Origin of the sequence: Pseudomonas sp. G2-4, assembly GCF_030064125.1 — a bacterium.
Taxonomy (GTDB): domain Bacteria; phylum Pseudomonadota; class Gammaproteobacteria; order Pseudomonadales; family Pseudomonadaceae; genus Aquipseudomonas.
On sequence record NZ_CP125957.1, the window covers coordinates 974,311 to 1,428,284 of the forward strand.

Annotated in this window: 438 protein-coding genes, 3 tRNA genes and 1 pseudogene (2 of these 442 only partly in view); 260 read left to right on the forward strand and 182 right to left on the reverse strand. The window is 60.8% G+C overall.

Translation table 11 applies throughout. The annotated features are described in order from the left end of the window. The 6 genes from pmbA to QNH97_RS04170 form a co-directional block, all read left to right on the forward strand. Positions 1-799, forward strand: the 3' portion of a protein-coding gene (gene pmbA / locus QNH97_RS04145; protein ID WP_283555725.1) for a metalloprotease PmbA. The gene continues 548 nt to the left of window position 1, outside the view; only the last 799 of its 1,347 coding nucleotides appear in the window; its start codon lies off the left edge, out of view; its stop codon occupies positions 797-799. 320 nt (positions 800-1,119) lie between these two features. Further along, on the forward strand, positions 1,120-1,515 hold the full coding sequence (locus QNH97_RS04150; protein ID WP_283555726.1) for a FagA protein: 396 nt from the start codon (positions 1,120-1,122) through the stop codon (positions 1,513-1,515). Continuing rightward, the gene (locus tag QNH97_RS04155) at positions 1,508-2,884 is read left to right on the forward strand and encodes a class II fumarate hydratase (protein WP_283555727.1); all 1,377 of its coding nucleotides are present in this window, start codon (positions 1,508-1,510) and stop codon (positions 2,882-2,884) included. Before QNH97_RS04150 ends, QNH97_RS04155 begins: the two co-directional genes overlap by 8 nt. 26 nt (positions 2,885-2,910) lie before the next feature. Next, positions 2,911-3,351: a DUF2753 family protein gene (locus QNH97_RS04160; protein WP_283555728.1), complete on the forward strand. Its 441-nt coding sequence runs from the start codon at positions 2,911-2,913 to the stop codon at positions 3,349-3,351. Between the two features lie 2 nt (positions 3,352-3,353). Further along, the gene (locus QNH97_RS04165) at positions 3,354-3,965 is read left to right on the forward strand and encodes a superoxide dismutase (protein ID WP_283555729.1); all 612 of its coding nucleotides are present in this window, start codon (positions 3,354-3,356) and stop codon (positions 3,963-3,965) included. 28 nt (positions 3,966-3,993) lie between these two features. Then, positions 3,994-4,884 (forward strand): ZIP family metal transporter, encoded by an 891-nt coding sequence (locus QNH97_RS04170; RefSeq protein ID WP_283555730.1) that lies wholly within the window; start codon positions 3,994-3,996, stop codon positions 4,882-4,884. A 168-nt stretch (positions 4,885-5,052) separates the two neighbouring features. Here QNH97_RS04170 and QNH97_RS04175 read toward each other — a convergent pair whose 3' ends face one another. From QNH97_RS04175 to QNH97_RS04220, 10 genes are all read right to left on the reverse strand, one after another. Further along, the gene (locus QNH97_RS04175; RefSeq protein ID WP_283555731.1) at positions 5,053-5,328 is read right to left on the reverse strand and encodes an HPr family phosphocarrier protein; all 276 of its coding nucleotides are present in this window, start codon (positions 5,326-5,328) and stop codon (positions 5,053-5,055) included. Positions 5,329-5,343: 15 nt separating this feature from the next. After that, on the reverse strand, positions 5,344-6,201 hold the full coding sequence (gene rapZ / locus QNH97_RS04180) for an RNase adapter RapZ (RefSeq protein ID WP_283555732.1): 858 nt from the start codon (positions 6,199-6,201) through the stop codon (positions 5,344-5,346). A gap of 2 nt (positions 6,202-6,203) precedes the next feature. Continuing rightward, the gene (gene ptsN, locus QNH97_RS04185) at positions 6,204-6,668 is read right to left on the reverse strand and encodes a PTS IIA-like nitrogen regulatory protein PtsN (protein WP_283555733.1); all 465 of its coding nucleotides are present in this window, start codon (positions 6,666-6,668) and stop codon (positions 6,204-6,206) included. 12 nt (positions 6,669-6,680) lie between these two features. Then, a complete protein-coding gene (hpf, locus tag QNH97_RS04190) occupies positions 6,681-6,989 on the reverse strand; it encodes a ribosome hibernation-promoting factor, HPF/YfiA family (RefSeq protein ID WP_025211856.1) in 309 nt (102 codons plus the stop codon). A 76-nt stretch (positions 6,990-7,065) separates the two neighbouring features. Next, positions 7,066-8,559 (reverse strand): RNA polymerase factor sigma-54, encoded by a 1,494-nt coding sequence (locus QNH97_RS04195; protein ID WP_283555734.1) that lies wholly within the window; start codon positions 8,557-8,559, stop codon positions 7,066-7,068. 164 nt (positions 8,560-8,723) lie between these two features. Next, positions 8,724-9,449, reverse strand: coding sequence for an LPS export ABC transporter ATP-binding protein (gene lptB / locus QNH97_RS04200; protein ID WP_214963603.1), 726 nt, complete (start codon positions 9,447-9,449; stop codon positions 8,724-8,726). Then, positions 9,449-9,997, reverse strand: a complete 549-nt coding sequence (gene lptA / locus QNH97_RS04205) for a lipopolysaccharide transport periplasmic protein LptA (protein WP_283555735.1) — start codon at positions 9,995-9,997, stop codon at positions 9,449-9,451. The genes lptB and lptA overlap by 1 nt, the downstream gene beginning before the upstream one ends. Further along, positions 9,984-10,553 (reverse strand): LPS export ABC transporter periplasmic protein LptC, encoded by a 570-nt coding sequence (gene lptC, locus QNH97_RS04210; protein ID WP_283555736.1) that lies wholly within the window; start codon positions 10,551-10,553, stop codon positions 9,984-9,986. Before lptC ends, lptA begins: the two co-directional genes overlap by 14 nt. 7 nt (positions 10,554-10,560) lie before the next feature. Next, a complete protein-coding gene (locus tag QNH97_RS04215) occupies positions 10,561-11,085 on the reverse strand; it encodes a KdsC family phosphatase (protein ID WP_025211861.1) in 525 nt (174 codons plus the stop codon). Next, on the reverse strand, positions 11,086-12,060 hold the full coding sequence (locus QNH97_RS04220) for a KpsF/GutQ family sugar-phosphate isomerase (RefSeq protein WP_283555737.1): 975 nt from the start codon (positions 12,058-12,060) through the stop codon (positions 11,086-11,088). A 274-nt stretch (positions 12,061-12,334) separates the two neighbouring features. Between QNH97_RS04220 and QNH97_RS04225 the strand changes: the two genes are divergently transcribed. The 10 genes from QNH97_RS04225 to hisC all read left to right on the forward strand — a co-directional run bounded on the left by QNH97_RS04225 (position 12,335) and on the right by hisC (position 20,308). After that, positions 12,335-13,144 (forward strand): ATP-binding cassette domain-containing protein, encoded by an 810-nt coding sequence (locus QNH97_RS04225; RefSeq protein WP_283555738.1) that lies wholly within the window; start codon positions 12,335-12,337, stop codon positions 13,142-13,144. Beyond that, positions 13,144-13,941: a lipid asymmetry maintenance ABC transporter permease subunit MlaE gene (gene mlaE, locus QNH97_RS04230; RefSeq protein WP_283555739.1), complete on the forward strand. Its 798-nt coding sequence runs from the start codon at positions 13,144-13,146 to the stop codon at positions 13,939-13,941. The genes QNH97_RS04225 and mlaE overlap by 1 nt, the downstream gene beginning before the upstream one ends. Continuing rightward, positions 13,941-14,408 carry an outer membrane lipid asymmetry maintenance protein MlaD gene (gene mlaD, locus QNH97_RS04235; RefSeq protein ID WP_283555740.1) on the forward strand — a complete coding sequence of 156 codons (468 nt, stop codon included), beginning with the start codon at positions 13,941-13,943 and terminating at the stop codon, positions 14,406-14,408. The genes mlaE and mlaD overlap by 1 nt, the downstream gene beginning before the upstream one ends. An 11-nt stretch (positions 14,409-14,419) precedes the next feature. Next, a complete protein-coding gene (locus tag QNH97_RS04240) occupies positions 14,420-15,073 on the forward strand; it encodes an MlaC/ttg2D family ABC transporter substrate-binding protein (protein ID WP_283555741.1) in 654 nt (217 codons plus the stop codon). Positions 15,074-15,081: 8 nt separating this feature from the next. Next, positions 15,082-15,387, forward strand: coding sequence for an STAS domain-containing protein (locus QNH97_RS04245; protein ID WP_283555742.1), 306 nt, complete (start codon positions 15,082-15,084; stop codon positions 15,385-15,387). Positions 15,388-15,501: 114 nt separating this feature from the next. Then, entirely contained in the window at positions 15,502-15,741 is a 240-nt protein-coding gene (locus QNH97_RS04250) for a BolA family protein (RefSeq protein ID WP_283555743.1), read from the forward strand. A 22-nt stretch (positions 15,742-15,763) separates the two neighbouring features. Continuing rightward, entirely contained in the window at positions 15,764-17,029 is a 1,266-nt protein-coding gene (gene murA / locus QNH97_RS04255; RefSeq protein WP_025211869.1) for a UDP-N-acetylglucosamine 1-carboxyvinyltransferase, read from the forward strand. 128 nt (positions 17,030-17,157) lie between these two features. Beyond that, positions 17,158-17,793, forward strand: coding sequence for an ATP phosphoribosyltransferase (gene hisG / locus QNH97_RS04260; protein WP_283555744.1), 636 nt, complete (start codon positions 17,158-17,160; stop codon positions 17,791-17,793). Positions 17,794-17,916: 123 nt separating this feature from the next. Then, the gene (gene hisD / locus QNH97_RS04265) at positions 17,917-19,254 is read left to right on the forward strand and encodes a histidinol dehydrogenase (protein WP_283555745.1); all 1,338 of its coding nucleotides are present in this window, start codon (positions 17,917-17,919) and stop codon (positions 19,252-19,254) included. Position 19,255: 1 nt separating this feature from the next. Further along, positions 19,256-20,308 (forward strand): histidinol-phosphate transaminase, encoded by a 1,053-nt coding sequence (gene hisC, locus QNH97_RS04270; RefSeq protein WP_283555746.1) that lies wholly within the window; start codon positions 19,256-19,258, stop codon positions 20,306-20,308. Between the two features lie 129 nt (positions 20,309-20,437). Here hisC and QNH97_RS04275 read toward each other — a convergent pair whose 3' ends face one another. The 3 genes from QNH97_RS04275 to algW all read right to left on the reverse strand — a co-directional run bounded on the left by QNH97_RS04275 (position 20,438) and on the right by algW (position 24,682). Continuing rightward, the gene (locus QNH97_RS04275; protein ID WP_283555747.1) at positions 20,438-21,157 is read right to left on the reverse strand and encodes a DUF4198 domain-containing protein; all 720 of its coding nucleotides are present in this window, start codon (positions 21,155-21,157) and stop codon (positions 20,438-20,440) included. A 25-nt stretch (positions 21,158-21,182) separates the two neighbouring features. Next, a complete protein-coding gene (locus QNH97_RS04280; RefSeq protein ID WP_283555748.1) occupies positions 21,183-23,288 on the reverse strand; it encodes a TonB-dependent siderophore receptor in 2,106 nt (701 codons plus the stop codon). 233 nt (positions 23,289-23,521) lie between these two features. Then, positions 23,522-24,682, reverse strand: coding sequence for a Do family serine endopeptidase AlgW (gene algW / locus QNH97_RS04285; RefSeq protein WP_265033783.1), 1,161 nt, complete (start codon positions 24,680-24,682; stop codon positions 23,522-23,524). A gap of 104 nt (positions 24,683-24,786) precedes the next feature. On the opposite strand from algW, the gene QNH97_RS04290 reads away from it, so the two are divergent. The 3 genes from QNH97_RS04290 (at position 24,787) to cysN (ending at position 28,533) form a co-directional block, all read left to right on the forward strand. Continuing rightward, positions 24,787-25,545 (forward strand): Nif3-like dinuclear metal center hexameric protein, encoded by a 759-nt coding sequence (locus QNH97_RS04290; protein WP_283555749.1) that lies wholly within the window; start codon positions 24,787-24,789, stop codon positions 25,543-25,545. A 162-nt stretch (positions 25,546-25,707) separates the two neighbouring features. Continuing rightward, complete coding sequence (gene cysD / locus QNH97_RS04295) at positions 25,708-26,625, forward strand: sulfate adenylyltransferase subunit CysD (protein WP_003178041.1); 918 nt, start codon at positions 25,708-25,710, stop codon at positions 26,623-26,625. Between the two features lie 9 nt (positions 26,626-26,634). Further along, positions 26,635-28,533, forward strand: coding sequence for a sulfate adenylyltransferase subunit CysN (gene cysN / locus QNH97_RS04300; protein ID WP_283555750.1), 1,899 nt, complete (start codon positions 26,635-26,637; stop codon positions 28,531-28,533). Positions 28,534-28,716: 183 nt separating this feature from the next. Here cysN and yihG read toward each other — a convergent pair whose 3' ends face one another. From yihG to QNH97_RS04315, 3 genes are read right to left on the reverse strand one after another with little or no spacing between them, the layout of a single operon-like run. Then, on the reverse strand, positions 28,717-29,625 hold the full coding sequence (gene yihG / locus QNH97_RS04305) for a 1-acylglycerol-3-phosphate O-acyltransferase, YihG family (protein ID WP_283555751.1): 909 nt from the start codon (positions 29,623-29,625) through the stop codon (positions 28,717-28,719). Further along, positions 29,626-31,725: a phosphate acetyltransferase gene (pta, locus tag QNH97_RS04310; protein WP_283555752.1), complete on the reverse strand. Its 2,100-nt coding sequence runs from the start codon at positions 31,723-31,725 to the stop codon at positions 29,626-29,628. Between the two features lie 60 nt (positions 31,726-31,785). After that, positions 31,786-32,124: a DUF3565 domain-containing protein gene (locus tag QNH97_RS04315; protein ID WP_283555753.1), complete on the reverse strand. Its 339-nt coding sequence runs from the start codon at positions 32,122-32,124 to the stop codon at positions 31,786-31,788. Between QNH97_RS04315 and QNH97_RS04320 the strand changes: the two genes are divergently transcribed. The 3 genes from QNH97_RS04320 to QNH97_RS04330 all read left to right on the forward strand — a co-directional run bounded on the left by QNH97_RS04320 (position 32,093) and on the right by QNH97_RS04330 (position 34,529). Continuing rightward, on the forward strand, positions 32,093-32,578 hold the full coding sequence (locus QNH97_RS04320) for an FKBP-type peptidyl-prolyl cis-trans isomerase (protein WP_003178049.1): 486 nt from the start codon (positions 32,093-32,095) through the stop codon (positions 32,576-32,578). The two genes, QNH97_RS04315 and QNH97_RS04320, sit on opposite strands and share 32 nt — an antisense overlap. Positions 32,579-32,692: 114 nt before the next feature. Then, complete coding sequence (locus QNH97_RS04325; RefSeq protein ID WP_283555754.1) at positions 32,693-33,175, forward strand: glutathione peroxidase; 483 nt, start codon at positions 32,693-32,695, stop codon at positions 33,173-33,175. A 250-nt stretch (positions 33,176-33,425) separates the two neighbouring features. Beyond that, positions 33,426-34,529 carry an NADH:flavin oxidoreductase gene (locus QNH97_RS04330; protein WP_283555755.1) on the forward strand — a complete coding sequence of 368 codons (1,104 nt, stop codon included), beginning with the start codon at positions 33,426-33,428 and terminating at the stop codon, positions 34,527-34,529. Positions 34,530-34,666: 137 nt separating this feature from the next. Here the strand turns inward: QNH97_RS04330 and QNH97_RS04335 are convergent, their stop codons facing one another. After that, a complete protein-coding gene (locus QNH97_RS04335) occupies positions 34,667-35,866 on the reverse strand; it encodes a glycosyltransferase family 4 protein (protein ID WP_283555756.1) in 1,200 nt (399 codons plus the stop codon). A gap of 39 nt (positions 35,867-35,905) precedes the next feature. After that, positions 35,906-36,661 carry a sulfate transporter CysZ gene (cysZ, locus tag QNH97_RS04340; RefSeq protein WP_283555757.1) on the reverse strand — a complete coding sequence of 252 codons (756 nt, stop codon included), beginning with the start codon at positions 36,659-36,661 and terminating at the stop codon, positions 35,906-35,908. Positions 36,662-36,974: 313 nt separating this feature from the next. Between cysZ and trxB the strand changes: the two genes are divergently transcribed. Beyond that, positions 36,975-37,937 carry a thioredoxin-disulfide reductase gene (gene trxB / locus QNH97_RS04345; protein ID WP_283555758.1) on the forward strand — a complete coding sequence of 321 codons (963 nt, stop codon included), beginning with the start codon at positions 36,975-36,977 and terminating at the stop codon, positions 37,935-37,937. A 184-nt stretch (positions 37,938-38,121) separates the two neighbouring features. On the opposite strand, the gene QNH97_RS04350 is transcribed toward trxB, so the two are convergent. From QNH97_RS04350 to folM, 6 genes are all read right to left on the reverse strand, one after another. Continuing rightward, a complete protein-coding gene (locus tag QNH97_RS04350; protein ID WP_283555759.1) occupies positions 38,122-39,372 on the reverse strand; it encodes a 2-aminoadipate transaminase in 1,251 nt (416 codons plus the stop codon). 357 nt (positions 39,373-39,729) lie between these two features. Then, positions 39,730-40,068, reverse strand: coding sequence for a HopJ type III effector protein (locus tag QNH97_RS04355; protein ID WP_283555760.1), 339 nt, complete (start codon positions 40,066-40,068; stop codon positions 39,730-39,732). Then, the gene (locus tag QNH97_RS04360) at positions 40,061-40,357 is read right to left on the reverse strand and encodes a DUF1244 domain-containing protein (protein WP_283555761.1); all 297 of its coding nucleotides are present in this window, start codon (positions 40,355-40,357) and stop codon (positions 40,061-40,063) included. The genes QNH97_RS04355 and QNH97_RS04360 overlap by 8 nt, the downstream gene beginning before the upstream one ends. 98 nt (positions 40,358-40,455) lie before the next feature. Further along, complete coding sequence (folX, locus tag QNH97_RS04365) at positions 40,456-40,836, reverse strand: dihydroneopterin triphosphate 2'-epimerase (protein WP_283555762.1); 381 nt, start codon at positions 40,834-40,836, stop codon at positions 40,456-40,458. Then, positions 40,837-41,397, reverse strand: coding sequence for a GTP cyclohydrolase I FolE (gene folE, locus QNH97_RS04370; RefSeq protein WP_283555763.1), 561 nt, complete (start codon positions 41,395-41,397; stop codon positions 40,837-40,839). It lies immediately after the preceding gene. 20 nt (positions 41,398-41,417) lie between these two features. Then, a complete protein-coding gene (gene folM / locus QNH97_RS04375; RefSeq protein WP_283555764.1) occupies positions 41,418-42,128 on the reverse strand; it encodes a dihydromonapterin reductase in 711 nt (236 codons plus the stop codon). Positions 42,129-42,374: 246 nt separating this feature from the next. On the opposite strand from folM, the gene QNH97_RS04380 reads away from it, so the two are divergent. After that, positions 42,375-43,334 (forward strand): MerR family transcriptional regulator, encoded by a 960-nt coding sequence (locus tag QNH97_RS04380; protein WP_283555765.1) that lies wholly within the window; start codon positions 42,375-42,377, stop codon positions 43,332-43,334. A gap of 21 nt (positions 43,335-43,355) precedes the next feature. Here the strand turns inward: QNH97_RS04380 and QNH97_RS04385 are convergent, their stop codons facing one another. Together QNH97_RS04385 and QNH97_RS04390 are read right to left on the reverse strand one after the other, a co-directional pair. Next, complete coding sequence (locus QNH97_RS04385; RefSeq protein WP_283555766.1) at positions 43,356-43,961, reverse strand: hypothetical protein; 606 nt, start codon at positions 43,959-43,961, stop codon at positions 43,356-43,358. A gap of 54 nt (positions 43,962-44,015) precedes the next feature. Next, positions 44,016-44,492 (reverse strand): PAS domain-containing protein, encoded by a 477-nt coding sequence (locus tag QNH97_RS04390; protein WP_283555767.1) that lies wholly within the window; start codon positions 44,490-44,492, stop codon positions 44,016-44,018. Positions 44,493-44,647: 155 nt separating this feature from the next. Between QNH97_RS04390 and QNH97_RS04395 the strand changes: the two genes are divergently transcribed. The 4 genes from QNH97_RS04395 (at position 44,648) to QNH97_RS04410 (ending at position 48,216) form a co-directional block, all read left to right on the forward strand. Then, positions 44,648-45,100, forward strand: a complete 453-nt coding sequence (locus tag QNH97_RS04395; RefSeq protein WP_283555768.1) for a flavodoxin — start codon at positions 44,648-44,650, stop codon at positions 45,098-45,100. Between the two features lie 166 nt (positions 45,101-45,266). Continuing rightward, positions 45,267-46,055 carry a class II aldolase/adducin family protein gene (locus tag QNH97_RS04400; RefSeq protein WP_283555769.1) on the forward strand — a complete coding sequence of 263 codons (789 nt, stop codon included), beginning with the start codon at positions 45,267-45,269 and terminating at the stop codon, positions 46,053-46,055. After that, entirely contained in the window at positions 46,055-46,957 is a 903-nt protein-coding gene (locus QNH97_RS04405; protein ID WP_283555770.1) for an alpha/beta fold hydrolase, read from the forward strand. Before QNH97_RS04400 ends, QNH97_RS04405 begins: the two co-directional genes overlap by 1 nt. 347 nt (positions 46,958-47,304) lie before the next feature. Then, on the forward strand, positions 47,305-48,216 hold the full coding sequence (locus tag QNH97_RS04410; RefSeq protein ID WP_283555771.1) for an SDR family oxidoreductase: 912 nt from the start codon (positions 47,305-47,307) through the stop codon (positions 48,214-48,216). A gap of 42 nt (positions 48,217-48,258) precedes the next feature. Here QNH97_RS04410 and QNH97_RS04415 read toward each other — a convergent pair. After that, positions 48,259-48,411: pseudogene (locus QNH97_RS04415) on the reverse strand (N-acetylmuramoyl-L-alanine amidase); the annotation flags it as partial. A gap of 448 nt (positions 48,412-48,859) precedes the next feature. Here QNH97_RS04415 and QNH97_RS04420 point away from each other — a divergent pair. The 3 genes from QNH97_RS04420 to QNH97_RS04430 all read left to right on the forward strand — a co-directional run bounded on the left by QNH97_RS04420 (position 48,860) and on the right by QNH97_RS04430 (position 54,895). After that, the gene (locus tag QNH97_RS04420) at positions 48,860-50,653 is read left to right on the forward strand and encodes a DUF1302 domain-containing protein (protein WP_283555772.1); all 1,794 of its coding nucleotides are present in this window, start codon (positions 48,860-48,862) and stop codon (positions 50,651-50,653) included. 22 nt (positions 50,654-50,675) lie between these two features. Next, positions 50,676-52,043: a DUF1329 domain-containing protein gene (locus QNH97_RS04425; RefSeq protein WP_283555773.1), complete on the forward strand. Its 1,368-nt coding sequence runs from the start codon at positions 50,676-50,678 to the stop codon at positions 52,041-52,043. A 299-nt stretch (positions 52,044-52,342) separates the two neighbouring features. Next, positions 52,343-54,895 (forward strand): helix-turn-helix transcriptional regulator, encoded by a 2,553-nt coding sequence (locus QNH97_RS04430; RefSeq protein ID WP_283555774.1) that lies wholly within the window; start codon positions 52,343-52,345, stop codon positions 54,893-54,895. 106 nt (positions 54,896-55,001) lie between these two features. On the opposite strand, the gene QNH97_RS04435 is transcribed toward QNH97_RS04430, so the two are convergent. Then, on the reverse strand, positions 55,002-55,781 hold the full coding sequence (locus tag QNH97_RS04435; RefSeq protein WP_283555775.1) for an IclR family transcriptional regulator: 780 nt from the start codon (positions 55,779-55,781) through the stop codon (positions 55,002-55,004). Positions 55,782-55,943: 162 nt separating this feature from the next. Between QNH97_RS04435 and hmgA the strand changes: the two genes are divergently transcribed. The 3 genes from hmgA to maiA are packed head-to-tail and all read left to right on the forward strand — an operon-like array spanning position 55,944 to position 59,202. Beyond that, entirely contained in the window at positions 55,944-57,248 is a 1,305-nt protein-coding gene (gene hmgA / locus QNH97_RS04440) for a homogentisate 1,2-dioxygenase (protein ID WP_283555776.1), read from the forward strand. Between the two features lie 3 nt (positions 57,249-57,251). After that, positions 57,252-58,556, forward strand: coding sequence for a fumarylacetoacetase (fahA, locus tag QNH97_RS04445; protein ID WP_283555777.1), 1,305 nt, complete (start codon positions 57,252-57,254; stop codon positions 58,554-58,556). A gap of 10 nt (positions 58,557-58,566) precedes the next feature. After that, entirely contained in the window at positions 58,567-59,202 is a 636-nt protein-coding gene (maiA, locus tag QNH97_RS04450) for a maleylacetoacetate isomerase (protein WP_283555778.1), read from the forward strand. A 160-nt stretch (positions 59,203-59,362) separates the two neighbouring features. Here maiA and QNH97_RS04455 read toward each other — a convergent pair whose 3' ends face one another. Then, a complete protein-coding gene (locus QNH97_RS04455) occupies positions 59,363-60,166 on the reverse strand; it encodes a SirB1 family protein (protein ID WP_283555779.1) in 804 nt (267 codons plus the stop codon). A 186-nt stretch (positions 60,167-60,352) separates the two neighbouring features. Here QNH97_RS04455 and QNH97_RS04460 point away from each other — a divergent pair, with 186 nt between their 5' ends. After that, positions 60,353-61,372 carry a Glu/Leu/Phe/Val dehydrogenase family protein gene (locus QNH97_RS04460; protein ID WP_283555780.1) on the forward strand — a complete coding sequence of 340 codons (1,020 nt, stop codon included), beginning with the start codon at positions 60,353-60,355 and terminating at the stop codon, positions 61,370-61,372. 75 nt (positions 61,373-61,447) lie between these two features. Here QNH97_RS04460 and QNH97_RS04465 read toward each other — a convergent pair whose 3' ends face one another. Further along, the gene (locus QNH97_RS04465) at positions 61,448-61,708 is read right to left on the reverse strand and encodes a YebG family protein (RefSeq protein WP_003205410.1); all 261 of its coding nucleotides are present in this window, start codon (positions 61,706-61,708) and stop codon (positions 61,448-61,450) included. A gap of 257 nt (positions 61,709-61,965) precedes the next feature. On the opposite strand from QNH97_RS04465, the gene QNH97_RS04470 reads away from it, so the two are divergent. Next, positions 61,966-62,466 (forward strand): phosphate-starvation-inducible protein PsiE, encoded by a 501-nt coding sequence (locus QNH97_RS04470; protein WP_283555781.1) that lies wholly within the window; start codon positions 61,966-61,968, stop codon positions 62,464-62,466. On the opposite strand, the gene QNH97_RS04475 is transcribed toward QNH97_RS04470, so the two are convergent. Beyond that, positions 62,463-62,780 carry a DUF3509 domain-containing protein gene (locus QNH97_RS04475; protein ID WP_283555782.1) on the reverse strand — a complete coding sequence of 106 codons (318 nt, stop codon included), beginning with the start codon at positions 62,778-62,780 and terminating at the stop codon, positions 62,463-62,465. The two genes, QNH97_RS04470 and QNH97_RS04475, sit on opposite strands and share 4 nt — an antisense overlap. 507 nt (positions 62,781-63,287) lie before the next feature. Between QNH97_RS04475 and QNH97_RS04480 the strand changes: the two genes are divergently transcribed. Beyond that, complete coding sequence (locus QNH97_RS04480) at positions 63,288-63,698, forward strand: HPF/RaiA family ribosome-associated protein (RefSeq protein ID WP_283555783.1); 411 nt, start codon at positions 63,288-63,290, stop codon at positions 63,696-63,698. A gap of 137 nt (positions 63,699-63,835) precedes the next feature. On the opposite strand, the gene QNH97_RS04485 is transcribed toward QNH97_RS04480, so the two are convergent. Further along, entirely contained in the window at positions 63,836-64,711 is an 876-nt protein-coding gene (locus QNH97_RS04485) for a helix-turn-helix domain-containing protein (RefSeq protein WP_283555784.1), read from the reverse strand. 137 nt (positions 64,712-64,848) lie between these two features. On the opposite strand from QNH97_RS04485, the gene QNH97_RS04490 reads away from it, so the two are divergent. Then, positions 64,849-65,751, forward strand: coding sequence for a DMT family transporter (locus QNH97_RS04490; protein WP_283555785.1), 903 nt, complete (start codon positions 64,849-64,851; stop codon positions 65,749-65,751). 182 nt (positions 65,752-65,933) lie between these two features. On the opposite strand, the gene QNH97_RS04495 is transcribed toward QNH97_RS04490, so the two are convergent. The 5 genes from QNH97_RS04495 to norR all read right to left on the reverse strand — a co-directional run bounded on the left by QNH97_RS04495 (position 65,934) and on the right by norR (position 71,108). Further along, on the reverse strand, positions 65,934-66,905 hold the full coding sequence (locus tag QNH97_RS04495; protein WP_283555786.1) for a 2-hydroxyacid dehydrogenase: 972 nt from the start codon (positions 66,903-66,905) through the stop codon (positions 65,934-65,936). Between the two features lie 207 nt (positions 66,906-67,112). After that, positions 67,113-67,862 (reverse strand): YkgJ family cysteine cluster protein, encoded by a 750-nt coding sequence (locus QNH97_RS04500; RefSeq protein WP_283555787.1) that lies wholly within the window; start codon positions 67,860-67,862, stop codon positions 67,113-67,115. Positions 67,863-67,940: 78 nt separating this feature from the next. Then, a complete protein-coding gene (locus QNH97_RS04505; RefSeq protein ID WP_283555788.1) occupies positions 67,941-68,267 on the reverse strand; it encodes a hypothetical protein in 327 nt (108 codons plus the stop codon). A 100-nt stretch (positions 68,268-68,367) separates the two neighbouring features. Further along, positions 68,368-69,270, reverse strand: a complete 903-nt coding sequence (locus QNH97_RS04510; protein ID WP_283555789.1) for a chemotaxis protein — start codon at positions 69,268-69,270, stop codon at positions 68,368-68,370. Between the two features lie 281 nt (positions 69,271-69,551). Continuing rightward, entirely contained in the window at positions 69,552-71,108 is a 1,557-nt protein-coding gene (norR, locus tag QNH97_RS04515) for a nitric oxide reductase transcriptional regulator NorR (RefSeq protein WP_283555790.1), read from the reverse strand. Positions 71,109-71,257: 149 nt separating this feature from the next. On the opposite strand from norR, the gene hmpA reads away from it, so the two are divergent. The 7 genes from hmpA to cyoE all read left to right on the forward strand — a co-directional run bounded on the left by hmpA (position 71,258) and on the right by cyoE (position 79,028). Beyond that, positions 71,258-72,439 (forward strand): NO-inducible flavohemoprotein, encoded by a 1,182-nt coding sequence (gene hmpA, locus QNH97_RS04520; RefSeq protein ID WP_283555791.1) that lies wholly within the window; start codon positions 71,258-71,260, stop codon positions 72,437-72,439. Positions 72,440-72,888: 449 nt separating this feature from the next. Next, positions 72,889-73,398, forward strand: coding sequence for a disulfide bond formation protein B (locus tag QNH97_RS04525; RefSeq protein WP_283555792.1), 510 nt, complete (start codon positions 72,889-72,891; stop codon positions 73,396-73,398). A gap of 789 nt (positions 73,399-74,187) precedes the next feature. Next, positions 74,188-75,135 (forward strand): ubiquinol oxidase subunit II, encoded by a 948-nt coding sequence (gene cyoA, locus QNH97_RS04530; protein ID WP_283555793.1) that lies wholly within the window; start codon positions 74,188-74,190, stop codon positions 75,133-75,135. A 3-nt stretch (positions 75,136-75,138) separates the two neighbouring features. Continuing rightward, positions 75,139-77,169 carry a cytochrome o ubiquinol oxidase subunit I gene (gene cyoB / locus QNH97_RS04535; RefSeq protein WP_283555794.1) on the forward strand — a complete coding sequence of 677 codons (2,031 nt, stop codon included), beginning with the start codon at positions 75,139-75,141 and terminating at the stop codon, positions 77,167-77,169. Positions 77,170-77,172: 3 nt separating this feature from the next. Then, positions 77,173-77,793, forward strand: coding sequence for a cytochrome o ubiquinol oxidase subunit III (locus QNH97_RS04540; RefSeq protein ID WP_283555795.1), 621 nt, complete (start codon positions 77,173-77,175; stop codon positions 77,791-77,793). Next, positions 77,794-78,129: a cytochrome o ubiquinol oxidase subunit IV gene (cyoD, locus tag QNH97_RS04545; RefSeq protein ID WP_025211927.1), complete on the forward strand. Its 336-nt coding sequence runs from the start codon at positions 77,794-77,796 to the stop codon at positions 78,127-78,129. Positions 78,130-78,140: 11 nt separating this feature from the next. Next, complete coding sequence (gene cyoE, locus QNH97_RS04550; protein ID WP_283555796.1) at positions 78,141-79,028, forward strand: heme o synthase; 888 nt, start codon at positions 78,141-78,143, stop codon at positions 79,026-79,028. A 188-nt stretch (positions 79,029-79,216) separates the two neighbouring features. On the opposite strand, the gene QNH97_RS04555 is transcribed toward cyoE, so the two are convergent. The 3 genes from QNH97_RS04555 to QNH97_RS04565 all read right to left on the reverse strand — a co-directional run bounded on the left by QNH97_RS04555 (position 79,217) and on the right by QNH97_RS04565 (position 82,128). After that, the gene (locus QNH97_RS04555; RefSeq protein ID WP_283555797.1) at positions 79,217-79,921 is read right to left on the reverse strand and encodes a hypothetical protein; all 705 of its coding nucleotides are present in this window, start codon (positions 79,919-79,921) and stop codon (positions 79,217-79,219) included. A gap of 150 nt (positions 79,922-80,071) precedes the next feature. After that, on the reverse strand, positions 80,072-81,085 hold the full coding sequence (locus QNH97_RS04560) for a sensor domain-containing diguanylate cyclase (RefSeq protein WP_283555798.1): 1,014 nt from the start codon (positions 81,083-81,085) through the stop codon (positions 80,072-80,074). Between the two features lie 95 nt (positions 81,086-81,180). Beyond that, positions 81,181-82,128: a LysR family transcriptional regulator gene (locus QNH97_RS04565; protein ID WP_283555799.1), complete on the reverse strand. Its 948-nt coding sequence runs from the start codon at positions 82,126-82,128 to the stop codon at positions 81,181-81,183. 98 nt (positions 82,129-82,226) lie between these two features. Here QNH97_RS04565 and QNH97_RS04570 point away from each other — a divergent pair, with 98 nt between their 5' ends. Both QNH97_RS04570 and QNH97_RS04575 read left to right on the forward strand, forming a co-directional pair. Further along, complete coding sequence (locus QNH97_RS04570; protein ID WP_283555800.1) at positions 82,227-83,402, forward strand: aspartate aminotransferase family protein; 1,176 nt, start codon at positions 82,227-82,229, stop codon at positions 83,400-83,402. A gap of 151 nt (positions 83,403-83,553) precedes the next feature. Then, the gene (locus QNH97_RS04575; protein WP_283555801.1) at positions 83,554-84,291 is read left to right on the forward strand and encodes a YiaD family glycine zipper/OmpA-like lipoprotein; all 738 of its coding nucleotides are present in this window, start codon (positions 83,554-83,556) and stop codon (positions 84,289-84,291) included. A 268-nt stretch (positions 84,292-84,559) separates the two neighbouring features. On the opposite strand, the gene ehuA is transcribed toward QNH97_RS04575, so the two are convergent. The 4 genes from ehuA to ehuB all read right to left on the reverse strand — a co-directional run bounded on the left by ehuA (position 84,560) and on the right by ehuB (position 87,679). Next, a complete protein-coding gene (gene ehuA / locus QNH97_RS04580) occupies positions 84,560-85,429 on the reverse strand; it encodes an ectoine/hydroxyectoine ABC transporter ATP-binding protein EhuA (RefSeq protein WP_502944491.1) in 870 nt (289 codons plus the stop codon). Continuing rightward, positions 85,429-86,085 (reverse strand): ectoine/hydroxyectoine ABC transporter permease subunit EhuD, encoded by a 657-nt coding sequence (gene ehuD / locus QNH97_RS04585; protein ID WP_283555802.1) that lies wholly within the window; start codon positions 86,083-86,085, stop codon positions 85,429-85,431. Before ehuD ends, ehuA begins: the two co-directional genes overlap by 1 nt. Then, the gene (ehuC, locus tag QNH97_RS04590; RefSeq protein WP_283555803.1) at positions 86,082-86,741 is read right to left on the reverse strand and encodes an ectoine/hydroxyectoine ABC transporter permease subunit EhuC; all 660 of its coding nucleotides are present in this window, start codon (positions 86,739-86,741) and stop codon (positions 86,082-86,084) included. The genes ehuD and ehuC overlap by 4 nt, the downstream gene beginning before the upstream one ends. A gap of 80 nt (positions 86,742-86,821) precedes the next feature. Beyond that, a complete protein-coding gene (ehuB, locus tag QNH97_RS04595) occupies positions 86,822-87,679 on the reverse strand; it encodes an ectoine/hydroxyectoine ABC transporter substrate-binding protein EhuB (RefSeq protein WP_283555804.1) in 858 nt (285 codons plus the stop codon). A 289-nt stretch (positions 87,680-87,968) separates the two neighbouring features. Between ehuB and ehuR the strand changes: the two genes are divergently transcribed. The 8 genes from ehuR to QNH97_RS04640 all read left to right on the forward strand — a co-directional run bounded on the left by ehuR (position 87,969) and on the right by QNH97_RS04640 (position 97,491). Next, positions 87,969-89,363, forward strand: a complete 1,395-nt coding sequence (gene ehuR, locus QNH97_RS04600) for a MocR-like ectoine utilization transcription factor EhuR (protein ID WP_283555805.1) — start codon at positions 87,969-87,971, stop codon at positions 89,361-89,363. 240 nt (positions 89,364-89,603) lie between these two features. Beyond that, positions 89,604-90,575 carry a hydroxyectoine utilization dehydratase EutB gene (gene eutB / locus QNH97_RS04610; protein WP_283555806.1) on the forward strand — a complete coding sequence of 324 codons (972 nt, stop codon included), beginning with the start codon at positions 89,604-89,606 and terminating at the stop codon, positions 90,573-90,575. 19 nt (positions 90,576-90,594) lie between these two features. Next, a complete protein-coding gene (locus QNH97_RS04615) occupies positions 90,595-91,587 on the forward strand; it encodes a cyclodeaminase (protein ID WP_283555807.1) in 993 nt (330 codons plus the stop codon). 41 nt (positions 91,588-91,628) lie between these two features. Beyond that, complete coding sequence (gene doeA / locus QNH97_RS04620; RefSeq protein WP_283555808.1) at positions 91,629-92,819, forward strand: ectoine hydrolase DoeA; 1,191 nt, start codon at positions 91,629-91,631, stop codon at positions 92,817-92,819. Positions 92,820-92,822: 3 nt separating this feature from the next. Continuing rightward, entirely contained in the window at positions 92,823-93,824 is a 1,002-nt protein-coding gene (doeB, locus tag QNH97_RS04625; protein WP_283555809.1) for a N(2)-acetyl-L-2,4-diaminobutanoate deacetylase DoeB, read from the forward strand. Positions 93,825-94,010: 186 nt separating this feature from the next. Next, positions 94,011-94,490 carry an Lrp/AsnC family transcriptional regulator gene (locus tag QNH97_RS04630; protein ID WP_283555810.1) on the forward strand — a complete coding sequence of 160 codons (480 nt, stop codon included), beginning with the start codon at positions 94,011-94,013 and terminating at the stop codon, positions 94,488-94,490. Positions 94,491-94,621: 131 nt separating this feature from the next. Further along, positions 94,622-96,109, forward strand: coding sequence for an NAD-dependent succinate-semialdehyde dehydrogenase (locus QNH97_RS04635; RefSeq protein ID WP_283555811.1), 1,488 nt, complete (start codon positions 94,622-94,624; stop codon positions 96,107-96,109). Then, entirely contained in the window at positions 96,106-97,491 is a 1,386-nt protein-coding gene (locus QNH97_RS04640; protein WP_283555812.1) for an aspartate aminotransferase family protein, read from the forward strand. Before QNH97_RS04635 ends, QNH97_RS04640 begins: the two co-directional genes overlap by 4 nt. Before the next feature lie 249 nt (positions 97,492-97,740). On the opposite strand, the gene QNH97_RS04645 is transcribed toward QNH97_RS04640, so the two are convergent. From QNH97_RS04645 to dctP, 5 genes are all read right to left on the reverse strand, one after another. Further along, positions 97,741-99,648 (reverse strand): alkaline phosphatase D family protein, encoded by a 1,908-nt coding sequence (locus QNH97_RS04645; RefSeq protein WP_283555813.1) that lies wholly within the window; start codon positions 99,646-99,648, stop codon positions 97,741-97,743. Between the two features lie 225 nt (positions 99,649-99,873). After that, positions 99,874-100,869 (reverse strand): TRAP transporter substrate-binding protein, encoded by a 996-nt coding sequence (locus tag QNH97_RS04650; RefSeq protein ID WP_283555814.1) that lies wholly within the window; start codon positions 100,867-100,869, stop codon positions 99,874-99,876. A gap of 110 nt (positions 100,870-100,979) precedes the next feature. Next, the gene (gene dctM / locus QNH97_RS04655) at positions 100,980-102,263 is read right to left on the reverse strand and encodes a C4-dicarboxylate TRAP transporter large permease protein DctM (RefSeq protein ID WP_283555815.1); all 1,284 of its coding nucleotides are present in this window, start codon (positions 102,261-102,263) and stop codon (positions 100,980-100,982) included. Further along, positions 102,260-102,892 (reverse strand): TRAP transporter small permease, encoded by a 633-nt coding sequence (locus QNH97_RS04660; protein ID WP_283555816.1) that lies wholly within the window; start codon positions 102,890-102,892, stop codon positions 102,260-102,262. The genes dctM and QNH97_RS04660 overlap by 4 nt, the downstream gene beginning before the upstream one ends. A gap of 66 nt (positions 102,893-102,958) precedes the next feature. Beyond that, the gene (gene dctP / locus QNH97_RS04665) at positions 102,959-103,954 is read right to left on the reverse strand and encodes a C4-dicarboxylate TRAP substrate-binding protein DctP (RefSeq protein WP_502944493.1); all 996 of its coding nucleotides are present in this window, start codon (positions 103,952-103,954) and stop codon (positions 102,959-102,961) included. Positions 103,955-104,553: 599 nt separating this feature from the next. On the opposite strand from dctP, the gene QNH97_RS04670 reads away from it, so the two are divergent. The 7 genes from QNH97_RS04670 to QNH97_RS04700 all read left to right on the forward strand — a co-directional run bounded on the left by QNH97_RS04670 (position 104,554) and on the right by QNH97_RS04700 (position 111,865). After that, on the forward strand, positions 104,554-105,708 hold the full coding sequence (locus tag QNH97_RS04670; protein ID WP_283555817.1) for a mandelate racemase family protein: 1,155 nt from the start codon (positions 104,554-104,556) through the stop codon (positions 105,706-105,708). Positions 105,709-105,779: 71 nt separating this feature from the next. After that, positions 105,780-107,402: an ABC transporter substrate-binding protein gene (locus tag QNH97_RS04675; RefSeq protein WP_283555818.1), complete on the forward strand. Its 1,623-nt coding sequence runs from the start codon at positions 105,780-105,782 to the stop codon at positions 107,400-107,402. 34 nt (positions 107,403-107,436) lie between these two features. Continuing rightward, positions 107,437-108,474 (forward strand): ABC transporter permease, encoded by a 1,038-nt coding sequence (locus QNH97_RS04680; RefSeq protein WP_283555819.1) that lies wholly within the window; start codon positions 107,437-107,439, stop codon positions 108,472-108,474. Then, a complete protein-coding gene (locus tag QNH97_RS04685) occupies positions 108,474-109,382 on the forward strand; it encodes an ABC transporter permease (RefSeq protein WP_283555820.1) in 909 nt (302 codons plus the stop codon). Before QNH97_RS04680 ends, QNH97_RS04685 begins: the two co-directional genes overlap by 1 nt. A gap of 10 nt (positions 109,383-109,392) precedes the next feature. Beyond that, positions 109,393-110,232, forward strand: coding sequence for an ABC transporter ATP-binding protein (locus tag QNH97_RS04690; RefSeq protein WP_283555821.1), 840 nt, complete (start codon positions 109,393-109,395; stop codon positions 110,230-110,232). Positions 110,233-110,242: 10 nt separating this feature from the next. Further along, positions 110,243-111,010 carry an ABC transporter ATP-binding protein gene (locus tag QNH97_RS04695; protein ID WP_283555822.1) on the forward strand — a complete coding sequence of 256 codons (768 nt, stop codon included), beginning with the start codon at positions 110,243-110,245 and terminating at the stop codon, positions 111,008-111,010. Between the two features lie 132 nt (positions 111,011-111,142). Further along, positions 111,143-111,865 (forward strand): oligogalacturonate-specific porin KdgM family protein, encoded by a 723-nt coding sequence (locus tag QNH97_RS04700; protein ID WP_283555823.1) that lies wholly within the window; start codon positions 111,143-111,145, stop codon positions 111,863-111,865. Between the two features lie 125 nt (positions 111,866-111,990). On the opposite strand, the gene QNH97_RS04705 is transcribed toward QNH97_RS04700, so the two are convergent. After that, the gene (locus QNH97_RS04705; protein ID WP_003185251.1) at positions 111,991-112,734 is read right to left on the reverse strand and encodes a FadR/GntR family transcriptional regulator; all 744 of its coding nucleotides are present in this window, start codon (positions 112,732-112,734) and stop codon (positions 111,991-111,993) included. Positions 112,735-112,830: 96 nt separating this feature from the next. Between QNH97_RS04705 and QNH97_RS04710 the strand changes: the two genes are divergently transcribed. Beyond that, on the forward strand, positions 112,831-113,544 hold the full coding sequence (locus QNH97_RS04710; RefSeq protein WP_283555824.1) for a FadR/GntR family transcriptional regulator: 714 nt from the start codon (positions 112,831-112,833) through the stop codon (positions 113,542-113,544). A 134-nt stretch (positions 113,545-113,678) separates the two neighbouring features. On the opposite strand, the gene QNH97_RS04715 is transcribed toward QNH97_RS04710, so the two are convergent. Further along, the gene (locus QNH97_RS04715; protein WP_283555825.1) at positions 113,679-114,728 is read right to left on the reverse strand and encodes a hypothetical protein; all 1,050 of its coding nucleotides are present in this window, start codon (positions 114,726-114,728) and stop codon (positions 113,679-113,681) included. Positions 114,729-114,844: 116 nt separating this feature from the next. Here QNH97_RS04715 and QNH97_RS04720 point away from each other — a divergent pair, with 116 nt between their 5' ends. Next, positions 114,845-115,216, forward strand: coding sequence for a PH domain-containing protein (locus QNH97_RS04720; protein ID WP_283555826.1), 372 nt, complete (start codon positions 114,845-114,847; stop codon positions 115,214-115,216). A 40-nt stretch (positions 115,217-115,256) separates the two neighbouring features. On the opposite strand, the gene QNH97_RS04725 is transcribed toward QNH97_RS04720, so the two are convergent. From QNH97_RS04725 to QNH97_RS04740, 4 genes are all read right to left on the reverse strand, one after another. Continuing rightward, complete coding sequence (locus tag QNH97_RS04725) at positions 115,257-115,673, reverse strand: VOC family protein (protein WP_283555827.1); 417 nt, start codon at positions 115,671-115,673, stop codon at positions 115,257-115,259. 91 nt (positions 115,674-115,764) lie between these two features. Beyond that, complete coding sequence (locus QNH97_RS04730; RefSeq protein WP_283555828.1) at positions 115,765-116,496, reverse strand: transporter substrate-binding domain-containing protein; 732 nt, start codon at positions 116,494-116,496, stop codon at positions 115,765-115,767. Between the two features lie 134 nt (positions 116,497-116,630). After that, complete coding sequence (locus QNH97_RS04735) at positions 116,631-117,392, reverse strand: hypothetical protein (protein ID WP_283555829.1); 762 nt, start codon at positions 117,390-117,392, stop codon at positions 116,631-116,633. Next, a complete protein-coding gene (locus QNH97_RS04740) occupies positions 117,386-118,531 on the reverse strand; it encodes a hypothetical protein (protein WP_283555830.1) in 1,146 nt (381 codons plus the stop codon). The genes QNH97_RS04735 and QNH97_RS04740 overlap by 7 nt, the downstream gene beginning before the upstream one ends. A 165-nt stretch (positions 118,532-118,696) precedes the next feature. On the opposite strand from QNH97_RS04740, the gene QNH97_RS04745 reads away from it, so the two are divergent. Then, the gene (locus QNH97_RS04745; RefSeq protein ID WP_283555831.1) at positions 118,697-119,242 is read left to right on the forward strand and encodes a DUF4256 domain-containing protein; all 546 of its coding nucleotides are present in this window, start codon (positions 118,697-118,699) and stop codon (positions 119,240-119,242) included. Positions 119,243-119,438: 196 nt separating this feature from the next. On the opposite strand, the gene QNH97_RS04750 is transcribed toward QNH97_RS04745, so the two are convergent. Further along, positions 119,439-120,947 carry a DUF6630 family protein gene (locus QNH97_RS04750; protein WP_283555832.1) on the reverse strand — a complete coding sequence of 503 codons (1,509 nt, stop codon included), beginning with the start codon at positions 120,945-120,947 and terminating at the stop codon, positions 119,439-119,441. Between the two features lie 312 nt (positions 120,948-121,259). On the opposite strand from QNH97_RS04750, the gene QNH97_RS04755 reads away from it, so the two are divergent. Then, positions 121,260-121,685 carry a hypothetical protein gene (locus QNH97_RS04755; protein ID WP_283555833.1) on the forward strand — a complete coding sequence of 142 codons (426 nt, stop codon included), beginning with the start codon at positions 121,260-121,262 and terminating at the stop codon, positions 121,683-121,685. A 322-nt stretch (positions 121,686-122,007) separates the two neighbouring features. On the opposite strand, the gene QNH97_RS04760 is transcribed toward QNH97_RS04755, so the two are convergent. Then, complete coding sequence (locus tag QNH97_RS04760; protein WP_283557426.1) at positions 122,008-122,412, reverse strand: DUF488 domain-containing protein; 405 nt, start codon at positions 122,410-122,412, stop codon at positions 122,008-122,010. A 183-nt stretch (positions 122,413-122,595) separates the two neighbouring features. Here QNH97_RS04760 and QNH97_RS04765 point away from each other — a divergent pair, with 183 nt between their 5' ends. From QNH97_RS04765 to QNH97_RS04775, 3 genes are read left to right on the forward strand one after another with little or no spacing between them, the layout of a single operon-like run. Next, positions 122,596-123,417, forward strand: coding sequence for a response regulator transcription factor (locus QNH97_RS04765; protein WP_283555834.1), 822 nt, complete (start codon positions 122,596-122,598; stop codon positions 123,415-123,417). After that, on the forward strand, positions 123,417-125,816 hold the full coding sequence (locus tag QNH97_RS04770; protein WP_283555835.1) for a hybrid sensor histidine kinase/response regulator: 2,400 nt from the start codon (positions 123,417-123,419) through the stop codon (positions 125,814-125,816). The genes QNH97_RS04765 and QNH97_RS04770 overlap by 1 nt, the downstream gene beginning before the upstream one ends. A gap of 1 nt (position 125,817) precedes the next feature. Then, positions 125,818-128,169, forward strand: a complete 2,352-nt coding sequence (locus tag QNH97_RS04775; protein WP_283555836.1) for a TonB-dependent receptor — start codon at positions 125,818-125,820, stop codon at positions 128,167-128,169. On the opposite strand, the gene QNH97_RS04780 is transcribed toward QNH97_RS04775, so the two are convergent. The 3 genes from QNH97_RS04780 to QNH97_RS04790 form a co-directional block, all read right to left on the reverse strand. Then, positions 128,153-129,238 (reverse strand): sensor domain-containing diguanylate cyclase, encoded by a 1,086-nt coding sequence (locus QNH97_RS04780; RefSeq protein ID WP_283555837.1) that lies wholly within the window; start codon positions 129,236-129,238, stop codon positions 128,153-128,155. The genes QNH97_RS04775 and QNH97_RS04780 overlap by 17 nt on opposite strands. Positions 129,239-129,773: 535 nt before the next feature. Next, positions 129,774-129,998, reverse strand: a complete 225-nt coding sequence (locus QNH97_RS04785) for a hypothetical protein (protein WP_283555838.1) — start codon at positions 129,996-129,998, stop codon at positions 129,774-129,776. Next, positions 129,995-131,182: an S-type pyocin domain-containing protein gene (locus QNH97_RS04790; RefSeq protein ID WP_283555839.1), complete on the reverse strand. Its 1,188-nt coding sequence runs from the start codon at positions 131,180-131,182 to the stop codon at positions 129,995-129,997. Before QNH97_RS04790 ends, QNH97_RS04785 begins: the two co-directional genes overlap by 4 nt. Positions 131,183-131,368: 186 nt before the next feature. On the opposite strand from QNH97_RS04790, the gene QNH97_RS04795 reads away from it, so the two are divergent. Further along, positions 131,369-131,851 (forward strand): hypothetical protein, encoded by a 483-nt coding sequence (locus QNH97_RS04795; RefSeq protein WP_283555840.1) that lies wholly within the window; start codon positions 131,369-131,371, stop codon positions 131,849-131,851. A 4-nt stretch (positions 131,852-131,855) separates the two neighbouring features. Then, positions 131,856-132,089 carry a hypothetical protein gene (locus QNH97_RS04800; RefSeq protein ID WP_283555841.1) on the forward strand — a complete coding sequence of 78 codons (234 nt, stop codon included), beginning with the start codon at positions 131,856-131,858 and terminating at the stop codon, positions 132,087-132,089. A gap of 233 nt (positions 132,090-132,322) precedes the next feature. On the opposite strand, the gene QNH97_RS04805 is transcribed toward QNH97_RS04800, so the two are convergent. Both QNH97_RS04805 and QNH97_RS04810 read right to left on the reverse strand, forming a co-directional pair. Then, entirely contained in the window at positions 132,323-132,655 is a 333-nt protein-coding gene (locus QNH97_RS04805; RefSeq protein ID WP_283555842.1) for a type II toxin-antitoxin system HicB family antitoxin, read from the reverse strand. After that, positions 132,652-132,843, reverse strand: coding sequence for a type II toxin-antitoxin system HicA family toxin (locus QNH97_RS04810; RefSeq protein ID WP_283555843.1), 192 nt, complete (start codon positions 132,841-132,843; stop codon positions 132,652-132,654). The genes QNH97_RS04805 and QNH97_RS04810 overlap by 4 nt, the downstream gene beginning before the upstream one ends. 244 nt (positions 132,844-133,087) lie before the next feature. Between QNH97_RS04810 and QNH97_RS04815 the strand changes: the two genes are divergently transcribed. From QNH97_RS04815 to QNH97_RS04835, 5 genes are all read left to right on the forward strand, one after another. Further along, on the forward strand, positions 133,088-133,771 hold the full coding sequence (locus QNH97_RS04815) for a hypothetical protein (protein ID WP_283555844.1): 684 nt from the start codon (positions 133,088-133,090) through the stop codon (positions 133,769-133,771). Positions 133,772-134,311: 540 nt separating this feature from the next. Then, positions 134,312-134,671: a DUF6124 family protein gene (locus tag QNH97_RS04820; RefSeq protein WP_283555845.1), complete on the forward strand. Its 360-nt coding sequence runs from the start codon at positions 134,312-134,314 to the stop codon at positions 134,669-134,671. A 130-nt stretch (positions 134,672-134,801) separates the two neighbouring features. Then, positions 134,802-135,356, forward strand: coding sequence for a DUF3592 domain-containing protein (locus tag QNH97_RS04825; protein ID WP_283555846.1), 555 nt, complete (start codon positions 134,802-134,804; stop codon positions 135,354-135,356). A gap of 127 nt (positions 135,357-135,483) precedes the next feature. Continuing rightward, positions 135,484-136,089 (forward strand): hypothetical protein, encoded by a 606-nt coding sequence (locus QNH97_RS04830; RefSeq protein ID WP_283555847.1) that lies wholly within the window; start codon positions 135,484-135,486, stop codon positions 136,087-136,089. 383 nt (positions 136,090-136,472) lie between these two features. After that, positions 136,473-136,832, forward strand: coding sequence for a DUF6124 family protein (locus tag QNH97_RS04835; RefSeq protein WP_283555848.1), 360 nt, complete (start codon positions 136,473-136,475; stop codon positions 136,830-136,832). A 142-nt stretch (positions 136,833-136,974) separates the two neighbouring features. Here the strand turns inward: QNH97_RS04835 and QNH97_RS04840 are convergent, their stop codons facing one another. Beyond that, entirely contained in the window at positions 136,975-138,876 is a 1,902-nt protein-coding gene (locus QNH97_RS04840) for a hypothetical protein (protein ID WP_283555849.1), read from the reverse strand. 315 nt (positions 138,877-139,191) lie between these two features. Between QNH97_RS04840 and QNH97_RS04845 the strand changes: the two genes are divergently transcribed. Further along, positions 139,192-139,386 (forward strand): hypothetical protein, encoded by a 195-nt coding sequence (locus QNH97_RS04845; protein WP_283555850.1) that lies wholly within the window; start codon positions 139,192-139,194, stop codon positions 139,384-139,386. Continuing rightward, on the forward strand, positions 139,383-139,709 hold the full coding sequence (locus tag QNH97_RS04850) for a low molecular weight protein tyrosine phosphatase family protein (protein ID WP_283555851.1): 327 nt from the start codon (positions 139,383-139,385) through the stop codon (positions 139,707-139,709). The genes QNH97_RS04845 and QNH97_RS04850 overlap by 4 nt, the downstream gene beginning before the upstream one ends. Positions 139,710-139,792: 83 nt before the next feature. Here QNH97_RS04850 and QNH97_RS04855 read toward each other — a convergent pair whose 3' ends face one another. From QNH97_RS04855 to QNH97_RS04870, 5 genes are all read right to left on the reverse strand, one after another. Beyond that, entirely contained in the window at positions 139,793-141,130 is a 1,338-nt protein-coding gene (locus QNH97_RS04855; RefSeq protein WP_283555852.1) for a hypothetical protein, read from the reverse strand. A 222-nt stretch (positions 141,131-141,352) separates the two neighbouring features. Beyond that, a complete protein-coding gene (locus tag QNH97_RS29350) occupies positions 141,353-141,703 on the reverse strand; it encodes a colicin E1 family microcin immunity protein (RefSeq protein ID WP_350356195.1) in 351 nt (116 codons plus the stop codon). Positions 141,704-141,806: 103 nt separating this feature from the next. Continuing rightward, complete coding sequence (locus tag QNH97_RS04860; protein ID WP_283555853.1) at positions 141,807-142,211, reverse strand: hypothetical protein; 405 nt, start codon at positions 142,209-142,211, stop codon at positions 141,807-141,809. A gap of 35 nt (positions 142,212-142,246) precedes the next feature. Continuing rightward, a complete protein-coding gene (locus tag QNH97_RS04865; RefSeq protein WP_283555854.1) occupies positions 142,247-142,576 on the reverse strand; it encodes a hypothetical protein in 330 nt (109 codons plus the stop codon). Positions 142,577-142,888: 312 nt separating this feature from the next. Next, a tRNA-Leu gene (locus QNH97_RS04870) sits at positions 142,889-142,973 on the reverse strand. Between the two features lie 108 nt (positions 142,974-143,081). Here QNH97_RS04870 and queA point away from each other — a divergent pair. The 6 genes from queA (at position 143,082) to QNH97_RS04900 (ending at position 149,164) form a co-directional block, all read left to right on the forward strand. Beyond that, complete coding sequence (queA, locus tag QNH97_RS04875) at positions 143,082-144,131, forward strand: tRNA preQ1(34) S-adenosylmethionine ribosyltransferase-isomerase QueA (RefSeq protein ID WP_028237240.1); 1,050 nt, start codon at positions 143,082-143,084, stop codon at positions 144,129-144,131. A 14-nt stretch (positions 144,132-144,145) separates the two neighbouring features. Beyond that, positions 144,146-145,261: a tRNA guanosine(34) transglycosylase Tgt gene (gene tgt / locus QNH97_RS04880; RefSeq protein WP_283557427.1), complete on the forward strand. Its 1,116-nt coding sequence runs from the start codon at positions 144,146-144,148 to the stop codon at positions 145,259-145,261. 43 nt (positions 145,262-145,304) lie between these two features. Further along, on the forward strand, positions 145,305-145,640 hold the full coding sequence (yajC, locus tag QNH97_RS04885; RefSeq protein WP_053214538.1) for a preprotein translocase subunit YajC: 336 nt from the start codon (positions 145,305-145,307) through the stop codon (positions 145,638-145,640). A 65-nt stretch (positions 145,641-145,705) separates the two neighbouring features. After that, positions 145,706-147,574, forward strand: coding sequence for a protein translocase subunit SecD (gene secD, locus QNH97_RS04890; RefSeq protein ID WP_283555855.1), 1,869 nt, complete (start codon positions 145,706-145,708; stop codon positions 147,572-147,574). Between the two features lie 9 nt (positions 147,575-147,583). Continuing rightward, positions 147,584-148,498: a protein translocase subunit SecF gene (gene secF / locus QNH97_RS04895; protein WP_283555856.1), complete on the forward strand. Its 915-nt coding sequence runs from the start codon at positions 147,584-147,586 to the stop codon at positions 148,496-148,498. Between the two features lie 117 nt (positions 148,499-148,615). Continuing rightward, positions 148,616-149,164 carry a glycine zipper 2TM domain-containing protein gene (locus QNH97_RS04900; protein ID WP_283555857.1) on the forward strand — a complete coding sequence of 183 codons (549 nt, stop codon included), beginning with the start codon at positions 148,616-148,618 and terminating at the stop codon, positions 149,162-149,164. Positions 149,165-149,512: 348 nt separating this feature from the next. On the opposite strand, the gene suhB is transcribed toward QNH97_RS04900, so the two are convergent. Beyond that, positions 149,513-150,331 (reverse strand): type III secretion system regulator SuhB, encoded by an 819-nt coding sequence (gene suhB / locus QNH97_RS04905; protein WP_025211999.1) that lies wholly within the window; start codon positions 150,329-150,331, stop codon positions 149,513-149,515. Positions 150,332-150,475: 144 nt separating this feature from the next. Between suhB and trmJ the strand changes: the two genes are divergently transcribed. From trmJ to QNH97_RS05015, 22 genes are all read left to right on the forward strand, one after another. Then, positions 150,476-151,246 carry a tRNA (cytosine(32)/uridine(32)-2'-O)-methyltransferase TrmJ gene (trmJ, locus tag QNH97_RS04910; RefSeq protein WP_283555858.1) on the forward strand — a complete coding sequence of 257 codons (771 nt, stop codon included), beginning with the start codon at positions 150,476-150,478 and terminating at the stop codon, positions 151,244-151,246. Between the two features lies 1 nt (position 151,247). Then, complete coding sequence (gene cysE / locus QNH97_RS04915; protein WP_283555859.1) at positions 151,248-152,024, forward strand: serine O-acetyltransferase; 777 nt, start codon at positions 151,248-151,250, stop codon at positions 152,022-152,024. A gap of 269 nt (positions 152,025-152,293) precedes the next feature. Beyond that, complete coding sequence (iscR, locus tag QNH97_RS04920; protein ID WP_003185160.1) at positions 152,294-152,785, forward strand: Fe-S cluster assembly transcriptional regulator IscR; 492 nt, start codon at positions 152,294-152,296, stop codon at positions 152,783-152,785. A 49-nt stretch (positions 152,786-152,834) separates the two neighbouring features. After that, positions 152,835-154,049 carry an IscS subfamily cysteine desulfurase gene (locus QNH97_RS04925; RefSeq protein WP_283555860.1) on the forward strand — a complete coding sequence of 405 codons (1,215 nt, stop codon included), beginning with the start codon at positions 152,835-152,837 and terminating at the stop codon, positions 154,047-154,049. A 43-nt stretch (positions 154,050-154,092) separates the two neighbouring features. Then, positions 154,093-154,479: a Fe-S cluster assembly scaffold IscU gene (gene iscU / locus QNH97_RS04930; RefSeq protein WP_003185157.1), complete on the forward strand. Its 387-nt coding sequence runs from the start codon at positions 154,093-154,095 to the stop codon at positions 154,477-154,479. Positions 154,480-154,503: 24 nt separating this feature from the next. Beyond that, the gene (gene iscA / locus QNH97_RS04935) at positions 154,504-154,827 is read left to right on the forward strand and encodes an iron-sulfur cluster assembly protein IscA (RefSeq protein WP_003185155.1); all 324 of its coding nucleotides are present in this window, start codon (positions 154,504-154,506) and stop codon (positions 154,825-154,827) included. Positions 154,828-154,835: 8 nt separating this feature from the next. Next, positions 154,836-155,357, forward strand: coding sequence for a co-chaperone HscB (hscB, locus tag QNH97_RS04940; RefSeq protein WP_283555861.1), 522 nt, complete (start codon positions 154,836-154,838; stop codon positions 155,355-155,357). A 50-nt stretch (positions 155,358-155,407) separates the two neighbouring features. After that, positions 155,408-157,270, forward strand: coding sequence for a Fe-S protein assembly chaperone HscA (gene hscA, locus QNH97_RS04945; protein WP_283555862.1), 1,863 nt, complete (start codon positions 155,408-155,410; stop codon positions 157,268-157,270). 3 nt (positions 157,271-157,273) lie between these two features. Continuing rightward, a complete protein-coding gene (gene fdx, locus QNH97_RS04950; RefSeq protein ID WP_042727996.1) occupies positions 157,274-157,615 on the forward strand; it encodes an ISC system 2Fe-2S type ferredoxin in 342 nt (113 codons plus the stop codon). Between the two features lie 13 nt (positions 157,616-157,628). Then, the gene (iscX, locus tag QNH97_RS04955) at positions 157,629-157,829 is read left to right on the forward strand and encodes a Fe-S cluster assembly protein IscX (RefSeq protein ID WP_283555863.1); all 201 of its coding nucleotides are present in this window, start codon (positions 157,629-157,631) and stop codon (positions 157,827-157,829) included. An 88-nt stretch (positions 157,830-157,917) separates the two neighbouring features. Then, complete coding sequence (ndk, locus tag QNH97_RS04960) at positions 157,918-158,343, forward strand: nucleoside-diphosphate kinase (protein WP_003185145.1); 426 nt, start codon at positions 157,918-157,920, stop codon at positions 158,341-158,343. A 28-nt stretch (positions 158,344-158,371) separates the two neighbouring features. After that, complete coding sequence (gene rlmN / locus QNH97_RS04965; RefSeq protein ID WP_283555864.1) at positions 158,372-159,520, forward strand: dual-specificity RNA methyltransferase RlmN; 1,149 nt, start codon at positions 158,372-158,374, stop codon at positions 159,518-159,520. Between the two features lie 12 nt (positions 159,521-159,532). Next, complete coding sequence (gene pilW, locus QNH97_RS04970) at positions 159,533-160,291, forward strand: type IV pilus biogenesis/stability protein PilW (protein ID WP_283555865.1); 759 nt, start codon at positions 159,533-159,535, stop codon at positions 160,289-160,291. Next, entirely contained in the window at positions 160,291-161,298 is a 1,008-nt protein-coding gene (locus QNH97_RS04975) for a RodZ domain-containing protein (protein ID WP_283555866.1), read from the forward strand. The genes pilW and QNH97_RS04975 overlap by 1 nt, the downstream gene beginning before the upstream one ends. Before the next feature lie 3 nt (positions 161,299-161,301). Further along, on the forward strand, positions 161,302-162,411 hold the full coding sequence (gene ispG, locus QNH97_RS04980; protein ID WP_003185136.1) for a flavodoxin-dependent (E)-4-hydroxy-3-methylbut-2-enyl-diphosphate synthase: 1,110 nt from the start codon (positions 161,302-161,304) through the stop codon (positions 162,409-162,411). Between the two features lie 24 nt (positions 162,412-162,435). After that, complete coding sequence (hisS, locus tag QNH97_RS04985; RefSeq protein ID WP_283555867.1) at positions 162,436-163,725, forward strand: histidine--tRNA ligase; 1,290 nt, start codon at positions 162,436-162,438, stop codon at positions 163,723-163,725. 40 nt (positions 163,726-163,765) lie between these two features. Further along, positions 163,766-164,407, forward strand: coding sequence for a YfgM family protein (locus tag QNH97_RS04990; RefSeq protein ID WP_025212011.1), 642 nt, complete (start codon positions 163,766-163,768; stop codon positions 164,405-164,407). After that, entirely contained in the window at positions 164,400-165,551 is a 1,152-nt protein-coding gene (bamB, locus tag QNH97_RS04995; RefSeq protein ID WP_025212012.1) for an outer membrane protein assembly factor BamB, read from the forward strand. Before QNH97_RS04990 ends, bamB begins: the two co-directional genes overlap by 8 nt. A gap of 133 nt (positions 165,552-165,684) precedes the next feature. Then, positions 165,685-167,157: a ribosome biogenesis GTPase Der gene (gene der / locus QNH97_RS05000; RefSeq protein WP_283555868.1), complete on the forward strand. Its 1,473-nt coding sequence runs from the start codon at positions 165,685-165,687 to the stop codon at positions 167,155-167,157. 272 nt (positions 167,158-167,429) lie between these two features. After that, the gene (locus QNH97_RS05005; RefSeq protein WP_283555869.1) at positions 167,430-168,578 is read left to right on the forward strand and encodes a pyridoxal phosphate-dependent aminotransferase; all 1,149 of its coding nucleotides are present in this window, start codon (positions 167,430-167,432) and stop codon (positions 168,576-168,578) included. Next, positions 168,566-169,357, forward strand: coding sequence for an amidohydrolase (locus QNH97_RS05010; protein WP_283555870.1), 792 nt, complete (start codon positions 168,566-168,568; stop codon positions 169,355-169,357). Before QNH97_RS05005 ends, QNH97_RS05010 begins: the two co-directional genes overlap by 13 nt. 67 nt (positions 169,358-169,424) lie before the next feature. Further along, positions 169,425-169,847, forward strand: a complete 423-nt coding sequence (locus QNH97_RS05015; RefSeq protein WP_283555871.1) for a hypothetical protein — start codon at positions 169,425-169,427, stop codon at positions 169,845-169,847. 208 nt (positions 169,848-170,055) lie between these two features. On the opposite strand, the gene leuA is transcribed toward QNH97_RS05015, so the two are convergent. The 3 genes from leuA to xseA all read right to left on the reverse strand — a co-directional run bounded on the left by leuA (position 170,056) and on the right by xseA (position 174,394). Then, positions 170,056-171,735: a 2-isopropylmalate synthase gene (leuA, locus tag QNH97_RS05020; protein ID WP_283555872.1), complete on the reverse strand. Its 1,680-nt coding sequence runs from the start codon at positions 171,733-171,735 to the stop codon at positions 170,056-170,058. A 454-nt stretch (positions 171,736-172,189) separates the two neighbouring features. Continuing rightward, positions 172,190-173,011, reverse strand: a complete 822-nt coding sequence (locus tag QNH97_RS05025) for a peptidoglycan DD-metalloendopeptidase family protein (protein WP_283555873.1) — start codon at positions 173,009-173,011, stop codon at positions 172,190-172,192. 3 nt (positions 173,012-173,014) lie between these two features. Then, positions 173,015-174,394, reverse strand: coding sequence for an exodeoxyribonuclease VII large subunit (xseA, locus tag QNH97_RS05030; protein WP_283555874.1), 1,380 nt, complete (start codon positions 174,392-174,394; stop codon positions 173,015-173,017). A 247-nt stretch (positions 174,395-174,641) separates the two neighbouring features. Here xseA and QNH97_RS05035 point away from each other — a divergent pair, with 247 nt between their 5' ends. The 4 genes from QNH97_RS05035 to guaA all read left to right on the forward strand — a co-directional run bounded on the left by QNH97_RS05035 (position 174,642) and on the right by guaA (position 179,417). Beyond that, entirely contained in the window at positions 174,642-175,409 is a 768-nt protein-coding gene (locus tag QNH97_RS05035) for a sulfite exporter TauE/SafE family protein (RefSeq protein WP_283555875.1), read from the forward strand. A 67-nt stretch (positions 175,410-175,476) separates the two neighbouring features. Continuing rightward, complete coding sequence (locus QNH97_RS05040; protein WP_123342625.1) at positions 175,477-176,025, forward strand: sugar ABC transporter ATPase; 549 nt, start codon at positions 175,477-175,479, stop codon at positions 176,023-176,025. 265 nt (positions 176,026-176,290) lie between these two features. Next, positions 176,291-177,760 (forward strand): IMP dehydrogenase, encoded by a 1,470-nt coding sequence (guaB, locus tag QNH97_RS05045; RefSeq protein WP_283555876.1) that lies wholly within the window; start codon positions 176,291-176,293, stop codon positions 177,758-177,760. 79 nt (positions 177,761-177,839) lie between these two features. Beyond that, a complete protein-coding gene (gene guaA, locus QNH97_RS05050) occupies positions 177,840-179,417 on the forward strand; it encodes a glutamine-hydrolyzing GMP synthase (protein ID WP_025212022.1) in 1,578 nt (525 codons plus the stop codon). A gap of 81 nt (positions 179,418-179,498) precedes the next feature. Here the strand turns inward: guaA and QNH97_RS05055 are convergent, their stop codons facing one another. Further along, positions 179,499-179,660: a hypothetical protein gene (locus QNH97_RS05055; RefSeq protein ID WP_283555877.1), complete on the reverse strand. Its 162-nt coding sequence runs from the start codon at positions 179,658-179,660 to the stop codon at positions 179,499-179,501. Positions 179,661-179,743: 83 nt separating this feature from the next. Further along, positions 179,744-180,655 (reverse strand): LysR family transcriptional regulator, encoded by a 912-nt coding sequence (locus QNH97_RS05060; RefSeq protein WP_283555878.1) that lies wholly within the window; start codon positions 180,653-180,655, stop codon positions 179,744-179,746. 101 nt (positions 180,656-180,756) lie between these two features. Here QNH97_RS05060 and QNH97_RS05065 point away from each other — a divergent pair, with 101 nt between their 5' ends. The 4 genes from QNH97_RS05065 (at position 180,757) to QNH97_RS05080 (ending at position 183,096) form a co-directional block, all read left to right on the forward strand. Continuing rightward, positions 180,757-181,083, forward strand: coding sequence for a nuclear transport factor 2 family protein (locus QNH97_RS05065; protein ID WP_283555879.1), 327 nt, complete (start codon positions 180,757-180,759; stop codon positions 181,081-181,083). Continuing rightward, positions 181,080-181,862, forward strand: coding sequence for an SDR family oxidoreductase (locus tag QNH97_RS05070; protein ID WP_283555880.1), 783 nt, complete (start codon positions 181,080-181,082; stop codon positions 181,860-181,862). Before QNH97_RS05065 ends, QNH97_RS05070 begins: the two co-directional genes overlap by 4 nt. A gap of 429 nt (positions 181,863-182,291) precedes the next feature. After that, positions 182,292-182,567, forward strand: coding sequence for a hypothetical protein (locus QNH97_RS05075; RefSeq protein WP_092474081.1), 276 nt, complete (start codon positions 182,292-182,294; stop codon positions 182,565-182,567). Between the two features lie 4 nt (positions 182,568-182,571). Next, on the forward strand, positions 182,572-183,096 hold the full coding sequence (locus QNH97_RS05080; RefSeq protein ID WP_283555881.1) for a helix-turn-helix transcriptional regulator: 525 nt from the start codon (positions 182,572-182,574) through the stop codon (positions 183,094-183,096). Positions 183,097-183,135: 39 nt separating this feature from the next. On the opposite strand, the gene treR is transcribed toward QNH97_RS05080, so the two are convergent. After that, a complete protein-coding gene (gene treR / locus QNH97_RS05085) occupies positions 183,136-183,840 on the reverse strand; it encodes a trehalose operon repressor (protein WP_283555882.1) in 705 nt (234 codons plus the stop codon). Positions 183,841-184,083: 243 nt separating this feature from the next. Between treR and treP the strand changes: the two genes are divergently transcribed. From treP to tadA, 7 genes are all read left to right on the forward strand, one after another. Then, positions 184,084-185,526: a PTS system trehalose-specific EIIBC component gene (treP, locus tag QNH97_RS05090; protein WP_283555883.1), complete on the forward strand. Its 1,443-nt coding sequence runs from the start codon at positions 184,084-184,086 to the stop codon at positions 185,524-185,526. A gap of 70 nt (positions 185,527-185,596) precedes the next feature. Further along, the gene (gene treC, locus QNH97_RS05095; protein ID WP_283555884.1) at positions 185,597-187,240 is read left to right on the forward strand and encodes an alpha,alpha-phosphotrehalase; all 1,644 of its coding nucleotides are present in this window, start codon (positions 185,597-185,599) and stop codon (positions 187,238-187,240) included. 142 nt (positions 187,241-187,382) lie between these two features. Continuing rightward, the gene (locus tag QNH97_RS05100; RefSeq protein WP_283555885.1) at positions 187,383-188,606 is read left to right on the forward strand and encodes a maltoporin; all 1,224 of its coding nucleotides are present in this window, start codon (positions 187,383-187,385) and stop codon (positions 188,604-188,606) included. 71 nt (positions 188,607-188,677) lie between these two features. Beyond that, the gene (gene ptsP / locus QNH97_RS05105; protein ID WP_283555886.1) at positions 188,678-191,212 is read left to right on the forward strand and encodes a phosphoenolpyruvate--protein phosphotransferase; all 2,535 of its coding nucleotides are present in this window, start codon (positions 188,678-188,680) and stop codon (positions 191,210-191,212) included. Positions 191,213-191,214: 2 nt separating this feature from the next. Next, on the forward strand, positions 191,215-191,502 hold the full coding sequence (locus QNH97_RS05110; RefSeq protein ID WP_283555887.1) for a PTS sugar transporter subunit IIB: 288 nt from the start codon (positions 191,215-191,217) through the stop codon (positions 191,500-191,502). A gap of 180 nt (positions 191,503-191,682) precedes the next feature. Continuing rightward, the gene (locus QNH97_RS05115) at positions 191,683-193,059 is read left to right on the forward strand and encodes a multicopper oxidase family protein (protein ID WP_283555888.1); all 1,377 of its coding nucleotides are present in this window, start codon (positions 191,683-191,685) and stop codon (positions 193,057-193,059) included. Further along, positions 193,059-193,556, forward strand: coding sequence for a tRNA adenosine(34) deaminase TadA (tadA, locus tag QNH97_RS05120; protein WP_025212032.1), 498 nt, complete (start codon positions 193,059-193,061; stop codon positions 193,554-193,556). Before QNH97_RS05115 ends, tadA begins: the two co-directional genes overlap by 1 nt. A 193-nt stretch (positions 193,557-193,749) precedes the next feature. On the opposite strand, the gene cmoB is transcribed toward tadA, so the two are convergent. The 8 genes from cmoB to QNH97_RS05160 all read right to left on the reverse strand — a co-directional run bounded on the left by cmoB (position 193,750) and on the right by QNH97_RS05160 (position 203,218). After that, the gene (gene cmoB / locus QNH97_RS05125; RefSeq protein WP_283555889.1) at positions 193,750-194,706 is read right to left on the reverse strand and encodes a tRNA 5-methoxyuridine(34)/uridine 5-oxyacetic acid(34) synthase CmoB; all 957 of its coding nucleotides are present in this window, start codon (positions 194,704-194,706) and stop codon (positions 193,750-193,752) included. After that, the gene (cmoA, locus tag QNH97_RS05130; RefSeq protein ID WP_283555890.1) at positions 194,703-195,446 is read right to left on the reverse strand and encodes a carboxy-S-adenosyl-L-methionine synthase CmoA; all 744 of its coding nucleotides are present in this window, start codon (positions 195,444-195,446) and stop codon (positions 194,703-194,705) included. Before cmoA ends, cmoB begins: the two co-directional genes overlap by 4 nt. Positions 195,447-195,598: 152 nt before the next feature. After that, a complete protein-coding gene (locus QNH97_RS05135; RefSeq protein WP_283555891.1) occupies positions 195,599-196,234 on the reverse strand; it encodes a lysoplasmalogenase in 636 nt (211 codons plus the stop codon). A 2-nt stretch (positions 196,235-196,236) separates the two neighbouring features. Then, positions 196,237-196,629, reverse strand: a complete 393-nt coding sequence (locus QNH97_RS05140) for a protease inhibitor I42 family protein (RefSeq protein WP_283555892.1) — start codon at positions 196,627-196,629, stop codon at positions 196,237-196,239. 214 nt (positions 196,630-196,843) lie between these two features. Then, positions 196,844-199,258: an endopeptidase La gene (gene lon / locus QNH97_RS05145; RefSeq protein ID WP_283555893.1), complete on the reverse strand. Its 2,415-nt coding sequence runs from the start codon at positions 199,256-199,258 to the stop codon at positions 196,844-196,846. A gap of 150 nt (positions 199,259-199,408) precedes the next feature. Next, positions 199,409-200,722 carry an MFS transporter gene (locus tag QNH97_RS05150; RefSeq protein ID WP_283555894.1) on the reverse strand — a complete coding sequence of 438 codons (1,314 nt, stop codon included), beginning with the start codon at positions 200,720-200,722 and terminating at the stop codon, positions 199,409-199,411. Between the two features lie 429 nt (positions 200,723-201,151). Beyond that, positions 201,152-202,393 carry an HlyC/CorC family transporter gene (locus QNH97_RS05155; RefSeq protein ID WP_283555895.1) on the reverse strand — a complete coding sequence of 414 codons (1,242 nt, stop codon included), beginning with the start codon at positions 202,391-202,393 and terminating at the stop codon, positions 201,152-201,154. 12 nt (positions 202,394-202,405) lie between these two features. Then, entirely contained in the window at positions 202,406-203,218 is an 813-nt protein-coding gene (locus QNH97_RS05160; protein WP_283555896.1) for a cytochrome C assembly family protein, read from the reverse strand. 206 nt (positions 203,219-203,424) lie between these two features. Between QNH97_RS05160 and ffh the strand changes: the two genes are divergently transcribed. The 11 genes from ffh (at position 203,425) to QNH97_RS05215 (ending at position 214,000) form a co-directional block, all read left to right on the forward strand. Then, positions 203,425-204,801, forward strand: coding sequence for a signal recognition particle protein (gene ffh / locus QNH97_RS05165; RefSeq protein WP_025212041.1), 1,377 nt, complete (start codon positions 203,425-203,427; stop codon positions 204,799-204,801). A 230-nt stretch (positions 204,802-205,031) separates the two neighbouring features. Then, on the forward strand, positions 205,032-205,283 hold the full coding sequence (gene rpsP / locus QNH97_RS05170) for a 30S ribosomal protein S16 (RefSeq protein ID WP_025212042.1): 252 nt from the start codon (positions 205,032-205,034) through the stop codon (positions 205,281-205,283). Positions 205,284-205,288: 5 nt separating this feature from the next. Further along, a complete protein-coding gene (rimM, locus tag QNH97_RS05175) occupies positions 205,289-205,825 on the forward strand; it encodes a ribosome maturation factor RimM (RefSeq protein WP_025212043.1) in 537 nt (178 codons plus the stop codon). Further along, positions 205,807-206,580 carry a tRNA (guanosine(37)-N1)-methyltransferase TrmD gene (trmD, locus tag QNH97_RS05180; protein WP_205929660.1) on the forward strand — a complete coding sequence of 258 codons (774 nt, stop codon included), beginning with the start codon at positions 205,807-205,809 and terminating at the stop codon, positions 206,578-206,580. Before rimM ends, trmD begins: the two co-directional genes overlap by 19 nt. Positions 206,581-206,625: 45 nt before the next feature. Then, entirely contained in the window at positions 206,626-206,976 is a 351-nt protein-coding gene (rplS, locus tag QNH97_RS05185) for a 50S ribosomal protein L19 (RefSeq protein ID WP_003175895.1), read from the forward strand. A 131-nt stretch (positions 206,977-207,107) separates the two neighbouring features. Continuing rightward, positions 207,108-208,004, forward strand: coding sequence for a site-specific tyrosine recombinase XerD (xerD, locus tag QNH97_RS05190; RefSeq protein ID WP_283555897.1), 897 nt, complete (start codon positions 207,108-207,110; stop codon positions 208,002-208,004). Positions 208,005-208,305: 301 nt separating this feature from the next. Next, on the forward strand, positions 208,306-209,037 hold the full coding sequence (gene dsbC / locus QNH97_RS05195) for a bifunctional protein-disulfide isomerase/oxidoreductase DsbC (RefSeq protein ID WP_283555898.1): 732 nt from the start codon (positions 208,306-208,308) through the stop codon (positions 209,035-209,037). Positions 209,038-209,174: 137 nt separating this feature from the next. Next, positions 209,175-210,479, forward strand: a complete 1,305-nt coding sequence (locus QNH97_RS05200; protein ID WP_025212046.1) for a homoserine dehydrogenase — start codon at positions 209,175-209,177, stop codon at positions 210,477-210,479. Positions 210,480-210,624: 145 nt separating this feature from the next. Continuing rightward, entirely contained in the window at positions 210,625-212,034 is a 1,410-nt protein-coding gene (gene thrC / locus QNH97_RS05205) for a threonine synthase (protein ID WP_283555899.1), read from the forward strand. Between the two features lie 121 nt (positions 212,035-212,155). Then, a complete protein-coding gene (locus QNH97_RS05210; protein ID WP_283555900.1) occupies positions 212,156-213,526 on the forward strand; it encodes a transporter substrate-binding domain-containing protein in 1,371 nt (456 codons plus the stop codon). 186 nt (positions 213,527-213,712) lie between these two features. Beyond that, positions 213,713-214,000 carry a DUF3509 domain-containing protein gene (locus QNH97_RS05215; protein WP_283555901.1) on the forward strand — a complete coding sequence of 96 codons (288 nt, stop codon included), beginning with the start codon at positions 213,713-213,715 and terminating at the stop codon, positions 213,998-214,000. Between the two features lie 351 nt (positions 214,001-214,351). Here QNH97_RS05215 and QNH97_RS05220 read toward each other — a convergent pair whose 3' ends face one another. Further along, the gene (locus QNH97_RS05220) at positions 214,352-215,551 is read right to left on the reverse strand and encodes a CaiB/BaiF CoA transferase family protein (RefSeq protein WP_283555902.1); all 1,200 of its coding nucleotides are present in this window, start codon (positions 215,549-215,551) and stop codon (positions 214,352-214,354) included. A gap of 147 nt (positions 215,552-215,698) precedes the next feature. Here QNH97_RS05220 and QNH97_RS05225 point away from each other — a divergent pair, with 147 nt between their 5' ends. The 3 genes from QNH97_RS05225 (at position 215,699) to QNH97_RS05235 (ending at position 219,581) form a co-directional block, all read left to right on the forward strand. Continuing rightward, positions 215,699-216,241 carry a YaeQ family protein gene (locus tag QNH97_RS05225; RefSeq protein WP_283555903.1) on the forward strand — a complete coding sequence of 181 codons (543 nt, stop codon included), beginning with the start codon at positions 215,699-215,701 and terminating at the stop codon, positions 216,239-216,241. 162 nt (positions 216,242-216,403) lie between these two features. Then, the gene (gene recJ, locus QNH97_RS05230) at positions 216,404-218,113 is read left to right on the forward strand and encodes a single-stranded-DNA-specific exonuclease RecJ (protein WP_283555904.1); all 1,710 of its coding nucleotides are present in this window, start codon (positions 216,404-216,406) and stop codon (positions 218,111-218,113) included. A 361-nt stretch (positions 218,114-218,474) separates the two neighbouring features. Next, entirely contained in the window at positions 218,475-219,581 is a 1,107-nt protein-coding gene (locus QNH97_RS05235) for an NADH:flavin oxidoreductase/NADH oxidase (protein WP_283555905.1), read from the forward strand. Positions 219,582-219,785: 204 nt separating this feature from the next. Here the strand turns inward: QNH97_RS05235 and QNH97_RS05240 are convergent, their stop codons facing one another. After that, on the reverse strand, positions 219,786-221,411 hold the full coding sequence (locus QNH97_RS05240; protein ID WP_283555906.1) for a glucan biosynthesis protein D: 1,626 nt from the start codon (positions 221,409-221,411) through the stop codon (positions 219,786-219,788). Positions 221,412-221,774: 363 nt separating this feature from the next. Between QNH97_RS05240 and QNH97_RS05245 the strand changes: the two genes are divergently transcribed. Continuing rightward, entirely contained in the window at positions 221,775-221,960 is a 186-nt protein-coding gene (locus QNH97_RS05245; RefSeq protein WP_123342596.1) for a hypothetical protein, read from the forward strand. A gap of 47 nt (positions 221,961-222,007) precedes the next feature. Here the strand turns inward: QNH97_RS05245 and QNH97_RS05250 are convergent, their stop codons facing one another. The 9 genes from QNH97_RS05250 to QNH97_RS05290 form a co-directional block, all read right to left on the reverse strand. Beyond that, a complete protein-coding gene (locus QNH97_RS05250) occupies positions 222,008-222,307 on the reverse strand; it encodes a type II toxin-antitoxin system RelE/ParE family toxin (RefSeq protein WP_283555907.1) in 300 nt (99 codons plus the stop codon). Then, positions 222,270-222,533, reverse strand: coding sequence for a CopG family ribbon-helix-helix protein (locus QNH97_RS05255; protein WP_003198119.1), 264 nt, complete (start codon positions 222,531-222,533; stop codon positions 222,270-222,272). Before QNH97_RS05255 ends, QNH97_RS05250 begins: the two co-directional genes overlap by 38 nt. A 145-nt stretch (positions 222,534-222,678) precedes the next feature. Continuing rightward, positions 222,679-224,103 carry a gamma-aminobutyraldehyde dehydrogenase gene (locus tag QNH97_RS05260; RefSeq protein WP_283555908.1) on the reverse strand — a complete coding sequence of 475 codons (1,425 nt, stop codon included), beginning with the start codon at positions 224,101-224,103 and terminating at the stop codon, positions 222,679-222,681. Between the two features lie 165 nt (positions 224,104-224,268). Beyond that, on the reverse strand, positions 224,269-225,078 hold the full coding sequence (locus QNH97_RS05265) for an ABC transporter permease (protein ID WP_283555909.1): 810 nt from the start codon (positions 225,076-225,078) through the stop codon (positions 224,269-224,271). Then, positions 225,068-226,015: an ABC transporter permease gene (locus tag QNH97_RS05270; protein ID WP_283555910.1), complete on the reverse strand. Its 948-nt coding sequence runs from the start codon at positions 226,013-226,015 to the stop codon at positions 225,068-225,070. Before QNH97_RS05270 ends, QNH97_RS05265 begins: the two co-directional genes overlap by 11 nt. 1 nt (position 226,016) lies before the next feature. Continuing rightward, entirely contained in the window at positions 226,017-227,054 is a 1,038-nt protein-coding gene (locus tag QNH97_RS05275; protein WP_283555911.1) for an ABC transporter ATP-binding protein, read from the reverse strand. A 227-nt stretch (positions 227,055-227,281) separates the two neighbouring features. Continuing rightward, complete coding sequence (gene ydcS, locus QNH97_RS05280; RefSeq protein ID WP_283555912.1) at positions 227,282-228,433, reverse strand: putative ABC transporter substrate-binding protein YdcS; 1,152 nt, start codon at positions 228,431-228,433, stop codon at positions 227,282-227,284. A gap of 80 nt (positions 228,434-228,513) precedes the next feature. Beyond that, on the reverse strand, positions 228,514-229,971 hold the full coding sequence (locus QNH97_RS05285) for a gamma-aminobutyraldehyde dehydrogenase (RefSeq protein WP_283555913.1): 1,458 nt from the start codon (positions 229,969-229,971) through the stop codon (positions 228,514-228,516). A 204-nt stretch (positions 229,972-230,175) separates the two neighbouring features. After that, positions 230,176-231,090, reverse strand: a complete 915-nt coding sequence (locus QNH97_RS05290; RefSeq protein WP_283555914.1) for a LysR family transcriptional regulator — start codon at positions 231,088-231,090, stop codon at positions 230,176-230,178. A gap of 175 nt (positions 231,091-231,265) precedes the next feature. Here QNH97_RS05290 and QNH97_RS05295 point away from each other — a divergent pair, with 175 nt between their 5' ends. From QNH97_RS05295 to QNH97_RS05365, 15 genes are all read left to right on the forward strand, one after another. Further along, positions 231,266-231,976: a tellurite resistance TerB family protein gene (locus QNH97_RS05295; RefSeq protein WP_283555915.1), complete on the forward strand. Its 711-nt coding sequence runs from the start codon at positions 231,266-231,268 to the stop codon at positions 231,974-231,976. A gap of 273 nt (positions 231,977-232,249) precedes the next feature. Further along, positions 232,250-233,872: a methyl-accepting chemotaxis protein gene (locus QNH97_RS05300; protein ID WP_283555916.1), complete on the forward strand. Its 1,623-nt coding sequence runs from the start codon at positions 232,250-232,252 to the stop codon at positions 233,870-233,872. Continuing rightward, a complete protein-coding gene (locus tag QNH97_RS05305; protein WP_283555917.1) occupies positions 233,872-234,408 on the forward strand; it encodes a chemotaxis protein CheW in 537 nt (178 codons plus the stop codon). Before QNH97_RS05300 ends, QNH97_RS05305 begins: the two co-directional genes overlap by 1 nt. Next, positions 234,405-235,667: a CheR family methyltransferase gene (locus QNH97_RS05310; protein ID WP_283555918.1), complete on the forward strand. Its 1,263-nt coding sequence runs from the start codon at positions 234,405-234,407 to the stop codon at positions 235,665-235,667. The genes QNH97_RS05305 and QNH97_RS05310 overlap by 4 nt, the downstream gene beginning before the upstream one ends. Next, entirely contained in the window at positions 235,664-236,335 is a 672-nt protein-coding gene (locus QNH97_RS05315) for a chemotaxis protein CheW (RefSeq protein WP_283555919.1), read from the forward strand. Before QNH97_RS05310 ends, QNH97_RS05315 begins: the two co-directional genes overlap by 4 nt. Then, a complete protein-coding gene (locus tag QNH97_RS05320; RefSeq protein WP_283555920.1) occupies positions 236,332-238,596 on the forward strand; it encodes a hybrid sensor histidine kinase/response regulator in 2,265 nt (754 codons plus the stop codon). The genes QNH97_RS05315 and QNH97_RS05320 overlap by 4 nt, the downstream gene beginning before the upstream one ends. Then, positions 238,593-239,603 carry a chemotaxis response regulator protein-glutamate methylesterase gene (locus QNH97_RS05325; RefSeq protein WP_283555921.1) on the forward strand — a complete coding sequence of 337 codons (1,011 nt, stop codon included), beginning with the start codon at positions 238,593-238,595 and terminating at the stop codon, positions 239,601-239,603. The genes QNH97_RS05320 and QNH97_RS05325 overlap by 4 nt, the downstream gene beginning before the upstream one ends. Before the next feature lie 46 nt (positions 239,604-239,649). Beyond that, positions 239,650-240,651, forward strand: coding sequence for a response regulator (locus QNH97_RS05330; protein ID WP_283555922.1), 1,002 nt, complete (start codon positions 239,650-239,652; stop codon positions 240,649-240,651). A gap of 281 nt (positions 240,652-240,932) precedes the next feature. Beyond that, positions 240,933-242,028 (forward strand): peptide chain release factor 2 gene (gene prfB, locus QNH97_RS05335; protein ID WP_283555923.1). Its coding sequence is split into 2 segments (ribosomal slippage): positions 240,933-241,004 and positions 241,006-242,028, totalling 1,095 coding nucleotides; the frame shifts between segments, so codons are not numbered across the junction. A 108-nt stretch (positions 242,029-242,136) separates the two neighbouring features. Beyond that, the gene (gene lysS / locus QNH97_RS05340; RefSeq protein WP_283555924.1) at positions 242,137-243,639 is read left to right on the forward strand and encodes a lysine--tRNA ligase; all 1,503 of its coding nucleotides are present in this window, start codon (positions 242,137-242,139) and stop codon (positions 243,637-243,639) included. A gap of 113 nt (positions 243,640-243,752) precedes the next feature. Next, positions 243,753-244,457, forward strand: a complete 705-nt coding sequence (locus tag QNH97_RS05345) for a TetR/AcrR family transcriptional regulator (RefSeq protein ID WP_283557428.1) — start codon at positions 243,753-243,755, stop codon at positions 244,455-244,457. A 148-nt stretch (positions 244,458-244,605) separates the two neighbouring features. Beyond that, entirely contained in the window at positions 244,606-245,160 is a 555-nt protein-coding gene (locus QNH97_RS05350) for a hypothetical protein (RefSeq protein WP_283555925.1), read from the forward strand. Between the two features lie 36 nt (positions 245,161-245,196). After that, on the forward strand, positions 245,197-246,474 hold the full coding sequence (locus tag QNH97_RS05355; RefSeq protein ID WP_283555926.1) for a flavohemoglobin expression-modulating QEGLA motif protein: 1,278 nt from the start codon (positions 245,197-245,199) through the stop codon (positions 246,472-246,474). A gap of 148 nt (positions 246,475-246,622) precedes the next feature. After that, complete coding sequence (locus QNH97_RS05360; protein ID WP_283555927.1) at positions 246,623-247,528, forward strand: alpha/beta hydrolase; 906 nt, start codon at positions 246,623-246,625, stop codon at positions 247,526-247,528. Beyond that, on the forward strand, positions 247,525-247,854 hold the full coding sequence (locus QNH97_RS05365; RefSeq protein ID WP_283555928.1) for a PA3694 family proteiin: 330 nt from the start codon (positions 247,525-247,527) through the stop codon (positions 247,852-247,854). The genes QNH97_RS05360 and QNH97_RS05365 overlap by 4 nt, the downstream gene beginning before the upstream one ends. 203 nt (positions 247,855-248,057) lie before the next feature. On the opposite strand, the gene lptF is transcribed toward QNH97_RS05365, so the two are convergent. The 3 genes from lptF to QNH97_RS05380 form a co-directional block, all read right to left on the reverse strand. Further along, positions 248,058-248,846 carry a lipotoxin F family OmpA-related lipoprotein LptF gene (gene lptF / locus QNH97_RS05370; RefSeq protein WP_283557429.1) on the reverse strand — a complete coding sequence of 263 codons (789 nt, stop codon included), beginning with the start codon at positions 248,844-248,846 and terminating at the stop codon, positions 248,058-248,060. 51 nt (positions 248,847-248,897) lie between these two features. Continuing rightward, a complete protein-coding gene (locus tag QNH97_RS05375; protein WP_283555929.1) occupies positions 248,898-249,311 on the reverse strand; it encodes a DUF4398 domain-containing protein in 414 nt (137 codons plus the stop codon). Positions 249,312-249,596: 285 nt separating this feature from the next. Further along, positions 249,597-249,941: a pilin assembly protein gene (locus tag QNH97_RS05380; RefSeq protein ID WP_283555930.1), complete on the reverse strand. Its 345-nt coding sequence runs from the start codon at positions 249,939-249,941 to the stop codon at positions 249,597-249,599. 191 nt (positions 249,942-250,132) lie between these two features. On the opposite strand from QNH97_RS05380, the gene ppc reads away from it, so the two are divergent. The 7 genes from ppc (at position 250,133) to QNH97_RS05415 (ending at position 257,645) form a co-directional block, all read left to right on the forward strand. Further along, positions 250,133-252,763: a phosphoenolpyruvate carboxylase gene (gene ppc, locus QNH97_RS05385; protein WP_283555931.1), complete on the forward strand. Its 2,631-nt coding sequence runs from the start codon at positions 250,133-250,135 to the stop codon at positions 252,761-252,763. Positions 252,764-253,052: 289 nt separating this feature from the next. Further along, positions 253,053-253,703, forward strand: coding sequence for an adenylate kinase (gene adk, locus QNH97_RS05390; RefSeq protein WP_025212085.1), 651 nt, complete (start codon positions 253,053-253,055; stop codon positions 253,701-253,703). 94 nt (positions 253,704-253,797) lie between these two features. After that, on the forward strand, positions 253,798-254,475 hold the full coding sequence (tsaB, locus tag QNH97_RS05395) for a tRNA (adenosine(37)-N6)-threonylcarbamoyltransferase complex dimerization subunit type 1 TsaB (protein ID WP_283555932.1): 678 nt from the start codon (positions 253,798-253,800) through the stop codon (positions 254,473-254,475). A gap of 431 nt (positions 254,476-254,906) precedes the next feature. Next, positions 254,907-255,215 carry a hypothetical protein gene (locus QNH97_RS05400; RefSeq protein WP_283555933.1) on the forward strand — a complete coding sequence of 103 codons (309 nt, stop codon included), beginning with the start codon at positions 254,907-254,909 and terminating at the stop codon, positions 255,213-255,215. After that, positions 255,215-256,075, forward strand: a complete 861-nt coding sequence (locus QNH97_RS05405) for a DUF72 domain-containing protein (protein WP_283555934.1) — start codon at positions 255,215-255,217, stop codon at positions 256,073-256,075. Before QNH97_RS05400 ends, QNH97_RS05405 begins: the two co-directional genes overlap by 1 nt. A 33-nt stretch (positions 256,076-256,108) precedes the next feature. Further along, positions 256,109-256,930 carry an isocitrate lyase/PEP mutase family protein gene (locus tag QNH97_RS05410; RefSeq protein WP_283555935.1) on the forward strand — a complete coding sequence of 274 codons (822 nt, stop codon included), beginning with the start codon at positions 256,109-256,111 and terminating at the stop codon, positions 256,928-256,930. A 16-nt stretch (positions 256,931-256,946) separates the two neighbouring features. Then, the gene (locus tag QNH97_RS05415) at positions 256,947-257,645 is read left to right on the forward strand and encodes an extensin-like domain-containing protein (protein WP_283555936.1); all 699 of its coding nucleotides are present in this window, start codon (positions 256,947-256,949) and stop codon (positions 257,643-257,645) included. Between the two features lie 3 nt (positions 257,646-257,648). Here QNH97_RS05415 and QNH97_RS05420 read toward each other — a convergent pair whose 3' ends face one another. Next, positions 257,649-258,269: an energy transducer TonB gene (locus tag QNH97_RS05420; RefSeq protein ID WP_283555937.1), complete on the reverse strand. Its 621-nt coding sequence runs from the start codon at positions 258,267-258,269 to the stop codon at positions 257,649-257,651. A 108-nt stretch (positions 258,270-258,377) separates the two neighbouring features. On the opposite strand from QNH97_RS05420, the gene QNH97_RS05425 reads away from it, so the two are divergent. Then, on the forward strand, positions 258,378-259,160 hold the full coding sequence (locus tag QNH97_RS05425) for a class I SAM-dependent methyltransferase (protein WP_283555938.1): 783 nt from the start codon (positions 258,378-258,380) through the stop codon (positions 259,158-259,160). Positions 259,161-259,286: 126 nt separating this feature from the next. On the opposite strand, the gene QNH97_RS05430 is transcribed toward QNH97_RS05425, so the two are convergent. Next, positions 259,287-259,922: a TetR/AcrR family transcriptional regulator gene (locus QNH97_RS05430; RefSeq protein WP_283555939.1), complete on the reverse strand. Its 636-nt coding sequence runs from the start codon at positions 259,920-259,922 to the stop codon at positions 259,287-259,289. 94 nt (positions 259,923-260,016) lie between these two features. Between QNH97_RS05430 and QNH97_RS05435 the strand changes: the two genes are divergently transcribed. After that, positions 260,017-261,117 (forward strand): efflux RND transporter periplasmic adaptor subunit, encoded by a 1,101-nt coding sequence (locus tag QNH97_RS05435; RefSeq protein WP_283555940.1) that lies wholly within the window; start codon positions 260,017-260,019, stop codon positions 261,115-261,117. Between the two features lie 6 nt (positions 261,118-261,123). Continuing rightward, entirely contained in the window at positions 261,124-264,189 is a 3,066-nt protein-coding gene (locus QNH97_RS05440; protein ID WP_283555941.1) for an efflux RND transporter permease subunit, read from the forward strand. Positions 264,190-264,324: 135 nt separating this feature from the next. On the opposite strand, the gene QNH97_RS05445 is transcribed toward QNH97_RS05440, so the two are convergent. Genes QNH97_RS05445 through plsB form a run of 3 tightly spaced genes read right to left on the reverse strand, consistent with a single transcriptional unit; the run spans position 264,325 to position 268,000 of the window. After that, positions 264,325-265,014 (reverse strand): DUF4197 domain-containing protein, encoded by a 690-nt coding sequence (locus QNH97_RS05445; protein ID WP_283555942.1) that lies wholly within the window; start codon positions 265,012-265,014, stop codon positions 264,325-264,327. Between the two features lie 32 nt (positions 265,015-265,046). Continuing rightward, on the reverse strand, positions 265,047-265,445 hold the full coding sequence (locus tag QNH97_RS05450; protein WP_283555943.1) for a YbaY family lipoprotein: 399 nt from the start codon (positions 265,443-265,445) through the stop codon (positions 265,047-265,049). A gap of 53 nt (positions 265,446-265,498) precedes the next feature. Further along, on the reverse strand, positions 265,499-268,000 hold the full coding sequence (gene plsB / locus QNH97_RS05455) for a glycerol-3-phosphate 1-O-acyltransferase PlsB (protein WP_283555944.1): 2,502 nt from the start codon (positions 267,998-268,000) through the stop codon (positions 265,499-265,501). Between the two features lie 225 nt (positions 268,001-268,225). On the opposite strand from plsB, the gene QNH97_RS05460 reads away from it, so the two are divergent. Beyond that, positions 268,226-268,435 (forward strand): cold-shock protein, encoded by a 210-nt coding sequence (locus QNH97_RS05460; protein ID WP_283555945.1) that lies wholly within the window; start codon positions 268,226-268,228, stop codon positions 268,433-268,435. A 146-nt stretch (positions 268,436-268,581) separates the two neighbouring features. On the opposite strand, the gene QNH97_RS05465 is transcribed toward QNH97_RS05460, so the two are convergent. From QNH97_RS05465 to dapE, 3 genes are all read right to left on the reverse strand, one after another. Further along, entirely contained in the window at positions 268,582-268,959 is a 378-nt protein-coding gene (locus tag QNH97_RS05465) for a hypothetical protein (RefSeq protein WP_283555946.1), read from the reverse strand. A gap of 81 nt (positions 268,960-269,040) precedes the next feature. Continuing rightward, entirely contained in the window at positions 269,041-269,850 is an 810-nt protein-coding gene (locus QNH97_RS05470; protein WP_283555947.1) for a putative RNA methyltransferase, read from the reverse strand. Then, complete coding sequence (dapE, locus tag QNH97_RS05475) at positions 269,850-271,001, reverse strand: succinyl-diaminopimelate desuccinylase (protein WP_283555948.1); 1,152 nt, start codon at positions 270,999-271,001, stop codon at positions 269,850-269,852. The genes QNH97_RS05470 and dapE overlap by 1 nt, the downstream gene beginning before the upstream one ends. A gap of 273 nt (positions 271,002-271,274) precedes the next feature. Between dapE and tcdA the strand changes: the two genes are divergently transcribed. After that, complete coding sequence (gene tcdA, locus QNH97_RS05480) at positions 271,275-272,093, forward strand: tRNA cyclic N6-threonylcarbamoyladenosine(37) synthase TcdA (protein WP_283555949.1); 819 nt, start codon at positions 271,275-271,277, stop codon at positions 272,091-272,093. 116 nt (positions 272,094-272,209) lie between these two features. Here tcdA and QNH97_RS05485 read toward each other — a convergent pair whose 3' ends face one another. The 4 genes from QNH97_RS05485 to QNH97_RS05500 all read right to left on the reverse strand — a co-directional run bounded on the left by QNH97_RS05485 (position 272,210) and on the right by QNH97_RS05500 (position 275,360). Continuing rightward, a complete protein-coding gene (locus QNH97_RS05485) occupies positions 272,210-272,614 on the reverse strand; it encodes a SufE family protein (protein ID WP_283555950.1) in 405 nt (134 codons plus the stop codon). After that, complete coding sequence (locus QNH97_RS05490; RefSeq protein ID WP_283555951.1) at positions 272,611-273,816, reverse strand: aminotransferase class V-fold PLP-dependent enzyme; 1,206 nt, start codon at positions 273,814-273,816, stop codon at positions 272,611-272,613. The genes QNH97_RS05485 and QNH97_RS05490 overlap by 4 nt, the downstream gene beginning before the upstream one ends. A gap of 168 nt (positions 273,817-273,984) precedes the next feature. Beyond that, positions 273,985-275,019, reverse strand: a complete 1,035-nt coding sequence (gene dapD, locus QNH97_RS05495) for a 2,3,4,5-tetrahydropyridine-2,6-dicarboxylate N-succinyltransferase (RefSeq protein ID WP_283555952.1) — start codon at positions 275,017-275,019, stop codon at positions 273,985-273,987. Positions 275,020-275,051: 32 nt separating this feature from the next. Next, positions 275,052-275,360: an arsenate reductase gene (locus tag QNH97_RS05500; RefSeq protein ID WP_283557430.1), complete on the reverse strand. Its 309-nt coding sequence runs from the start codon at positions 275,358-275,360 to the stop codon at positions 275,052-275,054. A 344-nt stretch (positions 275,361-275,704) separates the two neighbouring features. Here QNH97_RS05500 and QNH97_RS05505 point away from each other — a divergent pair, with 344 nt between their 5' ends. Continuing rightward, positions 275,705-277,351, forward strand: a complete 1,647-nt coding sequence (locus QNH97_RS05505; protein ID WP_283555953.1) for a Na+/H+ antiporter — start codon at positions 275,705-275,707, stop codon at positions 277,349-277,351. Positions 277,352-277,992: 641 nt separating this feature from the next. Then, positions 277,993-278,352: a DUF6124 family protein gene (locus QNH97_RS05510; protein WP_283555954.1), complete on the forward strand. Its 360-nt coding sequence runs from the start codon at positions 277,993-277,995 to the stop codon at positions 278,350-278,352. A 226-nt stretch (positions 278,353-278,578) separates the two neighbouring features. Here QNH97_RS05510 and QNH97_RS05515 read toward each other — a convergent pair whose 3' ends face one another. The 5 genes from QNH97_RS05515 to map all read right to left on the reverse strand — a co-directional run bounded on the left by QNH97_RS05515 (position 278,579) and on the right by map (position 284,266). After that, the gene (locus tag QNH97_RS05515; protein WP_057448352.1) at positions 278,579-278,881 is read right to left on the reverse strand and encodes an XRE family transcriptional regulator; all 303 of its coding nucleotides are present in this window, start codon (positions 278,879-278,881) and stop codon (positions 278,579-278,581) included. 10 nt (positions 278,882-278,891) lie between these two features. Then, complete coding sequence (locus QNH97_RS05520; protein WP_170862084.1) at positions 278,892-279,233, reverse strand: type II toxin-antitoxin system RelE/ParE family toxin; 342 nt, start codon at positions 279,231-279,233, stop codon at positions 278,892-278,894. A 167-nt stretch (positions 279,234-279,400) separates the two neighbouring features. Then, on the reverse strand, positions 279,401-280,600 hold the full coding sequence (gene dapC / locus QNH97_RS05525; RefSeq protein ID WP_283555955.1) for a succinyldiaminopimelate transaminase: 1,200 nt from the start codon (positions 280,598-280,600) through the stop codon (positions 279,401-279,403). Between the two features lie 136 nt (positions 280,601-280,736). Beyond that, positions 280,737-283,439 carry a [protein-PII] uridylyltransferase gene (locus QNH97_RS05530; protein ID WP_283555956.1) on the reverse strand — a complete coding sequence of 901 codons (2,703 nt, stop codon included), beginning with the start codon at positions 283,437-283,439 and terminating at the stop codon, positions 280,737-280,739. A gap of 44 nt (positions 283,440-283,483) precedes the next feature. Further along, positions 283,484-284,266 carry a type I methionyl aminopeptidase gene (map, locus tag QNH97_RS05535; protein WP_003184921.1) on the reverse strand — a complete coding sequence of 261 codons (783 nt, stop codon included), beginning with the start codon at positions 284,264-284,266 and terminating at the stop codon, positions 283,484-283,486. A 448-nt stretch (positions 284,267-284,714) separates the two neighbouring features. On the opposite strand from map, the gene rpsB reads away from it, so the two are divergent. The 23 genes from rpsB (at position 284,715) to ispD (ending at position 311,103) form a co-directional block, all read left to right on the forward strand. After that, a complete protein-coding gene (rpsB, locus tag QNH97_RS05540) occupies positions 284,715-285,452 on the forward strand; it encodes a 30S ribosomal protein S2 (protein ID WP_003198231.1) in 738 nt (245 codons plus the stop codon). 191 nt (positions 285,453-285,643) lie between these two features. Further along, complete coding sequence (gene tsf / locus QNH97_RS05545) at positions 285,644-286,507, forward strand: translation elongation factor Ts (protein ID WP_025212114.1); 864 nt, start codon at positions 285,644-285,646, stop codon at positions 286,505-286,507. Between the two features lie 213 nt (positions 286,508-286,720). Further along, complete coding sequence (gene pyrH / locus QNH97_RS05550) at positions 286,721-287,464, forward strand: UMP kinase (protein WP_003184915.1); 744 nt, start codon at positions 286,721-286,723, stop codon at positions 287,462-287,464. Then, on the forward strand, positions 287,461-288,018 hold the full coding sequence (gene frr / locus QNH97_RS05555) for a ribosome recycling factor (RefSeq protein ID WP_003198238.1): 558 nt from the start codon (positions 287,461-287,463) through the stop codon (positions 288,016-288,018). Before pyrH ends, frr begins: the two co-directional genes overlap by 4 nt. 13 nt (positions 288,019-288,031) lie before the next feature. Continuing rightward, entirely contained in the window at positions 288,032-288,787 is a 756-nt protein-coding gene (uppS, locus tag QNH97_RS05560) for a polyprenyl diphosphate synthase (protein WP_025212115.1), read from the forward strand. Further along, positions 288,787-289,593, forward strand: coding sequence for a phosphatidate cytidylyltransferase (locus QNH97_RS05565; RefSeq protein WP_283555957.1), 807 nt, complete (start codon positions 288,787-288,789; stop codon positions 289,591-289,593). The genes uppS and QNH97_RS05565 overlap by 1 nt, the downstream gene beginning before the upstream one ends. Then, positions 289,590-290,780 carry a 1-deoxy-D-xylulose-5-phosphate reductoisomerase gene (gene ispC, locus QNH97_RS05570; protein WP_283555958.1) on the forward strand — a complete coding sequence of 397 codons (1,191 nt, stop codon included), beginning with the start codon at positions 289,590-289,592 and terminating at the stop codon, positions 290,778-290,780. Before QNH97_RS05565 ends, ispC begins: the two co-directional genes overlap by 4 nt. Before the next feature lie 52 nt (positions 290,781-290,832). After that, the gene (gene rseP / locus QNH97_RS05575) at positions 290,833-292,185 is read left to right on the forward strand and encodes an RIP metalloprotease RseP (RefSeq protein WP_283555959.1); all 1,353 of its coding nucleotides are present in this window, start codon (positions 290,833-290,835) and stop codon (positions 292,183-292,185) included. A 74-nt stretch (positions 292,186-292,259) separates the two neighbouring features. After that, positions 292,260-294,635, forward strand: a complete 2,376-nt coding sequence (gene bamA / locus QNH97_RS05580) for an outer membrane protein assembly factor BamA (protein WP_283555960.1) — start codon at positions 292,260-292,262, stop codon at positions 294,633-294,635. Positions 294,636-294,680: 45 nt separating this feature from the next. Further along, positions 294,681-295,184 carry an OmpH/Skp family outer membrane protein gene (locus QNH97_RS05585; protein WP_003184901.1) on the forward strand — a complete coding sequence of 168 codons (504 nt, stop codon included), beginning with the start codon at positions 294,681-294,683 and terminating at the stop codon, positions 295,182-295,184. Between the two features lie 3 nt (positions 295,185-295,187). After that, positions 295,188-296,243 (forward strand): UDP-3-O-(3-hydroxymyristoyl)glucosamine N-acyltransferase, encoded by a 1,056-nt coding sequence (lpxD, locus tag QNH97_RS05590; protein WP_283555961.1) that lies wholly within the window; start codon positions 295,188-295,190, stop codon positions 296,241-296,243. A gap of 105 nt (positions 296,244-296,348) precedes the next feature. After that, complete coding sequence (gene fabZ, locus QNH97_RS05595) at positions 296,349-296,789, forward strand: 3-hydroxyacyl-ACP dehydratase FabZ (RefSeq protein WP_008154051.1); 441 nt, start codon at positions 296,349-296,351, stop codon at positions 296,787-296,789. After that, positions 296,786-297,562 (forward strand): acyl-ACP--UDP-N-acetylglucosamine O-acyltransferase, encoded by a 777-nt coding sequence (lpxA, locus tag QNH97_RS05600; RefSeq protein WP_283555962.1) that lies wholly within the window; start codon positions 296,786-296,788, stop codon positions 297,560-297,562. Before fabZ ends, lpxA begins: the two co-directional genes overlap by 4 nt. Positions 297,563-297,564: 2 nt before the next feature. Beyond that, complete coding sequence (lpxB, locus tag QNH97_RS05605; protein ID WP_283555963.1) at positions 297,565-298,695, forward strand: lipid-A-disaccharide synthase; 1,131 nt, start codon at positions 297,565-297,567, stop codon at positions 298,693-298,695. Continuing rightward, positions 298,692-299,333, forward strand: a complete 642-nt coding sequence (rnhB, locus tag QNH97_RS05610; RefSeq protein ID WP_283555964.1) for a ribonuclease HII — start codon at positions 298,692-298,694, stop codon at positions 299,331-299,333. The genes lpxB and rnhB overlap by 4 nt, the downstream gene beginning before the upstream one ends. 244 nt (positions 299,334-299,577) lie before the next feature. Next, a complete protein-coding gene (dnaE, locus tag QNH97_RS05615; RefSeq protein ID WP_283555965.1) occupies positions 299,578-303,099 on the forward strand; it encodes a DNA polymerase III subunit alpha in 3,522 nt (1,173 codons plus the stop codon). Between the two features lie 149 nt (positions 303,100-303,248). After that, positions 303,249-304,196 (forward strand): acetyl-CoA carboxylase carboxyltransferase subunit alpha, encoded by a 948-nt coding sequence (locus QNH97_RS05620; protein WP_283555966.1) that lies wholly within the window; start codon positions 303,249-303,251, stop codon positions 304,194-304,196. Positions 304,197-304,327: 131 nt separating this feature from the next. Next, on the forward strand, positions 304,328-305,632 hold the full coding sequence (tilS, locus tag QNH97_RS05625; protein ID WP_283555967.1) for a tRNA lysidine(34) synthetase TilS: 1,305 nt from the start codon (positions 304,328-304,330) through the stop codon (positions 305,630-305,632). 298 nt (positions 305,633-305,930) lie between these two features. After that, positions 305,931-307,562 (forward strand): CTP synthase, encoded by a 1,632-nt coding sequence (gene pyrG / locus QNH97_RS05630; protein WP_283555968.1) that lies wholly within the window; start codon positions 305,931-305,933, stop codon positions 307,560-307,562. Positions 307,563-307,566: 4 nt separating this feature from the next. Then, positions 307,567-308,412 carry a 3-deoxy-8-phosphooctulonate synthase gene (kdsA, locus tag QNH97_RS05635; protein ID WP_283555969.1) on the forward strand — a complete coding sequence of 282 codons (846 nt, stop codon included), beginning with the start codon at positions 307,567-307,569 and terminating at the stop codon, positions 308,410-308,412. 247 nt (positions 308,413-308,659) lie between these two features. Next, positions 308,660-309,949: a phosphopyruvate hydratase gene (gene eno, locus QNH97_RS05640; protein WP_028237207.1), complete on the forward strand. Its 1,290-nt coding sequence runs from the start codon at positions 308,660-308,662 to the stop codon at positions 309,947-309,949. Positions 309,950-310,120: 171 nt separating this feature from the next. Further along, complete coding sequence (ftsB, locus tag QNH97_RS05645) at positions 310,121-310,399, forward strand: cell division protein FtsB (protein ID WP_025212129.1); 279 nt, start codon at positions 310,121-310,123, stop codon at positions 310,397-310,399. Further along, a complete protein-coding gene (gene ispD, locus QNH97_RS05650) occupies positions 310,396-311,103 on the forward strand; it encodes a 2-C-methyl-D-erythritol 4-phosphate cytidylyltransferase (RefSeq protein ID WP_283555970.1) in 708 nt (235 codons plus the stop codon). Before ftsB ends, ispD begins: the two co-directional genes overlap by 4 nt. 176 nt (positions 311,104-311,279) lie before the next feature. On the opposite strand, the gene QNH97_RS05655 is transcribed toward ispD, so the two are convergent. Continuing rightward, positions 311,280-312,176 (reverse strand): LysR substrate-binding domain-containing protein, encoded by an 897-nt coding sequence (locus QNH97_RS05655; RefSeq protein WP_025212131.1) that lies wholly within the window; start codon positions 312,174-312,176, stop codon positions 311,280-311,282. Positions 312,177-312,283: 107 nt separating this feature from the next. On the opposite strand from QNH97_RS05655, the gene QNH97_RS05660 reads away from it, so the two are divergent. From QNH97_RS05660 to rpoS, 8 genes are all read left to right on the forward strand, one after another. After that, on the forward strand, positions 312,284-313,396 hold the full coding sequence (locus QNH97_RS05660; protein WP_123342531.1) for an S-(hydroxymethyl)glutathione dehydrogenase/class III alcohol dehydrogenase: 1,113 nt from the start codon (positions 312,284-312,286) through the stop codon (positions 313,394-313,396). A gap of 8 nt (positions 313,397-313,404) precedes the next feature. After that, complete coding sequence (gene fghA, locus QNH97_RS05665) at positions 313,405-314,250, forward strand: S-formylglutathione hydrolase (protein WP_283555971.1); 846 nt, start codon at positions 313,405-313,407, stop codon at positions 314,248-314,250. Positions 314,251-314,293: 43 nt separating this feature from the next. Continuing rightward, positions 314,294-314,767 (forward strand): 2-C-methyl-D-erythritol 2,4-cyclodiphosphate synthase, encoded by a 474-nt coding sequence (ispF, locus tag QNH97_RS05670; protein ID WP_283555972.1) that lies wholly within the window; start codon positions 314,294-314,296, stop codon positions 314,765-314,767. Next, positions 314,764-315,822 (forward strand): tRNA pseudouridine(13) synthase TruD, encoded by a 1,059-nt coding sequence (gene truD / locus QNH97_RS05675; RefSeq protein WP_283555973.1) that lies wholly within the window; start codon positions 314,764-314,766, stop codon positions 315,820-315,822. The genes ispF and truD overlap by 4 nt, the downstream gene beginning before the upstream one ends. After that, a complete protein-coding gene (surE, locus tag QNH97_RS05680; RefSeq protein ID WP_283555974.1) occupies positions 315,810-316,559 on the forward strand; it encodes a 5'/3'-nucleotidase SurE in 750 nt (249 codons plus the stop codon). Before truD ends, surE begins: the two co-directional genes overlap by 13 nt. A gap of 41 nt (positions 316,560-316,600) precedes the next feature. Beyond that, on the forward strand, positions 316,601-317,236 hold the full coding sequence (locus QNH97_RS05685; RefSeq protein WP_170862085.1) for a protein-L-isoaspartate(D-aspartate) O-methyltransferase: 636 nt from the start codon (positions 316,601-316,603) through the stop codon (positions 317,234-317,236). Between the two features lie 211 nt (positions 317,237-317,447). Next, complete coding sequence (locus tag QNH97_RS05690; RefSeq protein ID WP_283555975.1) at positions 317,448-318,296, forward strand: peptidoglycan DD-metalloendopeptidase family protein; 849 nt, start codon at positions 317,448-317,450, stop codon at positions 318,294-318,296. A gap of 106 nt (positions 318,297-318,402) precedes the next feature. Next, positions 318,403-319,410, forward strand: a complete 1,008-nt coding sequence (rpoS, locus tag QNH97_RS05695; protein ID WP_003198289.1) for an RNA polymerase sigma factor RpoS — start codon at positions 318,403-318,405, stop codon at positions 319,408-319,410. 510 nt (positions 319,411-319,920) lie between these two features. On the opposite strand, the gene fdxA is transcribed toward rpoS, so the two are convergent. The 3 genes from fdxA to QNH97_RS05710 all read right to left on the reverse strand — a co-directional run bounded on the left by fdxA (position 319,921) and on the right by QNH97_RS05710 (position 324,384). Then, on the reverse strand, positions 319,921-320,244 hold the full coding sequence (gene fdxA / locus QNH97_RS05700; RefSeq protein ID WP_207283723.1) for a ferredoxin FdxA: 324 nt from the start codon (positions 320,242-320,244) through the stop codon (positions 319,921-319,923). A 142-nt stretch (positions 320,245-320,386) separates the two neighbouring features. Further along, positions 320,387-322,954 carry a DNA mismatch repair protein MutS gene (gene mutS, locus QNH97_RS05705; RefSeq protein ID WP_283555976.1) on the reverse strand — a complete coding sequence of 856 codons (2,568 nt, stop codon included), beginning with the start codon at positions 322,952-322,954 and terminating at the stop codon, positions 320,387-320,389. A 1,076-nt stretch (positions 322,955-324,030) separates the two neighbouring features. Next, positions 324,031-324,384: a DUF6124 family protein gene (locus QNH97_RS05710; RefSeq protein WP_283555977.1), complete on the reverse strand. Its 354-nt coding sequence runs from the start codon at positions 324,382-324,384 to the stop codon at positions 324,031-324,033. 625 nt (positions 324,385-325,009) lie between these two features. Here QNH97_RS05710 and QNH97_RS05715 point away from each other — a divergent pair. From QNH97_RS05715 to recX, 25 genes are all read left to right on the forward strand, one after another. Next, the gene (locus tag QNH97_RS05715; RefSeq protein WP_283557431.1) at positions 325,010-325,744 is read left to right on the forward strand and encodes a LexA family transcriptional regulator; all 735 of its coding nucleotides are present in this window, start codon (positions 325,010-325,012) and stop codon (positions 325,742-325,744) included. Positions 325,745-326,210: 466 nt separating this feature from the next. Next, on the forward strand, positions 326,211-326,393 hold the full coding sequence (locus QNH97_RS05720) for a Com family DNA-binding transcriptional regulator (protein WP_283555978.1): 183 nt from the start codon (positions 326,211-326,213) through the stop codon (positions 326,391-326,393). A 20-nt stretch (positions 326,394-326,413) separates the two neighbouring features. After that, complete coding sequence (locus tag QNH97_RS05725) at positions 326,414-327,058, forward strand: hypothetical protein (RefSeq protein WP_283555979.1); 645 nt, start codon at positions 326,414-326,416, stop codon at positions 327,056-327,058. A 49-nt stretch (positions 327,059-327,107) separates the two neighbouring features. Then, complete coding sequence (locus QNH97_RS05730; RefSeq protein WP_025212143.1) at positions 327,108-327,458, forward strand: phage holin family protein; 351 nt, start codon at positions 327,108-327,110, stop codon at positions 327,456-327,458. A 36-nt stretch (positions 327,459-327,494) separates the two neighbouring features. Next, positions 327,495-328,007 (forward strand): hypothetical protein, encoded by a 513-nt coding sequence (locus tag QNH97_RS05735; RefSeq protein ID WP_283555980.1) that lies wholly within the window; start codon positions 327,495-327,497, stop codon positions 328,005-328,007. 3 nt (positions 328,008-328,010) lie between these two features. Continuing rightward, complete coding sequence (locus tag QNH97_RS05740) at positions 328,011-328,622, forward strand: phage baseplate assembly protein V (RefSeq protein WP_283555981.1); 612 nt, start codon at positions 328,011-328,013, stop codon at positions 328,620-328,622. Between the two features lie 10 nt (positions 328,623-328,632). Beyond that, positions 328,633-328,965 (forward strand): phage baseplate protein, encoded by a 333-nt coding sequence (locus QNH97_RS05745; protein WP_283555982.1) that lies wholly within the window; start codon positions 328,633-328,635, stop codon positions 328,963-328,965. Continuing rightward, positions 328,962-329,957: a baseplate J/gp47 family protein gene (locus QNH97_RS05750; protein WP_283555983.1), complete on the forward strand. Its 996-nt coding sequence runs from the start codon at positions 328,962-328,964 to the stop codon at positions 329,955-329,957. The genes QNH97_RS05745 and QNH97_RS05750 overlap by 4 nt, the downstream gene beginning before the upstream one ends. Beyond that, positions 329,954-330,589, forward strand: a complete 636-nt coding sequence (locus QNH97_RS05755; protein ID WP_283555984.1) for a phage tail protein I — start codon at positions 329,954-329,956, stop codon at positions 330,587-330,589. The genes QNH97_RS05750 and QNH97_RS05755 overlap by 4 nt, the downstream gene beginning before the upstream one ends. Then, a complete protein-coding gene (locus QNH97_RS05760) occupies positions 330,590-332,740 on the forward strand; it encodes a phage tail protein (RefSeq protein WP_283555985.1) in 2,151 nt (716 codons plus the stop codon). Beyond that, positions 332,734-333,144, forward strand: coding sequence for a phage tail assembly chaperone (locus QNH97_RS05765; protein WP_283555986.1), 411 nt, complete (start codon positions 332,734-332,736; stop codon positions 333,142-333,144). Before QNH97_RS05760 ends, QNH97_RS05765 begins: the two co-directional genes overlap by 7 nt. Positions 333,145-333,243: 99 nt before the next feature. After that, entirely contained in the window at positions 333,244-333,453 is a 210-nt protein-coding gene (locus QNH97_RS05770; protein WP_283555987.1) for a hypothetical protein, read from the forward strand. A gap of 2 nt (positions 333,454-333,455) precedes the next feature. Continuing rightward, the gene (locus QNH97_RS05775; RefSeq protein ID WP_283555988.1) at positions 333,456-334,622 is read left to right on the forward strand and encodes a phage tail sheath protein; all 1,167 of its coding nucleotides are present in this window, start codon (positions 333,456-333,458) and stop codon (positions 334,620-334,622) included. Beyond that, positions 334,622-335,128 carry a phage major tail tube protein gene (locus QNH97_RS05780; protein WP_212797342.1) on the forward strand — a complete coding sequence of 169 codons (507 nt, stop codon included), beginning with the start codon at positions 334,622-334,624 and terminating at the stop codon, positions 335,126-335,128. Before QNH97_RS05775 ends, QNH97_RS05780 begins: the two co-directional genes overlap by 1 nt. Positions 335,129-335,280: 152 nt before the next feature. After that, positions 335,281-335,871 carry a phage tail assembly protein gene (locus QNH97_RS05785; protein ID WP_283555989.1) on the forward strand — a complete coding sequence of 197 codons (591 nt, stop codon included), beginning with the start codon at positions 335,281-335,283 and terminating at the stop codon, positions 335,869-335,871. Next, positions 335,868-335,993, forward strand: coding sequence for a hypothetical protein (locus QNH97_RS05790; protein ID WP_038436473.1), 126 nt, complete (start codon positions 335,868-335,870; stop codon positions 335,991-335,993). The genes QNH97_RS05785 and QNH97_RS05790 overlap by 4 nt, the downstream gene beginning before the upstream one ends. 57 nt (positions 335,994-336,050) lie before the next feature. Next, positions 336,051-338,150, forward strand: coding sequence for a phage tail tape measure protein (locus tag QNH97_RS05795; protein ID WP_350356196.1), 2,100 nt, complete (start codon positions 336,051-336,053; stop codon positions 338,148-338,150). Further along, positions 338,150-338,533: a phage tail protein gene (locus QNH97_RS05800; RefSeq protein WP_283555991.1), complete on the forward strand. Its 384-nt coding sequence runs from the start codon at positions 338,150-338,152 to the stop codon at positions 338,531-338,533. The genes QNH97_RS05795 and QNH97_RS05800 overlap by 1 nt, the downstream gene beginning before the upstream one ends. After that, positions 338,526-338,738: a tail protein X gene (locus QNH97_RS05805; RefSeq protein WP_283555992.1), complete on the forward strand. Its 213-nt coding sequence runs from the start codon at positions 338,526-338,528 to the stop codon at positions 338,736-338,738. The genes QNH97_RS05800 and QNH97_RS05805 overlap by 8 nt, the downstream gene beginning before the upstream one ends. A 9-nt stretch (positions 338,739-338,747) precedes the next feature. Further along, a complete protein-coding gene (locus tag QNH97_RS05810) occupies positions 338,748-339,764 on the forward strand; it encodes a contractile injection system protein, VgrG/Pvc8 family (protein WP_283555993.1) in 1,017 nt (338 codons plus the stop codon). 72 nt (positions 339,765-339,836) lie between these two features. Then, positions 339,837-340,400, forward strand: coding sequence for a glycoside hydrolase family 19 protein (locus tag QNH97_RS05815; protein ID WP_283555994.1), 564 nt, complete (start codon positions 339,837-339,839; stop codon positions 340,398-340,400). Then, entirely contained in the window at positions 340,382-340,918 is a 537-nt protein-coding gene (locus QNH97_RS05820) for a lysis system i-spanin subunit Rz (RefSeq protein ID WP_283555995.1), read from the forward strand. Before QNH97_RS05815 ends, QNH97_RS05820 begins: the two co-directional genes overlap by 19 nt. A 71-nt stretch (positions 340,919-340,989) precedes the next feature. Further along, a complete protein-coding gene (locus QNH97_RS05825) occupies positions 340,990-341,490 on the forward strand; it encodes a CinA family protein (protein WP_283555996.1) in 501 nt (166 codons plus the stop codon). 83 nt (positions 341,491-341,573) lie between these two features. Beyond that, positions 341,574-342,626, forward strand: a complete 1,053-nt coding sequence (gene recA / locus QNH97_RS05830; RefSeq protein WP_283555997.1) for a recombinase RecA — start codon at positions 341,574-341,576, stop codon at positions 342,624-342,626. 8 nt (positions 342,627-342,634) lie between these two features. Continuing rightward, positions 342,635-343,102, forward strand: coding sequence for a recombination regulator RecX (gene recX / locus QNH97_RS05835; RefSeq protein ID WP_283555998.1), 468 nt, complete (start codon positions 342,635-342,637; stop codon positions 343,100-343,102). 46 nt (positions 343,103-343,148) lie between these two features. On the opposite strand, the gene QNH97_RS05840 is transcribed toward recX, so the two are convergent. Then, entirely contained in the window at positions 343,149-344,267 is a 1,119-nt protein-coding gene (locus QNH97_RS05840) for an LOG family protein (RefSeq protein ID WP_283555999.1), read from the reverse strand. Between the two features lie 454 nt (positions 344,268-344,721). Here QNH97_RS05840 and QNH97_RS05845 point away from each other — a divergent pair, with 454 nt between their 5' ends. Continuing rightward, positions 344,722-344,916, forward strand: coding sequence for a hypothetical protein (locus QNH97_RS05845; protein WP_283556000.1), 195 nt, complete (start codon positions 344,722-344,724; stop codon positions 344,914-344,916). Here the strand turns inward: QNH97_RS05845 and QNH97_RS05850 are convergent, their stop codons facing one another. Further along, positions 344,917-345,339 carry a PA3611 family quorum-sensing-regulated virulence factor gene (locus tag QNH97_RS05850; RefSeq protein ID WP_135843980.1) on the reverse strand — a complete coding sequence of 141 codons (423 nt, stop codon included), beginning with the start codon at positions 345,337-345,339 and terminating at the stop codon, positions 344,917-344,919. Positions 345,340-345,523: 184 nt separating this feature from the next. Here QNH97_RS05850 and QNH97_RS05855 point away from each other — a divergent pair, with 184 nt between their 5' ends. From QNH97_RS05855 to QNH97_RS05865, 3 genes are all read left to right on the forward strand, one after another. Next, a complete protein-coding gene (locus QNH97_RS05855) occupies positions 345,524-346,270 on the forward strand; it encodes a tRNA-uridine aminocarboxypropyltransferase (protein ID WP_283556001.1) in 747 nt (248 codons plus the stop codon). A 214-nt stretch (positions 346,271-346,484) separates the two neighbouring features. Then, positions 346,485-347,138 carry a response regulator transcription factor ErdR gene (gene erdR, locus QNH97_RS05860; protein ID WP_283556002.1) on the forward strand — a complete coding sequence of 218 codons (654 nt, stop codon included), beginning with the start codon at positions 346,485-346,487 and terminating at the stop codon, positions 347,136-347,138. 71 nt (positions 347,139-347,209) lie between these two features. Beyond that, entirely contained in the window at positions 347,210-347,572 is a 363-nt protein-coding gene (locus QNH97_RS05865; RefSeq protein ID WP_283556003.1) for a diacylglycerol kinase, read from the forward strand. Positions 347,573-347,576: 4 nt separating this feature from the next. Here QNH97_RS05865 and QNH97_RS05870 read toward each other — a convergent pair whose 3' ends face one another. Continuing rightward, on the reverse strand, positions 347,577-348,503 hold the full coding sequence (locus tag QNH97_RS05870) for a LysR family transcriptional regulator (protein WP_283556004.1): 927 nt from the start codon (positions 348,501-348,503) through the stop codon (positions 347,577-347,579). 121 nt (positions 348,504-348,624) lie between these two features. Between QNH97_RS05870 and fpr the strand changes: the two genes are divergently transcribed. Further along, positions 348,625-349,404, forward strand: coding sequence for a ferredoxin-NADP reductase (gene fpr / locus QNH97_RS05875; protein WP_003184787.1), 780 nt, complete (start codon positions 348,625-348,627; stop codon positions 349,402-349,404). Positions 349,405-349,613: 209 nt separating this feature from the next. On the opposite strand, the gene tsaA is transcribed toward fpr, so the two are convergent. The 5 genes from tsaA to rimO all read right to left on the reverse strand — a co-directional run bounded on the left by tsaA (position 349,614) and on the right by rimO (position 353,895). Then, positions 349,614-350,312, reverse strand: coding sequence for a tRNA (N6-threonylcarbamoyladenosine(37)-N6)-methyltransferase TrmO (gene tsaA / locus QNH97_RS05880; RefSeq protein ID WP_283556005.1), 699 nt, complete (start codon positions 350,310-350,312; stop codon positions 349,614-349,616). A 197-nt stretch (positions 350,313-350,509) separates the two neighbouring features. Then, positions 350,510-350,971, reverse strand: a complete 462-nt coding sequence (locus tag QNH97_RS05885; RefSeq protein WP_283556006.1) for a YehS family protein — start codon at positions 350,969-350,971, stop codon at positions 350,510-350,512. A gap of 57 nt (positions 350,972-351,028) precedes the next feature. Next, positions 351,029-351,739, reverse strand: a complete 711-nt coding sequence (locus QNH97_RS05890) for an rRNA pseudouridine synthase (protein ID WP_283556007.1) — start codon at positions 351,737-351,739, stop codon at positions 351,029-351,031. Positions 351,740-351,821: 82 nt separating this feature from the next. Continuing rightward, positions 351,822-352,295 (reverse strand): GNAT family N-acetyltransferase, encoded by a 474-nt coding sequence (locus tag QNH97_RS05895; protein WP_283556008.1) that lies wholly within the window; start codon positions 352,293-352,295, stop codon positions 351,822-351,824. A gap of 259 nt (positions 352,296-352,554) precedes the next feature. Further along, a complete protein-coding gene (gene rimO / locus QNH97_RS05900) occupies positions 352,555-353,895 on the reverse strand; it encodes a 30S ribosomal protein S12 methylthiotransferase RimO (protein WP_025212174.1) in 1,341 nt (446 codons plus the stop codon). A gap of 337 nt (positions 353,896-354,232) precedes the next feature. Here rimO and QNH97_RS05905 point away from each other — a divergent pair, with 337 nt between their 5' ends. Beyond that, positions 354,233-356,074 carry a potassium transporter Kup gene (locus tag QNH97_RS05905; RefSeq protein ID WP_502944530.1) on the forward strand — a complete coding sequence of 614 codons (1,842 nt, stop codon included), beginning with the start codon at positions 354,233-354,235 and terminating at the stop codon, positions 356,072-356,074. Positions 356,075-356,334: 260 nt separating this feature from the next. Here the strand turns inward: QNH97_RS05905 and QNH97_RS05910 are convergent, their stop codons facing one another. The 4 genes from QNH97_RS05910 to QNH97_RS05925 all read right to left on the reverse strand — a co-directional run bounded on the left by QNH97_RS05910 (position 356,335) and on the right by QNH97_RS05925 (position 360,791). Continuing rightward, positions 356,335-357,624, reverse strand: a complete 1,290-nt coding sequence (locus QNH97_RS05910; RefSeq protein ID WP_283556010.1) for an AcvB/VirJ family lysyl-phosphatidylglycerol hydrolase — start codon at positions 357,622-357,624, stop codon at positions 356,335-356,337. Further along, a complete protein-coding gene (mprF, locus tag QNH97_RS05915; protein WP_283556011.1) occupies positions 357,624-360,266 on the reverse strand; it encodes a bifunctional lysylphosphatidylglycerol flippase/synthetase MprF in 2,643 nt (880 codons plus the stop codon). Before mprF ends, QNH97_RS05910 begins: the two co-directional genes overlap by 1 nt. Positions 360,267-360,417: 151 nt before the next feature. Beyond that, a tRNA-Met gene (locus tag QNH97_RS05920) sits at positions 360,418-360,494 on the reverse strand. A gap of 220 nt (positions 360,495-360,714) precedes the next feature. Continuing rightward, positions 360,715-360,791: transfer RNA gene (locus tag QNH97_RS05925), tRNA-Met, on the reverse strand. 280 nt (positions 360,792-361,071) lie between these two features. Here QNH97_RS05925 and dinB point away from each other — a divergent pair. Continuing rightward, positions 361,072-362,133, forward strand: a complete 1,062-nt coding sequence (gene dinB, locus QNH97_RS05930) for a DNA polymerase IV (RefSeq protein WP_283556012.1) — start codon at positions 361,072-361,074, stop codon at positions 362,131-362,133. Positions 362,134-362,186: 53 nt separating this feature from the next. On the opposite strand, the gene QNH97_RS05935 is transcribed toward dinB, so the two are convergent. The 4 genes from QNH97_RS05935 to QNH97_RS05950 form a co-directional block, all read right to left on the reverse strand. Then, the gene (locus QNH97_RS05935) at positions 362,187-363,140 is read right to left on the reverse strand and encodes a hypothetical protein (RefSeq protein WP_283556013.1); all 954 of its coding nucleotides are present in this window, start codon (positions 363,138-363,140) and stop codon (positions 362,187-362,189) included. A gap of 17 nt (positions 363,141-363,157) precedes the next feature. Beyond that, entirely contained in the window at positions 363,158-364,873 is a 1,716-nt protein-coding gene (locus QNH97_RS05940) for a proline--tRNA ligase (protein ID WP_283556014.1), read from the reverse strand. A 129-nt stretch (positions 364,874-365,002) separates the two neighbouring features. Continuing rightward, positions 365,003-366,562, reverse strand: a complete 1,560-nt coding sequence (locus QNH97_RS05945) for an AmpG family muropeptide MFS transporter (RefSeq protein ID WP_283556015.1) — start codon at positions 366,560-366,562, stop codon at positions 365,003-365,005. Between the two features lie 44 nt (positions 366,563-366,606). Next, on the reverse strand, positions 366,607-366,960 hold the full coding sequence (locus QNH97_RS05950; protein ID WP_283556016.1) for an MGMT family protein: 354 nt from the start codon (positions 366,958-366,960) through the stop codon (positions 366,607-366,609). Between the two features lie 155 nt (positions 366,961-367,115). Between QNH97_RS05950 and QNH97_RS05955 the strand changes: the two genes are divergently transcribed. Then, the gene (locus tag QNH97_RS05955) at positions 367,116-368,123 is read left to right on the forward strand and encodes a DUF481 domain-containing protein (protein ID WP_283556017.1); all 1,008 of its coding nucleotides are present in this window, start codon (positions 367,116-367,118) and stop codon (positions 368,121-368,123) included. 196 nt (positions 368,124-368,319) lie between these two features. On the opposite strand, the gene QNH97_RS05960 is transcribed toward QNH97_RS05955, so the two are convergent. Beyond that, entirely contained in the window at positions 368,320-368,529 is a 210-nt protein-coding gene (locus tag QNH97_RS05960) for a cold-shock protein (protein ID WP_002554837.1), read from the reverse strand. A gap of 354 nt (positions 368,530-368,883) precedes the next feature. Here QNH97_RS05960 and dcd point away from each other — a divergent pair, with 354 nt between their 5' ends. Together dcd and QNH97_RS05970 are read left to right on the forward strand one after the other, a co-directional pair. Next, positions 368,884-369,450 carry a dCTP deaminase gene (dcd, locus tag QNH97_RS05965; RefSeq protein ID WP_074889011.1) on the forward strand — a complete coding sequence of 189 codons (567 nt, stop codon included), beginning with the start codon at positions 368,884-368,886 and terminating at the stop codon, positions 369,448-369,450. 99 nt (positions 369,451-369,549) lie between these two features. Then, positions 369,550-369,765 (forward strand): hypothetical protein, encoded by a 216-nt coding sequence (locus QNH97_RS05970; RefSeq protein WP_283556018.1) that lies wholly within the window; start codon positions 369,550-369,552, stop codon positions 369,763-369,765. A gap of 27 nt (positions 369,766-369,792) precedes the next feature. Here the strand turns inward: QNH97_RS05970 and pdeM are convergent, their stop codons facing one another. The 10 genes from pdeM to QNH97_RS06020 form a co-directional block, all read right to left on the reverse strand. Continuing rightward, the gene (gene pdeM, locus QNH97_RS05975; protein WP_283556019.1) at positions 369,793-370,449 is read right to left on the reverse strand and encodes a ligase-associated DNA damage response endonuclease PdeM; all 657 of its coding nucleotides are present in this window, start codon (positions 370,447-370,449) and stop codon (positions 369,793-369,795) included. After that, complete coding sequence (locus tag QNH97_RS05980; RefSeq protein WP_283556020.1) at positions 370,449-372,935, reverse strand: ligase-associated DNA damage response DEXH box helicase; 2,487 nt, start codon at positions 372,933-372,935, stop codon at positions 370,449-370,451. Before QNH97_RS05980 ends, pdeM begins: the two co-directional genes overlap by 1 nt. Positions 372,936-373,152: 217 nt before the next feature. Beyond that, positions 373,153-373,917, reverse strand: a complete 765-nt coding sequence (locus tag QNH97_RS05985; protein WP_283556021.1) for an ABC transporter ATP-binding protein — start codon at positions 373,915-373,917, stop codon at positions 373,153-373,155. Between the two features lie 13 nt (positions 373,918-373,930). Then, the gene (locus QNH97_RS05990) at positions 373,931-375,049 is read right to left on the reverse strand and encodes a succinylglutamate desuccinylase/aspartoacylase family protein (protein WP_283556022.1); all 1,119 of its coding nucleotides are present in this window, start codon (positions 375,047-375,049) and stop codon (positions 373,931-373,933) included. A 27-nt stretch (positions 375,050-375,076) separates the two neighbouring features. Next, a complete protein-coding gene (locus tag QNH97_RS05995) occupies positions 375,077-375,787 on the reverse strand; it encodes an ABC transporter permease (protein ID WP_283556023.1) in 711 nt (236 codons plus the stop codon). After that, positions 375,784-376,512, reverse strand: coding sequence for an ABC transporter permease (locus tag QNH97_RS06000; RefSeq protein ID WP_283556024.1), 729 nt, complete (start codon positions 376,510-376,512; stop codon positions 375,784-375,786). Before QNH97_RS06000 ends, QNH97_RS05995 begins: the two co-directional genes overlap by 4 nt. Before the next feature lie 57 nt (positions 376,513-376,569). Beyond that, complete coding sequence (locus tag QNH97_RS06005; protein WP_283556025.1) at positions 376,570-377,352, reverse strand: transporter substrate-binding domain-containing protein; 783 nt, start codon at positions 377,350-377,352, stop codon at positions 376,570-376,572. A 361-nt stretch (positions 377,353-377,713) separates the two neighbouring features. Next, positions 377,714-379,402: an ATP-dependent DNA ligase gene (locus QNH97_RS06010; RefSeq protein ID WP_283556026.1), complete on the reverse strand. Its 1,689-nt coding sequence runs from the start codon at positions 379,400-379,402 to the stop codon at positions 377,714-377,716. Further along, a complete protein-coding gene (locus QNH97_RS06015; protein ID WP_283556027.1) occupies positions 379,399-380,430 on the reverse strand; it encodes a ligase-associated DNA damage response exonuclease in 1,032 nt (343 codons plus the stop codon). Before QNH97_RS06015 ends, QNH97_RS06010 begins: the two co-directional genes overlap by 4 nt. A gap of 208 nt (positions 380,431-380,638) precedes the next feature. After that, a complete protein-coding gene (locus QNH97_RS06020) occupies positions 380,639-383,089 on the reverse strand; it encodes a penicillin acylase family protein (RefSeq protein ID WP_283556028.1) in 2,451 nt (816 codons plus the stop codon). Between the two features lie 197 nt (positions 383,090-383,286). Between QNH97_RS06020 and QNH97_RS06025 the strand changes: the two genes are divergently transcribed. Then, on the forward strand, positions 383,287-383,844 hold the full coding sequence (locus QNH97_RS06025; protein ID WP_283557432.1) for a cysteine hydrolase family protein: 558 nt from the start codon (positions 383,287-383,289) through the stop codon (positions 383,842-383,844). 184 nt (positions 383,845-384,028) lie between these two features. Here the strand turns inward: QNH97_RS06025 and QNH97_RS06030 are convergent, their stop codons facing one another. From QNH97_RS06030 to QNH97_RS06045, 4 genes are all read right to left on the reverse strand, one after another. Next, positions 384,029-384,232 (reverse strand): SEC-C metal-binding domain-containing protein, encoded by a 204-nt coding sequence (locus tag QNH97_RS06030; RefSeq protein WP_123342457.1) that lies wholly within the window; start codon positions 384,230-384,232, stop codon positions 384,029-384,031. A gap of 5 nt (positions 384,233-384,237) precedes the next feature. Further along, a complete protein-coding gene (locus QNH97_RS06035; protein ID WP_283556029.1) occupies positions 384,238-384,723 on the reverse strand; it encodes an LEA/WHy family protein in 486 nt (161 codons plus the stop codon). Between the two features lie 68 nt (positions 384,724-384,791). Further along, positions 384,792-385,268, reverse strand: coding sequence for a YchJ family protein (locus QNH97_RS06040; protein ID WP_283556030.1), 477 nt, complete (start codon positions 385,266-385,268; stop codon positions 384,792-384,794). Positions 385,269-385,282: 14 nt separating this feature from the next. After that, on the reverse strand, positions 385,283-385,780 hold the full coding sequence (locus QNH97_RS06045; RefSeq protein WP_283556031.1) for a DUF6231 family protein: 498 nt from the start codon (positions 385,778-385,780) through the stop codon (positions 385,283-385,285). A gap of 192 nt (positions 385,781-385,972) precedes the next feature. On the opposite strand from QNH97_RS06045, the gene QNH97_RS06050 reads away from it, so the two are divergent. The 4 genes from QNH97_RS06050 to QNH97_RS06065 all read left to right on the forward strand — a co-directional run bounded on the left by QNH97_RS06050 (position 385,973) and on the right by QNH97_RS06065 (position 388,652). After that, positions 385,973-386,668 (forward strand): PA1041 family peptidoglycan-binding anchor lipoprotein, encoded by a 696-nt coding sequence (locus QNH97_RS06050; protein WP_283556032.1) that lies wholly within the window; start codon positions 385,973-385,975, stop codon positions 386,666-386,668. 90 nt (positions 386,669-386,758) lie between these two features. Further along, a complete protein-coding gene (locus tag QNH97_RS06055) occupies positions 386,759-387,484 on the forward strand; it encodes a PA1041 family peptidoglycan-binding anchor lipoprotein (RefSeq protein ID WP_283556033.1) in 726 nt (241 codons plus the stop codon). 144 nt (positions 387,485-387,628) lie between these two features. After that, complete coding sequence (locus QNH97_RS06060; protein WP_283556034.1) at positions 387,629-387,901, forward strand: DUF1145 domain-containing protein; 273 nt, start codon at positions 387,629-387,631, stop codon at positions 387,899-387,901. Then, entirely contained in the window at positions 387,894-388,652 is a 759-nt protein-coding gene (locus QNH97_RS06065; protein WP_283556035.1) for a collagen-like protein, read from the forward strand. The genes QNH97_RS06060 and QNH97_RS06065 overlap by 8 nt, the downstream gene beginning before the upstream one ends. Positions 388,653-388,703: 51 nt before the next feature. Here QNH97_RS06065 and QNH97_RS06070 read toward each other — a convergent pair whose 3' ends face one another. After that, complete coding sequence (locus QNH97_RS06070) at positions 388,704-389,651, reverse strand: IS110 family RNA-guided transposase (protein WP_283553080.1); 948 nt, start codon at positions 389,649-389,651, stop codon at positions 388,704-388,706. Positions 389,652-389,956: 305 nt separating this feature from the next. Next, positions 389,957-390,421 (reverse strand): CopD family protein, encoded by a 465-nt coding sequence (locus tag QNH97_RS06075; RefSeq protein WP_283556036.1) that lies wholly within the window; start codon positions 390,419-390,421, stop codon positions 389,957-389,959. A gap of 99 nt (positions 390,422-390,520) precedes the next feature. Here QNH97_RS06075 and dinG point away from each other — a divergent pair, with 99 nt between their 5' ends. The 4 genes from dinG (at position 390,521) to pdxH (ending at position 395,971) form a co-directional block, all read left to right on the forward strand. Continuing rightward, positions 390,521-392,665 carry an ATP-dependent DNA helicase DinG gene (dinG, locus tag QNH97_RS06080; protein ID WP_283556037.1) on the forward strand — a complete coding sequence of 715 codons (2,145 nt, stop codon included), beginning with the start codon at positions 390,521-390,523 and terminating at the stop codon, positions 392,663-392,665. 259 nt (positions 392,666-392,924) lie between these two features. Further along, positions 392,925-394,070, forward strand: coding sequence for a serine hydrolase domain-containing protein (locus tag QNH97_RS06085; protein ID WP_283556038.1), 1,146 nt, complete (start codon positions 392,925-392,927; stop codon positions 394,068-394,070). Positions 394,071-394,189: 119 nt separating this feature from the next. Next, the gene (locus QNH97_RS06090) at positions 394,190-395,299 is read left to right on the forward strand and encodes an OmpA family protein (RefSeq protein ID WP_283556039.1); all 1,110 of its coding nucleotides are present in this window, start codon (positions 394,190-394,192) and stop codon (positions 395,297-395,299) included. Positions 395,300-395,323: 24 nt separating this feature from the next. After that, a complete protein-coding gene (gene pdxH, locus QNH97_RS06095; protein ID WP_283556040.1) occupies positions 395,324-395,971 on the forward strand; it encodes a pyridoxamine 5'-phosphate oxidase in 648 nt (215 codons plus the stop codon). Here pdxH and QNH97_RS06100 read toward each other — a convergent pair. Next, the gene (locus tag QNH97_RS06100; RefSeq protein WP_283556041.1) at positions 395,919-396,203 is read right to left on the reverse strand and encodes a hypothetical protein; all 285 of its coding nucleotides are present in this window, start codon (positions 396,201-396,203) and stop codon (positions 395,919-395,921) included. The two genes, pdxH and QNH97_RS06100, sit on opposite strands and share 53 nt — an antisense overlap. A 170-nt stretch (positions 396,204-396,373) precedes the next feature. Between QNH97_RS06100 and QNH97_RS06105 the strand changes: the two genes are divergently transcribed. After that, positions 396,374-396,838, forward strand: a complete 465-nt coding sequence (locus tag QNH97_RS06105) for an outer membrane lipoprotein (RefSeq protein WP_003184697.1) — start codon at positions 396,374-396,376, stop codon at positions 396,836-396,838. Between the two features lie 950 nt (positions 396,839-397,788). On the opposite strand, the gene nhaA is transcribed toward QNH97_RS06105, so the two are convergent. Next, positions 397,789-398,976: a Na+/H+ antiporter NhaA gene (nhaA, locus tag QNH97_RS06110; RefSeq protein ID WP_283556042.1), complete on the reverse strand. Its 1,188-nt coding sequence runs from the start codon at positions 398,974-398,976 to the stop codon at positions 397,789-397,791. 268 nt (positions 398,977-399,244) lie between these two features. Between nhaA and QNH97_RS06115 the strand changes: the two genes are divergently transcribed. Continuing rightward, positions 399,245-400,339: a PLP-dependent cysteine synthase family protein gene (locus QNH97_RS06115; protein ID WP_283556043.1), complete on the forward strand. Its 1,095-nt coding sequence runs from the start codon at positions 399,245-399,247 to the stop codon at positions 400,337-400,339. 166 nt (positions 400,340-400,505) lie between these two features. Here QNH97_RS06115 and QNH97_RS06120 read toward each other — a convergent pair whose 3' ends face one another. The 3 genes from QNH97_RS06120 to QNH97_RS06130 form a co-directional block, all read right to left on the reverse strand. Further along, on the reverse strand, positions 400,506-402,119 hold the full coding sequence (locus tag QNH97_RS06120) for an NAD(P)/FAD-dependent oxidoreductase (protein WP_283556044.1): 1,614 nt from the start codon (positions 402,117-402,119) through the stop codon (positions 400,506-400,508). 73 nt (positions 402,120-402,192) lie between these two features. Further along, entirely contained in the window at positions 402,193-402,867 is a 675-nt protein-coding gene (locus QNH97_RS06125; RefSeq protein WP_283556045.1) for a hypothetical protein, read from the reverse strand. 60 nt (positions 402,868-402,927) lie between these two features. After that, complete coding sequence (locus tag QNH97_RS06130; RefSeq protein ID WP_283556046.1) at positions 402,928-403,527, reverse strand: short chain dehydrogenase; 600 nt, start codon at positions 403,525-403,527, stop codon at positions 402,928-402,930. Between the two features lie 106 nt (positions 403,528-403,633). Between QNH97_RS06130 and QNH97_RS06135 the strand changes: the two genes are divergently transcribed. After that, a complete protein-coding gene (locus QNH97_RS06135; protein ID WP_283556047.1) occupies positions 403,634-404,548 on the forward strand; it encodes a LysR family transcriptional regulator in 915 nt (304 codons plus the stop codon). Here the strand turns inward: QNH97_RS06135 and QNH97_RS06140 are convergent. From QNH97_RS06140 to QNH97_RS06180, 9 genes are all read right to left on the reverse strand, one after another. After that, complete coding sequence (locus QNH97_RS06140) at positions 404,539-405,012, reverse strand: DoxX family protein (protein ID WP_283556048.1); 474 nt, start codon at positions 405,010-405,012, stop codon at positions 404,539-404,541. The genes QNH97_RS06135 and QNH97_RS06140 overlap by 10 nt on opposite strands. Next, positions 405,009-405,767, reverse strand: coding sequence for an HvfC/BufC N-terminal domain-containing protein (locus QNH97_RS06145; protein ID WP_283556049.1), 759 nt, complete (start codon positions 405,765-405,767; stop codon positions 405,009-405,011). Before QNH97_RS06145 ends, QNH97_RS06140 begins: the two co-directional genes overlap by 4 nt. Next, the gene (bufB, locus tag QNH97_RS06150) at positions 405,764-406,633 is read right to left on the reverse strand and encodes an MNIO family bufferin maturase (RefSeq protein ID WP_283556050.1); all 870 of its coding nucleotides are present in this window, start codon (positions 406,631-406,633) and stop codon (positions 405,764-405,766) included. Before bufB ends, QNH97_RS06145 begins: the two co-directional genes overlap by 4 nt. Before the next feature lie 25 nt (positions 406,634-406,658). Continuing rightward, complete coding sequence (locus tag QNH97_RS06155) at positions 406,659-406,964, reverse strand: BufA1 family periplasmic bufferin-type metallophore (protein WP_122566871.1); 306 nt, start codon at positions 406,962-406,964, stop codon at positions 406,659-406,661. A 277-nt stretch (positions 406,965-407,241) separates the two neighbouring features. Further along, a complete protein-coding gene (locus tag QNH97_RS06160; RefSeq protein ID WP_283556051.1) occupies positions 407,242-407,943 on the reverse strand; it encodes an ABC transporter ATP-binding protein in 702 nt (233 codons plus the stop codon). Next, on the reverse strand, positions 407,944-408,711 hold the full coding sequence (livG, locus tag QNH97_RS06165) for a high-affinity branched-chain amino acid ABC transporter ATP-binding protein LivG (protein ID WP_025212221.1): 768 nt from the start codon (positions 408,709-408,711) through the stop codon (positions 407,944-407,946). It lies immediately after the preceding gene. After that, entirely contained in the window at positions 408,708-409,964 is a 1,257-nt protein-coding gene (locus QNH97_RS06170; RefSeq protein WP_283556052.1) for a high-affinity branched-chain amino acid ABC transporter permease LivM, read from the reverse strand. Before QNH97_RS06170 ends, livG begins: the two co-directional genes overlap by 4 nt. Beyond that, a complete protein-coding gene (livH, locus tag QNH97_RS06175; protein WP_283556053.1) occupies positions 409,961-410,884 on the reverse strand; it encodes a high-affinity branched-chain amino acid ABC transporter permease LivH in 924 nt (307 codons plus the stop codon). Before livH ends, QNH97_RS06170 begins: the two co-directional genes overlap by 4 nt. A 229-nt stretch (positions 410,885-411,113) precedes the next feature. Beyond that, the gene (locus QNH97_RS06180) at positions 411,114-412,241 is read right to left on the reverse strand and encodes a branched-chain amino acid ABC transporter substrate-binding protein (RefSeq protein ID WP_283556054.1); all 1,128 of its coding nucleotides are present in this window, start codon (positions 412,239-412,241) and stop codon (positions 411,114-411,116) included. Between the two features lie 340 nt (positions 412,242-412,581). On the opposite strand from QNH97_RS06180, the gene QNH97_RS06185 reads away from it, so the two are divergent. Further along, positions 412,582-412,887 carry a DUF2288 domain-containing protein gene (locus QNH97_RS06185; protein WP_283556055.1) on the forward strand — a complete coding sequence of 102 codons (306 nt, stop codon included), beginning with the start codon at positions 412,582-412,584 and terminating at the stop codon, positions 412,885-412,887. A 286-nt stretch (positions 412,888-413,173) separates the two neighbouring features. Here the strand turns inward: QNH97_RS06185 and QNH97_RS06190 are convergent, their stop codons facing one another. Continuing rightward, positions 413,174-415,354, reverse strand: a complete 2,181-nt coding sequence (locus QNH97_RS06190) for a hypothetical protein (protein WP_283556056.1) — start codon at positions 415,352-415,354, stop codon at positions 413,174-413,176. 367 nt (positions 415,355-415,721) lie between these two features. Here QNH97_RS06190 and QNH97_RS06195 point away from each other — a divergent pair, with 367 nt between their 5' ends. Then, positions 415,722-417,071, forward strand: coding sequence for a spinster family MFS transporter (locus QNH97_RS06195; protein ID WP_283556057.1), 1,350 nt, complete (start codon positions 415,722-415,724; stop codon positions 417,069-417,071). 235 nt (positions 417,072-417,306) lie between these two features. Here QNH97_RS06195 and QNH97_RS06200 read toward each other — a convergent pair whose 3' ends face one another. Together QNH97_RS06200 and pobA are read right to left on the reverse strand one after the other, a co-directional pair. Further along, positions 417,307-418,761 carry an MDR family MFS transporter gene (locus tag QNH97_RS06200; protein ID WP_502944531.1) on the reverse strand — a complete coding sequence of 485 codons (1,455 nt, stop codon included), beginning with the start codon at positions 418,759-418,761 and terminating at the stop codon, positions 417,307-417,309. A 128-nt stretch (positions 418,762-418,889) separates the two neighbouring features. After that, positions 418,890-420,080 carry a 4-hydroxybenzoate 3-monooxygenase gene (gene pobA / locus QNH97_RS06205; protein ID WP_283556059.1) on the reverse strand — a complete coding sequence of 397 codons (1,191 nt, stop codon included), beginning with the start codon at positions 420,078-420,080 and terminating at the stop codon, positions 418,890-418,892. A 175-nt stretch (positions 420,081-420,255) separates the two neighbouring features. Between pobA and QNH97_RS06210 the strand changes: the two genes are divergently transcribed. Then, complete coding sequence (locus tag QNH97_RS06210) at positions 420,256-421,149, forward strand: helix-turn-helix domain-containing protein (protein ID WP_283556060.1); 894 nt, start codon at positions 420,256-420,258, stop codon at positions 421,147-421,149. 7 nt (positions 421,150-421,156) lie between these two features. Here QNH97_RS06210 and QNH97_RS06215 read toward each other — a convergent pair whose 3' ends face one another. The 6 genes from QNH97_RS06215 to arcD (QNH97_RS06240) form a co-directional block, all read right to left on the reverse strand. Beyond that, entirely contained in the window at positions 421,157-421,333 is a 177-nt protein-coding gene (locus tag QNH97_RS06215; protein ID WP_210643161.1) for a hypothetical protein, read from the reverse strand. Positions 421,334-421,567: 234 nt separating this feature from the next. Then, positions 421,568-421,927 (reverse strand): DUF5064 family protein, encoded by a 360-nt coding sequence (locus QNH97_RS06220; RefSeq protein WP_283556061.1) that lies wholly within the window; start codon positions 421,925-421,927, stop codon positions 421,568-421,570. A 64-nt stretch (positions 421,928-421,991) separates the two neighbouring features. Continuing rightward, the gene (gene arcC / locus QNH97_RS06225; protein WP_283556062.1) at positions 421,992-422,921 is read right to left on the reverse strand and encodes a carbamate kinase; all 930 of its coding nucleotides are present in this window, start codon (positions 422,919-422,921) and stop codon (positions 421,992-421,994) included. Positions 422,922-423,086: 165 nt separating this feature from the next. Then, on the reverse strand, positions 423,087-424,097 hold the full coding sequence (locus QNH97_RS06230; protein ID WP_283556063.1) for an ornithine carbamoyltransferase: 1,011 nt from the start codon (positions 424,095-424,097) through the stop codon (positions 423,087-423,089). 70 nt (positions 424,098-424,167) lie between these two features. Then, complete coding sequence (gene arcA / locus QNH97_RS06235; RefSeq protein WP_283556064.1) at positions 424,168-425,424, reverse strand: arginine deiminase; 1,257 nt, start codon at positions 425,422-425,424, stop codon at positions 424,168-424,170. A 33-nt stretch (positions 425,425-425,457) separates the two neighbouring features. Beyond that, a complete protein-coding gene (gene arcD, locus QNH97_RS06240) occupies positions 425,458-426,885 on the reverse strand; it encodes an arginine-ornithine antiporter (protein WP_283556065.1) in 1,428 nt (475 codons plus the stop codon). A 399-nt stretch (positions 426,886-427,284) separates the two neighbouring features. On the opposite strand from arcD (QNH97_RS06240), the gene arcD (QNH97_RS06245) reads away from it, so the two are divergent. Continuing rightward, positions 427,285-428,712, forward strand: coding sequence for an arginine-ornithine antiporter (arcD, locus tag QNH97_RS06245; RefSeq protein ID WP_283556066.1), 1,428 nt, complete (start codon positions 427,285-427,287; stop codon positions 428,710-428,712). 140 nt (positions 428,713-428,852) lie between these two features. On the opposite strand, the gene QNH97_RS06250 is transcribed toward arcD (QNH97_RS06245), so the two are convergent. From QNH97_RS06250 to gap, 7 genes are all read right to left on the reverse strand, one after another. Continuing rightward, complete coding sequence (locus QNH97_RS06250) at positions 428,853-430,199, reverse strand: CoA transferase (protein ID WP_283556067.1); 1,347 nt, start codon at positions 430,197-430,199, stop codon at positions 428,853-428,855. Positions 430,200-430,233: 34 nt separating this feature from the next. After that, positions 430,234-430,674: a YbaN family protein gene (locus QNH97_RS06255; protein ID WP_283556068.1), complete on the reverse strand. Its 441-nt coding sequence runs from the start codon at positions 430,672-430,674 to the stop codon at positions 430,234-430,236. Between the two features lie 119 nt (positions 430,675-430,793). Beyond that, on the reverse strand, positions 430,794-431,384 hold the full coding sequence (locus QNH97_RS06260; RefSeq protein WP_283556069.1) for a biliverdin-producing heme oxygenase: 591 nt from the start codon (positions 431,382-431,384) through the stop codon (positions 430,794-430,796). Between the two features lie 142 nt (positions 431,385-431,526). Further along, entirely contained in the window at positions 431,527-434,121 is a 2,595-nt protein-coding gene (locus QNH97_RS06265; RefSeq protein WP_283556070.1) for a TonB-dependent receptor, read from the reverse strand. Between the two features lie 120 nt (positions 434,122-434,241). Further along, positions 434,242-435,147, reverse strand: a complete 906-nt coding sequence (locus QNH97_RS06270; RefSeq protein ID WP_283557433.1) for a FecR family protein — start codon at positions 435,145-435,147, stop codon at positions 434,242-434,244. A gap of 150 nt (positions 435,148-435,297) precedes the next feature. After that, positions 435,298-435,804, reverse strand: a complete 507-nt coding sequence (locus QNH97_RS06275) for an RNA polymerase sigma factor (RefSeq protein WP_283556071.1) — start codon at positions 435,802-435,804, stop codon at positions 435,298-435,300. A 201-nt stretch (positions 435,805-436,005) separates the two neighbouring features. After that, positions 436,006-437,007, reverse strand: a complete 1,002-nt coding sequence (gap, locus tag QNH97_RS06280; RefSeq protein WP_283556072.1) for a type I glyceraldehyde-3-phosphate dehydrogenase — start codon at positions 437,005-437,007, stop codon at positions 436,006-436,008. 217 nt (positions 437,008-437,224) lie between these two features. Here gap and edd point away from each other — a divergent pair, with 217 nt between their 5' ends. The 11 genes from edd to QNH97_RS06335 all read left to right on the forward strand — a co-directional run bounded on the left by edd (position 437,225) and on the right by QNH97_RS06335 (position 451,035). Then, on the forward strand, positions 437,225-439,051 hold the full coding sequence (edd, locus tag QNH97_RS06285) for a phosphogluconate dehydratase (protein WP_283556073.1): 1,827 nt from the start codon (positions 437,225-437,227) through the stop codon (positions 439,049-439,051). Next, the gene (locus QNH97_RS06290; protein WP_283556074.1) at positions 439,048-440,007 is read left to right on the forward strand and encodes a glucokinase; all 960 of its coding nucleotides are present in this window, start codon (positions 439,048-439,050) and stop codon (positions 440,005-440,007) included. Before edd ends, QNH97_RS06290 begins: the two co-directional genes overlap by 4 nt. 177 nt (positions 440,008-440,184) lie before the next feature. Continuing rightward, on the forward strand, positions 440,185-440,916 hold the full coding sequence (locus QNH97_RS06295; protein ID WP_025212240.1) for a response regulator: 732 nt from the start codon (positions 440,185-440,187) through the stop codon (positions 440,914-440,916). Continuing rightward, on the forward strand, positions 440,906-442,375 hold the full coding sequence (locus QNH97_RS06300; RefSeq protein WP_283556075.1) for an ATP-binding protein: 1,470 nt from the start codon (positions 440,906-440,908) through the stop codon (positions 442,373-442,375). Before QNH97_RS06295 ends, QNH97_RS06300 begins: the two co-directional genes overlap by 11 nt. A gap of 247 nt (positions 442,376-442,622) precedes the next feature. Next, positions 442,623-443,882 (forward strand): D-mannose isomerase, encoded by a 1,260-nt coding sequence (locus QNH97_RS06305; protein WP_283556076.1) that lies wholly within the window; start codon positions 442,623-442,625, stop codon positions 443,880-443,882. Between the two features lie 116 nt (positions 443,883-443,998). After that, positions 443,999-445,300, forward strand: coding sequence for an ABC transporter substrate-binding protein (locus QNH97_RS06310; RefSeq protein ID WP_283556077.1), 1,302 nt, complete (start codon positions 443,999-444,001; stop codon positions 445,298-445,300). A 152-nt stretch (positions 445,301-445,452) separates the two neighbouring features. Then, complete coding sequence (locus QNH97_RS06315; RefSeq protein WP_047228361.1) at positions 445,453-446,361, forward strand: carbohydrate ABC transporter permease; 909 nt, start codon at positions 445,453-445,455, stop codon at positions 446,359-446,361. Beyond that, positions 446,354-447,199: a carbohydrate ABC transporter permease gene (locus tag QNH97_RS06320; RefSeq protein WP_053214453.1), complete on the forward strand. Its 846-nt coding sequence runs from the start codon at positions 446,354-446,356 to the stop codon at positions 447,197-447,199. The genes QNH97_RS06315 and QNH97_RS06320 overlap by 8 nt, the downstream gene beginning before the upstream one ends. A gap of 2 nt (positions 447,200-447,201) precedes the next feature. Further along, positions 447,202-448,362 (forward strand): ABC transporter ATP-binding protein, encoded by a 1,161-nt coding sequence (locus QNH97_RS06325; RefSeq protein WP_283556078.1) that lies wholly within the window; start codon positions 447,202-447,204, stop codon positions 448,360-448,362. 190 nt (positions 448,363-448,552) lie between these two features. Next, positions 448,553-449,899, forward strand: a complete 1,347-nt coding sequence (locus QNH97_RS06330; protein WP_283556079.1) for a carbohydrate porin — start codon at positions 448,553-448,555, stop codon at positions 449,897-449,899. A gap of 281 nt (positions 449,900-450,180) precedes the next feature. Continuing rightward, positions 450,181-451,035: a D-hexose-6-phosphate mutarotase gene (locus tag QNH97_RS06335; protein ID WP_283556080.1), complete on the forward strand. Its 855-nt coding sequence runs from the start codon at positions 450,181-450,183 to the stop codon at positions 451,033-451,035. Positions 451,036-451,174: 139 nt separating this feature from the next. Here QNH97_RS06335 and QNH97_RS06340 read toward each other — a convergent pair whose 3' ends face one another. After that, positions 451,175-452,035 carry a MurR/RpiR family transcriptional regulator gene (locus QNH97_RS06340; protein WP_171061416.1) on the reverse strand — a complete coding sequence of 287 codons (861 nt, stop codon included), beginning with the start codon at positions 452,033-452,035 and terminating at the stop codon, positions 451,175-451,177. A gap of 196 nt (positions 452,036-452,231) precedes the next feature. Here QNH97_RS06340 and zwf point away from each other — a divergent pair, with 196 nt between their 5' ends. Then, the gene (gene zwf / locus QNH97_RS06345) at positions 452,232-453,701 is read left to right on the forward strand and encodes a glucose-6-phosphate dehydrogenase (protein ID WP_283556081.1); all 1,470 of its coding nucleotides are present in this window, start codon (positions 452,232-452,234) and stop codon (positions 453,699-453,701) included. Continuing rightward, positions 453,688-453,974, forward strand: the 5' portion of a protein-coding gene (pgl, locus tag QNH97_RS06350) for a 6-phosphogluconolactonase (protein ID WP_283556082.1). Its footprint extends 427 nt past the window's final position; 287 of the gene's 714 nt are visible here — the first part of the coding sequence; the start codon lies at positions 453,688-453,690; its stop codon lies off the right edge, out of view. Before zwf ends, pgl begins: the two co-directional genes overlap by 14 nt.

Here is a 453,974-nt window from a genome sequence, read left to right on the forward strand (position 1 = left end):
CCGTCACAGCCTCAGTTGCGTGATGATCGCGGAGGCCAACGGCCAGATGCAGCGCGATTACTGGTACGACGTGAGTCGCCAGGGCAATTTGTTGGCAGACCCGGCCAGCATCGGCCAGAAAGCCGCGCAGCGGGCGGCCAGCCGCCTGGGCGCCCGGCCGGTGCCGACCTGCGAGGTGCCGGTGCTGTTTGCAGCCGAGTTGGCCGGTGGCCTGTTCGGCAGCTTCCTGTCGGCAGTGTCCGGCGGCAACCTGTACCGCAAGTCGTCGTTCCTCGAAGGAGCGCTGGGCCAGAAGTTGTTCCCGGAGTGGATGACCATCGATGAACGTCCACACCTGATGCAAGCCATGGGCAGCTCGGCGTTCGACGGCGATGGCCTGGCCACCTACGCCAAGCCGTTTGTGGAAAACGGCGAGCTGGTGTCCTACATCCTCGGCACCTATTCGGGCCGCAAGCTCGGCATGCCGAGCACCGCCAATGCCGGCGGCGTGCATAACCTGTTCGTGACCCATGGCGAAGAAGACCAGGCTGCCTTGCTTCGGCGGATGGGGCGCGGCCTGCTGGTGACCGAACTGATGGGCCATGGCCTGAACATGGTTACCGGGGACTATTCCCGTGGCGCGGCGGGGTTCTGGGTCGAAAATGGTGAGATTCAGTTCCCGGTCCAGGAAGTGACCATCGCCGGCAACATGCGCGATATGTTCAAACAGATCGTGGCCGTGGGGAACGACCTGGAACTGCGCAGCAACATCCGCACCGGCTCGGTATTGATCGAGCGGATGACGGTGGCGGGTAGCTGACCTTCAATCGCAGAAAAAAGGCGCGTCATCCTAGCGGGTGACGCGCCTTTTTTATGTTCGCAGAACCCTGTTTGGACCGGGGGACATGGTGGACACCCTGTGGCGAGGGAGCTTGCTCCCGCTCGGCTGCGCAGCAGTCGCAAAAATATCACCATCACCATCACCATCAGCGAAGACATGAAGCCCCGATAAACAGGGCCTGCTTCGCAGCCCAGCGGGAGCAAGCTCCCTCGCCACGGTGAATTTTGTACGGGCTTACAGTTGTGTTGCTTCTTATTATCATCTAATAATGAATCTCATTCGCCGAGTGAGCCGCGGTCATGAGTTCTGCCCTGCACGAGCAACCCTACCTTGAAAGCTGGCGCTGGATGAGTCGCCAGATCCGTTGTGCGATGAGTCCGGACGAGCCGCGGCTGATCGAGCATTACCTGGCCGAGGGCCGCTATCTGGCCTGCTGCACCGCCACTTCGCCCTGGATGATTTCCGAAACCGCGTTCCGCTTACTGCTCGACACCGCCGCCGACGTCGCGCTGCCGTGGCATTGGCGAAATATCTGCCTCGACCAAGCCTGGCGCCCATTACGCGACCTCGAACGCCAATCACTTTGCCGCTGCCGCCTCAAGCGCTGGCAGAGCCATGCCTGGGCGCTGGCGACCTGCGCCCTGGAACCTTCGATTCCTCTTATTGAACTGGTGCAAGGATCTCCCGATGAGTAATACCCGTATCGAACGCGACAGCATGGGCGAACTGCAAGTCCCGGTGGACGCCCTCTACGGTGCGCAGACCCAGCGCGCTGTGGATAACTTCCCTGTCAGCGGCCAGCGCATGCCGGCGCAGTTCATTCGTGCCTTGATCCTGGCCAAGGCCGCCGCCGCTCGGGCCAACGTCGAACTGGAACAAATCAGCGCAGCCCAGGGCAAGGCCATCGTCGACGCAGCCCAAGGGCTACTCGAAGGCCAATTCATGGACCATTTCCCGGTGGATATCTTCCAGACCGGTTCTGGCACCAGTTCCAACATGAACGCCAACGAAGTCATCGCCACGTTGGCCAGTCGTCTGCTGGGGGAAACGATCAATCCGAACGATCACGTCAATTGCGGCCAGAGCAGCAACGACATCATCCCCACCAGCATTCACGTCAGTGCGGCGCTGGCCTTGCATGAGCAACTGCTGCCGGCGCTGCTGCACCTGGTGCAGGTGATCGAGCGCAAGGCCGTAGAGGTGCACCCGTTCATCAAGACCGGCCGCACTCATTTGATGGATGCCATGCCGGTGCGCTTGAGCCAGGTGCTCGAGGGCTGGGCGCAGCAGCTCAAGGCCAATATCGGCCATTTGCAGGACCTGCTGCCGAGCCTGCAATCCCTGGCTCAGGGCGGTACGGCAGTCGGCACCGGGGTCAACGCCCATCCCCGGTTCGCTGAGCTGTTCAGTCAACAACTGACGCAACTGACCCAGGTGCAATTTACCCCGGGCAAGAATCTGTTCGCGCTGATCGGCTCCCAGGACACCGCCGTGGCGGTTTCTGGACAGCTCAAGACCACGGCGGTGTCGCTGATGAAAATCGCCAACGACCTGCGCTGGATGAACTCCGGTCCGCTGGCGGGCTTGGGAGAGATCGAGCTTGAAGGCCTGCAGCCGGGCTCCTCGATCATGCCCGGCAAGGTCAATCCGGTCATTCCTGAAGCCACTGCGATGGTCGCGGCCCAGGTGATCGGCAACGACACCGTGATCACCATCGCCGGTCAATCGGGCAACTTCGAATTGAACGTGATGTTGCCGATCATCGCCCAGAATCTGCTGAGCAGCATCGCCCTGATGTCCACTGCCAGTCGCTTGCTGGCTGACAAGGCCATCGCGACCTTCAAGGTCAACGAGGCCAGGCTCAAGGAAGCGTTGTCGCGCAACCCGATCCTGGTCACGGCGCTGAACCCGATCATCGGTTACCAAAAAGCCGCTGAAATTGCCAAGAAGGCCTATCAGCAAGGTCGCCCGGTCATCGATGTCGCCCTGGAACACACCGACCTGACGCGCAGTGAGCTTGAGGTCCTGCTGGACCCGGAAAAGCTCACCGCCGGCGGCGTGTAACCCGACACCGCTGTGGAGGATTCACCATGGAACATTGGAAACGCACGATCGAACGGGCCAATCGCTGTTTCATGCTAGGTGAACTGGTGGACGCCCGCGAAGCCTATCTGCAAGCGTTGGCCCTGGCCCAAGTGCTGTTTGAGCGCTGGGCAGATGCCGACGAAGCCGTGGCCGCCTGCGTCGTCTCCCATCACAACCTGGCGGATCTGCACTTGCGCCTGAATCAACCGGAGGAGAGCGTCGAGTACCTCTGCGCCATCCACCAACGGTTGTTGCAGACCCTGCAGGACGAGCGCATGGCACCGGCCCTGCGCGCTGCGGCGTTGCGTCAGAGCCACAAGACCTATGTCGAGCTGCTGAATTTCATCAGCGAGCACGGTGAATACCCTCGCACGCAGCGCTTGTTGCACTGCAATGCCGCTTCGCCCCGGCAGCGCAACGCCCCTGTTCATTACGGAGTTCATTGAAAATGGCTTTTACCTTGCCTGCATTGCCCTACGCCTACGACGCCCTGGAACCGCACATCGATGCGCAAACCATGGAGATCCACTACACCAAGCATCACCAGACCTACATAAACAACCTAAACGCTGCGGTGGACGGCACCGAATACGCCGAATGGCCCGTCGAAAAACTGGTATCCAGCGTTGAACAATTGCCGCAAAGCCTCAAGGCCGCAGTGATCAACCAGGGCGGTGGCCATGCCAACCATTCGTTGTTCTGGGAAGTCATGGCGCCCCACGGCGGGGGCCAACCCGAGGGTGCCCTGGCCGCCGCGATCGAGGCGCAATTGGGCGGCCTTGAGCGGTTCAAGGAGGCGTTCACCAAAGCGGCGCTGACCCGTTTCGGCAGCGGTTGGGCCTGGTTGAGCGTGACCCCGCAAAAGACACTGGTGGTGGAAAGCAGCGGCAACCAGGACAGCCCGTTGATGAACGGTCATACGCCAATTCTTGGCCTGGACGTCTGGGAGCACGCTTATTACCTGCTGTACCAGAACCGTCGGCCTGAATACATCAACGCGTTCTACAACGTGATCAATTGGCCGGAAGTCGCACGCCGTTACCAGGCTGCGCTGGCCTGAGTGCCTTATAAACAATCCAAGGCTGACTATGGATACTGAAACTCTGGCGATAGGGAGCGGGCGGATGTTCCGCTACGCCTTGGGATCGCTGTTGCTGTTGGCCGGGATGACACTGCTGGTGGCTCAGGGCCTGGCGTGGCTCGACCTGGAGCCGAAACTGTTGCGTGCGCTGCAGGGCGGTGGGCTTTGCGCCTTGGGTACGGCGTTGGGGGCCGTGCCGGTGCTGGTTATCCGGCGCATGCCCCAGGCCGTGAGCGATTCGTTGCTGGGCTTCGGTGCCGGCGTGATGCTGGCCGCCACGGCGTTTTCGCTGATCGTACCGGGCATTGCCGCGGCCGAACAGCTGGGACTCACGCCTTGGGCAGCCAGTGGCCTGATCAGCTTCGGCATCCTGCTAGGGGCCTTCGGGCTGTATCTGGTGGACCGCAAAGTGTCAGCCAGCCCCGCAAGGCTGATAGAGGCGCCCGGACGTCCGGTCATCGCGCCGCGGATCTGGTTGTTCGTGTTTGCCATCGTGGCCCACAACATTCCCGAAGGGATGGCTGTCGGCGTGTCGGCGGGTGGTGGCATGCCCGATGCCGACAGCCTGGCGATGGGGATCGCCTTGCAGGATGTACCGGAAGGACTGGTGATCGCGCTGGTGCTGGCCGCGGCTGGGATGTCGCGGATCAAGGCCTTCCTGATTGGCGCCGCGTCAGGGTTGGTCGAGCCAGTGTTCGCGCTGTTGTGCGCCTGGTTGGTCAGCCTTGCCGAGATGCTGCTGCCCCTGGGGCTGGCGCTGGCGGCCGGGGCGATGTTGCTGGTGGTGACTCATGAGGTCATTCCCGAATCGCGCCGCAATGGCCACGACAAACTGGCGAGCCTGGGATTGCTGGTGGGGTTTTGTCTGATGATGGTGATGGATACGGCGTTGGCGTGACGCAATGCCTTCAATGCTTTTGTGGCGAGGGAGCTTGCTCCCGCTGGTCTGCGAAGCAGACCTTCTTGCTTGCGGGCTATATAGCGACATAGCGACGACTGCTTCGCAGCCGAGCGGGAGCAAGCTCCCTCGCCACGGGTGTGAGCCATGTCCCCGGACCAAACAGGGTTATTCGCCTTCGTCGAAGTATCTGTTGATCAGGTCCACCAGGGCATCCATCGCTTCCTGCGCTTGGTCACCTTCAGTTTGCAGATGGATCTTGGTGCCCTTGCCGGCTGCGAGCATCATCATCGCCATGATGCTTTTACCGTCGACCAAAGACTCCGGCGTGCGACCGACCCGGATGGTGGTTTCCTTGAATTGACCCGCAATCCCGACGAACTTGGCCGACGCACGGGCATGCAAGCCCAGCTTGTTGATGATTTCAATTTCCCGAGCAGGCATCGCGATGTGAATCCTTTAGCTGAGGTCGCGGTGGCGAACCTGGACGTTCTTCAGGGATTGCTGCAGAAGCTGACCCAGGCGTTCGGTCAGGTAGACAGAGCGGTGGTGACCACCGGTGCAGCCGATGGCAATCGTGACATAGGCACGGTTGCTCGCGGCAAAGCGGGGCAGCCATTTGAGCAGGTAGCTGGAGATATCCTGGTACATGTCCTCGACATCCGGCTGGGCGGCCAGGTAGTCGATCACCGGCTGGTCGAGCCCGGATTGCTCTCGCAATTCCGGTTTCCAATAAGGGTTGGGCAGGCAGCGCACGTCGAACACCAGGTCGGCGTCCACCGGCATGCCACGCTTGAAACCGAACGACTCCACCAGGAACGCGGTGCCTGGCTCCGGCTGGTTCAGCAGGCGCAACTTGATGGTGTCGCGTAGCTGATACAGGTTCAGGTTCGTGGTGTTGACTTTCAGGTCCGCCAAGTCGGCAATCGGGCTCAGCAGTTGGCTTTCGTCCTGGATGGCCTCTGCCAGGGAGCGGCTGGCGTTGCTCAGCGGATGGCGTCGACGGGTTTCGGAAAAGCGCTTGAGCAGTGTCTCTTCATCGGCATCGAGGTACAGCACATCGCATTGGATATGGCGGCTGCGTACTTCCTCGAGCAATTCTGGAAAGCGCGACAGATGGCTCGGCAGGTTGCGTGCATCGATGGACACCGCCACCAGCGGTTGCGCCAGCTCAGTGTGGATCAGGGCGCGTTCGGCCAGCTCCGGCAGCAGGCCGGCCGGAAGGTTATCGATGCAATAGTAGCCGCTGTCCTCAAGCACATTGAGCGCCGTGCTTTTACCGGAGCCGGAGCGGCCACTGACAATGATCATGCGCATGTTTAATGACCGTTCTGTTCGTCCACGACAACCTGATACAAGGCTTCGTTGCTCGGTGCGCTGCGCAGTTTTTCGCGCACTTCCTTGCGGTCCAGCATGCTGGCAATCTGGCGCAGCAGCTCAAGGTGCGCATCGGTGGCCGCTTCCGGAACCAGCAGTACGAACAGCAGGTCGACCGGTGCGCCGTCGATGGCGTCGAAATCTATGGCGGCTTCAAGGTGCAACAGCGCGCTGATTGGCGCGGAACACCCCTTGAGGCGGCAGTGAGGAATGGCGATGCCGTTGCCAAAACCGGTGGAACCGAGTTTTTCACGGGCAACCAGGGCCTCGAAGACGTCCTGCATTTCCAGATCCGGCACTTCGCGGTGGATCAGGTTGGCGATTTGTTCGAGGGCTTTCTTTTTACTGCCGCCCGGCGCGTTCACTTGGGAACGGCCGGGGGTCAGGATGGATTCTAGTCGGATCATGGATTGGGGGGGTTAACGACCGGTTGCGCCCTGGAGGAGGCTCTGGGTCTTTTCCTTATGCTTTTTAAGTTGGCGATCCAGCTTGTCGGTCAGCAGGTCAATCGCGGCATACATGTCTGAATGCTCCGCGTTGGCGACCACTTCTCCGCCGGGGATATGCAGCGTGGCTTCGATTTTCTGCAGCAGCTTCTCGACGGTCATCGTGACTTGCACATTGGTGATCTTGTCGAAATGCCTCTCCAATCGGTCGAGTTTTTCGCCGATATAGGTGCGCAGGGGTTCGGTCACTTCCAGTTGGTGTCCACTGATGTTGACTTGCATACAGCTTCTCCTTCGTTGCCAGTGCATAAAGCGGCAGGCAGAAATGCCTGCCACTGGAACGCTGTGGCGTGGCCTGTTACATCAACCGCTTGCGTTCGCTCGAAGGTGCGATCCCAAGGGATTCGCGATATTTTGCGACGGTACGGCGGGCCACCTGAATGCCTTGTGCCTCCAGTAAACCAGCGATCTTGCTGTCACTCAACGGCTTTTTCTGATTTTCCGCCGCCACCAGTTTTTTGATGATCGCGCGGATGGCCGTGGACGAGCATTCGCCGCCTTCGGAGGTGCTGACGTGGCTGGAGAAAAAGTATTTCAATTCATAGATACCCCTTGGGGTATGCATGAACTTCTGGGTGGTTACCCGGGAAATCGTCGACTCGTGCATGCCCACCGCCTCGGCGATGTCATGCAGGACCAGCGGTTTCATCGCTTCGTCGCCGTACTCCAGGAAGCCACGCTGATGCTCGACGATCTGGGTGGCGACTTTCATCAGGGTTTCGTTGCGGCTTTGCAGGCTCTTGATGAACCAGCGCGCTTCCTGCAACTGGTTGCGCATGAAAGTGTTGTCGGCGCTGGTGTCGGCGCGCCTGACGAACCCGGCGTACTGGGCGTTGACCCGCAGCTTGGGCACTGACTCCTGGTTGAGTTCCACCAGCCAGCGATCGTTGTGTTTGCGCACGATCACGTCAGGGACCACGTATTCGGGTTCGGTGGACTCGATCTGCGAGCCAGGGCGCGGGTTGAGACTTTGGACCAGTTCGATCACCTGGCGCAGCTCATCTTCCTTGAGTTTCATGCGGCGCATCAGTTGGCTGTAGTCGCGCCCGCCCAGCAGATCGATGTAGTCGGTGACCAGTCGCTTGGCTTCGGCCAGCCAGGGCGTCTTGGCGGATAACTGGCGCAGTTGCAGCAGCAGGCATTCGCCCAGGTTGCGGGCGCCGATGCCGGCCGGTTCGAATTGCTGGATGCGGTGCAGGACGGCTTCGATCTCGTCCAGCTCGATGTCCAGCTCGGGGTCGAAGGCTTCGAGGATTTCCTCGAGGGTCTCGTCCAGGTAGCCCTGATTGTTGATGCAATCGATCAAGGTCACTGCGATCAGGCGATCGGTATCGGACATCGGCGCCAGGTTCAGCTGCCACAGCAGGTGGCTTTGCAGGCTCTCGCCGACGGAGGTGCGGGTGGTGAAGTCCCACTCGTCGTCATCGCTGCTCGGAAGGTTGCTGGCGCTGGTCTGGTAGACGTCTTCCCAGGCGGTGTCCACGGGCAGGTCGTTGGGGATGCGTTCGTTCCATTCACCATCCTCAAGGTTATCCACCGTCGGGGCGGCTTCCTGGTAGGAGGGTTCCGGGATTTCGGTATTGGTTTTCTGCTCGACGTTGTCGGCCAGCGGATCGGTGTTGTCGAAGTCGTCGCCTTCTTCCTGGCGTTCGAGCATCGGATTGGACTCCAGGGCCTCCTGGATTTCCTGTTGCAGGTCCAGGGTCGACAATTGGAGCAGGCGGATGGCCTGTTGCAGCTGAGGTGTCATCGTCAGCTGCTGGCCCATTCTCAAGACTAGCGATGGTTTCATGGCAGGGGCTTAACACCTTATTCGCCGGCGCACATGCGCCATCCACTACAGGGCGCCGAAGCGCCAAACTTAAGCAAATTATATGCCTGAAACTGAAGTGTTTGCCTAGGGCACCGCCATAATAAAATTAGCGGCACCCGAGCGATTGACCAGACACTTTGCGCTTACAGGCGGAACTCATGGCCCAGATACACTTCCTTGACCAGCTCGTTGGCCAGGATGGTGGCGGAGTCACCCTCAGCAATCAACTGGCCATCATTGACGATGTAGGCGGTTTCGCAGATATCCAATGTCTCACGCACGTTGTGGTCGGTGATCAGTACGCCGATCCCCTTGGCCTTGAGGTGGTGGATGATCTGTTTGATGTCACCCACCGAAATCGGGTCCACGCCGGCGAACGGTTCGTCGAGCAGGATAAATTTCGGCGAGGTGGCCAGGGCGCGGGCAATTTCCACGCGACGACGTTCGCCGCCGGACAGGCTCATGCCCAGGTTGTCGCGAATATGGCTGATATGGAATTCCTGCAAGAGGCTTTCCAGTTCCTGGCGGCGGCCGGCCTTGTCGAGCTCCTTGCGGGTTTCGAGGATGGCCATGATGTTGTCGGCCACCGACAGCTTGCGGAAGATCGATGCTTCCTGTGGCAGATAGCCGATGCCGGCCTTTGCCCGGCCATGCATGGGCTGGTGGCTGACGTCCAGGTCGTCGATCAGCACGCGGCCCTGATCGGCCTGGACCAGGCCGACGATCATGTAGAAACAGGTGGTCTTGCCGGCGCCGTTGGGGCCGAGCAGGCCGACGATCTGGCCGCTGTCGATAGACAGGCTGACATCACGCACGACTTGACGGCTCTTGTAGCTCTTGGCCAGATGCTGAGCTTTCAGAGTTGCCATTACTGGGCCTTCTGCTCGTCGGTTTTCTTTTTCGGCTGGATCACCATGTCGATGCGAGGGCGGGACTCAGTGACCTTGCTGCCCGTGGCACGACCGGCGCTGGCCAGCTTTTTGTTGGTGTCGTAGACGATTTTCTCGCCTTGGGTAACGTTGTTGTCCTTGTCGACGACCTTGGCGCGGTCGATCAGTACGACACGGTCCTGGGACGCGTGATACTGGATGGTCACCCCGTAGCCTTGCACAGGCTTGGTGTCGCCCGCAGTCTGGAGTTGTTCGAAGTAGGCCAGGTTGCCCACCGAAGTCACCACGTCGATATCGCCGGCCGGGGTACGGGTGATGGTCACAGTGTTGCCGGTGACCTTCATCGTGCCCTGGGTGATGATTACATCGCCCTTGTAGGTGGCTACGCCGTTCTTGTCGTCCAGTTGGGCGTCGTCGGCCTGGATGCGGATAGGTTGGTCGCGATCGTTGGGAAGAGCCCAGGCGCTCGCGCTTCCCAGTGCTGCGCCCAGACTGAGCAAAATAGGGAGGGTTTTAGCGAGCTTCATACTGTCCTCTTACGTTCGATAGCAGGTGTATCCTGCTTTCCTTCAAATACGCTTTCATTCCGGTACCGGTCGATACACCCCCGGCGCCGTCGATTCTAACGGGTTGCTCGGTCTGCGCATATTCTCGCTGTGGGAACACGGTCATGCGACTGCTGGTGATGATGGTCGTGCGGTTTTTCTCATCGGTCCGAGCCACGCGTACCGAATCGATCAGTTCCACTTCGGTGCCGCCGGAGTTGACTTCGGCGCGCAGGCTTTGCACGTGCCACGGAAACTCTGTGCCACGGAACATGTTCAGGTCCGGCTTGGTCACCAGCGTAATATCGGTGGCCTTTACATGGTCGACCTTGTCGGACGTCATCTCATACTGCACTTTGCCATCGGGCAGGTATTGCAGGGTATGCGTGTTGGTCGCGTACCAGTCGATATTTTCTTCGACCGTGGCCGCGGGTTGGTCGAGAAACCGTTCCGGGCTGATGTTCCAATACCCCACCGCCGCGAAGATCGCCGCGATAGAGCCGAACACCACAATGGTGCGAATCTTCTTGCTCAGCATAAATGGCTCACAGGTACGCGGCGTTGGCCGCTTCGAGGCGGCCCTGGGCGCGCAGGATCAGTTCACAGAATTCACGGGCCGCCCCTTCGCCGCCTCGCGCGGTAGTAATGCCATGGGCGTGCTCGCGCACGAACGCAGCTGCGTTGGCGACGGCCATGCCCAGGCCGACCCGGCGAATCACCGGCAGGTCTGGCAGGTCGTCACCAAGGTAGGCCACCTGTTCATAGCTTAGGTTGAGTTGGCCCAAAAGTTCGTCCAGCACCACCAGTTTGTCTTCGCGCCCCTGATAGAGGTGCGGGATACCAAGGTTCTTCGCGCGCCGCTCGACCACCGGGGTCTTGCGACCGCTGATGATAGCGGTCTGTACGCCGGCGGCCATCAGCATCTTGATCCCTTGGCCGTCGAGGGTGTTGAAGGTCTTGAACTCACTGCCGTCTTCCAGGAAGTACAGGCGACCATCGGTCAGCACGCCGTCCACGTCGAAGACGGCCAGTTTGATCGCTTTGCCACGTTGCAGCAGGTCTGTGTTCATTTACATGACTCCGGCACGCAGCAAGTCGTGCATGTTCAGGGCGCCCACCGGGCGGTCTTCGTCGTCGACCACCACCAGGGCGCTGATCTTGTGGTCTTCCATGATTTTCAAGGCCTCCGCGGCGAGCATCTCGGCACGGCCTGTCTTGCCATGGGGCGTCATGACTTGATCGATGGTCGCGCTGTGGATATCGATGGTGCGGTCCAGGGTGCGGCGCAGGTCGCCGTCGGTGAAGATCCCGGCGAGCTTGCCGTCGGCTTCGAGAACCACCGTCATGCCCAGGCCCTTGCGAGTCATCTCCATGAGCGCGTCCTTGAGCAGCGTGCCGCGCTGTACCTGCGGCAACTCCTGCCCGGCATGCATCACGTTTTCGACTTTCAGCAGCAGGCGGCGGCCCAGGGCGCCACCCGGGTGGGAAAAGGCGAAATCTTCGGCGGTGAACCCCCTGGCTTCCAGCAGGGCGACGGCCAAGGCATCACCCATGACCAGTGCCGCGGTGGTGGAGGAGGTTGGCGCCAGGTTCAACGGGCAGGCTTCGTGTTCGACATGGACATTGAGGTTCACTTCGGCGGCCTTGGCCAGGGGCGAATCCGGATTGCCGGTGACGCTGATCAACTGGATGCCCAGTCGCTTGATCAGCGGCAGCAGGGTGATGATCTCGTTGGTAGAGCCGGAGTTGGACAGGGCGAGGATGACGTCGTCCCGGGTGATCATGCCCATGTCACCATGACTGGCTTCGGCCGGGTGGACGAAAAATGCCGTGGTGCCCGTGCTGGCCAGGGTGGCGGCGATCTTGTTGCCGACGTGTCCGGACTTGCCCATGCCAACCACGACCACGCGGCCCTTGCTGGCCAGGATTAGCTCGCAGGCGCGTACGAAATCAGCGTCGATGTGGGGCAGCAAGCCTTGTACGGCTTCGAGCTCGAGGCGGATGGTACGTTGTGCCGATTGAATCAGGTCGTTGGATTGGCTCATGTCAGAAATCGTATAGCCCGATGAAAAGGCGGCGATTATAGCGGCAATGAACAATTCCCTCACGTAAGTTCGTCATGCTTTGTTCGAGGGCGCGCAAGGTTCGACATAAAATGTAGCTTTTTACCTTGAGCCGGGTTTGACAGGCGGGGGGTTGGCCTTGGGCGCTTGGCTGTTGCAGTGATATAGTTCGCCGCCGGTTCGCATGCCCGTCCGTATCTGCGTTCGTCGACTGGCCAGGGCATTCGAATATGAGGCTGCATCGCAAGGAGTTTAGATGAGTGCCGACAACGCCTACGCGGTCGAGCTGAAGGGGCTGTCCTTCAAGCGAGGGACGCGCAGCATTTTCAATGACATTGATATTCGCATCCCGCGCGGCAAGGTGACCGGCATCATGGGGCCTTCCGGCTGTGGCAAGACCACGCTGCTGCGCCTGATGGGCGCACAACTGCGTCCCAATGCCGGCGAAGTCTGGGTCAATGGCCAGAATCTTCCCGAGCTGTCGCGCGGCGACCTGTTCGATGCGCGCAAACACATGGGCGTGCTGTTCCAGAGTGGGGCGCTGTTTACCGATCTCGACGTCTTCGAGAACGTGGCGTTCCCCCTGCGGGTCCATACCGACCTGCCGGAAGAGATGATCCGCGACATCGTCCTGCTCAAGTTGCAGGCGGTCGGGCTGCGTGGCGCCCTCGATTTGACACCGGACGAACTGTCTGGCGGCATGAAGCGCCGGGTCGCACTGGCGCGGGCGATTGCCCTCGATCCGAAGATCCTCATGTACGACGAACCCTTCGTCGGGCAGGACCCGATCGCCATGGGCGTGCTCGTGCGCCTGATCCGCCTGCTCAACGATGCGCTGGGCATCACCAGCATCGTGGTGTCCCACGATTTGGCTGAAACCGCGAGTATCGCCGACTACATCTATGTCGTCGGCGACGGCCAGGTGCTGGGACAGGGTACGCCTCAGGAGTTGAAGGATTCCGACAACCCGCGCATTCGCCAATTCATGAAGGGTGATCCGGACGGTCCGGTGGCATTCCATTTTCCGGCCACGGATTACCGTACCGATCTGCTGGGGAAGCGCTGATGCGCAAAAAATCACTGATAGAAAGAATTCGCCTGTTCGGCCGTTCCGGCATCGACGTGGTGGCGATACTGGGCCGCTCCTCGTTGTTTCTGATGCACGCCTTGTTTGGGCGCAACTCGACGGGTGGCGGATTTGGCCTGCTGGTCAAGCAGTTGCACTCGGTGGGCGTGATGTCCCTGGTGATCATCGTGGTCTCGGGGATCTTCATCGGTATGGTGCTGGCGCTGCAGGGCTTCAGTATCTTGTCCAGCTACGGTTCGGAGCAGGCGGTCGGGCAGATGGTCGCTCTCACGCTGCTGCGCGAACTCGGGCCCGTGGTGACCGCGCTGTTGTTCGCCGGGCGTGCCGGTTCCGCGCTGACGGCCGAAATCGGTAACATGAAGTCCACCGAGCAGCTTTCCAGCCTGGAAATGATCGGTGTCGACCCGCTCAAGTACATCGTTGCCCCGCGCCTGTGGGCCGGCTTCATTTCCCTGCCGGTGCTGGCGATCATTTTCAGCGTCGTGGGGATCTGGGGTGGCTCGTGGGTCGCCGTCGACTGGTTGGGGGTCTATGAAGGTTCCTACTGGTCCAACATGCAGAACAGCGTCGACTTCCTCGACGATGTGCTCAATGGCGTGATCAAAAGTGCCGTATTCGCTTTCGTGGTGACTTGGATCGCCGTGTTTCAAGGCTATGACTGTGAGCCCACGTCAGAGGGGATCAGCCGTGCCACAACCAAGACCGTGGTGTACGCCTCGCTGGCGGTCCTGGGCCTTGACTTTATTCTGACCGCCTTGATGTTTGGAGATTTCTGATGCAAAACCGCACCCTGGAAATCGGTGTCGGCCTTTTCTTGCTGGCTGGCATCCTGGCTTTGCTGCTGCTGGCCCTGCGAGTCAGTGGTCTGGCGCCGACAGCAAGCACCGATACTTATAAACTTTATGCTTATTTTGACAATATCGCCGGTTTGACGGTCAGAGCCAAGGTGACCATGGCCGGTGTAACCATCGGCAAGGTCACGGCAATCGATCTGGACCGTGACAGTTTCACTGGCCGGGTGACGCTGCAGCTGGAAAAGCGCGTGGATAACCTGCCGACTGATTCCACTGCGTCCATTCTCACCGCTGGCTTGCTGGGTGAGAAGTACATCGGTATCAGCGTGGGCGGGGAAGACAAGCTGCTCCAGGATGGTGGGACCATCCACGATACGCAGTCGTCGCTGGTGCTTGAGGACCTGATCGGTAAATTCCTGCTCAATACCGTTAGCAAAGACGCCAAATGAGGAGCTTTTGAATGATCTCTATCTTGCGACGTGGCCTGTTGGTGTTGCTCGCGACGCTGCCGTTGATGGCTAACGCCGTGGCCGCGCCTTCGGCCCACGAAATCATCCAGGACACCACGACCCGGTTGCTGGCCGATCTTGCCGCCAACAAAGAGAAGTACAAGCAGGACCCGGGTGCGTTCTATGACGCGCTGAACGGTATCGTCGGTCCGGTGGTGGACGCCGACGGCATTTCCAAGAGCATCATGACCGTCAAGTACTCGCGCAAGGCAACCCCAGCGCAAATGATGCGCTTCCAGGAAAACTTCAAGCGCAGCCTGATGCAGTTCTATGGCAATGCCTTGCTCGAGTACAACAACCAAGGCATCACCGTTTCGCCCGCCAAGGACGAAAGCGGTAACCGCACCAGCGTCGACATGCAGGTCAAGGGCAGCAATGGCGCGGTCTACCCTGTGTCCTACACACTCGAGAACATCAACGGCGAGTGGAAAGTGCGCAATGTGATCATCAACGGCATCAACATCGGCAAGCTGTTCCGCGATCAGTTCTCTGACGCGATGCAGCGCAATGGCAATGATCTGGACAAGACCATCAACGGTTGGGCCGGTGAAGTGGCAAAGGCCAAGGAAGTGACCGAAGAAGCCAAAGAGAAGCAGGAACAATGATTGAGTCGGTGAGTGAATCGGCCGTTCGTCTGGGCGAGGCCGGCGAGCTGATGCTCAGCGGCGTGCTGGACTATCGCTCCGGCCCGGCCTTGCGCAAGCAAGGCCAGGCGCTGATCAAGTCGGCCAAAGCCGCCGAGCTGGTGATTGACTGCTCGGGCGTCGAGAAGTCCAGCAGTGTCGGTCTGTCGCTGCTGCTGTGCTTTATGCGTGACGCCAAGGCTGCCGGTAAAACGTGGAGCATCCAAGGGATGCCCGAAGACATGCGTGAGATAGCCCAGGTCAGTGAACTGACCGAGCTGCTGGCGCACCCCTGACCCACATCCTTGAAAAAGCCCCCCGTCAGAGTCCTGCTTCGCGGGGTTCGCAGGCGCGGGGCTTTTTTGTATGATGTGCGACCCGCGCGCACAGGGCGCCGATTGAGGTTGAGCATGCAGGCCATAGAAGTGAAGAGCTTCCTTGAAGGAAAGCTGCCCGGAACTCAAATTGAAGTTGAGGGCGAAGGCTGCAACTTTCAGCTGAACGTGATTAGCGATGAACTGGTGGCGTTGAGCCCGGTGAAGCGTCAACAGCAAGTCTATGCCCATTTGAACCCATGGATCGCCGATGGCAGCATCCACGCGGTCACTATGAAATTTTTCAGCAGCGCGGCCTGGGCCGAGCGCACCTGAGCCCAAGGGCGTCGAGATTCTTATGGATAAATTGATTATTACCGGCGGTGTTCGTCTTGATGGCGAAATCCGTATTTCCGGGGCAAAGAACTCCGCCCTGCCGATCCTGGCCGCAACCCTGCTGTGCGATGGCCCGGTGACCGTGGCCAACTTGCCGCACCTGCACGACATCACCACGATGATCGAGCTGTTCGGGCGCATGGGCATTGAGCCGGTGATCGACGAGAAACTCAGCGTCGAGATCGACCCGCGCACCATCAAGACCCTGATCGCCCCGTACGAGCTGGTGAAAACCATGCGTGCATCGATCCTGGTGCTGGGCCCGATGGTCGCCCGCTTCGGTGAGGCAGAAGTTGCACTGCCTGGCGGTTGCGCCATCGGCTCGCGTCCGGTGGACCTGCACATTCGCGGCCTGGAAGCCATGGGCGCGGTGATCGACGTCGAAGGCGGCTACATCAAGGCCAAGGCACCTGAAGGCGGCCTGCGCGGCGCGAATTTCTTCTTCGACACCGTCAGCGTGACCGGTACCGAGAACATCATGATGGCCGCGGCACTGGCCAAGGGTCGCAGCGTGCTGCAAAACGCCGCGCGCGAGCCTGAAGTGGTCGACCTGGCGAACTTCCTGATCGCCATGGGCGCCAAGATCAGCGGTGCCGGTACCGATACCATCACCATCGATGGCGTCGAGCGCCTGCATTCGGCCACCTACAAAGTGATGCCGGACCGGATTGAGACCGGCACCTACCTGGTGGCCGCTGCTGTCACCGGTGGCCGCGTCAAGGTCAAGGACACCGATCCGACTATCCTGGAAGCCGTCCTGGAGAAACTCAAGGAAGCCGGTGCCGAAGTCACCTGCGGCGAAGACTGGATCGAAGTGAACATGCACGGCAAGCGGCCCAAAGCCGTCAACGTGCGCACCGCACCGTACCCGGCGTTCCCGACTGACATGCAGGCACAGTTCATCTCCCTCAACGCCATTGCCGAAGGCACGGGCGCGGTGATCGAGACGATCTTCGAAAACCGTTTCATGCACGTCTACGAGCTGCACCGCATGGGCGCCAAGATCCAGGTCGAAGGCAACACGGCCATCGTCACCGGCACCGAGAAGCTCAAGGGCGCGCCAGTGATGGCCACCGACCTGCGGGCCTCGGCCAGCCTGGTGATCTCGGCCCTGGTTGCCGAAGGCGATACCCTCATCGATCGCATCTACCACATAGATCGTGGTTATGAGTGCATCGAAGAGAAACTGCAGATGCTGGGTGCCAAGATCCGCCGCGTGCCGGGCTAGTTTCGGCTGCATGGGCGCAGGGACGCGTCCGTTGATTTCGTTTCATTCGAGGGTGGTTGCACCCTTGATGTATGTTCGGCGCCGCTTGCGACCGGGCATGAGTACCTTGATAAGGACTGACGTTCCCCATGTTGACCATCGCACTGTCCAAGGGCCGCATCCTTGACGACACCCTGCCGCTTCTGGCTGAAGCGGGCATCGTGCCGACCGAGAATCCGGACAAGAGCCGCAAGCTGATCATTCCCACGACCCAGGCCGATGTGCGCTTGTTGATCGTGCGTGCCACCGATGTGCCGACTTACGTGGAACATGGCGCCGCCGACCTGGGCGTAGCCGGTAAAGACGTGCTGATGGAATACGGCGGCCAGGGCCTGTACGAGCCCCTGGACCTGCAGATCGCCCGCTGCAAGCTGATGACCGCCGGTAAAGTCGGCACGCCAGAGCCCAAGGGCCGCCTGCGGGTGGCGACCAAGTTCGTCAACGTTGCCAAGCGTTATTACGCCGAACAGGGCCGCCAGGTCGATATCATCAAGTTGTACGGTTCGATGGAGCTGGCGCCGCTGATCGGCCTGGCGGACAAGATCATCGACGTGGTCGACACCGGCAACACCCTGCGGGCCAATGGCCTGGAACCCCAGGACTTCATCGCGGACATCACCTCCCGGCTGATCGTCAACAAGGCTTCGATGAAGATGCAGCACGCCCGAATCCAGGCTTTGATCGATACCCTGCGCAAGGCAGTGGAATCGCGACACCGCGGCTGATTCACCTGCGCGACCTTGAGTCGCGCCCGTCTATCCGTGTCATAGCCAATTTTCTCAGGTGCCCACGCGAATGGACTGGTAGCTTAGGGCGCCTGAGCATTTGCCATTAATGAGGCCCTCGCTATGACCGCTCCCACTTCGATTCGCCGACTCAACGCTGCCGACCCGGATTTCGCACATCATCTGGATCATCTGCTGAGCTGGGAAAGTGTGTCTGACGACTCGGTCAATCTGCGGGTGCTGGAGATCATCAAGGCCGTGCGCGAGCGTGGCGATGAAGCCTTGGTGGAATTCACCCAGAAATTCGACGGCCTGCAAGTGGCGTCCATGGCCGACTTGATCCTGCCGCGCGAGCGCCTGGAGCTGGCCCTGACCCGGATCACCGTGCCCCAGCGCGAAGCCCTGGAAAAAGCCGCCTCCCGGGTGCGCGATTATCACGAAAGACAGAAGCAGGACTCCTGGAGCTACACCGAGGCCGACGGCACGGTGCTGGGCCAGAAGGTCACGCCGCTGGACCGCGCCGGCCTGTATGTACCGGGTGGCAAGGCGTCCTATCCGTCCTCGGTACTGATGAACGCGATCCCGGCCAAGGTTGCCGGCGTGACCGAAGTGGTCATGGTCGTCCCTACACCGCGCGGTGAAATCAACGAACTGGTGCTGGCCGCCGCCTGCATCGCCGGGGTGGACCGGGTGTTCACCATCGGCGGCGCCCAGGCCGTCGCCGCGCTGGCCTACGGCACCGAGAGCGTGCCGAGGGTCGATAAGGTGGTCGGGCCGGGCAATATCTACGTCGCCACTGCCAAGCGCCATGTGTTTGGCCAGGTCGGCATCGACATGATCGCCGGCCCGTCTGAAATCCTCGTGGTGTGTGACGGCCAGACCGATCCGGACTGGATTGCCATGGACCTGTTTTCCCAGGCTGAGCACGACGAAGACGCCCAGGCGATCCTGGTCAGCCCGGACGCCGAGTTTCTCGACAAGGTTGCCGCCAGCATCGACAAGCTGCTGCCCACCATGGATCGCGCCGAGATCATCAACACGTCGATCAACGGCCGTGGCGCACTGATCAAGGTCCGCGACATGGAGCAGGCCATCGAGGTCGCCAACCGCATCGCACCGGAACACCTGGAGCTGTCGGTCGCTGACCCGCAGGCCTGGCTGCCACTGATCCGCCACGCCGGTGCGATCTTCATGGGCCGCCACACCAGTGAAGCCTTGGGTGATTATTGCGCAGGCCCCAACCACGTGTTGCCAACGTCCGGCACCGCGCGCTTCTCATCGCCGCTGGGGGTGTATGACTTCCAGAAACGTTCGTCGATCATCTTCTGCTCCGAGCAGGGCGCCTCCGAACTGGGCAAGACCGCTTCGGTGCTGGCCCGTGGCGAATCGCTGAGCGCCCACGCCCGCAGCGCCGAATACCGCATTCTTGACGAGCCTTCCATTGAAGGGCAGGGGAACTGAAATGAGTAAATTCTGGAGCCCGTTCGTCAAGAACCTGGTGCCCTACGTGCCGGGCGAACAGCCGAAGCTGACCCGCCTGGTCAAGCTCAACACCAACGAGAACCCTTACGGGCCTTCGCCCAAGGCGCTCGCGGCGATGCAGACCGAGCTCAATGACAACCTGCGCCTGTACCCGGATCCCAACAGCGACCTGCTGAAAAGCGCCGTGGCCCGGTATTACAGTGTGCAGGGCAACCAGGTGTTCCTGGGCAATGGCTCGGATGAAGTGTTGGCGCACATTTTTCACGGCCTGTTGCAACACGACCAGCCGTTGCTGTTCCCGGACATCAGCTACAGTTTTTATCCGGTGTATTGCGGGCTGTACGGCATCCAGTTCGACGCGGTACCCCTTGACGCACAGTTCCGCATCGATCCGGCGGACTATGCCAAACCAAACGGCGGAATCATCTTCCCCAACCCGAACGCCCCCACTGGCTGCCTGTTGGCGCTGGAGGCGGTGGAGCAGATTCTCCAGGCCAGCCCGGATTCGGTGGTGGTGGTCGATGAAGCCTATATCGACTTTGGCGGCGAGACGGCCATCAGCCTGGTGGACCGTTACCCGAACCTGCTGGTGACCCAGACCTTATCCAAGTCCCGCTCGCTGGCGGGGCTGCGGGTGGGTCTGGCGGTGGGCCATCCGGACCTGATCGAAGCACTGGAGCGGATCAAGAACAGCTTCAACTCCTATCCTCTGGATCGTCTGGCGAATGTCGGCGGCGCGGCGGCGTTCGACGACCGCGAGCACTTCGATATGACTTGCCGGTTGGTCATCGAGCACCGTGAATGGGTGGTGGCGCAACTGCAAGCCAAGGGCTTTGAAGTGCTGCCTTCGGCGGCCAACTTCATCTTCGCCCGTCACCCGCGGCACGATGCGGCAGGCTTGGCGGCGAAACTGCGGGAGCAAGGGGTGATCGTGCGGCACTTCAAGCAGGAGCGGATCGCCCAGTTCCTGCGGATCAGCATTGGCACGCCTGAGCAGAACCAGGCGCTGATCGAAGCCCTCGGCGAACTCTAAAGCCCGCTGTTGAACCTAATGTGGGAGCGAGCTTGCTCGCGATAGCGGTATGTCAGTTACTTCAGTACTGACTGAACCATCGCTATCGCGAGCAAGCTCGCTCCCACATTGCCTTTAGGTGTTCAGGGATTAATCGTGATGCGGCTCGCCGACGAATGTCAGCGAGGTAAACACGCCGCGTGTTGCCACATCCTTGTTGTCCTTGAGGGTAATTTCCATCTGCGCGGCAATCACATTCAACCCTTCATTACGCACCACGACCTTGGCCCGGCCTTCGGCGTCGGTTTCAGTCGATACGGTGTCCGGTGCGCTGCGGTAATCGCCCACCAGTTTCACACCGGCCGCCGGTTTGCCATCCAGCAGCACCCGTACCGGTAGTGACTGGCCCGGACCGACGGTCAGCGGGTCGACTTCCGGCAGGATCAGGAACTTGACCTGATCGAGCTTCGGCAACTTCGCCCCAGGCTCGTAGATCGCCAGGCTGTACTTGAAGGTGTGGGTCGATTCAATCGCCCCGGGTACTTTGCTGCGGCCTTCATTGATCCACTTCTTGTCGGCGGTCTGGGACCACATGCCGTTGTCCAGTTCCACGGCCATCACGGCGGGTGGCTTGAGGGGCTGCAGGCGGGCGTGGTCCGGCAGGCGCTCCACGGTGACGGGGATCATCTTGCCCCCCAGGTCATAGGCCCAGGCGCCGCTGATTTTCTGCGCCTTGAAGGCATTGTCTTCGGCGCCGTGACCGTAAATCACCTCGATATTGCCGCGCCGTTGTTCGGTCCACAGGCCGTGGGCCGAAACTTGTGTAGCCAGGAGCAAGCCGAGAAGGGCGAGTGTCTTGGGGTGTTTCATGGGGTGTTTCATAGTGATGGGCCTTTTACAGATCGAGGGTGAGGCTGACGGTGAAGTTGCGTGGCGCGCCGGGGGTGACCCAGTAATTGCTGTAGGAGCGCTCGAAGTATTTTTCGTCGAAGACGTTGTTCAGGTTCAGGCCCACGGTGACGTTATCGCTGGCTTTGTAATGGGCCAGCAGGTCAACGGTGTGGTAGGCCGGCAATTCGAAATCCTTGCCGGCTTCACCCGAGCGGTCTCCGACATAGGTGAACGCCGCGCCGAGATCCGAACCCCGCAGGTGCCCGTCCTGGAATTCATAGACGCCGAGCAGGCTGCCGCTGCGCTTGGCGACGCCGAGGATCCGGCTGCCTGTGGGAATTTCCTCGTCACCCTCGGTCACTTCTGCATCGATGTAGGCGAAGGCGCCAATTACGCGCACGGCATCAGTCACCTGCCCGGTGACCTGTAGATCGAACCCTTGGCTGCGGGCCTTGCCCATGGCGCGTTTGAAGTCGGTCCCGGCGACTTGCGCCAGGACGTTTTCCTTCTCTATATGAAATGCCGCCAGGGTGGTACTCAGGCGATCGTCGAACAGCTCGCTCTTGATCCCCACTTCATAGCCGACACCTTCCTCCGGATCGAAAGTCTTACCGTCCGCATCCAGGCCATTATTGGGCTTGAACGAGGTGGAGGCATTGGCGAACAGCCCGACTTGCGGCGTCAGTTGATACAGCAAGCCGGCCCGTTGCGTCAGGGCGTCGTGACGTTGGCGGCTGGTGACATTGGTGGTGTGATCGTCAATGCTCTGCTCGAAGTGCTCATAACGCACGCCGATCATCCCCCGCAGTTTGTCGGTGAACACGATCTGGTCCTGGAGGTTCAGGGCCCGGCTTTGCACACGCTCGAAGAAGTCTGTGCCGAAAGGCGTGCCGTTGGGTTTTGGCTGGCCATAGACCGGCTGATAGATGTCGATGGGATAAGTACCGCCGGGGATGGTGGTCACGCGTTCGTTCTTGCGGTAGTCCTCGTATTCAGTACCGACCAACAGTTCATGCTGCCAGGGGCCGAGGTCGAATAGCCCACGCAATTCCAGTTGGGTAATGCTGTCGTGCCAATCGTTGTCGCGCTCACGGTAGCGGCGGTTCACTGTGCGGCCGTCGGCGTTCAGCGGTCGCGCTTCTGAGGCAAAACCCCAGAGTTCGCCCTGCTTGTAATGGCTGGCCAGGCGCACTTGCCAGGTATCATTGAGCTGATGTTCGAGGGCGGCCTGGAGCATGTTGTTGTGGTTGTCGATGTCGCCGTCGTTGGGCTCGCCCAGGAAGGTCGAACGGGAAACGCCGCTCCAGCGGTTGTTCGGGGCGACGATGCCGCGGTCGAACGTCGAGCTGTGGCGCACGATTTCGCTTTCTACCAGCAGGTGGGTGTCTGGACTCAGTTGCCAACTGATGGAGGGCGCGACGAAGACGCGCTTGCTGTCGAGGTGATCGCGAAAGCTGTGATTGTCCTCGACCGCCAGGTTGACCCGCGACAGCAGGTTGCCCTCGGCGTCCAATGGCGTGTTGACGTCCAGCGCGGTGCGGTAGCGATCCCAACTGCCGGCGCTGGTTTGCAAGGTGGTGAAGGCTTCGGGCTGGGGCTTCTTGGTGACGATGTTCACCGTGCCGCCGGGATCGCCTCGCCCATACAGGCTGGCCGCCGGGCCCTTCAACACTTCAATGCGTTCGATGTTGGCCGCGTCTGGAGTGCTTGGATAGCCGCGGTTGGCGCTGAAGCCGTCCTTGTAGAATTCCGATGTGGTGAAGCCACGCACGCTGTATTCGTAGAGCGTCAGGCCACCGAAGTTGTTTTGCTTGGACACGCCGCCGGCATATTCCAGCGCCCGCTCGACGCTGGTGCTGCCCAAATCCTTGAGGACGCTGGCGGGGATCACGCTGATGGATTGCGGGATGTCGCGCAGGGCGGTGTCGGTCTTGGTGGCGCTGGCCGAGCGGGTCGCGCGATAGCCTGTGACGGGGCCGGTGGGCGATTCGTACTCGGACGTCACGCTGATGGCGTCCAGCTCCAGCGGTTGGTTTTCTTCGGCGTAGGCTGGATCGCCCAGTAGGCCCAGGGCCAGGCTGGCGAGGGAAAGCCGTTTTAGGGATGACATGTTATGTTGTTCCAAATCTTATATTTGAAACAATATAACACTACTAATGAGAACTCATGCTATCTCTGTTTTCAGAGAAAGCAATCAGGACACTGTTTTTGTGGCGAGGGAGCTTGCTCCCGCTGGGCTGCGAAGCAGCCCCTGGGAATTGAATGCGATCAGTCTGATGTTCTGAGGGGAGGAGTTTAGGGCTGCTGCGCAGCCCAGCGGGAGCAAGCTCCCTCGCCACGGGATTACTCTTCTTCCTTGAGCACCACCGGTGCCGGCGGGGGACGCAGGCCGATTTCGGCGGTGAGCTTGAGTTCCTTGCCATTGCGCATCACCTGGATGGTGACTTTGTCGGTGGGCTTGATCCGCGCCACCTGGTTCATCGAGCGGCGGCCATCGCCAGCCGGTTCGCCGTCGATGCTCAGGATCACGTCGCCCAGCTGCAAGCCGGCCTTCTGCGCCGGGCCATCGCGGAAAATCCCCGCCACCACGATTCCAGGCCGTCCGGACAAGCCGAAGGACTCCGCTAGTTCCTGGGTCAGCGGCTGGACCTCAATCCCCAGCCAGCCGCGAATCACCTGGCCGTGTTCGATGATGGACTTCATCACCTCCATGGCCAGTTTCACCGGAATGGCGAAACCGATGCCCTGGCTGCCACCGGACTTGGAGAAAATCGCCGTGTTGATCCCAGTGAGGTTGCCATTGGCATCCACCAGTGCGCCGCCGGAGTTGCCAGGGTTGATCGCGGCATCGGTCTGGATGAAGTCTTCGTAGTTGTTCAGGCCCAACTGGTTGCGTCCAGTGGCGCTGATGATGCCCATGGTCACGGTCTGGCCGACGCCGAACGGGTTGCCGATGGCCAGGGTGACATCGCCGATGCGGATGCTGTCGGAGCGGCCGATGGTGATGGCCGGCAGGTTCTTCAGGTCGATCTTCAACACCGCGAGGTCGGTTTCCGGGTCGCTACCGATGACCCGGGCCAGGGTTTCACGGCCATCCTTGAGGGCCACCACGATCTGGTCGGCTCCGCTGGTGACGTGGTTGTTGGTCAAAATATAACCTTCCGGGCTCATGATCACGCCCGACCCCAGGCTCGACTCCATGCGCTTCTGCTTGGGCGAGTTGTCGCCGAAGAAACGTCGGAATTGCGGGTCTTCGAACAGCGGATGGCTAGGCTTGTTGATGACCTTGGTGGTGTACAGGTTGACCACCGCCGGGGCAGCAGTGGTCACGGCGTCGGCGTAGGACACCGGCCCCTGCTGCACAGCCTTGGTTTGCGGTGCCTGCTGCAGGTTGACGTCGAGGCTTGGCAGGCCGACCCATTCCGGGTAGCGCTGGATAATCAGTAGAGCGACAAGCACGCCAGCCAACAGCGGCCAGCCGGAAAAACGCAGCGCCTTGAGCATTAAGCACGTCCTACAAAGGTTGCAGGCGGTATGAGACCGCCCATAATGACGCGCATTATACGAGGCCGCGCGCGCCTCTGAACGGGATATTTAGGAGTCTTTTCATGGCCGTAGCCCTGAGCACCCTGGTCGAAGAAGCGGACCGTTACCTGGCCAGCAGCCGGATTGCCGATTATTGCCCCAACGGCCTGCAGGTCGAAGGCGCGCCGCAGGTGAGGCGTATTGTCAGTGGCGTGACTGCCAGCCAGGCGTTGCTCGATGCCGCAGTGGAAGCCGATGCCGACCTGGTGCTGGTGCATCACGGCTACTTCTGGAAGGGCGAAAACCCTTGTATCACCGGCATGAAGCAACGTCGCCTGAAAACCTTGCTCAAGCATGACATCAGTCTGCTGGCTTATCACTTGCCGCTGGATTTGCATGCTGACGTGGGTAATAACGTGCAACTGGCCCGTCAATTGGACATCACTGTCGAGGGGCCGCTGGATCCGGACAATCCCAAGGTTGTCGGCCTGGTCGGCTCCTTGTCCGAGCCGATGACGCCTCGGGATTTCGCCCGCAAGGTCCAGGAAGTCATGGGTCGCGAGCCGTTGTTGATCGAAGGCGAGCAGATGATTCGCCGGGTCGGTTGGTGCACGGGTGGTGGCCAGGGCTACATCGATCAGGCGGTATTGGCCGGGGTCGACCTGTACCTCAGCGGCGAGGCGTCGGAGCAGACCTTCCACAGCGCCCGGGAAAACGGCATCAGCTTCATCGCCGCCGGGCACCATGCGACTGAGCGCTACGGTGTCCAGGCATTGGGCGATTACCTGGCGCGACGGTTTGCCCTGGAGCACATATTCATCGATTGCCCGAATCCTATTTGACTGCTTATAGCCACTGTGGGAGCTGCAATGCCCGAACCCCCAGGCATATCCATATGCTGTTTCGATCTAGTTGGCGCCCTGATTAGAAGAGGACGCTGTGCTAGGATTCCCCGCTCGAACACGGCCCGCTGGCCGTTCATAAGAAAGTTTTCGTGAGTAGCCATGGTCGACAAACTGACGCATCTGAAACAGCTGGAGGCGGAAAGCATCCACATCATCCGCGAGGTGGCCGCCGAGTTCGATAACCCGGTGATGCTGTACTCCATCGGTAAAGACTCCGCCGTGATGCTGCACCTGGCACGCAAGGCGTTCTTCCCCGGCAAGCTGCCGTTTCCGGTGATGCACGTCGACACCCGCTGGAAATTCCAGGAAATGTACAAGTTCCGCGACCGCATGGTCGAGGAACTGGGCCTGGACCTGATCACCCATGTGAACCCGGACGGCGTGGCGCAGGGCATCAACCCGTTCACCCACGGCAGTGCCAAGCACACCGACATCATGAAGACCGAAGGCCTCAAGCAGGCCTTGGACAAATATGGTTTCGACGCTGCGTTTGGCGGTGCTCGTCGCGATGAAGAGAAATCCCGCGCCAAGGAGCGCGTGTACTCGTTCCGCGACAGCAAGCACCGTTGGGACCCGAAGAACCAGCGCCCGGAGCTGTGGAACGTCTACAACGGCAAGGTCAACAAGGGCGAGTCGATCCGCGTATTCCCACTGTCTAACTGGACCGAACTGGACATCTGGCAGTACATCTACCTCGAAGGCATCCCGATCGTGCCGCTGTACTTCGCCGCCGAGCGTGAAGTGATCGAGAAGAACGGCACGCTGATCATGATCGACGACGAGCGCATCCTCGAGCACCTGTCTGATGAAGACAAAGCCCGTATCGTCAAGAAGAAAGTGCGTTTCCGTACCCTCGGCTGCTACCCGTTGACGGGCGCGGTGGAGTCCGAGGCCGAGAGCCTGACGGACATCATCCAGGAAATGCTCCTGACGCGAACTTCCGAGCGCCAGGGCCGGGTCATCGACCACGATGGCGCAGGCTCGATGGAAGATAAAAAACGTCAGGGTTATTTCTAAGGGGTTGTCATGTCGCACCAATCTGATTTGATCAGCGAGGACATCCTCGCCTACCTGGGCCAGCACGAGCGTAAAGAGCTGCTGCGTTTCCTGACCTGCGGTAACGTCGACGACGGCAAGAGCACCCTGATCGGGCGCCTGCTGCACGACTCCAAGATGATCTACGAAGATCACCTGGAAGCCATCACCCGCGATTCGAAGAAAGTCGGCACCACCGGTGACGACATCGACCTGGCGTTGCTGGTCGACGGCCTGCAGGCCGAGCGCGAACAAGGCATCACCATCGATGTCGCGTACCGCTATTTCTCCACCGCCAAGCGCAAATTCATCATCGCCGATACCCCGGGCCATGAGCAGTACACCCGCAACATGGCCACCGGTGCTTCTACCTGTGACCTGGCGATCATCCTGGTGGACGCCCGCTACGGCGTGCAGACCCAAACCCGTCGCCACAGCTTCATCGCCTCGTTGCTGGGCATCAAGCACATCGTCGTCGCCATCAACAAGATGGATTTGAAGGACTTCGACCAAGGTGTGTTCGAGTCGATCAAGGCCGACTACCTCAAGTTTGCCGAAGGCTTGAAGTTGAAGCCCACCAGCATGCATTTCGTGCCGATGTCGGCCCTCAAGGGCGACAACGTGGTGAACAAGTCCGAGCGCTCGCCGTGGTACACCGGCCAGTCGCTGATGGAAATCCTCGAGACCGTGGAAGTGGCGGGCGACCGTAACTTCACTGACCTGCGTTTCCCGGTGCAGTACGTCAACCGTCCGAACCTGAACTTCCGCGGTTTCGCCGGCACCCTCGCCAGCGGCATCGTGCACAAGGGCGATGAAGTGGTGGTGCTGCCGTCGGGCAAGAGCAGCCGTGTCAAATCCATCGTTACCTTCGAAGGTGAGTTGGAACACGCCGGCCCAGGCCAGGCGGTGACGCTGACCATGGAAGACGAGATCGACATCTCCCGTGGCGACCTGCTGGTGCATGCCGACAACGTGCCACCGGTGACCGACAATTTCGAAGCGATGCTGGTGTGGATGGCTGAAGAGCCGATGCTGCCGGGCAAGAAATACGACATCAAGCGCGCCACCAGTTACGTGCCCGGCTCGATTGCCAGCATCGTCAACAAGGTCGACGTGAACACCCTGGAAGAAGGTCCGGCCAGCGCGTTGCAGCTCAATGAAATCGGCAAGGTGAAGATCGCCCTGGATGCGCCGATCGCCTTGGACGGTTACGAGAGCAACCGCACCACCGGCGCGTTCATCATCATCGACCGCCTGACCAACGGCACGGTCGGCGCCGGCATGATCGTCGCCCAGCCGCTGGCCCACGGCCACAGCACGCACCACGGCAAACTGGCCCACGTGTCAGTGGAGGAGCGCGCCCAGCGTTTCGGCCAGCAACCGGCCACGGTGTTGTTCAGCGGCCTGTCGGGCGCGGGTAAAAGCACGCTGGCCTATGCGGTGGAACGCAAGTTGTTCGACATGGGGCGTGCGGTATTCGTCCTCGACGGCCAGAACCTGCGCCATGACCTGAACAAGGGCTTGCCGCAGGATCGCGCCGGGCGTACCGAGAACTGGCGCCGTGCGGCTCACGTCGCCCGTCAGTTCAACGAAGCCGGTCTGCTGACCCTTGCCGCGTTTGTCGCACCGGATGCCGAAGGCCGCGAACAGGCCAAGGCGCTGATCGGCAAGGAACGTTTGCTGACGGTCTACGTCCAGGCCTCGCCGACGGTGTGCGCCCAGCGTGATCCGCAAGGGCTGTACGCTGCTGCTGGCGACAACATCCCGGGCGAGTCCTTCCCGTATGACGTGCCGCTGGACGCCGACCTGGTGATCGACACCCAGTCGCTGACACTGGAAGAGAGCGTCAAGCAGGTGCTGGATCTGCTGCGCAAGCGTGGGGCGATCTAAGGAACGCCGCCGTCAGTAAAAAGCCCGCAGATGAGTGATCATCTGCGGGCTTTTTGTTGTCTGGAAGGACGCTATCGCGAGCAAGCTCGCTCCCACAGGGGGTTGTCAGGAGACACCAGACCGGAGCTCACCCCCATCTCCTGTGGGAGCGAGCTTGCTCGCGATGAGGCCAGTACAGACACCTCAAGATCTACGGGGATGCTCGCGGTGCATCTGCTCCAGCAACGCATCCTTGTCCTGCCACAACTGGTTGATCCAGCCTTGGAATTCCAGGCGGTACACGCCGTCCTGATCGTAGCTTTTCCTGATGAACTGCGGGGGGATCTTCAGTTCCTGGAAGTGCACCACCACCTCTCCCACCTTGCCGCACAGCAAATCCCAATACCCCGGACGCCCGCCCGGATAATGAATCGTCACGTTGATGATCGACTCCAGTTGTTCACCCATGGCATCGAGCACAAACGCGATGCCGCCGGCCTTGGGCTTGAGCAGGTAGCGAAACGGTGACTGCTGCTGGGCATGCTTGCCTTCGGTGAAGCGTGTGCCTTCGACAAAGTTGAAAATGCCCACCGGGTTGTTGCGAAACTTCGCACAGGTCTTGCGGGTGGTTGCCAGGTCCTTGCCTTTCTTTTCCGGATGTTTTTCCAGGTAAGCCTTGGAGTAGCGCTTCATGAACGGGAACCCCAGCGCCCACCAAGCCAGGCCGATCACCGGGACCCAGATCAGCTCTTGCTTGAGAAAAAACTTCAACGGACGGATGCGCCGGTTCAGCACGTACTGCAGCACCATGATGTCGACCCAGCTCTGGTGGTTGCTGGTGACCAGGTAGGAATGCTGGTAGTCCAGGCCTTCCAGGCCGCTGAGGTGCCAGCGGGTGCGGCGCAGCAGGTTCATCCAGGCTTTGTTATTGCTGACCCAGGCCTCGTGGATGTGGCCCATCAGCCAGTCAGTGAAGCGCTGGGCGGCAGGGAAGGGCAGCAACAGCTTGAAGATCGCCACGATGAACAGCGGGGTGCAGCAGGCGATAGTGTTCAGCGCCAACAGCAGCGAGGCAACGACGCCGCGCAAGGGGGCAGGCAGGAAGTCCAGCATTTAAATATCCATGGGTCGGTTGGCGGCTTGGATCGCGGTCAGGGCGATGGTGTACACGATATCGTCGACCTGGGCGCCGCGGGGCAAGTCGTTCACCGGTTTGCGCAGGCCTTGCAGCATCGGCCCGAGGCTGACGCAATCGGCGCTGCGCTGCACCGCCTTGTGGGTGGTGTTGCCGGTGTTCAGGTCCGGGAAGATAAAGACGGTTGCCCGGCCGGCCACCTGACTGTTGGGCGCCAGTTGCCGCGCCACGGTTTCGTTGGCGGCGGCGTCGTATTGCAGCGGGCCGTCGATCAGCAAGCCGTGTTGCGCCTCATGGGCCAGCAAGGTGGCTTCGCGGACTTTCTCCACTTCCTCGCCACTGGCCGACTCGCCGCTGGAATAGCTGAGCATGGCCACCCGTGGAGTGATACCGAACGCGGCGGCCGAATCGGCACTCTGCAGGGCAATCTCCGCCAGTTCCGTAGCGCTGGGGTGCGGGTTCATCACGCAGTCGCCATAGACCAGCACTTCTTCGGGAAACAGCATGAAGAACACCGAGGACACCAGGGTGCAGCCCGGTGCGGTCTTGATCAGTTGCAAGGCCGGGCGGATGGTATTGGCGGTGGAGTGGATGACTCCGGACACCAGCCCGTCCACCTCATCCAGCGCCAGCATCATGGTGCCGATGACCACGGTGTCTTCCAGTTGCTGCTCGGCCATGGGCGCGTTCAGGCTTTTGCTCTTGCGCAACTGCACCATCGGTTCGACATAACGCTCGCGAATCGAATCCGGGTCGAGAATCTCCAGCCCCGGCGGCAGTTCGATGCCTTGGGCGCGGGCCACTGCTTCGACGTCGGCCGGTTTGGCCAGCAGCACACAGCGGGCGATGCCCCGGGCCTGGCAAATGGCAGCGGCCTGGACGGTCAGCGGCTCGCTGCCTTCCGGCAGCACGATGCGTTTGTTGGCTGCTTGGGCGCGTTGGATCAATTGATAGCGGAACACCGCTGGCGACAGGCGCATTTCCCGTGGCGTGCCGCAGCGCTGGTGCAACCACTTGGCGTCCAGGTGGCTGGCGACGAAATCGGTGATGATCTCGGCGCGTTCGCGGTCGTCGATCGGGATTTCCTTGTTCAGACCGTTCAGCAGGTTGGCGGTGTCATAGGAGCCGGTGCTTACCGACAGCACCGGCAGCCCGGCCTGCAAGGCGCCGCGGCACAGGTCCATGATGCGTGGGTCGGGCAGGGTGTCGCTGGTCAACAGCAGGCCGGCCAGCGGCACGCCATTGAGCGCGGCGAGGCTGACGGCCAGGATGATGTCGTCGCGATCGCCGGGGGTCACCACCAGCACGCCGGGCTTGAGCAGTTCCACGGTGTTGCGCATGGTACGGGCGCAAATGATGATGTTGCTCATGCGTCGGGTTTCGTAGTCGCCGGCGTTGAGCACCTGTGCGCCCATCAGGTCGGCCACGTCGCGGGTACGCGGGGCGTTGAGTTCGGGGCGAAACGGGATGCAACCCAGCAGGCGGAAATCGCCGCTGCGCAGCAGGGGCGAGTGCTCCTTGAGGCGTGTGGAAAACGCTTCCATGCTTTCGTCGGTGCGGACCTTGTTCAGGATCACTCCGAGGACTTTCGGGTCTTTCGGCCCGCCAAACAGTTGCGCCTGCAGCTCCACCCGGCCGGACAGCTCGGTCAGCACTTCGTTTTCCGGCGCCGACACCAGGATGACCTCGGCGTCCAGGCTCTTGGCCAGGTGCAGGTTGACCCGGGCGGCGTAGCTGGCGTTGCGGGTCGGGACCATGCCCTCGACGACCAGCACGTCCTTGCCGATGGCGGCCTGCTGGTAAAGGGTGATGATTTCTTCCAGCAGCTCGTCGAGCTGGCCGTCGCCCAGCATGCGCTCGACGTGAGCCAGGCCCAGGGGTTGCGGCGGCTTGAGGCCGTGGGTGCGGGCCACCAGTTCAGTGGATCGCTCCGGCCCGGTATCGCCGGGGTGAGGCTGGGCGATGGGTTTGAAAAAACCGACTTTCAGCCCGGCCCGTTCGAGTGTACGCACCAGCCCGAGGCTGATGGAGGTCAGGCCCACACCAAAATCGGTGGGTGCGATAAAAAAAGTTTGCATGCGGATTCTCTAAGGGTGCATGGCAATGGCGTGACCTATGACTGGTCATCTACCCACAATTCAGTCGCCAAGGTTATCGCTAACCGGGGCCTGTGCGCACCAGCCGCAGTCAAAGGGCTGGCCTATTTTTTCAATACGTTGCGCCGGGTCCAGTACCCAGGCCCGGGATTGCCACGGAGGCTGGTGGCGCAGGTGCTGGGTGTGACCGCAAGACAGCTCGGCCACCCAGTGCCCGTTCTCGTCCTGATGAAAACCGGTGACCGTTGGTCTGTTCGAGCAAGCCCGTTTGTCCGGGTTCCGTTCGCTTTCGGGCAAATCCTTGTTTAGACTTGTCCGTTCTTCATTCTTATGCAAAAGGTCTCGCCCCATGCTGATCGCCGCCAATAAGGCTGTCTCCATCGACTATACCCTGACCAACGACGCTGGTGAGGTCATCGACAGCTCTGCCGGCGGCGCTCCGCTGGTCTACCTGCATGGCGCAGGCAACATCATCCAGGGCTTGGAGAAAGCCCTGGAAGGCAAAACTGTCGGTGACGACCTGGACGTTACCGTTGAACCGGAAGACGCTTACGGCGAGTATTCCGCCGAACTGGTCAGCACCCTCAGCCGCAGCATGTTCGAAGGCGTGGATGAGCTGGAAGTGGGCATGCAGTTCCACGCTTCGGCGCCCGATGGCCAGATGCAAATCGTCACCATCCGCGACCTGGAAGGCGACGACGTTACCGTTGACGGCAACCACCCACTGGCCGGCCAGCGCTTGAACTTCAAGGTCAAGATCGTCGACATTCGTGACGCCAGCCAGGAAGAAATCGCGCATGGTCACGTCCATGGCGAAGGTGGCCATCACCACTGATTTCTGCGCTACGCTCAAGTGAACTGGAGAGGCGCCACACGGCGCCTTTTTAGTCGGTTGCTGTTAGCATCACCCATGGCTGTTTCGAAAAGATCCGCAAACCTGGAGTTCGTCATGAGTGCTTTTCACGACCTTAAACTGAAAGCCCTGGATGGTCAGGAGCTTGCTCTGGCGCCTTTCAAGGGGCAAGTCGTGCTGGTGGTCAACGTCGCCTCCAAATGTGGCCTGACGCCTCAGTACGCTGCGCTGGAAAACCTCTACCAGCAATACAAGGCCAAAGGCTTCAGCGTGCTGGGCCTGCCCTGCAATCAGTTCGCCGGGCAAGAGCCGGGGACCGAGGAGGAGATCCAGGCGTTCTGCAGCGTCAATTATGGCGTGACGTTCCCGCTGTCCAGCAAACTGGACGTGAACGGTCATGACCGTCATCAGTTGTACCGCCTACTGGCGGGCGAGGGCGCCGAGTTTCCCGGGGACATTACCTGGAACTTCGAAAAATTCCTGCTCGGCAAGGACGGTCGCGTGCTGGCGCGTTTCTCGCCGCGCACGGCGCCGGATGATCCTGCGGTGATCCAGGCCATCGAAAAAGCGTTGGCTTGATAGCCCGGCACTGAACCCTGTGGAGAGGGAGCTTGCTCCCGCTGGGCTGCGCAGCAGCCCCGTTTCTTTGCGGTTGCTGCGCAACCGAGCGGGAGCAAGCTCCCTCGCCACGGGGTTTCATGATTGAGTAACCCCACAGCGCTCCCTTCTAGTCCTTAATCACTCCAATCAATAGTGCTACCCACCACCCGGCACGGCACATATTATCCTCGTCATATAGACCTGCGACCTTGTCCCGTGGAGTGCCCCCATGCCAGTAAAAGCCCTGTTCAAACCCTTCCAGCTTGGCGCGCTCGAGCTGCCGACCCGCGTGGTAATGGCGCCGATGACCCGTTCCTTCTCGCCAGGTGGCGTGCCGAACAGCAAGGTGATCGAGTATTACCGTCGTCGTGCGGCGGCCGGGGTAGGCCTGATCATCACCGAAGGCACGACCGTCGGGCACAAGGCTTCCAATGGTTACCCGAACGTGCCGCACTTCTATGGCGATGCCGCGCTGGCCGGTTGGAAAAAAGTGGTTGATGCGGTGCACGCCGAAGGCGGCAAGATCGTTCCACAGCTGTGGCACGTGGGCAGTGTGCGCCGCACCGGCACCGAGCCGGATGCCAGCGTTCCGGGCTATGGCCCGACCGAGAAGCTCAAGGACGGCCAGGTGGTGGTCCATGGCATGACCCAGGCCGATATCGACGAAGTCATCGCCGCGTTCGCCCAGGCGGCGAAAGACGCCCAGAGCATCGGCATGGATGGTGTGGAAATCCACGGTGCCCACGGTTATCTGGTGGACCAGTTCTTCTGGGAAGGCAGCAACCAGCGCACCGACGGTTACGGCGGCAGCCTGGCCAACCGTTCGCGCTTTGCGATCGAATTGATCCGCGCCGTGCGTGCGGCGGTGGGCGAGGGCTTCCCGATCATTTTCCGGTTCTCCCAATGGAAACAGCAGGATTACACCGCGCGCCTGGTGCAGACCCCTGAAGCCCTGGGCGAATTCCTCAAGCCGTTGTCCGAGGCTGGCGTGGATATTTTCCATTGCTCGACACGCCGCTTCTGGGAGCCGGAGTTCGAAGGCTCCGCGCTGAACCTGGCCGGCTGGACCCGCCAGCTCACCGGCAAGCCCACCATCACCGTGGGCAGCGTCGGCCTGGATGGCGAGTTCCTGCAGTTCATGGTCAACACCGACAAAGTCGCGCAGCCGGCCAGCCTGGAAAATCTGCTGGAGCGTCTGAACAATGATGAGTTCGACCTGGTGGCGGTAGGGCGTGCGCTGCTGGTGGATCCGGACTGGGCGCAAAAAGTGCGCGAAGGTCGGGAGCAAGACATCTTGCCGTTCAGTCGCGAAGCATTGATGACGCTGGTTTAAGCGGCGCCTGATCTGCCGCTATCGCGAGCAAGCTCGCTCCCACATTTGATCTTCAGCGAGCATGAGTCTGGTGTTCGACAAAGATCCCCTGTGGGAGCGAGCTTGCTCGCGATGGCGATCTCAATATCGCCGAAGACTCAGCGCACTGTCGGCGCAGCAGGCATCACCTGCTCGCCCACACAAACCCCACGCAACTGCGCCTCAAATTGCTCGATCACCGCCGCCCAACCCTGGCGACTGGCATGCTGGCGAGCATTGAGCCTCACGCAACGCAAGGCCTCGCGCTCCTCCAGTAGCCAACGTGCTGCGTCGCAGAACGCTTCTTCGTCCCCCGGCATTGCCAGCACGCCGTTGTAACCATGGCGAATGTGTTGCGCCGCCGCCGCCTGATCATAGGCCACCACGCCCAGCCCGGACGCCAATGCTTCCAACACGACATTGCCGAAGGTTTCGGTCAGGCTTGGAAAGACAAACACATCGGCGGACGCATAGTGACAGGCCAGCGCCTCGCCACGTTGTGAGCCACAAAAGATCGCCTCGGGCAGCTCCAGCTCCAGCGCGGACCGCTGCGGGCCGTCGCCGACCACCACCAGTTTCATCCGCCGTCCCGGAAACGCGCTGCGCAGGGTATCGAAACTGCGCTTGAGCAAACCGAGGTTTTTTTCCGGTGCCAGGCGCCCGACATGGATCACGGCGACGTCATCATCGCCCAGGCCCCAGGCCTCACGCAGGGTGGCCGAGCGTTTGATCGGATGGAACAACTGGCTGTCCACGCCGCGAGACAGCAGCGCCACCCGCTCGAAATGCCGACGCTCCAGCTCCATGCGCTGGCTGAGACTGGGAACCAGGGTCAGGCTGGAGCGGTTGTGAAACCAGCGCAGGTAATGGGTGAGCATTCGACTCAACAAACCGAGGCCGTACTGCTGGGTGTATTGCTGGAAATTGGTGTGGAAACCGCTGACCACCGAGATGCCCAGGCGCCGCGCCGCTCGCAACGCCGACAAGCCCAGGGGGCCTTCCGTGGCGATGTACAACACGTCTGGGCGATGACGTTTCCAGCGCCGCAGCAGTTTGTGCATCGACGCCTGGCCCCACTGCAAACCCGGATATCCTGGCAATGGCCAGCCCCGGCACAGCAGCAACTGCTCATCACTGACCTGGCGTTGGTCGTCGGCCTGGCGGGGCCGGATCAGTTCCACCCGATGCCCGCGAGCACGCAAGCCGTCATACAGGCGGCCGAGGGTATTGGCCACGCCATTGATTTCCGGCGGGAAGGTTTCGGTGATCAGGGTAATGTGCAGATGTGTGGTCATGACCCCAGTGTCGACCAGGGCCATTTCGTCATTGTGACGCCAGGATGATGGATTTGTGACGGCTCAGCCTTGCCGAGCCAACGCGTTCTCGGCGCCTTGCTCGCGTACCCAGAACAAGGTTGCCCCGGCCACCGCCGCCGGCATCATCAGGATATTGACCACCGGGATCAGCAGCACCAAATACACGCTGCCGCCAAAGCCCAGGCTCTGCCAGCGTTTTTCCCGCAGCCAGGCGAGCATCTCGTTCCAGCCCAGCTTGTGGTTGTCCGCTGGATAGTCGATGTACTGGATCGCCATCATCCATACGCCGAACAGCAGCCACAGCGGTGCGGCCACGATATTGATCACGGGGATGAACGAGAGTACGAAAAGCCCCAGGGCACGGGGCAGGAAATAGCCAAGCTTGCGCGCCTCCCGGGCGAGGGTCCGCGGGATCATGGCGACCAACTCGCCCCAACTGAAGGCGGGGAAATCATCGGTGCCACGGACGACGACTTCGACTTTTTCCGCGAGAAAGCCATTGAACGGCGCGGCGATGATGTTGGCGAGCATGGTGAAGGTGAAAAACACCATCAGCACAACGAGCACCACGAACAGCGGCCAAAGGACATAGTTGAGAAAACTCAGCCAGTCCGGCAGCGACGGCATCAGTGTGTCGACCCACAGGCTGAACTGATGGCCGGCCAGGTAAATCAATCCGACGAACAACACCAGGTTGATCGCCAGGGGCAGGAGTACGAACAAACGCAGGCCCGGGCTCAGGATCAGCTTGAGGCCTTCTCGCAAATATTGCGGGCCGGACAGGACGGGGGCGGGCATAGGTGACTCCGAGCGAAGGTGAACGCGCCGACCTTACCGGCTTTGCCGTGCGCGGGAAAGCGGCGACATCGCGCGTAACAACCTTTATTGAAGCGGACGCGCCTATTAAAAGGACCGCTGCGGATAGAGCTCACCTATGAGCTGGATTGTTAAACCGTATTTCCTTAATCTTCCCACCCTCGATACGCTGCACCCATTCTTTTTTCAGGACTGTCGAACCCAAGCCTTCCCCAAGTGCGTCAACGGTCCTTTTTTATTCACGCCGTTCACCCGGCGTTCCGGCCCCGAAAGGTCCGGTCAACAGGAGCAGGTCATGTCTGAAGCCCGTCATTCGCGAGTGATTATTCTCGGTTCCGGCCCTGCCGGTTACAGCGCTGCGGTTTATGCAGCCCGTGCCAACCTCAAGCCACTGCTGATCACCGGCATGCAGGCCGGCGGTCAATTGACCACCACCACCGAAGTCGACAACTGGCCGGGGGACGTCCACGGCCTGACCGGCCCGGCGTTGATGGAGCGTATGAAAGAGCACGCCGAGCGTTTCGAGACTGAAATCGTTTTCGACCACATCAATGCCGTGGACTTCGCCGCCAAGCCGTACACCCTGAAGGGTGACAGCGCGACCTACACCTGCGATGCTCTGATCATCGCCACCGGCGCCAGCGCGCGTTACATCGGTCTGCCATCGGAAGAGGCCTTCATGGGCAAGGGCGTTTCCGCCTGCGCGACCTGCGACGGTTTCTTCTACCGCAACAAGCCAGTGGCCGTGGTGGGTGGCGGCAACACCGCCGTCGAGGAAGCCTTGTACCTGGCCAACATCGCCAGCACGGTCACCCTGGTCCATCGTCGTGAAATATTCCGCGCCGAGAAAATCCTGGTCGACAAGCTCAATGCCCGCGTCGCCGAAGGCAAGATCATCCTCAAGCTCAACGCGACCCTGAATGAAGTGCTGGGCGACAACATGGGCGTGACCGGTGCCCGTCTGAAAAACAACGACGGCAGCTTTGAAGAGCTGAAAGTTGACGGTGTATTCATCGCCATCGGCCATACCCCGAACACTTTGTTGTTCGACGGCCAGTTGGATCTCAAGGACGGCTACCTGGTGGTCAAGGGCGGCCGCGACGGCAACGCCACCGCCACCAGCGTCGAAGGTATCTTCGCCGCCGGCGACGTGGCCGACCACGTCTACCGCCAGGCCATCACCTCGGCCGGTGCCGGTTGCATGGCGGCCCTGGACGCGGAGCGTTACCTGGATGACCTGCAGAACGCTTCGTTCTGATCCATCCGCTTAAAAAAACCGGCTTCGGCCGGTTTTTTCATACCTGAATATTGATCACCGATCTCCTGTGGGAGCGAGCTTGCTCGCGATGGCGGTGTATCAGTCAACATCGATGTCGGCAGACTTGACGCCATCGCGAGCAAGCTCGCTCCCACAGGTTCTGTGTGGTCAGCAACGCTGCACTTCAGGCCAGCTTCTCCAGGCACGCCTCGAGAATATCCAAGCCCTCTTCCAACACCGCCGCCTCGGTGGTCAGCGGCGCCAGCAGCCGGATGATGTGCCGCGATTTACCGCTGGGCATCAGCAACAGCCCCGCCTCCCGCGCCAGGGCCAGCAGTTGAGTCAATTGCGCCGCTGCCGGGGTGCCGTCGGCGTGGGCCAGCTCGATACCGCGCATGGCGCCGATACCGGTCAGGCGGCCCAGGTAAGGCGTCAGAGCGCGACTACGCCAGGATTCGTAGCGGCTGACGATCGCCTCTTCCTGTTGCGTGCCCCAGGCGTGCAGGTTCGCGTCGGTCATTTCGTCCAGGGTCGCCAGTGCGGCGGCGCAGGCGATGGGGTTGCCTGAGTAGGTGCCGCCCAATCCGCCCTTGGGCAGGTTGTCCAACAGCGCCTTGCGTCCTACCACCGCGCCGAGGGGGACGCCGCCGGCAATACTTTTACCCAGCAGGATCAGGTCAGGCTCGATGCCCAGTCGCGAGAATGCGAAACGCTGGCCGGTGCGACCGAAGCCGGACTGGATTTCATCGACGATCAGCACGATGCCCTTGTCGTCGCAGAATTGCCGCAGGGCCTGGGCGAACGGTATGTCCAAGGCCAGGAAACCGGCTTCGCCCTGGACCGGCTCGACGATGAAACAGGCGACGTCGTTCACGTCGATCTCGACGCTGAACAGCCGCTCCATGGCCTTCAAGGCCTCGGCGCACGTTACGCCGTTGTCCTGGCTAGGGAAGGGCAGGTGATAGACCGGCCCGGGCAGCACGCCGACTTTCTGTTTGTAGGGTGCGACCTTGCCATTGAGGTTGAGGGTGGCCAGGGTTCGACCGTGGAAACCGCCATCAAAAGCGATGACGGCGGTGCGTCCCGTGGCGCCGCGCACGATCTTCAAGGCGTTTTCCGCCGCCTCGGCGCCGCTGTTGGTGAGCATGCCGCTGATCGGGTAATCCACCGGGACAAACGCCGCCAGGCGCTCCATCAGTGCAATGTAGGGCGCATGGGGCGCGGCGTTGAACGCGTAGTGCGTCAGCCGGGTGGCCTGTTCGCGGATCGCCTCGACCACGCGGGGATGACAATGACCGAGGTTCAGCACGCCGATGCCGCCGACGAAATCGATGTAGCGCTTGCCCTCGGTGTCCCAGACTTCGGCATTCCTGCCATGGCTGAGGCTGACGGGGTGCACGATGGAAATCGACTGGCTGATGGTTTCGCTGCTCATGGATGACGGCTCGGCGGGAGGAAAGATTGCCTTTATCTAAGCCGCGAGCAGAGGGGCCCGGCAAACGAAATAAAGTTGCCGGGTCAATCTTAAAAGTCGGGATGTGTGTGCGGCGCCGATTACTTGGGATGTGCAGCCCGTGGGCCACCAGCGCACGGATGCTGCCGCTGCCTTATGTGGCGAGGGAGCCTGCTCCCGCTGGGGCGCGAAGCGGCCCCCAAACCTGGCAACGCGGTGTGTCAGGCAAATTGAGTTTGACTGCCTGGGTCTGCTGCGCAGCCCAGCGGGAGCAAGCTCCCTCGCCACAAAAGCGGACCGCAGCACAAAAAACGGATCTCACCAAAAAGGTAGGGTCGGTCAGCGCCGTTGCAGCGGCTGCACCTCAAACTTCACCCCCGCCAGCCCATGGGCCATCAGCGCACGGATATTGCCGTGATCGCTGCCTTCCGGTGTGGCCAGTACCGAACGGTAATGTTCGCCAAACGCCAGGAGTGCTTCTTCATCGCTCAGGCCTTCAAGCAGTGCCAGGCCCAGGGTCTTGCAGGAGCCTTCGTTCTGCCCAGCGGCGTTTTGCACGCCACCGTTGTTGAAGGCCTGGGGCTGGTAGTCGTAGCCAGCGGTGATAAAGGCCAGGGTGTCGGCAAAGGCGTGTTCGCCGCTCTTGAGGCGGGTGCGCAGGGTGTTCAGGTCAGGCATCGGGTTTTCCTTTGGCGAACGCCGCTTGCTGTTCGGCGCTGGCTTCTTGCTGGTATTGGGCTTTCCACTCGGCGTACGGCATGCCGTAGACCACTTCGCGGGCGTCGTCGAGGCTGACCTCGATCTGGCGCTCATCGGCGGCGGCCTTGTACCACTTGGACAGGCAGTTGCGGCAGAAGCCGGAGAGGTTCATCAGGTCGATGTTCTGCACATCCTTGCGGCTGTCCAGGTGGGCAACCAGCCGACGGAAAGCGGCGGCTTCGAGTTCGAGGCGTTGTTGATCGTTCATGGAGGTCTCTGCGAGACAGCTTCAAGGGGCGAGCTTCAAGCTGCAAGTTTGGATTACGGTCGTCAGGCTTGAAGCTTACAGCTTGAGGCTTGCAGCTGCTACGAAGTAGCCCGACTTGCCGCGAGTGTAATCGACACGGACTCGGCAAATCGCAAGGCGTGGGGCTTGTCGACTTCGACTTCGGCGTACAGCACCGACGCGTTGGCCATGACCAGGTCGAGCAATTCCTGGGTCAGGCGTTCGAGCAGCGCGAAGCGGTTACCTTCCACATGGGCGATGATCGCCTTGGTGATGGTGCGGTAGTTCAGCGCGTGGTCGATGTCATTGTCGCGTACTGCCTCTTGGGCGGCGTAGAGGATGGTCAGGTTGATCAGCACATCCTGCTTGTTGAGGATTTCATCCTCGTTGATGCCGATGAAGGTGCGCAGGCGCAGGTCCTTGACCTTGATGCGTGCCATGGCTGGCTGAAGTTGTGGCATTTACTTGCTCCGTCGAATCAATTGCAGGAACTCCTGGCGGGTGGTGCTGGACTCGCGGAAGGCGCCGAGCATCACCGAGGTGTTCATGGTCGAGTTCTGTTTTTCGACACCGCGCATCATCATGCACATGTGCTGGGCTTCGATCACCACCGCAACGCCGGCGGCCTGGGTGACCTGCTGCACCGCGTCGGCGATTTGCCGGGTGAGGTTTTCCTGGATTTGCAGGCGGCGGGCGAACATGTCCACCAGCCGGGCGATTTTCGACAGCCCCAGGACCTTGCCCGTAGGAATATAAGCTACATGGGCCTTGCCGATGAAGGGCAACAGGTGATGTTCGCACAGGGAATAGAGTTCGATGTCGGCGACGATCACCATTTCATCGCTGTCCGAGGCGAACAGGGCGCCGTTGACGATCTGCTCGACGCTTTGCTCATAGCCATGGCAAAGGTACTGCATGGCCTTGGCCGCGCGCACCGGGGTGTCGAGCAAACCTTCGCGCTCCGGGTTTTCGCCCAGGCCGATAAGGATCTCGCGGTAGTTCTGGGGCAGGGATAGTGTCATGGTACTTCCTCGAAACAAGGCTATTTGACGTGCCTTCCGCCGTTGACGGTCAGGGTCGTGCCGGTGACATAGGGGTTGTCCAGCAGATAACGCAGGCTCTGGTAGATCACTTCGCAGCCGGGCTCGATGCCCAGCGCAGATTTGGCCAGGGCCTTGGCACGGTAAGCTGCGTCGTCTTCGGGATTGAACAGTAGCAGGGCCGGGGCGATGCCGTTGACCTTGATGGCGGGCGCGTACTTCGCCGCGAACGACAGGGTCAGGCTTTCGAGACCAGCCTTGGTGGCGCAATAGGCAATGTGCTTGCTGCTGCCCTTGCGCGTCACATCATCGCTGATGTGCACGATATCCGCAGGCGTTGAGCGTTGCAGCAGCTCGGCGCAGCGCAGGTTGATCAGATAGGGCGCGAGCATGTGCACACCGACCATAGCGCTGAAAGCGTCCGTTTCGGCGCCTGGGGCCTCGGCCAGCCACGCCGAGGCGTTGTGCACGATGGCCCGCAACCGGTCGGTGTGTTGCTTGAGCTGTTCGATGAAATCCAGGATCCCGGCCTCGCTGGAAAGGTCGGCGAACAGCACGGTCGCCCCCAGGTCCCGCAGCGTCTGCACGCCCGGGCGTTCGGTGCGATACGTGGCGATCACCGGTTGACCGTCTTCCAGCAATCGCTGGGCGCAATGCAGGCCGACGCGCTGGGCGGCGCCGGTGATCAGGATCGGAGCGGTGGCGCTGGACATAGGGCAGCTCGGTTCACGACAAGAGCAAAACTATAACAGCGACCGGTCCATTCAAACCCAAATGTTGACTACCATTGCATTTTCGCGAGCAGTGGCGACGCGTTGCTATCGAAAAAACAGCCAAAACGTATGCCATTTCGAACGAAACGCAACGAAACCACATATTGCTGATGTTTCTCCTTGTCATCTCATGACTAGGAGGGGGTAAACTGGGATCCAATTTGCCAGCCGGAATTGTCTGCCAAAATGAGCGTAATCACAGACGATAACTTCGTTTTCCAGGCCTCAGGGGCTTTAAAACGCGAAGATTTGTTCCCCATTCGTGAAGTAGCCCGATTGACCGGTGTAAACCCCGTGACCCTGCGCGCATGGGAGCGTCGCTACGGTTTTATCCAGCCTACCCGCACTGAAAGCGGGCATCGCCTGTACTCTTTGAGCGATATCGAAAAGGTGCGCAGCATACTGGCCTGGATCGAGCGCGGCGTGGCGGTCAGTAAAGTGGGCAAGATCCTGGCGAAGACCGAGTCGGTACAAGCAGTCTCCGCGCTGATTTCATCCGATCTGGTCAGAGCCGATTACGCTGAGTGGCAACAGCAGGTAGCGGAAGCAGTACGCAACTTTGACGATATAGAGCTGGATCGCATCTACGGGCAGATCTTTGCCACCTACGCAGTGCCGATCATCTTCCAGGACATCCTCATGCCGCTCTGGCGGCAATTGTTGCAACGCCAGCAGGAGTTCGGGCAAACCAGTGAGTGGGTGTTTTTTGACGGCTTCCTGCGCTCGCGCATCATCCAGCGGCTCTTGCTCAAGCGTGAAGACCTGTCGCGCCGTGTCCTGATCAGCGCCATCGCCGGTCAATGCCGTGAGCTGGAACTGCTGGTCACAGCGCTGTTCCTGTCCAAGGCAGACGTGGGCGTCAGGGTGCTGACGATCGGCCTGCCATTCGACGAACTGACCCTGGTGTGCCAGAAGATCCAGCCGTTGGCGCTGGTGCTGGTTTCCAACCATGCGCCGGGCTCCGAGTTTCCCAAGCGCCTGGGAAAATTGGCGATGAGCCTGGATTGTCCGTTAATGCTGGCCGGTGATGCGTCCGATCTGGCGCAGGAGTGCCTGGCTGGCTCCTCGATCGGTTGCCTGGGCAATGAGGGGGCGGTGATGCACCATCGCTTGCGTCAATTTCTGACGGGCAACCTGGACACCTGAACGGGTGCCCTGCCTCACCTGTTATAGGTGCATGGTTGGATGGGTGAGACGGTGTTGCTGCAGGATGTATTGGCGCAGGCGCTCAGTCTCGTCCTGGTCATTCTGGTTCAAATGGTAGGCGAAAAAACCTTGATCGGTTTCCCGTTCGAAGGTGCCTCGCAACGAGATTCTCTCGTAGCCTGACGGGCTGAACCACAAGGCAAACTGCTTCAGTGGCTTGATACGACTGCGGTTTTCCAACAAGACGCCTTTACAGGACACTTCGTGGACCCAGAGAGATCCCGGCTGGCCCTTGATGTTTTCAAGTGCCACAGGTTCTTCGAGCGTCAGGCGCCATGGGCGTATCTTCGGTCCGTCTTCGTAGATACTCGGCACACCCAAACGCAGGTGCATCGCATGGAATTCGTCTTCCACCAGATGCAACGGAAAAGTCATTTGCTGGTTTTCGAAATTGGCTTGCAACGTGACCTGCTCGTTTGCCGCCAGACGCGTCAGCAGGTCACGGATCTGCGAACCACCGTTTACCAGCAAGCTCGACGTGACATCCCGCTCGTTCAATTGCGGGTTGTGCTGCATGGTCCGGATGAAATCCAGTTCATCCTGAGTCAGTAGGGCATCGCGCTGCATGGTCTACTCGAAATGATGATTTACATTTTCACTGGTGATTGTAGTGACTGACCGTTAATTCGCCGGTTTGTTTGTGCCGTTCGTCGCTTCGAGCCGGGCAATCGTTTCCCGGGCTTCGGCCAACTGTTGTTCCAACTGGGCGATGCGTTGCTGGGCCTTGACTTGGACGGTGACGTCTTTCTGAACGCCGACGAAATAGGTATGGCCGTCGGCCTCGCTTTTAACCGTTGATAACGACAGTTCATTCCAGAAGGGCATGCCATCCTTGCGGTAGTTGCGCAGCACTTCCCGGCACGACCCCCCTCGCTTCAAGGCATCGCGAATCAGCGCGAGAGCGGGTTGGTCGCGATCACCCGATTGCAGGAACCGGCAATCCTGATAAAGGATTTCATCGCGGTTGTAGCCTGTCAGCCGTTCGAAGGCTGGGTTTACGTAGATGAGAATATTGTCTTCGTCGCCTTCTTTCTCAGCGATGACGATCCCGTCGTTCGAAGCATTGATGACCAGTTGCATCAGTTGAGCGTTGATCATGTAGAAGGCCCTTTAAACGTCCTTGTTGAAGCAGCATTCTAGAAGAAATCGCCAGGCTGTCCACTTGCCATTATGGGCTGTTGAGAGCCATTCGCAGTCCGGTGAGCGCTGCTGTTACTATCGCGGCTCTCTTACTTTGGTTCAGGATCAGATTGATGAAAGTCGCCATTCTTTCCGGCTCGGTCTATGGCACCGCCGAAGAAGTCGCCCGACACGCGGCCAAACTGTTTCGCGACGCGGGTTTCGAAGCCTGGCACAACCCTCGCGCCACCCTGGCGGATATCCAGGCATTCGGCCCGCAGGCCTTGCTGGCGGTGACCTCTACGACGGGCATGGGTGAATTGCCGGACAATTTGATGCCGTTGTACTCCATCCTCCGCGACCAATTGCCTGGATTCTTTCGCGGTTTGCCCGGCGCAGTGATCGGCCTGGGTGACGCCAGCTACGGGGATACCTTCTGCGCAGGCGGCGAGCAGATGCTCGAGCTGTACGCCGAGCTGGGCGTGCGCGAAGTGCTGCCGATGCTACGGCTGGACGCCAGCGAAAGCGTTACCCCGGAAACCGATGCCGAACCGTGGCTCGCCGAGTTGATCGACGCCTTGCGTTGAAGGCGTTGGCCGGGCGCCAGGGCATCCACTGCGATGACCCGCTCGGCCAGTAAGCTGGCTGCTAATGCAACTACCGCTACCCCAAGAGCTGACTAGACTGATTTTCTTGCGTACGAAGTTTTTTGTAATGAGATTCATATAATAAGAAAACCAGGGGGTCCAAGCCGTGAGCGTAGCGCCCGTCCAACCGACACCGACACTCAGCATCAAAGACCAAGTCAGTGCAGCCGAATGGCAAACCCGGGTCGACCTTGCCGCCTGTTATCGGCTTGTCGCGTTGCATGGCTGGGACGACCTGATCTTCACCCATATTTCCGCCAAGGTTCCCGGTACGGAGGATTTCCTGATCAATCCGTTTGGGTTGATGTTCCATGAAATCACCGCGTCGAGCCTGGTTAAAGTCGACCAGGCTGGCAATAAGTTGATGGACAGCCCCTACGAGATCAACCCGGCCGGCTACACCATCCACAGTGCGGTGCATGAGGTTCGCCATGACGTCGCCTGCGTGTTGCACACCCACACGGCCGCCGGTGTCGCGGTGTCGGCCCAGAAGCAGGGCGTGCTGCCGATCAGCCAGCAATCGCTGTTCGTGCTGTCGAGCCTGGCCTATCACGCCTATGAAGGGGTGGCCTTGAATCACGAGGAAAAGGCTCGCTTGCAGGCGGACCTTGGCGACTGCAATTTCCTGATGCTGCACAACCATGGCCTGCTGACCTGCGGCGGCACCATCGCCGATACCTTCCTGATGATGTTCACCTTCCAGCGCGCCTGTGACATCCAGGTCCTGGCTCAGGGCGGTGGGGCCGAATTGATTGCCATCGAGCCGCAGATCCTGGCCGGCGCCCGGGCGATGATCGCCGGGGTGACCAGGAGCGCCCAAGGCATGGGCGGTGCGCTGGCCTGGCCGGCGTTGCTGCGCAAACTCGATCAGCAAGATTCGGGCTATAGAAGCTGATGACACCCAACCAGATCCCCCTGCGTATCTGGCGCCAGCGCAGCCAGACCTTCATGTTCCGCGGCCATGCCATTCGTTACTGGGTGGCAGGGCAGGGCGAGCCGCTGTTGCTGATCCACGGTTTCCCCACCGCCAGTTGGGATTGGCATTACCTGTGGCAACCATTGGCGCAACGCTATCGAGTGATCGCGTGTGACATGCTCGGTTTCGGTGACTCCGCCAAGCCGTTGAATCATGCCTACAGCCTGCTGGAACAGGCGGACCTGCAACAGGCCTTGCTGGCGCATCTGAACGTCAATCAGGCGGTGCATGTGCTGGCCCACGACTATGGCGACAGCGTGGCCCAGGAACTGATCGCCCGGCATTGTGAGGCACGTATCCAGGTCGCCAGCTGTGTGTTTCTCAATGGCGGTCTGTTCCCGGAAACCCATCGTCCGGTATTGGCTCAAAAGCTGTTGCTCGGCCCTCTGGGCTGGCTGTTGGGGCGGGCGTTCTCCCGGCAAAGCCTGGTGAACAGTTTTCGCCAGATTTTCGGCCCCAGGACCGGTCCCACCGAAAGTGAACTGGACGATTTCTGGAGCTTGATAGAATCCCATCGTGGTCCGCGGATCATGCACAAACTCATCGCCTATATCCCGGAACGACGGGTGCAGCGTGATCGCTGGGTGCGCGCGATGCAGCGCGCAGAGGTGCCGATGCGGGTGATCGACGGGGCGGTGGATCCGATTTCCGGTGAGCACATGGTCGCGCGCTACGAGGCGCTGATTCCAAATCCTGACACGGTGTTGTTGCCCGATATCGGTCATTACCCCCACACCGAGGCACCGGTGCAAGTGCTCCAGCATTACCTGGCGTTTCGCGAAAACATCGCCACGCCTCTCAGGCAGATGGTCTGTTCATGAGCAATCCCTTGTGGGGCTTGCTCGCGACGGCGAAGTCATCACCACCCAAGAATGTACCGGCCTCATCGCGAGCAAGCTCGCTCCCACAATAGGCTTGTTGCGTGATCAACATCCGTGGGCATCCGCGCGCGCCCTATGGGAGCGAGCTTGCTCGCGATGGCGGTGGTTCAGCCGGTGGAGACATTGAGTGTGCCGCAGTGGATGCAATCCAACGGCGATCAAGCTTTGGCTCGCATCATCCCCCCACCTTATCGCCCACCATTCACTCCCAACTGTGTTGATTGTGACCGGCTGACTTGTCCCGGACACTCGTGCCCATTGTCCTATTGGCCTGCTGGAGTTCTGCCATGAATGAATCTGTGCGCTTCGAAGATAAAGTCGTGATCGTCACCGGAGCCGGAGGTGGCCTGGGACGTGCCCATGCACTGCTGTTTGCCAAACAAGGCGCGAAAGTGCTGGTCAACGACCTCGGCGGCTCCGCTCAAGGGGAGGGGGCCAACGCCTCGGCAGCGGATCAGGTGGTGGCCGAGATTCGCGCAGCTGGCGGCATCGCCGAGGCGAACCATGATTCCGTCACCGATGGCGACAAACTGGTGCAGAACGCCCTCGACGCATTCGGCCGGGTCGATGTGGTGGTCAACAACGCCGGTATCCTGCGGGACAAGACCTTTCACAAGATGGACGATGCGGACTGGGACCTGGTCTACCGCGTCCATGTCGAAGGCGCCTACAAAGTCACCCGCGCTGCGTGGCCGCACCTGCGCGAGCAAAACTATGGGCGGGTCATCTTCACGGCCTCCACGTCCGGCATCTACGGCAACTTCGGCCAATCCAACTACGGCATGGCCAAGCTGGGCCTGTATGGCCTGACCCGCACCCTGGCCATCGAAGGCCGCAAGAACAATATCCTGGTCAACGCCATCGCTCCCACCGGCGGCACCCGCATGACCGAAGGCCTGATCCCGCCGCAAGTATTCGAACAGCTCAAGCCTGAACTGGTCAGCCCGCTGGTGGTGTACCTGGCCAGTGAAACCTGCCAGGAAACCTCCGGCTTGTTCGAGGTGGGCGGCGGCTGGATGGGCAAGGTGCGTTGGGAGCGCAGCCTGGGTGCGGGCTTCGACCCGCGCAAAGGTTTCTCGCCCGAAGACGTCGCCGCCCACTGGCAGCAGATCTGTGACTTCGAGGATGCGGTGCACCCGAATGACAACCTGGAAGCGCTGAAGGAAATGATGGCGAATCTGCAACGCTACGCCGTTTAGCGCTCGCCCTCGACCGGTTGCCGTCAGCGACGGCAACGCCGGTCAGGGAACGTATTTCTTCACCAGCGCTGCCAGGTTCGCAGCGGTCTCGATATCCATCCCGCCGTCATGTTTTGCTGGACGAAAGTGCAGCTGAAACGCGCGCACCAGCCGCTGAAAAACCGCACCCGTCGTGGCGGCCGACGTGTCATACCCACATGAACATAAAAAAGGCCGCTGCAAACGCAGCGGCCTAAACATGACGTTGCAAAGGAGCTACAAATCAACGTCGGTCAACACGGGATGATGGATCGATGCGCCAATCCATCCGAAGGACGGTGCGCCAGGCGTGAGGGATGCCGTGGCGGCTTGCGCTTGCAGGCCCGTTGCCCTGAAAGCCCCGCCAGCATAAGGATCGAGTGCTTCGGGAAACAGCCTGTATTCAGACATGCACCGTTACGGGGGCCGCAACAGTCGCGAGGGCTGTGATGAATATGCGCGCGGCTGATAACCCATCATCCAGTCCGTCGATGCTCGACGCAGAGGCCCGCCCCGCATGGGCAGTAATCCTTTTTAGGTACAACGCGAATACCTCCTTGGTGCGCTTATCGCCCATGGCGTGCGGCAGTAGGGTGAAGCCTCTGTCACTCACCGGGGAAGACGCATGACAACAATAACAATGCGCGCCATCTTCAAGCCGCAGGCGCTGGCCGTCGCGGTGGCCATGGGCTGCTGTGCCCAGGCGCAGGCCGTTTCATTCAACATTGGCGAGATCGAGGGTCAGTTCGACTCTTCGCTGTCCGTGGGCGCGAGCTGGGGCATGCGCGACGCCGACAAGGATCTGGTTGGTACTGTCAACGGCGGTACGGGCCAATCGTCCACCGGTGACGATGGACGGCTGAACTTCAAGAAGGGCGAGACCTTTTCCAAGATCTTCAAAGGCCTGCACGACCTCGAACTCAAATACGGCGACACCGGTGTGTTCGTACGTGGCAAGTACTGGTACGACTTCGAGCTCAAGGACGAAGGGCGTGAGTTCAAGGACATCAGCGACAGCAATCGCAAGGAAGGCGCCAAGTCGTCAGGGGCGCAGATCCTCGATGCCTTCGTCTATCACAACTATTCCATCGCCGATTTGCCCGGCACGGTGCGCGCCGGCAAGCAGGTGGTCAGTTGGGGTGAAAGTACCTTCATCGGCAACTCCATCAACAGCATCAACCCGGTGGACGTGTCCGCGTTCCGTCGTCCGGGGGCGGAGATCAAGGAAGGCCTGATCCCGGTGAACATGCTGTTCGCCTCCCAAGGGTTGACCGACAAACTCACCATCGAAGGGTTCTACCAACTGGAGTGGGACCAGACGGTGGTCGACAACTGCGGCACGTTCTTCGGCAATGACGTGGTGGCCGATGGGTGCACCAGCGGCTACACCGTGGGCAGCCCGGCGATTGCGCCATTTGTGCCATTGACTCAGGCCTTTGGCCAAGGCATCCAGGTGAACGACGAAGGCGTTGTCATTGGTCGCAGCGGCGACCGTGACGCCCGTGATTCCGGCCAGTGGGGCACCGCGTTGCGCTGGCTCGGCGATGACACCGAGTACGGCCTGTACTTCATGAACTATCACAGCCGCACGCCTACTGTGGGGACGACTACAGCGGGACTCTCCACGCTGGCGGCCCTGCCGGGGATGGTCGCGATTGCCAACGGTATAGCGCCTGGCAGCGGCGCGGGCCTGGCGCAAAGCGTGATGCTGGGACGCGGTCAGTACTACCTCGAATACCCCGAGGACATCCGCCTGTACGGCGCCAGTTTCTCCACCACGCTGCCTACCGGCACCGCGTGGACCGGGGAAATCAGCTATCGCCCCAACGCACCGGTGCAGGTCAATACCAACGACCTGACGCTGGCCTTGCTCAATCCGATTGCCGGTGGTGCAGCGTCACCTATTGCCACCTCGGCGGGCGCGGACAACACCGGCTATCGCCGCAAGGAAATCACCCAGATGCAGAGCACCCTGACGCACTTCTTCGATCAGGTACTGGGCGCCGATCGCCTGACCCTGGTGGGCGAGGCGGCGGTGGTGCACGTTGGCGGGCTGGAGTCCAAGGACAAGCTGCGTTACGGCCGCGATTCGGTCTACGGCCAGTACGGGTTCAACGGTGACACCGATGGCTTCGTGACCGCCACCTCTTGGGGCTATCGCGCCCGGGCGATTCTCGACTATTCCAACGTCATCGCTGGCATCAACTTCAAGCCCAACGTGTCCTGGTCCCATGACGTGGCCGGCTACGGTCCCAACGGCTTGTTTAACGAAGGCGCCAAAGCCGTCAGCCTCGGTGTCGATGCCGACTACCGCAACACGTACACCGCCAGCCTGAGCTACACCGACTTTTTTGGCGGCGATTACAACGTTCTCGAAGACCGCGATTTCCTCGCGTTGAGCTTCGGCGTGAACTTCTGATCTGGCTGACAAGGAAAACCCAATGCGCAAGATGATCCTGCAATGCGGTGCCCTGGCCTTGAGCCTGCTGGCCGCGAACGTAATGGCGGCAGTCTCGCCGGATGAAGCGAACAAACTGGGCACCAGCCTCACTCCAATCGGTGCGGAAAAGGCCGGCAACGCCGACGGCTCGATCCCGGCCTGGACCGGCGGCATTCCAAAAAATGCCGGTGCAGTGGACAGCAAAGGCTTCCTGGCGGATCCGTTCGCCAATGAAAAACCGCTGTTCACCATCACCGCCGCGACCGTGGACAAGTACAAGGACAAGCTGTCCGAAGGCCAGGTCGCGATGTTCAAGCGCTACCCGGAAACCTACAAGATCCCGGTCTACCCGACCCACCGCAGCGTATCCCTGCCGCCGGAAATCTACGAGTCGGCCAAGCGTAGCGCTCTCAATGTAGCGTCCATCAACGACGGTAACGGCTTGTCCAATTTCACCGGCAACCGCTACTACGCGTTCCCGATTCCCAAGAACGGCGTGGAAGTGCTGTGGAACCACGTCACCCGCTATCACGGCGGCAACCTGCGGCGCGTCATTACCCAGGTCACCCCGCAGACCAATGGGAGTTTCACGCCGATCCGCTTCGAGGAAGAGATCTCCGTGCCGTTTCTGATCAAGGATGCCGACCCGGAAAAGGCCAGTAACGTGCTGACCTATTTCAAGCAGTCGGTCACCGCCCCGGCGCGCCTGGCCGGTAACGTATTGCTGGTGCATGAGACCCTCGATCAGGTGAAAGAGCCGCGCCTGGCCTGGATCTACAACGCCGGCCAGCGCCGTGTGCGTCGCGCCCCGCAAGTGGCTTACGACGGGCCGGGTACCGCTGCCGACGGGTTGCGCACATCCGACAACTTTGACCTGTTTTCCGGTGCGCCGGACCGCTACGACTGGAAGTTGATCGGCAAAAAGGAAATGTACATCCCGTACAACAGCTACAAGCTCGACTCGCCCAGCCTCAAGTACGACGATGTGATCAAGGCCGGCCACATCAACCAGGACCTGACTCGCTATGAGTTGCACCGGGTCTGGGAAGTGGTGGGGACGGTCAAGGCCAGCGAGCGGCACATCTACGCCAAACGCCATATGTACTTCGACGAAGACAGCTGGCAGGCCGCGCTGGTGGACCACTACGACGGTCGCGGTCAGCTGTGGCGGGTGGCCGAAGGTCATGCCCAGTTCTACTACGACCACCAGAACCCGGGCTACACCCTCGAAGCGCTCTACGACATCATCGCCGGTCGCTACATTGCCCTGGGGATGAAGAACGAAGAGAAACACAGCTACGAGTACGGTTTCGAAGCCCGGGCAGCCGACTACACGCCGGCGGCGTTGCGTTCGACCGGGGTTCGTTAAGGTGTTTGTCTGCACCTGTGGCGAGGGAGCTTGCTCCCGCTGGGCTGCGCAGCAGCCCCAAAAGGGCTGATCAACTGATCTGAGGTATCGATTCGCCTGGTTTCAGGGCCGCTGCGCGCCCCAGCGGGAGCAAGCTCCCTCGCCACCAGGACCGTGGTTGACTGGAACAATCGCTAACGACCGACAAGGGATTTGCCGGTCGTTTTTTTATGGGCGCCAATCAGCGCGCTGAATACTTCTCCTAAGGTGAGCGACACAGGACTAGGGTGATGAGACAACAATAAAAGGGACCCTCGCACATGACCGCCATGACTCCGTGTCCGGACCGTCCTGGATTGCTGCCTCGCCTGTCCTCGACGCATGTACCGCGGCGGTCCTTGAGCGAACCCTTGCTGACCTCCGAGGCGCGGGTAAAGCTGCTGTGCGCGCCGGCGGGTAGTGGCAAGAGTGCGTTGTTCGCCGAATGTTTCCTGCAGGCCCCCGCCGAGTGTCGATTGCACTGGTTGCCCCTGGGAGGCGCGGCGCTGAGCGTCGTGCAAATGTGCGAACACCTGGCGCAAACCCTCGGGTTGCCGATGATGGATGAAGCCGGGCTGATGGCCCATCTGGCGCGTTTGCAAACACCCACCTGGTTGTTTCTGGACGATTATTGTCGGGTAGCGAATCCCGAGCTGGATCAGTGGCTCGACCGTCTGTTGAACGTCAGCAGCCCGGCGTTGCACGTGTGGTTGAATAGCCGCCGCCGTCCCCACTGCAATTGGCCGCGCCTGCTGCTCGATGACGAGCTGCACGAGTTCGACACGCAGGCGTTGGTCTTCACCCTCGACGATGTCCAGCAATTGCTCAGTCATCTGCCGGCCCCCCAGGCGACCCGCACGGCCCGCGAGGTGATACAGCGCAGCGGCGGCTGGTGCGCCGGGGTGCGCATCGCCCTGCTTGAGCGTTGTGAATGGGCGCGCCATCACGCATCGCCGGGCCGGCCAGGCACCTTACTGGACTACCTTGAATACGAGCTGTTCAGCACGCTGACTCCAGACCTGGCCCAGGCCTGGCGCGTGCTGGCCCATCTGCCGCGCTTCAATGCCCGGCTCTGCGAGCATCTGTTCGGCGATACAGTCGGCGCGGAATGCCTTCCCTTGTTGCTGGACCTGGGGTGCTTTATCGAGCCGTGGGAACAGTCCTCGGACTGGTTGCACATTTTTCCGCCCCTGGCCTGCCTGGTACGTGACGAGCCCTGGCCGCAAGGACGCTCCTGGCACCGCCGGGCCTGCCAGTGGTTCGCCGCCGAGCAGGACTGGCAAATGGCATTCGAGCAAGCCATGCAGGCCGGGGAGTTTGATGCCGCTGTCAGCTTTTTGCAGCACTTGAGCTTCGAGCATGTATTGCAGCGCAGCAACGTGGAGCTATTGCTCAGCCTGCATGATCAACAAGGGGAAGCGTTGACGCTCGGTACGCCGCAATCGGTGGGGTTGGTGACGGCGGCGTTGTTGTTCGCCGGACGTTTCGAGCAGGCGTCGGCGTGCATCGAACAACTGGTCAGGTTCGTGCCCCAGCCCCAGGTCTGTCTGCAGCGACAAGTGGTGGCGCGATGGCAGGTCCTGCGCGGGTGGCTGCTGCACCTCTCGGGAGACGGCGATCAGGCGCGCGAGCATTTCCTCCAGGCCCAGGCCAGCCTCGATCCAGATGCCTGGTCCCTGCGACTGCTGTGCTTGCGAGGGCTGACGCAGCAGGCGCTGCTCGAAGGTGAACTGGCGTCTGCCCAACGAATCAACCGCCTGGCGTTGTGCCTGGCGCGTGCCCAAGGCTCACTGGTGTTCGAAGGGCTGCTGGAGTTGGATCACGCCCAAGTGCTGGAACAACGCGGCGCGCCCCATCGGGCCGATCATCTGCTGAGCGCCGTCCAGGCCTTGCTCGATAAACCCGGCCAGGATTTTTCCGCGTTGTTGGGACGTATTGCCTTGCGACGAGGGCGCCTGGCCTTGCGCATGGGGCTTGATGAGTTGGCTGCCGAGCAATTTCAAATGGGCCTGGAAACCGGCCTGCACAGCCAGGACAAACAAGTGCTCTATGGCTTTCTCGGCAAAGCGAGCCTGGCTGCCAACCAAGGTGACTACGGCGAAGCGTTTATGCAACTGCGCGACGCCGAGCGGATCATGCAGCAGCGACACATTCCCGACACGGTGTACCGCGGCGTATTGCTGCAAACCAGTTGCCAGTTCTGGTTGCAACAAGGGCGCCCGGAGCTTGCCCATGAAGCCTTGACCCGTGTATTGCGGCATTTTCGCGGGCCGCAGGCCAAGCATGCGCCCCCCGCGACGCTGGAGTTGATTCCCCGCCTGGAATACCTGCTGGTGCTGACCGAAGTCTACTTGCATCGGGCACAAGATCCGCAGGCTCGCCTGGAAGCCATGATCACCCAGGCGCAATGCCTTGAAATGCATGGTCTGGAAACCGAATTGCAGCTGGCGCTGGCTGAAGTGGCCTGGTTGTCCGTAGACCGTTCCCAGGTTCGAACGCTGGTGCAAGAGGGGCTCAAACGCGTTGCTTGTTATCGGGCGCAGCAAGCCTTGTGCGAGTTGCGCTTGCGCCAACCTGATCTGTTGCGCTGGGCGCAGTCTGCGGAGCCCATCGAGCTGCCAGCGACTGGCGCTGAAGAGACGTTGCTCAGTCACCGCGAACTTGAAGTGCTGCAACTGATTGCACAAGGTCATTCCAATCAACAAATTGCCGAGCAACTGTTCATATCGTTGCACACGGTAAAAACCCATGCGCGGCGGATACACAGCAAGTTGGGGGTGCAGCGGCGTACTCAAGCCGTTGCGAAGGCCAAAGTCATGGGCGTGATGGTTTGAACCGAAATGCGCAAATGAAGTTTGCGCCACCTTGCATCCAACTGATCACCGCGTATATCGATGATGGGGAGTCAGAGTTGCGTCGGGTATCTTGATCTGATCCTGGTCACGCCTCATAGCCCATTCGCCAACTCACAGCCCGGGTCGCCGCCAGCAGGCGTTGCGCCGCCGGGCCGTGCTCGTCGGCATGAAACAGCGAGGTCGGGCCAACGATGGTGATGACTGCGGTCACTTGGCCGACGGCATTGAATACCGGGGCGGACAAGGCATCCACCCCCGGCATCAGCAAGCCATGCACGTGATGCAGGCCGCGACTGCGGATCTGCTCGCAGAGGGCGGCATAGACCGTGTCGTCGGCCAGGGCATGGCTGCTGGTGCCGTTCACTTCCTGGACACGTAGCTCGATCGTCTCGCGCTCTGGCAGATAGGCGCTGAAGACCAGCCCTGTAGATGAGCTAAGCAGCGGCAATACCGAACCCAGTTGCGTCACCACGGTTACGGCGCGCACAGCGGGTTCGATGCGCACCACGGTCGCGCCGTGATTGCCCCACACCGCCAGGAAACAGGTTTCGTTCAGATCGTCGCGCAACTCAGCCAAAGGCAGCGCCGCCACTTGCAACACGTCCATGCCGTTCAACGCAGCCAGGCCCACGCGCAAGGCCTCACGGCCCAGGCCGTAGTGGTTGGTGGCGGTGTTCTGTTCGGCGAAACCGCTGGCGATCAAGGCCTGCAAGTAACGATGAACCTTGCTTGCCGGCATTTGCACGTGTTCGGCCAGGCGCGACAGCGATGTGGAGGGAGACAGTTCTGCCAGGGCCTTGAGAATGTCGGTGCCGACTTCGGCCGAGCGGACTTTCTGTTTACCGTTGTTGGGAGGGTTTTCCATGGCTGCGTAGGGTCCAGAGGCGAGTGGGCGTCTTTATAGCTTGACGGTCGCTGTCGAGCAAATTACGTTATGCGTAATTGAATTACGATAAAAATAACCCGGTGCGCCTCAAGCTTCTTCAAAGAGCGACGGCCGCACTCAGTCCTGTGTTCAGGAGGCTCCATGCACCTCGATTCCACGGCGTCGGACCTGGCTTACCAATCAGGTTTCGGCAACGAGTTCGCCAGCGAAGCACTGCCCGGCGCACTGCCGGTCGGCCAGAACTCTCCGCAAAAAGCCCCGTACGGTCTCTACACCGAATTGTTCTCCGGTACCGCGTTCACCATGGCCCGCAGCGAAGCACGGCGTACCTGGCTGTATCGCATCCGGCCGTCGGCCAATCACCCGGTCTTCGTCAAGCTTGAACGACAGCTTGCGGGCGGCCCGTTGGGTGAGGTCACGCCCAATCGCCTGCGTTGGAACCCGCTGGAAATACCCGCCGAACCGACCGATTTCATCGACGGACTGGTCTGCATGGCGGCCAATGCCGGTTCGGACAAACCGGCTGGCATCAGCATTTATCACTACCGCGCCAACCGCTCCATGGAGCGGGTGTTCTTCAATGCCGACGGGGAATGGCTGATCGTGCCGCAACTGGGACGGCTGCGGATCGCCACCGAACTGGGTGTGCTGGAATTGGCACCGCTGGAAATTGCCGTGTTGCCCCGGGGCCTGAAATTTCGCGTCGAGCTGCTCGACCCGCAGGCCCGTGGGTACCTCGCTGAAAACCATGGCGCGCCGCTGCGCCTGCCGGACCTGGGGCCCATCGGCAGTAATGGCCTGGCCAACCCGCGAGATTTCCTGACGCCGGTCGCCCACTACGAAAACCTCGCCCAGCCGACCACGCTGGTGCAGAAGTTCCTCGGTGAGTTGTGGGGCTGCGAACTGGATCATTCGCCGCTTGACGTGGTGGCCTGGCACGGCAACAACGTGCCGTACAAATACGACCTGCGCCGCTTCAACACCCTAGGAACGGTCAGCTTCGACCACCCGGACCCGTCGATCTTCACCGTATTGACCTCGCCCACCAGCGTTCATGGCCTGGCCAATCTCGACTTCGTGATCTTCCCGCCGCGCTGGATGGTGGCGGAAAACACCTTTCGTCCACCGTGGTTCCACCGCAACCTGATGAACGAATTCATGGGCCTGATCCAGGGCGCCTACGATGCCAAGGCTGAAGGTTTCCTGCCGGGCGGTGCGTCCCTGCACAGTTGCATGAGTGCCCATGGCCCGGACGGCGAAACTTGCACCAAGGCGATCAATGCTGAGCTGACGCCTGGGAAAATCGACAACACCATGGCCTTCATGTTCGAGACCAGCCAGGTCCTGCGCCCGAGCCGTTTCGCCCTGGACTGCCCGCAACTGCAAACCGACTACGATGCGTGTTGGGCCTCGCTGCCTGTCACGTTCGACCCGACCCGGAGATAATTCATGACTCAAGTTTCCCCTGCCCGTAGCTGGGTTGCCTCCGCCAACGGCCATGCTGATTTTCCACTGCAAAACCTGCCGCTGGGAATCTTCAGCATCGATGGTGGCGCGCTGCGCAGCGGCGTGGCGATCGGCGAACAGATCCTCGATTTACAGGCTGCGCTGGAGGCGGGCCTGTTTGATGGCTCGGCGTGCGAAGCCGTCGAAGCCATGAAGGGCGGCCAGTTGAACGCGTTTTTCGACCTGGGACGCACCGCCCGGGTAGCCTTGCGTGAACGGTTGCTGGAGCTGCTGCGCGAAGACAGTCCGCTGCGGGGCAAGATCGAAGCCCTGGGCGCGAAACTGCTGCCCCTGGCGAGCGATTGCCAGATGCACCTGCCAGCGAAAATCAACGACTACACCGACTTCTACGTCGGTATCGAGCATGCGCAAAACGTCGGCAAGCTGTTCCGCCCCGACAATCCCCTGTTGCCCAATTACAAATACGTGCCCATCGGTTACCACGGCCGCGCCTCGACCATTCGCCCGTCCGGCACCGATGTACGCCGTCCCAAGGGCCAGACCCTGCCGGCCGGCCAGACCGAGCCAACCTTCGGTCCGTGTGCGCGGCTGGATTATGAGTTGGAGCTGGGTATCTGGATCGGCCAGGGCAATGCGCTGGGCGAACCCATCGCCATCGGCGACGCCGCCGAGCACATTGGCGGTTTCTGCCTGCTCAACGACTGGTCGGCCCGGGATATCCAGGCTTGGGAATACCAGCCGCTGGGGCCGTTTCTGTCGAAGAGTTTCCTGACCAGTATTTCGCCGTGGGTCGTGACGGCCGAAGCCCTCGAACCGTTCCGCCGACCTCAACCGGCCCGCCCGGAAGGCGATCCGCAGCCGCTGCCGTATCTGCTGGACAAGCGTGACCAGGCCGCCGGGGCATTCGATATCGAACTGGAAGTCCTGCTGCTGACCGAAACCATGCGCGAGCAGAACCTACCGGCCCATCGCCTGACCCTGAGCAACACCCAATACATGTATTGGACCGTGGCCCAGATGGTCGCCCACCACAGCGTCAACGGCTGCCAGTTGCAGGCCGGCGACCTGTTCGGTTCCGGCACCTTGTCGGGGCCTGAAAACGGCCAGTTCGGCAGCCTGCTGGAAATCACCGACGGCGGTAAAAAGCCTATCGAATTGGCGTCTGGCGAAGTCCGTAAATTCCTGGAAGACGGCGACGAAATCATCCTGCGAGCGCGTTGCCGCGGGGAGGGCGTCACTTCCATCGGCTTCGGTGAATGCCGCGGCAAGATCCTGCCGGCGCGTTGAGGGTCAGGGCATGGAACTCTATACCTATTACCGTTCCACCTCTTCCTATCGGGTGCGTATTGCGCTGGCCTTAAAGGGACTGGATTACCAGGCCCTGCCGGTCAACCTGATCGCTGTGCCTGGGGGCGAGCATCGCCAGCCGGCCTACCTGGCGATCAATCCCCAGGGCCGTGTACCGGCGCTGCGCACTGATGAAGGCGCGTTGCTGGTGCAATCACCCGCCATCATCGAATACCTGGAAGAACGTTATCCACAGGCGCCGCTGCTCAGCGCCGACCTGGCGGTTCGGGCCCATGAGCGGGGCGTCGCGGCGTTGATCGGTTGCGACATCCATCCGCTGCACAACGTCAGCGTGCTCAACAAGCTGCGCCAGTGGGGCCACGATGAAGCCCAGGTGACGGAGTGGATCGGGCACTGGATCAGCCAGGGGTTGGCGGCGGTGGAACAGTTGATTGGCGATGAGGGTTATTGCTTCGGTGCCGCACCAGGGTTGGCGGACGTTTACCTGATCCCGCAGTTGTACGCGGCCGAGCGGTTCAATGTGTCTTTGCAAACGCATCCGCGGATTCGTCGGGTTGCGGCATTGGCGGCTGGGCATCCGGCATTCCAAAAGGCACACCCGGCGAATCAGCCGGATACCCCCTGAGGGTTTCACACGGTTCTGAAAACCAGGTGATCCCGTGTGGCGAGGGAGCTTGCTCCCGCTCGGTTGCGCAGCAACCGCAAAAAGCTTGGGGCCGCTTCGCGTCCCAGCGGGAGCAAGCTCCCTCGCCACAGGGGCCGTCATCTGGCCTAAGTTCATCTGCTCAATGCACCACCGAATTCGGCGGCAAATGCCCCAGACGCTCCGTCAGCCGGAGCCGCTGGATCGGGTCGTCGCTGAGCATCAGCGCATGTTCCAGGTCGAAGCGTTCGGCATTGGGACAATCGAGCCGTTGATACAGGCTGGCGCGGGCCAGGTAATCGGCGGCGCTGGCATTGCCCAGTTCCAGCACGCGTTCGGCGTCGATCAGCGCCGCAATGTAATCGTCGTTCGCCAGGTGCAGTTGACGAAGATTGCGCGACAGGCGCTGGAGCATCTGCATCGGCTCGGCGGTGACCAAGTGCTCGGCCTTGAGCAGCATGTTCGCGCCGTATTGGCGTTGCAGCAGTTCGCGACAGTCATTGGGGTACAGGCGACGACCGCCGCACGGGTCGAGCAGATGGTCGGCGCCGGGGACTCGCAGCAGGAAATGGCCGGGAAAATTGACGCCGACCATCGGAATTTCCAGGCCTCGGGCCAGCTCCAGGGCAATCAGGCCCAGCGCCAGGGGTTGCCCGCGTTTGCGCGCCAGCACTTGGTTGAGCAGCGCCGCACGCGGGCGCACAGGCGTGAAGTCGTCCTGGGCGAACCCCAGGTCGTTGAGGCGTCGCAACAAGGGTTGGCCCAGCTCGCCCACAGGTAGCATCGGCAGATCATGGCTGACCCGTTGCTGCAGATCCTTGAAATCCTTCAGCAAGGTCGGCACGTCCACGTCGCGATCATGTTCGGCAGCGATCCATAACGCCGCTTCGAACAGCGCCGGTGGCGAGCGGTGAAGACAGTCAAAAAAGGCTTGGCGCGGTTTCATCAAACTCTCCGGGCTATGTCCCGTTTTAGCCCTGCCACGGATTTTCGTCCAGTCTCGGACAGACACAGTTACAGGTTATGCCGAAAAAGAGGGGTAGCCGTGGTGACTTATTCCGGCGTGCTCCAGCAAATTTCGACTGCACGCCTATACTGGCGAAACAAACAAAAGTGATTCGGGAGCCTTACGATGTTTGCTCTCATGCAAAGCTCCCGCCTTGAATCGCTGCACCTAAGCGTAGACCCGGCAACCGGGTTGAAGGCGGTGATTGCCATTCATTGCAGTCGTCCGGGGCCCGCCCTGGGGGGCTGTCGTTATCTTTCCTACCCCGACGACGAAAGTGCCGTGGTCGACGCCGTGCGCCTGGCCCAGGGCATGAGCTACAAGGCCGCCCTGGCGGGTCTGCCGGTGGGTGGCGGGGTGGCGGTGATCATGCGCCCGGCCCATGTCGAAAGCCGGGCCGCGCTGTTCGAAGCCTTTGGTCGCTGCATCGAGCAATTGGATGGTCGCTACATCACCGCCATCGACAGCGGCACCTCGGTGGCCGACATGGATTGCATCGCCCAGCAGACCCGTCATGTCACCAGCACCACCGCCTCGGGAGACCCGGCACCCCATGCGGCGATGGGGGTATTTGCCGGTATCCGTGCCACGGCCATGGCCCGTTTGGGCAGCGATAACCTGGAAAGCCTGCGGGTCGCGATCCAGGGGCTGGGCAATGTCGGCTACGCCTTGGCCGAGCAGTTGCACGCGGCGGGCGCGGAGTTACTGGTCAGCGACATCGACCCTGGCAAGGTACAGCTGGCGATGGAGCAACTGGGCGCGCACCCTATCGCCAACGACGCGCTGCTCAGCACACCCTGCGACATCCTCGCCCCTTGCGGGCTGGGCGGTGTGCTCAACAGCCACAGCGTGGCGCAACTGCGCTGCTCGGCCGTTGCCGGCTCGGCCCATAACCAGTTGAGTAATCTGCAGGTGGCCGACCAGTTGGAGAGGCGCGGGATTCTCTATGCACCGGACTACGTGATCAACTCCGGCGGCCTGATCTACGTCGCCCTCAAGCATCGCGGCGAAGAGCTGCCGACCATTACGGCGCACCTGTCCAAGATCGGCGCGCGGCTCACGGAAGTCTTCGCCCACGCCCAGGCGGAAAAACGCTCACCGGCCCGGGTGGCCGATGAGTTGGCGGAGCGGTTGTTGTATCGATAAAAAAGATCGCAGCCTTCGACAGCCTCTACAGGGTGTATCCCCTGTGGAAGCCGCCGGAGGCTGCGATCTTTTTGGTTATTCGTCCGACGGATTGAGCAGTTCGGACAAGGCGTCCGGCTGGCTCTTGAAGGCCTTGGCGAACACGTCCCGATTCTTCGCCATGTAGATCCCGGCTTCTTCCACCTGTTGCTCACTCAGCGATGGGACGGCTTTTTGCAACACCTCGGCCAGCAATTCGGCGAGTTCCAGCATTTTGTCATGACGGTCAGCTTCGGCTTTATCCATGAACAAGCGCTCCAGATCTCGGCTGCTGCGGTATACCACTTCGACGGCCATTCACCACCTCACATGCCTTCACATTGGTTATCGTTGTGACTACTGTATTTATATACAGGCAAAAGAATAAGCGAATCCTTTCTCTTTGGATAGTGGCTTTTTAATGTAGACCGCTTTCGAGGTTTGTCGCACGAGGAAAGTGTCGACTACCAGCCTTTTGCCATCTCATCCCCAGCCCTGGCCTTTTTTCTGCATGCAGAACAACCGTCACGTCCAACCCGCATCATCCGGTCGAGTCGACCTAAGGAAATTACATCGTGAAAATCAACTGGGCCGAGAACTTGCGCCAGAGCGTGCATCAGCTGGCTGAATCCCTGGGAAACCTGTTCGTCGAGACCTTTCACTACCTGGCGTTGTTCGCCATTGGTGCCGTGACGGCATGGGCGGCGGTGATGGAGTTCCTGCAGATGATCGAGGCGGGGCACATCAAGATCGATGACATCCTGCTGCTGTTCATCTATTTGGAATTGGGCGCGATGGTCGGGATTTATTTCAAGACCAATCACATGCCCGTGCGGTTTTTGATCTACGTGGCGATCACGGCATTGACCCGCCTGCTGATTTCCAACGTCTCCCACCACAGCCCGCCAGACGTGGGGATCATCTATCTGTGCGGCGGCATCCTGCTCCTGGCGTTCGCGATCTTAGTGGTGCGTTACGCTTCGTCGCAGTTCCCTTCGGTGAAGATCGAGCACCCGCACCGCAAGGTCGGCGCGGGTTCCAGTGAGCATGCCGAAGTGGAGAAGGGGGAAATCTAGAGGCCCGCGAGGGAGGAGGCGGGGCCCTGTGCCTGCGGCGGTGGCAGTTTGATGTTGTCACCGCCGGTCATGGCTTCGAGAATCGCCACGGCGCTGTGGCCCTGCTCAATGGCGATGCCAAACTGAATGCTTTGCACCAGGCGTTTGAGCCGTTCCGGGTCGTTGCGCTGCTGGGCGCTGATCATGCGTTTGGCAACGACGCGCCCGGTCTTGGACAGGGTCAGCATGATGCTGCCGTCCAGGCCCTGAATGCTCAGGTTGATTTGATAGTGCGGCGCAAAAGCGTCGGTAATGATCTGAAAAGGGTTGTCCATGATGCGTCACCGCCTGATTGAACGTGCAGTTGTTGACCGGCCATGATCGGGATTAGTTCGCAACACCGGACCATCGGCCATTCCATGATCGTGTGCATCTCAAGGTTGCGGCGCCGGGCAGCTCGACCTATCAGAAGGATCGCGACCTGCGGGGCGCCTACAGAGAGTTAGCAAGTGGCATGCCGGAAAAACGCTCGGACAATGATTGCGGTGCTTAAGCGCTGGAGGCTCTGGGGTACGGCTGTCGCGGCTGCACGTTTCGGGGCAATAACGCGCGGATGTTCGCTGACGGTGCAGGGCCGGAGGGGGATTCGGGGGTAACGGGCAAGGCGAGGTAACTCCCGACATTAACAGCGCTTTTGTCCGTTGTCCGGCTTTATTTGCAAATCAATATTTATCTTTTTTCAGGGGTTGAATTGTTCTTCCGCCAGCCCGACTCTGTAATCAAGGGGCCGTTGCATCAACGTCGACGGCCCCCGGCGAGCTAGCTGAAATAAGGGATGAACTATGCAAATCCAAGTCAACAGCGATAACCATATTCAAAGCAGCATCCGACTGGAGGAGTGGGTACGTACTACCATCGAAAGCACGCTCGAACGTTATGAAGAGGACCTGACACGGGTCGAGGTTCATTTGCGGGACGAGAACGGCGACAAGCCAGGTCCCCATGATCTGCGGTGCCAGCTTGAAGCACGGCCAAAAGGCCATCAGCCGATTTCCGTGACGCACAAGGCCGATACGCTGGAACTGGCGATCGAGGGGGCGGCCACCAAGCTTGAAAACGCCCTGGAGCACATGTTCGGCAAACTGCGCGGCAAACGCGCCATTATTGAGACCCCAACCGAATCCGTCGCCTTGGCCGATGCGCTATTGGAAGAAGAATTCCTGGAGAACGAACGGGCTGCGCTTAACGGCTGAAACATCGTTCATTTTTAATTTCCGACTTGAAACGGGCCTGCTATTGCAGGCCCGTTTTGCTTTATATCGACCCGTTTGGCGAGCGAGCTTGCTCGCGAAAGTGATATCCGGGGAAGTATAGAAAACAGCGCCGCCCGCTAGCGTAAAAACGCCTGCCGATACTCCCCGGGCGTCGCGCCCAAGGCCTGGCGGAAACGGTTGGTAAAATGACTGGCGCTGGCAAATCCGCAGGCCAGTGCCACCTCGCCCAGCGGGTGTGAAGTGCTACGCAGCAAGTGCCGGGCGCGTGCCAGGCGCCTGGCCAGCACATATTGGTGGGGAGGCAGCCCGAAGCTTTCGCGGAACATCCGCGCAAAGTGGTATTCGGATAGCGCGCACAGCGCGGCCAGTTGCCCGAGGCTGATGGCATCGGCCAGGTGGCTGTCGATGTAGTCCACCAACAATCGCCGCTGGTGAGCGGCCAGACCACCCTTGAGGCGGAGCCCCTGACGCTGTCCAACCTGGCTCAGCAGCAGATGGTCGAGCAATTCATGGGCCAGACTGGTGGTCAGCAGGCGTTCAGCGGGTTCGTCCCAGTTCAGGTCGATCAACTGGCGAAAGCGCTGCGCCTGGTGCGGATCATCAAGGAAGGTCGCCTCGTGCAATTGCACTTGGCGCGGCTCGCGGTCCAGCAGCGTGACGCAGCCGAGGGCGAATTGTTCCGCGCTGAAGTACAGGTGGGCGAGGCGAATGTCGCCGTTGATGATCCAGGCTGATTCATGTCCGGCCGGCAACACGCAAAGTTTGCCGGGCGCCCCTGTGGTGTCGGGCCGTTCGCGGCGAAACGTGCCGGTGCCGCCCGCGATGTAGCACGACAGCGTATGGTGGGTCGGCGCCTCATAGTCCCGGGCGTCGTGATGATTGCTCCACAAAGCGGCCGCCATGCCGTCCCCGAGCTCGGCGCTGTGCTCCAGACGAGCATTGGGCGAACTGTTGAGGGCTTGAAAGACTTGCAAGGTTTGCAGTGTGGGCATGATCGGTTCTCTCCGACTCGAATCCTACTCTGTCGGCCGGTCCATGCCAGCCTGCAAACCGATAAAAGCGCAAGTTTACGCAAGTGCGGGGGTGGGTAATGGCGTGACACTAAGGGCCATTGTCAGGAGCCGTCACCATGAACCTCTCGTTGTACCTGCTTACCGTGCTCATCTGGGGCACCACCTGGATTGCCCTGAAACTGCAACTGGGCGTTGTCGCCATCCCGGTGTCGATTGTCTATCGTTTCGGCCTCGCGGCCCTGATTCTGTTTGCGATGCTGCTGCTCAGCCGGCGCCTGCAGGTGATGAACCGGCGCGGCCATTTGATTTGCGTCGCCCAGGGCCTGTGCCTGTTCTGCATCAACTTCATGTGTTTCCTCACGGCCAGCCAGTGGATTCCCAGCGGCTTGGTTGCCGTGGTGTTTTCCACCGCCACGCTCTGGAATGCCTTCAATGCCCGGGTGTTTTTCGGCCAGCGGATTGCGCGCAACGTGCTGTTGGGCGGCGCCCTGGGGCTGCTGGGGCTGGCGCTGTTGTTCTGGCCAGAATTGGCCGGCCACAGTGCAAGCCCACAGACGCTGCTCGGGCTGGCGTTGGCGCTGCTGGGCACCTTGTGTTTCTCGGCGGGCAACATGCTCTCGAGCCTGCAGCAGAAGGCCGGCCTCAAGCCGTTGACCACCAATGCCTGGGGCATGGCTTATGGTGCGACGATGTTGGCGGTGTGGTGTGTTTTCAAAGGCATCCCGTTCGACATGGAATGGAACGCGCGCTACGTCGGCTCGCTGATGTACCTGGTGATCCCGGGCTCGGTGATCGGCTTTACCGCTTACCTGACGCTGGTAGGACGCATGGGGCCGGAGCGGGCGGCGTATTGCACGGTGCTGTTTCCGGTGGTGGCCTTGAATGTCTCGGCGTTTGCCGAAGGTTATCAATGGACTGCGCCGGCGCTGGTCGGGCTGGTCCTGGTGATGCTGGGGAACGTGCTGGTGTTTCGCAAACCGCGGCCTGTGACTACGAATGCCGCGCTGGGTGCCCGCTGAGATATTACGTCTAGAGATAAACCTGTGGCGAGGGAGCTTGCTCCCGCTGGGTTGCGAAGCAACCCCAAGATGTATCTGCCACCGCAGTGCATCAGATAAATCGCAAGGGGCTGCTGCGCAGCCCAGCGGGAGCAAGCTCCCTCGCCACGGTGTGTTTCCCCCGGGGGGCTTTTGCGGAGAATTTATTTCCAGACTTGCGGATTGACCAGGTTCTGCGGTCGTTCGCCCATCAATGCACTTCGCAAGTTATCCACAGCAAGATTGGCCATGGCCTCGCGGGTTTCGTGGGTCGCCGAGCCGATGTGGGGCAGGGTCACGGCGTTTTTCAGCTGGAACAGCGGTGATTCAGCCAATGGCTCTTTCTCGTAGACATCCAAGCCGGCGCCGCGGATGCGGTTGCTCTGCAGGGCTTCGATCAGCGCCGGTTCATCCACCACCGGGCCACGGGAAATGTTGACCAGGATGGCGCTCGGTTTCATCAGGGCCAGCTCGCGTTGGCCGATCAGGTGCCGGGTCTTCTCGCTCAATGGCACCACGAGGCAGACAAAATCCGCTTCGGCCAGCAACTGATCCAGCTCGCGAAATTGTGCGCCCAGCTGGTTTTCCAGTTCGGTCTTGCGGCTGTTGCCGCTGTAGAGGATCGGCATGTTGAACCCCAACCGGCCACGTCGGGCAATGGCCGCGCCGATGTTGCCCATGCCGACGATGCCCAGGGTCTTGCCGTGCACATCGCTGCCGAACAGTTGCGGGCCGACCGTCGCCTGCCATTGCCCGGCCTTGGTCCAGGCGTCCAGTTCCGCGGCGCGACGGGCGCTGGTCATCAGCAAGGTGAAGGCCAGGTCGGCGGTGCTTTCGGTGAGCACGTCCGGCGTGTTGGTGAGCATGATCCCACGCTCATTGAAGTAGGCCAGGTCGTAGTTGTCGTAGCCCACTGACACGCTCGACACCACTTCCAGGTTCGCGGCGCCTTGCAGTTGCTCGCGGCCGAGCTTGCGACCGACACCGATCAGGCCATGGACGTGGGGCAAGGCTTCGTTGAATTGCGCGTTGATGTCGCCGTTCGACGGGTTGGGCACGATCACGTCGAAATCCTGTTGCAGGCGCTCGACCATCTTGGGTGTGATACGGCTGAAGGCAAGTACGGTTTTTTTCATCGCGGAAGGCTCATCGGGCAAGGAATACCAAGCACGCTAACATTCCTGGTGAGGATTAGGCGAGAGGGAGCTGATTAAGAATGCAGCAGCCGCCGTGTGGGAGCGAGCTTGCTCGCGATGGCGTCGCATCAGTCACATAGTGGTGACTGACAAGCCGCCATCGCGAGCAAGCTCGCTCCCACAGGGATCTCTGCAACCGTCTGAGGCTTATGCCGCCCGCAGCGAAATAAAGGTGTAATTGACCGGTGCCTCAGTGACCACCCGCGCTCCGCAGGCCAATACCTGGCTGGCGATGTCGTCACCGGACAGATGGAACTGCCATTCACTGGCTTGCTGCGCCAGCGGCTGCGCGCGGAGCTGATCGAGGGTGGCGGCGAACGCGGCCATGTCCGGCAGATAAGCGGTAAATCCGTCGCCCTTCAGCGCAGTGGTGTGAATGCCCAGGGAGGCGCAGACACGTTCCTTGAGCTGGATTTCTTCGCGATCAGCCTGGCGTGAGCGTTCAATCAACCCGGCCAGTTCCTGATCGACCAGTTCACCGCCGAGAATCAGTTGCGGCCCGGTTTCCCACGACTCTGGCGGGCATTCCTTCACGGCGATGTTGAGGGGGATGTGCGGATTGATTTCCATCGGATAGATGCGGCACACCAATGGCCGACGCTCGTAGATGCGGCACAGGTTCTCGTCGTCAAGATTCCGGCAACGGCCAGCGTTGTAGGCGGCGAAAGTGATCGCCACGAAGGCTTCGCTGCTGCCGCTGCGCACTGCCGCTGAACGGCGCCGAGCGTGTTCGCGTTGTGCTGGAGGCAGGCCGAGTCCATTGGGCAAGAAGGCCTCCACCAGAACGATCACCTGGCCGCCGTCGTCAGCCCACATGCGGGCCTCATCGAGGGTCAGGGGAACGTGGTGATCGGTGCAGCATTTGCCGCACCCTACGCAGGAAAACGTTGTGTTCATTGAGCAACCGGTCGAAGGCTAGCAAGTGGCGACAGATAAACGCCGCGATGAACCGTTGCAAAGCAAGTTATGCGCCATTCACCGCGTGCTATCGGCCGGGCGAATCGAATCCCACTCGGTGACATAGGCTTTCTTGGTTTTCTTGCGGTAGAGGCACAGCTCGGTGCCGGTCGCGTCTTTCATGTGTTTCTGCGGGTACTGGCCTTGCAGCAATAGCGCGGTGTAGCCGACCCGGTCGTCGAACTGCGCGACGGTGCCCACCGGTTCGGCGTTTTTCAGTCCACTGGCCTTGAGGCAGCTGGCGAGTACGGCTTTGTCATGAGCGACCCAGGCATCGGGGCTGGAGGCATTGGCCTGGAAGGCCAGGGCGGTGAGGCCCATGAAGATCAGCGATTGGGATTTCATCAGGCAGGTCCTTGTTCTGGGAGCCAGGGCAGGAGTATGCCTGAGGATTGCCGGGTGACGATCGCTTCCACGCGTTGGCATGGGAGCGATCTGGCCCGTCTTAACGACCCTGCTCGGCGACGGCCTTGGCCGCGGTGATCAGGCACTTGGTCAGTTCCGGCGAGGAGAACTTGGTCAGTACGCCGTTGGCACCGGCCAACCGGGCCTTTTCGCTGTTCATGGCGCTGTCCAGCGAGGTGTGCAGCAACACGTAGAGGTGGGAAAAGTCCGGGGTTTCGCGCAGGGTACGGGTGAGGGCGTAGCCGTCCATCTCAGACATTTCGATGTCGGAGACGATCAGGTTGATCTGTTGATCGGTGCCTTGCAGGTCCAGCAGGCAGTCGATGGCTTCCTTGGCGCTGCGGGCAGTGTGGCATTGCAGGCCCAGGTTACGCAGGGTGTACACCGATTGTTGCAGCGCTACCTGGCTGTCATCGACTACCAGGATCCGTGCATTACCCAGCACTTCGGCGTCTTCCATGCTCAGTTCGGTCGGCGCGGTTTCGATCTGTGCCGGGGCGATGCAATGGATGACCTTCTCGATGTCCAGCACCTGCACCAGCGTGCCATCCACCGAGGTCACGCCCGTGATGAACGAGCGCACCCCGCCAGAGCCGTAAGGCGGCGGTTTGATGTCAGTGGTCAGGCAATGCACGATCTTGCTCACGGCCTGCACATGCAGACCCTGCTTGGAGCGGCTGACGTCGGTAACGATCAGGCAGCCGCCATCCGGATCTTCCAGTGGCCGCTCGCCAATGGCCCGGCTCAGGTCAATCACTGACAACGAATTGCCACGCAGGGTCGCGATGCCTTTGACGTGGGGATGCGACTCCGGCAGCTTGGTCAGCGGCGGACACGGGATGATTTCACTGACTTTGAGCAGGTTGATCGCCATCAGCTTGCCGCTGCGCAAGGTAAACAGCAGAAGCGAAAGTGAATCTGCGCGGGCTTTGTTGGAAGACATAAAAACCTTCTGTGGAAAAAGGTGGGGCGAGCACGAAGATCGCCAAAACAGCTTTTGATATTGGGTTATCGACTTGTCGGGGGCAGGCTTTAGGACGAAAGCTGTCGACAGCAAGGATCGTTGTAACAAGATCCCTGTCGCAGAGAGTTATGTGGCGAGGGAGCTTGCTCCCGCTGGAGTGCGCAGCGCTCCTTATCAGCTGCGGCGAGATGTTGAGTTTGGCGACCGCTGCGCGCTCGAGCGGGAGCAAGCTCCCTCGCCACGGGAAAGCCCACGGTCGATCATTTGAGCCCCAACCGCCTGGCCATCCGTCCCAGGTTCGCCCGGTCCAGCCCCAGTTCCCGGGCGGCGCTGGCCCAGTTGTGCTGGTGACGTTCCAGGCTGGCGCCGATCAGCCTGCGCTGGAAGTCGTCCACCGCTTCGCGCAAGTCTGTGCTGACGCCGTCCATTACCGGCGCAGGGGCGGCGCCTGAGCGTGCGGGGTTTTCCTCTGCGGCCTGGGGCAAGTCGAGATCCTGGGCGCCGAGGCTGAGGATTTTCGGTCGCACCGCGCACCTGCCCAAGGCTTTCAAGGCGCTGCGGCCGATCAGATGCTCCAGTTCGCGCACGTTGCCCGGCCAGTCATAGGCCAGCAGCGCCGCCTGGGCGTCGCTGTTCAGGCGCAGGCTGTTAAGGCCCATGCGTGAACGGTTCTGTTCCAGGAAGAAACCGCTGAGCAACAGCACATCCCGCCCGCGATCACGCAGTGCCGGCACTTGCAGCGGATACACGCTCAAGCGGTGATAGAAGTCGGCCCGATAACGGCCGTTGCGCACTTCATCGGCGAGGTCGCGGTTGGTGGCCGCGATCAGGCGCACATCGACCCGGTGCTCCCTGTCCGAACCCAAGCGTTGCAATTGTCCGCTTTGCAACACACGCAGCAACTTGGCCTGGACGGTCAGCGACAGCTCGCCCACTTCATCGAGGAACAACGTGCCGCCATCGGCCAATTCAAACTTGCCGCGTCGGTCGCTCGTGGCCCCGGTGAACGCGCCGCGTACGTGGCCGAACAGTTCGCTTTCCACCAGGGTCTCCGGCAGTGCGGCGCAGTTGAGGCTGATGAGTGGTTGCTCGGCGCGCTTGGAGGCGGCATGAATGGCTTGGGCGACCAGTTCCTTGCCGACACCGGTTTCGCCAGTGATCAGCACCGTGAGGTCGCTGCCGCCCACCAGCTTGATCTCTTCCACCAGGCGTTTGTGGGCCTTGCTCTGGCCGACCATGTCGCGGTGTTGCTGGCCGCTGGCCTGGCGATAGACCTCGGCGCGCCGGTGTTCGTCCTCGGCCTTCAACGCCAGACCCTCGATGCGTTCGGCGGCGCTGACAGTGGCGGCGGCGAGGCTGGCGAAGGCTTGCAGGGCGCTCAGGTCGATGGGTTCGAAGCGGCCCGGATCCAGCGAATCGAGCGTCAGCAGGCCCCAGGGACGCTCGTCGACGAACAGCGGGCAGCCCATGCAGTCGTGAACTTCCAGATGCTCATCGAGACCTTCGACCAGCCCGTCGTAAGGGTCGGGCAAGTCACTGTCGGCAGCGAAACGGGTGGGTTGCGGGTTGGCCAGCAGCGCCTCGAAACGCGGGTGTTCGCTGACCCGGAATCGTCGGCCCAGGGTATCGGTGCTCAAGCCGTCCACCGCCAGCGGCACCAGGCAATCACCGTCCAGGCGCAACAACGCCGCCGCGTCGCAGGGCAACAGGGCTCGCAAGGCGCCGAGCAGGCGGCGATAACGCTCGCCTTCAGGCAGTTCTCGGGAGAGATCGGCCACCAGGGGTAGCAGGGAGGTCAGCAGCAAGGTTGCGGTCATAATGACTCCATGTAGTCGTAAAGACTATAAGTTGCGCCGGGTCGATATGACTACAGTGTTTTTAACTGGTTGATAATAAAGATAAAAAATGTTGGCATGGAATCTGATAAGCCTAGGTACTGTTATCTGTAACACGTCAGGAGTCACCTATGCTCAGTCGAGAAGAACGCGCCATCATTCGCTCCACCGTTCCATTGCTTGAAAGTGGTGGAGAGGCGCTGATTACCCACTTCTATCGCATGATGCTGTCCGAATATCCCCAAGTTCGCCCGTTATTCAACCAGGCTCACCAGGCCAGTGGCGATCAGCCGCGTGCGCTGGCCAACGGCGTATTGATGTATGCACGGCACATTGATCAGCTCGACCAGTTGGGCGACCTGGTGGCGAAAATCGTCAATAAGCATGTTGCCTTGCAGATTCTGCCGGAACACTACCCGATAGTCGGTTCCTGCCTGTTGCGGGCAATCGCCGAGGTGCTGGGTGAAGAGATCGCCACGCCCGAAGTGATTGCCGCATGGGGCGCTGCCTATAACCAGCTGGCCGATATCCTGATCGGCGCCGAAACCGGCCTGTATGACCGCAAAGCCGCAGCACCGGGCGGCTGGCGGGGCGAGCGCGAGTTCACCCTGGTGGCCAAAGTGCAGGAAAGCTCGGAGATCACCTCGTTCTATTTCGAACCGGCGGACAAGGGGCCGATCCTGGTGGCTGAGCCGGGTCAATACATCGGCATGAAGCTGGTGCTGGATGGCGAGGAAATGCGCCGCAACTATTCGCTGTCGGCCCTGGCGGACAATGGTCAATACCGTATCAGCGTGAAACGCGAGGCGGGTGGTCGGGTGTCCAACTACCTGCACCATCATTTTCAGGTTGGCAGCCGCATCCAGTTGTTCCCGCCGTCCGGGGATTTCTACCTGACCGCCAGCGACAAGCCGCTGGTGCTGATCAGTGGCGGCGTCGGCATCACCCCGACCCTGGCCATGTTGCAGGCCGCGCTGCAGACCGAGCGCCCGGTGCATTTCATCCACTGCGCGCGCAATGGCCGCGCCCATGCCTTCCGTGGCTGGATCGACGAGCTGGCGGAGCGGCATCCGCAACTCAAGCGATTCTACTGCTACGACGAAGACGACGGTTTGAGCCCGGCGGCTGACAAGGTCGGGCTGTTGAGCGAGGCGCAACTGGCACAATGGTTGCCGGAGCAACGTGACCTGGACGCCTATTTCCTCGGGCCGAAGGGTTTCATGGGCGCCGTCAAGCGCCACCTCAAGACCTTGGGGGTGCCGGATCAGCAGAGCCGTTACGAATTCTTCGGGCCGGCGGCGGCGCTGGAATAAGGTCGCGGCAAACCGGGAGACCGGGTTGCCTTCATCGCGAGCAGGCTCGCTCCCACAAGGGATTTGCGGCGGACACAATTGCTGTGAACACCGCGAAAAAACTGTGGGAGCGAGCCTGCTCGCGAAGGTGGCGGCACATTCAACATAGATGAGGCTGATTCACCGCATTCGCGAGCAAGCTCGCTCCCACTGGGGATTGGCGGTGGACACCGGCGCTGTGAACACCCGGGACCAAAGGTGGGAGCGAGCCTGCTCGCGATGGCGGCAGCAGGTCCATCTGTCCAACTGTCAGAATTAATCCCCGCTTAACCTTCTTGCGGTCTATTCCCTGCAATGTTGCCGACAGCCGCTCGTTCACTGTGTTGGTCAGCGTGTAGACTTCGGCCATTCGATAGCGCGCCGGGTCTCGCCAGGCTGCGCGTCAATCCATGCATACAAAGGGAAACGCAATGAGTGAGGAAATGATGCGCCTGGGCCGTGAGCGGCGCTTTCTGGTGCTGCTGGGGCTGATCTGCCTGGCCCTGATCGGCGGCGCGCTGTACATGCAGGTGGCGCTCGGTGAGGCGCCGTGCCCGCTGTGCATCCTGCAGCGCTATGCGCTGTTGCTAATCGCTATTTTTGCTTTCATCGGCGCGGCCATGCGCACCCGTCGCAGCCTGACGATTTTCGAAGGTCTGGTTGTGCTGTGTGCCCTGGCCGGCGCCGCAGTGGCGGGGCATCACGTGTACACCCAGTTCTTCCCGGCAGTCAGCTGCGGCGTCGACGTATTGCAACCGATCGTCGACGATCTGCCGCTGGCGAAGATCTTCCCGCTGGGTTTCCAGGTCGATGGCTTTTGCTCCACGCCGTACCCGCCGCTCCTCGGGCTGTCCCTGGCGCAATGGGCGCTGCTGTCCTTCGTGCTGATCGTGGTGCTGGTGCCAGTGCTGGTTTCACGTAACCGCAAACACCTTCGCTGAAACACCTTGAGGAAACGCCCCGGTTTCGCTTCTGCGCAGCCGGGGCGTTTTGCGTTTCAGCCTTGGGACGGATCGGCCTTGATCCGGGGCAAGAATAGCCTGGGACAATGTGCGACATGTTGTCACACATTTTGCCTCCGGCGATCCTTCCTGGCGTGGATAGACGCCTCATCCTGTAACAAAAAAACCGTACAGGAAGCCCCGGTTTTCCAAAGCAGCTCTTCCTGCAGCAGGCACTTTTAACAGCGAAGCGTCATGCGGCCTAGCCCCCGAAAAATGGGCTCTTCCCACGAAAAAAACCCGATCGTAATTCCCTCGAGCTGTCTAAATCGGGCGTAGTAGGCCTATATTTTTTGGGGTTCTTGTTGAGAATGAATTTCGATAAGATGCCGGCCGGTTGCATTCTCGGGCAGGGATTATTGCCGGATCGGATAAAAATTATTTCGGGATGAGACATGGTCTACAGCGCGTCAGCTCACTACAATCGGCCGCACCGAATTTCCGACCCGGCTCAACGTGAGCACGAGGTGGTCGAAGGGCGTTATCGCCCAATGCGACCCCGGGTGTCGGTGCCTCCAACTATCCGCACCAAATGGAATTGGGCTTGAACTAGGCCTTTGACCAACGAATAAGAACTCACTGCTGGCCCAGGATGTGTCGAACAGCGTCTGACTGATGCTGCGACGGGCAGCCCTTATTCAATCCAAGAAAAATGCCAACCCTTGGCAGGGTGAAGTGTTGGCGATCAAAACCCAACTGCATTGCGCAAGCTGCTTTAGAGGTCGTGAGATGAGTAAAAACAGGTACCCCCGATTACTAGGCTTGTTGCCTCTGCTCGGCACGTTGTTGCTGGGAGGCTGCAACATGACCTTGCTCGATCCCAAGGGCCAGGTCGGCCTGGATGAACGAAACCTGATCATCACCGCCACGCTGTTGATGTTGCTCGTCGTTGTGCCGGTTATCGTCATGACCTTCCTGTTCGCCTGGAAATACCGCGCGTCCAACACCAGTGCCACGTACACGCCGAAGTGGTCGCACTCGACCAAGATCGAAGTGGCGGTATGGACGATTCCGGTGCTGATCATCATTGCCCTGGGTTACATCACCTACAAGTCGACTCATGCCCTGGACCCGTATCGTCCACTGGAATCGGACGTCAAGCCGATCACCATTGAAGTGGTCTCGATGGACTGGAAGTGGCTGTTCATCTATCCGGAGCAAGGCATCGCCACCGTCAACAAAATCGTGTTCCCGGCCCACACACCGATCAACTTCAAGGTCACCTCCGACACCGTGATGAACTCGTTCTTCATCCCGGGCCTGGGCGGCCAGATCTACGCGATGGCGGGCATGCAGACCAAGCTGCACCTGATCGCCAACCAGAACGCCGAACTCGACGGTATCTCCGCCAACTACAGCGGCGCGGGTTTCACCGGCATGAAGTTCAAAGCAATCGCCACGACCCAGGAAGATTTCGACGCCTGGGTCAACGATGTGAAGAAGGCACCTAAACAGCTTGAAAAAGCTGAATACGAAGCCCTTTCCAAACCGAGCCAGAACAACCCAGTCGAACTCTACTCGTCGGTCACGCCGAACCTGTTCCAGACCATCATCGACAAGTATGAAGGGATGAATCCGGGCAAGCCGATGCACCACGAGAAGAAAGAGAAGGAAGTGGCCCACAACATGGAAGGGATGGACATGAGTTCGCATTCAGCTGCCGGGGCAGAGGAGTAAACGATGTTTGGTAAATTAAGTTGGGAAGCGATCCCGTTCCACGAGCCGATTGTCATGGTGACCCTCGCCATCATCGCCCTCGGTGGCCTGGCGCTGTTCGCGGGGATCACCTACTTCAAGAAGTGGACCTACCTGTGGACCGAGTGGCTGACTTCGGTCGACCACAAGAAGATCGGCGTGATGTACATCATCGTCGCCATGGTCATGCTGCTGCGCGGTTTTGCCGACGCCATCATGATGCGTACCCAGTTGGCCATGGCCACCGAAGGTTCGCCTGGCTACCTGCCGCCTGAACACTATGACCAGATCTTCACCGCCCACGGTGTGATCATGATCATCTTCATGGCGATGCCCTTCTTCACCGGCCTGATGAACCTTGCAGTGCCGCTGCAGATCGGCGCGCGTGACGTGGCCTATCCGTTCCTGAACTCCCTGAGCTTCTGGCTGCTGGTGTCCGGCGTGGTGCTGATCAACCTGTCCCTGGGCGTTGGCGAGTTTGCCAAGACCGGTTGGGTTGCCTATCCGCCGTTGTCGGGACTGCAATACAGTCCGGGCGTGGGGATGGATTACTACATCTGGGCGCTACAGTTATCCGGCTTGGGAACGACGCTGACGGGGGTCAACTTCCTCGCCACCGTGCTGAAGATGCGTACGCCTGGCATGAAGCTGATGGACATGCCGATCTTCACCTGGACCTGCACCTGGGCCAACGTGCTGATCGTCGCTTCCTTCCCGATCCTCACCGCTACCCTGGCCCTGCTGACCCTTGACCGCTACATGGATTTCCACATTTTCACCAATGAACTGGGTGGAAATCCGATGATGTACGTCAACCTGTTCTGGGCCTGGGGTCACCCTGAGGTGTACATCCTGATCCTGCCGGCGTTCGGTATTTTCTCCGAAGTCATCTCGACCTTCTCCGGCAAGAAACTGTTCGGCCACCACTCGATGATCTACGCCAGCGGCGCGATCTCGGTACTGGGCTTCATGGTCTGGCTGCACCACTTCTTCACCATGGGTTCGGGTGCCAGCGTCAACGCCTTCTTCGGCCTGGCGACGATGCTGATCTCGATCCCGACGGGGGTGAAGCTGTTCAACTGGCTGTTCACCATCTACCAGGGCCGCCTGCGTTTCACCAGCCACGTGCTGTGGACCCTGGGCTTCATGGTGACCTTCGCCATCGGCGGCATGACCGGCGTACTGCTGGCCATCCCGGGTGCTGACTTCGTGCTGCACAACAGCCTGTTCGTGATCGCCCACTTCCACAACGTGATCATCGGTGGCGCGGTATTCGGCTACATCGCCGGCTTCGCCTTCTACTTCCCGAAAGCGTTCGGCTTCAAGCTGCACGAAGGTTGGGGCAAGGCAGCGTTCTGGTTCTGGATCTCGGGCTTCTTCGTCGCGTTCATGCCGCTCTATGCGCTGGGCTTCATGGGCATGACCCGTCGTCTGAACGCTACCACCAACCCTGAGTGGGTGCCGTACCTGTACGTCGCCATGTTCGGCGCGGTGATGATCGCCGTCGGCATCGCCTGCCAACTGATCCAGCTGTACGTCAGCGTGCGCGATCGCAACAAGCCAGAGAACATGTGCGACCACGGTGACCCGTGGAATGCCCATACCCTGGAATGGTCGACCTCTTCGCCACCGCCGTTCTACAACTTTGCCGTGCTGCCGAAAGCGGACGTCATCGACCCGTTCACTGAAGCCAAGGAAAACGGTACCGCGTACCAGGTTCCGGCCAAGTACGCGCCGATCCACATGCCCAACAACACCGCCACCGGTGTGGTCATGGGCGCGCTGTTGACCGTCTTCGGTTTCGCCATGATCTGGCACATCTGGTGGCTGGCCATCGCCAGCCTGGTTGGCACCGTGGCGTATTTCGTGATCCATGCTGCCCGTGACGATCAGGGCTACATGGTGCCGGTGGATGTCATCGAGCGCATCGAAGCCGAGCAGCACAAACGCCTGGTAGCGGCCGGGAAAGTCCCCGCCGGCGCCACCCGTGTTGAAACCTCGTTGGAACAGGCTTAAACCATGTCGAACTTAGTGACCACTGTTGGACACGCCCATGACCATGGGCACGATGACCATCACCACGACTCGGGCGAGATGACCGTATTCGGTTTCTGGCTCTACCTGATGACCGACTGCATTCTGTTTGCGTCGATCTTCGCGGTATACGCGGTACTGGTTAACAACGTCGCCGGTGGCCCGTCGGGCCACGAGATTTTCGAGCTGCCGTACGTGCTGGGCGAAACCGCTCTGCTGCTGTTCAGCTCGATCACCTATGGCTTCGCCATGCTGGCGTTGTTCAAGGGCAAGAAAACCCAGGTCCTGGGCTGGCTGGCCATGACCTTCCTGCTGGGCGCCGGCTTTATCGCCATGGAGATCAACGAGTTCCACATCCTGATCGCCGAGGGCTACGGCCCTAGCCGCAGCGGCTTCCTGTCCGGGTTCTTCACCTTGGTCGGCACCCACGGTCTGCACGTGACCAGCGGCCTGATCTGGATGGCGATCATGATGTACCAGGTCCAGAAAAACGGCCTGACCGCTACCAACAAGACGCGCCTGAGCTGCCTGAGCCTGTTCTGGCACTTCCTGGACGTGGTGTGGATCTGCGTATTCACCGTTGTATATCTGATGGGGACTTTGTAAATGGCTAACGCACATTCCCATGATGGCCACGACGCCGGCCACGGCAGCGTCAAGTCCTACGCCATCGGTTTCATCCTGTCGGTGATCCTGACCGTCATTCCGTTCGGCCTGGTGATGTACCCGACACTGCCGAAAAGCCTGACCCTGTGGATCATCCTGATCTTCGCCGTGGTCCAGGTACTGGTGCACCTGGTGTACTTCCTGCACCTGGACCGCTCCGCCGCCCAACGTAACAACGTGGTCGCGTTTGTCTTTGCCGCGATCGTGATTGTCCTGCTGGTTGGCCTGTCGCTGTGGATCATGTTCAGCATCCACACCAACATGATGGCGCACTGAGGAAAGTCCGGATGTCCTTAAAGCACTTTATCCAAATCACCAAGCCGGGGATCATTTTCGGTAACGTGCTTTCTGTGGCAGGCGGGTTTTTCCTGGCTTCGAAAGGGCATGTCGATCTGGCCATCTTCCTGGCGGCGATGATCGGCACTTCCCTGGTGGTGGCATCCGGTTGCGTGTTCAACAACTGCATCGACCGCGACATCGACATCAAGATGGAGCGCACCAAGAACCGCGCGCTGGTCCAGGGCCTGATCCCGGTGCAACTGGCCCTGGCGTTCGCCACGGTGCTGGGCGTGGCCGGTGTCGCGCTGCTGTACACGGTGGCCAACCCGCTGGCGGCGCTGTTCGCGGTGATCGGCTTTGTCATCTACGTCGGCTTCTACAGCCTGTACCTCAAGCGCAAGTCGGTGCACGGCACGCTGGTGGGCAGCCTGTCGGGGGCGATGCCGCCGGTGATCGGTTACGTTGCGGTGAGCAACAGCTTTGACATGGCTGCGCTGACGCTGCTGGTGATGTTCAGCCTGTGGCAGATGCCGCATTCCTATGCCATCGCGATCTTCCGCTTCAACGACTACCTGGCGGCCTCGATACCGGTGCTACCGGTCAAGCGCGGCATCCGGGTGGCCAAGAAGCACATCCTGCTCTACATCCTGGCCTTCCTCGTGGCGACCTTGATGCTGACCTTCAGCGGCTACGCCGGCATGAGCTACCTCGCCGTCGCCGCCGCCATGGGCATGTACTGGCTGTACATGGCCTGGACCGGCTACAAGGCGGTGGATGACACGGTCTGGGCACGCAAGCTGTTCGTGTTCTCGATCTTCACCATCACCGCCCTGAGCGTCATGATGTCCCTGGACTTCAAAGTGCCGAGTGAGCTGTTGCTGACTTACGCGCCTTAAGCTTCAGACGTTGCAAAAAAAGCCCCGCCTTCGAGAGAAGAGCGGGGCTTTTTCATGGGCGTTGCCTGGGCTGCCGATGTTCCTGTGGGAGCGAGCTTGCTCGCGATTGCGGTGGATCGGCCTGCATGAATGCTGAATGTGCGACCGCATCGCGAGCAAGCTCGCTCCCACAGTGGGCTCGGGTGAGGCTATTGCTGGGCGATGCTATAGCCGTCGAATGCCTTTTGCTGTTGCAGGGCGGTGACGATGCTTTTGCGGGTGGCCTGTTGTTCGGTGCCGTCGTTGTCCAGGAAGGTTTCGCTTTCCAACTCGGCTTCTTCGCCTTCGCCGATAAAACTGAAACCCAGGAACTCGAAGGCCTCGCGGTCGACGTTCGGCTTGGAGCGTGGCGTGCGCAAGGGCAGGGTAACGCTGATGCCATCCTTGCTGATGACAAACACTTCCGCTTCCTTCTTGGCCCGCGAGGCTTTGCCCTTGCTGCCGCTCGGGTTGCTGATGGCCTGGTGGGTCTGGTTCAGCACTTTCAGGGCCAGGCCATAAACCAGTTCCTGGAAGGCTGGATCGTCCTTATAGCTGGACAGGATGCGGCTGATGGGGAAACGGCTGCTCAAGTCTTCCAGCGCCGCGAAATCGGCGGCTTCGGCGTCCTTGAGCTGCTTGAGCTGGCCCATTAGTTCATAGGCCTTGTCGTCGTCGAACGCATCGTGCGCCTGGCGGATGGCATTGCGCAGCTCGCGGATCTGGTCGCTTTCGCGGTTCGACTGGAACGCATCGAGGACCATCTCACTGATGTTTTTGGCCAGGGGGAGATGCTGTGAAAGATTGATGGAGTTTTCGTATTCCGCTTTGGATGACAGGGTGACTACGGATTCAGCGGTGTTGGAATCGGACATTGAAATTTCACTACTTCTGTTAGCTGGATGAGGCGAGAAAGGCATTGAGCTTTTTTCCGGTCGCCTAATCTATTGGACGCGAGCGGCGTTGTCACTGTTGGACCGGCGACAGGTCAGCATTTATTGCCGGCGGCGGGTCTCAGGTACCCATCATTTGCAGATCACATTCTTGCCCGCCATCTTGGAGCGATACAGCGCTTGGTCGGCCCGGTCCAGCAGCGCCGCCTGCTGCTCGTCGTCGAAGCGCTGCACCACGCCAAAACTCATGGTGATCTGAAAATCCCCCACTGGCAGCAGGTCGGACAATCCCCGGCGAATGGTTTCGGCCATCAGGCAGGCGTCGGCCAGGGAGGTGTTGGGCAAAATCATGACGAATTCATCACCGCCCCAGCGCACCAGCAAATCGCCCTCGCGCTCGCAGCGTTTGACACTCTGCACCACCTGCACCAGCGCCGCGTCACCGAACGCATGACCGTAACGGTCGTTGATGTCCTTGAAATCGTCGACGTCCATGGCAATCAGTGACAAGGGCTCGCGAAAGCGCTGGGCGCGCTCGCAGGCCAGGGGCAGGGCCTGTTCCAGGCGATATCGGTTGGCGACCATCGTCAATGCGTCGGTTTCGGCGAGCCTGCGGTTTTCGACAAGCTGGACCTGCAATTGTTGATTGACCCGGGACAGTTCGCGGGTGCGCTCCTCGATAATGGCTTCCAGGGACTGGTTACGCCGTTCCAGTTGTTCGAACAGGCGCTTCTTGTCGTCGATGCTGCGATGGGCCCCGATCATGCGAGCCACCGTGCCGTCAGCATTGCGGGCGATGATGTAACCGCGATCTTCGATCCAGATGTAGGAACCGTCCTGGGTGCGGCAGCGATACTCGGCTTGGTAGCGGTGGGTTCGTTCTTCCAGGTAATCGTCGAACAACGCCATGACCCGTGGATAGTCTTCGGGGTGGATCACGTTTTCCCAGGTCAGTACGGTGTTATTCAATGAGTGGGGCAAATAGCCAAGCATCGTGTACCAGCCGGGGTTGCGGTAGACGAACCCGGTGTTGGCGTTCCAGTCCCAGATGCCGTCGCTGACCAGTTCCAGAATGGTGTGCAGTACGTCTTCATCCAGATCGGACAGATCGAACCGCGGCCTATCGATGTTCGAGGCATCTCCCATCGTCGTATCCCCATCCGCCTTGATATCAAAATGCTCGTCCCAGGCGTGAAGAGTAGCCGATGGCGCGCGGGGTCACTAGCGGTGCTGGTCGCCGGTCAGAAGACAACCCTTTGTGGCGAGCCACAATCGTGTTCGCCGGATTGAAGCTTCCCCCATTTCTCCAACGCAAACTCGACAAAGCAGCGCAACTTTGGCAAGCGGTAGCGATCCTGGGCATACATCAGGCGCATCGGTCGATGGGGCAGTTGATAGCCCTGCAGCAGCGCCACCAGCTGTCCATTCTTCAAGTCCTGTGCCACCAGCGCGTCGGGAAGCATTACCACGCCCATGCCGGCCAGGGCGGCGCGGTACAGGCCCGAGGAACTGTTGATCAGCATCGGTCCGCTCACCGGCACCTTGATTTCGCCATCCGGGCCGTTGATGGGCCAGTGATCCTGGGCGAACCGCCACTCGTCGCCAGCGGAATAGGCGAACGACAGGCAATCGTGCTGTTGCAGGTCGGTGGGTTTTTCTGGTGTGCCACGCCGTGCCAGGTAAGCCGGGGCGGCGCAGACGGTCAGGGTGTAGTCCATCAGGGGGCGGACGATCAATTTCGGGTCGGGAGGGCCGAGGCGAATGGCAACATCGAAGCCGTGGTCGAGCAGGTCCAGGCGTTGGTTGGTCAGCACCACGTCGAGCTTGACCTGCGGGTGACGCTGACTGAATTCGGCCAGGGCCGGCGCCAGGCGTTCGGTGCCGAAGGTCAGAGGCGCGGTGATGCGCAGGGTGCCGGTGGGTTCGCCCTGGGTCTGTTCGGCCAGGCGTTCGGAGTCGGCCACCAGCCCCAATACTTCCAGGCAGCGCTGATAGTACGCCGAGCCGAATTCAGTCAGGCGCTGGCGCCGGGTCGTACGGTTGATCAGGCGAACGCCGAGGCGCTGCTCCAATGCGCGAAGATGATTGCCCACCATGGTCGTGGACATTTCGCACGTTTGGGCCGCCGCTGTCAGGCTGCCGGTTTCTACCACCTTCACGTAAACGGTCATTGCCTGGAACAGGTCCATTATCAAGCTCAGCTTTTAAATGATTGAAGTAAAGCAGCGTTTATCCAGCACGAGTGGCTAACCATACTGGAAAAAACCACCCGATGGAGCTTGATGCCATGACCGCTGCCTGCCTGATGACCACTTACCAACCCCTGGCGCTGAATTTTACCCGCGGCTTGGGTACGCGCCTGTGGGACCAGGACGGTCGCGAATACCTCGATGCGGTGGCGGGCGTGGCGGTGACCAATGTCGGTCATTCCCATCCCCGGCTGGTCGCGGCCATCAGCGAACAGGCCGGCCTGCTGCTGCACACGTCCAACCTGTACAGCATCGATTGGCAGCAGCGGCTGGCGGGAAAACTCACCCAGCTGTCCGGGCTGGAGCGGGTGTTTTTCAATAATTCTGGCGCCGAAGCCAACGAAACCGCGCTGAAACTGGCGCGTCTCTATGGCTGGCACAAGGGCATCGAGCAGCCTTTGGTGGTGGTGATGGAGAACGCGTTTCACGGGCGCACATTGGGCACGTTGTCGGCCAGCGATGGCCCGGCGGTGCGGCTGGGTTTCAATCGGTTGCCGGGGGACTTCATCAAAGTGCCGTTCGGCGATCTTGCCGCATTGGAAGGGATCCAGCAGGCCCATGGGGAACGCGTCGTCGCGGTACTGGTGGAACCGATCCAGGGCGAAAGCGGTGTGCAACTTGCGCCGCCCGGCTATCTCAAGGCCTTGCGTCAGCTGTGCACTCGGCGCGCTTGGCTGCTGATGCTCGATGAGATCCAGACCGGCATCGGCCGCACCGGTCAGTGGTTCGCGTGCCAGCACGAAGGCATTGTCCCGGACGTCATGACCCTCGCCAAAGGCCTGGGCAACGGCGTGCCCATCGGTGCATGCCTGGCCCGGGGCAAGGCCGCCGAGCTGTTTACCCCCGGCAGCCATGGCAGCACGTTTGGCGGCAATCCGCTGGCCTGCCGGGTCGGCTGCACGGTGCTGGACATCATCGAGGAGCAAGGTCTTGTGGACAACGCCCGGTATCAGGGCGAACAGTTGCTTACGCGGTTGCGCGCCGAATTGGCGGACAACCCGAACGTATTGGCAATTCGCGGCCAGGGCTTGATGATCGGCATCGAACTCAAGCAACCGGTCCGCGACCTGACCCTCTGCGCCGCCCGGGATCATGGCTTGCTGATCAACGTCACCCGGGGCAAGACCATTCGCTTGCTGCCGCCGTTGACGATTGACGGGCGGGAAGTGGAGATGATTGTCAGGGGGGTGAGCCGGAGTCTGGCGCAGGAATGAGGCAGGCTTGCCCGGGCGACCGTTTTTATTTGTCAGTCCGGGCCAAGCGCGCCGCAACGCAACGGAATTTTTAACCTTTGCCGCGTTCCAACGCCAGCCAGAGTCGATTGCCTACGCCCTGGCACTTCAGACTGAAAACCAGGAGCATTCCATGTTCACCTCGCGTCGCTTGATCGTTGTCGCTACCGCTGTGGCCCTGTTGTCCGGCTGCGCGTCGCCTAACCCTTATGACAATCAGGGCCAGGCTTCCACGGACTCTTCAGGCATGAGCAAGACCGCCAAGTACGGCGGCCTCGGGGCATTGGCCGGTGCGTTGGCCGGTGCAGCCATCGGTCACGATAACCGTGGCAAGGGCGCATTGATCGGCGCCGCCGTCGTGGGCGCTTCCGCAGCCGGCTACGGCTACTACGCCGACCAGCAGGAAAAGAAACTGCGCGCCAGCATGGCCAACACCGGCGTTGAAGTGCAGCGCCAGGGCGACCAGATCAAACTGATCATGCCAGGCAACATCACTTTTGCCACCGATTCGGCCAACATCGCCTCCAGCTTCTACCAGCCGCTGAACAACCTGGCCGGCTCCCTCAAGGAGTTCAACCAGAACCAGATCGAGATCGTGGGTTATACCGACAGCACCGGCAGCCGCCAACACAACATGGACCTGTCCCAGCGTCGTGCCCAGAGCGTGGCGACCTACCTGACGTCCCAAGGCGTGAGCGGCGCCAACCTGTCGGCCCGTGGCGCCGGCCCGGACAACCCGGTGGCCAGCAACGCCGACGTCAATGGTCGTGCGCAGAACCGTCGTGTCGAGGTCAACCTCAAGGCCATTCCTGGACAGCAATATCAGGGGGCGCCCCAGCAGCAGGGGCAGACTTACCAGCAGTACCCATGATCGTTGGGCGGTAGATGAAACGGGGGCCATGTAGACATGGCCCCCGTTTTTTTTTGGCTGGCGCTCACTCTGTTTGGGTCGGGGGCAGGGTTAGCAACGCACACACACACCTGTGGCGAGGGAGCTTGCTCCCGCTGGGCTGCGCAGCAGCCCCAAAATCATTCGCCTCGGTCCCCCTGGCACACCGCGTTCGCTGGGTTGGGACTGCTGCGCAGTCCAGCGGGAGCAAGCTCCCTCGCCACAAAAGTGTTCACTTAAGTGAGTGGGTTCAGTTGGCCTCTTTCACCGCACTCAAAAACGCGCACGTACGTTCCTGCTGCGGATGCTCGAAGATCTGTGCCGGCGTGCCCTGTTCGTGAATCTGCCCTTTGTAGAAAAAGCACACCCGATCAGCAAACTCCCGGGCGAAACCCATCTGGTGAGTCACCATCAACATGGTCAGGTTGTGCTCGGCCCCCAGCTTGCGGATCACGTTGAGCACTTCCCCGCACAGCTCCGGGTCCAGCGCCGAAGTCACTTCGTCGAACAGCATCACTTTCGGCCGCATCGCCAGGGCCCGGGCGATGGCCACCCGTTGCTGCTGGCCGCCAGACAACTGCGACGGATAGTGGTCGAGCTTGCTGCCCAGCCCCACCAGCTCCAGCAAATCGGCCGCGCGTTCGCGGGCTTCTTTCGGGTTCATGCCCAGCACCTGCACCGGCGCTTCGATCACGTTCTGCAGCGCGGTCATGTGGGGGAACAGGTTGAAGCTCTGGAACACCATGCCGATCTTGCCGCGCACCCGGCGAATGTGCCGGTCGTTGGCCGGCACCAACACGCCGTTGCGGTTGGGCATGTGGGTCAGGGAATCATCCTCGATGCGGATCTGGCCCTGGTCGATGCCTTCCAGGGTCATCAATACCCGCAGCAGCGTGGACTTGCCCGAACCGCTGGGGCCGATGATCGCGACCTTTTCTCCCGGCGCGACATCCAGGTTCAGATGGTCGAGCACCGTGAAGCTGCCATAGCTTTTGGTCACGTCCTGGAAACTCACAATTGGCCGGGACGGTGTGGGGTCTTGCATGGCCGGGGCCTCCTGCTGCGACGCCAGCGTGCTGCGCCGGGACAAGTCGTTGGGCGTGGACAAAGGTAAAGTCATTAGCGTAGCTCCATGCGCGTTTCAAGGCGCCGTACCAGATAAGCCAAGGCAAGGCTCAGGGCGAGGAAGAACAGGCCGACCATGGTGATCGGTTCCAGGTAACGGAAATTCTCCGAACCGATGTTCTTGGCCTGCTGCATGATTTCCACCACGGTGATCGCCGACAGCACCGGCGTGTCCTTGAGCATCGCCACCAGGTAGTTGCCCAGCGGCGGCACGATGGGCCGCAGCGCCTGGGGCAGGATGATGTTGCGGTAAGCGTTGTACGGCCCGATGTTCAGCGCCGTCACCGCTTCCCATTGCGCCCGTGGCACCGCGTCGAGGCCGCTGCGGTAGACCTCGGCGATGTAACAGGCGTAGTGCAGGCCGATGCCGAGGATGCCGACCTGCATGGCCGTCAGGCTCAAGCCATAGTTGGGGAGCACGTAGTAGAGGAAATACACCTGGATCAGCAGCGGCGTGCTGCGGATGAACTCGATGACCGCCGTGGCCGGCCACGACAGCCAGAGTTTGCGACTGCGTCGGCCAATCGCAAGGAACAGTCCCAGGACAATCGCAATCAGGAAACCGATCAGGGTGATGCCCACGGTGTTGAGGGAGGCGCGCAACAGGTCCGGCAGGATCTGTGCGGCGTAGGACCAATCGAACAGGGTCATGACAGACCTCCACGCATCCGGCCCCGGCTCAGTCGTCGCTCAAGGTGGCGCATGCCGAAGTTGATGGCCTGGGCGAGGATGAAATACATCACCAGCGCCAGGCTGAAGATCTCCAGGGTCTGGAAGGTTGCCTGATCCAATTGCCGGGCCCGGAAGCTCAGGTCGGACAAGGTGATCAGCGACACCAGCGAGGTGTTTTTCAACAACTCGATCAGCAGGTTGGTGCCCGGTGGAATCGCCGCCAGCAAGGCCTGGGGCAAGATGATCCGCTTGAAGCGCTTGAAGCCGCTGAAATTCAGCGCCGTGCAGGCTTCGTATTGCCCCTTGGCCACCGAGCTGATGGCGCCGCGCATCACCTCGGCCCCATAGGCACCGATGTGCAGGCCCAGGCCGACAATCGCCACGGTGTAGGCGCTCAGCTCAATGTTGAACGGCGGCAGTGGCAACACGAAGAACAGCCAGAACAGTTGGACCAGCAGCGAGGTGCCGCGGAACACTTCGATGTAGGTAATGCTGAACCAGCGCAGCGCGCGCCACGGCGCCAGCCGCCCGAGGGCCGCCAATACCGCAGCGACAATCGCCAGCAGCGAACCGAGGAAGGTCACCTGAAGCGTGACCCAGGCCCCTTGAATCAATAACGGAAGTAATTCGCCCATGGTTCGACCCGATATCCGATGAAGCAGGGAACAGGCATCACGCACCGCGCGTCACGCCTGTTTCGGCACGTCAGTTTCGACTATGGCTGAGCGCAGAGCTCGGCCGCGGTTTTACTGGTCACGTTGGATTTGTCGAAGCCGAATGGCGCGACGGCCTTGAGGTGTTCTTCGGAGCCCAGCCACTTCTTCAATTCGGCGTTGACCGCATCGCGCAAGTCTTTGTCTTCGGGACGGAAGGCGAGGGCGCCGTAACCGATGTGGGACGGATCGTCCTTGAACTCGGTCATCGCCTCGACTTTATCGCCACCCTTGCTCGCCAGGCCTTTCATGGTCAGTTGCGTGCCGACGGCCGCGTCCGCGCGACCGGCCCGCACGGCTTGCAATTGGGCGGTGGTGTCGGGGACCTGAAGGATCTGCTCGTCCTTGACCCCGGAGTCTCGAGCGTAAGCCAGGTTCACCGTGCCGGCCATGATCGCCAGTTTCACGTCCGGTTGTTTGGCGATGTCTTCATAGCTGTGGAGATTTTTCGGGTTGCCCTTGGTCACGAGCAACGCGTCGGGCAACTGGTATTGCGGGTCGGTGAACAACACTTGCTTGCAGCGCGCGGGGGTGATGTACATGCCAGCGGCAATCACGTCGAAACGGCCGGCGCGCAGGCCGGGAATCAGTGAACCCCATTCAGTGAGCACGCCGTTGACCTGCTTGATGCCCATCTTGGCGAAGATGATCTTGGCGATTTCCGGCGATTCACCGGTCACGGTGCCGTCGGTTTCGGTGAAGGCGAACGGGGTTTCGTTGGCGTAGCCGATCCGGATGCTGCTGTTGCTTTTGACGGTATCCAGGGTCGCCGCCTGGACGCCGCCGGCCAGGCCGAGTACGGCACAGCTCAGCAAGAGCCGACGCAAGGGCGCGCAGGTGCGGGGAAGAAAATTGCTCATCGATAAAATCTCCTGTTTCTTGTGGATCCGTCGTTGGACGGCTCTGTGGTAGGAGGCAGTGTGACAAGAGCAAAGCGTACTGCGGCTGATCCAGGCTGGGCCTTGGATCGGGAACGGCGCCGGTACAGGTCGGTCCGGCTTTTTGTCAGGGCCAAGGGCCTGCCTGGATGACGACCTTGGACCGAGCATACAAAAGCCCCGGCATCGATTGTATTGCACTAGGACAATTGCTTTGCCGGGATTGTCGCGGGATGCTGTGCGCACCAGAACACACGCGGGTTGCAGCGTCATGGATAAGTGGAAATCAGCCTTGGACGTCGCCCGCAGTGGTGAATCCAAATACAAGATTCTGGTGCAGGCCATTGCCGACGATATCGAACAGGGCACCCTGGCTAACGACCAGCGCCTGCCGCCGCAACGGCAGGTGGCCGACGCCATGGGCATCAGCGTGCAAACCGTCACCAATGCCTACAAGGAGCTGGAGCGCCAGGGCCTGGTGCGTTGCGAAGTGGGGCGCGGCAGTTTCGTTTCGCGGCGCATGAGCGACCGGGTCGCTACTTATATTCTCGACAGCCCCGAGCGGGCATTGGTGGATTTTTCCATCACGCGGATCCTGCACACCCGTGAGCACGACCAGTTCTGGCGCGACACCTGCCGGGAGCTGAGCACTGAGGAAGACCAGCCATGGATTCATGCCTTTCGTCCGATTGCCGGTTTTGAATCCCACCGTGAGGCCGCCGCGCAATGGATCGGCCGCCAGGGGCTGAAGGTCGATCGCAGTGACATATTGATCACCAACGGCGCGGCCCACGGGATCTTCCTCGCCCTGGCTTCCCTGGCCGGCCCCGATGATGTGGTGCTCTGCGAGGGTGTGACCGACCATGGGGTGATCGGCAACTCCCAGGTGCTGGGCTTCACCCTCAAGGGCCTGGAGATGGATCGCTATGGCATCGACCCTGAACACTTCGAGGACATGTGCAGCAACGAGCGCATCACTGCGCTGGTGTGCACGCCGAACCTGAACAACCCCACCACCAGCCTGATGCCCGACGCTCGCCGCCGAGAAATCGCCGAGATTGCCCGGCGCTTTGGTGTGCACATCATCGAGGACGACGTGTACGGCCCGCTACTGGACGAACGCCGCGCGCCGCCCATCAGCCACTATTTGCCAGAGCTGTCGTTCTATTGCACCAGCATGACCAAGTCGGTGCTCACGGGGCTGCGCATCGGCTACCTGGTGGTACCCAAGCGCCTGGCGCTGCGCACCGAGAGTATCCTGCGGGTCAACAGCTGGATGGCCACGCCCATGGTCTCGGAGATCGCCGCGCGCTGGATCCGCGACGGCCGCGCCGAGTCGTTGGTGCACCTGCAGCGCCGCTTGCTGTCCGGGCGCCAGGCGATGGTCACCGAATACATGGGCGAGCACGTGTTGGGCCAGCATCCTCACGCCCTGAATGCCTGGATCGGCATCCCGCCCCATTGGGAGGTGGACAGCCTGGTGCGGGCCCTGCGGCACAAGCATATCGCCGTGACCTCCCCCGATCCGTTCACCGTGCGCGGCACCCCCAAACCCCGTGCGGTGCGAGTGTGTGTCGGAGCCGAGTGCAGCGATGAGGAGATGCGCCATGCGCTGGCGGGAATGCGGGAAATCTTCAACCAGTATCCGCAGATTCATGATTTCTGAACGCGGGATCTGTGAACAACACATCCCCCTGTGGGAGCGAGCTTGCTCGCGATAGCGGTGTATCAGTCACCAGAGATATTGAATGTGAGGCCTTCATCGCGAGCAAGCTCGCTCCCACAGGGGATTGGCGGTGGCCGCGGGATTACTGTTCAAGCAAAGTCATTAAATTGCCCTAGTACATTCATCACCACAATCCAGCCCTCTTAGACTGCGCCCAACACATCAGCTCGGGACGCGGTCATGTCAGTGTTGCAGCTTCAGGATGTCTACCTCGCTCGCCAGCGCATCGCATCGCTGGTGCGGCGCACGCCCATGGAGCATTCCGCCAGCCTGTCGCGGCTGATGGGGGTGGCGGTTTACCTCAAGCTGGAATCCCTGCAAATCACCGGCAGTTTCAAGTTGCGCGGCGCGAGCAATGCCGTGGCCCAACTCACTTCCGAGCAGAAGGCCTTAGGTGTGGTCACTGCATCCACCGGCAATCATGGTCGGGCGCTGGCCCACGCCGCTTCGCAGCAAGGGGTCAAGGCGATTGTCTGCCTGTCGAACCTGGTGCCGGCCAACAAAGTGCAGGCGATTCGCGACCTGGGTGCCGAGGTGTGCATCGTCGGCCAGTCCCAAGACGATGCCCAGCGCGAAGCCGAACGCATCGCCAGAGAACAGGGCGCGACCTTCCTGCCGCCCTTCGATCACCCGGCGATCATCGCCGGTCAGGGCACCCTCGGCCTGGAGATTCTCGAGCAGCAACCGGACGTGGCCCAGGTGCTGGTGCCGCTGTCCGGCGGCGGCCTGTTCGCCGGCGTGGCCCTGGCCATCAAAAGTGCCAACCCAGCCATCCAGGTCCACGGCATCAGCATGGCCCGTGGCGCCGCGATGCATGCCAGCCTCGCCGCCGGGCACCCGGTGGAAGTCGAAGAGCTGTCGACGCTGGCGGACTCCCTCGGCGGCGGCATCGGCCTGGACAACCGCTACACCTTAGACATGACCGGCCAATTGAGCGACGACCTGCACCTGCTTTCGGAAGCCTCCATCGCCAACGCCATTCGCCACGCCTATCACCATGAACGCCTGGTAATCGAGGGCGCGGCGGCGGTCGGCATTGCCGCGCTGCTCGACGGCCTGATCGAACCTCGTGGGCCCATCGTGCTGGTGATCAGCGGGCGCAACGTCGACACCGAACAACATGCCCGCGTGATCGCGGGTGCCAACACCTGATAACGCAACGGAGCCTGTCATGCGTGAAGTCACCCTATTGAGCGAAGCCGATCTGCGCAGTTGCGTGGCCCTCGACCTGCCCAGCATCGACGCCATCGAACAGGCCTTCGTGCTGCTGGCGACGGCCGCCGTGGCGATGCCGCCGATCCTGCGGCTGGATATCCCCGAACATAACGGTGAAGTGGACGTGAAGACCGCGTACCTGCCGGGCCTGGAACGCTTCGCCATCAAGGTCAGCCCGGGCTTTTTCGATAATCCCAAACTCGGCCTGCCCAGCCTCAACGGCATGATGATGTTGCTCTCGGCGCGCACCGGTCTGTTGGAGGCGTTGTTGCTGGACAACGGCTATCTCACCGCCGTGCGCACGGCGGCGGCGGGCGCGGTGGCGGCACGCTGCCTGTCTCGCGGGGCCAGCCGCAGCGTGGCGCTGATCGGGGCCGGCGAGCAGGCGGCGTTGCAGCTTCAGGCGTTGCGCCTGGTGCGGCCCATCGAAGAGGTCCGGGTCTGGGCTCGCGATGCACAAAAGGCCCGGGCCTTCAGTGAGGAACTGGCCGGCGATACCGGGCTCTCGGTTACGCCGTGCATCAGTGTCGATGAAGCCTTCGAAGGCGTGGACATCGCCATCACCTGCACCCCCAGCCGCGAGCCGCTGATTGAAGCCCGGCACTTGCACCCCGGCCTGCACATCACCGCGATGGGCTCGGACGCTGAACACAAGAACGAAATTTCCCCGCAAGCCTTGGCGGCTGTCGATTGCTACGTCGCCGACCGCCTCAGCCAAACCCGCCTGCTCGGTGAACTGCACCACGCCCTGGCGGCCGGCACCGTGGGCGATGAGCGGGCGTTGCTGGAACTGGGCCAAGTACTGGCGGGGCAGCGAGCCGGGCGTACCAACGAGGCGCAGGTCACCCTGTGCGACCTCACCGGCACCGGCGCCCAGGACACCGCCATCGCCAACCTGGCGTTCGAGCGGGCGCGGGCGGCGGGCAAGGGTTTCCCCTTCGGCCGCTAACCGTTTTTTCATTCGTGCGTCATTGATCAGAGGGCAGAGGGATGTCAGAGAGAGTCGTCAATCTTCCGTTCCAACGGGAGGAATACGCCCAGCGCCTGGCGAAGGTGCGCGTCGCCATGCAGGCCCAGGGCCTGGAGCTGTTGCTGGTCACCGATCCGTCGAACATGGCCTGGCTCACCGGCTACGACGGTTGGTCGTTCTACGTGCACCAGTGTGTGTTGCTGGCGCTGGACGGTGAGCCGGTGTGGTTCGGTCGCGGCCAGGATGCCAACGGCGCCAAGCGCACGGTGTTCATGCAGGCGGATAACATCGTCGGTTACCCGGACATCTACGTGCAGTCCCGCGAGCGCCATCCCATGGACTACCTGTCCCGGGAAGTGATCATCGCCCGTGGCTGGGGCGCGCTGACCATCGGCGTGGAAATGGACAATTACTACTTCAGCGCCGCCGCCTACCTGTCGCTGCAAAAACACTTGCCCGAGGCAAGTCTGGTGGACGCGGTGGGCCTGGTGAACTGGCAGCGCGCGGTCAAGTCGCCCCAGGAAATCGCCTACATGCGCATCGCTGCGCGCATCGTCGAGAACATGCACGGGCGGATCCTGGAACGGATCGAGCCGGGCATGCGCAAGAACGAACTGGTGGCCGAGATCTACAGCAGCGGCATCCTCGGTGCCGACGGCCATGGCGGCGATTACCCGGCCATCGTGCCGCTGTTGCCTACCGGTGCCGACGCCAGCGCGCCGCACCTGACCTGGGACGATTCACCGTTCGAGAAGGGCGCCGGCACCTTCTTTGAAATCGCCGGTTGCTACAAGCGTTACCACTGCCCGCTGTCGCGGACCATCTACCTGGGCAAGCCGCCGCAGCATTTCCTCGACGGCGAGAAAGCCGTGGTCGAAGGCATCGCCGCCGGCCTGGAAGCGGCCAAGCCGGGCAATACCACCGGCGACATCGCCGTGGCGTTTTTCAAGGTGCTAGAGAAATTCGGCATCCACAAGGACAGCCGTTGCGGCTATCCCATCGGTATCAGCTATCCGCCGGATTGGGGCGAACGCACCATGAGCCTGCGCCCAGGCGACACCAGCGTGTTGCAACCGGGCATGACCTTCCACTTCATGCCGGGGCTGTGGATGGACGACTGGGGGCTGGAAATCACCGAAAGCATCCTGATCACCGAGACCGGCGTCGAGACGCTGTGCAACGTGCCCCGTCAGCTGTTCGTGAAGGATTGAACGATGAGCGAATTGCCCACCAATCCCATCAGCGCCACGCTCGACTTCAGCCGCGAGGGCGTGCAGCACGGTTTCCTCAAGCTGCCGTATTCGCGGGACGATTCGGCCTGGGGCGCGGTGATGATTCCCATCACCGTCATCCAGCGCGGCAGCGGCCCGACGGCACTGCTCAGCGGTGGCAACCACGGTGACGAGTACGAAGGTCCGGTGGCCCTGAGCAAACTGGCGCAGCAACTGACGGCTGAAGAAGTGAGTGGACGGGTGATCATCGTGCCATTCATGAACACCCCGGCGTTCCACGCCGGGCGCCGCACCTCGCCCATCGACAAGGGCAACCTGAACCGCAGTTTTCCCGGCAAGCCGGACGGGACCGTCACCGAGAAAATCGCCGACTATTTCAACCGTACGTTGTTGCCCCTGGCCGACATCGTCCTGGATATCCACTCCGGCGGCCGGACCCTGGATTTCCTGCCCTTTGCCGCCTGCCATGTGTTGCCGGACAAAGAACAGCAGGCGCGCTGCGAGGCTGGGATGCTGGCGTTCAACGCGCCCTATTGCATGCGTATGCTGGAGCTGGATGCCGGGGCGATGTACGACACCGCGGCCGAGTCCCAGGGCAAGGTCTTCGTCACCACCGAACTGGGCGGGGGCGGTTCCTCGACGGCGCGCAGCGTGGCGATTGCCGAGCGTGGGGTGCGCAATCTGCTGATCCACAGCGGGATCCTGCGGGGCACCATCGACCTGCAGCCATCACTGGTGCTCGACATGCCGGACGCCAGTTGCTTCATCGCCAGCGAGCACGACGGTTTGCTGGAAGTGTGCCGGGACCTGGGTGAGCACGTGACCGCGGGCGAGGTGGTGGCGCGGATCTACGACGCCACCCGCAGCGGTGTTGCCCCCGTTGAATACCGCGCCGCCCGCAGCGGCCTGCTGGCGGCCCGGCATTTTCCGGGGCTGGTGCAGTGTGGCGATACGTTGGTGGTAATTGCGGATGTGTTGGCTTGATCCACCTCAACTGACACACCACTCTGTGGCGAGGGAGCTTGCTCCCGCTCGGCTGCGAAGCAGTCGTCGCTTTTCGGCCTGGGGCAGACGGAACCGAGATTGGGGCCGCTGCGCGACCCAGCGGGAGCAAGCTCCCTCGCCACAGTAATCGGTGTGATGTCTGAACTGCCAGGAGAGCCCCGGCCCATGCACAAGCTCGATCGCTACGACCTCAAGATCCTGCAAATCCTCGCCGAGGACGGGCGGATTACCAAGTCGAGCCTGGCCGAAGCCATCAACCTCTCGGTGACGCCGGCCTGGGAGCGGGTGCGCAAGCTGGAGGCGGCGGGCTTGATCAGCGGCTACCGGGCGCAGATCGACTGGGGCGCGGTGTTCAAGCGCCAGCAGGTGCTGGTGGAGATCACCCTGGCCCGGCACACCGCCCAGGACATGCGCCGTTTCGAGCAACGCATGACCGACGCCCCGCAAGTGGCGTTCTGTTACGCCACCGGCGGAGGGGTGGATTACCTGGCGATGATCCAGGCGCCGGACATCGATTATTACCAGCGTTTCGTCGATCAATTGCTGCTCGAAGACCTCGGCATCGAACGCTACTTCACCTACATCGTCACCAAGACCATCAAGACCAGCGGCGGCTTGCCGGCGGAGTTGGCCGAGCCATCCTGAGCACCGCAAAAAAACCGTTTTTGCCGCCCTCGATTCAGGAAAAAACCAGGGTTTGACCCACGGCAAACAACCGATTACCCAAGCGCCGCTGCCCTAGCATGGGGTCACGCACACGCTCTGGAGTGAACGTCATGACTTACCAACATCCGCTGCTGTTCAAGGCGCTTTGCTACATCGACGGCCATTGGGTCCACAGCGACAGCGGCGACAGTATCGCCGTGCACAACCCGGCCACGCGCACGGTCATCGGCCATGTGCCAATGCTCGATCAGCCGCAGATTGTCGCGGCAGTGGACGCGGCCCACCGCGCCTTCCCAGCGTGGCGCGAGCAGAGCCTGGACGCCCGGGGCGCGATCCTGCGGCGCTGGGCGGCGTTGATCGTCGAGCACAGCGAAGACCTGGCGCGCATCCTCAGCCTGGAGCAGGGCAAATCGTTGGCCGAGTCCCGCGGTGAAATCGCCTACGCCGCGAGCTTCATCCCCTGGTTCGCCGAAGAAGCCCGGCGCCTGTACGGGCAGAACATCCCCAGCCACATTCCCAATGCGCACCTGGGCACGGTCAAGGAACCGGTGGGCGTCTGCGCGCTGCTGACGCCGTGGAATTTCCCATCGGCGATGATCACCCGCAAGGCCGCCGCCGCCCTGGCCGCCGGTTGCACCGTGGTGATCAAGCCGGCCCACGAAACACCGTACTCGGCCCTGGCCCTGGCGCAATTGGCCGAGGAAGCCGGGTTTCCCGCGGGGGTGTTCAACGTCGTACTGGGGGAGCCGCAGATGACCATGGAAACCCTGGTCAAGGACCGCCGCGTACGCTCAGTGAGTTTCACCGGCTCCACCCGAGTCGGCAAACTGGTGCTGCAAGTCGCCGCCCATGATGTGAAGAAGGTCGCGCTGGAGTTGGGCGGTAACGCGCCATTCATAGTCTGCGCCGACGCCGACCTGGCGCTGGCGGTGAAAGTCGCGGTGGAGGCGAAGTTCCAGACTTCCGGCCAGGATTGCTGCGCGGCCAACCGGATCATGGTGCAGCGCCCGGTCTACCAGGCGTTTCTCACGCGATTTGCCGCGGCGGTGCGGGCCTTGCGGGTCGGCCCGGCCATGGTTGATCAGCAGGAGCAGGCGGTGGACGTCGGCCCGCTGATGCATCAGGCTGCCTTCGACGTGACCGCTGACCGGGTAACCGATGCCTTGGCCCTGGGCGCGCAACGCCTGGTGGGCGGTGAGGCCCATGCCCTGGGCGGGTTGTTTTACCAGCCGACGGTGCTGGCCGATGTCACGCCGCAAATGCGCATCTACCGCGAAGAAAACTTCGCACCCATCGCCGGGGTGATGCCGTTCGACACCCTGGACGAGGCCATCGAAATGGCCAACGACACCGAATACGGTCTGGCGGCCTATATTTGTTCCAACCGCCTGGACCTCATCTATCCGCTGATTCGCCGTCTCGACCATGCCATGGTCGCGGTCAACGGCGTCAAGTTCACCGGCCACCCGATTCCCTTCGGTGGCATGAAAGCCTCGGGCCTCGGTCGCGAGGGTGGCAACGAGGGCTTCGAGCCCTTCGTCGAAACCAAATACTTTTGCCTGCACCATCAAGGCCAGTTCCAAGGAGAGTCCGCATGAGCCAAGACTTCAACACGCTGTTCGAACAAGACCGTGCGCATTTCATGCACCCCTCGACCCACGCCCACGACCACGCCAGCGGTGCGCTCAAGGGCCGGATCATCAAGAGCGCGTCGGGCATCCGCATCCGCGACCATGAGGGCCGGGATTTCATCGACGCCTTTGCCGGCCTCTACTGCGTGAACATCGGCTACGGCCGCACCGAAGTGGCCGACGCTATCTACAAGCAGGCCAAGGAACTGGCCTACTACCACACCTATGTCGGTCACTCGAGCGAGGCGATCATCGAGCTGTCCAGCCGCATCATGGACTGGGCGCCGGAGGGCATGAAGAAGGTCTATTACGGGTTGTCTGGCTCCGATGCCAACGAAACCCAGGTCAAGCTGGTGCGTTACTACAACAACGTATTGGGCCGGCCGCAGAAGAAGAAAATCATTTCCCGCGACCGTGGCTACCATGGTTCGGGCATCATGACCGGCAGCCTGACCGGGCTGGCGACCTTCCACCAGCACTTCGACCTGCCGGTGGAAGGGGTCAAGCACACGGTGTGCCCCCACTGGTATCGCAAGGCCCCGGCGGGCATGGACGAAGCGACGTTCGTGCGTTACTGCGCCGATGAGCTGGAAAAAATGATCCTCGCCGAAGGCCCGGACACCGTGGCGGCGTTCATTGGCGAACCGCTGATGGGCACCGGGGGGATCATTGTCCCGCCTGCCGGTTATTGGGATGCGATCCAGGCTGTGCTGAGCAAATATGACGTGTTGTTGATCGCCGATGAAGTGGTCTGCGCCTTCGGCCGTCTCGGTTCGAAGATGGGCAGCCAGCGCTACGGAATGAAGCCGGACCTGATCACCACCGCCAAGGGCCTGACCAGCGCCTATGCGCCGCTGTCGGCGGTAATCATCGGCGAGAAGGTCTGGGACGTGATCGACAAGGCCTCACAGGCCGAAGGCGCCATGGGCCATGGCTGGACCTATTCGGGGCACCCGATCTGCGCGGCGGCGGCACTGGCCAACCTCGACATCCTCGAGCGGGAAAACCTCACGGCCAATGCCGAGGACGTCGGCGGCTACCTGAACCGGCGGCTGCGTGAAACCCTCGAAGGTCATCCGCTGGTGGGTGAAGTGCGCGGTGACGGCATGCTGGCGGCGGTGGAGTTCATGGCCGACCGTGAGCAACGTACGGCGTTCGATCCGGCGTTGAAGGTCGGCCCCAAAGTCTCGGCCGCCTGCCTGGAACGCGGCATGATCGCCCGCGCCATGCCCCACGGCGACATCCTGGGCTTCGCCCCACCGCTGATCCTGACCCGCGAAGACGCGGACCTGATCGTCGACATCACCCAAGCGGCTATCGACCAGGTGGCGGGCGAAGTGCTGGGGTGAGTCGAGATGGGGGTGTGCAGAATCTGTGAACACCCCGAACCCATGTGGGAGCGAGCTTGCTCGCGAAGGCGGACTCTCTGAGAGGGTGACGCTGGATGTGCCGCCGTCTTCGCGGGCAAGCCCGCTCCCACAGGGGATCTGTGCCGAGCACAGTATTTCTGCTCACTGAAGATTCCATGTGGGAGCGAGCTTGCTCGCGAAGGCGGACTCTCTGAGACGGTGACGCTGGATGTGCCGCCGTCTTCGCGGTCAGGACGGGGACGATTCTGGCGGCAGCATTCGTGTCGGTGGTTTGCCGTTGGCGTTGTGCTGGTAGATCTGCGCGGGTTGTCCCTTGTCATTGAAGAACACCTGGCCGATTCCCGCTGAGTTCCACAGCCGTTCCCCGGCCTCGGCGTGTTCCGGGGTGTGGGGGACGATGCGCATGCTTCGGCGCTTGGTGAACCAGTTCAGGGGCGAGCGCGGCGAGTAGAGCCAACGGTTCAGGCGGTCGAACCATTCCAGCAGCGCCGGTGGGAATTCATTCTTGATGCCGCTGCTGGTGATCTGCCAGATGCGCGGGCCGCCTTTGCGGTGTGGGATCAATACTTCGTAGACGAACGAATAATGAACATCGCCTGACAGCACCACGTAATTCCCGGGCGTACGCGAGTGTCGGAAAATGTTCAGGATCACCTGGGCCGCGCCGCGATGGGCCATCCAGTTTTCCGCGTCCACCAGCAGTGGAAAACCGCACCAACTGAACATGCGCTGCACGGTCTCGATCAGCTTTACACCGAAGATCGGTGCCGGTGAAACGATGATTGCCGAAGGGTGATCCAGCAACTCTTGCTGCAACTCGCTCAGGGCCTCCCAATCCAGCAGACCGGAAGGCTGCTTGAGGTTGTTCTCGCTGCGCCAGCGCCGGGTGCGGGTGTCGAGCACCACCAGGGCCGGACTGCTGGGCAGCACGTAGTGCCATTGCTGGAAAGCCAGCAGCGTGTCGATCAGTTGGTCCTGGGGGCCGCTGTCGAGGTAGCGGTCCCGGGCGGTGTCGCTCAGGGCCACGGTTTGCTCGACCACGTCAGCAAAGGCATCCGGGTTGTTGCCCCAGCCCTGGCAAAGCATATAGGCAATCAGCGCATTGCCGATGATGCGTTTGGAGAACGGATGGCCGTAGGCCGTTTCCTCCCATTGAGCGGACAGATTCCAGTCGTCGGTAATATCGTGATCGTCGAAAATCATCAGGCATGACAGGTGCGCGAACACCCGCGCCACGCCGTCCAGTCCGGCCTTGAAGCCCTCGATGCGTTGTTGTTCCAGGTCGTAGCGCTGGCGCCGCTCGGCAGTTAGCTCGGGCGGTTGTGGGGCGACCAGCGTCCACGGCACTGGCGACCACACCAGCAGGTACATCGCCATGACTTCAGCGAAGGTCACCAGGTGATTGTCGGCGCTGCTGCTGGTGAAAATCGGCTTGCGCGCGCCGCCGAAAAATCGCTCGCGCAGGGTTTCGTTGCTCTCAAGCGCGGGTAACAAATCGGCGCGATGGTAATAACTGGCCGGGTGTTGATAGAGCTTGGCGCTGTCCTCCACCACCGCGCCGTCCAAGCATTCCTCGAACAACCCCAGCCGCTCGATCAACGCATGAATCGCCCGCAACATCGGTCCGGCGACGTCATCGGCGTAGACCTGGTCGCCGCTCATCATCAACAGCGCCGGCCGTTGCGTCGGCGCCTGGGCCAACAACTGGTCTACGCAAAGCAAGCCGTCGTTGGTCGGGTAATGGGGTTTGCGGCAGGAACCGTGGACCAGCTGCTCGATGCGCGAATGCAGCACGAAGTTCGGACACCGCGCTTGGCCATACAGCAGATGCGGCGCCCATTCGGCGATGGGGACGCCGTCCACCAGCAGGTCATAGTCAATCGTGATGTCCTGGGGCAGGGGGGCGTCGAGGCGAACATCGATCAGATGCACGAACGCCCGCTGCCCCACCGGCACCACCGTACAGCGCGATGTATCCAGCTCAAGATCACCCGCGCCGTCCACACGCAACGTCAACGCCAACGGGCGCGTACCCACCAGCCACATCACCAGCCGCGAGGGTTCCAGCCGCCGCAACAGCGGGCCGACGAGAACGGGGGGCAGGGCGGGGGTGATATCTGGGGTGGGCGACAGCATTAGCGGAAAAAGCTCTGTTCAGGGAGAGGCGGGGATCATAGCGCAATGTGCTGTGCAGCTGGGGATGGGGGACGGGCACTTTGTGGCGAGGGAGCTTGCTCCCGCTGGGGTGCGAAGCGCCCCCAAAACCTGACATTGCGGTGTGTCAGGTTAAACCTTGGGGCTGCTGCGCAGCCCAGCGGGAGCAAGCTCCCTCGCCACAGGGAAGTGTTGAGCCTGGCGACGTCACTGGGCTGTATTGGAAGCCTCGGCCGCCTTGATCAAATCCGGCCCGATCTCTTTTTCAAACTTCGCCCACACCGGCTTCATCTTGTCGCGCCATGCGCTGCGTTCCTGCGGCGTGAGGGTAATGATCTCGGTGGTCTTGGCATCCAGGACAAGCGCCTTGTCCTGCTGGTTGAACCGTTCCGCTTCCTTGTTCGCGTGGACGGTGGACTCGACCACGATTTTGTCCAGTTCGGTGCGGATATCCGGCGGCAGGCCGTTCCAGAAATCCGAGGTACTGATCAGCATGTAGTCGAGTATGCCGTGGTTGGACTCGGTGACATATTTCTGCACTTCATGGAGTTTCTGGTTGTAGAAGTTCGAATAGGTGTTTTCCGTGCCGTTGACCACACCGGTGCGCAAACCCTGGTACACCACCGAGAAAATCATCGGTTGTGCCTTGGCGTCTACCGCCTTGAACTGCTCCTCCAGTACGGTGGAAGTCTGTATCCGGAAGGTCAAGCCACGTGCATCCTCGGGCACACGCAGTGGCTTGTTGGCTGACAGTTGCTTCATGCCGTTGTGCCAATAGGCCAGGCCGGTCACGTTCTTGCTTTCCATGGACTTGAGCAGCTTCTGGCCCTCGGGGCTCTGCTGGAAACGGTCCACCGCGGTGATGTCGTCAAACAAGAACGGCAAGTCGAATAACTGCACCGACTTGGTGTACTGGTCGAACTTGGCCAGCGATCGCGCAATGATCTGCACGTCCCCCAGGAGCAAGGCTTCCATCTCCTTGTCATCGCCAAACAGCGTGGAGTTGGGATAGACCTCGACCTTCACCTTGCCCGGCAGCCGTTCTTCCGCCAGCTTCTTGAACATCAACGCGCCCTGGCCCTTGGGCGTTTGTTCACCCACCACATGGGAAAACTTGATCACTATCGGTTCAGCCGCCATCGCCGTGCCTGACGCGCTGAGCACCAGGGTGCAGAGCAGCGCTTTCCACATGGATTTGTGCATTGGGAGGTGTCCTTTTTTGTATTTATCCTAGGGGCCCATTCCGAGCCTGGGTACAACGGCAACAGCGGGTCCAGCAGGGAACCGCTGTTGCCAGGGTGTGTCAGTCCGACTCAACTCATCCCCAACCAATTGGGCAGCGCCAGCGAAATCCACGGCACATAGGTAATCAGCACCAGGAATGCCAGCAGGATCATCAACCACGGCATGGCCGCGCGAATGGTGGCGGGCAGGGACATGCCGGTCACGGCTGAGGTGACGAACAGGTTCAGCCCCACCGGTGGCGTGATCAGGCCGATCTCCAAGTTCACCACCATGATGATGCCCAGGTGGATCGGATCGATGCCCAGCTTCATGGCGATAGGAAACAGGATCGGCGCCAGGATCAAAATGATCGCCGAAGGCTCCATGAACGCGCCGGCAATCAGCAGCACAATGTTCACCACCAACAGGAATGTCACCGGCGTCAACCCGGCCTCGATCACCCACGCCGTGATTTGCTGCGGCAGTTGCTCGGTGGTCAGGACATGGGCGAAGAGCATGGCGTTGGCGATGATGAACATCAGCATGATGCTCAGCTTGGCCGACTCCAACAGCACTTTCGGTGTCTCGCGGAAAGTGAGGTCTTTGTAGACGAACAACGCAATGAACGCCGAATACACGGCCGCCACCGCCGCCGCTTCGGTGGGTGTGAACATCCCCGAATAAATCCCGCCGAGGATGATGACCATCAACAACAGGCCCCAGATAGCCTTGCGCGCGGTGGTCAGCCATTCGCGCAGTGTCGCCCGAGGCAGGGCCGGCAGGTTTTTCTTCACCGCGACGACGTAGATCGCCACCATCAACGAAAGACCCAGCAGCAGGCCTGGAATCACGCCGGCCATGAACAGCTTGCCCACCGACGTTTCTGTCGCCGCGGCATACACCACCATCACGATCGAAGGCGGAATCAGGATCCCCAGGGTCCCGGCGTTGCACACGATGCCGGCGCCGAACGCCTGTGGATAACCCGAGCGCACCATCCCGGCAATGGCGATGGAGCCGACCGCCGCTACGGTTGCAGGACTTGAGCCGGACAGGGCGGCAAACAACATGCACGCCAACACCGCCGCAATCGCCAGGCCGCCACGGATATGCCCGACGCAGGCGTTGGCGAAGTCGATCAGCCGTCGCGCCACGCCGCCCGTGGTCATGAATGCCCCAGCCAGGAGAAAGAACGGAATCGCCAGCAAGGTGTAGTGCTCGGACGTTTCGAACAGCTTGATCGCCAGCGAACGCACCGAGTCAGGGCTGAAGAAAATGATGGTCAGCGAACCGGCCAACCCCAGCGAGATGGCGATGGGCACGCCGATGAACATCAGCACGAACAGCGCCACAAACAGGAAGGCAATGGTCATGGCTTGTCTTCCTCATGTTCGGTCAGTTTGATCGCTTCGGCCGCTTCATCGGCCAGGCCCAGGCCGGTCTGGCGATTCAGCAGGATGCGCACGAGAATTTCGGCGAAGCGGATAAACACCAGGGCAAAACCCACCGGTACGATCAACCCGATGTGCCACTGCATGATGCCGTAATGGCCGAGGTCTTCGGCGCCGATCTGGGCAATCATCAAGGTGTTGATCCATTCAAAGCTCGCCACCGCCAGCAGCCCGGCGTAAGCGAGGCAGCACAGGCACGCGATGACACCAATGAAACGCTGCACCGGTTTGCTCGCCAGCTTCACCAGCGCATCGACACCGATGTGCCCGGCGACGCGCACACCGTAAGACAGCCCGAAAAAGATCAGCCAGCCAAACAGTGCCTTGGTCAGGGATGTGCTCCAGGTCATGGCCTGGGCCATGCCCATGATGTTGTCGCCAATGGCGAACATGGGTTCACTGGCGGCAGGCCAGCTGTCGCCGAGGCTGTAGAACACGCTGTAGAGGTTATTGAGCACCACATAGACGAATGTAACCAGCGTCATGGCGGCCAGAAGGAAGGCAATGAAACCTTCCTCGAAGTGTTCCCAGATGCGCCGAATGGCGTTCATGGATGACATCTCCTGCAGGGGGGACGACAGGCCGGCGCTGCCAGGGCGGCAGCACCGGCCAACCAATCACTGGGCCGTGTTGGAGGCTTCGGCGGCTTTGATCAGGTCTGCGCCGATATCACCTTCGAACTTCTTCCACACCGGTTTCATCTTGTCGCGCCACTCGCCACGCTCTTGCGGCGTGAGAGTGATGATCTCGGTGGTCTTGGCGTCGAGGATGCGTTGCTTGTCATGCTCGTTCAGCTGCGCAGCCTCTTTGTTCACGTGGGCCGTGACTTCAACCAGGATCTTGTCCAGTTCAGTGCGGATGTCCGGCGGCAGGCCGTTCCAGAACTTGGTATTGGTGATCAGCATGTAGTCGAGTACACCGTGATTGGATTCGGTGATGTACTTCTGCACTTCATGCATCTTCTGGCTGTAGATGTTCGAGTAGGGGTTTTCCGCGCCGTTGACCACACCGGTCTGCAGGCCTTGGTACACCTCGGCGAAACTCATCTTGCGCGGGTTGGCGTTGACGGCCTTGAACTGTTCTTCCAGCACGGCCGAAGCCTGCACGCGGAACTTCAAGCCACGGGCATCCTTGGGTTCACGCAGGGGCTTGTTCGCCGACAACTGCTTCATGCCGTTGTGCCAATAAGCCAGGCCGGTGATGTTCTTGCTTTCCATGGACTTGAGCAACTTCTGGCCTTCAGGGCTCAGTTGGAAGCGGTCCACGGCGGAAATGTCATCGAACAGAAACGGCAGGTCGAACAGTTGCACCGTCTTAGTGTATTGCTCGAACTTGGCCAGGGACGGCGCGATCATCTGGACGTCACTCAACAACAGGGCTTCCATTTCCTTGCCATCGCCAAACAGCGAGGAGTTGGGATAGACCTCAACCTTGACTTTGCCTGGCAGCCGCTCTTCCACGAGTTTCTTGAACAACAACGCGCCTTGACCTTTGGGCGTTTGCTCGGCGACCACATGGGAGAACTTGATGACCACCGGGTCTGCCGCCATGGCCGTGCTCAAGGCACTAAGGGCCAATGTGCAGGCGAGCGCTTTCCAGATAGGTTTGAACATTGCTTGGTTTCCTCTTGTTTTTAGTATTTTTCGTGCGGGCTCATTCAAAACACAGTGCACGGCGGAACAATGATGAGTCTAGGCAGAAAAACAACGTGTCGGGGGGATTGTGACGGTCAGTCGGGAAAAAATCGCCCGACTGTCAAATGCCCCAAAAGAGCGCGTTAGAGCCATCCAGGGTGGGACGAACTCAGCGTGACCGACACATCTCGAAAGGTTTTCAGCCAACAAGCGTGACCGGGGCAGGAAACCATAAAAAGGCCAGTAATGGCTACTGGCTTTCAATTTCCGTTAATTGCGCTTCCAGCGCTCGGCAAACCGCGCACATACCCCATAACGCTCATCCATCTGCGCCATCCTATTTTCCAGCCTTCGAGGCACCGTTCCTTTCTGGGGCAAGTGGTCTCTATTCTGCGTCTTGTGGTATGACGACATTTCTAGAGTTCTCGCGCAAAAATAACCTCTCTTTTCAAGAAGATCCCGTCTAAGCGCATATTTTATTGAATTTCAGGCTTGACAGCTCGCCGGGATCATCCGAATAATTCGGCACGTTGTATGACGACATACAAATAAACAATAACAACTGGGTGCTCCTTCCTATGAGAATCACAGGCGTTCACGTCGAAGTCTTTTCCACCCCTTCGCGCCGCGCTCAGGACAGTGCCGGCCACGCCCACCCGGGCGATGAGGTCATGATCAAGATGGCCTTGCTGCGCATTGGCTGCGACGATGGCAGCGAGGGTTATGCCTTCGGTCCGCCAGAGTTGATTCGTCCGCACATCATCGAATCCTTTGTACGCAAGGTGCTGATCGGCCGCGATCCGATGGATCGCGAAAGCATCTGGCAAGACCTGGCGCACTGGCAGCGCGGCAGTGCCGGGCAGTTCACCGACCGGGCGTTGGCGCTGGTGGAGCAAGCCCTGTGGGACTTGGCCGGACGCAAGCTCAAGTTGCCGGTGCACAAGTTGATTGGCGGGTATCGCGATAAGGTCCCGGCCTACGGTTCGACGATGTGTGGCGACGATCTGCCGGGCGGCCTGTCCACGCCGGACGAGTACGGCCTGTTCGCCGAAAAGCTGGTCCAGCGCGGCTACAAGGCCATCAAGCTGCACACCTGGATGCCACCGATTTCCTTCGCGCCGAATCCGCAGATGGACATCCAGGCCTGCGCCGCCGTGCGTGAGGCGGTGGGGCCGGACATCGCGCTGATGCTCGACGGCTACCACTGGTACAGCCGCATGGATGCGCTGACCATCGGCAAGGCCTTGGAGAAACTCAATTTCGCCTGGTTCGAGGAGCCGATGATGGAAGATTCCGCAGAGTCCTACGCCTGGCTGGCGGCCAACCTGGACATTCCAGTCCTGGGGCCGGAAAGCATCGCCGGCAAGTTCCATAGCCGCGCCAGTTGGGTCACGCAGAAGTCCTGTGACATCCTGCGCGCGGGCGTGGCCGGGGTCGGCGGCATCGGGCCGTGCCTGAAGGTGGCGCACCTGGCCGAGTCGTTCGGCATGGACTGCGAAGTGCACGGCAATGGCGCGGCGAACCTGGCGGTGGTGGGTGCCATCAGCAATTGCCGTTGGTACGAGCGCGGCTTGCTGCACCCGTTCCTCGACTATGAAGACGTCCCGGCGCACCTCAACAGCATCGTCGACCCCATGGATGCCGACGGTTTTGTGCACCTGTCTGATCGGCCAGGGTTGGGCGAGGACATCAACTTCGCGTACATCGAGGCCAACACCGTGTCCCGGCATTGATAGTGCGCCACGTCCCAGGCCCATAGTGGCCCGGGCGACAAGTCTTTATAAATATAAGAAAGGACTGAACCATGAATCTCTGGCCCAAGCGCCTGACCCGGCTGCTGTGTGTCACCGTGGCCCTGTGCGCAGTGCAGGTGCCCGTCAGCCTGGCCCAAGGCGAAACGCCCCCCGACCAATTGGTGGTGGGCATGAGCATGATCAACCTACTGTCCCTGGACCCCGCCGCCGCGACGGGCCTGGAGGTCGCCGAGGTCAACGCCAACGTCTACGACATGCTTCTGGAGCAGGACGCGGCGCAGCCGGACACGCTGATTCCGGCCCTGGCGAAAACCTGGGCGATCAGCCCCGACCGCATGCGCCTGACCTTCCAGCTGCGCGATGACGTGCTTTTTCACTCTGGCACGCCGCTCACTGCGCAAGACGTCGCCTGGTCGTTGCAGCGCGTGGTTATCCTCAACCGCGCCCTGGCCTCCACTTGGAAAGCCTACGGTTTCACCGCCGACAACGTCGTCAAGTTGATGCGAGCCGAAGGGCCGCACACCTTTGTCATGGAACTGCCGCGCAGCACCGATCCGATGTTGGTGCTCAACACCCTGGCGACCTCACCCAGCGCCTTCATCATTGATCGCAGCGTCGCCTTGCAGCATCAGGTCGGCGATGACCAGGGCGCAGCCTGGCTGGCGACTCACACGGCCGGCTCCGGCGCGTTCAAGCTCGACATCTGGCGCGCCAACGACGTGATCCTGATGAGCCGCAATGACGACTATTGGCGCGGCGCCCCGAAGTTGCGCCGGGTGATCATGCGCAACATGACCGAATCCCAGGCGCTGCGGCTGATGGTCGAGCGCGGTGACCTGGACGTCGCCCGGGGCATGGCAGCCACCGACATCAAGGCCCTGGGCAAGGTCGATGAGGTGCGCATCCAGAGCATCGCTCGGGGCACGCTGTACTACGTGGCGATGAGCATGCAGCAGCCGCTGTTCCAGGACATCCGCGTGCGCCAGGCCATCCGCTTGCTGATCGACTATCAGGGCATCAATGATGTGGTGATGCCACATTACGGTGTGATCAATCAACGACCCTTGCAGTTGGGGTTACCGGCACGCCTGGACGATCCGGGCTATCGCCTGGACGTAGCCGAGGCCAAGCGTCTGTTGGCGGCGGCCGGTCACGCCGACGGCTTCAAAGTGACTATCCGTTCGTTGACTGATCCGCCGTTCATCAATATCGCCACCAGCCTGCAAGCGACGCTGGCCCAGGCGGGGATCCAGGCAACGATCATCACCGGCACCGGCAACCAGATCTATGGGGCGATGCGCGACCGTCAGTTCGACATCCTCGTCGGTCGCGGCGGTGGCGGGGCGGAGCGTCATCCCCATTCGAGCCTGCGGGCCCTGGTGTACAACCCGGACAACCGCACCGAAGCCAAGTTGAGCAACTTCCAGGGCTGGCGCACCTCGTTCTTCGATCCGCAACTCAATCAGTTGATCGAGCAGGCCGAGCGCGAGCGTGACCCCGGGCGCCAGCGCGAAATCTATGCGCAGATCCAGACCCTCTACGACCAACAGGCCGGGGCGATCATGCCGGTCTCACAGATGGTTGATGAAGTGGTGATCCACGCGGATGTGCGCAACTACATTGGCCACACCGCCGCCACCACGCGTCTTCGGGACGTCTACAAGCAGCGCTGAAATCGACGGCCACACGGCCAAGGCAGGAATGAACATGTCGACTGCATCCTTTTCAATCTGGACCACCCGGGCCGCTTCGGCGACTCGACGCGGCGGCTCGGTGGCGGTGACGCTGCTGGGGTTGCTGCTACTGACCTTTTTCATCGGTCGAGTGATGCCCCTGGACCCGGTACTGGCCATCGTCGGCCCGGACGCCGACGCCTCGGCCTACGCCCAGGTGTACAAAGAGCTGGGCCTGGACAAGCCGTTGTGGACCCAGTTCGCGATCTACCTCGGCGACCTGCTCCACGGTGACTTCGGCATGGCCTTGTTGACCGGCAACCCGGTCATCACCGACATCGCCCGGGTCTTCCCGGCGACGTTGGAACTGGCGACCCTGGCCATTCTGTTCGGCGTGCTGGCGGGCTTGCCGCTGGGTGTCTACGCCGCGACCCACCAGGGTCGCGCCGGTGACCATGTCGCACGGCTGATCACGCTGTTCGGTTACTCCACACCGATTTTCTGGATCGGCATGATGGCCTTCCTGGTGTTCTACGCCTGGCTGGGTTGGGCCGGTGGCGTCGGACGCATCGGCCTGGCCTATGACGGGCTGATCCCCAGACACACCGGACTGCTGTTGATCGACACCGCCTGGTCTGGCGACTGGGAGGCCTTTCGCAGTGCGTTGCGCCACATCCTGCTGCCGGCGGTGATCCTCAGCTTCAACTCGGTGGCCTACATCAGCCGCATGACCCGCAGCTTCATGCTTGAGCAGCTGTCCCAGGAATACATCATCACTGCCCGGGTCAAGGGTTTGTCCCAGCGCCGGATCGTCTGGGGGCATGCCTTCGGCAACATCCGCGTGCAGCTGTTGACCATTGTCGCGCTGGCCTACGGCGGCCTGCTGGAAGGCGCGGTGTTGATCGAAACCGTGTTCGCCTGGCCGGGCTTCGGCCAGTACCTGACCAGCAGTTTGCTGCTCGGCGACATGAACGCGGTGATGGCTTGCGTGCTGCTGATCGGCCTCATCTTCGTGACGCTGAACCTGATCAGCGATGCGCTGTACAAGATCTTCGACCCGAGGACTCGCTAATGAACCTGCCCCTGGCTTCCAGCGCACCCGGCGCCGCCGCGTTGCCCGCTTCCAGTACTGCAGCGATGGCCGCCAGCACTTTGCGCCTGCTGCGTTTTTTACTGCGTAACCCGATGACCTTCGCCGGCCTGGTCGTCGTCTCGACCCTGATGCTGGTCGCGGCTTTCGCGCCCTGGATCGCAGGCCACGATCCGCTGTTGCAGAACCTCGCCGGGGCGTTGCAGGCCCCCAGCGGCGCGCACTGGTTCGGCACGGACGAATACGGCCGTGATGTCTTTGCACGATTGGTGTATGGCTCGCGCATCACCCTGTACATCGTCTTGCTGGTGACCGTGATTGTCGGCCCCATCGGCCTGTTGGTCGGGACGGTTTCCGGCTACTTCGGCGGCTGGGTCGACAGCCTGTTCATGCGCATCACCGACATCTTCATCTCGTTCCCCAGCCTGGTGTTGGCGCTGGCGTTCATTGCCGCCCTCGGCCCGGGATTGGAACATGCGGTGATCGCCATCGCACTGACGGCATGGCCGCCGATTGCCCGCTTGGCCCGCGCCGAAACACTGCCGCTGCGCAACGCTGATTTTGTCGTCGCGGTGCAGCTCCAGGGCGCATCGAGTACCCGCGTCATCCTGCGCCACATCATCCCGATGTGCCTGTCGTCGGTGATTATCCGCCTGACCATGAACATGGCGAGCATCATCCTCACCGCCGCCGCCCTGGGCTTTCTCGGCTTGGGCGCCCAGGCACCACTGCCGGAGTGGGGCGCGATGATCTCCACCGGGCGGCGCTACATGCTCGAAAGCTGGTGGCTGGTGGCGGCGCCGGGTGCGGCGATCATGCTGGTCAGCCTGGCGTTCAACCTGTTGGGCGACGGCTTGCGCGACGTCCTTGACCCACGCAGCCAATCCTGAGGAAAAGCCCATGACTGAGATAAAGCTTGCCGTGCAGGACTTGTGTGTGGAATTCCGCAACGCCGGCAAAACCTCCCTGACCGTGCGTGAGGTGTCGTTCACCCTGGGCCGGGAAAAACTCGCCATTGTCGGTGAGTCCGGCTCGGGTAAATCCACCGTTGGCCGCAGCCTTTTGCGTCTGCATCCACCGACGGCACGGGTCACCGCCAAGACCTTGCGCTTCGCCGATATCGACCTGCTGGCCGCCAGCGAAAAGCAGATCCAGGCGATTCGTGGCGCACGCATGTCGATGATCATGCAAGACCCCAAGTACTCGCTGAACCCGGTGGTGCGGGTCGGCGAACAAATCGCCGAGGCATACCTGGCCCACCATAAAGTGCCCCATCGCGAGGCCCGCGAGCGCGCCTTGGACATGCTCGCCAAGGTGCACATCCGCGACCCGCAGCGGGTCTACGATTTGTACCCACACGAAGTTTCGGGCGGCATGGGTCAGCGGATCATGATCGCCATGATGGTGATCACCGATCCCCAGGTGATCATCGCCGACGAGCCCACTTCGGCGCTGGACGTGTCGGTGCGCCGGCAGGTGCTCAATGTGCTGGAGGAGCTGGTCAGCGAACGTGACCTGGGGCTGATTTTCATCAGTCACGACCTGAACCTGGTGCGGCACTTCTGCGACCGCGTGCTGGTGATGTACGCCGGCCGCGTGGTCGAGTCGATTGCCGCCGCCGACCTGGACCAAGCCAGTCATCCCTACACCCGTGGCCTGTTGGCCGCACTGCCCAGCCTGGACCATCCACGCGCCACGCTGCCGGTGTTGCAGCGTGACCCACTCTGGTTGAACGCTTGAGGAGCCTGTCATGAGCATGATTGAAATCGCCGGCCTGAACCTCAGTTTTGGTACCGGTTCGGCACTGAACGCAGTACTGCACGACGTCGATTTGAGCGTGGCCGAAGGCGAGGCATTTGGTTTGGTGGGGGAGTCCGGCTCGGGCAAGACCACCGTGCTGCGTTGCCTGGCGGGGCAGTACCAGCATTGGTCCGGACAACTGCAAGTCGCCGGCCAGGCCGTGACACGAAAGCTGCCGCTGAATCACTACCGCACGGTGCAGATGGTGTTCCAGGATCCATATGCCTCATTGCATCCGCGCTATACCGTCGATGCTGCGCTGCAAGAACCGTTGCGCATCCATGGCATCGACGGGCGCACGCAGAAGGTCAGCGAGATCCTGCGCAAGGTCGGCTTGAACGACAGCTTTCGTTTCCGTTATCCGCATCAGTTGTCCGGTGGTCAGCGACAGCGGGTGGCGATTGCTCGCGCGCTGATTCTGCGTCCCCGAGTTCTGTTGCTGGACGAGCCGACCTCGGCGCTGGATGTCTCGGTGCAGGCGGAAATCCTCAACCTGCTGGCCGACCTGCGCCGCCAGGAAGGACTGACCTACCTGATGGTCACCCACGATTTGGCGGTGGTTGCCCACTTGTGCGATCGGGTCGCGGTGATGCAGCAGGGCAGGGTGGTGGAGACGCTCGACAGTCAGCTTCTGGCGAGCGACGGTGCCACGCACGCGTATACCCGTTTGTTGGTGCAGGCCAGCCGCGACATACAACGCGTGCCCATCGCTGTTTGAGGTTCTATTAATTAGCTGTACTTGTTTTAACCCGTAAAAAACGTTGAAGCCCAGGTATCAATGCCGCGCACGCGCTCGCCTGTGATTTAGCGTCTGCCCTAACTAACCTTTCAACCAACAAGAATAAAAAACATGAAAAAGACACTTGTATTAGTTTCCCTCGTTTCATTGTTCACTTCGGTTGTTGCACTGGCCGATACCGGCTACATCAATGTGCGTCACCAATATGCGGAGAAAACCCGCATGCACGCCGACCGTGCCAAGTTCGGTATACGACTGGACAACGGCGTGGGCCTGGAAGGTGAACTCAAATACAAGACGGCGGGTGACCGGCAAGACGTCGCCTTCGACAATACCGTGGGCAGCGGCCATGAATTTACCGTCAACTACCAGCACAAGCTCAATGACCGTTGGACGCTGACGCCTTCGCTTGCCCTGGACAGCGACGAGGAGTCCACCACCTACAAACTGGGCCTGCGCCTGGGTTACCGCGTGAACAAGGAGCTGAGCATTGCCGGTCGCTATCGTCTTGATTCAGCCAAGCTGGACCGCGACCAGATCGACCGTGACGTGCCGCATAATGGCCAGGACGATCAGCAGGTCAACCGTTACGATGTTTATATCAACTATGGCCCTCAAGGACCGTGGGCCTACGAATATCAGTTGACTTACTTCGATGCCGACTACATTCGTTATAACGGCGGTACCGATGACTATGAGCAGAACGCCGTGGTCAAGTATCAGTGGGATAAACGCTGGGCACCGTTCTTTGAAGTGGGTGATATCAAAGTCAACTCGGTCGACAGTGATCGCCAGTTGCGGCTGCGGGTCGGTGTTAAATACAGCTTCTTCTAAGTTATTGAAGCACCGAGATCAACTTGTGGGAGCGAGCTTGCTCGCGATGGCGGTGTATCAGCCACATTAATGTTGACTGATCCGCCGCTATCGCGAGCAAGCTCGCTCCCACAGGGGGGCGGGGGTTATTCGTTGTAGAACGCCTGGCGTTGCTGGGTTTCACACAGGCGCATGCGGCTATTGCTCAAATGCAAGTACATGGCCGCCCGCGCCGCATCGACATTGCCGCTGGCGATGGCGTCGAAGATCTGCTGATGTTCGGCGTTGATCCCTTGCAAGTAAGCACTGCGATCACTTTGCCCGGAATAAGCGGAGTTCATGCGGGTACGCGGGATCAGCTTGGTACCCAGGTGCTTCATGATGTCGATCAGGTAGTAATTGCCGGCGGCCTTGGCGATTTTCAGATGAAACTGGAAATCGGCATTGATGGTCGTACCGGATTTTTCCGGCCCTTGCAGCAACGCCTCCAAAGCCTGGGCCAGTTCGGCCAGGGCTTCGGGTGTTGCGCGCTCGGCGGCCATGCCAGCGGCCTGGACTTCCAGGCTCAGGCGAAACTCCAGCAGATTGAGCACATCCGACAACGTCGCAATGGTCGCCGGCCCTAGGGTAAAGCCCTCCGGTGCCGGCATGTCCAGGACAAAGGTGCCGACGCCATGCCGCGTTTCCACCAGCCCCGCCGCCTGCAAGCGCGACAGCGCCTCACGCACCACCGAACGACTGACGCCTTCGGCCTCCATGATGTGCACTTCGGTGGGGAGCTTTTCGCCGCGCTTGAGAATGCCTTCACGCATGCGCTGGGCAAAGCGGTCGACCAGGGTTTCGGCGAGGCGGCGCGGCTTGTTCAGTGGAGATAACGCTTGATCCGTCATCGGCTTGCTCTTGAGTGATCAGCGGGCATTATAGTGCGTTTTGCCGCGAGGTCGCGGCTATAATGCGCGATCGTCTGGCTTTAATGGATAGGTGCAATGGACCGTGTCACACCCGATCGACGCCTGAGCATGACCCAGCAACTGGTGGTCGACCTGACGCAGCAGATACTGGCCGGCGAACTGCCCGCGGGCAGTAAATTGCCCACCGAACAGGTCATCATCAAGGACCGTGGCGTCAGTCGGACGGTGGTTCGCGAAGCCATGTCGCGGCTCCAGGCCGAAGGCTTGGTGGAAACGCGCCACGGCATCGGCACCTTTGTGGTCGACACTGCACGCCCGGGGGATTTCCAGGGCAGCAAGCATGTAAAGGGCGGCGCCTACGACGCCCTGGCGGTGATCGAACTGCGCCTGAGCCTGGAAGTGGAAGCGGCTGGCATCGCCGCACAACGGGCCACGCCGGAACAGTTGCAGGCGATGCGTGAGGCGCTGGATGCAGCGAACGCTTTCGAGGCCACGGATGACGAAAGCGCCCGGGTGGATTTCGAATTTCATTTGCAGATCGCCCAGTGCACCGGCAACAGTTTTTTTATCGATGCCATTGCCCATGTGGGCAACACGCTGATCGCGGTGGTGCAACAGGCCGGGCCTGTGGTGACGGACGAGAATCGGGCGTTGCTGGTTCGAGAGCGTGAGCAGATCTATGCCGCGCTGGCGCGGCGGGATGCGGAAGCGGCGCGGGCATCGATGCGCCTGCATTTGATCAATATGCTGCAGCGGGTTCGGGGTGTGGTTGAGTTGACGGCGCAATAACCTCCGCCGCCCCCACAGCTTTTGATCTCGGGTGCTCGCAAATGCTGGGTCCACCACCGCCCCCCCTGTGGGAGCGAGCTTGCTCGCGATGACGGCGGCACAGCCATGGAAATATCCCGGGTAAAGTGTTCCTGCTAGTTGCGCTTCCAGCACTCCGCAAACCGTGCACATACCCCATAACGCTCATCCATCTGCGCCATTCTTTCCAAATGATGATCCACGGCTTCGACGGTCACGCCATTGCCGATGCGGAAATACTCAACCATCATCGCGACGTCCAGATCGATCTCGGCTTTCTCCGGCTTGGCATTGGCGGTTTTGGGCAACGCCCACTGTTCCAATTGCTCATCCTTCAACTGCCGCAGGCGCACCTGGTATTCCTCCTTGAAGCGTTCCATCGAGCGCGCTTTTTTCTGCGCCATGTCATCGCCAAACGTCTTCAGGTTTTCCCGGTACAGCGTCCAGTAGTCAGCCGGCAGCTCGAAGCCGAGCTTGGCCTTGCGTTCGCTGATCAAGGTGTCCAGTTTGTCTGGCGAATAACTTTCGATTTTTTCCTTGGCTGGATCGGTCTTTACGGTGACGACCAGGCTTTTGTCGATGACCCGGTTCATCAGTTCCAGGCGATGGGGCGTGTCCGGGTAGGTCTTGGGAAACAGCGGATTGCGTCCGGCGCAGGCGGGGAAGTCTTTCTTCAAGAGCAGGATCGGCGTACGCACGTCCTTGCCGTCGACCCGTTGCAAGCGTTGCAACTGAGTCTGGCAAAAGTTCTTCTCGGACTTGAAGGTCACCTCGTATTCCCCATTGGCTTCGGGGGTAAAGTTGAAGCCTTTGCCGCACACGGCATAACCGGTGTTCATGTTGGTGCGCAGGTGAATCTGCTCGCCGGGCTTGAGCTTGACCTCCAGATAGCCCTTGGCGTCCTTCGGCGCGGGAACACTCATGCCCACCCGCCGCGCGGTATCACTCAACAGCAGGTTGTTGAGAATACCCGTGGTTTGCCCGTCGCAATGGGCTGCATCGAAATAATCCAGCGTGGCGTTGCTGGTATTGGCGACGAACCGCAACTTGGCAGCGTCTGGCTCGGTGGCGTCGGGGTAAGAGCCGTTGACGCTGCAGCCGCCGAGTAATACAAACAACGCCGACAACGCTAACAACGAGGAAGAGCAGCGGGGCAGGGTGAGCATGGGCCATCCTTGAAGGATCGATAAAGTTGGCAAATGCTACTGAAGTGCCACTATTGCGTCCATCACCTGCTGCTGAGCCGCAGGCCACCCATTATCTTCTCTACAAGGACTTACTGATGATCGACTTCAACAACAAAGGCTTCTTCAAGCTCAAGCAAAACGACGAGTACGCCGAACGCGTCAAGGCCCTGCTGCTGGACGGCGAACAGGTCATCGACGCTTATAAATCCATGCGTGATGGGGTGGTCTTCACCAACAAACGCATCATCGCGGTCAACGTGCAAGGCATCACCGGCAGCAAGAAAGACTTCACTTCCTTGCCCTACAAAAACATCGTCGCCTACTCGGTCGAAACCTCCGGCACCTTTGATCTGGACTCTGAGCTGGAGATCTACTTTTCATCCCTGGGCAAAGTGAAGTTCGAATTCACCGGCAAGACCGGCATTGTGGAAATCTCCAAGGTGATCTCCAAACACCTCCTGACCTGATCAGCAAGCTCAGTGTCCATCGCCAATCCTCTGTGGGCGCTCAGGGCTCCAACGCCGGCCCCTTCAGCTCAATCTGGTTGCCGTCCGGATCGAGGCAATAAATCGACCAGCCCTTTCCCTCCGCGCCATAGCGCATCTGCGCTTTCTCAACGCTCAGTCCGGCTGAAGTCAAATGAGCGAGAAGGGCTGGTTCATCGAACGGCTCGATACGCAGGCAGAGGTGATCGACGTTGTGCCCTTGCTCACCGGCCGCCGGCCCGCCCTGGCGACCGAGGGGGCCATCAACAGCAACCAGATCGATCATCGACACACCGGTGCTCAGATGAAGCATGCCTAGATCGTCCCGGCGCTTCTTGAGCTCGCAACCAAGCACCGACGTGTAGAAAGCGAGGCTACGCTCGAGGTCTTTTACCCGCAGGACGATGTGGTCGATACGTTGGATCGTGAAGTTCCGCATACAGGCCTCCTGTATTTAGTGGTGGCAGGGCCAAAGGGTTTCTTCACCATAGTGGACAACGCGGGTTGACGGTGGGTCCAGACGGCTGCGCTTAGGCTAAAGGCGCGACGGTCACGTCCGCCTGGCCGCTTTCGATCAAGGCCGCACGCACGAAACCGTCTGCTTTCTTTCGTTCAATGAAATCCCTCACGTAGGCGGCGCCGGCTTTACGGTCCCTTGGAACCGCCATGGCTTGCCTGATGGAGGTGAAGGCGCTGGCGAGCACGCGATATGCCGGGTTGTTGGCCGCCACTTTCTCCAGCGGCTGCCTCACACCGGCTGCTGCATCCAGGGATTTTTCGATGTACAGGTCTACCGCCGCCGCAGAGGTCGCAGCCCGTTCGAGTTGCGCATGTTCCAACGTGCGAGAAAGAAAAAGGTCGTACGCTGCGCCTTTGCCAACGGCGAGTTTGAGTCCCGGCTGGTCGAGATCCTGGACGTGCTGATAGCCCGAATCAGCTGCCACCAGATAAGTCCCTTCGATAATGACGTAAGGTTCGCTGAACGCAATCTGTTCTTCGCGCACCGGCTCAATGGCCAGGAATGCGACGTCCCACACGTCCTCATCCAGCGCCGCAAATACTTTGCCGGCGGCATCAAAAGTGAGCATCTCCAATTGTGCACCCAGCTCCTGGGCCAATGCCTTGGCCAAGGCTACGGACACGCCTTGTGGGGAGCCGTCCGGAACCTGTTGAGCCAACACGGGGTTACCGAAGTTGATTGCGGCACGCAGCACTCCTTTTGGGGCCAGATCTTCAAGCACTGCACGGTCGAGAGACGTCATCCTTATTGCTCCGGGTAGGGGGGTGATTGGTTTTCATCAGCTGGGCAAAGTGTGGAAATGACCAAGCTGTTACGTTCGATAATCATGAATTTCACACGCTATCAACCTTGCTGATAGCGTGCATAAAACCTGATTCAATCTAGGCCAAAAGCCTCTTGAATGGTCTTGACCAAACGCTCACCATCGACCTTTTTGTAAACACTCGGGTTAGAGGCCAGCTCAGCCGGCACCTGGCTGAGAAATGACTTCAAGTCGTCAGCCATTCGATCAGGAAGCTGGGCCATTCCCTCAGTGAGACCGACCGCTAGGAAGATCACATCCCTGAAGTGTTTATTGATGTCCCGACGATCCACGCGTACGCCGCTCTCAAGCAGCGCCTTCTTGTTAAGCCAGGCATGGGCCTTGAGGGGAACGAGCCGATCAGCACCGATGTGGCTGATATCCTGAGTGTGATCCACGCCGGCCAGGAGAAAGGCGTAGTACTCATCATCAAGAATGATCGCAGACAGGCTGGCGGCTTGCTCCTCCACAGGGACCTTGGTCATTCTGGCCGCTTCTTCGTGCTCCAGGCCATCCGGTACACGGGAAAACAGCTCGACCTGAACGGGAAAGGATTTGTCTTCAGGATTCTGGAAACGATAAAAAACCGGGGAGTCTCCATCGCTGTCCCCATTCTGGCGAATGGCATAGCCGCCGTCCTTGATGAACTTCCAGAACTGCCCGACGAACGCACGATCCAGTGCCTCGACGACCAGGACGATATCCAGATCCTTGGTCAGTCGGAACTCCTCACCCAGTTCCTCCATTGCAATCGCCGCGGCCACCCCACCGATCAGAACGTAGCTGTCCTGGAAGTCCCTGAAATATTCTCGAAACCGGTCTACACCCACTACCATTTCACGTTCTCCATCATTTCATCGAGACACATTTGCACGCGCTCGTCATGGTCATCCTTGAGGCTCAGATAGAGCGAAAAGGGGTCTACCGTCCCCGTGGCGATGTTGCTGCGTGGTGGTTCATAACTCCAAAACTGAATGCAGCATGCGGCGTGGTTTGGCGGTACTTCGAGGTAGGGCGCGGTGGTCTCGAGTTTCGACTTGGCTGTTTTCGAAGTTGAGCCCCAAGCGCCGAATTCTTCCCCGTAGGCTGCATTCTTTTCAGTTTGAGCAAGCTCCCGGACATGCTCGAACTGCGCTGCGGTCATTGCAAAGCAAGGGACTTTTGGGGCAGCGAGAAGACTCATTTCAGCCAGGGCCGTTTCTCCGGCCAGCAACATTGGGGTGTCGTCAAAAACCTGGGGAATTGCATTGAGCCAAAGTGCTTTTTTGACCGGCGTGCGCATGGATTCCTTGGCCATCTCCCAAGTCTCCTTGGGGGACAGGTGAAACAGGATCGCGGCCTCACCCATTTCCTTTCCAGGCTTAACAATGTCCAAGTCGGTCAGTTCCTTGATTGCTCTGCTGACGGTCATTTTCGCGTAGGTAAAGGACTTCTCGAAGGTAACGCGAGAGGTCAGGAGCTGGTGGTGCCATCCCTTGATCAGGAATTGAATCAGCATGGCTTGGGTGGCGGGGCTCAGAACCTGAGGTTTTTCCAGGCGCTGGCGGTAGTACTCACGCAAATCCATGCCAAAGGCCGGAAGAAAAAGCTGATTGCCCGGCACGATGAACTGGACGCCTTTCTCCACCAGCCGCTTGCGGTCATAACTCGGAAGTGTGTCTGTGACGAAAATCATCAAGTCGCCGGTCTCGGGCAGCTTTTTATATGCCTGAAAGTTGTGGATGGCCTGAATATGCTTGGCGACATCCGCAACGCTGGCTTCACGCTGTGGACGTTCCTTGAGAATGAGGCAGCCGGCCCCGAAGATTTCCGTGACGAAAAACTCGTAGCGATCACGTAACGCATACGGAAGGATCTTGACGTGCTCCCACGGCTTCAGGCGCAGCTTCAGGCCAAGCACGCTTTCTACGTAGACTTTGAGCTCGATCAGATCAGGTCTTTCCGGGAGGTCTTGATCTTGGCGGATAGCTGTCATGGTCTTTCTTCCGTATCAGGATTTCAGCACGGTATCAGAGGTTGTGATAGCGTGCAAAATTCTTGATATTCCTGGATGGATATTGGTTTCTGACCTCACGCCTCAATGGGGTTGCTACGCTGGTACTGCCAAGATTTGGAACCGGCCACCAACGGACCCAAAACCATGAAAAAACAAGACCAGGAAAACCTTCTCCAAACTTTTAAAGCCCGCTTCGAACAAAACCCCCATCGTCACCCAGGTATCCCATGGGCCGACGTCCAGGCCAGGTTGGAAGGCAACCTTAACGTCCTGAAGTCGCTCCAGGCAATGGAAGCTACCGGCGGCGAACCGGACGTGATCGGCCACGATAAAGAGACCGGCGTTGTCACCTTCTGCGATTGCGCCAAAGAAAGCCCGACCGGTCGCCGAAGCCTCTGCTACGACCGCGCAGCCCTGGACGCTCGCAAGGAAAACAAGCCAACAGGCAGCGCGGTTGAAATGGCCGAAGCGATGGGCATCGCCCTGTTGACGGAAGATCAGTACCGAGCGCTGCAGGAGCTGGGGGAATTCGATGCCAAGACGTCCAGCTGGTTGGCAACCCCCCCTGAGCTTCGTGCCCTCGGCGGGGCGATTTTCGGTGACTTTCGTTATGGCCGGGTGTTCGTTTACCACAATGGCGTGCAGTCGTATTACGCGGCGAGAGGGTTTCGCGGTTTGCTGCGGGTTTGAGCCCTCAAAAACACCGCTAACCCCGTGGCGAGGGAGCTTGCTCCCGCTGGGCTGCGCAGCAGCCCCAAAGCCATCCACCACGGTGTGCCAGGAAGAGCGGCATCAGCAGGTTTTACGACTGCTGCGCAGCCGAGCGGGAGCAAGCTCCCTCGCCACGGTGATAGCGTACGGTCGAAGGAAATGCGGCAGAAGCCCCTCACTCAAAAACCAAAACCTCACCCCCCTTGGCCTCAACCATCTCACTGAACACCGGCAACCGCGCGACAAACTCCGTCTCAAACGCCAGATACCGATCCTGTGCCGCCAAGTAACGAATCTCCGGCTTCACCCGCGCAATATCCTTGGAAGACAGCTTCACCACCTCATTACTGTCCTGATTCCAAAACCACGCCAGCGTCTGTGTGCCGAACGTATTGGTCCGGTAATTCCACACCCACCAATCCCCATGCCCCCGGGCAACATGAAGCTGCCCATGAAACGTGCGCAACGTGATGACCTGCTTGGGCTGCGTGACCAGCAGGCGGGTGTCCTGGCGCAGCTCGCTGCCAAAGCCGTCCAACAGCGCCTTCGTCGTAGCGCCGGTCACGAAGTTGAAGCGCCACGCCAACAGCACCGTCTCCTGATAACCCGAATGCTCAACGTTCTGCCGCGCGCCTTCGCTGAACAGCAACACCTCGTCTCCGCCCAGGTACGGGGTTGAGGCCCGCAGCTTATAGGCCTCAGCGGGCATCGGTTTGGCGACGAAGGCCTGGTGCGGCGATTCTTGATTCCAAGTCCAGCAGCGCGGGCCGTTGTGCTGCATGAACAGCAAGCGACCAGGGCCGACGGGCAGGATCGTCAGTTCATCCGCGTACTCGAAAATCACCTCGCTGCTGTCCGCCGTGATCCGCCAGATCCGGGTCACATGCTCGGGTTCGTAAATACGCTGGCGTTCGAATATCTCCGAGCCCATCACCACGCAGGGCTGTTCAAACTCGGGCCATTGTGCCCCGGCGGGCCCGAAAGCCGCGATCTCATCGCCTTGCCGAATCTCGTATTGGTAACGGTCATCCGCACTGTAATCGCCGCGCGTCACCCGACGCTTCCACAGGCTGCGCTGGGCATCGGCATCGATGAGCTGCAAGTCCGCGGCGTCCACGCCATCGGTCCGCTGTTCGAGCATGTCCTGCTCGGTGGGCGGCCATTGGTTGTAATCGATCAGAAAGCACAACCACTGGTCTTCGTCCTGCTCGGTGATGGCGGCCCAACCGTTGCGGTAGTTGTATTCATGCACATAGGTGGCGCCGGGATAGTCATGGACTTCCTGCAACCAATTCAACTTGCTGCGTTTGGCCTTGTGTTTTTTGCGCTCGACTGCGACAGGTTTCGGCGGCTCGATCAACGTCGGCGTGTATCCTGGCTCTGCGTTTTGTTCCCGCCAGTGTTGCGCAAACGCCTCGCGCTGATCGGCCGGGAAAACCACCGGTCGGTAATCATCGCCACCAGCGTCCAGATTCCACAGGTCGAAGCCGTGACGCGCCAACACAGTCGCCAACGCCTCGAAACAGACCTCGGGCATCTCGTTGGACAACTCATCCAACAACGCCTCGAATTCCGGCCCGGCAAACACACCGATGTCGGGATAGTAATGCTGCAGCAGCCCAAGCAACTCACCGCCGGGTGTTTTCCAATCGATATGAACCAATGGATCAAAACGAGCTGCCATCACGCCTGCCTTTCCCTGTGATTTTTACCTGCGCCATCTTAGCCGTTCCTCAGCCACATCACCCAGTCCAGAAAACCACCCAGTGTGGCGAGGGGATTTGGCGAAACGTCGCACCGCCCCTCTGGGCCGCGTAGCAGCCCCAAAAAATCATCCAGCACCGCGATTCACTGCCGATGCTCAAGCGCAGGCACTGAGACAGTGTGAGAGTCGTCTCATTCGACGCTTCCACCCACCCAGCCTGCGCTCTAAACTGCGCGGGCCCAGTTGGGCACAGCAACGCCGGTTCGTTCCGGCCAATCAGGGAAGAGAGTAATGAGAGTTATTTTTGTGGTGCTGTGGATGCTTAGCGGTGATGCCTTTGCCAGCTGCGCCAGCATAAACGACGACGACCAGCGTCGTTACTGCTATGCCAAGAGCGGCAGTGGCAGCTGCAGCGCGATCTCCAACAACGACCTGCGTCACGCCTGCGAGGCCGAGACTGGCAGTGGCAGTTGCGCCAGCATAAACGACGACGACCAGCGTCGTTACTGCTATGCCAAGAGCGGCAGCGGCAGTTGCAGCGCGATCTCCAACAGCGACCTGCGTCACGCCTGCGAGGCCGAGGCTGGCAGCGGCAGTTGCGCCAGCATAAACGACGACGACCAGCGTCGTTACTGCTATGCCAAGAGCGGCAGTGGCAGCTGCAGCGCGATCTCCAACAGCGACCTGCGCGCTCAATGTGAAGCCGTGAAACACTGACTGACCGAATCGCTGAATGAAGCTGCCCCTCCTTCAACAATGCTCAATAAAACCGTGGCGAGGGAGCTTGCTCCCGCTGGGCTGCGCAGCAGCCCCAAACCCTCCAACACAACACACCAGAAAAATGGCGCCCCGGTTGCCCCTCGTCTACCGTTGACGGGAACCGCCCCCCTGGAGCAAGCCCCCATGTTCACCTTCCCCCGAGCACACCCGCGAGCTACGTCGCTCCCGGCGGGCATGTGACCGAGAGCTAACTGTTGGAGTTTGATCACGATGATGGATTCGGTGCGTTCCAAGAAGCCGCAGCACCGCATTGATCAACTCAAAGCTCTGGAAACTCAGACAAATAACAAACCGACGAACTCCCCTCTGCCCGTTTCTCCACCTCATCCTCCAACCACTGCGCCAACACCACCGCATTATTCTCAACCGTAGACTTAGCCGAATACACCAACGTCAGCGTTCCATCCCGCGCAATATCCACCAGCTTCCACCAATGCTCTGGCCGCGCCGCCAGCTCACGCCGATACGCCACGCTGAACTCGGCAAACGAAACAGCCCCCGCCTTGAACGCCTTGCGCAATTCATGGGAAGGCCCGACCTCCGGTAGCCACTCGGCAATCGCCAACGCATCCTTGCGACAATTGCGCGGCCACAACCGGTCGACCAGAACCCGCACGCCATCCTCGGCGCTGGCTGTTTCATAGGCGCGTTTGCACTGGATCATCAAAGCCTGCCTGCCAGAGTAGGATCGCCTCAGCATAGCGGCCATGGACAAATCGGCGCCTTCAAGTCTTCGCCGGAGCTGCCGCTATCGGTATAACGATTTTTACCGATCCATCGATTGGCTTTGCAATACCTTTGCTTTCCGGCAATTAATTGGCAAAAGCACGATAAGGGAACGTAGCGAATGGACGACGGACGATACGAAAGGCAGGCAGCTGCGTCATCCGACACGCTGCCGCATATTCTGCTTATCGACGATGTTCCGGAGGATATCCGTGCAACGCTCATCCTCCTGAAGGCGCAACCCTGGCGCATTTCCCTGGCCAGCGATGCCCACCAGGGCTATCAGCGCGCCCTGGCAATGCGTCCGGATTTGATCGTGCTGGATGTGCACATGCCGCAAATGGACGGTTTCAGCCTATGCCGGCTGCTGCGCGAGGCACCGGCGACCCGCCAGACACCCATTCTGTTTCTGTCTTCGGCCAACAGCTCATTTGAGCGTCTGGAAGGGCTGACCGTCGGCGGCGTCGATTACATCCCCAAGTCCTGTGCGCCCGAAGAAGTGCTGGCGCGTATCAAGATCCACCTGCAATTGACCTGGCGCGCGCCGCCGACCCGCCAGGACAGCGCGACGGAAGCGGAACCGGAAGGCGACGAGATCGTGCTGCGCGCTGCGATGCGCCTGATTGAACAACACCTCGACGACATGCCTTCCCTGGTGCAGCTGGCGCAAAAAGTCGGCACCCATGAGAAACGCCTGTCCCGGATATTTCGCGAGCATCTGGGCCTGACCGTGTTCGCTTACATTCGCGATGCGCGGCTGCGGCGCGGCCAGGATTTACTCTCCGAAAGTGCCATGAGCGTGCAGGATGTCGCCGAATTGATCGGCTTTCGCAATGCCTGCAACTTCACCACGGCCTTCCGCCAGCGAATCGGCATGACGCCCAGCCAGTTTCGCCAGCAAACCCAGGGCATCGCTGATACAGAGTCGGCCGGGCGCGCCTGATGCGGCTTCTACAGGTTCTATTGCTGGCGATAACGTTGTTATCCACAGGCCTGCTGCGGGCGGCGCCTGTGGATATCTGCCAGGCTGAGTATCTGGACGTCATGCCCGCGATGCAGATTTTCGAGGACATCCCTGCCAAGTTGAGCCTGGAAGAAGTCGCTCAACTGCCCGAGACGCGATTCAACGCCGCAACGCCTAGTTGGCCGCCACAAGGCTATAGCCGCTCGGCCTTCTGGTTGAAACTGCAACTCACCAATCCGAGCGCTGTGGCCTGTTCGCGCCTGCTGGTGATTGGGGCGCCGCGCCTGGAAGACCTCCGCGTCTATCAATTTGCAGACGGGCGCTGGCGTGAGGCCCATGCCGGTGGCGCCCATCCCTTGGCCGAATGGCCCCAGCCGGCGGCGCGTCAGCCAGCGTTCCCGGTGTCGTTGACGGCGGGGGAAAGCGCCACGGTGTTCGTCCGCGTGACGAGCCATTTCCAAATGTTGTTGGAGCCGGAACTGTGGTCCGAACCGGCGCTGCTGCGCGGTCAGCAACAGACTTATCTGAGCGACGGGCTCACCCTTGGCATTGTCCTGCTGGTCGTGCCGTTCGGCCTGATCGTTGGCGGGATCCTGCGCTCCCGACTGTTGACTGTGAATGCGGGCGCGGTGCTGAGTTATATCCTGCTGACCTGCATCCTCAACGGCTACCTGATCTACTGGCCCGCCGCGCTGGGTTGGACACGGGAGCTGCTGACCTGCGCCAGCGCAATCTCGTTCGTCCTGTTCCTCGCCTACTTCCGCGTGCTGTTGCAGGTGTCCGTATTGCCCAAAGTCATTGGCTGGAGCTATTGGCTACCGCTGTTGGGGTGTGTTTTCGGCCGACTCTGGTGGCTAAAAGTCGATCCCGTCCAGGGCGCGCAGATCGTCCAGATATCCCTCATGAGTTTCTACGGGGTGCTGTTCGTCACGTTGTTCATGGCGTGGCGCAAAAGGCTTGATTACAACTGGATGGCCTGGCTGGTGCCGGGGTTACTGGTTGGGCAATTGCTGATGCGGGTCTTTTTCCCCCAGGAACAACTGCCCTGGCAGTCGCCGCAAAGCAAATACAGCCTGTCGTCGACCCTGCCCGGCGTGGCGTTGCTGGTGTGCACGCTGATCATGGAAGTCAGCCGCAGTCGCAACCGCGAGAAACACGCCCTGTCCACCCTTGAACAACAACGCCAGGCCGAGCACGAACGCCTGGAAAGCACCGTGGCGCTGCGTACGGCGCAGCTGCGCGAATCCCTGGCGGCCCGCAGTGCGTTGATGGCGCGGATCAGCCACGACCTGCGCTCGCCGCTGGTGCGCATCATCGACTACGCGCGCCTGCTGCACGCCGGGCCCAACCGCGATTATCAAGCCACCATCGAGCGCAATGCCCGCCAGCAACTGGAGCTGATCGACGAGATGCTCGAATTCTCCCGAGGCGAGCTGGAGCAGATGCAACTGAGCCTCGCGCCGGGTTACCTGTACGGCTTCCTCAAAGAGGTCGCAGACGAAGCGGGCTTTCTCGCCGTGCGCCAGGGCAACACCTTCGAGGCTGTCCTGGCGGACGACTTGCCGCCACTGGTGGAGGCCGACTTCAAACGCCTTCGGCAGGTGCTCATGAACCTCCTGGCGAACGCGGCGAAATTCACCCGCAACGGCCAGATCCGTTTTGCCGTGAGTGCGGGCCCAGGCGCCGCCGCCGACACTGTGGAACTGCACTTCAGCGTGATCGACACCGGCATCGGCATCGACCCGCAAGAGTTCGAACAACTGCTGCAACCGTTCCGCCGTGGCCGCAATGCGCAGCGCTATGAAGGCAGCGGGCTGGGCCTGTCCATCGTCACGCAATTGCTGGAACGCATGGACAGCCGCCTCGAACCCCAGGCCACCGAGCAGGGCAGCCACTTCAGTTTTCGCCTGCAACTTAAATGCGCCGAGGAACACGACCTCGAAAACGGCATTGTCGATAACAACGCCACGCCGTTTGACGGCACGGGCAAGCACGTCCTGCTGGTGGACGACATCGAGCAGAACAGCGAATGGCTCTATGACCTGCTGGCCGGCTACGGTTTTGACGTGCGCATGGCGGCCAACGGCGAAGACGCCTTGGCCTGCCTGGCGCAACAGCCGTTTGACCTGATGATCAGCGACCAGATGATGCCCGGCATGGACGGCTGGGAATTGCTACGACAGGTGCGCGAGCGCTGGCGCCACCTTCCCGTGCTGCTGTATTCGGCGGTACCGCCACGCAGGCCGCAAGGTTATCCAGAGGATCTGGAATTTAATGCGGCACTGCTCAAGCCCGCCGACAGCCGCGAATTGCTGGCGTGGGTCAAGGCCCTGGCCTGCCCGGACACGGCGCGTCGCATGCTGGCTCGGGAGTTCTAGCATGCCGGATCGGGTTTACCGGCTGCTGTTGATCGCCAGCCTTTCAGCGTGGCCTTGGGCGTCGGTGAATGCCGGCCAGGAGGCGCCCGGTGCCCTCACGCTTGACGAAACCACGGTGACGGCTCGACGCCGCGAAGAAGACCCGCAGGACGTGCCGATCCCGATCAACGTCCTCTACGGCGAACAACTGGACGCGGCCGGCCTGCACACTCTTCAAGACATTCAACAGCGCGTGCCCGGCTTGATCGTGTCCGGTCATGATGCCCGTTACGCCGGTTTCGGCCTGCGCGGATTCGGCGCGACCGCCTACAACGATGGCCTGGAAGGCAGTGTCGGCACCTACGTCGATGGCGTCTACCAGGCGCGCCAGGGCATGGCCTTCACCGAGTTGACGGACATCGAACGCATCGAAGTGCTGCGCGGGCCCCAGGGCACCTTGTTCGGCAAGAACACCACCGCTGGCGCGCTGAACATCATCACCCGCCAACCGACGTTCCAACCCGAGGCCAACCTTGAGGCCAGCTACGGGGAGCACGGTCTGCGCGAATACCGCGGGACGATTTCCGGGGCGCTGCGCGACGACGTATTGGCCGGGCGGCTGAATGTCTTTCAGCGTTCGGTGGATGGGCAAGTGGAAAACCTGGAGGGCGGCGCCCGCCTCGGTGACGCCGACAGCCAAGGCCTGCGCGGGCAATTGCTGTGGACGCCGAACCCGGACTTCAGCGCCCGCCTGATCGCCGACTATGCCGAGCAAAACGAGGCCGGCAACGTCCTGCTGGTCAATCACTACAGCGAGCAAACGCGCAAGCGCGCCAAGTTTGTCGGCTATCCGCTGGCGGAGCCCGACCCTTACCGGCGCGAGAGCCGCATCGACGCGCCGGGGCGCCCGAAAACCCTGCAGAACGGTGTGTCACTGGAATTGAACTGGGACCTCGACGAGGCAATGCGCTTCACCAGCATCACCGCCTACCGCGACTGGGACTACCGCGCCACCCGCGACAGCGACAGCACCGCGCTGTCGGTCGCGCAGTCCGAGACCGAACTGGGGCACCGGCAGTTCAGCCAGGAATGGCGCCTGTCCGGTACCGCCGGCTCGTCCGTCGATTATGTCGCTGGGCTCTATTATTTACGTCAGCAGCTCGACCGCGAGATCGACGCCGAATTCGGCAAGGACGCTGCGCCCTGGTTCGTCGGCGACCAATTGGAGCAATTGAAGAAGCTCTATGGCATCACTTTCACCGATCCGAGGCAGGTGCCAGCCCAGCTGTTGGAAGGCGCCCGGCAACATTATGGCGGCGAGCAGAAGAGCGACAGCCGGGCGATTTTTGGTCAGGTCTCCTGGCGCCCCATCGACCCCCTCGAACTCACCGGCGGCCTACGCTACAGCCAGGAGCGCAAGGACGGCTGGGTTTCCCGCGACGTCAGCAACCTCGCCCCGCTGACGGGCCTGCCTCCGGTTTTCCAGGCGGGTGGCCAGTTACTGCGCGACATCGCCCTCGGCCGTGCTTACTACCGCGAGGACTCGATTGAAGAAGACAACGTCTCAGGCCTGCTCAGCGCCAGCTACCGTTTCAGCGATGCTGTGATGGGCTACGTCAGCTGGTCGCGCGGCTACAAGGCCGGCGGCATCAACTTCGACGTGGTCGGCCCGTTCACCGCGCCCACCTTCGAGCCGGAGCGCGCTACGTCGCTGGAACTGGGCATGAAGACGCGCTTCTGGGATGAGCGCGCGCTGCTCAACCTCGCCGTCTACCAGACCGACGTCGCCGACTACCAAGCGCTTACCTACAGCCCGCCGACGTCGCTGTTCGCGCCACCGCTGCGGGACAACCTGATCAACGTTGGCAAGGTCCGCCTGCGCGGCATCGAACTGGATTCCGCCTGGCAACTCACGTCCCAACTCACCGGACGCCTGGGCCTGGCCTGGAGCGATGCGCGCTACCGCAGCTTCCCCAACGCCCCGTGCCCACCGGCCTCGGGCCAATGGACCTGCGACCTCAGCGGCGACCGGGTCTACAACGCGCCGGAATGGAACCTCAGCAGCGGCCTCGACCACACCCATCCGCTGCCGTACGGGCTGGAAGCCTTCAGTGGCATCGACTACAGCTTTCGCACCGGCTACTACGGCACCCTTGAAGGCGGCGAAGGCAGCTATCAACCGAGCTACGGCCTCACCAACCTGCGCCTGGGGCTGCGCAGCCAGGACCGTGCCTGGGAAGTCGAAGGTTGGGTGCGCAACGCGTTCGACCGTCACTACATCACCGCCGTCTATTCACTGCTCGGCGCCGGTGACTACGGCGTCATGACCGGCAGCGAAAGAACCCTCGGCACCACCGTCAGGCTTCGTTATTGACCGAAATGAAACGGGTCGGACAAAACGCCAAACGATTACCACCGGCCTTTTTCGACAGATACATCGCCTGGTCCGCCTTGCTGATCAACGCATCGACCTCCTGACCATGCTCAGGAAAAAACGCCACCCCGATACTCGCGGCAATCTCCACCATCTGCGCACCGATCAAGATGGGCGCGTTGGCCGCCGCCAGCATCCGCTTGAGCAAAGGCTCGCAGTCTTGCACGTCCTGCAGCCCCACCAACCCAGCGACAAACTCATCGCCACCCAGCCGCGCCAACGTATCGCCCTCCCGCAACGTCGCATTGATCCGCGCCGCGACAATTTGCAACACCCGGTCCCCCCAGTCATGCCCGTAACTGTCGTTCAGCGCCTTGAACCCGTCGAGATCAATGAACGCGATAGCCACCTTATGCTGATGAATCCGCGCCTTGCCCAACGCCTGACGCATCCGCTCGGCCAACAACAACCGATTCGGCAACTGCGTGAGCGCGTCATACCGCGCGTCACGCTCCAGCAACTGAAGACGTTGCTTCACCTGCGTCATGTCGCTGAGCAGCGCCACATAGTGCTGCACGTTACCGTGACGGTCATGCACCGCACTGACGCTGATGCGTGACGCCATCTCCCGGCCATCCTTATGGTTGCTTTGAATCTCACCGGACCAATGCCCGTGGAAATCCAACGCGTTCTTCATCGGCGCATAAAAAGCCGTAAGCCGACGCACCATGCGATGGGAATTCAACTCACGGCCCTTCACCTCGTCCTGGCCGTAACCGGTGAGGCGGGTGAAAGCTTCGTTGACGCCGATGACTCGGCCGTAGGGGTCGACCAGGATGATGCCTTCGCGGGCGTGGCTGAACACGGTTGTGGCCAGTTCTGGGCACACAGTGTTGATACGACGATCCAGCGCGCCTTCGTCGCGGGTGGCCGGCCAAGTGTTGGAATCGAAGCCTTGCAGGGCCAGATAGCGGACCAGGGAAGAGAGCGTCCGGTGCAGGCGGAGCAGGGCATTCGTGGCGAGCCTGGAATTGAGGCAGAAGCTGCGAATGAAGGTGCGTAGGTTCATGGGATTTATAGGGTGCTGGCGGGTGAGGGTGGGCTAGCGAAGTGGGCATTATCGGGGTGGGGATTGGCCGGGGACTTTGCTGGAGCGGATGGGAGCTTTGCGGGAAGGGATGGAACTGAAAGATATTTATGTTGGGTCTGTCAGACGTTGGACGACCAGCCTCACGAGCCGACGTCGCCTTGCGCCATTGCCTACAACTACGCCAGAATCCGCCGGCTTGTGCGCCTTGGGTAGCGTCGGTAGTTTGGGTTCGGTCACTGCTCATCAGTGATCGGGTTTAGTCGCCCGCTTTACCTAAGGCGTATCAGGTCCCTGTCGGACAGGCTTTGCTGTTCCTGTATTGATGGTGGCTGTGCGCAGGGCGCCCTCGGGCGCGCCGGGATTCTTAGGTTCACCGGTCGACTAACCTGCGTACAGCTGCCGTCCTCTCGTTTAGTCGCGAGGTGAGGTAGCGGAGGCGCTTGCCCTCCAGGCAAGAAAGGTTTTGCGCAGTCAAGCCTTTCTTGTCCGAAAAACCACCTCTTCCTATTTTCAATTAGTTGCTGCTAGTTAAAAAAATCAACAGGTTTCGGGGCAGTTCTATAGAACACTCAGTTTCCAACGCTTTAATTTGAGATGCATTCAGTTCGTAATCGTAAAAATAGTCTTCTTCTTTGGTCCAGCTCATTATTTTTGCTAGAACTTGAGTGTCGATGCAGAGCGTTTTTTCGTATGAGGCGAAGTCGTCGCCGTCCATTACCCCCATTATTTTGTGTTTCATGGTTCTATCCACCTCGTTGGGTCGGCTGGTTTGGTTTGGGCCCCCGTAACATGGTCGAATTCGCCCAAGTGCTTTCCTCGCTTGTTATATTTTTCCACTGCCCCATGCTGAAAATCCCATTCATATATTATTTTGTCATTATCTTTCCAGCGAGGACGTAACCCTCCTCCTTTCATCCGGGTTTTGGGTGGCGCCCATTTCGCACTTGGGAAAGCAGGTAAAAAATCTGGTTTCTGGTGGTAATCATGATGAGCCGTACTCACCACAATATAAACCGGCCGAACCCCCGAATCCGCCGGAAACACCAGAATGAAATCCCTGTACTCCGGCGGATAGATCGGGTCGACGATGATGCTGTCGGCCACTGGCGTCGGCGGATAGATCCAGATGTGAGGTGCCTGGGGCGCCGCTTCCAGGGCGGGAATGCCGAGGGTGTCGGAGGGGTTGGTGGCCGGGGTCCAGATCAGTTCGATGCCATCACCCAAGTCGGCGATGAATTGATCGGCGCGAGGGGTGAATTGGACAACGTCGACCATTTCCCAGTCGCGGTTCTGGCCTGTGTAGAAGCCGTAGCCCTTGAGGCTGCCGTCGGCCTGCTGCTCGATGCTCAGGCGCATGCGGCTGCGGGCTTGCTTGAGGTTGCGTAACTGGTCTTCGCTGTAAAGCGCGCTGTCCCCGAGGCTGGACGGCCAGAGCAAGGCGACGATGCCTGTTAGCAGGGCTACCCCAACGGTGCCGCCGGCAGCGGCTGCCGTAGAAGTTGCCGAGCCGCCCAGCGCGAGCCTGCCCAACGTAACGGGTACCGCGCCAGCGCCGATCCGCTTGAGAGGAATCGTGCCGGACGGGTCGGCGCTCCTGCCCCCGAGCCACATGAGATCGCCGTATTGCTTGACCAGGTCTGCCGGGACGTAGCCGTTGGGGTTGTTGTAATCGATGATGCCGTTGGGCAGCTTGCAGCTCTTGGCAAACACGCTTCCCGCGACGCTGAGTACGGGCTTTTTATCTAGCGTGGCCCAGCGCTCTCGTTCATAGGCTGCCTGCCGGGCAAGCATGGCTTCATAAGCTTGCTGTCGGGCCTCGCGCTCGGCCAGTTCGCTGGCGGTCATGTCCCGATAAGTGACGTAATGCCCGTCACCACCGGGCGGGTTTCGGACCTGGGGGATGTCTTTTTTGCGTGTCGCCACGTAGTGAGTCTCGTCCAGTGAGTGCGGGACAGACGCTAACGCGGGAAGAGAGGGGCGCGATGTAGGAGGTTTCTTGAAGTGGTTGCTCCGGTTTCATCAATGCAGGTAGGGCCGACTTCCATTGCGAAAAGCCCATCAGCTAAGACAAACTCCCCCGTCTTCCCAGACTCGATAAGGATGCGAGCATTGAAGTTTGAAACCGGACAGTTTTCCAGCAGCCATGGAATTATCTTCAACGTATCGCGCTTCACCCTGTCAGCCGATGAACGGGGTAGCCTCAGAGCGTTGCATTTTGGAGAAGCTAAAGCCGCCCACTATGAAGTGAGCAACCGGGTGGTGGAGCTCTACGACAAAATGCTTGCCAAGGATTTACCCTGCCAAATGATGGTCGGGATCTCCAAACCCTTGACCCGGCAGCAGGGGGATTTACTCAACGCCCAACGAATGAGTATCGCCAACCTCACCAGCGGTGTTTTCGCCGCAGCGGCAGGCAAGTTCATGCCCGCCGCGGTCATCCCTGTGGGATGGGCCGTCCGTGAGTTCACGCTAGGCAAATTGCCGACCTATCATGCCGGTGATGTCATCGTCAGTCTGGACGCGCAGGTCAGCGGTGGCATAGGTCCGCAACACTCCGGATCTTCCATGATCATCAAGACTCAGGGCGGCTAGGACTATGAACGAATATGGCCTATACGCCCTGGCGTACGCAGTGTTCCTGCTGTTGTTTTTCTATATGAAACCCTATGGCCTCAGGAAATGGCTCGGCATTGCCCTGGTCGCTCTGGGGTTTGCGAGTATTTTTGCGCTGCCGTCTTTCATCTCCGGTTTTGACCTGGGTATCGTCTCGACCAGTGCAATTGGCATCGGGGCGGCGCTGTTTTTTAGCCGGGGCCGGTATGTGGCGTGAATCTGCTCATCGGTGATGGGTTTAGTTGAAACAGGGTAGGGCGCTCTTGTGTCTGTCCCGAATCATCCTCAAACCGTGAGAGCCGCCTTGATGTGGCCGGCAAATCACATGACCGACTTGCAGCGCGTGTGGACTGAACAAAACCGGAGGAGCTGACCCGTGATCAGCAAAGCCAGAATCACAAGCGTGAAGCCTGTTTCAGGCAAGCCTACTTTCAATCCGTGTATTTGACGTCAGACGTGCGCTGCGCGCTCAAACACCTCATCAGCCCACTGGTTCAGGCTTTTGCCGGCGGTTTGGGCTGCAATGGTAGCGGCAGCGTGCACTTCAGGACGAATGCGTAGCATCACCTTGCCGGAAGCAGGCTTCTCAGGGCTGACGCCTTGCTCGGCACAGTCCGCCAAGTAATCCTCAACAGCACTGGCAAACGCCGCTCGTAGCTTGGTCACGGAATCGGCGTGAAAACTGATGATGTCACGCACACCCAGAATCCGACCGACGAAAATGTCGTCACGCTCATCGAACTCAATTCGGGCTGTGTAGCCCTTATAAGTCATGCTGTTCATAGCTCAACTCCTGCCCGCTGGAGAAATTCGCGAGCCTCTTCTACCTGATATTTCTTGGCTTCTTTCCCAGGGTGTGGCCGATGGCAACGCCATTGGGCCTCCCCCAGGATCAGCTTGACCCGAGAACCTTCACGCTCCAGCACTTGGCCACCCAGATGAGTGACCAAGGCTTCAATGTCAGCAAACACTATTGCCGCACTTGTTGGCGTACGGTGGATCGCTTCAAGGGTTTTCCGGTGTCTGTTTTCATGCGTGTGGGTGCTATCAAAAAAAGATAGCACTATCTAGCCGGTTTGGCGCGTTGCCGCTCTCAGCATTTTGTCTTCTTGCTCTTCAGTGCCGTGGTTTCTCGCTGCGCGCGAAGCTGGAAAACTCGCGGCTCGACCGGCAGTCATTTAATATCTCGACCTCGTTCAATACGTGGTCTCGTCCATGCAGTCTCTAGAAAATGCGCTGCTTTCCTACGCCACACAGCACTTGCCATCACTTCCCCATACCTATACTTGGACGTTCGATACCGCTCTCGTCCACCATTCATTTAAATGGGAGATCGATGGTTCGAACTGGTACGAAAAAGCGCGCGCCCTGAAGCGACATGTCGCCCAGGAATGGACCACGTCGCCCGAACAACGAATGGCCCTCGCAGACTACGCGGTGCGCGTGTGGGGAGGTATTGGGGGAAATAAGCTCGTAACGATGCAAGGGTATGTTCAGACCGTGTCACGGGGGCGGGTGCCGGACAAGCACAACGGCATCGCCTCATGGTCGAAGGTGGCGGCATTCTCGAATCCAACCGAGCATGCCATCTTCGATGCGCGGGTTGCATTTTCCCTGAACGTTCTACAGATGTTTCACAGCGATGAGCAACGCTGGTGGTTTCCGCACTTGGCGGGCCGAAACAAACGCCTGACGGCGTGTTGGCCTCGCTTGAAGAGTCTGGCGCGTCAACAGCATTGGATTCGAATTGCTACGACCGATGTCTACTCGACCTACATCCAGTTGCTGGTGAGCGTCTCCCGAAAACTCAATGTCGAGATCGGTGACGTGGAGATGCTGCTCTTTTCGAAGGCGGAAGATTTTGCCGGGGCGTTTAACGAGGCCTATCCCCCATCTTAACGACGAAAGCACCCTGCGAAGCCAGCCTCGGCACCTATCAAAAGGGGATGGCAGGCTGCTCCCCGTGGCGAGGGAGCTTGCTCCCGCTGGGCTGCGCAGCAGCCCCCTTCCTATGAGCGCCTCGCCACGGATCTTCAGACGGCCTCATTGAACGGCATCGAGCATCTGCTCGGACCAGTCCAGTGGCGCCCTGTCAGCAAAGACCGACAGACGCCGGCAACGAAGCCTCGCCAAGCCACAGCGCCTTGCGCCTTTGCCTACAACTACGCCAGAATCCGCCGGCTTGTGCGCCTTGGGTTGCGTCGGTAGTTTGGGAGCTGTCACTGCTCATCAGTGATCGGGTTTAGCAGCTCGCCGAGTTAAGTCGCACAACGCGTCCATCAGACAGGAATCCCCATTCCTGCACTTGATGGTGGCTGTGCGCAGGGCGCCCTCGGGCGCGCCGATTTCTTAACTCGTCGGTCTGCTAACCTGCGTACAGCTGCCTCCCAATTCGTTTAGCAGCGAACGGGTTGTGGCCTCAACCAGAGAGTTAAGACCATGGTCAAAGTTACACCGAATCCTCCAGTTACAGACGAACACGTCTCCCGCGCCCAATCTACCCGCAACAAGAAAATCGACGACGCGGCCACGCGAGCGTTGGATTTTTATTTGAAGCCCAAGCCAACGAGCGAAACGACTGACAATCCCAATACCATTTTTCGTATTGATCCGGGGGTTGATTCTGAGTGTTTGCTTGCGAACCTCAGTGAAAACCTGGCTTCGGCTAATGCCATGATCAGTGATCTGGCGTTTGATCTGGATGGATCGAGGCGGCATGTTGCGTTGGGGATTTTGCAGGTGATTGAGCTGAGTGAGTTGTTGGCAAATCGGGCGTTGGATATTGTTGAGGTGAGATAGTCGAGGCGTTCGCCCAGCACGAGAGAGGTCTTGCGCAGCGAGACCTTTCTCGTTCAAAAAAAAGTGTCTATCCAAACAAACCCTAGCTTCTCCCTCACGGCGCAACCCCCACAAATGAAAGGGGAAACCCTTGAGAAAATTCAAGCCGTTCGGTGTGGCGCCGATAGGCTTGCGGAAGATTCCATACGAAGGACCGAGAATGTATTACCCACGCGAAGCTGAAAAAGATCATCTGTATAACCGAATAGTTCTGCTGACCGTTGCCTGCTTGGTGTTGCTGTTTCTAGCGTCCATGGCAAAACACTCAGGGATCATTTACGGAGCAATTCAATGGAGTGCTGTCGAGGTGAAAGGCACCGTGACGCAGCTTGAAAGCATTCCGATGAATGAAAACGGCATGATCATTCACTACCGATACCTCGACAGCGATCAGCAAGTCCATGAAGACGAATACCCGGACCAGCGTTATGTCGAACACACCCTGTACGAGGTCGGTGGGGATGTTCCGCTGCTGTACTCACGTTGGTTTCCCCAAACCAACAGTATCGCCACCGAGCTGCACACGTATCGCTCCGGCTTCATTATCATGACTGGCGGGGTAGTGTTGACGTTGATATTTCTTGGGATTTCCTTCATGACGTTCGGCAAGATTTATCGCATGAAGGCAGAAGATCGCTTCTATTAACGGCTGCCAGTCTAGGCTCTTGAAAGCCTACAGCCCGCGTCGATTTGCAGGAAAACGGGACAGATTCTTGCCATTAAAATTTGTCCCATTTTCTTTTTTGTTCCTCCTTAGGGATTAGGAGCTGTTGATGACCGTTGTCTCGACACTTAAGCAGTACTCGTTAAAAAGCTGGGCCGCTATCGTAGCTATTGTTGGCTTATTGGCGGGGTTCCCCGCCATTTCATCTTGGTTGGCCGAAATGAGGACCGACTACTACAAAAGCCACTTCATTGGCCGTTGGACCGAGGCGTTCAGCTATCCGAATGCCGGCGGCGTTCAGTTCGAGTTCAAGGGCATGACCGAATACTTCGCCAACAACCATTACAACGTTAGCGGCGTGGTCGCGTTGGTCGGCACAGAGCCGACCAACCCCTTCCGGCTCGAATACAGCGTAACTGGCGCGGGTAGCTGGAGTGCTGATGGAGAGAACCTTTCGTTCACATTGCAGCAGATGAAGACGTTACCCAAGGCCTATACGGTTGACGGCAAAGCTGTTTCGCCGTTGTGGGTGGCGCAGTTTGTCGGCCCCAGCATGCCCAACCTCAGCGATATCTACCCGGCAGGGGCATCGGGCCAGGCGCGCATCAAGGAGCTGAAAAAGGACAAGATGGTCTTGGAGCAAATGGACCCGCAGGGCAGGCCCTACATCGTGACGGGCCATCGCCAGGTCGTTGAGCAGTCTGGGCAGCCTTGATTTGAGACCTTGATATCTGGATGAAATGGGCAGCGTCAGCCGGGGCTGTCAGACACTGGGAGACCGCAGCCCTTAAGCCCACATCACCTTGCGCCGTTACCTACAACTACGCCAGAATCCGCCGGCTTGTGCGCCCTGGGCCGCGTCGGTAGTTTGAGTCCTGTCACTGCTCATCAGTGATCGGGTTTAGCAGCTCGCGGTGAAACAGGTTGTGCAAGGCGTCATCCAGTCAGGAATCCCCATCCTGCACTTGATGGTGGCTGTGCGCAGGGCGTCCCCGGACGCGCCGGTTTCTTGTTTCCCCGGTCTGCTAACCTGCGTACAGCTGCCTCCCATCGTTTAGCAGCGAGCGGGTGATGGCTCCTATTACAGGAAGCAAGAGAATGGCAAAAGTTACTCCGAATCCCCCAGATGCCGACGAACACGTCTCCCGTGCCCAATCTGCCCGTAACAAGAAAATCGACGATGCGGCCACGCGAGCGTTGGATTTTTACCTGAAGCCCAAACCAAAGAACGAACCGTCTGACAAGTCAGACTCCATTTTACGGATTGACCCTGGGGTTGATTCTGAATGTTTGCTTGCGAATCTCAGTGAGAATCTGGCTTCGGCGAATGCCATGATCAGTGATTTGGCGTTTGATCTGGATGGGTCAAGGCGGCGTGTTGCATTGGGGATTTTGCAGGTGACTGAGGTGAGTGAACTGTTGGCGAATCGGGCGTTGGATATTGTTGAGGTGAGGTAGGTTGGGCATGTGGATCGTTAATCCACGAAGCATAAAAGGGTCTTGCTGAGCAAGACCCTTTTAAATAAATCCGTCCCCTTTACCAAGCCAAAGGAGAAACTCCCGACTGAACAGGGGCTGGCTAAGCTGGCAATGTTGCCTGTCAAGGAAATACGCCTGAAATAGGGGAAGGAGCCTTCTGATAGGAGGACATTTTTATTGCCCGCTCCTGCCATAGCCGCGCCATATCCGCTGTTCTTGCGTTACCCAACGGTCTCCCGCCCGAATCGGATACACGCGGCGTGGAATAGTAAGGGCTTGAGTTTCCACAGAGAAAAGTCCTCGAACTACCATTGTTATAGCCGAATTTATAATCGTCGGTACCTCCCGTGTTACAGTGATCGCCACCTGCATTGTGACCTACCTCATGACGATACGCAGTGGGGCTGTCTATTGCTTGCAGGCTGTAACGCCAATCTAAATACGCAATACCTCCACCTCTACCTTCCCTAGCGAACCCAGCTATCATATCGGCTCCTACTGCCTGAGCCTCTGGTGCAAATAATGTTGATAGTCTGCTTAATGTTTCCCCATTCATAGGGAAATCCTCTGGAACAATAGCGATACCAACAAAGCGTAACCTTACATTTTTTACACGGGAGTTGCGTAAGCCTACGTTGGCAGTTTCTATTTCGAGTCTTGCGAACTCCACAGCAGATGTCCAACCTCCAATTTGGTTCACGGCAGCTTGTGAAAAACCAGCCATGACATCTACGATATTCGTACCATTACAATCAACATCTTGGTTCTCTGTTGTAATCATTTGTTCATTCAAGTCCATGGTATCCGGTTTGACCGTATCAGGTTCCATGTAATCATGTGGCTTTTCAGGTGTTAACGTTTGCTCACCCTTTATATTGCTATGGATCGTGCCGCGAAAGGTAGGTGATTCTACCAATGCATAAAAACTACCTTCTTTATTGAGTACCACACTGATGGATCCGACTTTATCCCTCCTTTCATTCATCAACATTGCGCTGGCGACTTCATAGTTTTCTTCGCGGTGCCACGGAGAAAAATTCACTAAGGTCAGACCTTGCAACAACGGGGAGGTTCTCGTTGAGCTTTCTGTGACGAGTGCAGTCATATCGATTTGCGCTCCCGGAATATGCTTCTGTTTCTCTGCGAAATGGGAAGGCGCTGCCGCAAGGGCGTTAATTGGGCAATCGATAGCTCTTACCTTCCACCAGGCATTGTCCTGATTGTTCGTCGGGTAGTAGTCTGTTGGTCCAGCCACGCCATTGAATTTCGATTCAAGTCTTTTGGAATTTCCCGCACCGTGAATGGCTCCTATATAGCTGAACTCTCTCCAGCTTTTTGGGTCCTGAAAAGTTCCTGCATGGGCTCCTCGCCAAAACCAGTTGTTATTATCTTGCCCTGCGGGCGGGAAGTATTTGTTAGCGGCGGCTGCACTACCGGTGAACCTGGACTCAAAAAAACCTGAATCTCCCTTGTGGATGGCACCTGGACGGGTTTGTTCACTCCAGGATTTTGGATCAGTGAACGTCCCGATATGGGCGCCTAACCAATGCCAATAATCGTTATTTTGTCCCGTGGGAGGGAAATAGAGATTACTTGTGGCGGCGCTGCCATTAAATCTGGACTCATAATAGCCGTTATCTCCTTTATGTATGGCGCTCGGATAGGACCAATCACCCCAGTTTTTGGGATCAGAATACAATCCTGCGTGTCTTCCACGCCAAAACCAGCTGTCATTGTCTTGTCCGGCAGGTGGAAATGGCTTGCCACCTATAAGGGCTGAGCCAAGAAATCTGGATTCAAAAAAACCGGTAGATCCTTTATGGATAGCTCCTGGGACAGTTAAATCGGCCCAACCCCTAGGGTCTTCGTACGTTCCCGCTGCCTGAACTTGATTTATTACCCGTGGATCTTTACTGTCTAGTGAGGCTGCTGGGCTGACTGACTCCTGAGCAAAAGCTATCCCACTGGCATAAATGAAATTCAATCCAGCTAAAAAGAATATGAAAAATAAATAAAAGTTCATGGTGCTCATCCCTCTCATGTTGAGTGCAATGAAGAGGGATGGTAAATAATGTTTATTAAGTAAAAAACTGATAGAAATAACAGTTTTATATATCGTAATGCTGTTAAAGTATCTCTTTCTATTTCTTTTAGTTTGAATTTGGCGTAAGAAATGCGTTGTTCGCGTAGAGCTGATCCATGGGATCCGCTGGCTAATTTTTCTCTAATCCTAGCTTTCACGTCGGCAGCTAGGACTAGTCTCAACCAATTCGCGCTTACCATCCCACCACCTCGTATTACCGCGGCTGCTGAACCCGGTACTCACGAGGAAACAACCATGGAAAGAACCCGCTGCTGGAGACGCGCGCAATCCCGCAAGCACAACGGGCGCGAAGTGATTAACCCGCAAAACTCCAAACCAGAAAAGAACTGGAAGCTGATCTACACCCGTGCCGACAAGCTGCACCGGGCGCGCCAGCTCGGTATGAGCTACCCCATCCGCACCACGCGCCAACTGTTGGATCAAGAGTGACTAATCTCCTGTTCGTTTGCAGTCGTAACCAATGGCGCAGCCCTACCGGGGAGGCGATCTGGCGTCGACGTCCTGGTTTCAGTGCTCGTTCGGCGGGCACCAGCCCGAACGCACGCAAGCCTATCGGCCCAGCGGATATCCGTTGGGCCGATGTCATTTTTGTCATGGAGCGCAAGCACGAGCATCGTCTACGGGCAGAGTACGCTCGGCTGCTTGAGCACAAGCGGCTGCATGTTCTGGATATTCCTGATGACTATCGCTTCATGGATCCTGAGCTAGTGGACATGCTTGAGCAGGCGGTGACGTCATACCTGTGTACTTGAGCATTCAGGGCAATCTTCACGAGCCGCTCCTTTCCTCATTGGCTAGGCGAAACGACCACCGGTAGAAGGTTGAGCCCGCCGTGCTATCTCCGTTTAAGCAGGTTGGATACGCGGGTCGCAGCGAACGATGCTAAGCGGCCGGAACCGACCAGCAGGCGCTTCAGTAAACGGATGCACTGGCCCAGCCGATACCGTGCAGCCCTAAGAACACGACGCCTATCAGCCACAGGCCGTGCATCAATCAAACACAACTTGGTAGTCGCCAACGCCACTTTTGCTCCGACCGCTACGGCGACAGCAAGAAAATACAGCCAACGCTGATTCTTGGCTTTGTCATGTTGGCTGACTAGGGCCGATAACTGCTTCAAGGAAGGCTTGGCACCGGCGAGCCAGGGAATGATGCATTCGCTGGCCAAGGCTACGGTGTGGCTGCTGATATTGTTGTCTACAAGGCCCGGCGGACCATCAGGATTGACCGAGCAATAGCCACGGGGGACGTACTCGCAGGTGCTGGAGAGTGGCGATGAGCGCGACATGCCATTGGAGAAGTGCTTCACGGGACACAACCGTTGGTTGTAGTCGTTGATCTCTTTACGAATGGCGATCACATCCCCATCGCTTATGGTTCTTCTATTCGCGGCGTAGAACCCTTTGGAGTCGTCCGGTGCGTAACCTATGAAGTAGCTGGCTTCACCTTCCTTGATGTGAGTAAAGGTCCACTGTGAATCGCTGCTCCACTGGCACGACTTCAGGCTACCCAAGCCATTGGCCTTACAGTAATCATCGTAGCGCCTGATTTGGCTCAACAGAAACGTGCTTGCTTCCTGGATGCTCGCTGTCGCCTCCTTCAGCAATGCGGCGTCTTCATTGGCGCCGTTGTCCGCCACGAAGAACACCGCTGCGACCAATGCCAGCGGAAACCAGAAGTGATCGTATATCTGACGGAAGCGTTCGGTGAGGTTGAGGTTGTCATAAATAAGGACCATGACACCCCATCCCGTGAGGACGCAAAGCATCAACAGGGGAATCAGCCCGACTTCGCTGCCCAACTTCCCAACGCCACTGATGGTGTAACGGATGGGCAGGTAATTGATGGTTGGGAAAAGGCCCAGGCAGTTCAACACACCGGGTAGGAACAAGAGCGCGAAGAAGATGAACACGCCTCGCTTCTTGCTCACGGTAAAGGCCGCTGCTGCCAGTAAGGGAATCAGCAGCAGTGACAGCATCATCAGGTAGCCCAGCGTGATCACCATCGCTTCATCGGGCGACCAGTAAGTTCCGGTGATTTGCCCGGCGTCGTTACGCCCGGTGAAGGTTGATGATACGAGGCCAAGGCCTTCCAAGATTTGGTGTAGGTTGTAGGCAGCGCCGTGGAGAAACTTTACGTAAGGGTAGAAAAAATCCCCTATTGAAATTGACATCAATTTGAGTCCTTCAAGTCTGTAGTCATTCCTTGGTTTGCTTAGAAAAGAGCGTAAAGCGGCCAGATATTTGTGAGTCTATCCGAAGCGGCCCGTGCCGTAGCTGAGTAGACACTTCATTGTGCGGGGAGCTCATTCCAGCTCGAGCGACTAACAAATCCAAATGTTCAACGACGCTCTCGATTCCGTTTTGAGTCGATAAGGGAAAGGAGGACGGTCTATTTAGGTCGCTCTCTTTATTCCCAAATAAATAAAAAAGCTACCACCCAGAGGTATTGCCGTAATCATGCATATAAAGAAATAGATGACGTAGAGTCCGTTCTTTCCTGGACTCTCAGTCAATAATCCAGTCGTCCAGAATTCACGGCTTGTAAAGCGTAGGCATGTATTTTCAATAAGCTTTCGAGAAAAGGGAAAAAGAAAGGCGCTGCAGAAGCCTACAATCAGATAGCGCGGACTAGCTGTTTCGTATAAGGGCTCTTTGTAAAACCAAACGCTTAGGCCTAGTGCGAGTAAGCTGAGCGAAATCAAGAGATTGTTAAGGTAATATTTTTTGTTCAAAGGGTGCCTCAAGAGTCATGTTGGGTGTCGGCTCTTCTCGATGTACCCAATGTCAATGATCGGAGCACGAAATCGTCGCTGACTGCGCAGTAATGAATCCACAGGCATGACCGGTTCATCCTTTGAAATCCGACAAAACAAACAGCGTACAGCTTGTAAGATAAGCCTCAACCCTCTCCAACGACGGCATCACCTCGCTACACGACTCGGTGCGCTCCCCGTTAGCTTCCCGAATCAGGCCAATGGTATACCCGCCCTCAACCCGCCGCAGGATCCCAACATATTTAACCGGCTGACCCGCTTCGTCACTAAACGACGTCGCCACCAGATCCTTCTCCGGCAAGGCCAGCTCTGCTCGCTTCATCAGCGCCTTACGCTTAGCAGCGTAATCCTTCGCGGCGATCACGCTGACAATCCCGAAGGCGATCCAGAAGAGCATTTCCAGGTTGCTTACCATCCGCCGTTTCGCCTCGTGGGTTTCGGTCAGCCAACTGCCTATTGCTGCGATGATGTCGTCCATGGATTACCTGCGTTTTGCCTGTCGAGCACTGCGGTTCACAGAATATCTTTCAGATAGGCTTTAAGCGCTATGAGCGGAGCATCTAGGCCTTCTATCGCCTGCACGGCGCTAAATGTCGTCGTCAGGTGATGCAACTCCCGCCCCAACACCGTATCCACCCCACCAACCGCCCCCAGCGCCAAGTCCAAGCACCGGCCTATCTCACTTTGAATCCCAGCCACATCCCCCCGCCGTACCAACAATCCAAAGACTTCCCGATCACACCCGCCCATCAACGGATCATCCCGCAGGATCGGGCTGTAACCCTCTGTCTCATAGGCCAGCTTGAGGGAGTAAAGAGCGACCGTTTCCAGCAGCAATTCCATGGGGTGAAGTCCTTTGTCAGCGGGTGAGGAGGGGCGGTGGGTCAACTGGGCGTTGCAAGGCGGAGCATCGGTGGGTGCAGTGACATTTTTGGGAGCGCTTTGCGCTCAAGCGGGGGCAAGCTCCCTCGCCACGGGTTCTTACTGGCCACAGATTCTTCCTTGCCAGAGGTCTGGTCGTTGGGGCCGCTTCGCGACCCAGCGGGGATAAATCCCCTCGCCACAAAGGGGGGCGAGGATCGGCTGAGGTCCCGGCCAACCCACTTTTCTGCAGGCGAAAAAAAAGACCTTGAATCTCAAGGTCTTTCTTTAAGATGGTGCCCCGAGGGAGACTCGAACTCCCACTCCTTTCGAAAACGGATTTTGAATCCGCCGCGTCTACCAATTCCGCCATCAGGGCTCAATGGCGGCGAAGTATAGAGAGGTGCCTACCGTTGGTCAATCACGTTTCATGGTGAATTTTTGATATTTCCGCTAGACTTTCCGGCCCTGCTAGACGAACCCCATCATGCGTGTTGCTGACTTTACCTTCGAACTCCCGGATTCGCTGATCGCTCGCCACCCTCTGGCCGAGCGTCGCGCCAGTCGACTGTTGACCCTGGATGGGGTCAGCGGTGCCATGGCTCACCGTCAATTCACTGATTTGCTTGAGCATTTGCGCCCGGGCGATTTGATGGTGTTCAACAATACCCGGGTGATTCCGGCGCGGTTGTTTGGCCAGAAGGCCTCCGGCGGCAAGCTGGAGATTCTGGTGGAGCGGGTGCTGGACAGTCATCGTGTGCTGGCCCATGTGCGCTCCAGCAAGTCGCCCAAGCCGGGCTCGTCGATTTTGATCGACGGCGGGGGCGAGGCGGTGATGGTGGCGCGGCATGATGCGTTGTTCGAGCTGGAATTCGCCGAAGAGGTGTTGCCGCTGCTCGACCGTGTCGGGCACATGCCGCTGCCTCCTTATATAGACCGTCCGGACGAAGGCTCGGACCGCGAGCGTTATCAGACCGTGTACGCCGAGCGCTTGGGGGCGGTGGCGGCGCCGACGGCGGGGCTGCATTTTGATCAGCCGTTGCTGGAGGCGATTGCCGCCAAGGGCGTGGAGACCGCGTTCGTGACGCTGCACGTCGGCGCTGGCACGTTCCAGCCGGTGCGGGTCGAGCGCATCGAAGACCACCACATGCACAACGAATGGCTGGAAGTGAGCCAGGACGTGGTCGATGCCGTGGCGGCCTGTCGCGCTCGCGGCGGGCGGGTGGTGGCGGTGGGGACCACCAGCGTGCGATCCCTGGAAAGCGCTGCCCGCGATGGCGTGCTCAAGCCGTTCAGTGGCGACACCGACATCTTTATCTACCCGGGCCGGCCGTTCCATGTGGTCGATGCCCTGGTCACCAACTTTCATTTGCCCGAATCCACGCTGTTGATGCTGGTTTCGGCGTTCGCCGGTTATCCCGAAGCCATGGCCGCCTACAAGGCTGCCGTCGAGCATGGATACCGCTTTTTCAGCTACGGTGATGCGATGTTCATCACCCGTAACCCCGCGCCACGCGGACCCGAGGAAACAGTATGAGTCGCACCTGTCGCATGTCCTTCGAGTTGCTCGCCACCGATGGCAAGGCTCGTCGCGGTCGTCTGACCTTCCCCCGCGGTACCGTGGAAACCCCGGCGTTCATGCCGGTGGGCACCTACGGTACGGTCAAGGGCATGCTGCCACGGGACATCGTCGCCACCGGCGCGGAGATCATCCTCGGCAACACCTTCCACCTGTGGCTGCGCCCGGGCACCGAGGTGATCAAGGCCCACGGTGACTTGCACGATTTCATGCAGTGGGAAGGCCCGATCCTGACCGACTCCGGCGGCTTCCAGGTGTTCAGCCTGGGCGCCATGCGCAAGATCAAGGAGGAGGGCGTGACCTTCGCCTCGCCGGTGGATGGCGCCAAGGTGTTCATGGGGCCGGAAGAGTCGATGCAGGTGCAGCGCGACCTGGGCTCGGACATCGTGATGATCTTCGACGAATGCACGCCGTACCCGGCCGATGAAGACGTGGCGCGGGTGTCCATGGAGCTGTCGTTACGCTGGGCCCAGCGCTCCAAGAACGCCCATGGCGAAAACACGGCGGCGCTGTTCGGGATCGTCCAGGGCGGTATGCACCAGGACCTGCGCATGCGTTCCCTCGAAGGCCTCGACAAGATCGGCTTCGACGGCCTGGCCATTGGCGGTCTGTCGGTGGGCGAGCCCAAGCACGAAATGATCAAGGTGCTCGATTACCTGCCGGGCCAGATGCCGGCTGACAAACCTCGTTACCTTATGGGCGTTGGCAAACCGGAAGATCTGGTTGAGGGTGTGCGCCGCGGGGTGGACATGTTCGATTGCGTGATGCCAACCCGTAATGCCCGCAATGGGCATCTGTTCATCGACACAGGCGTGCTGAAGATCCGTAACGCGTTCCATCGCCATGATGATTCGCCGCTGGATCCGACCTGCGATTGCTATACGTGCCAGAACTTCTCCCGTGCTTATCTGCATCATTTGGACAAGTGCGGCGAAATGCTGGGTAGCATGTTGAATACCATCCACAATTTGCGCCATTACCAGGTGCTTATGGCTGGTTTGCGCGAGGCTATTCAACAGGGTACATTGGCCGCCTTTGTCGAGGCCTTCTATGCCAAGCGCGGGTTGCCTGTTCCGCCCTTGGACTGAGTTTTCCGATCCCTAGATTCAATACTTGCAACTGGAGTGCTAAATGAGCTTTTTTATCTCTAATGCCATGGCTGACGCGGCTGCACCTGCTGCCGGCCCTATGGGTGGCGGTTTCGAGTGGATTTTCCTGGTCGGCTTCCTGGTGATCTTCTACCTGATGATCTGGCGTCCACAGGCCAAGCGCGCCAAAGAGCAGAAGAACCTGCTCGGCAGCCTGCAGAAGGGCGATGAAGTGGTCACCACCGGCGGTATCGCTGGCAAGATCACCAAAGTGGCCGATGACTTCGTGGTACTGGAAGTGTCCGACACTGTTGAAATGAAGTTCCAGAAGGGCGCCATCGCGGCCACGCTGCCAAAAGGCACGCTGAAAGCGATCTAAAGTTTCAAACTTCTATTCAATCGACGGGGCGCGCAAGGCGCCCCGCGTCATAAGCGGGCGGCGTGATGCTGAACAAATACCCTCTGTGGAAATATGTACTGATCCTGGCGGTGCTGGCGGTCGGTCTGATTTATTCCGCTCCCAATCTTTACCCGGATGACCCGGCCATTCAGGTCAGTGGCGCAAGCACTGCCTTGCAGGTCACCCAGGCTGACCTGGACCGTGCGAGCGCAGCGCTCAAGGCCTCCGGGATCGACGTCAAGGCTGCGACCGTTGCCGAAGGTGGCAAGGGCGGTCTGTTGCGTCTGGTCAAGTCTGAAGACCAACTGCCGGCCAAGGACGTAGTGCGCAAGACAATGGGCGATGATTACGTCGTGGCCCTGAACCTGGCCCAGACGACCCCGCAATGGCTGCGCAACCTCGGCGCGCATCCGATGAAGCTGGGCCTGGACTTGTCCGGTGGTGTGCACTTCCTGCTGGAAGTGGACATGGACAAAGCCCTCGACGCACGCCTGAAAGTCTATGAAGGCGACGTCAAGAGCCTGCTGCGCAAAGAGCGCCTGCGCTATCGCAGCCTGCCGCAACTCGACGGTGCCATTCAGCTGGGCTTCACCGATGAAGATACCCGCGAGCAGGCCCGTGCGCTGATCCGCAAGAACTTCAACGATTTCGACATTGTGCCGGCCGACCTCAACGGTCAGGCGGTGCTGCGTCTGGCGATGACCCCGGCCAAGCTGGCGGAAATCCGCGAGTACTCCATCAAGCAGAACTTGACCACGGTCCGTAACCGCGTCAACGAGCTGGGTGTGGCTGAGCCGATCGTGCAGCGCCAGGGCGCCAACCGCATCGTGGTTGAGCTGCCAGGCGTGCAGGACACTGCCGAAGCCAAGCGTATCCTCGGCAAGACCGCCAACCTGGAATTCCGCCTCGCGGCTGAGCCGGGTGCTTCCAAGGCCACTTCCGAAAGCTTCGAGTTCCGTGAAGGCGGTCGTCCGGCGGCGCAGATCGAGCGTGGCCTGATCATCACCGGCGACCAGGTGACCGACGCCCAGGCAGGCTTTGACGAGCAGGGTCGTCCGCAGGTGAACATTCGCCTCGACGGCCACGGCGGCGAACTGATGAGCCGCGCCACCCGCAGCAACGTCGGTCGCAGCATGGCGGTGATCTTCATCGAGCAGAAGCCGACCACCACTTACAGCAAGCAGGTGGTCAACGGCGTCGAGAAAGACGTCGCGGTGCAGACCTTCAAGGAAGAGAAAAAGATCATCAGCCTGGCGACCATCCAGTCGCCGCTGGGCAGTCAGTTCCGCATCACTGGTCTGAACGGCCAGGGTGAGTCCTCGGAACTGGCCCTGTTGCTGCGTGCCGGTGGCCTGGCCGCGCCGATGTACTTCGCTGAAGAGCGCACCATTGGCCCGAGCCTGGGTGCCGACAACATCACCAAGGGTGTCGATGCATCGCTGTGGGGCATGCTGTTCGTCTCGCTGTTCATCATCGCCATCTACCGCTTCTTCGGCATCATCGCCACCGTCGCGCTGACGGTGAACATGGTGATGCTGCTGGCCCTGATGTCGCTGCTGGGCGCCACGCTGACCCTGCCGGGTATCGCCGGTATCGTCTTGACGATGGGTATGGCGGTGGACGCCAACGTGCTGATCTTCTCGCGGATACGTGAAGAGATCGCCGCGGGCATGACGATTCAGCGGGCAATCAACGAAGGCTTCGGCCGGGCATTCACGGCGATTCTCGACTCTAACCTGACCACGTTGCTGGTCGGCGGGATTCTCTTTGCCATGGGCACCGGCCCGGTCAAGGGCTTCGCAGTGACCATGTCCCTCGGGATCTTTACCTCGATGTTCACAGCCATCATGGTGACCCGCGCAATGGTCAACTTGATCTTTGGCGGTCGTGACTTCAAGAAGTTGTGGATTTAAGGGGCTGCCATGTTACGTACAATCAACTTCATGGGCGTTCGCAACATTGCGTTCGGCGTCACATTGTTTCTCACGGTCCTGGCGTTGTTCAGCTGGGCCACCAAGGGATTGAACTACGGCCTGGACTTCACCGGCGGTACGCTCATCGAGCTGACCTACGAGCGTCCGGCCGACGTGACCAAGGTGCGTGCGCAGTTGGCGAGTTCGGGCTACAGCGACGCCATTGTGCAGAGCTTTGGCGCAACCACCGACCTGCTGGTGCGCATGCCAGGCGAAGACCCGCAGTTGGGCCATCAAGTAGCCGAGGCCTTGCAGAAGGCCGGCGGCGACAACCCGGCCCAGGTCAAGCGCGTCGAGTTCGTCGGCCCGCAGGTGGGTGAAGAGCTGCGCGACCAGGGCGGCCTCGGCATGCTGCTGGCGCTGGGCGGCGTGATGCTCTACCTGGCTTTCCGCTTCCAGTGGAAGTTCGCGGTGGGTGCGATTGTCTCGCTGATCCACGACGTGATCGTGACCGTGGGTATCCTGTCGTTCTTCCAGATCACCTTCGACTTGACGGTGCTGGCGGCGGTGCTGGCGATCATCGGTTACTCGCTCAACGACACCATCGTGGTGTTCGATCGGGTGCGTGAAAACTTCCGTGTGCTGCGCAAGGCATCGCTGGTCGAGAACATCAACATCTCGACCACCCAGACGCTGCTGCGGACCATGGCGACGTCGATCTCTACCTTGCTGGCGATTGCCGCGCTGCTGTTTTTTGGTGGCGACAACCTGTTCGGCTTCTCCATCGCGCTGTTCATCGGTGTGATGGCGGGTACCTACTCGTCGATCTACATCGCTAACGTGGTGCTGATCTGGCTGAACCTGAGCACCGAGGATCTGATTCCTCCAGCGGCTACGGAAACGGAAGTGGACGACCGTCCGTAAGGTCTGGTCTTCCGCCCGTCACCGCTAAAAAGGCGCGAGTTGAACTCGCGCCTTTTTTTGTGCTCCAAGGCTGGGAGAAGCGCGGATTAATCCGCTTGTGATGGTCTGGAGGTTCAAGTGAACAAATCGATGCTGGTTGGTGCGGTATTGGGTGCTGTCGGTGTCACCGCCGGTGGCGCGGTCGCCACCTACAGCTTGGTAAAAAGTGGCCCTGAGTCTGCGCAAGTGCTGGCCGTGGAACCGGTCAAGACCCAAATCAAAACCCCGCGTGAAGTGTGCAAGGACGTTACCGTGACTCGGCAGAAGCCGGTCCAGGACCAACACCAGATCGCTGGTACCGTATTGGGCGCCGTAGCCGGTGGCCTGTTGGGTAACCAGATCGGCGGCGGCAACGGCAAGAAAATCGCCACCGTGGCCGGTGCAGCTGGCGGCGGTTATGCCGGTAACAAGATTCAGGAAGGCATGCAGGAACGCGACACCTACACCACCACCCAAACTCGCTGCAACACGGTCAATGACATCAGCGACAAGGTTGTAGGCTACGACGTTCGCTACATGCTCGACGGTAAGGAAGGCAAGGTCCGCATGGACCGCGACCCGGGCAACCAAATCCCGGTGAACAAGGAAGGCCAACTGATCCTGGGGCAGAACGAACCGGCTCAGTGATCCACCGCTAAAAAGAAGCACCCTTCGGGGTGCTTTTTTTCGCCCCAATATCGGCCATCCCACAATGGTGCCTGGGTGGGCTCAGAATCTACGTTTGGCACAAATCCCTGTGGAAGCTTGCTCGCGATGGCGGTAGATCAGCTTGCATCGATGTCCGTGGATGTAATCCATTGTGGCGAGGGAGCTTGCTCCCGCTCGGTCGCGCAGCGACCGCAAAATCTAGGGCTGCTGCGCAACCCAGCGGGAGCAAGCTCCCTCGCCACGGAGTGTTCGCAGCTGAGCTGAGGGGTGAAAAACACAGGCATAAAAAAAGCACCCCGAAAGGTGCTTTTTTTGTAGCTGGGACGCTTAGCGCTTCAGCGAAGCCGGCAGATGCGGCTGGATGGCGGTGAGCACAGCCTTGAAACATTTGGTGTTGCCGGCAACGATGTGGCCTTTTTCAAGGAAATCGTGGCCGCCGGTGAAGTCGCTCACCAAACCGCCGGCTTCCTGGATCAACAGGGCGCCTGCAGCCATATCCCATTCGGACAGGCCCGACTCCCAGAACGCATCGAAACGGCCTGCAGCCACGTAAGCCAGGTCCAGGCTGGCGGCGCCGGCGCGGCGGATGCCGGCGGTCTGGCCGACCAGGGCGCGGAACATGCCCAGGTAGTTGTCCAGGTTGTCCATCTGGTCATCGCGGAACGGGAAGCCGGTACCCAGCAGGGCGCCTTCCAGGCTGGTGCGGCCGCTGACGCGCAGGCGACGACCGTTCAGTTGGGCGCCACGGCCACGGCTGGCGGTGAATTCTTCCTGGCGAACCGGGTCCAGCACAACGGCGTGTTCCAGGCGGCCACGGTATTTGCAGGCGATGCTGACAGCGAAGTGAGGGATGCCGCGCAGGAAGTTGGTGGTGCCGTCCAGCGGATCGATGATCCACAGGTACTCTTCACCTTCGATGCCGGTGCCGGCGTGCATGCCGGTCTCTTCACCCAGGATCGAGTGGTTCGGGTAAGCCTTGCGCAGGGCGTCGACGATTTTTTGCTCGGCGGCGCGATCCACCTCGGACACGTAGTCCTTGGCATCTTTTTCATCGACCTTGATGGTATCCAGGCGCTCGATGGAGCGGAAGATCAGTTCACTGGCGCTGCGGGCGGCGCGCAGCGCGATATTCAGCATGGGCTGCATGGATGTGTCACCTAAGGTTGTTAAAGAAAGCCGCGCATTCTATCAGAAAGTTTTCCGAGGAGAAGGTTGGTGTTCGCTTTCATAGCTTAACGGTAGGTGCTTAGGTAAGATTTGCTCCCTTTATCGTGTTCGAGAGCGCCTCCCTTGTTGCAGAACATTCGTGTCGTCCTGGTCAATACCAGCCATCCGGGTAACATCGGCGGAGCTGCGCGGGCCATGAAGAACATGGGCCTGTCGCGTCTGGTGCTGGTCGAACCTCGGCTGTTTCCCCATCATGAAGCCGATGCCCGTGCCTCCGGTGCCGGTGACATCCTCGCTAATGCCCAGGTGGTTGCCACCCTGGAGGACGCCCTGGTGGGTTGCAACCTGGTGCTCGGCACCAGTGCTCGCGACCGCCGCATCCCCTGGCCGCTGCTCGATCCTCGCGAATGCGGGACCAAAGTGGTCGAGGAAGCCGCGCAAGGCTTTGAGATCGCCCTGGTGTTTGGTCGTGAAGATTCCGGCCTGACCAACGAAGAGCTGCAGCGATGTCACTTTCACGTGCATATCCCTTCCGACCCGGAGTTCAGTTCCCTGAACCTCGGGGCGGCGGTGCAGGTGTTGAGCTATGAAGTGCGCATGGCCTGGCTGGCAGCCGAAGGCAAACCCAGCAAGGTCGAAAAAACCGAGGTCACGTCGCCGCGCAGTGAGACACTGGCGACCATGGACGAGCTGGAGCGATTCTATGAGCACCTGGAACAGACCCTGGTGGACATCGAGTTCCTCGACCCGGAAAAGCCGCGGCACTTGATGGCGCGCCTGCGTCGGTTGTACGGACGAAGCTCGGTCAGCCGGGCGGAGATGAATATATTGCGCGGCATCCTCACGGAAACCCAGAAAGCGGCCCGTGGCGAGCTGATTAAGCGGAAGAAATAAAATGTTCGAACGTTTGCGTGAAGATATCCAAAGCGTTTTCCATCGCGACCCAGCGGCGCGCAATGCCTTTGAGGTGCTGACCTGCTACCCGGGAATGCACGCGATCTGGATCCACCGCCTGTCCGGTGCCTTGTGGAACCTGGGCTGGAAATGGCTGGCGCGGCTGGTCTCGAACTTCGGCCGCTGGTTGACTGGGATCGAGATCCATCCGGGGGCCAAGGTCGGTCGTCGGTTCTTCATCGACCACGGCATGGGCATCGTCATTGGTGAAACCGCCGAGATCGGCGACGACGTCACCCTGTACCAGGGCGTGACCCTTGGCGGCACCAGCTGGAACAAAGGCAAGCGCCACCCAACCCTGGAAGATGGCGTGGTGGTGGGCGCGGGCGCCAAGGTGCTCGGGCCGTTCACGGTGGGGGCGGGGGCGAAAGTCGGCTCCAACGCCGTGGTGACCAAGGCTGTGCCGCCTGGCGCGACGGTGGTGGGCATTCCGGGGCGGATCATCGTCAAGTCCGATGACGAGCTGGATGCCCGGCGTAAGGCCATGGCCGAGAAGATCGGCTTCGATGCCTACGGCGTCGGCGAAGACATGCCCGACCCGGTCGCCCGCGCTATCAATCAGCTGCTCGATCACCTGCAGGCCGTCGATGGGCGTCTGGAGGGGATGTGCGGCGCTCTGAAGGACCTGGGCAGTAATTACTGCGCCAAGGACCTGCCTGAACTGCGCGAGGAAGATTTTGCGTGTGTGAAGGATAAGGACGAAACCAAGGCCAGCTGAAACCCGGCTGGCCTCATCGCGAGCAAGCTCGCTCCCCCAGGGGATCTGCGGTGTACACAAATTGTGCATCCACCAAAGCCCTCTCTGTGGGAGTGAGCCTGCTCGCGAAGAACGATAACGCGGTATCGCTGGTCGCCGCCGACCAGCCTTTGCTATCATGCGCGCGCTCTTTCGCGGGTAAACCTGAGTAAAGCACTAGGTCTTATACTTGACTTAAATACTCGGGAATTGCATACTCGCCCCCATTCCGAACTCCGTGGTAATTGTCCATGCGACTGACTACAAAAGGCCGATACGCCGTGACCGCGATGCTGGATTTGGCATTGCATGCGCAGCACGGGCCGGTGTCCCTGGCCGATATCTCCGAGCGCCAGGGCATTTCCCTGTCTTACCTTGAGCAGCTGTTCGCCAAGCTGCGCCGCAGCAACCTGGTTTCCAGTGTTCGCGGTCCCGGCGGCGGCTACCAGCTGTCACGCGACATGCAAGGCATCCAGGTCGCCCAGGTGATCGATGCCGTGAACGAATCGGTCGATGCGACCAAATGCCAGGGCCTTGGCGACTGCCATGGCGGCGATACTTGCCTGACACACCACTTGTGGTGCGACCTCAGCCTGCAGATCCACGAATTTCTAAGCGGTATCAGCTTGGCTGACCTTGTAACTCGCCGTGAGGTGCAAGAAGTAGCCCAGCGTCAGGACCAGCGCCGTTGCAACAGCAAGGCGCCGCACCTGGACAAGATTGAAGCGTCCGCCGTCGAATGACTGCCGCAGAGCACGCGGAACGCCAGCCAGCCTGATTAGGAGAGACTCCATGAAATTGCCGATTTACCTTGATTACTCTGCGACCACCCCGGTTGATCCGCGTGTTGCGCAAAAAATGAGTGAATGCCTGCTGGTCGACGGAAACTTCGGTAACCCCGCGTCCCGCTCCCACGTGTTCGGTTGGAAGGCTGAAGAGTCGGTCGAAAACGCCCGTCGCCAGGTCGCTGATCTGGTCAATGCCGATCCGCGTGAAATCGTCTGGACCTCTGGTGCCACCGAGTCCGACAACCTGGCAATCAAGGGTGTCGCGCACTTCTACCACACCAAGGGCAAGCACCTGATCACCTCCAAGATCGAGCACAAGGCTGTCCTGGACACCATGCGCCAACTGGAGCGTGAAGGGTTCGAAGTCACCTACATCGAACCGGGTGAAGACGGGATTATCACCCCGGCCATGATCGAAGCCGCACTGCGTGACGACACCATCCTGGTTTCGATCATGCATGTGAACAACGAAATCGGCACCGTCAACGACATCGAAGCCATCGGCGAGCTGACTCGCTCCAAAGGCGTCCTGTTCCACGTCGACGGCGCCCAGTCCACCGGCAAGGTCGACATCGACCTGTCCAAGCTCAAAGTCGACCTGATGTCGTTCTCGGCCCACAAGACCTACGGCCCTAAAGGCATCGGCGCGCTGTACGTGAGCCGCAAGCCGCGTGTTCGCATCGAAGCGACCATGCACGGCGGCGGTCACGAGCGTGGCATGCGTTCCGGCACCCTGGCGACCCACCAGATCGTTGGCATGGGTGAGGCCTTCCGCGTAGCCAAGGAAGACATGGCTGCCGAGAACGTGCGCATCAAGGCCCTGAGCGACCGTTTCTTCAAGCAGGTCGAGCACCTCGAAGAACTCTACGTCAACGGCAGCATGATCGCCCGCGTACCGCACAACCTGAACCTGAGCTTCAACTACGTTGAAGGCGAGTCGCTGATCATGGCGCTCAAGGATCTGGCCGTGTCGTCCGGTTCGGCCTGCACCTCGGCGTCGCTTGAGCCTTCGTACGTATTGCGCGCCCTGGGCCGCAACGACGAACTGGCCCACAGCTCCATTCGCTTCACCTTCGGCCGCTTCACCACCGAAGAAGAAATCGATTACGCCGCGCAGAAAGTCTGCGAGGCCGTTACCAAGCTGCGCGCTCTGTCGCCGCTGTGGGACATGTACAAAGACGGCGTCGACATTTCGAAAATCGAGTGGGCGGCGCACTGAAGAAGTCGCCACCAGAGCGACTCACTGATGAGGATTGAAGCAAATGGCATATAGCGAAAAGGTCATCGACCACTACGAGAACCCGCGCAACGTCGGCAAGATGGACGCGCAGGATCCTGATGTCGGCACCGGCATGGTCGGCGCGCCGGCGTGCGGCGACGTGATGCGCCTGCAGATCAAGGTTAACGAGCAAGGCATCATCGAAGATGCCAAGTTCAAGACCTACGGCTGCGGTTCCGCCATCGCGTCCAGCTCCCTCGCCACCGAGTGGATGAAGGGCAAGACCCTGGACGAAGCCGAAACCATCAAGAACACCCAGCTGGCCGAAGAACTGGCCCTGCCGCCAGTGAAGATCCACTGCTCGGTACTCGCTGAAGACGCCATCAAGGCCGCCGTTCGCGACTACAAGCAGAAGAAAGGCTTGATCTGATCCGCGTAACGGTAAGGAGTTTCCATGGCTATCCAGATGACAGAAGCGGCAGCTAACCATATCCAGCGCTCACTTGCGGGGCGCGGCAAGGGCGAGGGTATCCGCCTGGGTGTTCGCACCACGGGCTGTTCTGGCCTCGCCTATGTACTGGAATTCGTCGACGAAGTGGGCGAAGACGATCAGGTGTTCGAAAGTCATGGTCAGAAAGTGATCATCGACCCGAAAAGCCTGACGTACCTGGACGGCACCGAGCTGGATTTCGTCAAGGAAGGGTTGAACGAAGGCTTCAAGTTCAACAACCCCAACGTACGCGGTGAATGTGGCTGCGGCGAAAGCTTCAACATCTGAGGCAGCTTGTGGGTACTCCTTGTCATTTTGCGTTGTTCCAGTTGCAACCTGCTTTCCAGCTGGATCTCGATCAGTTGTCGGCGCGGTATCTGGAATTGGCCCGTGGTGTTCATCCGGACCGTTTTGCCGACGGCTCCGAGGCTGAGCAGCGGCGGGCGCTCGAGCAGTCGGCGAACCTCAACGAGGCTTACCAGACGCTCAAGAGTCCAGCCAAGCGCGCGCGTTACCTGCTCGCCATCAGCGGTCATGAGTTGCCCCTGGAAGTCACGGTCCACGATCCCGAGTTTCTTCTGCAGCAGATGCAGTGGCGCGAAGAGCTCGAAGACTTGCAGGACAGTGCCGACCTGGCCGGTGTCGCGGTATTCAAGCGCCGCTTGAAAGACGCCCAGCACACATTGAACGAAAGCTTCGCAGCCTGTTGGAACGATGCCGCGCAACGCGAACAGGCTGAACGCCTGATGCGGCGCATGCAGTTCCTCGACAAGCTCACCTACGAAGTGCGCCAGCTAGAAGAGCGCCTCGACGATTAACCCAGTGCCGCTCCGGTCGCACGCCTGATTACAGATAAGTCCTGATTACGATGGCCCTACTGCAGATCGCTGAACCCGGCCAAAGTCCACAACCGCACCAGCGTCGCCTGGCTGTGGGAATCGACTTGGGTACTACCAATTCCCTGGTCGCTGCCTTGCGCAGCGGTCTTTCCGAGCCGCTGGCCGACGAGCAGGGGCAGGTGATCCTGCCGTCCGCCGTGCGTTATCACGCCGATCGCGTCGAAGTGGGCGAGTCAGCCAAGCTGGCCGCCGCGACCGATCCGTTGAACACCATTGTGTCGGTCAAGCGCTTGATGGGTCGTGGTCTGTCCGACGTCAAGCAGTTGGGCGATCAACTGCCGTACCGCTTCGTCGGCGGCGAATCCCACATGCCGTTCATCGAAACTGTGCAGGGCCCGAAAAGCCCGGTGGAGGTGTCGGCGGACATCCTCAAGGTGTTGCGTCAGCGCGCCGAAGCGGCATTGGGTGGCGAGCTGGTCGGCGCGGTCATCACCGTTCCGGCCTATTTCGACGACGCTCAGCGTCAGGCCACCAAGGATGCGGCCAAGCTGGCTGGTCTGAACGTGCTGCGCCTGCTCAACGAGCCGACCGCCGCTGCGGTGGCATACGGTCTCGACCAGCACGCCGAAGGCCTCGTCGCCATCTACGACCTGGGCGGCGGCACCTTCGATATTTCCATCCTGCGCCTGACCGGCGGTGTCTTCGAAGTGTTGGCCACTGGTGGCGACAGCGCCCTGGGCGGCGATGACTTCGACCACGCCATTGCCGGCTGGATCATTGAGCAAGCGGGCCTGTCCGCCGATCTCGATCCAGGCGCGCAACGCCATCTGCTGCAAACCGCCTGCACGGCCAAGGAAGCCCTGACCGACGCCGCCGCTGTTGAAGTCGCTTACGGCGACTGGAAAGCCTCGCTGAGCCGCGAAGCCTTTGATGCCCTGATCGAACCGATGGTCGCCCGCAGCCTCAAGGCCTGTCGCCGCGCTGTGCGTGACTCGGGTATCGAGCTTGAAGACGTGAAGGCCGTGGTCATGGTCGGTGGCTCGACCCGGGTGCCCCGTGTTCGCGACGCCGTTGCCGAGGCCTTTGGCCGTCAGCCGCTGACCGAAATCGACCCGGACCAGGTGGTTGCCATTGGCGCCGCGATCCAGGCCGATACCCTGGCTGGCAATAAACGCGAGGGCGGTGAACTGCTGCTGCTCGACGTGATTCCGTTGTCTTTGGGCCTGGAAACCATGGGCGGCCTGATGGAGAAGGTGATTCCGCGCAACACCACCATCCCCGTTGCCCGCGCCCAGGACTTCACTACTTATAAAGACGGCCAGTCGGCCATGATGGTCCACGTGCTGCAAGGCGAGCGTGAGCTGATCAGCGACTGCCGTTCCCTGGCGCGCTTCGAATTGCGCGGCATTCCGGCCATGGTCGCCGGCGCGGCGAAGATCCGCGTGACCTTCCAGGTCGATGCCGACGGTTTGCTCAATGTCTCCGCCCGCGAGCTGGGTTCGGGCGTCGAGGCGAGCATCCAGGTCAAGCCGTCCTACGGCCTGACCGACGGTGAAATCGCCAAGATGCTCAAGGATTCGTTCCAGCATGCCAGCGACGACAAGGTGGCCCGCGTGCTGCGTGAGCAGCAGGTCGACGCCCAGCGATTGCTCGAGGCTGTGCAGGGCGCCCTTGAAGCCGACGGCGAGCGCTTGCTCGACGCCGAAGAGCGCATGGTCATCGAGCTGCAAATGCAGGAGCTGTCCGAATTGATGAAAGGCACCGATGGTTATGCCATCGAGCAGCAGACCAAGCGTCTGTCGCAGGTCACCGATGCCTTTGCTGCCCGCCGCCTGGACTCGACGGTCAAAGCCGCCCTGGCGGGGCGCAATCTGAATGAAATCGAGGAATAACTGATGCCGCAGATCATTTTTCTGCCACACGCCGAGCATTGCCCGGACGGTATGGTGGTAGAGGCCGAAACCGGCAAGTCCCTTCTTGAAGTGGCCCACGACAACCACATCGAGATCGAGAGCGCCTGCGGCGGTGTCTGTGCCTGCACCACGTGCCATTGCATCATTCGCGAGGGTTTTGACTCGCTGAATGAGGCCGATGAGCTGGAAGAAGACTATCTTGATCGGGCCTGGGGTCTGGAGCCGACGTCGCGCCTGACGTGCCAGGCCAAGGTCGGCACCGAGGACCTGGTGGTCGAAATTCCGAAATATTCGCTTAACCATGCGGCCGAAGCGCCGCACTGATGGTGACACTGTCATGAGCTATGGTTGGAATGATGTACAACGCATCGCAGAAGAACTGGCCGAAACCAAGCCGGACGTGAATCCGCTGACTGTAAATTTTGTCGATTTGCAGCGCTGGATCATGGAGCTTCCCGATTTCGACAATACCTCTGGCCGTTGTGGCGAGAAGGTGTTGGAGGCCGTCCAACAGCTCTGGATCGAAGAAATCGACTGATCCACCTGGCAGGTTAGGCAATACCCCTGAACCCGCGTATAATTCGCGGGTTTAATTTTTCGCAAATTACCGTTTCTGGAGTTACACCATGGCTGTTCAACGTACTTTCTCCATCATCAAGCCTGACGCCGTTGCTAAAAACGTGATCGGCAAGATCGTTACCCGTTTCGAAGACGCTGGCCTGCGCGTTGTAGCTTCGAAAATGAAGCAACTGTCCAAGGCCGAAGCCGAAGGCTTCTACGCTGAGCACAGCGAGCGAGGTTTCTTCGGTGAACTGGTTGCCTTCATGACTTCCGGTCCGGTTGTCGTTCAGGTGCTGGAAGGCGAAAACGCCATCGCTCGCAACCGTGAGCTGATGGGCGCTACCAACCCTAAAGAAGCCGCTGCCGGCACCATCCGTGCTGACTTCGCCGAGTCGATCGACGCCAACGCCGTTCACGGTTCGGACTCCGAAGCCGCTGCTGCTCGCGAAATCGCTTACTTTTTCGCCGCTACTGAAGTAACCGCTCGCTAAGCATTGGCTTAAGAGTGAAGGTGAATCCATGACGACATCGACTGTTAAAACCAACCTGCTGGGGCTGACCCAGCAGGAAATGGAAAAATTCTTCGACTCAATCGGGGAGAAGCGTTTCCGTGCCGGCCAGGTGATGAAATGGATTCACCACTTTGGCGTCGACGATTTCGACGCCATGACGAATGTCAGCAAGGCCTTGCGCGAAAAGCTCAAGGTTGTTGCTGAAATTCGTGGTCCCGAAGTGGTCAGCGAGGACATCTCCAGCGACGGCACCCGTAAATGGGTGGTGCGCGTGGCGTCCGGCAGCTGCGTCGAGACCGTCTACATTCCCCAGGGCAAACGTGGCACCTTGTGCGTTTCGTCCCAGGCAGGCTGTGCCCTGGATTGCAGTTTCTGCTCCACCGGCAAGCAAGGCTTCAATAGCAACCTCACCGCCGCCGAAGTGATTGGCCAGGTGTGGATTGCCAACAAATCCTTTGGCAGCGTCCCGGCGACCGTCGACCGTGCCATCACCAACGTGGTGATGATGGGCATGGGTGAGCCGCTGCTGAACTTCGACAACGTCGTGGCGGCCATGCATCTGATGATGGATGACCTGGGCTATGGCATCTCCAAGCGCCGGGTGACCTTGTCCACCTCGGGCGTGGTGCCGATGATCGATGAGCTGGCCAAGCACATCGACGTCTCCCTGGCGTTGTCGCTGCACGCACCCAATGACGCATTGCGCAATCAATTGGTGCCGATCAACAAGAAGTATCCGCTTAAGATGCTGCTGGAGTCGTGCCAGCGCTACATGTCGTCCCTGGGCGAAAAGCGCGTACTGACCATCGAGTACACCTTGCTCAAGGACGTGAACGACAAGGTTGAACACGCGGTCGAGATGATCGAGTTGCTCAAGAACATCCCGTGCAAGATCAACCTGATCCCGTTCAACCCGTTCCCGCACTCCGGTTACGAGCGCCCGAGCAACAACGCGATTCGTCGCTTCCAGGATCAGCTTCACCACGCTGGCTTCAACGTCACCGTGCGCACCACTCGCGGCGAAGACATCGATGCCGCGTGTGGCCAATTGGTAGGACAGGTGCTGGATCGCACCCGTCGCAGCGAACGCTACATTGCCGTGCGCGAGTTGAACGCCGCCGACGATGTGGCGCCAAACGCTGCGAACAGTCACTAAGAGAGGAACTCTATGTCCCTGCGCTTCGCGCTCGTTTTGCTGTTGGCCGGGCTTTGCACCGGTTGTGTTCTGTCGGGTGACTACAACCCGATGAAAACCAGCAAGGGGCGCGACGAGGCCCGCGTGGCCTATGTGCAACTGGGCATTGGCTATCTGCAGCAGGGCATGACCGAACGGGCCAAGGTCCCGCTCAAGAAAGCCCTGGAACTGGACGATTCCGACCCCGACGCCAACGCGGCCCTGGCCCTGGTGTTCCAGGCCGAGATGGAACACGAGCTGGCCGACGATCATTTTCGCAAGGCGCTGTCTGGCCGGCCGCAGGATGCGCGGATCCTGAACAACTACGGCAGCTTCCTTTTCGAGCAGAAACGCTACAAGGAAGCCTACGAGCGTTTTGAACAAGCGGCCGCCGACACGCTGTACCCCGAGCGTTCGCGGGTTTTCGAGAACCTGGGCATGACGGCTTCGAAACTTGGCCAGCGTGACCTGGCCCGCCAGCAGCTTGAAAAAGCGCTGCGGCTCAACCGCCAGCAACCGCGGGCCTTGCTGGAAATGGCTGAGTTGTCTTACGAAGACAGGCAATATGTGCCTGCCCGCGACTATTACGAACGTTTTAGCCTGCTGAGCGAGCAAAATGCACGTAGTCTATTGCTCGGTGTTCGACTGGCGCATGTGTTTGAAGATCGTGACAAGGCTGCCAGTTATGGCCTGCAACTAAAAAGACTCTATCCCGGTACGCCGGAATATCAGCAATACCTGTCGGAGCAATGATGAAAGCGGCGCATCCTGAAGTGGTAGCAGCGACTCGCGTAAACCCCGGTGAGACCCTGCGTCAAGCCCGCGAAAGCAATGGTTGGTCGCTGGCCGAAGTGGCCATCAAGCTCAATCTCACCGTGGCTTCCCTGGGCAATCTGGAAACCGGCGCGTTCGACAAGCTGCCAGGGCATACCTTCGCCCGGGGCTACATCCGCGCCTATGCCAAATTGCTCGGCATGGACCAGACCCTCCTGGTCCAGCAATTCGATCAATACACCGGTTCCGACGCCCAGGGCAGCAATGTGCACAGCCTGGGGCGCATCGAGGAGCCAGTTCGCGTTTCCCACACTATTTTGCGAATCGTCAGCCTGTTGTTGCTGATCGCGGTGATCGGCGGCGGTTTTGTCTGGTGGCAGGACCAGGCCTCCTTGCGCAACAAGGAACCGGTCACCATGAACCCTGAACACGTCGAAGTCGAAGGCGCCGACGGCACCACCCAGATCCATCCGCTGGACGAGCCGGAAGACCAGGCAGTGGTGGAAGCCCAGGGCGAAGGCGAAACCACCCTGGCGCTGCCTCAAGGCCAGGACGGCGCCGCTGCCGAGGCGGGTGCCGAGCCGACTGTCCCGGCACCTGCGCCCGCTGCACCGACCACGAGCGAGCCGGTTGCCGCTGCTCCTGCCGTGCCGAGCACGCCTGCGCCAACCGTCGCTGCACCCGCTGCCCCAACGGCTCCCGCCGTAGCCCCAGCCCCGGCAGCGCCAGTGGCACCGTCGGCCGGTGAAGGCCAGGTACAGATTCAATTCGTCGCCGATTGCTGGACGCAAGTTACCGATGGCAACGGCAAGGTGCTGTTCAGTGGCCTCAAGCGCAAGGGCGACAGCACCTCCCTCAACGGCAAGCCGCCATTCGCCGTGCGCCTGGGTTATGCCCGTGGCGCGCAGGTCAGCTACAACGGCCAGCCGGTCGACATCGCTCCGTTCACCAGTGGCGAGACCGCTCGCCTGAAGTTGGGTCAATAAGTCATGCACGGCGAATCTCCAATCAAGCGTCGCGAATCCCGCAAGATCTGGGTCGGTAACGTTCCCGTGGGGGGCGACGCGCCTATCGCTGTGCAGAGCATGACCAACAGCGACACCAACGACGTGGCCGCCACGGTCGCGCAGATCAATCGCCTGGAAGCCGCCGGCGTCGACATCGTGCGGGTTTCCGTGCCGGACATGGACGCCGCCGAGGCCTTCGGCAAGATCAAGCAATTGGTCAAGGTGCCGCTGGTGGCCGACATCCATTTCGACTACCGCATCGCCCTGCGCGTGGCCGAGCTGGGCGTGGACTGCCTGCGCATCAACCCGGGCAACATCGGTCGCGAAGACCGGGTACGCGCCGTGGTGGATGCCGCCCGCGACCGTGGCATCCCGATCCGTATCGGCGTCAACGCCGGTTCCCTGGAAAAAGACCTGCAGAAGAAATACGGCGAACCGACCCCGGCAGCGCTGGTGGAGTCGGCCCTGCGCCATGTCGAGCACCTTGAACGCCTGAATTTCCAGGACTTCAAGGTCAGTGTGAAGGCTTCCGACGTGTTCATGGCCGTCGAAGCCTACCGCCTGCTGGCCAAGGAAATCGTCCAGCCGCTGCACCTGGGCATCACCGAAGCCGGTGGGTTGCGTTCGGGCACGGTGAAATCCGCCGTCGGCCTCGGTATGCTGCTCGCCGAAGGGATTGGCGATACCATCCGCATCTCGTTGGCGGCGGACCCGGTCGAGGAAGTGAAAGTCGGCTACGACATTCTCAAATCCCTGCACCTGCGTTCCCGCGGTATCAACTTCATCGCCTGCCCGAGCTGCTCGCGGCAGAACTTCGATGTGGTCAAGACCATGAACGAGCTGGAAGGGCGCCTCGAAGACCTGCTGGTGCCGCTGGATGTCGCGGTGATTGGTTGCGTGGTCAACGGGCCGGGCGAAGCCAAGGAGGCCCATATCGGCCTCACCGGCGGTACACCGAACCTGATTTACATCGATGGCAAGCCGTCGCAGAAACTGACGAATGACAATCTGGTGGATGAGCTGGAACGGCTGATCCGCCAGAAAGCGGCCGAAAAGGTCGAAGCCGACGCCGCAGTGATTGCGCGTGGTTGAGTCGAACGAATTTAAGGATTACCTGTGAGCAAGTCCCTGCAAGCCATTCGTGGCATGAACGACATCCTGCCCGAGCAGACGCCCCTGTGGCGCTATTTCGAGGGTACCGTGGCGCGTTTGCTGGATAACTACGGTTACCGGCAGATCCGCATGCCGATCGTTGAATTCACCGAGCTGTTCAAGCGCTCCATCGGTGAAGTCACCGACATCGTCGAAAAAGAGATGTACACCTTCGACGACCGCAACGGCGATTCGCTGACCCTGCGCCCTGAAGGCACGGCGGCCTGCGTGCGCGCCGTGCTCGAGCACGGCATCACCGGTGGCGGCCAGGTGCAGAAACTCTGGTACATCGGCCCGATGTTTCGTCACGAACGCCCGCAAAAGGGCCGTTATCGCCAGTTCCACCAGATCGGTTGCGAAGTGTTCAACCTCGACGGTCCGGACATCGACGCCGAATTGATCGTGCTGACCTGGCGCCTGTGGGGCGAGTTGGGCATTCGCGACGCGGTCAAGCTTGAGCTCAACAGCCTCGGCACTGCTGAAGCCCGCGCTCGCTACCGTGACGCGCTGGTAGAATTCCTTTCGGCCCGCCTCGAGCACCTGGACGAAGACAGCCAGCGCCGGTTGAAAACCAACCCGTTGCGGGTATTGGATACCAAGAACCCGGACACCCAGGCCGTGCTGGTGGATGCACCAAAACTGGCCGACTACCTGGACGACGAATCCCGCGTGCACTTCGAGGGGCTCAAGGCCCGTCTGGACGCCGCTGGCATTCCCTACGTGATCAACCCGAAACTGGTCCGTGGCCTGGATTACTACAGCAAGACCGTATTCGAGTGGGTCACCGACAAGCTCGGCGCCCAGGGCACCGTGTGTGCCGGCGGCCGCTACGACGGGCTGGTGGAGCAGATGGGCGGCAAGCCGACCCCGGGCGTCGGTTTCGCCATGGGCATCGAACGCCTGGTGCTGATGCTCGAGGCTTTGGACAAGGTGCCAGAAGAGCTTTCCCGTCAGGTCGACGTTTACCTGTGCGCCTTCGGCGAAGCAGCCGAACTGGCGGCCCTGACGTTGAGCGAACGGGTCCGCGACCAGTTGCCCAACCTGCGCCTGCAGATCAACGCCGGGGCTGGCAGCTTCAAAAGCCAATTCAAGAAGGCCGACAAGAGCGGTGCGCTGTATGCACTGATCCTCGGTGACGACGAACTGGCCCAACAAGTGGTAGGTTTCAAACCCCTGCGTGGCCAGGGCGAACAACAAAGCATTGCCTGGGATGCGCTTGCTGCACACCTGGCCACCTGCGTCGTGCAGGGTTGAAGCTGTCAAACAGCCGATTTAGCGATTAAGGAGTATTGGGGTGTCGAGTACCGAAGATGAACAGCTGGCGGATTTGAAGGACTGGTGGACGCGCAACGGCAAGCCGCTGGTCACTGGCGGCCTGTTGGCGCTGGTCATCGTGTTCGGCTGGCAGGCCTACCAGAAATACCAGAGCAACCAGTCGCAAGGCGCCTCGGTGCTCTATCAGCAATTGCTGGAAACCACCCTGACCCCGGACGGCAAGCCTGACCCTGCCCGCGTGGCGGACCTGGCCGGCAAGCTGGACAAGGAATTCGGTGGCACCGCCTACGCGCAATACGGTCGCCTGTTCGTGGCCAAGGTCGCCGTGGACAGCGGCAAGCTGGACGACGCCGCTACCGAACTCAAAGGTATCGTCGACAAGCCGGCCAACCCGACCCTGGGCGAAGTGGCGCGTCAGCGCCTGGCGCAGGTGCTGGCGGCGCAGAACAAGGCTGAAGATGCGTTGAAGCTGCTCGACGGCGATGCCGACAAGGCATTCCTGGCGACCCGCGAAGAACTCAAGGGCGACCTGCTGGTACAGCTGGGCCGTGCCGATGAGGCCCATGCGGCCTACCAAAAAGCCAAGGCTGCGCTGTCGGATGAAGCCGCGGTCGGTGGCCTGCAAATCAAGCTGGACGACCTGGCCAAAGGGGATGCGTGACGTGATCCAGTGGAAACATGCAGCATTGCTGGCCCTGGCCATTCTGGCCGCGGGTTGCAGCAGCAACAGCAAAAAAGAACTGCCTCCGGCCGAACTGACCGACTTCAAAGAAGAAGTCGTGCTGCAGAAGCAGTGGAGCCGCTCCATCGGTGACGGCCAGGGTGAAACCTACAACATGCTGGTGCCGGCCATCGATGGCGACACCATCTATGCCGGCGACGTCACGGGCGTGGTCATGGCGATGGATCGCAGCAATGGCGACGTCAAATGGGAGAAAGATCTCGAACTGCCTGTTTCCGGCGCCGTTGGCGTGGGTTACGGGCTGGTCATGATCGGCACGCTCAAGGGCGAGATCGTGGCCCTGGACGCGAGCAGCGGTGAAGAGAAATGGCGCGCCCGCGTGACCAGTGAAGTACTCGCACCGCCCGCCACCAACGGTGACGTGGTCGTGGTCCAGACCCAGGATGACCGTCTGATTGGTCTGGATGCCGCCACCGGCAACCAGCGCTGGTTGTACGACAGCACCCCGGCGGTACTGACCTTGCGCGGCACCAGCGCGCCGATCGTCACCAACCGCCTCGCGGTGGCTGGGTTGTCGACCGGTAAAGTGGTCGCCTTGGATGTTTCCAACGGCGTGCCGGTCTGGGAACAACGGGTAGCGATCCCACAAGGTCGCTCGGAACTGGAGCGCGTGGTCGACATCGACGGCGGCCTGCTGCTGTCCGGCGGTACTCTGTATGTCGCCAGCTACCAGGGCCGCGTTGCGGCGCTGGACCTGGAAAGCGGTCGTCCGTTGTGGCAGCGCGATGCGTCCAGCTACGCCGGTGTCGCCCAGGGTTTTGGCAGCGTCTACGTGAGCCTGTCCTCGGGCACGGTTGAAGGCGTCGACGAGCGTTCCACCACCGCATTGTGGAGCAATGACTCCCTGGCCCGTCGTCAACTGTCGGCCCCGGAAGTGTTCTCCAGCTACGTTGCCGTGGGTGACCTGGAAGGTTACCTGCACCTGCTCAGCCAGGTGGACGGCCGTTTCGTCGGTCGCGAGCGCATCGACAGCGACGGCCTGCGGGCTCGTCCGCTGGTGGCGGGCAACATGATTTATGTGTATGGCAACAGCGGCAAACTGGAAGCCCTGACCATCAAGTAAGACTATGCTTGGGGCTAATCCCCCAAGCGGCCTTGTTCACAAGGTTTGCAGGGCTTCCACAGACTGCCCCGAGCACCAGCCGCTGCCTCGCAGCGGCTTTTGTATTTTCTGAAATAACGAAGTGGAGAGCCGCATGGTTCCCGTAATCGCCCTGGTGGGCCGACCGAACGTCGGCAAGTCCACCTTGTTCAACCGCCTGACCAGGACTCGCGACGCCATTGTCGGCGACTTGTCCGGTCTGACCCGTGATCGCCAATACGGTGAGGCCAAGTGGCAAGGGCGTACCTATATTCTGGTCGACACCGGCGGCATCTCCGGTGATGAACACGGCATGGACGAAAAAATGGCCGAGCAGTCGCTGCTCGCCATCGAAGAAGCCGATGTGGTGCTGTTCCTGGTAGACGCCAAGGCCGGTTTTACCGCCGCCGACCAGATGATCGCCGAGCATTTGCGCAAACGTAACAAGCGTTCCTACGTGGTTGCCAACAAGGTCGACAACATCGACCCGGACATGGCCCGCGCTGAATTCGCCCCGTTGGGCATGGGCCAGGCGATCCCGATCGCCGGAGCCCACGGTCGTGGCATCACCCAGATGCTGGAAATCGCCTTGGCTGATTTCCCGAAAGACGATGCAGACGAGCCGGAAGACGGCGAGGAAGAAATCGTCGCCGAGGGCGAGGAAGCCAAGCGCATTCCAGGCCCGAGCGAAAAAGACGGGATCAAGATCGCCATCATCGGTCGCCCGAACGTGGGCAAGTCGACGTTGGTCAACCGCATGCTCGGCGAAGACCGGGTCATCGTGTACGACCAACCCGGTACCACCCGCGACAGCATCTACATCCCGTTCGAGCGTAACGAAGAGAAGTACACGCTGATCGACACCGCCGGTGTGCGCAAGCGCGGCAAGATCCACGAAGAAGTCGAAAAGTTCTCCGTGGTCAAAACCCTGCAGGCGATCAAAGACGCCAACGTGGTGATCTTCGTGATGGACGCCCGCGAGGGTGTGGTCGACCACGACTTGAACCTGTTGGGCTTCGCCCTGGAAGCCGGTCGTGCGCTGGTCATCGCGATCAACAAGTGGGACGGCATGACGCCGAGCGAGCGCGATTTCGTCAAGATCGAATTGCAGCGTCGGCTGTTCTTCGTCGACTTCGCCGACATCCACTTCATCTCGGCTCTGCACGGCACGGGCGTGGGCAACCTCTACGCCTCGGTGCAGAACTCGTTCAAGTCCGCGGTCACCCGCTGGCCGACCAACCGCCTGACCCAGATCCTCGAAGACGCCGTTGGCGAGCACGCCCCGCCGATGGTCAACAACCGCCGGATCAAGCTGCGTTACGCCCACTTGGGTGGTGCCAACCCGCCGATTATCGTGATCCACGGTAACCAGATCGAGAAGGTACCCAAGTCGTATGTCCGTTATCTGGAGAACACCTATCGCCGCGTCCTGAAGCTGGTCGGCACGCCGATCCGCATCGAATTCAAGGGCGGCGAGAACCCGTACGAAGGCAACAAGAACACGCTCACCGACCGCCAGGTCAACAAGAAGCGCCGCTTGATGTCGCACAACAAGAAGGCTGACAAGAAGCGTCGCGATAAGCGCTGATTCGATGCCGATTGCCCGGGAGCTTCTGTGGCGAGGGAGCTTGCTCCCGCTGGGTTGCGAAGCAACCCCAAGATGTACCTACCACAGCCGTGCATCAGACATAACCCAGGGGGCTGCTGCGCAGCCCAGCGGGAGCAAGCTCCCTCGCCACGGTTGTTCGGCGACATAAAAAGGGTGCCCACCGCGGCACCCTTTTTCATGCCCGGCGATTGGGCTATCCTCGACCTCTCCCGCGCCGCACCTGAGCCGGGTGCAGACCCAGGGAACCCCCGATGATCACCAGCAAGTTGCCGAATGTCGGCATCACTATCTTTACCCAGATGTCCCAGCTCGCGGCGCAGACCGGCGCGCTCAATCTGTCCCAGGGGTTTCCCGATTTCGATGGTCCGCAGGCCCTGCGCGATGCGGTTGGCCGGCATATCGCCCAAGGCCATAACCAATATTCGCCCATGACCGGTTTGCCGGCCCTGCGCCAGCAGATCGCGGCGAAGATCGCCCGCAGTTACGGCGTCGGCGTCGATGCCGACCAAGAAGTCACCGTCACACCCGGGGCGACCCAGGCGATTTTCTGTGCCATTGCCGCCGTGGTTCATAGCGGCGACGAAGTGATCGTGTTCGACCCTTGCTATGACAGCTACGAGCCGGCGGTGCAACTGGCCGGTGGGCGCTGTGTGCATGTGCAATTGGGCCTGGATGACTTCGCCATCGACTTCCAGAAGCTCGGCGAAGCCCTCAGCCCACGCACGCGGATGATCATCCTCAACAGTCCCCACAATCCCAGCGGCGCCCTCATCAGTCGTGCCGAGCTGGATCAGTTGGCGGCGTTGATTCGTGACCGCGACATTTACCTGATCAGCGACGAGGTCTACGAACACCTGGTGTTCGACGGCGTTTCCCACGCCAGCGTGTTGGCCCATGAAGAGCTGTACCGACGGGCCTTCGTGGTCAGTTCGTTCGGCAAGACCTACCACGTCACCGGCTGGAAAACCGGCTATGTCGTGGCGCCACCGGCCCTGACGGCGGAGCTGCGCAAGGTGCATCAATACGTCAGCTTCTGCGGCGTGACGCCGCTGCAGTACGCGTTGGCCGACTACATGGCCGAGCATCCGGAGCATGTCGAAGAATTGCCGGACTTCTACCAGGCCAAGCGCGACTTGTTCTGCGATCTGTTGACCCCCTCGCGGTTCAGTTTCAAACGGGTGGCCGGCACCTATTTCCAGTTGGTGGATTACTCGCAAATTCGCCCGGACTTGAATGACGTCGACATGGCCGTCTGGATGACCCGTGAGCACGGCGTGGCGACGATCCCGGTCTCGGTGTTCTACCAGAGCCAGCCCGAAGGCCAGCGCCTGGTGCGCCTGTGTTTTGCCAAACGCGAGGAGACGCTGCGCGAAGCGGCGGAAAAACTATGCGTGATCTGAGTGTGTTGCCCAACCTCAATGTCGCGTTGGTCCAGACCACCCTGGCCTGGCACGACCGCCAGGCCAACCTGGCGCACTTCGAAGGCCTGCTGGAGCAGGCGCGTGGGGCGGACCTGATCATCCTGCCGGAAATGTTCACCACCGGGTTTTCCATGGAGTCCGAGGCCCTGGCGGAGCCGGAATACGGACCGTCGCACAAGTGGCTCAAGGCCCAGGCGGCGAAGCTGGACGCGGTCATCACCGGCAGTGTGATCATCCAGGCGGCGGACGGCAGCCATCGCAATCGTCTGCTCTGGGCGCGCCCGGACGGTGAGGTGCTGCATTACGACAAGCGTCATCTGTTTCGCATGGCGGGGGAGCACAACCATTACACGCCGGGCGAGCGCCAGGTGTTGTTCGAACTCAAGGGCTGGCGCATTCGTCCGCTGATTTGCTACGACCTGCGCTTCCCGGTCTGGAGCCGCGACGCCGAGGACACCGACCTGTTGCTGTACACCGCCAACTGGCCGGGGGCCCGGCGCCAGCATTGGAACCGGTTGCTGCCGGCCCGAGCCATCGAGAACCTGTGCTACGTCGCGGCGGTGAACCGCATCGGCACGGACGGCAAGGGCTTCGCTTATACCGGTGACAGTCAGGTGCTGGATTTCCAGGGCGAAACCTTGCTCAGTGCCGGCGAGGCAGACGGGGTATTCACGGTGTGCTTGAGCGCGGCGGACCTGGCGGCGTATCGCACGCGGTTTCCCGCGAACCTGGATGCCGATAGCTTCGAATTCATCTAATTGAAACGTTTCAGCCCTTCAGCAACGGTGTTGCGTGCCGATAAATGGTCAGCCAAGGAGAATGCTCATGACCACTATCAGCGCAACCACCGTCAACCCGTACCCGCTTTCGGCGCCTAAAGTCTCGATCAAAGGGGCCGCTGAAGAGAAAGAAACCATTGCTGTAGCGCCGACTGACGCCAGCGGCGATAAGGACAAGGACAGCAAGCTAAGTGTGGATACCAGCGGTGCGAATGTCGCCGGTGCTCCTTCCAGTGGCGGCGGGGACATCATCGAACAACTGAAAAAGCAGATCGAGCAGGCCGAAAAACTGCTGGCCCAGCAGCAAGCCCAATTGGCCCGTGTGCAGAAGAGCCAGGCCAACGAAGAGCAGAAGGCCCAGCAGGCCATGGCCATCCAGACCCAGATCATGGGTACCCAGGGGATGCTGCAAACCTTGCGGGCGTCGTTGTTGCTGGCCATGACCGTTTCTGTCGATATCCATGCCTGAGACTTGTATTGCCTGACAGGCCGCTATCGCGAGCAAGCTCGCTCCCACAGGGGGCTGAGGTGTGGTCACAGGATTTCGGACCCACTGAAGATCCAGTGTGGGAGCGAGCTTGCTCGCGATGAGGCCAGAACAGTCAGTACAAAACCATCCGCCAAACAAAAAGGCCCCGGGGATCACACCCCAGGGCCTTTTGCATTTCAGCTGTGGATCAGGCCGCCTTGGCTTCCGGCTGGCTCAGCGAGCGGTTCAGCGCACTGAACAGTGCCTTGAAGCTGGCAGTGGTGATGTTTTCATCAATGCCCACGCCGTGCACCGCACGTTCACCGTTGACCCGCAGTTCGATATACGCCGCTGCCTTGGCGTTGGTGCCCGCACCGATGGCGTGTTCGTTGTAGTCCATGATCTCCACCGGAATCGGCAGGCCGGCCACCAGGGCTTCCAGCGCGCCGTTGCCCTTGCCGCGCCAGTGCAGGTTGGTTTCGCCCTGGCCCTTGCTCGCGACTTCCACTTCCACGGCACTGTTGCCGTTTTCTTCCTGCAGGCGATGGCTGACCAGCGCGTACGGGGTGTTGGCTTGCAGGTATTCGCGCTGCAGCAGGCTGTGGATCTGCTGGGCGGTCATTTCCAGGCCGAGGCGATCGGTTTCGCGCTGGACCACCTGGCTGAATTCGATCTGCATGCGGCGTGGCAGGCTGATGCCGTACTCCTGCTCCAACAGGTAGGCGATACCGCCCTTGCCGGACTGGCTGTTGACGCGAATCACCGCCTCGTAGCTGCGGCCGATGTCGGCCGGGTCGATCGGCAGGTATGGAACTTCCCACAGACCGTCTGATTTCTGCTGGGCGAAGCCCTTGCGAATCGCGTCCTGGTGCGAACCGGAGAACGCCGTGTGAACCAGGTCGCCCACATACGGGTGACGCGGGTGCACCGGGATCTGGTTGCACTCTTCGACCACTTTGCGCACGCCGTCGATGTCGGAGAAGTCCAGCCCGGGGTGGATGCCCTGGGTGTAGAGGTTCAGCGCCACGGTCACCAGGTCGACGTTACCGGTGCGTTCGCCGTTGCCGAACAGGCAACCTTCGACACGGTCGGCGCCAGCCATCAGGCCCAGTTCGGTGGCGGCCACGCCGGTGCCGCGGTCGTTGTGGGTATGCAGGCTGATGAGCACGCTGTCACGGCGGGTGATGTTGCGATGGAACCACTCGATCTGGTCGGCGTAGATGTTCGGAGTGGCGACTTCCACGGTCGCCGGCAGGTTGAGGATCACCTTGCGCTCAGGCGTCGGGTTCCAGACTTCGATCACTGCGTCGCAGACTTCCTTGGCGAACTCCAGCTCAGTGGCGCTGAAGGTTTCTGGCGAGTATTCGAACTGCCATTGGGTTTCCGGCTGCTGCGCCGCGTATTTGACGAACAGCTTGGCCGCGTTCACCGCGATTTCCTTCACGCCTTCCTTGTCCTGGTTGAACACGATGCGGCGGAACGATGGGCAGGTGGCGTTATACAGGTGGACGATGGCTTTTTTCGCGCCGCGCAGGGATTCGAACGTGCGGGCGATCAGGTCTTCACGGGCCTGGGTCAGCACCTGGATGGTGGTGTCGTCCGGGATGTGGCCTTCTTCGATCAGGGTGCGCACGAAGTCGAAATCGGTCTGCGAAGCCGCCGGGAACGATGCTTCGATTTCCTTGACGCCCACGGCCACGAGGGTTTTCCAGAAGCGCAGCTTCTTCACAGCGTCCATTGGCTCGATCAGCGACTGGTTGCCATCACGCAGGTCGGAACTGCACCAGATCGGCGCGGCAGTGATGGTCTTCGACGGCCAGGTGCGATCCGGCAGGTTGATGGTCGGGAAGGCGCGGTATTTGGAAGACGGGTCTTTGAGCATGCTCATCAGGGAATCCTTATTGTCGTGGCCGGAAAAAGGCGGCCTGCCGGTGGTTCGAATGGGGGTGGCTTCAGAGCCGGGACGAGGTGCCGCGATTCAGCCCGGCAGTCGTGCGCTGACGAGGCACAGGCTGCGGTGCTGGCGAAGCTGGATGAGGGTGTGAGAGGTTTTCATGCCTCAACCCTAACCGGGCGAGGGGAGGATCGCAAGCAGTCGGAAAAAATTGAGATAAGTTCTGTTTTTGGAAGAGTTTTCGAGATTTAATCGCGTGTTACTGGGGGAATTGTAGTTTTATTGCGTCGATATTTGGAGTTCGGCAATCCATGGGGATGGGGTGATGCTGTTGCCGTCATCGCGAGCAAGCTCGCTCCCACAGGTACAGCCGCGTTTTTCAGAACGCCGAAATACCCATGTGGGAGCGAGCCTGCTCGCGAAGAAGCCAGTAGCCCCAGTAAAAATCTCAGGGCTGGAACGCCCCAATGAAAATCGCCGGATCCACCCGCGCATCATTCAGGCTGATGTTCCAGTGCATGTGCGGGCCGGTCGCCCGACCTGTGGCGCCGACCTTGCCCACCACCGTGCCCCGGGCCAGTTGCTGGCCGACTTTCACGTCGATCTTCGACATGTGGCAGAACATGCTGATGAAGCCTTGGCCGTGGTCGACAAACACGGTGTTGCCATTGAAGAAGTAATTGCCGGTGAGGATCACCTTGCCGGCGGCCGGGGTCTTGATCGGCGTGCCGGCGGGCACGGCGAAGTCCAGGCCGGCGTGAGGGTTGCGTTCCTCGCCGTTGAAGAAGCGGCGCACGCCGAACTTGCTCGATAGCGGGCCGTTGACCGGTTTGTCCAGCAGCAGGTTGCTGGGGATGTTCGGGCTGAAGCTGCGGTAGGCCTTCAGTTGCACGGCCAACTCGGCCTCGATGCGCTTGAGGTCCGCCGGGTTCGGGTTGACCTGGCGTTTGTTCTTCAGGGTGATGTGTTGCTCGGGGTACTTTTTATAGCCCACCACGAACGGCTGGGTGCCGCCGCCACTGCTGATCTTTTGAGTGCCGGGTTGGACTGTCAGCGGAATGCCGACAATCGCCAGCCAGTTGTTCTGTTCCTTGACCACCAGCACCGGCTTGCCCTGGTAACTGGCCTTCGGTGCCTGGGCCGCACTGCCCAGGTCTACCACGGCTACGCCGCCGGGAACCGGTTTGTTCAACAGGCGAGTGATGTAACTGTCGGCGTGGGCGTTGAAGGTCAGGCACAGCAACAGCAGTGGGGCGAGATATCGCGGCATGAATCAATCCAGTAAAGAAAGGGTGACCGGCGTCAGGTGATTGTCTTCGACCCGCACCAGCAGTTCGCCTTCGCCGAGTCGGGCGGTCAGGCGTTGGCCGGTCTGTGTTTGTCCGGCGTTGCGGATTGCATGGCCACGTTCGTCCAGCAAGATGCTGTAGCCCCGGCCGAGGGTCGCCAGGGGGCTGACGATGTGCAGCGTCTGCATCTGGTTGTGCAGCTGCACGCGTCGGGCTTTCAAGCCTTCGCGCATGGCTCGCGGCAGGCGTTCGGCCAGGCTGTCCAGGCGCTGGCGCAGCAACGCCAGATGCCGGCCCGGATGTTGCCCTGCCAGGCGGGTTTCCAGGCGGATCAGGCGTTCGCGGCGGGTATTGAGGCTGCGCTCGAAGGCCCGGCGCAGGCGCATGTCCAGATCGTCAAGGCGTTGGGCTTGCTGACGCAGGCGTTCGCCGGGGTGGCGCAGGCGCCGGGTGAGGCCTTCGAGGCGCAGCTGATCGCGCATCAGGCGGTCGCGCATACGCATCACCAGCCGGCGGTGCAGGCTTTCGACCCGGCGCACCAGGTCGCCGGCATCCGGAGCCAGCAGCTCGGCGGCGGCAGACGGGGTCGGGGCGCGCACGTCGGCGACGAAATCGCTGATGGACACGTCGGTTTCATGACCCACGGCGCTGACGATAGGCGTGACGCAGGCGTCCACCGCCCGGGCCACGGCTTCTTCGTTGAAGCACCACAAGTCTTCCAGCGAACCGCCGCCCCGGGCCAGGATCAGCGCATCGAAACCCCGGGCGTCCGCCAGCTTCAGGGCGCGGACGATCTGCGCGGTGGCTTCGCGACCCTGCACGGCGGTGGGGATCAGGGTCAGGGCGATCTGCGGTGCGCGGCGGCGGAAGACGCTGATGATGTCGCGGATCACCGCGCCGGTGGGCGAGCTGATGATGCCGATGCGTTGTGGGTGGGCCGGCAGCGGTACTTTGCGCTCGGCGCTGAACAGGCCCTCGGCGCTGAGCTTTTCCTTCAAGGCATCGAAGGCCAGGCGCAGGGCGCCATCGCCGGCCGGCTCCACGGTGTCGAGGATCAGTTGATAATCGCCACGGCCCTCGAACAGCGAAACCTTGCCGCGTACCTTCACCGCCAGCCCGTCCTTCAATGCTTGGCGCACTCGGGCGGCGTTCTGCCGGAACAGCGCGCAACGCACCTGGGCGCCGCTGTCCTTGAGGGTGAAGTACACGTGGCCGGAGGCCGGGCGGGCAAGGTTGGAGATTTCGCCCTCGACCCAGATGTTGCTGAACACGTCTTCGAGCAACACCCGCGCACGGCCGTTGAGCTGGCTGACAGTCAGGACCTCGCGGTCCAGGCCCAGTCGGGCAAAGGGATCTTTAATCATGGGCGGCATGATAAGGGCATTCGCCGGTGAATCTCCATGTGTGGAAACAAATCGGACCGAGTTGCCTTCATCGCGAGCAAGCTCGCTCCCACAGGGATCTTGGCTGGTTGCAAGATTTGTGAACACCAGGGATCACATTGTGGGAGCGAGCTTGCTCGCGATAGCGATAGGCCTGTCACCACAAATGCTGGATATGCCCTGACACATCTGGCTAAAGTCCCTGCTCGCCTCATCAAGGAAGTGCCGGATGAATCTTCTGTCTTGGCTGGGCCAGTGGGCATTTGCGCCTACGGAATGGCTGGTGATCGGCCTGGCCATCGCCCTGGCCTACATCGTGTTCGGCATCGCCGGGTTCGGCACGGCGTTGGTGGCCGCCCCCATCCTGCTGTTGTTCATGCCACTGTCGAAAATCATTCCGTTGCTGGTCTTGCTCGATTTTGTCGCGGCCTTCGGCAACCTTTTGCCATCGCGCCGGGACGTCTCCCGGCCTGAGCTGTTGCGATTGCTGCCGTGCATGGCGGTGGGCTGCACCCTAGGGGTGATTTTCCTGCTCAACCTCAAGTCCGACCTGTTGTTGCTGTTGATGGGGCTGTTCATCTGCAGCTATGCGATCTACAGCCTGTTGATAAAAAGACGGCCGGCGCAGTTGTCGGCGTTGTGGGCGTTCCCGATGGGCACGGTGGGCGGGATGTTCGGCGCATTGTTTGGCAGTGGCGGCTTTTTATATGCCATCTACTTGAACAGTCGCTTGTCCAAGGAAGCAGCCCGCGCCACCCAAAGCGCGCTGATCAGTTGCAGTACCGTGGTGCGCCTGAGCTTGTTCGCTGTCGCGGGGGTGTATGCCGAGCTACCCTTGTTGGTACTGGCGCTGTGTTTGTTGCCGGCCATGGCGCTGGGGCTGTGGGTGGGCCGTCGCCTGACCCTGCGAATGTCACGCGAGACGTTCGTGCGCCTGGTGACCTGGCTGGTGCTCGCCAGTGGCATCGCATTGATCGGCCGTTACCTGAGTGCTTGACCTGGCTCGGCCAGGGATTAAGCTGCCGGCCATCAACAGCCCCTGCACGGGAAGATCCAGGCTCGCCATGAATTCGCAAAGCATCATCGTCCCGAAAATTTCCACTTTGCCGGTCCACGAGCCTCGGGCCCGGGCCATCGTGCGCTGGCTGGTGCGCAAGAACATCGTCGAAGAACAACTGACCACCTGCGGGCGCACCGGCAATCGCATGGCCCACGCCATCGCCCCTGGCGCGCGGGCAGTGGTCTTGCATCCCGAGGCCTTGCCGTTCGGCGAAGCGATCAATGGCCTGGAGATCATCACCAAGCGCTGCATCTATACGCCGGCCAAGGGCTTTCTCGAAGAAGCGGGGTGCGCCGAGTGCCGTAAGGAGGTCGGCGAGGCGCTGTTCGAAAGCCTGGAAGACTGGATGCCGGCCCGCACCGACAACTTCACCTGCCCCGAGTGTGGGCACGAAGATGACATCAACGGCTTCCTGTTCCTGCAGCCCTGCGGCTTTTCGAACCTGGGGTTCATCTTCAACAACTGGCTCGAGGCCGGGTTCAAGCAGGACTTTCTCGATGAATTCGCCGATTGGCTGGATCTGCCGGTGAGTTGGGTGAGGGTGGAGTTGTAGATAGGCGCACAAGCCCCCGTGGCGAGGGAGCTTGCTCCCGCTGGGCTGCGGCGGCCCCCTATTTCCAGCCATGACATCGCAAGGGGACGCTGGCGCGTCCAGCGGGAGCAAGCTCCCTCGCCACAGGGGTTCTGTGTTGTATGAGAGTGTGGTGGTTTTGACCCGTCAATCAGCCCGCCAATAATAGACAGAGTTTTACATTGAGCCAGACGGGGTCCATGAGTATAATGGCGCGCTTCCATTTTCCCGCTCGGGAGCCCCCGCGATGCTGCGTATCAGCCAAGAAGCTCTGACCTTCGACGACATTCTCCTAGTGCCCGGTTATTCCGAGGTACTGCCTAACGAAGTCAGTCTCAAAACCCGTCTCACCCGTGGCATCGAACTGAATATCCCGCTGGTTTCCGCCGCCATGGACACCGTGACCGAAGCCCGTCTGGCCATTGCCATGGCCCAGGAAGGCGGTATCGGGATCATCCACAAGAACATGACCATCGAACAGCAGGCCGCCGAAGTGCGCAAGGTCAAGCGGTTCGAGGCTGGCGTGGTCAAGGACCCGATCACCATCGAGGCTGACGCCACGGTTCGCGATCTGTTCGAACTGACCCGCATGCACAATATCTCCGGCGTCCCGGTACTGCACGATGGCGACCTGGTCGGCATCGTCACCTCCCGCGACGTGCGTTTCGAGAATCGCCTGGATGCCACCGTCCGCCAAGTGATGACGCCTAAAGAGCGCCTGGTCACGGTCAAGGAAGGCACCAACAAGGACGAGGTCCGCGAATTACTGCACAAGCACCGCATCGAGCGCGTGCTGATCGTCGACGACAAGTTCGCCCTCAAGGGCATGATGACCGTCAACGACATCGAAAAAGCCAAGGCTTACCCGCTGGCCAGCAAGGACGACCAGGGTCGTCTGCGTGTAGGCGCTGCGGTCGGCACCGGCAAGGACACCGGTGACCGCGTTGCGGCCCTGGTCAATGCCGGCGTCGACGTGGTGGTGGTCGATACCGCCCACGGTCATTCCAAAGGCGTGATCGACCGCGTTCGCTGGGTCAAGCAGAACTTCCCTGACGTGCAGGTGATCGGCGGCAACATCGCCACCGGTGCCGCCGCCAAGGCCTTGGCCGAAGCCGGCGCCGACGCCGTCAAGGTCGGTATCGGCCCAGGCTCGATCTGCACCACCCGCATCGTTGCCGGTGTTGGTGTTCCTCAGATCAGCGCCATCGCCAACGTCGCCGCTGCCCTTGAAGGCACCGGCGTACCGTTGATTGCCGACGGCGGCATCCGCTTCTCCGGTGACCTGTCCAAGGCCATCGTGGCCGGTGCTTCCTGCGTGATGATGGGCTCGATGTTCGCCGGTACTGAAGAAGCACCGGGCGAGATCGAACTGTTCCAGGGCCGTAGCTACAAGGCTTATCGCGGCATGGGCTCGCTGGGCGCCATGTCCCAGGCCCAGGGCTCTTCCGACCGTTACTTCCAGGACTCCTCCGCGGGTGCCGAGAAGCTGGTGCCGGAAGGCATCGAAGGTCGCGTGCCGTACAAAGGCACCCTGAGCGCCATCATCCATCAACTGATGGGCGGCCTGCGTTCTTCCATGGGCTACACCGGCAGCGCCGACATCGAAGAGATGCGCACCAAGCCGGAGTTCGTCCGTATCACCGGCGCCGGCATGGCCGAGTCCCATGTCCACGACGTACAGATCACCAAGGAAGCGCCGAACTACCGAGTAGGGTAAGTCCTTGCGCAAAACGTTAATCACCGGGGCTGTTCATTCAGCCCCGAGTTGTTTCTGATTCACTACATGAGAATGAGTCATGGCCCTCGACATTCACGCTCACCGCATCCTGATCCTCGACTTCGGTTCCCAGTACACCCAGCTGATCGCCCGCCGCGTGCGTGAAATCGGCGTGTACTGCGAATTGCATCCGTTCGACATGGATGACGAAGCGATTCGCGAATTCGCGCCTAAAGGCGTCATCCTCGCCGGCGGCCCCGAGTCTGTGCACGAAGCCGACAGCCCACGCTGCCCGCAAGCCGTGTTCGACCTGGGCGTGCCCGTCTTCGGTATCTGCTACGGCATGCAGACCATGGCCGAGCAACTGGGCGGCAAGGTGGAAGGCTCCGACCTGCGTGAGTTCGGTTATGCCCGTGTCGACGTCGTCGGCAAGAGCCGCCTGCTGGACGGCATCGAAGACCACATCGACGCTGACGGCCTGTTCGGCCTCGACGTGTGGATGAGCCACGGTGACAAGGTCACCAAGATGCCGGAAGACTTCCACATCCTGGCCAGCACCCCGAGCTGCCCGATTGCCGGCATGTTCAACGATGACCGCCGTTACTACGGCGTGCAGTTCCACCCTGAAGTGACCCACACCAAGCAGGGCGGCCGCATCCTGTCGCGCTTCATCCTCGACATCTGCGAGTGCGAAGCCCTGTGGACCCCATCGAAAATCGCTGAAGACGCCATCGCCCAGGTGCGCGCCCAGGTCGGTACCGACAACGTGCTGCTGGGCCTGTCCGGCGGTGTGGACTCCTCGGTGGTCGCCGCGCTGCTGCACAAGGCCATTGGCGATCAACTGACCTGCGTCTTCGTCGACAACGGCCTGCTGCGTCTGCATGAAGGCGAGCAAGTGATGGCCATGTTCGCCGAGAACATGGGCGTCAAGGTGATCCGCGCCAACGCCGAGGAGCAGTTCCTGGGCAACCTGGCCGGCGAGTCCGACCCGGAGAAGAAACGCAAGATCATCGGCCGCACCTTCATCGACGTGTTCGATGCCGAATCCTGCAAGCTGGACAACATCAAGTACCTGGCCCAGGGCACCATCTACCCCGACGTGATCGAGTCGGCCGGCGCCAAGAGCGGCAAGGCCCACGTGATCAAGTCCCACCACAACGTCGGTGGCCTGCCAGAGGAAATGAACCTCAAGCTGGTCGAACCGCTGCGCGAACTGTTCAAGGACGAGGTCCGTCGCCTCGGTCTTGAACTGGGCCTACCGTACGACATGGTCTACCGCCACCCCTTCCCGGGCCCAGGCCTGGGCGTGCGGATCCTCGGTGAAGTGAAGAAGGAATACGCCGACCTGCTGCGTCGCGCCGACCACATCTTCATCGAAGAACTGCGCAAGGCCGACTGGTACCACAAGGTCAGCCAGGCCTTCGTGGTGTTCCAGCCGGTGAAATCGGTCGGCGTGGTCGGCGATGGTCGTCGCTACGCCTGGGTCGTGGCCCTGCGTGCCGTGGAAACCATCGACTTCATGACCGCTCGCTGGGCACACCTGCCGTACGAGCTGCTGGAAACTGTTTCCGGGCGGATCATCAATGAAATCGAAGGTATTTCTCGCGTGACTTACGACGTGTCGAGCAAGCCGCCGGCGACGATTGAGTGGGAATGAACTGACGTCCTTCGGGGATTATCGCCAGCCATCGAAAACCTGACGTAACGTGTTGACTTACAAGGAAATACGTCGCTTCAGCTATCGGTGGCTATCGCCGGCCAGCAGAACAGGTTGGCGGTAGAACTGGCGGTAAGAACCGGAGGCCGGATTAAAACCCTCCTGTTCACTTTCCAGGCCAAAACCGTCTTTGACGGTAAAAGTCTCCTCGGGAAAGCTTGTTTTATGCGGATTTCCGAGCATCGGCAGGTCCCCTGGCCCCTGGCCCCTGACGCCATAGCCCACTCCATGGTGTTTGCCGACGCTATGGTGACCCTTCCTGGGGCCTAGAGCCGATCGAACGGTTTTCGATCCAAGAGACAGTCGATGAACGCCCCGAGGAGGGCTGGTCGATGCTGGCGGCTGGGATAGTAGAGGAACAGCCCCGGGCGCGAAATCGACCAGTCCGGCAGGACCTGGACCAGCCGTCCCTGGGTCAAGAACTCGCCCACGCCATCTCGCTCAAAGTGATAGGCAATGCCGAGCCCGTTCAGCGCAGCAGCAATGCCGATGTCAGCGTGATTGGTGACGACGGGGCCGTCCACCGCCACTTCGAGTCGTTGCCCTCGTTTCTTGAACTCCCAACGATATTGCCTACCGTCCATCTGGAGCCGCCAGTTGATGCATGCATGGTTATGCAAATCGGCAGGTGACTTGGGTGTTCCTCGACGCGCGAGATAGTCTGGGGACGCCACGGCAACCATATTCAGGTCCGGCGTGAGGCGGACGGCAACCATATCTTTTTCGAGCTGCCCGCCCACACGGATGCCTGCGTCAAAGCGGCCAACGACGATATCCGCCAACGCGTCGTCGACCACGATGTCGAGAACCACGTCAGGGTGTGCTTGATGGAAGCGTGAAAGCCGTGGCGCGATGATGGTCCGCGCTGCGATCCCCAGCGTGTTGATGCGAAGCGTGCCGCTCATCTGTCCTGTCGCCTCGCTGGCTTGAGCGACTGCAGCAGCCATCTCCCGAAACAACGGCGCTATGCGCCTGTAGAGCAGTTCGCCACTGGCCGATGGCGCGACGCTTCGAGTTGTGCGATTCAGAAGGCGAGCGCCGATGCGACCTTCGAGCTGCCGGATGGTCTGGCTGAGTGCCGACGGCGATAGGCCCAAATGCTCTGCAGCTCGGGCAAAGCTCTGGCGCTCCACGATGGCTACGAAGGCCTTCAGCTCAGCGAAGTCGGATCCACGCATTCTGTATCGTTTCCTAAGCAACCTATAAAGATTCTAGTATATTCACTAAATTCACGTAGACACGCATCCTGAGGCCTTCGCTGACCCCATGGAGCCAAAACTTGAATACCTTGACCCTTCCTGAGCCTATTGCCGCGTACTTCGCGGCCGAACACAACCCCGACGCCTTGGCGCATTGCTTCACCGCGCAAGCCGTCATGAAGGACGACGGTCGTACCTACACGGGCATCGACGCCATCAAAACCTTTATGGCCGAGGCATCGCTCAAGTACAGCGCGACGAGCGTGCCGTTCGCCATTGAGCGAGAGGACGGCTTTCAACTGGTCCGCGCCAACGTCACCGGCAACTTCCCTGGCAGCCCGATCGTTCTGTCCTACCGCTTTCGCCTTGAACGCGGCCTGATCGCCTCGCTGGAGATCACGGCATGAGCTTCGACCTTCATCTGAATGGCCTGCGGGCATTGGTCACCGGCGGCACGCTGGGCCTTGGCGCCGCAGTCGTGAAAACCCTTGCGGAGGCCGGCGCTCGGGTGGCGACATCCGCGCGCACCGTGCCGGAGGAGCCGGTGGAGGGCGTCAACTACGTGGCTGCCGATCTGTCGACGGCCGAAGGTACGAATCACCTTGCTCAGACCGTCCTGCAGGACTGGGGCGGCGTCGATATCCTGATCAACGTGCTCGGCGGTTCGAAGACTCCCGGTGGCGGTTTCGCCGCGATCAGTGATGAGCACTGGTTCGCCGAGTTGAACCTGAACTTGATGCCTGCCGTACGCCTGGATCGTGCGTTGCTGCCAGCGATGCTGGCTCAGGGCTCCGGCGTCATCATCCACGTTAGCTCCATCCAGCGCGTGCTGCCGCTGCCCGAGTCCACCACCGCCTACGCCGCAGCCAAGGGAGCCCTCACGACCTACAGCAAGTCTCTGGCGAGAGAGGTGACGCCGAAGGGCGTTCGCGTGCTGAGCGTTGCGCCGGGCTGGATTGAGACCGAGGCTTCCGTAGCGTTTGCGCAGCGGATGGCGGCAGATGCCGGAACGGATTACGAGGGCGGCAAGAAAATCGTCATGGATTGGCTGGGAGGAATTCCAGTGGGCCGACCGGCCACACCACAAGAGGTGGCCGATTTGATCGCTTTCCTGGCGTCCCCGCGGTCCGCTTCGATCGCAGGGGCCGAGTATCGGATCGACGGGGGCACCGTTCCGACTCTTTAGCCAACAGCCGCGACCGGCTGAACACTGGCCGCGTGACCTCGCAGCATGGCCCCGGCGGGCGCCGAGGCTTTTCTCGAACCGGACGCGGCAGTTCTGCCGCGGTGACGAATTTTTGCGCTGCATTTCGTCGAGCACTGGGCAAACGCCCGGTACTGGGTCGGTGAAGCTCGTCGCGAGGCTTCGGAGTTCATGGTAGTGCCGGGAAGGTGGTCCCGTCACCTTTCGCTACGATTACCGCCTTGGAGCGCACCGGGAAGCGCTTATCATCGGGCTGCAACCCCATGGGTATTTCACTGGCATGGTTCATGGAGACTTGTCGCATGCCAATCAATTTTGCCTTTTTGAGACGCTGCTGTGTGCGGCTGCTTGAAAGAAGGAGAGGTTGTCATTTGACAACTCTGCGGGTCATGCGAATACTGGAGATCACGGATGATTCGTCCAACGCACCCGAAGAAAGAGATCGAAGACGCGCTCAGGCACGCCGAAGGGCGCGGGTGGCGCATAGAAGTTGGCGGCGGTCACGCCTGGGGACGGGTTTATTGCCCGTACAACGACGTGGAGTGCCGTTGTGGCGAGTTCTGCATCACATCGATATGGAGCACGCCGAAAAACCCTGGCAACCATGCGCGAGCGTTGCGGCGCGTTGTGGACAATTGCTCGACGCATCGCAATCGGCGTGATGCGGATTACGATGCTAAGGAATAGAACAATGGAATTTACCTTTACCTTGAAATATCAGCTTGCTGACGATGGCTGCGCCCTGGATGAACTGGTCGAGCGGCTGGGTGAAGCGGGCTGCGATGATGCCTTGGTAGGCATCGGGCAGCCGGGGCGGCTGGCGCTTGAGTTCACTCGCGACGCGCCTGATGCGGTTGAGGCTGTGCTTAGTGCGCTGGGCGACGTTCGCCGCGCCGTGCCATCGGCCAGACTGATCGAGGTTGCGCCTGATTTAGTCGGGCTGACCGACGTAGCCGAGATCGTCGGTGTTTCTCGGCAAAACATGCGCAAGCTGATGTTGGCTCATCCGGGCAGCTTTCCAGCGCCCGTGCACGAGGGGAGTACATCCATTTGGCACTTGGCGGACGTCCTGGCCTGGCTGCAGGCCAAGGGTAGCTATTCGCTGACCAAGAGCGTGTTGGATGTGGCCCAGGTGGCCTTGCAGGTCAACGTTGCGAAAGAAGGCCGGCGGTTACCAGGCATGGTTTCCAAAGAGTTGGAAGCTTTGGTTGGGTGACAATCTTGTGGCGTCGCTGAACTGGGATTCCACACGACTTCAGCGCCGCGCCACATCCGAAAAATAAAACTTATCCAGGGTATGCCTTGATTCGGTGTACTCGAACTGTCGGCCGTCTTGGAGAAAGGTCTGGTTGCTGACCACGATGACGTGGCTCTGGCCGTCGAGGTCCAAGTGTTGCTGGTCGTCCTTGCCGCAGCGGACCGCTTCGATGGTGCGCTGGGCATAGGCGATTTGCAGCTGCAGGGTCTGTTCGATGAAGGCGTAGATCGAGCGCTCGGCGATGTCGCGGGTCAGGCCGGGGATCACGTCGCTGACGAAATGGTTAATGTCCAGGATCACCCGTTTGCCGTCGATTCGTCGTACCCGCTTGATGCGCGTCACCTGGCTGCCGGCGGGTGCCTTGATGTGCTCGAGCAGGGCACCTTCCAGGGGCATCTGGCTGAGTTCGACCACTTCGGTGCTGACGTCGTCGCCCAGGCGCGGGTACGTCTCCTGGAAGCTGACGATGCCGCCGAGCTGGAATTCGATGGGGGAGGTCGACAGCACAAAGGTGCCCTTGCCATGGATCTTCTGGGCAAAACCACGTTCCTGAAGCTGTTCGATGGCCTTGCGCACAGTGCCGCGACTGGCCTGGTAGCTGTCCATCAGTTCGGTTTCCGAAGGCAAGCGGGCGCCACGCTCCAGGCGTTCGGTGGTAATGCTGGCCAGCAGATCGTTGTAGATCCGGTTGTATTTACTCATGGAGAGGGCTCTGTACCGCGCTGTTCACCGGGGCGGAACCTTAAGGGCCAATTGGGGGATTTGTCCATTCGGCTGTCATTATTTGATGAGAGGAGCGTAGGGGGTTTCCTGTTTTATCAGGGGTATCATAAACAATTTTAAAACTCGTCTGTACGAGTTGTTGATTTAACTCGTACAGACGAGTACTTTCCCTTCCACGTGCTGTCGACTCTCAATAACAAGAATGACGCGGAAGAAAAAAGCATGAGCCACGACTACTCCAAAATCGCCAGTGAGCTGCTGCAAAGCCTCGGTGGCGTCGACAATATCGAGCAAGCAGCTCATTGCGTGACTCGCCTGCGCCTGTCCCTCAAGGACGCCGCCCGGGTGAACAGCGCCACGCTGAACCAGATCGACCTGGTCAAGGGCTCGTTTTTTACCGGCGGGCTGTTCCAGGTGGTCATCGGCCCGGGCGAAGTGGAAAAGGTCTACGCCGCCCTGCGGGAGCTGACTGGACTTGCTGCCGCGACCATTGCCGACGTCAAGCGCCAGGGCGCGCAGAAGGGCAACGGCATGCAGCGCCTGGTGCGGGTGCTTTCCGACGTGTTCATGCCGATCCTGCCCGCCCTGGTGATCGCCGGCCTGTTGATGGGCGTCAACAACCTGCTGGGTGCCAAGGGCATGTTCATTGCCGGCCAGACGTTGCTCGACGCGTATCCGAACCTGGACGGTGTCTGGAGCCTGATCAACCTGATGGCCAACACCTCCTTCGTCTTTCTTCCGGCCCTGGTGGGCTGGTCGGCGGCCAAGCGTTTTGGCGGCAGTGAAATCCTCGGCATCGTGCTGGGCCTGATGCTGGTCCACCCTGACCTGCTCAACGCCTGGAACTACGGCAAGGCCGTGGCGGGGCTGGACGGCCAGAGCCTGCCCTATTTTGATATCTTCGGCTGGTTCCGGATCGAAAAAGTCGGCTACCAGGGGCAGATCCTGCCGATCCTGCTGGCGGCCTATGTCATGAGCGTGATCGAGAAATGGTTGCGTGCCAGGGTGCCCAACGCGATCCAGCTGCTGGTGATACCCATCACCACCATCGTGGTCACCGGGGTGCTGGCCCTCGCCATCATCGGTCCGGTCACCCGGCACCTGGGGATCCTGATCACCGAAGGCATGGTGGCGCTGTTCGACCTGGCGCCGGTGATTGGCGGGGCGATTTTCGGCCTGCTCTATGCGCCGCTGGTGGTCACCGGCATGCACCACATGTTCCTGGCGGTGGACCTTCAGTTGATCTCGACCCAGGGCGGGACCTTCATCTGGCCGATGATCGTCATGTCCAACCTGGCCCAGGGTAGCGCGGCGCTGGCGGTGTTCTACATGACCCGCAATGCCCGGGACAAAAGCATGGCGTCCACCTCGGCGATTTCCGCCTACTTCGGCATCACGGAGCCGGCGATGTTCGGGGTCAACCTGCGCTACAAATTTCCCTTTTATTGCGCCCTGGCCGGCTCGGCATTGGGCTGCATTTTCCTGTCGCTGAACAAGATCAAGGCCTCGGCCATTGGCGTGGGGGGCTTGCCGGGTTTCATTTCGATCGTTCCCGACGCCATACCCATGTTCGTGATCGGCATGGTCATCGCCATGAGCGTGCCCTTTGCCCTGACCTGCGCGTTGAGCATGAAGATCGTCCGGCCCGGGTATCGCGTCGCCTGACCCCCGTGTAGCCGGGCTACCTGCAATGAGACCTGCGGGCCAGCACTCAACAGACTGAAGGAATCTCGCCATGCAAGACTGGCAACGCTCAGTGATCTACCAGATTTATCCAAAGAGTTTCTACAGCCACGGCGGCCAGGCCACCGGTGACTTGCTGGGCGTCGTGGACAAGCTCGACTACCTGCACTGGCTGGGAGTCGATTACCTGTGGCTCACCCCGTTCCTGCGTTCCCCGCAACGGGACAACGGCTATGACATCAGCGATTACTACGCCATTGACCCCAGCTACGGCACCATGGCCGATTGCGAGTTGTTGATCGCCGAAGCCAACAGGCGCGGCATCAAGCTGATGCTCGATATCGTCGTCAACCACACCTCCATCGAGCATCCCTGGTTCCAGGCCGCCCGCAGCAGCCTCGACAACCCGTACCGCGATTTTTACATCTGGCGTGACCAGCCCAACAGCTGGGAGTCCAAATTCGGTGGCTCGGCCTGGGAGTACGAAGCACAGACAGGCCAGTATTACCTGCACCTGTTCGACCACACCCAGGCGGATCTGAACTGGGACAACCCCCGGGTGCGCGCCGAAGTGTTCAAGATGATGCGCTTCTGGCGAGACAAGGGGGTGGGGGGCTTCCGTCTCGATGTGATCAACCTGATCTCCAAGCCGGCCGATTTTCCTGACGACCACACCGACGGCCGTCGCTTCTATACCGATGGCCCCAACGTACACCGCTACCTGCAGGAAATGCATCGGGAAGTTTTCGAAGGTTTCGACCTGATCAACGTTGGCGAGATGTCGTCCACCAGCCTTGAACACTGCGTTCGCTACTCGTGCCCGGACTCACGGGAGTTGTCGATGACCTTCAATTTCCATCACTTGAAGGTGGATTATCCGAACCTGCAAAAGTGGGTGCGGGCCGACTTCGATTTTTTCCAGCTCAAGCGCATCCTGTCCGACTGGCAGACCGGCATGCAGGCGGGTGGCGGCTGGAACGCACTGTTCTGGTGTAATCATGATCAGCCGCGGGTGGTGTCGCGTTTCGGCCATGACGGCGAGTATCGGGAGGTCTCGGCGAAAATGCTCGCCACCGCACTGCACTTTCTCCAGGGCACGCCTTTCGTGTACCAGGGCGAGGAGCTGGGGATGACCAATCCGGGTTTCGATCACATCGATCAATACCGCGATGTGGAAACCTTGAACATCTATCGCCTCAAGCGCAACGCCGGCATGCCTGAAGCCGAGGCCATGGCGCCGATCATGCAAAAGTCCCGCGACAACGGACGCACGCCGATGCAGTGGAGTGCCGGGCCGAACGCCGGTTTCAGTTGTGCCGAACCCTGGATCGACGTACCCGACAATGCGGCCTTCATCAACGTCGAGCAGCAACTGCAAGACTCGACTTCTGTCCTGCATTACTACCGTCGCCTGATTTCCTTGCGCCGCAGCGAAGCCCTGATCCAGGACGGTGTCTATCGCCTGCTACTGCCAGACCATCCTCATGTGTGGGCATACCTGCGCGAGGGGCAGGGCGAGCGCCTGCTGGTTGTCAGCCACTTTTACGGTGGCGACTGCGAAGTCCAGTTGCCCGAAGGCGTTCTCACCGGCAACACGAAGCAACGATGGGTGCTCGGCAACTACGACCGCCAACACCGTGAGCGACGATTGTTCCTACGCCCCTACGAGTCGTTCGTGCTGCACCTGAACGACTGAATAAACGTTATTTCTGACCCAGGCATTGCCTGATAGCGACCACGTTGCGCTCGACGCACCGTGTGCCCTTTGTCGCCCATTCGTTGGCAGGCGAAGGGAGATTGAAGTGCATCAAAAAACAATAAAAAAGAAGGAGCGGTATATGAAAACAACAATAAATCGTGGTCTTGCAGTGTCTTGTATTTGCCTGGCATTGCCATTCCCGGCCCAGGCGCTGGAGTTCTCCGGCTACCTGCGCAGTGGCGTCGGCAGTGCCACCAATGGCCGCTCCCAATCCTGTTTCCAGTTGCCCGGGGCGCAAAGCAAATATCGATTGGGCAACGAGTGCGAACAATATGGCGAACTGGAGCTGCGCCAGGATCTTTTCACCCTCGACGACGGCTCGGTGCTGAGCGTGGATGGCATGGCTTCGTTGTACAACCGCTACGACCGCACGCCGACGTTCCAGGGCGAAAAAGGCGCGGCACGGATGCCGCAGATGTATGCCCAGTGGTCGAACATGCCCAGCCTGAACGGAGGCTCGCTCTGGGCCGGCCGACGTTACTACAAACGTAACGACATCCACATTTCCGATTTCTACTACTGGAATCAGAGCGCCACCGGGGCCGGGATCGAGGACGTGTTGATCGGTGGGTTGAAATACAGCTACGCCTTCTCGCGCAAGGACAACCTCTACCAGAAAGACCCGGTCAACCGGCATGACTTCAACGTGGGCGGCTTCAATACCAACCCCGGCGGCGAACTGGAGTTCGGGGTGAGCCTGATCGACCGGGCGAGCCGGCGCGATGCCCATCGCGGTTGGGCCCTGACCACCCAGCATGTGCAGCAGGACTTCCTTGGCGGCAAGAATAAACTGGCCTTGCAATACGGCGAGGGGCCAGGCACCGGGCTGGGTTATACCGGCGATACCGGGCTGGACGACAGCAACAAGAGCTATCGTCTGGTGGAGTTTTTCGATTGGCAGGTGACGCCGCGTTTCGGCGGGCAAGTGCAGGCGGTGTACCAGAAGGACTTCCGACCCGATGGCGCCGACCAGGACTGGCTATCCCTGGGGGTACGTCCGGCCTACGCCATCACTGATCAGTTCAAGCTGGTGGCCGAACTGGGTCATGACCAAGTGCAGGCCAGCGATGGAACGCGCAAGCTGAGCAAATTCACCTTTGCCCCTACTTGGTCGCCCAAGGGCCCGGAATTCTGGGCTCGCCCGGAAGTACGACTGTATTACACCTACGCCAGCTGGAACGCGGCGGCCCAGCGCGCGGCCAATGAACTGGCGGCCGGTTCGGCGCTGTCCGACACCGGGGCATTTGGCGGCACGCGGCATGGTTCCAACGTGGGCGTGCAGGTTGAATACTGGTGGAAATGACCCGTGTGGCGCGGGTCGGTGAACACGCTCTGCCCTCGATGCGAAAAGAACAGACAGCAGCAGGTGAAGTCATGAACACAACGCAACCTTTGCAATTGCTCGCACCGTTGTCCGGGGTCTTGATGCCCTTGGACGACGTGCCGGATCCGGTCTTTTCCAACCGTGTAGTGGGGGATGGAATCTGCATCGATCCGACTTCGCAGACCCTTTGCGCCCCATTGTCCGGTGTCATCGGTACCCTTCAGGACAGCGCCCATGCGGTGAGTATCACCGATGACAACGGCGTTCAGGTGCTGATGCACATCGGTCTGGATACGGTGAACCTGGCGGGCAAGGGTTTTACTCCGCGGGTTGAAATGGGGCAACGAGTGGAAGCGGGTCAGCCGCTGATCGACTTCGATGCCGACTACATCGCCTTGCACGCGCGCAGTCTGTTGACGCTGATGCTGGTGGTCAGCGGCGAAGCCTTCACCCTGATACCAGCCCAGTCGTCCTGCGTGGAAAGCGGTCAGCCGCTGCTGCGGATGAGTCAAGGAGCGCAAGGGCAGGACGCGCAGGCGCAACAGGGCTCGGTACTGTTTTCCAAGCCGCTGATCCTGCCTAACGACAGCGGTCTGCATGCGCGTCCCGCGGCAGTGTTCGCCCAGGCGGCCAAAGGCTTTGATGCGAACATCTGTCTGCACAAGCAGCAGGCCAGCGCCAACGGCAAATCCCTGGTGGCGATCATGGCGTTGCAAACGGTCAAGGGCGACAGTTTGCAGATCAGTGCCGCCGGTCCACAGGCCAAACAGGCGCTCGAGGCATTGACGCAATTATTGTTGGCGGGCTGCGGCGAATCCGTCCAGGCGCAGCCGACGCCAGAGGTGCACGTGTGCGTCGAATCGCCCACGCCTGATCGGTGGCAAGGCGTGTGTGCCTCGCCAGGCTCGGTGTCGGGTGTGGTGGTGCAGATCGCCACCCAGACGTTGGAAGTGCAAGAGCCAGGCGCGGGAGTCGAGACCGAGCAACCCCTTCTGGACCAGGCGTTGAACCAGGCGAACCAGGCATTGAAGGCGTTGCAGAGCGAGAGTGCAGGCAGTGTCCAGGCGCAGATTTTTGCCGCTCATCAGGAGCTGCTGGAAGACCCCACCTTGCTGGAGCAGGCTCGGGATTTGATCGTCGAAGGCAAGAGCGCGGCCTTTGCCTGGAAAGCCGCCACCGAGGCGACCGCCACGCAGTTCCAGCAATCGGGCAGTGCCTTGCTGGCCGAGCGGGCGATGGATCTGTCCGATGTCGGGCATCGGGTCCTCAAGCTGATTCTCGGCGTACACGACAACGCCTGGGACCTTCCTGAGCAGGCGATCCTGGTGACCGCGCAACTGACGCCGTCCCAGACTGCCAATCTGGACACCTCGCGAATCGCCGGTTTCGTCACGGTGGGTGGCGGTGCTACCAGCCATGTGGCGATCCTCGCCCGTGCACTGGGCCTGCCGTCCTTGTGCGGCGTGCCTGAGCAGGTATTGACCCTCGCCAACGGTACCCCGGTGCTGCTGGATGCCGACAGCGGTGAGCTGCACTTGAATCCAGACCCGGCCCGGATCGAACAACTCCAAGCCTCCCGCGAACGGCAGTTGCGACGGCAGCGGCGTGACCTTGAACAATCGGCCCTGGCGGCCCGTACCCTTGACGGTCATCGAGTCGAGGTCAGTGCCAATGTCGGCTCGCTACGGGACGTGGAGCAGGGCATGACCCTGGGAGGGGAAGGAGTGGGGCTGCTGCGCTCTGAACTGCTTTACCTGGATCGTTCGCAGCCACCCGGCCATGACGAGCAAGCGGCCCTGTACTGCGCTGTCGCCCGGGCTCTGGGCTCCGAACGCAATTTGGTGGTACGCACCTTGGACGTGGGCGGGGACAAGCCGCTGGCCTATGTGCCAATGGCCCGGGAGGCCAACCCGTTCTTGGGCATGCGCGGTATTCGCCTGTGCCTGGAGCGACCGCAGTTGTTACGCGAGCAATTTCGGGCAATTCTCGCCGGTTCGGGGCTGACGCGGCTGCACATCATGCTGCCAATGGTCACGCAACTGTCGGAGTTGCGGCTGGCGCGGCAGATGCTGGACGAGGAGGTGCGCAACCTCGGCCTGTCGCAAACGCCGAAGCTGGGCATCATGATCGAAGTGCCGGCGGCGGCGCTGATGGCCGACCTGTTTGCTCCCGAAGTGGATTTCTTCTCCATCGGGACCAACGACCTGACCCAGTACACCCTGGCCATGGACCGCGACCACCCGCGCCTGGCCAGCCAGGCCGATGGCTTGCATCCGTCGGTGTTGCGCCTGATCGCCCGAACGGTCGAGGCCGCTCACGCCCATGGCAAATGGGTCGGGGTGTGTGGCGCGCTGGCATCGGAATCCTTGGCCGTACCGGTGTTGCTAGGGCTCGGCGTAGATGAGCTATCGGTCAGCGTGCCACTGATTCCGGCAATCAAGGCCCGCGTGCGTGAATGGGACCTGGGCGAATGTCGCACGCTGGCCCAACAGGCCTTGGCCCAGGAAAACGCAGAGCAGGTGCGCGACCTCTTGCGTAGGCATTCATCCACGGCCAGTCCGGCCACCCTGGTCATGGAGCATTGAACATGTTCGACAAACTGCAACAGGCATTCTGGAAAGCCCTGACCCCCGACCTGGTACCGGAAGAGCCCAGGCCAGTGACAGCGGTTGGTGAGTTGTCACCAGCCATCATCGCCGCGTTGGGCGGCACGGATAACCTCACGCACCATCAACCCGTGGCACTGACGCGGCTGCGGGTGGAGTTGCGGGATGTGGCGAGGATCGATCGATCGGGGTTGAGTGCGGCTGGGGTGGTTGGGGTGATGACACTGGAGAACGGCGTGATGCATTTGATCACGGGTTTGCCGAGCTGACCGCAAGACGATTGGCGGTGTTGCGACGCACTCGGGAGAGCCCTGTGGATAACTTCCCCAGGGCTTTTTCATTTTGTTTTTTTCATTTTTGCTGGCCTTACTGTTTCTCATCTGCGGGTGTATCGTATTCGCCTTTTGCGGGCCCAACGGTTCGCGCGGATTCAATAGGTGGTTGCGTTCATGTCCTTTTCCCGTCGCCAAATACTCGGTGGCCTGGCCGGTCTTGTTGTCGTTGGCGTAGGCGCGGGGGGCGCATCGCGGTATTGGCTGGGCAAGATGGCCGACGCAGAGGCGGGTCACGACTATGAACTGATCGCGGCGCCCCTGGACGTTGAGCTGGTGGCTGGGCATAAGACCCAGGCTTGGGCGTTTGGTCCGTCAGCCCCGGGCACTGAGCTGCGGGTGCGCCAGGGCGAGTGGCTGCGAGTGCGCTTCATCAATCACCTGCCGGTGGCCACCACCATTCACTGGCACGGGATCCGTCTGCCGCTGGAGATGGACGGCGTGCCGTACGTCTCGCAACTGCCGGTGCTGCCGGGCGAGTACTTCGATTATAAATTCCGCGTGCCGGACGCCGGCAGCTATTGGTATCACCCCCACGTCAACAGCAGCGAAGAGCTCGGGCGTGGGCTGGTGGGGCCGCTGATCATCGAAGAGCGCGAACCCACCGGCTTCAAATACGAACAGACCCTGAGCCTGAAGAGCTGGCACGTGGATGAACAAGGCGAATTCGTCGCCTTCAGCATTCCCCGTGAGGCGGCCCGTGGCGGCACGGCCGGGCGCCTGGCGACCATCAACGGCGTGCCGCAGGCGGTGATTGATCTGCCAGCCGGGCAGATCACCCGGGTGCGCTTGCTCAACCTGGACAATACCCTGACCTACCGCCTCAATATTCCAGGTGTCGAAGCGCAGATCTATGCGCTGGACGGCAACCCCATCGAACCGCGCCCGCTGGGCAAGGAATACTGGCTTGGCCCGGGCATGCGCATTTGCCTGGCGATCAAGGCGCCGCCGGCCGGCGAGGAGTTGTCGTTGCGCAATGGTCCGGTGCGCCTGGGCACCCTGCGCTCGGTGCCTAACAGTGACGCACCGAGCCAATGGCCGCCGGCCCTGCCGCCCAACCCGGTGTCCGAGCCGGACCTGGCCAATGCCGAGAAACTCAACTTCAATTTCGAATGGGTCGGTTCGGTGTCGGTCAACGTCGACAACGGCAAGCCGCCGAGCCTGTGGCAGATCAACGGCAAGGCCTGGGACATCACCGACAAGACCTGCGCCGACCGGCCAATTGCCACGCTGAAAAAAGGCCAGAGCTACATTTTTGAATTGAAGAACATGACTCAGTATCAGCACCCGATCCACTTGCATGGCATGAGCTTCAAGGTGATCGCGTCCAACCGCCACAAAGTCGTGCCGTACTTCACCGACACCTACCTGCTAGGCAAGAACGAGCGGGCGCAGGTGGCGTTGGTGGCGGATAATCCAGGCGTGTGGATGTTCCACTGCCATGTGATCGACCACATGGAAACCGGCCTGATGGCCGCCATCGAGGTGGCGTGATGCGTCAGATTCGCCCCGCCAAAATCATTGACCGCAGCCGTGACCAGGACTTCATGCGCGAAGCCTTGGCCCTCGCCGCACAAGGCGCTGCCCTGGGTGAAGTGCCGGTGGGCGCGGTGCTGGTGCAGGACGGCGAAATTATCGGGCGTGGCTTCAACTGCCCGATCAGCGGCCACGACCCCAGCGCCCACGCGGAAATGGTCGCCATCCGCGCCGCCGCCCAGGCGGTGAGCAACTATCGCCTGCCCGGCAGCACGCTCTATGTGACGCTGGAGCCGTGCAGCATGTGCGCCGGCCTCATCGTCCACTCGCGCATCGCCCGGGTCGTCTACGGCGCCCTGGAGCCCAAGGCCGGCATCGTGCAGAGCCAGGGGCAGTTTTTCAGCCAGGGGTTCCTGAATCATCGGGTGATGTACGAAGGGGGCGTGCTGGCCGAGGAGTGCAGCGCGGTGTTGAGCGAGTTCTTCAAGGCGCGAAGAGCCAAATCGCAAGATTGAACATCACCCCGTGGCGAGGGAGCTTGCTCCCGCTGGGCTGCGCAGCAGCCCCAAACCATTTAGCACAGTGCATCAGGAAAAACCGTTTGGCAGGTTTTACGACTGCTGCGCAGCCGAGCGGGAGCGCCACAATGGTGGGCAAGCCTTGAGTGAGCAGCGTTGCGCTCCCGCAGTGGAGGATTTTGGTGGCTATTTATTTACGCGCCACAATCACCGCCCGCATCGGCGCCGGCAGACCTTCGATGGTCTTGCTGTGGTCGGCGGGGTCGAGGAAGTCGCTTAGCGACTGATACTTCATCCATTCGGTACCGCGCTGTTCTTCCACGGTGGTCAGGCTCACGTCCACGCAACGCACATCGCTGAACCCGGCGCGGCGCAACCAGCGTTCCAGGGCCGGTACCGAGGGCAGGAACCATACGTTGCGCATCTGCGCGTAGCGATCTTCGGGTACCAGCACCTGATGTTCATCCCCTTCGATCACCAGGGTTTCCAACACCAGTTCGCCGCCCTTGACCAGGCAGTCCTTGAGGGCCAGCAGGTGTTCGATGGGCGAACGACGGTGGTAGAAAACGCCCATGGAAAACACCGTGTCGAAGCCTTCCAACTCCGCCGGCAAGGCCTCGAACGGAAACGGCAGGTGCCAGGCGTTGGGCTGCGAAAGGTAGCGTTGCACGGCCTGGAACTGGCAGAAGAACAGCCAGTTGGGGTCGACACCGATCACGGTGTCGGCCCCGGCGCCGAGCATCCGCCACATGTAGTAACCGTTGCCGCAGCCCACATCGAGGATGCGTTTGCCCTTGAGATCCAAATGCGGCGCTACCCGCGACCACTTCCAGTCCGAGCGCCACTCGGTGTCCACGTGCACGCCGAACAGGTCGAACGGCCCCTTGCGCCATGGCGACAGGCCCATCAGTGCCGTACGCATCTGGGCGCGGGTTTCGTCGGAGCAATCGGTATCGAGGGTCAGGCCGTTCAGCAAGTCGATCTCGCTTGGCTGCAGCACCGGCAAGGCGTCGAGGGCGCTTTGCCAGCGCTCCAGGTCGCCATGGCCCTTTTCCATTTTGCTGTCGAGTTGCGCTTGTAGCGTCGCGGCCCAATCGGCCAGGGGGGTGCCGGCCAGGTGACGGGCGAGGGGAGACAGATCAATCATGGCAGGGCAATCAACGAGGCGAAGTTAAGACACTGGAACCACGGCACGACTTTCGAGAACCCGGCCGCCAGCAGGCGTTCGCGGTGTTCTTCGAGGCTGTCGGGCTTCATGACGTTTTCGATGGCGCTGCGTTTCTGGGCAATTTCCAGTTCGCTGTAGCCATTGGCGCGCTTGAACGCCACATGCAGGTCGTTGAGCAACGCATGTTCCTCGGTATCGTTGAAGCGCAGCTTCTCCGAAAGAATCAGGGCACCGCCGGGCAGCAGCGATTGGCGGATGCGGCCCAACAGCGCAGTGCGTTGGTCCGGTGCGATGAATTGCAGGGTGAAATTCAGCGCCACCACTGAGGCCGGCTGGAAGGTCAGGGCGAGGATGTCGCCTTCAATCACTTCCACCGGCAGCAGTTCCTGGAACATCGAGTCCTGGCCGTTGAGATATTCCCGGCAGCGCTCGACCATCGCTGCCGAGTTATCCACTGCCATCACCCGGCAACCGTCGGTGCGCACATGACGGCGCAGCGCCTGGGTCACCGCGCCCAGGGATGAACCCAGGTCATAGAGCACGCTGTTGGGTTGGGCGAATTGTGCGGCGAGCACGCCGAGGTTCTCGACAATGGTCGGGTAACCCGGCACCGAACGCTTGATCATGTCCGGAAACACCCGCACCACGTCCTCGTTGAAGGCGAAGTCAGGCACTTGGGCCAGGGGTTGGGCGAATAGACGATCGGGCTCTTTGCTCACGGTGGTTCCAGCGGCATGGGTGGTGAAAAGGCCGGCATTTTAACCAAAAAACCTGTGGGAGCGAGCTTGCTCGCGATTGGGGTGGTTCAGCCAGCCATAATGTTGGCTGACAGACAGCTATCGCGAGCAAGCTCGCTCCCACATTATTTGGCTCAGTGTGGCTTTCGGGCGAACGCCGACGCTGTAATGCCCCATTGGCCTAGCCAATAACTGATGATGATCAGGTAAGGCGCGGCATGGAAGGGCGCCACGAACCGGTTGATACCAATCACACTGTCGGAAAAAACAAACGCCAGCGCCCCGGCGGCAGCCAGCCAGGCCGAGCGTTTCGGCACTTCGCTGCCCAGTCGCGCCAGCGCTCGCCAGAGCATGGCGCTGATGACCAGGCCATAGACAATGACGGGAACCAACAGCGGTCCGAGGCCGTTCGACACCAGGATCCCCAACAGCACCGCGCCGATACCCAACGCCAGGGCCAGCGGCAGCAGCGCTGGGCGACGACAGTCGCTGAGGTAGGCTTTCAGGTAGGCCAGGTGTGCCAACAGAAATGCGCCGAGGCCGAACACGAACAGGTCCCCCGGCCAAGCCAGCAACACATCGCCCACCAGTGAGCAGATCAAGCCCAGGCTGATCCAGCGTCGATACTCGCGGGGTGGCGCATCGTGCAGCCAGCCGAGCAGGGCCAGCACCGGCATCGGCTTGACCAGCAGGCATAGCAGCGTGGCGTGTACGGTCAGGCCGTACAGGTAGGCGGCTGCGCCCATCAGTGCAAGGATCAGCCACCCCACGGTCAATTCACCGCAATGGCGCAGTCGAAGGTTTCCACGGGCGGCACTTCCGGTGCCCAAGGTTGTTGATAGGTCAGGCGCAAACGACCGGTGCCGGCGCTGAACGCCTGGAAGCGCCAGGTCGACACACCGGCGGCGCCGACGATGCCGGCATCTTCAGGATTACGATAAACCTCCGGCCCCAGGGCCTTCAGCACGCCGCCCGCCGAATCCTGGATCGCCCAGCGATAGCCGGTGGTGGGGTTGCTGGGCAAGCTCAGGATCAGGTTTTGTCCACTGTTGAGTCGCACCGGGCACTGGCTCAGTTTTTCCACGGTCACGTTGTGTTTCGATTGCGTGGCGCAGGCGCTCAATAGGGCGAGGCTGACAAGGACAAGCAGGCGAGTGAGGGACATAAGGGCAACGGCTCCGGCATTCACGACGAACGGCGAGCATAACCGAAGATGCTACTGGGTGTGTCAGGTGAGCAAGTGTTGTTGCTGATGACGCCATCGCGAGCAAGCTCGCTCCCACAGGGTTTGGTGTGGATCACACATTCTGTGAACGACACAAATCCACTGTGGGAGCGAGCCTGCTCGCGAAGGCGGCAGTCCAGGCGCTACAGGATGATCAGAACAACACCTTGGCCACATCGGCAAACCGCTTGGCAAAGTGCACCGTCACACCTTCCTTGAGGTAGTCCGGCAGTTCTTCGAAGTTGCCCCGGTTGGCTTCCGGCAGGATCAGTTCGTTGATTTTCTGCCGGCGCGCCGCGATCACCTTCTCACGCACCCCGCCAATCGGCAGCACATGCCCGGTGAGGGTCAGTTCGCCGGTCATGGCCACGCCTTTTTTCGGCGGCTGGTTGCGGGCCAGGGACAGCAAGGCGCTGGCCATGGTCACCCCGGCACTTGGGCCATCCTTGGGCGTGGCGCCTTCCGGTACGTGCAGGTGGACGAAGGCTTCATCGAAAAATTTCGGGTCGCCACCAAATTGCTTCAAATGCGAGCTGACGTAGCTGTGGGCGATTTCCGCCGACTCCTTCATCACTTCCCCCAATTGCCCGGTCAGCTTGAAGCCGCGGTTGAGGGTGTGGATGCGTGTCGCTTCGATCGGCAAGGTGGCGCCGCCCATGCTGGTCCAGGCCAGGCCGGTAATCACGCCGATGCCAGACAAGACCTGCTCGTTACGGAACACCGGTTTGCCCAGGGACGCCTCCAGGTCTTTCGGCCCAAGCTTGATGACGGCCTTCGGGTCATCGATCAGTTTCATGACGGCCTTGCGCACCAGTTTGCCCAGTTGTTTCTCCAGTTGCCGCACCCCAGCTTCACGGGCATAGCCGTCGATCAGGGCCTTGAGGGCGCTGTCGTTGATACTCAAGCTGCCCTTGGACACACCGGCCTTGGCCAACTGCTTGGGCCACAAGTGGCGCTTGGCGATGGCGACTTTTTCTTCGGTGATGTAGCCCGACAGGCGGATCACTTCCATCCGGTCCAGCAGTGGGCCGGGGATTGAGTCCAGGGTGTTGGCGGTGCAGACGAAGAGCACTTTCGACAGGTCCAGGCGCAGGTCCAGGTAGTGGTCGAGAAACTCGACGTTCTGTTCCGGGTCGAGGGTCTCCAGCAGGGCCGACGCCGGGTCGCCCTGGTAGCTCTGGCCCATCTTGTCGATCTCGTCGAGCATGATCACCGGGTTCATCACTTCGACGTCCTTGAGTGCCTGCACCAGCTTGCCCGGCTGTGCCCCGATGTAGGTGCGCCGATGGCCCTTGATCTCCGCCTCGTCGCGCATGCCGCCGACGCTGAAACGGTAGAACGGCCGCCCCAGGGATTCGGCAATGGACTTGCCGACGCTGGTCTTGCCCACGCCCGGCGGACCCACCAGCAGCACGATGGAGCCGCTGATTTCGCCTTTGTAGGCACCGACGGCGAGGAATTCCAGGATACGGTCCTTGATGTCATCCAGGCCGGCGTGGTGCTGGTCGAGAACCTTGCGGGCATGCTTGAGGTCAAGCTTGTCCTGGCCGAACACACCCCACGGCACCGAAGTCGCCCAATCGAGGTAATTGCGGGTGACGGCGTATTCCGGCGAGCCGGTTTCCAGGATGGAGAGCTTGTTCATCTCCTCTTCGATGCGCTTCTGCGCCTGGGCCGACAGGGTCTTGCCTTCCAGGCGTTGCTCGAATTGTTCGAGGTCGGCGCTGCGGTCGTCCTTGGTCAGCCCCAGCTCTTGCTGGATGACCTTGAGCTGCTCCTTGAGGAAGAACTCGCGCTGATGTTCGCCGATCTTGTTGTTGACCTCGGCGGAAATCTCTTTCTGCAGCCGCGCCACTTCGACTTCCTTGCGCAGCATCGGCAGCACTTTTTCCATGCGCTTGAGCATCGGCACGCAGTCGAGCACTTCCTGCAACTCACTGCCGGTGGCGGAGGTGAGGGCGGCGGCGAAGTCGGTCAGCGGCGAAGGGTCGTTGGGACTGAAGCGGTTGAGGTAGTTCTTCAGCTCCTCGCTGTACAGCGGATTGAGCGGCAGCAGTTCCTTGATCGCATTGATCAGCGCCATGCCGTAGGCCTTGACCTCGTCGGTCGGCTCGCTTGGCTGGTGTGGGTATTCGACCTCCACCAGATAGGGCGGGCGGTGGTGCTTGAGCCAGGTGCGGATGCGCACGCGTGTCAGGCCCTGGGCAACGAACTGCAGTTTGCCGGCCTCGCGGCTGGCGTGATGCACCTTGACCAGCGTGCCATACAGCGGCAGTGCCGAGGTGTCGAAGTGGCGCGGGTCTTCCTGGGGCGAGTCCATGAAGAACAGCGCCAGGGAGTGATGGTCGGACTTGGCCACCAGTTCCAGGGTTTCGGCCCAGGGTTCTTCATTGACGATGACCGGCAACACCTGGGCCGGGAAGAACGGGCGATTGTGGATGGGAATGATGTAGACCTTGTCCGGCAGGTTCTGGCCAGGCAGGGCCAGGCCGGTGCCGGAGGAGGTGTGTTCGATGTGTTCTGAGTCAGCGTAATCGTTGGTGGCTTCAGTCGAGTGCTGGTCGCTCATGGGGCACCTGCGCAATGGAGTATGGGTCTTAGATGGGGCAGGCGGAGGGTGGTTTCAATGGCGGGTGATTGTTAGCGGTTATTTCATTGGACGGTGTTCAGGCATTTGACAGGTTCAGGGCCGGGCCTGTCGTCAGGCCCGGCCCCCTGTTCAAACGACCCTGTTCAAATCGTTATGGCGTGTCTCTTTCAGGCACAACACGGCGATCACACTGAGCACCGCAGCCCCCGACACATAGCCCCCAACGTAGCTCAGGCCGCCCATTGCCACCAGTTTCTGGGCGAAGAACGGCGCTGCCGAGGCGCCGACGATGCCGCCCAGGTTGTAGGCCGCCGACGCGCCGGTATAGCGCACATGGGTTGGGAACAGCTCCGGCAGCAAGGCGCCCATGGGCGCGAAGGTCACGCCCATCAGGAACAGCTCTATGCACAGGAACAGCGCCACGCCTGCGGTCGAGCCGTGGGTCAGCAAGGGTTCCATGGCGAAACCCGAGGCAATCGCCAGCACACCGCCGATCAGCAGCACCGGTTTGCGCCCGTAGCGGTCGCTGGCCCAGGCCGACAAGGGCGTGGCGGCGGCCATGAACAGCACAGCAAAGCACAGCAGGCCCAGGAACGTCTCGCGGCTGTAGCCGAGGGTGGCCACGCCGTAGCTCAGGGAAAACACCGTCGAGATGTAGAAGAGCGCGTAACACACCACCATGGCTGCCGCGCCCAGCAACGTCGGTGCCCAGTATTGGCTGAACAGCTCGACCAAGGGGATTTTCACTCGTTCCTGACGGGCCATGGCATTGGCGAATACCGGGGTTTCATGGAGCTTGAGCCGCACATAGAGGCCGACGAGCACCAGCACCGCGCTGAGCAGGAAGGGGATCCGCCAGCCCCAGGAACGAAACTGCTCGTCGTCCAGGGTCATGGCCAGGGTCAGGAACAGCCCGTTGGCCGCCAGGAAGCCGATGGAGGGTCCCAGTTGCGGGAACATGCCGAACCAGGCGCGCTTGCCCTTGGGGGCGTTCTCGGTGGCGAGCAACGCCGCGCCGCCCCATTCACCGCCCAACCCAAGGCCCTGGCCGAAGCGCAGCAAGCACAGCAGGATCGGCGCCCAGGCGCCAATACTGGCGTAACCGGGCAGCACGCCGATGAGGGTGGTGCACACGCCCATCAGCAACAGGGACGCCACCAGCGTGGACTTGCGCCCGATCCGGTCACCGAAGTGGCCGAACAGCGCCGATCCCAGTGGGCGGGCGAGGAAGGCGATGCCGAAGGTCAGAAAGGACGACAGCATCTGTGCCGTGCCTGAGGTTTGTGGGAAGAACACCGGCCCGATCACCAGGGCGGCGGCCGTGGCGTAGACGTAGAAGTCGTAGAACTCGATGGCGGTGCCGATGAAACTCGCGGTCGCCACGCGGGTGGCGGAGTTCGTCGGCTGGGCAGGCACTGCCTCGTTGCAAGTGGTGGTTGTCATGCAGTTATCCCTGACAGTCATGTGCTCCGTTGGAGCGAATTATTATGGTTGAACGCCCAGGGATGTGGGCAGGTGTCCTTTTCGCTGTTTCGGGTAGGAACAGTCGCAGGCTGATGCGGATTTTGCCGATGGTCTGGCCGGAACCGGCTAAGTGCGGGTAAGCACAGGGTTCGGGCGGGGCTGGGTAAGCGGCTTGAGTATAGGAAGGGGGCTAACGAATCAACAAGTGAGCCTGCACACATTCGTGACGCTTGCGCAGAACCCTGTGGCGAGGGAGCTTGCTCCCGCTGGGCTGCGAAGCAGCCCCAAAGCAGAAACCCCAACCTGCCTGACACACCGCTTTATCAGATTTCAGGGCTGCTGCGCAGCCCAGCGGGAGCAAGCTCCCTCGCCACAGGGGCGATCCTGCATCCGGTCCAAACAGGAGCTTCAGGAAACGGCAGGCACCGAACTGTTATGCCACACCAGCACTTGGCTGACGCGGTTGTCCACGGTCTCGATGATTTCCAGCCTATAACGGCCGATCTTCAGGCATACCGGGCTTTCCGGGATGGTTTCCAGCGCTTCGGTCACCAGCCCGTTGAGGGTCTTGGGGCCGTCGCAAGGTAGATGCCAGCCCAGGGTCCTGTTCAGTTCGCGGATCGACGCGGCGCCATCGATCATCAAGCGCCCATCGGGCTGGGGATGGACGTGGGGGTTGTCGAGGCTGTGCTGGCTTTCGAATTCACCGACGATTTCTTCGAGAATGTCTTCCAGGGTGACGATGCCCAGCACTTCGCCGTATTCGTCCACCACCATGCCCAGGCGCCGTTGCTGCTTGTGGAAATTCAACAATTGCAGCTGCAGCGGCGTGCTTTCGGGCACGAAGTAAGGTTCGTGGCAGGCGGCCAGCAGTGCTTCCTTGGTGAGGCTCGCGTCCGCCAGCAGATGACGGATCTGGCGGGTGTTGAGCACCGCCTCGACCTGATTGATATCGCTGTGGAACACCGGCAGGCGTGTACGCCGGTTCAGGCGCAACTGTTCAATGATGTCGCCAATGGGGTCGTCGAGGTTGATGCCATCGACTTCGCTGCGCGGCAGCAGGATGTCATTGACGGTAATGTTGTCCAGGGCATGGATGCCGGAAATCGTGTGCAGCCGGCTGTTGCGGTGCTCCGGCTCGTGCTCATTGTGCGCAGGAGCGGGCATCTCGTCGTCGCTTTGCTGTACCACGCTGCGCTTGCGGGCAAATGGGCGCAGCAGCAACTGACTGATGCCATTCAACAGCCAGGCAAAGGGGTAAAGAATCTTCAGGGGCACGCCAAGCAGGGCATTGCCGAGTGTCAGCACCGCATCGGGCTGGCGGACGGCCAGGGTGCGCGGCAGGTAATCGGCGAAGACCAGCAGGGCCGCACTGGTGCCGAGCCAGGCCATCCAGGGACCGTTTTCCAGCCAGGTAAAAATCGCCAGCAACGTGCCGATCACCACGGCCAGGGTGCGGCAGAGGGTATTGCACAGAATCAGGCTGTCCCGGGGGAAATTCAGCGTCACCAGCGGTTTGTCGTTGGCGCGCGAGGCCTTGCGTTGGGCCAGCAGGTGCAGTTGGGCGGCTTCGATCGCGGTAAACAGGGCCGACCAGAGGATCAGCACGACCAACACAGCGAACAGCGGCCCCACGGGCAAGGTATCCATCAGGGCCGTCCGTCAGATATGCAGGATGTATTCACGGACCAGCTTGCTGCCGAAGTAAGCCAGCATCAGCAAGCAGAAACCGGCCAGGGTCCAGCGAATCGCCTTATGACCACGCCAGCCGAGACGGTTGCGGCCCCACAGCAGCACGCTGAACACCACCCACGCCAGGCAGGCCAGCAGGGTTTTGTGCACCAGATGCTGGGCGAACAGGTTCTCGACGAACAGCCAGCCGGAGAGCAGCGACAGCGACAGCAGGGTCCAGCCGGCCCAGAGGAAGCCGAACAGCAGGCTTTCCATGGTTTGCAGCGGCGGGAAGTTGCGGATCAGCCCTGACGGGTGCTTGTGCTTGAGTTGGTGATCCTGCACCAGCAGCAGCAACGCCTGGAACACCGCGATGGTGAACAGGCCGTAGGCGAGGATCGACAGCAGGATGTGGGCCAGGATGCCGGGCTCTTCGTCGATGATCTGCACCGTGCCCGACGGCGCGAACTGCGCCAGCAGCACCGTGGCCAGCCCTAGCGGGAAAAGCAGCACCAGCAGGTTTTCCACCGGGATGCGCGAGCAAGCCACCAGCGTCAGGGCGATCACGGCCACGGCGATCAGGCTGGCGGCATTGAAAAAGTCCAGGCCCAGGCCGATCGGCGTCATCAAATGGGTATAAAGGCTGGCCGCATGGCCGAGCACCGCCAGCACGCCAAGCGTGACCAGCAGGCGTTTGTTCGCCTTGGCGCCGGTGGCCAGGCGGGTGCCTTGATAGAGGGTCGCAGCGGCATAGAGGCAGGCGGCGGCGAGAGTGGCAAGCAAACTGGGTGACAAGGGGAGCATAAATCCTGTTAGGCAAGCCCGAAAGGCGCTGAGTTTGGCATAGAATCCCCACCGCACGAAAGACCACCGCAACTGACAGCGAGCTGTACGTCGCACGCTTCTTCGCTATAATCCGCGACCTGCCCACGCCGCAGGCTCGCCGAGCACATTTTTCACGGTCTGGGCCGCCATTATCCCGGTCTTATCTGGGCCTGAAAGGATCGCGCATGTTTGAAAACCTAACCGACCGTCTCTCGCAGACGCTGCGCCATGTCACCGGCAAGGCGAAACTGACCGAGGACAACATCAAAGACACCTTGCGCGAAGTGCGCATGGCGTTGCTTGAAGCCGACGTCGCCCTGCCGGTGGTCAAGGACTTCGTCAATTCGGTCAAGGAACGCGCCGTCGGCACCGAGGTGTCGCGCAGCCTGACGCCAGGCCAGGCGTTCGTGAAGATCGTCCAGGCCGAACTCGAAAGCCTGATGGGCGCCGCCAACGAAGACCTGAACCTGAGCGCCGTGCCACCCGCCGTGGTGTTGATGGCCGGTCTGCAGGGCGCGGGCAAGACCACGACGGTCGGCAAGCTGGCGCGCTTCCTTAAAGAGCGCAAGAAGAAGTCGGTGATGGTGGTGTCCGCGGACATCTATCGTCCGGCGGCGATCAAGCAACTGGAAACCCTGGCCAACGACATCGGCGTGACGTTCTTCCCGTCCGACCTGAGCCAGAAGCCGGTGGACATCGCCCAGGCGGCAATTAAAGAAGCAAAGCTCAAGTTCATCGACGTGGTCATCGTCGATACCGCCGGTCGCCTGCACATCGATGAAGAGATGATGGGCGAGATCAAGGCGCTGCATGCCGCGATCAACCCGGTGGAAACCCTGTTCGTGGTCGATGCGATGACCGGCCAGGACGCGGCCAACACCGCCAAGGCGTTCGGTGATGCGCTGCCGCTGACCGGCGTGATCCTGACCAAGGTCGATGGCGACGCCCGTGGCGGTGCCGCACTGTCGGTACGCGCCATCACCGGCAAGCCGATCAAGTTCATCGGTATGGGCGAAAAGAGTGAGGCCCTCGAACCGTTTCACCCCGAGCGTATCGCTTCGCGTATCCTGGGCATGGGCGACGTGCTCAGCCTGATCGAGCAGGCCGAACAGACCCTCGACAAGGACAAGGCCGATAAACTGGCCAAGAAGCTGAAGAAGGGCAAGGGCTTCGACCTCGAAGACTTCCGCGACCAGCTGCAGCAAATGAAGAACATGGGCGGCCTCGGCGGACTCATGGACAAACTGCCGAACATCGGTGGCGTGAACCTGGCGCAGATGGGCAACGCCCAGGGCGCGGCTGAGAAGCAGTTCAAGCAGATGGAAGCCATCATCAACTCCATGACCCCGGCCGAGCGCCGCGACCCTGAGCTGATCAGCGGTTCGCGCAAACGCCGTATCGCCATGGGTTCCGGCACCCAGGTGCAGGACATCGGCCGCTTGATCAAGCAGCACAAGCAGATGCAGAAGATGATGAAGAAATTCTCCGCAAAAGGCGGAATGGCCAAGATGATGCGCGGCATGGGCGGTATGTTGCCCGGCGGTGGCATGCCCAAGATGTAAAGAATCCAGGCGCCGGCAGTCATGCCGGTGCCGCCCACGGGGACGTGGGATCTCCAGCCAACCCGCCTGCGGCGGGAGCTGACCGTGGCAGATCTGAATGGCATGCGGGTTAGGTGCCGGAAAAAGACATTTGCAAAAGTCTGGATATTCCTTAGAATATGCGGCCTTTCGGGCACCTATGCCCGCTGTGCATTTAGATTTGCAGCACCGACTACAGGAACGATGTTCACATGCTAACAATCCGTCTTGCCCTTGGCGGCTCCAAAAAGCGCCCGTTTTACCACCTGACCGTAACCGACAGCCGCAACCCGCGTGACGGTTCCCACAAGGAACAGGTTGGTTTCTTCAACCCTGTTGCCCGTGGTCAGGAAGTTCGTCTGTCCGTGAACCAAGAGCGCGTAGCCTACTGGCTGAGCGTTGGTGCACAACCTTCTGAGCGTGTTGCTCAGTTGTTGAAGGAAACGGCTAAGGCTGCGGCCTGAGCAATATGAACGCGACGCCAAAAGATGCTGATGATTTGATCGTTGTTGGCAAGATCTATTCTGTTCATGGCGTTCGCGGCGAAGTGAAGGTGTATTCCTTTACTGATCCGATCAAAAACCTGTTGGAGTACAAAACCTGGACGCTCAAGCGCGAAGGTAGCGTGAAACAGGTTGAGCTGGTCAGCGGACGCGGGAACGACAAGTTCCTGGTCGCAAAGCTCAAGGATCTCGATGATCGTGAAGAAGCGCGTCTTCTTGCCGGTTATGAGATCTGCGTGCCGCGCAACCTGTTCCCTGAACTGACCGACGGCGAGTACTACTGGTACCAGCTGGTGGGTCTGAAGGTCATCGACCACCTCGGGCAATTGCTCGGGAAAATCGATCACCTGCTCGAGACCGGTTCGAACGATGTCATGGTGGTCAAGCCTTGCGTCGGCAGCCTGGATGATCGCGAACGCCTGTTGCCCTATACCGAGCAATGCGTGTTGGCCGTCGACCTTGCGGCAGGCGAGATGAAGGTGGAATGGGATGCGGATTTCTAAACGTGGCTAATTTGCGCGTTGAAGTCATCACATTGTTTCCCGAGATGTTTTCCGCCATCAGCGAGTACGGCATAACCAGCCGCGCGGTGAAACAGGAGCTGTTGCAGCTTACCTGTTGGAATCCGCGGGACTACACCACGGATCGGCATCACACTGTGGACGATCGCCCGTTTGGCGGTGGTCCGGGCATGGTGATGAAGATCAAGCCCCTGGAAGACGCTCTGGTTCAGGCCAGAACCGCTGCAGGGGAAGGTGCGAAGGTAATTTACCTGTCGCCCCAAGGCCGTCAGCTGACTCAGTCGGCGGTCCGCGAGCTGGCGAATCTGGATGCATTGATCCTGATTGCCGGCCGTTATGAAGGCATCGACGAGCGTTTCATTGAAGCTCATGTCGATGAAGAGTGGTCGATTGGCGACTATGTACTGTCTGGCGGCGAGCTGCCGGCGATGGTCCTGATCGATGCGGTTACACGACTGCTGCCTGGAGCTTTAGGGCATGCAGATTCCGCTGAGGAAGATTCCTTTACGGATGGTCTGCTGGATTGCCCGCACTACACCCGACCGGAGGTGTATGCGGATCAGCGTGTTCCCGACGTGTTGCTAAGTGGCAACCACGCGCACATCCGGCGTTGGCGTTTACAGCAGTCCCTTGGTCGGACCTATGAACGACGCGCCGATCTTCTGGAAAGCCGCTCGCTTTCTGGAGAAGAGAAGAAGCTGCTCGAGGAATACATCCGCGAGCGGGACGATAGTTAACAACGTATCGATGGTAAGTCCGACGACTTGCCTTAGGAGCACAGCATGACTAACAAAATCATCCTTGCACTCGAAGCAGAGCAGATGACCAAAGAAATCCCTACCTTTGCCCCGGGCGACACCATTGTCGTTCAGGTGAAAGTGAAGGAAGGCGACCGTTCGCGTCTGCAAGCGTTCGAAGGTGTTGTTATCGCCAAGCGTAACCGTGGCGTGAACAGTGCTTTCACCGTTCGTAAAATCTCCAACGGTGTTGGCGTAGAGCGTACTTTCCAGACCTACAGCCCGCAAATCGACAGCATGGCAGTGAAGCGTCGCGGTGACGTGCGTAAAGCCAAGCTGTACTACCTGCGTGACCTGTCCGGTAAAGCAGCTCGCATCAAGGAAAAACTGGCTTAAGTCCAGCTTCCGATGCAAAAAAAGCAGCCTGCGGGCTGCTTTTTTGTTGCCTGCGATTTGGTCTTTGAGCACCCTGCATACCTTCATTTCTATTTCGATGCCGCCTGCGTTCGCATCCTTCATGAGTTTTTATGCCAGCCATCGATCACCCGTTGATAGACCAGTTTCTCGACACCTTGTGGCTGGAAAAGGGTCTGTCCGATAACACCCGCGATGCCTACCGCAGCGACCTGGCCCTGTTTAACGGTTGGCTGCAGGAAAAAGGCCTGGAACTGGCCAACGCCGGGCGGGAGTTGATCCTCGATCACCTGGCATGGCGTTTGGAACAGAACTACAAGCCGCGATCCACCGCACGATTTCTTTCCGGCCTACGTGGGTTTTATCGCTATCTGCTGCGGGAAAAGCTGATCTCGGTGGATCCAACCTTGCGTGTGGAGATGCCACAACTGGGGCGTCCACTGCCCAAGTCCCTGTCGGAAGCCGATGTGGAGGCATTGCTGGCAGCGCCGGACCTCAGCGAAGCCATCGGCCAGCGCGACCGGGCCATGCTGGAGGTGTTGTACGCTTGCGGCCTGCGGGTTACCGAGTTGATCAGCCTGACGCTGGAGCAGGTCAACCTGCGCCAGGGCGTATTGCGTGTGATGGGCAAGGGCAGCAAGGAACGCTTGGTGCCCATGGGTGAAGAAGCCATCGTCTGGGTTGAACGCTACATGCGCGATGCCCGCCATGAACTGCTGGGCGGGCGTCCCAGCGACGTATTGTTCCCAAGCCTGCGTGGCGAGCAGATGACCCGCCAGACCTTCTGGCACCGCATCAAGCACCAGGCCAAGGTGGCCGGGATCGGCAAGTCCCTCTCGCCCCATACCTTGCGCCATGCCTTCGCCACACACCTGCTCAATCACGGCGCCGACTTGCGGGTGGTGCAGATGCTGCTGGGCCACAGCGACCTGTCCACCACCCAGATCTACACCCATGTGGCCCGGGCGCGATTGCAGGACTTGCACGCCAAGCATCACCCGCGCGGCTGACATCTGCCGTGATGTTGTCAATGCTGACGTCATCGCGAGCAAGCTCGCTCCCACATCTCGGACGTGTGCCGGGCCGCAATTGTGCGTCCACCACAAATCCCCTGTGGGAGCGAGCTTGCTCGCGATGACGGCGTGTCAGCCGACATCAATCCTGTGTGTGCTTAGAAAACGTCTTGCGACAGCTGCATTCGGCCACGCGGGCCTTATGTGGTAGGCTTTGCCGGTTTGCACAGTGGGCGGCCGGAACTCGAATCTGCGGGTCGGCGTTTCCCCGTCCCATTTGTTCGCCTCAGGAGTCCCCATGCGTTTGATCCAGATGTTCACCGCCGCCGCCATTGCGTTGGCCAGTACCTTTGCCATCGCCGACGACGCGGCCGACAAGGCTATCCGCAAGAGCCTGGAAAACCTTCAGCTCGAAGTGCCGATCGAAACCATCTCCGCCAGCCCCATGGCCGGTCTGTATGAGATCAAGCTCAAGGGCAGCCGTGTGCTTTACGCCAGCGCCGACGGCCAGTACATCGTCCAGGGCAACCTCTTTGAGCTCAAGGGCGGCAAGCCGGTCAATCTCACCGAGCTGACCGAGCGCCAGGGCGTTTCCAAACTGATCAACGGCATTCCGGTTGCCGAAACCGTGGTTTACCCTGCGGTGGGTGAAACCAAGTCCCACATCACGGTATTCACCGACACCACCTGCCCGTATTGCCACAAGCTTCATGCCGAAGTACCGGAGCTGAACAAGCGCGGTATCGAAGTGCGTTACGTCGCGTTCCCGCGCCAGGGCCTGGGCTCGCCGGGTGACGAACAGTTGCAGGCGGTCTGGTGTTCCAAGGACAAGAAAGCGGCCATGGACAAAATGGTCGACGGCAAGGAAATCAAGGCCGCCAAGTGCGAGAACCCGGTTTCCAAGCAGTTCGCCCTCGGACAGTCAATAGGTGTGAACGGTACGCCAGCGATTGTTTTGGCGGACGGTCAGGTAATTCCGGGCTACCAGCCGGCGCCACAAGTCGCCAAACTGGCCCTTGGCGCGAAATGAAATGATGATGGGCGGTCGGTTTCTGAAGATCTCGGCTCGGCGAAAACCTTCGTCGGGCCGTTAAACACTGAGTCGCGTTACTGCGCGGCTGTATTTCACGGCCGACCTTGCGTCGGCCGTTTCATGGGGAGTCAAGAGTGAATCCGGTCAAAGTAGGCATCTGTGGGTTAGGTACCGTCGGTGGCGGCACCTTCAACGTACTTCAGCGCAACGCCGAGGAAATTTCTCGTCGTGCCGGGCGTGGAATCGAAGTGGCACAAATTGCCATGCGCACGCCAAAGCCTCAGTTCCAGACGACCGGTATTGCGATTACCAACGATGTCTTCGAAGTGGCCACGAACCCTGAGATCGACATCGTCATAGAGCTGATGGGCGGCTATACCGTTGCCCGCGAGCTGGTACTCAAGGCCATCGAGAATGGCAAGCATGTGGTCACCGCGAACAAGGCGCTTATCGCTGTTCACGGTAATGAGATTTTCGCCAAGGCTCGCGAGAAGGGCGTGATCGTTGCGTTCGAAGCCGCCGTGGCCGGTGGTATTCCAGTGATCAAGGCGATCCGTGAAGGATTGTCCGCCAACCGCATCAACTGGGTGGCCGGGATCATCAACGGCACCGGTAACTTCATCCTTACCGAAATGCGCGAGAAGGGTCGCACCTTCGAAGACGTGCTCGCCGAAGCCCAGGCCCTGGGTTATGCCGAAGCCGATCCGACCTTCGACGTGGAAGGCATCGACGCGGCGCACAAGCTGACCATCCTGGCGTCCATCGCCTTCGGTATTCCGCTGCAGTTCGACAAGGCGTACACCGAAGGCATCACCAAGCTGACCACCGCTGACGTGAACTACGCCGAAGCCTTGGGCTACCGCATCAAGCACCTGGGTGTGGCTCGCAGCACCGCCAGCGGCATCGAGCTGCGCGTGCACCCGACGCTGATCCCGGCCGACCGCCTGATCGCCAACGTCAACGGCGTGATGAACGCGGTGATGGTCAACGGCGATGCCGCTGGCTCGACCCTGTTCTATGGCGCCGGTGCCGGCATGGAACCGACGGCTTCCTCGGTGGTGGCCGACCTGGTGGATGTGGTTCGTGCCATGACCTCCGATCCGGAAAACCGTGTGCCACACCTGGCTTTCCAACCGGACTCGTTGTCGGACCATCCGATCCTGCCGATCGAAGCGTGCGAAAGTGCCTACTACCTGCGTATCCAGGCCAAGGATCATCCGGGCGTCCTGGCCCAGGTGGCGAGCATTCTTTCGGAGCGTGGTATCAACATTGAGTCGATCATGCAGAAAGAAGTGGAGGAGCACGACGGCCTGGTGCCGATGATCCTGCTGACCCACCGTGTGGTCGAGCAGCGTATCAATGATGCGATCACTGCGCTGGAGGCCCTGCAGGGCGTGGTGGGGCCGGTGGTCCGTATCCGCGTCGAGCATTTGAATTGAAGCAGCTGCAAGCGCCAAGTTAAAAGCTGCAAGTTAAATCAATACAGCTGCAAGCCATGAGCTGCAAGCTACAAGTAAAGCCCCGCCGCTTTTAACTTGTAGCTTGTAGCTTGAAGCTCGAAGCTCAAACCAAAGGTTTGCCCCCATGCGCTATATCAGCACCCGCGGCCAGGCTCCGGCCCTGAATTTCGAAGAAGTCCTGCTGGCCGGCCTGGCCACGGACGGCGGCCTCTATGTGCCGGAAAGCCTGCCGCGTTTCACCCAGGAAGAAATTGCCTCCTGGGCCGGCCTGCCGTATCACGAGTTGGCCTTCCGGGTGATGCGCCCGTTCGTCACCGGCAGCATCCCCGACGCCGATTTCAAGAAGATTCTGGAAGAGACCTACAGCGTCTTTTCCCACAACGCCATCGCACCGTTGCGTCAGCTCAACGGTAACGAATGGGTGATGGAGCTGTTCCACGGCCCGACCCTGGCATTCAAGGACTTCGCCCTGCAATTGCTCGGTCGTCTGCTGGACTACGTGTTGCAAAAGCGTGGCGAGCGGGTGGTCATTGTCGGTGCCACCTCCGGCGACACCGGGTCGGCCGCCATCGAAGGCTGCAAGCATTGCGAGAACGTCGACATTTTCATCCTGCACCCGCACAACCGTGTCTCGGAAGTGCAGCGTCGGCAGATGACGACGATTTTCGGCGATAACATCCACAACATTGCCATCGAAGGCAACTTCGATGACTGCCAGGAAATGGTCAAGGCCAGTTTTGCCGACCAGGGTTTCCTCAAGGGTACGCGGTTGGTGGCGGTGAACTCGATCAACTGGGCGCGGATCATGGCCCAGATCGTTTATTACTTCCACGCGGCCCTGCAATTGGGCGGCCCGGCCCGTTCAGTGTCGTTCTCGGTGCCCACCGGCAACTTCGGCGATATCTTCGCCGGTTACCTGGCGCGCAACATGGGGCTACCGATCAATCAGTTGATCGTCGCCACCAATCGCAACGACATCCTGCATCGCTTCATGAGCGGTAACCAGTACGTCAAGGAAACCCTGCACGCCACGCTGTCGCCGTCCATGGACATCATGGTGTCGTCGAACTTCGAGCGCCTGCTGTTCGACCTGCACGGTCGCAATGGCGCGGCGATTGCTGGCCTGATGGACAGTTTCCGCCAGGGTGGTGGTTTCAGCGTCGAGCCCGAGCGCTGGACCGAAGCCCGCAAGCTGTTCGATTCCCTGGCGGTAGACGACGCGCAAACCTGCGAAACCATTGCCGAAGTGTTCGCACAGAGCGGTGAACTGCTCGATCCGCACACGGCTATCGGCGTGAAAGCCGCCCGTGAGTGCCGTCGCAGCCTGGACATTCCGATGGTGATCCTGGGCACTGCGCATCCGGTTAAGTTTCCGGATGCAGTGCTGAAGGCCGGCGTAGGAAAAGCACTTGAGCTACCTGCACATCTTTCTGATTTGTTTGAGCGAGATGAGCGTTGCACCGTGTTGCCCAACGACCTGAAAGCCGTGCAGGCCTTTGTCAGCCAGCATGGCAACCGCGGCAAGCCACTCTAACCGCTGAAGCCTGTCACATTTTGAAGCCCGTCTCCTGACGGGCTTTCTTGTTTCTGCATGCCAAACTGGTCGGGTTTTTCGCCCTTGGAGGGACGGGCGAGTCATCTCGAAGGAAATGCAGATGGTGTTTTTTATCAAAGGCAAACCAGCGTTGGGCTGGATGATGGGGCTGGCCCTGATGTACTGGGGGCAGGGTGGCAATGCGGCACAATTGGCGACCTTCGAAACGCCGTCGCTCGAACCGGGCGAGCAGTTGGTGCTGAATGCGCAGGAATTGAAGTGGATCAAGGAGAACCCGCGGGTCATCGTGGCTTCGATGCAGTTCCCGCTGTACCTATTCAAGAATGAACTGGGGCAGTGGGACGGCCTGAATCATGAAATTCTCCAGCGTATTGCGCACATGACGGGGCTTGAGTTCGTGCATCGCGAGTCGTTCTCCCCCGGTCAGTTGCTGACGATGCTGGAGAACGGCGAGGCCGACATGACGACTCTCCTGGCGATGAACGATGAACGCAGGGATTTCCTCAGTTTCAGCCATGCGTTTGGCGGTTCCGGCTGGGTGTTCGTCAGCCGTGACGGAGAGTCGGTGCTCCATGCGTTGGAGCAACTGGAGGGCAAGGTCCTGGCATTGCCGGCACGGCATGCCTTGGAGGCGGAAATCAGGCGCGACTACCCGGCCATCGAATTACGCACGACCAAGACGTATGGAGAGGCACGGGCGCTGGTGGAGAGCCGGGAGGCCTACGCCACCATAGAAAATGAAACGGGGGTGCATCTTTATCCGGCTGGGCAGTTGCAGGTAGGAAGTGGCCTTGAGGGCAAGTGGGAACCGGACTACCTGGCGGTGCGCCAAGACCTGGCGCCGTTGCTGGGTATCTTGAATAAAGCGCTGGAAGTCTTTCCAGCCGAGGACATGCGTGCCCTGCGCGCCAAGTGGATGGCGGGTGTTGCTCCCACCCAGGCGCCATCGATCTGGCTGCGTATGTCCCGTTGGGGCTACTGGTGCGTGACCGTGGTCGTGTCGTTCGGTTTCCTGTCCCTGTTGTGGAACCGTCGCCTGAAGACACAGATCGATCAGCGCCTCAAGGCCGAGGCGGTCCTCAAGGACCAGCTGGTGCTCCAGAGAGCCTTGATGGATGCCATTCCCGATCCGATTTTCATCCGCGATCTCGAAGGGCGCCTGATCATGTGCAACAAAAGTTACGAAGACCAGTTGGCGACCCGTTTCGAAAAACTGCGGGGTAGGCGGCTGACTGACTCCCCGACGTTCCCGCCGGCCACCGCCGAGCTGCTACACGGGGAGGTGATGGAGCAATTGCGAACCCGCCAGTCCCGATTCGTCGACCGACAGTTGATGTTCAGCGGCGGATTACGGGAAATCTACCACTGGTCGGTACCCTTCTACGGCGCCGATGGGCAGCTGCGCGGAATTTTAGGCGGATGGATCGATGTCGGGCGCCGGTGGAGCCGCTCCGACAAGCTCCTCGCTTGACCGGGACCGGTCGCCACGAAAATGGCTGCAGGTGAAGGCTGTTGTTTCCCTGTCATATTGGACGCGCATGCTCGGTTGAACAGGTTTGAGGCGCGCCGGTTCGGTGCGCTGGCGAACTTTCTGCCGTGGCCCAGGGTCACTTACTGTGAACATGCAGTTGTTTTCGGACTATTGAAGGGTGAGCGAATGGAAAGTATCAGCCTATTGCTAGGTGAGGCTTTGAGCCCGTATCAGGTCACGCTGACTCCCTTCGGCGCCAAGGGCGAATGCCTGGTGACGCTGAAGAATGCCGTGGGGAGCATCATGGTCGAGCGGGTGTTCAACCAGGCCCAATTGAACGATAAGCGCCAACTGACGGACGTGGTCGATGGCCTGCATCGCGATGTACTGATTGCTGAGGGCCGCTTGGAGCCTTGTGTGATTGCGGCGTTGCGCAATCTGGCGCGCGACAAGGTGATGACCGTCCCGAATTGAACAGGATTTTGTGGGAACCTTCTTACGTCCTGATGAGTCAGACCTTTTACCAGCAAGAGCGAGCATTGTGCTCCGGTGCTTGTCGCTTGTTGTACTGACCTCAAAAATGGTCACGTTTAACCCCGAGTCGTCTCCCCACTTCTCGGGGTTTCTTTTTGTCCGGCGTTTAAGATTGCAGCTCGCCCAGCCAACTGAGCCGCGCCGAACCCCTGTGGGAGCGAGCCTGCTCGCGATAGCGGAGTGCCAGTCAGTATCAAGTTGACTGAACCGACGCAATCGCGAGCAAGCTCGCTCCCACAGTTGATCTTCAGTGGACACCGATTTTCGTTCACGGCAGATCCCAATGGCGCGTCAAATGGCCCCATCACTGCGCAGCTGGGCGATCTGCTGGGCATCGTAGCCCAGCTCGCCGAGTACGTGTGCAGTGTGCTCACCCAGCGCCGGCCCGACCCATTCGGAGCTTCCCGGTGTGTCGGACAGTTTCGGTACGATCCCCGGCATCTTGAACGCCTTGCCGTCCGGCAGCTTGGCCTGCAGAAACATTTCACGAGCGAGGAACTGCGGGTCGCTGAACATATCTTCGGCGCTGAAGATCCGGCTGGCCGGCACCCCGGCCTGGTTCAACTGCTCGATGACGGCATCGAGTGGCAGCGAGTTGACCCAGCGATCGATGACCCCGTACAACTCATCGCGGCGGCTGTCGCGCCCATCATTGCTGGCCAGTTGCGGATCATTGGCCAGGTCATCACGGCCGATGATCTGCATGAAACGCTTGAAGATCGCGTCACCGTTGGCGCCTATTTGCACGTGTTTGCCATCGGCGCTGGTGTGGATGGACGACGGGGTGATGCCGGGCATGATGTTGCCGGTGCGCTCGCGGATGAAACCGAACACATCGAACTCCGGCACCATGCTCTCCATCATTGCGAAAATCGCCTCATACAACGCCACATCGACCACTTGTCCGGTTCCACCGTTGACCTCGCGGTGACGCAGGGCCATCAGTGCGCCGATCACGCCCCAGAGAGCGGCGATCGAATCGCCGATGGAGATTCCGGTGCGCACGGGCGGACGGTCCTCGAACCCGGTGATGTAGCGCAGGCCGCCCATCGACTCGCCCACTGCGCCGAACCCGGGCTGATCCTTCATCGGACCGGTCTGGCCGAAGCCTGAGAGCCGCACCATCACCAGTTTCGGGTTCAGTGCATGCAATACATCCCAGCCCAGGCCGAGCTTTTCCAAAACCCCGGGGCGGAAGTTCTCGATCAGGATGTCGGCTTCACCGATCAGTTTTTTTAGAATCGCCAGGCCTTCGGGGTGCTTGAGGTTCAGGGTCAGGGATTTCTTGTTGCGTGCCTGGACGAACCACCACAACGATGTCCCTTCGTAAAGTTTGCGCCACTTGCGCAACGGGTCACCGCCGTTAGGCGATTCGACCTTGATCACCTCGGCACCGAACTCACCGCAGATGCGCGAGGCAAACGGCCCGGCGATCAAGGTGCCGAGTTCGATGACTTTGACGCCGGCAAGGGGTTTGGCAGTAAGCGACATGAGTAATCCTGTAAGGCAAAGGCAGAACGAATAGAGGGTTTTATCATAGGCCAACCGTCGTCGCCGCAGGTTGATGGTCGGCAATTCGTGGATTGCCCGCGTCATCGGTTAGACTTGCCGCCTTTCTCTGTATCAAGAAGCCCGTTCATGGCCCAGCCGTCCACGACCTATAAGTTTGAACTGAACCTCACCGACCTCGACCGCAATGTGTACGAGAGCGTGAAGCAGACCATTGCCCGCCATCCTTCGGAAACTGAAGAACGCATGACTGTGCGTCTGCTGGCCTACGCATTCTGGTACAACGAACTGCTCGCATTCGGTCGTGGTCTGTCAGACGTCGATGAACCTGCGCTGTGGGAAAAAAGCCTGGATGACCGTGTGCTGCACTGGATCGAAGTCGGCCAGCCCGACGCCGATCGCCTGACCTGGTGCTCGCGCCGCACCGAGCGTACCAGCCTGCTGGCCTACGGCAGCCTGCGCGTCTGGGAAGGCAAGGTGATCCCGGCCGTCAAGAACCTGAAAAACGTCAACATCGCCTCGGTGCCCCAGGAAGTGCTGGAAACCCTGGCCCGGGATATGCCCCGCGTGATCAAGTGGGATGTAATGATCAGCGAGGGCACGATTTTCGTGACTGACGACCGTGGTCAGCATGAAGTCCAGTTGCAATGGTTGCTGGGCGAGCGCGGTTGATCCGCCCCTGCATCAAGTGAACCCAATGTGGCGAGGGAGCTTGCTCCCGCTTGGGTGCGAAGCGCCCACAAAAAGGGGCCGCTACGCAGCCCAGCGGGAGCAAGCTCCCTCGCCACAAGTAATCAGAATTCCACAGTTTCATAGAGAAATGTCCGTCACCCCATGCGCATAGAACCCCGCCAGTTACCCGACACCCTGCCATTTCTCGGTGACCTGCCGCCGCTGTTGACCCGCCTGTATGCCGCTCGCGGCGTGCTGTCCGAAGCTGAACTGGACAAGAGCCTGGCGCGCCTGATCCCTTATCAGCAGCTCAAGGGGATCGACGCGGCGGTTGACCTGCTGGTGGTGGCGCTGGAGCAAGGCCAGCGCATCCTGATCGTCGGCGACTTCGATGCCGACGGCGCGACGGCCAGCACGGTGGGCATGTTGGGGCTGCGCCTGCTCGGTGCGGCCCATGTCGACTATCTGGTGCCCAATCGCTTCGAATACGGCTATGGACTGACCCCGGAAATCGTCGAAGTCGCCCTGGCCCGCGAGCCGCAGTTGCTGATCACCGTGGACAATGGCATTTCCAGCGTGGAAGGCGTGGCGGCGGCGAAGGCGGCGGGGCTCAAGGTGTTGGTCACCGATCACCACTTGCCAGGCCTCGAACTGCCGGCGGCCGATGCCATCGTCAACCCGAACCAGCCAGGCTGTGAATTCCCGAGCAAGGCCTTGGCCGGGGTCGGCGTGATTTTTTATGTGTTGATGGCGCTGCGGGCCCGTCTGCGCAGCCTGGGCTGGTACGCCAGCAAACCCCAGCCGAACATTGGCGAACTGCTCGACCTGGTGGCCCTGGGCAGCGTGGCCGACGTGGTGCCCCTGGACGCCAATAACCGGATCCTCGTGCATCAGGGCCTGGAACGGATTCGCGCCGGACGCGCCCGGCCCGGTATCAAGGCCATTCTGGAGGTGGCCAAGCGCGACCATTCGCGTATTACCTCCACGGACCTCGGATTTATCCTCGGCCCGCGTCTGAACGCGGCGGGGCGCCTGGACGACATGAGCCTGGGCATCGAATGCCTGCTCACCGACGACGCGGCTCTGGCTCGGGAGATGGCGGCGCAACTGGACGGCATGAACCAGGATCGCAAATCCATCGAGCAGGGCATGCAGCGCGAAGCCCTGGCCCAGCTTAAGGACCTGCCGGTGGAGTCGATGCCGTTCGGTTTATGCCTGTTCGATCCTCAGTGGCACCAAGGGGTCATCGGTATCCTTGCCTCGCGTATGAAAGAGCGCTATTTCCGCCCGACCATCGCTTTTGCCGATGCCGGCGACGGCTTGCTCAAGGGCTCGGGACGCTCGGTGCCGGGGTTTCACATTCGCGATGCGCTGAGCGTGGTGGCGGCGCAGCATCCGACCCTGATCAGCAAGTACGGAGGTCACGCCATGGCGGCGGGCCTGACCTTGCCAGAAGCGAATTTCCCGTTGTTCGCCGAGGCTTTCGACGCTGAAGTGCGTCGGCAATTGCGCGAAGAGGACCTGACCGGGCGCCTGTTGTCGGACGGCACGCTGGCAGTGGAGGAATTCCACCTCGAGCTGGCCCGGGCACTGCGCCACGCCGGGCCCTGGGGCCAGCATTTTCCCGAGCCGATGTTCCACGGCGTGTTCCAGTTGGTCGAACAGCGGGTGGTGGGCGAGCGGCACCTGAAGGTGGTGCTCAAGAGCGAATGCGGCTCGGTGAAGCTCGATGGCATCGCCTTCGGCATCGACCGCGAGATCTGGCCGAACCCCACCGTGCGCTGGGTCGAACTGGCCTACAAGCTCGACCTCAACGAGTTCCGCGGCCAGGAAACGGTGCAGTTGATGATTGCCCATATCGAACCGCGCTAGGCTGCCTGTCCAGTCACTGAACCCCTGTGGCGAGGGAGCTTGCTCCCGCTGGGCTGCGAAGCGGCCCTTGTTCCAACCATCACATCGCAAGGGGACGCTGGCGCGTCCAGCGGGAGCAAGCTCCCTCGCCACAGAGGCTCAGGCAAGCCTTGAGTGATCAGCATTGCGCCACCCTCCCGGTTTTTAAGTTCTGAACCCTCCCTCCTTCCAGGTTGTCGACTAGGCTCTAAGCACTGCTTGATAGCCCTTGTGACGTCTTGTCGAATTTCTTTGCCCGCGGGGGCGGGTGTTGCACCTTTTGTCACTCGTCGACTTTTCAAACAGAACCCTGGAGCCTGCCCACTGATTCGAGAGGTGCCCCATGAGTCTGCTGCTGGAACCCTATACCCTTCGCCAATTGACCCTACCCAATCGCATCGCGGTGTCGCCGATGTGCCAGTACTCGAGCGCCGATGGACTGGCCAACGACTGGCACCTGGTGCACCTTGGCAGCCGCGCCGTGGGCGGTGCCGGGCTGGTATTCACCGAAGCCACCGCTGTCACCGCTGATGGCCGTATCACTGCCCAGGACCTGGGGTTGTGGAACGATGAACAAATCGAACCGTTGCAACGCATCACCCGCTTCATCACCGCCCAAGGGGCCGTGCCGGGCATCCAGCTGGCCCACGCCGGGCGCAAGGCCAGCACCTGGCGACCATGGCTTGGCAAGCATGGCAGTGTGAAACCCGAGGACGGCGGGTGGCTTCCGGTCGGCCCGTCGCCAATTGCCTTCGACCCGCAGCACACCCAGCCAGCCCAACTGGACGAAGGGCAGATCGCCGGGGTTATCCAGGCTTTCGTGGCCTCGGCCAAGCGCGCCCTCACGGCCGGCTTCAAAGTGGTCGAGGTCCACGCGGCCCATGGTTATCTGCTGCATCAGTTCCTGTCGCCCTTGAGCAATCAGCGGCGCGATCAATATGGCGGCTCGTTCGAGAACCGCATCCGCCTGGTGCTGCAAGTGACCGAAGCGGTGAGGGCCGTCTGGCCTGAAGAGTTGCCGGTTTTCGTTCGCGTTTCTGCCACCGATTGGGTCGAGGACGGCTGGAATCCGGATGAAACCGTGGAGCTGGCGCGACGATTCAGAGCGCTGGGTGTGGACCTGATCGATGTGTCGTCGGGCGGCACTGCCGCGAATGCGGAAATTCCCACTGGCCCGGGTTACCAGACGCGCTTTGCCGAACGGGTGCGCAAGGAGTCGGAAATCGCCACCGGCACCGTCGGCATGATTACTGAACCGGCCCAGGCCGAGCACATCTTGCGCACCTGCCAGGCCGACATCATTTTCCTCGCCCGGGAATTGTTGCGCGATCCGTACTGGGCCCTGCATGCCGATGATGACCTGGGTGGACGCAAGGCCACATGGCCGGCGCAGTACCAGCGGGCCACGCACCGGGAGCAGCCGATTCATGAGTCTGATTTGCGGGACTGAGGGAGGGATAAAGCAAAAAGCCCCGGTCGTGTTGGCCGGGGCTTTTGTTTATCGGGCTGGATTATTCGGTGGTTGTACCGGCCTCATCGCGAGCAAGCTCGCTCCCACAGTGGATTGTGTTGGGGCACAGAACGTGTGATCCACCCACTACCCTGTGGGAGCGAGCTTGCTCGCGATGGGGCCAGCCCAAGCGCCGAATCACCATCAGGGATACTTACGCTTATCCGGCGCCGGCGGAAAGTACTGGTACAGCCAGGTCTCGCTCAAGGTCCGGTCCTTGCTGCGCAGGAACAGGCGCATTTCCACCGGGTCCACGCGGTCGTCGGTTGGGTACCAGTCGAAGGTGATGCGGTAGCCCTTGATTGCATCCAGCACCAGTACGTTGAAGTCCTTCACCTCGCCATGGGAGCAGGTCACCACCGGTTCGATGCCGGTGCCGGGTGGCAACTGGTCGAGGCCACCGCCGCTGAAGTCCACGGCGAAGCGGCGCGCCCAGACGGTCGGGTAATGCTCGCCCGGTGCCCAGCCTTCGATGAAGCCGCCCATGCCCGAACGGGTCGCGTCGACGTGGGCCAGGTCGGTGCTCACCGGTGGCAGGGCGCTCCAGTAGAGCTTGTAGCCATAGTTCAGCGAATCACCCGCGGCCACTGGTTTTTTCGGTGTCCAGAACGCGACGATGTTATCCAGGGTTTCGCCGGTCGTAGGAATTTCCAGCAGATCGATAGAGCCTTCGCCCCACGCTGTTGTCGGTTCGACCCACAGGCTGGGTCGCTTGCTGTACCAGTCCACGGTGTCCTGGTAACTGGCAAAGTCATGGTCGGTCTGCACCAGGCCGAAGCCCTTCGGATTATTGTCGGCAAAGGCATTGAATTGCAGGGTGGCGGGGTTGTTCAGCGGACGGCAAACCCACTCGCCGTTGCCGCGCCACATGGCCAGCCGGTCGGAGTCGTGGATTTGCGGGTGAATGGTGTCGCACATGCGCCGCTCGACGGTGCCGCAACTGAACATGCTGGTCATCGGGGCGATACCCAGTTGTTCGATGGCGGTGCGGGCATTGATGTGCGCATCGACCTCCATCACTACCCGGGTCGGCTGGCAATCGATGTCAAACCGATAGGCACCGGTGGCGCTGGGGGAGTCGAGCAGCGCGTAAACCACGAAGCGAGTGCTGTTCTTTTCCGGGGTTTCGAACCAGAACTTGGTGAAATCCGGGAATTCCTCACGCTTCTTGGCGTAGGTATCGATGGCCAAGCCACGGGCGGACAGTCCGTACTGGCCGCTGGCGTCCACGGCACGGAAATAACTCGCCCCCAGGAATGAAAGGATGTCGTGGCGATCCAGTTCCGGCGCCTTGAAGGCCCGGAACCCCGAGAACCCCAGGTCGCCCGTCAACTGCGAGGTGTTGACCGTGGTTTTCTCATAGTTGAACAGCTCCGGGCGGAAGTGCACCTCACGGGCCAGGCGGGTCTTGGGGTCGACGCTGTACATACGAACCGGCTGCTTGAAGCCCATGCCAACGTGGAAAAACTGCACGTCCAGCTGACCGTCCAGCTCATTCCACAACGAGTGGTTGGCGTCGTACTGGATCGCGTTGAACTGCAGGGGCGACATCTGGGCCAGGGTTTGCGGCAAGACCTGCTTGGTGTCGACGTAGCGGCTTGCGGCCAATTGCCGGGCCTGGTCTTTCAGGGCGTTGAAATCGAAGGGACGGGCTTCGCCGTCGGCAGTCTGGTCAGCGGCCCAGGCACGTGCGGCCATGAGCCCGGAGGCCGAAAGCCCTGTGTAGGCGGCGAAGGCCATGGAGGCCTTGAGCAGATTCCTGCGGTGCATAAATACAACCTTTCTCAAAACAATCCCGAGCCGTTCCTGGCCGCAAAGATTGATGAAGGAGTTCGGACATGCCTTTGGCCAAACGCGAACAGACGTTAGAACAGATGCCTGAGAGCTGGATCGGTTCACCGAGGCGCAAAATCATAGGGGATATGCAGGCGTTTGAAGCGGAGAAAGCGCGGCCTGGTCAAATTTTCTTACAGTTATTTCTTTTTTTGTGCAGATTTCGGTTTTTTTTGACTAATTACTCTAAAAATCCCTTTTCACGGTTTAAATCCTCCCTATCCTTTAACTTGATAGACCATTTAACCCGGATTCAGAAGGCGCTATCAGGTCAATTCGACGTACAGAAGGGCATCGCTCATGACGAAAATACAGGGCATTACCGAAATGCTGGGGATCTTTCCAGGCCTGATCAATGCGCGCAGGACACGGCGACTCAGCCTGGAAGAATTAAGACTGGTGGAGCGCTATCGAGAGTTGTCGGAAAACGACAGGATCGCCATGCGTTACCTGGTGGATGCAATGAGGAGTGTTTCGAGGTTTTGAATAGTCGTTGCGGTGAGCGGCCGGAGCAAAGGGGAAACCGGCCGATATCATCCCTCCGACCAGTCCTGGGGACGTTCGCTGCGTTGATGCAGTATGCGCAAGATCTGCAATTGCCCATGCATGAGCCGGTAAGGCGCAACGAACGGATAACGTGTTAACACCAGTTCCCGAATATCGGGAACGACTGAAGGACGGCCCGAGCCGGGAAAGCGTTGCAGCTGTCGCAGCGTTTCCAGAATGGTGGTGATGACATCGTCAGCGCCTTCCGTGCCGATGGCGGTTTGGTAGTGTTCATGAATCGAGTCGAGGTCACTCTGTGCTTTGTCGGTCAGTACGATGCTCGGCACGCTTTGCCCACTTAGCCTTCACGGCGTCCAGATCGGTCAGATTTCCAGCATCGGCATCTGCTATGCCTTCGCTGATGGCTTGCAGATGCCAGGACTCGGCTTCCACATATCGAACCAGTGCACGCTTGAGGTGGTATTGACGGTCGCGGTCGGTGGCGGCAGCCAACAAATCCAGCTGTTGGGCCAGACCTTCTTCCACACGAAAGGACAAAACGGGCGAGGCCATGGCGATCTCCTGGGTGTATACGTTGTAGACACCCTAGGCGCTGCCAGGATTTCCGTCAACCGGCGGGCGTGCACCGATTGACGAAAACCTTAGCAGCACCCACGCAGGGCAACCGCGAGTATGTGTTGCCAGCGTTGTCCTGCATTCAATGCTTGAACATCACATGCCGCACCACCGTGTAGTCCTCCAGCCCATACATCGACATATCCTTGCCATAGCCGGAATGTTTCTGACCGCCATGGGGCATTTCGCTGACGAGCATGAAGTGGGTGTTCACCCAGGTGCAGCCGTATTGCAGGCGCGCCGCCAGGCGATGGGCGCGGCCGATGTCGGCGGTCCACACCGATGACGCCAGGCCGTAGTCCGACTCATTGGCCCAAGCCAGCACTTGTGCTTCGTCAAGGAACGGCGTGACGGACACCACCGGACCGAACACTTCCCGGCGGACGATTTCGTCGTCCTGCTGGGCGTCGGCCAGTACCGTCGGTTCGAAGAAGAACCCGTTGCCGTCCACGGTCTTGCCACCGGTGATCAGGCGGATATGCGGCTGGGCGATGGCCCGTTCGACAAAACCCGCGACGCGGTCACGGTGCTGGGCGGTGATCAGCGGTCCCATTTCAGTGTCGGGAGCGGTTTGCAGGCCGTACTTGATACTGCCCACCGCTGCGCCGAGCTTCTCGACAAACTGCTCGTAGATGCCTTGCTGGGCATAGATGCGGCAAGCGGCGGTGCAGTCCTGGCCCGCGTTGTAGAAACCGAACGTGCGGATGCCTTCCACAGCCGCGTCAATGTCGGCGTCGTCGAAAATGATCACTGGGGCCTTGCCGCCCAGTTCCATGTGCGTGCGCTTGACGCTGTCGGCGGTGCTGGAAATGATGTTCGAGCCGGTGGCGATGGAGCCGGTGAGCGACACCATGCGCACTTTCGGATGGGTCACCAGCGGCTGGCCCACGGTTGGCCCACGACCGAACACCACATTGAGCACGCCGGCCGGGAAAATTTCCGACGCCAATTCCGCCAGGCGCAACGCGGTCAGCGGGGTTTGTTCCGACGGCTTGAGCACCACGGTATTCCCGGCGGCCAGGGCCGGGGCGATTTTCCAGGCGACCATCATCAAGGGGTAATTCCACGGCGCGATAGAGGCGATGACCCCCACCGGGTCGCGGCGAATCATCGAGGTGTGCCCCGGCAGGTATTCGCCACCCGCCGAGCCGTTCATGCAGCGACTGGCGCCGGCAAAGAAGCGGAACACGTCGGCAATCGCCGGGATCTCGTCGTTCAGCGCGGCGCTCAAGGGCTTGCCGCAATTGTCCGACTCCAGCTTCGCCAGTTCTTCGCCGTGGGCTTCGATGGCGTCAGCCAGTTTGAGCAGCAACAGGGAGCGGTCCTTGGGCGCAACCTGCGACCAGCTGTCGAAGGCGCTGTCGGCCGCACGAACGGCGGCATCGACCTGGGCTTCGCTGGCTTCATTGATTTCCACCAGCACCCGCCCCAGCGACGGGTTAAACACGGCTTGGCCGGGGCCTTCGCCGTTTACCAGGTGGCCGTTGATCAGCAGTTTGGTTTGCATAGCTTTGTCCTCATCGAAGCAGTTATGTGTCTGCTGGAACCGATCCCTGTGGGAGCGAGCTTGCTCGCGATAGCGGTCTTACAGTCGACACGTGTGTTGAGTGTTCGTCAGTCATCGCGAGCAAGCTCGCTCCCACAAAAGCCCTTTTGTACAAGGCGAAAGGGGCTACTTTCCGCCGCTACCGGCCACGCTCTCACCCCCACGGGTCAAGTAATAGGCGCCGAGTATCGGCAACATCGTCACGATCATCACCAGCATCGCCACCACGTTGGTCACCGGCACGTCGCGAGGACGGCTGAGCTGGTTGAGCAGCCAGAGCGGCAGCGTGCGTTCGTGGCCGGCGGTGAAGGTGGTGACGATGATCTCGTCGAACGACAGCGCGAACGCCAGCATCCCGCCGGCCAGCAGTGCTGAGCCGAGGTTGGGCAGGATGATGTAGCGGAAGGTCTGCCAGCCGTCGGCCCCCAGGTCCATCGACGCCTCGATCAGGCTGTGGGACGTGCGGCGCAGGCGGGCGATGACGTTGTTGTAGACGATCACCACGCAGAATGTCGCGTGGCCGACGATGATGGTGAACATGCCCGGTTCGATTCCCAGGGTCTTGAAGGTCGCCAGCAGGGCAATGCCGGTGATGATCCCTGGCAGGGCAATCGGCAGGATCAGCATCAGCGAAATCCCCTGTTTGCCGAAGAAGTCCCGGCGGTACAGTGCCGCCGAGGCCAGCGTGCCGAGCACCATGGCGATCAGCGTGGCGATGGCCGCGATCTGCAACGACAGCTTGATGGCCTCCAGCACATCCGGACGCGAGAAGGCGATGCTGAACCATTTCAGGGTCAGGCCCTTGGGCGGAAAGCTGAACGCCGCGTCTTCGGTGTTGAAGGCGTAGAGGAAGATGATCAGGATCGGGAAGTGCAGAAACACCAGCCCGCCCCACGCGGCGATCTTCAGGCCCCAGGATGATTTTTCAGAGTGCATCGAAAGCCCCCAGGCGCTTGACGATAGACAGGTAGATGGCAATCAGCACGATGGGCACCAGGGTGAACGCCGCGGCCATGGGCATGTTGCCGATGGCGCCTTGCTGGGCGTAGACCATGCTGCCGACGAAGTAGCCCGGCGGGCCTACCAGCTGGGGCACGATGAAATCCCCCAGGGTCAGCGAGAAAGTGAAGATCGAGCCAGCGGCAATGCCCGGGATCGACAGCGGCAAAATCACTTGCATGAACGTCTGGCGCGGCCTGGCACCCAGATCCGCCGAAGCGTGCAGCAAGGACGGCGGCAGGCGCTCCAGGGACGCCTGGATCGGCAGGATCATGAACGGCAGCCAGATGTAGACGAACACCAGGAAGCGCCCCAGATGTGAGGTGGACAAGGTACTGCCGCCCACACCGGGGATCCCCAGCACGAACTGCAACACCGGCCCCAGGCCCAGGTGCTGGACGAACCACTGGGCCACGCCGCCCTTGGCCAGCAGCAGCGTCCAGGCGTAGGCCTTGACGATATAACTGGCCCACATCGGCAGCATCACCGCGATGTAGAAAAACGCCTTGGTCTTGCCGCTGGTGTAGCGGGCCATGTAGTAGGCAATCGGGAAGGCGACGATGGCGCTGGCGATGGACACCACGATGGCCATGGTCAAGGTGCGCAGGATGATGTCGAAGTTCGAGGGCTGGAACAGCGCGGTGAAATTCGCCAGGGTCAGGTCGGGCGTGACTGCCATGGTGAAGTCATCGAAGGTGTAGAAGCCCTGCCACAGCAAGGTCAGCAGTGAGCCCAGGTAGATTGCGCCGAACCAGATCAGCGGCGGCACCAGCAGCATCGACAGGTACAGGTTGGGCCGTCGGTACAGCAGGTTGGAGAAACGTCGCAAGGGTGAGCCGGGTGCAGGCGTTTGAGTGATGGCCACGGTGTTCATCTCACACCTCGCTGCCGACGGTGTCATGCAGCGCGATCATCGCCTCGCGGGCCCAGCGTACGGTTAGTTGCTGGCCGGTCTGGTGCTGGGCGCCGGTGTCGACCCACTGGGTGTTGGCCTGGCTGAGGTTCAGGGTCTGGCCGTTCTCAAGCTTCAATTCATAGCGTGTGGCGCTGCCCTGGTACTGGATGTCGTGAAGCAGGCCGTGGACTTCGATTTCATGAGCGGCCAACGGCCCTTCGGCGAAACGCACGTGTTCCGGGCGTATAGAGAACGGCTGTGGATTGCCGCTCAGTTGCCGGGCCAGCTCGCCACGAATCACATTGGAGGTGCCGACGAATTCGGCGACGAAGGTGGTCGCCGGCTTCATGTACAGGTTGCGCGGCGTATCGACCTGTTCGATGCGACCCTTGTTGAACACCGCCACGCGGTCGGACATCGACAAGGCTTCGGTCTGGTCGTGGGTGACGAAAATGAAGGTGATGCCCAACTGGCGTTGCAGTTTCTTCAACTCGCCCTGCATCTGTTCGCGCAGCTTCAAGTCGAGGGCGCCCAGGGGTTCGTCCAGCAGCAACACTCGCGGGCGATTGACCAACGCACGGGCCAGGGCCACACGCTGGCGCTGGCCGCCGGAGAGCTGCACCGGCTTGCGGTCGCCGTAGCCGCCCAAGGCGACCATTTCCAGCGCTTCATCGGCGCGCTTGATGCGTTCGGCCTTGGCAACGCCTTTGACTTTCAGGCCGTAGGCCACGTTGTCGCGCACATTCATGTGCGGGAAGAGGGCGTAATCCTGGAAAACCGTGTTGACGTCCCGCTGATAGGGCGGCAGCCCGGCGGCTTCTTCGCCGTGGATGCGGATCGAACCGGCGCTGGGTTGTTCGAACCCGGCGATCAGTCGCAGGCAGGTGGTCTTGCCTGAGCCGGAGGGACCCAGCATGGAAAAGAACTCGCCGTCCTGGATGTCGATGGAAACCCGGTCAACGGCCTTCACTTCGCCAAACTGACGGGAGACCTGGGAGAATTGGACTGCAAGCGTCATGGTGCGGTGCTCCAAAAAGCGGGGCGGGTATGAAATTTCAACGGTTGGAACGCGGTCCCGTGGCGAGGGAGCTTGCTCCCGCTGGGTGGCGCAGCCACCCCAAAACCAGCCGATGCGGTGGGTCAGGTCATACCGCGTTGGTCTGTTTTGGGCGTGCTGCGCACGCCAGCGGGAGCAAGCTCCCTCGCCACAGGGTTAACCATGTCCCCCAAACAGGTTACTGCGACTTACCGCCCACCCATGATCGCAATGTAGTCCTGGGTCCAGCGGCTGTACGGCACGAACTTGCCGCCTTCGGCCTGTGGGGTTTTCCAGAAGGCGATCTTGTCGAACTGGTCGAAGCCATTGGTCTTGCAGCCTTCGGCTCCGAGCAGTTCGCTGCCCTGGCACGCCGCAGGTACCGCAGGCAAGGAGCCGAACCACGCGGCCACGTCACCCTGGACTTTCGGTTGCAGCGACCAGTCCATCCATTTGTACGCGCAGTTGGGGTGCTTGGCCTCGGTGTGGAGCATCGTGGTGTCGGCCCAACCGGTGGCGCCTTCTTTCGGAATGGTCGAGGCGATCGGTTGTTTTTCGTTCATCAGGCCGTTGACCTGGTACGGCCAGGCGCCGGACGCCACCACGCCTTCGTTCTTGAAATCGCTCATCTGCACGGTGGTGTCGTGCCAGTAACGGTGGATCAACGGTTGCTGGGCCCGCAGCAGTTCCAGCACGGCCTTGTATTGCGCTTCGTCGAGTTGGTACGGGTCCTTGATGCCCAGCTCAGGCTTGGCGGTCTTGAGGTACAACGCCGCGTCGGCGATGTAGATAGGGCCATCGTAGGCTTGCACGCGGCCCTTGTTGGGCTTGCCGTCAGGCAGGTCCTGGGCACTGAACAGCACGCTCCAACTGGTGGGCGCCTGCTTGAACACCTCAGTGTTGTACATCAGCACGTTCGGACCCCACTGGTACGGGGCGCCGTAGGTCTGCTGGTTGACCACGTACCACGGTGCATCCTTGAGGCGCGGGTCGAGGTTTTTCCAGTTGGGGATCAGCGCCGTGTTGATCGGCTGTACACGCTTGCCGGCAATCAGCCGCAGCGAGGCGTCGCCGGAGGCGGTGACCAGGTCGTAGCCGCCCTTGGTCATCAGGCTGACCATTTCGTCGGACGTCGCGGCGGTTTTCACATTGACCTTGCAGCCGGTTTCCTTCTCGAAACCGCTCACCCAGTCGTAGGCCTTGTCGCTTTCGCCCCGTTCGATATAGCCCGGCCAGGCGACGATATCCAGTTGGCCTTCGCCAGCACCAACCGCCTTGAGCGGTTCGGCGGCCTGGAGGCCGACGCTGGTCAGCAGCGCCGTGGCGATGGCGCTGAGCAATGCGGTCTTGTGCGCGTACATGGAAATCCCTCTTGCTTTAATTATGGTCGGGGCAGTTGAGAAGCGTGTCGCTGGTTATTGTTTTAGCTTAGCCTTGCAGCTCAAAACTCCCGGCCATGCCGGGCCATGATATGGCGTACCACGCTGTAGTCCTGGAGCGAGTCACTGGACAGATCCTTCCCATAGCCGGAGCGTTTCAGACCGCCGTGGGGCATTTCGCTGACCAGCATGAAGTGACTGTTGATCCAGGTGCAGCCGTATTGCAGCCGCGCGGCGACCTGCATCGCTTTGTCCAGGTTCTGTGTCCATACCGAGGAGGCCAGGCCGTATTCGGAATCGTTGGCCCAGTCCACCGCCTGGCTGAGTTCGTCGAAGCGGGTCACGGTGACGACCGGGCCGAACACCTCCCGCTGGACGATTTCATCGGTTTGCTTGCAGCCGGCCAGCAGGGTGGGCTGGTAATAGAAGCCAGCGCCGGAGTGCGCCGCCGCACCGGTGATGCGCTCGATATGCGGCTGCCCAAGGGCGCGCTCGACGAAACTGGCGACGCGGTCGCGCTGGCGGGTGCTGATCAGCGGGCCGATTTCATTGTCGGCATCGCGCTTGCCGGCAAAGCGCAAGCTGCTGACCGCCGCGCCGAGCTCGGCCACCAGTTGGTCGTGAATTCCGCCCTGGGCGTAGATCCGGCACGCGGCGGTGCAATCCTGCCCGGCGTTGTAATAACCGTAGGTGCGCACGCCTTCGATCACCGCCTGGAGGTCGGCGTCGTTGCACACGATCACCGGCGCCTTGCCGCCCAGCTCCAAGTGCGTGCGTTTGAGGGTTTTCGCCGCGGCCTGGAGGATCTTCTGCCCGGTGACGATATCGCCGGTCAACGAAACCATGCGCACTTTGGGGTGGCTGACCAGATGGCTGCCCACCCCTTCGCCGCCTCCACAGATGATGTTGATCACGCCGCGCGGCAGGATCTGGGCCAGGATCGGCGCCAGGGCCAGGATCGACAGTGGTGTGTGTTCCGACGGCTTGAACACCAGCGTATTGCCGGCGGCCAGGGCCGGGGCGATTTTCCACGCGGCCATCATGATCGGGTAGTTCCACGGCGCAATGGACGCCACTACGCCAATCGGGTCGCGGCGCACCATGCTGGTGTAGCCGGGCAGGTACTCACCACTGAGCTGACCCGTCTGGCAGCGCACCGCGCCGGCAAAGAAACGGAACACGTCCACCGTGGCGCTCAGGTCATCCTGGCGCGCCAAATGCAGCGGCTTGCCGCAGTTCAGGGATTCCAGGCGGGCCAGGTAATCGGCGTTTTTTTCGATGGCGCTGGCGATTTCCAGCAGCAGGTTCGAACGTTGTTGCGGTGTGGTGCGCGACCATCCGTCGAAGGCGCTGTGGGCGGCCAGGATCGCGGCTTCGACTTGCTCGGTGCTGGCCTCGGCAATGTGGGCCAGTACTTCGCCGGTGGCCGGATTGAGAATGGGCTCGACAAAGCCCTGGCCTGCGACCAGTTCTCCGTCGATCAGCAACGCGGTGCACAACGGAGTTTGCGTGCCAGCCATGTCCGACTTCTCTTTTTATATCGGTTGAAACACAGAACCTGTGGGAGCGAGCTTGCTCGCGATGGCGGTCTATCAGTCGACATTACTTTGCTGACACTCCGTCATCGCGAGCAAGCTCGCTCCCACAATGGATTGTGGTGATGCAGCAAGACTAGTGCTCAGCCTTAAAGCCGACAAATTCTAAATACTCAAGGCTACATTCGATTAAATAGATGGCTTGCGGCCGCCGTAAGGTTGCTCCCGCGCGACGGTCAAGAACGGGTCGACCAGGGCCGGTCGCGCCGTGCCTCGACGCCACGCCAGACCGACGTCGAGGGTCTGGCTGAGGTCGGCAATCGGTCGCGCTTCAATGATGTCGCCTTCCAGTGACCAGGGACGGTAGGTCATGTCCGGCTGGATCGACACGCCAAGCCCCGCCGCCACCAGGCTTCGCACCGCTTCGGTCGAGGCGGTACGCAGCGTGATCTTCGGTTGCAGGCCGGCGCCGCGCCACAGGCGCTGGGCGTTGCGGTCCATTTCATCGACGTTGAGCTGGATCAGTGGCTCGCGGGCCACGTCGGCCAGATTGATGCTGTCGTGTTCCAGCAACGGGTGCTGGGCTGGCAGCCACAAGCGGTGGGGTGAATGGGTCAGCACTTCGGTCTGCAAGGCATGGCGGTCTTCCAGGTTGGACAGGATCAGCACTCCGACATCGATTTCACCGCTGACCAATAAATGTTCGATGTACGGCCGTTCGTCTTCCATGACACGAATTTCCACATTGGGATAGGCGCGTTGGAAGCGGGTCAGCAGATCCGCCAGATAATAACCGGCGACCAGGCTGGTGACCCCGATGGTGACGTGGCCGGCCACCTGGTCGGTGCTTTGCTGCAGGCTGCGCTTGGCGTTGTCGACGGTGGCGAGGATCAAGTGGGCCTGGCGCAGGAATTGATGCCCTTGGTGGGTCAGGGTCATGCCCTTGGCGTGGCGGTTGAACAGGCTGACGCCGATTTCCTGCTCCAACTGCTGGATGGCCAGGGTCAAGGTGGATTGGGAGATGAAGGCTGTTTGTGCGGCGGCGGAGATCGAGCCGGTTTCGGCCACGGCGATGAAATGGCGGATCTGACGCAGCGTCATCATGGACGAATACCCGGTGGGCGGTTTTATCGATGAGCGTGAGTGTATATCGTTTTTTCTGAACGGTAGCCTGAGTCTTAGGCAACATCTCGAAGCAATCTTGCCGCAGACACCGGGCACTTTCGTTCTAGGCTGGTGGCCTTAATGATCCGGTTACCCGAATGCGTGGAGGCAGCAAATGAACACTCGTGGATTGCTCGATCAGCTACTCAAGTCCGGTCAGGAAATGTTGCAGAACAAGACTGGCGGCTCCCAAGGCAAGTCTTCCGGTGGTCTGGGCGGATTGCTCGGCGGCTCCGGCAACTTGGGCGGCATGCTTTCCGGCGCGGGTGGCGGGGCACTGGCCGCCGGGGCCATGGGCCTGTTGCTGGGTAATAAGAAAGCCCGCAACTTCGGCGGCAAGGCATTGACCTATGGTGGCCTGGCCGCTCTGGGCGTGATCGCCTATAAAGCCTATGGCAATTGGCAGGCCCAGCAGGGCACCGCGCCGAAAACCGAACCGCAGACCCTGGACCGCGTTCCTGCGGCGCAGGTTGAGCAACACAGCCAGGCGATCCTCACGGCGCTGGTGGCGGCGGCCAAGGCCGATGGTCATGTGGACGAGCGTGAGCGTCAATTGATCGAAGGTGAATTCACCAAGCTCGACAATGATCAGGAACTGCAACACTGGCTGCACGCCGAACTCAACAAGCCCCTGGACCCCGTCGACGTCGCCCGCGCCGCCAGCACCCCGGAAATGGCCGCGGAAATGTACATCGCCAGCGTGATGCTGGTAGACGAAGAAAGCTTCATGGAGAAATCCTACCTTGATGAACTGGCGCGCCAGCTCAAGCTGGAGCCCGGATTGAAGGCGGAACTGGAGAAGCAGGTGCGGCAGGCGGCCCTATAAAATAGAAACAGTCTCGACATACCTTGTGGGAGCGAGCTTGCTCGCGATGGCGGTGGATCAGTCAATAATAAGTTGGCCGGCACACCGCTATCGCGAGCAAGCTCGCTCCCACAGTGGTTTTGTGGCGTGTGTTGAAATTGGGGCTCTCATCTACCGCTGAGAGATCAGTGAACCTCGCCGTTGCCACACTCAATCTTCGCCCCACCTCGCCTTAAGAAGCCACCCAAGCCTCGGCTATACTCCCCAGCATTTCAAAGTCCCCGAGGTTTTACTGTGAAGAACTGGACGTTGCGCCAACGCATCCTGGCGAGTTTCGCTGTGATCATCGCCATCATGCTGCTGATGGTGCTCGTCTCGTATTCACGGCTGTTAAAGATCGAAGACGGTGAAGAGCGGGTGCGTGCCGATGCGGTGCCAGGGGTGTATTACAGCTCCATGATTCGCGGGGGCTGGGTCGACAGCTACGTCCTGACCCAACAGATCGTCGGCCTCTCGGGGAATCGGGAAATCACCGCCGATGACAAGGCTCGCTACCAGGGCTTCGAACAGCATCTGCGCGAGGAGATCCAGCACTATCAAAAGCTGATCCAGGATCCGGTCGACCAGACCTCTTTCGATGAGTTCGAGGTGAATCACCAGGCCTTCAACCAGGCGGTGGCAAAGGTTCTGGACCTGTATCAACGCAAGGATTACGAAGGCGCGCGGCTGGCGCTGGAGAAAGAGCTGACGCCGGCCTGGCTCGATGGCCGTGGGCATTTGAACCAAATCATCGAGCGCAATCGTGAACGGGCGGAAAAAGCCGCGCAGACCATTGGCGACGCGGTGACAGCCGCCAAGGTTGCCATGGGCCTGTCGTTTCTCGTGGCGCTGATTGTTGCCGTTCTCTGCGGCCTGTTGTTGATGCGCGCGATCATGGCACCGATGAACCGCATCGTGGAGATCCTCGAGATCATGCGCAGCGGTGACCTGAGCGGACGCCTGAACCTGGCGCGCAAAGATGAATTCGGCGCAGTGGAAACCGGTTTCAACGACATGATGGCTGAGTTGACATCGTTGGTGTCCCAGGCCCAGCGCTCTTCGGTGCAGGTCACCACATCGGTGACCGAGATCGCCGCGACTTCCCGCCAGCAACAGGCCACGGCCACCGAAACCGCGGCCACCACCACCGAGATCGGCGCGACGTCCCGAGAGATTGCCGCCACCTCCCGCGACTTGGTGCGCACCATGACCGAAGTCTCCACCGCCGCCGACCAGGCCTCGGTGGCCGCCGGCTCCGGGCAGCAAGGCCTGGCGCGCATGGAAGAAACCATGCATTCGGTGATGGGCGCCGCCGACCTGGTGAATGCCAAGCTGGCGATCCTCAACGAGAAGGCCGGCAACATCAACCAGATGGTGGTCACTATCGTCAAAGTGGCCGACCAGACCAACCTGCTGTCCCTCAATGCCGCCATCGAAGCCGAGAAGGCCGGCGAGTACGGTCGTGGTTTCGCCGTGGTCGCCACCGAAGTGCGGCGCCTGGCTGATCAAACGGCCGTGGCGACTTATGACATCGAGCAAATGGTGCGCGAGATCCAATCCGCGGTGTCGGCCGGTGTAATGGGCATGGACAAGTTTTCCGAGGAGGTGCGCCGTGGCATGGCCGAGGTGCAGCAGATCGGCGAGCAACTGTCCCAGATCATCCACCAGGTCCAGGCGTTGGCGCCGCGGGTGTTGATGGTCAACGAGGGCATGCAGGCCCAGGCCACCGGTGCCGAGCAGATCAACCACGCTTTGGTTCAACTGGGTGATGCCAGCAGCCAGACCGTGGAGTCCCTGCGCCTGGCCAGTTCCGCCATCGATGAACTCAGCCAGGTGGCCGTGGGGCTGCGCAGTGGCGTTTCGCGTTTCAAAGTCTGATGGGCGAGTTCGAGACCCGACGTGGCGCCGCGCCGGCGGCCCGGCAAACGCTGTTCCTGGTGTTTCGCATCGGTAGCGAGCGCTATGCCCTGCAGGCCATCGACGTGGTGGAAGTGCTGCCGCGCCTGCCGCTCAAGCCGATTGCCCGGGCGCCGTCCTGGGTGGCGGGCGTGTTTGCCTGGCGCGGCGCGGTGGTGCCGGTGATCGACCTGTGCACCCTGACCTTCGGCCATGGCGCCACGGCCCGCACCAGCACGCGATTGGTGCTCGTGCACTACCGCCCCGACGCGCAGCAGGCGGGGCAGGTGCTGGGGTTGATCCTGGAACAGGCCACCGACACCTTGCGCTGCGATCCGGCGGATTTCCGGCCCTATGGCCTGGACAACCGGCAGGCGCCGTACCTGGGCCCGGTGCGCGAAGACGCCCAGGGCTTGCTGCAATGGGTACGGGTCAATGACCTGCTCGATGAGTCGGTTCGTGCCGTGTTGTTCCCCACGCCGCCGCTGAACCTCGATGACCTCGAGGTCCTGCCATGAGTAACGACCAGCGCTTTTTCGACTTCCTCAAAGAGCGTATCGGCCTGGATGTCACCTCCGTCGGCACCGCCATCATCGAACGGGCGCTGCGCCAACGCATCAGTGCCCAATCGGAGCGAACCGCCGATGCCTACTGGCAATGCCTGCAGCACTCGGCCGATGAGCAGCAAGCTCTGATTGAAGCGGTGATCGTCCCGGAGACCTGGTTCTTCCGCTATCCCGAATCCTTCGCGACCCTTGCCAAACTGGCGGTCAAGCGCTTGACCGAGATAAGGCACCTGCGGGCGCTGCGCATCCTCAGTTTGCCGTGTTCCACCGGCGAAGAACCTTATTCCATCGCCATGGCCTTGCTTGACGCGGGCGTGGGGCCTCATCAATTCAAGGTCGATGGGCTGGATGTCAGCCCACTGTCGGTGGAGCGAGCCAAGGAGGCGCGCTACGGCAAGAATTCCTTCCGTGGCGCCGACCTGGTTTTTCGCGAGCGGCATTTCACCGCCGAAAATGATGGCTATCGCCTCAGTGAGCGGGTGCGCGAACAGGTGCGCCTGCAGGTGGGCAACCTGCTGGACCCAGCCCTGCTAGTGAACGAGGCGCCTTATGATTTTGTGTTCTGCCGCAACTTGCTGATTTATTTTGACCAGCCGACCCAGCAGCAGGTATTCGCGGTGCTCAAGCGCCTGACCCATGAGGATGGGGTACTGTTTATCGGCCCCGCAGAGGGCAGTTTGCTGGGGCGATTGGGCCTGCGCTCGATCGGTATTGCCCAGTCGTTCGCCTTCAGTCGTCAGGGGGGGCCGCAGCCTCAGCCGGTGCCTGCCTTGATGCCGACTCCGCTGCCGGTTCGCCCGCTGCCGCGAGTGGTCCCCCCTGTGATTCAGCCCCGGCCGTTTGCAGGAAGTGCGAGCCCGGTCACCGAACCGAAAAGCAGCGACGCCGCAACACTGCTGGCCCACATCGCCGCCCTGGCCAACAGCGGCAAAAGCGCCGAGGCCCGGGCTGCCTGCGAGCAGTACGTGCGCAGCCATGCACCGGCGGCCCAGGTGTTCTACTGGCTGGGATTGCTCAGCGACATGTCTGGCAGTGCACTCGAGGCCCAGGGTTATTATCGCAAGGCGCTTTATCTTGAACCGCAACACGCCGAGGCCCTGGTGCATCTGGCGGCGCTGCTGGCTTCCCAGGGCGACGTGGCCGGTGCCCGTCGATTGCAGGAACGTGCCGCCCGCAGCGGGCGCGCGGCTGACAGTGAGCGTAAACAATGAGCGATTCGGCTTTTTACAACGTCACCCAAGACGACGCCCAGGCCATCGACGACTGCTGGAATCGCATCGGGGTGCATGGCGACCAATCCTGCCCGCTGTTGGTCGAGCATATCCATTGCCGCAATTGTTCGGTGTATTCGGCGGCCGCCACCCGGCTGCTTGACCGCTATGCCTTGCAGCACGACGACCGCGACCTGGCCCTTGCGCCGCTGGACACGGAGGTCGTCACTCGCTCGCTGTTGATGTTCCGCCTGGGCGAAGAGTGGCTGGCCCTGACCACTCGCAGCCTGGTGGAAGTGGCGCCGTTGCAGCCGATTCATTCGTTGCCCCATCAGCGTTCACGGGCCTTGTTGGGCGTGGCGAATGTACGCGGCGCGCTGGTGGCCTGTCTGTCGCTGGTGGAACTGCTGGGCCTGGAACCCGGTGGGGCGGCGGTTTCCTCCGGGCGAATCATGCCGCGCATGTTGATTGTCGCGGCCCCGGGCGGGCCGGTGGTGGTGCCGGTGGACGAGGTGGACGGCATCCATGCCATCGACGAACGCGTCCTGGCGAATGCTTCGCAATCGGCCGGTAAATACACGCGCGGCGTGTTGCAGTACAAGGATCGCAGCCTGCGCTGGCTGGACGAAGAACAGCTATTGTCCGCGGTGACCCGGAGCCTGTCATGACCCCCGATCAGATGCGCGACGCCTCATTGCTTGAGCTGTTCAGCCTGGAAGCCGAAGCCCAGACCCAAGTGTTGAGCGCCGGCCTGCTGGCCCTGGAACGCGACCCGACCCAGGCCGATCACCTTGAATCGTGCATGCGCGCGGCCCATTCCCTCAAGGGCGCGGCGCGGATCGTCGGGGTGGACGCCGGGGTCAGCGTGGCCCACGTGATGGAAGACTGCCTGGTCAGCGCCCAGGAGCGACGACTGGTCCTGAGCGCCGTACACATCGACGCCTTGCTGCAAGGCACCGACCTGCTGACGCGCATCGCTACGCCGGGCAACACTGTCGGCGCTCCGGAGATTGACGCGTACGTGGCGCTGATGGGGCGTTTGCTCGATTCCTACGCTGGGCAGCCCCTAGCGTCGATACCCCTCACCGACGGGCATCCTGTCGAGCCCCAGCGTGTCGAGCTGCCCGAATCCGAGCCAGCCACACCCATGGAGCCAGCCGCCAAAAACAAACGCGTCAGCGAAGGGGGCGAGCGGGTCTTGCGGGTGACGGCTGAACGCCTCAACAGCTTGCTGGACCTGTCGAGCAAATCCCTGGTGGAAACCCAGCGCCTCAAGCCCTGGCTGGCGACGATGCAACGGCTCAAGCGCCAGCAAAGCAACGGCCTGCGCGCCCTTGAAGCGTTGAGCGTGCACCTCAAGGAACACACCCTGAGCCTGCAGGCCCAGGAAGCCCTTGGCGATGCCCGCCGCCTGCTGTCCGAAACCCAGCAGTTGCTGGCACAGAAACACGCGGAACTGGATGAGTTTGCCTGGCAGGCCAGCCAGCGGGCGCAGGTCCTGTACGACACGGCGCTGGCCTGTCGCATGCGCCCATTTGCCGATGTGCTCTCGGGCCAGGCACGCATGGTGCGGGACTTGGGCCGCAGCCTGGGCAAGCAGGTGCGCCTGGAGATTGAAGGCGAGAAAACCCAGGTTGACCGCGACGTGCTGGAAAAGCTTGAAGCACCGCTGACCCACCTGCTGCGCAACGCCGTGGACCACGGTATCGAAACCCCGGAGCAACGGGTGCTGGCCGGCAAGCCCGCTGAAGGCCTGATCCGCTTGCGGGCCTCCCATCAGGCGGGCCTGCTGGTACTGGAGTTGGCGGACGACGGCGCTGGCGTGGACTTGGAACGGTTACGCCGCAGCATCGTCGCGCGCGGGCTTTCCCTCGAGCAAACCGCCGCCAGCCTGAGCGAAGAAGAGCTGCTGACGTTTCTGTTCCTGCCCGGCTTCAGTCTGCGGGACAAGGTCACTGAAGTCTCCGGGCGCGGTGTCGGCCTGGACGCCGTCCAGCATATGGTCCGGCAGTTGCGGGGCGCGGTGGTACTGGAACAGACGGCGGGCGAGGGCAGTCGTTTTCACCTCGAGGTGCCGTTGACGCTCTCGGTGGTGCGTAGCCTGGTGGTGGACGTCGGCGATGAAGCGTATGCCTTTCCCCTGGCCCATATCGAGCGCATGTGCGACTTGGCGCCGGAGGACATTGTGCAGGTCGAAGGTCGCCAGCATTTCTGGCATGAAGGCCGGCATGTGGGGCTGGTCGCCGCCAGCCAGCTACTCAATCGCCCCGCCACGCAGAACAGCGGCCAGAGCCTCAAGGTTGTGGTGATCCGCGAGCGCGACGCCGTCTATGGCGTGGCGGTGGAGCGGTTCATTGGCGAGCGGACCCTGGTGGTGCTGCCCCTGGACGAACGCCTGGGCAAGGTCCAGGACATCTCTGCCGGGGCCTTACTGGATGACGGCTCGGTGGTGCTGATTGTCGATGTCGAAGACCTGCTGCGTTCGGTGGACAAGTTGCTCGATACCGGACGCCTGGAGCGCATCGCCCGGCAGAACCAGACCCAGGCCCCGCGCAAGCGGATCCTGGTGGTGGACGACTCCCTGACCGTGCGCGAGCTGCAACGCAAGCTGTTGCTCAATCGCGGCTACGACGTGGCGGTGGCGGTGGACGGGATGGACGGCTGGAACGCGTTGCGCGCGGAAGACTTCGACCTGCTGATCACCGACATCGACATGCCACGCATGGACGGCATCGAACTGGTATCGCTGCTGCGGCGCGACAACCGTTTGCAGTCGCTACCGGTGATGGTGGTGTCCTACAAGGACCGCGAACAAGATCGCCGTCGTGGCTTGGACGCCGGCGCCGACTATTATCTGGCGAAGGCGAGTTTTCATGACGACGCCTTGCTCGACGCCGTGGTCGAATTGATCGGAGGGGCCCGCGCTTGAAGATCGCCATTGTCAATGACATGCCCCTGGCGGTCGAAGCCTTGCGCCGTGCGCTGGCGTTCGAGCCGGCGCATCAACTGGTCTGGGTGGCCGCCAACGGCGCCGAGGCGGTGCAGCGCTGCGCCGAATACACGCCGGACCTGATCCTGATGGACCTGTTCATGCCAATCATGGATGGCGTGGAGGCCACCCGGCGAATCATGGCCGAAACCCCGTGCGCCATTGTGATTGTCACCGGTGACAGCCAGCAGAACGTCCACCGGGTGTTCGAAGCCATGGGCCATGGAGCCCTGGATGTGGTCGATACGCCGGCCTTGGGCGTGGGTAACCCTGAGAACGCGGCGGCGCCGTTGCTGCGCAAGATCACTAACATCGGTTGGCTGATCGGCGAGCGTGGCAACCCTGAGCGACCCGCGCCGGCGGCCCAACGTGTCTCGGTGTCGCGCAAAAGCCTGGTGGCCATCGGTTCCTCGGCCGGCGGCCCGGCGGCTCTGGAGGTGTTGCTCAAGGCGCTGCCGCGTGATTTTGCCCCGGCCATCGTGCTGGTCCAGCATGTGGACGAGGTGTTTGCCGCGGGCATGGCCGAATGGCTCGGCAGGGCATCGGGCCACAAGGTCCGCCTGGCGCTGCACGGCGAAACGCCACAAAGCGGTACGGTGTTGCTGGCTGGGACCAACCACCATCTTCGCTTGTTGAAAGACGGCACCCTGGCCTACACCGCCGAGCCGGTCAACGAGATCTATCGGCCTTCCATCGACGTATTTTTCGAGAGTGTCGCCCACTTCTGGAGCGGTGATGCGGTGGGCGTTTTACTCACCGGCATGGGCCGCGACGGTGCGCAAGGGCTTAAACTCTTGCGTCAGCAGGGCTGTGTGACCATCGCCCAGGACCAGCAGAGCAGCGCCGTGTACGGCATGCCCAAAGCGGCGGTCGCCATTGATGCGGCCGCGCAGATTCTTGCCTTGGGCAATATCGCGCCACGCTTGGTAGAGATTTTTAACCCATGATGAACCCCCGAACCCTTGCCCCAAGCCGTACTCAGGTAAGCCCCCCATGAATGAATTACAGCTCGACGATTTCAAGAGCGATGAAAACGCCGCCATGGTGCTGCTCGTCGATGACCAGGCCATGATCGGCGAGGCGGTGCGGCGCGGGTTGTCGAACGAAGAGAACATCGACTTCCATTTCTGCTCCGACCCTCACCAGGCCGTCGCCCAAGCGGTTCGCATCAAGCCCACGGTGATTCTCCAGGACCTGGTGATGCCCGGCCTTGACGGCCTGAGCCTGGTGCGCGAGTACCGTAGTCATCCGGCCACTCGCGATATTCCGATCATCGTGCTGTCCACCAAGGAGGACCCGCTGGTCAAGAGCGCGGCGTTCGCCGCTGGCGCCAACGACTACTTGGTCAAACTGCCGGACAACATCGAGCTGGTGGCGCGCATCCGTTATCACTCGCGCTCCTACATGATGCTGTTGCAGCGCGACGCGGCCTACCGCGCCCTGCGGGTCAGCCAGCAGCAGTTGCTCGACACCAACCTGGTGCTGCAACGGTTGATGAACTCCGATGGCCTGACCGGGCTGTCCAATCGTCGGCACTTCGATGAGTACCTGGAGCTGGAGTGGCGCAGGGCGATGCGCGACCAGAGCCAACTGTCGTTGTTGATGATTGATGTGGACTATTTCAAGTCCTACAACGACAACTTTGGCCACGTGGAAGGCGACGAAGCCCTGCGCAAGGTGGCCACCGCGATCCGTGACGCCTGCAGTCGCCCGTCCGACCTGCCGGCTCGCTACGGCGGTGAGGAGTTTGCCCTGGTCTTGCCCAGCACCTCGCCCGGCGGCGCCCGGTTGATGGCCGAAAAGCTGCGCCAGAGCGTCGTCGCCCTGAACATCCCCCATACCGCCCCCGACGCTGGCGGGAACCTCACCGTCAGCGTCGGCGTCTCGACCGTGACGCCGCAGGCGGGTGGTGATTGTCGGCAGCTGATTTCGGCGGCGGACAAAGGGTTGTACATGGCCAAGCACAATGGGCGTAATCGGGTGGGTTTCGAATGACCTTCGGTCGATGATGATGCTTTTGTGGCGAGGGAGCTTGCTCCCGCTGGGGCGCGTAGCGGCCCTGAAACCAGCCAACTCGGTGGATCGGGTTGATTGAGTGGGCCTTTGAGAGGGGGCTGCTGCGCAGCCCAGCGGGAGCAAGCTCCCTCGCCACGGGGCCGGTGTTGAGCCATGTCCCTGAGTTTCATGCCCCGAAAGCCGCCAGGCGGGCTGCCGCTGGCGTTTGATTACGTTATACTCGCCGGCTTTCAAAAGTTCGCCAACGAGTGCTGCCCGCCATGGAAATCAACCCGATCCTTAACACCATCAAGGACCTGTCCGAGCGCTCCGAAACTATTCGGGGGTATCTTTGACTACGATCAAAAGCATGAGCGTCTGACCGAGGTCAATCGCGAGCTTGAAGATCCGAACGTCTGGAACAAACCTGAATACGCCCAGGAACTGGGCCGCGAGCGTTCTGCGCTGGCGCAGATCGTCGAGACCCTGGACGAGTTGTCCAGCGGCCTGGCCGATTGCCGCGACCTGCTGGACATGGCTGTCGAAGAAAACGACGAAGGCGCGGTCGGCGATGTGGTCGCCGAGCTGACACGTCTCGACGAGGCCCTGGCCAAGCTGGAATTCCGTCGCATGTTCAGCGGCGAGATGGACATGAACAACGCCTACCTGGACATCCAGGCCGGTTCCGGCGGAACCGAGGCCCAGGACTGGGCCAACATCCTGCTGCGCATGTACCTGCGCTGGGCCGACAAACGCGGTTTCGACGCGACCATCATGGAGCTGTCGGCCGGTGAAGTCGCCGGGATCAAGGGCGCCACTGTGCACATCAAGGGCGAATACGCCTTTGGCTGGCTGCGTACCGAGATCGGCGTGCACCGCCTGGTGCGCAAGAGCCCGTTCGACTCCGGCAACCGTCGCCACACCTCGTTCTCGGCCGTCTTCGTGTCGCCGGAAATCGATGACAACATCGAAATCGACATCAACCCGTCGGACCTGCGCATCGACACCTACCGTTCCTCCGGGGCCGGTGGCCAGCACGTTAACACCACCGATTCGGCCGTACGGATTACCCACGTACCGACCAATACCGTGGTCAGCTGCCAGAACGAGCGCTCCCAGCACGCCAACAAAGACACCGCGATGAAGATGTTGCGGGCCCGTTTGTACGAGCAGGAAGTGCAGAAGCGCAACGCGGCGTCCCAGGCCCTGGAAGACACCAAGTCGGACATCGGCTGGGGTCACCAGATCCGTTCGTACGTGCTCGACGCTTCGCGGATCAAGGACCTGCGCACCAACATCGAACGCAGCGACTGCGACAAGGTGCTCGACGGCGACATCGACGAATACCTGGTGGCGAGCCTCAAACAAGGGCTGTAACGCGACACCCATGCGGTGGGCAGGCACGCTTCCACAGGAAGCGAGGCTTGCCCGCAAACTCCGGCCCGGGGCCGGGGGCAACGAACCTGTGATGGAATCCTTAAAGACATGAGCGACCTAGAACTCGACCCGCAAGCCCTGCAACAGGAAGAAAACTCCCTGATCGCCCTGCGCAAGGAAAAGCTTGCTGCCGAGCGCGCCAAGGGCCAGGCCTTCCCCAACGACTTCCGCCGCGACGCCTACTGCGACGCCTTGCAGAAGAAGTACGCGGACAAGACCAAGGAAGAGCTGGCCGAGGCGGCGATTCCAGTCAAGGTTGCCGGTCGTATCATGCTCGACCGTGGTTCGTTCATGGTGATCCAGGACATGACTGGTCGCATCCAGGTCTACGTCAACCGCAAGACCCTGCCGGAAGAAACCCTGGCCGCCGTCAAGACCTGGGACCTGGGCGACATCATTGCCGCCGAAGGCACCCTGGCCCGTTCCGGCAAGGGCGACCTGTACGTCGAAATGACCAGCGTGCGCCTGCTGACCAAATCCCTGCGCCCGCTGCCGGACAAGCACCATGGCCTGACCGATACCGAGCAGCGCTATCGCCAGCGCTACGTCGACCTGATCGTCAACGAAGAGGTGCGCCAGACCTTCCGCGTCCGTTCGCAGGTCATCGCCCACATCCGCAGTTTCCTGATGAAGCGTGACTTCCTCGAAGTCGAGACGCCGATGCTGCAGACCATCCCCGGCGGTGCGGCGGCCAAGCCGTTCGAGACTCACCACAACGCCCTGGACATGGAAATGTTCCTGCGCATCGCGCCGGAGCTGTACCTCAAGCGGTTGGTGGTCGGCGGGTTCGAGAAAGTCTTCGAGATCAACCGCAACTTCCGTAACGAAGGCGTTTCGACCCGGCACAACCCCGAGTTCACCATGCTCGAGTTCTATCAGGCCTACGCCGACTACGAAGACAACATGGACCTGACCGAAGAACTGTTCCGCGAGCTCGCGCAGCTTGTTCTCGGGACCACCGACGTGCCCTACGGCGACAAGGTGTTCCACTTCGGCGAGCCGTTCGTGCGCCTGTCGGTGTTCGATTCGATCCTCAAGTACAACCCGGACCTCACCGCGGCTGACCTGCAGGACATCGACAAGGCCCGTGCCATCGCCAAGAAGGCCGGCGCCAAGGTGCTCGGCTTCGAAGGCCTGGGCAAGCTGCAAGTGATGATTTTCGAAGAGCTGGTGGAGCATAAGCTGGAACAGCCGCACTTCATCACCCAGTACCCGTTCGAAGTGTCGCCGCTGGCCCGTCGTAACGACGAGAATCCAAGTGTCACCGACCGTTTCGAGCTGTTCATCGGTGGCCGTGAAATCGCCAATGCCTACTCCGAGCTCAACGATGCCGAGGACCAGGCCGAGCGCTTCATGGCCCAGGTGGCCGACAAGGACGCTGGCGACGACGAAGCCATGCACTACGATGCCGACTTCGTGCGTGCACTGGAGTACGGCATGCCGCCGACGGCGGGCGAAGGCATTGGCATTGATCGCCTGGTGATGTTGTTGACCAACTCACCGTCGATCCGGGATGTGATCCTCTTCCCGCACATGCGGCCCCAAGCGTAAGTGTTTCAATTAAAAAGCCGCCTGGAAGGGCGGCTTTTTATTGCCTGTCTGGTACAAACGTATCAAATGGTTACTTCTGAAATAGCGAGGAAAGACCTGTCGTGAATCGTGCAATGGTTCCAGAAGGTGCAGCGGGTGTTGCCACTGCTGTCGCTGAAAGTGTTCAGTACCAAGGCCGCAAGGCCAGCCGACAGGGCAGCGAACAGCGTCGCCAGGAGATTCTCGACGCCGCCATGCGCATTGTGGTGCGCGATGGCGTGCGGGCGGTACGGCACCGCGCCGTGGCTGCCGAAGCGGGCGTGCCGCTGTCGGCCACCACGTACTACTTCAAGGACATCGATGACCTGCTCACCGATACCTTCGCCCAGTACGTGGAACGCAGCGCGGCGTTCATGGCCAAACTGTGGACCAATAATGAAGGCCTGTTGCGGGAAATGGTTGCCTACGGGGACGGCAGCGCCGAGTCCCGTTCGCAACTGGCGGACGACATTGCCCGGCTGACCGCCGATTACGTGCAGCACCAACTGGACAGTCGCCGCGAATACCTGATGGCTGAACAGGCCTTCCGCCAGGAAGCGCTGCTCAACCCGCGCCTGGCGGAACTGGTGCGTTCCCACCAGCAGATCCTGTTGCACGGGACGTGTCAGTTTTTCCAGGTATTGGGCTCGCGCGAGCCGCAACAGGATGCCAAAGTGTTGACGGCGATAATCGGACGGATGGAATATCAGGGCTTGCTCAATGGCGCCGAGCCGGTCGCGGCAGAAGAAATGCTCGGCATCCTGACCCGCTACATGCACTTGGTACTGGCGTCGGTGTAGTCGAAGCACCGCAGTCTATGTGGCGAGGGAGCTTGCTCCCGCTTGAGTGCGCAGCACTCACCAAAAAAAGGGGGCCGCTGCGCAGCCCAGCGGGAGCAAGCTCCCTCGCCACAGAAGATAAAGGTGACATGTACCATAGGGAGTTCAAATGAAAGCCTGGCGTGCCGTTGTAATGGCCGTGTCGTTGCTGCTGCTCAGTGGCTGTCTGGTGTCCTTCAAGGCGCCGTTACCGGACAGCGACGTGGCGCCCAAGGGCCTGCTCGGCCAATGGACCAGCACCAACGCCTGGGGTGAACCGCTGAACCTGGAGTTGACTGAGGTCGGCAAGCATCGCTACCAGGCCATCAGTTATTTCAGGGCCAGGCCCAGGGAGCGCGAAGCCCTCCCGCTGACCGTCTCGCGCCACGGCAGCCGCTGGTACCTGTCGGCCAAGGTGCCGGCCCGGTATGGCGGACACTATGTGATCGCCGGTTTCGAACTGACCGACAAGCAGGAACTGGTGGTCTACAACCTGGACCTGGAGCAGATCAACCAGGCTATCGGCCAGAAGATCCTCAGCGGCCAGCCGAACCAGAGCGAGGAAGGTGACGGCGTACTGGTGGACAGCGACATGAGCAAGGTTTTCAGCTACCTCGACGACCCGGCCAATTCCGATGTGTTCTCGGAGGCCGTGCGCTACCAGCGGCTGGACAAATCCCAATAATTGCAACAATCGGATGTTTTTTCACAGGAGTTCCGGGTGGACGATTACCAGCAGACGATACGCACCTTGTCCGATCGCATTGTGCTGGCGCAGACGCCGATTCGCATTCTCGACGCAGTGAAATGGGATGACAGCATCCGCAAGGGTTTTCTCAAGGCCAAGGGCAAGGAAATGCCCGCCGTGGACCGTGATTATTACCTCAATCGGCCGCTGTCCTTCGACTCCAGCAAAGTGAAGCTGGAATTCCAGAACATCGAGCGCGACATCACCCGCCAGCTCGGCCAGTTCAACCCGGTTGGCCAGATCATGCGCCGCATGTGCAAGGAATACCGCATGGTGGTGCGCATGCTCGAAGCACGCGGCACCGAGGATTTCGGGCTGATTTCCCAGGAGTTGTACGGCGCTGCTTCCGACGCCTTCCACGCCGGCGACCCGACCCTGGCGGACCTGGGCCTGATGCTGTCCGACTACCTGAACAACATCGATGGCCGAGGTGACCTGAAGGACGAGCCGAAAATCCTGACGGCCAAGGACGCCGTCAGCCTGCTGCAACATCGTCTCAACCGGGTATTCGGCGAAGCTGAAGAGACTATCCGGGTGTTCGAGTCCGACGGAATCGTGGCTGACGCAGCGGCGGGCGCCGACTACATCAAGATCCGCACCGATGCGATGTTCAACGACCGTGACGTGCGGGCCCTGGAGGTCCACGAGGGGCTGGTGCATGTCGGCACCACCCTTAACGGCCAGAACCAGCCGATCTGCACGTTCCTGTCCAAGGGCCCACCCTCGTCCACCGTGACCCAGGAAGGCCTGGCGATCCTGATGGAAATCATCACCTTCGCATCCTACCCGAGTCGCCTGCGCAAACTCACCAACCGCACCCGGGCCATCCATATGGTGGAGGAGGGCGCCGATTTCCTGCAGATCTTCGAGTTCTTCCGTGAGCAAGGGTTTGAAATGGCCGAAAGCTACGGCAACGCCAGTCGGGTTTTCCGTGGTTCGGTGCCGACCGGTCTGCCATTCACCAAAGACTTGTCCTACCTCAAGGGCTTCATCATGGTTTACAACTACATTCAGTTGGCCGTGCGCAAGGGCAAGCTGGAACAGGTGCCGTTGCTGTTCTGCGGCAAGACCACCCTGGAGGACATGCGCACTTTGCGGCAACTGGTGGACGAAGGCCTGGTGGTACCGCCCAAGTACCTGCCCGAACAGTTCCGCGACATGAACGCGCTATCGGCCTGGATGTGTTTCTCCAACTTCCTGAACCATCTGAGCCTGGATCGGATCGAAGCGGATTATTCCAATATCCTTTAATCACAACACAGCCCCCCTGTGGGAGCGAGCTTGCTCGCGATAGCGTCAGGGCAGTCAACACAGCTGTGACTGAACCGCCGCTATCGCGAGCAAGCTCGCTCCCACAAGGAGGTTATGTTTCAACCCTGATCTTGCGAGGTTTCACCGGATGCGAATCCTCGGCATCTTTTGCCTGCTGCTGACCCTGGGCGGTTGTAGCTCGCTGCTGTTCTACCCCGAACGCGGCCTGCCATTCACGCCGGAGCGGGCCAAGCTTGAGTATCGCGACGTCACCCTGACCACGGCCGACGGCCTCAAGCTCCACGGCTGGTGGCTGCCGGTCAAACAGGGTGTCGAGGTCAAGGGCACGGTGCTGCATTTGCACGGCAACGGCGGCAACCTGGCCTGGCACCTGGGCGGGAGCTGGTGGTTGCCGGAGCAGGGGTATCAGGTGTTGATGCTCGACTACCGTGGTTACGGCCTGTCCGAAGGTGAGCCGAGCCTGCCGGCGATCTATCAGGACATCGACGCGGCATTCAAATGGCTCGACCAATCGCCCGAGGTCCAGGGCAAGCCGCTGGTGCTGCTCGGCCAAAGCCTGGGCGGTGCATTGGCGGTGCATTATCTGGTCGATCATCCACAGCGCCAGGCGCAACTCAAGGCCCTGGTGCTTGATGGCGTGCCCGCCAGTTATCGCGACGTCGGGCGTTTCGCGCTGAGTACTTCCTGGTTGACCTGGGGGTTGCAGGTGCCGCTGTCCTGGCTGGTGCCCGACGGCGACAGCGCAATCGGCTCGGTGGCGCAATTGAATGGCGTGCCGAAATTGATCTACCACAGCCTGGATGATCCTATCGTGCCTCTTTCCAATGGCATCCGTCTGTATCAAGCTGCGCCCCCGCCCCGGGTCCTGCAACTGACCCGCGGCGGGCATGTGCAGACGTTCGCCGACCCGGTCTGGCGCACGGTGATGCTGCGCTACCTCGACGATCCCCAGCACTTCGACGGCCTGCGCCGCCTGGGCGAGGTCCCGAATTACCCGAAATCACCCGTTGAATCTTCTGAGAGTGCGCAATGAGCGAAGAACGTAACGCCATCCCCCTGATCATCACCGGTACCTGCAGCATCCTCGGTACCGTCGCGGTGCTGTGGTACTACGGTTACCTGCACTTCGCCAAGCCCGAGGACGCGTTGCTGCTCGACCAATTCACCATGCTCAAGACCGTGCCGGGCGAAGACTACAAAGTCTCCCTGGAGCCGGCGCCCCAGGTGGCCCAGTGCATCGACGGCGTGCTGGTGTTGTTCGACACCGAACAAAAAGGCCTGACCGGGGTGCTGATCAACGAGAAGAAGCGCGCGGTGCGGTGCATGGGGCAGGAGACGCCGCAGAAGCTGCAGCCGTAACCCAATCCCAAGGACACCACAATTCCACTGTGGGAGCGAGCCTGCTCGCGAAAGCGGTGGATCATTCACAGCTGTATTGACTGACCTGCCGCCATCGCGAGCAAGCTCGCTCCCACAGGGAATGTGTACAGCCAAACATATTCGTCCATGAAAAAGCCCCGCCTGATTAACTCAGACGGGGCTTTTCAGTTGCACTCAACCGATCAATTGGCGCTCATGGTCGAACGCGGGGCGACGGGTTGGTTGTCGTTGGAAATGGTCACTTCCACCCGACGGTTCATGGCGCGGCCAGAGACGCTGTTGTTGTCGGCCACCGCGAATTCCTTGCCATAACCCTGGGTCACGATGCGGGCCGGGTCGACGCCCATCTTCACCAGCTCGGTGCGCACGGAACCCGCGCGGCGCTCCGACAGCGACTGGTTGTAGGAATCCGAACCGGTACTGTCGGTGTAACCTTCGATGATCACCTTGCGGTCCGGGTTTTCCTGAAGGAACTGAGCCAGTTTGTTCACATTGACCAAGCCGCTGGAGCGCAAGTCGGACTTGTTGGTGGCAAACAGCACGTCGCCGAAAGTCACCAGGGTGCCGCGTTCGGTCTGCTTGGCGTTCAGGCTGTCCTGCAGTTGCTTGATCTGTGCATTACGCGCATCGAGCAATGCACGAGCGCGCTGGTCGCCGGCGTTTTTCAGTTCGGCTTCGGCGTTGCGCAGGGCGATGGTCTGCTTGGCCACTTCAACGCGTTGGTTGGTCAGATAGGCCAACTGGTCAACCTTGGCTTCGTCTTCCTTCTCCAGATAGGCCTTGTCGGCCTTGGCCAGGAAGTCAGCTGCGTCCTTGGTTTCCAAGGCGGCGACTTTGGTGGCTGAGGGGTCAGCCTGCAGGCCGTTGTAGTTGGTGCGAGCCTGTTCCAGGTTCGCGTTCGGGTCGGTGGAGCAAGCGGCCAGCGCTACGCAGGCGGCAAGCAAGGCGGGCATCATCAAGTGTTTGTGCATCATAGTCTGTCGTCCTTTTAACAATGAGAAGTACGTCGTGGCGCGAACGGTTTACTGAACCTTGTTCATGCCTTCCTGACGCAGTTCCTGAACCCCTTTCTGGGAATCCTTGAGTGCTTGTTCAGCCTTGGCGGCCTGAGCCTTGCGCTCGGCGACGCGGGCATCCCATTCGGCCTGTTCGGCCAGACGCTTGGCTTCGTCGTATTTTTTGTCGTGCATGGCCATCTCGGCCTGCTTGAGCTTGTCTTGGGCCGACTTCATTTCCACGGCGGCGAATTCAGTACCACCGGCGCTGACCGCGCTGTTGACCGCCGATTGGGTCACGGCGTATTGCTCGGAAGGTGGATTGCCGGCACAGCCGGCCAGGATGAAGCTGCTACCGATAGCCAGGGCAGCCAACTTCAGGCCGCGCAGGCCAGTGGATGAGGGTTTGGCAGTGCAGGTATTCATAGGCTTCAACTCCATTGGGGAAATTCCTGAAAAACGACTGATCCATGCTGGGACCGAAGCCTTGACGTCTGTGTTGGCGCTGGCGCCAGGGCGCGTTTATTTAAACGACTGTTCCAGTATGGTTACTCGGTGTGACCCGAGGCGTTTTTCAAAAGTTCAGCGAAGATGGCCAATAGCCAAAAGAATTACTGACTGATTGGTCAATGCTAAAAAAAGCTGAACTTTCCCGGCGCGCGGCGGTATGCCCGGCGCTGGGTGAGGCTTTAGCAGCGCCGGGTATCGCCATCTGTAATGGAAAAATCAGTGCTTGGATTTGTCGCTTTGCGAGGAGAGTTCGTGCAGGTGGCGGCGGGACAAGGCGAGAAAACGCGGGGTCGGCCCGACATCTTCGTACAGCGGGTCACCTTCTTCATCGGTGGCTACCACTTGCGAACCCTTGATGTAGGGGAAGCTCGCTTCCAGCTCTTCCAACGCCGCGCCGATCAACTCGCCCAGCAGTTCTTCGGGGTGGCGCTTGGGGTACATGTCGCAGATTGCCGCCAGCCGTGCGGCAGCTTCCACGTCCAGGTGAATCGTGTAGCCAGTCTGGGTCAGGCGACCCTTGGCATTTTCTTCCCAGTGTTGGGCGAGCTCACGGATTTTCATGATGACCTCAATAAGCTTGCTCGTGGCAGGCGGTGAGTGACAAGCCGTTGTGTGGCTTATCTATCAGACTAGCTTTGTCCGACAAGGTTTAAAGTCCCTTCGTCGCTTGTCATAACCGACAGGCATCGGCACTCTCTAGGTCATGCGTCTAACCCGATAGCTGTCCGGACCTTTTTGCTGGAGAACTGCTGATGACCGATATCGATGCCCGCTTGCGCGAGGATGTTCACCTGCTCGGCGAGCTGCTGGGCAACACCATTCGCGAACAGTACGGGGACACGTTTCTCGACAAAATCGAGCAGATCCGCAAGGGCGCCAAGGCTGACCGACGCGGCTCCGTGGACGCCGAGCTCAGTGCCAGCCTCAACCAGTTGAGCGAGGACGAATTGCTGCCGGTGGCGCGGGCGTTCAACCAGTTCCTCAACCTGGCCAACATCGCTGAGCAATACCAACTGATCCATCGCCGCGAGGAGTCGCAGCCGGAACCGTTCGAAGCGCGGGTGTTGCCCGAGCTGCTCGCCCGGTTGCGCGCCGAGGGGCATGGCGCCGAATCCCTGGCGCGGCAATTGGGGCGGCTGGAGATCGAACTGGTTCTCACGGCCCATCCGACTGAAGTGGCCCGTCGCACGCTGATCCAGAAGTACGACGCCATCGCCGCGCAGCTGGCGGCCCAGGACCACCGCGACCTGACCAGCGCCGAGCGCGCGCACATCCACGAGCGCCTGCAGCGACTGATCGCCGAGGCCTGGCACACCGAAGAAATCCGCCGGACCCGGCCGACCCCCGTGGATGAAGCCAAATGGGGCTTTGCGGTGATCGAGCATTCACTGTGGCAGGCCATTCCCAATTACCTGCGCAAGGCCGACCAGGCTTTGCACGCCGCCACCGGGCTGCGCCTGCCGTTGGAGGCCGCGCCCATCCGCTTTGCTTCGTGGATGGGCGGTGACCGTGACGGCAACCCGAATGTGACTGCCGCAGTGACCCGTGAAGTGCTGTTGCTGGCCCGGTGGATGGCGGCTGATCTGTACCTGCGCGACGTCGATCAACTGGCCGCCGAGTTGTCCATGCAAAACGCCAGCGAGGCCTTGCGTGCCCAGGCGGGTGAAAGCGCCGAACCTTATCGGGCCGTGCTCAAGCAGTTGCGTGAACGCCTGCGCGCCACCCGCAACTGGGCCCATGCATCCTTGAAAGACACCACGCCGGCAACCGCCGATGTGTTGCAGCACAACCGCGAGCTGCTGGATCCCCTGGAGCTGTGTTACCACTCCCTGCACGAATGCGGCATGGGTGTGATCGCCGACGGCCCGCTGCTCGATTGCCTGCGCCGGGCGGTGACCTTCGGGTTGTTCCTGGTGCGTCTCGATGTGCGCCAGGACTCGACGCGCCACACGGCCGCCATGACCGAAATCACCGACTACCTGGGCCTGGGTCGCTATGAGGATTGGAGCGAGGAGCAGCGTATCGGCTTCTTGCTGGAGGAGTTGAACAACCGGCGGCCACTGCTGCCAGCCCACTTCAAGCCATCGGCCGATACGGCGGAGGTCCTGGCCACGTGCCGCGAAGTGGCTGCGGCACCCGCGGCGTCCCTGGGTTCCTATGTCATCTCCATGGCTGGCGCGGCTTCCGATGTGCTGGCTGTACAACTGCTGTTGAAAGAGGCCGGCGTGTTGCGGCCGATGCGGGTGGTGCCGCTGTTCGAGACCCTGGCCGACCTGGACAACGCCGGGCCGGTGATCGAGCGGTTGTTGCTGTTGCCGGGTTATCGCTCACGGTTGCAGGGGCCCCAGGAAGTGATGATCGGCTATTCCGATTCGGCCAAGGACGCCGGGACCACAGCGGCGGCCTGGGCGCAGTATCGGGCCCAGGAGCGGCTGGTGGACATCTGCCGCGAACAGCAAGTCGAACTGCTGTTGTTCCATGGCCGTGGCGGCACCGTGGGTCGTGGTGGTGGCCCGGCGCACGCGGCGATCCTGTCCCAGCCGCCGGGTTCGGTGGCCGGGCGTTTCCGCACCACTGAGCAGGGTGAAATGATTCGTTTCAAATTCGGCCTGCCGGACATCGCCGAACAGAACCTCAATCTGTACCTTGCCGCCGTGCTTGAGGCGACCTTGCTGCCACCGCCGCCGCCCACCCCCCAGTGGCGGCACCTGATGGACGAACTGGCCGCCGACGGCGTCAGCGCCTACCGCGCCGTGGTGCGCGAGAATCCGCAATTCGTCGAGTACTTCCGCCAGTCCACGCCGGAGCAGGAACTGGGGCGCCTGCCCCTGGGCAGTCGGCCGGCCAAGCGTCGGGCCGGCGGTATCGAAAGCCTGCGGGCGATCCCGTGGATCTTCGGTTGGACCCAGACCCGCCTGATGTTGCCGGCCTGGCTCGGCTGGGAAACCGCCCTGAGCAAGGCTCTGGAACGGGGTGAAGGCGAGCTGCTGGGGCAGATGCGCGAGCAGTGGCCGTTCTTCCGTACCCGCATCGATATGCTGGAGATGGTGCTTGCCAAGGCTGACGCTGACATTGCCCGCTCCTACGATGAGCGTTTGGTGGAGCCTGGACTGCTACCGTTGGGTGCGCATTTACGCGACCTATTGTCGCAGGCGTGCTCCGTGGTCCTGGGGTTGACCGGTCAGTCGCAGCTACTGGCACATAGCCCTGCCACGCTCGAATTCATTCGCCTGCGCAACACCTACCTCGATCCGTTGCACCTGTTGCAAGCCGAACTGCTGGCACGCTCGCGGCAGCAGGATGTGGCCCAGGGCAGCCCCGTAGAACAGGCGTTGCTCGTGTCTGTGGCGGGGATTGCCGCCGGTTTGCGCAATACCGGCTAAGGTTAAGCGGCGCACCGAAACGGCCCGCCCGGCGTCTCCGGGCGTGGTCCTGGAGGGGAGGGAACAGGTCAGTCGGGCGACAGTTTGTGGTCCGGTTGCGCCTCTCGCCACCTCCTTCGAAGGTCGTAGCGGGCGCGGGTTCCTCCGACTTTCGGCGGCTTGTGTGGGTCGGGCCTGCTGTGTATCTTGATCAGCCTTTGGCCGTTTGGGCGGTCACGATCCTGTTTTCCGAGATTGGCCCCACGAGGCGAATCCGAGCGTTTACATAAAAAAATTGAGGAGCACATCGATGCGCGTCATTCTGCTGGGAGCTCCCGGGGCCGGTAAAGGTACTCAGGCAAAGTTCATCACCGAAAAATTCGGTATCCCGCAAATCTCCACTGGCGACATGCTGCGTGCCGCGGTCAAGGCGGGCACCGAGCTGGGCGTCAAGGCCAAGAGCATCATGGATGCCGGCGGCCTGGTGTCGGATGACCTGATCATTGCCCTGGTCAAAGATCGCATCGCTCAAGCCGATTGCGTCAACGGCTTTCTGTTCGACGGTTTCCCGCGCACCATTCCCCAGGCCGAAGCTCTGGTAGAAGCCGGCGTGGAGCTCGATCACGTGGTCGAGATCGCCGTCGACGACGAAGAGATCGTCCAGCGCATCGCCGGTCGTCGTGTCCACGAGCCGTCCGGCCGTGTCTACCACACCGTCTACAATCCGCCGAAAACCGCCGGCAAGGACGACGTCACCGGCGAAGACCTGGTGCAGCGCAAGGACGACACTGAAGAAACCGTGCGTCATCGCCTGTCGGTCTACCATTCCCAGACCAAGCCGCTGGTGGCGTTCTACCAGGAACTGTCGGCCAAGACTCACGGCAAGCCGAAATACAGCCACATCCCGGGCGTTGGTTCGGTCGATGCGATCACCGGCAAGGTGCTCGAAGCGCTGAGCTGAAAAGTCTGATCAGCTGCATGAACTACGGCCCGCTTGCGGGCCGTAGTTGTTTATACTGGCGCACTTTTTTCCCACCTGATTTACGGACACATCGATGAGCACCTTGCTGGCCCTGGACACCGCGACTGAAGCTTGCTCCGTTGCCTTGCTGCACGACGGCAAGGTCACGAGCCATTACGAGGTGATCCCGCGCCTGCATGCGCAAAAGCTGCTGCCGATGATCCAGCAATTGCTCAGCGATGCCGGGACCACCTTGCAGGCGGTGGATGCGATTGCCTTTGGCCGTGGACCGGGGGCTTTTACCGGCGTGCGCATCGCCATCGGTGTGGTGCAGGGGCTGGCGTTTGCGTTGGAGCGCCCGGTGTTGCCGGTGTCGAACCTGGCGGTGCTGGCCCAGCGCGCCTTGCGCGAACAAGGCGCCCGGCAAGTCGCGGCGGCCATCGATGCGCGGATGGACGAGGTGTATTGGGGCTGCTACCGCGAAACCGACGGCGAGATGCGTCTGGTCGGTGCTGAGGCGGTACTGCCACCCGAAGCCGCAGCGTTACCGAGCGGGGCCGACGGTGACTGGTTCGGCGCCGGCACCGGTTGGGGCTACGGCGAGCGAATAGCCGTCAACCTCAGCGGCCAGGACGCCACCCTGCTGCCCCACGCCGAAGACCTGCTCGCCCTGGCCCGCTTCGCCTGGGCACGCGGCGAAGCCATCCCAGCCGATGATGCGCAACCGGTGTACCTGCGGGATAAGGTCGCGACGCCGAAATCCGAGCGATAAGCCCAGGGTTGACCGCATTCCCAAGCGGCGGTGTGGTGGCAAGGAGCTTGCTCCAATAAACCCAGGCTTGACTGCATTCTCAAGCGGGCAGCGTTGTGGCGAGGGAGCTTGCTCCCGCTGGGGCGCGCAGCGGCCCCCTACATTGGTGTGCAGGTCTATCCATCTGGCGAGCGCTGCGCACTCGAGCGGGAGCAAGCTCCCTCGCCACAAAAGTGATCTGTACTCTACATACATCCGCATCCCACAGAGTCATCTACCTCATCTTCAAAAGTCATTTCCTCCCCCAAAAGTCACGCCGAAAATCACCAGTCGTCACTTTTTCCGCCCGTTTTTAAACCTTTTTGGCTTTATGTGTTCTAGTTATCACTTGCGCATTTGCGCGGCTGTGAAAGTGCCGCTAAATTGCCATCATTGATACCGAGCATTCTGTTATGCGTATAGACGGCGTTCCATCCCAGTCCTACCCCATCAAGCGCAAGCCTCGTGCAGGCAAAACCGCCGAGTCTGAGTCTTTTGATGACATCGAAGGCGAACTGGAATTTCCGTCTGAAGAGCAACTGGCCGCCCGTGCCGCCAAAGCCTCCGCGCAACGCCTGAGCAATCTTCCCGCCCGTCAGCAAGACATGCTGTATCACCGTTCCATGAGCCGCAGCGTGGCCACGGCCCTGGCCAGCTACCTGAGCACCGCCGGTTTCGTCGATTGGGATATGGAAGTGCTGGGACTCGACCTCTACATCTGATGGTGTTGCCTTATTACCTGGGCTGCCCGTCCTGGAGCGAAAACGCCTGGCGTGATTATCTTTATCCCCAGGACGCAAAAACCTCCGACTTCCTGAATCTCTATTCCCAAGTGTTCAATGCCGTGGAAGGCAATACGACTTTCTACGCCAGTCCCTCTGCGGCCATCGTCCAGCGTTGGGCCGAGACCATGCCCGGGCATTTTCGCTTCACTGCCAAGTTGCCCGGAGACATCAGCCACAATGGTGACTTGCGCGAGCGTCTGACAGCCACCGAAACCTTCGTGCAATTGCTCAGCCCCCTGGGTGAGCGGGTTTCACCCTTCTGGCTGCAATTATCCAAGGCCTTTACCCCCAATCGATTGCCCGAGTTGGCAGGTTTCATCGACGCCTTCGAGCGGCCGTTGGCCGTAGAAGTGCGCCACGATGAGTTCTTTGCCAAGGGCGATGCCGAACGGCGCCTCAATCGCCTGTTGCTCGACCGCGGCGTCGAGCGCATCTGCCTCGATCCCCGGGCGTTGTTCAGTTGCACCTCGACCGACCCTGCCGTGCTCCATGCACAATCGAAAAAGCCCCGCGTGCCACCCCGGCCGACCGCCTTCACCCAATGCCCGCAGGTGCGCTTCATCGGCCATCCGGTGTTGGAGGCCAACGAGCCTTTCCTGACGCCCTGGGTAGAAAAAATCGCCGGGTGGATCGAAGAAGGTCGCACGCCTTACATCTTCCTGCACACCGCCGACAACCTGTTGGCGGCAAAACTCGCGCAGCACTTTCACCGCCGCTTGATGAGTCGTTTGCCTGGCTTGCCGGCCCTGCCTGAGCTATATAGAGAGCCCGCCGCCGAGCAACTGGGTTTGCTCTGAGGCCTGATCCCTCTCTGCCCAGGAGCGAACCAAATGGATGCGCAAACCCGTCGAGCCCAGGCGTTCAAGGCCCTGCACGAACGCGAAGGGGCTTTTGTCATTCCCAATCCGTGGGACGCCGGTTCCGCCAAGATGCTGGCCAGCCTCGGCTTCGAGGCCTTGGCAACGACCAGTGCCGGCCACGCTTTTTCCCTGGCACGGCCTGATGGTGCATTGGGGCTGGAAGACACCCTGGCCAACGTACGGGCGATTGTCGCCGCCACCGATCTGCCAGTGGCGGTCGACCTGGAGAACGGTTTTGCCGACGCGCCCGAGGAATGCGCCCGTAACCTGCTGCGTGCGGCGCACGCCGGCGCGGTGGGGGGCTCCATCGAAGATGCCACGGGGCGCGAAGACAACCCGATCTATTGCTTCGAGCATGCGGTGGCACGGGTCAAAGCCGCTGCTGACGCGGTGCGCAGCTTGCCGTATCCCTTCCTGCTGACCGCCCGGGCGGAGAATTTCCTGCACGGCAATCCCGATCTGGATGACACGATTCGCCGCCTGAAGGCGTTCGCTGATGCCGGCGCCGACGTGCTCTACGCGCCGGGGCTGAGTTCGGCCAAACAAGTGCTCGCAGTGGTGCAGGCCGTGGCGCCGAAGCCGGTGAATGTGTTGATGTCCGGGGCGCTGGACCTGACGGTGACGCAATTGAGCGAACTGGGGGTCAAGCGCATCAGCGTCGGATCGGCCCTGGCCTTGGCCGCGTATGGCGAATTTTTCCGCGCCGCCGAGGAAATCCAGCAGCAGGGCACGTTCACGTTCACCCGTCGCTCGATGCCGTTCAAACAGGCTAACCAATTATTCAAGGGTTGATGCCCGAGGCAGTGTCGTGCGGTTTTTGAAAGGTTTAATAGTCGTGGCGCTGATCGTTGGCTTCGCCGCGCTGGCGGTATGGCGTGGCTGGCTGTCGCTGCCGCCACAATGGAATCCCTGGGCGCCCCTGGACGTCAACCAGCCACCCAACCTGCTGACCCGCTACAAGCTCATGGCCCTGCGCAACGATCCGCAGCTGTGTGACCAGGCCCTCGCCACCGCGGGACTGCGGACCGCTCGCCAGGCCGACAGTGGCGCCAATACGTCGTGCCCGTTGACCAACGTGTTGAGGGTGCAGGGAGGTGAGGTGGCACTGAGCAGCAGTTTCCTCGCCAGTTGTCCATTGGCGGTGGCGTTCGCGCTGTTCGAGCGTCATGCGCTACAACCGGCGGCAGCGGCGACCTATGGACAGAAAGTGACGCGGGTCGATCACCTCGGCAGTTTTGCCTGTCGCAACATGTACGGTCGGGAAAGTGGGGCGCGCAGCCAGCACGCCACGGCCAGTGCGTTGGATATCGCCGGGTTTCGCCTGGCTGATGGCCGCACGGTCAGCGTGCTCAGGGACTGGCCGAAGGACAACGCCGATGCGCGGTTTCTGCGACAGGTGCGCGAGGGCGCCTGCGAGATGTTCAGTGTGGTCTTGAGTCCGGATTACAACGCGGCGCACCGCAACCATTTTCATCTGGATGTCGGGCCATGGTGGATCTGTCGTTGAGGATCAGGCGGCGATGCGCAGGTTCTGCAGCACGATCGGGCGTGCCCAGCGGGTGTCGAAGTCCAATTGTTTCTGTTGTGCCACCAGCTCTTCTTCCGGGAACGGTGGGAAGGGCTTGTCCAGCAGGTCGAGTTCGAACTCGGCAATCGGCAGGTGCAGTGGGCGCGGCTGCGGCGCCGGGCCGGGTTCAGGCAGCGGTTGGCCGGCGGCGAGGACGAGCGGGCGAACCCAGTGGCTCTCGAAGGTCTGCTGTTTTTGTTGGGCGGCGATTTCTTCCGGCGGGAAGGGCGGGAAAGGCTTGTCCAGCAGGTCGAGTTCGAATTCGGCGATGGGCAGGAACAGCGGCTCAGGCGGTTTGACCGGGGTTTCGGTGACTTCGCAGGTGCGCTGGCTGACGATGTGTTCCAGCAGTTCGGCGCCGAGGGTCGGTTCAACCGCTTCATCGAGGGCGACGGGCTGGTAGCTGCCAGGCGCCGGAGCGTTATCACCCAGTTGATCGGCCAGGGCCCGGGCAAAAAAATCCTGCCACAGGTGACTGACGCCGCTCAGGGCTTGGGTGTTTCGCAGGCTGTAATCGCCGTAAGGGGAGATAACGCCTATCGATGTGGATTGAATGTCTGACATTTTTCTCGGTCGACGCTCAGCTCTGGCAAAATGCCGTTCACCTTTGTTATCGGCCGTTTTTACCGATCATTAATTTTTTGAGCATGTTTCCCTGAATGAACAACTTCCATGAGTGAGCAACCGGCGGCCTGCCGCATCCATGTCCAAGCCTTGGCCCCTGCCTTCCAGCCCCAGGCCGAGCAGTGGGCCGAGCGGCTTGGCCTGCCTTTGCAAGTGGACGATGGCGAGTTTGCCTTGCAGGTCGGCGAGCAAGGGCTGCAATTGCAGCAGTTGGGCCCGGACGCGCCGGGGCCGGTGCGGGTGGACTTCGTCGAGGGCGGTGCGGCTCATCGTCGGCTGTACGGTGGCGGCAGTGGCCAGATGATCGCCAAGGCGGTCGGGATCGCCCAGGGAGTGCGTCCGCGGGTGCTGGATGCCACGGCCGGACTGGGCAAGGATGCGTTCGTGCTGGCTAGCCTGGGGTGTGAAATGAGCCTGATCGAGCGCCAGCCGCTGATTGGAGCGCTGCTGGAAGACGGCCTGGCCCGCGCGGCGGAGGATTTCGACGTGGCGCCCATCGTGGCGCGCATGCGCTTGCTCAAGGGCAACTCCATCGAGGTGATGCGCAACTGGGAGGGCGAGCCGCCCCAAGTGATCTACCTGGACCCGATGTTTCCCCATCGCGAGAAAACCGCCCTGGTGAAGAAGGAAATGCGCCTGTTCCGGCCCCTGGTAGGCGATGACCAGGATGCCCCGGCACTGCTGGCCGCGGCCCTCGCCCTGGCGACTCATCGGGTGGTGGTCAAGCGCCCACGCAAGGCCCCGTGCATCGAAGGGCCGAAGCCGAGTCATGGCCTCGATGGCAAATCCAGCCGGTATGACATCTACCCCAAGAAAGCGCTCAAGTCCTGAGACCGCGTCGCCTGCATCGCGAGCAAGCTCGCTCCCACATTGGATCTGTTGCGTTCATCAAACCCTGTGGGAGCGAGCTTGCTCGCGATGAGGCCCTTCCAGCTAGCGAAAGGCTACCGGGCCGAGCTAAGACCGATACGCCCGCACAAACAACTCCACTACTTCCCGCACATGGGCCTCGGCCGCGTCGCCTTCCAGTCGCGGGCCGCAGCCGAACAACAGCCTGAAATTCGCCGCGCCCTTGATCAGGCAAAAAAAGTGCTCGGCGGCATTGCGCGGTTTGTCGATGCTCAGGGCGCCGCTTTGGTTGACCTTGCTCAGCAGCCGCTCCATGCCCGAGAGCATCCGCTGGGGGCCGGCTTCGTAGAAAATCGTCGAGAGCTTCGGGTCCTGGCTGCCCAGGGCCATGATCAGCCGATGCAGGTTCACCGATTCGTCGCTGTTGATCAGTTGGTTAAAGCCACGGGCAATGTTCAACAGCACGTTTTCAATCGGCACGCCGTCAGGCCATTCGTAAAACAGCGGCGGCACCTGTTCTTCGCACTTGGCCAGGACGGCAGCGGAAAACAGCGTTTCCTTGTCGTTGAAGTGGCTGTAGACCGTCAGCTTAGACACGCCCGCCTCGGCGGCGACGGCGTCCATGCTGGTGCTGGCATAACCCAGGCTCAGGAACAGTTTTTTGGCCGCGTCGAGAATGGCTTGGCGTTTGGCCAGGTCCTTCGGACGGCCAGGGCCGTTGGGAGGTGAAAGATTGTTCGACATTCTTCGCTTTTAATACTGGACTGGTGAGTTTGCTATTAATAACATACTCGCCAGTATAATTATTCCAAGCACCATTAGCGAAAGGTTACTCGTCATGTTCCGCTATGCGTTGTCCCTCGCCCTGCCAGTCAGCCTGGTTTTTTTATTGTCTGCGTGTGGTCATGACGAGCCGGTGTCGGTAGCCGTGCGCCCCGTCATGGTGGTCAAACCACAGCCTTCGGCCCAGGCGATGGACAGTTATCCCGGCGAGGTGCGCGCACGTTTCGAGCCCGACCTGGCCTTCCGCATCGGTGGCAAAGTGAGCCGACGACTGGTCGAAGAGGGCCAGCGGGTCAAAGCCAATCAGGCGTTGGCCGAACTCGACCCCGAGGATGTGCGCCTGCAACTGGAGGCCACCCGCGCCCAGGTTGCCGCCGCCGAGGCCAACCTGAACCTGGTGCGCGCCGAGCGTGATCGCTACAAGACCTTGATGGAGCGGCAGATGGTCAGCCGCTCACAATACGACAATGCCGAAAACCTCTACCGCTCTGGCGCTGCGCGACTCAAGCAGATCAAGGCCGAGTTCGATGTCGCCAATAATCAGGCCAGCTACGCGGTACTGCGTGCCCCTCAGGATGGCGTGGTTGCCCGGCGTTCTGTGGAAGTCGGGCAGGTGGTGTCGGCGGGGCAAACCGTCTTCACGCTGGCCACCGACGGTGAGCGTGAAGTACTGATCGACTTGCCGGAGCAGAGTTTCGGCCGGTTCAAGATTGGCCAGCCGGTCTCGGTCGAACTGTGGAGCCAGCCCGACCAGCGTTTCAGCGGGCGCATCCGCGAACTCTCGCCGGCTGCCGACCCCAAGTCTCGCACCTTCGCCGCCCGTGTCGCGTTCACCGCTGGCAGCGTTCCGGCTGAGTTGGGCCAGAGCGCCCGGGTATTTATCCAGTCCGCCGACAAGGTCTCGCTGTCGGTGCCGCTATCGGCCCTGACCGCCGAAAACGGCGCGACTTATGTCTGGGTACTCAACGCCAACAACACCCTGAAAAAAGTCCCGGTGCGCGTCGGCGCCTTCGGCGAAAAAACCATTCCGGTGCTGGAAGGCCTGGGCCCGGATGATTGGGTCGTGGCAGCCGGGGTGCATGTGCTCCTCGACGGCCAGCAGGTGCGGCCGGTGGATCGCTCCAACCGCGTCGTCAACCTGACGACCAAGGAGTAATCCCCGATGGGTTTCAATCTTTCCGAATGGGCACTGCGTAATCGCCAGATCGTACTGTTCCTGATGCTGTTGCTGGCCGTCGTCGGTGCGCTTTCCTACACCAAGCTCGGCCAGAGTGAAGACCCGCCGTTCACCTTCAAAGCCATGGTCATCCGGACCAACTGGCCAGGAGCCACGGCCGAAGAAGTCTCGCGCCAGGTGACCGAACGCATCGAAAAGAAGCTGATGGAAACCGGCGATTACGAAAAGATCGTCTCGTTCTCCCGCCCGGGTGAATCCCAGGTGACCTTCATAGCTCGCGATTCCCTGCATTCGGTGCAGATTCCCGAGCTTTGGTACCAGATCCGCAAGAAGATCAGCGACATCCGCCACACCTTGCCCCCGGGCATCCAGGGGCCGTTTTTCAACGATGAGTTCGGCACCACCTTCGGCAATATCTACGCGCTGACCGGCGATGGATTCGACTACGCGGTGCTCAAGGATTACGCCGACCGCATCCAGATCCAGCTGCAACGGGTCAAGGATGTGGGCAAGGTCGAACTGCTTGGTTTGCAGGACGAAAAAATCTGGATCGAGCTGTCGAACGTCAAGCTGGCGACCCTTGGTTTACCTTTGGCGACGGTCCAGCAAGCCCTTGAAGCGCAGAATGCGGTGTCGACCGCGGGCTTCTTCGAAACCGCTAGCGAGCGACTGCAGCTACGGGTTTCAGGGAACTTTCAGACAGTAGAAGATATTCGCAACTTTCCAATCCGTGTGGCCGATCGCACCTTCCGCATCGGCGATGTGGCAGAGGTGCATCGCGGCTTCAATGATCCGCCGGCGCCCCGCATGCGCTTCATGGGCGAAGATGCTATCGGCCTGGCTGTGGCCATGAAGCAGGGCGGCGACATCCTGGTCCTCGGCAAGGCCCTCGAAGTCGAGTTTGCCCGTCTGCAGAACAACCTTCCGGCCGGCATGCAACTGCGCAAAGTTTCGGACCAGCCAGCGGCCGTGAAAACCGGCGTCGGCGAGTTCGTCCAGGTCTTGGTCGAAGCGCTGACGATTGTGTTGCTGGTGAGTTTCTTCTCCCTCGGATTGCGCACCGGGATGGTGGTGGCGCTGGCGATTCCGCTGGTGCTGGCGATGACCTTCGCCGCGATGTACTACCTGGGGATCGGCCTGCACAAGATCTCCCTCGGAGCGCTGGTATTGGCGCTGGGGCTGCTGGTGGATGATGCGATCATCGCGGTGGAGATGATGGCGATCAAGATGGAGCAGGGCTTCGACCGGATCAAGGCCGCCAGCTACGCCTGGACCAGCACGGCGTTCCCGATGCTCACCGGTACGTTGATCACGGCGGCGGGTTTCCTGCCGATTGCCACTGCGCAATCCGGCACCGGCGAATACACCCGGTCGATTTTCCAGGTCGTGACCCTGGCGCTGCTGGCTTCCTGGGTGGCCGCCGTGGTGTTCGTGCCGTACCTGGGGGAAAAGCTCCTGCCGGACCTGGCGAAAATCCATGCGGCCAAACACGGCACCAGTGATGGCCAGACCGACCCTTACGGCACGCCGTTTTATCAGCGGGTCCGGCGGTTGGTGGAGTGGTGCGTGCGTCGGCGTAAAACCGTCATTACGCTGACCGTGCTGTTGTTCGTGGGGTCGGTAGTGCTGTTCCGTTTTGTGCCGCAGCAGTTTTTCCCGGCGTCGGGGCGACTGGAGTTGATGGTCGATCTGAAACTGGCCGAAGGCGCCTCCCTGAGTAACACCGCCGAGCAGGTCGAGCGCCTTGAAGCACTGCTCAAGGACCGTGCGGGCATCGACAACTATGTGGCTTACGTAGGCACCGGGTCACCGCGTTTTTACCTGCCGCTGGATCAACAGCTGCCGGCGTCGAGCTTCGCCCAGTTCGTGGTGTTGGCCAAGACCATCGAAGATCGTGAGACTTTGCGCGGTTGGTTGATCACCACGTTGAACGAACAATTCCCGACCTTGCGCTCGCGGGTCACGCGCCTGGAAAACGGTCCGCCCGTGGGCTACCCGGTGCAGTTCCGTGTGACCGGTGAGCACATCGAAGTAGTCCGGGCCCTGGCACGGAAAGTGGCGACCAAGGTTCGAGAAAACCCCTACGTGGCGAACGTGCATCTGGATTGGGAAGAACCGAGCAAAGTGGTGTACCTGAATGTCGATCAGGACCGTGCCCGGGCCTTGGGCGTGAGCACGGCCAATCTGTCGAGCTTCCTGCAAAGTTCTCTCACCGGGTCCAGCGTCAGCCAGTACCGGGAGGACAACGAATTGATCGAAATCCTGCTGCGCGGCACGGTGCACGAGCGCACCGAACTGTCGCTGCTGCCGAGCCTGGCGGTGCCCACCGACAATGGTAAAAGCGTTGCGCTGTCGCAGATCGCGACGCTGGAGTACGGCTTCGAAGAGGGCGTGATCTGGCACCGCAATCGTCTGCCGAGCGTGACCGTGCGCGCCGATATCTACGGCAAGGAACAACCTGCGACCCTGGTGCAGCAGATCTTCCCGACCCTGGACCCGATTCGCGCAGAATTGCCGGATGGTTATCTATTGGAAGTGGGCGGTACGGTAGAGGATTCGGCTCGCGGGCAAAAATCGGTAAATGCCGGAGTGCCGCTGTTCATCGTGGTGGTGCTGACGTTGCTGATGCTGCAACTGCGCAGTTTCTCACGTACGGTCATGGTGTTTCTCACGGCGCCCCTGGGGTTGATCGGTGTCACGCTGTTTCTACTGGCGTTCCGCCAGCCGTTCGGTTTCGTCGCCATGTTGGGCACCATCGCGCTGTCGGGGATGATCATGCGCAACTCGGTGATCCTGGTGGACCAGATTGAACAGGACATCAAGGCCGGGCTCGCACCCTGGCAGGCGATCATCGAAGCGACGGTACGCCGCTTCCGCCCGATTGTGCTCACCGCGCTGGCGGCGGTATTGGCGATGATCCCGCTGTCGCGCAGCCTGTTCTTCGGTCCGATGGCCGTGGCGATCATGGGCGGGCTGATCGTGGCGACGGCGCTGACGTTGCTGTTTTTGCCGGCGTTGTATGCGGCGTGGTTCAGGGTCAAGAAGACCTGACCTTGATCCTCTGACCCCGCAAACCAATGTGGGAGCGAGCTTGCTCGCGATAGCGGTATCAGCTTCAACATCTCTGTTGACTGTTACACCGCCATCGCGAGCAAGCTCGCTCCCACAGTTGTTTTGGGTTGGGGTTTAGAGAGTACCGAATACTTTCTTCGCCAAACTGGTCGCCGCAGCCGCCGGGTTCTGGCGAATGGTGGCTTCCTGCTTGCCGATCATCTCGAACAACCCGTCCAGCGCCTGCTCGGTCACGTAGTTTTCGATGTTGGCGCTTTTGGCGTCCAGCACGCCGAAGGTCGCGGCCTGGCCGGCGAAGGCATTGTATTTCTGCGCCAGGCCGACCTTGTCGGTGGCTTGCTTGACGATGGGCAGGAACTTGGCGCGGATCTGTTCGCGACTGCTCTTGTTCAGGTATTGCGTGGCCGAGTCCTTGCCACCGCTGAGGATGCCCTTGGCATCGTTCACGCTCATGTTCTTCACCGCATTGACCAGGATCGGCTGGGCCTGGACCACGGCGGCTTCAGCGGCCTGGTTCATGCTGGTTTCCAACTGATCGACCTGCTCGCCCATGCCGAAGGCTTTCATCTTGCTGGCGACTTTGCCGAGCTTGCCCGGCAGTTCGATTTTCACCTCCGGGTTATTGCTGAAACCGCCGGGTGTGCCCAGTTGCTTGACCGCCACTTGGGCGCCTTGGGTCAGGGCGTCCTTGAGACCGCCCGTGGCGTCTTTTTGCGACAGATCGCCAAGGGACAGGGCCATGGCATTGGCGCAGATCAACAGGCCCGCGCACAGGCCGGTGAAACGGAGGGTAGAGCGGAGCATGACAGCTTCCTTGAAGAGAAATTGAACAGGAATCAGCGTGCGGCGTTGACGCGGATCTTCAACGGCTGCGGATCTTTGCCATCGAGTTGCACGGTGTGTTGTTCGGTGGTGATGAACATCAACTGACCGTCCACTTCGATACGGGCGCTTACGGCATAACGATGGCCGGGCTTGACCTGGGCCGGATCATAACTGAGGTGGAACGGCAGCGGGACCTGGCCTTTGATCGGACCGCTCTGCTCATCGAGCACCACCGCGGGGGCGTCGGCCAGGGACACATCCTGCAGGCTCACGCTCAGGGTGGCGGTGGGCGGCAGGGCGATGCGTTGCAGGTAGAACACTTCGCCGTCGAGGCTGTTCTTGCTCGCCAGCGGTGCACTGGAGCAGGCGCTCAGAAGCGTGGCGGCGGTGATGAGAAGAAGTTTTTTCATTTGGCGTATTTCCATATTGAGGGCGCCAGAGAAAAAACTGGCGCCTGTGGGAATCAGTCCTGCGTCACCGGGGCCACCTGATCCGCCGCGTCTTCACTGCGATGCAACGCCACCTGGCGGATCGACAGGCGAATTTCCGCCGGCAGCACCCGCTTGGCCGCGCCTTCGGCCAGTTCGCCCAGCAGCTCGTGGTAGCTGAGCTTGCCGGCTTCGTCGCGGCGCAGTACGTCCAAGTCCAGCATAGTCTGGATGAAGTGGCGGAACAGGCTCTTGTCGAAGAATTCCGGGGCATTGAGGCCATGCAGGATCGACAGGCGTTGGGCCATGACTGTGCAAAGGTCTTCCAGCTCTTCGGCGCTGACCGTGTTCTGGCCGCTGTTGAGCAGCAGCGAGACGGTCATGTAGAAGCGCTGCAAGGTCTGGGCGATGCTTTTCGACAGCAGGGTCAGCAGCACGAAATGCCGCGAACTCGGCGCCGGGCGCAGGTACAGGTCGTTTTCGAAACGCAGCAGGCCTTGTTCGACGAACGCTTCGAGCCACTGGTCGACCACGTCGTCCAGTTCTTCCAGCGACCAGCGAATGAACAGCTCCGATTGCAGGTACGGGTACAAGGCGTGGGTGTAGCGCAGGATCTGCTCGCGGCTCATGCGCGAGCTGCTCTGGAAGAAGCTGGCGAGCAGCGCTGGCAGGGCGAAGATGTGCAGTACGTTGTTGCGGTAATAGGTCATCAGCACCGCGTTCTGTTCATCCAGATACAGAATCTTGCCCAGGGCATCGCTCTGTTCCGAGAGCAGGTCCATGCCTTTGACGTGCTCGATCAGCGCCTGGCCGTCGCCTTCGGGCAGGGTGGTGTGCGGGGAATACGGCACTTTGCGCAGCAGCGCCAGGTACAGGTCCAGCACCCGCGCCATGGCGCGGTCGTCCAGGGCCAGGCGGCTGGTGGACAGCAGTGCCAGGGCCACGAGGTTGACCGGATTGATGGCCGCGGCTTCGTTCAGGTGTCGGGCCACGCGTTCGCCGAGGCGGTGGGTGGTCGCGTTGAGCCAGGCCGGCTTGAATTGCGGGCCCAGCTCCTGTTGGCGCCAGCCTGGTTGTTCGCCGTCGAGGAATTCCGCCAGTTTGATCGGTTCGCCGAAGTTCACCGCCACCTGGCCGAAGCGTTGCTTGAGGGCGCCAATGACCTTGAAGATGTCGAAGATCGATTCTTTCTTCTTGCTGGCTCCGCGCAGCTCGCCCAGGTAGGTACGGCCCTCCAGTACCCGCTCATAGCCGATGTAGACCGGCACGAAGACGATGGGCATGCGCGATGAACGCAGGAAGCTGCGCAGGGTGATGGCGAGCATGCCGGTCTTGGGTTGCAGCATGCGCCCGGTGCGCGAGCGCCCGCCTTCGACGAAGTACTCCACCGGAAAACCCTTGGTGAACAGCGTGTGCAGGTATTCGTTGAACACGGCGGTGTAGAGCGGGTTGCCCTTGAAGGTGCGGCGCATGAAAAACGCCCCGCCACGGCGCAGCAGGCCGCCGATGACCGGCATGTTGAGGTTGATGCCGGCGGCGATGTGCGGCGGGGTCAGGCCGTTGCGAAACAGCAGGTATGACAGCAGCAGGTAGTCGATGTGGCTGCGGTGGCACGGCACGTAGATGACTTCGTGGCCCTGGGCGACGTTTTGCACACCTTCGATGTGGTTGACCTTGATGCCGTCGTAGATCTTGTTCCAGAACCAGCTCAACACCACTTCCAGGAAGCGGATCGCGGTGTAGGTGTAGTCCGAGGCGATTTCGTTGCCGTAGCGCAGGGCCTGGGCCTTGGCTTTTTCCGGGGCGATCTTCTCCCGCTCGGCCTCGTCGATAATCGCCTGCTTGACCAGCGGCTGGTTCAGCAGGCCCTTGACCAGGTTGCGGCGGTGGGAAATGTCCGGGCCGATGACCGCTGCTTTCAGGTTGCGAAAGTGCACCCGCAGGATCCGCTGGGCCATGCGCACGGTGCGTTCATGGCCCTTGTCGTGTTCGATCAGTTCGCGCAGGTGGATCGGCGCGGAGAACTGCACGCGGGTCTTGCGGCCCAGGATCATGATGCTCAACAAGCGGCGCAGGCGTCCGGTGACGGCCCAACTGTCGGCGAACAACAACTTCCACGGGCTGGATTCGCTGTCGGGCGACTGGCCCCAGAACACGCTGACCGGGATGATCTGTGCATCTTCGGCTGCGTTGTCGGACAGGACGTTGACCAGCCGCGTCAGGGTCGGCGGCGCGCCACGTTTATCCTGGCGCCCGAGCCAGTCCGGTGCCGGTGTCAGGTAGAAAAACGCCGCCGGTTCCAACAGGTTACCCACCGAGACCGGCAGCACCGGACGCGGCAGGCCAGCCTTGGTGCATTCGGTGTCGAGCACGGCCAGGTCGGTGAGCGAAGGATCTTGCAGGACGTAGAACACCGGACGACTGCGGTCGAGGTTGAGGGTGAAGGACGACTGGTTGATCGTCTCGGAGCGAACCCAGAGGTACAACAGTCGGCGCAGGGTGCCAAACACAAGACGGCGGAACGGGGAGCGGGTCATACGGCTTCTGCATGAGTGAATGGGGTTGAGCGGTCGGTAGTGTGCAGGATTCGTCGAAAATCGGCAAAAAAGCGCCGAAGTAAAGTCAGTTGAGAGTTTTTTCGGGTGTCATATACTCGGCCAGTGACTGCCACGGCCCCCTTATGGACGGTCGGACGGTAGCTAACGTTCGTACGGCTTTCCCTCGAAAAGCCGACTTAAAAATAAGAAATGGGAGTGAGCATCATGGCAACACGCGAGACCGGCAGTGTGAAGTGGTTCAACGACGCCAAGGGTTATGGCTTCATTCAGCGTGAAGGCGGGGCGGATGTTTTTGTGCATTACCGCGCTATCCGTGGCGAAGGCCACCGTTCCCTGACTGAAGGCCAGCAGGTCGAGTACGGCGTCGTGGAAGGGCAGAAGGGCTTGCAGGCTGAGGATGTGGTGGGGTTGTAAACCGCATTCACTGGCTACACAAAACCCATTGTGGGAGCGAGCTTGCTCGCGATAGCGGTGTGTCAGTCACTTCTAATCTGGCTGATCTACCGCTATCGCGAGCAAGCTCGCTCCCACATTGGCTCTTCGGTGGGCGGGGGGCTGCGTCACGCCGTCTTCCAGGTAATCTCTTCTTCCCCATCCACGCTGATGCGAATCCAGCGATCCGCCGATTCCTCACCTTCTTCTTCCACCCACGAGCCGGGGGCGCAGCGCACTTCGACATTCAGCGCGGCGAAGGCGGCGCGGGCGCAGGCGATGTCGTCTTCCCACGGGGTCTGGTCGCTTTCCAGGTACAGGCTGTTCCACTTGCCCACTGCTTTAGGCAGCCAAGTCACCGGGACGTCGCCGGCCTTGCACTTGTAGGTCTGGCCTTTCTGTACCCAATCGCTGCACGGGCCCAGGGCCTGGCTGAGCCAGGCGGCGATGGCCTTGTGGTCGACGTCGGCGTCTTTGAGGTAAATCTCGATATCGGGTTGGCGCATGGATGTCCTCACTGTGGTCTTGAAAAATCCATTCGCGGATTTAACGGGGCCCGAGCGGTTGCCCGGGACCGGAATCAAAGGTTATTGAAGAACGAAATAATCGTAGCGCATCGACACGCTGACCTCGAATGGCTCGGCCTGCTCGATCACGCTGGCGCGGCGCTCGGCACTGGCGCGCCAGCCGTGGGGCGTCATGGCCAGCAGGTTGGCGCGGTCCTGGCCACTGTCGAGCGTCAGCTTGAACTCGAGGGTTTCGCTGTGATCCAGGGCCATGCCCGCAGGCACCAGGGCCAGGTGCTTGTCATCGGTGTACTCGCGCACTTCGTCGTACAGGCGCTCGCGCAGTTCCATCAGATGGCCGGCTGTTGGGCCGACTTTCATCAAGCCACCACCCGGGCTGAGCAGGCGCTTGGCCTCCTGCCAGTCCAGAGGGCTGAACACGCTGGCCAGGAACTGGCAGCAGCCGTCCGCCAACGGCACTCGGGCCATGCTGGCGATCAACCAGGTCAACTGCGGATTGCGTTTGCAGGCACGCTTGACCGCCTCGCGGGAAATGTCCAGGGCATAGCCATCGGCATTGGGCAACGCTTCAGCGATCTGCGCGGTGTAGTAGCCCTCGCCACAACCAATGTCCAGCCAGCGCCCGGGTGCGCGTTCGGCGGCCAGTTCGGCCAGGCGGCGGGCAACGGGGGCGTAATGCCCGGCGTTGAGAAAATCGCGCCGGGCTTCGACCATGGCCTGGTTGTCGCCGGGGTCACGGCTGTTCTTGTGCTGCACCGGCAGCAGGTTCAGATAACCCTGTCGCGCGCGGTCGAATCGGTGGCCGGCCGGGCACACCACGCCGTTGTCCACCGCGTTCAGCGGTTCACTGCAGATCGGGCAGGCGAGCATCAGGCGAGCAACTTGATCAGCGTCTTGTAGTAGATCTCGGTCAGCACATCGAGATCGGCTGCCAGTACCCGTTCGTCGACCTGGTGGATGGTCGCGTTGACCGGGCCCAGTTCGACCACTTGGGTGCCCATGGTAGCGATGAAACGACCATCGGACGTGCCGCCGCTGGTGGACGCCTTTGTCTCGCGACCGGTGACGTCCTTGATGCTCGACGACACCGCGTCCAGCAACGCCCCCGGCTCGGTGAGGAACGGCAGGCCGGACAGCGCCCAGTCGATGTGCCAGTCCAACTGGTGCTTGTCGAGGATATCGGCGACGCGCTGTTGCAGGCCTTCGACGGTGGACTCGGTGGAGAAACGGAAGTTGAACACCGCCACCAGGTCGCCGGGGATCACGTTGGTCGCGCCGGTGCCGGAGTTGAGGTTGGAGATCTGGAAACTGGTGGGCGGGAAGAAGTCGTTGCCGTGGTCCCAATGCTCGGCGGCCAACTCTGCCAGCGCCGGAGCAGCCAGGTGGATCGGGTTCTTCGCCAGGTGTGGATAAGCCACATGGCCTTGTTTGCCGCGCACGGTCAGCTTCGCGCCGAGGGAACCGCGCCGGCCGTTCTTGACCACGTCGCCCACCAAGGTGGTGCTCGACGGCTCGCCGACGATGCACCAGTCCAGCCGCTCCTGGCGGGCCTTGAGGCGCTCGACCACGGCCTTGGTGCCGTGGTGGGCCGGGCCTTCCTCATCACTGGTGATCAGGAAGGTCAGCGAGCCCTTGTGGTCAGGGTAATCGGCGACGAAGCGCTCGGCCGCCACGATCATTGCCGCGAGGCTGCCTTTCATGTCCGCCGCGCCACGGCCACAGAGCATGCCGTGCTCATCGATGACCGCATCGAACGGATCGAGCTGCCAGGCTTGAACCGGACCGGTCGGCACCACGTCGGTGTGCCCGGCGAAACACAGCACCGGACCGTCATGCTTGCCGTGGCTGGCCCAGAAGTTATCCACATCCTCGATGCGCATCGGCTCGAGCTGGAAACCGGCGTTGCCCAGGCGCTGCATCATCAGTTTCTGGCAATCGGCATCCACCGGCGTCACGGACGGGCGGCGAATCAGGTCGCAGGCGAGTTGCAGGGTCGGCGAGAGGTCGGCGTGGGCCGTCATGAAAGCTCCGGAAATATAGAATGGACGCAAGGCTTGTGGCGGGCTGGCTCCCGCAAAATGGCGGTTATCTTATAGCAAAACGACCACCATGGGCCCCTGGTGCGGGACAGGTGGAACACAAAACCTGTGGGAGCGAGCTTGCTCGCGATGACGGTGTATCAGCCGACATTGATGCTGGCTGATCCGACGCCATCGCGAGCAAGCTCGCTCCCACAGAGGTTTTGCTTAAATTGCCGAGACAAAGCCCTATAATGCGCGCCGGTTTTCGGGGTAATGGTCATGAGTACAGAAGATCCACGGTTTGCCGGTATTGCCCGTTTGTATGGCATCGACGGCCTGGAGCGCCTGCGGGCGGCCCATGTTGCGATTGTCGGGGTGGGCGGTGTCGGTTCCTGGGCGGCGGAAGCCATCGCCCGTTGTGGCGTGGGCGAGATTTCGCTGTTCGACCTGGACGATGTCTGCGTCAGCAACGCCAACCGTCAGTTGCATGCCCTGGACAGCACCGTCGGCAAGCCCAAGGTCGAAGTGATGGCCGAGCGGCTGCGGGGGATCAACCCCGATTGCACGGTGCATGCGGTGGCCGACTTCGTCACCCGCGACACCATGGCCGAATACATCACGCCGAACATCGACTGCGTGATCGACTGCATCGACAGCGTCAACGCCAAGGCGGCGTTGATTGCCTGGTGCAAGCGCCGCAAGATCCAGATCATCACCACCGGCGGCGCGGGCGGACAGATTGACCCGACGCTGATTCAGGTCTGCGACTTGAACCGCACGTTCAACGATCCGCTGGCCTCGAAAGTGCGTTCTACCCTGCGCCGCGACTACGGTTTTTCCCGCACCGTGACCCGCCACTACAGCGTGCCTTGCGTGTTTTCCACCGAACAGCTGCGCTATCCGAAACCGGACGGCAGTATCTGCTTGCAGAAGAGTTTTGTCGGCGATGGCGTCAAGCTCGACTGCGCCGGTGGGTTTGGCGCGGTGATGATGGTCACAGCGACGTTCGGCATGGTCGCGGCGACCAAGGCTGTGGATAAGATTGTGGCGGGTGTGCGGCGGCCGGCGGATAGGGTCAAGCCGCAAGTTTGAGGGTGGGGCTGATGGCTTCATCGCGAGCAGGCTCGCTCCCACATTGGATCTCATAGAACACAAATTTTGTGTACGACACGAATCCCCTGTGGGAGCGAGCCTGCTCGCGATTGCGGTTATTGAGTCAACTCAAACATCCGCTTTAGCACCGCATTCAACCCATTGCTACGCGACGGCGACAACTGCCGCGACAATCCCAGCTCATTGAACCACCCTGGCAAATCAACCTGCTGCAACTCGGCGGCTGACAACCCATTGACCCGCGCCAGCAGCAACGCCACTAACCCACGAATCAACCGCGCGTCGCTGTTGGCGCAAAACTGCCACTGCCCATTGATCAACTGGCCCACCAGCCACACCTGACTTTCACAGCCGTGGACCAGGTTGGCATCGCATTTGTCCGCGTCGCTTAACGGCGGCAAACGTTCGCCCCATTGCATCAGCAGCCGGGCCCGTTGTTCCCACCCCGAGGCGTCCTGGAAAACCTGCAGCGCTGCGCCAGCATCGGCCGGTAGGTTCATCGCAGCATCTCCAAGGCCTGATCGAGGGCGTCGAAGAAGCGTTCGATGTCGGCGGAGTCGTTGTACAGCGCCAGCGACACGCGGATCGCGCCGGAAAGCTTCAGATGCTTGAACAGCGGCATGGCGCAGTGATGCCCGGCCCGCACCGCGATGCCTTGCTCGGTCAGCAGGTGGGCCAGGTCGGCGTTGTGCACGCCTTCGACCACGAAGCTGACCAGGGCCAGGCGCGGGTTGCCCACCAGGCGCACGCCATTGCGCGCCAGCAGGCCGTGCAACAGATAGTCGTGCAGCGCCGCTTCATGATCGATGAGCGCTTGCGGGTCGAGACCGGACAGGTAATCCAGGGTCGCCCCCAGCCCGATCACGCTGGCAATCGGCGGTGTACCAGCCTCGAAGCCCAGCGGTGCCGGGCGGAAGGTGGCGCTGTGGTAATCGGCCTGCTGCACCATCTCGCCGCCGAATTGCCAATGCCGTAGCTGACGAAATGCTTCGGTACGGCCGAACAAAGCGCCCAATCCTTCGGGACCGTAGAGCTTGTGGCTGGAAAATACGTAGAAATCGCACCCCAGGGCCTGCACGTCATGACGGCCATGGACCACGCCCTGGGCGCCGTCGATCACCGTCAACGCCCCATGGGCCTTGGCCAGGGCCAGCAGCGCCGGCAAGGGCTGCCAGGTGCCTAGCACGTTGGACAACTGGCTCACCGCCAGCAGGCGCGTACGCGGGCCGATCAGCTCGGCGGCGGCGCCCAGGTCGATCACCCCATCGGCATCCAGCGGCAACACCACCAGCGTCAACGAACGGCGCTCGGCCAGTTGTTGCCACGGGAGCAGGTTGGCGTGATGTTCCAGGGCGCTGATGACGATTTCATCGCCCGGGTTGAATAGATGTTCCAGCCCGTAGGCCAGCAGGTTCAACGCGGAAGTCGCGCCATGGGTGAAGACGATCTGCCCGCAATCGCCGGCGTTGAGCCATTGCGCCACCTTGAGGCGGCTGTCTTCGAAGGCCTGGGTGGCGTGGGCGCCGGGCAGATGTTGCGCGCGATGCACGTTGGCCGCGCCATTGGCGTAGTAATGCGCCAGGGCGTCCAGCAGGGCTTGGGGTTTTTGCGTGGTAGCGGCGTTGTCCAGGTAGGTCTGGCCTTGCCGTTGCAGGGCGGCGATGGCCGGGAAGTCGGCACGCCAGGGGGATTGGATCAACATGCTTTCGGGCCCTGCTGGAGTTACGCTGGCCCCTATGAGGGCGGGCTTTTGTGGGAGTCGAGCTTGCTCGCGATGGGAGCGATACGGTTTAACTGCAAGACCGCGTCATCGTTCATCGCGAGCAAGCTCGGCTCCCACAAAGGCTCGCTCCCACAGGTGGTGTGAAGCTTAGTTGTGAGCGTGCAGTGCTTCGTTCAGCTCGATGGCCGATTTATGGGTCTTGCATTCCACCGCGCCGGTCTCGGAGTTGCGACGGAACAACAGGTCGGGCTGGCCAGCGAGGTCGCGGGCCTTGACCACTTTCACCAGTTGGTTGTTTTCGTCCAGCAGCTTAACCTTGGTGCCGGCGGTCACGTACAGGCCCGACTCCACGGTGTTGCGGTCGCCCAAGGGGATGCCGATGCCGGCGTTGGCGCCGATCAGGCAGCCTTCGCCAACCTTGATCACGATATTGCCGCCGCCCGACAGGGTGCCCATGGTGGAGCAGCCGCCGCCTAGGTCCGAGCCCTTGCCGACGAACACGCCCGCCGAGACACGGCCTTCGATCATGCCCGGGCCTTCGGTGCCGGCGTTGAAGTTGACGAAACCTTCGTGCATCACGGTGGTGCCTTCGCCCACGTAGGCGCCCAGGCGGATTCGCGCGGCATCGGCGATACGTACGCCGGCCGGAACCACGTAGTCAGTCATTTTCGGGAATTTGTCCACCGAGAACACTTCCAGCAACTCGCCGCGCAGGCGGGCTTCGAGCTGGTGCTCGGCCAGTTCGGCCAGGTCGATTGCACCCTGGCTGGTCCAGGCCACGTTCGGCAGCAGCGGGAAGATGCCAGCCAGGTTCAGACCGTGGGGCTTGACCAGGCGATGGGACAGCAGGTGCAACTTGAGGTAAGCCTCAGGCGTGGAACTCAGTTGGCCATCCTCGGCCAGCAGGGTGGCAACCAGCGGCTTGTGGCTTTCGGCCAGGCGGGTCAGCAGCGCGGCTTGCCCGGCATCAACGCCCTTGAGCGCTTCAGCCAGTTGCGAAGCCTGGGCGGTGGTGAAGGTGATGGCCTGGTTGCCGTCGCTGTAGCCGAGAATCGGCGCGATGGCGGCGACAATGTCTGCCGACGGATTGAGCAGTGGCTGTGCGTAGAACACTTCCAGCCAGGCGCCTTGACGGTTTTGAGTGCCGACACCGAAGGCCAGGCTGAACAGGGTAGTGGACATGGAATTACCTCTACAAAATGGACTGGGCAGGCTTATTTGATTTCTGCCGCATAAACATCTGGCTTGAAGCCAATCAGGGTTCGGTCACCGAGATCGAGCACCGGGCGCTTGATCATCGAGGGTTGGGCGAGCATCAGTTCGATGGCTTTCGTCTGGTCGAGATCGGCTTTGCGTTCGTCGTCGAGTTTGCGAAAGGTCGTACCGGCACGGTTCAACACCACTTGCCAGCCATGCTCGTTGCACCATTGGGTCAGGTGCTCACGGTCGATGCCGGCGGTCTTGTAATCATGAAAGTCGTAGTGCACAGCGTGTTCATCGAGCCAGGTGCGCGCCTTTTTCATCGTGTCACAGGCTTTGATGCCGAAAAGGTGCAACGTTTTGCTTGAATCGGTCAAGGAAATTGCCCCCTTTGCAGGTGCTGGAAATAGAAGGTGAAGGATTATGCCATGACCGGACGGTTTCGCGACGGCCCAGGTTGATGTACACCAAAACCTGTGGGAGCGAGCTTGCTCGCGATGGCCAACATTGATGTCGACTGGTTACACCGCTATCGCGAGCAAGCTCGCTCCCACAAGGGCAGGGCTGCGACATAGGTGTAACGGCCAAGTTAATGCTAAGCGGTTAATATGGCACTTCAACGGCAAGCTGTTGCCGGATGTGTGTTGCTGTAATTGGAAGTCCGTTTATGCAAAGCGCGTATACCGTCCTGATCCTGTTGATGCTGGTGGGCGTTTCGCGTCTGCTCGGACGGCTGGTCCCGCTGCCGTTGCCCCTGGTGCAGATCGGCGCCGGTGCGCTGTTGGCCTGGCCGTCCCTGGGCCTGCACGTGGCCCTCGATCCCGAACTGTTCCTGTTTCTCTTCTTGCCGCCGCTGCTGTTCTCCGACGGCTGGCGCATGCCCAAGCGCGAGTTTTGGCGTTTGCGCGGGCCGATCCTGACGCTGGCGGTGGGCTTGGTGTTGTTTACCGTGGTGGGGGCTGGTTATTTCATTCATTGGCTGCTGCCCAGTATTCCGTTGCCGGTGGCTTTCGCCCTGGCCGCAGTGCTGTCGCCGACCGATGCTGTGGCGGTGTCGGCGATCGCCCGGGACCGTTTGCCCGGGCCGCTGATGCATATGCTCCAGGGCGAGGCGTTGATGAACGACGCGTCGGGCCTGGTGACCTTCAAGTTCGCCTTGGCGGCGGCCATCACCGGGGTGTTTTCCCTGGCGGGTGCGAGCCTGACTTTTGTGCTGGTGGCGATTGGCGGCCTGCTGGTCGGCGTGGCCCTGAGTTGGCTGGTGGGCCGTCTACGCGCCTGGATGATTGCCCGGGGTTGGGACGACCCGGCGACCCATGTGGTGTTCATGTTGCTGCTGCCGTTCGCGGCCTATGTGTTGGCGGAACGCTTGGGCGCCTCGGGGATTCTTTCGGCGGTGGCGGCGGGGATGATGCAGAGCTGGCTCGACCTGCTACCGCGCCAGACCGGTACGCGGCTGCTCAATCGCAGTGTCTGGTCGCTGCTGGAGTTCGCTTTCAACGGCCTGATCTTCCTGCTGCTGGGCTTGCAGTTGCCCGACATCATCAAGGCGGTGACCAGCCACGAGACCACGCTGTGGCCAACGCTGCTCTACCGTTGCCTGGACGTGGTGGCGATTTTCCTGGTGTTGCTGGTGCTGCGGTTTGTCTGGGTGCAAAGCATCTGGCGCTTGTCCGGGTTGTTGCGCCGCTGGCGTGGCAAGGGCGAACTGACACTGGTGCCGAACGCACGGTCCTGTTGGTTGCTGACCTTCGGCGGGGTGAGAGGGGCGGTGACGCTGGCGGGCGTGCTGTCGGTGCCGTTGCTGTTGGGCGCCGGAGAGGCCTTTCCCGAGCGGGACTTGCTGATCTTCATTGCCGCTGGGGTGATTCTGCTGTCGCTGATCGCGGCGTGCATTGCCTTGCCGTTGCTGCTGCGGGGTATCGACAAGAGCCCTGATGACAAACGTCGCAACGAAGTTCGAGAGGCCTGGCGAAAAACCGCTGAAGCGGCGATCCACGCATTGGAAGTGGAGGAACCGGCCGAAGCGGCCACTACGCCGGATGCAGCCCAGGCGGCGCTGGCGGCCGAGGTCAAGGCGCGGTTGATGTCCGAGTATCGTCATCAGCTCGACGTGTTCAACGACTCCGCCGAAGCCCAGGCGTTGGCATTCGAGATGGACCTGCTGGAGCGACGGCTGCGCTTGAAGGCTTATCGGGCGCAGCGTCTGGAGTTGTATCGCCTTAGTCGTCATCACCAGATTGGGGATGATGTGCTGCGTGAGGTGTTGGGGGAGTTGGATTTGGCGGAGGCGAATTTGGGGTTGGGTAAATAGCGGTTGGGGTCAGAGCGGAAGGTATGTTTTTACAATCCTTCCCCTCATAAAAAGCAAAGCCGCCCGAAGGCGGCTTCAATCGACGCGCAGTTGAGCTTGCTTCGCCCTTTCTGCGCCGCTGGGTCAACCCCGAGAGGGACCCAGACTCCTGCCAGCTTCGCTGGTGACGGGGGCGATCATGGCTACTGGTATTAGCGAATTCAAGCCAGCTTGCACGCTCTAAACAGCGTTGCCTGGGATGTGTCGACGTACTAAGTCAACGAAATCAATGGTTTCGCTTATCGCAGTACGTTTTATTTCTTTTCTTGTCTGAGCAAGCGATTGTGGTCTGTCAGACGCACCGAAGTTTCCGACAAGTTTTTAAGGTTGTCCGTCGGAAGCGAGGGCTCTAGCCTTTGGGTGTCGCTGCCAATTCAGCGACCGGACGTGAGAATCCGATTTCCCCTAGTAGGCGCGTAGGCGCCGACCATATAAAGTGCAGGCGCTTTTCGTCTGGGCATTGTGTTATGGCGGCTGTGCGCGGGCATGCTTCGGCATGGCCGGGCTTCTAGGGACTCGGATTCTCACCCCGCGTACGGCTGCCACCCTCCAGTCCGTGAGAAGACTCGGTGGCGGCTTCTAATTCCCCTAGGAGCAATGACATGATCAAAGAGACACCGAATCCTCCAAAGCCAGCCTCCACGTTCCCCTACGGCGACTACGCCCCCGAAAAGCTGCAAGAAGCCGCTGATCGTGCGCTGGATCATTACCTCAAGCCTGACGACAGCGAGTCAGACCCCAGGCCCTCGATACAGTTGTTCACCGTGTCGGACAGCGTTGATACCGAAGCCCTGCTAGCCAACCTCAGCGAAACCCTGGCTTCGGCCAATGCGATGCTCAGCGACCTGGCCTTCGACCTGGACGGCTCGCGACGGCATGTAGCATTGGGCGTGGCGCAGATGATCGAGTTGGGGGAGTTGCTGGCGAACAAGTGCCTGGACCGGGCAGAGCTTCGGGTTTGATGCAATAAGCGCCGGCCTCATCGCGAGCAGGCTCGCTCCCACAGTGGTTCTGTGTCGCTCACACATAGGGTGGTCGACGCCAAACCCCTGTGGCGAGGGAGCTTGCTCCCGCTGGGGCGCGAAGCGGCCCTAAAACCTGACAACCCGGTGTCTCAGGCAAATTGAGTTGACTGCTTTGGGGCCGCTGCGCAGCCAGCGGGAGCAAGCTGCCTCGCCACAACAGCGCTTATGCGTGAGCCTCTTCCTGCTCAGGAACCAGCCGCACTTCCACTCTCTGACCCAGCGCACGCGCTGCGCTGGCAAGTGTTGCCAGCGTCATTCCTGCATCATTCTGATCCAGTGCACGATCAACAGCAGTGCGACTGGTGTGCATCCGTTGTGCCAAGGCCTTTTTGGTCACTTTCTGAAGCTTCATGGCTTCGGCAATCTGCCAGGCAATAACGCGTTTGAGCGCAGCGGCGGAAACTTCTTCGGCGATGCCTTGCTCGGCGAGAAAGTCGTCAAAATCAGAGCCAATGTGCTTGTTCATTTGCGGTACCTCATAATCTTGCTTTGCGCTGCTTGGCGGTTGCCATGTCGGTGGCTGGCGTTTTTTGACTTTTTTTGATGAAACCGTGGAGCAGCACCATGTCGGAGCCCACCACAGTGAAGAGAACGCGGGCAATGGTATCTCCAAGGTCAATCCTGACCTCCCATAGCCCAGTGTCCAGTTTGCGAACCACCGGCATACCTATTGGCCAACCAATCTGAACAGTCTTGATGTCGGTCCCGATCATCCGTCTGTGCTCGCGAGGCAGGTCAGTCAACCATTCGCGAACGGGTTCATTTCCAGCGTCTGTGCGGAAGAAACGTACGTTCAGTATGGGGGCAATATCAACCATGAATGAAGTGTACCGAAATAGGTGCATTGCGCAACCTAGGCATCACTGAGTATTTGTACAGGGGGAGGTGGTGGCCGGTATGGATGTTGCTGTTGGGGCCGCTGCGCAGCCCAGCGGGAGCAAGCTCCCTCGCCACAACAGCGGTCCGCTTCAGTCCGAGACAGCCATCAACCCCGACGCTGGATAAACGCGCGAATCCGCTCCGCCGCTTCCACGCATTCAGCCAGCGGCGCAACCAGGGCCATGCGCACACGCCCGGCGCCTGGGTTGACGCCATCCACATCGCGGGACAGGTAGGAGCCCGGCACCACGGTCACGTGTTCCTGTTCGAACAGGTCGCGACAGAACGCTGCATCATCGCCGGCCACGTTCGGCCACAGGTAGAAGCTGCCGTCGGGGCGTTGCACGTCCAGCACCGGGCTGAGGATTTCCAGCACGGCGTCGAACTTCTCCCGGTACAGCGCGCGGTTGGCCCGTACGTGCACTTCGTCGTTCCACGCGGCGATGCTCGCCAGTTGGGTTTGAACCGGCATCGCGCAGCCGTGGTAGGTGCGGTACAGCAGGAAGCCCTTGAGGATGTCCGCGTCGCCGGCGACGAAACCGGAGCGCAGGCCGGGCAGGTTGGAGCGTTTGGACAGGCTGTGGAACACCACGCAGCGCTTGAAATCCTGGCGGCCGAGTTCAACACAGGCACTGAGCAGCCCTGGCGGCGGGGTCTGTTCGTCGAAGTACAGTTCGCTGTAGCACTCGTCCGCCGCGATCACGAAGTCATATTCATCAGCCAGGGCGATGAGTTTCTTCAGCACGTCCACCGGGATCAACGCGCCGGTCGGGTTGCCGGGAGAGCACAAGAACAGGATCTGGCAGCGTTTCCAGATGTCCGGCGAGACAGCCTCGAAATCCGGGTTGAAGCCGTTCTCGTCCAGGCATGGCAGGTAGTGCGGCTTGGCCCCGGCCAGGAACGCTGCGCCTTCGTAGATCTGGTAGAAAGGGTTCGGGCTGACCACCAGCGCATCGTCGCCACGGTTGACCACAGTCTGGGTGAAGGCGAACAGGGCTTCACGGGTGCCATTGACCGGCAGCACGTGGCGCGCCGGGTCCAGCCAGCCGCTCGGCACATTGAAGCGACGCTCGCACCAGCCGGTGATGGCTTCACGCAGCTCCGGGATGCCGAGGGTGGTCGGGTACACGGCCATTTTTTCCAGATTGCTGGCCAGGGCTTCGGCTACGAAGCTGGGCGAGCGATGCTTGGGTTCGCCGATGGACAACGCGATGGGGCGTTTGTCGGGGTGGGGCGTGACGCTGCCGAGCAGGGCGCGGAGCTTTTCGAACGGGTAGGGCTGCAACTGGTTCAAAGCGTTGTTCATCGAGGGCCTCGTCAATGTGGGCGCGGTCCTTGTGGGAGCGAGCTTGCTCGCGATAGCGGTGGGTCAGGCAACATCAATGCTGGATGTTGCGCCGCCATCGCGAGCAAGCTCGCTCCCACAGGGGCAGTTCGTTGATTCAGATAGTGATGCGCGTCAGGTTGATATCCGGTTCCTGGTTGACGCTCAAATGCCGCACGATCGCTTCCTGCAGGCGGCTGCACAGCTGCGGATCGGACAGCGGCTGGTTATGGGCGTCGGTGATGAAGAACACGTCCTCCACCCGCTCGCCCAAGGTGGCGATCTTGGCGTTTTGCAGCGACAGGTCGAACTCCAGGAAGATATGACCGATTCGCGCCAACAGGCCTGGACGATCCGGGGCGCTGAGCTCCAGCACCGTGACCTGGCGCTGGGCGTCGTTGTGGATCGTCACTTGCGGAGCGAACGCAAAATGCTTGAGCTGACGCGGTACCCGGCGCTGGATGATGGTCGGGTAGTCCGCCGGGTTGCGCAGGGCTTCGGTCAGGCCATCGCGAATCTGCTTGACCCGCGCCGGGTTGTCGCCAATCGAGTCGCCGTCGGTGTCGAGCACGATGTAGGTGTCGAGGGTGAACTGGCTGCTGGAGGTGATGACCCGGGCGTCATGGATGTTGAGGTTGAGCTGGTCCATCGCCGCCACGGTCACGGCGAAGAAGTCGTGCTGGTCGGGGGCGTAGATGAAGATCTGCGTGCCGCCCTCGAACTCGCGCTGGGTGGTTTCCTTGATCAGCACCAGCGGCCCGCCATCGGCCGGTTGCTGCAAAATCGCGTCGCTGTGCCAGGCCACGTCGCCGGCCGTGTGGCGCAGGAAATAGTCATCACCCAATTGCGACCAGAGCTGTTCGACGTCGTCCGGATCGGTGCCGCCGCGCACCAGGATGTCCAGGGCTGCGCTTTGGGTGCGACGGATCTGCTCTTCGCGATCCACCGGGTTTTCCAGGCCGCGACGCAAGGCCCGCTTGGTCTCGGTGTACAACTGGCGCAACAGGCTGGCGCGCCAGGAGTTCCACAGGCTCGGGTTGGTGGCGTTGATGTCGGCCACGGTCAGCACGTAGAGGTAGTCCAGGCGGGTTTCATCGCCGACGATCTGGGCGAAGTCGTGGATCACCTGCGGGTCGGACAAATCCTTGCGCTGGGCAGTGGTGGACATCACTAGGTGGTTCTGCACCAGCCAAACGATCAACCGGCTGTCCCACAGAGGCAATTGATGGCGCTGACAGAACGCCTCGGCATCCACCGCGCCGATTTCGGAGTGGTCGCCCTGGCGGCCCTTGCCAATGTCGTGGTAAAGCCCGGCCATGTAGATCAGCTCAGGCTTGGGCAGCTTGGCCATGAGCTTGCTGGCCAGCGGGAATTTCTCCGACACCTGGGTGTACTGCAACTTACGCAGGTGCTTGATCAGGTTCAGCGTGTGGGCATCAACCGTATAGATGTGGAACAGGTCGTGCTGCATCTGCCCGACGATGAAGCCGAACTCCGGCAGATAGCGCCCGAGGATCCCATAGCGGTTCATACGCCGCAGGTTGCGGTGCACGCCGATCCGGCATTTGAACAACTCGATGAACAGGCTGGTGTTGCGGATGTCGTGGCGGAAATCCTCATCGATCAGATGACGGTTTTCCCGCAGCAGGCGGATGGTGTCGGCGCGCACGCCTTTGATTTCCGGCTGCTGGGCCATGAGCACGAAGATTTCGAGCATGGCGAAGGGCGTGCGGCGGAATACATTGGCGCTGCGGGCTTCGATGTAGCCGTCGTGCAGTTGGAAGCGTGAGTTGATCGGCTGCGGCGGCTCTTCGTCCTCGGGGGCGAGGATGACTTCCTCGAAGTGCTGGATGATCAGTTCACTGAGCTGGGCGATGCTCATCACCACCCGGTAGTACTGCTGCATGAAGTTTTCGATGGACTGCTTGGCGTCCTGCCCCTCGAAACCCAGGAGGTTGGCGATGGAGCGCTGGTGATCGAACAGCAAGCGGTCTTCTGAGCGGCCAGCGAGCATGTGCAGGGCGTAGCGAACCTTCCACAGGAATTCCTGGGACGAGGCCAGCAAGGCATTTTCGCTTTCCACCAGGAAGCCTTCGCCGGCCAGGGCCCGCAGGTTCAACGTGCCGTACTGGCGGCGGGCAACCCAGAGGATCGTCTGGATATCCCGCAGCCCGCCGGGGGAGCCTTTGACGTTGGGCTCCAGGTTGTATTCGGTGTCGTTGTACTTGTGGTGGCGAGCCTTCTGCTCGGCGTGCTTGGCCAGGAAAAAATCCTTGCTCGGCCACATGTGCGCGGTGCTGGTGACGTCGAGCATGCGCTGGCGCAGGTGCTCGGGGCCGGCGATGGTGCGGCTTTCCATCAGGTTGGTGATCACCGTCAGGTCGGCGCGGGCCTCCTCGGCGCATTCCTGCACCGAGCGCACGCTTTGGCCGACTTCCAGGCCGATGTCCCACAGCAGCGTCAGGAAACGTTCGATGGAATCGCGGAAAACCTCATGGTCGGCGCTGTCCAGCAGGATCAGCAGATCGATGTCGGAGTAGGGGTGCAGCTCGCCGCGCCCGTAGCCGCCCACCGCCACCAGGGCAATGTCGGCATCTTCACTCCAGTCGAATTGCTCCCAGGCCTTTTGCAGGATGTTATCGACGAACCAGGCGCGGTCTTCGATCAGTCGGCGGATATCCCGGCCATTGCGAAAACGTTGGTCGAGCACATCATGGGCCTGGCGGATCGCCTTCTTGAATGCCGAGATGGGGCTTGCCTTCAGGGCCAGTTCAGCCTGGAACTGGCCGCGGTCGAAGAGTTCGGGATCCACCTGCGGCATTGAATGGCTTTCCTTTCTATCTATAGCTATAGGCTGTGTTCGGGTCAGGCGGAAACGCGGGCGATGGTGTCATCGCTGCGCAGGGTAAAGATCTCGTAGCCGGTCTCGGTGACCAGCAGGGTGTGTTCCCACTGGGCCGACAGCTTGCGGTCCTTGGTGATGGCGGTCCAGCCGTCGCCCAGTACCTTGGTGTCGGCGCGACCCTGATTGATCATCGGCTCGATGGTAAAGGTCATGCCTGCCTGGAGCTCCATGCCGGTGCCGGCGCGACCGTAGTGCAGGATCTGGGGCTCTTCATGGAACACCTTGCCGATACCGTGGCCGCAGAATTCGCGCACCACCGAGAAGCCGTTCTTCTGCGCGTGCTTCTGGATCACTTCGCCGATATCCCCCAGGCGGCAGCCCGGCTTCACCAGTTCAATGGCCATGTACATGCATTCCTGGGTGACTTTCGACAGGCGCTGGGCCCACTCCGGCACGTTGCCGACATGGAACATGCGGCTGGTATCGCCGTGGTAGCCGTCCTTGATGACGGTGACGTCGATGTTCAGGGTGTCGCCATCCTTCAACGGTTTTTCGTTGGGGATGCCATGGCAGACCACGTGGTTGATCGAGGTGCAGATCGACTTCGGGAAGCCCTTGTAGTTGAGCGGCGCCGGGATGGCCTTCTGCTCGTTGACGATGTAGTCGTGGCAGATGCGGTCCAGCTCTTCGGTGGTCACGCCCGGCTTGACGTAATCGGCAATCATTTCCAGGACGTCGGCGGCGAGTTTGCCGGCGACACGCATTTTTGCGATGTCCTCGGGGGTCTTGAGGGTGACGGTCATACAGGCTCTCTCTGCGCCCGGCGGCGCTGTTCAAAACGAAATGGGCGGCGGAAGGTGATCCGGGCGGCCCTGAAAACGCGATTCTAACAGACGATCAGTACAATGAGCTCTCCAGGCTGGAACTCTGTGGCGAGGGGCTTTATCCCCGCTGGGGCGCGTAGCGGCCCCCCAACCAGGCAGCGCGGTGTATCTGGTCGATTGAGTCGTCTGATCCGGGGCTGCCATGCAGCCCAGCGGGGATAAATCCCCTCGCCACAAGAGGTTTTCAGAATCCGTGTTCCGTTTTCGCCCTTGCTGTGGTATAAAATGCGCCGCTTTCCGGGGATGACCCCGCAAGCTTAAATCCACACACGTGTCGACACGATGACCTGGGTGCCTCGGCTTATATAAGCCGCTGGTTGGTCATTGGGATACGTGGAGGCCAAACCCGACTTATCAAGGAACTATCATGTCCCAAGTCAACATGCGCGATATGCTGAAGGCCGGTGTGCACTTCGGTCACCAGACCCGTTACTGGAACCCGAAAATGGGCAAGTACATTTTCGGCGCGCGCAACAAGATCCACATCATCAACCTTGAAAAAACCCTGCCGATGTTCAACGAAGCACTGACCTTCGTAGAGCGCCTGGCCCAGGGCAAAAACAAGATTCTGTTCGTCGGCACCAAGCGTTCCGCTGGCAAGATCGTTGCTGAAGAAGCAGCACGTTGCGGTTCGCCGTACGTCGATCACCGCTGGTTGGGCGGCATGCTGACCAACTTCAAGACCATTCGCGCTTCCATCAAGCGTCTGCGTGACCTTGAAGTCCAGTCCGAAGACGGTACTTTCGCCAAGCTGACCAAGAAAGAAGCGCTGATGCGCACTCGCGATCTTGAGAAGCTGGACCGCTCCCTGGGCGGTATCAAGGACATGGGCGGTCTGCCTGACGCACTGTTCGTGATCGACGTTGACCACGAGCGCATCGCGATCACCGAAGCCAACAAGCTGGGTATCCCGGTCATCGGCGTTGTCGATACCAACAGCAGCCCGGAAGGCGTTGACTACATCATCCCAGGCAACGATGACGCCATTCGCGCCATCCAGCTGTACATGGGTTCGATGGCTGACGCTGTGATCCGTGGTCGCAACAACGTGAATGGCGGCACCGAAGTCTTCGCTGAAGAAGCTCCGGCAGCAGCCGCTGAGTAAGTGACGCCCTGGCGTTGACTCAGTAAGCAAAAAGGGGGCTTGGCCCCCTTTTTGCCACCTCGAAAACCATTTGTCGGCAGCGCAGCTACAGCATCTGTAACGTGCAGCGGCTAACAAGGGTGGTTCGGGAAGAATTGAACGCCCGTTCGATCGGGTGGAATGGTTGAAAACCTATCCAAGAGGATTTTGAAATGGCAGAGATTACTGCAGCGTTGGTCAAAGAACTGCGCGAGCGTACCGGCGAAGGCATGATGGACTGCAAGAAAGCCTTGACCAAGGCTGGCGGCGACATCGAGAAAGCCATTGATGACATGCGTGCTTCGGGCGCCATCAAGGCTGCCAAGAAAGCCGGCAACATTGCCGCTGAAGGCGCGATCGGCATCAAGGAAGACGGCAAGGCAGCCGTTATCATTGAAGTCAACTCGCAGACTGACTTCCTTGCCCTGCAAGACGACTTCAAGGCATTCGTTGCTGCCAGCGTAGAAAAAGCCTTCGCTGACAAACTGACCGACGCAGCTCCGCTGATCGCCGCCCAGGAATCGGCGCGTGAAGCATTGGTTGCCAAAGTAGGCGAAAACGTCAACATCCGTCGTCTGGTTCGCATCGAAGGTGACGTTGTCGGTTCTTACCTGCACGGCAACAAGATCGGCGTCGTTGTAGCCCTTAAAGGCGGCAACGTGGAACTGGCCAAGGACATCGCGATGCACGTCGCTGCCAGCAACCCTGAGTTTCTGCTGCCTTCGGAAGTTTCCGCTGACGCCATCGAGCGTGAAAAAGCTGTGTTCATGCAGCTCAACGAAGACAAGATCAAAGGCAAACCAGCCGAAATCGTTGAAAAAATGGTTGCCGGTCGTATCACCAAGTTCCTGGCTGAAGCCAGCCTGGTTGAGCAGGCGTTCGTCAAGAACCCTGAAATCAAGGTCGGTGAACTGGCCAAGAAAGGCGGCGCTGAAATCGTTTCCTTTACCTACTTCAAAGTGGGCGAAGGCATCGAGAAGCCAGTAGACAACTTCGCTGAAGAAGTCGCTGCTCAGCTGGCTGCCAGCAAGCAATAAGACGGTTTTTATAACTGTCGCCCTGAAGAGGCTGCCCGCTTAACGCGCGCAGCCTCTTTTTGGATGGGGATGCCGATTTCTATTGGTTTCCTGTCGGAACTGGCTTACAAAGCCGTGTTCCGATGGCGCTGTGTCAGCGTCAGACTAGAGTGAGAGCGGGCTGCAAACAGCCTGAAAAGAATTTTCGAAAATACGCCGCAGGAGAGATTCGCAATGGCTCAGCAGGGCAGTGGTTATCAGGCTCGCTATAAACGCATTCTACTCAAGCTTAGCGGCGAGGCCCTGATGGGCTCGGAAGAGTTCGGGATCGATCCGAAGGTGCTGGATCGCATGGCGCTGGAAGTCGGCCAACTGGTCGGGATCGGCGTTCAGGTCGGCCTGGTCATCGGCGGCGGCAACCTGTTCCGCGGCGCGGCGCTGAGCGCGGCCGGCATGGATCGGGTCACGGGCGACCACATGGGCATGCTGGCCACTGTGATGAACGCCCTGGCTATGCGTGATGCGCTGGAGCGTGCCAATATCTCGGCCATCGTCATGTCGGCCATTTCCATGGTCGGCGTAACCGATCACTACGACCGCCGCAAAGCCATGCGCCACCTCAACGCCAAGGAAGTGGTGATTTTTGCCGCCGGTACCGGCAATCCGTTCTTCACTACGGATTCGGCCGCCTGCCTGCGAGCGATCGAGATCGATGCCGATGTCGTGCTCAAGGCGACCAAGGTCGACGGTGTCTATACCGCTGACCCGTTCAAAGACCCGCATGCCGAGAAGTTCGATCATCTGACCTACGATGAAGTGCTGGATCGCAAGCTGGGTGTGATGGATCTGACGGCTATCTGCCTTTGCCGTGACCACAAGATGCCGCTGCGTGTCTTTAATATGAACAAGCCTGGCGCCCTGCTGAATATCGTGCATGGCGGCGCCGAAGGAACACTGATCGAGGAAGCGCAACAATGATCAACGAAATCAAGAAAGACGCTGAACAGCGCATGCAGAAATCCCTGGAATCCCTGGCGCACAACTTCGGTCGCATTCGTACCGGCCAGGCGCATCCGAGCATCCTGGAAGGTGTGATGGTGCCGTACTACGGCTCTGACACGCCGATCAAGCAAGTGGCCAACATCACCGTCAAAGATGCTCGCACCCTGCAAGTCGTGGCTTTCGAGCGCAACATGCTGGGCGCGGTCGACAAGGCCATCGGCAGTGCCGGCCTGAACCTGAACCCAACCAACCTGGGTGAGTTGCTGCTGATCTCCATGCCGGCCCTGACCGAAGAAACCCGCAAGGGCTTCACCAAGCAGGCTCGTGACGTGGCTGAAGACGCCCGTGTTGCCGTGCGCAACATTCGCCGCGATGCCAACAGTCAGCTCAAGGACCTGGTCAAGGAAAAGGAAATCAGCGAAGACGAAGAGCGTCGCGCTACCGGTGAAATTGATGATCTGACCAAGAAGTACGTGGCTAAAATCGACGCGGATTTGGCGCAGAAAGAAAAAGACCTGATGGCCGTATAAGGGTCTCGTTTTCATGGATAAGACCAAGCAGGCCGTGCCGTTTGCGGTGCCGCGCCACGTGGCGATCATCATGGACGGCAATAATCGCTGGGCCAAGAAACGCTTTATGCCCGGCGTTGCCGGGCACAAGGCTGGGGTCGATGCGGTTCGCGCGGTTATCGAGGTGTGTGCCGAAGCCGGGGTCGAGGTATTGACCCTGTTCGCGTTCTCCAGCGAAAACTGGCAGCGTCCGGCCGATGAAGTCAGTGCCTTGATGGACCTGTTCCTCAAGGCCTTGCGTCGTGAGGCCAAGCGGCTCAACGAGAACAGCATCAGCCTGCGCATCATTGGCGATCGCTCGCGTTTTCATCCCGAGCTGCAAGCGGCGATGCGCGAAGCCGAGGCTGCGACTGCGGGCGCCGACCGTTTTGTCCTGCAGATCGCCGCCAACTATGGCGGCCAGTGGGACATTGCCCAAGCGGCCCAGCGGTTGGCTCGGGAGGTCCAGGCCGGGCACTTGCGGCCCGAAGACATCACCCCCGAACTGTTGCAAACCTGTCTGGCTACCGGCGACCTGCCGTTGCCGGACTTGTGCATCCGCACGGGTGGCGAACACCGCATCAGCAATTTCCTGCTCTGGCAGCTGGCTTATGCTGAATTGTACTTCTCCGACCTGTTCTGGCCGGACTTCAAACACGAAGCCATGCGCACCGCGCTGGCCGATTTCGCTTCCCGTCAGCGTCGCTTCGGTAAAACGAGCGAGCAGATCGAAGCTGGAGCCCGGGTTTAATGCTCAAACAACGAATCATCACCGCCCTGATCCTGTTGCCTATCGCCCTGTGCGGGTTCTTCTTGCTCAAAGGAGCAGGTTTTGCTCTGTTCATCGGGCTGGTGGTGACCCTGGGGGCGTGGGAGTGGGCGCGCCTGGCAGGGTTTCCTGCGCAGTCGGCGCGTGTGGCCTACGCAGCAGCCGTAGCGGCCATGCTCTTCGTCATGTACCTGGTGCCGGGCCTCGCGCCTTGGGTGCTGGGTGCAGCGGTGCTGTGGTGGGCGACGGCGACCTTCCTGGTGCTGACCTATCCGAGTACCACGCACCATTGGGCCAACGCGGCGACCAAGCTGATGATCGGCCTGTTGATCCTGTTGCCGGCCTGGCAGGGCCTGATCTGGATCAAGCAGGGCGCGTTGGGTAACTGGCAGATCATGGCCGTGATGGTATTGGTCTGGGGCGCCGATGTCGGTGCCTATTTCTCCGGCAAGGCGTTCGGCAAGCGCAAGCTGGCACCGAAGGTCAGTCCCGGCAAGAGCTGGGAAGGCGTCTACGGTGGCCTGGCCCTGAGCCTGGTGATTACGACCGTGGTCGGCTTCGTGCGGGACTGGACGGTCGCGCAGCTGCTGATGGGGTTGTTCGGCGCCGCGCTCATCGTATTCGTCTCCGTGGTCGGCGATCTGACCGAAAGCATGTTCAAGCGTCAGTCCGGGATCAAGGACAGCAGTAACCTGTTGCCGGGTCACGGTGGCGTGCTGGATCGCATCGACAGCCTGACCGCCGCGATCCCGATCTTCGCCGTGCTGCTGTGGATGGCGGCACCGTGAGTCGTCCTCAGCAGATCACTGTCCTGGGGGCGACCGGTTCGATCGGCCTCAGTACGCTTGACGTCATCGGTCGGCATCCCGAGCGCTACCAGGTGTTCGCCCTGAGTGGGTTTACGCGTTTGAGTGAATTGCTGGCGTTGTGCATACGCCACACGCCGCGCTTTGCCGTGGTGCCCGAGGTCGGCGTGGCGCGGGCGTTGCAGGATGATCTGCGGGCGGCCGGCTTGCCTACGCGTGTGCTGGTGGGGGAGGAGGGCCTGTGTCAGGTGGCCTCGGACCCTGAAGTCGATGCGGTGATGGCGGCGATCGTCGGTGCGGCGGGCCTGCGTCCGACGTTGGCGGCGGTGGAGGCAGGCAAGAAGATCCTGCTGGCCAATAAAGAAGCGCTGGTGATGTCTGGCGCCCTGTTCATGCAGGCTGTGCGCAAAAGCGGTTCGGTGCTCTTGCCTATCGACAGCGAGCACAATGCGATTTTCCAGTGCATGCCGCGAGATTTTTCCCGTGGCTTGGGCGCTGTGGGTGTCCGGCGGATTTTGCTGACAGCCTCCGGCGGTCCGTTCCGGCAGACACCGCTGGAAGAGTTGGTGCATGTTTCACCCGAGCAAGCCTGTGCACATCCGAACTGGTCCATGGGGCGCAAGATTTCCGTGGATTCGGCCAGCATGATGAACAAGGGGCTTGAGCTGATCGAGGCCTGCTGGCTGTTCGATGCCAAGCCGTCCCAGGTCGAGGTGGTCATCCACCCGCAGAGCGTGATTCACTCCCTGGTAGATTACATAGACGGTTCGGTGCTGGCTCAGTTGGGCAATCCGGACATGCGCACGCCGATCGCCAATGCGCTGGCCTGGCCGGAGCGAATCGATTCGGGCGTGGCGCCGCTGGACCTGTTCGCCATTGCTCGTCTGGATTTCCAGGCGCCCGATGAGCAGCGCTTCCCCTGCCTGCGTTTGGCACGTCAGGCGGCCGAGGCAGGCAACAGCGCGCCAGCCATGCTTAACGCCGCCAATGAAGTGGCGGTTGCGGCGTTTCTCGAAGGGCGTGTCCGTTACCTCGAGATCGCGAGTATCATCGAGGAAGTCTTGAGCCTCGAGGCCGTGGTTTCGGTTGATGACCTCGATGCGGTATTTACGGCGGACGCCAGGGCTCGTGAGTTGGCGGGCCAATGGCTGAGGCGCCACGGGCGTTGAAGCTGCGAGACGTTAGCCAGGGTTACCCTGGACAGGATTGCGGAGAAAACAGATGAGCGCGCTCTATATGATTGTCGGCACCCTGGTTGCATTGGGGGTGCTGGTCACATTTCACGAATTCGGTCATTTCTGGGTCGCGCGGCGCTGTGGCGTCAAGGTTCTGCGTTTTTCCGTGGGCTTTGGCATGCCGTTGCTGCGCTGGCACGACAAGAAAGGCACCGAGTTCGTCGTGGCGGCCATCCCGCTGGGCGGCTACGTGAAGATGCTTGACGAGCGCGAGGGTGAAGTACCTGCCGATCAGCTCGATCAGTCCTTCAATCGCAAGACCGTCCGTCAGCGTATCGCCATCGTCGCGGCGGGACCGATCGCCAACTTCCTGCTGGCCATGGTTTTTTTCTGGGCGCTGGCCATGCTGGGCAGCGAGCAGGTACGTCCTGTCATCGGTGCGGTGGAGGCTGGCAGCATTGCGGCCCGGGCCGGGCTCGGCGCAGGGCAGGAAATCGTCGCTATCGATGGCGAGCCGACTTCGGGCTGGGCAGCCGTCAACCTGCAGCTGGTGCGCCGTCTGGGCGAGAGCGGTTCGTTGCAGTTGATGGTGCGTGAGCAGGGCACCACGGCGGATTCACCACGGGAGTTGGTGTTGGATAGCTGGCTCAAGGGCGCTGACGATCCGGATCCGATCCGTTCCCTGGGCATCCGTCCATGGCGTCCGGCGTTGCCACCGGTGCTTGCCGAACTTGATCCGAAAGGCCCGGCCCAGGCCGCGGGGCTGAAGACCGGTGACCGGTTGCTGGCACTCGATGGCCAGCCGGTCAGCGATTGGCAGCAGGTGGTCGATTCGGTTCGCGTACGCCCTGATGCCAAAATTGTTCTGCGCGTCGAGCGCGACGGTGCTTCAATCGACGTCCCGGTAGCCCTGGCTGCCCGTGGCGAGAGCAAGGCGCCGACCGGTTACCTGGGGGCGGGCGTCAAGGCGATCGACTGGCCACCGGAGATGATTCGCGAGGTCAGCTTCGGCCCTGTGGCGGCGATTGGCGAGGGTGCGCGTCGTACCTGGACCATGAGTGTCCTGACCCTCGACTCCCTCAAGAAAATGTTGTTCGGCGAGCTCTCGGTAAAAAACTTGAGTGGACCGATAACCATTGCTAAAGTGGCGGGCGCTTCTGCCCAGTCGGGCGTTGCTGATTTCCTGAATTTCCTTGCTTATCTGAGCATTAGCCTGGGGGTTCTGAATTTGCTACCCATTCCAGTACTGGATGGGGGGCATTTGCTGTTCTATCTGATCGAGTGGGCGCGTGGTCGTCCCTTGTCGGATCGGGTGCAGGGTTGGGGGATACAGATCGGTATCAGCTTGGTGGTTGGGGTCATGTTGCTTGCCCTGGTCAACGATCTGGGTCGTCTGTAAAGCTTCGCTGAATTGCGAATCTGCCGCATTTTGCGGCAGTTTGTTTATTGCCAGTTGGAATAAGAAAGGACTTCATGAAACGTCTGCTGCTAACTGCGGTTCTCACCGTATTGATGATCGCCGAAGTTCACGCCGAGTCCTTCACTATCTCTGATATTCGCGTCAATGGCCTCCAGCGGGTCTCCGCGGGTAGCGTCTTTGGTGCCTTGCCGTTGAACGTCGGCGAGCAGGCGGATGATCGGCGTCTGGTGGAATCCACTCGTGCGCTGTTCAAAACCGGCTTCTTTCAAGATATCCAACTGGGTCGTGACGGCAATGTCCTGGTCATCACGGTCGTCGAGCGCCCGTCGGTCGCCAGTATCGAGATCGAAGGCAACAAGGCGATCTCTACTGAAGACCTGATGAAGGGCCTCAAGCAATCCGGCCTGGCCGAAGGCGAGATCTTCCAGCGCGCCACCCTTGAAGGCGTGCGTAACGAGCTGCAGCGTCAGTACGTCGCCCAGGGTCGCTACTCGGCCACCGTCGACACCGAAGTGGTGCCGCAACCCCGCAACCGGGTAGGCCTGAAGGTCAATATTAATGAAGGCACCGTGGCGGCGATCCAGCACATCAACGTGGTGGGCAACACGGTTTTCCCTGACGAAGACCTGATCGACCTGTTTGAACTCAAGACCACCAACTGGCTGTCGTTCTTCAAGAACGACGACAAGTACGCCCGTGAAAAACTCTCCGGTGACCTGGAGCGCCTGCGTTCCTACTACCTGGACCGTGGCTACATCAACATGGACATCGCTTCGACCCAGGTGTCCATCACCCCGGACAAGAAGCACGTCTACATCACCGTCAACGTCAACGAAGGCGAAAAGTACACCGTTCGTGACGTCAAGCTCAGCGGTGACCTGAAGGTGCCTGAAGACCAGGTCACGTCGCTGCTGTTGGTGCAGAAGGGCCAGGTGTTCTCGCGCAAGCTGATGACCACCACGTCCGAACTGATCACCCGTCGCCTGGGTAACGAGGGTTACACCTTCGCCAACGTCAACGGCGTGCCGCAGCCGCACGATGAAGACCATACCGTCGATATCACCTTCGCCGTGGATCCGGGCAAGCGTGCCTACGTCAATCGCATCAACTTCCGTGGCAACACCAAGTCCGAGGACGAGGTGCTGCGCCGTGAGATGCGCCAGATGGAAGGTGGCTGGGCGTCGACCTACCTGATCGACCAGTCCAAGACCCGTCTGGAGCGCCTGGGCTTTTTCAAGGAAGTCAACGTCGAGACTCCGGCAGTGCCGGGCGTCGATGACCAGGTCGATGTGAACTACAGCGTCGAAGAGCAGGCCTCCGGTTCGATCACCGCCAGTGTCGGTTTCGCCCAGAGCGCCGGCCTGATCCTTGGGGGTTCGATCACCCAGAACAACTTCCTGGGTACCGGTAACAAGGTCAGCATCGGCTTGACCCGCAGTGAGTACCAGACCCGCTACAACTTCGGTTACGTGGACCCCTACTGGACCGCTGACGGTGTGAGCCTGGGCTACAACGCCTTCTATCGCACCACCGACTATGACGAGCTCGACTCCGACATCTCCAGCTATGCCGTGGACAGCCTGGGTGCAGGCGTCAACGTGGGTTATCCAATCAGCGAGACTTCGCGTCTGACGTTCGGTCTCACCGCCCAGCAGGACGAGATCAGCACCGGGCGTTATACCGTTGACGAGATTTTTGACTTCGTTGACAAGGAAGGCGACAAGTACCTGAACTTCAAGGCGTCTGTCGGTTGGTCCGAATCGACCCTGAACAAGGGTGTACTGGCGACTCGTGGCCGTTCCCAGAGTCTGGTTCTGGAAACCACTACGCCAGGCAGCGACCTCTCGTTCTTCAAGCTCGATTATCGCGGTCAGCTGTTCCAGCCGCTGTCTGATAACTACACCATGCGCCTGCACACCGAGCTGGGCTATGGCGACGGTTACGGTTCGACTGATGGCTTGCCGTTCTACGAGAACTACTATGCCGGTGGTTTCAACTCGGTTCGTGGCTTCAAGGACAACACCCTGGGCCCACGTAGCACTCCGAGCCAAGGCACCAATCCGGGGACACTTAAGGACCCGGACCAGGATCCGCTTCCATTCGGTGGCAACGTGCTGATCCAGGGTGGTGTCGAGGTTCTGTTCCCGATGCCGTTCGTCAAGGATCAACGCTCCCTGCGTACCTCGGTATTCTGGGACGTAGGTAACGTATTCGACTCTTCGTGCAGTGACACCACCAACGCCAATGGCTCTAAGTCCAACACCAAGTGCAACGACATCAGTCTGAGCAACATGGCAAGTTCCGTGGGCGTGGGCGTGACCTGGGTCACCGCGCTGGGGCCTTTGAGCTTTGCCTTGGCGATGCCGATCAAGAAACCGGATGACGCTGAAACTCAAGTGTTCCAATTCTCCCTCGGCCAGACGTTCTAAGCGTCTGACCCAAGATAACGACAATGGATTTTGTAGGAGTACATCGTGCGTAAGTTGACTCAATTGGTTCTCCTGGCGACCGTACTGGTCGCAGGCCCGGCTTTTGCCGACATGAAGATTGCCGTGCTGAACTATCAGATGGCCCTGCTGGAATCCGATGCGGCGAAGAAGTACGCCGTGGATGCCGAGAAGAAATTCGGCCCGCAACTGACCAAGCTTAAAGGCCTGGAAAGCAGCGCCAAGGGTATCCAGGACCGCCTGGTAGCCGGTGGCGACAAGATGGCCCAGGGCGAGCGCGAGCGTCTGGAGCTTGAGTTCAAGCAAAAGGCCCGTGATTTCCAGTTCCAGTCCAAGGAACTGAACGAAGCCAAAGCCGTTGCCGACCGGGAAATGCTCAAGCAGCTCAAGCCGAAACTCGACAGCGCTGTGGAAGAAGTCATCAAGAAAGGTGGTTTTGACCTGGTGTTCGAGCGTGGCGCAGTGATTGATGTCAAGCCTCAGTACGACATCACGCGTCAGGTCATCGAGCGCATGAATCAGCTGAAGTAATCCATGACCGCGACCATCAAGCTCGGCCAATTGGCCGAGTTCCTCGGCGCCACCCTGCGTGGCGACCCGGAGACGACAATTACTGGGCTAGCCACTTTGCAAGAGGCTGGCCCAGCTCAGTTGAGCTTTCTGGCAAATCCCCAATACCGCAAGTACCTGGCCGACAGCCGGGCTGCTGCGCTGTTGCTCAAGGCCGCTGATGCCGAAGGGTTTGCCGGCAATACGCTGATCGTGCCCGATCCGTACCTGGCGTATGCGCGGATTTCCCATCTGTTTGATCCCAAGCCCAAATCAACCCCTGGCATTCACGCCAGTGCGGTTATCGCGGCAGATGCCGTGGTCGATCCCTCGGCCAGCATCGGTCCTTTTGTGGTCATCGAAAGCGCGGCCCGAGTCGGTGCCGGCGTCACGCTGGGCGCCCATTGCTTCATCGGCGCGCGCAGCGAGATCGGTGAAGGTGGCTGGCTGGCTCCGCGGGTCACCTTGTATCACGACGTGCGCATCGGCAAGCGGGTGGTGATCCAGTCTGGCGCGGTACTGGGCGGTGAAGGGTTCGGTTTTGCCAACGAGAAAGGCGTCTGGCAAAAGATCGCCCAGATCGGCGGCGTCACCGTTGGCGATGATGTGGAAATCGGTGTCAACACGGCGATCGACCGTGGTGCGCTGGCCGATACGATCATTGGCAATGGCGTCAAGCTCGACAACCAGATCCAGATCGCCCACAACGTCCAGGTGGGTGACCACACGGCCATGGCCGCCTGCGTGGGTATCTCCGGCAGCACCAAGATCGGCAAGCACTGCATGCTCGCCGGTGGCGTGGGGTTGGTAGGACATATCGAAATCTGTGACAACGTATTCCTGACCGGGATGACCATGGTGACCCACTCGATTACCGAGCCGGGTGCCTATTCTTCCGGTACGGCGATGCAGCCGGCAGCCGAATGGCGCAAGAGCGCGGCCCGTATTCGTCAGCTCGATGACATCGCGCGACGTCTGCGACAGGTGGAAAAGCGTGTAGGGGACGTGACCCCTGGCGGTAATGCTTCATCAGATGGCTGATACCATTTTCATATCAAGTGTGCACAGCCGTTAGGGCTCCTTGATTTGCTAGCGGAGTGCGCGTCACTCGCGCACCCCCAATCTTTACATAGGCTTCCCCCCGAAATGATGGACATCAACGAGATTCGCGAATACCTGCCTCACCGTTACCCGTTCCTGTTGGTGGATCGGGTGGTGGACCTGGACGTTGAAGGCAAGCGCATTCGCGCCTACAAGAATGTCAGCATCAACGAGCCGTTCTTCAATGGTCACTTTCCCGCGCATCCAATCATGCCGGGCGTGCTGATCATCGAAGCGATGGCTCAGGCTGCCGGGATCCTTGGTTTCAAAATGCTCGACGTAAAGCCAGCCGACGGCACGCTTTATTACTTCGTCGGCTCCGACAAGCTGCGCTTCCGCCAGCCGGTCACCCCGGGCGATCAGTTGATCCTCGAGGCCAGGTTCATCAGTTGCAAGCGTCAGATCTGGAAGTTCGAATGCCAGGCTTCGGTCGATGGCAAGCCGGTCTGCTCCGCTGAAATCATCTGTGCGGAACGCAAACTATGAGTTTGATTGACCCTCGCGCAATCATCGATCCGACGGCCGTCCTGGCCGCCGATGTCGAGGTCGGCCCGTGGTCGATCATCGGCGCAGGTGTGGAAATCGGCGAGGGTACGGTGATTGGTCCCCACGTAATTCTCAAGGGACCCACCCGGATTGGCCGTCACAACCGCATCTACCAGTTTTCTTCGGTAGGCGAGGACACGCCCGATCTCAAGTACAAAGGTGAAGAAACCCGTCTGGTCATCGGTGATCACAACGTGATTCGCGAGGGCGTGACGATTCACCGTGGCACCGTCCAGGATCGCAGCGAAACGACCCTGGGCGACCATAACCTGATCATGGCCTACGCTCATATCGGCCATGACAGCGTTATCGGTAACCATTGCATCCTGGTCAACAACACCGCGCTGGCCGGCCATGTGCATGTGGCTGACTGGGCGATCCTGTCCGGTTTCACCCTGGTGCACCAGTATTGCCATATCGGCGCCCACAGCTTCTCTGGCATGGGCACCGCCATCGGCAAGGACGTTCCGGCCTATGTCACCGTGTTTGGCAATCCGGCCGAAGCGCGCAGCATGAACTTCGAAGGCATGCGCCGTCGTGGTTTCAGCGAAGAGGCGATTACGGCGCTGCGTCGCGCCTACAAGGTGGTGTATCGCCAGGGCCTGACGGTCGAGCAGGCGCTCGCCGAGCTGGCCGAGTCTTCGGCGCAGCACCCGGAAGTTGCGATATTCCGCGACTCCATCCAGTCTTCGACCCGCGGCATCACTCGTTAATCATGGCTAATTTGCGTATTGCACTGGTGGCGGGAGAGGCTTCCGGTGACATTCTGGGCGCCGGTCTGATGCGTGCGCTCAAGGCGCAGCATCCCGCAGTCGAGTTCATTGGCGTCGGCGGGCCGTTGATGCAAGCCGAGGGGCTGACTTCTTATTTTCCGATGGAGCGTCTGTCGGTCATGGGCCTGGTGGAGGTGCTCGGCCGCCTGCGGGAGTTGCTGGCCCGTCGCAAGAAGCTGATCCAGACTCTGATCGATGAAAAACCGGATGTGTTCATCGGCATCGATGCGCCGGATTTCACCCTTAACATCGAACTCAAGTTGCGCCAGGCTGGTATCAAGACCGTGCATTACGTCAGCCCATCGGTCTGGGCTTGGCGGCAGAAGCGGGTACTGAAAATTCGCGAAGGCTGCGACCTGATGCTGACGCTGCTGCCGTTCGAAGCCAAATTCTACGAAGAGAAGGGCGTGCCGGTGCGGTTTGTCGGTCATACCCTGGCCGATACCATTCCCCTAGAGGCCGACCGCGAAGCCGCTCGCCAGGCATTGGGTCTGCCGGAAGGACCGCTGGTGGCCTTGATGCCTGGCAGCCGGGGCGGCGAAGTGAGTCGCCTGGGTGGCTTGTTTTTCGATGCCGCTGAGCGCCTGCGGGCGATGCGTCCCGGTGTGGGGTTTGTCTTGCCGTGTGCCAATGCGGAGCGCCGGGCCCAGCTTGAGGCGCTTCTGGTCGGTCGCGATTTGCCGGTTACACTGCTCGACGGTCGCTCCCATGAAGCGTTGGCGGCGTGTGATGCCGTGTTGATTGCTTCCGGCACGGCTACCCTTGAGGCGTTGTTGTACAAGCGCCCGATGGTGGTCGCTTATCGCCTGGCGCCGCTGACATTCTGGATTCTCAAGCGTATGGTCAAGAGCCCTTACGTCTCCCTGCCCAACTTGCTGGCCCAGCGCTTGCTGGTGCCCGAGTTGTTGCAGGACGATGCGACCGCCGATGCGCTGGCCAACACACTTTCGCCCCTGATCGACGGCGGCCAGGAGCAAACCCGGGGCTTCGACGAAATCCACCGCACTTTGCGCCGCGATGCCTCCAACCAGGCGGCGGACGCAGTGCTGACCCTGATCGGCGCAAAACAATGAACAATGTAAAGCTACAGATGGGCCTGGACTTCAACCTGGTCGCTGAGGTGGAAGAGCTGGTGGCCGGTGTCGATGAAGTCGGGCGCGGCCCGTTGTGCGGCGCGGTGGTCACGGCGGCGGTGATTCTCGATCCGAACCGGCCAATCCTGGGGCTCAACGACTCCAAGAAGCTCACCGAGGCCCGTCGCGAAAAGCTCTACGACGAAATCTGTGAGAAAGCCCTGAGCTGGTGCATTGCCCGGGCCGAAGTCGAGGAAATTGACGAACTGAATATCCTGCACGCCACCATGCTCGCCATGCAGCGTGCCGTGGAAGGCCTGCACATCACGCCGAAGCTCGCGATGATCGATGGCAATCGTTGCCCGAAACTGTCGATGCGCGCCGAAGCGGTCATCCAGGGCGACGGCAAGGTGCCCGCCATCGCAGCGGCCTCGATCCTGGCCAAGGTCAGCCGTGACCGGGAAATGGCTGCTTTCGAATTGATCTACCCGGGCTATGGCATCGGTGGACACAAGGGCTACCCGACCCCCGTTCATCTGGAAGCCCTGGCACGCCTTGGGCCGACGCCCATCCACCGGCGTTCGTTCGCACCGGTGCGACTGGCCTATGAGGCTCGTGAAGGGTTGGTCGAAAGCTAAAGGCCGATTGCCGGCTGCCATGCGGTTCACTTGAGGTTTGTTGAATCATTGTGGCGAGGGAGCTTGCTCCCGCTGGGCTGCGCAGCAGCCCTTTCTTATGGGCGCTTCGCACCCAAGCGGGAGCAAGCTCCCTCGCCACGGATTCAATCACTCCAATGAACGACATGGGTTGCAGGCTGATGTTTTACCCAAGGCCCGGTACAATCCGGGCCTTGTTGTTTTCATGACTTAACGCAGGATCACTATGCCGGCTTCATTCGTTCATCTACGCCTGCACACTGAATACTCCCTGGTCGATGGCCTGGTGCGGATCAAGCCATTGGTCAAGACCCTGGTGGGCATGAACATGCCTGCCGTGGCGGTCACCGACCAGAACAACATGTGTTCGCTGGTCAAGTTCTACAAGGCCACCATGGGCGCCGGGATCAAGCCGATCTGCGGTGCCGACCTGTGGCTGTCGAACAAGGACCCGGATGCGCCGCTGAGCCGTATCAGCCTGCTGGTCATGAACGCCCTGGGTTACCGCAACCTCACCGAGCTGATTTCCCGCGGCTTTATCGATGGCCAGCGCAATGGCTCGATCATCATCGAGCGCGAGTGGGTGGCCGAAGCCAGCGAAGGGTTGATCATGCTGTCGGCGGCCAAGGAGGGTGAAATCGGCCTGGCCCTGCTCAGTGGCAACCCCGAAGAGGCCGAAGTCCTGGCCCGCGACTGGATGGCGGTGTTCCCGGACCGCTTCTACATTGAAGTGCAGCGCACCAACCGCCCCAACGACGAAGAACACCTGCACGCCGCCGTGGCTTTGGCCGACAAGATCGGCGCGCCGCTGGTGGCGACCAACGACGTGCGCTTCATCAAGCAGGAAGATTTCGAAGCCCACGAGACCCGCGTCTGCATTGGTGAGGGCCGCGCCCTCGATGACCCACGCCGTTCGAAAAACTACAGCGACCAGCAATACCTCAAAAGCGCCGACGAAATGGCCGAGTTGTTCAGCGACCTGCCCGAGGCGCTGGAAAACACCGTCGAGATCGCCAAGCGCTGCAACATCGAAGTGAAGCTGGGCAAGCACTTCCTGCCCAACTTCCCGATCCCCGATGGCATGACCATCGACGAGTATTTCCGCAAGGTGTCTTTCGACGGCCTTGAGGACCGCCTGAGGGTCCTGCTGCCCAAGGACACGACCGAAGATTACGAAGCCAAGCGCCAGGTGTATGTCGACCGGTTGAATTTCGAGCTGGATATCATCATCCAGATGGGCTTTCCCGGTTACTTCCTGATCGTGATGGACTTTATCCAGTGGGCCAAGAACAACGGCGTGCCGGTGGGCCCTGGTCGTGGGTCGGGTGCTGGTTCGCTGGTGGCCTATGTGCAGAAGATCACCGACCTCGACCCGCTGGAATACGACCTGCTGTTCGAACGTTTCCTCAACCCGGAACGGGTATCCATGCCCGACTTCGACGTCGACTTCTGCATGGACGGTCGCGACCGAGTGATCGACTACGTGGCCGAGAAGTACGGTCGCAACGCGGTGAGCCAGATCATCACCTTCGGTTCCATGGCCGCCAAGGCGGTGGTGCGCGACGTGGCGCGGGTGCAGGGTAAGTCCTACGGCCTGGCGGATCGTCTGTCGAAGATGATTCCGTTCGAAGTCGGCATGACCCTGGAAAAGGCCTACGAGCAGGAAGAAATCCTGCGGGACTTCATCAAGGTCGATGAAGAGGCCGCCGAAATCTGGGAGATGGCCCGCAAGCTCGAAGGCGTGGTGCGTAACGTCGGCAAGCACGCCGGTGGCGTGGTGATCGCGCCAACCAAGCTGACTGACTTCTCGCCGATCTATTGCGATGAAGAGGGCGACGGCCTGGTCACCCAGTTCGACAAGGATGACGTCGAAGCCGCTGGCCTGGTGAAGTTCGACTTCCTCGGCCTGCGGACCCTGACGATCATCGACTGGGCACTGAAAACCATCAACCGTGACCGGGCCAAGGTGGGCGAAGAGCCGCTGGATATCGCCTTCATCCCGTTGGATGACAAGCCGACCTACAGCCTGCTGCAAAAAGCCGAGACCACGGCGGTGTTCCAGTTGGAATCCCGGGGCATGAAAGAGCTGATCAAAAAGCTCAAGCCCGACTGCCTGGAAGACCTTATCGCACTGGTGGCCCTGTTCCGTCCGGGCCCACTGCAATCGGGCATGGTGGATGACTTCATCAACCGTAAGCACGGCCGCGCCGAACTGGCGTATCCGCACATCGATTATCAGTACGAAGGTTTGAAACCGGTGCTGGCACCGACCTACGGCATCATCCTGTATCAGGAACAGGTGATGCAGATTGCCCAGGTCATGGCCGGCTACACCCTCGGCGGCGCGGACATGCTGCGTCGCGCGATGGGTAAGAAAAAACCCGAGGAAATGGCCAAGCAGCGTGGCGGTTTCATTGACGGTTGCGCCACCAACGGCATCGATCCTGACCTGGCGGGTAACATTTTCGACCTGGTGGAAAAATTCGCCGGCTACGGCTTCAACAAATCCCACTCCGCCGCCTATGGCCTGGTGTCCTACCAGACTGCCTGGCTGAAGGCCCATTACCCGGCGCCGTTCATGGCCGCGGTACTCTCGGCGGATATGCACAACACCGACAAGGTCGTGACCTTGATCGAGGAAGTGCGGACCATGAAGCTGCGCCTCGACGCCCCGGACGTGAACGCTTCGGAGTTCAAGTTCACGGTAAACGACGAGGGCCGCATCATCTATGGCCTGGGCGCCATCAAAGGCGTCGGTGAAGGCCCGGTGGAGGCCATCACCGAAGCGCGCCAGGACGGGCCGTTCAAGGACCTGTTCGATTTCTGCGCCCGGGTCGACCTCAAGCGTATCAACAAGCGCACCCTCGACGGCTTGATCCGCAGTGGTGCCCTGGACCGCCTGGGGCCTTACTTCCAGGATGAACCCAAAGCCTATCAGGCCAACATCGACCGTAACCGCGCGGTGTTGCTGGCGGCCATGGAAGAAGCGATCAAGGCCGCCGAGCAGACCGCCCGCACCCACGACAGTGGCCACGCGGATCTGTTTGGCGGGCTGTTCGTCGAGGAAGATGCCGATGTCTACGGCAATCATCGCAAGGCCAAGGAGCTGACCCTCAAGGAACGCCTCAAGGGTGAGAAAGACACCCTGGGCCTGTACCTGACCGGGCACCCGATCGACGAGTACGAAGGCGAGATCCGCCGCTTTGCCCGCCAGCGCATCATCGACCTCAAGCCGGCTCGCGATACGCAAACCGTCGCCGGGATGATCATTGCCCTGCGGGTGATGAAGAACAAGAAGGGCGATAAGATGGGCTTCATCACCCTCGACGACCGCTCCGGGCGCATCGAGGCTTCGTTGTTTGCCGAGGCGTTCCATTCGGCACAGTCGCTGTTGCAGACTGACGCGATGGTGGTGGTGGAAGGCGAGGTCAGTAACGATGACTTTTCCGGTGGCCTGCGGCTGCGGGTCAAGCGGGTGATGAGCATGGAAGATGCCCGCACCAACCTGGCCGAAAGCCTGCGCTTGAAGTTGCAGACCCAGGACCTCAAGGGCGATCAACTGCGTTGGCTGGGCGAGTTGTTCAAGCGCCATCGCGGTGCCTGCCCGATCACCATGGAGTATGTGCGCCCCGACGCCAAGGCTGTGTTGCAGTTCGGCGAAGGCTGGCGGATCGATCCGGCGGATGCGTTGATTCAAGCCTTGCGTGACCAGTTCGGCAAAGACAACGTCTTCCTCCAATACCGTTGACGGCCAGGTGCCACTCTGGAAACCAGAACGACCCTGATCTCGACCCGAATTTTTAATCTCGACCTGAACGCGCCTCTCCCTTAAGGTAGGCGCGAATAGACAACCGGCCGGCCCAAGCTCTCTTGGACGTCGACCCAAGACGGACGCCTATGAACCCGAATTTTCTAGATTTCGAACAGCCGATCGCCGACCTGCAAGCCAAGATCGAAGAGTTGCGCTTGGTCGGTAATGACAATTCGCTGAATATCGGCGATGAAATCTCTCGTCTGCAGGACAAAAGCCGCACGCTGACCGAAGACATCTTCGGCAAGCTGACCAGCTGGCAGATCGCGCGTCTGGCGCGTCACCCGCGCCGTCCATACACCCTGGACTACATCGAACACATCTTTACCGAGTTCGATGAGTTGCACGGCGACCGTCACTTCTCCGACGACGCCGCCATCGTCGGCGGTGTCGCCCGTCTCGACGACCAGCCAGTGATGATTATTGGCCATCAGAAAGGCCGTGAAGTGCGCGAGAAAGTTCGCCGCAACTTCGGCATGCCGCGCCCTGAAGGCTACCGCAAGGCTTGTCGCCTGATGGAAATGGCCGAGCGCTTCAAGATGCCGATCCTGACCTTCATCGACACGCCGGGCGCCTACCCGGGCATCGACGCCGAAGAGCGCAACCAGAGCGAGGCAATCGCCTGGAACCTGCGCGTGATGGCACGCCTGAAAACCCCGATCATCGCCACTGTGATCGGCGAAGGCGGTTCTGGCGGTGCGTTGGCCATTGGTGTCTGCGATCAACTGAACATGCTGCAGTACTCCACTTATGCGGTGATCTCGCCGGAAGGCTGCGCCTCGATCCTGTGGAAAACCGCCGAGAAAGCGCCGGATGCCGCTGAAGCCATGGGCATCACCGCCGAGCGCCTCAAAGGCCTGGGCATTGTCGATAAAGTGATCAGCGAGCCAGTGGGCGGCGCTCATCGCGACCCGGCAGCGGCGGCGGCACTGATTCGCGCCGAGCTGAGTTCGCAACTGTCGATGCTCAAGCAGTTCGACAACGACGCGCTGCTGACCCGTCGCTACGAGCGGTTGATGAGCTACGGTCTCTGATTCGAGCGCTGTACCCTGTGGGAGCGAGCTTGCTCGCGATAGCGGTTTACCATTCAACAGATCAGTTGACTGATACGCCGCCATCGCGAGCAAGCTCGCTCCCACATTGATTTGTGTGAAGGCCTGTTCCTATGAATCAGCCCAAGATTGACCTGCCAACCCGGCTCCTCACACAACTGTTTCCCTGGCGCAACGCCGCCACCTGGCGCATCGCTTTCTCCGGCGGTCTCGATTCCACCGTCCTGTTGCACCTGCTCGCGTCTCTCTCAAAAAATCACTCCCTGCCAACGCTCAGTGCGATCCATGTCCATCATGGCCTCCAGGCTGTGGCTGACACCTGGCCGGATCACTGTCGCTTGGTCTGCGAAGCCCTTGGGGTGCCGTTGCAGGTGATTCATGTCCAGGTCCAGCCTGGCGCCAGCCTCGAGCGTGCTGCCCGGGAGGCGCGTTACGGCGCTTTCCAGGCGGCAATCCAGAACAATGAAGTGCTGCTCACTGCCCAGCACCTCGACGACCAGGCTGAAACCCTGTTGTTTCGTTTGCTGCGCGGGGCAGGGGTGAGGGGCTTGTCGGCGATGCCGAGGCAGCGGCCGTTGGGCCTGGGATACTTGCTGCGACCATTGCTCGATGTATCCCATGGGGAGTTGCAAGCCTACGCAACGCAACAGGGCTTGAGCTGGATCGAAGATCCTTCCAATGACGATCACCGATACGCGCGCAATGACCTGCGCCAGCGGGTTTTCCCTGTCTTGACCGAGCGGTGGCCTCAAGCCGCCGTGACCCTGGCGCGCAGTGCTGCACACATGGGTGAAGCCCAAGGTTTGCTGGATGACCTGGCAAAGATCGATCTGGCCGCCGCTACAACCCCGAGTGTGTTCGACTGGCTTGGCTTGCGATCGCTTGAACTGGCACCTTTGCAGGCATTGTCACCGGACCGTCAGCGCAATGCATTGAGCCACTGGCTGGCGCCGCTGACGCCGTTGCCCGACAGCGATCACTGGTCCGGTTGGGACTCGCTGCGCGATGCCAGGGGCGATGCCCATCCCATCTGGCGCCTTGCCCGCGGAGAGCTGCACCGGACCGGCGGGCGGATCTGGTGGTTATCCGACCACTGGTTGCGTTCGGCTCCAGGCGCCGTCCAGTGGCCGGATCCAGCGGTACCGCTGTGCTTGCCGGGCAATGGTGGGGTAACGCTGGACGGCAAGCCGCCTGCGGGCCCGCTTTGCGTGCGCTATCGTCAAGGCGGCGAGGTGATGGAATTACCGGGCCGTGGTCATCGGGATCTCAAGCGCTTGCTCAATGAAAACGGCGTGCCTGCTTTTGTTCGCGGCCGATTGCCGCTGCTGTATAGGGGCGAGCAATTGCTGGCGGTGGCCAACCTGACCGGGCTCGACACAGACACGGGTGGCAATTGGCAATTGATCTGGACGCCATGAAGCCAAGATCTGGGTTTGAGCTGAAAGGGGCTTTCCGGTAGACTACGCTCCCTTCTTGATACAACTTCTGTGGATTCGCCTGAATTGCAGGAGTTGCCGATTACCAAGCAGTCTTTGCTGGGCGATTCCAAAAAATGTGTAGCGAGCAACGTACCGGTGATTCCACTTCCGGTCTGTCCCAACGCGGCGGTTTTTTTGAAAGGTGCACTGTGATTAATGCAGGTGATCGGGGGCTTCGGCCTTCCTTCGCTTTCCCCGGCGGCTCGGACCGCTTTAACGCAGACTTCTAGGGTTTTTCATGACGCGCTACATATTCGTCACGGGCGGTGTTGTTTCTTCATTGGGGAAAGGCATTGCCTCGGCTTCATTGGCGGCCATCCTGGAGGCGCGGGGACTTAAGGTCACCATGCTCAAGCTGGACCCGTACATCAACGTTGACCCGGGCACCATGAGCCCGTTCCAGCACGGTGAAGTGTTCGTCACCCACGACGGCGCCGAGACCGACCTGGACCTGGGCCACTACGAGCGGTTCATCCGCACGACCATGACCCAGAACAACAACTTCACCACCGGCCGTGTCTACGAACACGTGCTGCGCAAGGAGCGTCGTGGTGACTACCTGGGCGCGACCATCCAGGTCATCCCGCACATCACCGATGAAATCAAGCGCCGCATCATCAAGGGTGCTGGCGATGCCGACGTGGCGATGGTCGAGATCGGCGGTACCGTGGGCGACATCGAGTCCCAGCCGTTCCTCGAAGCCATCCGCCAGTTGCGTTTCGAAATCGGCGCCAAGCGCGCGATGCTGATGCACCTGACCCTGGTCCCGTACATCGCCACTGCGGGCGAAACCAAGACCAAGCCTACCCAGCACTCGGTCAAGGAACTGCGTTCCATCGGCCTGCAGCCAGACGTGCTGATCTGCCGCTCCGATCACCCGATCGACATCTCGTCGCGTCGCAAGATCGCCCAGTTCACCAACGTTGAAGAGCGTGCGGTGATCGGCCTGGAAGACGCCGACACCATCTACAAGATCCCGGGCATCTTGCACTCCCAGGGCCTGGACGATTTCGTCGTCGAGCGCTTCGGCCTGCAGTGTGCCGGTGCCGACCTGTCCGAATGGGAAGCGGTGGTCGATGCCAAGCTCAACCCGGAACACGAAGTCACCATCGCCATGGTCGGCAAGTACATGGAGTTGCTGGACGCCTACAAGTCGCTGATCGAGGCCATGAGTCACGCCGGCATCAGCAACCGCACCAAGGTCAACCTGCGCTACATCGATTCCGAAGACATCGAGAACCAGGGCACCGGTCTGCTCGAAGGCGCCGATGCGATCCTCGTGCCGGGCGGTTTCGGCCTGCGGGGCGTGGAAGGCAAGATCACCGCGGTGCAGTACGCTCGCGAAAACAAAGTGCCTTACCTGGGTATCTGCCTGGGCATGCAAGTGGCAGTCATCGAGTTCGCCCGTAATGTGCTGGGCTGGAAAGACGCCAACTCCACTGAGTTCGACCGCGCCAGCGGCCATCCGGTCGTGGGGCTGATCACCGAGTGGGAAGATGCCACCGGCGCCGTGGAAATCCGCACCGAAGCCTCCGACCTGGGCGGCACCATGCGCCTCGGCGCCCAGGATTGCCTGCTCGAAGCCGGTTCCCTGGTGCATGACTGCTACGCCAAGGATGTGATTGTCGAGCGTCATCGCCATCGCTACGAAGTGAACAACAACCTGCTGCCGCAACTGATTGAGGCCGGCCTGAAAATCTCCGGTCGTTCCGGTGATGGCGCATTGGTCGAAGTGGTCGAGGCCCCGGATCATCCATGGTTCGTCGCCTGCCAGTTCCACCCCGAGTTCACCTCGACGCCACGGGACGGTCATCCACTGTTCAGTGGTTTCGTGAAAGCCGCTTTGGCTCAACACCAGAAAAAGGCATAAAACGATGGCCCAGAAGATCATTCGCGTCGGCGACATCGAGATTGCCAACGACAAACCCATGGTGCTGTTCGGCGGCATGAACGTGCTGGAAAGCCGCGACATGGCGATGCAGGTCTGCGAGGAGTATGTGAAGGTCACCCAGAAACTGGGCATGCCTTACGTCTTCAAGGCCAGTTTCGACAAGGCCAACCGTTCCTCCGTAACCTCCTACCGTGGCCCTGGCCTGGAAGAAGGCATGCGGATCTTCCAGGACATCAAGCAAGCTTTCGGTGTGCCGATCATCACCGACGTCCACGAGCCGGCGCAGGCCGCTGTGGTTGCCGAGGTCTGCGACATCATCCAGTTGCCGGCCTTCCTGTCGCGCCAGACCGACCTGGTGGTCGCAATGGCCAAGACCGGCGCGGTGATCAACATCAAGAAAGCCCAGTTCCTCGCCCCCCAGGAAATGAAACACATCCTGAGCAAATGCGAAGAGGCCGGGAATGACCAGTTGATCCTCTGCGAGCGTGGTTCGAGCTTCGGCTACAACAACCTGGTGGTGGACATGCTCGGCTTCGGCATCATGAAGCAGTTCGAATACCCGGTGTTCTTCGACGTGACGCACGCGCTGCAAATGCCTGGCGGTCGTTCCGACTCCGCCGGTGGCCGTCGCGCCCAGGTGACTGACCTGGCCAAGGCTGGCATGAGCCAATCCCTGGCAGGTCTGTTCCTCGAGGCCCACCCGGACCCGGACAATGCCAAGTGCGACGGCCCTTGTGCCTTGCGCTTGAACAAGCTGGAACCGTTCCTGTCTCAGCTCAAGGCGTTGGACGAACTGGTCAAGGGTTTTCCGACGATAGAAACCGCGTAACGCGGTTTTCTCCGGTAAAGTACCGCTCGATTATCGCTCTGGCCCGCTGGCCGCACTGCTCTTGTGGGAGCCTGGCCTGCGATGACGTCCTCCAGGCGCCATCGTCGGGCCGCACTGCTCTTTGTGGCGAGGGAGCTTGCTCCCGCTGGAGCGCGAAGCGCTCCCCATCCAGGCTCTTGGCTGCATCGCAGCTGAGCGTGAGCAAGTTTTCTGCAACGTTCTAGTCAACTTTGGAGTGTTTACAACAATGGCAAAAATCGTCGACATCAAAGGTCGTGAAGTTCTCGACTCCCGCGGCAACCCCACTGTTGAAGCGGACGTGCTTCTCGATAACGGTATCATCGGCAGCGCCTGTGCGCCGTCCGGTGCTTCCACTGGCTCGCGCGAAGCGCTGGAGCTGCGTGATGGCGACAAGAGCCGTTACCTGGGCAAAGGCGTGCTGAAAGCCGTCGCCAACATCAACGGTCCGATTCGCGACCTGTTGCTGGGCAAGGATCCTGCCGACCAGAAAGCCCTCGATCACGCGATGATCAAGCTCGACGGTACCGAGAACAAAGCCACCCTGGGCGCCAACGCGATCCTCGCCGTGTCCCTGGCTGCTGCCAAGGCCGCTGCCCAGGACCAGGACCTGCCGCTGTACGCACACATTGCCAACCTCAACGGTACCCCAGGTGTCTACTCGATGCCGGTACCGATGATGAACATCATCAACGGCGGCGAGCACGCCGATAACAACGTCGACATCCAGGAATTCATGGTGCAGCCGGTGGGTGCCAAGACCTTCTCCGAAGGCCTGCGCATGGGCACCGAGATTTTCCATCACCTCAAAGCCGTGCTGAAGGCCCGTGGCCTGAGCACCGCCGTTGGCGACGAAGGCGGTTTCGCACCGAACCTGGCGTCTAACGAAGACGCGCTGAAAGTGATCTCCGAAGCCGTGGCCAACGCTGGCTACAAACTGGGCACCGACGTGACCCTGGCCCTGGACTGCGCCGCCAGTGAGTTCTACGAAGACGGCAAGTACAACCTGTCCGGCGAAGGCCAGGTATTCACCGCCGAAGGTTTTGCCGACTACCTCAAGGGCCTGACCGAACGCTATCCGATCATCTCCATCGAAGACGGTCTGGACGAGTCCGACTGGGCAGGCTGGAAAATCCTCACCGACAAGATCGGCGAGAAAACCCAGCTGGTGGGTGACGACCTGTTCGTGACCAACACCAAGATCCTGAAAGAAGGCATCGACAAGAAGATCGCCAACTCGATCCTGATCAAGTTCAACCAGATCGGCACCCTGACCGAAACCCTGGAAGCCATCCAGATGGCCAAGGCCGCCGGCTACACGGCTGTGATCTCCCACCGCTCCGGCGAAACCGAAGACTCGACCATTGCCGACCTGGCCGTGGGCACTGCGGCGGGCCAGATCAAGACGGGTTCGCTGTGCCGTTCCGACCGCGTTTCCAAGTACAACCAACTGCTGCGTATCGAAGAGCAGTTGAACGGCAAGGCCAAGTACAACGGTCGCGCCGAGTTTCGCGGCTGAGCAGTAAATGGTAAAAAGACAGCGGATTGTGTCGAAAAGGTCGCCCTGGCGGCGGTTTTGCCTCTAATCTGATGCCTTATCAAGCACAAGCCTGGTTTTTCCAGGCTTCGTGCTATCAGACGTTTCAAAGTTTGGCATGGCTGTCTTTTTTCACTGGATACCTGATATTCGATGCGCAGTCCCAATTGGTTGTTTCTTGTCTTGCTCCTGTTGCTGGCTGGCCTGCAGTACCGCCTGTGGGTGGGCAATGGCAGTCTGGCGCAAGTGGCCGACCTGACTCAGCAAATCGCCGACCAGCACGCTGAAAACGAAGCATTGCTGGAGCGTAATCGGGTGATGGACGCCGAGGTCAGCGAGTTGAAAAAAGGCATGGAGACCGTTGAAGAGCGGGCTCGCCATGAATTGGGCATGGTCAAGGAGGGTGAAACCCTCTACCAGTTGGCCCAATGAGTATCCGTTTGCCGGCCTTCTGGGCCGTGATTCCTGCCGCGGGCGTCGGTGCCCGTATGGCTGCGGACCGTCCCAAGCAATACCTGCAACTGGGCGGGCGCACTATTCTTGAACACAGCCTCGGCTGTTTCCTCGACCATCCCACCGTCAAGGGCGTGGTGGTCAGCGTTGCACACGATGATCCCTATTGGCCGACCCTGGCCTGTGCCAGCGACCCGCGTATCCAGCGCGTGGACGGCGGCGAACAGCGTTCGGATTCGGTACTCAACGCATTACTGCACCTGCATGAGCAAGGCGCCGACGATTTCGATTGGGTGCTGGTGCACGACGCTGCCCGGCCGAACCTGGACCGGGACGACCTGGATACCTTGCTCAGTGAATTGGCGAGTGATCCGGTCGGCGGTCTTTTGGCTGTTCCGGCGCGAGACACCCTCAAACGCGTCGACAAGCAGGGGCGCGTGCTGGAAACCGTCGATCGCAGCGTGATCTGGCAGGCGTACACGCCGCAGATGTTCCGCCTCGGCGCTTTGCATCGGGCCCTGGCCGACAGCCTGGTGGCGGATGCGCTGATTACCGACGAAGCCTCCGCCATGGAATGGGCCGGGCAGGCGCCACGGTTGATTGAGGGGCGGGCCGATAACATCAAGATCACGCGACCCGAGGATCTGGAGTGGTTGCGTCGGCACTGGGCTGGTCGTCGCTAATCAACTTCTGATCAGTTCCGAAACCGTGTCGCGCCCATCGCGAGCAAGCTCGCTCCCACACAGGACCTAGGCTGTTCACAAAATAGATATCCACTGAGATCAAGTGTGGGAGCGAGCTTGCTCGCGATGGCAATAGATCAGGCACCTGATAAATCACTGACAGAAGCCAGCTGACTTTAACCCCGATACTCCGGCCGCTGCGCCAACCCCTCTTTCAAGTACTCCACCAACTTACGCACCTTCGGCGACAGATGCCGTTGCTGCGGATACAGCGCCCACACCGCGGTGTTCGGTGGCTGATGAGCCTCCAGCAGCGAAATCAACGCGCCGCTGTGCAAATGCTCCAGCACGTAATAATCCGGCAACTGACACAGCCCCACACCTTGCAGCGCCGCATCGAGCACCGCCTGCCCACTGTTGCAACGCCAGTTTCCCTGTACCCGCTGGGAAAATTCCCGCCCGTTCTGCTCCAACTGCCAGATATCGGAGCTGCCAATCAGGCAGTTGTGACGGCTCAATTCCGACAGGCTATGGGGCCGACCATAACGTTCCAGGTAGGACGGCGAAGCGCACAGGTACATGCGCCGCGGTGCCAGACGCGTAGCAACCAGGCGTGAGTCCTGCAGGCGGCCAAGGCGAATCGCCAGGTCCAGCGATTCGTGAACCAGGTCGAGCGGGCGATTGCTCAACTCGATGTCCACCCGCAGCTGCGGGTAGAGCCCCATGAACCGCGTCACCAGCGGCACGATGAACCGCTCGCCATAAGCCACGGCGCAGGTCATTCGCAACATACCCTTGGGTTCGCTGGTGAGATCACCCACCGCGCGCAGGGCTTCCTCGCGTCCATCCTGAAGGCGTTGGCAATGCTGCAAAAAGGTCTGGCCGGCCTCGGTCAGGGTGACTCGGCGGGTGCTGCGATAAAGCAGCCGTGTCTGTAGACGCTCTTCAAGCCGTACGATTTGTCGACTGATGTGGGAAGAGGAAACCCCGAGACGTTCGGCCGCTGCCGTGAATTGGCTGCATTCGGCCACGGCGACGAATTCGTCGATCCCTTCCCAGCGGTTATCGGACATGCGCGATTATCCCTATACAGCAATAATGTTTTGCTTTTGATCGGATTATTCATCGTCCAGAGGAGGATTACACTCCCGGTCTTGTTTTTATTTGCTGGAGAGACCGGATGATCAAGTCGCGCGCTGCCGTTGCCTTCGAGGCCAAGAAACCGCTGGAAATCGTTGAAGTCGACGTCGCCATGCCCAAGGCGGGCGAAGTGCTGTTGCGCGTGGTGGCTTCCGGCGTCTGCCACACCGATGCCTACACCCTGTCGGGCGCCGATCCGGAAGGGATTTTTCCGTCGATCCTCGGCCATGAAGGCGGCGCCATTGTCGAAGCCATCGGCGAGGGCGTGACCTCGGTCGCGGTGGGCGACCATGTGATTCCGCTGTACACGCCGGAGTGCGGCCAGTGCAAATTCTGTAAGTCGGGCAAGACCAACCTGTGTCAGGCGATTCGCGCCACCCAAGGTAAAGGCCTGATGCCAGATGGCACTTCGCGCTTTTCCTACAAGGGCGAGACGATTTTCCACTACATGGGCACCTCGACCTTCTCTGAATACACTGTGTTGCCGGAAATCTCCGTCGCGAAGATCCCCAAGGAAGCCCCGCTGGAAAAAGTCTGCCTGTTGGGTTGTGGCGTCACCACCGGTATCGGTGCGGTACTCAACACCGCCAAGGTCAAGCCGGGTGACACCGTGGCCATCTTTGGCCTGGGCGGCATCGGCCTGTCGGCAGTGATTGGCGCCGTGAAGGCCAAGGCATCGCGCATCATCGCTATCGACATCAACCCGGCCAAGTTCGAAATTGCCAAGCAACTGGGCGCCACCGATTGCGTCAACCCGAAAGAGTTCGACCGTCCGATCCAGGAAGTCATCGTCGACATGACGGATGGCGGCGTGGACTTTTCCTTCGAGTGCATCGGCAATGTCCAGTTGATGCGTGCTGCGCTGGAATGCTGCCACAAGGGTTGGGGCGAGTCGGTGATCATCGGCGTGGCCGGGGCCGGTCAGGAAATTGCTACCCGCCCATTCCAGTTGGTGACCGGGCGCGTCTGGCGCGGTTCGGCGTTTGGCGGCGTGCGCGGTCGCAGCGAGTTGCCGAGCTACGTGGAGATGGCCGAGAAGGGCGAAATCCCGCTGGATACCTTCATCACCCACACCATGGGCCTGGAAGATATCAACAAGGCGTTCGACCTGATGCATGAAGGCAAGAGCATCCGTACCGTTATTCATTTCTGAGGTCGGTCATGAGCCTTGAAAACATTTCCTGCCAGAAAAGCTTCGGCGGCTGGCACAAGCGTTACCGGCACCGTTCCGAAGTGCTCGGTTGTGACATGGTGTTTGCCGTGTACCTGCCGCCGCAAGCCGAGCAGGGCGGCAAATTGCCTGTCCTGTACTGGTTGTCCGGACTGACCTGTACCGATGAAAACTTCATGCAGAAGGCCGGTGCCCAGCGCATGGCCGCCGAGTTGGGGTTGATCATTGTCGCGCCCGACACCAGTCCGCGCGGCGCCGACGTACCGGGCGATCCGGACGGTGCCTGGGACTTTGGCCTGGGCGCAGGCTTTTACCTGAACGCCACGCAGGATCCGTGGGCGCGGCACTATCGGATGCATGACTACGTCGTGCAGGAATTGCCGGAGCTGGTTGAAGCGCATTTTCCGGCCTCGGATAAACGCGGTGTCAGTGGTCATTCCATGGGCGGACATGGTGCATTGGTCTGCGCCTTGCGCAACCCGGGGCGTTATCGTTCGGTGTCGGCTTTTTCACCGATCAACAATCCGATGGATTGCCCATGGGGCCAGAAGGCCTTCTCTCGCTACCTGGGGGAAGATCGTTCGAAATGGCGCGAGTGGGATGCCTGCGCACTGATCGCCGAAGCTGGCGAGAAGTTGCCACTGCTGGTGGATCAGGGCGATCGCGATGACTTCCTGGCCAACCAGCTCAAGCCTGAAGCCCTGCGCCAAGCCGCCAAGTCCGCCGGTCATCCGCTGGAGTTGCGCCTGCAACCGGGCTACGACCACAGCTACTTCTTCATTGCCAGCTTTATCGATGATCACTTGCAGCATCATGCACGCGCTCTAAACGTCTAATGCAGGTAGAATCACGCCCTGACAAAAATCGGGGCGTTTTTTTATGCGTATTGGCCACGGCTACGATGTTCACCGTTTCGCTGAAGGCGATTTCATTACTCTGGGCGGCGTGCGTATTGCACACGGCTTCGGGCTGCTCGCGCATTCTGACGGTGATGTCCTGCTGCATGCCTTGAGCGATGCATTGCTCGGCGCGGCTGCCCTGGGTGACATCGGCAAGCATTTCCCGGACACCGACCTGCAATTCAAGGGCGCCGACAGCCGCGTGCTGCTGCGTCATGTGGTTTCGCTGATCCACGCCAAGGGCTGGAAAGTCGGCAATGTCGATAGCACCATCGTCGCCCAGGCGCCGAAAATGGCGCCGCACATCGAATCGATGCGGCAGCTGATTGCCGAGGACCTTCAAGTTGAGTTGGACCAAGTGAACGTGAAAGCCACCACCACCGAGAAGCTGGGCTTCGTCGGTCGCGAGGAAGGCATTGCCGTCCATAGCGTCGCCTTGTTGCTGCGCCCATGACCGAACTGGAACTGTTGGGGCCCCGTGCCTACGGCGAACCGCTGGGCAGTGCGGTACTCAAGGCCACCGCTGAAGATTTCCAGGTCGATGAAGTGCTCGACATCCCCTTGACCGGCGATGGTGAGCATCTGTGGATCTGGGTGGAAAAACGCGGCTTGAACACCGAAGAAGCCGCTCGGCGAATTGCCAAGGCCGCCGGCGTGCCGTTGCGCACCGTCAGCTACGCCGGGCTCAAGGACCGACAGGCCCTGACCCGCCAATGGTTCAGCGTCCAATTGCCCGGCAAGGCTGACCCGGACCTGTCGGCGGCAGAGAATGACACGCTGAAAATCCTCAAGACCGGTCGGCATAAACGCAAACTGCAACGCGGCGCGCACTCGGCAAACGGTTTTACTCTGCGCCTGACCCAGTTCAAGGGTGACGTGGCCGCCATCGATGCTCGGCTGCAACAGATTGCTCGCCAGGGCATCCCCAACTATTTCGGTACCCAACGGTTTGGGCATGACGGCGGTAACGTCGTCGATGCCCGTGCCTGGGCGGCGCGCAAGGCCTTGCCGGAACAGCGCAATGTGCGCTCGCGCCTGCTGTCCACAGCTCGCAGTTTTCTGTTCAACCGGGTGCTGGCGGCACGAGTGGCCGACGGGACCTGGCAGCAGGCCCAGGTGGGCGACTTGCTGGCCTTCACCGACAGCCGCAGTTTTTTCCCGGCGGGCGAGGCTGAATGCAGCGATCCACGCCTGGCGATCCTCGATCTGCACCCGACCGGACCGCAGTGGGGCGAAGGGCCTTCGCCTACGGCCGGCGCGACCTTTGAGCTGGAACAGGCCATCGCCGAGCGCGAAGCCGATTTGCGAGACTGGTTGATAAACGCGGGAATGAGTCACGAACGTCGCATCCTGCGACTGCCCATTGGCGGGCTGTCGTGGCATTATCCCCAGCCTGACATTCTGCAATTGGAATTCGTCCTGCCGGCCGGATGTTTCGCCACTGTCTTGGTGCGCGAACTCGTCGATCTGGTGCCGGTGGGGCAGACGGACAGCCCATGCGTATTCTGATTTCTAACGACGACGGGGTGACTGCACCCGGTCTTGCCGCGCTTTATGCTGCGCTGGCGGATTTTGCCGAGTGCGTGGTAATCGCTCCGGACCAGGACAAAAGCGGCGCCAGCAGCTCGCTGACGCTCGACCGTCCTTTGCACCCCTGCTATCTGGATAACGGCTTCATCAGCCTCAACGGGACACCGACCGATTGCGTGCACTTGGGTATCAATGGCCTGCTGGAGCGGGCGCCGGACATGGTGGTATCAGGCATCAACCTGGGCGCAAACTTGGGTGATGATGTGCTGTATTCCGGCACGGTCGCCGCCGCCCTGGAAGGTCGCTTCCTGGGGAAAACGTCGTTTGCCTTTTCGTTTGTTTCTCGGCAGGTGGATAACTTGCCAACCGCTGCCTACTTCGCCCGTAAATTGGTCGAGGCCCACGGTGAGCTGGACCTGCCACCGCGCACGGTGCTGAACGTGAATATCCCGAACCTGCCGCTCGATCACATCCGTGGCATCCAGCTCACGCGCCTGGGTCATCGCGCCCGCGCCGCCCAGCCCATGCACGTGGTCGATCCGCGGGGCAAGGCCGGTTACTGGATCGCCGCCGCCGGTGATGCCGAGGATGGCGGGCCGGGTACGGATTTCCATGCAGTGATGCAAGGTTATGTCTCGATCACACCGTTGCAGCTCGACCGCACCTTCAACGACGCCTTTCGAACGCTCGATGGCTGGCTGGAGGGGCTGCGCTGATGGCTCGTGAGCAAGACGATATGCTGCGTCGCGGGATTGGGATGACCTCCCAACGCACCCGGGAACGGTTGATCCAGCGACTTTACGAAGAAGGCTTGTCCAACGCCCAGGTGTTGGAAGTGATTCGCCGCACGCCACGCCATTTGTTCGTCGATGAGGCCCTGGCCCATCGTGCCTACGAAGACACGGCGTTGCCGATCGGCCACAACCAGACCATTTCCCAGCCCTATATGGTGGCTCGCATGAGCGAGTTGCTGTTGGAAGCAGGGCCGTTGGACAAGGTGATGGAGATCGGTACGGGGTCGGGCTATCAGACGGCAGTATTGTCGCAACTGGTGGAACGGGTGTTTTCCGTCGAGCGGATCAAGGTCCTGCAGGACCGCGCCAAGGAGCGCCTGGTCGAGCTGAACCTGCGCAACGTGGTGTTTCGTTGGGGCGATGGTTGGGAAGGCTGGCCGGCCCTGGCACCTTATAACGGTATCATCGTCACCGCCGTCGCCACCGATGTACCCCAGGCCTTGCTGGATCAACTCGCTCCCGGTGGGCGCCTGGTGATTCCGGTGGGGGCGGGGGAAGTCCAGCAGTTGATGCTGATCGTGCGAGAAGAGCATGGTTTTTCCCGACACGTTCTCGGGGCCGTGCGGTTTGTGCCATTGCTCAATGGGCCATTGGCCTGAGCATTTATAAACAAACGCTGAATTCCGTGGCATTGGCTGTGTCTTACAGCGGCACCGGTTTGTTGAACAGCGGTCAACGGCGTCGAGCAAACGTGTGCGCAGGCCCTTGTCGCTTCATTAATAGAAGCGTTGTTGCGGCCAGCTATATTTGTATCACCTCTGCCTGGACAGGCAGTTTCCAATTTTTCAGCCACCACAAAGGGAGCGGCGGGTGAGTCTCACAGTCATTGCGCAGCGTATGGGTATCACGAGCTTTCAGCGCCTGGTGACTGGCCTTGTCTTGAGTACCTTGCTGGTTGGTTGTTCCAGTACGCCGTCGGGGAACGTCCGGGTGGTCGATCGCAATAATAATGCGGCGCCACAACGTCCTACAGTAACGACCGGTCAGTATGTAGTCCGTCGCGGCGATACGCTGTTTTCCATCGCTTTTCGCTACGGCTGGGACTACAAGGCCCTCGCCGCGCGCAACAACATTCCTGCGCCTTACACAATCCATCCGGGTCAGACAATTCGCTTTGACGGCCGCAGCGGTTCAGCGCCTACCGCAGTGGTCACGCAGTCGGGTTCGTCGGCTTCATCATCGAGTAAAACCACCGTCATTCGTCGACCGGCGGGGGCTGCAACGGCGACAGTACCGTCCGTCGCGAGCAAACCGACCCCCGCGCCGATGCCTCCGGCGGGCCCCGCCCCGACAGGCTGGGGATGGCCTTCTAATGGCGTTCTCATTGGAAAATTCTCTTCAAACGGTAGTTTGAATAAAGGAATTGATATCGCCGGGGATTTGGGACAGCCTGTTTTAGCCGCGTCTGATGGCACGGTTGTGTACGCCGGGAGTGGTTTAAGGGGCTACGGCGAACTCGTGATCATCAAACACAGCGATACCTACGTCAGTGCCTACGGTCACAACCGCAGGCTGTTGGTTCGGGAGGGGCAGCAGGTCAAGGTCGGACAGACAATTGCCGAAATGGGATCAACGGGAACAGACCGGGTGAAACTGCATTTTGAGATTCGCCGACAAGGTAAGCCAGTCGATCCGCTGCAATTCCTGCCACGTCGTTGATTTGATTGTCAGCCTGTTCCGTCACGTAGAGGGAACAGGCTCCAGCGTTGCCAAGGATAAAGGCGTCGCTTGAGCTTGAGGTCGAACTCACCAAAGGACTATAACAATGGCTCTCAGTAAAGAAGTGCCGGAGTTTGACATCGACGATGAGGTTCTCCTTATGGAGACCGGCATCGCTATGGATTCGATGTCGAATGATGAAGGGGCGACTCCACCTTCCGTTCGTGCCAAATCCAAACACTCCGCTTCACTTAAACAACATAAGTACATCGATTACACCCGGGCGCTTGACGCCACTCAGCTGTACCTCAACGAAATCGGTTTCTCGCCGCTGCTCTCTCCCGAGGAAGAAGTTCATTTTGCGCGCCTGTCGCAAAGTGGCGACCCGGCCGGTCGAAAACGCATGATTGAAAGTAACCTGCGCCTGGTGGTGAAAATCGCCCGACGCTACGTCAATCGCGGGCTTTCGCTGCTGGATCTGATCGAAGAGGGCAACCTGGGCTTGATTCGCGCCGTCGAGAAATTCGACCCTGAGCGAGGCTTCCGTTTCTCGACCTACGCCACCTGGTGGATTCGCCAGACCATCGAACGAGCGATCATGAATCAGACCCGGACCATCCGGTTGCCGATTCACGTGGTCAAGGAGCTGAACGTCTACCTGCGGGCCGCCCGTGAGTTGACCCAAAAACTCGACCATGAACCTTCACCCGAAGAGATAGCCAACCTGCTGGAAAAACCGGTAGGGGAGGTCAAGCGCATGCTTGGGCTCAACGAGCGGGTCTCTTCGGTGGACGTCTCGCTGGGGCCGGATTCGGATAAGACCCTGCTGGACACCCTGACCGACGATCGCCCCACCGACCCATGCGAGTTGCTCCAGGACGATGACTTGTCCCAGAGCATCGACCAATGGCTGTCGGAACTCACCGACAAGCAACGGGAAGTGGTGATTCGCCGCTTCGGCTTGCGCGGTCATGAAAGCAGCACCCTTGAAGATGTAGGCCTGGAGATTGGTTTGACACGTGAGCGCGTCAGGCAGATCCAAGTGGAAGGGCTCAAGCGTCTCCGGGAGATCCTGGAGAAAAATGGCCTCTCGAGTGAGTCGCTGTTCCAGTAACGAACGCGAGTGCAGCAGCGAAAGCCCCGACTGGTTCGGGGCTTTTTCGTTTCTGAGCAGATGTATTGGGCACTGCGCCATGCGTTCCTCAGCCTTTTCTATTTATAGATTCGGCGTGTAAGCTTTTGCCTAGTGTTGCGTAAGCGTTCGGATTCCCGTGCACGGGATAGACGACTATAAAAGTTGTCGTATCTCTTTAACTTTCTGATTTATAAGGTGATTTTATTTGTGGCTGTATCATGACAGAGACAGTCGACGGTATCCGGGGAATTGCACTCGGCGGGTAAAACACTAATATCAGTCCTGTGTCGACGGACAGACACACCCGTCACGGACGATGGGGAAGGAAGGAGATCGCAGGACGCGATTCATCAGGACGATGAAAAGGATCAAAGGGATTAGGGAAAAAATGTGGGCGGGTCAAACCGCCCCTTTTTTTTGCCTGCGATTTGTTGAATCCGAGAAAGCAAAAAGGCCCGCAAGGGGCCTTTTCGATGAGCTCAGGAGCGATCAGCGTTCGAGGTCTGCGAGCTTGCCAGTCTTGCCATCCCACTCAGCGGCGTCCGGCAGGGAATCTTTCTTCTCGGTGATGTTCGGCCAGATGTCCGCCAGTTCGGCGTTCAACTCGATGAAATTCTCCATGCCAGCGGGCACTTCATCTTCGGAGAAGATGGCCACGGCAGGGCATTCCGGCTCACACAGGGCGCAGTCGATGCACTCGTCCGGGTGAATGACCAGGAAGTTCGGGCCTTCGTAGAAGCAGTCCACCGGACAGACTTCTACACAATCGGTGTACTTGCACTTGATGCAGTTGTCGGTGACGACGAAGGTCATTTCTAATTCTCTCCTCAGGCGGCGGCAGCGGAACCCCTTTACGGTGGGCTCGCCAGGTTCAGGAGCGATAGTCTGCAGACCAGGCTAATTGCCTGCAGCATCCCAAACCGCGCGAGATTCTAACAGCTTGAAAGCCTGTGCGTTAGATCCGTGTCTTCAATGTATAGAGTAAATCCAGCGCCCGACGTGGCGTCAGGTCGTCCAGGTCAAGCTTGGCCAGTTCATCGAGCACCGGATGCGGCAGGCTGGCGAACATATCGCTTTGCTGCGGTACGGCCGGTTTGCCCTTGGTCGGGAGCGGCGCTTCATGGGGCAGGCTGGTGGTTTCCAGACGGCTCAGGTGCTCGCGGGCACGGCTGATCACTTCGCTGGGTACACCGGCCAGTTGCGCCACCGCCAGGCCGTAGCTCTGGCTGGCCGGGCCGGGCAGCACGTGGTGCAGGAACACGATGCGCTCGTTGTGCTCGGTGGCGTTGAGGTGCACGTTGGCCACCAGTGGCTGGCTTTCCGGCAACACGGTGAGTTCGAAATAATGCGTGGCGAACAGCGTGTAGGCCCGCAGGTGCGCCAGCCGTTCGGCCGCCGCCCAGGCCAGGGACAGGCCGTCGAAGGTGCTGGTGCCGCGTCCGACTTCGTCCATCAGCACCAGGCTGCGTTCGGTGGCGTTGTGCAGGATGTTCGCGGTTTCGCTCATTTCCACCATGAAAGTCGAGCGTCCGCCGGCCAGGTCATCACTGGAGCCGATCCGGGTGAAGATCCGGTCTACCAGAGACAACTCGCAACTCGCCGCCGGCACGAAGCTGCCGATGTGGGCCAGCAGCACGATCAGTGCCGTCTGGCGCATATAGGTGGATTTACCGCCCATGTTCGGACCGGTGATCACCAGCATGCGCGTGTTGTCGTCCAGGCTCAGGTCGTTGGCCACGAACGGCGTGGTCAGTACCTGCTCGACCACCGGGTGGCGGCCCTGGCTGATGCGCATGCACGGCTCGCTGACGAAGCGCGGGCAGTTGAGGTCCAGGTTCAGCGCGCGCTCGGCCAGGTTGCTCAGCACGTCCAGTTCCGCCAAGGCGCCGGCGGTGTCCTGCAACGGCGGCAGTTGGCTGATCAGGTCTTCGAGCAGCGCTTCGTAGAGCATCTTTTCCCGGGCCAGGGCACGGCTCTTGGCCGACAGCGCCTTGTCTTCGAAGGCCTTGAGTTCCGGGGTGATGAAGCGCTCGGCGCCCTTGAGGGTCTGGCGGCGAATGTAGTCGGCTGGGGCCTGTTCGGCCTGCTTGCTCGGCAACTCGATGAAGTAGCCGTGGATACGGTTGTAGCCAACCTTGAGGTTGGCCAGGCCGGTACGGGCTTTTTCCCGGGCTTCGAGGTCGATCAGGAACTGACCGGCGTTCTCGCTCAGCGACTGCAACTCGTCGAGTTCGGCGTCATAGCCGGTTTTTAGCACGCCACCGTCACGGATCACCGCCGGCGGGTTGTCGATAATGGCTTTTTCCAGCAGCGCGGCCAGGTCCGGATAAGTGCTGGTGGTGCTCGCCAGTTGCTGCAGGTGCGGCGCCTCGAGATCGGTCATCGCCACTTGCAGCTCGGGCAAGGCGCCGAGGGCATCGCGCAGGCGCGCCAGGTCCCGGGGACGGGCGTTGCGCAGGCCGATACGGGCCAGGATCCGCTCGATGTCACCGATTTCCTTGAGCTGTGGTTGCAGTTGCTCGAAGCGATAACGGTCCAGCAGGCAGGTGATGGAGGTCTGGCGCGCCAGCAGCACCGTCAGGTCCCGTAGCGGACGATTCAGCCAGCGGGTGAGCAGGCGGCTGCCCATGGCAGTCTGGCAGCGGTCGACCACCGATTGCAGGGTATTGTCGCGCCCGCCGGCCAGGTTGGTGTCCAGCTCCAGGTTGCGGCGGCTCGCGCCGTCCAGTACCACCGTGTCATCCAGGCGCTCGTGACGCAGGCTGCGCAAGTGAGGCAGGGCGGTGCGCTGGGTTTCCTTGGCGTAGGCCAGCAAGCAACCGGCAGCGCCAATGGCCAGGGTCAGGTTTTCGCAGCCGAAGCCCTTGAGGTCCTGAGTGGAAAACTGTTGGCAGAGACTTTTCAGCGCCGAATCACGCTCGAAATCCCACGGCGCCCGACGACGCACGCCACGGCGTTTTTCCGCCGGCAGGTCTTTGGGCCAGTCATCCGGGATCAGGAGTTCTACCGGGTTGACCCGCTCCAGTTCGGCCAGCAGGTTTTCCCAGCCCTTGATCTCCAGCACCGAGAAGTTGCCGCTGGTGATGTCCAGCACCGACAGGCCGAACAAGCGCTCATCCCCCAGGACTGCGGCGATCAGGTTGTCCCGGCGTTCATCCAGCAGGGCTTCATCACTGACCGTACCCGGCGTAATGATCCGTACGACTTGGCGTTCCACTGGCCCTTTGCTGGTGGCCGGGTCGCCGACTTGCTCGCAAATCACTACGGACTCGCCGAGCTTGACCAGTTTCGCCAGGTAACCTTCCGCTGCGTGGTAAGGAATCCCACACATCGGAATCGCCATGCCCGCCGATTGCCCACGTGCCGTCAGGGTGATGTCCAACAACTTGGCGGCCTTCTTCGCGTCCTCGTAGAAGATCTCGTAGAAGTCGCCCATGCGGTAGAACATCAGCTGATCGGGGTGCTGATTCTTCAGGCGCCAGTATTGCTGCATCATGGGCGTGTGGGAGGACAGGTCGTTCACGGCTGTATTCATCGGTGTCAGGGAAGCTCGTTGAAAGGTGTAGGGCAAAAGGAGGGGCATTGGCCCGGCTTTTCCGCGATGGGCGCAAGGTTAACATGGGTGGTCTGGTGGGACCCAGCGTTTGGGATTGTGTGCATATCCGTTGCTGCGGTAACGGCTACTTATGGTTCCGCCCTTACGGCGGCTCACTTTCGAAGAGCGCGAAAGTAAGCAAAGCGCTTTTGCCCCACCACTCGGTGCCTCGCCTAGGCTCGGCATGCCTGAACGAAGGCATCGCTCCGTGGGCCGCCGCGAAGGGCCATCCATGGCCCAGCGCGGCTAACCCGGCATCCATGCCGGTTTGCCCACTGCGCAATACCTTCGTTCAGCCAGCGTGGTTAATGGGGCGCCGAGATCAACGTCCACCGCGAGGCGGCCTGATTCTTGGTGGGACCGCGTTCCTCCTGTGGGAGCGAGCCTGCTCGCGAAGGCGGCCTGATAGCCGACCTGTTTCTCCGGCTATACCCCGATCCAACTGTGGGAGCGAGCCTGCTCGCGAAGGCGGCCTGACAGCCGGCCTGTTTCTCCGGCTGTACCCCGATCCAACTGTGGGAGCGAGCCTGCTCGCGAAGGCGGCCTGACAGCCGGCCTGTTTCTCCGGCTGTACCCCGATCCAACTGTGGGAGCGAGCCTGCTCGCGAAGGCGGCCTGACAGCCGGCCTATCTCTGCGGCTGTGCCCCGATCCAATTGTGGGAGCGAGCCTGCTCGCGAAGGCGGCCTGACAGCCGGCCTGTTTCTCCGGCTGTACCCCGATCCAACTGTGGGAGCGAGCCTGCTCGCGAAGGCGGCCTGACAGCCGGCCTATCTCTGCGGCTGTGCCCCGATCCAATTGTGGGAGCGAGCCTGCTCGCGAAGGCGGCCTGATAGCCGGCCTGTTTCTCCGGCTGTATCCCGATCCAACTGTGGGAGCGAGCTTGCTCGCGATGACGGCTGCCAATACAACTTAGTTGTAACTGGACTACCGCTATCGCGAGCAAGCTCGCTCCCACAATGATTACTCGGGCTTCTCTTAGGCCTCGGCCTGCATCATGAATGCCTACCTCACTTCAACCACATCCAACGCCCGATTCGCCAGCAACTGCCCCAACTCAATCATCTGCTGGACCCCCAACGCGATATGCCGTCGCGAGCCCTCCAGGTCGAATGCCAGATCACTGACCATCGCATTGGCCGAGGCCAGGGTTTCGCTGAGGTTGGCGAGCAGGCATTCGGCGTCGATGTTGGGGGCGATGATGAAAAGGGTATCGAGTGTGTCGGATGTTTCTTTGTCGGCTTTCGGTTTGAGGTAATAGTCCAGGGCGCGGGTAGCGGCTTCGTCGAGTTTTTTGGCGTTGGCAGACTGGCTGCGGGAGACGTGATCGTCTGGGGGATTCGGAGTGTTCTTGAACATGCTTCTTAGATCCTTGAGTTGGAGCCGCCACCGATTCGCTACTAAACGAAGAGGGTGGCAGCTGTACGCAGGTTAGTAGACCGGGGATCCAAGAAACCGGCGCACCCGAAGGCGCCCTGCGCACAGCCACCATTGAGTGCAGGAGTACCTGACTGAATGGAGCAATGAACATCTTGGATATCGAGCTACTAAACCCGATCACTGATGGGCAGTGACAAGAACCAAAGTACCGATGGGATCCAAGGTGGACAAGCCGGCGGATTCTGGCGTAGTCGTAGGCAGAGGCGCAAGGCGATGTAGCCTGGTGTCGCACATTTGAAGGACGCGGATCGAGGGATTTCCCAAGAGGTTGTAGGGGAAATTTCCCAATTCAAGGATTGGATTGAACCCGTGGCGAGGGAGCTTGCTCCCGCTGGCGTGCGTAGCGCGCCCAAAAGCACTGAGCCCAATTCGCCGAATGCTCAGTGATTGGAGGTTTTTTAGGGCTGCTGCGCAGCCCAGCGGGAGCAAGCTCCCTCGCCACGGTGGATCGGGCCGAGCTTGAGTGAATGGTTTCTTCATCGATATGCATGTTTATGCAAAACAGCATTTGTCTTCTGCGAAAAGAACAAGCACTATGCGCGTTATGCAAAAACGCAACGTTTCTACCGTATTAAGAGCATTGCTCGATCAGCACGGGATCTCCCCCACGGAGCTTCACCGGCGTACCGGCGTGCCTCAGTCCACCCTCTCGCGGATCCTCAGCGGCAAGATCGTCGACCCTTCGGATAAACACATTTCGAAGATCGCCGAGTACTTCGCCGTGAGCACCGACCAGTTGCGCGGGCGCGCGGACGTTGCGCCCGCGGGCCTTAGCCGCCGCGTCGAGTCGCATTCCGAACTCAAGGACATAAGCCTGTGGGATGACGAAACGCCCGTCGAGGAAGACGAGGTGTCGGTCCCTTTTCTGCGTGAGGTTGAATTGGCTGCTGGATCAGGAAGATTCGTCATTGAGGAAAGCGAGCGCTCAAGCCTGCGCTTCGGCAAGCGCAGCCTGCGGCATAACGGCGTGCAGTTCGACCAGGCCAAGTGCGTGACGGTGCGCGGCAACAGCATGTTGCCGGTGCTGCGCGACGGTGCCACGGTCGGGGTGAACGCAGGCAAATGCGGGATCGGCGACATCGTCGACGGTGACCTCTACGCCATCAATCACAACGGCCAACTGCGAGTGAAGCAGCTTTACCGCCTGCCTACCGGCATCCGTCTGCGCAGCTTCAACCGCGACGAGCATCCGGATGAGGACTACACCTTCCAGGAAATGCAGGATGAGCAGATCGTCATCCTCGGCCACGTCTTCTGGTGGGGCATGTACGCCCGTTAACCCCTCCGTTGTCAGATAAAACCCGCCACCGTGCGGGTTTTTTTTCGCCTCTGAAAATCGGCTATCCCCCGTATCCATTGAGTGTTGATGCGCTGATGCATGAGTCATGCATAAATAAATGCATTTACGCATTGACTGTATATGCATCCATGCATATTCTGTGTCCAAGCCGCTCGACAAAGCGGCTGGCAACAAAGCTCTTTAGTTCCACCAACAGGCAGCGATGAACCGGCCTTAACGGTTCAGAGGGTTGGCAACTGACCCGGGTGTGCAGCGTAAAGCACCAGAAGCAGTTATCCGGCGGGCAGGGACCGCGGTCGGAAAAACAATTTGAATGGATCCGTACCGCGCCAGTCGCGCCGAAAGATCAAGCGCATTACTGAAAAGCCTGGGCAACCGGGCTTTTTGGAATGCCTGTGCCGTGAGGTGCGTTCAAACACATACCGCCGCCAGTGGAGGGCTTTCAATGCTGAAGGATTTCAGATGCGGTCACTGCAAAAGACTTCTGGCCCGCATGGGCGAGAACACCGAACTCCAGATCAAATGTTCCAGGTGTGGGACGTTGAATCATGTGAAGGCCGTTGAGCCTCGAGTGAACGCCGGCGAGCGAACAGCGTGCGGAATAGACCCTGCACTCCGTACCCAATGACATTCATCGAGGTAAGAAAAATGAAAATGCTCAAAAAATTCCTCCTGGCGACTGCGTTTCTGTCGCCCTTCGTATCCCTGAACACCTGGGCTGATACGGCCATGTCGTGGAATCTGGCGCGGGACATGTATCTGATGACCGAAGCCGCACCGGCCGGTTCGCCCTGGTCCTTCATGCAAAACAAATCGGGCGTGAACGCCTCGGCAAACTACACACTCTTCCCTGCGTTCCAGGCGGGGACATGTAATGGCAAGCCGACCACCTGCTGGCGGGACGATGCTACGGGAGCCTGGATTTCCATTCCCAACGCAAACTTCACCTTCACTGGTTCAGGCACCAGTTTCGTATTCAAGCAGGGCGACGTAGCCACACATCCCGGCACCAACAGCCAGAGCATCTTCCGTTGGGCCAGTCCTGTCACCGGCAACATCAACGTGCTGGGTCGGGTCAACGACCTGCATAACGCCTGCGGGGATGGGATTGGCTGGTCGCTGAACCTGGGTGACACCGTGATCCAGTCCGGAAGCCTGGCAAACGGCGGCAGCACTACGTTTATGTTGAATAGCGTAGCGGTTACGCCGACGTCTTCGCTTTATCTGGTCATCGACAGGAAGGCCAACAACTCCTGCGACGCGACCAGCGTCGACATGCTCATCACTCGATAAGCGCGATTGGCCCCTCAACTTCAATCCCTCACTCCCCAGGAAACGAGACATGACAAACGAGCAACAAGCGTTGCTGGACATGCCGATCTGGCTGGTCATCGTGCTCGCCCTGGTGGGCGGGGTGTCCGGCGAGATGTGGCGCGCCGACAAGGAGGGCGCTCGTGGCTGGCCGTTGCTGCGCCGCGTGGTTTTGCGCTCCGGTGCCTGCGTGGTCTGCGGGGTTTCGGCAACCATGCTGTTGTACGCCCTCGGCATGTCGATCTGGAGCGCCTGCGCCCTGGGTTGCCTGACTGCCATGGCCGGTGCCGATGTGGCGATCGGTTTATACGAACGCTGGGTCGCCAAGCGGATCGGCGTATGCGAGGTGCCACCGCGGGACCTTCCGCCCGACCAGCCGTGAATCGACATCGTTGATCCATACAAAAGGAGGCGATCAATGCCCGTCCTCATCGAAAAACCGTCGCAGCTGTTCGCCGCCATTGCCCAGACGCTGCGCGTCACTCACCCCACCTTGAAAGTCGGCAGTCCCCAGGAGTTCGATGGCACCGACGACCAACCCTGGGTGCTGATTGCCATTGAGCGTGATGCGTCAGGCAACCGCGCCAATGACGGACGTATCGCCCATGTCCTGACGGTTTCCTTGCAGGTGGTCATGGCCGTTCCAGGATGGGATGCCTGCGATCTGGCCGGAGAGCTGAAACACCTGGTCGTGGATAACCGCTGGGGGCTGTCGGGCGATCAATGCGATCTGCCCACGGAGATCGATGGCATCGCATCCACGTTCACCCACGAAGCTCGGGTGTACACCGCCTGGACGCTTTCACTTACCCAAACACTCTACCTCGGCCCGATGTTGCTGGAGGACCCACTGGGCATCCCGAAATTTGCCCGTACCTGGGAAGTCTCGAACATCGACGACCCGGATCAATACACCACACTCGAGGCCTGACCCATGTTCGATGCGCTTTTAAGTCTGCATCTGGGGCCGATCATCGAGCGTCTGGCCGAGATGGAAACCGAGCTGGAAGACTTGCACCGGCGTGCCGACAGTTTCTGTCGCATCGGCGTTTGCCAGGAGGTCGATGCCGCCACTAATACCTGCAAGGTCAGCCATGGCGGGCTGCTGACCCCGGCGATCCGGTTCTTCAATCCCAGTGCTGGCGCCCAGAGCGAGTCGCGGATTCCCTCCGTGGGCGAGCAATGCCTGTTGCTGAACCACGGCGGCGGCGAGGGCGGAGGGCAGTCGGTGGCGTTGTTCGGCCTCAACGGCGGTCAGTTCCCGCCCGTCTCGACACAGGCTTCGCTGACGCGTCGTCTCTATCCAGACGGTTCGGAAAACGGCTACGACCACGCCAGCCATGTCCTGCACTGGAAAAACGGTCCGGCGGCGTTCACCGGTTCCCGTGAATCCCTCCAACTGAACATTGGCTCGTCAAGGTTGCTGATGACACCCCAGCTCATCGAGTTGCAGATGGGCGCCGTCGGCCTGCGGCTCGACGCTTCCGGCGTGCACCTGAGCGGTCCGGTGGTGGATCACCAGGGGCGTGTCCTCAGTACCGCATAAGAGATTTCCCATGATCGGAATCGATAGAAACACCGGCGCCACGGTCGACGACTGGCTGCAGTTCGTGCAGCGCGCCACCCGGGCGTTGACCACGCCTTTGGGCACTCGTCAGAAGCGCCCTTTGTATGGCTGCGCACTCACACAATTGCTCGGGCAGAACCTTGGCGACGACTTGCTGATCCTGGCCCAGAGCCACGCGGCCCAAGCGTTCTACAACCCACAAAACGGTATCAGTGATTTCGAGCCACAGGTCATTGTCGCCAGCCGACAGGGCGCCAGCTTGCTATTGCGCTTCGCCGGCACCTGGAAAAACCGCAAGCAAACCTTCGAGGTGGTGACATGAGTATGTTGATACCCGGCCAGAACCAGTTGGCTGAACCGGCCATCGTCACCGTCGACGCGTTCGAGGATCTGCTCGCGGAGTTCAAGACTTTCGTGGTCGAGTACGTCGGCGCCCGTTCTCCCGGGAGTGCGGCAAAGCTGCTGGAAAGTCTTGAGAACGAAAGCGAATTGCTGACCCTGGCCCTTGAGGCGTTCTGCGTCCGGCTGCAAACCCATGAACGCAAATACAACGCCCGCATCAAGCAGATGCTGGCGTGGTGGGCCACCGGGACCAACCTCGATGCTCGCCTGGCGGACATGGGCCTTGAACGTCAGTTGCTCGATCCGGGCGATCCGGCGGCTTTCCCGCCGATTGCTCCAGTCTACGAGAGTGACGATGACGCCCGCTTGCGTTACTACCTGGCACCCCACGCCCCAGCGGCGGGCTCGCGCATGCAGTATCGGCGGGAGATCTTCACCCTCGGCGAACGGCCTGCGGTGAAGGTGGACAGTGCCGCAGGCGGTGTAGTGAGCGTGACCTACACGTTCGATCCGGACGGTCTTGCCGCGCAAGTCAAAGACGGCAACGGACGCCGGACGGCGCCGGGTGTGGTTACGGTCACGGTGCTTTCCCGCGAGGGCAACGGCACACCGTCCGAAGCGCTGCTGAACGGTGTTCGCCAGCACTTCGCCCGGCCCGACGTCCGACCGGAAACCGACTTGGTCATCGTCCAGGCCGCGCAAATCAAACCCTACAAAATTCGCGTCGTGGCGAAGATCAACGCCGGCCCGGATTCGGGCCTGACCCAGGTTGCCGCCGAGCAGCAGTTGCAGGCGTATGCCGAGGCGTGTCATCGCCTGGAAGGTCGAGTGGACCCGAGCTGGATCGATTACACGCTGCACAGCGCGGGTGCGGTTCAGCTCGAAATTCTCGAGCCGCTGGCGCCGATTGTGACCACGGCTTTCCAAGCCCCGTACTGCACGGGCGTCGAGGTCGAGGTGGACACGTTATGAGTGACGACGCACCTCGCCCGAGCCTGCTGCCGGCCAACAGTTCACCGCTGGAAAGGGCCCTTGATCTGGGTTTCGCCCGGTTGCTTGAACGCATCGATCCGCCGTTTCCCGAGTTGATGAATCCGCTCTCGACGCCTCTGGCGTTTCTGCCGTACCTAGCGGCGGATCGCGGAGTCAGTGAGTGGAGCACGACGGCGCCTGAGGCTGAAAAGCGCCTGACGGTTGAACTCGCCTGGCCCACCGCACGACAAGCCGGGACACGAAAGGCGCTGGAAAATGCCGCCAAGGGCTTGCAGCTCATGCCCGAGGTGCGCGCCTGGTATGAGCAAACGCCACCCGGCCCGCCCTACAGTTTTTCCGTCAGGGCTTTTACCGAACAACCCTATAGCGAAGCCATCGACGCGCGTCTCGATCGTCGGTTGGCCGATGCCAAAAGCGAGCGCGACACCTTGACGGTTTCGGTCGGCTTGAGTGCCTTCGGCCGTCACGTCATCGGCGCCGCCACGCTGTGCGGCGAGCTGACCACGGTTTATCCAATCGTCATCGAAGGGCTTGAAGCCTCGGGCCAGGCCTTCATGGCCGCGGCGCTCTACACCGTCGAAACCTCCACTATTTATCCACAGGGGTCCTAAATGGCCGACTACTACACCCTGCTCACCGATGCGGGGATCGCCTACGAAACCGCCTGCAAGGCGGCGGGCACACCGATCAAGCTGTCGCAGATTTCCGTCGGTGACGGCGGCGGCGCGGTCTACAACCCTGCCGCTACTGCTATCGCCCTCAAACGCGAAGTGTGGCGCGGGCCGCTCAATGCGCTGTTCCAGGATGAAAACAACCCGAGCTGGCTGCTGGTCGAAGTCACCATCCCGTCTGACGTGGGCGGTTGGTATGTGCGTGAGGCGGGGATTTGGACCGATACCGGCATTCTCTATGCGATTGTCAAGTATCCGGAGTCGTTCAAACCGGTGTTGGCGACGTCCGGTTCGGGCAAAGAGTTCTACATTCGGTCGATTTTCGAGACCAGTAATGCTGAGCTGGTGACGCTGCTGATTGACGATACGGTGGTCAAGGCTACGCGGGCTTGGGTGGCGAGTTATGTGGCTGATGAACTTGCCAAGCTGGACAGGAAGCAGTCTGTGCGGGTGGCGACGACGGCCAATATTGTTTTGAGTGGGGCTCAGACGATTGATGGTGTGGCGGTGGTTGCTGGGGATCGGGTGCTTGTTAAATCCCAGACGTTGGCGAAGGACAACGGTATTTATGTCGTTGCGAACATCGCTTGGATACGAGCAAAGGATGCCGACGCGAGTGTCGAAGTTACCTCGGGGTTGATTGTCTCGATTGAGGAAGGGACGACGCTTGCCAATACGATCTGGCAGTTGGTTACAGATGGTGTGATCGTGCTGGGTACCACGGCGCTGACTTTTCAGAACGTGACGCAGGGTTTTGCGCCACTTAACTCCCCAGCCTTGATTGGGGCGCCTACTGCCCCTACGGTAGCGGGGAGCGACAACAGTACCAAGATCGCTACTTCGGCAGCGGTTCGCGCCATCATGGCGCAGTTTGGTTTTGGTTCTGCCGCGTACAGCTATACCGGGGACATCGATGCCATCACATTGAACGGCGTCTACATGGTGACTACTAGTACCACGGGAACTAAGCCCATGAGCCCTGGAGCCACGACGGTTATCCCTAACGGTACGATTTTCCACATGGAACGTGGTAGTTCCAACATGGCGACGCAGTGGTGGGACTCCTTGGTGAGTAGCACCATTCCGATTACCTGTATGCGTACTCGCAATTCTGCTGGGGTATGGACGGCCTGGGCCCAGGTATGGGGCGAGCTCAATACGCCAAAGCAGGCGAATCCACTCGATCTGACGCCGGGCGCAATGCTTGCCCCAGGCGCGTTCGGAATTGGCCGGGCAATCGTCGGTACCGCCCTGGATTTGAATGCCTACACGGTACCGGGTGATTACCTGACAGCCACGGCAGGTCAGCTTAACCTGCCACCCGGTTGGAGCCCTACCCGGCGTTACGGCCTCAAGGTTTCCGGTCTTTCCAATGCTGGCGAGCGTTTGACACAAATGCTGATCGGGGGCATGTCGGGCGATGAGGTCGGCATGGCGATCCGCGCACGGCGTGAGGATGGACAGTGGAAAGACTGGGAGGAAATCACCACCGGTCGACACGGCCCATTCAAGGCGACTCAGACTTACAAGGCCGCCGGGGTGTTTACCTGGGCTGTACCAGCTGGCGTCAAGAAGGTCTGGGTCACCGTATTCGGCGGCGGTGGAGGTGGCGGACGCTTCTCCCATGGCGGCGGCGGTGGAGGTGGCGGCGGGATTGCCGAAGGATTGGTAGACCTGACTGGCGTTTCCTCTGTCACGGTTACTGTCGGCGCTGGTGGGGCTGGCTGGGCTGGAAGTGATGGCGACGGAGCGCCTGGCAATGCATCGTCTTTCGGCAGTTTCATGAGTGCCACGGGCGGCGCCGGTGCGTCGAAGTGGTATGGCGGCCTAGCAGGCCTTGGATCAGGTGGAGATATCAATACCACCCTGGGCCCGGGTGGACACGCCACTCGCCACGATAATGGTGTGGCTCCTTCGACTTCCATATACGGCGGCGGACATGGCGCCGGCGGCCGGGGTTACGGCGCTGGGGCGGGTTCGATTGGCCAGGCCGGTACGTCCAGTACGCTTGTCGGCAGTGGCGGGGGCGGCGGCAATGAAAACGGCAACGGCGGCAATGGGTCGCCCGGCCAAGTAGTTATCAGATGGTGATCAACATGTGGGTATTGATACAAGAGAACGTTGTGCATGAGGTGACGGAGGTCGATCCCGCAGGGCGTTTCCACCCGGATTTGATGTGGAAACCATGCAGCGAAGAAGTCAGACACGGATGGCGGTACGACGGGGAGGCATTTGTCGAGCCGGTGAGGGAGGGCGATTCTCTGGCCGCCCGCGAGCGAGCCTGGCGCGACGCGGAGATGCACGCCAGCGAGTGGCTCGTGACACGTCATCGAGATGAACAGGACTTGAAACAGGAGACTACCCTGACGTCTGCTCAGTTTTCCGAATTGCTTACCTATCGGCAGGCCCTCCGGGATTGGCCGCAGTCGCCGAGTTTTCCCGACCGCCAATACCGCCCCGTCGTGCTGCCCTGGCTCGCCAGCCAAACCCAATAAATCGCCCCGCACCACGGGGCGTTTTTTTGACCGGCAAATTTCAACAACACTCAACAGCCCCTGCCTCAAGGGGCTTTTTCGTATCTGGAGAACCCCAAAATGGCACTACGCCAAACCTACACCGTACTCCTCCCATTCCCCATCGGCGGTGGTCATTGGTCGAGCATCGGCCAGGAACTCGACCTGCTCGACGTCGAGGCGAATGCCTTGCGCAGCGCCGGTCGGCTGGAACTGAAAAAAACCGAGGCCGGCGAATCGGTCTCTACATCCACCGCGGCCAAAAAGGCCGCTGCCAAGAAGGCTGAATAACCATGGCTGAGGTTTTGAACTTCGAGCACAACGGCATTACCGTCAATGCCACTGAATCTCCCGAGGCCATGGGTGGCCTGGGTGACAACGTCATCGGGCTGGTCGGCACCGCGCCGAATGCCAATCCGCTGATTCCGAAAAACACCCCGTTCCGCATCAACAGCTTCACCACCCAGGCCCAGCTGGACCCGACCGGTGCCGAGGCGGGTACCTTGTTCCAGGCGGTGTTCCAGATCCTCAAAGTGGTCAAGGTGCCGGTGTACGTGGTCATCGTCGAAGAGGGCGCCACGCCGGCCGACACGCAGAACAACGTCATTGGCGGCATCGAAGCGCAGACCGGTCGCAAGCTCGGTCTGGCGGCGTTGAGTGGGGTCGCGGAAGACCTGACTATCATCGGCGCGCCGGGCTTCACCGGCACCAAGGCGGTGGCCGGCGAGTTCGCCTCGTTCGGCAAGCGTATCAAGGCGCGGGTGGTGCTCGATGGCAAGGACGCCGCGGTCGCCGATCAAGTGACCTACAGCCAGGAACTGGGCGGTGCGGAGCTGGGTTTCGACCGTTGCCTGGTGGTGCACAACATGCCGGCGGTGTACTCCAAGGCGGCGAAGAAAAACGTCTTCCTGGCGCCGTCGAGCCTGGCTATCGCCGCGCTCGCCAAGGTCAAGCAATGGGAGAGCCCGGGCAACCAGGTCACCTACGCCGAAGACGTCTCGCGCACCGTGGAATACAACATCCTCGACACCTCCACCGAAGGCGATCTGCTCAACCGCTACGGCGTCAGCTACTACGCCCGGACCATCCTCGGTGGCTTCTCGTTGCTGGGCAACCGCTCCATCACCGGCAAGTTCATCAGCTACGTCGGCCTTGAAGATGCGATCAGCCGCAAGTTGGTGAAGGCCGGCCAGAAAGCCATGGCCAAGAACCTGACCAAATCGTTCATGGACCAGGAGGTCAAGCGCATCAACGACTGGCTGCAAACCCTGGTCGCCGACGAAACCATCCCGGGCGGCAGCGTCTACCTGCACCCGGAACTGAACAGTGTCGAGAAGTACAAGAACGGCACCTGGTACGTGGTCATCGACTACGGCCGCTACGCGCCGAACGAACACATGATTTATCAACTCAACGCCCGCGATGAAATCATCGAGCAGTTCCTGGAGGACGTTCTCTAATGTTTACCAACCGCGTAAGACAGGCCATCGCGGCCACCCTGCAAGGCCTGCCGTTGTCGGCGACGGTGGAAGAGTTCTCCCCGCCGAAGATCGAGTTCGACATGGAAGAAATGCGTGGCGGCCGTTTCATTGGCGAGGAAATGGCCAAGGGCGGCAAGGTGCTGACGGCCAAGTTGACGCTGCAAGGGCTCGGCCCGGAAATCATGTTGGCACTGGGCGTGAGCGTGGGCGACGACATTCTGCTGAACGTACGGGAAGCCGGCCAGGATCAGGATGGCAACACCTGGTTCACTTACCACACGGTGGGCGGCAAGTTGAAATCCCTCGAGGAAACTCCGCTGAAAATGAGCGAGAAGCCCAAGACCAATCTTGAGCTGTCCTGCCGCACCTACAACCGTCTGGAAAACGGCGTTCCGGTGATCGACATCGACGTGCGCACCCAGAAGTTCGTGCTCAACGGCGTCGACATTCTCGGCGATGCTCGCCGTGCGGTGTTGTTGCCGTAAACGAATGCCCGTCAGTTGAACACAATCCCTGTGGGAGCGAGCTCGCTCGCGATAGCGGTGCGTCAGCCAACATCGATGCTGACTGATCCGCCGCCATCGCGAGCAAGCTCGCTCCCACAGGTTGTCCTCTGATTCACCAAGGAACTGATTCCATGTCCTGGACGCCTCCCGTTCACGTCTTGCTGTCGCCGATCACCGGTGACGACGAAACACAGATCGAACAACTCCAACTCAAGCCACTGTACTACGCCGCGCAGAAAGAGGCCCTGGCCCGTGCCGGCGATGACGAAGACGATCAGTTCTTCGAACTGGCCAAATTGGCCACCGGCCTGTCGGTCAAGGAGCTCGACCAGCTCAAGCGCCCGGACTACGTCAGCATCGCCCAATACGTGCACGAAATGTCGACCCGCCCGGCGTCGTATTTCCTCGGACAAGTCGCCGAGGCTGACAACGCATCGGACGACCCCGATCCCGACCAGGTGCAGCTGCTGCAACCGCTCAACGCAGCGGGCCGCAGCGTGACGTCGCTGAGCCTGGAGATGCCGATACTGCGCGCCACCAAGGCGATGAAAAAACTGAAGACGGCCAAGGAACGCGCCGAGTTCATCACCGCTCATTGCACCGGCCTGATGCTTCCCGACCTGGACCTGCTGACCGTGCCCGACTGGACGCAACTGCAGGTACGCATCGACGATTTTTTAAACAAACCGGCGGACTTCTTTCGGAGCGCGACATCGAAGTGATCCTCGATGTGGTGCCGCTCATTTACCCGGTAAGTGAAGCGGAAATTCTGGAGTGGGACGCCGGCAAGGCCTTGCGCCGTTACGACATCGCGATCACTCGCCTTGGCGTGAAACAGGAGTAGAGCGGGATGGCGGACGATAGATATTCGCTCAAATACGCAGCCTTCAATGAGAGTGGGTTGGGGTTCGGTAATACCAGCCTCGCGAGTGGTGTTTCAGCGCAAGGTGCGGGCGCGTCCGCCAGGGAACAGCTGTCTGGCCTCGGTCTGGCGCTGGAGAACCTCGGACTCAAGCTCGGTCTGCTGACGACGGCTGTCGAGTCATTGACCTTGAAGCTTTCGGCGCAACGGACGATGGGGGCCGCAGCCAAGGCTGAGACGGCCAAGGAGCCGAAGGGTCGATCAGGTGGCGGTATCGAACCGCCGGAGCGGCTGAAGCCGGCGATAGCGATGGATGTGGCCATGGCCGATCTGAAGCAGGCGGGCCGATTTAGCCCTCGTCAGATCGCAGAAATGGCTGAGCCAACTCAGCAGATCGCTATCGCTCCGCTAGTGGCAGCCGGGGGGACCAAAGCAGTCGATCTGGTGAGGATCGAAAGTGTGGCGGCCAGGGCGGGAATCGGGAGCGATCTGCCCAACGCTTCAGACCGACAGTTCGAGTTGCTGCGCTTCGCCAGTGATGCTGGCGTCGCTGCCTCGGCATTCAGGATGCCGGCCATGGAGGTCGCCGAAATGATGGTCGGCTGGCGCACCTCCATGAAGCTCAGCGGCGCTCAAGCCTTTGACTTGGCGGATGCCAGCAACCACCTGGGCAAAATCCCCGGTGGTGCGAAAGCGGGTGATATCGGCGCCGTCCTGCAGCGTGACGGCGCGGCTGCGACGGCGGCAGGCCTGGCCCCTGGGCAAGCCGCAGCATTGACGGCAGCATTGCTCAATACCGGTTCGCAACAGGCTGAAGCCGGCGCAGCGCTCAAGACCTTCACGACTGCCATGGGCAAGGGTGATCAGGCTTCTGCCTCCGAGCAAGCGGCTTGGAAGCAGTTGGGGCTGGAGCCGAAAGAGGTGGCGAGCGGCCTGCGCGACAAAGACACGGCGCCTGGCACGGTGATGACGGTGCTTGCGGCTTTGAACGCGCAACCTGCCGAGAAGCGTTCGACGCTGGCCTCCACGTTGTTTAGCACCGGTGATGAAGCGGTGCTGCGCATGGCGCAGAAACTGGCCGATGTGAATGAAGCCTTCGGACAGGTGAAAGACCCAGCTCAATACGCCACATCGCAATTGGGTAATGGGGGCTCGGTAAGGCAGGACGCGTTGGCGCTGTCGAACACTCGGCAAGGTCAGTTGAACGTCCTGGATGCACGCACTGACAGGCTCTCAGTGACCACGGGCAATGCCCTGGCGCCCGTCGCGGACCTCTCGATTCAGGCGCTTGGTTCGCTGGCGGATGGCATGAGCGAATTGGCTGAGTCTTCACCTAAAGCCACCGCTGCCATTGTGTTGGTTGCCGCCGCGATAAAACCGCTGGTGGGCATGCTGCTCAAGGCTGTAGTGGATGAGATGTCCAATCAGGTGGCCAAGCGGGTGCTGGGTAGGGCTGCCCCGCACCTTCCCGGCCGACTGGGTGAGGTGATCTCCGAAGACTTCAGGAAAAATCCTCGTGCGGACAAGCTGGATACAAGCAATGCCAGCCAGCGTCCCGAACCCACGAGAGGGCCGAAAATACGCGTCAGTACACGAGGCTCACTCGGGCCAACGGCCTCATTACGCTCGATGACTCGCAGGGCGCCCGGCCCATTAAAAGTAGTCGGCGCCGTCGCTGATGTGGCCGAGGGCGTGCTTACCGGCGACAAGCGGATGATGGGCGCAGGTCTGGGAGCCGCAGGTGGCGGCTGGGCAGGCGCTGCTGCTGGGTCCGCGGCCGGTGCCGCTTTGGGAAGTGTCGTTCCGGTGATCGGCACTGCCATTGGTGGTCTGATTGGCGGACTGCTGGGCGGCTGGCTGGGGAGCGATGCCGGCGCGTCTCTGGGTGAAAAACTCGTCGCCCCCGCCGACAGACTCGCCGCTCCAGACCAGATCAGCAAAGACCTGGCCAGCACCCAGACCACCACACAACAGAACACCATGACCGCAAACATCTACATCAATGGCCAGGACCAGGCCAGCGCCAGTCAGTTGGCCAACCTGGTCGTGCAGCAGCTCTCGGGCCAATTCGGCTTAACGACCATGCCCAACACACTCGCCATGCGCAGTGATGCGGCCCTGACTGACGGAGGTACGTGATGCGTCAACAAATGGCACTCGGCAGTTTCATCTTCGGCCTGTCCAGGCACTTCGCTTACCACAACCTGGTGCATACCTCGGATGGCGGCTGGACGAGCATCGACATCCTCACCAGCAAACCCAAGTCCAGCCAGGTCGGCCAAGGCCTGCAAGGGCTGACGATCACGGGCAAGTCGATGTATGCGACCGCCATGGATCGACTCGATGAGCTACGGGCATTGCAGGCACAGCGCATCCCCCTGCCGTTGGTGGATGGCATCGGTCGCAACTGGGGCCTCTGGCAGATCAACAAGGTGACGGAAACCCAGACCGAGATCATCGATGACGGCACCGCGATGGTGGTCGGCTGGGTCATTGAATTGACGGAGTTCGCCAATGCGTAGGGTTCGAAGCATCGCCGGTGATTCGGTGAATCTGTTGCTGTACCGCGAGCTTGAGCGTTGTGACGATGCCAGCGAAGAAGCGCTTTGGCGGCTCAATCCAACGTTGGCCGAATGGGGGCCGGTCCTGCCGGCGGGGGTGTGGGTCGTGCTGCCGGAAGTGGACCTCAAACCCGTTGCAACCCCACCGGTTTCGGCCTGGGATTAAGGAGGCGACATGTCACTGGGTTTCACCCCTGCAGTAGAAATCTACGGCGCGAATGCTGCGCTGCTCAACGAGCGCTTGCTCAGTTGGACCCACGTCGACGCAGCTGGGATCGAGTCCGATCAACTGACGCTGACGATCAGCCTGGAGGGGCTTGAAGGCTTGCCCAGCCTCGGCGGGAAAATCGGTTTGCGGGTCGGTTATCTGGAGTCGGGGCTGGTGGACAAGGGCGAGTTCGTCATTACCCGGCGCACGCCGACCCTGTTTCCCCTGCGCCTGACATTGGTGGCCATGGCCGCGCCGTTCAGTGCAGCGGACCAGACCGGATTCAAGCAACGCCGCTCCGTCAGCCATGGCCCGACAACCCTGGGTGCGCTGTTTCGTCAGTTGACCTCCAGGCACGGTTTTTCCCCTCGTGTGGCGGCGGACTTGTCGCTGATAAAGATCGAACACATCGACCAGTCCAACGAAACCGACATGGGTTTTCTGACGCGCCTGGCCCATCGTTATGACGCCGTCGCCAAGCCGGTCAACGAGCTGTATGTGCTGGCGCGGCGCGGTCAGGCGAAGTCGTTGTCGGGTAAAGTCCTGCCAGAGATAAAGCTATCGGTGACGACGAACAATCGTCCGGGCGACCAGGCTTTTATCTCGGCCGTTCTTGATGAAACCGCCCGGGCGAAATACCAGGGTTGCAAGACCCGTTGGTGGGATGCGACTACCGGCACACTGCGTGTGGAGGAGAGCGGCATCGCGCCGTTCAAGACCCTTCGCCAGCGTTTCCAGAGCGCCAACGATGCCCGCGCCGCCGGTGAAGGAGAGGTGCGTCGGATGATGCGCGAAGCACTCAAGGTGAAGATCGAATGCCCGGGCAATCCGGGGCTGTCGGCTGAAGGCATCGTACTGCTGGACCCCACCTGGCCGGACTTCATGCGCGGTCGCTGGTCGATCGACAAAGTCACCGCCTCTGGTGATCGGGCAACCAGCTATCGCTGCAAGATTGATGCGACGTGCCTGGATGCCAGGGGCTGACACCTATTCCTTTAGAACGCGAGCTTGCTCGCGAAGAGGGCAACACCCATAACGAATTTCGATGACCTGACCATGGACGTTACCCAACAGCAACTCATCAACATCATGCCCAACGCCCGCAGCCAAGCGGGCGTTTTTGTTTCTGCGCTTAACGCAGCCATGTCCCGCTACCGTATCGAAACGCCTAAACGCATTGCCGCGTTTCTCGCCCAGGTCGGTCATGAATCGGGACAGTTGCGCTATGTGCGCGAGCTCGGCGCTGACCAATACCTCAGCAAGTACGACACAGGACCGTTGGCCGTGCGCCTGGGCAATACGCCCCAGGCCGACGGGGACGGTCAGAAATACCGTGGCCGGGGTCTGATTCAGATAACCGGGCACGACAACTATCTTCGTTGCAGCCTGGGTTTGTTTGGCGACGAACGCCTGCTGGCCTTGCCAGAGCTGCTGGAGCAACCGCAATGGGCCGCTGAATCCGCTGCGTGGTTTTGGGAGCGCAACGGCTTGAACGAACTGGCTGATCGCGACCAGTTCAACAGCATTACCCGGCGGATCAATGGTGGTTTGAACGGTTTGGAGGATCGCCTGCAACTCTGGGCGCGGGCGAGGGCGGTGTTATGCCAGCCTTCGACCTGATGCCTTTTTCTGCTCGAACCCTTGGCATCGTCGTTTTGCTGGCATTGGTGGCGGGTGGCCCGGCGATGCTTGCGTGGCGTCTCCAGGATTGGCGGTATGGCCAACAGTTGGCGCAGTTGGCCCAATCCCAGGCCGCGACGTTGAATCAGATAACCCAGGCAGCAGCGATGCAACAAAAGGCCGAGCAAGACAAACGCCTGGCCCTGGAACAACAACTCTCCGCCAGCGAACACACCCATTACCGAGCCTTGAGCGATGCCCAACGTGATCAGGATCGCCTGCGCGATCGCCTTGCTACTGCCGATGTCCGGTTGTCAGTCCTCCTCGACGCCGACGATGTTGCCGCCGGTTGTGCAGTGCCTGCCACCGCCAGCGCCGGCGGCGTGGATCATGGCGCCCCACGCGCCCGACTTGACCCAGCGCATGCTCAACGAATTATCGCCATCACCGACGCCGGTGATCGCGGACTGATCGCCTTGCAGGCGTGCCAGGCCTATGTCAGGGCGCTGGGCCGGTAGTCCATCGAGTCTTGCAAGCTTCCCATGCTCGTGTACGGTAGGCCCCACTTGCGACGAATCAGGAGAGCATCATGGACGACATTACTGAGCTGGCCGCTGAGCTGGGCCGGCGCCTGCAGTTGCTCAATGCCCATGTGACCACGGCCGAGTCCTGTACCGGCGGCGGGATTTCCGAGGCGATCACGCGCATTCCAGGGAGTTCGGCCTGGTTCGAGGCCGGTTACGTCACCTATTCCAATCGCCAGAAGACCCAGCAGTTGAATGTGCCGGCCGAGCTGTTCGGGACGGTGGGGGCGGTCAGTCGCGAGGTGGTCGAGGCCATGGTGCGGGGTGCCCAGCACAAGAGCCTGGCGCGGTTTGCCGTGGCAGTCAGCGGCGTTGCCGGGCCGGACGGTGGTTCGCCGAATAAACCGGTGGGCACGGTGTGGCTCGCCTGGGGCGTTGGCGAGACGGTGATCAGCGAGCAGCGATTCTTTCCGGGCAACCGCGACGAGGTCCGCCGACAAACGGTGAAGGCCGCGCTAGACGGGCTGCTGCAACATGCCTCTATAGAAATCTCAAATCAGGGGTAGGCGATCCTCAATCGCTGTGGAATAATACTGGCTACTTATACAGGTGTTGGCCGTCAGGCCTTATTGATTACGTGAGGACTTTAATGGACGACAACAAGAAGAAAGCCTTGGCTGCGGCCTTGGGTCAGATCGAACGTCAATTCGGCAAGGGTGCCGTAATGCGTATGGGCGATCAGGACCGTCAGGCTATTCCTTCCATCTCCACCGGCTCCCTGGGCCTGGACATCGCGCTTGGCATCGGCGGCCTGCCCAAAGGCCGTATCGTTGAAATCTACGGTCCTGAATCCTCGGGTAAAACCACACTGACCCTGTCCGTGATCGCCCAGGCTCAAAAAGCTGGCGCGACCTGCGCCTTCGTCGACGCCGAACACGCCCTGGACCCGGAATACGCCGGCAAACTGGGTGTCAACGTCGATGACCTGCTGGTTTCCCAGCCGGACACCGGTGAACAGGCCCTGGAAATCACCGACATGCTGGTGCGTTCCAATGCGGTCGACGTGATCATCGTCGACTCCGTGGCGGCGCTGGTGCCAAAAGCTGAAATCGAAGGTGAAATGGGCGACATGCACGTGGGCCTCCAGGCTCGCCTGATGTCCCAGGCCTTGCGCAAGATCACCGGTAACATCAAGAACGCCAACTGCCTGGTGATCTTCATCAACCAGATCCGCATGAAGATCGGCGTGATGTTTGGTAGCCCGGAAACCACCACCGGTGGTAACGCGCTGAAGTTCTACGCCTCGGTTCGCCTGGACATCCGCCGTACTGGCGCGGTGAAGGAAGGTGATGAGGTTGTCGGCAGCGAGACCCGTGTCAAGGTTGTGAAGAACAAGGTGGCTTCGCCGTTCCGTCAGGCTGAATTCCAGATTCTTTACGGCAAGGGCATCTACCTCAATGGTGAGATGATCGACCTGGGTGTGTTGCACGGTTTCGTCGAGAAATCTGGCGCCTGGTATGCCTACAACGGCACCAAGATCGGTCAGGGCAAGGCCAACTCGGCCAAGTTCCTGGCGGACAACCCGGAAGTTGCCGCAACCCTCGAGAAGCAACTGCGTGACAAGCTGCTGAGCCCGGTGGCCGACGTCAAGGCAGTGGCCAATCGCGAAACCGTTGATGACCTGGCTGACGCTGATCTCTGATTGATTCGATGACCGTCGTACTCGATACCCTCGTCGCGGTGCGACGAACCGCGATGGACCTGCTCGCCAGGCGCGAGCATGGTCGGGTTGAGCTGACGCGTAAGCTGCGTCAGCGCGGTGCGCCCGATGAGTTGATCGACTCGGCGCTCGACCGTTTGACGGAAGAGGGCCTGTTATCGGAGTCCCGCTACCTTGAGAGCTTTGTCTCCTATCGCGCCCGCTCTGGGTATGGTCCGTTACGAATTCGTGAGGAGCTTGGTCAGCGTGGCTTGCAACGCCCGGATATCGAACTCGCCCTGCGCGAAAGTGGTATCGATTGGCAGGCGCAACTGACGGACACCTGGCGCCGCAAGTTCTCAGGGCATTTGCCCATCGATGCACGAGAGCGAGCCAAGCAAGGGCGTTTCCTGGCGTATCGAGGGTACTCCATGGAAATGATCAACCGTTTGTTCAGCGGTCGCGGCATGGATGATTAAACAAGAACGGCCCGCTATTTCGATAGCGGGCCGTTTTTTTATGGGCTCAGGTTACCTTGATCGGTTCCCACGTCAGGGGATGGGGTTCTGAAGTGGGCTGGGCCCAGTTTTCCGGCAGGTTGATGTAGTCCACCAATTCCCTTAAACGACCGTGATTGCGGGCGTTGAAGGTAAACGCCAGTCGTGTCAAATGGCTGAAGTGGGCTTCGTCGTGCTCCTCGCCGCTGTAGTCATGCTGATGGAAGCAGTCGTTCAGGCACAGGTCGGCAAATTCCAGCTGTATCTGCTGCAGCGCCTGTTCGCTGAGCTTGTGATGCATGCGAATCACGAACTGGTGTTTGAGCCAGCGACTGGAGTGGAAGTTGCGGTAGAACTGGTTGATTTCCTCCACGGCGTCTTCGGCGTTGTACACCAGGCGCATCAATTTCATGTCAGTGGGCAGGATGTAGCGGTTTTCCTCCAGTTGCTCACGGATGAAGTCCAGGGCACCTTTCCAGAACTTGCCCCCTGGAACGTCCAGCAGGACCACCGGCACCAAGGGGCTTTTCCCCGTCTGTACCAGCGTCAGGACTTCCAAGGCTTCATCAAGGGTGCCGAAACCGCCTGGGCAGAGCACCAGTGCGTCGGCCTCCTTGACGAAGAACAGTTTGCGGGTGAAGAAAAAGTGGAACGGCAGCAGGTTCGGCGTGCCTTCGACGGTCGGGTTTGCGTGCTGTTCGAAGGGCAGGGTGATGTTGAAGCCCAGGCTGTGGTCGCGACCTGCGCCTTCATGGGCGGCGGCCATGATGCCACCGCCGGCGCCGGTGATGACCATCATGTCCGAACGGGCCAGCGCCGCCCCCAGCTCTCGGGCCATGGCGTACAGAGGATGTTCGACGGGCGTGCGGGCGGAGCCGAAGACCGTGACCTTGCGTCGGCCCTTGAACTGTTCGAGCGTACGGAACGCGTGCTCCAGCTCTCGGAGTGCCTGCAAGGTGATCTTGGCATTCCAGCGGTTGTGATCTTCCTGGGCCATGCGCAGCACGGTCAGGATCATGTCGCGGTAGATGGGGAGGTTCGGGCTGTCGGGTGATACCAGGTTGAGTTGCTCTTCGACCTTGCGGGTGAGGTCGTGGCCATGGCTCTCGAAATGACGACTGAGCAGGTCATTCGGTTTATAAGGCATTCAACTTCTCCTTCTTAACAGGACCCCGGCCCGAACGAGAGATTCGTCAGGGCCACGACACTCCGTGTGTCGTTGTCGGCCCAGGCCTGTGCCTGGACGTTCGACCTGGCTCGACGCGATCTATGGCAGGCGATCAAGCCATCCTGCGGGTCCTGCTTTTTCCTTGAATGAAAGAACAATCACACAGCAAGGTGTTAGCTGGGCAGCCTCGTTCTGCCCGATGAAAAACAGATACTTCTCAATCTAGCTGATCTTCGCTGTCCTGATCATGGCGCGCAAAAGTGATCGTTGGCAACCGCTGGATGCAAGCGCTGAAATACCCGCCGCTCGTCAGATTGCCGACCGGGTATGTGCCGCTCTGATTTACTGATAGCAAGCGTACTCATGCAATTCGGCGCCCAGGGCTGGGTGTCACGCGATAGATTGAAGTGGCTAGGGCATGGAGGCGGGAGAGATGACCAGGGTGACTCTGGAGCTCGACAGGCAGTTGTACCTGACGCTGTTGGAAGCGGCTCAGGCCAATCAGGTAAGCCTTGAAGAGGAATGCTGCCGACGGTTGGAAGGCCGTGGATGGCGCTCGCGTTATCTGCAGGCGCTGGTGGCGGAACTGCGCGCCGATGATGAGCAGCGGCGCGCTCGCTCGGGTTGATTACTTCTTCGTCTTGGCCGGTTTCGGGCAATCCGATTCCTGGAAGCGTTCGGTCGCGACCGGGCGATTGGTCTTAACCTCGGTAAACTCGTAGCGCATGGTGGCGCCCTTGGCCATCAGCTTGCGGAAGCCTGGGTTGGTGCATACCGTGGAGCCTAACTGGAAATACACGGCCTTTGGGTCGGCGCGCATTTTCTGGGCATGGCTGCTTTGCACACTGAGGTGGTTGATCAGCTCGGTGCCTTCGACGGTGTAACCCTGGTCAAGAATATCCTCGCTGATCGCCCGCGGCGTGCCAACGCTGCTTTGGGTGGCCACGTTCTGCAGCATCTTGTTCAGTTCGAGTTCTTTCAGCGAAGCAGCCTGAGCGCTGAGGGACGTCGCCAGCAGAACGGCAACGGTAGGGACGATAAGGCGCAGCATGAAACTCTCCTGGTTCAGTGACTGGTGGTTCGACCGATCACATGACTGTGCGTTCAGTGGCGGGAAATTATAGGGGAGCCCGGGCGCACGGTACAGGCTTGCGCGCTCTGGTAGACTGCCGGCCTCATTAGCCTTGCCGAGTGTTGTTCGTGTCGAGTTTTCCTGTCTGCCGGCGTCGCCTGTGATGAATCATGCCCCTAACGCCGTAGCCCGCCTGCGCGACCAGCGCATCGATGAGGGCATCAAGCCGATTCAGGCGCGGGGTTGGCGCGCGCCCCGTTGCAGCGCCTGCCGGGTGATCGAGAGCCATTGCCTGTGTGCCTGGCGTCCGAGCGTCGAGACCCGCTCCGGGATCTGCCTGATCATGACCAACAAGGAAGTGTTCAAGCCGAGCAACACCGGTTGGTTGATTGCCGACGTGGTGCGCGACAATCATGCCTTCATCTGGTCACGTACCGACGTCGACGCGCAACTAATGGCGCTGCTGAATGACCCGCAATGGCAACCGTACCTGGTGTTTCCCGGTGAATACGTCGAGCCTTCGCGGGTCACTCATACGGTGGAGCTCGATTCTTCCAGGCGTCCGCTGTTCATTCTGCTGGATGCGACGTGGACCGAGGCGCGGAAGATTTTCCGTAAAAGTCCCTATTTTGACCGGCTGCCGATCCTGAGCCTGTTGCCCGACAAATTGTCGCGCTACCGCTTGCGCCGTTCCACCCGCAGCGAGCACCTGTGTACCGCCGAAGTGGCGGCGTTGTGTCTGGAGCTGGCAGGGGACAGCGATGCCGCGTCGGCCCTGGACGCCTATTTCGATGTGTTCAGCCAGCACTACCTGGGCGCCAAACGCCAGCAGGAGGTGAATGTATCGACCCCGGCCCATGCCGAGTTGCTGCCCTTTATTCGTACGGCGCAAGCAGTATTGGCCCAATAGTGGCCCATACTGCACGCAGCGGTGGCGGTGCTGCTTGACCACCCTGGCTTCGCTGGGCATGCTTGGCGCCGACCAGGGTGCGGCCAAAGTTTGAAGCGCTGTGTTTGGCGTTGACGTGCCCCTGTGCATACTGCTGCAGGGCGGTGTGTTGAGTTGTTTGGGTGAGGCGCGAATGCATCGGGCCTGCCATAAAAAAAACAGGATCATTTAAAAAATGGCCACATACGAAATCCTGATTGCTGATGATCACCCGCTTTTTCGCAGCGCGTTGCATCAGGCAGTGACCCTGGGCCTTGGCCCGGATGTCCGGCTTACGGAGGTGGCCAGTATTGCGGAACTGGAGGTCCGGTTGACCGAAAAGTCCGACTGGGACCTGGTGCTGCTGGACTTGAATATGCCGGGTGCGTATGGCTTTTCAGGATTGGTGCTATTGCGCGGTCAGTACCCGCAGATTCCGGTAATGATGGTCTCGGCCCAGGAAGAAGCGTCGGTGATGGTCAAGGCCCGGGAATTCGGCGCCAGCGGCTTCATCCCCAAATCCAGCTCCCTCGAACAGATCCAACAGGCCGTGAAGGCTGTGTTGGATGGCGATGTGTCCTGGCCGCCCCAGGCGTTCGAAGCGGTCAGCGTGTCCGCAGAAGCCAAAGCCGCCAGCGAAGGCCTGGCCAGCCTCACGCCCCAGCAGTTCCGGGTGTTGACCATGGTCTGCGAAGGCTTGCTGAACAAGCAGATTGCCTATGAGCTGAGCGTGTCAGAGGCCACCATCAAGGCCCATGTGACGGCCATCTTTCGTAAACTGAACGTGCGCACCCGGACCCAGGCGGCGTTGCTGCTGCAACAACTTGAGTCAATTTCACCGCAGCCGTAGTGCTTTGTTCACGCTTTTTTGACCGGGTTTGAATTAGCTTCTCCACCCCTTTCGATCAGTTGCCTACTCATATGTCACCTTTTAAAGGCCAAACAGGCCTGAAACGCATCCTCAACGCCTCCGGCTATTCCCTGGACGGGCTGCGGGCTGCTTTTGTCGGCGAAGCGGCTTTCCGTCAGTTGGTGCTGCTCAATGCCTTGCTGATTCCGTTGTCGTTCTTCCTGGATGTCAGTCGTGTCGAACAGGCGCTGTTGATCGCTGTCTGCCTGCTGGCGTTGATTGTGGAGTTGCTCAACTCTGCGGTGGAGGCGGCCATCGACCGCATCTCGCTGGAACTGCACCCCCTGTCGAAAAACGCCAAGGACATGGGCAGCGCGGCCCAGTTGGTCGCGCTGACGATGATCGCGTTGGTCTGGGGCGTGGTACTGCTTTAAACCCTCAGGCGATGGCCGGCAGCACGATTTCGTCGCTGCGCTGGACCCCTGCGGTGAAGGCTCGGCACAGTTCGAGGAATTCGCGCATGGCCGAGGTCTGATATTTCTGTTTGTGCCAGATGAAGTAAAACTGCCGGGCCAAGTCCATATCCGGGGTTTCCACCGGAACGAGACTGCCGCGGCGGAAGGCGTCGCGCAGTGCCAGGCGTGAGATGCAGCCAATCCCCAGGCCGGACTCCACGGCGCGCTTGATGGCTTCGGTGTGTTCCAGTTCCAGGCGGATGTTCAATGCGCTGCGATGGTGGCGCATGGCTTGGTCGAAGGTCAGGCGTGTGCCGGAACCCTGTTCCCGTAGAATCCACGCTTCATGGGTCAGCTCCTCCATGGTCGCCTGGCCGCGCTTGGCCAGTGGGTGTTGCGGTGCGCAGAACACCACCAGTTCGTCCTCGACCCAGCTCTGCACCTCGATGTCCGGATGGCTGCAATCGCCTTCGATTAGACCCAGATCAATTTCATAGTGGGCAACCTGTTGCACGATATTGGCAGTGTTCTGCACGTGCAGCTTCACCTGGCTTTCCGGATGGCGCTGCATGAAGCCGCCGATCAGCAGGGTCGCCAGGTAATTGCCGATGGTCAGGGTCGCGCCGACCGCCAGTGAGCCGAAACCGGACTTGCCATTGAGCAGGTCTTCGATCTCCTTGGCTTGGTCCAGCAGCGCCACTGCCTGGGGCAGCAACTGTTTGCCCAGGGCATTGAGGCTCAGGCGTTTGCCGGCGCGGTCGAACAATTGGCAGCTGGATTGGCGCTCCAGTTCGGTGATGGAGGTGCTGGCGGCCGACTGCGAAAGATTGAGCAGGCCCGCAGCACGGGACACACTCTCTTGCTGAGCGACGGCGACGAAGACTTGAAGTTGACGTAGAGTAAATCGCATATCGATATAACCGATAACCCTTATCTTAATAATCCATTTAACAGATATTGTCGCCGCCATTAGAATGCGATGCAATTGCGCAAATTGACGACGCAGGCATCATTCCCAGGAGTCCCCGTACATGAGCAACATGAACCACGAGCGTGTCCTCAGTGTTCATCACTGGAACGACACTCTGTTCAGCTTCAAGTGCACCCGCGATCCGGGCCTGCGCTTCGAGAACGGTCAGTTCGTGATGATCGGCCTGCAGCAGCCCAATGGCCGCCCGCTTATGCGCGCTTACTCGATTGCCAGCCCGAACTGGGAAGAGCATCTCGAATTCTTCAGCATCAAGGTGCCCGACGGTCCGCTGACTTCCCAGTTGCAGCATCTGAAGGAAGGCGACGAGATCATCATCAGCAAGAAGCCCACCGGCACGCTGGTGCTGGACGACCTCAAGCCTGGCAAGCATCTGTACCTGCTCAGCACCGGCACCGGTCTGGCGCCGTTCATGAGCGTCATCCAGGATCCGGAAACCTACGAGCGTTTCGAAAAAGTGATCCTGTGCCACGGCGTGCGTTACGTCAATGAAGTCGCCTACCGCGAGTTCATCACCGAGCACTTGCCCCAGAACGAGTTTTTCGGCGAAGCACTGCGGGACAAGCTGATCTACTACCCGACCGTGACGCGCGAGCCGTTCGAGAACGAAGGCCGCCTGACCGATCTGATGCGTAGCGGCAAGCTGTTCCGCGACATCGGCCTGCCGCCGATCAATCCGCAGGACGACCGTGCGATGTTGTGCGGCAGCCCGAGCATGCTCGACGAAACCAGCGAAGTGCTCAACAGCTTCGGCCTGACCGTTTCGCCGCGTATGCGTGAACCGGGTGATTACCTGATCGAGCGGGCGTTTGTAGAGAAGTAAGCCTCGACGCTTGTGGTGGCTGCTAGATTGCCATCGCGAGCAAGCTCGCTCCCACAGGGGGGTTGGGTTGAGTCATCTATCGTGAACAACACAGCTCCAGTGTGGGAGCGAGCTTGCTCGCGATGGCCGTGACTCGATCCAACTGACAACCCACAAAAAAAGCCCGCACCGCCTGAATAAGGTGGTGCGGGCTTTTTCGTTCCTGGCGATTAGTGCTTCGCCGGAATCACTTCCAACACCCGGATCACCCCCGGCTGCGGGTAATGCCAGCGAACGTCCAAGTCCCAGAACTGCGCGCCATATTCCCGTTCGGCTGTAGGAACCTGGTAGGCCGGGCGTGGGTCTTGGGCCAGGCACTGTTCGATCAGCTCCACCAAGGGCTCTTGCAGGCGTATGGCGTGATCCTGGGCTTGTAGCAGGGCGGTGTCCGCCCATTGCACGGGGATCAGCTCAGGCGCCGCACTGGCGATGCTGTTCGATGCCGCGCCGACGATGTCGGCGTAGGGAACGTAGGGCTTGATGTCGAGCACGGGCGTACCGTCCAGCAAATCGATGCCCGAGAGCCACAGCCGACCGGCCTCGACCCGTTCCAGCTTCACCACCGACTGGCCAATGCCGTTGGGGCGATGGGTGGCACGGGTGGCGAATACGCCCATGGACTTATTGCCACCCAGGCGCGGCGGCCGGACCTTCAGCCGTGGCTTGTCTTCCAAGGCCTGATGGAACAGGAACAGCAGCCAGACATGACTGACCTGCTCCAGGCCCTGCACCGCATCCCCCTGATCGAACGGCGCCACCAGCTCCAGCACGCCGCGCGCGGCCGGGGCCAGTTGCGGTTGACGGGGGATGGCAAATTTCTCCTTGAAACAGGAGCGGACGAAGCCGATGGGGGACACGTTGTAAGTCATGGGTTGAAATCGAGGCGAGGTGGAGAGGGCATGATACCGCGAGCGGTGAAATCGACGCTGTCCCCTGTGGCGAGGGAGCTTGCTCCCGCTGGACGCGCAGCGTCCCCTTGCGGTGTGTCAGACGAAGCCACGGGGGCCGCTTCGCAGCCCAGCGGGAGCAAGCTCCCTCGCCACAGGGACGTTGGAGACCTGGGAAGTCAGCCGCGAACGCGCAGCGTCAGCCCCTTGAGGAAGTTGCGCAGCAACTGATCGCCACACGGGCGGTAGTTGGTATGGCCGAACTTGCGGAACAACGCGCTCAGCTCCGGCTTGGACACCGGGAACTCGGCGGCCTTGAGGATGGCGTGCATGTCGTCTTCCTTCAGCTCGAAGGCCACCCGCAGCTTCTTGAGGATGATGTTGTTGGTCACCGGGACTTCGATGGGTTGCGGCGGACGGCTTTCGTCCTTGCCGCGCTTGAAAATCACCAGGCCATCGAGAAAATGCGCCATGACATCATCGGGGCAGAACACGAAGCCTTCTTCCTCATCTTTCTTGAGGTAACCCGCCAGGTCCGCCAGAGAGACGTCCAGGCCACCCAGCTTGATGATTTCGATGACTTTCTTGTCGCTGATGTCGAGCATGTAGCGCACGCTACGCAGTACGTCGTTGTGAACCATGTGTGCAATCCTGATTAATCGGCAATGGGCGCCCCAGCTCGGTGCGGCGCCGGAAAATTAGAATTTCTCTTTGGCAGACAGGTAGCGCCACTGGCCCAGCGGCACCTTGCCGATGGACACGCCACCGATGCGGATGCGGCGGATGGCGATCACCTTGAGGCCGACCGCCTGGCAAAACAGTGCGATCACGCCCGGTTGCGGGTTTTTCATGGCAAAGCGCAGGCGGTTCTCGTTTTGCCAACTGGCCTTGACCGCTGGCAGCTCCTTGCCCTTGTAGGTCAGTCCATGGTTCAAGCGATTGAGGCCATGGGCGACCATGTCGCCTTCGACTTCCACCACGTATTCCTGCTCGATCTTGGCGGCATCGGCGGTGAGTTTGCGCAAGATCTTCCAGTCCTGGGTGAACACCAGCAGCCCACTGGCGTTGGCCTGCAGGTCGGCGCTGGCGGTCAGGCGCAGAAAGTGGCCCTTGAGCGGCCGCTTGCCGAAGCGGTGTTCCTCGCTCAAGGTCTGTGGCCCAAGGGACGCCATCGCGGTGTCCACATCCATGCCCACCGGGGCGTTCAGCAGGAGAGTCACCGGTTCCGGTGCGGTGGCCTTGGCCTCGGGGTCGAGTTCAACTTTCTGGGTGGTGACCTTGAATTGCGGCTCGTCGATCACTTCGCCATCCACGGTGACCCAGCCGCCCTCAATGAACAGCTCAGCCTCCCGACGGGAACAGCCGACGAGTTCGATGAGGCGTTTGGAGAGACGAATCGGGTCAGTCATGACAGGGCCGTAACAAAAAGAGGGTGGGCATTGTACCTGCCTGGCGGCGGTTAATCGCGGGTCCATTTGCGTCGTGTGGCTTTTAGCCGCGTTGGGCCTTGAGGTCCGGCTGTTTGTAGCGCATGTGCAGCAGCGGGTAAGGCTGGTTCATGCCGTCCCGTTCCGAGCGGCCGACGACTTCGAAGCCTTGCTTGAGGTAAAAGCCCAAGGCTTGCGGATTCTGTTCGTTGACGTCCAGTTGATCGGCGTTTAGCTGTTCCATTGCGTGGCGCAGCAGTTGCTTGCCGAGCCCCTGGCCACGGTGCTGCGGGTCGATGAAGAGCATCTCGATCTTTCCGGCCGCGACGCCGGCGAAACCGGTGATCCGCTGGCGAGCGTCGCGAGTACAAATGAGCATTACCGCATCCAGATAGCGGGTCAGCACCAGGTTCTTCAACAGCTCGATGTAGCTGTCCGGCAGAAAATCATGGGTGGCCCGCACCGACGCCTCCCAAACCCGGGTCAGTTCCTCATAGTCGCTCGGTTTTGGTGTATGGATGACCGAATGCTGACGCATGCCCGCCTGTTCCTTTTGCTGGATGTCCCGTGTTTCTCCATACGATAGCCGTAAAAAAGCCCCGCATCTTGTCGCAAGGCGGGGCTTTTAAAGTTTTTGAGGTGGGCGAGTTAATCGCTGTAGGCACAGAACCTGTGGCGAGGGAGCTTGCTCCCGCTGGGCAGCGCAGCGGCCCCCGCTTTTTGCGATTGCTGCGCAATCGAGCGGGAGCAAGCTCCCTCACCACAAAAAGCCCGCTCGGCTAAAGCCCAGGCCTGGATCAACCGATCTGCTCAGCCCACAAGTCATATTCGTCGGCATCAGTCACCTTGCACCAGACCTTGTCGCCCGGTTTGAGATTGCTGCCATTGTCGATGAATACGTTGCCATCGATTTCCGGCGCGTCGAAGAAGCAACGCCCCACGGCGCCTTGCTCGTCCACTTCATCCACCAGCACTTCGATTTCACGGCCGATGCGCATTTGCAGGCGCGCCGAGCTGATGGCTTGCTGGTGCGCCATGAAACGCTCCCAACGGTCCTGCTTGACGTCGTCCGGCACCACGTCCAGATCCAGGTCGTTGGCCGGTGCGCCTTCGACGGGGGAATACTGGAAGCAGCCGACGCGGTCGAGCTGGGCTTCGGTCAGCCAGTCCAGCAGGTACTGGAAGTCCTCTTCGGTCTCGCCGGGAAAGCCGACGATGAAGGTCGAGCGGATGATCAGGTCCGGGCAGATTTCGCGCCAGTTCTTGATGCGGGCCAGGGTCTTGTCTTCGAAAGCCGGGCGCTTCATGGCCTTGAGGACTTTCGGGCTGGCGTGCTGGAACGGGATGTCCAGGTACGGCAGGATCTTGCCGGCGGCCATCAGCGGGATCAGTTCGTCGACATGCGGGTACGGATAAACGTAATGCAGGCGGACCCAGACGCCGAGGGTGCTGAGGGCTTCGCACAATTCGGTCATGCGGGTTTTCACCGGCGCGCCGTTCCAGAAGCCGGTGCGGTACTTCACGTCGACGCCGTAGGCGCTGGTGTCCTGGGAAATCACCAGCAGCTCTTTGACGCCGGCCTTGACCAGGCGCTGGGCCTCGTCGAGCACATCGCCCACCGGACGGCTCACCAGTTTGCCGCGCATCGACGGGATGATGCAGAAGCTGCAGCTGTGGTTGCAGCCTTCGGAGATCTTCAGGTAAGCGTAGTGGCGCGGGGTCAGCTTGATGCCTTGTGGCGGCACCAAGTCGATCAGCGGGTTATGGTCCTGACGTGGCGGCACCGCGTCGTGCACGGCGTTGACCACCTGCTCGTACTGCTGCGGACCGGTCACGGCCAACACGCTCGGGTGCACGTTGCGGATGTTGCCTTCTTCCACACCCATGCAGCCGGTGACGATGACCTTGCCATTTTCCTTGATGGCTTCGCCGATCACTTCCAGGGATTCGGCCTTGGCCGAGTCGATGAAGCCGCAGGTGTTGACCACCACCACGTCGGCGTCCTGGTAGGTGGACACAACGTCATAGCCTTCCATGCGCAGCTGGGTCAGGATGCGCTCGGAGTCGACCAGAGCCTTTGGGCAACCCAGGGATACGAAGCCAACCTTCGGATTGGCTGGCGCGGTAGTGGTGGACATGTCTAACCTCGGTGTAGGGGGGATCGTCTCTTGCCGAGACAGGGCGCCTGGCGCGCCTCTGATCAAAAAGTGCGCAATTCTATCCATGGCCGACGCACTTGACCAGCTTTATACCGGGAAATACGACGAGTGCTGCGCTATGCTTCGCGCCTTTGCGCTTCTTCGATTTTTACAGTCAACAAAACATCTGTAACGACATGTAAGAAACAGCGCATGCTGCGTCACACAGCATAGTGCTTCGTTGAAGCGGACAGGTCTGGGAAATCAGGAGTGTTGGATGGGTCATGCAAGTAGTCAGGCGGCGGGTGCCGAGCATTCGGCAGCGAAGCCGGTGAGCATGCTGGTCGCGGCGGTCGGAGTGGTTTATGGCGACATCGGCACGAGCCCGTTGTACACCCTCAAGGAAGTGTTTTCCGGTGGCTATGGCGTGCCTGTCAATCACGACGGGGTGCTGGGGATTCTGTCGCTGATTTTCTGGTCGCTGATCTGGGTGGTGTCGATCAAGTACATGATGTTCGTCCTGCGCGCCGACAACCAGGGCGAGGGCGGGATCATGGCGCTCACCGCCCTGGCGCGCCGGGCGGCAGCGGGGCGGGCGCGGCTGCGGACATTCCTGGTGGTCTGCGGCTTGATCGGTGCGGCGCTGTTCTACGGTGACAGTATGATCACCCCGGCGATTTCCGTGCTCTCGGCCATTGAGGGCCTTGGCCTGGCGTTTGAAGGTATCGACCACTGGGTGGTGCCGCTGTCGTTGGTGGTGCTGGTGGGGCTGTTTCTGATCCAGCGCCACGGCACTGCACGGATCGGCACCCTGTTCGGCCCGATCATGGTCACCTGGTTCCTGGTGCTCGCCGCCTTGGGTGTGTACGGCATCATCCAACACCCGGAAGTGTTGCAAGCGGTGAACCCGGCCTGGGCCGTGCGTTTCTTCGTCGTCCATCCGGGCATGGGCGTGGCGATCCTCGGTGCCGTGGTGCTGGCGCTGACTGGCGCCGAAGCGCTGTACGCCGACATGGGCCACTTCGGCCGCAAGCCGATCGCTCGCGCCTGGTTCATCCTGGTGCTGCCGGCCCTGATGCTCAACTATTTCGGTCAGGGCGCGTTGCTGCTGGGTGACCCGGAAGCGGCGCGTAACCCCTTCTATCTGCTGGCGCCGAGTTGGGCGCTGATTCCGCTGGTGGGTCTGGCGACGTTGGCGACGGTGATCGCTTCGCAGGCGGTGATCTCCGGCGCATTTTCCCTGACGCGTCAGGCGATCCAGCTGGGCTATATTCCGCGCATGTACATCCAGCACACCTCCAGCGCCGAACAGGGCCAGATCTACATCGGCGCGGTTAATTGGTCGCTGATGGTCGGCGTGGTGCTGCTGGTGTTGGGTTTCGAATCTTCCGGTGCGCTGGCTTCGGCCTACGGCGTGGCCGTGACCGGCACCATGCTGATGACCACGATCCTGGTTTCGGCGGTCATGTTGCTGTTGTGGAAATGGCCACCGCTGCTGGCGGTGCCGGTGTTGATTGGTTTCCTGGTGGTGGACGGCCTGTATTTTGCTGCCAATGTGCCTAAGATCGTCCAGGGTGGCGCTTTCCCGGTCATCGCCGGTATAGCCTTGTTCGTGTTGATGACCACCTGGAAGCGCGGCAAGCAACTGTTGGTAGAACGCCTGGACGAAGGCGCGTTGCCGCTGCCGATCTTCATCAGCAGTATTCGCGTGCAACCTCCTCATCGCGTGCAGGGCACTGCCGTGTTCCTCACCGCTCGCTCGGACGCGGTGCCCCACGCGCTGTTGCACAACCTGCTGCACAACCAGGTGCTGCATGAGCAAGTGGTGCTGCTGACGGTGGTGTACGAAGACATCCCCCGGGTACCGCCGCAGCGGCGCTTCGAGGTTGATGCCTACGGCGAAGGGTTCTTCCGGGTGATCCTGCATTTTGGCTTTACCGACGAGCCGGACGTGCCGCAGGCGCTCAAGCTCTGTCATCTGGATGAGCTGGACTTCAGCCCGATGCGGACCACCTACTTCCTCAGTCGCGAAACGGTCATCGCCTCGAAACTCGAAGGCATGGCCCGTTGGCGCGAGGCGTTGTTCGCATTCATGCTGAAGAACGCCAACGGCAATCTGCGCTTCTTCAATCTGCCGCTGAACCGGGTGATTGAGTTAGGAACACAGGTCGAGATGTAGGCCTTGGCCAAAAAGCCCCCGTTGCCTTGCGGTAGCGGGGGCTTTTTTGTGGGGCATACAAATACTGATGGCGAGGTGGGTGGTTTGTGGGAGCGAGCTTGCTCGCGATGGCGGTGGCACATCCAACATTGGGGCCAGCTGACCCGACGCTATCGCGAGCAAGCTCGCTCCCACATGAGGGGCCTGTGTAAACCCTGAAGCGACAAAAAAGCCCCGGCAACCGCAAGGCTGCCGGGGCTTTTTTTCAGGCTTGCCTCAGATCACTGTTCGGCAACCTTGCTCTGGCGCTTGTTGATCTCATCAATCAGGCGCTTGGCCAGGGCCGGGTAGTTTTCGTCGAAATGGTGACCGCCCGGCAGCTTGATCGCTTCGCCGACGGCGGTCTTCTCGGTGCAGCCACTTTCGTCGGCTTCTTCGCCGCCGTAGATGCACACCACTTTTTCAGCAGGCAGCTTGGCCATTTCCGGGCCGGTGGCGGCTTCGGTGCCGGCGTTGCCGAGCCAGCCTTCGACTTCGATCTCAAAGCTGCCGGTGCGGGCGAAGGCCAGCAGGATAATCGCATCGACCCGCTGTTGTTCGGTGGCCGGCAGGCGGTTGTAGATCGCTGGCAGTACGTCGGCGCCGAAGGAATAGCCGGTCAGGATGAAGCGCTTGGTGCCCCAGACTTGGCGGTAGTGTTGCATCAGTTCAGTCAGGTCCGCCGCGCTTTGCTCCGGGCTCTTGTGCTGCCAGTAGTAGCGCAGGGTATCGATGCCGACCACCGGGTAGCCGATCTTGGCCATTTCATCGGCCACGTCGCGGTCCAAGTCGCGCCAGCCACCGTCTCCGGAGAGAAACAGGGTTACCGTATCGCGCGCCTGGCTGGCGGGTACTTCCACCACAGGGATGCTCAGGCCGCCCTTGGCGTTGTCGGTGCCCACCAGGATTTTGCGCAGCTCATTGTTCAGCACTTGCGGCAGGTTGATGTCGTAGTCGCTGATGCTGGTTTCGGCATTCTGCTGATCCCTTACGAAACCGGCACTGGTGTCGTCAGGGTTGTCGTTCCAGGCCACCAGCCAGTGGCCGTGGGCTGCGCTTTTAGGCAGCAAGTGCGTGCAGCCGGGTTTTTCCAGGGCCAGGTCCACCGAAACAGCCTTGGCCTTGTCGTCCTTCTGCTCCGCCAGCCAGCGCCAGGCCAGCACGGCGCCCGGGCCGATACCACTGACCAGCGTTGCCGGCCCCTGGAGCTGCCGCAGGCCTGCCTGCAGGGCGCGACCTTGCAACATGCAGTCCTTGGGCAGGATCACCTGGACGATCTGCGCCGAGCCGCTGCGGCTGAGGGTCGTCAGCTGGGTGTCGCTGAGTTTCTGGTCTTCATTGACGGCCACCAGCACTTGGGCGCCGGGCTTGGTGCCGGGGATGACCCGGGTCATCGGTACGCCGTCGGAGGGCTCCAGTTGTTCAAGGGTGGGTTGTGGGGCCGGGCGGTTCCAGTACCAGTAACCGCCACCGAGAATCACTGCCAGCACCAGGAGGGTGGCCACTATGTATCGCCAGGAGCGTTGCATCATCAGCGTTTCACCAATCCAGTCAGGCCGCCTGCAATCAGGGCGGCGGTATCGGCCAGCGCCACTAGCGGATCGAGTCCGGCGGGCACGGCCATGTAACGAGGTTCCCAGTCAGGCTGGAATTTGTCTTTGAAGCGGCGCAGCCCCTGGAAGTTGTAGAGCTGCTCGCCACGGCGAAACACCATCGAACCCAGGCGCTGGGTCAGCGGTGCGCCGCGACGCGGTTGCAGGCCCGACAGCGGGACCATGCCGAGGCTGAAGCGGGCGTAGTCATGGTTTTTATAATGTTGGATGAGGCCGACCATCATGAACTCCATGGTCAGCTTCGGAGCGTCGGGGTGGGCGCGCATCAGGTCGAGGCTGGCCAGCTCGTGGCTGTGGGTTTCCAACAGGTTGGCGAATGCCACCGGACGGCCTTCGAAACGGATCACTGCGATGCGAAAGTGCTTGAGGTAGTCCTCGCTGAAACGGCCCAGGGAGAAGCCTTTCTCACGCACATTCTTGCCCGTCAGCCAGGCATCGGAAATGACCTTGAGCTCATCCATCGGCGCCTGGCCTGGCTCGTGGATCTCCAGCGACAGGCCGTCACGGGTGCCACGGTTCCAGGTGTAGCGCAAATCCTTCATCTCTTTGCCCTTGGCCTCGAGATCGAAGCGCTTGAGATCGACCCGCGCCTCTTCACCCAACTTGATCGCCGTCAGGCCGATGTCCATGTAGTACGGCAGGTTCTCGGCGCGCACCTGATAAAACACCGGGCGAGCATGGTGGATGTCGCACAGGTCGCGGAATTGCCAGATCATTTCGGCCCGTTGCTGGGTGGGCCCGATCGGGTCGTACAGCGCCACCAGGCTGCGGCCGCGGCGTGCATACATCAGGAATGCTTCGTCGTTGGGGTGAAACAGCAATGCCTTGTCACCGGTCAGGGACAGGCCGCCGTCGGGTTGCGCTGACGCCAAGAGGATCGCCTTGGCACGTTCCAGCTCTTCAGCCGTCGGCAAATGGATCACCGGCCGCGCAGTGCGCAACAGCCAGGTCAGGGACACCACCACCAGCAGGACCGCTGCGCCCAGCAGCGAGCGCAGGCCGCGAGGGGCGTCGGCGTCGAGGGTGAATTGCCACCAGAGTTGATGGCTGTAGGGCACGTCCTGGTAGGCGAACAGCAGCAGCCAGATCGATGCGCCGAGCACACAGAGGCTGGCGATCAGGAACAGTGGGGAAAATGGCAGCTCGGTCAGGCGACTCGCACGATAAAAGGAGCGCCGGAACACCGCCAGCAGGGCGGCGGTCAAGGTCAGCAGCGTGGCTTCTTCCCAGTCGAAGCCCTTGAGCAGCGAGAGCAGGGCGCCCACCAGCAGCAGCACGGTGGTCAGCATCCAGGCGGCCGACAGGCGCCGGCGCAGGCCTTGGGCGAGCAACAGGCACAGCACGCCCACCAGGCTGGCGCCGAAGTGCGACGCGTCGACCAAGCGGTGAGGGATCAGAAAACCAATGTGCTCCAGACGAGTATCGATCTCCGGCGTTACGCCGGAAAACAGCAGCACCACGCCAGACAGGAACACCAGCACCGCGAGGATCGGTGCCGCCAAACCCGACGCCACGCGCAGGGACTGTCGCGTCTGGAACAGCCGTTGCGCCTCATTGATCAGCAGCAACACACACGCCACCAGCATCGGCAGTAGCACATAGATCAAGCGATACAGCAGCAGGGCGGCGGCCAGGGGCGCGGCCCCCAGTTTGTCGGCAAACGCGGCCAGCAGAATCGCTTCGAATACGCCGACCCCGCCCGGCACGTGACTGAGCACACCGGCGGCCAGCGCCAGCAGATATACCAGCAGGAACGCGCCGAATGGCGGTGCTTCGGGCAACAACAGATACAGCACCGTAGCGGCCGCTGCGACATCCAGCGCAGTGATGACCAATTGCAGAAAAGTCAGGCGTCGGCCCGGCATGCGCAGCGTACGGCGCCCGGCCTTGACCAGCAGGGCGTCGCGATAGGGCTGTTCCGGCAGGCGCCGGCGATAAATACCGATGGCCAGCACGCAGGTGAGCAGCAGCACCGCCACCGCGATCGCCCCCAACAAGGTGGCTGGCAGGTGCAGCGCGGCAGACGCGGCAGGCAGGTTGCTGAGTGTTGCCAGGGCCGCCAGTGGCGGCAACGCGCAGCCCAGTGACAGGCTGGCGAAGAGGGTCATGTGGGCGACATCCGACGCACCCAGGCCATGACGCGCATATAAACGGTAGCGAACCGAACCGCCCGACAGCAGCGACAGGCCGATGGCATTGCCGATGGCAAACGCAGTGAACCCGCCCAGGAGCATGGTTTGCCGTGGCAGTGTCACGCCGGCATAGCGACTGGCGGACCATTCATAACCCAGCAGAATGATGAAACCGACCACTGTGGCGGCGATCGCGCCGAGCAAGGCCGGCCGGGGCACTTCCAGAATCGAGTCGTGCAGGGCGTACAGGTCGAGTTCGCTCAGCAGGTGGCGACAAGCAATCAATGCAATCGCAAACAACAGCAGCGTGACGGCAAGGCCGATCGGCTGGCGGTATTGACTGATCCGGTCCAGCCAGCGCAATCGCTCGGCCTTGATCGGTTGTGTCGCAGTAACGGAGTCTTGCGGGTCAGACGAGTGAGCGCGCATCAATCACCTCTTGAGCTATGCGCGACAGGATGGGGGTATCCAGTCAAGTTACCAATCCCCGCAGAAAAAAATAATTACAAAATTTTTGTAATGTAGTCTTTTTCGACACGCACAAAAAAGGCCACTCTTTCGAGTAGCCTTTCTTGATATTTGGTTGCGGGAGCCGGATTTGAACCGACGACCTTCGGGTTATGAGCCCGACGAGCTACCAGACTGCTCCATCCCGCGTCTGTGTGGCGGCATTCTACAGGCGAACGCTTGAGTGTCAACCGTTAAAAGGTCATAGGGTCAAATAAGTGGCCAATCGGCCCTGGAACTGTGTAAATGCGCGAAATCAAAAGGAAATTGTCCTACAGCTTTCCACTCAGCGTATGCCGCGCTTCCGTCAACCAAGCAAAACAGGCGCGCACAAAAAAGGCCACTCTTTCGAGTAGCCTTTTTTGATGTTTGGTTGCGGGAGCCGGATTTGAACCGACGACCTTCGGGTTATGAGCCCGACGAGCTACCAGACTGCTCCATCCCGCGTCTGTGTGGCGGCATTCTACAGAGGATCGAGCAGCTGTCAACCCATTCGCTGGAAAAAACTGTTCAGCTTCAAACGGTTAGCCTTTTCTCGGGGATTGTGACAGCCCTGTGACCCACGCCCGGCAAGGGCTGGCGCTCTATTGGGCGGCTCGCTGCGATTGAAGAAGTAAATCTATGTAGGTTCTTTCGGGGGCCAACGAAGGATCTTTCAAAGTACTGGTGCTATATACAGGTGCTGGTGCGATACTGGCGACCCGATTCGCGCACATTTCGCTCCTTTATGACGCAACGCAAAATCATCCACGTCGACTGTGACTGCTTTTATGCCGCTATCGAAATGCGCGATGACCCGCGGCTGGCCGGCAAGCCCCTGGCAGTCGGTGGTTCGGCAGATCGACGCGGCGTGATCGCGACCTGTAATTATGAAGCGCGGGCCTACGGTGTGCGCTCGGCCATGTCCTCCGGGCATGCCTTGAAACTCTGTCCGGACCTGACCATCGTCAAGCCTCGAATGGATGCCTATCGGGAAGCGTCGAAGGAAATTCATACGATTTTCAGTGATTACACTGACCTGATCGAGCCGCTGTCCTTGGACGAGGCCTACCTGGATGTCTCCGCCTGCGCCCATTTCGGTGGCAGCGCCACCCGGATCGCCCAGGACATCCGCCGGTGTGTTTCCAATCAGTTGCACATCACCGTGTCCGCCGGCGTCGCGCCGAACAAGTTTCTGGCCAAGATCGCCAGCGATTGGAAAAAGCCCAACGGCCTGTTCGTCATCACCCCGGACCAGGTCGATGACTTTGTCTCGGCTTTGCCAGTGAGCAAGCTCCATGGCGTGGGCAAGGTCACCGCTGACAAGCTCAACAGGCTGGGCATTGTCGACTGCCTGCAATTGCGCCAATGGGACAAGCTGGCATTGGTGCGTGAATTTGGCAGTTTCGGTGAGCGGCTGTGGAGCCTGGCCCGTGGGATCGATGAGCGTCTGGTGCATAACGACAGTCGGCGGCAGTCCATCAGTGTGGAAAACACCTACGACGTCGATCTGCCAGACCTGGCGAGTTGTCTCGAAAAACTGCCGGAACTCATGCAAACCCTGAGTGGGCGCATGGCGCGGATCGACAGCAGTTACCGACCGGGCAAGCCGTTCGTCAAAGTTAAATTCCATGACTTCACCCAGACCACTTTGGAGCAGGCCGGGGCGGGGCGGGACTTGGGTAGCTATCAGCTGTTATTGACCCAGGCGTTCAACCGTGGCGGCAAGCCGGTGCGGTTGTTGGGGATCGGGGTGAGGTTGGAAGATTTGCGGGGCGGGTTCGAGCAGTTGGAGTTGTTTGAGCGGTGAGGGCAACCCCTTGTGGTGAGGGAGCAAACTCCCTCACCACAAGGGGCTTCGCTTTAGTTAGCCCCCGGATCCGCCACCAACCGTCCGCCATCCTTGGTCAGGGCTTTCAGGAACTCAGCCTGCAACTCCGGATCATTGCGGGTCAATTCGATCAGGCTCTGTTCCAGCTCGCTGGCTTCTTCTTCAAGCCCCAGCTCCGACAGGCGCTTGACCCGGTGAACCCATTGGCTTACTTCGTCGTCTTCCAAGTCGTCGTAGATCAGGGCGTGGGCTTCCACCAGCTTGCTGCGCAAGGTGCTGCTGATGCTCAGGGATGAGTCGGTGTGCACCTCGTCCCGGGCGTCCGTCACACTGATCTGCAGTTTGCCGAATTGGCTCAGGTCCTGCTCGGCGAACGGGCTCTCCAGCAGGTTCAAGCGCAGCACACCGCTGCGATCGGTGCTTAGCTCGAAGGTCTGCCGGGCGGCCTTGACCTCCACCGGACGTTCGCTCCAGGGCAGGCTCGAATGTTCCGTGCGCTTGTCGCGCTGGACTTCGTCGATACCTGCCAGGTTCTGCTGGGCACGGCCATGAGAAGGCACGTTCATGAACGGATTGAGCCCGGCGAAGCCGTAGCTTATCCAGTCGCGGGTGACGCTGTCCGGCAGGCTGCCGAGGGCGAACACATTGACCACGTTCGCGCCGACGCCGGCCACCACCGCCACTGCGCCCAAGGGGATTTCGTAAACCTCCCGCCAGGGTTGGTAGGGCGTGTAGCGATCGTAACGGCGGGTGACCTCGAACTCAGTGACTTCGAAGGTCTTCTGCTCATTGATTCGTACGCGACGCTGCGGCAGGTCGAGCACCTTGGGTTCGCCCACGTCAATCTGCAGGCTGTGGTCGAGCAGTTTGCGTTCGACCCGCTCTTCGTGCTCGCTGCGTTGCGACATTTGGTTGGCGCAGCCGCTGACCAGCAGGGCGCCGCACAGGGCGGCGCCACCGAGGCCTAAGGTGTTTCGCTTGAACATGACGTCTCTATCTGGTGTCAGCGGCGGATACGGGCCTGGAGGAACGACAGCACGTCGGCGACCGGCAGCGCTTGCGGCTCGGCCTCGGTGCGGCTCTTGTATTCCAGGTTGCCTTCGGCCAGGCCACGGTCACTGACGACGATCCGATGGGGGATGCCGATCAGTTCCATGTCCGCGAACTTGATGCCGGGGCTGGTTTTCTTGTCGCGGTCGTCCAGCAACACTTCGAAGCCTGCAGCCGTCAATTCGGCGTAGAGCTTGTCGGTGGCTTCACGGACCAGTTCGGTCTCGTAGCGCAATGGCACCAGGGCCACCTGGAACGGCGCCAGTGTGTCGCTCCAGATGATGCCTTTCTCGTCGTTGTTCTGCTCGATGGCGGCCGCAACCACACGGGAAACGCCGATGCCGTAGCAGCCCATCTCCAGGGTGACCGGCTTGCCGTTCTCACCCAGCACTTCGCACTTCATCGCCTTGCTGTACTTGTTGCCCAGCTGGAAGATGTGCCCGACTTCGATGCCGCGCTTGATTTCCAGGGTGCCCTTGCCATCCGGGCTCGGATCGCCGGCCACGACGTTGCGCAGGTCCGCGACGGTTGGAACCGGCAGGTCGCGCTCCCAGTTCACGCCAAAATAATGCTTGTCGTCGACGTTGGCGCCGATGGCGAAGTCGCTCATCAGTTCCACCGAGCGATCGATGATGATCGGCAGTGGCAGGTTCAGCGGGCCGAGGGAACCGGCGCCAGCGCCGATGGCGTCGCGCAGTTCGGCTTCGGTGGCCATGACCAGCGGACTGGCAACGCCTGGCTGGTTACCCGCCTTGATTTCGTTCAGCTCGTGATCGCCACGGATGATCAGGGCGATCAGCTTGCCTTCTTCTTCCGCCCGCACGATCAGGGTCTTGATGGTGCGCTCGATCGGCAGGTTGTAGCCTTCCACCAGTTGGGCGATGGTCTTGGCGTTCGGCGTGTCCACCAGGCGCAGCTCTTCGGTCGGCGCGGCGCGGGACGTTTCCCGAGGCACGGCTTCGGCTTTCTCGATGTTCGCGGCGTACTCGGAGCCATTGCTGAAGACGATGTCGTCTTCGCCAGACTCGGCCAGTACGTGGAACTCGTGGGAACCGGCACCGCCAATGGAGCCGTTGTCGGCTTCAACCGGGCGGAACTTCAGGCCCAGGCGGGTGAACACGTTGCAGTACGCCTGGTGCATGCGGTCGTAGGTGACTTGCAGCGAGGCCAGGTCGGTGTGGAACGAGTAGGAGTCCTTCATGATGAATTCGCGACCGCGCATCAGGCCGAAGCGTGGACGGATCTCGTCACGGAATTTGGTCTGGATCTGGTACAGGTTGATCGGCAACTGCTTGTAGCTGCTCAACTCGTTGCGCATCAGGTCGGTGATCACTTCTTCGTGGGTCGGGCCCGCACAGAAGTCGCGACCATGACGGTCTTTGATGCGCAGCAGTTCAGGGCCGTATTCTTCCCAGCGCCCCGACTCCTGCCACAGCTCGGCCGGTTGGGTGCCCGGCATCAATACTTCCAGGGCGCCAGCGGCGTCCATCTCTTCACGAACGATGGCTTCCACCTTGCGCATGACACGCAAACCCATCGGCAGCCAGGTGTACAGGCCGGAGGCGAGTTTGCGGATCATGCCGGCACGCAGCATCAACTGATGGCTGATCACGACGGCGTCGGAAGGCGTTTCTTTCTGTGTGGCGAGCAAATATTGACTGGTGCGCATGGTTGGCCGTTGTCGGTTGCTGATGACGAGAAGTGACGGAGCATTGTACGGGCGAGATGCCCTGGCGTACAGGCGCGTGGCCGGTTGCCGGATGCAAGCGCCGGTTTCCTCGGCGCCTGCTGAAGTTTCCTACGACTCTTCCGCGGGCCGGGTCGGCGTCGGTTCGGTGGCCGTCTCCTGGTCTTGACGGCGGTTCTCCTGGAACCAGTGCAAGGCAATCAGGAGCAGGGTCGGAACGCCGAGCAGGGCGGTGATCAGGAAGAACTGGTGATAGCCGAATTTCTCCACCATCACCCCTGAATAGCCGCCGATCAGGCGTGGCAGCAACAGCATGATCGAGCTGAGCAAGGCGTATTGGGTGGCGGAGAACTTAAGGTTGGTCAGGCTCGACAGGTACGCGACGAACGCTGAGGTGGCCAGGCCGGAGCTGAAGTTGTCCAGGGAGATCGTGACAATCAGCATCTTCACGTTGGCGCCCATGTCGGCGAGCATCAGGAAGAGGATGTTGGTGCCGGCCGAGGCGACGCCGCCGATGAACAGGATGGGCAGGATGCCGAAGCGCACGATCAGCAAGCCACCCATGCCCGCGCCGACGAGGGTCATGATCAACCCGAAGATCTTGCTGACACTGGCGATCTGGTCCTTGGTAAAACCCTGGTCAATGTAAAAGACGTTGGCCATGACGCCCATGACTGTGTCAGACATCCGATAGGTTGCGATCAGCCCGAGCAGCAGCAGGGCCTGCCAGCGGTAGCGCAGGATGAAGTCGTTGACGGGCGTCAGCACGGGTGCCAGCCCTCGACGGCCCACGGCGGACAGGCACATGGCCGTGAGGAGGATATAGAGGATGGCCCGCAGGAAGGCGCGGTCCTGGAGCAACAGGTCGAGCAGGCTGACGCCTTCGAACAGCACGCTGGCGAAGTCGGTGTTGTAGAGCTGGGTGAACATCGCCGGTACCGACACCAGCAGCACGATCAGCACAAACACCGAGGCCAACTGGTGAACGAACGTGTAGCGCCCGGCCTGCAATTGAGTGCGCAGTGGCACTGGCGGTTCACGCATGAACAGGGAGGTGAGCAGTGCCGGGACCATCAACACGCCGAACAGCAGGTAGGTACCTGCCCAGGCTGAGTGCTTATAGTTGAAACCGGTGGAGCCGAAGCCTTCGGCGAAGAACAGGGCGCCGGCGGTGGCCAGCAGTGCGGCGATGCGGTAGCCGGACATGTAGCTGGCGGCGAGCGCCGCTTGGCGGGTGTCGTCGGCGATTTCCAGGCGGTAGGCATCGACGGCGATGTCCTGGGTGGCCGAGGCGAAAGCCACGATCACGGCAATGGCAATCAACCATGACAGGTGTTTTTGGGGGTCGCAGAAGCCCATGCCGATCAGGCCAAGGATCACCAGGCCCTGGGAGAGCACCAGCCATGAGCGCCGGCGCCCAAGTTTGCCCAGCAGCGGCAGGCGCCATTGGTCGAGCAGGGGCGACCAGACCCATTTAAAGGCATATGCCAAACCGATCAGGCTCGCGTATCCAATGGTTTCGCGGGCCACACCGGCTTCACGCAACCAGACCGACAGCGTGGAAAACACCAGCATGTATGGCAAGCCGGCGGCGAAGCCAAGCAGCAACAGCACGAGCGTCGAGGGACTGGCATAGGCGGCGAGGGCGGCGCGCCAGGTTTTACGGGGCATGGGCTGGAGTCTGCCTCAAAAATTGCGAAAACAAAGCGCGCACTCTAACCGCTGTTCTCTACCGGGCGCCAGCCATGGCGCTGAATATCAACACGATTATTCAGGACACTGATCCCTTCCGTGCGCAGGCGTGCGCGCTGTTCGTCCCCCGAGGCGCTTCCCGCCGGCAGACTGATCCGACCGCCGGCACCCAACACCCGATGCCAGGGCAGCTTCGTGTCGTTCGGCAATTGGCTGAGGGTGCGTCCCACCCAGCGTGCGGCGCGGCCCAGGCCGGCCATTTCGGCGAGCTGACCATAGGTGACCACCTTGCCGGCCGGCACTTGGGCCAGGGTCAGGTAGAGGGTGGTGCGGCGGATTTGGGCGGCGTTCTCGGCGTCCGCTGGGGTGTCGCTCATAAAAGGTTCCTGTAAGGATGTCCGTCCGTAGATTAATTCCTACAAGGCCGGTTGAGAAATGAACTCATCACCCATACGCGGGTCAGTCGTTGCTAAGGTGTCATCCTGGGGGATAATGCCGCCTTTTCACCGAAAACTTGAGCCCATAATCGCTTATGTTGTCTAGAACCCTGCTATGCCTAGCTGTCACCAGTGCCTCCATGCCTTTGCTTGCCGATACCGTCTGGTTGAAAAACGGCGACAAGCTCAGCGGTAAGATCACCGTTTTCGATGGCGGAAAACTGCTGATCCAGACCGATTATGCGGGCGCGGTTCCCATCGACTGGAACCAGGTCAAGACCCTTGAGAGCGACCAGCAGTTACTGGTCAAGCAGGATGCCTACACTGGCGAGAAAGCCAAGGCCCTGCATGCTGCCGAAGATGGCAAGGTGACCTTGGCCAACGGTGATGCGCCCAAGACTGTCGAGCTGGCCAGTATCCAGCAAATCCTCAAGCCCAAGCCGGTGGTCGAGGATCTGGTGTGGAAGGGCAATATCGATGCCGCGCTGGATTATCAACGCGCGGAAAACGATACCGATGATTACGACATCGACTTCAAGACCTCGGCCCGCCACGGCAGATGGCGGCACACCGCCGAAGGCGAATACAACCGTGAGTTCCAGGACGACGTCGTTTCCGCTGACAACTGGCGGCTGGAGTACTCCCTTGATCGGTTTTTCACCGACAAATGGTTTTGGCAAGGTCGTTTGAATTACAAGCGCGACAAAGTCGAAGACCTGGCGCGCCAGCGCGTGGTGGGTACCGGTCCGGGCTATCAGTTCTGGGATGATGAGCTGGGTGCGTTCTCGCTGGGCTCGCTGCTCAACCGCACCGATTATGAATACCGCGATGGCGGCACGGACAACTTCTATTCCGTGGCCATGAAGTGGGACTACAACCGCTACCTGATTGGCAAGCGCGTCGAGTTCTTCACTAACGGCGAAGTGGGCAAGCCGCTGTCCGATGTTGCGGATTACGCCTACGACGCGGAGATCGGGCTGCGCTACAAGGTGACCGATTGGGCGTCGCTCAACCTCAAGGCCGAGAAGGATGTCATCGAAGGCACTGAAGACAGTGACTTGAGCAAGACGCGGTACACGGCAGGGTTTGGCGTGACCTGGTAATCCCGGGGTAAGAATAAGAACATGTGGGAGCGAGCTTGCTCGCGATAGCGGTGTGTCAGTCAGCATCAATGTTGCTGACTTACCGCTATCGCGAGCAAGCTTGCTCCCACAGTTTTTTGGTGCTCTGAAATAAAACACCCGGGCACAAAAAAGCCCCGCTTTTGAGGGCGGGGCCTTTTACTAAAGCAAGGACAAGTTAGATAACTTGAACTTCTTCAGCTTGCATGCCTTTCTGACCGCGGGTAGCGATGAAAGAGACCTGTTGGCCTTCTTTCAGGCTTTTGAAGCCGTCGGATTGGATAGCTTTGAAGTGAACAAACAGGTCGTCACCGGATTGTGGAGTGATGAAGCCGAAGCCTTTTTCATCGTTGAACCACTTAACGGTACCAGTTTGGCGATTAGACATGGTGTAACTCCTTGAACAAAGATAACTGCGAAACAGGAAGAACCCTGGCCGAGACTGAGTGCAAAGAGCAGGAAAAATTCTTGTAGATGGTTGGATCGAAATTCAACATATCGTGTAGAGATTCTCAGTGACACAAGCAACACAGTGACGTCACCTTAACCCTTTTTCCGGAATGTGCCAATGGTCTTTGCGAAGGTTTCTCTTATTTAGTGACTGGCGGCGTGCGCGATTGCCGTCAGGACCCGGAAATCAAGGTGGATCGGCGAGATTTGTGTCCCGCGCTTTGAACCCGGCCCCGCGCACCGGTAAGATGCCGGACGTATTTTTTCCACCTCGCTATTCAGGAAACCCGCCATGAGCATCAAATCGGACAAGTGGATTCGCCGCATGGCGCAAGAGCACGGCATGATCGAGCCCTTCGTCGAGCGCCAGGTGCGTGGCGAAGGCGCGGACCGGGTGATTTCCTTCGGTGTCTCCAGCTACGGCTACGACGTGCGCTGCGCCGATGAATTCAAGGTGTTTACCAACATCAATTCGGCCACCGTTGACCCGAAGAACTTCGACGAGAAGAGCTTCGTCGACGTCAAGAGCGACGTTTGCATCATTCCGCCGAACTCCTTCGCCCTGGCCCGCACCGTCGAGTACTTCCGTATTCCGCGCAACGTACTGACCATCTGCCTGGGTAAAAGCACCTATGCCCGTTGCGGCATCATCGTCAACGTCACGCCGCTGGAACCCGAGTGGGAAGGCCATGTGACCCTGGAATTCTCCAACACCACGACCCTGCCGGCGAAAATCTACGCCAACGAAGGCGTGGCGCAGATGCTGTTCCTTGAATCCGATGAAGAGTGTGAAGTGTCCTACAAAGACCGAGGCGGTAAGTATCAGGGCCAGCGCGGTGTGACGCTACCGCGTACCTGATTCAGACGAACTGTTGGAATTCCTGGGCGGGCAGACACTCTATTGCGTGTACTGCCCGTTTTTGCGTCAGCGCACCGGGCTTCGCTCAGGGAGTGTCCTATGAAGATCGATCCGCGAATCAGTGCCGAACTGGCAAAGCTTGAGCCCAATCAGATCGGCGTCATGGCTTGGTCGTTGCTGGCCCATCCTGCCGAAATGGCGGGCGGCATTCCTGGCCAGCCCGATCCCGATACCCCCAACGAACAACCCAACGAGCCCACTGAACCCGGTGAGCCGACCCTGCCGGACGAGCCGCCTCCTGCGCCTGTTGCCTGATGAGATGATGGTCCGTTGCCTGGATTTTCAGTTAACGGGCCATATTTCGTTATCGCCGATGACAAATATCCTGCAGTCATTGTCCCGCTCGACCCGATAGCCACCGGTAAACGCACCGAAGGCTGGTAGCAGGCTGATCTCGCTGCCCAGCCGGAAACACGCCAGGCGCAGGCGTTGCCGACCCTTGCCGTTCAGGTGGTAGACCGGGTGGACATGTCCCGCCAGCACATGGCGGCAGGGGTGTGGATCGGGCTCATGCTGCACCGCGAAAGGCCCCAGTAGCAGGGGTTCCGGTACCACACGAATATTCAGCGCCAGCGGTGGGTCGCCGGCTCGTTTGTCGTGGTTGCCGCGAATCAGTGTCATGGCCAGGTTCTGATGTCGCTCACGCCACTCGGAAAGGGCCTTCAGGGTGGCAGGCGCGTGAGAGCCGGGGCCGTGAAGAAAATCCCCAAGAAAAATCAGTTGTCGACACGGCAGACTCGCCAGTAGCGCGTCTAGTACCGCGATGTTGCTGGCCGTCGTGCCGTGGGGCACCGGTTGACCGAGGCTGCGGTAAGCCGCCGCCTTGCCAAAATGCACATCAGCGATCATGAGGGTTTCCTGGGCAGGCCAGTACAGCGCTTTTTCCGGTAGCAGCCAGAGTTCTTCACCGGCGAGGCTGACGGGATAAGGCGCTGGCATCAGGCATCACCGCGATCGGCGGTTTTTTCCAGCTCGCCGACCATCCGTCGGATCCGGTCGGCAAGTTTTTCTGAACTCATGCTTTCCCTGAACCGCTCAACCAGCAGCGGGAATCCAAGCGGGGTGGGGCGTTTGATGGCGTGCAGGTCCAGTTTCAAGGTGTCGAGGCGTTCCAAGGTCTGCTCCAATCGACGAATATCCAATTCTTCACGCAAGACTTCCTCCCCAGCCTGGGCCAGCAGCAGGTTGTCGGCGTCGTACTGCTTAAACACCTCAAAGAACAGGCCGCTGGACGCCTGGACTTGCCGGGTGCTCTTCGGGGCGCCGGGGTAGCCAGCGAATACCAGCCCGGCGATCCGGGCGATTTCGCGGAAGCGCCTGAGGGCCAGCTCCCCGGCATTCAAGCTTGCGAGCACATCGTGCAGCAGGTTGTCGGTCCTCAGCAGCGTCGGGTTCAGGTGCTGCGACCAATCCACCGGCGTGGCGCTGAGCAATTCCAGGCCGTAGTCGTTGACGGCGATGGAAAAGGTCAGCGGTTGTTGCTGACTGACGCGCCAGGCCAACAGGCTGGCCAGCCCCAGATGAACCTGGCGCCCCGCAAACGGATACAAAAACAGATGCCAGCCTTCGCGGGATTTCAGCGCTTCGGCCAACAACGTGGTTTGCGTGGGCAAGCCGGACCAGCGTTGTTGAGTCAATAACAATGGCTGCACGGCTTGCATTTCCGGCCCTTCGAAGCGGCCCACGGCCGCCTCGCTCAGGCGCGTTACCACTGCCGCCGCCAGTTCATTGGAAAGCGGCATCCTTCCGCCGTTCCAGCGCGGCACGGCGGCTTTCTTGGCCTGGCTGCGACGTACGTAAGCTGTCATGTCTTCAACCCGGACCAACTCCAGTAACCGGCCGGCGAACAGGAAGCCGTCGCCGGGTCGCAAGCGGGCGATGAAGCCTTCTTCCACGCTACCCAGGGTCTTGCCGCCACCGCCCTTGCTCCAGAACTTCAATTGCAGGCTGGCGTCGCTGACGATGGTGCCGATGCTCATGCGGTGGCGCCGGGCCAGGCGCGCGTCGGGGACGCGCCAGATCCCGTGTTCGTCCGGTTCGACCCGTCGGTAATCGGGATAGGCGGTCAAGGACAGGCCGCCGTGGCGCACGAACGCCAGGGCCCAGGCCCATTCGGCTTCGTTCAGGTCGCGATAAGCCCAGGCGCCGCGCACTTCCTCGAACAATTCCTCGGGAACGAAGCCGCCACCCAGGGCCATGCTGACCAGATGCTGCACCAGTACATCCAGGGGCTTGTGGGGCGATTCGCGGGGTTCGATGCGCCGTTGGGCCACGGCGTCCTGTGCCGCGGCGGCCTCGATCAGCTCCAGGCTATGGGTCGGCACCAGGGTGACCCGCGAGGTTCGCCCTGGCGCATGACCGGAGCGCCCGGCACGCTGCATCAGCCGCGCCACGCCTTTGGCCGAGCCAATCTGCAGCACCCGCTCCACCGGTAGAAAGTCCACCCCCAAGTCCAGGCTGGACGTGCAGACCACGGCTTTGAGCTGACCGTCCTTGAGCGCACGTTCCACCCAATCGCGGGTGTCCCGGGACAATGAGCTGTGATGCAGCGCGATCAGCCCGGCCCAGTCCGGCCTCGCCTCGAGAATGGCCTGGTACCAGATCTCTGCTTGCGCTCGGGTGTTGGTGAACACCAGGCAACTGCTGCTGGCGTCGATTTGTGCAACGACCTGAGGCAGCATCTTCAGGCCGATGTGCCCGGCCCACGGAAAACGTTCGGAGGCCCCGGGCAGCAGCGTGTCGACCAGCAGCGCCTTGCCATTGGCCCCTTGCACGCTGATCCCGTTGCCTTGTGGGATCAATACCTGCTCGGCGTGGGCCTGGTTGCCCAGCGTGGCGGATACGCCCCAGACGACGAGTTCGGGATGCCAGCGCCGCAAACGGGCCAAGGCCAATTGCAACTGCACGCCGCGTTTGTTGCCGAGCAACTCGTGCCATTCGTCCACCACGACCATGCGCAAGGTCGAGACGGCTGTTTGCGCATCGGCACGGGCGAGCATCAGGGTGAGGCTTTCGGGGGTGGTGATCAGTGCGGTGGGCAGTCGCCGGCCCTGGCGGGCACGTTCGCTGGCGCTGGTATCGCCGGTGCGCAGGCCGACGCTCCAGGGCAGGTCCAGGTCCGCCAGCGGGGCTTCGAGGGCTTTGCCAGTGTCGGCGGCCAGTGCTCGCATCGGCGTGATCCACAGGACAGTCAGTGGTTCGGCCGCTGGTTTGCGTTTGCGCGGTTTGTCCGTAGGAGGGGCGGGGCGGGCGAAACGATTGAGGGCGGCGAACCATACGGCGTAGGTCTTGCCTGCGCCGGTGCTGGCATGCAACAGCCCGGACTCCCCCCGCTTGACCGCGGTCCATACCTGCTTCTGAAAAGCGAACGGCTTCCAGCCGCGGACGCTGAACCACTGGTTTGCGAAGTTGTTGGATGTCGCCATGCCGGCCGCGTGCGTCCTGGAAGTTCTTCTTCAGTGACCACGGTGGGATGTGAAAGGTTTTATGCAGGTTATCGTGGCGAGCGTAGTTTTGTGGCGAGGGAGCTTGCTCCCGCTGGGGCGCGAAGCGGCCCCTCGCGGTGTGTCAGGCAGAACCTGGGGGCCGCTTCGCAGCCCAGCGGGAGCAAGCTCCCTCGCCACGGGGGGGCTTGCGATGGATCTATTTCAAGTTGCCACTGAGAAACTGCTTGAGCCGCTCGCTCGTGGGGTTGCCCAGCACGTCTTCCGGCGCACCTTCTTCTTCCACCAGGCCCTGGTGCAGGAACAGCACCTGGTTCGAGACTTTGCGGGCGAAGCTCATTTCATGGGTCACCATGATCATGGTCCGGCCTTCTTCGGCCAGGCCCTGGATCACTTTCAAGACTTCACCCACCAGTTCCGGGTCCAGGGCCGAGGTGGGTTCGTCGAACAGCATCACCTCCGGCTCCATGGCCAGCGCGCGGGCAATGGCCACGCGCTGTTGCTGGCCGCCGGACAGGAACGCCGGGTATTGCTCGGCCACCCGTGTCGCCAGTCCGACCTTGTCGAGGTAGCGGCGGGCACGGTCGTCGGCTTCCTGTTTGCTGATACCCAACACCCGGCGTGGCGCCATGGTGATGTTTTCCAGCACGGTCATGTGACTCCACAGATTGAAGTGTTGGAACACCATGGCCAAGCGTGTGCGGATGCGTTGCAGCTCATCGGCGTCGGCCACGCGCATGCCGTGGCGGTCCTTGATCATCTGGATCGCCTGGCCATCCAGGCTCATGGCACCGTCGTTGGGTTGCTCCAGGAAATTGATACAGCGCAAGAAGGTACTTTTGCCCGAGCCGCTGGCGCCAATCAGGCTGATGACGTCGCCAGTCCTGGCCTTGAGCGAGACGCCTTTGAGTACCTGATGTTCGCCGTAGCTTTTATGCAGGCCTTCGATGGTCAGTTTGTACATGGAACAGGCATCCTCAAGGCGAAAGTAGGTAGCCGCTGCGGTAGGCTTCGGTGCCGGCGACATGGGCGATGACCATGCCGGCAGTGGCCATGCGGCGCAGCGAGCGGGCGTACAGCAGCCCGCCATTACGGCAATGAACGGGGGTAACGGTGTCGTTGACCGGGTCGATGATTTCCGCCACCAGTTGTCCGGCTTCCAGGTATTCACCGGGCAGGGCGCTGTAGACCAGCAGCCCACCCACGGGCGTTGCCACCGGCTCGACACCGGCCAACGGCGTGGCCGGGTAGGGCAACTCGGGCATAGGCATCGGTTCGCCGTCGATGGCGCCGAAGCGGATCAGGTATTCGATCAGGGCCTGGCAGTCGAGGCTCGCCAGGCCATGGTTGACGTCGCCCTGGCCGCGCAATTCCACGGTGACCGAAAAGCTGCCCAAGGGAATCTCGAACCGCTCGCCGAAGCGCTCCTTGAGCTGCCACCAGAGCAGCGTGAAGCATTCGTCGAATGACTGGCCACCCGAATCGGTGGCGAGCAAGCTGGCCTCGGCACCGATGTAGCGCGCCAATGGCTCGACCTGCGGCCAGGCTTGCGGCGTGGTGTACAGGTGGGCCACGGCTTCGAAGTCGCAATGCAGGTCCAGCACCATGTCGGCGTCACAGGCCAGCCGTTGCAGGACCAGGCGCTGGGATTGCAGTTGCGTGCTGGCGGTCTGCCGGGTGAGGGCGTCGCGCAGGCTGGTGCGGATCAGCATCAGGTTGTGCTGCGGATCATCGGTGAGCAGCGCTTCGATTTCGTTGCCGATTTCTTCGCTCAGGTCGACGAACCGGCGGTTGAAATTCTGCCCACTCTCCAGTTCGTAGCGCCCCAGGGGCACATCCATCAGCACTTGTTCAAGGCCGATGGGGTTGGCAACGGGCACCAGCACGATCTCGTGCCGCAGGTGGCCAGACGCTTCAAGCTCGGCCAGGCGCTGCTTGAGATGCCAGGCCACCAGCATGCCGGGTAGCTCATCGGCGTGCAGGGACGACTGGATGTAGATTTTGCCGACGGCTTTTTCCGGGCCGAAGTGGAAGCTGTGGATCTTGCGAGCGGTCCCCGGCAGCGGGGCCAGCAGGTCATGGATCTGGTGGCGCATTTGCGTGTGTGTCCTGGAACAAAAGCCCTAGTGAGTCGGCCCGAGGAAGGCCAGCCAGCGGCGTTCGGCGAGGCGGAAGAGGCCCACCAGTGCAAAGGTGACGGTCAGGTAGATCAGCGCGGCGATCCCGAACGACTGAAAGGTCAGGAATGTGGCCGAGTTGGCATCCCGGGCGACTTTTAGCACGTCAGGAACGGTAGCGGTGAACGCTACGGTCGTTGAGTGCAGCATCAGAATCACTTCGTTGCTGTAATACGGCAGCGAGCGCCTGAGCGCCGACGGCATGATCACGTAGGCGTAGAGCTTCCAACCGGTCAGGCCATAGGCCTTGGCCGCTTCGACTTCGCCATGGTTCATGCTGCGAATCGCCCCGGCGAAGATTTCCGTGGTGTAGGCGCAGGTGTTCAAGGCAAAGGCCAGGATCGTGCAGTTCATCGCATCGCGAAAGAAACTGTCGAGCATCGGCTGGGCACGTACCGCCGCGATGCTGTAGATACCGGTGTAGCAGATCAGCAACTGGATATACAGCGGCGTGCCGCGGAACAGATAAGTGTAGAACTGCACCGGCCAGCGTACGTAGAACGTGGGCGAAACCCGGGCGATGGACAGCGGGATCGACACCACAAAGCCGATCAGCAGTGAGGCGCTGAGCAACCACAGAGTCATCGCCAGGCCAGTGATGTTAACGCCGTCGCTGTAAAGGAACGGCCGCCAATACTCTTGCAGAAGTTCGATCATCGCACGGCCTCCCGGGCTCCGGCGGCGTAGCGACGTTCAAGCCAGCGCAAGATGAAATTGGACGCGCTGGTGATCAGCAGATAAATCAGCGCCGCCAGCACCAGGAAGTAAAACAGCTGGTAGGTGCTCTTGCCCGCGTCCTGGGCGGCCTTGACCAGGTCGGCCAGACCGATGATCGACACCAGCGCGGTGGCCTTGAGCATCACCATCCAGTTGTTGCCGATACCCGGCAGGGCAAAGCGCATCATTTGTGGGAACACCACGAGGCGAAAGCGCTGGCCACGCTTGAGGCCATACGCCGTGGCGGCTTCGACCTGGCCCCGGGGGACCGCAAGGATCGCGCCGCGAAAGGTTTCGGTGAAGTACGCGCCATAGATGAAGCCCAGGGTGATCACCCCGGCGCCGAACGGGTTGATCTCGATGTATTCCCATTCCATGAAGTCGGTAAAAGAAGTCAGCCAGGTTTGCAGGCTGTAGAAAATCAGCAGCATCAGCACCAGGTCCGGCACGCCGCGAATCAGCGTTGTGTAGAGCTGGGCGGGGATTCGCAGCAGTTTGACGCTGGACAGCTTGGCACTGGCGCCTAGCAGGCCGAGCAAGACACTCAGCAACAACGACAGGGCCGCCAGTTTTATGGTCATCCAGGTGCCTTGCATCAGCAGCGGGCCGAAGCCCTGCAGGCTGAAGGCGGAGAGCCCCAGATTTTGTAGGAGTTGTTCGAACATGAAAGAGGCCTTTGGCAGGAAAAAAGCGCCCATCCGAGGCCGGATGGGCGCAGCGCATTATTTGCCGCTGTACAGATTCAGATCGCCAAAGTGTTTTTTCTGGATTTCGGCGTACTTGCCGTCATCGTGTAACGCTTTGATACCTTTATCCAAAAGTGCCTTCAGCTCTTTGTTACCTTTGCTGATACCGATGGCAGTCTTGGAAGGCAGCAGTTCGCTGTCCACGGGCTTGCTGACTTCATAGCCTTCGCCTTTCGGCGATTTCAGGAAGCCCAACTCGGCCTGTAGCATGTCCTGGATCGCTGCGTCGAGGCGCCCGGAGGTCAGGTCGGCATAGACCTGGTCCTGGTTCTGATAGGCCTGGGTCTTGACGCCAGCCTTGTCCAGCACGGCTTTGGCATAGGCTTCCTGGATGGTGCCTTGCTCGTAGCCGACGGTTTTGCCTTTGAGCGAAGCGGGATCTTCGTTCAGGCCCGATCCTTTCTTGAACACATACGCGGTCGGACCGGAGAACAACTCGCTGGAGAAGTCGATGACTTTCTCGCGGGCCGGGGTCACGGTCATGGAGGAGATCACACCGTCGAACTTCTTGGCCTTCAGGCCCGGGATCATGCCGTCGAAATCGCTTTCGACCCATTTGCATTTGACCTTCAGTTCCTCGCAGATCGCATTGCCCAGGTCGATGTCGAAACCGACCAGGCTGCCGTCGGCGGCCTTGGATTCAAACGGAGCGTAGGAGGGGTCGACACCAAAACGCAATTCCTTGTATTCCTTGGCCGTGGCGACGCCGGCGGCCATGCACAACGCCAGTGCAGAAAGGGTCAGCAGTGCTTTTTTCATTATTCAATCCCTAAAACCAATATGAGCGCTTGTGGCGCGTAAGTATTGTTACCGGTGAAGGCGAGAACGGTATGACGGCATAAAGGTAGCAATTTCCGAACCAGAGTGCCGAACAAGTGTTTTAAAAGCTTCGGCCGCAGGTCGCGGAGCGCTATGGTGCGCGGGTACGAGCGTACCTTAAAAGGTGCACCAGGATGGAGCGTTGCTTCTGTGGCGAGGGAGCTTGCTCCCGCTGGGGCGCGAAGCGGCCCTCTGCGGTGTGTCAGTCAGAATCAGGGGGCCGCTTCGCAGCCCAGCGGGAGCAAGCTCCCTCGCCACATGCGTTTGTGCAAACTTGACGATCCCGGACATGCAGCTGGCGTTATTTCAGCAAATCCTGCAGCGTCGTCAACGTGTCGGCTTCATCGACGCTTTTATCCCTGCGCCAGCGCAACATCCGCGGAAACCGCACGGCGATCCCGCTCTTGTGGCGCTTGGACAACGCGATGCCCTCGAAACCCAGCTCAAACACCAAGGTAGGTGTGACACTGCTCACCGGGCCGAATTTCTCCACGGTAGTCTTGCGCACGATACTGTCGACCTGGCGCATTTCATCATCGGTCAGGCCGGAATACGCCTTGGCGAAGGGCACCAGGGTGCGTTCGCGACTGTCCGGCGGGTTATCCCACACGGCGAAGGTGTAGTCGCTGTAGAGGCTGGCGCGCCGGCCGTGGCCGCGTTGGGCGTAGATCAGTACTGCGTCGACACTGAAGGGGTCGATCTTCCATTTCCACCAGACGCCCATGTCCTTGGTCCGCCCGACGCCGTACAGCGCATCACGGGCCTTGAGCATCATGCCCTCGACGCCGAGGCTGCGGGAGGCCTCGCGCTGCCGGGCGAGGTCGGACCAATCATCGCCGGTGACAATCGGCGACGGCAACAGCACCGGGCTGCGGCTACGAGCAATCAGTGTTTCCAGTTGCTCGCGACGTTCGGTTTGCGGACGACTGCGCCAGTCTTCGCCTTGCCATTCCAGCAGGTCGTAGGCCATCACCACCACGGGAGCGTCCTCGAGGATTTTCTTGCCCAGGGTCTTGCGCCCGATGCGTTGCTGCAACAGGGCGAAAGGCTGCACCGACGGTTGCAGCGGGGTATCCGGATCGAAGGCGTCCTCAGTGACGGGGCGCGAGGTTTTCCACACCACGATTTCCCCGTCGATCACCGTACCGTCGGGCAGGGTTTGCGCCAGCGAGTGCAGTTCGGGGAAGCGCTCGGTGACCAGTTCCTCACCCCGCGACCAGACCCACAAATGCCCGTCGCGCTTGACCACTTGGGAACGAATGCCGTCCCACTTCCATTCCACTTGCCAGTCACTGGCGGGTCCCAGCAAGGCATTGAACTGCTCCATCGGTTGCGATAAGGCATGGGCCAGGAAGAATGGGTAGGGCTGACCGCCGCGTTGGGCGTGTTCATCGTCGGATTCGGCAGCGATCAGCTTGAGGTAACTGGCCGCTGTCGGCCGATGGGACAGGTCGGTGTAGCCGACCAGGCGCTGGGCCACCCGTTTGCTGTCCAGCCCGGCCATGCCGGCCAGGGCCCGTGTCACCAGCAGTTTGGACACGCCGACCCGGAAGCTGCCGGTGATGAGCTTGATGCAGAGCATCAGGCTTGGCCGGTCGAGTTGCGCCCACAACGCCGGTAGCCGCTGCGCCAACACCTCGGGCGACTCGCCGCGCAAGGGCAGCAGTTTCTCCTCGATCCACAGCGCCAGGCCTTCGTCGGAGCTGTGAGGCGATTCCGGCAACACCAACGAGATGGTTTCCGCCAGGTCGCCCACGGCCTGATAACTTTCTTCGAACAGCCACAATGACAATCCGGACACCTGCACCGCCAGCTCCCGCAGGACTTTCACCGGTACCAGTTGCCGTGGGCGCCCGCCGGAGAGGAAATACACCGCCCACGCCGCGTCCTGGGGCGGAGCCTGGGTGAAGTAGTCTTGCATGGCGGCCAGTTTGGCATTGCTGGACGTGGTGGCGTCCAATCCGGCGTACAGCTCGGCGAAGGCCTTCATGACGCGTCCTCGTCGGTGTCTGTGGCCGCAGCGACGTCCTCTTCATCATCGCCGTATTCGGTGGTGAAACCCTGGGCGTCGAGGCCTTGTTCGCACAAGTGACGCACCAGCACGCCCACCGAACCGTGGGTGACCATGACCCGCTCGGCGCCGGTCTGTTCGATGGCCCAAAGCAGACCGGGCCAGTCGGCGTGGTCGGACAGCACAAACCCCCGGTCCACGCCGCGCCGTCGACGGGTGCCGCGCAGGCGCATCCAGCCGCTGGCGAAGGCATCGCTGTAGTCGCCGAACCGGCGCATCCAACTGCTGCCACCGGCAGAGGGTGGGGCGATCACCAGCGCCCGGTTCATGATCGGGTCGTTCTTTTTCACGTCGCCGGCATAGATCGTCGGTGGCAGATGAACACCAGCCTCGCGGTAGACCCGGTTCAGCGGTTCGACCGCCCCGTGGGCGAGAATGGGGCCAAGGGTTTCGTCGATACCGTGGAGAATCCGCTGGGCCTTGCCGAAGGAATAACAGAACAGCACGCTGGCACGGCCCGCAGCGATGTTGCCGCTCCACCACTGGTTGATTTCGTCGAAAATCTGCGCCTGTGGTTGCCACCGATAGATCGGTAGACCGAAGGTGGATTCGGTGATGAACGTATGGCATTTCACTGGCTCGAACGGCGTACAAGTGCCGTCGGGCTCGACTTTGTAGTCCCCTGACGCCACCCAAACCTCGCCCTGGTATTCCAGGCGCACCTGGGCCGAGCCCAGCACGTGGCCGGCGGGATGAAAACTCAAGGTCACGCCGTGATGCAGCAGACGTTCGCCATAGGGCAGGGTTTGCAGGTTGATGTCCTGACCCAGCCGCGAACGCAGAATGCCTTCGCCGGGTGCCGCTGCCAGGTAGTGTTGGTTGCCGCCACGAGCGTGATCGCCATGGGCGTGGGTGATGACCGAGCGTTCCACCGGGCGCCACGGGTCGATGTAGAAATCTCCGGGCGGGCAATACAGGCCTTCGGGGCGGGCAATGACAAGATCCATGCAATCACCGGGGCGATGGGCTTGTCAGGTAGAGGCGAGGGCGAGGGGGGAAGTTCTATCGGATTTAGTGGGGGGACTGACGCCATCGCGAGCAAGCTCGCTCCCACATTGGCTTTGTGTCGAATCGCAATACGGATTCAACACCGGCCTCTGTGGGAGCGAGCTTGCTCGCGATCGGGTGCGCAGCGCCCGCAAAAAAGGGCTGCAGTTACTTGCCAGGCACCAGGGTCAACCGCGTCTTGCCATACGCTCGATCAAAATTCTGCGGTTGCATGGGCAGGTTCTGATATTGCCCCTTGATCCACGGATCGATGCCGTTGACGTAGTTCGGGCTGGCCGGGTTATCGGATTGGCCGGTGCCGCCCTGAATCATCAACGGCTCGGGCTGGCCGAAGTCGACGATAAAGCGCGTTGCCGGCGCGAGGGTGGTGGTGAAATCCTGGCCCCAAGCGAACGGCGCCATGTTGAGTGTGGTGGCGTCGCCTCCGGCCGGTATTGGGCCGCGCACGATCTGGCCGTTGCTGTTTTTCCACGCGTAGTGATGCAGCTTGCCCCACTGCCAGGCCTTGTGATCAGCGCCCAACTGGCTGTCGCCGGCGCTGATGGCCGCGGCCAGGCTTCGAGCGAGGATAACGGCCTTGTCTTCCTTCTGCGGTGTACGCACGTCGTCCCAGAACGGGCTGTCCTCGCGACCCAGCAGATGATCGGCCTGGGCCGAGTAGGACAATTGGCCGTTGGCGACCAGCGCTTTCCACGCCGGGCTGCTGTCCGGGCCCAGCTCGTCGAGGAAAATCTGCTTCATGCTTTCCTGCAGGAACAGCTCATAGATCGCGGCGTCGGCGGAGGTCGGGCTGAGCCGGCCATCGAACGCCATCAGGCGGGTGTAAGCCTCGCGGGCGTTGGCCCGGTCAGCCACAGGCAGCGCTTCGATCGCTTGCTTGAGCGGCTGGGCCATGCCCGGTGCTTCGAAGACTTTCCTGAGCTTGGCCGCGAACGTCGTGGTCTGGTCGTACTGCATGGCGGTCAGGCTGCGGGCATCATGCTTGCCCCCGCCGGCCAGTTCGGCCATGCGCTCGCCACGCTCCGGCGCGGCCCAGGAATTGGACAGCTGCATGCCGTAGCCGTCGGGAATGACCCGCTGGTTGGCGGTGCCGAGCCAGCCTTGGGCCGGGTCCTGGTCGTAAGGGTGCAGCATCGGGTCGGCGTAACCGTCCCAATCGTAGCGCCCCTCCCAACCCGGCGACGGCAACAGGCCTTCGCCTTCGCGGCGGTTCGGATAACGGCCGGTGACTTGCCAGCCGATGTTGCTGGCGCCGGCGAACACCATGTTCACCGCCAAGGCGCGGATTTCCCGGCTGGCGTCGGAGGCTTTCTCGACGTTCTGTGCCCGGGACAGGTCGAAAAATGCGTCCAGGGTCTTGTCGTCGGAGAAGCTCGGGGTTTGCAAGGCCAGGCCAAAACCGTTGGCCATGGCCAGCCCCTGGGCGCTGTTGAGCAGCGGGCCGTGGCGGGTTTCAAATACCGCCTCGCGAATCGGTCGCTGACCCTTGATGAAGTAGGTTTCGTTACGCACCATCACTGGCTGCCATTTGCCGTTGACCTCGTAGGACAGGCCATTGCCCTGGCGTCGGATCTTTTCCAGGAACAGGTCCTGGTTGTCCCCCAGTACGCTGGTCATGCTCCAGGCCACTTTGCCGTTGAAGCCCGCCAGAATTATGGGAATGCCCGCTACGGAAAGCCCGGCCGCCTGGTACTTGGGCGCACGGATCTGCACAGGTACCCACAGCGACGACGTGCCCAATGGCCCATGGCTGTCGCTGGCCAGCAGGCTCTTGCCGCTGCGGCTGCGTTGCGGCGCGATGGCCCAGTTGCTCGAAGACGTTGCATTCAACAGGTTCAGCCCGCTCAACTGGGCGGTGGCCTGGCTGATTTCGGCCAGGCCCGGGACTTGTCCATTGAGTCGCAGTCCTTGGTACTTATCGGCCTCGGCCAGCGGCAGTTGCTCGTCCGGATAGGACGGGCTCAGCCAGGCGAGTTTGTCAGGGGAGACGGTCTGGGCCAGCACCAGGCTGGCGATTTCTTCTGGCAGGTTGGCCGACTGGCTGAAATTCAGCAGGCAGAACATCAACGCCGAGTCTTCCGGCTTCCAGTACTCGGGTTTGTAGCCGGTGGCAGCCAGGTCCGAAGGCAGCTTGTCGCGGTAGCGGAACAGGTAGGCATTGACGCCGCGGGCATAGACTTCGAAGAAGCGTTTGAGCCGAGGCGAAGACGCCTTGTACAGCTCATCGGCGTTTTTCTTCAGATTGATGGCGCGCATGTAGCGGTCGACATCCAGCCGCTCGGCGCCGGACATTTCCGCCAACCGACCCTGGGCCAGCAGGCGCAGGGTCACCATCTGGGTGACGCGATCGCTGGCGTGGACGTAGCCGAGGGTGAACAGGGCGTCGTGGAAGCTGTTGCTTTCGATCAGCGGCATGCCCAGGGCATTGCGCCGAACCGAGACGTTCTGCGCCAGCCCCTTGAGCGGCTGCACGCCGGAGGTGGGTGCTACGGTGTCCTGCGTGTTCCAGGCCTGGCAACCGCTCAAACCGAGCACACTGGCCACTGCGGCGGCAACGCCGAGCCGGGGAATGAAAGAAATAGAGGCTGGCGAGGCCATGGCAAAGCTCCTGCGGGAGGGGGCAGCAATAAAGGCGCTACGTTAGTGAGCGGGAGGGGGCGGCGCAAGCGGGGGCGAGGGTTATTTGTTGATTTGGCGATGAATGCCTGGGGCCACGGTTCCGGATAAGGCTTGCCTGTAGGAAACAGTGGTGCTCAAGTACGGAAAATCCAATGACTAGCAATGGAAAAACCGCCATGGAGCTACAAAGTAACGCGGCGCTGATCCTCATCGATCAACAGAAAGGCATCCTTCATCCCAGGCTTGGCCCTCGCAACAACCCCGAGGCTGAGTTGCGCATGAGCGAGCTCCTGGCTTTCTGGCGACATTCGGCGCGGCCGGTGATTCATGTCCATCACCTGTCCCGTTCACCGGACTCGGTGTTCTGGCCGGGACAGTCAGGCGTGGAGGTTCAGCAACGGTTCGAGCCGATGACCGGGGAAGGCCTGATTCAGAAGCAGGTGCCGGACGCGTTCAGTGGCACCCGTCTGGAGGCGGATCTGCGCGAGGCTGGGATCGGGCAGTTGGTGATCGTCGGCGTGGCAACGAACAACTCGGTAGAGTCAACGGCGCGTACGGCCGGCAACCTGGGATTCGACACCTGGGTGGTCGAGGACGCCTGCTTTACCTTCGACAAGGCCGATTATTTCGGTATTGCCCGTACGGCCAGCGAGGTGCATGCCATGTCGCTGGGCAACTTGCATGGCGAGTATGCGACGGTGGTCAGTGTGAGGCAGATTCTTGAGGCGGGTTGATCATCTTGTGAGAGCGAGCGTGTCAGATTAATCCATGCTGACTGGCCCACCGCATTCGCGAGCAAGCTCGCTCCCACAGGGGGTTTGTGGCGAGACGATACTCAGTGATCACCACCGATCCCTGTGGGAGCGAGCTTGCTCGCGATGACGGTCTAGCAGGCGAAGAAAGTTTTCGCCTGGCTCCTCAAGCCCCGTGACACTTCTTGAATTTCTTGCCATTGCCACAAGGGCAAGGGTCGTTGCGGCCGACATCCTTCAGGGCGTTGCGCACCGGTTCCTGGTGGGCGTGGCCGCAGTTCGGGCCGTGGACATGGCCGTGATCGTGATCGTGCTGATGGTCATGATCGTGGTTGCAATCAGGGCCATGAACGTGGGGTTGCTGGGTCATCGGGGTTACTCCGCAATAAAATCGGCGGCGATTATCACGCCATTGCGCTTCAGGTGCACGTAGTGAGCGATGAATAATCCGGTTTCCAGCTCACCTTCCAGACGATAGGGAATCTGCTGTCGGGGTTTTTCGAGCAATTTCACCACGTCCCGCACTTGTGGCCACAGATTGGTACGGATCGGCACCTTGAAGTAGCCGCTGCGTTGAGGACCCACGGTGAACCAGTGTTCATGCTCACCTTCGGTCAGCAGCAGATCACCCAGGTGGATACGGTAGGTCAGGCCGCGCACGGTCAGGTCGCTGTCGGTGGGGTTGTCGACGCGAAAGTGCAGCATGAACTTCTGTTCCAGCAACCGGGCCCGCACCACCTCGACCTTGACCAGGTGCACCTGCGGTTCAGGGGCTTCGTCACCTCGCCAGAACGCACAGCCGCCAAGCCCGACGAACAGCAGCAGGCAAGTGATGCGTAGCCAGTGTGAAGAGTGAGTCATGTCCGTGCCTCTGGTCTATTCCCAGTCTAGCCCGCTGGTGAGCGGGCGAGCGTCGGACGATTCCGATATCAACGCGTGAAGTAGCCTGCACAGCACTTCTTGAATTTGTGTCCACTGCCGCATGGGCAGCTGTCGTTGCGTCCGGCCTTGACCGGCACGGTGGGGTCGATGAAGTACCAGCGCCCGCCATTCTGTACGAACGATGACTGTTCGCGGTGGCTATGTTCTCCCTGGCCGTCGTGCCAGCGCGCGGTAAACGTGACAAAGGCGTGTTCCGGCTGCCCGCCGAACACCTCGCTGCTTTCCACCTGCAGCCCCAGCCAGGTGCTTTTGGCACTCCATTCGCTGATGGAAGGGCGATCGAGGCCGTCCTGTTGGGCCGGGAGGGTAGTGGCTACCAGGTAATCCACCAGTCCCAGCACGTAGGCGCTATAGCGTGAGCGCATCAAGGCTTCGGCGCAGGGGGCCGGGTGTCCGTCGTGGTAATGGCCGCAGCAGGTGTCCAATGGGTTGCCACTGCCGCAGGGACAAATGGTTGTGTGCATGCTTGTGTTCACGGCTACCACCAGTATTTTCCAAAGTTTTCCGGGTTGGCCCAAAAACGTGAGTTGAGCCAGTCGGGGACTTGTTTGTATTCAAGCAGATCGTAGGTAAACAGGGTCAGCACCTGCTCTTCACGCTGGAATCGCTCGCTGGCTTGCAGGGCCAGGGAGAAAAAGTCGGTCTCTTGCCAGCCGCAGGCGTTAAGGTCGGCCAGCACCGCGATACGACTGGCGTTGAGATTGCGGATACCGCCCAACAGGTTCAGACCGTCGCGCTTGGGTAGATGCTCCAGGCAATCGAGAGCCAGGGCCAGGTCAAAGCGCTGCGCCGCCACATTCGCTGGCAGCGAGCCAGGGCCGGCGTGGACCACTTCGGTGCCGGGATGCGCTTGCTGGAACGCTTCGAGCGCGGGAAAGCTGCTGGCGCCGAGCAATAGCAGTTTTTGCGGGGCGTAACGATCAAGCACGGCGGCCAATGCTTGCTGGGGCGTGCGTGAAGAAATGGCAACGGTCATCGAAGTTCCTCAGTCAGAACCACAACGATAGCCTGCCCGGACATCATGGCCTAGAGCGGTTTGTGCTTAAACGAGTCGAACTGCCGTAAACACGGGGCGAAACTCGCGAATGTCGAAGGCTGGCGCAGACCCGAACTCGGGTCTTTACTCCCCTGAATCGGCGCTACGCCGATCCCTCAAGGAGAAAACCCGATGAGCATAGTTCGGACAGCGTTACCCCTGGTTCTGCTCACCAGTGTGTTGACTGGTTGCGCAGGTTTGCAGAAAACCGACTGGCCGACCTGTGCGGCCGTCGGCGGCGTAATCGGCGCGGGCCTGGGCGCCACCGAAAGTACCTCCTGGGCCGGCGGTGGAGCGCTATTCGTCGGCACCATGGCGGCGGCCTATTGCTGGGTGCACGGCGATGGCGACGAAGATGGCGATGGTGTCCCAGACAGCCGCGACAAGTGCCCGGGTACACCGAAGGGCGTGCAGGTCGATGCTGACGGCTGCCCGCCGCCCGTCCCGGCGCCAGTGGTTGAAGAAGTCGTGGTGGTCAAGGAAGAAACCATCGTGATCCGCGACGTGCATTTTGAGTTCAACAAAGCCACGCTGACCCCGGGCGACAAGGATGTCCTGAGTACCGTTGCGACGCGGCTGAAGCAAGAAACATCCACCGCGCAACTGCGGGTCACCGGCCACACCGACAGTGTTGGCAGCGATGCCTACAACCAACGGTTGTCTGAGAAACGGGCCAATTCGGTGGTGCAATACCTGGTCGAGAACGGTGTGCCTCGTGCCAGTTTCGTCTCGGTGTCCGGTGCCGGTGAGAGTCAGCCGGTGGCCGACAACAAGACCGCCGATGGCCGCGCGATGAACCGCCGCACGGAAATCAAGATAAACCGCTGAAACCCTTGTCATCCGCAGCTTGTGCAGTCGCGGATGCAGGTCTTTACTCCTGTGTGACCGGTATGGGCCGGTGACACAGGAGCCTTCACCATGAACGTTCTAATAAAGGCCGCCGTACCGGTATTGCTGGCGGGCAGTTTGTTGTCCGGCTGCGCCACTCACAGCGATGGCAGCGCACCTCTTAATCAACGCACCTGGCCAATCTGCAGCCTGATCGGCGGACTGGTCGGCGGTGGGCTTGGCGCCATTGAAAGCAGCGGCTGGGCTGCCGGCGGCGCGGCCTTGGGGTTGGTGGGCGGTGGTTTGATCTGCTACGCCCAGGATGGCGATGAAGACGACGATGGCGTGTTCGACCGCCGCGACCGTTGTCCTGACACGCCGGCCAATACCCCCGTCGAACATCACGGTTGCCCGCTGCCGCAATACCCGGCCAGTGCGCCACCGGTCGAGCCTCAGGCACCGGCCACCGAAGTCATCACCCTCAACGATGCCGGCAAGGTGCTGTTCGATTTCGACAAATCCGATCTCACGGCAGAAGCTCGCAGCCAGCTCGATGGGCTGATGGGCAAATTGAGCCAGGCCAATATCGCCAGCATCCGGGTGGTGGGCCACACCGACAGCGTCGGAACCGATGCCTACAATGAGGGCTTGTCCGAACGGCGCGCCAACAGCGTCGTGGAGTACTTGCTGACCCAGGGGCTGGCCCCGGACAAACTCACCAGCGAAGGCAAGGGTGAAAGCGAACCGGTGGCTGACAACGAGAGCGACGAAGGGCGGGCGCAGAACCGTCGGGTTGAACTGCATCTCCAGCGTTGAGCCCTGCGCCAGAGCCGTCGGATCGCCAGAAGGGCGGTTCGGCGGTCACTGGCCGATGGTAAATTAAATTTACCCTTCCCTCTGGCTTATCCTGCGCGCAAGCCGTTACTGTGCGCCCAAAGAATAATACTCATCGGGAGGCGTATGAAGGTGTTTTGGGGACTGGGGCGCTTGCTGACCCTGCTGTTTTGGCTAGTGGTGCTGGTCAACCTGATCATGCCGTTTGTCCATCCGCTGCATGAGCTGGTCAATTTCGCTGGAGCGATGTTGCTGGCGGTCCATGTGCTGGAGCTTTTGTTGTTCCGGGCGCGCTTTCGTGGCCGACCCTCGCCTGGCCGCGATCGCCTCAGAGTGCTGCTGTTCGGCATCTTTCACCTGCTAACCATCCCGACCGCGCCAGAGGCTTCCCATGCGTAAATTGTGTCTGCTCGTTGCCTTCGCGTGCCCATGGGCATCGGCCCAAGTGCTTCAGGTAGAAAGTCACTCGTTGATGCGCCTGCCCAACACTACTAGCACCCTGACCCTGGAGCGGCTGGACGTGGCCGATTACGGCACGTTGCTGGTGCCTTCCAACGTCACGCAATTGTCCATCGGCCAACTGCACCTGGGGCGGGAGGCGCGAATCGCCATCGTGCCTGCGCAGCAGGTGCTGGAAATGAAGGTTGCCCAGGCTGAATTGGCCGACGGCAGCCAGATCACGTCCCGTGGCGCGCCGGGCACCTACACGAAGGCGGCCCGGCCGGGGCGCGATCTCAACTTGCGTTTCAATGCCTTGAATGCGCCGCTGTTGTCGGTGGATGCCCGTGGCGGTACCGGTGCCCCGGGTTTCGTCGGCCTTGACGGTGCCAATGGCCAGGCGCCGGGTTGCACTTGGGGTTCGGCCGGCCGCGGTGCCGACGGCAGTAACGGCAGCGATGGACAACCGGGTGCGGCTGGTGCGCTGGTACGCCTCGAAGTGCCTCGCGAGTATCCCGACGAACAGATCAAGGTCGCAGTGGACGGCGGTGCCGGTGGCGCGGCCGGGCCTGGTGGCAAGCCTGGTGCCGGGGGTAAGGCCAAGGGCTGTCTCATCTATACCGCCGACGGCGGTAAAAGCGGTCGCCCTGGTGCCGATGGCCAGCCAGGACCGGCTGGAGCGGCGGGGGCGGTGACGGTGCAACGGTTCTGAAGAAAAATCTGATCTCGACCTGTGGGAGATTCTATGGTGCAGGGCTACCCCCTAAATGCCTTTCGGTAAGTATTCGCTCTGATTCTTCAGCAGGGCGAATACCACTCGGGCAAGCTTGCGGGCCAGTGCCACTAATGCTTCGGTTGTGCTGAGTCCCCGGGCCCTTAGTGCCTCATAAAAACCCTTCCATGCCGCTGTGCGCCTCGCCGACATCGCGGCGTTGTGCATCAATCGACGGGCCTCTGGGTCACCTCGCTTAGACAGGCAGCGGCGTCCCTTCTTTTTCCCTGAGTCCGATATACGCAGGTCTAGGCCCAGAAAAGCGATGAAGGCATCGGCATTTCTGAAATCCCCACGCTGAAACGACGTGAGCAAACGGGCACCGTTCAACAGGCCAATGCCTTCGACTTTCATGCAGCGCTTGAGCTGAGCGCCCAAGCCAGCGGCTTCCAACTGCGTCTGGATTGTTTTCTCGAGCAAGATCTCCAGTCGTTGCATGGCCTTTATCTGGTTCTCAAAGGCCCTTTTGAGCAACGGTTCGTTGGACCAACTTTGCTTGAGGCTGACACGCGCCTGGACCAAGGCTGCCCGACGCCGGAAGAGGCTTATAAGCCGGCAATACAAGGGCGATGGCGGGGTCCACGGGTGCAACTGGTGGCCTTCGTTGTTCAAGTAGCGAGCCAACAACCGAGCATCCAGCGCATCGGTTTTAGCGCGAACTTTCACACCTTTGCGGTAATGGCTGAGCTCGTAGCCGCCGATCATGTAGATCACACAGCCTTGCGCATAAGCCAGATCGGCGAATTCCTGATGATAGATATTGGTGGCTTCGATGGCGACATCCACTGGCGCGGACAATTCCTTGAGCCACTTCTTGATCGCTGCCTTGGTGTTGGGGATCGCTTCCAGTCGATCTGTTTCTGCGTGATAAATCACCAACTCATCTTTGGCGACATCAACACCCACGATCGGCTTTGCGACAGAAACCGGCATTGCCATTGAAAATCCTCCGGGCTAAGGTTTGAACACTTGAAGGGTTCACCCAGAGGCGCAGGCTTGTTCCTATCGTCGGTCTAGGCCAGATGCATTCTTTATCGGCGCTTGGGTGAAAGGAGGAGGGGTGAAATCTCCCACGGTCTGTACTGCGGCTAACAGTCAGAATCGAGCTTTGTCCCTCCTCCTCCCTTCAAGTCCTACCATACAAGCGAGCTTGCTCGCGATGGCATTGTGTCAGTCGATCAAGTATTGCCCGACGGGCCGCCATCGCGAGCAAGCTCGCTCCCACAGGGTTCGGTGCACTATTTTTAGAACATCGGCCGCGCCGCGCCAATCGCCACCACCAGCATGCCGATCAACAGATTGATCCCCACCAGCCTGCGAATTTTCCCCAGCACCGCCGCGCCTGCCGGCCAGTCCTGCGCCGCCACAGCCGTACGCAGCGACGGCAACTGCAAGCCCTGGATACGGATGAACAGTGCCGTCATCACCACATACAAGCCCATCATCACCTGCACATAACGCGGCGCGGTCTCGAAGCCGGCGAAACGTAGATGAATCAGGCCTACGCCGCTGATCGGCAAAAGCACCACCGCCACCCAGACCCAAACGAAAAAACGCTGAAACACTTCTACCCACAGCTTGAGCCGGGCAGGGCCCTCAAGTGCCGTCATTGCGGCGGGTCGCAGGACCATCCAGGCGAAGAACATGCCGCCAACCCAGACCAGGGCCGCCAGTAAATGCAGGGTGTAGATGAGGGCAAAGGGTGTCATTGAGTTACTCCGTTCTGCGCAGGATTCATTAGCGGGGTATGATAGCCGCCGATCCGAACCACTGAAAATTTATCCAGCGTTTTTAGCGCCCGACCATTCATGATCAGCACCGAACTCAAAACCACGATCCAGGGCGCCTATTCGCGTTTTCTCGAAGCCAAGAGCCTCAAGCCGCGATATGGCCAGCGCCTGATGATTGCCGAAGTGGCAAAAGTCCTGGGTGACATCGACACCGACGACGAAGGCCGGCGCAGTGGCGAGCCCGCCGTGGTGGCGGTGGAGGCCGGCACCGGTACCGGCAAGACCGTGGCCTACAGCCTGGCGGCGATCCCCACCGCCAAGGCCGCTGGCAAACGGCTGGTGATCGCCACTGCCACCGTCGCCTTGCAAGAACAGATTGTCTACAAGGACTTGCCCGACCTGATGCGCAACAGCGGCCTGAACTTCACGTTCGCGCTGGCCAAGGGCCGTGGGCGCTACATGTGCCTGTCCAAGCTCGACATGCTGCTGCAGGAAGGCCAGGCGCAGACAGCCACGGCCCAGTTGTTCGAGGAAGAAGGCTTCAAGATCGAAGTCGATGAGGCCAGCCAGAAGCTGTTCACCAGCATGATCGAGAAACTGGCCGGCAATAAGTGGGACGGCGACCGCGACAGCTGGTCCACGGCCCTGGAAGATGCCGACTGGTCCCGCCTGACCACCGACCATAGCCAGTGCACCAACCGTCATTGCCCGAACTTCGGCCAGTGCGCCTTCTATAAAGCCCGCGAAGGCATGGGCAAGGTCGACGTCATCGTCACCAACCACGACATGGTGTTGGCCGACCTGGCCCTGGGCGGTGGCGCAGTGCTGCCGGACCCGCGAGACACGATCTACGTGTTCGACGAAGGCCATCACCTGCCGGACAAGGCCATCGGCCATTTCGCCCATTACACCCGGTTGCGTTCCACCGCCGACTGGCTGGAAACCACCGCCAAGAACCTCACCAAACTGTTGGCCCAGCACCCGTTGCCGGGCGACCTGGGCAAGTTCATCGAGCAAGTGCCTGAGCTGGCGCGGGAAATCAAGACGAACCAGCAGTTCATGTTCACCGCCTGCGAGCAGGTGGCCGATTTCAAACCCGGCGAAGATGTTGAGGGCCGCGAGCGGCCACGCCATCGTTTCGTCGGTGGGGTGATCCCAGAACACATGCGCGAAATGGGCATCGAGCTCAAGAAAGGTTTTTCGCGCCTGACCGACCTGTTCACCCGTCTGACCGACCTGCTCAAAGAGGGCATGGATGGCGAGGTCAACATCGGTATCGCCAGCAACCAGGCCGAGGAGTGGTACCCACTGTTTGGCAGTTTGTTGTCCCGCTGCCAAGGCAACTGGGAGTTGTGGACGGCATTCACCGCCGAAGACCCCGAAGACAACCCGCCCATGGCGCGGTGGCTGACCCTGGCCGAAAGCGGTTCGCTGTTCGACATCGAGGTCAATGCCAGTCCGATCCTGGCCGCGGACATGTTGCGTCGCAACCTGTGGAACGTGGCCTATGGCGCGCTGGTGACCTCCGCCACGCTGACCGCCCTGGGCACCTTCGACCGTTTCCGCATGCGTGCCGGCTTGCCGAAAAAAGCCGTCACTGCCGTGGTCCCGAGTCCGTTCCATCACGCGGACGCCGGCGTGCTGCGGGTACCGGACCTCAAGGCCGATCCACGGGATGCCGCCGCCCACACCGCCGCGATCATCCGTGACTTGCCGGCGCTGGTGGAGGGATCGCGAGGCACCCTGGTGCTGTTTTCCTCGCGCAAACAGATGCAGGACGTGTTCGATGGCCTCGACCGTGACTGGCGCAAGCAAGTGTTCATCCAGGGCAACCTGTCGAAACAGGAAACCCTGAACAAGCACAAGGCGCGGGTCGATGGTGGCGACTCCAGCGTGTTGTTCGGCCTGGCGAGTTTTGCCGAAGGCGTGGATTTGCCCGGTGCCTATTGCGAGCACGTGGTGATCGCCAAGATCCCGTTCTCGGTTCCCGACGACCCGGTGGAAGCCGCGTTGGCCGAGTGGATCGAAGCCCGTGGTGGCAACCCCTTCATGGAAATCTCCGTGCCGGACGCCTCGTTGAAACTGGTCCAGGCCTGCGGTCGGTTGCTGCGCACCGAAGAAGATCGCGGCACCATCACCTTGCTCGACCGACGGCTGGTCACCCAGCGCTATGGCAAGGCGATCCTCAACGCCTTGCCGCCGTTTCGGCGGGAGATTTCCTGATCTTCTGGATGGATGCTATTTGTGGCGAGGGAGCTTGCTCCCGCTGGGCTGCGAAGCAGCCCCCCTCAGAAATCTGGTCGCGATCAACCTGGCACACCGCGGTGCCAGGTTTCGGGGCTGCTTCGCAACCCAGCGGGAGCAAGCTCCCTCGCCACAAGGATCAGTGTCCAGCCAGCCGTCCTGTGGCGGTTCCCAAAAGCCTTAATGCCTGAAACAATGCCAGCCACTCTAAAAAGTCTTTGTTTCAAAGGAGTTGCGGGTGCAGATTCAAGGCCATTATGAGCTTCAGTTCGAGGCGGTGCGTGAAGCGTTCGCGGCGCTGTTCGACGATCCTCAGGAGCGCGGTGCGGCGTTGTGCATTCAGGTCGGTGGCCGGACCGTCATCGATCTTTGGGCCGGCACGGCCGACAAGGATGGCAGTGAGGCCTGGCACAGCGACACCATCGCTAATCTGTTTTCTTGCACCAAGACGTTCACCGCCGTTACCGCCCTGCAACTGGTGGCCGAGGGCAAGTTGCAACTGGACGCCCCGGTTGCCCGCTACTGGCCCGGATTCGCCGCAGCCGGCAAGCAATCCATTACTGTGCGCCAGTTGCTTTGCCATCAGGCCGGATTGCCGGCGTTGCGCGAATTGCTGCCGCCCGAAGCGCTCTATGACTGGCAAGCCATGGTCGATGCCCTGGCCGCTGAAACGCCGTGGTGGACGCCGGGCGAAGGCCATGGCTACGCCGCGATCACCTACGGTTGGCTGGTCGGCGAGCTCTTGCGCAGGGCCGACGGTCGTGGTCCGGGCGAGTCCATCGTCGCCCGGGTCGCCAAGCCATTGGGCCTGGATTTTCACGTCGGCCTGGCCGATGAAGAGTTTCATCGCGTAGCCCATATCGCCCGCGGCAAGGGCAACGTTGGCGATGCAGCGGCCCAGCGTCTGCTGCAGGTGACGATGCGTGAACCCACGGCCATGACCACCCGCGCATTCACCAACCCGCCATCGATCATGACCAGTACCAACAAGCCGGAGTGGCGGCGCATGCAGCAACCAGCGGCTAATGGCCACGGCAATGCCCGCAGTCTCGCCGGGTTCTACGCCGGGCTGTTGGACGGAAGCCTGCTGGAAGGGGAAATGCTCGACGAGCTGACTCGCCAGCACAGCTTCGGCGAAGACAAGACATTGTTGACCCAGACCCGTTTCGGCCTGGGCTGCATGCTCGACCAGCCGGATGTACCGAACGCGACCTACGGCCTCGGCCCACGGGCATTCGGTCACCCGGGGGCGGGGGGCTCGATCGGCTTTGCCGATCCGGAACATGATGTGGCGTTCGGCTTCGTGACAAACACCCTCGGGCCTTATGTGTTGATGGACCCACGCGCGCAGAACCTGGCCAGGGTGCTTGCCACTTGTCTGTAATCCGCCATTGAAGGCGATGGGCACAGGAACCTCGTGTCCTTTTCAGTTTCAAAGCGTCTGTTTATGCGGCCCAAACATGGCCTTTTGTTTTTTCATTTACATCATTTTGTGGATATCCAATGTCATCGAATAAAACCCTCGCTCTGGCGCTGTGCTTCGCTATCACCGGTTGCGCACAAACTCCACAAAATGATGCCGAGGGCAGCGGTGGCTGGTGGCCGTTCGGTTCTTCCGACAAAGTGGCGGTCAAGGAAACGGCGCCAACCGCGCCCCTGAAGCCGGCCGCCGTCGCGCCGCAGGCGAAGGCCGAAAGTGCCACCCACTGGTGGTGGCCTTTCTCTTCCGATGATGCGGCCTCGGATGTCGCCAAGAAAGACGAACCGAAGCCTGAAGCCAAGGCACCCGCCACCGTTGCCAAGGCTGAAGCAGCAGCTGAAAGCAACGGCAAGTGGTGGTGGCCGTTCGGCGGCAAGGATCAGGAAACCGCCAAGGCGGTACCGATGCCTGACCCGAAAGTCACCCAGGCCTGGCTCGACGATTACGAACCGAAATTGCGCACCGCGATCAAGGACAGCAAGCTTGAGCTTGAACGTCGCGACAATGTGCTGGTGGTGACCGCGCCAGTGGATGGTTCCTTCAACCCGGACCGTCCGGCGATGCTGCTGCCAGTGACCCTTGGCCCGTTCACGCGCGTAGCCAAGATCCTCGAAGCCGACCCGAAAACCGCCGTGCTGGTCCTCGGCCACGCCGACACCTCGGGCGCTGCGCCGGCCAACCTGAAACTCAGCCAGGAACGCGCCCAGTCCGTGGCGGCGATTTTCCGTCTCAGCGGCTTGCAACGTGATCGCCTGATGCTGCGTGGCATGGGCGCGGTGGCGCCCCGTGCGGCCAACGACAGCGTGGAGGGCCGTGCCTTGAACCGTCGCGTGGAATTGCTGGTCACGCCGGCCAACACCATGGTTGCGCTGCTGAGCAAATACAACATGCCAGCGCCTGCGCCAGTGACGCTGGTGGCAGCCCAGGACGTGAAGCCGGCGGTGGCTCCAGTGCCAGCGCCTGCGGCTAAAAAAGCAGTGGCCCCGACTACCAAAAAAGCCCCGGCCAAAAAAGCCGCCGCCAAGGCTCCCGCGAAGAAAGCCCCGGCCAAGGCAACTGCGAAGAAACCACAACCGGCCAAAGCCGCCGCCGATACCAAGAAAGTCGCGGCCGCCGATACTCCCAAGCAGTGATGGGCTAACCACAAGGAACGCGCCATGACCCAATCGCTGGCTGATATGCGCCGCGACTATACCCGCGACGGCCTGACCGAGGCGCAAGCCCCGGCCGAGCCGTTCGCGCTGTTCCACCAATGGTTCGCCGACGCGGTGAAAACCGAGCAGGCTCCGGTGGAAGCCAACGCCATGACCCTGGCGACGGTGGATGCTGACGGGCGCCCTCATTGCCGGATCCTGCTGCTCAAAGGGCTGGATGCCCTGGGCTTCACGTTCTTCACCAACTACGACAGCGCCAAGGGCCAGCAGCTGGCAGCGAATCCTTTCGCGGCCATGACGTTTTTCTGGCCGGGCCTGGAGCGTCAGGTGCGGATCGAGGGCAAAGTGGTGAAGGTCACGGCGCAGGAGTCGGACGCCTATTATCAGGTGCGGCCGCTGGGCAGCCGTCTCGGAGCCTGGGCCTCACCTCAGAGCCGGGTGATTGCTGGTCGTGGTGAGCTGGAAGATTTGCTCAAGGCCACCGAACAGCGCTTCAGCGACAACCAGCCGCACTGCCCTGAACACTGGGGCGGTTATCGTCTACTGCCCGAGCGCATCGAATTCTGGCAAGGCCGACCGAGCCGTCTGCATGATCGTCTCAACTACCGCCTGCAAGGGGCGAATTGGACTCGCGAGCGTCTGGCGCCTTAGCATCGGGATAACCTGCGGCAGCGGTTTGAAGCCATTGCTGCAGGTCCCGGCGCTTGATGCCTTGCTCTTTGGCGCGTGCCAGTTGTTGCAGCATGTAGGTTTTTTTCTGCTCATCCTGCCCCGCCAACGACAGTGCCAGGTCGCGGTCCATCCAGCGTTTGATGCGCACGTACAGCCACCAGTGGAAGTACAGGCCGGCCACGGTGGTAGCGACTATGATGAAATAATCCATGAAAAATCCTTGGGTCGGTGACGCGGATATCGGAAATTGGCGCTACTGTGAGATGAATTTTTCGGGCGCGCCTGTATCCCACCTGAATGAAACCCCTTTTATCCCGGCGAGGCCGTGACAGGCGTCAAGCTGCGGAGTTTAATGAATACCTGTCTTTTGGAGTTGATGCTATGCGTAAGTCTGTTTTGCTGGTTGCTTCCTTTTCCACGATGGCGATGCTGCTCACTGGCTGCCAGTCGAGCCTGACCGGTGACTCCTACTCCCGTGACGAAGCGCGTCGCGTGCAGACGATTCGCATGGGGACCATCGAATCCCTGCGTCCGGTCAAGATCGAAGGCACCAAGACCCCAATCGGCGGTGCCGCCGGTGCAGTGGTGGGCGGTGTGGGCGGCAGTGCCATTGGTGGCGGCCGTGGCAGTATTGTCGCTGCTGTGATCGGTGCCGTGGCTGGTGGCTTGATTGGCTCGGCTACTGAAGAAGGCTTGACTCGTACTCAGGGTGTGGAAATCACTGTTCGTGAGGACGATGGCAGCATGCGTGCCTATGTGCAGCAGGTTCAGGAGAACGAGGTGTTCCGGGTGGGTGAGCGGGTTCGTATTTCTACTGTGGATGGTACGAGTCGCGTATCGCACTAATTTATGGGCGGGTTTCCTGAGTTGGTGTGTATATCCGTTATTTCGGTAACGGCTACTTAGGGTTCCGCTCTTACAGCGGGTCACTTTTGAAAAGCGCAAAAGTAACCAAAACGCTCATGCCCCACCACTCGGTGCCTCGCGTAGGCTCGGCATGCCCTCACTCCGGCATTGCTCCGTGGGCCGCCGCGAAGGGCCATCCATGGCCCAGCGCGGCTATCCCGGCATCCATGCCGGGATGCCCACTGCGCAATGCCTGCGTTCGGCCATCGTGGTTAACGGGGCGCCGAGATCAACGTCCACCGCGAGGCGGCCTGAGAGCCGACCTGGTTGGGAGTGAACGCGTTCCTCCTGTGGGAGCGAGCCTGCTCGCGAAGGCGGTGTCACTGTCGATGAAAGATGTTGAATGGGCTGGCCTCATCGCGAGCAAGCTCGCTCCCACAATGGTTCTATGTTTTATATAAGTTTTGTGTTTGCTGAATATTTAATGCGAGTCTGCTCGCGATTGTTGCTATTCAACTTAGATGCTCTTGCTCTTGCTCTAGATGTTGATCTCGACGCCCCATTAACCACGCTGGCCGAACGCAGGCATTGCGTAGTGGGCATCCCGGCATGGATGCCGGGATAGCTGCGCTGGGCCATGGATGGCCCTTCGCAGCGGGCCCACGGAGCAATGCCGGAGTGAGGGCATGCCGAGCCTAGGCGAGGCACCGAGTGGTGGGGCAAAGCGTTTTTGGTTACTTTTGGCGCTCTTCCAAAAGTGACCCGCTGTAAGAGCGGAACCCTAAGTAGCCGTTACCGCAGCAACGGATATACACACCAACCCTACTTCTACTTATCCATTAATTACAACTTTCCTAAATACCGGTAGGGAAGGATATCGAGGCCCCGAAACGACTTAAAGACAGATCGCTACACCGCAACGATGCAGCGATCCGCAGTGTTGGAAAGTATCAGGAAGACAACACAACCCGCTTGCGACTGGCCGCCGCCGTCACCGCATAACCCAACAACGCCGCCAGGATCGAACCCGTGAGAATCCCCATCCGGTCCATGCCCGCGTAGTCGCTCACACCAGGCTCGAACGCCAGGGATCCAACGAACAGACTCATGGTGAAACCAATACCGCACAAGATCGCCACGCCCAGTACCTGACCCCAATTGGCCCCGGCAGGCAGGCTGGCAATACCGATTTTCACGGCCAGCCAGGTCAGACCGAACACACCAACGGTCTTGCCCAGCAACAGGCCGATCGCAATCCCCAGCGGCACGTGATGGGTGAAGCTTTCGACCGTGACACCGCTCAGGGACAGGCCAGCGTTGGCGAAGGCGAACAGTGGAAGGATGCCATAGGCCACCCAGGGATGCAGGGCGTGTTCCAGGGTCAACAACGGCGAGGTTTCGGCGTTTTTCGTTCGCAGCGGAATGCAGAACGCCAGGGTCACCCCGGCCAGGGTGGCATGGACACCGCTCTTGAGCACGCAGACCCACAAAATCAGGCCGACCACCATGTAGGGCCCGAGCTTGACCACGCCCATCCGGTTCAGCGCCACCAGTACGGCGATGCAGACGGCCGCCAGTACGAGCGACAAGGTGGACAGGGCGCCGGAGTAAAAGATCGCGATGATGATAATGGCGCCCAGGTCGTCGATGATCGCCAGCGTCATCAGGAACAGCTTGAGCGATACCGGCACTCGCTTGCCCAGCAAGGCCAGCACGCCAAGGGCGAATGCAATGTCGGTGGCCGTCGGTATCGCCCAGCCTGCGAGGGCTGAGGGATTGTCACGGTTGAGGAACCAGTAGATCAGAGCAGGCACCACCATGCCGCCAATCGCCGCCGTACCCGGCAAGACGATTTGCGAGGGTTTCGACAGTTGTCCGTCGAGTACCTCACGTTTGACTTCGAGGCCGATGAGCAGGAAGAACATCGCCATCAGGCCGTCGTTGATCCACAGCAACAACGGTTTGGCGATCTTCAGCGCCCCGATCTGGGCCACCACCGGCGTGTCCAGCAGGCCGTTGTACAGCCAGGAGAGCGGGGAGTTATTGATGGCCAGGGCCAGTATGGAGGCGGCGATCAATAGCAGGCCGCTGGCCGCTTCCAGTTGGAAAAAACGTGTCAAGGAATTACGTAGAGGCACGATCGCTCTCCATTCATCGAATCAAAAGATGGCACACCCTAACCCGTACTGTTAGTTGTTAAAACAAAAGTTATATTCTTTTTTTGTTATATGTCGTTACAACGGGTGCGCTGCACAGTCGGGCAGTTACGGGGCATATTGGACCTTAGCTGTACCTGTGCGCGATGTCGGTTTTTTCCTAAGCTTGCGCCTGGTTTTTCCGAGACCACGTCGCGCCTGCATGACCGTCAGGTTTCCCCGTGCCAAACCGATCCAGTGAGATAACACCATGAACGACCACCGCCAGTGGGCGCGCGAAGCGATTCGTATCATTGAGGCTGATTTCCAGCGCAGTGCCGATACGCACCTGATTCCCCTGCCGCTGCCAGGCCTGCCAGGGATCGAGCTGTACTTCAAGGATGAGTCCAGCCATCCCACTGGCAGCCTCAAGCATCGGCTGGCTCGCTCGCTGTTCCTCTACGCGTTGTGTAACGGCTGGCTCAAGCCCGGCGCTCCGGTGATCGAAGCTTCCAGCGGCTCGACGGCCATTTCGGAGGCGTACTTTGCCAGGCTGTTGGGCCTGCCCTTTATTGCGGTGATGCCGGCGACCACCTCCAGGGAAAAAATCGCACAGATCGCTTTCTACGGCGGCCAGAGCCATCTGGTGGACGATCCTACGCAGATTTACGCGGAGTCTGAACGCCTGGCCCGCGAGCATGACGGACACTTTATCGATCAGTTCACCTACGCCGAGCGCGCCACGGACTGGAGGGCCAATAACAACATTGCCGAGTCGATCTTCCAGCAGATGCGCTTTGAGCGCCATCCGGAGCCGAGCTGGCTGATTTCCAGCCCCGGCACCGGCGGTACCACGGCGACCCTGGGGCGCTACGTTCGCTATCGACAGCATGGCACCCGCGTGCTGTGTGCTGACGCCGAGCGTTCGGTGTTCTTCGATTATTACTGCAGCGGCGATGCCAGCCTGCGTCTGGATTGTGGCTCGCGCATCGAGGGCATCGGCCGGCCACGGGTCGAGGCGTCGTTCTTGCCGAAAGTCATCGATGCGATGGTCAAGGTGCCGGACGCCTTGTCACTGGCGGCCATGCACTACCTGGCCCAGCGCTTGGGACGACGGGTTGGCGGATCCAGCGGTACCAATCTGATCGGCGCGCTGATCGCCGCGAGGCAGATGGTTGAGGCGGGGGAGTCAGGTTCGATCGTGGCGATTTTGTGTGACGGCGGCGAGCGCTATGCCACGACCTATTACGATCCGGCGTGGCTCAAGGCCCAGGGCTATGAGTTGAGTGGGCTGATAGATGCCGTGGCGGCGAGTGTGGAGCGAGGGGATGCGCTGCCGGAGAGTGTGTTGCGGGCTAATATCTGAAACTTGAAAACCCTGGGACCCCTTGTGGGAGCGAGCTTGCTCGCGATAACGGTGGATCAGTCAACATCTGTGTTGAATGCCAGTCCGCCATCGCGAGCAAGCTCGCTCACAGGGTAATGCTGTTTACTTAGGCCTGTGGCTGCCTTGAGTGAATAGCATTGTCCCCTCAGGCCTCGAGGCCGAGGATATCCCGCGCTACGGCCTCGGCAATCCGGATCCCGTCCACGCCTGCCGAGAGGATTCCGCCCGCGTAACCGGCGCCTTCGCCCGCCGGGAAAAGCCCCTTCACATTCAGGCTCTGCAGTGATTCGTTGCGGGTCATGCGCAGTGGCGACGAGGTGCGGGTTTCGATACCGGTCAGCACTGCGTCGTGCAGCGAATAGCCGCGGATCTGCTTCTCGAACGCTGGCAAGGCTTCGCGGATGGCTTCGATGGCAAAGTCCGGCAGGGCCAGGGCCAGGTCGCCCAGCAAGACGCCTGGCTTGTAGGAAGGTTCGACGCTGCCCAGAGCCGTTGACGGTTTGCCGGCGATGAAATCGCCCACCAGCTGCGCCGGGGCTTCGTAGTTGCTGCCGCCGAGGACGAAAGCATGGGATTCCAGGCGTTCCTGCAGCTCGATCCCCGCCAGTGGGCCGCCGGGAAAATCGACTTCTGGAGTGATGCCGACGACGATGCCTGAGTTGGCGTTGCGCTCGTTGCGCGAATATTGGCTCATACCATTGGTCACGACGCGGTTCGGCTCGGAAGTCGCCGCCACCACGGTTCCGCCCGGGCACATGCAGAAGCTGTACACCGAGCGACCGTTCTTGGCGTGGTGCACCAGTTTGTAGTCCGCGGCACCGAGTTTCGGGTGGCCGGCGTACTTGCCCAGGCGCGCGCTGTCGATCAGCGATTGCGGGTGTTCGATACGGAAACCCACCGAAAACGGCTTGGCTTCCATGTACACACCGCGGCTGTGAAGCATGCGGAAGGTGTCCCGGGCGCTGTGGCCCAGGGCCAGGATCACATGCCTTGAATGAATCCGTTCGCCGCTGGCCAGTTCGACGCCGACCAGTTGGCCGTTCTCGATCAGTACATCGGTGACCCGCTCCTGGAAGCGCACCTCACCGCCCATGGCGCGAATCTGCTCACGCATGTTCTCCACCACGCCTGTCAGACGGAACGTACCGATGTGTGGCTTGCTGACGTAAAGGATTTCTTCCGGTGCGCCGGCCTTGACGAATTCGTGCAGGACCTTGCGGCCAAGGAATTTCGGGTCCTTGATCTGGCTGTACAGCTTGCCATCGGAAAACGTTCCCGCGCCGCCCTCGCCAAATTGCACATTGGATTCGGGGTTAAGCACGTTTTTGCGCCACAGGCCCCAGGTGTCCTTGGTTCGCTGGCGCACTTCCGGGCCGCGCTCGAGGATGATCGGCTTGAAGCCCATTTGTGCCAGCAGCATGGCGGCGAAGATCCCGCACGGGCCGAAGCCGACGACAATCGGCCGTTGGTCCAGATCGGCCGGCGCCTGGCCCACCATGTTGTAGCTGACATCCGGCGCTTCGTTGACGTTGCGGTCATCGGCGAACTTGCGCAGCAAGCTGGCTTCATCGCGCACCGTCAGGTCGATGGTGTAGATGAAGCACAGTTCGGATGATTTTTTGCGCGCGTCGTAGCTGCGCTTGAACAAGGTGAAGTCGACCAGGTCATCGCTGGCGATGCCCAGGCGCTGCACGATGGCAGGGCGCAGGTCTTCTTCGGGATGGTCGATCGGCAGCTTGAGTTCGGTGATTCGTAACATGACGGGATCCGGTTCGCGGGGCGCACAACTGCGCCAAGGCGTTAACCGGCGATTATAAGCCAAAACTGTCGAATCAGTCGTTGCGCGCACCACCGAAGTAGGCGCAGCCACGCTGGACCTGGCCGTTGACCCGCAGTTCGGCGCTCATGTGCTGAACGCTGGCGGTCACGCTGTCGACGCAGCGCTGGGGCGTGACCCAGAGCTCAACCTTCTGGCCATTGGCCTCGGTGCTGAGATTGAAACGGCCATCGCCCAGTTGTTCCTCCATGAAAGGCACGGCCAGCGGCGGTTGGCCCTCACGTTCGAGCACCAGGCCCTTGCCGCTGGCCTTGAGGTTCCACTCGGGAGCATGGCCGGCGGCGCGCAGGGTCAACAATCTGAAATCCCCGTCATCGCAAGCGCTGCTCGAGCGCTCCAGGCGATACAGCTGTTCCAGGTCCAATTGGCTGTCGGTACCGGCCGCTGCGCTGGAGACGATACGACCGCGCACGTCGGCAAACACCTTGCCCTGGTCATCGGCCAGGCTGGCGGCTTGTTGCAGCACACTGGTGCCGCCGCTGTCGTTGACGATGTAGCGGCGCTGGTCCTGGCATGGCTGGAACACCAGCTTGCCGTCGGCCGCCGTGAGCTCGCCCTGCATGCGCGTCTGGTCGGCGTGGGAGGCACTCTGACGCGGGGCGTCGAGCAATTGGCAGCCGGCAAAGAGCGGCAGGAGGGCGACAAACAGCAGGGAGCGGGCGGCACGCATTATTGGGTCTCCAGACAAGTGCCGCCACGTTATCAGACTGATCCTGCATCACAAGGGGTGTTAGCCCACGTGAAAGGTCTGACCGGTTTGTAGGCCTTCGACACTCTTGGCGTAGGCCAATGCGACATCGGCGGCCGGAACCGGTTTGTAGCCGCGGAAGTAAGGGGCGTATTTGTCCATGGCTTCCAGCAACACGTTCGGGCTCACCGAGTTGACCCGCAAGCCCCGTGGCAACTCGATTGCCGCAGCGCGCACGAAACTGTCCAGGGCACCGTTGACCAAGGCGGCCGAGGCGCCGCTCTTGATCGGGTCATGGCTGAGCACGCCCGTGGTAAAGGTGAAGGACGCACCGTCGTTGGCGAATTCGCGGCCGATCAGCAGCAGGTTGACCTGGCCCATCAGTTTGTCTTTCAAACCGAGGGTGAAGCTTTCTTCGGTCATGTCGCCCAAGGGGGCAAAAGTGACATTGCCCGCTGCGCAGATCAGCGCATCGAAGCGTCCGGTTTTTTCGAACAGGGCGCGGATCGAGGCGCTGTCGCTGATGTCCACGTGCAGTTCACCGCTTTGGCGGCCGATTCGAATAATTTCGTGGCGTGGCGACAGTTCGTTATCAATGGCCGAACCGATGGTGCCGTGGGCGCCGATCAACAGGATTTTCATGAGTTTGTTCCTCAGTGGGTTGAACGAGTTTGTAGTCTAGAGAGCTTCTTTCCATTGATAATCACGCTAATTGGCAACCTTTGGTTTTCATTTGGAAACAATGGCAATGAGCGAGATGGATGATCTGGCGGCGTTTGCCGTATTGATGGAAGCTGGCAGCTTCACCTTGGCTGCCCAGCAGTTGGGGTGCAGCAAGGGCCAGTTGTCCAAGCGCATTAGTCTGTTGGAGAGCCGGTTTTGCGTGGTATTGCTGCAACGCACCACGCGGCGCTTGAGCCTCACGGCGGCCGGCGCGGCGTTGTTGCCCCAGGCCCAGGCATTGCTGGTGCAGGTGGAAAGGGCGCGTCAGGCATTGGCTCGGTTGAAGGACGATATTTCCGGACCGGTGCGTATGACGGTTCCGGTTTCGTTAGGCGAAACCTTCTTTGAGGGATTGTTGCTGGAGTTCGCGGGTAAGTATCCCGACGTGCAGATTGAACTGGAGCTCAACAACGGTTACCGCGACCTGTCCCGCGATGGCTTCGACTTGGCGATCCGCTCCGACGCCGCCATTGATGAGCGCTTGGTGGCCCGGCCGTTGCTGGCGTGGCATGAGATGACCTGTGCCAGCCCGGACTATCTCGAACGTTATGGCGAGCCTGAAACCCCTCAGGCACTGGCGGAACATCGTTGTCTGCTCAACAGCCATTACAGTGGCCGGGAAGAATGGCTCTATCACCAGCAACACGAATTGTTGCGAGTGCGGGTGTCGGGGCCGTTCGCCAGCAACCACTACAGTCTGTTGAAAAAAGCCGCCCTGGCCGGCGCCGGCATCGCCCGGCTGCCGTCGTACCTGCTGCATGAAGAATTGGCCGACGGACGCCTGCGCTGGTTACTACGCGATTACCAGACCCGTCGCATGCCGATGTACCTGGTGCACCCGTATCAAGGCGGGTTGCCCAAGCGCACCCAGGTGCTGGCCGACTATTTGATCGATTGGTTCAAGCGCAGCGGGGAGGCGTTGGATCGGCTTCAGCGATAGCGCCGGGCGATCAGGTGATCAATCGACAACACCCCCGGTCCGCGTGCCATCAAGTAGAGCAACACCGCCGCCCAGGTGCCATGGGTTGGATAGGCGTCCGGGTAGACAAACAACTGAATGGTCAACGTCATACCCAGCAAGGCCATCGCCGAGAAACGTGTTGCCAGGCCAAACAGAATCAACACCGGGAACACATGTTCGGCCGAGGCCGCCAGGTACGCCGCCAGTTCGGGCGACAGCAACGGCAGGGCATACTCGCTTTTGAATAGGGGAATGGTCGAGTCCGCCAGATGCGGCAAACCGATCTGGAAGGTGCCGTCGAGCAGGTCGATGGCCAGGCCTTCGATTTTGGTCTGGCCGGATTTCCAGAATACCGCGGCAATGGAAAATCGCCCCAAGAAGGCGATCAGGCTGTGGGGGATTTTCTCCAGCCATTGAATGAGACCGGCAATCAGGGCTTTCATTGGGATACCTGTTCGGCTAGGAGATGGGTGATGGCCTGGTGGCGGATGAGCCCCGCCAGGGTGTGTTCCAAGTCAAGATCGATTGAGGCCTCAATGGCAGCAGTCAGGGAAAACCCTTGTTGCAGGGCTGCGATGAACCCATGGGCAGCGCGACTGATCGCATACACCTCCGCGTCCAGGCCGTTGCGCAGCACCAAGGCGTTTTGCGCGGGAAACGTTTCGAACGGGACAGGCGTCTGGTGCTGATGGGCGGCCCAGATCGTCACCACGGCGTAGGGGGATTGCAGCAGGCGCAGTGACGGGTGAAGCCCGATCTTCAGGTGCCCCGCCAGCGTGGGGGACGACAGCGCCGCCACGATTCGTTCTTGCGCCATGGGCTCGGCGTCGGCGGCATGCCAGGCTTGCACATGCAGTCGCTCCAGCCGAGCGACGTCCGCCAGGTAAGGCACGCTGGCGGCGGGCTCGAAGTGTTCGATGAACTCGGCAAAGTCGCCCCCGTACTCGTTCATCACCGGGCTGCGCGGCGGCGTCGATTGAACAAAGACCCCGGCCATGGCCCGGAAGAATTCCTCGCCCACCAGTTGCGCCACCACCGGGTAGTTGTCGGCCAGGGCGTTGATCAATGAGCTGAGTACGTTGTTGCGGTACACCGCGAAACGGCTTTCCGCAGCCGCACCATTGGCGCTGACCAGGCCGGGCGGACACGCCTTGTGCGGGTCGAGCAGGGCGACGGCAAATGCGTGTTGGTTGCTCATGGCCGGGCTCCAGCGGCGCTCAACAGTTGATCGGCCTGGCGTGCTTCGGCCAGCAGCACCTCCCATGCAGGGAGGTGGTTGTCGCGTTCGATCAAGGTGGCGACCGGCCCGGTTCGCTCCAGTGCCTGGAGATACAGTTGCCAGACCGCATGGTCGACGGGGGCGCCGTGATCGTCTATCAACAGGCGCTCGCCGAGGTTGTCGGAATCTTCGGCAAAGCCGGCCAGGTGAATCTCGCCGGTCGCTTGCAGAGGCAGGGCGTCGAGATAGGCCAATGGATCGCGGCAATGGTTGACGCACGAAACGTAGACGTTGTTCACATCCAGCAGCAGGCCGCAGCCGGTGCGACGGATCACTTCGCTCATGAACTGTGGCTCGTCGAAAGTCGAGGTTTCAAAGGCCAGGTAGGTGGCCGGGTTTTCCAGCAACAGCGTGCGCTTGAGGCTGGACTGCACTTGGTCGACGTGTTCGCAGACCCGGTCGAGGGTTGCCTCGTCATAGGCCAGGGGGAGCAGGTCGTTGAGAAACACCGGGCCGTGGCTGGACCAGGCCAGGTGTTCGGAAAAGGATTGGGGCTGATAGCGTTCGATCAATGCGGCCAGGCGCTGTACATGGGCGACATCCAGCGGCCCCTCCCCACCGATCGACAGGCCGACGCCATGCAACGACAGCGGATAGTGTTCGCGTATCAGCCCCAGGAAGTGATGAAGCGGCCCGCCGGCCACCATGTAGTTTTCCGCGTGCACTTCGAAGAAACCCAGATCCGGTCGGGTCTGCAGCACCTCACGAAAATGCGCACTCTTGAGCCCCAACCCTGCCCTTGGCGGCAGCCGGCTATCAGTGGCGAGGGACGGGCTGTTCAACATGGTGGCGGGCCTCAGGCGGATGCGATCAGGACTTGGCTTTGAACGCTTCGAGCTGGCCGAAACCGGTGGGGGAGGTTTTGCTTTCCATGGTGGTGCAAGTGCCTTTAGGTACCGATTTCCAGGCGTTGGCCTGATAGTCCATTTTCGCGGTACCGGCGCAGGTGGTGCCGGCGCCGGCGGCGCAGTCGTTCTTGCCTTTGAGGGCAACGCCGAAGCATTTTTCCATGGTGTCGTCGGCTGCGTGAACGGTCGAGACGGCTGTCATGCTCAGGGCTGAACCCAGGGCGAGGACCAAGGCAGCGGCGGACAGGGTACGGGTCGAAGCAGTCATGATGATTCTCCAGTCTTCAGGGAAATGAACCGGCGTTAGCGCCGGTCTGCTGAACTAGAGAAGGGAGGTGGGGAAGTGTTACAGCGCGACCTTATTATTTTTCAGATACGCCTAACCCTGTGGCGAGGGAGCAAGCTCCCGCTGGGTCGCGCAGCGGCCCCAAGATCTTACGGTCGCTGCGCAACCGAGCGGGAGCAAGCTCCCTCGCCACAGGGGGTTGCGGGTGGCCCGGGCAAAAAAAAACGGCCCGCAGGCCGTTCTTCTTGACGCAACAGACTCAACCGCCCAGATACGCCTCGCGCACTTTCGGATCGGTCAGCAGGGCTTCACCGGTGCCTTGCATCACCACCCGGCCGTTCTCCAGCACGTACGCCCGGTCGGCGATTTTCAGCGCCTGGTTGGCGTTCTGTTCTACCAGGAACACCGTCACGCCATCCTTGCGCAACTGTTCGATGATGTCGAAGATCTGCTGGATGATGATCGGTGCCAGGCCCAGGGAAGGCTCGTCGAGCAGCAGCAGCTTGGGCTTGCTCATCAGCGCACGGCCGATGGCGAGCATTTGCTGTTCGCCGCCGGACATGGTGCCGCCGCGCTGGTTGAAGCGTTCTTTCAGGCGTGGGAAAAGGTGCAGCACCTTGTCCATCTGTTCCTGATAGTCGCTCTTGTCGGTGAAGAAGCCGCCCATGGCGAGGTTTTCTTCCACGGTCAGCCGGGCAAACACCCGACGTCCCTCCGGCACCACCGCGATGCTCTTGCGCATGATCTGTGACGAATCCTGGCCCACCAGCTCCTCACCCATGTAGCGGATGCTGCCGCTGTGGGCCTGGGGCGAACCGCAGAGCGTCATCAGCAGGGTGGATTTGCCGGCACCGTTGGCACCGATCAGCGTCACGATCTCGCCCTGGCGGACTTCGACGTTGACGCTGTGCAGCGCCTGGATCTTGCCATAGAAGGTGGAAACGTTTTCGAATTGCAGCATTTACGCTTCCCCCAGGTAGGCTTTGATCACTTCGGGATTGTCGCGGATCTGTTCCGGCGAACCATCGGCCAGGGGCGTGCCCTGGTTGATCACGACGATGTGGTCGGAAATGCTCATGACCAGCTTCATGTCGTGCTCGATCAGCAGCACGGTGACGTTGTGCTCCTCACGCAGCACCCCGATCAGCGCTTTCAGGTCTTCGGTTTCCTTCGGGTTCAGGCCGGCGGCCGGTTCGTCGAGCATGAGGATCCGTGGACGGGTCATCATGCAGCGGGCGATTTCCAGGCGTCGTTGCTGACCGTAGGCCAGGGTCCCGGCGGTCCGGTTGGCGAACTCCTTGAGATTGACCTTTTCCAGCCAGTACTCGGCGTACTCCATGGCCTCGCGTTCGCTCTTGCGGAACGCCGGGGTCTTGAACAGGCCGGCAAAGAAGTTGGTGTTCAGGTGACGATGCTGGGCGATCAACAGGTTCTCGACCGCTGTCATGTCCTTGAACAACCGCACGTTCTGGAAGGTACGCACCACGCCTTTGCGGGCGATGTGGTGGCCGGGCAGGCCCTGGATCGGTTCACCGTCCAGCAGGATGGTACCGCCGGTGGGCTGGTAGAAACCGGTCAGGCAGTTGAACACGGTGGTCTTACCCGCGCCGTTCGGCCCGATCAATGCCACCACCTGTTTCTCTTTCACGGTCAGGGCCACGCCGTTGACCGCCAGCAAACCGCCGAAGCGCATGCTCAAGTTTTCGACTTTCAGAATCTCGCGGCTCATTTGCGCAGCTCCATGTGCGGGCGTTGCATCGGCAGCAGACCTTGAGGACGCCAGATCATCATCAGCACCATCAAGGCGCCGAACATCAACATGCGGTATTCGCTGAACTCACGCATCATTTCCGGCAGCAGGATCATCACGATGGCCGCCAGGATCACTCCCAGTTGCGAGCCCATCCCGCCCAACACCACGATGGCGAGGATGATCGCCGACTCGATGAAGGTGAAGGACTCCGGCGTCACCAGGCCCTGGCGGGCGGCGAAGAAGCTACCGGCAAAACCGGCGAACGCGGCACCGAGGGTGAAGGCCGACAGTTTGATCACGGTCGGGTTGAGACCCAGCGCTCGGCAGGCGATTTCGTCTTCACGCAGCGCTTCCCACGCACGGCCAATCGGCATGCGCAGCAGGCGGTTGATGACGAACAGCGCGGCCAAGGCCAGCAACAGCGCAACCAGGTAGAGGAAAATCACCTTGTTGATCGAGCTGTATTCCAGGCCGAAGTACTCGTGGAAGGTCTGCAGGCCTTCGGCGGCGGTTCTATCGAAGGTCAGTCCGAAAAACGTTGGCTTCGGGATGTTGCTGATGCCATTCGGACCGCCGGTGATCTCGGTCAGGTTGCGCAGGAACAGACGGATGATCTCGCCGAAGCCCAGGGTCACGATCGCCAGGTAGTCGCCGCGCAAGCGCAGCACCGGGAAGCCCAGCAGGAAGCCGAAGGTGGCGGCCATCATCCCGGCGATCGGCAGGCAGATCCAGAAGCTCAGGCCGAAGTAGTGAGACAGCAGCGCATAGCTGTAGGCCCCGACGGCGTAGAAGCCCACGTAGCCCAGGTCCAGCAGGCCGGCCAGGCCTACTACGATGTTCAGGCCCAGGCCCAGCATCACGTAGATCAGGATCAGCGTGGCGATATCCACCGCCCCACGGGAGCCGAAGAACGGCCAGACCAGTGCCACGACGATCAGGGCCAGCACGATCCAGCGCTGGGTGGTCGGCAGGGTCAGGAAGTTGCTGGCCTTGGCCGGGATCACCGGCAGGCCGGGGGACGACTTCCAGGCCGCGCTGATCTGCGTGCTGAACAACACACGCAGGAACATCAGGACCGAACACACGGCGATGATCGCCAGGGTGGTCGGACTGGTGCCGTGCACCTCCAGGTTGATGCCAACGATGGTCAGTTTAAGACCGAGTACCGGGTAGGCCACGGCCCAGACCAGCAGGGCGCTGAAGAGCGCCGATTTGAGATGCCTAGTCATACTTTTTCAACCTCCGGGCGGCCCAGGATGCCGGTCGGCCGGAATAACAGAACCAGAACCAACAAGCCGAACGCGACGACGTCCTTGTACTGGTCGCCGAAGATGTCGGCGCCAAAGGCTTCCGCTACGCCCAGCACCAGCCCGCCGAGCATCGCTCCGGGGATGCTGCCGATGCCGCCCAATACTGCGGCAGTGAAGGCCTTGAGGCCCACGAGGAAGCCGGCGTTGGGGTTGATCACGCCGTATTGCATGCTCAACAGCACCGCGGCGATGGCCGCCAGGGCCGCACCGATGACGAAGGTCAGGGCGATGATGTTGTTGGTGTTGATGCCCAGCAGGTTGGCCATCTTGATGTCTTCGGCGCAGGCGCGGCAGGCGCGGCCCAGGCGGGAGCGGGAGATGAACAGCGTCAGGCCGAGCATGGCGACCAGGGTCACCACGAACACCACGATTTGCATGTAGGAAATCAGCACTTCATGTGCGCCACCTGGCCCGATGGTGAAGTTGCCCGGAATCAGGTTGGGGATGGATTTGTCCTTGGAGTCTTGCGAAAGCAGCACCGTGTTCTGCAGGAAGATCGACATACCAATGGCGGAAATCAGCGGAATCAGACGGTTGCTGCCGCGCAGGGGGCGGTAGGCGATCCGTTCGATGCTGTAGCCATACGAACTGGTGACCACGATGCTCGCGATGAATGCCGCGGTCATCAATAGCGGGACACTGTCGAGTCCCATCATGGCCAGCCCGGCGATGGCGATGAACGCCACGTAGGAGCCGATCATGTACACCTCGCCGTGGGCGAAGTTGATCATTCCAATGATGCCGTAAACCATCGTATAGCCGATGGCGATCAGGGCATACGTGCTGCCAACGGTCAGGCCGTTAACCAGCTGCTGGAAGAAGTGATAGATGTCAGGCATTACAGCGCTCCTAAAAACCTGATACGCATTTCACTGGTGGAGTCATTTTCCCGCCCGGCCCCGTGGATCTGCATCCACTTCGAGCACGAGGTTTGCCAGCGAACCGCTGATGACGGTTTTGAGATTTTCAGGTGGGGAGACTGGCGGATCACGCCAGCGCGGCCCAATACATTTAAAACAAAGCCCACGGCACGCCGTGGGCTTTATTGGCAGTCAGTCAGGCCAGGCCTTACTGAGGCGAAGCTTCGGTTTTAGGTTTGCCGAAATGCCACTCGTAAACCACGAACTTGAAGTCCTTCAGGTCGCCCTTGGCGTCAAAGCTCAGGTCACCGGTAGGGGTCTTGAAGGTGCCGGCGTGGATGGCTTCAGCCACTTTGCCTGCGTCTTCGCTCTTGGCAGCCTTGATGGCGTCGGCGATCACGGTCACTGCGGAGTAGGACGGGAACACGAACGGACCGCTTGGGTCTTCCTTCTTGGCCTTGAATGCGTCAGCCAGGGCAATGTTGGCTGGATCCTGGTCGAAGGATTTCGGCAGGGTCACCAGCAGGCCTTCGGAGGACTCCTTGGCGATCTGCGAAATCGAGTCGTTACCCACGCCTTCCGGCCCCATGAACTTGGCTTTCAGGCCTTTTTCCTGGGATTGACGCAGGATCAGGCCCAGTTCCGGGTGGTAGCCGCCGTAGTAGACGAAGTCGACGTTGGCTTGCTTGAGCTTGGCGATCATCGAGGAGAAGTCTTTGTCGCCAGCGTTCACGCCTTCGAACACGGCAACCTTGACGCCTTTGCCTTCGAGGGTTTTCTTCACAGCGCTGGCGATGCCTTCACCGTACTGCTGCTTGTCGTGCAGGACCGCAACGATTTTCGGCTTGACGTGGTCGGCGATGTAGTTGCCGGCCGCAGGGCCTTGGGCGCTGTCCAGGCCGATGGTGCGGAAGATCATCTTGTAGCCGCGAGCGGTGATGTCCGGGCTGGTAGCGGCCGGGGTGATCATGATCACGCCTTCGTCTTCATAGATGTCCGAAGCCGGCTGGGTGGAGCTGGAGCACAGGTGGCCAACCACGAACTTGATGCCGTCGTTGACGACTTTGTTCGCGACCGCGACCGCTTGTTTTGGATCACAGGCGTCATCGTATTCAACGGCTTCAAGTTTCTTGCCGTCGACGCCACCCTTGGCGTTGATCTGTTCGATGGCCATCTTGGCGCCACTGAACTGCATGTCGCCGTACTGGGCTACAGGGCCGGTTTTTGGGCCGGCGATGCCGATCTTGATGGTGTCGGCGGCGAACGAATGGCTGGCAACCCCGGCCAGAACCATAGCGGCAAACAGTTTGGAAATCTGCTTAGTAGCCTTAGTCATAGTGCTCCACTCATGCTGTTGTAGTTTTTATAGTCCTGGCGCCGTAGCAGCAGAACCGGGTCAGATATCTTGGATATCCTCGCGGAAAATGCCCCCGGCAACTGTACCGGTACAGTGTAGAGCGCCGATTGTTGGCAAGGGAAGCTGGCGCTTGGGGGCAAAACCTGAGGGTGTCGCTTAATTGAAAGAAAAAGACAGAATGGCGGCGGGGTTTGTCCGGTGAAATCGGCAATCCTTGGCTTTCCTGCGCTTTTCAATCGGTGCTGCAAATTGCTACCGGGTTTTTCTGCCAGACCACCGACGTTATCATTCGCGCCGATTTCTTTTCCGGACAGGTCCCATGAATCAAGAACCTAGCACCCTCTATGCCAAACTGCTTGGTGAAACCGCACCTATTACCTGGAAAGAGCTGGAGCCGTTCTTCGCCAAGGGTGCCCTATTGTGGGTCGATCCGGCACTGGATTTGATCGCCGCGGCCGAAGCCGTTGCCGAGGACGAAGGTACCAAAGTCGCCGCCTGGCTGGCCGCCGAGCAGGTCGCCAAGCTGTCTGAAACGCGGGCGCTGGATTTTCTGGAGCGTGATCCGCAGCTTTGGGCCGTGGTGGTTTCACCTTGGATTTTGATCCAGGAAAGAGCATCGAATTGATCTGCGCACCAATTTGGTTCGTTATTGTTATCGCGGGAAAGTGTGTAGGTGAGTAGCGTGATGGCACCCTGCCGTGGCGAAACGCCACAGGGGAGGGTGACGTATACGTAACGGGAACAGTTTATTGGGCAGCCTTTGGGCTGCTTAATTGTTTCTGGATGTTGTTTGTGTGGGGCTTTGAGGCCGCCATCGCGAGCAAGCTCGCTCCCACAGAGGATTGTGAACACTGTCCAATGTGGGAGCGAGCTTGCTCGCGATGAGGGGCGACGCGGTGCTGCGCCTGGCCTCAGTAAGTCTTGCCAGTATGGTTGTTCAGAGAAATAACCTTGGTCTTGCCAATGCGGTGACGGTAGATCTCGCGCAGGTATTTGATGGCCTTCTTCACGCAGTCGCGGGACAGGCGGATGTCGTTGATCGAGACGAACTTGTCCTTGTCGCTGATCAGCTCGCGGTATTTCTTCTCGTACATCGGCTTGATCGCGTACCAGTTGGTGTCGAGGATTTTCGCCGGGTTTTCGAATTCGTTGAGCAGTTCGTCGATCCGTGCTTCGTCGAAGTCTTCATTGATGATGAAGTCCAGGATCGAGTTGTCCAGGGTGTCGTCGAAACGGTACGGGTTGCGCGCGAAGCAGCGTTTGATGAAGGCCACGATCAGGGTCAGGAAGTCATCCGACAGGCACGGGCTCTTGGCGATCAGGGTGGTCAGTGACAAGTTGGCCGAGGCGCCGATCACCAATGCGTAACGCTTGAGCGTGGTGTTGGGGAACAGGCTGTTGAGGTGGGTCTTGAGCCGGTTCAGGTCCATGTAGGACAGCTTGTAGTCCTTGGGCAACGAGACGATGGACACCACCGACGAGCAGTTCTTGAAGAAGTGCAGGTCATGCAGCGCCGCAGCGTCGTAGCCAGAGTTCTTGTACTGCTCCAGCGAGGCACGGTAGCGCTTCGATTCGATCGGCAGCAGGCTGATGCCTTCGATGGCCTGGGTGACTTTGTTGAAGTGCGGCAGGTCGATGGAGCGGAAGAACAGGTCGTCTATGTTCAGGCGCGGCGGTTCTTTCTCGAACACCTTGAACTTGTCGCCGCTGGGCGCCGGGGTTTCCGGGACGACGGATTCGGCGTAGGCAATCGCCACCGGGCCAGCCAGGCTCATGAACAGGTCGTTGGCGTCCAGGCGAATGGTTTCGCCGATGTCGATGCCGGCACGGCGGAAATAGTTCTGGTCGTAGTCGGTGGTCACGGCCTGGGCCGTCAGGATGTTGAAAATCTGCTGGGAGATGTACTGGTTGGCGTGCTTTTCCATGGCATTGACATCAATGTTCTGGATGTTGCCGTCATCGCTCTCCTCGGCGTAACGCATGATGTCGTTGGAGATCAGCATCATCGCGTTCCACGGGCGGATACGGCCCATGACGCTGGCTTCGCTGCTGTCTTCGTTGGCGAAGTTGTACGAGAAATCCCATTCTTCCGACAGGTATTTGCACAGCAGGCGTCCGGCGTTGATGTGCAGGGCTTCGGACATTTCGCTACGGTGATCGGAGATGTTCGGCAGCACGCAGATGCCGCTGGTGAAGATCGGTTCGAAGACGAAGGAATGACCGCTCTTGCTGTCGTGTTCGTCCATCGGCTTGGTGTCGAACGTCTTGTTCATGTACGAATACTGTTGGGCCAGGCCGAACTCCGAGGCCATGCCCGAACCGGTACCGCCGCCGGCACTGAAGATCGAGAAGTACAGGCGCGACTGGTTGGCCTTGATGCCGCAGCTATCGATCAGGTACGAGTGGATCATTTTCCAGTCGGGGCTGGAGAAACGCTGGGTGTCCTTGTTCAGGATGATCTTGGCCAGGTATTGACCCAGGATCGGCGCGTTACCGGCGCCACCGGCATGGACTTCCGACAGGTCCATGATTTTCATTTTGCTGTAGTCGCGCAAAAAGCCGCTTTTTTCGCCCTTGCGTGAGAAGCGGATGCGCCCGGCGATGTCCTTGTCCAGGTCGCCGAGCATCACCAGCGGCTCCACCAGGAACACCGGCTTACTGGCCTTGCTGGTGCCCAGGCGCAGGTTGTTGCGGATCCACTGGGCGGGGCTGTAGCCCTTGTCGCTGTAGGCTTTGTCTTCGGCATTGAATTCGTTGAGGTAGAACTTGCGGGCGTTGTACACGAGTTCCGCCACGTCCAGGGCAATGTTGGAACCGCAGCGTCCCAGGCCGATCAGGCATACCGACGGGAATTCCTGCTGGGCGCGGTCACTCTCGTCCTCCACCAGGTGGGGCGGTCGCGGGAATACCGCGTCGCGCAGCCCATCGAGGTTGTCGAGGATCCGGTCGGTGTTGGTTTCGGTGAAGTATAGGTACTGCTGGCTTGCCAAGGGGCGCGAGCGGCTCGATGCCTTCGGGGTTTCAGGGCCGTTGGCGGCCGGGCTCAGGGTCAGATCGGATACCGCAGTGGCCGTATTTTTTTTAGAGGTCATGGTGCGCCATATGTCTGGACTGGTCGGCTCGAAGAAGGGTGCCATCGAACCATCACGGATGGGGGCTCGCGTCTGTAATGGCGCGAATGTCGGCCCAAGGGCTCAGCGCTACAGCCTGAGCTGCGCTTGGGAGAATCTTTTTTCCTGATCATGATGAATCGGCTGCTGAAGGATGATCTTTAATCAAGCATGGGCGAAATGATGGCATTTTTTAACGGGTGCGACCCTGTGCCGCGACACGCCGGTTTGCCATGGTCGGGTATCAGCCTTGCGAATGATTGAAGACAGCCCCCGCCCCACTGTCTAGATTGCAGATTCCGGGCTCGGACGCCTCGCCGTTGCCCCATAACAATAAAGAGACGGACCCATGCAGAACTCGACCCAAGCGGCGAATGCCTGGCGCATTCTGTTCCTGCTGTTTCTGGCCAATCTGTTCAACTTCTTCGACCGCACCATTCCGGCAATCATCATCGAGCCGATCCGTATGGAATGGAGCCTCAGCGACTTCCAGATCGGCATCATCGGCACCGCCTTCACCATCGTCTACGCCATTGCCGGTTTGCCGCTGGGGCGCATGGCCGATACCGGTTCGCGCAGCAAGTTGATGGGCTGGGGGCTTGCGGCCTGGAGCGGACTGACAGCGGTGAACGGCCTGGTCGGCAGTTTCTGGGCGTTCCTGGTGGTGCGCATGGGCGTCGGCATCGGCGAGGCCAGTTACGCACCGGCCGCCAATTCGCTGATCGGCGACCTGTTCCCGGCCCATCGCCGGGCGCGGGCCATGGGCATCTTCATGTTGGGCCTGCCGATTGGGTTGCTGTTGGCATTCTTCACCATCGGGGCGATGGTCAAGGCTTTCGACAGCTGGCGCGCGCCGTTCTTCATCGCGGCGGTGCCGGGGCTGGTGCTGGCAGTGTTCATGTTTTTCATCAAGGAGCCCAAGCGCGGCGCGGCGGAAACCGTGCAGGTGTCCCAGGAAAAGGTCGACCGGCCGATCCGTCGGGTGCTGGCGATTCCCACCTTCCTCTGGCTGGTGTTGGCGGGGCTGTGCTTCAACTTCGCCACCTATGCTTGCAACTCATTCCTGGTGCCGATGCTGCAACGTTACTTTCTGATGCCGCTGCATGAGGCCGCCGTGGCCACCGGGATCATGGTGGGCGTGACGGGGTTATTCGGATTGACCCTTGGCGGTTGGGTCGCCGACAAGATTCATCAACGGGTACCCAATGGGCGCCTGCTGTTTGCTGCGTTCAGCCTGGCTATTTCGACGGTTACCACGGCGTGGGCATTGCATGCCGGGCGGATTGAAATCGGCGTGTTCGTGGCGGTGTTCAGCGTGGGTTGGTTGTTTGCCTATAACTTTTACACCTGCGTCTACACCGCGATCCAGGACGTGGTGGAGCCACGCCTGCGCGCCACGGCGATGGCGTTGTATTTCGCTGGGTTGTATTTGCTCGGCGGCGGCCTGGGTCCGGTGGTGGTCGGCGGCCTGTCGGATTACTTCGCTCACACGGCCATGGCGGTTGCGGGTGTCGATCAAATGACCGAAGCGTTCAAGGCCATCGGCTTGCATGACGCGATGTACCTGATACCGGTCGCGCTGCTCTTGACCATGGTGTTCTTGTTCCTGGCGTCACGCTGTTTCGTGCGCGATGCCCAGCGGATGAAGGAGGGGATGAGTGTGGTGGTGGCGCCGGGGAGTGTGGCGGCGCCGGCTTGACTAAAGCCATACGCCGTTCCCCCGTGGCGAGGGAGCTTGCTCCCGCTGGGCTGCGCAGCAGACCCAAAAATTCAGTGTCCGCCGGTAAAGTAGGGGGCCGCTTCGCGCCCCAGCGGGAGCAAGCTCCCTCGCCACGGGTTTTGTGTCCAACCACGAGTTCTGCGTTCAACCAGATCCTGTGTTGAACCACGGATCCGGTTCAATCACAGGCCTGTGGGGCTGCGGTTCTATCTGCCTAGCGAACCTTGTCATCCCGCCCACGCAGCAGTTGATCCGGCATTGCCACCGCCGCCAATAACCCCAGCAGCGACACCGCCGCGCTGATCAACAACAGATGCTTGAACGTGGTCTGCAACCCGTGGCGCAAGGCGTTCTGTGCTTCTCCCGGAGCAGCGTTCAGACCGTCCAGCAACACATTGCCGGAATGTCCTTCGCCCATCGGCGATGAACCGGCGAGCTGGGCAAAGCTTGAATCCTGTAGCAAGGCCAGCAGCAACGCCGACATCAGCGACACGCCCACCGCACCGCCGAGGGAGCGGAACAGGTTGGTGGTGCTGGTGGCGACGCCGATGTCCGCTTGTCGCACGGCGTTCTGCGAGCCCACCAATGAAGTTGGAAACTGCATGCCCGAGGCGATGCCGCAGAGCAGCATGAACAGGCTGCTCAGCCAGAATGCACTGGGCGGGGTGAAGGCCATGCCGAGGATGGCAAACGGAAAGAGCAGGGCGCCGCTCAGGATCATCGGTTTGTAGCGTCCCGTGACCGAAGTCCGGCGTCCGGCGAAGTACGCGCCGATTGGCAGCCCCATCGCCAACGGCAACAAGTGCAACGCCGCGCTGTCAGCGCCCGCACCGGTCACGCTCTGAAAGCGCAACGGCACCAGCACGGTCAGGGAAATCGCCTGGAAACTGGTGAAAAATACCGTGCACCAACACAATACCGCGCTGCGGTTGACGAACAGGTGCATCGGCAGCAACGGCTCCCGGGCTCGGTGCTCATGCCAGACAAACACCGCCAACGCCACCACCGCGCAACCCAACAGCCCTAGCACTTCGCGGCTGTGCCAGGCATGGCCCTGGCCGATCTGGGTGATGCCCAGCAGCAGGGCGGTCAAGCCAATGATCAGCAACACGGTGCCCAGGTAATCGATGATCGGCGTACGTTGCGGCAGTGGCAGTCCCACGAGGGTGCGTCGGGCCACCCACCAGGCCGCCAGGCCCAGCGGCAGGTTGATCCAGAACACCCAGCGCCAGGACAGGTATTCGGTCATGTAGCCGCCCAGCACCGGCCCGGCCACGCTGGCCACCGCGTACATACTGCTGAAATACCCCTGGTAGCGACCACGTTCGCGGGGCGGCACGATGTCGCCGATGATCGCCTGGCTCACGGAAATCATCCCGCCGGCGCCGATGCCTTGGAGAATCCGTGCCAGCACCAGTTGCTCCATGTTTTGCGCCAGGCCACAAAACAGCGAGGCCAGGGTGAACAGGCCCATGCCGAACAGCATCAGCGGCCGGCGACCGTAGAGGTCGCCGAGCTTGCCGTAGATCGGTACGGCCACGGTCATGGCGACCATGTAGCCGGAAATCACCCAGGCCAGCAGGCTGACGTCCTTGAATTGCGCGGAGATGGCCGGCATCGACACGGCGACGATGGTCTGGTCCAGGGCACCGAGGAAAATCGCCAGCATCAGGGCCACCAGCACGCTACGTATGGCTGGCGTCGGGGCTTGGAGGGTATTGAGCTGAGTCACGGTAGAACCTGCGGGCCGCCGAGAGGGCGAATGGGACGGAGCCCGCAGTTTAAGTCGATAGGCGGCTATTCGATAGCCTCGTAAGGAAGTCCGACGTAATTTTCCGCAATGGTTTTTCGACCGGCTTCTGAGTCGACGAAATACTCCAGCTCCGCTTCGCTGATGCGCTGGTTGAAGGCGTCGTCGTCGAAGCGGTGCAACATCGAGGTCATCCACCAGGAGAAACGCTCGGCTTTCCAGACTCGCCGCAGGCAGATGGCGGAGTACTTCTCTAGCAGATCCACCCGTCCGTCGCGATAGACCTTGAGCAGAATGTTGAACAGCGTGCTGACATCGCTGGCCGCCAGGTTCAGCCCCTTGGCACCTGTGGGCGGGACGATGTGGGCCGCGTCGCCCACCAGGAACATCCGCCCATACTGCATGGGTTCGACCACGAAGCTGCGCAGCGGCGCGATGCTTTTCTCGATGGATGGACCGGTCACCAGCGCTTCGGCCAGATCAACAGGCAGGCGGTTTTTCAGTTCGGCCCAGAAGCGCTCGTCCGGCCAGTCGGCCACTTGTTCCTCGGCGGGCACTTGCAGGTAATAACGGGTGCGGGTCTTGGAGCGCATGCTGCACAGGGCAAAACCGCGTTCGTGACGGGCGTAAACCAGTTCCTCGTGGACCGGCGGGGTGTCGGCCAGGACGCCGAGCCAGCCAAACGGATAGACCCGCTCGAAGACTTTCAGTTTTTCTGCGGGAATTGACTGGCGCGCCACGCCATGGAAGCCATCACAACCGGCGATGTAATCGCAATCCAGGCGCCAGGTTTCACCCTGGTGCTCGAAGGTCACGAACGGGTGGTCGGTTTGCATGTCGTGGGGTTGGGCCTTATCGACCTGATATAGCGTGCGGGCGCCGGCGGCTTCACGAGCGGCCATCAAGTCACGGGTGACTTCGGTCTGGCCGTAGACCATTACGCCTTTGCCACCGGTCAGTCCCTTGAGGTCGATGTGCACCCGGCGATCATTGAGCGCCAACTCAAAGCCGTCATGGGGCAGACCCTCGGTGTCCATGCGCTGGCCGACGCCGGCCTGGCGCAGCAGTTCGACCATGCCTTGCTCCAACACTCCGGCACGGATGCGGCTCAATACATAGTCGGGGGTCTGGCGTTCGAGGATGACAGTGTCGATGCCGGCGTTGTGCAGCAACTGCCCGAGTAGCAGGCCAGAGGGGCCGGCGCCGATAATGGCGACTTGGGTCTTGAGGGTTTTCATTGTTGTTATGACTCGCACGAAGCACGCGACCAGGGTCGGTGTTGATTGTTATGGACCGAGTGCTTGCATTTTTCGCTTGCTGGCCTGTCAATTGAAGGGGAAAACTGAGCCGATACCTGTACTTTCTGCCAATTGGTGCGATTATCGCCCGCAACCCCTGGCCCGGATCCACGTTATGAAAAAACCTGACCTGCCTTCGATCCCGGTGTTCAAGCTCTACGGCGAAAGCCAGGACTGGCCGACCCCGGATCTGCTGCATTGCGAAACCATTTCCAAGCGCAGTCGCGAGCACCAATGGGAGATCAAGCCCCATCGGCATGCTGATCTTTGCCAATTGCTGTTTGTCTTCAAGGGCCAGGCAGAACTGGAAATCGAGGGCCAGCGCACGCAACTCGGCGAGCCGGCGGTGCAGATCCTGCCGCCGCTGTCGGTCCATGGCTTTCGTTTTTCAGAGGATGTGGAAGGTTATGTGGTGACGCTGGCGGCACCGCTGGTGATGCACCTGCAATCGCAGCTGGGCCATTCGGTCAATATCCTGGCCCAGGCCGAAAGCTACCCGGCCGGGGAAAACGCCGCCTACCTCAACAGCCTGTTCAGTGCCTTGCAGGCCGAGTACGTTGGCCATCAGCCGGCGCGGGAGATGCTGATGCATGCCCTGGTCAGCGTGATCATGGTCTGGGTCAGCCGCCAAGTGATGCAGCGGCGCACCTCTACCCAGCGTCCACAGCGCGCCCGGGAATATCTCAACGGGTTCATTCAGTTGGTGGAAGAAACCTATCGCCAGCACGTCAAGGTCGAAGACCTGGCCCATCGCCTGGGAATTTCTGTGTCGCACCTCAACGGCACGTGCCGCGAGCTGGCGGGGCAACCGGCGTTGCAGATCATGCATGAACGCCAATTGCTGGAAGCCAAGCGCCTGCTGACCTACACCGGCCTGACGATTTACGAGATTTCCGAGATGCTCGGGTTTTCCGACCCGACCAACTTCACCCGGCTGTTCCGCCGGCGTGTCGGAATCTCGCCCAAAGCCTTCCGCGACCGGCTCAAGACCGATCAGCAGGACGACTGAACACGCTTCAGCGCAAGGCGTTCAGGGTCGCGCTGTGGGGGATGCAACGTTCGAAGTTGCAACTGGCGAATTCACGGGGCAACTGCCGGGCCTGCTCGACCCGATAGGCCGCGGTGCCATACAGCGCCAGCGTGGCGGCGCAAGTGACGAAAATCGCGAGGCGTCTTTTTATTTTGATGTTCATGGCGGTGACCTCTGAACGAATACCCTGGGGTACTGCTTTCAGCATAGGTCAGCCGTGGCGGGTTGCCAGTCAGGCAAACGTTGCATTTAACCCGACATTCAGGGCGCTGATATCCTTTTGTGGGAGCGAGCTTGCTCGCGATGAGGCCGGGTCAGTCCCTATGTGTATTGACTGATCCACCGCTATCGCGAGCAAGCTCGCTCCCACAGGGTTGGGGTGGTCTTTTTGACCGGGTTATTCCAAGTGTTCAGGCTTCATCGGATCACCCGGCTTCACATCCAGTTGCTGGCGCACGTCTTCGAACATTTCATCGTAGTACTTGTGCATCGAGCCGATGCTGGCGCTTTTGGGCAGGCCGTATTTCTGGGCGATGCGCGTGGCATGGCGGGCGAAGTCGAAGGCCTGATCCTTGGCCAGGAAAAAGGTCTCGTCCAAGGTGTTGTCCTCGACCGTGCCATGCACCCGGAACGACATGCCGGCGCCTTCCTTGGGGTCCTGCGCAACCTCGTAGTCGATGCACAGGTTGTAGCTGAAATCTTCCTTGTTCAGCGCGTGGCGTTCCATGTGCAAGTGACCGGGTTCGAACATGGCCATAAACGACTCTCCTTCGAAGGCATGGGAGTAAGGCAGACCCTGGATCCGCCATGCAAGTTTCCTGTTACCGATAAACGATGCCTGGTATCGCCGTGCTGATGCGGGTGCCAGCCTTGCCCTGGACGATGGCGTCGATGTCCGAGAGTGAACCGATCACCGCGACCTTGCCAGTATTGCGGGCGAATTCGCAGGCGGCCTGCACCTTCGGCCCCATCGAGCCGGCGGCGAAACCGAGTTTTTCCAGGTCATCGGGGTGGGCCTGGGCGATGGCTTTCTGGCTCGGTTTGCCGAAGTCGATGAAGACCGCGTTGACGTCGGTGGCAATCACCAGCAGATCGCTTTCCAGTTGCTCGGCCAGCAGTGCCGAGCACAGGTCCTTGTCGATCACCGCCTCCACGCCCTGCAACTTGCCGTTGGCGTCGTACATCGTCGGAATGCCGCCACCGCCGGCGCAGATCACAATGCTGCCCTTTTCCAGCAGCCACTTGATCGGACGGATTTCAAAGATACGTTTGGGCCGCGGGCTGGCGACCACGCGCCGGAATTTATCGCCGTCCGGGGCGATGGCCCAGCCTTTCTCGGCGGCGAGTTTTTCTGCGTCTGCTTTGCTGTAGACCGGGCCGATGGGTTTGGTGGGGTTCTGGAAGGCCGGGTCGTTGCCATCCACTTCGACCTGGGTCAGCAGCGTGGCGAACGGCACTTCGAAGTCCAGCAGGTTGCCCAGTTCTTGCTCGATGATGTAGCCGATCATGCCTTCGGTTTCGGCGCCGAGCACGTCCAGCGGATACGGCGTGACCGAGGTATAGGCTGCCGCTTGCAACGACAGCAGGCCGACCTGTGGGCCGTTGCCGTGGGCGATGACCAGCTCATTGCCGGAGTGGATTTTCGCGATCTGTTCAGTCGCGGTGCGGATGTTGCTGCGTTGGTTGTCTGCGGTCATGGGTTCACCCCGACGCAGGAGGGCGTTACCGCCCAGGGCAACGACGATGCGCATGATGTGGTCCTTTCAAAAATAGATCGAGAAGGCAGTCCCCCCTGTGGGAGCGAGCTTGCTCGCGATGACGGCGGCACATCCAACATCAATGCAAGCTGACACTCCGCCATCGCGAGCAAGCTCGCTCCCACAGTGAAGAACTCTTCAGCAGGGATCGGGCGGTATTCAGATATCCGCCAACGCCGACACCAGGATCGCCTTGATGGTGTGCATGCGGTTCTCCGCTTGCTCGAAGGCGATGTTGGCCGGGGATTCGAAGACCTCTTCGGTCACTTCCACGCCGTTGGCCAGGTTCGGATAGCGTGCGGCGATGTCCTTGCCGACCTTGGTTTCGCTGTTATGGAACGCGGGCAGGCAGTGCATGAATTTCACCCGTGGGTTGCCCGAGGCTTTCATCATCTGCGCGTTGACCTGGTAGGGCAGCAATTGCTCGATGCGCTCGTCCCAGGCTTCCACCGGCTCGCCCATGGACACCCAGATGTCAGTGTGGATGAAGTCCACGCCCTTGACGGCTTCCTTAGGGTCTTCGGTGATGGTGATGCGTGCACCACTTTCGACGGCGAAGGCCTGGCACTGGTCGATGAAATCCTGGTGCGGCCACAGGGCTTTCGGTGCGCCGATGCGTACGTCCATGCCCAGTTTGGCGCCGATCATCAGCAGCGAGTTGCCCATGTTGTAGCGGGCGTCGCCCAGGTACGCGTAGCTGATGTCATGCAGCGGCTTGTCGCTGTGTTCGCGCATGGTCAGGGTGTCGGCGATCATCTGGGTAGGGTGGAATTCAGCAGTCAGGCCGTTGAATACCGGCACCCCGGCGAATTTGGCCAGTTCCTCGACGATCTCCTGCTCGAAGCCACGGTACTCGATGGCGTCGAACATCCGTCCCAGCACGCGGGCGGTGTCCTTCATGCTTTCCTTGTGGCCGATTTGCGAGGACACCGGATCGATGTAGGTGACGTGGGCGCCCTGGTCATGGGCCGCGACTTCAAAGGCGCAGCGGGTACGGGTCGAGGTCTTCTCGAAGATCAGCGCGATGTTCTTGCCCTTGAGGTGCGCCTGTTCGGTGCCGGTGTACTTGGCACGCTTGAGGTCGCGGGACAGGTCCAGCAGGTAATGCAGCTCGCGGTTGGTGTGGTGCATCAAACTCAGCAGGCTGCGGTTGTGCATGTTGAACGCCATGATATGGATCTCCTTGGGTTTCGGTTATCCCCTGGGCTGCGTTGGATAAACACTGGCCCAGGCTCGAAGGTCAGTAATCGATCGGGTCGCGAATGATCGGGCAGGTCATGCAGTGACCGCCGCCCCGGCCGCGGCCCAACTCGGCGGCACTGATGGTGATGACTTCCACTCCGGCCTTGCGTAGCAGCGTGTTGGTGTAGGTGTTGCGGTCGTAGCCGATCACCACGCCCGGTTCCAGGGCCACCACGTTGTTGCCGTCGTCCCATTGCTCGCGCTCGGCGGCGAAGCTGTTGCCGCCGGTTTCCACGACTCGCAGTGCCGGCAGCTTGAGGGCGGCGGCCACGGTGTCGAGGAAGCTGCCGTCCTCGCGGCGCACGTCGATGCCGCCGGGCTTGCTCTCGTCAGGACGCAGGGAAAACGCGACGATCTGGCTCACCACTTCGGGGAAAATCGTCACCAGGTCGCGGTCGCAGAAACTGAACACAGTGTCCAAATGCATGGCCGCGCGGGATTTCGGCAGGCCGGCGACGATCACCCGTTCCACGGCGTTGTGCTTGAACAGGTTCAGTGCCAGTTGGCCGATGGCCTGGCGGGACGAACGTTCGCCCATGCCGATCAGCACCACGCCGTTGCCAATGGGCATCACGTCGCCGCCTTCAAGGGTCGCGTTGCCGTGCTCCTGGTCCGGGTCGCCGTACCAGACCTGGAAGTCGGCGCGGGTGAACTCGGGATGGAATTTGTAGATGGCGCTCGCCAGCAGCGTTTCCTGGCGGCGCGCCGGCCAGTACATCGGGTTCAAGGTGACACCGCCGTAGATCCAGCAGGTCGTGTCGCGGGTGAACTGAGTATTGGGCAGCGGCGGCAGGATGAAGCTGGAGTGCCCGAGGAAGTCGCGGAACATCTGGATGGTCTTGCCACCGAAGCTGTCCGGCAGATCATCGGCCGAGACACCGCCAATCAGGAACTCGGCGATCTGGCGCGGCTCCAGGCTGCGCAGCCACGAGTCGACTTCATGCACCAGGCCGATGCCTACCGAATTGGCGGTGATCTTGCGTTGCAGGATCCAGTCCAGGGCTTCGGGGATGGCGACGATGTCGGTCAACAGGTTGTGCATTTCCAGTACATCGACGCCACGCTCGCGCATCTTGGTGACGAAATCGAAATGGTCACGCTTGGCCTGGTTGACCCATAGCACGTCGTCGAACAGCAACTCATCGCAGTTGTTCGGGGTCAGCCGCTGATGGGCCAGGCCTGGGGAGCACACCAGGACTTTACGTAATTTACCGGCTTCGGAATGAACGCCGTACTTCACTTTTTCTGTGGTCATTACAAAGATCCTCCAGATAAAACAATCAGTCAGTTACAAGGTCAGGAAGCCGTCGTAGAGGCCGTAGGCGGCCACCAGGGCGCCTGCGATCACTGCGGCGAAAATCAGCTTCTCGACGGAGGTGAAAACCGGTTTGCCCAACTCGCGCTTGGCCTTGGCGAACAGGATCGCGCCGGGGGCGTAGAGCAGGGCGGAGAGCAGCAGGTACTTGACCCCGCCGGCGTACAGCAGCCACACCGCGTAGATCAGGGCAATGGCGCCGATGACCAGGTCTTTGCGCCGTTCCGCCAGGGCGTTCTGATAGGTCTCGCCGCGCACCGCCAGCAGCACCGCGTAGGCGGCCGACCACAGGTACGGCACGAGGATCATCGAGGTGGCGAGGTAGATCAGCGACAGGTAAGTGCTGGCCGAGAACAGGGTGATGATCAAGAACAACTGGACCATCGCGTTGGTCAGCCACAGTGCATTGGTCGGTACGTGGTTGGCGTTTTCGCGGCGCAGGAACGCGGGCATGGTGTGGTCCTTGGCGGCGGCGAACATGATCTCCGCGCACAGCAGCACCCAGGACAACAGGGCGCCGAGCAACGAGATGATCAGGCCGACGCTGATCAGCACCGCGCCCCAGTGACCCACGACGTGCTCCAGCACGGCGGCCATGGACGGATTCTGCAATTTTGCCAGTTCAGGTTGGGTCATGATCCCCAGGGACAGCACGTTCACCAGTATCAGGAACAACAGCACGGTGACAAAACCGATCACCGTGGCCTTGCCCACATCCGAGCGTTTTTCGGCGCGGGCGGAAAAAATGCTGGCGCCTTCGATGCCGATGAACACCCACACGGTCACCAGCATCATGTTGCGTACCTGATCCAGCACGCTGCCCAGGTCCGGGTTTTTCAGGCCCCAGATGTCGGCGGTGAAGATATCCAGCTTGAAGGCGAATACGGCGATCAGCACGAACAGCAGCAACGGCACGACCTTGGCGACGGTGGTCACCAGGTTGATGAAAGCCGCTTCCCTGATGCCTCGCAGCACCAGAAAGTGCACGGCCCACAGCAGCACCGACGCGCCGATCACCGCCGCTACGGTATTGCCCTCGCCAAACACCGGGAAGAAGTAGCCCAGGGTGCTGAACAACAGGACGAAGTAACCGACGTTGCCCAGCCAGGCGCTGATCCAGTAGCCCCAGGCGGACGAGAAACCCATGTAGTCACCGAACCCGGCCTTGGCGTAGGCATATACCCCGCCGTCCAGATCGGGTTTGCGGTTGGCTAGGGTTTGGAACACGAAGGCCAGGGTCAGCATGCCGACGGCGGTAATCGCCCAGCCAATCAACACCGCACCGACATCGGCGCTGGCGGCCATGTTTTGTGGCAAGGAAAATATTCCCCCACCGATCATCGAGCCGACCACCAGTGCGACCAGCGCACCGAGTCGAAGTTTTCCAGGGGTATCAGACATTGCATAACTCCAATACAGGAGAAAGAGAGTCAATAGACTAAGTCGATTTTAAATTTGAATATCTGATCTGGATCAGTGCATGGCAACATTCCATTGCTAATGAAGCAGTTAGCGGCTGCTGTCGATGTCCGTGAGTCATTTGAAAGGCCCGTTTCAGAGCCTCTGGAGGGAGCGGGTGAAGGGGATTTCGTCCCCCGGTGGGAGTGTTCACACTAGTTGAATTCTACTGAGTCGCAACTTTTTCGACGGTTTTCATGGCAGAAATAAAATCGATCGTCGTTGGCCTTTTTTATGAGTGTCTTGGACAATAACCGGATAATAAATCTACGGACTTTGAATGGATGGCGTTATTCAAAAACGTTATGTCGCTTTATCTACTTAATTAACAAGTGAGTACCCATGTCGCAGCCGTCTGAAAAACTACGACTCGGCGCACTGATTGCACTGGTGGTCGGCTCGATGATCGGCGGGGGAATCTTTTCCTTGCCACAAAACCTGGCGGCGCGGGCAGGGGTCGGTGCGGTACTGATCGGTTGGGCCATCACCGCCGTGGGCATGCTGACCCTGGCTTTTGTGTTCCAGACCCTGGCCAATCGCAAGCCGAACCTGGACTCGGGCGTGTACGCCTACGCCAAGGCCGGGTTCGGTGACTACATGGGCTTCTCGTCGGCCTGGGGTTACTGGATCAGTGCGTGGATGGGCAATGTGGGCTACTTCGTGCTGCTCTTCAGCACGTTGGGGTATTTCTTCCCGGTGTTCGGCCAGGGCAATACCCCCGTGGCCATTGGGTGTGCCTCATTGCTGTTGTGGGCGGTGCATTTCCTGGTGCTGCGAGGGATCAGGGAGGCCGCGTTCATCAACCTGGTGACTACCATCGCCAAGATCGTGCCGTTGGTGATGTTTGTCATCATCGCGAGTGTGGCGTTCGAGGCGGAGATCTTCACCCGCGATATCTGGGGGACGATGAATCCACAGCTGGGCAGCGTGATGGACCAGGTGCAGCACATGATGCTGGTGACAGTGTTTGTCTTCATTGGGATCGAAGGGGCCAGCGTGTACTCGGCGCGGGCGGAAAAACGCGTGGACGTGGGGCGGGCGACGGTCATCGGGTTCGTCGGTGTGCTGGCGCTGCTGGTGCTGGTGAACGTGCTGTCGCTGGGAATCATGAGCCAGCCGGAGTTGGCTCAGTTGCAGAATCCGTCCCTGGCCGGTGTACTGGAACACATTGTCGGGCCTTGGGGCGCAGTGTCGATCAGCCTGGGCCTGGCCGTGTCACTGCTCGGTGCTCTGTTGTCCTGGGCGCTGCTGTGCGCCGAGATCCTTTACGCCACCGCCCGGGACAAGACCATGCCAGCGTTCCTGACCAAGGAGAACGTCCACCGTGCACCGGTCAACGCGTTGTGGCTGACCAACTCAATGATCCAGCTGTTCTTGTTGATCACCCTGTTTTCTGCGAGCACCTACACCAGTCTGATCTATCTCGCCTCGTCAATGATCCTGGTCCCTTACTTATGGTCAGCGGCCTACGCGGTGCTGCTATGCGTACGGGGGGAAACCTACGAACAGGGCTCGCTCCGACGGATGAAAGACCTGTGCATCGGCAGCGTTGCCCTGTGCTACGCGGTATGGCTGCTGTATGCCGGCGGCATGAAATACCTGCTGCTGTCGGCGCTGCTATACGCGCCGGGGGTGGTCCTGTTTGCCCAGGCCAAGCGCGAGCAGCGCCAGCCGCTGTTTACCCACGTGGAGAAGGGGATTTTTGCCTGCGTGATGGTGGGGGCGGGGGTGGCGGCTTATGGGTTGTACAGTGGTTTTTTGGCGCTGTGAGGCGAAGGTCGCCTTTCTGGCTAGTTAGAGGCGGTCAGTGTGGCGAGGGAGCTTGCTCCCGCTGGGGCGCGTAGCGGCCCTGTTTTTTGGGGCTGCTGAGCAGCCCAGCGGGAGCAAGCTCCCTCGCCACGGGGCCTTCTTCACCACTGCGGGCGATGAGCGCCCAGTTCAGCCGCCGGCAAGGTCCATTGCAACGGTGTCCCGGTGATCTTCAGCGGCACTTGCAGCCGATGGGCCGGGCCCCACGGCGTCTGTTCCGTCAACAATCCCTGATCGTGAGCGTCTTCGGGACGTAACGCGGCCTGGGCCCCGGCCCCGTGCTCAATCAACAGCTTCGCTGTACGGGCCAGTGACAGGCGTGCCGAGCCGCCGTGACCGTTTTCCAGGCGTCGGGACAACAACACAATGGCGCTGGCGGCCATCAGGTACCCGGTGCCGTGGTCCAGCGCCTGCACTGGCAGCGGTGTTGGTTTATCGGCTTGCGTCCAGCCCATGCCGGCTTCGGCGATGCCGCTGCTCATCTGCACCAGGCTGTCGAAGCCACGCCGGTTCTGCCACGGGCCGCTCCAGCCGTAGGCGTTGAGGCTGATGTCGATCAGGCCTGGAGCAATTTGTCGCCGTTGCTCGGAGCCGTAGCCCAGGCGCTCCAGGGCGTCGGCCCGGTAGCCATGCAGGATAATGTCGGCGTCCTTGAGCAATGCCTCGAATGCCGCGCGGTCGTCGGGTTGATGCAAGTCGAGGCGGGTGCAGCGTTTGCCGAGGGTGACTTCCGGCACCACGCCGGGTTCGTTCCAGGTCGGCGGATCGACGCGCAAGACATCGGCGCCCAGGCCTGCGAGGAAGCGGCTGGCGATGGGGCCGGCCAGCACGCGGGTCAGGTCGAGCACCCTGAGACCCGCCAGTGGCTGGGCCACGGAGCCGAGCCAGGGCTTGTGCTGTGCATCGGCACTGTTGTCCCAGTGCACCAGCGGCTCGGCATTCACCGCCATGCCCTGGGGGTGCGCCTGCCAGGTCTGCCACGAACGCATCTGGGCGGCGCAACCGCCGGCGTCGACCACCGCTTGTTCCAGTTCGGCCTTGTTCCAGAGGGCCACTTTGCTCGCCATGTCGGTGCGGTCGATGCAGGGGCCGAGAACTTTTTCTGCGGCCAGACGGTGATGCGGCGCGTTGGTGTGCAAGCGAATCCAGCCATCGGCGGTGGCGTAGTCACCGGCCACCGGATCCCACATGGGCGGTACGCTCCAGCCGATGGGGCGCAGGGACGTGGAGAACCAGAATGAGGCCAGGCGCCGGTCGACCTCAAGGGGCGGCAGGCGACCGGTTTGCTGGTGGATGAGCTCGGCGGCGGCCTGGCCGGCTGCAGCGATGCTGGCACAAGCCAGCTCCGTGACGGCGAACGCCGAGGGCAGGGCGCCTTCGCCAATGAAGGCGATCGGAGTCGTGGGCAAGCCGAGGGAGGCTTGCATGGACGTGAGCAGATCGGTCATCGAGGGCCCTCCAAAACGAGAGAGCGAGCATAGATCAAAAATCCGCTGGCGGTCGCTTCTCAGCCCAGCGGCAGCAGCCATCCTCGTCCTGGCCAGTGCGCTGTTCCGGGCGGGACCAGATCCACAGGTTGCCTAGCCCCATGGCCACCAGCGCCAGGTAAACCGGCCAGCCGTGGTCGAGCGTCGTCAGCATCAGCCCGGCGCAGAGCAGCATGCTGAGCGTAGCGCCAACCTTGGCCCGGCGCGGGATCATTTTGCCGTTGCGCCAGTTGTGCAGCATCGGCCCGAACAGCCGATGGTTCTCCAGCCAGGCGCTCAAGCGCGGCGAACTGCGAGTCGCGGCCCAGGCAGCCAACAGGATGAACTCGGTCGTCGGCAGGCCCGGCACGACGATGGCGACCAGGCCGATGGCCAGGCTGACGTAGGCGAGCAGGCCGAAGAGCAGTTGGGCGAGTTTTGAGGGTGTGCGACTCATGTATTTCTATCCGACATGCACTTTACCTGTGGGAGCGAGCTTGCTCGCGATGTCGGACTGTCAGCCACCGTATTGGTCGCCTGATACACCGCTATCGCGAGCAAGCTCGCTCCCACAGATCAGGCCAACTCCGCTGCATAAGCGCGCTCCAACAGCACCGTGAACCGGTTGAACGCGTCCAGCGCGCCCTTGTCCGCTTCGGCTTCCTGCTGTTCGGTGAAGGGCAGGCCGTCTAGGGTGCGGGTGAAGGTTTTCCAGCCTTCGGCGCGACCGCCTTCCGGCTCTGCCAGGTGCCGGGCGCCGAAGCTTTCGTTCAACCCCAGGCCCACGGCGCGCTTGATCAAAAACGCGGCGCCGAGTTTGGAACCCTCGGAAACAAACAGCCAGCCCAGGGCTTCGGCCTGGGTCGGGTTGTTCACTGCACCGGCTACTGGGGCCGGGACTTCGGTGTCCAGGTCCGCCAGGTCGGCCTTGGCCGCTTCGGCCCGGCAGCGGGCCGGCAGGTCGGGAATCAAGGCGGTGAGTTCCGGGTCGTTGTACAGCGCCACCAGTTCCGACTGGAACAGGTACTGGGCGACGACGAAACGGGCGAAGCTGGCCGGGGTTTCGAACGGGGCGTGGGTCTTGACCAGCGCGTCGAGCTTGCTGTGGGGCTCGTGGGTGATCTGGTTCAGGCGTTGGGAGCGTGGAGCGGGATGTTGTGTGGTCATGAAACAATTTCCTTGAGTGAGCACATTTGTGGCGAGGGAGCTTGCTCCCGCTGGGCTGCGAAGCGGCCCCAAGATTTACGGTCGCTGCGCAACCGAGCGGGAGCAAGCTCCCTCGCCACAGGGGGAAATCCTTGCGGGTGGGTCAGATATCCCAAATCAGGTTGACCGCGAAGTTACGCCCAGGCGCAGTCAGACGATCGAGATTGGCCGGGCTCAGCACCGCCGCTTCGCCGACGCTGTCGTAGCCGCGCACGTCGTCCCACAGCCAGTATTTTTTGTCGGTGAGGTTGTAGAGGCCGCCGCTGACGGTGACGTCGTCGGTCACCTTGTAGAAACCGGTCAGGTCGAGGATGCCGAAACCCGGGGTCTTGAATTGGCTGCTCACGCCGTCCGGCGAGTTGAAGTTGCTGTCGTCGACGCGGTCCTTTTTCTTGACCAGGGTCCAACTGAGCAAGGTGCCGTAGTGGTCCTGGTCGTAGCCCAGGCCGAACACGCCGGTCAGCGGGTTGACGCTATTGAGCGGCTCGCCGGTGTCGTTGTTGCGACCGTAGGCGTAGGCCACCGAGCCTTGGGTGTACAGGCCCTTTGGTGCGCCCAGCACGTCCAGCTCCAGGCGCCCCTTGATCTCGGCACCCTTGATGGTGGCGTGCTTGATGTTGTTGCTCTGGAAGGTCAGTTGGTCGGCGCCGGGGGTGATGGCATCCTCGTTGATGAAATCGCGGTACTTGTTGTAGAACACCGCCACATCGAACGAGCCGGAATCGAATCGCCCGCGCAGGCCGGTCTCGTAGCTTTTGCTTTTTTCCGGTTCCAGGTCGGGGTTGGGTTCCACGCTGTAGCCGGCATCGGCGTTCTCGAAGCGCCCATACAGGGACTTGGCGGTCGGCGTGCGGAAGCCTTCGGCGTATTTGCCGTACCAGGTGTATGCATCGCTCAGGGCATAGGTCAGGCCGAAGTTGGGCGAGACGCGATGCCAGGTCTTGTTCTTGTCGCTGACTTCACCGCCACCGGTAGGGTCCACGGTGTTGAGGAACGCCTCGGTCAGATGGGGCTTGAGCTGGGTGTAGTCGTAGCGCAGGCCCGGTGTGAAGGTCCAGCGGTTCCAACTGATCTGATCCTGGGCGAACAGGCTGTAGGTATTGATGGTCGGGTCCGGGAAGTCACTGGCTTTTGCCAGCACGTCCCGGGTGCTGATCGCGCCGACGGCGGAGCAGCCCACGCCAACTGCCAGGCACACGCCATTGCCGCTGCGTGAGCCGGTGACTTTCTGTTGCTTGATCGTGGTGCCGTAGGTCAGCGTGTGATGGGTGTCGGCGATGTTGAACGCCTTGTCCAGCTGCGCGTCGAAGACCCACTGTTTTTCTTCGTAGAGGGTATCCCGGGTACGCAGTACCTGGCGGGTGATCGGGAAATAGAACTCAGCGGTGCTCTCGTTCGTCTTGGCGATCTGGTGATTCAGGCTCCACTTCACGTGATCGGCCAGCAGGCTGTCGAGGGCGAAGCTGTGCTCAAGACCGAAACGCTCACGGGTGACGGTGTCGTTGCCAGTGCGCCATTGATACATGCCGCCGGGCAGCATGGACTCGGGGATGGTGGGGCGACCGTTGGAATAGGGGCCGCCATAGGCGCTTTTCAGATCGGTGTCGCGGTCATCCTTGTATTTTTCGTAGACCAGGCCCAGGCGCGCGTCATCGTTGTAGTTCCAGCCGAGCTTGGCCAGCACGTTGTGGGCGCGCACGTCTTCCGGGTTGGCCGCGGTGCGGTCCAGGCCCGTGCCGTTGTGGCTGCCGTAGGATTCGGTTTCATGACCGTCGCGCTGGCTGTAGTGCAACAGGCCGTCGAATTGCCCGCTGCGCCCGGCGACGGTGGCGGATTTGAGCCAGCTCTCGTCGGCGGAGCTGTAGCCGGTCTTGAGGCGCGCACCGACGTCTTTACCCGGCTTGATGATGTCGTCCGGATCCAGGGTGAAATAGCTGACGGCGCCACCGATGGCGTTGCTGCCGTACAGCACCGAGGCCGGGCCTCGGAGGATTTCCACGCGCTTGATGATTTCCGGGTCGACGTAGTTGCGCTGGGTCTTGGCGTAGGGACCATTGAAGAAACCGTCGGGAATGGCCACGCCGTCGACCTGGGTCAAGACCCGGTTGCCGTCGATGCCGCGGATGTTGTAGCCACTGATGCCGCCGCGCTGGCCCGCACCGCCCACCGAAACACCGGGCTCATAGCGCACCAGGTCCTTGAGGGTGTTGACGTTGTTGCGGTCCAGTTCCTGGCGGTCATGAACGGTGACGGTGCTCGGTACGTCGGTGATGTCCTGTTCCTGGCGGGTGGCGCTGATGGTCACCTGTTGCAGGTTCAACACGCCGGCGGTGCTGCGCTTTTCCAGGACGATGCTGTTGCTGCCGAGTTTGCGGTAGCTCAGGTTGGTCCCCACCAACAGGCGCTCCAGGGCTTTCTCTGGTGGCAGTGAGCCATTCACGCCCGGCGACGCGACGCCGTCGGCCAGCTCTGCCGCCAGGCCCACCTGCCATCCCGTGACGGCAGTGAACGCGTTCAGGGCTGAAACCAGCGGCTGCTGGGCGATGGCAAAGGTGTAGTCGCCCATGTTGCGCGCAGGCGATTGTGCAGCGGTGGCGGCGAGGGCGGCCGGCGCCGTGCCGGCGATCAGGAGGGCGGCCGTCAGCAGCGACAGCGTGCAAGAAGGGGTGAGGAATCGGCAAGAAAGGCGAGAGGACATCGATAGCGCTCCGTGTCGCATCGGTTATAGGTGCAGATTGGGCATCGAGAGATGCGAATCAATTGCATTGGCTATAACGAGACGAATCAGCGAGTCCTATCGAGTAAAAATAATTCTCATTTAGTTCAAGATGACCAGTGCCGGGAATTCCTGCAGGCGCGCCGAGGTGATGTGGGCCAGGGAGCGAACCACATCCAGTGGCTGGTCGAGGCGGTAGTTGCCGGTCACGGCGACGTTGGCTAACTGCTCGTTGTTGTTGATGATCCAGCCCGGGTAGTAGCGCCGCAACTCGGCCAGTACCTGGCTCAGCGGTTTATTCTTGAACACCAGCCGGCCCTGGACCCAGGCCAGGTCGGTGTCGGCATCGAGCCGGACCGGGTGGTCGAAACCGTTGGGGCCTATGCGGATGCTTTCCCCTGCCGACAGCCGTACGTGGGTGTCGTTGCGGGTGGCCCGCAGGTCCACGTCGCCGCGCTGGACCTGGACCTGCGCCACGCCGTCGAGGTAGCGGACCGCAAAGACGGTGTCGCTGACGCTGGCTGTAACCGGTCCGGCATCGATCTCCAGCGGCAGGTTGCCAGTGCCCGGCACTTCAAACAGTGCCTCGCCCTTGTACAGTCGGGCCACGTGCCGCTGTTCGTTGAACGTACTGGAGAAGGCCGAATCAGTGTTGAGCAGGACCTTGGAGCCGTCCTCCAATTGCAAGCGCTGGCGTTCACCGACCACGGTCAGGTGGTCGGCCTGGAAGTACAGGGGCAGGTCGCTGAAATTGAACAGGCCCAGGAACAATACCGCGGCGGTGGCCAGGGGTTTCCAGTGGGCCCGCAGACGTGACAGGGCGCTGACCTTGGGCACGGCCTCAAGTTGCCGGGCACTTTCAATCACTTGCGGGCCGTTCCAGATCGCCTGGGCCCGGGTGAACGCTTCGCCATGGCGCGGATCGGCCGCCAGCCAGGCTTGGAACTGCCGGGTCTGCTCCTCGCTGGGGTTGTCGAGCAGAATCAGCCAGTCCAGCGCCTGCTCCATGGCATGGGCGGTTTCCGGCGTCGGCGCAGGAGAAGGGGAGTTGTCCGTCACGGTGGGTTCTCGTTTCTCGGTTCAGCGGCAAGTTACAAGCTTCAAGCTTCAAGTCGCAAGCACAAGCCTGCACACAACTTGCAGCTTGCGGCTTGAATCTTATAGCTGCAGTTGTCCCACACAGATCGCCATGATCAGCCTCAGTTCCTTTTGCACGGTGCTCAGTGACACGTCCAGTCGTTCGGCGATGTCCTGGTAACTGTGTCCGTGCAGGCGGCTGAGAATGAAGATCTGTTGCTGGCGCGGGCTCAGCGCTTGAAGGCTGATGTTCAGCCGTTCGAGCATCCGCTGGGCATGGGCGGCATCTTCGGCACTGCTCTGGGGGGCGACCACATTGTGAACGACCTCCAGCGGCACGTCGTCCAGCAAGGTCCGGGACTGGATACGCCGCGCACGCAGATGGTCCAGCGCCAGGTTGCGGGCGGTCTGGAAGACAAAAGGTTCGAGATGCTCGACCGTGCGTTCAGCCAGTGCGCGGGTGACGCGCAGGTAGGTTTCCTGAAGCAGGTCTTCGGCGGTGCTGGGGTTGTTGACCATACGCTCGAGCGTGCGCAGCAAGGGCATGCGCTGCGCGAGGAAGACGTGGTGAAAGCGCGATTGACTCACGGGAGGGCCCGATCCGGTTCGAGTAGATGATAATGCTTATCATCTGCGGCGGTGGTCAAGCCCTGATTTCACATCGCGGAACCTACTGTGGGAGCGAGCTTGCTCGCGATGGCGGTGAGTCAGTCAACAGTGTGCTGGCTGATCCCACGCTATCGCGAGCAAGCTCGCTCCCACAGTGGCGTTCGACGAGTACCGCGATAGTCACTCGGCGTTACACAACGCCAGGCAGTTATCCAGCATGCGGTTGGAGAAGCCCCATTCGTTGTCATACCAGGCCAGTACCTTGAGCAGCTTGCCGCTGGCCTTGGTGTGGTTGGCGTCGAAGATCGACGACAGCGGGTTGTGGTTGAAATCGCTGGAGACCAGCGGCAGGGTGTTGTAGCCGAGGATCTTCGAATGCTGGCTGGCCTGGCGCAGCAGCTCGTTGACTTCTTCGGCCGAAGCTTCGCGCTTGAGCTGCACGGTCAGGTCCACCAGGGACACGTTGATCACGGGTACGCGCACCGCCATGCCGGTCAGTTTGCCCGCCAGTTCCGGCAGTACCAGGCCTACCGCTTCGGCGGCGCCGGTCTTGCTCGGGATCATGTTCTGGGTGGCCGAACGCGCGCGGTACGGGTCGGTGTGGTAGACGTCGGTCAGGTTCTGATCATTGGTGTAGGCGTGGATAGTGGTCATCAGGCCGCTTTCGATGCCCAGCTCACGGTGCAGCACCTGGGCCACCGGGGCCAGGCAGTTGGTGGTGCACGAAGCGTTGGAAATGATCTGGTGCGACTGGCGCAGGATGTCGTGGTTCACGCCATACACCACGGTGGCATCGGCACCTTTGGCCGGGGCCGAAATGATCACCTTGCGGGCGCCGGCGGTGATGTGTGCGGCGGCCTTGGAGCGGTCGGTGAACAGACCGGTGCATTCGAACACCACGTCGATCTTCTCGGCGGCCCAGGGCAGTTCGGCCGGGTTACGGATGGCACTGACCGAGATGCGATCGCCATTGACCGTCAGGCTTTCATGATCGTGCTGCACGTCGGCGTCGAAGGTGCCGTGCACCGTGTCGAACTTGAGCAGGTGAGCGTTGATCGAACTGTCGCCCAGGTCATTGATGGCGACGATCTGCAGGTCGCGACGATAGCCTTGGGTATACAGTGCACGAAGAACGTTGCGGCCGATGCGGCCAAAACCATTGATTGCAATTCGAAGAGTCATTAACGGCGCCGCCATCGATTTGTTGTTGGAATTACAAGATTATTCGCATAAAAATAGAAAACAAGCCTTTTTAGTGGCAATATTTTGTTTTATCTACAACGAGTGACCTGAATCAACTGGTCCGAATGGTCAAAAAACCGTCTGTCGCCCAGCGTCAGGGGGCTTTGATCAGCATAGACAATCAGGTCGCCACACCCGTTAGCCTGGAGTTCTACACATGCATCCCCGCGTCCTTGAGGTCACCGAACGGCTTATCGCCCGCAGCCGCGCCACGCGTGAGGCTTACCTTGCATTGATCCGTGGTGCAGCCAGCGACGGTCCGACGCGCGGCAAGTTGCAATGCGCCAACTTCGCCCACGGCGTGGCCGGTTGCGGCACCGAAGACAAGCACCACCTGCGCATGATGAACGCCGCCAACATCGCCATCGTGTCTTCCTATAACGACATGCTCTCGGCCCACCAGCCTTACGAAGTCTTCCCTGAACAGATCAAGAAAGCCCTGCGCGAGATCGGCTCAGTCGGCCAGTTCGCCGGGGGCACGCCCGCCATGTGCGATGGCGTGACCCAGGGCGAGGCGGGGATGGAACTGAGCCTGCCGAGCCGCGAAGTGATCGCCTTGTCCACGGCGGTGGCGTTGTCCCACAACATGTTCGATGGCGCGCTGATGCTCGGTATCTGCGACAAGATCGTCCCGGGCCTGATGATGGGCGCGCTGCGTTTCGGTCACTTGCCGACAATCTTCGTACCGGGCGGGCCGATGGTCTCGGGGATTTCCAACAAGCAGAAAGCCGACGTGCGCCAGCGCTATGCCGAAGGCAAGGCCAGTCGCGAAGAGCTGCTGGAATCGGAGATGAAGTCCTACCACAGCCCGGGCACCTGCACCTTCTACGGCACGGCCAACACCAACCAGTTGCTGATGGAAGTGATGGGCCTGCATTTGCCGGGCGCTTCGTTCGTCAACCCGAACACCCCGCTGCGCGATGCCCTGACTCGTGAGGCGGCGTTCCAGGTCACGCGCCTGACCAAGCAGAGCGGCAACTTCATGCCCATCGGCGAAATTGTCGATGAGCGTTCGCTGGTCAATTCCATCGTCGCACTGCACGCCACCGGCGGCTCCACCAACCACACGCTGCACATGCCGGCCATCGCCATGGCGGCAGGCATCCAACTGACCTGGCAGGACATGGCCGACCTCTCCGAGGTGGTGCCGACCCTGAGCCACGTCTACCCGAACGGCAAGGCCGACATCAACCACTTCCAGGCGGCGGGCGGCATGTCGTTCCTGATCCGCGAATTGCTGGAAGCCGGTTTGCTCCACGAAAACGTCAACACCGTGCTCGGTCATGGCCTGAGTCGCTACACCCAGGAACCGTTCCTGGAGAATGGCGAGCTGGTGTGGCGCGACGGCCCGATCGAAAGCCTCGATGAAAACATCCTGCGCCCGGTGGCTCGCGCGTTCTCGCCGGAAGGCGGGCTGCGGGTGATGGAAGGCAACCTGGGGCGCGGCGTGATGAAGGTCTCGGCCGTGGCCCTGGAAAACCAGGTCGTCGAAGCGCCGGCCATGGTCTTCCAGGATCAACAGGACCTGGCCGACGCGTTCAAGGCCGGACTGCTGGAGAAAGATTTCGTCGCGGTGATGCGCTTCCAGGGGCCGCGCTCCAACGGCATGCCGGAACTGCACAAGATGACGCCATTCCTGGGCGTATTGCAGGATCGTGGCTTCAAAGTGGCGCTGGTGACTGACGGGCGCATGTCCGGCGCGTCGGGAAAAATCCCGGCGGCCATTCACGTCAGCCCCGAAGCTTATGTCGGTGGCGCGTTGGCCCGGGTGCAGGAGGGCGATATCATCCGCGTCGATGGCGTCGAAGGCACCTTGGAATTGAAGGTGGACGCCGAAGAATTCGCCGCGCGCACGCCTGCCAAGGGCCTGTTGGGCAACAACATCGGCACCGGTCGCGAGCTGTTCGGTTTCATGCGCATGGCGTTCAGCTCGGCAGAGCAGGGCGCCAGCGCCTTCACTTCTGCCCTGGAGACGCTTAATTGAAACTGGCTTTGGTCGGTGACATCGGTGGGACCAACGCACGTTTCGCGTTGTGGAAGAACCACAACCTGGAAAACATCCAGGTGCTGGCGACGGCGGACTATGCCTGCCCTGAAGAGGCCATCCAGGTTTACTTGGCCGGCCTGGGCATGAAGCCGGGGGCCATCGGCTCGGTGTGCCTGTCGGTGGCCGGCCCCGTGAGCGGCGATGAGTTTCGCTTCACCAACAACCACTGGCGCCTGAGCAACCTGGCGTTCTGCAAGACCTTGCAAGTGGAGAAGCTGCTGCTGGTCAATGACTTCTCGGCCATGGCCCTGGGCATGACCTGCTTGCGTCCCGATGAATACCGGGTCGTCTGCGAAGGCACCCCGGAGCCGATGCGTCCGGCGGTGGTGATCGGCCCGGGCACCGGGCTGGGCGTCGGTACGCTGCTGGACCTCGGTGAAGGTCGTTTCGCGGCGCTGCCAGGGGAGGGCGGCCATGTCGACCTGCCGATGAGCAGCCCGCGAGAAACCCAGCTCTGGCAGCACATCTACAACGAAATCGGCCACGTCAGCGCGGAAACCGCCCTGAGCGGCAGCGGTTTGCCTCGGGTGTACCGGGCTATCTGCGCGGTAGACGGCAATGCGCCGGTGCTCGATACCCCGGAATCCATCACAGCAGCCGGCCTGGCCGGCGACCCCATCGCCCTGGAGGTGCTCGAACAATTCTGCTGTTGGCTGGGGCGTGTGGCCGGCAACAACGTGCTGACGCTAGGGGGTCGCGGCGGCGTCTACATCGTCGGCGGCGTGGTCCCGCGGTTCGCCGATTTCTTCCTTGAAAGCGGTTTCGCCCGTTGCTTCGCCGACAAGGGCTGCATGAGCGATTACTTCAAGGGTATTCCGGTCTGGCTGGTGACCGCGCCGTATTCGGGCCTGATGGGCGCGGGTGTGGCGTTGGAGCAATCGACTCCAGTTTGAAATGTGATCCCCTGTGGGAGCGAGCTTGCTCGCGATGACGGAGTGTCAGTCGCCATTGATGTTGACTGATACACCGCTATCGCGAGCAAGCTCGCTCCCACAGGTGTTTGTAGTGTGTTTGTAGTCCTCATCCATCAGGCATAATTCGCCCCAATCCAAACAACAAGGACGAGGCCCGTGAGTTCAGTGAATAAATCGATTTTGTTGGTCGACGACGACCAGGAGATTCGCGAACTGCTGGACACTTACCTCAGTCGTGCGGGGTTTCAGGTGCGCACCACACCCGATGGTGCCGGGTTTCGCCAGGCGCTGAACGAGGCGCCGAGCGACCTGGTGATCCTCGACGTGATGCTGCCCGACGAGGACGGCTTCAGCCTGTGTCGCTGGGTTCGCCAGCACCCGCGCCAGGCGCACGTGCCGATCATCATGCTCACCGCCAGTTCCGACGAGGCCGACCGGGTCATTGGCCTGGAACTGGGGGCCGATGACTACCTGGGCAAACCCTTCAGTCCTCGCGAGTTGCAGGCGCGTATCAAGGCCCTCCTGCGCCGGGCGCAATTCGGCCAGGAACGTTCCGGCGGCGAAGTGCTGGCCTTCGACGAGTGGCGGCTGGACATGGTCAGTCATCGGCTGTTTCACACCGACGGTGAAGAGGTGATTCTCTCCGGCGCCGATTTCGCCCTGCTCAAGTTGTTTCTAGACCATCCCCAGGAAATCCTCGACCGCGACACCATCGGCAATGCGACCCGTGGCCGTGAGTTGATGCCCCTGGACCGGATCGTCGACATGGCCGTCAGTCGCCTGCGCCAGCGCCTGCGTGACACCGACAAGCCGCCGCGGCTGATCCGTACGGTGCGTGGCAGCGGCTATCAACTGGCGGCCAGTGTGGTTGCCAGCAATGGTCATTGACTGGGTCAAGAAAGTCGCCCGACGGGTACCGGTGCCGCGCTCGTTGTTAGGGCGGATGCTGTTGCTGACCTTGCTGGTGGTGCTGTTCGCCCAGACCCTGTCCAGCCTGATCTGGGTCTCGCAATTGCGCGCCACCCAGCTCGAAGGCCTGGTCACCAGCGCCCGTAGCCTGGCCCATTCGATGACCGCCAGCGTTAGCTACCTGCGCTCGCTGCCGGTGGCTTATCGGCCATTGGTGCTGGATCAGTTGCGCAGCATGGGCGGTACGCGGTTTGTCGTCACGCTCAACGACAAGCCCCTGGGCATGGACGTGCTGCCGGTGACGCCGCGCAAGCTGGCGGTGCTCAAGGCGGTGGACGATGTGCTGCGCCGGTCCCTGGGCAATAGCGCCGATATCTCGGTCAATTTTGTCAGCCCCGACGATCTGCGAATTTTCAACGCCGGGCTGAAACTCGACGAATTGCCCCGCTCGTGGGCCCACTACGCCTTGACGCTTGAGCCTGTGAACCCGCCGGTGCTGGTCACGCAAATCCAGATGGCGCCGGGCGAATGGCTGTACATCGCTTCGTTGCTGCCCGAGCCCTATACCGCGCTTGAAGAGCAGGACCTGCCCAAGCAACAGGTCGGTTTCATCGTGCTCACCAGCAGCCTGTTGTTGCTGTTCATCGGCTTGCTGGTGCACTGGCAGAGCCGACCTCTGAAGCGCTTGGCTCGAGCGGCGCGGGACATGTCCCTGGGGGCTGAAGTGGAACCGGTGGCCGAGGGCGGCGGCAGCGAAGTGGTGGAAGTGGGCCGGGCGTTCAATGCCATGCGCGAGCGCATCAGCCGTTACCTGACCGAACGTAGCCAGTTGTTCAGCGCGATTTCCCATGACTTGCGCACGCCCATTACCCGGTTGCGCTTGCGGGTCGAGCTGCTGGAAGACGAAAACCTGCAAGCCAAGTTCGGCCGCGACCTGGACGAGCTGGAGCTGCTGGTCAAAGGCGCGCTGCAATGCGTCAAGGACACCGACATCCACGAGAACATCGAGCCGGTAGACCTCAACCACGTGCTCGATTGCCTGGTCGAACCTTACCTGGCGCCCAACGGCAACGGTCGGGTGACCCAGGATGGCCGGGCGCTGGCGCCGTATCCGGGCAAGCCACTGGCGCTCAAGCGCTGCATCGGCAACCTGATCGACAACGCCTTGAAGTATGGGCAGAACGCCCACCTGCACATCGACGACGATGAAACCGCGTTCATCCTGCACGTCGACGACGAAGGCCCGGGTGTGCCGGAACAGCGCCTGGAGCAAGTCTTCGAACCGCACTTCCGCCTGGCCGGCCAACAGCAAGGGTATGGCCTGGGCTTGGGCATCGCCCGCAACATCGCCCACAGCCATGGCGGCGAAGTGAGCCTGCAAAACCTGCGCGAGGGTGGGTTGCGGGTGACGTTGCAGTTGCCTCGCAGTGTGGAATAGCGCGACCGCGTTGATCGTTCTTCGCGAGCAGGCTCGCTCCCACAGGAGGGCGGTGGTGGACACAAAAATTGTGTACACCCTGGAGCTAATGTGGGAGCGAGCCTGCTCGCGATGACGCCTTCAGCCTCAACACATCTTTCAGGGGAGTGTCACAAATCGGTGACATAACTCGCCCCTTTCGTTACCTGTCTCCCGCCATCCCTTGTTTAGACTCCCTGCGTCAAAACAACAAAAAAGGTACCTCTTGATGGACACCTTCCAACCGGCCTTCAGCAGTTGGCTGAACGCGCCTGCCCACCAGCAGTGGCTGGCGGCCGAAGGCTTGCGACTGCTGGCGTTCGCCAAGGCATCGAAGCTGCCGGACGGCTTTGGCAACCTGGACGAACTGGGGCGCCTGCCGGCCAATGCCCAGGCCGAAACCATGAACACCGCGCGCATGACCCACAGCTTCGCCATGGCGCACATCCAGGGCCTGCCGGGTTTCGCCGAGCTGGTGGATCACGGTGTCGAGGCCCTGAGCGGCCCCTTGCGCGACGCCGAACATGGCGGCTGGTTCGCCACGGCGCAGCCTTCTGAAGGCGACACCGACAAGGCCGCCTACCGGCATGCCTTCGTGGCCTTGGCGGCCAGTTCCGCCGTGGTGGCCCAGCGTCCCGGTGCCCAGGCGCTGCTGGATGAAGCGGTGCGGGTCATCGACGAGCATTTCTGGAGTGAGGAAGAGGGCGCCCTGCGCGAGTCCTTCAATCGTGACTGGAGCGAGGAAGAGGCGTATCGCGGTGCCAACAGCAACATGCACGCCACCGAAGCGTTCCTGGCCCTGGCCGATGCCACCGACGATCCGCGCTGGCTGGCCCGCGCCCTGCGCATCGTTGAACGGGTCATCCACGGTCATGCCGCCACCAACGACTACCTGGTGGTGGAGCATTTCGACCGCGATTGGCAGCCGTTGCGCGAGTACAACCACGACAATCCCGCCGACGGTTTCCGCCCGTACGGCACCACCCCCGGCCATGGTTTCGAATGGGCGAGGCTGCTGCTGCACCTTGAAGCAGCGCGGGTGCAGATTGGCATGCTGACCCCCGGTTGGCTGGCCCAGGATGCGCAAAAACTCTTCGACCAGAACTGCCGTCATGGCTGGAATGCCGATGGTGCGCCAGGCATCGTCTATACGCTGGACTGGGACAACCGCGCCGTCGTCCGCCATCGCCTGCATTGGGTGCACGCTGAAGCTGCGGCTGCTGCCAGCGCGTTGCTCAAGCGCACCGACGAGGCAAAGTACGAAGCCTGGTACCGACTGTTTTGGGAGTTTTGTGACAAACATTTCATCGACCGCTGCAACGGCAGTTGGCATCACGAGCTCGACCCACAAAATAGCCCCAGCGCCGACATCTGGCCAGGCAAGCCGGATCTGTATCACGCCTGGCAGGCAGTGCTGATTCCGCGCTTGCCCCTGGCACCCAGCATGGCCACGGCCCTGGCGAAGTTCTCCAGTCCTGCGCCTGTGTAACCGTGTCGTGACATTTGCACGTCCCTTCGTTACCTGCGAAGGGATTTCCCCTGTTTAAAATCCGTGCAGCGCAAGCACCAGACTTGCATGCATAACAACAAGAAAGGTACTTCTAGATGAATGCGATTTCTCGCCTCGCTACTGTCATTTCTCTTGCTTCCTTGCTTCCCGTCGCAGCATTCCCTATCAGCGCCCTTGCCGCCGAATCCAAAGGTTCCGTGGAAGTCGTCCATTGGTGGACGTCGGGTGGTGAAAAAGCCGCGATCGATGTGCTCAAGGCCCAAGTAGAGAAAGACGGCTTTACCTGGAAGGACGGCGCTGTCGCCGGTGGTGGCGGCTCCACAGCCATGACCGTGCTCAAGAGCCGTGCCGTGGCCGGCAACCCACCGGGTGTCGCCCAGATCAAGGGCCCGGACATCCAGGAATGGGCGTCCACCGGGCTGCTCGACACCGACATCCTGAAAGACGTTGCCAAAGCAGAGAAGTGGGACAGCCTGCTCGACAAGAAAGTCTCCGATACCGTGAAGTACGAAGGTGATTACGTGGCCGTGCCGGTGAACATCCACCGCGTCAACTGGCTGTGGATCAACCCGGAGGTCTTCAAGAAGGCCGGCATCACCAAAAACCCAACCACCCTCGAAGAGTTCTACGCTGCCGCTGACAAGCTCAAGGCCGCAGGCTTCATTCCCCTCGCCCACGGTGGCCAGCCTTGGCAGGACAGCACCGTGTTCGAAGCCGTGGTGCTCTCGGTCATGGGCGCCGAGGGCTACAAGAAAGCCCTGGTCGACCTGGACAGCAAGGCCCTGACCGGTCCGGAAATGGTCAAGGCGCTGACCGAACTGAAGAAAGTCGCGACCTACATGGACGCCGACGGCAAGGGCCAGGACTGGAACCTGGAAGCGGCCAAGGTCATCAACGGCAAGGCCGGCATGCAGATCATGGGTGACTGGGCCAAGAGCGAGTGGACCGCCGCGAAGAAAGTCGCTGGCAAGGACTACGAGTGCGTCGCCTTCCCGGGCACCGAAAAGGCCTTCACCTACAACATCGACTCCCTGGCGGTGTTCAAGCAGAAAGACAAAGGCACGGCGGCCGGTCAGCAGGATATCGCCAAGGTCGTGCTGGGTGAAAACTTCCAGAAGGTCTTCAGCATCAACAAGGGTTCGATCCCGGTGCGCAACGACATGCTCGGCGACATGGCCAAGTACGGTTTCGATTCCTGCGCCCAGACCGCTGCCAAGGACTTCCTGACGGACGCCAAGTCTGGCGGCCTGCAGCCGAGCATGGCGCACAACATGGCGACCACGCTGGCGGTTCAGGGGGCGTTCTTTGACGTGGTGACCAACTACATCAACGACCCGAAAGCCGACCCTGCCGATGCCGCCAAGAAACTTGGCGCTGCGGTCCAGTCGGCCAAGTAGTTTTGCGCGCGGTCCCTTGTGGGAGCGAGCTTGCTCGCGATAGCGGAGTGTCAGGCAATAAATGAGTCACTGGCATACCGTCATCGCGAGCAAGCTCGCTCCCATATGGGGAATGTTTTTGTAGTTTTTTCTCTCTGGTACTGGATCTTCCCATGAGTTCTGTTGCTGTGTTCAGCAAGGCCTCGCCGTTCGACGCATTGCAGCGCTGGCTCCCGAAACTGGTGCTGGCGCCGAGCATGTTCATCGTTCTGGTGGGCTTCTATGGCTATATCTTGTGGACGTTCGTCCTGTCGTTCACCACGTCGACGTTCTTGCCGAACTATAAATGGGCGGGCCTGGCGCAATACGCGCGGCTGTGGGACAACGACCGCTGGTGGGTGGCAAGCAAGAACCTGGCGCTGTTCGGTGGCATGTTCATCGGCATCACCCTGGTGATCGGCGTCCTGCTGGCGGTGTTTCTTGACCAGCGTATTCGTCGCGAAGGTTTCATCCGCACCATTTACCTGTATCCGATGGCGCTCTCGATGATCGTCACCGGTACCGCCTGGAAGTGGCTGCTCAACCCGGGCATGGGCCTGGACAAATTGTTGCGTGACTGGGGCTGGGAAGGCTTCCGCCTGGATTGGCTGATCGACCCGGATCGTGTGGTGTATTGCCTGGTAATTGCGGCGGTATGGCAGGCCTCGGGCTTCATCATGGCGATGTTCCTGGCCGGCCTGCGGGGCGTTGATCAATCGATCATCCGCGCCGCGCAGATCGATGGCGCGAGCATGCCGCGGATCTACTGGAAAGTGGTGCTGCCAAGCCTGCGTCCGGTGTTCTTCAGCGCAGTGATGATCCTGGCGCACATCGCGATCAAGAGTTTCGACCTGGTGGCGGCGATGACAGCCGGCGGCCCGGGTTACTCCTCCGACCTGCCTGCCATGTTCATGTACTCCTTCACCTTCAGTCGCGGCCAGATGGGCATGGGCTCGGCCAGTGCAATCCTGATGCTCGGTGCGATTCTCGCAATCATCGTGCCTTACCTGTACTCCGAGCTGAGGACCAAGCGTCATGACTAGTCTCGCTGCCAAACCTTCCATCAGCCTGAGTCGGATCGCGATCTATGCGGTGTTGATCCTCGCTGTATTGCTGTACCTGGTGCCGCTGGTGGTCATGCTGTTGACCAGCTTCAAGACCCCGGAAGACATCAACACCGGTAACCTGCTGAGCTGGCCGACCGTGGTCACCGGCATCGGTTGGGTCAAGGCCTGGGCCACGGTCGACGGCTACTTCTGGAACTCGATCAAGATCACCGTCCCGGCGGTGCTGATCTCTACCGCTATCGGTGCGTTGAACGGCTACGTGTTGTCGATGTGGCGCTTTCGCGGTTCGCAGTTGTTCTTCGGTCTGTTGCTGTTTGGTTGCTTCCTGCCGTTCCAGACCGTCCTGCTGCCGGCCTCGTTCACCCTCGGCAAGATGGGCCTGGCCAGTACCACCACGGGCCTGGTGTTCGTGCATGTGGTCTACGGCCTCGCATTCACCACGCTGTTCTTCCGTAACTACTACGTCAGCATTCCCGATGCGCTGGTGAAGGCTGCGCGGCTGGACGGTGCGGGTTTCTTCACCATCTTCCGGCGGATCATTCTGCCGATGTCGACCCCGATCATCATGGTCTGCCTGATCTGGCAGTTCACGCAGATCTGGAACGACTTCCTGTTCGGTGTGGTGTTCTCCAGCGGCGATTCGCAGCCCATCACGGTGGCGCTGAACAACCTGGTCAACACCAGCACAGGGGCCAAGGAATACAACGTTGATATGGCGGCGGCGATGATCGCCGGGCTGCCGACCCTGCTGGTCTATGTGGTCGCAGGCAAGTATTTCGTGCGCGGCCTGACGGCCGGCGCAGTCAAGGGGTAATCATGGCAACGCTTGAACTTCGCAATGTAAACAAGACCTATGGTGCCGGCCTGCCGGACACCCTGAAGAACATCGAGTTGTCGATCAAGGACGGTGAGTTCCTGATCCTCGTCGGCCCTTCGGGCTGCGGCAAGTCGACACTGATGAACTGCATCGCCGGCCTCGAGACCATCACCGGCGGCGCGATCATGATCGGTGACCAGGATGTCAGCGGCATGAGCCCCAAGGATCGCGACATCGCCATGGTGTTCCAGTCCTACGCGCTGTATCCGACCATGAGCGTGCGCGAGAACATCGAGTTTGGCCTGAAGATCCGCAAGATGAGCCAGTCCGCCATCGACGAAGAAGTCAATCGCGTGGCCAAGCTGTTGCAGATCGAGCACCTGCTCAACCGCAAGCCGGGCCAACTCTCCGGTGGTCAGCAACAACGCGTGGCCATGGGCCGGGCACTGGCGCGGCGGCCGAAGATCTACCTGTTCGACGAGCCGCTGTCCAACCTCGACGCCAAGCTGCGGGTCGAGATGCGCACCGAAATGAAACTGATGCACCAACGCCTGAAGACCACCACGGTCTACGTGACCCACGACCAGATCGAAGCCATGACCCTGGGCGACAAAGTCGCGGTGATGAAGGACGGCATCATCCAGCAGTTCGGTACGCCGAAAGACATCTACACCAACCCGGCCAACCTGTTCGTGGCGAGCTTCATCGGTTCGCCACCGATGAACTTCATCCCCCTGCGCCTGCAACGTAAGGACGGTCGCCTGCTGGCGCTGCTCGACAGCGGCCAGGCCCGTTGCGAGCTGCCAATGGGCATGCAGGACGCCGGCCTGGAAGACCGCGAAGTGATCCTCGGCCTGCGCCCGGAGCAGATCGCGCTGGCGGGCAACGAGGCCAATGGCTTGCCGACCATTCGTGCTGAGGTGCAGGTCACCGAGCCTACCGGGCCGGACACCCTGGTGTTCGTCAACCTCAACGACACCAAGGTCTGCTGCCGCCTGGCGCCGGACGTGGCGCCGCAGCCGGGGGAAACCCTGACGCTGCAATTCGATCCGTCGAAAGTGCTGCTGTTCGACGCCCAGTCCGGCGAACGCCTGGGCGTGGCCGGCCAGCCACAGGCCGAGGGCCGGGCGGCGAACGTCGCCCAGTTCAAGGGTCGATGAAAAACAATGTGGGAGCGAGCCTGCTCGCGATGACGGCGTGTCATTCGACATGTTCGGCGGCTGACATAGCGCCATCGCGAGCAGGCTCGCTCCCACAGGGGAGTATGCGATGGATGGGGACATCCATCGCAATCGTTGTAAACCGCGTTAGATAAAAACAGTTAATAACAATAAAGACGAGGATGTAGGGATGAAGAAGAAAAACAACGCCCAGCTAATCTGCCAGTTGTCAGCCGTTGCGGCGATGATGCTGGCCGGTAGCGCACATGCGGCCGACGCGTTCAGCGCCGATTCGCAGTGGATGACGGGTGACTGGGGCGGCGAGCGGACCAAGCTGATCGAGCAAGGTATCGACATCAAGGCTGACTTCGTCGGTGAGATGGGTGCCAATCTCCACGGCGGCTACAACGATGACAAGACAGCGCGTTGGTCCCAGCAGTTTGGCTTGGGCGTCGCCCTCGACCTGGAGAAGCTGGCGGGTTGGGGAGATACAGAGGCCAAGATCCAGTTCACTCGACGTGATGGCCGCAACATCTCCAACGACCGTATTGGCGATCCACGTGCCGGTACCCTCAGTTCTTCCCAGGAAGTGTGGGGTCGTGGGCAAACCACCCGTCTGACCCAGTTGTGGATCAAGCAGAAGTATTTCGACAGTAAGCTGGATGTCAAAGCCGGTTACTTCGGTGAAGGCGAAGACTTCAACACCTTCCCGTGCGAGTTCCAGAACCTGGCGTTCTGCGGTTCGCAGGCGGGTAACTGGGCGACTGGCATCTGGTACAACTGGCCGATCATGCAGGCGGCGATTCGCGTTAAGTACAACCTCACGCCTGAGCTCTATGCGCAAATCGGCGCGTACAACCAGAACCCTTCGCAGCTGGAAAACAAGAACCGCTACAAGCTCAGCGGCAGTGGCACCAAGGGCACCCTCATTCCGGTCGAGTTGGTCTGGTCGCCCAAGCTCAATAATCTGCCGGGCGAATACCGTGTGGGTTACTACAAAAGTACGGCCAAGGCTGATGACGTCCGTGAGGATGACGATGGCAACGACGCCGCGACAAGCGGTAACGCCTATCGCAGCCACAGCAGCAAGGACGGCTACTGGTTCGTCGCGCAGCAACAGCTCACCACTCACAACGGTGACGCTTCGCGCGGTCTGAACATTGCGGCCAACGCCACCTTCCACGACAAGGAAACCAACATCGTCGACAACTACCAGTCGCTGATGTTCGTGTACAAGGGGCCGTTCGATGCGCGTCCTAAAGATGATGTCGGGATCGGTTTCTCCCGGATCCACGTCAACGAAGATGTGAAGAAAAACGCCGAGCTGGTCAACGTTGCCAATGGTGTCTCCGACTACGATGATCCGCTGTTCACGCCGTTGCGTAGCACCGAATACAACTACGAGATCAACTACGGTTTCCACGTTACCAACTGGCTGACCGTACGTCCTAACCTGCAGTACATCACTCACCCGGGCGGTGTGGATGAAGTCGACAACGCGCTGGTGGCCGGCCTGAAAATTCAGTCGGTGTTCTAACGCTGTTGCGATAAGCTCCTCTCTATGTGCGCATTTTTGCGGACGGCCAAGGCTGTCCGCTTTTTTTTGGGGAGCACATGGCTGGTGCAGGACCCGTGGCGAGGGCGCTTGCTCCCGCTGGGTTGCGAAGCGACCCCAAAACCATTCACTGCGGTGCGTCAGCCAGACCGCATTTGCCTCGTCTACGACTGCTTCGCAGCCGAGCGGGAGCAAGCTCCCTCGCCACAAAAGAGCGCGTCGCGAACAGATGAGCAATTCAATGATTCCCAGGACCGCGGCCCATGCATGAGCATCCGCTACAACGCTTTTTCAGATCCTTGCGCGAGCGCTCGGTGTTTGAGTGGGAGCGCTATCGGCAGCGCGATGTGCTGGTGATCGATCATCCATTGTGCCAGGCGGTGTTCAGTCGCCAGGGCGCGCAGTTGCTGCACTTTCAGCCGCGCGGCCAGAAGCCCTGGTTGTGGTGTGCGGCCAAGTGGCCACACGTCGGGGCGATACGCGGCGGGGTGCCGGTGTGCTGGCCGTGGTATGGCCGTCATCCGAGCGAAAACGCCTGGCCGTCCCATGGTTGGGCGCGCCTGATCGATTGGAAGCTGCTCGACAGCCGCAGTGATGCAGAAGGCGTGCATCTGCATTGGCAGTTGCAACTGTGCGACTGGCAGGTCGATCTGTATGCCGATTTGGGCGAGCGCATGGAGTTGCGCTTGAGCACCGAGCATCAAGACAGCCTGCCTTGCCAGCTGAGCCAGGCCTTGCACGCCTATTGGCGTATTGGTGACATCGGTGAGGTAGCGCTGTCTGGGCTCGAAGGTGCGCAGGGGTACGACCAGTTGAGCCGTGCGGTTTGCCAGCAGGAGGGCGAGTTGCGGGTCGAGGGTGGCTGTCAGCGGGTGTTTCAGCATGAAGGCGAATTGCAGCTCAAGGACCACGCCTGGCAACGTGAGCTGTGCATCGACACGGGCGACAGCGCCGACACCGTGGTGTGGCATCCCGGCGCGCGGCCACTGTTGGGGGTGAGCTGGGACGAGGTGTCGGAGTTCGTCTGCGTCGAAGCGGCCAGTGGCGGCACCGATAGCTTGTGCCTGGCGCCGGGAGAGCGGGCGCATCTGAGTTTGCAGGCGCGGGTGGGGGCTTGATTCAGGTTTGTGGGTGTTGCTGCTGGCCCCATCGCGAGCAAGCTCGCTCCCACAGGGTTTTGTGAACGCCAAAGATCCAGTGTGGGAGCGAGCCTGCTCGCGAAGACGGACTATCAGGCACCGAAGATTCTGAATCGAATCAGTTGAACTCATCCCCCACCGGATACCGGCTGGCGTTCAGGCTTTCCTTGATCTTGCGCAAATGCGGCTGGAAGTCCACGCCCCGGCGCAGGGTCATGCCAGTGGCGAGCACGTCCAGCACGGTGAGCTGGATGATCCGCGAGGTCATCGGCATGTAGATGTCGGTGTCTTCGGGCAGTGGAATGTTCAGGCTCAGGGTGCTGGCCTTGGCCAGGGGTGAGCCTTCGGCGGTGAGGCCCAGCACCGAGGCGCCGTTTTCCCGGGCGATGCGCGCCACTTCCACCAGCTCACGGGTACGCCCGGTATAGGAAATGATCACGAACAGCTCGCCCGTATGAGCCACCGAGGCAATCATGCGCTGCATCAGCACATCGGCGTGGGCGGTCACCGCCAGGTTGAAACGGAAAAACTTGTGTTGGGCATCCAACGCCACGGGCGCCGAAGCACCGAGGCCGAAGAAGTGGATCTGGCGGGCCTGGATCAGCAGATCGACGGCGCGACTGATCAAATTGGGATCAAGGGCCTGGCAGGCGCTGTCCAATGACGCAATGGCACTGCCAAAGATTTTCCGGGTGTAAGCTTCCGGGTTGTCATCGGCCTCTACCGCACGACTGACGTAAGCGGCACCGCTGGCCAGGCTTTGGGCCAGTTGCAGCTTGAGCTCCGGGTAACCGCTGACGCCGAATGAACGGCAGAAACGGTTGACGGTAGGCTCGCTGACCGACGCGGCCTGGGCGAGGGCGGCGATGCTGAAGCGGGTGGCCTGCTGTGGGTTGAGCAGGATCACCTCGGCCACCTTGCGTTCGGCCTTGTTCAGGTCTTCAAGGCGACTCTGGATCTGCTCCAGTAAATTTCGCACGCGGTCCATACAAGATTCCTAGAAAGACGGGTCTTTGATACGACCCTTTGCGGTGGCCTATCCTACTGATGGCTCCGACGGACCACCACTCGGAATCGGAATTTTCGAAAAATGTTGTGGTTATTACTACATTTCTCCTTGAGTGATACCTTAAAAAAAGGTATTTGTAGCTTAACTTGATAAAAGAACAAACATCATGCATTCCATAACGGTTGAACCGTGCACATTTGCCTTGTTCGGCGCGTTGGGCGATCTGGCCTTGCGCAAGCTTTTTCCTGCCCTTTATCAACTCGATGGCGCGGACTTGCTGCACGAGGACACGCGGATCATCGCGCTGGCCCGTGAACCCGGCAGCGAGCAGCAGCACCTGGCGTTCATCGCCGCCGAGCTGCGCCGCTATGTGGGTGACAAGGACCTCAACGAAACCGTGGTCGAGCGCTTCCTGGCGCGACTGACTTACCTGCATGTGGATTTCCTCAAGGCCGACGACTACGTCGCCCTGGCCGAACGAGCCGGTTCGGCCCAACAAGTCATCGCCTATTTCGCCACTCCGGCATCGGTCTATGGCGCAATCTGCGAGAACCTGGCGAAGGTTGGCCTGAGCGAAAACACCCGTGTCGTGCTGGAGAAACCCATCGGCTCGGACCTGGAATCTTCGCGCAAGGTCAACGACGCCGTGGCGCAGTTCTTCCCGGAAAACCGCACCTATCGCATCGACCACTACCTGGGCAAAGAGACGGTTCAGAACCTGATCGCGCTGCGGTTCGCCAACAGTCTGTTCGAAACCCAGTGGAACCAGAACTACATTTCCCACGTGGAAATCACCGTGGCCGAGAAGGTCGGCATCGAAGGCCGCTGGGGCTATTTCGACAAGGCCGGCCAACTGCGGGACATGATCCAGAACCACTTGTTGCAGCTGCTGTGCCTGATCGCCATGGATCCGCCGGCGGACTTGTCCGCCGATAGCATCCGTGACGAGAAGGTCAAGGTGCTCAAGGCCCTGGCGCCCATCAGCCCGGAAGGCCTGACCACCCAAGTGGTGCGCGGCCAGTACATCGCCGGTCACAGCGAAGGCAAGGCTGTGCCGGGTTACCTGGAAGAACCCAATTCCAACACCCAGAGCGACACCGAAACCTTCGTCGCCCTGCGCGCCGACATTCGCAACTGGCGCTGGGCCGGGGTGCCGTTTTACCTGCGTACCGGCAAGCGCATGCCGCAAAAGCTGTCGCAGATCGTCATTCACTTCAAGGAACCGTCCCACTACATCTTCGCTCCCGAGCAGCGCCTGCAGATCAGCAACAAACTGATCATTCGCCTGCAACCGGACGAAGGGATTTCCTTGCGGGTGATGACCAAGGAGCAAGGCCTGGACAAGGGCATGCAATTGCGCAGCGGTCCGCTGCAACTCAACTTCTCCGACACCTATCGCAGCGCGCGGATACCCGATGCCTATGAGCGGTTGTTGCTGGAAGTCATGAACGGCAATCAGAACCTGTTTGTCCGTAAAGATGAAATTGAAGCCGCGTGGACGTGGTGTGACCAGCTGATCGCCGGGTGGAAGAAATCCGGTGATGCGCCCAAGCCGTACGCGGCCGGGTCCTGGGGGCCGATGAGCTCCATTGCACTGATCACGCGGGATGGGAGGTCATGGTATGGCGATATCTGAAGTGAAGCTGCCCCAGGGCGTCAGCGCCCTGGAATTCAAAAGCCCGGTGTTGCTGGCTGAAGGCTTGGCGTTGAAAGTGGCCGAGCAGTTGCGTGGTGCGATTGACGCACGTGGCGCGGCGACCCTGGTGGTGTCCGGCGGTCGTAGCCCGGTGGCATTTTTCCAGAGCCTGGCCAAACAGGCACTGGACTGGTCGAAAGTGGTGGTGAGCCTGGCCGATGAGCGCTGGGTGCCGGTTGAACATGCCGACAGCAATGCCGGCCTGCTCAAGCG

Bases quoted from the DNA above. Each gene is read 5' to 3' on its own strand.
- QNH97_RS05905 (WP_502944530.1), top strand. From the start codon at position 354,233: ATGCTGGTCGCGGCGGTCGGAGTGGTTTATGGCGACATCGGCACGAGC.
- QNH97_RS05005 (WP_283555869.1), top strand. From the start codon at position 167,430: ATGATCACCAGCAAGTTGCCGAATGTCGGCATCACTATCTTTACCCAG.
- rseP (WP_283555959.1), top strand. From the start codon at position 290,833: ATGAGCGCGCTCTATATGATTGTCGGCACCCTGGTTGCATTGGGGGTG.
- lpxD (WP_283555961.1), top strand. From the start codon at position 295,188: ATGACCGCGACCATCAAGCTCGGCCAATTGGCCGAGTTCCTCGGCGCC.
- QNH97_RS06160 (WP_283556051.1), bottom strand. From the start codon at position 407,943: ATGCTGCAATTCGAAAACGTTTCCACCTTCTATGGCAAGATCCAGGCG.
- lysS (WP_283555924.1), top strand. From the start codon at position 242,137: ATGAGCGACCTAGAACTCGACCCGCAAGCCCTGCAACAGGAAGAAAAC.
- QNH97_RS04225 (WP_283555738.1), top strand. From the start codon at position 12,335: ATGAGTGCCGACAACGCCTACGCGGTCGAGCTGAAGGGGCTGTCCTTC.
- ispG (WP_003185136.1), top strand. From the start codon at position 161,302: ATGCACGGCGAATCTCCAATCAAGCGTCGCGAATCCCGCAAGATCTGG.
- zwf (WP_283556081.1), top strand. From the start codon at position 452,232: ATGCATTCCATAACGGTTGAACCGTGCACATTTGCCTTGTTCGGCGCG.
- QNH97_RS06125 (WP_283556045.1), bottom strand. From the start codon at position 402,867: ATGCGTGCCGCCCGCTCCCTGCTGTTTGTCGCCCTCCTGCCGCTCTTT.
- QNH97_RS05060 (WP_283555878.1), bottom strand. From the start codon at position 180,655: ATGCGTGGATCCGACTTCGCTGAGCTGAAGGCCTTCGTAGCCATCGTG.
- QNH97_RS05845 (WP_283556000.1), top strand. From the start codon at position 344,722: ATGACCAGGGTGACTCTGGAGCTCGACAGGCAGTTGTACCTGACGCTG.
- QNH97_RS04360 (WP_283555761.1), bottom strand. From the start codon at position 40,357: ATGAACGATCAACAACGCCTCGAACTCGAAGCCGCCGCTTTCCGTCGG.
- QNH97_RS04780 (WP_283555837.1), bottom strand. From the start codon at position 129,238: ATGAACCTACGCACCTTCATTCGCAGCTTCTGCCTCAATTCCAGGCTC.
- QNH97_RS04785 (WP_283555838.1), bottom strand. From the start codon at position 129,998: ATGAAACACAAAATAATGGGGGTAATGGACGGCGACGACTTCGCCTCA.
- QNH97_RS04330 (WP_283555755.1), top strand. From the start codon at position 33,426: ATGCCAGTAAAAGCCCTGTTCAAACCCTTCCAGCTTGGCGCGCTCGAG.
- lon (WP_283555893.1), bottom strand. From the start codon at position 199,258: ATGAGCGACCAGCACTCGACTGAAGCCACCAACGATTACGCTGACTCA.
- QNH97_RS05400 (WP_283555933.1), top strand. From the start codon at position 254,907: ATGCGTATAGACGGCGTTCCATCCCAGTCCTACCCCATCAAGCGCAAG.
- QNH97_RS06210 (WP_283556060.1), top strand. From the start codon at position 420,256: ATGAAAAAACCTGACCTGCCTTCGATCCCGGTGTTCAAGCTCTACGGC.
- QNH97_RS05330 (WP_283555922.1), top strand. From the start codon at position 239,650: ATGAATGAATTACAGCTCGACGATTTCAAGAGCGATGAAAACGCCGCC.
- QNH97_RS05320 (WP_283555920.1), top strand. From the start codon at position 236,332: ATGACCCCCGATCAGATGCGCGACGCCTCATTGCTTGAGCTGTTCAGC.
- queA (WP_028237240.1), top strand. From the start codon at position 143,082: ATGCGTGTTGCTGACTTTACCTTCGAACTCCCGGATTCGCTGATCGCT.
- QNH97_RS06310 (WP_283556077.1), top strand. From the start codon at position 443,999: ATGAATGCGATTTCTCGCCTCGCTACTGTCATTTCTCTTGCTTCCTTG.
- QNH97_RS06330 (WP_283556079.1), top strand. From the start codon at position 448,553: ATGAAGAAGAAAAACAACGCCCAGCTAATCTGCCAGTTGTCAGCCGTT.
- der (WP_283555868.1), top strand. From the start codon at position 165,685: ATGGTTCCCGTAATCGCCCTGGTGGGCCGACCGAACGTCGGCAAGTCC.
- recJ (WP_283555904.1), top strand. From the start codon at position 216,404: ATGCGCATAGAACCCCGCCAGTTACCCGACACCCTGCCATTTCTCGGT.
- QNH97_RS05745 (WP_283555982.1), top strand. From the start codon at position 328,633: ATGATCGGAATCGATAGAAACACCGGCGCCACGGTCGACGACTGGCTG.
- QNH97_RS04560 (WP_283555798.1), bottom strand. From the start codon at position 81,085: ATGGGAGATGCCTCGAACATCGATAGGCCGCGGTTCGATCTGTCCGAT.
- QNH97_RS05220 (WP_283555902.1), bottom strand. From the start codon at position 215,551: ATGTCGCTTACTGCCAAACCCCTTGCCGGCGTCAAAGTCATCGAACTC.
- ispD (WP_283555970.1), top strand. From the start codon at position 310,396: ATGAGTATCCGTTTGCCGGCCTTCTGGGCCGTGATTCCTGCCGCGGGC.
- QNH97_RS04840 (WP_283555849.1), bottom strand. From the start codon at position 138,876: ATGAACTTTTATTTATTTTTCATATTCTTTTTAGCTGGATTGAATTTC.
- QNH97_RS05935 (WP_283556013.1), bottom strand. From the start codon at position 363,140: ATGTTCAAGCGAAACACCTTAGGCCTCGGTGGCGCCGCCCTGTGCGGC.
- QNH97_RS06040 (WP_283556030.1), bottom strand. From the start codon at position 385,268: ATGCACACAACCATTTGTCCCTGCGGCAGTGGCAACCCATTGGACACC.
- QNH97_RS05990 (WP_283556022.1), bottom strand. From the start codon at position 375,049: ATGCGCCACCAGATCCATGACCTGCTGGCCCCGCTGCCGGGGACCGCT.
- QNH97_RS04630 (WP_283555810.1), top strand. From the start codon at position 94,011: ATGCACAAGCTCGATCGCTACGACCTCAAGATCCTGCAAATCCTCGCC.
- QNH97_RS05910 (WP_283556010.1), bottom strand. From the start codon at position 357,624: ATGATGCAACGCTCCTGGCGATACATAGTGGCCACCCTCCTGGTGCTG.
- QNH97_RS04385 (WP_283555766.1), bottom strand. From the start codon at position 43,961: ATGCAGCGCGATGCCCTACTGACTCAGGATGAACTGGATTTCATCCGG.
- lpxA (WP_283555962.1), top strand. From the start codon at position 296,786: ATGAGTTTGATTGACCCTCGCGCAATCATCGATCCGACGGCCGTCCTG.
- dapC (WP_283555955.1), bottom strand. From the start codon at position 280,600: ATGAACAACGCTTTGAACCAGTTGCAGCCCTACCCGTTCGAAAAGCTC.
- iscA (WP_003185155.1), top strand. From the start codon at position 154,504: ATGGCTATCCAGATGACAGAAGCGGCAGCTAACCATATCCAGCGCTCA.
- tilS (WP_283555967.1), top strand. From the start codon at position 304,328: ATGAATCAGCCCAAGATTGACCTGCCAACCCGGCTCCTCACACAACTG.
- ffh (WP_025212041.1), top strand. From the start codon at position 203,425: ATGTTTGAAAACCTAACCGACCGTCTCTCGCAGACGCTGCGCCATGTC.
- QNH97_RS04425 (WP_283555773.1), top strand. From the start codon at position 50,676: ATGCGCAAGATGATCCTGCAATGCGGTGCCCTGGCCTTGAGCCTGCTG.
- QNH97_RS04500 (WP_283555787.1), bottom strand. From the start codon at position 67,862: ATGAACACAACGTTTTCCTGCGTAGGGTGCGGCAAATGCTGCACCGAT.
- QNH97_RS04710 (WP_283555824.1), top strand. From the start codon at position 112,831: ATGGACCGTGTCACACCCGATCGACGCCTGAGCATGACCCAGCAACTG.
- QNH97_RS05345 (WP_283557428.1), top strand. From the start codon at position 243,753: ATGGTTCCAGAAGGTGCAGCGGGTGTTGCCACTGCTGTCGCTGAAAGT.
- QNH97_RS06325 (WP_283556078.1), top strand. From the start codon at position 447,202: ATGGCAACGCTTGAACTTCGCAATGTAAACAAGACCTATGGTGCCGGC.
- doeA (WP_283555808.1), top strand. From the start codon at position 91,629: ATGTCAGAGAGAGTCGTCAATCTTCCGTTCCAACGGGAGGAATACGCC.
- QNH97_RS04405 (WP_283555770.1), top strand. From the start codon at position 46,055: ATGACACCCAACCAGATCCCCCTGCGTATCTGGCGCCAGCGCAGCCAG.
- QNH97_RS05350 (WP_283555925.1), top strand. From the start codon at position 244,606: ATGAAAGCCTGGCGTGCCGTTGTAATGGCCGTGTCGTTGCTGCTGCTC.
- dapD (WP_283555952.1), bottom strand. From the start codon at position 275,019: ATGTCCACTACCCTGTTCAGCCTGGCCTTCGGTGTCGGCACTCAAAAC.
- pilW (WP_283555865.1), top strand. From the start codon at position 159,533: ATGTCCCTGCGCTTCGCGCTCGTTTTGCTGTTGGCCGGGCTTTGCACC.
- QNH97_RS05970 (WP_283556018.1), top strand. From the start codon at position 369,550: ATGAAGATCGATCCGCGAATCAGTGCCGAACTGGCAAAGCTTGAGCCC.
- QNH97_RS04150 (WP_283555726.1), top strand. From the start codon at position 1,120: ATGAGTTCTGCCCTGCACGAGCAACCCTACCTTGAAAGCTGGCGCTGG.
- QNH97_RS05225 (WP_283555903.1), top strand. From the start codon at position 215,699: ATGGCCCAGCCGTCCACGACCTATAAGTTTGAACTGAACCTCACCGAC.
- QNH97_RS04290 (WP_283555749.1), top strand. From the start codon at position 24,787: ATGGCCGTAGCCCTGAGCACCCTGGTCGAAGAAGCGGACCGTTACCTG.
- QNH97_RS05530 (WP_283555956.1), bottom strand. From the start codon at position 283,439: ATGCCGCAGGTGGATCCCGAACTCTTCGACCGCGGCCAGTTCCAGGCT.
- QNH97_RS06195 (WP_283556057.1), top strand. From the start codon at position 415,722: ATGCAGAACTCGACCCAAGCGGCGAATGCCTGGCGCATTCTGTTCCTG.
- map (WP_003184921.1), bottom strand. From the start codon at position 284,266: ATGACCGTCACCCTCAAGACCCCCGAGGACATCGCAAAAATGCGTGTC.
- ehuD (WP_283555802.1), bottom strand. From the start codon at position 86,085: ATGACCCTGTTCGATTGGTCCTACGCCGCACAGATCCTGCCGGACCTG.
- cyoB (WP_283555794.1), top strand. From the start codon at position 75,139: ATGTTTGGTAAATTAAGTTGGGAAGCGATCCCGTTCCACGAGCCGATT.
- QNH97_RS06135 (WP_283556047.1), top strand. From the start codon at position 403,634: ATGAGCGAGATGGATGATCTGGCGGCGTTTGCCGTATTGATGGAAGCT.
- QNH97_RS06120 (WP_283556044.1), bottom strand. From the start codon at position 402,119: ATGTTACGAATCACCGAACTCAAGCTGCCGATCGACCATCCCGAAGAA.
- QNH97_RS06230 (WP_283556063.1), bottom strand. From the start codon at position 424,097: ATGGCGTTCAACATGCACAACCGCAGCCTGCTGAGTTTGATGCACCAC.
- QNH97_RS06050 (WP_283556032.1), top strand. From the start codon at position 385,973: ATGAGCATAGTTCGGACAGCGTTACCCCTGGTTCTGCTCACCAGTGTG.
- QNH97_RS05810 (WP_283555993.1), top strand. From the start codon at position 338,748: ATGTCACTGGGTTTCACCCCTGCAGTAGAAATCTACGGCGCGAATGCT.
- QNH97_RS04555 (WP_283555797.1), bottom strand. From the start codon at position 79,921: ATGTCCGATTCCAACACCGCTGAATCCGTAGTCACCCTGTCATCCAAA.
- lpxB (WP_283555963.1), top strand. From the start codon at position 297,565: ATGGCTAATTTGCGTATTGCACTGGTGGCGGGAGAGGCTTCCGGTGAC.
- QNH97_RS05760 (WP_283555985.1), top strand. From the start codon at position 330,590: ATGGCCGACTACTACACCCTGCTCACCGATGCGGGGATCGCCTACGAA.
- cysN (WP_283555750.1), top strand. From the start codon at position 26,635: ATGTCGCACCAATCTGATTTGATCAGCGAGGACATCCTCGCCTACCTG.
- ehuB (WP_283555804.1), bottom strand. From the start codon at position 87,679: ATGAGCAATTTTCTTCCCCGCACCTGCGCGCCCTTGCGTCGGCTCTTG.
- QNH97_RS05785 (WP_283555989.1), top strand. From the start codon at position 335,281: ATGTCCTGGACGCCTCCCGTTCACGTCTTGCTGTCGCCGATCACCGGT.
- QNH97_RS05955 (WP_283556017.1), top strand. From the start codon at position 367,116: ATGTTGTCTAGAACCCTGCTATGCCTAGCTGTCACCAGTGCCTCCATG.
- QNH97_RS04820 (WP_283555845.1), top strand. From the start codon at position 134,312: ATGGTCAAAGTTACACCGAATCCTCCAGTTACAGACGAACACGTCTCC.
- treR (WP_283555882.1), bottom strand. From the start codon at position 183,840: ATGAGTAAATACAACCGGATCTACAACGATCTGCTGGCCAGCATTACC.
- QNH97_RS04855 (WP_283555852.1), bottom strand. From the start codon at position 141,130: ATGTCAATTTCAATAGGGGATTTTTTCTACCCTTACGTAAAGTTTCTC.
- rpsP (WP_025212042.1), top strand. From the start codon at position 205,032: ATGCTAACAATCCGTCTTGCCCTTGGCGGCTCCAAAAAGCGCCCGTTT.
- QNH97_RS06220 (WP_283556061.1), bottom strand. From the start codon at position 421,927: ATGGCCATGTTCGAACCCGGTCACTTGCACATGGAACGCCACGCGCTG.
- ispF (WP_283555972.1), top strand. From the start codon at position 314,294: ATGCGTATTGGCCACGGCTACGATGTTCACCGTTTCGCTGAAGGCGAT.
- ptsN (WP_283555733.1), bottom strand. From the start codon at position 6,668: ATGATCCGACTAGAATCCATCCTGACCCCCGGCCGTTCCCAAGTGAAC.
- pyrH (WP_003184915.1), top strand. From the start codon at position 286,721: ATGGCTCAGCAGGGCAGTGGTTATCAGGCTCGCTATAAACGCATTCTA.
- folX (WP_283555762.1), bottom strand. From the start codon at position 40,836: ATGCCACAACTTCAGCCAGCCATGGCACGCATCAAGGTCAAGGACCTG.
- maiA (WP_283555778.1), top strand. From the start codon at position 58,567: ATGGAACTCTATACCTATTACCGTTCCACCTCTTCCTATCGGGTGCGT.
- QNH97_RS05405 (WP_283555934.1), top strand. From the start codon at position 255,215: ATGGTGTTGCCTTATTACCTGGGCTGCCCGTCCTGGAGCGAAAACGCC.
- rlmN (WP_283555864.1), top strand. From the start codon at position 158,372: ATGACGACATCGACTGTTAAAACCAACCTGCTGGGGCTGACCCAGCAG.
- QNH97_RS05055 (WP_283555877.1), bottom strand. From the start codon at position 179,660: ATGCTCGGAAATCCGCATAAAACAAGCTTTCCCGAGGAGACTTTTACC.
- doeB (WP_283555809.1), top strand. From the start codon at position 92,823: ATGAGCGAATTGCCCACCAATCCCATCAGCGCCACGCTCGACTTCAGC.
- QNH97_RS05010 (WP_283555870.1), top strand. From the start codon at position 168,566: ATGCGTGATCTGAGTGTGTTGCCCAACCTCAATGTCGCGTTGGTCCAG.
- frr (WP_003198238.1), top strand. From the start codon at position 287,461: ATGATCAACGAAATCAAGAAAGACGCTGAACAGCGCATGCAGAAATCC.
- QNH97_RS05360 (WP_283555927.1), top strand. From the start codon at position 246,623: ATGCGAATCCTCGGCATCTTTTGCCTGCTGCTGACCCTGGGCGGTTGT.
- kdsA (WP_283555969.1), top strand. From the start codon at position 307,567: ATGGCCCAGAAGATCATTCGCGTCGGCGACATCGAGATTGCCAACGAC.
- QNH97_RS06045 (WP_283556031.1), bottom strand. From the start codon at position 385,780: ATGACCGTTGCCATTTCTTCACGCACGCCCCAGCAAGCATTGGCCGCC.
- QNH97_RS06255 (WP_283556068.1), bottom strand. From the start codon at position 430,674: ATGAGTCGCACACCCTCAAAACTCGCCCAACTGCTCTTCGGCCTGCTC.
- QNH97_RS04240 (WP_283555741.1), top strand. From the start codon at position 14,420: ATGATCTCTATCTTGCGACGTGGCCTGTTGGTGTTGCTCGCGACGCTG.
- QNH97_RS04195 (WP_283555734.1), bottom strand. From the start codon at position 8,559: ATGAAACCATCGCTAGTCTTGAGAATGGGCCAGCAGCTGACGATGACA.
- QNH97_RS05245 (WP_123342596.1), top strand. From the start codon at position 221,775: ATGACGAAAATACAGGGCATTACCGAAATGCTGGGGATCTTTCCAGGC.
- eno (WP_028237207.1), top strand. From the start codon at position 308,660: ATGGCAAAAATCGTCGACATCAAAGGTCGTGAAGTTCTCGACTCCCGC.
- QNH97_RS05890 (WP_283556007.1), bottom strand. From the start codon at position 351,739: ATGACTGACCCGATTCGTCTCTCCAAACGCCTCATCGAACTCGTCGGC.
- QNH97_RS06000 (WP_283556024.1), bottom strand. From the start codon at position 376,512: ATGTTCGAACAACTCCTACAAAATCTGGGGCTCTCCGCCTTCAGCCTG.
- QNH97_RS04680 (WP_283555819.1), top strand. From the start codon at position 107,437: ATGTCGACTGCATCCTTTTCAATCTGGACCACCCGGGCCGCTTCGGCG.
- QNH97_RS05265 (WP_283555909.1), bottom strand. From the start codon at position 225,078: ATGCACTCTGAAAAATCATCCTGGGGCCTGAAGATCGCCGCGTGGGGC.
- mlaE (WP_283555739.1), top strand. From the start codon at position 13,144: ATGCGCAAAAAATCACTGATAGAAAGAATTCGCCTGTTCGGCCGTTCC.
- QNH97_RS04695 (WP_283555822.1), top strand. From the start codon at position 110,243: ATGAGCATGATTGAAATCGCCGGCCTGAACCTCAGTTTTGGTACCGGT.
- QNH97_RS04745 (WP_283555831.1), top strand. From the start codon at position 118,697: ATGAAAAAACAAGACCAGGAAAACCTTCTCCAAACTTTTAAAGCCCGC.
- QNH97_RS05210 (WP_283555900.1), top strand. From the start codon at position 212,156: ATGGTGTTTTTTATCAAAGGCAAACCAGCGTTGGGCTGGATGATGGGG.
- xseA (WP_283555874.1), bottom strand. From the start codon at position 174,394: ATGATTAAAGATCCCTTTGCCCGACTGGGCCTGGACCGCGAGGTCCTG.
- QNH97_RS04660 (WP_283555816.1), bottom strand. From the start codon at position 102,892: ATGAACGCCATTCGGCGCATCTGGGAACACTTCGAGGAAGGTTTCATT.
- cysD (WP_003178041.1), top strand. From the start codon at position 25,708: ATGGTCGACAAACTGACGCATCTGAAACAGCTGGAGGCGGAAAGCATC.
- ppc (WP_283555931.1), top strand. From the start codon at position 250,133: ATGACCGATATCGATGCCCGCTTGCGCGAGGATGTTCACCTGCTCGGC.
- cysE (WP_283555859.1), top strand. From the start codon at position 151,248: ATGTTCGAACGTTTGCGTGAAGATATCCAAAGCGTTTTCCATCGCGAC.
- QNH97_RS05275 (WP_283555911.1), bottom strand. From the start codon at position 227,054: ATGACGCTTGCAGTCCAATTCTCCCAGGTCTCCCGTCAGTTTGGCGAA.
- QNH97_RS06155 (WP_122566871.1), bottom strand. From the start codon at position 406,964: ATGACTGCTTCGACCCGTACCCTGTCCGCCGCTGCCTTGGTCCTCGCC.
- hisD (WP_283555745.1), top strand. From the start codon at position 17,917: ATGACCGCTCCCACTTCGATTCGCCGACTCAACGCTGCCGACCCGGAT.
- uppS (WP_025212115.1), top strand. From the start codon at position 288,032: ATGGATAAGACCAAGCAGGCCGTGCCGTTTGCGGTGCCGCGCCACGTG.
- tsaA (WP_283556005.1), bottom strand. From the start codon at position 350,312: ATGACTTACAACGTGTCCCCCATCGGCTTCGTCCGCTCCTGTTTCAAG.
- fdx (WP_042727996.1), top strand. From the start codon at position 157,274: ATGCCGCAGATCATTTTTCTGCCACACGCCGAGCATTGCCCGGACGGT.
- QNH97_RS05895 (WP_283556008.1), bottom strand. From the start codon at position 352,295: ATGCGTCAGCATTCGGTCATCCATACACCAAAACCGAGCGACTATGAG.
- QNH97_RS06055 (WP_283556033.1), top strand. From the start codon at position 386,759: ATGAACGTTCTAATAAAGGCCGCCGTACCGGTATTGCTGGCGGGCAGT.
- QNH97_RS06320 (WP_053214453.1), top strand. From the start codon at position 446,354: ATGACTAGTCTCGCTGCCAAACCTTCCATCAGCCTGAGTCGGATCGCG.
- QNH97_RS06060 (WP_283556034.1), top strand. From the start codon at position 387,629: ATGAAGGTGTTTTGGGGACTGGGGCGCTTGCTGACCCTGCTGTTTTGG.
- QNH97_RS04390 (WP_283555767.1), bottom strand. From the start codon at position 44,492: ATGATCAACGCTCAACTGATGCAACTGGTCATCAATGCTTCGAACGAC.
- lptC (WP_283555736.1), bottom strand. From the start codon at position 10,553: ATGCTGAGCAAGAAGATTCGCACCATTGTGGTGTTCGGCTCTATCGCG.
- lptA (WP_283555735.1), bottom strand. From the start codon at position 9,997: ATGAAGCTCGCTAAAACCCTCCCTATTTTGCTCAGTCTGGGCGCAGCA.
- QNH97_RS06075 (WP_283556036.1), bottom strand. From the start codon at position 390,421: ATGACACCCTTTGCCCTCATCTACACCCTGCATTTACTGGCGGCCCTG.
- fdxA (WP_207283723.1), bottom strand. From the start codon at position 320,244: ATGACCTTCGTCGTCACCGACAACTGCATCAAGTGCAAGTACACCGAT.
- tsf (WP_025212114.1), top strand. From the start codon at position 285,644: ATGGCAGAGATTACTGCAGCGTTGGTCAAAGAACTGCGCGAGCGTACC.
- QNH97_RS05430 (WP_283555939.1), bottom strand. From the start codon at position 259,922: ATGTCGAACAATCTTTCACCTCCCAACGGCCCTGGCCGTCCGAAGGAC.
- QNH97_RS05940 (WP_283556014.1), bottom strand. From the start codon at position 364,873: ATGCGCACCAGTCAATATTTGCTCGCCACACAGAAAGAAACGCCTTCC.
- QNH97_RS05490 (WP_283555951.1), bottom strand. From the start codon at position 273,816: ATGTTGATCCAATCCCCCTGGCGTGCCGACTTCCCGGCCATCGCCGCC.
- QNH97_RS04925 (WP_283555860.1), top strand. From the start codon at position 152,835: ATGAAATTGCCGATTTACCTTGATTACTCTGCGACCACCCCGGTTGAT.
- QNH97_RS05420 (WP_283555937.1), bottom strand. From the start codon at position 258,269: ATGTCAGACATTCAATCCACATCGATAGGCGTTATCTCCCCTTACGGC.
- hmpA (WP_283555791.1), top strand. From the start codon at position 71,258: ATGCTCAGTCGAGAAGAACGCGCCATCATTCGCTCCACCGTTCCATTG.
- pdeM (WP_283556019.1), bottom strand. From the start codon at position 370,449: ATGCCAGCGCCTTATCCCGTCAGCCTCGCCGGTGAAGAACTCTGGCTG.
- dctP (WP_502944493.1), bottom strand. From the start codon at position 103,954: ATGTTCAAACCTATCTGGAAAGCGCTCGCCTGCACATTGGCCCTTAGT.
- hpf (WP_025211856.1), bottom strand. From the start codon at position 6,989: ATGCAAGTCAACATCAGTGGACACCAACTGGAAGTGACCGAACCCCTG.
- QNH97_RS05735 (WP_283555980.1), top strand. From the start codon at position 327,495: ATGCCCGTCCTCATCGAAAAACCGTCGCAGCTGTTCGCCGCCATTGCC.
- QNH97_RS04765 (WP_283555834.1), top strand. From the start codon at position 122,596: ATGGACGACGGACGATACGAAAGGCAGGCAGCTGCGTCATCCGACACG.
- QNH97_RS04160 (WP_283555728.1), top strand. From the start codon at position 2,911: ATGGAACATTGGAAACGCACGATCGAACGGGCCAATCGCTGTTTCATG.
- QNH97_RS04410 (WP_283555771.1), top strand. From the start codon at position 47,305: ATGAATGAATCTGTGCGCTTCGAAGATAAAGTCGTGATCGTCACCGGA.
- QNH97_RS05770 (WP_283555987.1), top strand. From the start codon at position 333,244: ATGGCACTACGCCAAACCTACACCGTACTCCTCCCATTCCCCATCGGC.
- QNH97_RS05080 (WP_283555881.1), top strand. From the start codon at position 182,572: ATGGAATTTACCTTTACCTTGAAATATCAGCTTGCTGACGATGGCTGC.
- erdR (WP_283556002.1), top strand. From the start codon at position 346,485: ATGGCCACATACGAAATCCTGATTGCTGATGATCACCCGCTTTTTCGC.
- QNH97_RS06020 (WP_283556028.1), bottom strand. From the start codon at position 383,089: ATGGCCTCGCCAGCCTCTATTTCTTTCATTCCCCGGCTCGGCGTTGCC.
- QNH97_RS05410 (WP_283555935.1), top strand. From the start codon at position 256,109: ATGGATGCGCAAACCCGTCGAGCCCAGGCGTTCAAGGCCCTGCACGAA.
- QNH97_RS06335 (WP_283556080.1), top strand. From the start codon at position 450,181: ATGCATGAGCATCCGCTACAACGCTTTTTCAGATCCTTGCGCGAGCGC.
- fahA (WP_283555777.1), top strand. From the start codon at position 57,252: ATGACTCAAGTTTCCCCTGCCCGTAGCTGGGTTGCCTCCGCCAACGGC.
- QNH97_RS04570 (WP_283555800.1), top strand. From the start codon at position 82,227: ATGACCGCTGCCTGCCTGATGACCACTTACCAACCCCTGGCGCTGAAT.
- dctM (WP_283555815.1), bottom strand. From the start codon at position 102,263: ATGACCATTGCCTTCCTGTTTGTGGCGCTGTTCGTGCTGATGTTCATC.
- QNH97_RS05725 (WP_283555979.1), top strand. From the start codon at position 326,414: ATGAAAATGCTCAAAAAATTCCTCCTGGCGACTGCGTTTCTGTCGCCC.
- rapZ (WP_283555732.1), bottom strand. From the start codon at position 6,201: ATGCGCATGATCATTGTCAGTGGCCGCTCCGGCTCCGGTAAAAGCACG.
- hscA (WP_283555862.1), top strand. From the start codon at position 155,408: ATGGCCCTACTGCAGATCGCTGAACCCGGCCAAAGTCCACAACCGCAC.
- QNH97_RS04540 (WP_283555795.1), top strand. From the start codon at position 77,173: ATGTCGAACTTAGTGACCACTGTTGGACACGCCCATGACCATGGGCAC.
- QNH97_RS05750 (WP_283555983.1), top strand. From the start codon at position 328,962: ATGAGTATGTTGATACCCGGCCAGAACCAGTTGGCTGAACCGGCCATC.
- QNH97_RS05110 (WP_283555887.1), top strand. From the start codon at position 191,215: ATGTTCGACAAACTGCAACAGGCATTCTGGAAAGCCCTGACCCCCGAC.
- hisG (WP_283555744.1), top strand. From the start codon at position 17,158: ATGTTGACCATCGCACTGTCCAAGGGCCGCATCCTTGACGACACCCTG.
- cyoE (WP_283555796.1), top strand. From the start codon at position 78,141: ATGTCCTTAAAGCACTTTATCCAAATCACCAAGCCGGGGATCATTTTC.
- dinG (WP_283556037.1), top strand. From the start codon at position 390,521: ATGATCAGCACCGAACTCAAAACCACGATCCAGGGCGCCTATTCGCGT.
- QNH97_RS04485 (WP_283555784.1), bottom strand. From the start codon at position 64,711: ATGCCCACACTGCAAACCTTGCAAGTCTTTCAAGCCCTCAACAGTTCG.
- livH (WP_283556053.1), bottom strand. From the start codon at position 410,884: ATGCCTGACATCTATCACTTCTTCCAGCAGCTGGTTAACGGCCTGACC.
- edd (WP_283556073.1), top strand. From the start codon at position 437,225: ATGCATCCCCGCGTCCTTGAGGTCACCGAACGGCTTATCGCCCGCAGC.
- QNH97_RS06090 (WP_283556039.1), top strand. From the start codon at position 394,190: ATGTCATCGAATAAAACCCTCGCTCTGGCGCTGTGCTTCGCTATCACC.
- QNH97_RS04460 (WP_283555780.1), top strand. From the start codon at position 60,353: ATGTTTGCTCTCATGCAAAGCTCCCGCCTTGAATCGCTGCACCTAAGC.
- QNH97_RS04455 (WP_283555779.1), bottom strand. From the start codon at position 60,166: ATGAAACCGCGCCAAGCCTTTTTTGACTGTCTTCACCGCTCGCCACCG.
- norR (WP_283555790.1), bottom strand. From the start codon at position 71,108: ATGACCGCAACCTTGCTGCTGACCTCCCTGCTACCCCTGGTGGCCGAT.
- QNH97_RS05160 (WP_283555896.1), bottom strand. From the start codon at position 203,218: ATGCTCCCCTTGTCACCCAGTTTGCTTGCCACTCTCGCCGCCGCCTGC.
- QNH97_RS04725 (WP_283555827.1), bottom strand. From the start codon at position 115,673: ATGCGGAACTTCACGATCCAACGTATCGACCACATCGTCCTGCGGGTA.
- QNH97_RS05425 (WP_283555938.1), top strand. From the start codon at position 258,378: ATGAGTGAGCAACCGGCGGCCTGCCGCATCCATGTCCAAGCCTTGGCC.
- yihG (WP_283555751.1), bottom strand. From the start codon at position 29,625: ATGCTGGACTTCCTGCCTGCCCCCTTGCGCGGCGTCGTTGCCTCGCTG.
- ptsP (WP_283555886.1), top strand. From the start codon at position 188,678: ATGAACACAACGCAACCTTTGCAATTGCTCGCACCGTTGTCCGGGGTC.
- surE (WP_283555974.1), top strand. From the start codon at position 315,810: ATGCGTATTCTGATTTCTAACGACGACGGGGTGACTGCACCCGGTCTT.
- QNH97_RS05715 (WP_283557431.1), top strand. From the start codon at position 325,010: ATGCAAAAACGCAACGTTTCTACCGTATTAAGAGCATTGCTCGATCAG.
- QNH97_RS04435 (WP_283555775.1), bottom strand. From the start codon at position 55,781: ATGGAAAACCCTCCCAACAACGGTAAACAGAAAGTCCGCTCGGCCGAA.
- QNH97_RS04490 (WP_283555785.1), top strand. From the start codon at position 64,849: ATGAACCTCTCGTTGTACCTGCTTACCGTGCTCATCTGGGGCACCACC.
- QNH97_RS06005 (WP_283556025.1), bottom strand. From the start codon at position 377,352: ATGAAAAAAGCACTGCTGACCCTTTCTGCACTGGCGTTGTGCATGGCC.
- QNH97_RS04735 (WP_283555829.1), bottom strand. From the start codon at position 117,392: ATGGTAGTGGGTGTAGACCGGTTTCGAGAATATTTCAGGGACTTCCAG.
- iscX (WP_283555863.1), top strand. From the start codon at position 157,629: ATGAGCTATGGTTGGAATGATGTACAACGCATCGCAGAAGAACTGGCC.
- QNH97_RS06105 (WP_003184697.1), top strand. From the start codon at position 396,374: ATGCGTAAGTCTGTTTTGCTGGTTGCTTCCTTTTCCACGATGGCGATG.
- bufB (WP_283556050.1), bottom strand. From the start codon at position 406,633: ATGTTGAACAGCCCGTCCCTCGCCACTGATAGCCGGCTGCCGCCAAGG.
- QNH97_RS05070 (WP_283555880.1), top strand. From the start codon at position 181,080: ATGAGCTTCGACCTTCATCTGAATGGCCTGCGGGCATTGGTCACCGGC.
- QNH97_RS05215 (WP_283555901.1), top strand. From the start codon at position 213,713: ATGGAAAGTATCAGCCTATTGCTAGGTGAGGCTTTGAGCCCGTATCAG.
- truD (WP_283555973.1), top strand. From the start codon at position 314,764: ATGACCGAACTGGAACTGTTGGGGCCCCGTGCCTACGGCGAACCGCTG.
- QNH97_RS05885 (WP_283556006.1), bottom strand. From the start codon at position 350,971: ATGGTTCACAACGACGTACTGCGTAGCGTGCGCTACATGCTCGACATC.
- QNH97_RS05765 (WP_283555986.1), top strand. From the start codon at position 332,734: ATGGTGATCAACATGTGGGTATTGATACAAGAGAACGTTGTGCATGAG.
- thrC (WP_283555899.1), top strand. From the start codon at position 210,625: ATGCGCTATATCAGCACCCGCGGCCAGGCTCCGGCCCTGAATTTCGAA.
- QNH97_RS04865 (WP_283555854.1), bottom strand. From the start codon at position 142,576: ATGGAATTGCTGCTGGAAACGGTCGCTCTTTACTCCCTCAAGCTGGCC.
- QNH97_RS04740 (WP_283555830.1), bottom strand. From the start codon at position 118,531: ATGACAGCTATCCGCCAAGATCAAGACCTCCCGGAAAGACCTGATCTG.
- folE (WP_283555763.1), bottom strand. From the start codon at position 41,397: ATGACACTATCCCTGCCCCAGAACTACCGCGAGATCCTTATCGGCCTG.
- QNH97_RS06305 (WP_283556076.1), top strand. From the start codon at position 442,623: ATGGACACCTTCCAACCGGCCTTCAGCAGTTGGCTGAACGCGCCTGCC.
- QNH97_RS06315 (WP_047228361.1), top strand. From the start codon at position 445,453: ATGAGTTCTGTTGCTGTGTTCAGCAAGGCCTCGCCGTTCGACGCATTG.
- fpr (WP_003184787.1), top strand. From the start codon at position 348,625: ATGAGCAACATGAACCACGAGCGTGTCCTCAGTGTTCATCACTGGAAC.
- xerD (WP_283555897.1), top strand. From the start codon at position 207,108: ATGCCAGCCATCGATCACCCGTTGATAGACCAGTTTCTCGACACCTTG.
- QNH97_RS04760 (WP_283557426.1), bottom strand. From the start codon at position 122,412: ATGATCCAGTGCAAACGCGCCTATGAAACAGCCAGCGCCGAGGATGGC.
- QNH97_RS05620 (WP_283555966.1), top strand. From the start codon at position 303,249: ATGAACCCGAATTTTCTAGATTTCGAACAGCCGATCGCCGACCTGCAA.
- tsaB (WP_283555932.1), top strand. From the start codon at position 253,798: ATGAGCACCTTGCTGGCCCTGGACACCGCGACTGAAGCTTGCTCCGTT.
- QNH97_RS05855 (WP_283556001.1), top strand. From the start codon at position 345,524: ATGAATCATGCCCCTAACGCCGTAGCCCGCCTGCGCGACCAGCGCATC.
- QNH97_RS06100 (WP_283556041.1), bottom strand. From the start codon at position 396,203: ATGGATTATTTCATCATAGTCGCTACCACCGTGGCCGGCCTGTACTTC.
- QNH97_RS05980 (WP_283556020.1), bottom strand. From the start codon at position 372,935: ATGGCGACATCCAACAACTTCGCAAACCAGTGGTTCAGCGTCCGCGGC.
- QNH97_RS05255 (WP_003198119.1), bottom strand. From the start codon at position 222,533: ATGGCCTCGCCCGTTTTGTCCTTTCGTGTGGAAGAAGGTCTGGCCCAA.
- QNH97_RS05140 (WP_283555892.1), bottom strand. From the start codon at position 196,629: ATGTCCCTCACTCGCCTGCTTGTCCTTGTCAGCCTCGCCCTATTGAGC.
- QNH97_RS05260 (WP_283555908.1), bottom strand. From the start codon at position 224,103: ATGCAAACCAAACTGCTGATCAACGGCCACCTGGTAAACGGCGAAGGC.
- QNH97_RS06115 (WP_283556043.1), top strand. From the start codon at position 399,245: ATGAACGACCACCGCCAGTGGGCGCGCGAAGCGATTCGTATCATTGAG.
- treP (WP_283555883.1), top strand. From the start codon at position 184,084: ATGAGCCACGACTACTCCAAAATCGCCAGTGAGCTGCTGCAAAGCCTC.
- QNH97_RS04650 (WP_283555814.1), bottom strand. From the start codon at position 100,869: ATGCACAAATCCATGTGGAAAGCGCTGCTCTGCACCCTGGTGCTCAGC.
- QNH97_RS05365 (WP_283555928.1), top strand. From the start codon at position 247,525: ATGAGCGAAGAACGTAACGCCATCCCCCTGATCATCACCGGTACCTGC.
- QNH97_RS06300 (WP_283556075.1), top strand. From the start codon at position 440,906: ATGGTCATTGACTGGGTCAAGAAAGTCGCCCGACGGGTACCGGTGCCG.
- dcd (WP_074889011.1), top strand. From the start codon at position 368,884: ATGAGCATCAAATCGGACAAGTGGATTCGCCGCATGGCGCAAGAGCAC.
- QNH97_RS05870 (WP_283556004.1), bottom strand. From the start codon at position 348,503: ATGCGATTTACTCTACGTCAACTTCAAGTCTTCGTCGCCGTCGCTCAG.
- QNH97_RS06180 (WP_283556054.1), bottom strand. From the start codon at position 412,241: ATGACTAAGGCTACTAAGCAGATTTCCAAACTGTTTGCCGCTATGGTT.
- ndk (WP_003185145.1), top strand. From the start codon at position 157,918: ATGGCTGTTCAACGTACTTTCTCCATCATCAAGCCTGACGCCGTTGCT.
- QNH97_RS04815 (WP_283555844.1), top strand. From the start codon at position 133,088: ATGCAGTCTCTAGAAAATGCGCTGCTTTCCTACGCCACACAGCACTTG.
- dinB (WP_283556012.1), top strand. From the start codon at position 361,072: ATGACGCAACGCAAAATCATCCACGTCGACTGTGACTGCTTTTATGCC.
- QNH97_RS05025 (WP_283555873.1), bottom strand. From the start codon at position 173,011: ATGCCGCGATATCTCGCCCCACTGCTGTTGCTGTGCCTGACCTTCAAC.
- QNH97_RS04770 (WP_283555835.1), top strand. From the start codon at position 123,417: ATGCGGCTTCTACAGGTTCTATTGCTGGCGATAACGTTGTTATCCACA.
- pobA (WP_283556059.1), bottom strand. From the start codon at position 420,080: ATGAAAACCCTCAAGACCCAAGTCGCCATTATCGGCGCCGGCCCCTCT.
- cyoD (WP_025211927.1), top strand. From the start codon at position 77,794: ATGGCTAACGCACATTCCCATGATGGCCACGACGCCGGCCACGGCAGC.
- iscR (WP_003185160.1), top strand. From the start codon at position 152,294: ATGCGACTGACTACAAAAGGCCGATACGCCGTGACCGCGATGCTGGAT.
- guaB (WP_283555876.1), top strand. From the start codon at position 176,291: ATGCTGCGTATCAGCCAAGAAGCTCTGACCTTCGACGACATTCTCCTA.
- QNH97_RS05805 (WP_283555992.1), top strand. From the start codon at position 338,526: ATGCGTAGGGTTCGAAGCATCGCCGGTGATTCGGTGAATCTGTTGCTG.
- suhB (WP_025211999.1), bottom strand. From the start codon at position 150,331: ATGCAGCCCATGCTGAATATCGCGCTGCGCGCCGCCCGCAGCGCCAGT.
- QNH97_RS06215 (WP_210643161.1), bottom strand. From the start codon at position 421,333: ATGAACATCAAAATAAAAAGACGCCTCGCGATTTTCGTCACTTGCGCC.
- QNH97_RS04275 (WP_283555747.1), bottom strand. From the start codon at position 21,157: ATGAAACACCCCAAGACACTCGCCCTTCTCGGCTTGCTCCTGGCTACA.
- QNH97_RS05100 (WP_283555885.1), top strand. From the start codon at position 187,383: ATGAAAACAACAATAAATCGTGGTCTTGCAGTGTCTTGTATTTGCCTG.
- hisC (WP_283555746.1), top strand. From the start codon at position 19,256: ATGAGTAAATTCTGGAGCCCGTTCGTCAAGAACCTGGTGCCCTACGTG.
- QNH97_RS04325 (WP_283555754.1), top strand. From the start codon at position 32,693: ATGAGTGCTTTTCACGACCTTAAACTGAAAGCCCTGGATGGTCAGGAG.
- mlaD (WP_283555740.1), top strand. From the start codon at position 13,941: ATGCAAAACCGCACCCTGGAAATCGGTGTCGGCCTTTTCTTGCTGGCT.
- QNH97_RS05270 (WP_283555910.1), bottom strand. From the start codon at position 226,015: ATGAACACCGTGGCCATCACTCAAACGCCTGCACCCGGCTCACCCTTG.
- QNH97_RS05315 (WP_283555919.1), top strand. From the start codon at position 235,664: ATGAGCGATTCGGCTTTTTACAACGTCACCCAAGACGACGCCCAGGCC.
- QNH97_RS05500 (WP_283557430.1), bottom strand. From the start codon at position 275,360: ATGAAAAAGGCGCGCACCTGGCTCGATGAACACGCTGTGCACTACGAC.
- QNH97_RS05290 (WP_283555914.1), bottom strand. From the start codon at position 231,090: ATGATGACGCTGCGTCAGATCCGCCATTTCATCGCCGTGGCCGAAACC.
- secD (WP_283555855.1), top strand. From the start codon at position 145,706: ATGCTGAACAAATACCCTCTGTGGAAATATGTACTGATCCTGGCGGTG.
- QNH97_RS05470 (WP_283555947.1), bottom strand. From the start codon at position 269,850: ATGCTCGCCTGCCCGATCTGCAGTGAACCGCTGAACGCGGTGGACAAC.
- QNH97_RS05285 (WP_283555913.1), bottom strand. From the start codon at position 229,971: ATGGCTGGCACGCAAACTCCGTTGTGCACCGCGTTGCTGATCGACGGA.
- QNH97_RS04315 (WP_283555753.1), bottom strand. From the start codon at position 32,124: ATGGAGACAGCCTTATTGGCGGCGATCAGCATGGGGCGAGACCTTTTG.
- QNH97_RS05780 (WP_212797342.1), top strand. From the start codon at position 334,622: ATGTTTACCAACCGCGTAAGACAGGCCATCGCGGCCACCCTGCAAGGC.
- QNH97_RS05520 (WP_170862084.1), bottom strand. From the start codon at position 279,233: ATGGTTGATATTGCCCCCATACTGAACGTACGTTTCTTCCGCACAGAC.
- QNH97_RS04720 (WP_283555826.1), top strand. From the start codon at position 114,845: ATGATCGACTTCAACAACAAAGGCTTCTTCAAGCTCAAGCAAAACGAC.
- QNH97_RS05155 (WP_283555895.1), bottom strand. From the start codon at position 202,393: ATGGATACCTTGCCCGTGGGGCCGCTGTTCGCTGTGTTGGTCGTGCTG.
- QNH97_RS05565 (WP_283555957.1), top strand. From the start codon at position 288,787: ATGCTCAAACAACGAATCATCACCGCCCTGATCCTGTTGCCTATCGCC.
- QNH97_RS04845 (WP_283555850.1), top strand. From the start codon at position 139,192: ATGGAAAGAACCCGCTGCTGGAGACGCGCGCAATCCCGCAAGCACAAC.
- QNH97_RS06265 (WP_283556070.1), bottom strand. From the start codon at position 434,121: ATGTCCTCTCGCCTTTCTTGCCGATTCCTCACCCCTTCTTGCACGCTG.
- gap (WP_283556072.1), bottom strand. From the start codon at position 437,007: ATGACTCTTCGAATTGCAATCAATGGTTTTGGCCGCATCGGCCGCAAC.
- QNH97_RS04670 (WP_283555817.1), top strand. From the start codon at position 104,554: ATGAGAATCACAGGCGTTCACGTCGAAGTCTTTTCCACCCCTTCGCGC.
- QNH97_RS06010 (WP_283556026.1), bottom strand. From the start codon at position 379,402: ATGAAGGCCTTCGCCGAGCTGTACGCCGGATTGGACGCCACCACGTCC.
- QNH97_RS05655 (WP_025212131.1), bottom strand. From the start codon at position 312,176: ATGTCCGATAACCGCTGGGAAGGGATCGACGAATTCGTCGCCGTGGCC.
- fghA (WP_283555971.1), top strand. From the start codon at position 313,405: ATGAGCCTTGAAAACATTTCCTGCCAGAAAAGCTTCGGCGGCTGGCAC.
- QNH97_RS04830 (WP_283555847.1), top strand. From the start codon at position 135,484: ATGACCGTTGTCTCGACACTTAAGCAGTACTCGTTAAAAAGCTGGGCC.
- QNH97_RS04975 (WP_283555866.1), top strand. From the start codon at position 160,291: ATGAAAGCGGCGCATCCTGAAGTGGTAGCAGCGACTCGCGTAAACCCC.
- QNH97_RS05840 (WP_283555999.1), bottom strand. From the start codon at position 344,267: ATGCCTTATAAACCGAATGACCTGCTCAGTCGTCATTTCGAGAGCCAT.
- QNH97_RS04465 (WP_003205410.1), bottom strand. From the start codon at position 61,708: ATGGCCGTCGAAGTGGTATACCGCAGCAGCCGAGATCTGGAGCGCTTG.
- tcdA (WP_283555949.1), top strand. From the start codon at position 271,275: ATGGTCATGAGTACAGAAGATCCACGGTTTGCCGGTATTGCCCGTTTG.
- QNH97_RS04335 (WP_283555756.1), bottom strand. From the start codon at position 35,866: ATGGCCCTGGTCGACACTGGGGTCATGACCACACATCTGCACATTACC.
- murA (WP_025211869.1), top strand. From the start codon at position 15,764: ATGGATAAATTGATTATTACCGGCGGTGTTCGTCTTGATGGCGAAATC.
- QNH97_RS04715 (WP_283555825.1), bottom strand. From the start codon at position 114,728: ATGCTCACCCTGCCCCGCTGCTCTTCCTCGTTGTTAGCGTTGTCGGCG.
- rpsB (WP_003198231.1), top strand. From the start codon at position 284,715: ATGTCCCAAGTCAACATGCGCGATATGCTGAAGGCCGGTGTGCACTTC.
- QNH97_RS05305 (WP_283555917.1), top strand. From the start codon at position 233,872: ATGGGCGAGTTCGAGACCCGACGTGGCGCCGCGCCGGCGGCCCGGCAA.
- QNH97_RS05945 (WP_283556015.1), bottom strand. From the start codon at position 366,562: ATGCCCCGTAAAACCTGGCGCGCCGCCCTCGCCGCCTATGCCAGTCCC.
- livG (WP_025212221.1), bottom strand. From the start codon at position 408,711: ATGAGCCGCGAGATTCTGAAAGTCGAAAACTTGAGCATGCGCTTCGGC.
- QNH97_RS05460 (WP_283555945.1), top strand. From the start codon at position 268,226: ATGGCAACACGCGAGACCGGCAGTGTGAAGTGGTTCAACGACGCCAAG.
- arcC (WP_283556062.1), bottom strand. From the start codon at position 422,921: ATGCGCATCGTCGTTGCCCTGGGCGGTAACGCCCTCCTGCGTCGGGGT.
- arcA (WP_283556064.1), bottom strand. From the start codon at position 425,424: ATGACCACAGAAAAAGTGAAGTACGGCGTTCATTCCGAAGCCGGTAAA.
- rplS (WP_003175895.1), top strand. From the start codon at position 206,626: ATGACTAACAAAATCATCCTTGCACTCGAAGCAGAGCAGATGACCAAA.
- QNH97_RS06030 (WP_123342457.1), bottom strand. From the start codon at position 384,232: ATGACCCAGCAACCCCACGTTCATGGCCCTGATTGCAACCACGATCAT.
- algW (WP_265033783.1), bottom strand. From the start codon at position 24,682: ATGCTCAAGGCGCTGCGTTTTTCCGGCTGGCCGCTGTTGGCTGGCGTG.
- ftsB (WP_025212129.1), top strand. From the start codon at position 310,121: ATGCGCAGTCCCAATTGGTTGTTTCTTGTCTTGCTCCTGTTGCTGGCT.
- QNH97_RS06025 (WP_283557432.1), top strand. From the start codon at position 383,287: ATGGAGCTACAAAGTAACGCGGCGCTGATCCTCATCGATCAACAGAAA.
- QNH97_RS04395 (WP_283555768.1), top strand. From the start codon at position 44,648: ATGAAAGTCGCCATTCTTTCCGGCTCGGTCTATGGCACCGCCGAAGAA.
- QNH97_RS06200 (WP_502944531.1), bottom strand. From the start codon at position 418,761: ATGCTGGCGATTTTCCTCGGTGCCCTGGACCAGACCATCGTCGCCGTG.
- QNH97_RS04565 (WP_283555799.1), bottom strand. From the start codon at position 82,128: ATGGACCTGTTCCAGGCAATGACCGTTTACGTGAAGGTGGTAGAAACC.
- QNH97_RS05440 (WP_283555941.1), top strand. From the start codon at position 261,124: ATGGGTTTCAATCTTTCCGAATGGGCACTGCGTAATCGCCAGATCGTA.
- QNH97_RS05730 (WP_025212143.1), top strand. From the start codon at position 327,108: ATGACAAACGAGCAACAAGCGTTGCTGGACATGCCGATCTGGCTGGTC.
- QNH97_RS06145 (WP_283556049.1), bottom strand. From the start codon at position 405,767: ATGAGCAACCAACACGCATTTGCCGTCGCCCTGCTCGACCCGCACAAG.
- QNH97_RS04250 (WP_283555743.1), top strand. From the start codon at position 15,502: ATGCAGGCCATAGAAGTGAAGAGCTTCCTTGAAGGAAAGCTGCCCGGA.
- QNH97_RS04175 (WP_283555731.1), bottom strand. From the start codon at position 5,328: ATGCCTGCTCGGGAAATTGAAATCATCAACAAGCTGGGCTTGCATGCC.
- pdxH (WP_283556040.1), top strand. From the start codon at position 395,324: ATGACCCAATCGCTGGCTGATATGCGCCGCGACTATACCCGCGACGGC.
- QNH97_RS04690 (WP_283555821.1), top strand. From the start codon at position 109,393: ATGACTGAGATAAAGCTTGCCGTGCAGGACTTGTGTGTGGAATTCCGC.
- QNH97_RS04355 (WP_283555760.1), bottom strand. From the start codon at position 40,068: ATGCCTGACCTGAACACCCTGCGCACCCGCCTCAAGAGCGGCGAACAC.
- pyrG (WP_283555968.1), top strand. From the start codon at position 305,931: ATGACGCGCTACATATTCGTCACGGGCGGTGTTGTTTCTTCATTGGGG.
- QNH97_RS04525 (WP_283555792.1), top strand. From the start codon at position 72,889: ATGAGTGAGGAAATGATGCGCCTGGGCCGTGAGCGGCGCTTTCTGGTG.
- QNH97_RS04860 (WP_283555853.1), bottom strand. From the start codon at position 142,211: ATGGACGACATCATCGCAGCAATAGGCAGTTGGCTGACCGAAACCCAC.
- QNH97_RS04750 (WP_283555832.1), bottom strand. From the start codon at position 120,947: ATGGCAGCTCGTTTTGATCCATTGGTTCATATCGATTGGAAAACACCC.
- QNH97_RS06015 (WP_283556027.1), bottom strand. From the start codon at position 380,430: ATGGATCTTGTCATTGCCCGCCCCGAAGGCCTGTATTGCCCGCCCGGA.
- QNH97_RS05740 (WP_283555981.1), top strand. From the start codon at position 328,011: ATGTTCGATGCGCTTTTAAGTCTGCATCTGGGGCCGATCATCGAGCGT.
- QNH97_RS04700 (WP_283555823.1), top strand. From the start codon at position 111,143: ATGAAAAAGACACTTGTATTAGTTTCCCTCGTTTCATTGTTCACTTCG.
- QNH97_RS05040 (WP_123342625.1), top strand. From the start codon at position 175,477: ATGAATTCGCAAAGCATCATCGTCCCGAAAATTTCCACTTTGCCGGTC.
- QNH97_RS05710 (WP_283555977.1), bottom strand. From the start codon at position 324,384: ATGTTCAAGAACACTCCGAATCCCCCAGACGATCACGTCTCCCGCAGC.
- rimO (WP_025212174.1), bottom strand. From the start codon at position 353,895: ATGTCCACCACTACCGCGCCAGCCAATCCGAAGGTTGGCTTCGTATCC.
- yajC (WP_053214538.1), top strand. From the start codon at position 145,305: ATGAGCTTTTTTATCTCTAATGCCATGGCTGACGCGGCTGCACCTGCT.
- QNH97_RS05485 (WP_283555950.1), bottom strand. From the start codon at position 272,614: ATGAACCTACCGGCCGATGCTGGCGCAGCGCTGCAGGTTTTCCAGGAC.
- QNH97_RS05310 (WP_283555918.1), top strand. From the start codon at position 234,405: ATGAGTAACGACCAGCGCTTTTTCGACTTCCTCAAAGAGCGTATCGGC.
- QNH97_RS04805 (WP_283555842.1), bottom strand. From the start codon at position 132,655: ATGAACAGCATGACTTATAAGGGCTACACAGCCCGAATTGAGTTCGAT.
- recA (WP_283555997.1), top strand. From the start codon at position 341,574: ATGGACGACAACAAGAAGAAAGCCTTGGCTGCGGCCTTGGGTCAGATC.
- QNH97_RS04220 (WP_283555737.1), bottom strand. From the start codon at position 12,060: ATGAGCCAATCCAACGACCTGATTCAATCGGCACAACGTACCATCCGC.
- QNH97_RS06190 (WP_283556056.1), bottom strand. From the start codon at position 415,354: ATGACCTCTAAAAAAAATACGGCCACTGCGGTATCCGATCTGACCCTG.
- eutB (WP_283555806.1), top strand. From the start codon at position 89,604: ATGTCAGTGTTGCAGCTTCAGGATGTCTACCTCGCTCGCCAGCGCATC.
- QNH97_RS04835 (WP_283555848.1), top strand. From the start codon at position 136,473: ATGGCAAAAGTTACTCCGAATCCCCCAGATGCCGACGAACACGTCTCC.
- QNH97_RS06070 (WP_283553080.1), bottom strand. From the start codon at position 389,651: ATGGCAATGCCGGTTTCTGTCGCAAAGCCGATCGTGGGTGTTGATGTC.
- QNH97_RS06270 (WP_283557433.1), bottom strand. From the start codon at position 435,147: ATGGAGCAGGCGCTGGACTGGCTGATTCTGCTCGACAACCCCAGCGAG.
- QNH97_RS05515 (WP_057448352.1), bottom strand. From the start codon at position 278,881: ATGAACAAGCACATTGGCTCTGATTTTGACGACTTTCTCGCCGAGCAA.
- QNH97_RS04475 (WP_283555782.1), bottom strand. From the start codon at position 62,780: ATGGACAACCCTTTTCAGATCATTACCGACGCTTTTGCGCCGCACTAT.
- QNH97_RS04380 (WP_283555765.1), top strand. From the start codon at position 42,375: ATGAGCGTAATCACAGACGATAACTTCGTTTTCCAGGCCTCAGGGGCT.
- QNH97_RS05150 (WP_283555894.1), bottom strand. From the start codon at position 200,722: ATGACAACCACCACTTGCAACGAGGCAGTGCCTGCCCAGCCGACGAAC.
- QNH97_RS04755 (WP_283555833.1), top strand. From the start codon at position 121,260: ATGAGAGTTATTTTTGTGGTGCTGTGGATGCTTAGCGGTGATGCCTTT.
- QNH97_RS06185 (WP_283556055.1), top strand. From the start codon at position 412,582: ATGAATCAAGAACCTAGCACCCTCTATGCCAAACTGCTTGGTGAAACC.
- QNH97_RS05505 (WP_283555953.1), top strand. From the start codon at position 275,705: ATGCAAAGCGCGTATACCGTCCTGATCCTGTTGATGCTGGTGGGCGTT.
- QNH97_RS05115 (WP_283555888.1), top strand. From the start codon at position 191,683: ATGTCCTTTTCCCGTCGCCAAATACTCGGTGGCCTGGCCGGTCTTGTT.
- QNH97_RS05950 (WP_283556016.1), bottom strand. From the start codon at position 366,960: ATGAGCGACACCCCAGCGGACGCCGAGAACGCCGCCCAAATCCGCCGC.
- QNH97_RS04430 (WP_283555774.1), top strand. From the start codon at position 52,343: ATGACCGCCATGACTCCGTGTCCGGACCGTCCTGGATTGCTGCCTCGC.
- QNH97_RS05380 (WP_283555930.1), bottom strand. From the start codon at position 249,941: ATGAAAATCCGTGAGCTCGCCCAACACTGGGAAGAAAATGCCAAGGGT.
- hmgA (WP_283555776.1), top strand. From the start codon at position 55,944: ATGCACCTCGATTCCACGGCGTCGGACCTGGCTTACCAATCAGGTTTC.
- QNH97_RS05445 (WP_283555942.1), bottom strand. From the start codon at position 265,014: ATGCTCCGCTCTACCCTCCGTTTCACCGGCCTGTGCGCGGGCCTGTTG.
- QNH97_RS04575 (WP_283555801.1), top strand. From the start codon at position 83,554: ATGTTCACCTCGCGTCGCTTGATCGTTGTCGCTACCGCTGTGGCCCTG.
- QNH97_RS05815 (WP_283555994.1), top strand. From the start codon at position 339,837: ATGGACGTTACCCAACAGCAACTCATCAACATCATGCCCAACGCCCGC.
- QNH97_RS04705 (WP_003185251.1), bottom strand. From the start codon at position 112,734: ATGACGGATCAAGCGTTATCTCCACTGAACAAGCCGCGCCGCCTCGCC.
- QNH97_RS04640 (WP_283555812.1), top strand. From the start codon at position 96,106: ATGAGCCAAGACTTCAACACGCTGTTCGAACAAGACCGTGCGCATTTC.
- folM (WP_283555764.1), bottom strand. From the start codon at position 42,128: ATGTCCAGCGCCACCGCTCCGATCCTGATCACCGGCGCCGCCCAGCGC.
- ehuA (WP_502944491.1), bottom strand. From the start codon at position 85,429: ATGACTTTACCTTTGTCCACGCCCAACGACTTGTCCCGGCGCAGCACG.
- QNH97_RS05295 (WP_283555915.1), top strand. From the start codon at position 231,266: ATGAACACTCGTGGATTGCTCGATCAGCTACTCAAGTCCGGTCAGGAA.
- QNH97_RS04320 (WP_003178049.1), top strand. From the start codon at position 32,093: ATGCTGATCGCCGCCAATAAGGCTGTCTCCATCGACTATACCCTGACC.
- QNH97_RS06140 (WP_283556048.1), bottom strand. From the start codon at position 405,012: ATGAAAGCCCTGATTGCCGGTCTCATTCAATGGCTGGAGAAAATCCCC.
- QNH97_RS04155 (WP_283555727.1), top strand. From the start codon at position 1,508: ATGAGTAATACCCGTATCGAACGCGACAGCATGGGCGAACTGCAAGTC.
- QNH97_RS05850 (WP_135843980.1), bottom strand. From the start codon at position 345,339: ATGCTGCGCCTTATCGTCCCTACCGTTGCCGTTCTGCTGGCGACGTCC.
- QNH97_RS06130 (WP_283556046.1), bottom strand. From the start codon at position 403,527: ATGAAAATCCTGTTGATCGGCGCCCACGGCACCATCGGTTCGGCCATT.
- rimM (WP_025212043.1), top strand. From the start codon at position 205,289: ATGAACGCGACGCCAAAAGATGCTGATGATTTGATCGTTGTTGGCAAG.
- treC (WP_283555884.1), top strand. From the start codon at position 185,597: ATGCAAGACTGGCAACGCTCAGTGATCTACCAGATTTATCCAAAGAGT.
- leuA (WP_283555872.1), bottom strand. From the start codon at position 171,735: ATGAGCATGCTCAAAGACCCGTCTTCCAAATACCGCGCCTTCCCGACC.
- QNH97_RS05800 (WP_283555991.1), top strand. From the start codon at position 338,150: ATGCGTCAACAAATGGCACTCGGCAGTTTCATCTTCGGCCTGTCCAGG.
- QNH97_RS04165 (WP_283555729.1), top strand. From the start codon at position 3,354: ATGGCTTTTACCTTGCCTGCATTGCCCTACGCCTACGACGCCCTGGAA.
- rpoS (WP_003198289.1), top strand. From the start codon at position 318,403: ATGGCTCTCAGTAAAGAAGTGCCGGAGTTTGACATCGACGATGAGGTT.
- QNH97_RS04280 (WP_283555748.1), bottom strand. From the start codon at position 23,288: ATGTCATCCCTAAAACGGCTTTCCCTCGCCAGCCTGGCCCTGGGCCTA.
- QNH97_RS05510 (WP_283555954.1), top strand. From the start codon at position 277,993: ATGATCAAAGAGACACCGAATCCTCCAAAGCCAGCCTCCACGTTCCCC.
- QNH97_RS04635 (WP_283555811.1), top strand. From the start codon at position 94,622: ATGACTTACCAACATCCGCTGCTGTTCAAGGCGCTTTGCTACATCGAC.
- QNH97_RS05375 (WP_283555929.1), bottom strand. From the start codon at position 249,311: ATGGAGTTGAAGCCTATGAATACCTGCACTGCCAAACCCTCATCCACT.
- tgt (WP_283557427.1), top strand. From the start codon at position 144,146: ATGTCCTTCGAGTTGCTCGCCACCGATGGCAAGGCTCGTCGCGGTCGT.
- QNH97_RS04495 (WP_283555786.1), bottom strand. From the start codon at position 66,905: ATGAAAAAAACCGTACTTGCCTTCAGCCGTATCACACCCAAGATGGTC.
- bamB (WP_025212012.1), top strand. From the start codon at position 164,400: ATGCGTGACGTGATCCAGTGGAAACATGCAGCATTGCTGGCCCTGGCC.
- QNH97_RS04615 (WP_283555807.1), top strand. From the start codon at position 90,595: ATGCGTGAAGTCACCCTATTGAGCGAAGCCGATCTGCGCAGTTGCGTG.
- QNH97_RS06065 (WP_283556035.1), top strand. From the start codon at position 387,894: ATGCGTAAATTGTGTCTGCTCGTTGCCTTCGCGTGCCCATGGGCATCG.
- ydcS (WP_283555912.1), bottom strand. From the start codon at position 228,433: ATGTACGCGCACAAGACCGCATTGCTCAGCGCCATCGCCACGGCGCTG.
- QNH97_RS04775 (WP_283555836.1), top strand. From the start codon at position 125,818: ATGCCGGATCGGGTTTACCGGCTGCTGTTGATCGCCAGCCTTTCAGCG.
- trxB (WP_283555758.1), top strand. From the start codon at position 36,975: ATGTCTGAAGCCCGTCATTCGCGAGTGATTATTCTCGGTTCCGGCCCT.
- QNH97_RS05775 (WP_283555988.1), top strand. From the start codon at position 333,456: ATGGCTGAGGTTTTGAACTTCGAGCACAACGGCATTACCGTCAATGCC.
- iscU (WP_003185157.1), top strand. From the start codon at position 154,093: ATGGCATATAGCGAAAAGGTCATCGACCACTACGAGAACCCGCGCAAC.
- QNH97_RS05435 (WP_283555940.1), top strand. From the start codon at position 260,017: ATGTTCCGCTATGCGTTGTCCCTCGCCCTGCCAGTCAGCCTGGTTTTT.
- QNH97_RS05995 (WP_283556023.1), bottom strand. From the start codon at position 375,787: ATGATCGAACTTCTGCAAGAGTATTGGCGGCCGTTCCTTTACAGCGAC.
- QNH97_RS04215 (WP_025211861.1), bottom strand. From the start codon at position 11,085: ATGAACACAGACCTGCTGCAACGTGGCAAAGCGATCAAACTGGCCGTC.
- lptF (WP_283557429.1), bottom strand. From the start codon at position 248,846: ATGCACAAACACTTGATGATGCCCGCCTTGCTTGCCGCCTGCGTAGCG.
- QNH97_RS04420 (WP_283555772.1), top strand. From the start codon at position 48,860: ATGACAACAATAACAATGCGCGCCATCTTCAAGCCGCAGGCGCTGGCC.
- QNH97_RS05075 (WP_092474081.1), top strand. From the start codon at position 182,292: ATGATTCGTCCAACGCACCCGAAGAAAGAGATCGAAGACGCGCTCAGG.
- bamA (WP_283555960.1), top strand. From the start codon at position 292,260: ATGAAACGTCTGCTGCTAACTGCGGTTCTCACCGTATTGATGATCGCC.
- plsB (WP_283555944.1), bottom strand. From the start codon at position 268,000: ATGACCCGCTCCCCGTTCCGCCGTCTTGTGTTTGGCACCCTGCGCCGA.
- mprF (WP_283556011.1), bottom strand. From the start codon at position 360,266: ATGCGCGCTCACTCGTCTGACCCGCAAGACTCCGTTACTGCGACACAA.
- secF (WP_283555856.1), top strand. From the start codon at position 147,584: ATGTTACGTACAATCAACTTCATGGGCGTTCGCAACATTGCGTTCGGC.
- QNH97_RS06250 (WP_283556067.1), bottom strand. From the start codon at position 430,199: ATGACCGATCTGCTCACGTCCATGCAAGCCTCCCTCGGCTTGCCCACG.
- QNH97_RS05015 (WP_283555871.1), top strand. From the start codon at position 169,425: ATGACCACTATCAGCGCAACCACCGTCAACCCGTACCCGCTTTCGGCG.
- rnhB (WP_283555964.1), top strand. From the start codon at position 298,692: ATGAACAATGTAAAGCTACAGATGGGCCTGGACTTCAACCTGGTCGCT.
- QNH97_RS06170 (WP_283556052.1), bottom strand. From the start codon at position 409,964: ATGACTAGGCATCTCAAATCGGCGCTCTTCAGCGCCCTGCTGGTCTGG.
- QNH97_RS04800 (WP_283555841.1), top strand. From the start codon at position 131,856: ATGAACGAATATGGCCTATACGCCCTGGCGTACGCAGTGTTCCTGCTG.
- arcD (WP_283556065.1), bottom strand. From the start codon at position 426,885: ATGTCTGATACCCCTGGAAAACTTCGACTCGGTGCGCTGGTCGCACTG.
- dnaE (WP_283555965.1), top strand. From the start codon at position 299,578: ATGCCGGCTTCATTCGTTCATCTACGCCTGCACACTGAATACTCCCTG.
- QNH97_RS05985 (WP_283556021.1), bottom strand. From the start codon at position 373,917: ATGTACAAACTGACCATCGAAGGCCTGCATAAAAGCTACGGCGAACAT.
- QNH97_RS04170 (WP_283555730.1), top strand. From the start codon at position 3,994: ATGGATACTGAAACTCTGGCGATAGGGAGCGGGCGGATGTTCCGCTAC.
- QNH97_RS06035 (WP_283556029.1), bottom strand. From the start codon at position 384,723: ATGACTCACTCTTCACACTGGCTACGCATCACTTGCCTGCTGCTGTTC.
- ehuC (WP_283555803.1), bottom strand. From the start codon at position 86,741: ATGGGCGAATTACTTCCGTTATTGATTCAAGGGGCCTGGGTCACGCTT.
- lptB (WP_214963603.1), bottom strand. From the start codon at position 9,449: ATGGCAACTCTGAAAGCTCAGCATCTGGCCAAGAGCTACAAGAGCCGT.
- QNH97_RS05685 (WP_170862085.1), top strand. From the start codon at position 316,601: ATGACCTCCCAACGCACCCGGGAACGGTTGATCCAGCGACTTTACGAA.
- QNH97_RS05450 (WP_283555943.1), bottom strand. From the start codon at position 265,445: ATGAAAAAACTTCTTCTCATCACCGCCGCCACGCTTCTGAGCGCCTGC.
- QNH97_RS05235 (WP_283555905.1), top strand. From the start codon at position 218,475: ATGAGTCTGCTGCTGGAACCCTATACCCTTCGCCAATTGACCCTACCC.
- dapE (WP_283555948.1), bottom strand. From the start codon at position 271,001: ATGACGGCCCACGCCGACCTCTCGCCGACCCTGCAACTCGCCTGCGAC.
- QNH97_RS05825 (WP_283555996.1), top strand. From the start codon at position 340,990: ATGGACGACATTACTGAGCTGGCCGCTGAGCTGGGCCGGCGCCTGCAG.
- QNH97_RS05820 (WP_283555995.1), top strand. From the start codon at position 340,382: ATGCCAGCCTTCGACCTGATGCCTTTTTCTGCTCGAACCCTTGGCATC.
- pta (WP_283555752.1), bottom strand. From the start codon at position 31,725: ATGCAAACTTTTTTTATCGCACCCACCGATTTTGGTGTGGGCCTGACC.
- QNH97_RS04645 (WP_283555813.1), bottom strand. From the start codon at position 99,648: ATGCTGTCGCCCACCCCAGATATCACCCCCGCCCTGCCCCCCGTTCTC.
- QNH97_RS05960 (WP_002554837.1), bottom strand. From the start codon at position 368,529: ATGTCTAATCGCCAAACTGGTACCGTTAAGTGGTTCAACGATGAAAAA.
- QNH97_RS05755 (WP_283555984.1), top strand. From the start codon at position 329,954: ATGAGTGACGACGCACCTCGCCCGAGCCTGCTGCCGGCCAACAGTTCA.
- cmoB (WP_283555889.1), bottom strand. From the start codon at position 194,706: ATGATTGATCTGTCTCCCCTCGCCCGTCACCTGGCCGGCACCCCCCTG.
- QNH97_RS04685 (WP_283555820.1), top strand. From the start codon at position 108,474: ATGAACCTGCCCCTGGCTTCCAGCGCACCCGGCGCCGCCGCGTTGCCC.
- arcD (WP_283556066.1), top strand. From the start codon at position 427,285: ATGTCGCAGCCGTCTGAAAAACTACGACTCGGCGCACTGATTGCACTG.
- QNH97_RS04510 (WP_283555789.1), bottom strand. From the start codon at position 69,270: ATGTCTTCCAACAAAGCCCGCGCAGATTCACTTTCGCTTCTGCTGTTT.
- cysZ (WP_283555757.1), bottom strand. From the start codon at position 36,661: ATGCCCGCCCCCGTCCTGTCCGGCCCGCAATATTTGCGAGAAGGCCTC.
- QNH97_RS05465 (WP_283555946.1), bottom strand. From the start codon at position 268,959: ATGCGCCAACCCGATATCGAGATTTACCTCAAAGACGCCGACGTCGAC.
- QNH97_RS05240 (WP_283555906.1), bottom strand. From the start codon at position 221,411: ATGCACCGCAGGAATCTGCTCAAGGCCTCCATGGCCTTCGCCGCCTAC.
- trmD (WP_205929660.1), top strand. From the start codon at position 205,807: ATGGGATGCGGATTTCTAAACGTGGCTAATTTGCGCGTTGAAGTCATC.
- QNH97_RS05720 (WP_283555978.1), top strand. From the start codon at position 326,211: ATGCTGAAGGATTTCAGATGCGGTCACTGCAAAAGACTTCTGGCCCGC.
- QNH97_RS05660 (WP_123342531.1), top strand. From the start codon at position 312,284: ATGATCAAGTCGCGCGCTGCCGTTGCCTTCGAGGCCAAGAAACCGCTG.
- dsbC (WP_283555898.1), top strand. From the start codon at position 208,306: ATGCGTTTGATCCAGATGTTCACCGCCGCCGCCATTGCGTTGGCCAGT.
- QNH97_RS04350 (WP_283555759.1), bottom strand. From the start codon at position 39,372: ATGAGCAGCGAAACCATCAGCCAGTCGATTTCCATCGTGCACCCCGTC.
- cyoA (WP_283555793.1), top strand. From the start codon at position 74,188: ATGAGTAAAAACAGGTACCCCCGATTACTAGGCTTGTTGCCTCTGCTC.
- fabZ (WP_008154051.1), top strand. From the start codon at position 296,349: ATGATGGACATCAACGAGATTCGCGAATACCTGCCTCACCGTTACCCG.
- QNH97_RS05865 (WP_283556003.1), top strand. From the start codon at position 347,210: ATGTCACCTTTTAAAGGCCAAACAGGCCTGAAACGCATCCTCAACGCC.
- recX (WP_283555998.1), top strand. From the start codon at position 342,635: ATGACCGTCGTACTCGATACCCTCGTCGCGGTGCGACGAACCGCGATG.
- QNH97_RS04480 (WP_283555783.1), top strand. From the start codon at position 63,288: ATGCAAATCCAAGTCAACAGCGATAACCATATTCAAAGCAGCATCCGA.
- QNH97_RS04730 (WP_283555828.1), bottom strand. From the start codon at position 116,496: ATGACGTCTCTCGACCGTGCAGTGCTTGAAGATCTGGCCCCAAAAGGA.
- tadA (WP_025212032.1), top strand. From the start codon at position 193,059: ATGCGTCAGATTCGCCCCGCCAAAATCATTGACCGCAGCCGTGACCAG.
- QNH97_RS05035 (WP_283555875.1), top strand. From the start codon at position 174,642: ATGAATCTTCTGTCTTGGCTGGGCCAGTGGGCATTTGCGCCTACGGAA.
- guaA (WP_025212022.1), top strand. From the start codon at position 177,840: ATGGCCCTCGACATTCACGCTCACCGCATCCTGATCCTCGACTTCGGT.
- adk (WP_025212085.1), top strand. From the start codon at position 253,053: ATGCGCGTCATTCTGCTGGGAGCTCCCGGGGCCGGTAAAGGTACTCAG.
- QNH97_RS04505 (WP_283555788.1), bottom strand. From the start codon at position 68,267: ATGAAATCCCAATCGCTGATCTTCATGGGCCTCACCGCCCTGGCCTTC.
- ehuR (WP_283555805.1), top strand. From the start codon at position 87,969: ATGGATAAGTGGAAATCAGCCTTGGACGTCGCCCGCAGTGGTGAATCC.
- QNH97_RS06260 (WP_283556069.1), bottom strand. From the start codon at position 431,384: ATGACCACACAACATCCCGCTCCACGCTCCCAACGCCTGAACCAGATC.
- QNH97_RS04675 (WP_283555818.1), top strand. From the start codon at position 105,780: ATGAATCTCTGGCCCAAGCGCCTGACCCGGCTGCTGTGTGTCACCGTG.